We start from the raw sequence: 461373 nt of genomic DNA, 5'->3' as shown, positions 1-461373 counted from the left end.
CGGACGCGCAGCGGCACGTGGTAGCGGCGGGCGAACTCGACGCTGCGCAGGTTGAGGATCTTGGAGCCGACCGCCGCCATCTCGAGCATCTCCTCGTACGAGATGGTGTCGAGCTTGCGGGCGTTCGGGACGATCCGCGGGTCGGACGTGTAGATGCCGTCGACGTCCGAGTAGATCTCGCACACGTCCGCGCCCAGCGCCGCGGCCATCGCGACCGCCGTGGTGTCGGATCCGCCGCGGCCGAGGGTGGTGACGTCGCGGGTCTCACGCGACACGCCCTGGAAGCCCGCGACGAGGGCGATCTTGCCTTGATCGAGCGCCTCGCGGACACGGCCCGGGGTGATGTCGATGATTCGGCTGTTGCCGTGTCGGGTGGTGGTGATGATGCCGGCCTGCGACCCGGTGAACGAGTAGGCCTCCATCCCGAACGAGCTGATGGCCATCGCGAGCAGCGCGTTGGAGATGCGCTCACCCGACGTCAGCAGCATGTCCATCTCGCGCTGCGGCGGCGAGGGACAGACCTGGTCGGCCAGGTCCAGCAGCTCGTCGGTCGTGTCGCCCATGGCCGAGGCGACGACCACGACGTCGTTGCCCGCCTTCCTGGTCTCCACGATCCGTTCGGCCACCCGACGGATACGTTCTGCGGACTCCACGGAGGAGCCGCCGTACTTCTGCACTACGAGTGCCACGCGGTCACACCCTTCCGGTGTTGATCGGCTTAACGCAGACCCACTTTACGGGAGGTGTTTACTCATGAGTGATGACTGAAACCTGGGCGGCAGTACTCCTCGCCCTCGCCTCCGCCCTCAGCCAGGCCTTCGGCACCGTGATGCGGCACCGCTCACCGCGCCGCGCGAGGGGCCGACGCGAGGGCGATTTCCACATCCTCACCAGCAGGTACTGGTGGACCGGCATGGCCATCAGCCTCGCCGGCTTCGTGTTCCAGGGGCTGGCGCTGATCTACGGTTCGCTCATCCTGGTCCAGACGATCACCGTCCTCTCACTCACCTTCGCCCTCCCGTTGGGCGCATGGGTGACCGGGCGGCGGGTCACCAAGACCGAACTGCTCTGGGGCCACGTCCTGGCGGGATGCGTGGTCGTGCTGGTGATCTACGGCCGGCCCACCGGTGGGGAGGTACATCCGCCCTGGTGGCAGTGGGCACTGGCCTGTGCGGCGGGCGTCCTCGTCGTCGTCGTCCTCCTCCGCCTCTCCCGCGCGCTCCGCGCCGACGGCAACCGTGCCCTGCTACTGGGCGTGGCCGGCGGCACCGCGTTCGCCTACGTCGCGCTCCTCACCAAGGGCGTCGCCGACCGGTTCTACGAGGGCGGGCCGCTGCTCGTGGCCACCACCGGCGAGGTGTACGGGCTCGTCGTGGCCGCCGTCGTCGCCCTGACGCTGCAACAGATGTCGTTCTCCGTCGGCGCCGTCCACCAGGCCGTCCCCGCCTCGACCGTCACCACGCCGGTGGTCTCGCTCGCACTGGGCGTGGTGGTCCTCGGCGAGTGGTTCGCGGTCGACGGACCCGAGCTGGCGATCCTCGCCGCCACGCTCATCGTCATGGTCGTGGCGACGGTGCGGCTCGCGCACAAGGAGGTCGACCCGGCGCCGTCGGAGGACGAGGCGGAGGAGGCGCCGTCGGACGAGGCGCCGTCGGAGACACCCCCCGACACCCGCGCGGAGCCGCCGTCCCGGTAACGCGGGCACCGGCGGACGCGATTTTCCTGCTATGAGCACTCTCGCCGAGCGGCCCGACCTCGCCTCCCGATCGCCTAAGCTGAATCACATGCGCCTCACACGTCACACGGGTCGGCTTCTCTCGGCGATCGGCGCGGCCGTCGGGACGGTCGCCGCCACGCTCGCGGTCACGGCCCCCACCGCCGGCGCCGTGGTCGGCGGCGCACCCTCGGGCCCGGCGCCGTGGGCAGTGCAGATCACCACCTTCGGCGGCGTGCTCGGCGCGCCCTGCTCGGGAGTCGTCGTCCACCCGCGCTGGGTCGCCACCGCCGCCCACTGCGGCCCCACCGACCCCAACGCCTACACCCTCGGGTTCGGCAACTGGGCCACCGTGCCGGGCGGCTTCGCCACCACCGCCCCGCTCGCCACCCCGCAGGTCGTCGGCGCCTTCGGTTCCCTCGACACCGGCAGCTTCGGCCGTCACACCCCGGAAGCCGTCTACAAGGCCCCCGCCGGGGACTTCATGCTCATCAAGCTCCGCCACCCCGCGCCGTCGCCGTCCGTCCTGCGCGCCGGCGTCGACCCCGCCCCGGGCGCCGTCCTGCGCTTCCACGGCTTCGGCGAGACCACCCCCCGCGGCCTGCGCTCGGCCGACCTGCGCACCGGGCTCACCCGCCTCGACCGGATGGAACCCCGCGGCGGCTCCCGGATCGGCCGCTCGCACACCATCGAGGGCGGCTACGGCCTCGGCGACTCGGGCGGGCCCGTCTTCCAGGGCGACCGCCTCGTCGGCATCCACTCCGGCTCCGACCACGGTCGCCGCCAGCCGAACGGGACCAACCCCGCGTGGTACGAATCGATCCCGGCCCAGAACGGGTGGATCGACTGGATGATCACCCACCGGTGACAGCGGGCCCCTCCCCCACCCGAGACGCAGACAGATGCGCCGACCGACCCGCCGCCCCGACCCCGCGACGTGCGCCGGCGACGCGCCCGTGCCGAACCACGGCGCTATTTGCCACACTGGAGAAATGACCCCGCCGGAGCTCCTGATCCGTCGCGCCTCGCGCGCAGACCTGGACCTCGTGCTGTCCGCGGGCGACCTGTTCGACTCCCCGCCCACCGCCGAGTGGACGCAGGACTTCCTCGACCGCGGCTCGAACCTGCTCCTGATGGCCCTCCACGACGGGGTCCCGGTGGCGATGCTCGTCGCCGTGGAGACCGGCCACCTGGGAGACAGCCCCGACCTGTTCGTCTACGGCATCCGCGTCCGCGAGGACCTGCGCCGCCAGGGCATCGCGCACCGGCTCGTCGAAAAGGCCGTCTCGGTGGCCGAGGAAGCCGGCTGTCGACGCGTCTGGGGATCGATGCACGACGACGATGTCCGGGACCTGTGCCCCGGCTCCCCTCTGCGCACCCCGAACGACATCACCGCCGGCCCCACCACCTTCGTCATTCCGATTCCGTGACGTCCGGCGGGAAGGTGTATGGTGACCTGCATGCAGCGCGTGCTCCTTCTTGGATGCCGCGGCGGGGCCCGCTAGAGCGGACCGGCTCCCCGTCGCGGGATCTCGTCGCGCCGGTCCGATCCTGAAACGATCGAACTCCACGGAAGTTGAGCCCCCGCAATGAATCCCGCTGATGCCTTCGTCTCGTCGTCGTCGACCCTGACGCCCCCCTCCAAGCCCGGCCGCCCCGACCAGCCGTCGTGGAACAAACAGCGCGGCTCCTCCATGCCGTGGCACCGGTACCGGCCGTTCGCCGAGGAGGTCGAGGACGTCTCGCTGCCCGACCGCACCTGGCCCGACAAGGTCATCACCCACGCCCCCCAGTGGTGCGCCGTGGACCTGCGCGACGGCAACCAGGCCCTGATCGACCCGATGAGCCCCGCGCGCAAGCGCCGCATGTTCGACCTGCTGGTGCGCATGGGATACAAGGAGATCGAGGTCGGGTTCCCGTCCGCGTCGCAGACCGACTACGACTTCGTCCGCGAGATCATCGAGGACGACGCGATCCCGGACGACGTCACCATCCAGGTGCTGGTCCAGTGCCGCGAGGACCTCATCCGCCGCACCTTCGAGGCGTGCGAGGGTGCGTCCGACGTGATCGTGCACTTCTACAACTCCACGTCGATCCTCCAGCGCAAGGTCGTCTTCCGTAAGGACCGGGACGACATCAAGAAGATCGCCACCGACGCCGCCGAGCTGGTCACGACCATCGCGAAGGACTACCCCGACACCAACTGGCGCTGGGAGTACTCGCCCGAGTCGTTCACCGGCACCGAGCTGGGCTTCTCCAAGGAGGTCTGCGACGCGGTGACCGAGGTCGTGGGCGCGACGCCGGAGAACCCGATCATCATCAACCTGCCGGCGACGGTCGAGATGGCCACGCCCAACGTGTACGCCGACCAGATCGAGTGGATGCACCGCAACCTGGCGCACCGCGACTCGACCATCCTGTCGCTGCACCCCCACAACGACCGCGGCACCGGCGTGGCCGCCGCCGAGCTGGCGTTCCAGGCCGGCGCCGACCGCATCGAGGGCTGCCTGTTCGGCAACGGCGAGCGCACGGGCAACGTGTGCCTGGTGACCCTGGGCATGAACATGCTCACCCGCGGCGTCGACCCGCAGATCAACTTCTCCGACATGGACGAGATCCGCCGCACGGTCGAGTACGCCAACCAGCTGCCCGTCCCCGAGCGTCACCCCTACGGCGGCGACCTGGTCTTCACCGCGTTCTCCGGCTCGCACCAGGACGCCATCAACAAGGGCTTCGACGCCCTGCAGGCCGAGGCCGATGCCCGCGGCGAGGACATCACCGACATCACGTGGGAGGTCCCGTACCTGCCCGTCGACCCGAAGGACGAGGGCCGCACCTACGAGGCCGTCATCCGCGTGAACTCGCAGTCCGGCAAGGGCGGCGTCGCCTACATCATGAAGAGCGACTACGGCCTGCAGCTGCCGCGGCGCCTGCAGATGGAATTCTCACAGATCGTCCAGAACGTCACCGACTCCGAGGGCGGCGAGGTCACGCCCAAGGCCATGTGGGACATCTTCTCCCTCGAGTACCTGGACCGCATCTCACCCATGGAGCGCATATCCCAGGTGCTCTCGCCGGCCGAGACCGACGACGGTGAGGACTTCATCGAGGCCGTCATCAAGTGGAAGGGCGAGACGCGCGAGCTGACGGGGTCCGGTAACGGCCCCCTGGCGGCGTTCGTCGCCGCCCTGAACGAGATGTTCGACGACGAGGTACGCATCCTCGACTACTCGGAGCACGCGATGACCGCCGGGGATGACGCGACCGCAGCCGCGTACGTCGAGGTGCAGTTCGGCAACCGGGTCTTCTGGGGTGTCGGCCGGGCCGGTTCCATCACCACCGCGTCCCTGCGCGCCGTGGTCTCCGCCGTGAACCGTGCGTACGCCGACGAGGCCGAGGGCGCTGAGGCCGTGGGTTCGGTCGAGGGCGCGCGTACCTGGGCCCCGTGACGGGCTGAGGCCCGGCGGGCTGGCGCGGCCCCGACCATCGAGAAGACCGTTCCGCACACATCACCCGAGTGAAGGTGTGCGGAACGGTCTTTTCGTGTACCCACGGCGCCCCCCGAACCTCATTTGTCGCATGTATCACTCCGGTAACGACGGTCTCGATTCGATTACAACAAGCGCGTAATGTGGCGTCGGGTCGCGCCGATAGGCATGGCGTCTGCCGTCCGTAAACATCAGTCTGGAGCTGTTATGTCCGTGACACGCCGTGGGTTCCTCACAGCCGCATCGGTCGGCGTGGGCGCCGCCGTCGCCTCCTCCGTTCGCGGTCCCGTAGCCGGGGCCAACCCGTTCACCACCGGCTCCCTCGGCGTGGCCCAGGACCTCATGCAGTCGATCTCCACCGGCAGCGGCATGATACAGCCCAACGGCCCGCTCGGCTTCGTGGGCGTCACGTTCCCGAGCCCGGAGGAGATCGCCGGCCGCATCCGGTTCGCGTTCCCCGACGGCTCCATGGGCGACTGGCTCCCGCTCGAGGCCATGGACTCCGCCCCGGATGCCGGCAGCACGCCCGCCGCCGAGCTCGTCGCCGCGCCCGAGGGCGCTGTCGGCTACGAGGTGGACGCCCCCGCCGGCTCGGAGGCCACCGTCTTCGACGACGGCCGGGGCACCCCGCGCAACTACAGTCTCGGCAGCATCGGCCTGGCCGGCCTGCCGATCATCCCGCGTGCCGCGTGGGGCGCCGGGGACGTCTCCGGATTCCGGTGGGCGCCGACCTACTTCCCCGCGCAGTCGATCACGATCCACCACACCGCGGTCGTGCCCGGACCGGACCGCGCCGCGAGCGTGCGGGCGATCTACAACTACCACGCCAACACCCTGGGCTGGGGCGACGTCGGGTATCACCTGATCATCGACCCGGAGGGCCGGATCTACCAGGGCCGCGGTGGCACGCCGGTGGGCAACCCGGTGTTCCAGTTCCCGCCCGTCGCGGGCATCGCTCCCCCGGTGGTCACCGCCGGACACGTGGGTGGTTTCAACAACGGCAACATCGGCATCAGCCTGCTGGGCGACTTCACCGGCGCGCCGCCGACCGCCGCCGCCGTGGGCGCGACCATCGACTGCGTGCGCGCCCTGTGCAGCGCCACGGGCATCAACCCGCGGGCGGGCATCACGTACCGCAACCCGCAGGGCGGCGCGACGCGTCCGATCATGGCGGTCTCGGGCCACCGCGACTGGGGCGGCACGGCGTGCCCGGGCAACTCCTTCTACCCGCAGATGCAGTTCATCCGGGATCACGCGGCCAACGGCTGGACGCCCACCGCGATCTCCTCGGCGGCCTTCGGCTCCTGACCGCGGCCGGGCCGCGCGGGCAGGGCGGTCGCAGCGCGCGGGTCGCAGCGCGCGGCCGCGGCTCGCGGCCGCGCCGGGCCCTCAGCGCCGATCAGTCGCGGGCGCGCGTGGGCAGGAGCATCCCGAACACCCAGTTCACGAGGCCGACCACGATCGCCCCGAAGAAGGCCGCCCAGAACCCGCTGACCACGTACTCGGCGCCGAACGGCTGGAACGTCGTGGTGATCCAGCCGGTCAACATGAGCATCAGCGCGTTGACGACCAGCAGGAACAGCCCCAGCGTGATGATCGTCAGCGGCAGGGACAGCAGCTGGACGATCGGCTTGACCACTGCGTTAACCAGCGTGAACACGACGGCCACGATGAGCAGCGCGGTGATGGTCGGGACGTTCACCTCGTTCTCGATGGCGCCGGCGCCGGGCGCATAGATGCCGGTGGTGTCGTGCAGGGCGATTCCCGGCACGATCAGCGTCGCCACCCATAGGGCGACGGCGTTGACGATCAGCCGCAGTACCAGCGCCATCGGAAGAGTCAGCTCCTCACATAGTCATCGGCCACGTCGAGCGCGCGGTCGAAGATGTCCAGGCCCTCGTTGGCCTCGTCGGGGGTGATGATGCACGGCGGCACCACGTGGAAGCGGTTGTAGTTCATGAACAGCAGCAGCCCGTCCTTCTTCGCGGTCGCGAAGGTCCGCGCCATGGCCTCCGAGGATCCACCGTAGGGGGCGAGGGGCTCGCGTGTCTCGCGGTCGGCCACCATCTCCACCGCCCAGAACACGCCGAGGCCGCGGACCTCGCCGATCGACGGGTGCTTCTCGGCGAGCTCGCGCAGGCGCGGGCCGATCACGTCCTCGCCGATCATCTTCGCGTTCTCGACGATCTTCTCGTCGCGCATGAGGTTGATGGTCGCGACGACCGACGCGCAGGCCAGCGGGTGCCCGGCGTAGGTGAGGCCACCGGTGTACGGCGTGGTCTCGAACGACGCGGCGATCCGGTCGTGGAGGATGACGCCGCCGAGCGGGACGTACCCGGAGTTGGAGCCCTTGGCGAAGGTGATGAGGTCGGGCGCCCAGTCGTCGTCGCCGGACCGGAAGTTGTCGAGAGCCAGCCACTCGCCCGTGCGGCCGAACCCGGACATGACCTCGTCGCAGATCATGACGATCCCGTACTTGTCGCAGATCTCGCGCACGCCGCGCAGGTAGTCGGCCGGCGGGACCATGATGCCGACGGTGCCGGGCACCGACTCGATGATGAGCGCGGCGAAGTGGTCGGGCCCCTCGAGCGCGATGAGCGAGTCGAGATGCTCGAGCGCGCGGTCGCACTCCTGCTTCTCGTTCTCCGCGTAGAACTGCGAGCGGTACAGGAACGGGGCGTGGAAGTGCACGGCGCCGGTGTTGCCCATGTCGTTGGCCCAGCGGCGGGTGTCGCCGGTGAGGTTCATCGAGGTCGTGGTGGCCCCGTGGTAACTGCGGAACGCCGAGAGGGTCTTGTGGCGGCCGGTGTGGCGGCGGGCCATGCGGACGGCGTGCTCGACGGCCTCGGTGCCGGCGTTGGTGAAGAACACGCGGTTCATCCCGGCGGGCGCGACCTCGGCGATGAGGCGGGCGGCCTCGGCGCGGGCGGCGTTGGCGTGAGCCGGGTTGATGGTGCACAGCTCGGCGGCCTGGTCCTGGATCGCCTTGACGACCACCGGGTGCTGGTGGCCGATATTGGTGTTGACCAGCTGGGACGTGAAGTCGAGGAGACGGTTCCCGTCGCCGTCGGTCAGGTGGCAGCCCTCGGCGGCGGTGACGACCATCGGGTCGGTCGTGCCCCAAGCCGACCACGGGGTCAGGACGTGGGCGCGTTCCTTCTCGTAGACCTCTCGGGCGGCGGCGTTCTGGGGTGCGGGCACGGGGAAGTACTCCTGTGGTCGACGGCGTTGTCCACGGCCATCATGTCAGTTCCGCGCCGCCCTCCCGGACGAGCGCTCCACGATGCGGAATCAGCTGATGCGGCCGCGGGCGACCGGCGACCGGCGACCGGCGACCGGCGACCGGACCGTAGCACTCAGAAGAGCGCCTCCTGCGCACTGTCCACGGCCTGGGCGCCGGCGACGGGCCGGCCGGGGGCGACGTCGGCGAGCATCTCCTGGAACCGGGCGCACGGCACCAGCTCGAGCCCCTTCTTCCGCGCGAACGCGGTGCGTCCGCGCACTGCGCCGGGTGCGTCGCACACCGCGAGTGAGGTGCGGGACGAGATGCGGTCGGCCACGTAGAGACCGGCGTCGACGACGAGGGAGACGATCTCCTCCGGGTCGCGATCCACGTCCTGCGTGAAGACCACCTCCATGCCCTGCACCAGCCCGCCGCCGCGCTTCAGCCTTCCGGCCGGACGCCACAGCCTGGGTGCGGCGAGGGCCTCCGCCCACACCGTGGACACCAGATACCCGGTCTCGGGGTGGGCCACCATCGCGTCGAGTTCGCGGACCGAGGGGCGCACGTCCTTCGCGGCGGCCACCTCGAGCAGACCGGCGAACACCCCGGCCAGCACGAGGGCGTCGTCGTGGGCGTCGTGCGCGGCCCGCTGATGGACGCCAAAGTGGGCGGCCAGTGTGGACAGCTTGAGGTCGGCGGTCGACAGGTGGAGCCGGCCGGCGAAGTCGAGGGTGCACACGAACCTCTCGAGCGGCGGGGCGAGCCCGGCCCGCCTGGCCTCGGCGGCGAGGAACGACGCGTCGAAGGCCGCGTTGTGGGCGACGACCGTCCTCCCGTCCAGCACCCGGCCCAACTCGGCCGCCACGTCCTGGAAGCGCGGTTTGCCGGCGAGGAGGGCCGGGGTGAGGCCGTGCACGTGGACGGGCCCCGGGTCGACCCCGGGGTTGAGCAGGGTCGCGAACTCCTCGACCACCTCGCCGTCGTCACCGATCACCACGGCGGCCACCGACAACACCCGGTCGACCGCCGGCGTCATCCCCGACGTCTCGACGTCCACCACGACCCAACCCGACATGCCCCCATGGTCGCAGACCCCTCCGACATCCCGAGCGCCACCGTCGCAGGTCATGACGTTCACGCGCCCGTCATCACGGTGTCGGTGTCGCGCTGGCGTCGTACCTCGCGGTCGGGGTGGCGGCGGTCGGCGGTGCGGCGCCGTTCTGACCGGGCGGGCTGCCTAGACTCGTTGCATGACCTCCCGCGCGAACACCGCACTCACCCCCCGCGGCCGGGCGGCCGTGGCCGTCTCCCGTCTCGCGACCTGGGCGTCGCGGGTGTCGGGGCGCGGGTCGGGTGGGATGATCGGCGGCCTCGTGGCACTCAAGCTCGACCCGGGCCTCATGCGCCAGCTCGCGGCGGGCCGGCGAACGGTGCTGGTCACGGGGACCAACGGCAAATCGACGACGACGAGGATGGTCGCCTCCGCCCTGTCGACCGTGGGCCGGGTCGCCTCGAACACCGGCGGCGACAACATGGACGCCGGGATCGTCTCCGCCCTCGTGGCCGACAGTGTGGCCGGGTTGGCGGCCATCGAGGTGGATGAACTCCACACGCCGGCCGTCGCGGAGAACACCTCCCCGGAGGCGATCGTCCTGCTCAACCTCAGCCGGGATCAGCTCGACCGGGTGGGCGAGATCAACGCGATCGAGCGGCGGCTGCGGGCCGGGGTGGCCGCGCAGCCGCAGGCGACGGTGGTGGCGAACTGCGACGACGTCATGATCACCTCGGTGGCCTACGACAACCCGGAGGTCGTGTGGGTGGCGGCCGGGTCGGCGTGGGCGGGTGACTCGGTGAGCTGCCCGCGCACCGGGGAGCCGATCACGCGGACGATCGACGAGACGGGCGCGGTGCGGTGGCGGTCGACCGGCACCCTGCCCGACGGCCGGGAGTTCGCGCGGCCCGAGCCGGACTGGTGGGTCGACGACGAGGCGATCCACGGCCCCGACGGGTTCACCGCTCCCCTGTCCCTGGCGATCCCGGGGCGGGCCAACCGCGGCAACGCGGCCCAGGCCGTGGCGGCCGCGGTGGCGATGGGCGCGGACCCGGCCGCCGCGGTCCGGGCGGTCGAGCAGGTCGACGACGTGGCCGGCCGCTACTCGACCGTCGACGTGGACGGGCGGTCCGCGCACCTGCTGCTGGCCAAGAACCCGGCCGGCTGGCAGGAGGCGCTGGGCATGATCGACACGTCCGCCGACGGCCTGGTGATCGCGGTGAACGGGCAGGTCGCCGACGGTGTCGACCTGTCATGGCTGTGGGACGTGCGGTTCGAGAGCTTCGAGGGCGTGACCGTGTACGCCTCGGGCGAGCGGGCCGCCGACCTCTCGGTGCGGCTCACCTATGCCGGGGTGCGCCACGAGCTGGAGCCGGATCCGCTGGCCGCGATCCGGCGCTGTCCCGCGGGACGGGTCGAGGTGCTGGCCAATTACACGGCGTTCCGTGACCTCGGGCGGGCCATGACCGCCGCCGGGCACCGTCCCGTCGACGCGGACCAGAAGGAGCAGTGACGATGAGCGAGCATCACGCCGGCGAGAGCAATCCGGACCCGCGCGACGCGGGGGCCCGCCGGGAGGGCGCGTCCGCCTCCCCGCTGGACACCGTCGCCCCGGACTCGGCCCGGCCCACCGAGTCGACGGTGCGGATCGGTCTGGTCCTGCCCGACGTCATGGGCACCTACGGCGACGACGGCAACTCGCTGGTCCTGCGTCAGCGGCTCAGGTGGCGCGGCTACGACGCCGAGATCGTGCGGATCACCCTCGAGGACGCCGTCCCCGATTCCTGCGATCTGTACACGGTCGGCGGCGGCGAGGACGCGGCGCAGAAGCTCGCCTCCCGCCATCTGTCCGCATCGCCGGGGCTGCAGCGCGCGGTCGAGCGCGGGGCGCCGGTGCTGGCGATCTGCGCCGGCATGCAGGTGTTCGGTGAGTGGTTCGTCGTCTCGGACGGCTCGCGCGCGCCCGGGCTCGGCCTGCTGGACGTCACCACCTCGCCGCAGGCCACCCGCTCGATCGGCGAGCTGGTGGTGGCGCCGCAGGTCGACGGCCTGACGCAGCCGCTCACGGGCTTCGAGAACCACATGGGCGCCACCGTGTTGGGCTCCGACGCCGCTCCCCTGGGCCGGGTCACCTCCGGTGTGGGCAACGGCGTGCCGGACGGTCAGTCGGTCCCCGCCGGCGGGCTGGTCGAGGGCGTGGTCCAAGGCTCGGTCCTCGCCACCTACATGCACGGGCCGGTGCTGGCCCGCAATCCAGAGCTCGCCGACCTGCTGCTGTGCCGCGCGCTGGGCGTGGACTCGCTGCCGCCGGTCGAGGTGCCGGCGGTGGAGCGGCTGCGCCGGGAGCGGATCGCGGCCGCCCGGCGCTGAGCAGCTCCTCCGCCGATCGCCTGCGCCGCCCGCCGCTGATCAGCGACGCTGTGGACCTGCGCCGCCTGCCGCTTCGTGCCCTCGACATCAGGCCCGTCCCTTCGGCATCGAGCCCGTCCCGCCACCTATCGGATGGAACTCCACCTATGGGACCCCGAAGGCGTAGCGCGATCCGATAGGCGGCGTTGCGGGTTGAGGTGGCGTTGCGGGCTGAGGTGGCGTTGTCGGCCCAGGTGAGCGCACCGCGGCCCGTGGCCCGTGACCCGGGACCCGGGACCCGGGATCGGGGCTGTCCGGCGCTCGGCCCGCCTGCGCCTCGGGGGTGACGCCGGAATCCGTGCCGCGAATCCCTGGCGGGCCGGGTTCGCTGACATACCCTCGGACGCATGTGTGAACACCACGGCACCGCCACCCTCACCGGGTCCGTGACCCCTCCCGATCCCGCCGTCGAGGCGGCGCAGGTCCGCGCGCTGTGGGAGCCACTCGGGCTGCCGGGCATCATCGACGTGCACACGCACTTCATGCCCCCTCGCGTGATGGCCAAGGTGTGGGACTACTTCGATGCCGCCGGGCCCAAGATCGGCCGTCCCTGGCCCATTACCTACCGCGAGGCCGAGGACGAACGGGTCGAGCGGCTGCGGTCGTACGGGGTGCTGGCGTTCTCGTCGATGCTGTACCCGCACAAGCCCGACATGGCCGCGTGGCTCAACGCGTGGTCCGCGGAGTTCGCCTCGCGCCACCCCGACTGCCTCCACACTGCGACGTTCTTCCCCGAGCCGACGGCGGGCGACTACGTCCGCGATGCCGTCGATGCGGGGGCGCGGGTGTTCAAGTCGCACATCCAGGTGGGCGAGTACGACCCCCGGGATCCGCTGCTGGACCCGGTGTGGGGCGTGTTGTCCGAGGCGCAGGTGCCGACGGTCATCCACTGCGGTTCGGGCCCGGTGGCCGGCGAGTTCACGGGTCCTGAGCCGGTGGCCGCCGTGCTCGAGCGCTTTCCCGAGCTGCCGCTGATCGTCGCCCACATGGGCATGGGCGAGTACTCGGACTTCCTCGATCTGGCCGAGCGGTACGACAACGTCTACCTGGACACGACGATGGCCTTCACGGACTTCGTGGAGGAGACCATGCCCTTCCCGCCTGCCGAGCGTGCTCGGCTGGCCGACCTGGGCCACAAGGTGCTCCTGGGCACCGATTTCCCGAACATCCCGTACCCGTACGCCCATCAGCTCGGGGCCCTGGCCGGGCTCGGGCTGGGCGAGGACTGGCTACGGGCGGTGTGGCACGGAAATGCCGCGCGGCTCTTCGGTCTCTGACTCCGTGCCCGGGTAGCCGATCTCCGGGTCCTTCGCGGGATCGGCCGGGGCCGAGGCGCCCGTGTCCGGGGCGGGCACGGCCGGCTGCGCGGGGTCGACCTGTTCGGGCCGCAGCACGCCGCCCGATCGCGCCGGCTGCGCGGGGCCACCGGAGAGGATGCGACGCCCGGACAGCGCGCTGCCCAGGGTGAGCTCGTCGGCGAACTCCAGGTCGGCGCCCATGGGCAGGCCGGAGGCCAGGCGGCTCACGATGAGGTCGGGGAACGGTCGCAGGAGGCGGGCCAGGTAAGTGCTGGTCGCTTCGCCGGTGGTGTTGGGATCGGTGGCGATGATGATCTCGGCGATCTCCTCGCCCTCGACCTCGGCCCCGACCCGCCGCATGAGTCCGGCGATGCGTAGTTCGTTGGGTCCGATGCCGTTGATCGGGTCGAGCGCGCCGCCGAGCACGTGGTAGAGCCCGCGGAACTCCCGGGTGCGCTCGATGGCCTCGATGTCCTTGGGCTCCTCGACCACGCAGATGAGGGTGGGGTCGCGGCGGGGATCGGAACAGATGCGGCAGCGCTCGGCCGCCGCGACGGTGCCGCAGACCTCGCAATAGGTGACGCCCTCCACCACCGCCTGCAGCGCGGAACGGAGGCGTTCGACCGACTCGGGCTCGGCCTGCAGCAGGTGGAACGCCAGGCGCTGCGCGGACTTCGGCCCGATGCCCGGCAGCTTGCCGAACTCGTCGATCAGGTTCTGGACCGGTCCCTCGTACATCGCGCTTTCCTGTGTTCTTGCTGGCCCGGCGACGGTTGCGTCGTCGGGTGGCGGGGCCCGGGGCGCCCCGGCCCCGGGTGGCGGGACCCGGTGCACACCGGGTCCCGCGGGCTCACATGCCCAGGCCGCCCATCATGTCGCCGAGGCCGCCGCCGGAGGCGAGCGGGCCGAGGCGGGACTCCGCGAGTTCCTGCACCTTGGTGTGGGCGTCGCCGAACGCGCCGACGAGCAGATCCTGCAGCGTCTCGACGTCCTCAGGGTCGACGACCTTCGGGTCGATGGTCACGCCGGTGACCTCGCCGGTACCGCGCATGGAGACGGTGACGAGCCCGCCGCCCGCCTGACCGTCGACCGTGCTCGCGGCGATCTCCTGCTGCGCCTCGGCGAGCTGGGCCTGCATCTGCTGGGCCTGCTGGAGCAGGGCGTTCATGTCGGGTCCGGGCTGCATGGCTGGGGTCCTTTCGGCGGTGTGCGGGCGGTGGTGCGGTCGTGCCTGGTCCTGCCGGGGCGGCCCCGGTCGGTCGACGTCCAGCGTAACCGTCAGCTGGGACACCGTGCCCCGGCGCGCGGCGGGCCGGGTGGGTCAGCGCTCGAGCGGACGGGCCCCGAGGTGCTCCTTGAGCAGGGCCAACGCGATGTCCTCGCCGGTGCGGTGGTCGAGATTCTGGGGGCCGCTCCGCGCCTCGTCGACCATCTCGTCCTCGCTGACCGGCGGCGGGGGCGGGCTGTCCGGTTCGCCCGGCTCGGGGTCGGGTTCCTCGGGCGGAGGCGGGATGTCGTCGTAGCCACCCGGACCGCCGGCTCCGCTCTGCGTGGCGTCCGCGGCGCGGAGACGACGTTCCCAGCCCCGCGGCTCACCCTGTCGGGGAGAACCGGGGGCGTCAGTAGGGCCCGCGGAGGACCCCCGCCCGGGTGCGGGTGGAGCCGCCTCCGGGGCGGCCGGAGCGCCTCCCGCACCGGCGGGCGCGCTTCCCGAGGTGCAGCGGATGGTCCAGTCGCCGCCCACGACCTCCGTGATCGAGTCCGTGATCGCGGTCGCGTTGTGCGGTTGGGACAACCGCTTGGCCAGTGGCGGGTAGTCGTGGACCAGGTGGATCACCCGGCCGTCCACGCCCGCGACCGTCGCACCGGCGAGCATCACCTCGACCGTGCGGGTGCGGGTACGGACGGCCTCGCGGATCGCCGGCCAGGCGCGGCGGATGTCCTCGGCCTCGATACCGGGAGCCGAGGCCGCAGCCGCCGGCTGTCCGGGTTCGGGCGCGGCCTCGGGGCCCGACTCGGGATCGGTGGGCGTCGGCGACTGCGAGCCCGGGGCGGAGGACTGCTGCGCGGGCTGCGACGGGGCCCCCGGCTCGAGCTGCTGAGCGGGACGGTCCCGCCACGGGTCGTCGGTCTCCGCCGCCGATCCCGCGTCGGGCGCGGGAGCGGGAGTGGGAGCGGGTGCCGGCTCCGCCGACGGGCCGGCCGGGGCGGTCGGGCCCTCCTGGGCGCTCGGTGCTCCGGCGGACGGCGCGCTGGCCGCGGCGGGCGACGGGCTGCCCGAGTCGGGACGGGCGGGCGCCCTGTCGTGGGCGTGCGGTTCCGGGGACTGGGCCTGCGGCTCCCGGCTGGACACCGCCGGCTGCCGCGGATCCGGGGCGGACGCCGCGGCACCCGCATCGGGGGCGGGAGCGGACGCCGGCGGCTGCGGCGGCACCTGTGACGGCTCCCGGTAACCGGTGGGTGGCGACGACTGGTGGGACGCCTGCTGCTCGGCGACGGACTCGCCGGGCACGGCGGGCGCGGCGGGCGCGGCGGGATCGGCGGCCACGGCCGGCTGGCTCGGCGCGGGCTCCCCGGCGGGTGGCGCAGACGGGGCCGATGCCGACGTAGTCGGCCCCTGCGCAGCGGCGGGCGGCGCGGCAGCCGGCGCACGCTGGCCCGCCGGCGCGGCGGCGGGCGGCGCCGGCTGCGCTGCGGCCTCCGCGGCCTGCTGCTGCGACCGGCGGACGAACTTGGGGCGCCCCTCCGCCGGCGCCGCGGACTGCGGGGCCGGCCCGCCGGCAGGGCCGGTGCGGGCCTCGTCGTCGTCGCCCCCTACCCCGCCACCCTGCGCGGGCGCGCCACCTGCGCCACCCGCGGCGACCGGCGCGGCGCCAGGGCGCACGGCCCCCGACTCCAACGACTCGACGCGCTGGAGCAGGGCGGCCATGGAATCATCGGCCGACGGCAGCAGCAGCTTGGCGCAAAGGATCTCCAGCAGCAGCCGCGGCGAGGTGGCCCCACGCATCGACGCCATGCCCTCGTGCACCATGTCCGCACACCGCGCCAGAGTGGCGGGGCCGATCTGCTCGGCCTGCCGCCTCATGGTCTCGGCCTGCTCGACCGGTGCGTCGACCAGCCCGCGCTCGATCGCCTGCGGCACGGATTGCACCATGATGAGGTCGCGCAGCCGCTGCAGCAGATCGGCCGCGAACCGGCGCGGATCGTGCCCCGCCTCGACGACCTTGTCGACGGTCCGGAACAGCGTGGCCCCGTCGGAGGCGGCCAGGGCGTCGACGGAGTCGTCGATGAGCGCGACCTCGGTGGCCCCCAGCAGGCTCACCGCGCGCGGATAGGTGATGCCCTCCTCGCCGGCGCCGGCCATGAGCTGGTCGAGCACGCTGAGCGTGTCACGCGGCGAGCCCCCGCCCGCGCGGATCACCAGCGGGAACACGGTGGGCTCGACCTTCACGCCCTCCTGGTCGCAGATCCGCTCGAGCAGCCCGCGCATCGACGACGGCGTGAGCAGCCGGAACGGGTAGTGGTGCGTGCGCGAGCGGATGGTGGGCAGCACCTTCTCCGGCTCGGTGGTGGCGAAGATGAAGATGAGGTGCTCCGGCGGCTCCTCCACGATCTTGAGCAGCGCGTTGAAGCCCGCGTTGGTGACCATGTGGGCCTCGTCGATGATGAGCACCCGGTACCGCGACGACGCCGGCGCGAAGAACGCCCGCTCGCGCAGGTCACGCGTGTCGTCGACACCTCCGTGGCTGGCCGCGTCGAGCTCGGTGACGTCGAGCGTCCCGTTGCCGCCGGGCGCGAGCGCCACGCACGAGTCGCACTCGCCGCACGGGGTGGCCGTGGGTCCGTGGACGCAGTTGAGCGAGCGGGCGAGGATGCGGGCGGACGAGGTCTTGCCGCAGCCGCGCGGGCCGGAGAAGAGGTAGGCGTGGTTGATACGACCGGAGGACAGCGCCACCGACAGCGGTTCGGTGACGTGCTCCTGGCCCACGACCTCGGCGAAGGAGGCGGGGCGATACTTCCGATAGAGAGCCACGCCTAGAGGGTACCCAGGGGGTACGACGACGATGAGATCGATCGCGTCCCGACGGGCGCCCCGCGGGTGGGCGCGCTTTTCAGCAGAAATGACCGGAGGGGCCGCGACTGGCGCAGCCCCTCCCGACGTCCCTCGCGCGCGGATCGGGCCCCCTCAGACCCCCGCAGCACGGTTCCCGAACCGATACCTGACACCGGCCCCTCACAGCCCCTCAGCTGTACTCCGATGTCCGCATCCCTCTGGCCCGGACGGGATAGATACAACCAGATGACCCACTCGCGGGACAAGGCGTTGCTGTTGCTGACAAGTGCTCAACAATCGTGCCCGCAGGCGTTTGCGCATGTCACAGGGTTACCTAACCGGCGGTACGCTACGCCCAGGATGCGGGAACGTGTCCGAGATCACTCGCAGGTAGATCCGCTGGTCACTTCGCGGTTGAGCGCCGGGCCGACCACAGAACGGAGCCCACTCCGGTAAGAAGCCGGATTAACGCTGGCGAGACAACTGTTACAGCGCTCCCGCCCACCGGGACGTCAGCCGGCGAGCGCCGCGCGGCACGCCGCCAGCAGCGCGCACAGACCCACCACGTCCATCGCGGTCTCGACCTCGGCGAGCGGCGGGAGGGTGGGCGCCAGGCGGATGTGCCGGTCGTCGGGATCCTGCCCGTAGGGGTAGGCCGAGCCGGCGGGGGTCAGCGCGACCCCGACCTCCTTGGCCAGGCGCACGGTCTCGGTCGCGGTCCCGTCGACCACCTCGAGGTCGATGAAGTACCCACCCTCGGGCCGGGTCCAGCGCGCGACGTCGTACTCGCCGAGACGGCGGGTCAGCGCAGCGGCCGCGGCCTCGAACTTCGGCGCGATCACCTCGCGGTGGCGGAGCATGTGGGCGCGCACCCCCTCGGCGTCGCCGAAGAAGCGCGCGTGCGCGAGCTGGTTGACCTTGTTCGGGCCGATCGTGCGCACGGAAGTGTGGCCGAGGTACCAGTCCAGGTTGGCCGAGGACGACGACAGGAATGACACGCCCGCGCCGGCGAAGGTGATCTTGGAGGTCGAGCAGACCTGCCAGAAGCGGTTGGGGTGCCCGGCCTCGGCGGCCAGGGCGTCCACGTCCGGCACCTTGGGGAAGTCCTCGGTGAGCGTGTGGACGACATAGGCGTTGTCCCACACCACGCGGAAGTCGGGGGCGGCGGTGGCCATGCGCGCCAGACGGGAGACGGTGTGGTCGTCGTAGACCGCGCCGGTGGGGTTGGCGAAGATCGGCACGCACCAGATGCCCTTGATGGACGGGTCGGCGGCCACGAGGCGCTCGACCTCGTCCATGTCCGGACCGGTGGGCCCGAGCGGCACGGGGATCATCTCGATGCCGAGGGCCTGCGTGATGGAGAAGTGGCGGTCGTACCCGGGCACCGGGCACAGCCAGCGCAGGGCGGGCTCGTCCTTCCAGGGCCGCTGCGAGTCGGGCGTGCCGAACAGCATGGAGAACACGAGCAGGTCGTACATGATCGACAGGCTGGCGTTGTCCTGGGCGATCACCCGGCCCGTCTCGACGCCCAGCAGCTCCGCGATGATCGACCGCAGCTCGGGGAGCCCGGCGCCGCCGCCGTAGTTACGCACGTCGGTCGTGCCGGCCAGGTGGTCCCCCTCCCCCGGCAGGGACAGCAGCCCCTCGGAGAGATCGAGCTGCTCGGGCGAGGGCTTCCCGCGCGTGAGGTCCAGGGCGAGCCCCCTGTCCGCGAGCGCGTCGTACTCGGCGGCCAGTCGCGACTCGAGGCGAGCCAGGTCGTCGGCGGGGAGATCGGACAGCGCCACGGTGGCCTCCGGCGTGGGTCGACTACATCGGTGGTGTTGGTGCCCTAAGACATGTCCCAAGACATAAGGGGACCCCGCGCACCCGCCAGAGCCCGCTGACCCTTGCTGCCTTCCGGCCCTGGGGGAGTTCACAGGATGGACGCCGCGCGGGGTCCGGGTACGAGTCTAGCCGGGCGACCCCCGGGCCCGCACGCCACCCACCCCGGAGGACGACGGTTTGCCTCCGCTCGGCCTTCCTCGGTATTGTCCTCCACGGAGGATTCGCCTAGTGGCCTATGGCGCTCGCCTGGAACGCGGGTTGGGGTTTATAGCCCCTCAGGGGTTCAAATCCCCTATCCTCCGCCGCGGACGCGGCCCGGAGCTCGGCGAGCACCGGGCCGCGTCTCTCATTTCGGCGCCCGCGACGGGCTCGGCCGTCCATTCACCCGGCCCCGCCCCGCGCCGTGGGTAGAGTCGCGATCGTGACCGAGACCGCAGGCCACGACGTCGCCCTCCGGGTGCTCGTCTACAGCCATGACGCCACCACCCGCGGACGCGTCATGTCCGCCCTCGGCACCCGCCCGCACCCGGACCTGCCCCGACTCGACTACGTGGAGGTCGCGACGGCCCCGGTCGTCGTCGAGAACATGGACGCCGGCGGCATCGATCTCGCGATCCTCGACGGGGAGGCCACCCCCACCGGCGGCCTGGGCCTGGCCAAGCAGTTGCGCGACGAGCTCGACCGCTGCCCGCCTCTACTGGTGCTGATCGGCCGCGCAGACGACCGCTGGCTCGCCGACTGGTCGCGCGCCGACGCGTCGGTGCCGCACCCGATCGATCCGCTGCGCCTCCGCGACACCGTCAACGCGCTCCTCGCCCCGGCCTGAGCGCCGCCGCGCGCGCCCGCCACGCCGTCTAACCTGCGCCGACACACCGTTCGGCCGAACTCCGGACATACGTCAACACGGTGTGAGTAGAGTCACACTCACGGGCCGGGAAGAGACCGGCCCGCCGGGGAGTCGGACGGCCGGAACCCCACAGCCGGACGCTCGACCTCCCACAGCGGTTGCCTGCAGAGGCGCGCCCACCGGCGGCCTCTGACGCTCAAGCGCGAGGAGTGATGCGGTCATGAACGAGTACGTGCCCATCCTGGTCCTGGGGGCCCTGGCCGTCGCCTTCGCCGTCTTCTCCTCGGTGGTGTCCTCGGTGGCGGGGCCGAGCCGCTTCAACCGCGCGAAGCTCGAGGCCTACGAGTGCGGCATCCAGCCCACGCCGCAGCCGGTGGGTGGCGGCCGCTTCCCGGTGAAGTTCTATCTCACGGCGATGCTGTTCATCATCTTCGGCATCGAGATCCTCTTCCTCTACCCGTGGGCCGTGCACTTCGACCAGCTGGGCGTGTTCGGCCTGGCCGCGATGGCCCTGTTCGTCGTCAACGTCTCCGTCGCCTACGCCTACGAGTGGCGCCGCGGCGGGCTGAGCTGGGACTGACCCGGGAAGCGCCGAGAGGAGAGCGGACATGGGACTCGAGGAGAAGCTGCCGGCCGGTTTCCTGCTGACCACGGTCGAGCAACTTGCGGGGTACATGCGCAAGGGTTCGCTGTGGCCGGCGACGTTCGGCCTGGCCTGCTGTGCGATCGAGATGATGGCCACGAGCGGCGGCCGCTACGACCTGGCCCGGTTCGGCACCGAGGTGTTCCGCGCGTCGCCCCGGCAGGCCGACCTCATGATCGTGGCGGGCCGGGTGAGTCAGAAGATGGCGCCGGTGCTGCGGCAGGTGTACGACCAGATGGCCGAGCCCAAGTGGGTGCTCTCGATGGGCGTGTGCGCGTCGTCGGGCGGGATGTTCAACAACTACGCGATCGTCCAGGGCGTCGATCACATCGTGCCCGTCGACATCTACCTGCCCGGATGTCCACCACGGCCGGAGATGCTCATGCACGCGATCCTCACGCTGCACGACAAGATCCAGAACATGCCGCTGGGCGCAAACCGGGCCGAGGCGATCCGCGCCGCCGAGCGGGCCGCGCTCGACGAGCGTCCGCTCATCCCGGTCGAGGGGATGTTCCGATGACCGAGCGCACCCCCGACCGCCCCGGCCACACCCCGGATCGCTCCCCCGCCGCGCCCGACCGCACGGACGCGGCCGGCCGGCCGGTCACCGCCGATCCCCACGACGCCGCGGGCCCCGACACCGTGGGCGTCCGGCACGGGATGTTCGGCGTGCGGGGCTCGGGGGACACCTCCGGGTTCGGTGGCCTCGTGCGCCCGACGGTCCTGCCCGGCAGCACCCCACCGCCGTACGGGGACGACGACGACAAGGTCGTCCGCGCGCTCACCGCGGCCCTGCAGCGGCGGGGTGGGGCGAGCTTTGCCGAGGCGGTCGAGAGGGTCGTGGTCCACTGCGGCCAACTCACCCTGCACGTGGTGCGCGAGCACCTACCGGCGGTGGCGCTGGCCCTGAGGGATGATCCCGACCTGCGCTTCGAGATGTCGCTGGGCGCGAGCGGGGTGCACTATCCGGGCGCCACCGGCCGTGAGCTGCACGTGGTGTACCCGCTGCAGTCGATCACCCACAACCGCCGGGTGATGCTCGAGACCTGGGCACCGGACGCGGACCCGCACGTGCCGACCCTGACCCGTGTCTATCCCACGACGGACTGGCACGAGCGGGAGACGTACGACTTCTTCGGCGTGATCTTCGACGGGCACCCGTCGCTGACCCGGATCGAGATGCCGGACGACTGGGAGGGCCACCCGCAGCGCAAGGACTACCCGCTCGGCGGGATCGCGGTGCAGTACAAGGGCGCGACCATCCCGCCGCCGGACCAGCGGAGGGCGTACTCGTGACAGCCGACCGCACGCGCGTGCCCCGGGCCGCCGATTCCGACACGATCCTCACCGCCTCCGGGCGGGACTGGGACGCGATCAGCGAGGCCGCGCGTAACGCCGACGACGACCGCATCGTGGTGAACATGGGCCCCCAGCACCCGTCCACGCACGGCGTGCTGCGGCTCATCCTCGAGATCGAGGGCGAGACCGTCACCCGGGCCAGCTGCGGGATCGGCTACCTGCACACGGGCATCGAGAAGAACCTCGAGTACCGCTACTGGACGCAGGGCGTGACGTTCGTGACGCGGATGGACTACCTCTCGCCGTTCTTCAACGAGGTCGCCTTCTGCCTGGGCGTGGAGAAACTGCTGGGGATAAGTGCACAGGTGCCGGAGCGGGCGTCGGTCATCCGGGTGATGCTCATGGAGCTCAACCGGATCGCCTCGCACATGGTCGCGCTGGCCACCGGTGCGCTCGAGCTGGGCGCGAGCACGCCGATGCTCTTCGGGTTCCGCGAGCGCGAGCTCGTGCTGGACGTCTTCGAGGTCATCACCGGGCTGCGGATGAACCACGCCTATATCCGCCCCGGCGGGGTGGTCCAGGACCTGCCCGACGAGGCCGTGCCCAAGGTGCGGGAGCTGCTCGAGGTGATGCCGGGGCGGATCCGCGAGATGGAGCTGCTGCTGCGGGAGAACCCCATCTGGCGGATGCGCCTGCAGGACGTGGGCTACCTCGACCTCACCGGCTGCATGGCGCTCGGCGTCACCGGACCGGTCCTGCGGGCGACGGGCCTGCCGCACGACGTCCGCCGCTCCGATCCCTACTGCGGATACGAGACCTACGAGTTCGACGTCGTCACCGGCTCGGCGAGCGACTGCTACGACCGGTTCGTCGTCCGCGTCGACGAGATGAAGGAGTCGCTGAAGATCGTCGAGCAGTGCCTGGACCGACTCGCACCCGGGCCGGTGATGGTCGACGACCCCAAGATCGCCTGGCCCGCCCAGCTCAAGGTGGGCCCGGACGGCCTGGGCAACTCCGCCGAGCACATCCGCCACATCATGGACAGCTCCATGGAGGCGCTCATCCACCACTTCAAGCTGGTCACCGAGGGCTTTCCGGTCCCGCCCGGCCAGGTGTACGTGCCGGTGGAGTCCCCGCGCGGCGAGCTGGGCGTGCACATGGTCTCCGACGGCGGCACGCGCCCGTACCGCGTGCACTACCGCGACCCGTCGTTCACCAACCTGCAGGCCGTGGCCGCGATGTGCGAGGGCGGGATGGTCGCCGACGTCATCGCCGCCGTGGCCAGCATCGACCCCGTGATGGGAGGTGTGGACCGATGAGCGAGCCGGTGTTCCTGCAGTTCGGCCAGCAGCCCGACGAGCCGGGCGCGATCGTCCGGCCCGACGCCCGGAGGACCTACCCCGACGACGTCCTGGAGCGACTGCGGGCCGACGCCGACCTGATCGTCGCCCGCTACCCGCAGGCCCGCTCGGCACTGCTCCCGCTGCTCCACCTGGTCCAGGCCGAGGACGGTCATCTCACGCCCGCCGGCATCGAGTTCTGCGCTCTCGTCGTCGACCTGTCCCCCGCCGAGGTCATGGCCGTGGCCACCTTCTACTCGATGTACCGGCGCACGCCGACCGGCGACTACCTGGTCGGGGTGTGCACCAACACCCTGTGCGCGGTGATGGGCGGCGACGAGATCTACGCCGACCTGCGTGATCACCTGGGGCTCGACGGACCCGGCACCACCGACGACGGACGGATCACGCTCGAGCGCATCGAGTGCAACGCGGCCTGCGACTACGCGCCCGTCGTGATGATCAACTGGGAGTTCTTCGACGACCAGACCCCCGCCTCCGCGCGGCGGGTGGTCGACGACCTGCGCGCGGGCCGACCCGTCACCCCGACCCGCGGCGCCCCGCTGTGCACGTTCCGCGAGACCGCCCGCATCCTCGCCGGCTTCCCCGACCCCCGCCCCGGTGCCAACGACGGCGCCCCCGGCGAGGCGACGCTCGCCGGGCTGCGCGTCGCCCGCGAGCACGACATGCGCGCGCCCGAGCCGCCCGCGCCGGACGAGGAGGCCTGACATGCCGCTCGCGCCGTACCTCAGCCGCTACTGGGACGCCCCCGACAGCTGGACGCTGCGGACCTACCTCGACAACGACGGCTACGCGGGCCTGCGCAACGCCCTCGCCACCGGACCCGACGAGGTGATCTCCACCGTGCTCGACTCCGGCCTGCGCGGCCGGGGCGGCGCGGGCTTCCCCACCGGCCGCAAGTGGGGGTTCATCCCGCAGGACACCGGCGCCGACGCTCCCGACCCGTCCGCCGCGGCCAGGCCCCACTACCTCGTGGTGAACGCCGACGAGTCCGAGCCCGGCACGTGCAAGGACATGCCACTCATGCTGGCCACCCCGCACGTGCTGATCGAGGGCGTCATCATCGCCGCCTACGCGATCCGCGCCTCGCACGCGTTCATCTACCTGCGCGGAGAGGTCGTGCCCGTCCTGCGCCGCCTGCAGACCGCGGTCGCCGAGGCGTACGAGGCCGGCTACCTCGGCCGCGACATCCTCGGCAGCGGGTTCGACCTCGAGCTGGTCGTCCACTCCGGCGCCGGGGCGTACATCTGCGGCGAGGAGACCGCCCTGCTCGACTCCCTCGAGGGCCGCCGCGGCCAGCCCCGGCTGCGGCCGCCGTTCCCCGCCGTCGCCGGGCTCTACGCCTGTCCGACGGTGGTGAACAACGTCGAGTCCCTCGCGAGCGTGCCGTCGATCCTGCAGCACGGCCCCGAGTGGTTCCGCTCGATGGGGTCGGAGAAGTCGCCGGGGTTCACCCTCTACTCGCTGTCCGGGCACGTCACCCGGCCCGGCCAGTACGAGGCACCGCTCGGGATCACCCTGCGTGAGCTGCTCGACCTCGCCGGCGGGATCCGCGAGGGCCACACGCTCAAGTTCTGGACCCCCGGCGGCTCGTCGACGCCGCTGCTCACCGACGCCCAGCTCGACATGCCGCTGGACTACGAGGGGTGTGCGGCCGAGGGCACGATGCTCGGCACCAAGGCGCTGCAGATCTTCGACGACACGACCTGCGTGGTGCGGGCGGTGCTGAGGTGGACCGAGTTCTACGCCCACGAGTCCTGCGGCAAGTGCACGCCGTGCCGCGAGGGCACGTTCTGGCTCCGGCAGATCATGACCCGGCTCGAGGACGGCACCGCCACCGTCGGCGACCTGGACCGGCTGCTCGACATCTCGGACAACATCGTCGGCAAGTCGTTCTGCGCCCTCGGCGACGCCGCCGCGGCCCCGATCGTCTCGTCGATCCGGCTCTTCCGCGACGAGTACCTCGCCCACATTCCGGACGGTTGCCCGTTCGACCACAGTCGCTCCACCGTCTTCACCCGCACCGACCGCGCAGGTGCCGGCTCCCGGCGTCCGCCCGTGCGGCCGACCCGTGGACCCTCATCGCGATCCGAGGAGGTGGCCCGATGACCTCGGCCGCGTCAGGAGCCCCCCGCGACGCCCGCGGACCGGCCCAGGACCCCGTACGCGACCGTGCCGATTCCGCGCGCGCCGATTCCGAGCGCGCCGACGATCTCGTCACCCTCACCGTCGACGGCCGCGAGGTCTCGGTGCCGCCGGGCACGCTCATCATCCGCGCCGCCGAACGAATGGGTGTGCAGATCCCGCGCTTCTGCGATCACCCGCTGCTCGACCCGGCCGGCGCGTGCCGGCAGTGCATCGTCGAGGTCGAGGGCGCGCCGAAGCCCGTCACCTCGTGCACGACCCCGGTCACCCAGGACATGGTCGTGCGCACGCAGTTCACCTCCGAGATGGCCGACAAGGCGCAGCGCGGCGTGATGGAACTGCTGCTCATCAACCACCCGCTCGACTGCCCGGTCTGCGACAAGGGCGGCGAGTGCCCGCTGCAGAACCAGGCCCTGATGAGCGGGCACGGTCGCTCCCGGTTCACCGAGGTCAAGCGCACGTTCCCCAAGCCGATCGCCATCTCCTCCCAGGTCCTGCTCGACCGCGAACGCTGCGTCATGTGCGCCCGCTGCACGCGGTTTTCCGAGCAGATCGCCGGCGACCCGTTCATCGACCTGTTCGAGCGCGGCGCCCAGCAGCAGGTCGGCGTATACGGCGACGAGCCGTTCGAGTCGTACTTCTCCGGCAACACCGTGCAGATCTGTCCGGTCGGCGCGCTGACCGGGGCGCAGTACCGCTTCCGGGCTCGCCCGTTCGACCTCGTGTCCAGCCCCGCCGTGTGCGAGCACTGCGCGAGCGGCTGCGGTCAGCGCACCGACCACCGACGCGGAAAGGTACTGCGGCGCCTCGCCGGCGACGACCCGCAGGTCAACGAGGAGTGGAACTGCGACAAGGGCCGGTGGGCGTTCACCTACGCCACCCAGCGGGACCGCATCACCACGCCGATGGTCCGCGGCGAGGGCGGCGGGCTCGTCCCCGTTCCGTGGCCCACCGCGCTACGGGTCGCCGCGGAAGGGTTGGCGGCCGCGCGTGGGCGCACCGGGGTGCTCACCGGCGGGCGCCTGACCGCCGAGGACGCGTACGCCTACGCCAAGTTCGCGCGCACGGTGCTGGGCACGAACGACGTCGACTTCCGCGCCCGCCACCATTCCGAGGAGGAGGCCGCGTTCCTCGCCGAGCGGGTCGTGCGCCGCGGCCCGGGCGACGGATCGCGCGACAACGCCGGTGGGACGGACGCGGCCGCCGCCGTCACCTACTCCGACCTCCGGGCGGCGCCGGCGGTCCTGCTCGTGGGCTTCGACCCCGAGGAGGAGTCGCCCATCGTCTTCCTGCGTCTGCGCCGGGCCGCTCGCGACCACGGGCTGAAGGTGTTCTCGATCGCGCCGTTCGCCTCGCCCGCCGTCCGCAAGACCCGCGCCGCACTGCTGCCGACCGTGCCCGGCGCCGAGCCGGCGGTGCTGGCAGCGCTGGCCGGCGGGTCGCGGGACGAGGCCGCCGATCCGACTCTCCGCGCCCTGCCCGCCCTGCTGCGCGAGCCCGGGGCGGTGATCCTCGTGGGCGAACGCCTCGGCGCGATCCCGGGTGGCCTGTCGGCCGCCGCGGAACTCGCCGACGCCACCGGGGCGAGCCTGGCGTGGATCCCGCGGCGCGCGGGTGAGCGCGGTGCGCTGGAGACCGGGTGCCTTCCTGGGCTCCTGCCCGGCGGCGCGCTCGTCACCGACGACGCAGCCCGAAGCGCCCTCGCCGACCTCTGGCGCTGCGACGAGCTGCCGACCGCCCCCGGCCGCTCCACAACCGAGCAACTGGCCGCGGCCGCCTCGGGCGAGCTGGCCGCCCTGCTCGTCGGCGGGGTCGAGGCCGCGGACCTGCCCGATCCGCGGGCGGCGCTCGACGCGATCGACGCCGCCGGCTTCGTGGTGAGCCTCGAGATGCGGCGTAGCGAGATCACCGACCGCGCCGACGTGGTCCTGCCCGTCGCGCCCGTCGCCGAGAAGGCCGGGATGTTCGTGAACTGGGAGGGTCGGACCCGCCCCTTCGCCGCGGCCCTGACCGGCACCGACGCGATGCCCGACCACCGCGTCCTCAACGCGCTGGCGGAGGAGGCCGGGGCGTGGTTCGGGCTGCCGGATGTCGAGTCCGTCCGCCGTGAGATGCGGGCCGTGGGCGAGACCCTCGTCCCGCAGCCACCGCCACAGCCACAGCCGCACGCCGGGATGGCGTCTCGCACCCGTCCGCGTACGCATCCCGACGCGCAGCCGCACGCCGGGATGGCGTCTCGCACCCCCCGAAGTGAGCGCGAGACGCCATCGTCGGGAGCGGCTGCGGGGCGGGCCGTCCTGGCGACCTGGCGGATGCTGCTCGACGCCGGCCGCATGCAGGACGGCGAACCGCACCTGGCCGGCACGGCCCGCCGCCCGGTCGCCCGACTGTCGCCCACGACCGCACGCGACCTCGGCGCAGGCGAGGGCGACCCGGTGACCGTCTCCACCGACCGCGGGGCGATCACCCTGCCGCTGGCGATCACGGAGATGCCCGACCGCGTGGTGTGGGTGCCGCAGAACTCCCCCGGCTCGGCCGTCAACGCCACCCTCGGCGCGGCCGCGGGCGAGATCGTGGGCATCGCCGTTGGGAATCCCGCCGCTGGGGATCCCGCCGCCGGGGAGGTGACGGCATGAGCCCCGCCGGACAGGTGGCCGCGAAGACGGTCCTCGCCGCCCCGACCGACCTCTCGGCCTTCGGCACGGACCCGTGGTGGCTGGTGCTCGCCAAGGTCCTCGCGGTGTTCGTGTTCCTCGTGGTGACCGTGCTCGCGGCGATCTACCTCGAGCGCAAGATCCTCGCGTGGATGCAGATGCGCATCGGACCCAACCGCGTCGGCCCGGGCGGCATCCTCCAGAGCCTGGCCGACGGCGTGAAGATCGCCCTCAAGGAGGGCCTCATCCCGGCGGGGGTCGACAAGCCGATCTACCTGCTCGCCCCGGTCATCGCGGTGATCCCGGCGTTCATGGCGTTCGCGGTGATCCCCTTCGGGCCCGTCGTCTCGGTGTTCGGGACCGCGACGCCGCTGCAGCTCACGGACCTGCACGTGGGGATCCTCTACGTCCTCGCGGTCACCTCGATCGGCGTGTACGGCATCGTCCTGGCCGGCTGGTCCTCCGGGTCGACGTACCCGCTGCTCGGCGGCCTGCGGTCCACGGCCCAGGTGATCAGCTACGAGATCTCCATGGCGCTGTCCTTCGTCGGCGTGTTCCTCTTCGCCGGCACCATGTCCACCTCCGGCATCGTGGCCGCGCAGTCGCAGGTGTGGTTCGTGTTCCTCCTGGCGCCGTCGTTCGTCATCTACGTCATCTCGATGGTCGGCGAGACCAACCGCGCCCCCTTCGACCTGCCCGAGGCCGAGGGCGAACTCGTGGGCGGCTTCCACACCGAGTACTCGTCCCTGCGGTTCGCGATGTTCATGCTGGCCGAGTACGTCAACATGACCACCGTCTCCGCGCTCGCGGCCACGCTGTTCCTCGGCGGCTGGCAGGCGCCGCTGCCGTTCTCGCTCATCCCCGGCGCCGACTCCGGGTGGTGGGCGCTGCTGTGGTTCGTCGCCAAGGTATGGACGTTCATGTTCCTGTTCATCTGGCTACGGGCCACCCTCCCGCGGCTGCGCTACGACCAGTTCATGGCATTCGGCTGGAAGGTGCTCATCCCCGTCTCCCTCGCCTGGGTGATGGCCGTGGCCACGATCCGGGTGGTCGTGGGTCCCGAGTCGGACCTCCTCACGCCGGCCATGGTGATCGCGGGCCTGGTCGCGGTCGCGGTCATCGTCGTCGTCCACCGGATCCACACCCGACGCGGCGGCCGCGCCGCGCCCACCGACGCCGGAACCCGCGGCGCGCCCGGTGTTCCCCGCCCCTCCGGCGCCGCGCCCACCGACCCCGCGCCCTTCGACCCCACCGCCGGCGGGTTCCCCGTCCCGCCGCTCCCGCACCAGCGCGCCGCGCTCGGCCGCGCCGGCACCCCCGCCGCGCTCGACGCCGCCCCGAGTCAGGAGGCCCGCCATGCCTAGGGTTCCCAGGTTCCTCGAGCCGCTCGCCGGGTTCGGGGTGACGTTCGCGACGATGTTCCGCAAGAAGCACACCGAGCAGTACCCGGAGGAGAAGGTCCCCACCGCGCCGCGCTACCACGGGCGTCACCAGCTCAACCGCTACGCCGACGGCCTGGAGAAGTGCATCGGCTGTGAGCTGTGCGCGTGGGCGTGCCCGGCGGACGCGATCTACGTCGAGGGCGCCGACAACACCGCCGAGGAGCGCTACTCCCCAGGCGAGCGGTACGGGCGGATCTACCAGATCAACTACCTGCGCTGCATCGGCTGCGGCCTGTGCGTCGAGGCCTGCCCGACCCGCGCGCTGACCATGACCAACGACTACGAGATGGCCGACGACAACCGCGCCGACCTCATCTACGAGAAGCACGATCTGCTCGGGCCCATGCTCGGCGGCATGGTGCCGCCACCGCACGACATGGTCCCCGGCGCCGACCACGCCGACTACTACCGCGGCGAGATCACCGGAGCGGTGCCCGAGCAGGGCGAACCGTACGACCCGGCGAAGGCCTCATGATGGCCGCCGGGGAGTCGGTCCTGTTCTGGGTCCTGGCGACCGTCGCGGTGGCCGGGGCGCTGGGGGTGGTCGCGGCGACCCGGGCCGTCTACTCGGCGCTGTGCCTGGCGGCGACCATGGTCTCGTTGGCGGTGCTGTACATGGCGCAGGGCGCGGTGTTCCTCGGCGTCGGGCAGATCGTCGTCTACACCGGCGCGGTGATGATGCTGTTCCTCTTCGTGGTGATGCTCATCGGCGTGGAGTCCTCGGACTCGCTGGTCGAGCGGATCCGCGGGCACCGGGTGGCGGCGATCCTCGCCGGACTGGGGTTCGGCGTCCTGCTCGCCACAGGCCTCGCGCGCGCCGAACTGCCGCCGTTCGCGGGGTTCGCGGCCGGCGGATCCGAGGTGCCGGCGCTGGCCGAGCTGCTGTTCTCCCGGCACGTGTGGGCGTTCGAGCTCACCGGGGTGCTGCTCATCATCGCCACGCTCGGCGCGATGGTCCTCGCCCACCGCGAGCGCTTCACCGGGCGGCACACCCAGCGCCAGCTGTCCGAGCAGCGGTTCCTCGACTGGCAGCGCGACGACTCCGCGCGCGTGACGCCCCTGCCGAGCTCGGGCGTGTACGCGCGCCGTAACTCCGCCGACGTGCCCGCCCGCCTGCCGGACGGCTCCGAGGCGCCGGACTCCGTGAGCGAGGTGCTGCGCCGCCACGCCCGCGACGCCGCGGCGGCGGACCAGCTCAAGGCGGGCGACGCCCGCGGCGCGGACGGGGGTGGGCGCCCGTGAACCCCGAGCTCTACCTGCACCTCTCGGCCGTGCTGTTCACGATCGGCGCGGCCGGGTTCCTGCTGCGGCGCAACGCGATCGTGGTGTTCATGTGCATCGAGCTCATGCTCAACGCCACCAACCTCGCGCTCGTGGCGTTCGCGCGGATGCACGGCGACGTCACGGGCCAGGTCTTCGCGTTCTTCATCATGGTCGTGGCCGCCGCGGAGGTCGTGATCGGCCTCGCGATCATCATGGCCATCTACCGCTCCCGCCGATCGGCGTCCGTCGACGACGCCAGCCTGCTCAGGTACTAGGAGCGTGGGTCAGTAACACGCCAGTTCAGGTCCGCTGATGGGGCGGGTTCGGCGGGATAATTGTCGTCATGGGCGAGGAAGGGTTGTTCGCCGCCGAGGAGTTCCGCGTCGAGCGGGCTGACCGGCAGGGCGAGGTCGAGCCGGTGGGCGCAGGCAAGACATTTCGGGCGTTCGACCCGGGCCAGGGGTTGTTGCTGCCGCCGTCGCTGGATGACTGGCTTCCGGCCGATCATCTGGCACGGTTCGTGGCGGATCTGGTCGATGAGCACCTGGATTTATCGCGGATCTACGTCTCCTACCAGGAGGGGCGCGGGGCCCCGCCGTACGATCCGCGGTTGATGGTGCGGTTGCTGATCTTCGGCTACACCACGGGGGTGCGCTCCTCCCGCGGGATCGAGAAGGCCTGCACCGACATCGTCGCTTTCCGGTGGTTGGCGGCCGGGGCGGCCCCGGACTACCGCGCGATCGCCAGGTTTCGCAAGAGGCACCTGGCCGCGCTGGGCAACCTGTTCTTGCAGGCGTTGGCGTTGTGCCAGGCCGCCGGGATGGTCACGCTTGGACAGGTCGCGCTGGATGGGACGAAGCTGCGGGCGAACGCCTCCAAACGCAAGGCCATGTCGTACGCGCGGCTGACGGACAGGGAGAAGGTACTGGCCCAGGAGGTCTCCGATCTGCTGGCCGCCGCCGAGGCCATCGACAAGGCCGAGGACGCCAAGTTCGGCAAGAACCGGCGCGGGGACGAGCTGCCCGATGAGCTGGCCCGCCGAGAGTCTCGCCTGGTCAAGCTGCGCCAGGCCAAAGCTGCTCTGGAAGCCGACGCCGCCGCCGATGCGGCGGAGAAGGCTGAGGCTAAGGCCCGCGGTAAGGGCGAAGACGAAGACACCGTCGCGCAGAAGGCCGCTGAGGCCGCCGAGCGCGCCACGCCCAGGCCGAAGGCCCAGCGCAACTTCACCGACCCGGAGTCGAAGATCATGCTCACCGGGGACGGGTCGTTCGCTCAGTGCTACAACGGCCAGGCCGTGGTCGATGCCGCCCATCAGATCATCGTGGCGGCCGAGGTCAACGACTGTGCCGCCGACGTCGGCAACCTCATCCCCATGACCGAGCAGGCCATCAGCAACACGGGGCAGGCCCCGAAGCAGATGCTCGCCGATGCCGGGTACTGCTCAGCCGCGAACCTCGCCGCCTCCGCCGAGGTCACCGGCGAGCAGGGCACCGAGTTCTTCATCGCCACCGGACGACAGCGCAGCGGGGAACCGGCGCCGATCGCCCCCCGGGGACCGATCCCGGCCAGCGCCACGGACAAGCAGCGCATGGCCCGCAAGCTCGCCACGAAGAAAGGCCGAGCGGTCTACGCCCGGCGCAAAGCGATCGTCGAACCGGTCTTCGGACAGATGAGCACCCTGCAGAACGGCAAGCAACTCCTGATTCGCGGTCTGGACGCCGCCCGCGGTGAATGGCTACTGCTCGCTGCCTGCCACAACCTGCGAAAGCTCCACGGTCATATCGGCGCCACCGGGCTCGGCGGCCTCCAGATCGCCTGAACTGGCAGGCCCGGGCGACCTACAGGCTGACCCGCGGACTGAACGCCATCACCGCGGCTTCGCAAACCGAATACCTGGCCGCCAGTGACGCCGGCCCGAGCGCAACGCTCTCACGCACTCCGCCGTACTCTCGGCGCGCTTCGAGCCATTACTGACCCATGCTCCTAGGGGGGGACGACGACGATGACGACGACGACAACCGCGGCCGCCCTCGCCCCCACTGTCGCCGGGTCCGCGCTGTGGCTCATCCCCGCACTTCCCCTGCTCGGGGCGGTCGTCCTGCTACTGCTCGGTCGGCGGGCGGACGGGTGGGGCCACCTGCTCGGCTCCGCGACCGCGCTGGGCTCGTTCGCCGTGGCCGTGTGGCAGCTCGTCGAGATGGTGGGCCGCGGCCCCGGTGATCGGGCGGCCGCGCAGACGCTGTTCACGTGGCTCTCGGTCGGCGAGCTGCGCGTTGACTTCGGGCTGCGGCTGGACGAGCTGTCCATGGTGTTCGTCCTGCTCGTCACCGGCGTCGGCCTGCTCATCCACGTGTACTCGATCGGCTACATGGCCGCCGACCCCGCGCGCCGGAAGTTCTTCGCGTTCCTCAACCTGTTCCTCGCCGCCATGCTGCTGCTGGTGCTGGCCGACAACTTCCTCGGCCTCTACCTGGGCTGGGAGGGCGTGGGTCTCGTCTCGTACCTGCTCATCGGGTTCTGGCAGCACAAGCCGTCCGCCGCGACCGCGGCCAAGAAGGCGTTCGTCGTCAACCGCGTCGGCGACATCGGCCTGGGCGTCGCGCTGATGGTCATGGTCACCCAGCTGGGGACCCTGTCGTACGAGGGCGTGTTCGCCTCGATCGAGGCCGGTGCCAGCTCCGGGCTGGTCACCGCCCTCGGGCTGCTCTTGCTGCTCGGCGCGTGCGCCAAGTCCGCGCAGGTCCCGCTGCAGTCCTGGCTCGGCGACGCCATGGAGGGCCCGACCCCGGTGTCGGCGCTCATCCACGCCGCGACCATGGTCACCGCGGGCGTCTACCTCATCACCCGCGCGAACCCGGTCTTCGACGCCGCCCCCGCCGCCCGCGCCGCGGTTATCGCCGTCGGCGCGGTCACACTCCTCTACGGCGCGGTGATCGGCTGCGCGAAGGACGACATCAAGAAGGCCCTCGCCGCCTCCACCATGAGCCAGGTCGGCTACATGGTCCTGGCCGCCGGGCTCGGACCCGCCGGGTACGCCCTGGCGATCATGCACCTGCTCACCCACGGCTTCTTCAAGGCCGGGCTCTTCCTGGGGGCCGGTTCGGTGATGCACGGGATGGGCGACGAGGTGAACATGCGCCGCTACGGCGGGCTGCGGGCGGTCATGCCCGTCACGTTCGTCACCTTCGGGCTGGGCTACCTCGCGATCATCGGCGTCCCGCCGTTCGCCGGCTTCTACTCCAAGGAGGGCATCATCTCCGCGGCCTTCGACGCTGGCGCGGGCCCGGCCGGGGCGGGCGCCCCGCTGGGCTACCTCCTGGGCGCGGCCGCCCTGCTCGGTGCGGGTCTGACCGCCTTCTACATGAGCCGCGTGATGATCCTGACCTTCTTCGGCCCCCGCCGCTGGGCCGCGGACGCGCACCCGCACGAGTCCCCGGCGACGATGACCGGACCCATGATCGCGATCGCCGTGGGTTCGGTGGCCGCGGGCGGGCTGCTCGCGATCGGCGGCCGTCTGCGGGAGTGGCTCGCCCCGGTCGTCGGCGAGCACCACCCCGAGCACGTCCTCCCGGTGTGGCTCGTCACCACCGCCTCCCTGGTCGTGGTCGCGGCGGGCGTGGCCGTCGCGGTCCGCCTCTACGCCCGTGCGGACGTGCCCGCCACCGCCCCGGAGGGCTCGCCGCTCACCCGCGCCGCACGCCGCGACCTCTACGCCGACCACCTCAACGAGACCTTGCTCATGCGACCCGGCCAGGCGCTGGCCGCCGGCACCGCGGTCGTCGACCGCCGCGTGGTGGCCGGCGCGGCGACGGGCCTCGCCGCCACCATCGGAGAACTGTCCGCCCGGACGCGACTCCTGCAGTCCGGACTCACCCGGTCCTACGCGCTGTACATGCTCGTCGGCGCGGTCCTGGTGATCGCGGCCATGCTGGGCGGGGGCGTGCTGTGACCGGCCCCGGACTGCTCACCGCGCTGTGGCTCACGCCCCTGGTCGGCGCCCTCCTCGTCGTCGTCCTCCCCACCAGCGCACGTCGCGCGGCGAGGCCCCTGGCCCTGGCCACGTCCCTCGTCGTCCTGGTCGTGGCGGTCGTGCTGGCGGTGCGGTTCGATCCCGGCGGCACCACCCACCAGTTCGTCGAGTCGCGGCCGTGGATCCCCGCGTTCGGCGCGACGTACACGCTCGGCCTCGACGGCGTCGCGCTCGTGCTGGTCCTGCTCACCGCCGCGCTCATGCCGCTGCTGCTGCTCGCGGGCTGGCGCGACACCGAGGGGCCGGACGCGGGGGCGGGCGGGCGGCGCGGGCAGGCGTACCCGGCGCTGCTGCTCGCGACGCAGGGGCTCGCGCTGGTCGCGTTCACGAGCCTCGACGTGCTGCTGTTCTACGTCGCGTTCGAGGCGATGCTCATCCCGCTGTACTTCCTCATCGGCGCCTTCGGCGGCGCGGACTCGGGCAGCGCCGGCCGGGCCCGCGCGGCCGTGCGATTCCTCCTCTACAACCTCCTCGGCGGGCTGGTCATGCTCGCCGCGGTGATCACCCTCTACATCTATACGGACCGGGCCGGACTCGGGCCCGACGGCCGAGGCACGTTCGACTACCGCCTCATCACCGACGCCGTCGCCGACGGCCACCTGCAGATCCCGAGCGGCGCGGCGCTGCTGCTGTTCGCCGGGTTCACGCTCGCGTTCGCGATCAAGGCGCCGCTGTGGCCGTTCCACACGTGGCTGCCCGGCGCCGCCGTCGCCGCGACGCCCGCCTCCGCCGTGCTCATGATGGCGGTGGTCGACAAGGTCGGCACCTTCGCGATGCTGCGGTACAGCCTGCCGCTGTTCCCCGGCGCGGTCGATACCGCGACGCCCGTGATGGTGACGCTCGCGGTGATCAGCATCATCTACGGCGGGCTCATGGCGATCGCGCAGACCGACCTGCTGCGCCTCATCGCGTACGCGTCGATCTCGCACTTCGGGTTCATCGTGCTGGGCGTGTTCGCCGCGACCACCCGGTCGGCCGCCGGCGCCACGCTGTACATGGTCAACCACGGCCTCGCCACGGCCGCCCTGTTCCTCGTGGCCGGATTCCTCGTGCGCCGGCACCGGATCCGCGAGATCGGCTACTACGGCGGCGTCCAGCAGGTCGCGCCCGTGCTGGCCGGGGTGTTCCTCGTGGCCGGGCTCGCGACGCTCTCCCTGCCCGGGCTCGCGCCGTTCATCAGCGAGTTCCTGGTGTTCGTCGGCACCTTCGAGGTGTATCCCGTCGCGGCGGTCCTGGCGACCGCGACGTTCGTCCTGGCCGCGATCTACATCCTGTGGACCTACCAGCGCGTCATGGGCGGGCCCGTCGCGACCGGCCTCGAGACCACGCCCGACCTGACGGTGCGCGAGCGCGTCGTGCTGGCGCCGCTCGTCGTGGCGCTGGTCGTGCTGGGCTTCTACCCGCAGCCCGCGCTGGACGTGATCGACCCGGCGGTCGCGGCGACCGTCGCCCACGTGGAAGGTGCGCCCCGATGACCCCGGACATCGCCTACTCCTCACTCGTGCCGCTGCTGGTGGTGTTCGGCGCGGCGATCGTCTCCGTGCTGGTCGAGGCATTCGCGCCCGCCCGGCACCGCTACCGCGTGCAGGTGGTGCTGTACCTCGGCGGTCTCGCCGCGGCGTTGGTCGCGGTGGTCGCTCTCGCCGGCACGCGGACGGTGACGGCCGGTGGCGCCGTGGCCGTCGACGGACCCGCCCTGTTCCTGCAGGGCGCGACGGTCCTGGTGGCGATCGGCGCCGGGTTGCTCATCGGCGAGCGGGCGCGGGCCGGGGCCGAGGAGCGCGTCGCGGTGGCGGGGGCCGGTGTGGCGGGGGCGCCTGCCGGCGGAGCTGCGGTGGGCTGGGCGGCACGCCGGCGGCCGCCCGTGCTCGCCGGGTTCGCGCCGCAGGCCGCGCTGGCCCCGGGCGGCGACGCCGAGCGCCGGGCCGAGCGCGCCGGCGTCACCCAGACCGAGGTGTTCCCGCTCGCGCTGTTCGCCACCGGTGGGCTCATGCTCTTCCCGGCGGCCAACGACCTCATCACCCTGTTCATCGCGCTCGAGGTGCTGTCGCTGCCGCTGTACGTCCTGTGTGGCATGGCCCGCCGACGGCGGCTCCTCTCGCAGGAGGCCGCGGTCAAGTACTTCCTGCTGGGCGCGTTCTCCTCGGCGTTCTTCGCCTACGGCGCGGCGCTGATCTACGGCTTCGCCGGGACCGTCGACTTCGGCGGGATCGCGGCCGCGGTCGCAGCGAGCGCGGGCGGGGGCGGGGGCGGCGCGGGCGAGGGTGCAGGCGTCGGCGTCCCCTTGGCGCTGATCGGCGTGGCCATGATGTTGGTCGGCCTGCTGTTCAAGGTCGGCGCGGTGCCGTTCCACACGTGGACGCCGGACGTCTACCAGGGCGCGCCCACGTCGATCACCGCGTTCATGGCCGCGGGAACCAAACTCGCCGCGTTCGGGGCGATCCTGCGCTTCTTCCACGTCGCCGTGCCCGGCCTCGAGGCCGACTGGGCGCCCGTGCTGTGGGTGATCGCGGCGCTGACGATGATCGTCGGCACGGTCGTCGGCGTCACCCAGAACGACGTCAAGCGGCTGCTGGCGTACTCGTCGGTCGCGCACGCGGGGTTCCTACTCACCGGGGTGCTCGGGCCGCCGGCCGTCGGGACGTCCGCCACGCTGTTCTACCTGGCCGCCTACGCCATCAGCACGGTCGGCGTGTTCGCCGTGGCGGGGCTCGTCCGCGACACCGACGGCGCCGAGATCACCGACCTGCGCGCCTGGGCCGGGCTCGGTCGCCGTCAGCCGCTGGTCGCGGGGGCGTTCGCCCTGCTGCTCCTGGCTCTGGCGGGCATCCCGCTGACGAGCGGGTTCATCGCCAAGTTCGCCGTGTTCTCCGCGGCGGTGGCGGGCGGCGCGGTGAGCCTGGTGGTGATCGGCGTGCTCACCAGCGCGATCGCGGCGTCGTTCTACATCCGGGTGATCGTGGTGATGTTCTTCCGCGACTCCGGCCCGCTCGACGGAGCGGGCGGCGCGGACACCGGCACCGGCGAGGTGGCGTTCGCCGCCCGGCCGCTGACGCTCGCCGTGGTGGCGGTCGCGGCAGTCGTGACGGTTCTGCTGGGGGTCATGCCGCAGCCGCTGCTCGACCTCGCCGAGGCGGCCGCCGTGTTCGCCGGGTAGGCCGCGTCGCGTCTGGCCCCCGGCGCCGCCGACGCCGGCCCCTACTCCCCCAGGCCGAGCGGGGTCGCGTCGAACTCGCCGGACAGCGCCGAGATCGACCGCGCCAGCCGCAGGTCTCGCCGGGTGACGCCGTCGACGTCGTGACTGCGCAGGTCCAGGGTGACCTCGTCGTAGCTCCACAGCAGGTCGGGGTGGTGGTTCTGCGAGTTGGCGGCCTGGCCGATGGCGGCGACCAGGTCGATCGCGGCCTGCGGCGACTCGCACACGGCGGTGTAGGTCAGCGATCCCTCGGACAGGGCCCAGCCGGGCAGGTCGGCCAGGCCCTCGGCGATCTGCTCCTCGGTGAGGCGGGTCTGGTCGTCGGCGTCGGGGCGGGCGTTGTCGGCGTCTGCGCTCATGCCTCCAGTCTGGCACCTCGCCGCGCGCCGGGCGCTCCAGGCGCGCGACCCCGCGCGGCCCACGCACGCCGACGTGCGCCCCCGCGCCCCGCGCCTCGCGTCGACCGATCCCCCTACCCTGGTGTGGTGGAAACCCCCCCGAGCCTCCTCCCGCCCGGCGCCGGCCGCTACGCACCGAGTCCGTCCGGCGACCTGCACCTGGGCAATCTGCGCACGGCGGTGGCGGCGTGGGTGTTGGCGCGGGATTCGGGGCGGTCGTTCCGGATGCGGGTCGACGACCTCGACACCGCGCGCTCCCGGCCCGGGGTGGCGGAGCGGCAGCTGGCGGACCTGGCGGCTGTCGGCCTCGACTGGGACGGCGAGGTCATGTGGCAGTCCGCGCGCTCGCACGCCTACGCCGCGGCCGCCGACCAGCTGGCCGACCAGAGCCTGGTCTACGAGTGCTACTGCTCGCGCAGGGAGATCGCCGAGGCCCCGCGCGCGCCGCACTCCCCGCCCGGCGCCTATCCGGGGACGTGCCGGGACCTGCCGGAGGCCGAGCGTGAGCGTCGCCGCGCGGCGCTCGGTCCGGGCCGGGTGCCGGCGCTGCGACTGCGCGCGACGGTCGACGAGTTGACGATCACCGACCTCGTCCACGGCTCGTACACGGGGATCGTCGACGATGTCGTGCTGCGCCGCGGCGACGGCGTGTGGGCGTACAACCTGGCGGTGGTCGTCGACGACGCCGAGCAGGGCGTGGACCAGGTCGTCCGCGGCGAGGACCTGCTCTCCTCGACGCCCCGCCAGGCGCATCTCGCGGATCTGCTCGGCCTCCCGCATCCGCAGTACGTCCACGTGCCGCTCGCGGTGAACGCCGCCGGTGAGCGGCTGGCGAAGCGGGACGGCGCGGTGACCCTGGCCGACCTGGCGCAGGAAGGGACGACGACGAGGACAGCGATCGCCCGGATCGTGGCCTCGCTCGGTGGGCCGGAGGGCGCGGACTCGATCGATGCCCTGCGTGGGGTGGTCACGGCAGAGTCCCTGCGATCCGGTCCCTGGGTGGTGGCCTGACCCCGCGGGCCGGATTCGTCGCGGACGCGCGCCTGCCCGGATAATCGTCGCTCGTGACCACTTCATCGCAGACCCCCGAGCCCCGGGACCCGCAAGGGACCGGGCTATCCGAAGGGACTGGGCGGCCGGACGGGATCACTCCCGAGCCGGCGCGCAGCACCCAGACCCCCGACCGCACCGAGCCCCCCGGCCCCGCCCGCGCGGCGTTCGCCACCGTCGGCAGCCCCTACTTCGGCTATCTCATCGCCCTGTTCGTCGGCGTGATGCTCATCAGCAACGTCACCGGCACCAAGGGTGTCCTGCTCTTCCCCGACCTGTCGTTCGAGGTCGGTTTCCTGTCGGTCGAGGGGCTCGTCACCGACGGCGCCTTCCTGCTCTTCCCGCTGGCCTACGTGCTGGGCGACGTGATCAGTGAGGTGTACGGCTTCCGCGCGATGCGCCGGGTGGTGCTCGCGGGGTTCGCGGTCCTCGCCCTGGCCGCGTTGAGTTTCACCGCGACGGTGCATCTGCCGGCCGCGCCGTTCTACGAGAACCAGGACGCGTTCGAGGCCGTCGCCGGCGTCATCCCGCAGTTCTTCCTCGCGGGCCTGGCCGGGTACGTGGTGGGTGAGCTGCTCAACTCGTATGTGCTGGTGTGGATGAAGCGTCGCACCGGCGAGCGCAGCCTGTGGGCTCGGCTGCTCGGGTCGACCGTGGTCGGCCAGCTCGCCGACACGATGGTCTTCTGCACGATCGCCGCCCCGGCACTGGGGATGGCGCTCTGGTCGGGTGACTACTGGAACTACGTCGTCATCGGGTTCGTCTGGAAGACCCTCGTCGAGGCGGTGCTCCTGCCCGTCACGTACCTGGTCATCGCGTGGATCAAGAAGCGCGAGCCCAGCTATCAGGCCGCCCTCGCCGGGCCGGCCCTGTCACAATCGGCGGCATGACCCCGCCCCGCGACAACCTGCCCGCCGTGACGGTCCTCGGTGCGACGGTCGACGATCAGACCCGCTGCGTCCACTACGCCAGCCCGCTGGACATCGTCGCGATCCGCTTCCACTGTTGCGGCGACTTCTACCCGTGTTTCCGCTGCCACGCCGACGCCGTCGACCACCCTGTCACGGCGTGGCCGGCGGATCGGTTCGGCACCCGCGCGATCCTGTGCGGGGTGTGCCGGTCGACGCTGTCCATCAGCGACTACCTGGAGGCCGACTCCTGCCCGTCGTGCGCGTCGCCGTTCAACCCGGGCTGCTCCCTGCACCACTCGATCTACTTCGAGTGAGAAATCCCGTCGGCCTCGTCCATCGCCGTGATGACCGTGCGCAGCACGCCGAGCACCAGACGCGTGAGATCCTCCCGCCGGGCGACGTCGGCGCCGCGGCCGAGGGCGAGCGCGCGTTCGGCCGTCTCCGGGTCGGGAAGAGTCCTGACCGCATCGGCCAGGACCCCCGCCACGTCGCCGTGGATTCCGAGCATCACCGCGTCGGACACGATCGTCTCGACGATGTCCCTGTAGATCGCACCCTCCCGGGCGTCGAGCAGCGGAACCACGCGGGCGACGTCGTCGTAGAGCTGGTCGAGGTGGCCGTCGTCGTCCGGGTGTTGCTGATCCAGAGACGCGCTTTCGGCGACGTTGCAGAGGAAGTCGAACAGCATCTGGTCGGCCGTGAAGGGACCGGGCCAGAGCCGAAGGTGCTCGTCGAACGGTAGGGAGGCGGCGCGTGAGATCAGCGTCGCAGCCCGCTGCTCGTCCCCGTCGACCATTCTGGTCAACGCCTTGTCCAGCAGGTTGAACGCCGCGTCCATCGCCGCTTCGCTGACCTCCGCCAGCGCCCCGGTCTTGACGTCCGGATGGAGACCGTACGGGGTTCGTCGTGCCAGGTCCTCGTCGAGCGTCAGCCTACCCTCGTCCGTCATGCGCCCAGTCTCCCATCTGCGGCGGCTCGGCGTCCGGGTCATCGCCCCGCGTAGTACCGCCCCAGGAACTCGGTCTTGTACGCCACGTACTCGTCGGGTCCGGCCGCCATGGCCGCGCGCACCTCGTCGACGAGCCGCACCACAAAGGCGAGGTTGTGCAGGGTCAGCAGGGTCGAGCCGAGGAACTCCTTGGCCTTGAACAGGTGGTGCAGGTAGGCGCGGCTGTACTCGCGCGAGACCTCGGACGGCCCCTCCGGATCCAGCGGCGTGTGGTCGTGCCGGAACTGCGCGCGGGTGATGTTGACCCGCCCGTCGAGCGTGTAGATCCCGCCGTGGCGCGCGAGCCGGGTGGGCGCGACGCAGTCGAACGTGTCGGCGCCGTTTTCCACGGCGGTGAAGATGTCGTCGGGCTCGCTGATCCCCAGCAGGTGCCGCGGCCGGTCCTCGGGCAGTTCCTCGGTACACCAGCCCACGATCGTGCCGAGGTTCTCCTTCTCCAGCGCGCCGCCGATGCCATAGCCGCCGAACCCGCGCCGCCCCTGGTCCTCGGCACGCTCGCTCATCTCCACGAGCCCGCGCACGGCCTGCCGGCGCAGGTCCTCGAACTGCGCGCCCTGGACCACTCCCCACAGAGACTGCCCCGGCCGATGCGTCCGCTCGGTGGACAGCCGCTCGTGCTCGTCCAGGCAGCGCTGCGCCCACCGGCGGGTCCGCTCCACCGAGTTCTCCTGGTAGCGGCGGGTGTTCATCAGGGTGGTGAGTTCGTCGAACGCGAAGATGATGTCGGCGCCGAGCGAGTGCTGGATCCGCATGGACACCTCGGGCGAGAAGCGGTGCCGCGAGCCGTCGAGGTGCGAGGTGAAGGTGACGCCGTCCTCGTCGACCTTCGCGAGCCGCCCCTGGCCTTTGTTGGTCGCCGAGTCGTCGGGGGCCGCCTTGGTGCCCGCGCTCATCTCGATGACCTTCTTGAACCCCACGCCCAGGCTCATCACCTGGAACCCGCCGGAGTCGGTGTAGGTGGGCCCGTCCCAGCGCATGAACTCAGCCAAACCGCCGGCGGCGTCGACGATCTCGTGCCCGGGCTGCAGGTACAGGTGGTAGGCGTTGGCCAGCACCGCCTGCGCGCCGGTCGAGCGGACCTGCTCGGGCGTGAGCGTCTTGACGGTGGCCTTGGTGCCGACGGGGATGAACGCCGGGGTGGCGATGTCGCCGTGGGGCGTGTGGATGACGCCGGTGCGCCCGCCGGCGGTGCCGTCGAGGACCATCCGCTCCCCCACGTCGAAGGTGGTGGGGCGGGTGTCGGGCGTGGCGCTGTCGGGCATCACTCCATCGTGGCATGTCGGTCCGGGATCGCGGACGTGACCCTAAGATGGAGCTGTGCGTCGGCCGGGGGGACGTGGGCGTCGGCGCCGGGGGGCGCGACGCGCGCGTCGAGGAGTACGACGACGAGGTGTGCCATGACCGCAACCGGGGGACGAAGACTCTCCAAGCAGGAACGCCGTTCCCAGCTGGTCGTGTTGGGGATCCGACTGCTGGAGACGGTGCCCTTCCACGCCCTCTCGCTGGACGACGTGGCCGAGCGGGCCGGCGTGTCCCGCAGCCTGCTGTTCCATTACTTCCCCACCAAGTTGGACTACCTCACGGCGGTCGTCCGGGCGGCGGCCGATCACGTCCTGTCGCTGACGGAGGTCCCGGAGGGCACGAGCGCGGAGGACTGCACCCGTGCGATCGTCACGGCGTTGGTCCGCTATATCCAGCGCCGGCGCGACAACTACGTGGCGGTCCTGCGCTCGGGCCGGGCGGTCGACCCCGCGTTGGAGCAGGTCGTCGACGGTATGCACCGCACGATCAGCCTGCGGATCCTCGACAGCATCGGGGTGGAGGGGGCGGGTCCGATGGCGCTGGTGCTCACGCGTGCCTGGCTCGCGGGGGTCGAGGAGCTCGCGCTGCTGGGCGAGGAGTCCGGGCTCCCGCAGGCGGCGGTCATCGATTCGGCGCTGTCGACGCTCAACGCGGTCGTGTCGCTCCCGCACTTCGTCGACGACGTCACCTGCACCGACCCCGCCTGACCCCGCCCGCGGCCCCGGCGCGCCCGCCCCGCGCCCGCGCCCTTCCGAAACCGCCTCCCTCGCAGCCGCCCCACGGCATGGCGTCTCGCGCGTACCGCGGGGCGGGCCAGACGCCATGGCGAGGGGCGGGAGCAGTCGACGCGGACAGGCACAGGAGCGAGACGCCAGATCGGGGAGCGAGGCGCCAGGCCCGGGGGCGGCGCGCGTTCGGCCGCATCGACGACGCCTATCGAACGGAGCGCCGCCTATCCGGCTACGCGCCACCTATGGGGTCCGGTAGGCGGCGCGTAGCCGAATAGGTGGCGCTCGCTCTGGAGGGTTGGGCGGGAATGGCGAGAGCCCCGGACCTCTCTCGAGATCCGGGGCTCTCCCCGTGGCGGTGGCGGTGGGATTTGAACCCACGGTTGGGGGTTACCCAACACAGCATTTCGAGTGCTGCACCTTCGGCCGCTCGGACACGCCACCGCCGATCAGGCTACTGCACGAGGGCCCGCAGAGAGAAATCGGCGTACCCCGCGCTGCCGGGCGACCGGGGCCCGCCCCGCCGGAGGCGGCGCGGGCGGGCGGTCACTTGTCGTTGCCGGTGAGCTTGCTGGCGGCCTCGTTGGCCTTGTCCTTGAGCTTCTCGGCGCCCTGCTTCAGGCCCGCCGCGCCCTGGTCGGCCTGGCCCTCGGCCTGCAGATCGCGGTCGCCCGTCGCGGCGCCCGCCGACTCCTTGGCGCGGCCGCCCAGCTCCTCGGCCTTGTTCGAGAACTTGTCTCCCACTCCCATGTGGTGCTCCTCTCGATCGCGGCGCCGGGGCCCGACGCCTCTCGGAACCCACCGTATCCACGCCCGGCCGGGGCCTCCACCGCGCGCGGGTCACGATCGGATCACCGGGCGGGGCGGGCCGGCGTCAGCGCCGGGCGGGGCGGGGCGGCATCAGCGTCGGGCGCGGAAGAAGTCCTCGAGAACAGCCGCGCACTCGTCCTCCAGCACGCCGCCGTACACCTCGGGCCGGTGCACCAGCCGTCGGTCGCGCACGACGTCCCACAGCGAGCCGCAGGCCCCCGTCCGCGGCTCCCACGCCCCGAACACGATCCGGCCCACCCGCGCCGCGACCGCCGCCCCCGCGCACATCGTGCAGGGCTCGAGCGTCACCACGAGGGTGCAGTCCTCCAACCGCCAGCCGTCACCGAGCACCCTCGCGGCCTCGCGCAGCGCGAGCACCTCGGCGTGCGCGAACGGGTCACCGTCGGTCTCCCGGCGATTGGTGGCGGCGGCCAGCTCGGTGCCGTCCGGACCGATGACGACCGCGCCGACGGGCACGTCCTCGGGCGGCGTCCCCGCGGCGACGGCCAGCGCGCGGCGCACGAGGGCCTCGTTCGCCCGGTGCGCCCTCACGAGTCGGGCAGGTGCCGCTCGAACTCGTCGCCGAAGCCCATCCGCTCGGCCACGGACTGCAACTGCTCGTCGGCGTACAGGTCCACCTCGGAGACGATGATCTCCAGCACGCCGGCCGGCAGACCCATGTCCTCGAGGATCGCCATGTCGCCCTCGCCCCAGGGATCGGTCTCCTCGAGCTCCTCGTCGGTCATGTCGGGCACGTCCACGTTGAGCTCGTCGAGCACGTCGGCGGCGAGGTCGTAGTCCAGCGACGCGGTGGCGTCGGAGAGCATGAGCCGCATGCCGGACGGCCCGGGGCGCAGGATCACGAAGAACTCGTGGTCCACGTCCACCAGCCCGAACGACGGCCCCTCCGCCCGCAGCGCCCGGACCTGCCGCGCGGCGTCGTCGAGACTCGTCAGCGCGGCGTCGTCCAGGCGCGTGACCTGCCACGACCCGCCGTCCTGCACCACCCCGAGCGCGATGCCGGTCACCGAGTCGTCGACGGAGTCGCGGGCGTGTCGGTCAGAGCTGCTGGCCATGGGCTCAACCGTAGTCTGCTGTGAGAACCTTGTCAGGTGACGGTGACGGCGGACGTGTGCGTGCTCGGGGCGGGTCTGATCGGCGGTTCGCTGATGCGAGCCCTCGGCCCCGAACGGACCTTCGGATGGAACCGTTCCGCCGCAGGCGCCGAGGCCGCCACCGCCGCCGGTTTCGCCGTCACCACCGATCTGCGGGCCACGCTCCGCCGGGCCCGGCAGGTCGATGCCCTCGTCGTCGTCGCCGTCCCCCTCCCCGCCCTCGACGCGGTCCTGGGCGCGGTGGCCGAGCACGCACCCGGCGCCGCCCTCACCGACGTCATCAGCGTCAAGGGGCCCGTCCTCGACGCGGTGCGGCGGCACGGTCTCGGGGCGCGGTTCGTGGGCGGACACCCCATGGCCGGCACCGCCCACTCCGGCTGGGACGCAGGCGACCCGGACCTGTTCCGCGGTGCCACGTGGCTCGTCGCGGCGGACTCGGGCGCCGACCCCGACACGTGGGCGCGGGTCGCGCGGCTCGCGCTGGACAGCGGCGCGCGGATCCTCTCGGCGACGTCGGCCGAGCACGACGCGGCGGTCGCCCGGATCTCCCACCTCGGCCACGTCCTCGCCGAGGCGCTCGCGCTGGCCGGCGGGCGGGGCGGGGACCTCGCGCTCGCGCTGGCGGCCGGGTCGTTCCGCGACGGCACCCGCGTGGCGGGGACGGCCCCCGACCTGGTGCGGGCCATCTGCGAGCCCAACAGGGACGCGCTGCTGGACGTGCTGGACGACTGCCTGGCCGACCTGCGGGAAGCGCGGGCGTCGTTGGCCGAGCGGGGAACGCTGGGACCGCTCGTCGACGACGGGCACCGCGCGCGGCGCGCCTACGAGGAGGCGCAGGCCGGGGCCGACGCGGCCGGGGGGCCGGTGGAGGTCACGCCGGGCGCCGCGGGGTGGCTCGAGGAGCTGCGCGCGGCGGGGGCGGCGGGCCGGGAGGTCAGGCCCGTCGACTGAGCCCCGGCACGTCGATGATCATGCCGTCGGTGTCGACGGTCGCGCTGGTGGAGGCGGTCGCCGTGATGCCGTGGACCTGCTCGTCGTCGCTGGACATCGTGACGGTGTCCTCGGTGACGTCGAGCGTCATGGAGTCCACCGACAGCACGCGCGCCTCCTCCGACCCCCGCTGGGCGTGGAGTCCGAGGCGGCGGATCATGACGCTGGCGAAGAACACGCTGTACGTGACGTCCACGTCGACCACGCCGGAGCCACCGACGCGGGAGCGGGTGCCGCTCGGATCGTCGAGGAGCCAGGAGCCCTCGTCGTCGCAGGCCAGGTCGATGGAGCGCTCGTACTCCTCGGTGGTGACCGTCAGCCCGACCCGCCGCAGGGCGCGATCGGAGCCGATCTCCGCGTCGTACTCGACCGTGAAAGCCGCGTGCTCGGGATGCGCGGCGGAGACGATCCGCCCACGGGCACGCGCGGACTCGCCCCGGGGGACGACCCTGACCTGCTCGATCACCCTGCCGGTCTCGGAGATCCACGTGTACATGCAGGGAGCCGAGGCGCGCGGCGCTTCGGGCTGCGAAGAGGGCGTCTGGGAAGCGTTCACACCGACCACGGTAGGAAAATCTTCAGTAAAACGCACATCCGGATCCCCCGCCACCTCAGCGCGGACGCAGGTCCACGCGCGCCCGGCGCCAGGGGTACAGCGTCACGTTGCGGGACCGCGGCCACTCCCGCCCGCTGCCGACCGGCTCCAGTCGGTACCTCTCGAGGAGCTGCCGGAGGATGACCTCGCCCTCCATCATCGCGAACGACGCGCCGATGCACCGGCGCGCCCCGCCACCGAACGGCAGCCACTCCGTGGGCGTGGGCACCTCGCCCAGGAACCTCCCGGGGTCGAAGTCGAGGGGCGACGGATAGGTCCCCGGGGAGCGGTGGGCCAGGACGATCGACGGCGACACGGTCACGCCCCGCGGGTAGGTGTGCCCGCCGATCGTGGCCGGCTCCTGCAGCTCCCGCATGACCATGGGCACGACCGGGTGCAGTCGCAGGACCTCCTTGAGCACGGCGTCGAGGTACTCCGACCCGTCCCCGGCGATCTCGGCGACGCAGCGCTCCTGGACCCGCGGATGGCGGGCCAGCTCGAGCATCGACCACGCCATGGCCGTGGCCGTGGTCTCGTGCCCGGCCGCGACGAGGGTCATGAGCTGGTCGCGCAGCTCCGCGTCCGAGAGCCCCTGCGTGTCGGTGGCCGAGGCGCGCACCAGCAGCGCCATGAGATCCCGCCGCTCCTCGAGCGCCGGGTCGCGCCGGGCGGTCTCGATCTCCTCGCCGAGGAACTCGTGGATGGTCTCGAGGTCGCGCACCTCGCGGCTCCACGGCCACAGCCTGCGCAGCGGACCGATCCCCAGCCCGATCATCACGACCGGCCCGGCGTCGACCGCGCGCGCGACGATCGGCCGCATCCGGTCCAGCCGCGCGGAGTCGGTCACGCCGAACACGACCCGCAGGATCACCTCGAGCGTGAGCTGGTTGAGCAGGACGTGCGCGCGGACCCGGCCCGACCGCGGCCACCGGGACAGCTGCTCGGCGGTCACCTCCTCGACGAGCTCGCGGTAGCCGGCGATCTCGCGCCGCCCGAACGCCGGCGCCAGCAGTCGCCGCGCGCGGGCGTGCTCGTCCCCGTCCTGCAGCAGGAGCGAGTGGTCGCCCAGGAGGGGACGGAGCAGGTCGTTGCCCTTACCGGCGTGGAAGACCGACGGCGAGCCGGCGAACACGTCCTTGACCTGCGCGGGCTCGGAGACCGCGACGACCTTCCGCCCCCGGGGCATGAGATCGAGCGTGAACGGCACCCCGTACCGGCGGGCCGCCGCGGGGAACACGGCCGCAGGGACGGCGAGCGCGAGAACCGCCTGCAGGAGGCGGGGTGCCCTCGGGCCCGGCGGGAGCCTGTGTGCGACGTCACTGGTCATGCGTCCACCGTACGAGCCGCCCGGGCCGGCCGCAGCGGGTTCGCTCCACGATCCGCGTGTCCGTGCACCCCTGTGACACCCGCGGGTCGCCTGACGTTCACCGTGATCGTCACCTCGTCGTCGTCGATCGGGTTTAACCTGGGCCGCATGGCCCTGCTCCCGGTGGACACGGACTCGACGCCCGACGACATCGCCGCCCTCCTCGCCGTGGACGCCGCGGTCCGCGCGACGGTCGGATTCGAGCACGATCCGCCCACCGCCACAGCCCTGCACTGGGCCGGCGCGGAGGGCATGTGGATGGCCCTCCTGCGACCCGGTGACGGACGCGCCCTCCTCGCCGGCTGGCACCACGAGTTCTCCCTCACCGAGGGCAGCGGGCGCGCCGGCGAGGCCGGCACCGACCTCGTGGGCGACGCACCCGGCTGGTGGCGCCGCGGAGTCGAGCACGCGCGGTCCCGCGGGGCGTACCTGGGGTTCCTCTACGGCTGGGACGGGTCGCGCTGGTGGCGGCTGGACCAGCCCGTCGACGACGGCTTCGACCCCGAACTGTTCCCCGTGACGCGGTCGGCGCTGCGCGACATCATCGACGACCTCGCCGACTCCACGCTCCTCGACGACCCCGACCCGGACGCCGTCGAGGCGCTGCTGGACGCCGGCGCCGGGCTCACCGCCGCGCACCTCGCCGCGGTGCTCCACACCCCCGACGGCTGGCCCGAGGTCGACCTCGAGGCCGGGGCCCGCGCCGCCGACGAGTACCGGTCCACGGTCCCCGCCTGACCCCGCGCCCCCTACCACGCTCCCGATTTCTGTCACGATGGTCCGGTGAGAAGACTCGGCTACGTCGCGGCGAGGCGCCTCGGCCTGGAGGTGCTCGGCTGGACGCTCGTCGCACTGGGCGTCGCCGCGCTGTTCCTGCCCGGCCCCGGACTGCTCATGCTCTTCGCCGGGACCGTCGTGCTCTCGAGACAGTACGAATGGTTCGACCGGCGGCTCCTCACGATCAAGCGGCTCGCCATGGAGGGCGCCTCCCGCGGGGTCCAGTCGTGGCCCAGGATCGCGGGCTCGCTGCTCGGCGTGGCCTGGCTGATCGGGCTGGGGCTCTTCTGGGGCATCGGGTCCGCGGTGCCGGGATGGTGGCCGCTCTCGCCGGAGCTGTGGCTGGTCGGCGGGTGGGGCACCGGCGGCACCCTCATCTTCTCGGGGCTCGTGGCGCTGGCGCTGCTCGTCTACGCCTTCCGGCGGTTCCGGGGCAGCCCGTACGACCACGAGGCCGAGGTGGTCCACGACCGTCAGCGTCGCGAGGAACGTCGCCGGGCGCGGGCCGCGCGACGCCACGCCCGCGCCGAGGTCACGCCAGGCTGAACCGTTCCTCCGCACCGACCGCGACCAGCCGCTCCTCCCCCGCCACGCGGACGCGGACCGGCGTTGCGTCGATCACGCCGTCGCGGTGCCGGATCACCACCTCGTCGCGCGTCACCGTCACGGTGAGCGGGGACCGCAGGTGGATCACCGTGAACGAGACACCGTCGATCGCGCCCGGCAGGTTCGGCTCCAGGTGGAGCATCCCGCCCTCGGCGCGCATGCCGGCGTAGAAGCGCTGCACGAGGTCGACCGTGCCCGCCATGACCCCCATGTGGATGCCCTCCCGGGTGGTGCCGCCCTGGATGTCGCCCACGTCGCTGCGCAGCGCCACCGTGAACCGCTCCCACGAGGAGTCGGGGTCGAAGCGGGCGAGGACTCCGGCGTGGGTGATGTACGACAGGGTCGACCCGTGCGAGGTCCGCTGGTCGTAGTACTCGATCGTGCGGCGGGCGGCATCCTCGGGGAACTCGTAACCGAGCCGGGTGAAGATGCGGCGCAGCTCGTCGTCACCGAACAGGAAGAACAGCATCACCGCGTCGGCCTGCTTGGCCAGCTTGTAGCGGTCCGGTGTGTCGCCCTCGGCCTTGAGGATCCGGTCGAGGCGCTGGATGTCGCCGTACTTCGCGCGGTAGGCGTCCCAGTCCAGTTCCTCGAGGTCGGCGTAGCCCTCGAACTGGCTGATGATCCCGTCGTGGAACGGCACGAACATCCGGCGGCTCATGTCCTTCCATCGCTCGATCTCCTCGTCGCGGAGCTCGAGCCGGGCGCGGACGGCGTCCGCGCGCGGTGCGGGCAGCAGGTCGAGCAGGTGTGCGGCGATGTCGCAGATCCACGCCACGAAGACGTTGGTGTAGGCGTTGTTGCGGAGGCCCCCCTCGGCGGCGCCCGGGTACTTCTCGTGGTACTCGTCCGGGCCCATCACGCCGTGGATCTCGTAGCGCTCCCGGTCGGACGAGTAGTGGGCGACGGAGGCCCAGAACCGCGCGATGCCGAGCATCAGCTCCGCGCCCTGGGACTCGAGGAACATCGTGTCCTCGGTGGTGGTGATGTACTGCCAGACGTTGTAGAAGATCGCGGCGCTGACGTGCCGCTGGTTGTGGGACAGGTCGACGTCCCACTTCCCCGACATCGGGTTGAGGTGGACCTCCTGGGTCTCCTCGGTGCCGAGCGATCCGCTCTGCCACGGGAACATGAAGCCGGCGCGGCCGGCGGCCCGGGCGGCGGCGCGCGCCTCCGCCAGACGACGGTAGCGGTACATGAGCAGGCTGCGGGTGACGCCCGGCAACCGGTACGTGAGGAACGGCAGGACGAACAACTCGTCCCAGAACACGTGGCCGCGGTAGGCCTCGCCGTTGATCCCTCGGGCGGGGACGCCGGCGTCGAGATCGGCGGTGTTGGGCGAACACGTCTGCAGGATGTGGCTGATGTGGACACGCAGGAGGTGCTGAGCCTCGTCGTCGCCGAACACCTGCACGTCGCACGCCTGCCACAGCCGGTCCCACGACTCGCGGTGGTGCGCGAGGGCGGACTCGAACGACCTCGACCTGGCCACCGAGCGGTGCGCCCGCACGAGCGTGTCGCCCGTCGCGGGGTCGCGCGAGGTGAACAGCGCCACCGACTTCTCCACGGTCACCGGCACCCCGCGCTCGAGGTCCAGGTGCAGCGTCTGTTGGACGTGGTCGGGGGTGCGGAAGTCGGTGCGGGGCACCTCGACCGGCCGGCCGGCGGCGAGAACCCGGGTCCGGGCGGCGACGCTGACCGTGACCTCGGACTGGCGGGTCCGGGTCTTGAGCGCCATCACCTCCGGCTCCGGGAACTCGGCCCCGACGGGGTGGAGGTGGGTCCCCTCGAGGTCGCGGTAGCGGGGCACGCCGTCGTTGGTGACGCGCCCGTCGATCGCGCTGACGACCTCGGCGGGCCCGGACCAGTTGAGCGGGGTGAGGGTCCACTCGAGGTAGGCGTGGTGCATCGACGCCATGGAGGTGAACCGGCGGCTGACCAGTTCGGTCTCGCGCCCCTCGCGGTCGCGGAAGCGCAGGTGCCGGGTGAGCACCGCGGCGCGGAGGTCGAGCCGGTGCCGGTAGTCGAGGATCTCCACGTCCGCGAGGCGCAGGACCTCCGCGCCGCCGACGCGGAGTTTCAGCGGCAGCCAGTTGGGCAGGTTGACCAGGTCCTCGTTGTGGACCGGGACACCGCCGAGCAGGGTGGTCGCGCGGTTGTAGAGGCCGTGGACGTAGGTGCCGGGGTAATGGACGTCGTCGGCCTCCTCCCACTCGGCCGCGCCGCGGGTGGCCATGTACCCGTTGCCGGTCGAGGTGAGGGTTTCGCGCAGGCCCTCGTCCCGGGGATCGACGCCGTCGTAGGCGAGGGTGAAGGCGGCGTCGGTGTCACCGGCGGTGCCGCTGGCGGTGTCCACAAGGCCGGTGTGCGAGATGGTCACATCAGTGACACAACCACACCCGAGCCGTCGGCGGGCGCGGTCGGCGGGCCTGTTCTCGAGATCGTCATCCCGCCGAGACCCGCCGGCTACGCCGATGGGCTATGATCTAGGTCACAGTCGGGACGGTTCGGGCCGCGCCGCGAACCCCCTTGTCGACCGTCTCGTCGGACACGGGAGTGCACCATGACCGTTCAGCTCATCGAGATCACCGAGGACGTCGCCGACCGCATGCAGATCCTCACCACGCCGACGGCCTGTCAGGTGGAGGACGCACGGATGATCATCGTCGATCTGCTCGGCTCGGCGCCCTCGTGGCCACTGGCCGTTCTGGTCGACCAGGTCTGCATGGCGTACGAGTGCCCGGACGGTGAGCGCCTGATGGTCGATCTGCGCGACCGGGAGGGACTGGCGGACGACCTGCTCCGGGACGAGCCGGCGCTCAAGCGTGTGCGGTGGGTGCGCGCCACGCGGATGGCGCTGCGCGAGCTGACCGACGCGGGAGAGGTCGTGTGGAGCCAGCCGTCGGACGATCCCGACGAGGTCGATCACCCGGAGGTGCAGGTGCTGATGTCCGGCGCCGAGCCGCGGGCCTTCCACATCTACGTGGGCGAGCCGCTGCCCGACGGGTCGGTCTCCTTGCGGTAGCGCACGGCCACCGCGAGCATCACCGCGCCGACCGCGATGAACGACAGGACGCGGAACAGGCCCGGCAGCGTGGCGAGGTCCAGCAGGAGGAGCTTCGCCAGCGCGAGCGCGCCCAGGACGAACCCGAGCCGGCGGGCGTCGGCGATGCGGGGGCTCGGGGTGAGGACCAACCACGCCGCGCAGCAGATCCACAGCACGGTCACCACGAGGTGCGCGGCGAGGAACCCGGTGCGCGCCGCGCCGGTGAGGTCGCCGATCGTCACGCCGGCGGCGACGATCATCACCGAGAAGGTGGCCAGGGCGACGACCGCGCCGACCATCGTCACGCGCCCGGCCTCGCGGGGCAGCCGGCGCCGCGCCCAGCAGGTCACGGCGATCGCGAGAGCGGTGACGGCGAGCGCGGAGACGACGTCCCAGTAGCTGAACTCGCGCACCGCGAGCCGTTCGCTGAGCGCGAGGTGCGGTTCGTTGACGCCCAGGTACACGAGCAGGGCGAGTACGGACGCGGCTCCGGCCACCCAGTGCAGCCACCTGCGGCCCCACAGCCCGGCCGCCGCGACGTACGCCAGCGCGCTGAGGGTGAGGGCGAAGCCGGTCATCTCGCGCCCGCCCAGCTCGACCCAGGTGAGCAGGAGTAGCGCGCTGCCGACGATGCCGGTCACCGCGGACAGGTGCGTGGCGTGACGGTCGCGGTCCGTGCCGCCGGCGCGGTCCGTGCCGCCGGTGCGGCCGGCGAGGACGGCGACGACCAGGTAGGCCGCGGCGAGGAGCAGGCCGTAGGGCCAGCCGGGCCGGAGGAGGTATGTGGCGGGCAGGAGGGCGAGGGGCAGTGCGGTGGGGACGACGACGAGGGCCGCGTTCTCGACGGCGGGGCTCCGGCGGAGTGAGTCGTACCAGGCCACCCCTGCTCCGACGGCGGCGAAGACGAGGGCGGTCGCGATGAGCGCCATCTGTTCGCCGCGGGAGTGGAGGGCGGCCTGCGAGAGGTATCCGGCCAGCAGGATGCCGGGGAGGACGGACCACACGACGCGGACGGCCACCCCCAGGTCGGCGGCGAGGGCGGCGGTGGCGATGCCGACGATCGCGACGAAGACCGGCAGTTCGACGTCCGTGGAGATGAACGGCGCGAGCAGCATCGTGCCCGCGGACACGAGGCACGCCAGCAGCCCCGAGGCCCACCGTTGGGCCAGCGCCATGCCGCCGAGGGCGAGTCCGCCGACGAACATGAACGCGGCCGGGACGGGGATCCACAGGTAGAGGGTGGTCGCGGCGATGATGTCGAGCATCGCGGCGGCGAGTCCGGTTCCGACGAGCGCGAGCGCGCCGGGGTTGACCGGGGTCCCGGCCGTCGGCTCGTGGCGCGCCTGAAGTCGTAGGCCTAGCGCGACGAGGACCACCGCGAGCGCGGCGGCGGCGATGACCCGCGCGATCGGCGGGAAGAGGCCGGCCTGGATGGCGACCACCAGCAGGAAGGCGATGCCGGCGAGCATGACCGACCCGCCGATCGCCGCGATGACGGTGGCGGCGGTGATCCGCGGCGCCCGCCGCGGACGCGCCTCGGCTGGCGGTGCCCACGTCTGCGGCGGCTGCGGCGGCTGCGGCGGCTGCGGCGGGCCTGTCGGCCGAGGCTGCGGCGGCGGCTGCCATGCGTGCTCGCGCGCCGGCGACTGCCACGGTCGGCCCGGGCGCACCCCGTGCGCTGGCGGTTCGGGCGCTGGCGGTCCGGGCGGCTGCCAGGGCGACCCGGGCCGGGCCGCCTGCGCGGCCTGAGCGGGACCGGCGTGCCGACCGAGCGCGATCAGCCCGGCCCGGACCTCCGCGACCTCCGCGGTGATGCGCCCGAGGCGGGCGTCGAGGTCGGCGAGGGCGCGCTGCAGGTCAGGCTGCTCGGGGTTCACCTCAGAATCATCTCCCGCCCCGGCCCCGGCGTCCATATGTCAGGCCCGGGCCCGGGCGCTACCGCCGTGCGCGCTGAGCCGCCGGTGCCGGACGCGACCGTAGTACGAGGATCACGCCGACGGCACTGACGGCCATCCCCACCACCGCCGGGAGGGTGATCGGGACACCGAACATGAGCCACACCCAGACCATGGTCGTGGGCGGAGTGAGGTACAGCAGGACGCTGGCCACGGTGGCGCCGCGAGTGCGGGTGACGAAGACGAAGAGGACGTATCCGCACAGCGTGGACAGGAATACCAGCCAGGCCACTGCCGCCCAGAAGTCGAGCTCGGCCTCGGGCGCCGCCTGACCGGTCAGCACCGCCGCGACCATCAGGACCACACCCGCGACGACGGACTGCATGGTGATGGACTGCAGCAGTGTCTCGGTGGGGCGCAGGCGCTGGGTGAGGACCGTGCCCGTGGCCAGGCTGAGCATGCCCGCGGCCGGGAACAGGTACGCCCACCACGGTGCGGTCCCCGCGTCCAGGCCGCCGGAGACGACCACCACCACGCCCGCCAGTCCGAGGGCCATACCGATCCACATGCCGGCCGTTGTGCGTTCGCCGAGCACGCGACCGGCGACGGTGGCCACGAGCAGCGGCTGGAGGGCGGCGATGAGTGCCGCGGTGCCGCCGTCTACGCCGCGCGCGACCCCCTCGAAGATCATGAACAGGAACACGGCCTGGCTGAACAGCCCGAGGACGGCCTGCCGGGCCCACGCCGTACGGTTGTCCAGTCGCACCCGCAGCACGAGGCAGACGCTCACCAGCAGCACGCCGAGGATCGAGAACCGCCAGGCCAGCAGCTGCAGCGGTGTGCCGCCGGCGCGGGTGCCGAGCTCTGCGCCGACGTAGCCGGAGCTCCACATGAGCACGAGCGCCACCGACGCCAGATGGCCGCCGTTCCGGCGGAGCGCCTGACGCGCAGACTCGGGCATCGTCACACCTTATGGAGCAGCCGCCCTCGCCGTCGTCGACCCGGGCGGCACCACCCCCTCACGCGCCCACGCCGGATTCGCGCAGCAGCGGGCGCTCGGCACCGACGGTCGCCCGAAAGCGCCGCGGGGTTTCAGGCGGGGCGGGTGTGGGGGCCGTGTCTGGGGTGGCCTGGTGGGTTGATGAGGGTGCCGTCGTCGGCGATGATGCGGTCGGCGAAGGCCTCCCACTCGCGTTCGGCGATGGCGTCGCGGGCCCGGGCCAGGGGGCCTTTGGGTCTGGTGCGGTGCTCATGCCCGGTGTCGGTGCAGATGATCAACTCACCCAGCGGCCCGGTCCGGTAGGTGTTGGTGCCGAACGTCTTCTCCCGATGATGCTTGCGGCACAAGCACACCAGATTCCACTCCAGGGTCGGCCCGCCCAGTTCCGGATCACGCTTGTTGAACGCGATCACATGATCCACGTCACAGTCCTTGGCTGGCACCGAACAGCCCGGATGGCGGCAGGTGCCGTCGCGCAGCCGGATCCGCTCGGCCATCGCCGGGGTGATCATGTACCGCAGCGCGTGCTCGGGGCTGTCCAGCGCGCCGGGGGCGGGGTCGATGAGCTCGAACCGCACACTGGCCTCATCGCCCTCCAGCAACTCCGTGCACAACCACTCGAAACTGCTGTACGTGCCGTGGACGAACTCCACCCGGTTCGGCAGACCCCGCACCGCCGAGGCGATCACACTGATCCGGATCGCCTGTCCGGCATTCGCGGCGTTACCGAGCGACGGACGCGGCAGATCCGCCCCGACCCGCACCTGTCCGAGCTCGATCCCGCACTCCTCGGCCGCCGCCGCCGCAGCCGCAGCGTCGGCGGTGCCGGTCGCGGCCGCGCCGGTGGTGGCGGTATCGCCGGCGGCGGTGTCGGGCGGGTACACCGCCAGCGCGGCCAGAGCGTCCGCGCGCAACTGATCGATCGGCCGGTCCAACCCGTCCGCGGCCGCCACCGCAGCATCGGTCTCGATCCGCCGGCGCAGCAACTCCGCATCAGCGGCGGTGAGTTTGGCCCACATCGTGGCCATCCCGTCACGCCCACCGCGGAACCGGACCCGGCGGGTCTGCGCGGCCGCCTCGGCCGCCTCGGCCGCCCCGGCCGGATCGCACCGCTCCACCGCCTCGTCGATCGCCGCATCCACCGCCGACCGGCTCGGCCGGTCCCCACCCTCGAGATCGCCGGTGAACCGGGCCAGGAGCTCGTCCTCCACGTCGGACACGATCGCATCGGGCACCTCGGCCAGACGGCACGCGATATCGATCGCCATCTGCTCCGGCATCACCCCCCGCGCCACCACCGACGCAAGGCGGGACAGGCGGGTATGGATCTGCACGCCCGCGGTGACCAGCCGCTCGGCATGCCAACACGTCAACTGACACGCCGCCACCAGATGATCACGCGCCCGCGCCGCAGGCGCCAACCGCGCATACCCCGGCCGACGCGACCCCCCGCGGCGCTGCTCGTCCTCGGTCTGCGCCGCGCGGGTGAACTGCGCGACCAGCACATACGCGGCCTCCAACCGCGTCGCACCAGCTCGGTTCTGCGCCAGCGTCGCCGCGCGAGCCGCCTCACTGACCGCCGCCATGTCCAACGCGCCCAGACCCTCAGGGACCGCGAACAACGTCCTCGCCGTCGTCACCAACCCCACCCCCCCGCCGAGCGCCACACCGAACAATGACCACCAATGTCGAACTATAGTTCGATCATACCGGCATCACGCCGAGCGCACAAGAGTTCGAATGCAACTGATCCGCGCGCGCTCCGCGCAGTTGCGCACGTAGGCGAGCGATGACCTTGTCGTCGCCCCCGTCATATTCCCCTGGGGAGGCGACGCAGCCCCGCACCCAGGTGGCGCCGCACGGCGGCCACGGTGTGCACCATTTACATAGTGTGCGTCGCACACTATGGTGTGAGACATGGACGACGAGGTAGACGCAGTACAGGGCACCCACCTCCAGGAGATCCGGCGGGGATCCGTGGTGCTGGCGAGCCTCATCGCGTGCCGGACGCCCAAGTACGGATACGGACTGCTGACCACGCTGGCCGACGTCGGCATCGTCACCGAGGCCAACACCCTGTACCCGCTGCTGCGCCGCCTGGAGGGCCAGGGCCTGCTCACGTCGACCTGGCGCACCGACGACCCCCGGCCCCGCAAGTACTACGAGACCACCGCCCTCGGCGCCGAGACCGCCGAGCGGCTGCACACCGAATGGCTGGCGCTGGGCGCCGGTTACGACGATCTGCGGAAGGCGGATGCGTGATGCCCCGACTCACCGATCGCTACATCGCCGAGGTGGTCCGCCACCTCCCCGAGGGCCAGCGCGGCGACATCTCGGAGGAGATCGCCGCGACCATCGACGACATGATCGCCGCCGAACTCGACGCCGACACCGGCCCCGACGGCCGGATCGATACCGCCACCGCCGAGCACACGGTCCTGCGTCGCCTGGGCGACCCCGCGCAGCTCGCGCGCCGGTATTCGGGCGTGCGTCAGTACCTCGTCGGGCCCGACGTCTACCCCGTGTGGTCTCGCGTTCTGCGGTGGCTTGTGCCCGTCGTCGGCACGATCGCCGCGGTGGCCGGCGGCATCCTCTACGTCTCCACCACGCCTGTCCCCCAGCTCGGCGACCTCATCGCCCAGCTCATCACCTCCGCGTCCGCCGCCCTCCTCTGGACCTTCGCGGCGTGGACACTCGTGGTGGTGATCATCGAGCGAACCACCCCGGAGGGCGCACGCAACGCGCTCTCGCGGACGCCGACCTGGGATCCGGACGACCTCGACCGCCCGGGCAGCGGAACCGACACGCGTGCCGACGCGATCGTCTCGCTCGTGATGCTGGCGCTCCTGGCCGGCGTGCCGTTCATCCCGTCGACGTTCCTCTACATCGGCCACCTCAACGGGGGCGAGCCGCTGATCAACCCGGGCATCCCGACCGGCTGGGTCGTGAGCTACCTGGTCCTGATCGGCGCGCTCGCGCTCATCCAGGTGTGGCGCCTGGCGCGGCCGGGACGGTCGCGCGGCCGCCTCGCGCTCGAGATGGCCACCGACATCGTGTTCGGCGTCTTCCTCACCGCCCTCGTCCTGAGCCAGCAGACCGTGCTGCACCCGGATCTCCTCCCCGCGGACGGCGACGGCGGCCCGGCCACCGCCATCCGCTGGGGGCTGGTCGCGGCCGTCTGGGTGATCGTGGTGTGGGACCAGGTCGAGACCGTGCGGACGTTCCGGCGCCACTCTGTGAACGAGTGACGCCGGCCCGGGCCGTCCCCCACCGCCGACGAGAAGACCCCGCCTCCTGCATCTCTGCCGGTGGCGGGGTCTCCTGCACTTGTGCGCCCGAAGGGACTCGAACCCCTAACCTCTTGATCCGTAGTCAAGTGCTCTATCCATTGAGCTACGGGCGCATATTCATATTCTTCTGTCGTGCCAGAAGTCCGGTCTCCCGGGCTTCCGGCATGGCGGAGGCGAGAGGATTTGAACCTCCGGTCCCCTTTTAGGAGGACAACTCATTAGCAGTGAGTCCCATTCGGCCGCTCTGGCACGCCTCCTGGAGGCTCTGCGAGCCAACGAGGATTTACAGTACACACACGTCCCGCCGGTTCGCAAAACGGCCGGACACCGGCCCGAGAACCGCTGGTCCTACTCTGTAGGCATGTCCCCTGACGTGCGCAGTGACCTCGACGCGATCCCCGCCTACGTGCCCGGTGCGTCCGTGCCCGGCGCCGTGAAGCTCGCGTCCAACGAGACCACCGCCGGCCCGCTGCCGAGCGTGGCCGCGGCGATCGCCGACGCTGCGGCGGCGGCCAACCGGTACCCGGACATCACCTCCCGCGCACTCGTCGAGCGCCTGGCGGACTTCCTGGACGTGGGCGCCGAGAACGTCACCGCCGGCTGCGGCTCGGTGGCCCTGTGCCAGCAGCTGGTCCAGGCGGTGTGCGCCCCGGGCGACGAGGTGATCTTCGGCTGGCGCTCCTTCGAGGCGTACCCGATCATCTCCCGCATCGCCCACGCCGTGCCCGTGTCGATCCCGAACCGCGCCGACGGGTCGCTGAACCTCGACGCGATCGCGGGGGCCGTCACCGACCGGACCCGCCTGATCTTCGTCTGCACCCCCAACAACCCCACGGGGCCGGCCGTTCCGCGCGCGGAACTGCGCGCGTTCCTGGACCGTGTCCCCGAGCGGGTCACGGTGGCGCTGGACGAGGCCTATGTGGAGTACGTGAGGGGCGACGACGACGACAAGGTGGACGGTGTCGCGGAGGTGATGGCCCGTCGCAATGTGGTCTCCTTGCGCACCTTCTCCAAGGCGTACGGGCTCGCCGGCCTGCGCGTCGGCTACCTCGTCGGGCCCGTCGACCTGGTGGTGCCGGTGGCGAAGATGGTCGTGCCGTTCTCCGTGAGTTCGCTGGCCCAGTCCGCGGCGATCGCCTGCCTGGAGGCCGGGGACGAACTGCGGGCGCGCACCGACGCGGTCGTCGCCGAGCGTTCGCGGGTGCGCGACGCGCTGCTCGACATGGGCCACGCGGTCCCGGACACCCAGGCCAACTTCGTCTGGCTCCCGCTCGCGGAGGCCGCGTCCGACTTCGACGCCCACTGCCGCGACCACCGCGTCGTCACTCGGTGCTTCGCCGGCGACGGGGTGCGGGTGACGATCGGCGACCCGGACGAGAACGACCGGTTCCTCGCGGCCGCCCGCAAATTCGTGACCAGAATGTGATGCTTCCGGCGGGGTCCCGTGACCTCGCGGCGGCACGATGGGTCGGGTTTGGACGCGACGTCCCGGTCGTCGCGCCCGTCCCGCGAGAGCCGTGGGTCACGATCCCCCAGGAGTCGGTGTGCAGCTGCGAGGTCCCCGCCGTGAGGCGAGTCCCGCAGCCCCGCCCACGCCCACATCCCGACGCCCCGCCCGCCGGGCACTGATCCCCCTCGCCCTCGCGCCCCTCGTGTCCGCGCTGGTCGCCGTGCCGGGTGCCGACGCCCGGACCAGCGAGACCGGGCGTCCGTGGAGCCCGGCCGCCGAGACCACGACCGTGCGGATCCTCGGGATCGGCGAGTTCTCCGGCGCGCTCTCCCGCCCCGTCGGCTTCCAGGGCGAACTGCGGGACGGCTCCGGTAACGTCCGACCGGCCGGCGGCGGTCCCCACCTCGCCGCCACGATCGGCAAGCTCCGCGCCCAGGCCGAGAACACGCTGTTGCTCGCCACTGGCGACTCGATCGGTGGGACCGCGACCGAGGCCGGGCTCCTGGGCGACCGTCCGACCGTCGAGTTCTTCAACCGGCTCGGCGTGGACGGGGCCGGCATCGGCCGGCGCGAGCTGGAGAAGGGCGCCGACCACGTCCGCTCACTGGTCAAGCCGGGTTGCCTCACGGAGGAGGACTGTCGGGTCGACCCGCCCCTGCCGCCCTTCCGCGGTGCGGCCTTCCCGTTCCTGGCCTCCAACGTGATCCCGTCGCACGACGCGGCCCCGACGTTCCCGTTCGCCATCCACCGCGTCGGCGACGTCCGGGTGGGGGTCGTGGCGGTCACCGCGCCGTCCGAGTCCGTCCCCGAGACCACGACCCGCCTGGCGGACCCGTTCCGGGCGATCGATGAGACCGTCGAGTCGCTGCGGTTCCTCGGCGTCGAGACGATCGTCGCCCTGGTCCAGTCCGATACGGCCCACGGCAACCTCGACCCCGGCTCGTGCCCCGAGGCCCTCACCGACCTCGAACTGGTCGAGGACCTCAACCCGACCGTCGACGCCCTCATCGTCGGCGCCTCCGGGGGCCCGGCCACGTGCCGCGTCTTCGACTCGGAGAACGACGAGCGGATCGTCGTGGCGCCGGCGTCCCACGGCCGGTCGGTCACGGTCGTCGACCTCGCCGTCGACACCGCCACCGGAGACGTGGTCCGCCCGCAGACCTCGGCGTTCAACCAGACGGTCAACCTGGATATCGAGCCCGACCCCGGGACCGAGGAACTCGTCCGCCAGGCACAGGCCGCCGCGGCGCCCGAGGCCCGCGAGGTCATCGGCACCGCCGACGAGACGATCAGCCGCGCCATGAACGCCGACGGGGAGTCCCCGCTGGCCGACCTCATCGCCGATGCGCAGCTCTCCGCCACCCGCGGCCGGGGCGCGCAGCTCGCCGTGTCCAACCCCGACTCGCTGCGCACCGATCTGCCCGCGGGCCCGCTCGACTACGCCACCCTGCACACCGTGCAGCCGTACGGCGACCGCCTGTACCTGGTCACCGTCACCGGCGGGGAACTCCGCGCCGCCTTCAACCACTTCGCCGACGACATCGGCCGCAACGGCCCCGCGGTGTCGGCCAACGTGCGCTACACCGTCGACGCCGGGCGGCCCGCGGGCGACCGGGTGACGGAGATAGAGGTCGACGACGAGCCGATCGATCCCCGGCGGGAGTACACCGTCGTGGTGAGCGAGTTCCTCTCCTCCCCGGAGTGGGGCGGCTCGGTGTTGGCCGAGCGCGGGGACCGCCGAGAGGCCGGCCTGACCGATCTCGACGCGGTGATCCGCTACGCGACCGATGCGGGCCCGTTGCGGGCGCCCGAGCCCGGCCGCGTCCGCGTGATCGACTGACAGCAGATCCGCGTACCCGGGCGCGGAGGAAGCCGGGGACACCCACTACGCCGAATCGCTCCACATATTTGTAAGATGGGTTTCACTCTCCGCACCGTCGGCCACACGTCCGCGCTTCGCTGACGTGCCCCCATGGAGAAAAAGGGATTACAGCCTTATTTACTCCTGAGGAAGTGGGCGCCATGTCAGGGCGAGATCCGAGCAGATACAGACGGCCGGCCGTGCTCGGCGCGGCCCTGACGGTCGGCTCGATGTTCCTCGCGGGATGCATGGCGACGAGCGCGGCCCCTGCGGTCGAACCGACGTACGCGGGTCCCGTCCGGCTGGACGAGGTGACGGTACAGCGCTTCGAGTATCCCACCCGCTATCCCGCCCCCGACCCGGAGCACAACTGGGCCGACCTCTACCTACCGGCAGGTGACCAGAAGGTCGACTCCATCCCTCTTGCCGTGCTCATCCACGGCGGGTCCTGGCACAAGGAGAGCGGGGCGGGCTCGTTCGATCACCTGGCCCGCGATCTCGCCAGCCGCGGGATGGCGGTCTACAACGTCGAGTACCGGCACATCGGGTCGGGCGGCGGCTGGCCCGTCACCTTCCGCGACGTGGCCGACGCGCTCGACCACGTCACCGAGGTCGACAGAAGGTTCCCGCAGATCACGACCGACGACGAGGTGGTGGTGGGCCACAGCAGCGGCGCACAACTCGCCGTCTGGGCGGCGACCCGACATCGGCTCGAGGACGGGGAGGTGGGCTCCAAGCCGAGCTTCCGCCCCACCCGCGCCATCTCGATCGCCGGGCCACTGGACATGACCTACGGGGCCACCCACGGGGATGACAGGATCGTCACCCTGCTCGGGGGCACACCCGACGAGGTGTCGAGCCGATACACATCGGTGGATCCCATCCAGAACATCGACACGGGCACCCCGGTGATCGCCCTGCACGGCAGGCAGGACGCGACCGTGGCGCCGGAGAACTCCCAGCGCTACGTCGACGAGGTCGATCGCCGGGGCGGCAGGGCCAAGGTCGTCATGTTCGAGGACGAGGACCACACCTCGATCGTGTCGGGCAAGTCCCGCTCCTACACGCGGATCCTCGAGATCATCCGCTACGTCTCGGCGTCCGATCTGCGCGAGACCACCGCCTGACCCGGCAATCGAGAACCGGGCCCCTTGCGGAAGTGGAGGGATTTGAACCCCCGGTGCTGTTCAGGCACGCTCGCTTTCAAGGCGAGTGCATTCGGCCGCTCTGCCACACTTCCCCGCCGCCGGCCACGACACGCGCGGCCACACCCGTTCCACGTGGAACCGGCTGTACGACGTCGCCCATGCTAGTTCACCTCACCCGCCCTCACCCAGCCCGGCTACGGTCGAGGGTATGAAGGCCATCGCGTACGACAACGGTCCCGACTCCCTGTATCTGACCGAGGTCGCCGATCCGGTCCCGGCCGCGGGTGAGGTGATCATCGACGTGGCGGCGTCGGCCGTCAACCGTGCCGACCTCCTGCAGACCAAGGGGCTTTACCCGCCGCCGCCCGGCGCCTCGGAGATCCCGGGCCTGGAGTGCTCCGGACGCATCTCGGCGGTCGGCGAGGGCGTGGAGGGCCCGGCGGTCGGCGACGAGGTGTGCGCCCTGCTGGCCGGCGGTGGGTACGCCGAGAGGGTCGCCGTCCCGGCGGGCCAGGTCATGCCCGTTCCGGAGGGTGTCTCGCTGCACGAGGCGGCGTCGCTTCCCGAGGTGGCGTGCACGGTGTGGTCCAACCTGGCGATGACGGGCGGGCTCGGTCGGGGCGTCCTCGCGGCGGACGCGCACTGGGGCGGGACCGAGCTGGGCGCACCGCGGGTGCTGATCCACGGCGGCGCGGGTGGCATCGGCTCCCACGCGATCCAGGTGTGCCGCGTGCTCGGCGCCCGGGTCGCCACCACGGCCGGCGGGCCGGAGAAGGTGGCGATGTGCCGCGAGTTGGGCGCCGAGCTGGTGATCGACTACCGGGACGAGGACTTCGTCGAACGGGTCGGGGAATGGACCGACGACGACGAGAGGGGCAGAGGCGTCGACCTGATCCTCGACGTGATGGGCGCGAAGTACCTCGAGCCGAACATCGCGTCCCTGGCGCCGGACGGTCGCGTGGTCGTCATCGGACTCCAGGGCGGGGTCAAGGGGGAGCTCAATCTGGGCATGTTGTTGCCCAGGAGGGCCGGCGTCCTCGCCACGAACCTCCGGGCGCGGCCGGTGGACGGCCCCGGCGGGAAGACCGGCATCTGCCAGGAGGTCGTGGATCACGTGTGGCCGATGATCGCCGCCGGCGATGTCACCACGAGGGTCTCGCGCGAGATCCCCCTGGAGCGGGCGGCCGAGGCGCTGGCCCTGCTGGAGTCCGGGGAATCGCACGGGAAGATCCTGCTGACCGTCGACGGGGTCTAGTCTCGGGGTCACGACACGGGGTGCCGCCCAGAAGGGGGCGGCTGAGATGAGACCCGTCGAACCTGCTCCGGGTAATGCCGGCGAAGGGATGTCCCATGCTGCATATCAATGCGTTCCTGTTCGGATGCGGCCACCACTCGGCCGCATGGCGCCGACCCGACTCCCCGGTGGAGCGACTGGGCGACATCGCCTACTGGGAGGAGCTGGCCCGGACGGCCGAGCGGGGCTGCCTCGACGCGGTGTTCTTCGCCGACGGCCACTCCGTCGGAGATCCCGCCAGCGGCTCGTGGTGGTTCCTGGAGCCGTTGACCGCACTGTCGGCGATGGCGCGCGCGACCCGGCACGTGGGGTTGGTGAGCACCGTGTCCACTACGTTCTTCACACCGTTCCACGCCGCCCGCATGCTGGCGTCGCTCGACCACATCAGCGGTGGACGGGTCGGCTGGAACGTGGTGACCTCCATGTTCGACGCGGAGGCGCGCAACCACGGGATGGCCGCCCTGCCGGGGCACACCGAGCGGTACGAGCGGGCCGAGGAGTTCGTGCAGGCCGCCCTCGCCCTGTGGGAGTCGTGGGACGCCGACGCGCTGGTCCTCGACCGTGGCGGACTGTGGGCCGATCCGGCGAAGGTGCGGGCGGTGCACCACGCGGGCGAGCACTTCCTGGTGGACGGACCACTCACCGTGCCGCGGTCGCCGCAGGGCCGGCCGGTGCTGTTCCAGGCCGGGTCGTCGGATCCGGGCCGGGACCTGGCGGCGCGGCACGCCGAGGGGATCTACGCCGTCGCGTACGACGACGAGTCCGCGTCGGCGTACGCCGCGGACCTGAGGCGGCGGGCGCGGGCGGCGGGCAGGGACGCGGACTCGCTGGTCGTGATGCCCGGACTGGTGACGTATGTCGGGTCGACTGTGGCGGAAGCCCGTCAGAAGAAGGCCGAGCTCGACGCCCTGCTGCCGGTCGAGGAGTCGTTGGCCCAGCTGTCGATGTTCACCGGGCAGGACTGCTCCGACTGGGAGCTCGACGCGCCTGTTCCGGAGTTGCCGCCGCTGGCCGAGTTCGCGGGACCGCAGGGCCGCTACGAGACCATCCTCCGGATCATCAGCAAGGACTCGCCCACCGTGCGTGAGCTGCTGGGTACCCTCGCGGCGGGCGGCGGGCACTGCACGATGCTCGGCACGCCCGAATCGATCGCGGACGAGATCGAGCGCTGGTACCGGGCGGGCGCGGCCGACGGGTTCAACCTCATGCCTCCGAGTTACCCGGACGGTCTGGAGGATTTCGTGGATCTCGTGATCCCGGTCCTGCAGCGCCGCGGACTGTTCCGGACGAGCTACGACGGGGCGTCGACCCTCCGAGAGCTACTCGCCCGGTGAGCCGGCGGCGGCAGCCGGTCCAGCGCCTCCAACGTCTCGTCGCACCACCTCAGCCAGGCCCGCTCCTCCTCGATCCCCAGCGAGAGGACGCGGTGCTGGAGGACGCCCCGCGGATCGGACGGGTCGACGGCGGAGAAGTCCCGCTTCTCGATTTCGCGGTACCGCTCGAGATTGTCCTGCCGCCGGGCGCGGTGGTGCTCGAGGGCGCGACGGACCTCGTCGGTCCGGCCCGTGGCGGCGGCGGCCCGGACGCGGACGGCGAGGGTCGACCGCGTCACGTCCGGGGCGTCGTCCTCGCCGATCCACTCGACCAGCGATCGGCGGCCGTCGTCGGTGACCGCGAACCGCCTGGGTTGTCCGCGCCGGGGCGGGCCGTCCCGTGGCAGTTCCCGGATCAGGCCCGCCGAGGCCAGCCGGTCGAGTTCGCGGTAGATCTGCTGGTGGGTGGCGGGCCAGAAGTACCCGATCGACCTGTCGAAGCGTCGGGCGAGTTCGATCCCGCTGCCCTCCCGCTCGGTGAGCGAGGTGAGGATCGCGAACCTCAGCGACATCGGCTCAGCGCAGCGCGCCGACGCCGGCGGTGAGGGCGTCCAGCGCCTCGTCGTATTCGCCCCGCAGGCGGTCGACCAGGTCGCGGACGGTGCCGGTGGAGCGGACGGCGCCCACGCCCTGTCCGGCGCCCCAGATGTCGCGCCACGCCTTGGAGTCGTTCGACCCGCCGGAGCCGAAGTCCATGGCCGACGGGTCCGACTCCGGTAGGTTGTCCGGGTCCAGGCCGGCGGCCTCGATGCTGCCCCGCAGGTAGTTGCCGTGGATGCCCGTGAACAGGTTGCTGTAGACGATGTCGTCGGCCGTACTGTCGACGATCATCTGCTTATACTCCGGCGTGGCCCGCGATTCCTCCGTCGCCAGGAACGCGGAGCCGACGTAGGCGAGGTCCGCGCCCGCCGCCTGCGCGGCGAGGATCGACCGCCCGTGGGCGATCGCCCCGGACAGCAGCAGCGGCCCGTCGAACCACTCGCGGATCTCCTGCACCAGCGCGAACGGGGACTGCGTGCCGGCGTGGCCCCCGGCCCCGGCGGCCACCGCGACGAGCCCGTCCGCGCCCTTCTCGACGGCCTTGCGGGCGAACCGGTCGTTGATCACGTCATGCAGGACGATGCCGCCGTACGAATGGACGGCCTCGTTGACCTCCTCGCGCGCACCGAGGGAGGTGATGACGATCGGCACCTCGTGCTCGACGACGGTGGCCAGGTCCTGCTCGAGCCGATCATTGGAGCGATGGACGATCTGGTTGACCGCGAACGGGGCGACGTACCGGTCGGGATTCGCGGCGGCGAACGCCTCGTTGCTCTCCCGCACCTGCTCGATCCACTCGGCCAGCGCCGACTGCGGCCGCGCGTTGAGCGCCGGGAACGACCCGATCACCCCCGCCTGACACTGCGCGGCCACCAGCTCGGGGCCGGAGTAGATGAACATCGGCGAGGCGACCACCGGGACGGTGAGCGGGCCGGCGAGCACGGAGGGAAGGGCCATGAGCAGTCCTTTCGAGAGCGGGGCGGAGCAGACTTCTCCCCCGACCGTACGGTCGCGCCGGCTTTTGTGCAACTAGTTGCACAAAAGACGTCCGCCTCGCGTCAGCGACAGAACCCACACCTCACGGACGGGAATCGCGGTCTAGGACAGCTCCGCGAAGCGTTCGGTGTCGCGCACCTTTCCGGAGACGATGATGGTGTCCCCCGGGTGCAGGATCGTGTCGGCGGCGGCGTAGGTGAAGCCCTCCCCGGGACGCTTGATCGCCACCACGGTCACGCCGTGGTCCGTGCGGATCGAGGTCGCACCGAGACTGCGACCCGTCGCGAACGCGGGGGCGGTCGTCTTGACCATGGCGAATCCGTCATCGAACTCGATGTAGTCGATCATCCGGCCGCGGACCAGGTGGGCCACCCGCTTGCCCATGTCGTGTTCCGGCCGCACGACATGATGCACACCGATCTGCGTGAGAATCTTGGCGTGAGAGTTGCTGATCGCCTTGGCCCACACGTTCGCCACGCCCATATTGATCAGGGCCGAGGCGGTCAGCAGGCTGGCCTCGAGGTCGGAGCCGATCCCCACCACCGCGCGATCGAACTCGTGCACCGACAACTGACGTAGGGACTCCTCGTCCGTGGTGTCGGCCACCACCGCGTGCGTGAGGCGGTTGGCGATCTTCTGCACGACCGCATCGCTCGCGTCGACGCCCAACACCTCCGCGCCCTGGGACATCAACTCCAGAGCGAGCGACTTGCCGAACCGACCCAGACCGAGCACTGCCACGGCGTCCGGCGCTGATTTCCTAGCCAATGAGAGGCCTTTCTGCGGGAAGGTCGTACCGTCGTCCGCGCTGGCGAGCGGCCAGGGCACTGACCATGGTGATCGGGCCGATCCGGCCCAGGTACATCAGTCCGATCAGTATCCACTGACCCCACTCGGGAAGCTGCGCGGTGATGCCGGTGGACAGCCCCACCGTGGCGAACGCGGAGGTGACCTCGAACAGCAGTTCATTAAGCCCGAACGGCGTCCCCGCCAGGAGCACGATGGTCGAGACCGTCACCAATCCGATACCGATGAGGGCCACGGCCAACGCCTGGCGCTGGACGCGGGTGTCCACACGACGGTCGAAGATCGTGACCGTCTTCTCGCCCCGCACCTCGGCGACCATGACGAACAGCAGAAGTGCGAAGGTCGTCACCTTGATCCCGCCCGCAGTGCCTCCGCTGCCGCCTCCGATGAACATCAACACGTCGGTCACGAGCAGGGTGGCATCGTCCATCTGCGCGTAGTCGACGCTGTTGAAGCCGGCGGTTCTGGGCATCGTCCCCTGGAACGCGGCCACCAGGACCTTGTCGGCGAAACCGAACGATTGCAGCGTGCGGGTCCACTCCAGCGCCAGGACCGCCGCGAACCCCGCCAGCAGCAGGATCACCGTGACGTGCACGGTCAGCCGGGTGTGCAGGCTCCACCGCGGGTGCTCCCTGGCCGCCGACCCGGACCGACGGATGCGCCGCCCCACCTCGAACAGGACCGGGAAGCCCAACCCGCCCAGGATCACGGCCACCATCAACGGCACACAGATCCACGGATCGGTGGCGAAGCCGATCACGTTGTCGCTGTACAGCGCGAACCCGGCGTTGTTGAACGCCGAGACCGAATGGAACACGCCCAGCCACAGCGACCGCAGCACCGGCTCGTCGTACCCGACCGCGAAACGAATCGCCAGCGCCGCCGCGGTGACCGCCTCGATCAGCAGACTCATCCGGACCACGCCCACGACCACGCCCCGCACGTCGCCGAGTTCGGCCGCCCGGGCCTCGGCGGCGGTGTTCAACCGTGCCTTGAGTCCGATCCGGTGCGCCAACATCAGCCCCACCAACGAGGCCATGGTCATGATCCCCAGGCCACCGACCTGGATCAGCCCCAGAATGACCGCCTGACCGAATCCCGACCAGTGCACAGGGGTGTCCACCACGATCAACCCGGTCAAGCACATCGCCGACGTCGCCGTGAACAGCGCTGCGGTCACACTGGTGGCGCCGCCGGACGCCACCGCCGCGGGCAGCAGCAGCAACCCGGTCCCCACCGCGATCGCCGCAGCGAAACTCAGGGCGACGACCCGGACCGGACTCAACGTCGCCCAGCCCGCCCACCGCCGCATCACAGACGGTGACACCCGCCCATACGCAGTCACGAGGTCAGACAGTAGACCTCGGCGCCCCCGATGAACAGTAGGTGTTCGCGCCCGGTGATCCGCCTGCGTATCACCGCAGCGTGCGGCCCACGACCCCCGCGTAGATCTCCTGCGCCAACCGCTCCGCGCCCTCCACGAGCGCGGCGACGGCGGCCGGATCGACGCCACCCGCCGCGGGCACCCCGGAGACGACGGAGCGCGGGTCCTCGTCCGCCGCCACAGAACTCCACCGCGACCCGGCGGCGAGCAGCGACCCGTGCTTGACGTCGTAGTAGGCCGACCCCGACCGCAATGCCACCCCGGAGGCCCCGCGGGCCGCCGCGAAGAGATGCGGATGGAAACGGGTGGTCAGCCAGACTTGCCCAGGCCGGGCGGGCAGACCCGTAGCCCACAGTTCCTGGAACGGTACGAAACGCGCACGGGCCAACCGCAGGTCAGCCAGGGCGCGGCCCACCTCGTCGTCGTCGCTGTCTCCGCCCCGTCCACCGTCGGCACCGGACGCGGCCGCGGCGCGCGCACACACCCTGTCCCACACCACCCGGTCCCCACCGGGGATCGACTCGACGACGGTGATCCGCTCGCCCGGCACCGCCCACGCGGCGAGGATCCGCGCGACGGTGGCGGCGAGGACCTCCGGCTCCACCAGGTCGGACTGGGCGCAGAGCACCAGGTCGCGGCACGCGTCCGGGTCGGGCGAGTAGACGGGGTGGTCGCCGGCCTCGACGACACCCGCCGCCGACAGGGCGAGCCAGCCGTCGTCGGCCACGTGGCGGACCGGCACCCCCGTGCCCGCGAGGAGCTCGAACGAGTCGGCGTCACGGACGGTGACCAGGTCGTAGTCGCGCAACGCCCCCGCCAACCGTCCGGCGTCCCCGCACGGCACGAACCCCTGACCGGTGGCCACCACGCGCGCGCCCGCCGCCCGGCCGGCCTCCCCCGCCGCCGCGACCACGCCCAGGTGATGCGGCCACAGGTCGTTGACGAAGCCGCCGCCGATGAGGTGGACCACAGACGCGCTGCGTAGCAGGTCGATTCCCGTGGCCAGCGCCGGACGCAGCCCGGGGTCGCCCATCGCGGCGCGGCAGAACCCGATCGCCTCGTCGGCGCCGGTGTGCTCGGAGGCCAGGCGCCACAGGGTGTCGGTGAAGAGCACGTCCGGGTGCTCGGAATGGTGCAGGACCGCCACCTGGCCGGGCGTGTGGCAGTCCACCACGACGGGCGTCCCCGGCAGTGCGTGCCGCAGGTAGCGCAGCCACCCCGCCAACAGCTGCTCGTCGCCGTGGTTGGGGTGGCCGGCCGGAGCGACGAGGTACACGGGCCGGTGGCCCTCCCGCGGCCGGCCCCACCGCGCGTCCGCGGTGGCGCGCACGGCGTCGAGCCGGCGTCGGGCCCGTCGTCTCAGGCGGGCGGCGGGCGCGGCTCGGCGAGTCGGCGTCATGACGTCAACCCTGCCGCACCCCCGTGGGGCCCCGCCGCCCGGGTCAGACCGCCGCCGGCCGCCGGACCGGACTGGGGGTCAGATCGGTGGGATCAGATCCGCACGAGCATCTTGCCCACGTTCGCGCCCTTCATCAGATCGAGGAACGCGTCGACCGAGTTGTCGATGCCGTCGACGACGGTCTCGTCGAACACGATCTCGCCCGAGGCGACCCACGGGCCGACCTTCTCCGCGAACTCCTTGAACAGATGCATGTACTTGTTCACCGTGAAGCCCTGCAGGGTGAGGCCGCGGGTGATGGCCTGCCACATGTTGTCCGGCCCCGGCGCACGCTCGGTGGCGTTGTACGAACTGATCGCGCCGCACAGGGCCAGTCGGCCCCCGTCGTTCATCAGGTCGAGCGCGGCCTCGAGGTGGTCACCGCCCACGTTGTCGAAGTAGACGTCGATCCCCTCGCCGTTCTCGCTGCCGAAGTGCTCGCGCAGGAGCTTCCGGACCGGGCCTTCCTTGTAGTTGATCGCCGCGTCGAACCCGTAGCGCTCGACGCACGTGGCCACCTTCTCCGGGCTGCCGGCCGAGCCGACGACCTTCGAGGCGCCCATCAGCGTGGCGATCTGCCCCACCGCCGAACCGACCGACCCGGCCGCGCCGGAGACGAACACGCTCTCGCCGGCCTGGAACCGGCCGATGTGCAACAGCCCGACGTACGCGGTGAGGCCCGTGGTCCCCAGGACGCCGAGATACGCCGAGATCGGCACCCCGTCCATCTCCTGCACCACGCGGAACTGCCGGGCGTCGCCCTGGGCGACGTCGCGCCACCCGTCGTTGTGCAGGACCACCGCGCCGACCGGGTGGTCGTCCGAGCGGGACTCGACGATCCTGCCCACGGCCGCGCCGGTCATGGTCTCGTCGAGCTCGAACGGCGGGATGTACGAGCGTCCCTCGTTCATCCGGCCCCGCATGTAGGGATCCACCGAGATGAACTCGTTGGCCACCCGGACCTCGCCCTCGGCGAGCTCGGGGAGGTCGACGGTGACCGTGCGGAAATTGTCGTGGGTCGGCCATCCGGTGGGACGGCTCGCGAGCTGGATCTGCGTACTGGTCGTCATCTCTCCTGTCTACGCGCCCTCGCGGCGGGGCTGCCACCGGCGGAACCTCTAGTACGCTGAGCCCTCGTGCAGGACCAGTCCCTTCCCGATCCGACCTCGGCGACGCTCCCCGACGAGCGCGTGCGGGGCGAGATCGTCAACGACTCCCACACCTTCCGCCGGGCCGTGGCCGACCTGCGCCAGGGGCTGAGCCAGCGCGAACTGTGGCTGTCCCTGGGCTGGCAGGACATCAAGCAGCGCTACCGCCGCTCTACCCTCGGCCCGCTGTGGATCACCATCGCCACCGGCGTCATGGCCGTGGCGCTCGGCCTGCTGTACTCGATCCTCTTCCAGATCCCGCTCGCCGACTTTCTCCCGCACGTCACCGTGGGCCTCATCATGTGGGGCTTCATCTCCGGCTGCATCAAGGAGGGCGCCGAGGTCTTCATCGCCAACGAGGGCCTCATCAAGCAGCTCCCCAGCGCCCTGAGCGTGCACGTCTACCGGCTGGTGTGGCGGCAGTTCCTGTTCCTGTGCCACAACCTGGTCATCTGGGTGGTGCTCATGGTGGTCTTCCCGCGGCCGCTGGGCTGGGAGCTCCTGCTGTCCGTGCTGGGGCTGGCGGTGCTCATGGTCAACGGTGTGTGGGTGTCCATGCTTTTCGGCATCCTCGCCACCCGGTTCCGGGACATCGCCCCTCTGCTGGACTCGATGGTGCAGCTGCTGTTCTACATGACCCCCATCGTGTGGACCACGCAGACGCTGTACGAGCAGGGCGGGCAGATCGCCGACCGCGCCCGCATCGCCGAGATCAACCCGCTCTACCACTACCTGGAGATCGTCCGCGCGCCCATGCTCGGCCAGTCCGTCGACGCCTACCACTGGTGGATCGTCCTGGCCTGCACGGCCGTCGGGTTGCTCCTGGCGTTCGTGGCGCTGCGCCGGTTCCGCTCCCGAGTCCCGTACTGGGTGTAGGAGGTACATCCCATGAGCTCCGTCGCGCCCACCCCCGGCGGCGTGTCCATCGACTGCGTGGACGCGTGCGTGGATTTCCCGATCTTCGACGCCAAATCGCGCTCCCTCAAGAAGGCGGTCCTCGGCTCCGCGGGGGGCGCGATCGGCCGGAACGCGTCCAACGTCGTCGTCGTCGAGGCCCTCAAGGACATCACCCTCTCCCTCCGCGAGGGGGACCGCGTGGGCCTGGTCGGGCACAACGGTGCCGGCAAGTCAACGCTGCTGCGGCTGCTGTCCGGCATCTACGAACCCACCCGCGGCGCGGCGCGGATCCGCGGCCGCGTGGCGCCCGTGTTCGACCTGGGCGTGGGCATGGACCCCGAGATCTCGGGGTACGAGAACATCATCATCCGCGGACTGTTCCTCGGCCAGACGCGCAAGCAGATGAAGGCCAAGGTCGACGAGATCGCCGACTTCACCGAGCTCGGCGACTACCTGGACATGCCGCTGCGCACCTACTCCACCGGCATGCGCGTGCGGCTGGCCATGGGCGTGGTGACCTCGATCGACCCCGAGATCCTTCTGCTCGACGAGGGCATCGGCGCCGTGGACGCGGAGTTCATGAAGAAGGCGCGGGTCAAGCTCGCCGACCTCGTCTCCCGCTCGGGCATCCTGGTCTTCGCCTCCCACTCCAACGAGTTCCTCGCGCAGCTGTGCGACTCGGCCATGTGGATCGACCACGGTCGCATCCGCCAGCGCGGCAGCATCGAGGAGATCGTCACCGCCTACGAGGGCCCCGAGGCCGGCCGCTCGATCGGCGAGTACATCGGCAGGATGCGTCATGAGAGCTGAGGGCGGGGCCGCCGCGGGAGACGCGGGCCGAAAAGCGGCCGACGCCCGCCGGGTCGTGGCCGTCGTGGTCACCCACCGCCGGCTCGAGCAGCTGCGCGAGTCCCTGGCCGTCGTGTGCGGCCAGACCCGCCCGATCGACCACCTGGTGGTGGTGGACAACGCCGACGAGCACGCCGTACGCGAGCTCGTCGAGTCGCAGCCGGTCGAGGCCACGTACATCGGCTCCAAGCACAACCTCGGCGGCGCGGGCGGCTTCGCACTGGGCATGCTGCACGCGCTGGCCACCGGCGCGGACCTCGTGTGGTGCGCGGACGACGACGGCCGCCCCGAGGGCCCCGACGTCCTGGCCACGCTGCTGCACTGCATGGACCGCCACGGCCTGGCCGAGGTCTCGCCGGTGGTGTGCGACCTCGCCGACCCCGACCGACTGGCCTTCCCCCTGCGGCGCGGCGTGGTGTGGCGGCGTCGGCGCTCGGAGCTGTTCACCGGAGCGGGCGCGGCCGGCGACGGGGAGACCACCGAGGACCTGCTGCCCGGCATCGCGTCGCTGTTCAACGGCGCCCTGTTCACCGCCGAGTGCCTGGACCGCGTGGGCGTGCCCGACCTGCGCCTGTTCATCCGCGGCGACGAGGTCGAGGTGCACCGGCGCCTGGTCCGCTCGGGGCTGCCGTTCGGCACGTGCCTGACCACCGCGTACCTGCACCCGCAGGGCTCGGACGAGTTCAAGCCGATCCTCGGCGGCCGCATGCACACGCAGTTCCCCGACGACCCGGTCAAGCGGCACTTCACCTACCGCAACCGCGGTTACGTCCTCACCCAGCCCGGCAACCGGCGGCTCATCCCGCAGGAGATCGTGCGATTCGGCTGGTACTTCCTCGTCTCGCGGCGTGATCCGGCGGGGTTCCGCGAGTGGCTGCGCCTGCAGCGCATGGGCGCGGGCGAGCGGTTCGAGAAGCCCGGCGCCTGACCCGCGAGAATCCGCTACCCCGACTCCGGATCCGCTACGCCCTGAGGGGTAGCGGATCCCGAGGGAAGGTAGCGGATTCGGGGGGCCGGGCCCGGGTGCCCGAGTGCCGGCATGCGGCAGGATGGGGGCATGACCGACTGGATCGCGCTGCAGTCCCGCGCCGCCGACCTCTACGACGAGGTGCTGCCCGCCGTCACCGACTGGGACGCCGCCACCCCGTGTAGCGACTGGACCGCGCGCGAGGTGCTGGCCCACGTGGTGGACGAGCAACTGTGGGTGCCGGGCCTGCTCGCCGGCGGCACGGTCGACGAGGTGGCCGACGACCTCGAGGACCGCCTGCGTCGCCTGCGCGACGCCTCCGGTCCCGAACTGGTGGAGGACTGGGAGTCGGTCACAGCGCCGGTGGGGGCGGCGTGGCGCGGGACGTGCGCCGGCGGCGCGGACACGGAGGTGCATCTGTCGTACGGACTCGCTCCCGCGAAGCACTACCTCGCCCAGCAGGTGTTCGACCTGGCCGTCCACGCGTGGGACATCGCCTCCTCGCAGGGCATGGACCTGCACTGGGGCGACGATCTCGAGCGGGCCGTGGTGGAGTTCGTCCGGACCGACCTCGCCGAGAACCCGGCGCCGGAGCTGTTCGACCCGGCGGTCCCGGGCTTCGACGGCCCGGACGTGTCGGCGCGGGACGAGGTGCTCGCGCTCACCGGCCGCGATCCCTCGGCCTGGCCGGCCCGGTAGTCGCGGGGCCGCGGCACCGTGCCCTTCAGGCCTCGCGCAGAGCCGCCATCGGGCACTTGGCGACGGCCTTGCGGGCGCGCTTCTCGTGCTCGGAGGGGATGTCGTCGACCAGCAGGCGCACCACCTCGTCGTCGTCATCCAGCGCGAACACCGCCGGCGCCAGTCCCACGCACACCGCCTGTCCCTCGCACCGGTCCGGATCCACGATGATCCTCATGTCACGCCTCCCCGCCGGGGGCCCCGGGCCCCGTAGTCGATGGTTGTGGCCCTGAAAGTAGACAAAACACGGTGCCGTGTCCAGAGAATGAGTCAAATTGCCGGGAACCGAACTGACTCCTCGGTAAGTTACTATCGGCCGGTGACCACGACGATGCTGCACCGCTACACCTCGAGCCCCCGTGCGTTCCCCGTCCTGGCCTCGCTCTACCCGCCGCTCCTGGGGTCGGGGATCCGCATCCGGCACGTCGCCCCGGACTGGACCCGAGGGGAACTGAACATGCACGTGGCGCCGTGGACCGCCAACACCAACGGCACCGCGTTCGGCGGCGCGCTGTTCGCCGCGACAGACGTGCTCTACGGGGCGCTGCTGTCCGGACACCTGGGCGCCGGCTACCAGGTGTGGACCAAAAGCGCGACGATCGACTTCCGCTCCCCCGGCCGCGGCCGGCTCCGGTGCGTCGTCGAGGTGCCGCACGCGGAGGCGGACTCGATCCGCGAGCAACTGACCACCCGGTCCAGCACCAGCGTGGTCCACACCGCGGTCGTCACCGACAGCCGCGGCAGGACGGTCGTCGAGGCCCGGCACACGATGTTCGTCCGACGCCGCACCTAGAGACGACACCTGAGCGAACGGACCCGCGCCGACCGGCGGCGAGCATCCGTCGGGGGGCGACACCGCCGGGCGCGGGTAGGATGATCCGGTCAACCGGCCCTCCCCGGAAAGGAAACCCCGTTGGGAGCCACCCCGCTCGCATGGTCGTTGTCAGTCGGCCTGATCGTCGCACTCCTCTTGTTCGACTACTTCTTCCATGTGCGCAAGGAGCACATTCCCACGCTGAAAGAGTCGGCCATCTGGTCCTCGCTCTACGTGGGCGTGGCGGTCCTGTTCGGTTTCGCCGTGTGGATCTTCGGCGGCACGGACATGGGTATCGAGTACTTCGCCGGGTACCTCACCGAGAAGGCCCTCTCGGTGGACAACCTGTTCGTGTTCCTCCTGCTGCTGACGAGCTTCAAGGTGCCCAAGGCGGGTCAGCAGAAGGCGCTGCTGTTCGGCATCGTCTTCTCGATCATCGCCCGCACCGCGTTCATCTTCGTGGGCGCCGCGCTGCTCAACCAGTTCAGCGCGCTGTTCTACGTGTTCGGCCTGTTCCTCATCGTCACCGCCGGCCGACTGCTGGCCGAAGACGATGAGGACGACGACGAGGTCGACAACGTCATGGTCCGGTTCGCCAAGAAGGTCATCCCGGCGACCGACCACTACGACCACGACAAGCTGTTCACCGTCGAGAACGGCAAGCGCGTCATGACGCCGATGGTGATCGTCATGGTCGCGATCGGGGGCACCGACATCATGTTCGCGCTGGACTCGATCCCCGCGATCTTCGGGCTCACCCAGAACGTCTTCATCGTCTTCACCGCCACCACGTTCTCGCTGCTCGGCCTGCGCCAGCTGTACTTCCTGCTGGAGGGCCTGCTCGATCGGCTGGTCTACCTCAAGTACGGCCTGGCCGCGATCCTGGGCTTCATCGGCGTCAAGCTGGTGCTGCACGCCCTGCACGAGAACAACCTGCCGTTCATCAACGGTGGCGAGCACGTCGACGTGGTCGAGGTGCCCACGCTGCTCTCGCTGGGCGTGATCGTGGTGGTGCTCGTGGTGACCATCGTGGCCTCGCTGGTCAGTCCGGCCGGCAAGGCGCTCACCGTCCTGGGCAACCTCAAGCGCTACTCGCGGGAGTACCTCAACAAGGACTTCACCGACGACCCGGTGGAGCGCGCGCGGCTGTGGAGCAAGATCCTCGAGAACGAGGACAAGCTCGGCACGATCGACCGCAAGTACTTCGGCAGCGAGGGCGACGTGTGGGAGCTCGAGCAGCTCCTGCGTCGGGTCTGGGACGAGCAGGGCCGCTACGAGAAGGCCACCGACTACACCCGCTGATCCGCCACACCTGCGTCATCCCGGCCCGCGGCCTCAACGCCGCGGGCCGGACCACATCCCGTGCGGGTCGGCCGCGGGGTCATCGGCCGGCGGATAGCAAACCTCTGACGAGGGCCACCGCGCCCGCAGCACGGCGGCGGCGCGGCGGCCCGCACCGGAGTCAACCGCGCGGTGGTGACCCGCCAGCGAGGCCGCGTTGCCCGGGGCGGCGTCGCCCCGGGCCACGATCACCGTCCACCCGGCGTGCAGCAGCTGCTCGCGGAACCTCTCGGTGCCGCGACCCGAGCTCGACGGCGTCGCGGAATCCCCGGCGGCGAAGACCACGCAGCGGGCATCGGGATCGGCCAGCGGCAGCTCCACCGTGAAGTGCCCCAGACGCACGGCGTGCCCGTGCCGGAAGCCGTCGAGCCCTGCCGCCCGGAGCTCCAGTCGTGCCCGCGTGGAGACGGCCGACCCCGACCGCGGGTCCGCCGCGCGGGCGACGGCGGTGAAGTCGCGGGCACCGCGCCCCGAGGGGTGCTCGAGCGCGCCCGCCAGCTGGCCCGGCAACTCGGGCACCCTCGCGCACAGCCGCTCCACCGACACCACCGCATCCTCGAACCCCAGGTCTCCGGCCAGATCCCGGCACGTGCGCAGCGGGGTGGTGACCCGCAACCCGTCGATCTCGGTGACAGCCGACGGCGGCAGGGTGCCGTAGCGGTAGATCCGCCCCGGACGGGACCGACGCGTCGACGGCAACCAGATCTCGGGCGGCGCGTCCACGGGCACCGAGTCGTCACCCCACAGCAGGGCGGCGCTGCGGCCGCGTAGCACCCCGTCCGGCCAGGTCCGCGCCAGGGCGATGCTGCGGAGCCGGAGATCATCGGGCTGGTCGTCGCGTCGGTACAACCCGTGCCAGATCCGCTCGTAACGGTCGCGGTCCCGGGCGTCGGGGACGGCGGCGGCCAGCTCGGCCGCGGTCAGCGGGCCCGGCGGCAGCGCGAGGATGTCGGCCGGGGTCGTCGGCGCGGTCGGGGTCGAGGTCGGAGTGTCCATGCCACCTACTCTGCCCCGACGCCCCGCCGCGTTCCGGCTGTCCGCGGGTCCGGGGCTGGCCAGATGTGGAATTCGGGGCGGCTGTGGATCAGCCACCGCGATGCCGGTCTGAGGGGTCCGCTCGGAACCTAGGCTGGACCGGTGATCGAGTTCGCGCTCTTCTGCGCTCCCGCGGTGCTCTACGTGGTCGTGCAATCGCGTCGGGGCGACCGGTCACCCGCGGCCGCGCTCGACCGGATCGGTGCGCGATGGGGCGCGCCCTCGGCGTACGGGTAGGCGCTCCTCCTGCTCATCCCCCTGGTGGCGGCGAGCTGGTCGGCGATCGCGCTGATGCCCGCCGAGGTGGTGGACGATCCCGGCGTCACGGTCGCCCGGGTCACCTCGGCCGGGGCCGTCGTCGGCGTCGCGCTGCGGGCGGTGGGCGAGGAGGTGTTCTTCCGCGGGCTCCTCGGCGGCGTCCTCGTGCGTCGACTCGGGTTCGCCCGCGGCAACCTGCTGCAGGCGGCCGCGTTCGTCGTCCCACACCTCGCGCTGCTCCGGATCGACGCCGGCCTGTGGCCGATCGTCGTGATCCAGTTCACGGCGGGCTACGCACTGGGGTGGCTCCGGCACCGGACCGGGACGTTCGTGCCCGGTGCCGTCGTCCACGTCGTCGCGAACATCGTGGCCGGACTCGTCACCGCCTGACCACGCAGCCGGCGGGAGTCCCCGCGCAGCGAGCGGGATCGCCGCGGCGCCGGCGCCGCTACACCCCGTAGAGCCGCGCCCAGGTCTCCCGGGTCGTGAGCTCGGCCTGCGCCTTCCGCCACCGCTCCTGCGCGGCGGGCGCCTCGCGGACGAACCGGGCCAGCAGCGCCGCGAGACGCTTCTGCAGCTCGGTGGCGCGCGCGGGGTTCACCTTCCGGTGGTGCACGCCGGTCTGCGAGGCGTCTGTCACGTAGACCTCGTCGAACAGCGACACGTGCCACCAGGCGGCGTCCTCGTACGGGATCGCCACCACGCCGCGGCGCTGCCGGCCGAGTTTCTGGGTGAGCAACCGCTTGGCCAGCACCTGGTCCTCGCGGTCCTCGCGCGGGATCCCGACCTTGCGCTCGACTCTGATCCCCGCGGGGAGCGCCTCCACGGCGAGCTTGGCGGTCTCGGGATACTCGGCGCGCTCGGCGCGGATCGCGGCGAGCGCGGCCTGCCCGCCGTCGCCCACCCCGTGGGAACCGTCGGGCCCGTCGAGGAACGCCTCGATCCCCCGCATCCGTGTGGCCGCCAGGCCGTACTGCATCCCCACCATGGCCCGCAGGACGCTCCGGCCGAGGTTCTTGGCCATGCTCTTCGGGTCGATCCCCTGCCGGATCGCGGCGGTGACCAGCGAGTTGCGCTGGGAGAAGAACTGGCCGAAGTCGTCGCCGTCCTTCCAGTAGAAGTCGGCGTGCCACACGGCCGCGCCCTGCAGCGTGCACGTCGGGATCCCGGCCTGGCGGCACCGGAGGCCGTACTCGATGTCGTCCCACTGGAAGAAGTACGGCATCGGCAGGCCCACCTCCTCCACCGCCTCGCCGGGGACGAGGCAGGACCACCAGGCGTTGTACTCGGCGTCGATTCGCCGCTCCTGCCGGTTCTCGACCACCGACTCGTCGCGCAGCGCGTACTCGTCGGCGTCGAGGCCGCCGCGGAGCTCGTCGAGCTGCGTGCGCTCGGCCGAGACCAGCAGGTAGTCGGGGTTGTACAGGTACAGCATCTGCGCCCCGACCAGCATCGGCTCGCGCGTCACGGCGGCGAAGGCGAACAGGCGCAGCACCGTCTCCGGCTCCACCCGGACGTCGTCGTCCATGAGCAGCACGTCCACCGGGCCGGCGGCGCCCGGCGCGGTGGCCTCGTACAGCCCGCGGCTGAAGCCCCCGGCACCGCCGAGGTTGGGCTGGCGCAGGTAGTGCAGCCGGTCGCCGAACTCCTCGGCCGCGTGCCGGAACGCCTCGCGGGTCTCCACCAGATCGGTGCCCTGATCCGTCACGTAGAGGTCGTCGATGAGATCCGCGACGAGGGGATCCGAGGCCAGCGAGTCCACCGTGGCCGCACAGTCGTCCGCCCTGTTGAACGTGCAGATCGCCACGGCAGCGCGGCGGGCGGGCCTCGTCGTCGTCGTACTCCACACCACCTCCGACACGGTCGCCGGCGCGTCCACGGCGTGCAGCTCCAGCCACATCGCGCCACCGTCGGTGAACGCGTCCACCGGCACGTGCAGCACCGCCATCCCGTCACCGTGGTGGTGGACCACGTCCACCGTCCGCACGTGGGAGCCGATATCGGAGGCGCGGACCAGCACGTCCAGCTGCCCGGTCGTCTCCACGGACACGCGCACGGTGAGCTCGGTGACCGAGGTCCACCGCTGCCAGTAGGAGGCCTCGAACCGGCCGAAGTAGGTGTTGGTGTCGACGATCGCGCCGGCGTCCATGTGCAGCTCGGCGCGGGTACGTCGCACGACCCCGCGCACGATGCGCGAGTACAGGTCGTCGTTGACCCACCGGCGCGGGCCCGAGAACAGCGTGCGCTGGAGCAGCAGGTCGCGCTCGGGCTGCGGGGCGGCGGTGTCGGGGCCCGCGGCGGTCACGGTGGTGGCGTCCATGAGGCGATGCGCTCCTGGTGGGGTCGGTGCGGGGACACGGCCCGTCGGGGCCGCGCGGCGGCGGGCCGCTCAGGGCCCGGTCGCGCCGTCCAGGCTAGTCGCCGGCCCGGCGGCGGCCGCGTCGACGACCGGTGAGTCGGTGTTCGGGGGCTGCACGGGCGGGGTGAACGGGGGGATCCCCGGCGGCGGCAGGAGCGGCGGGTGGTCCGCGGGCACCGGCAGGACCTCGTACAGCCGGGCGCCGGGGTTGCCCTCGACGAGCCGCAGGTGGGGGTTGAGGTCGAGCCCGATGAACCCGCCCGGCCGACCCGGGCCGCCCACGACGCCGGTGCCGACGATCACCCAGCGCACGTCCTGCCGCAGTACCTCGTGCGTGACGGACGGGTCGAAGCCGTAGCGGTTGATCGAGGTGTACAGGATCATGCGGTCGGCGCCGACCTGCGCGACCGGGTCGTCGGCGAGCGGCGCGCCGAACACCACGGGCACGCCGTGCAGCGCGTACGCCCACGCGGTGCCGTCGAACGGATCATTGAGGACCACGCCGCCCTCGTGCCGCTCGGCGAGCGCGTCGAGCACCGCGCGTTCGCGGGCGTTGACCGCCGGGCCGTCGCCGTAGCCCCACACCCGCAGGTCGCGGGCCAGGACCGCGTGCCCGGAGACCGTGAGCAGCCCCAGCACGGCCACCACCACGACGCCGGTCCGCGCGGCCGGGCGGCGGGCCGAACCGAGCGGGACGAGCGCCCGCACGCCCGCGCCGGCCAGCACGGCCGACGGCAGCACCAGCAGGGAGGCGAACCGGTAGAAGTCGTCCCACCAGAAGCCGGTGAACACCCGCACCCAGTCGCCGTCCACCGCCGCGGCCAGCACGTACAGCGCCCCGTAGACCACGAGCGCGGCGGCGGGCGCGGCGAGCGGGCGACGGCGCCGCGGGTCCACGACCGCCACCGCCAGGCCCACGAGCACCGCGATCGCCATCCCGATCGAGGACAGCGCGGTGGGCCCGAGGTCGAACACGCCGGCCACCGCGCGCGGCACGCCCACCTCGCGCGGCCACGAGAACCCGGCGAGCGACTCGGTGGTCCCGGCCGAGACCATCGTCGCCGACCACAGCACGTACGGGGCCGCCGCGACCGCGGCCAGCGCGAAGCCGCCGAGGACCGCGAGTCTCGGCCGCGTGCCGGGCGCGGCGACCAGCCCGGCGACGGCCTGGGCCGCCAGCGGGATCGCCGCCGCGAGCGCCACCGACGGGTGCACCGACCAGGCCCCCGCCATCCCCGCCCCGAGCAGCGCCGCGTGCGCGAGCATGCGCGGCCGCCGGGCGGCGAGCTGCTCGCCCAGCAGGACCAGGCCCGGGATCACCGCCACGCCCAGCGCGAACGGCAGCACCGGACCGCGGCCCAACGCGAGGTACGGGAAGGTCCACGCCGCGCCCGCCACGACCGCCGCGCCGACCGCCGCGAGCCGCGACCCGCCGCACAGCCGCCCCGCCAGGACCGCGACGCCCAGCGCGAACACCACGCCGGTGACCGCCGACACCGCGTTGAGCGCCTGCGGCAGCCCGCCGCCCACACCCAGCAGCAGGGAGGCCAGGGCGTGGTAGGTGTCCGGGTAGAAGAAGTGCGGGTTGGCGGGCTGGCTCACCGGCGCGAGATCGGTGAGACCGGCCCGCCCGGTCTCGGCGATGAACCGCGTGGCGCCGCCGTGGAAGATCGCGTCCCAGCCCTGCGGGATGGCCGTGAGACCGCGGGTGGCGACGAGGACCTGGACCGCGGGGATGAGGGCCAGGGCGACGACGATGAGGTCGACCACCCCCGGGCCCGGCCCGCGACCGCGCACCTCGTCGTCGTCATCGGACCCCTCGCCCCGCCGCCACGTCCCCCGGTCGGTGACCCGGGCGGCGATCCCGAGCGCGGCGGCGGCGAGCAGCCCCACCAGCGCGGTCACCCCCGCCGACGCGAGGCCCCACCGCACGTCGGCGGCGGCCGTGACCGCGCACCCCACCGCCGCCACCGCGGTGGTCAGGGCGGGGCCCGCGGCGAGCGCGTCCCGCCACCGCGCGCCGGCGGCCAGGCAGATCAGCGCGACCGGCACGACCAGCAGCGCCAGCGCGGCGGCGAGCAGGAGCGCGACGGACATGCCGGTCAGCGGACCCGGAAGATCACAGTCCGCTGGACGATGAAGTTGGTGACGGTCGCGACGCCCTGGGCGATGACATACCCGATGGTCGTGGCCCAGAAGGTGCTCCAGTCCAGTCCGTGGAAGAACGGCACGAGGACCATGAACAGACCCCACTGCACGCCGAACATGAGGGCGTACAGGCACATCGTGGCGATGAACCGCGCCCGCGACGGCTCGGCCCGGAACGTCCACCGGCGGTTGATGCCGTACGCGGTGAGCGTGCCCGCGACGAACGACAGCGCCTTGGCCGGGCCGTAGCCCAGACCGGCCAGCATGAGCAGCTGCAGCAGGCCGTAGTCGACGACCGCCGAGAGCACCCCGGTGAGGAAGAACCGCACGATCTGCGTCTTGAGATCGGTGCCCTCCCGCGGGTCGGACTCGTGGTGCGACTCCAGCGGGTCCACCGCGCCGCGCAGGGAGTCGAGGACGGAATCGACGGGATCGACCGGGTCGGCGGAATCGGCGGAATCGGCGGAGTCGCTCCTGGCGCCGGCGTCTCTCGGGGAAGAACTCACCAGCACAGGGTAGGCCGCGGCTCCGACACGTGAACATCCACACAGGGGGCTTGTGCGGCCCCGGCGGGCGTGTCATCCTTTTCTCCATCGCGGGCACACCAGCCCGTTCCCGGTCGAACCGTCCGGCGACACCTCCGCCGAGACCGTCCGACCCCGCTGGAGCGATCCGCTCGCGGCACACCCCATCTCTTCCCGGCGCCCACGCCACGAGGTCCGCGCCTTCTCCCCGGGTGAGCCGCCGTCGCCTCCACCCCCACGCACGCGAACGACCCCCGTCGTCGTCCCGCCCCGAGCGGTGACGCGCCGGGCCCGTCGTCCTTCCACGACCAGGAGTGAGTCCCATGTCGCAGTACCGCAGTCCCGCCATGAACAACGCCCCGACCGCGTTCTCCTACACGCCCACCGGGCGGGCGATCCCGCCGTCGTCGCCGCTGCGCACGCCCAACCATCGCCCGGCGTCGCCGTCGTACACGCCCACCGGCCGCGTCGTCCTGTCGACGCCCACCACCCGCGGCTCCGCCTAGGAGACTGCTGAACAAAGTGCGTGTACGGCCCGCGGGGTTGGGGTGGCCCTGAAATGATGTGGGTCATGCAGGGTGAGTCGGATCGGCAGCGTGAGTTGTTGGATGTGGAGTCGGTGGCGGGGCATCTTCTCGAGCCCGGCAGCGTGTTCGCGTTGCTGGCCGAGCATCGTGACCGGTTGTTCCCGGACGAGTTGTTCGCGGATCTGTTTCCCTCGGGGCGGGGTCGGCCCTCGATCCCGGGTGAGGTGATCGCCTCGGTCATCGTGCTGCAAGCACTGTTCGGGCACTCCGATCGGGAGGCGGTCGACGCGCTGACGTTTGACCTGCGGTGGAAGGCCGCCTGCGGGTATCCGGTCGATGCGAAGGGTTTCAACTCGTCGACGTTGACCTATTGGCGACGCCGCCTGGCGGCCAGTGAGCGGCCGCAGCGGATCTTCGAGGTGGTGCGTCAGGTCATCGCCGAGACCGGTGCGGTCAAGGCCAAGACCCGCCGGGCGCTGGATTCAACGGTTTTGGATGACGCGGTGGCCCGCCAGGACACGATCACCCAGCTGATCGCCCAGATCCGCCGGGTGGGCCGCGAGGTGCCCGGGGCGAAGGAGTTGATCGCCACCGAGTGCACCCGGTTGGCGGCGGTGTGCGGGCAGGACTACATCGCGTCGGGTAAGCCGCGCATCGCCTGGGATGACCAGGCCGCCCGAGACGAGTTGGTCTCCGCCCTGGTCGCAGACGCGCTGGCGCTGTTGGCGGCACTAGATGTCGAGGCGATCACCGCCGCCGGTGGCAAGCCGGCCGAAGCGGTCGCCCTGTTGGCGCTGGTGGCAGGGCAGGACGTCGAACCGGCCGAGGATTCAGACGGCACCGACGGGCGGTGGCGCATCGCCCGCCGCACCGCACCGGATCGGGTGATCTCCACCGTGGACCCCGATGCCCGCCACGCGCACAAGACCCGGCAGCGCCGCCAAGACGGGTTCAAGGCCCACATCGTCGTCGAGCCCGATACCGGCCTGACCACCATGTGCGCCCTGACCAAACCCAACGGACCCAGCAATTCCGATGCCGCGGTCGGTGCGGGGCTGGTCACCGCCGATCCCACCGTCGATGACGGTGAGCAGGTCGAGGTGCTCGGCGATTCGGCCTATGCCAGCGGCGACATGCTGCACACCCTGGCCGGCAAGCAGTGGCTGCCCCTGGTCAAGCCGTGGCCGCTGCGGCCCGCGGTCGAGGGCGGGTTCACCCTGGATGACTTCACCTTCGACGCCGTGGCGGGCACCCTGACCTGCCCCGCCAACATCACCCGTGGCCTCTCTGCCAAGGGCAATGCCACCTTCGGGGCGGCGTGTCGTGGCTGCCCGCTGCGTCAGCGGTGCACTACCTCAGCCACGGGGCGCAAAGTGGTGCTCGGCGAGCACCACCTGCTGCAACGCCAGCACCGCCAGCGGGCCGGCGATGAGGACTTCAAGACCGTGTACCGCCAGCACCGACCGATGGTGGAACGCTCGATCGCCTGGCTGACCCGAGGCGCTCGGCGTGTGCCGTACCGCGGGGTCGAGAAGAACAACACCTGGCTCCACCACCGCGTTGCCGCCCTCAACCTGCGCCGACTACTCGCCATGGGACTGACCAACCAGAACGGAACCTGGGCCCTGGCCTGATCAGCGGGCCGGGGCCAGGCATTCCCGCCCCAGCAGAGGCTCGAACAACCCGCGGTGGGCGCCACGAACCTTTCGCCGAACCCAGAAATCTCAAGCCCCACACTCCGCGCGACGGCCAACCGGACCCTCACGCACACCGGGCGTGCCAGGATCGCAGCTTGTTCAGCAGTCTCCTAGGACGAGCCCACCCCCGAACACGCGGTTCGCGCGCGCCGGTCACCCCCGGCGCGCGCGACGCGTCCGCCGCCGACCGCGCCGTATACCGTGAGCGCATGAGGTCGCGGCGTCCCCTCCGTCCCGGCCGCGCGGTCGCGGCGGCACTCCTTGCGCTGACGTGCGCGCTCACCGCGGCGCCCGCCGGAGCCGCTCAGCCCACCGGTGCGGCGTCGTCCGCGGTCACGGTCCCCGACCCGTTCGCCGCGCTCCGGCCCGCGCCCGAGCACGAGCGCACGCCCGAGCGCTACCTGCCCAGTCCGTCCCCGGACCCCTGGTACTCGTCGCCGCCGACCGTCGACCCCGCGACCGCCCCGGGGACGATCCTCGCCACGCGAGAGGTGACGATCCCGCCGCACAACGTCCGCAACTTCGGCCGCGGCTGGCAGGTCCTGGTCCAGAGCACCGACTCCCACGACCGCCCGCAGCAGATCGTGTCCACGCTCATCGAGCCGGCCACCCCGTGGCCCGGGCCCGATCCGCGGCCGCTCGTGTCGTTCAACGTCACGATCGACTCGCTCGGCCTGACGTGCATGCCGTCCCACACGCTGCCGCACACGCTCAACCTCGAGCTCCCGCCGTTCCTGCAGATCCTCGCCGACCGCGGCTACGGCCTGGTCGTCACCGACTTCCAGGGGCCCAGGGCGGCCTACGCGGCGGGGCGCGCCAACGGCCGCGCGGTGCTCGACGGGATCCGCGCAGCCCGCGCCTTCGTCCCACCCGGTGAGGCCGGCCCGCTGTTCGCCGACTCGCGGGTCGTGCAGGTCGGCTACTCCGGCGGCGGCATCGCCACGGGCTGGGCCGCCCAGCTGCAGCCCGTGTACGCCCCCGAGCTGACCGGCGTGCTCGTCGGCTCATCGGTCGGCGGCGTGCCCTCCGACTACTCCGACCTGTTCGACACGATGGACGGCACCATCGCCTCCGGCCTCTACCGCGCCGCCGTCCTCGGCCTGGCTCGCGAGTACCCCGAGATGTACCCCCTTCTCAACGCCACCGGCGACGTGATCGCGCACCACCTCCGCGATGCCTGCGCCGCCGCCAACACCGCCGGGGGGCTCATCCCCGCGCCGCTGTCCGCCCTGACCGACGTCGATCCCCGCACGGACCCCACGGTCGCGGCCGTCCTGGCCCGCAACCGCCTGGGAACCCCCGACCCCGCCCATGGCGCTGACCCGCGGGAGGTACCGACCGGGCCGGTCCAGGTCTGGCACGGTGACGCCGCCGCGCCGATCGGCCCCGGACCGGGGTCCTCGCGGGGGCCGGGCGACCCGTTCGTCCCCGAGTGGACGGCCCGTCGGCTGGCGGACGAGTGGTGCGCGGCCGGTGCCGACGTCGAATACACGCCGGTGCCCGGCGAGCACATCCTCGCGGCCTACACCGCGGTCGGCCCGGCGCTGGACTGGGTCGACGACCGGGCACGCGGCGTCCCCTTCGACTCCGGCTGCCGGCCCGACTGACCGGCGCGGCCCGAGAGGGCGGGTCCTCGGCGAGCGAGCGGCCCTCGTCGTCGTCGTCATCTCTCCCTCATCTCCCCGTCGGCCGCGTCACACCCGGGCGCGGCGACGCGGCGGCCGGGCCCCGCCGGGCGGTAACCTCGACCGCGTGAGCACCGCGCAGAACACCCCACCGGCCCCGACCGCGCTGGACACCGAGCTCCGGCGCCTGACCGGCTGGGGCCGCACCGCCCCGGCGTTGAGCCACGTGCTGACCCCACGCTCGGTCGACGAGATCTCCGCGGCCGTCGCGGCGGTCAACGACTCCAACGCCTCCTCCCCAGCCCACCTGCGGCGCGGCGTGGTCGCCCGCGGCCTCGGCCGCTCGTACGGCGACAGCGCCCAGAACTCCGGCGGACTCGTCGTGGACATGAGCCGGTTCAACCGCATCCACGAGCTCAATGCCGAGAAGGCGCTGGCAGTGGTCGACGCGGGCGTCAACCTCGACCAGCTCATGCGGGCGGCCCTGCCGTTCGGGCTGTGGGTGCCGGTCCTGCCGGGCACACGGCAGGTGACCGTCGGCGGTGCGATCGGCCACGACATCCACGGCAAGAACCACCACTCCGCCGGCTCGTTCGGCAATCACGTCACGCGCATGGAACTGCTCGTCGCGGACGGCCGCGTGCTCACGCTCGAGCCGAGCGGAACCGCCGACGACCCCGACGGAACGCTGTTCTGGGCCACCGTCGGCGGCAACGGCCTCACCGGCATCGTGCTCAAGGTGTGGATCGCGATGACGCGCACGGAGACGGCGTTCTTCCTCGCCGACGACGACCAGACCTCGAGCCTCGACGAGACGATCGCCCTGCACACCGACGGGTCGGAGTCGAAGTACACCTACTCGTCCGCGTGGTTCGACGCGATCAGCGCGCCCCCCAAGCTCGGCCGGGCCGCGGTCTCGCGCGGGTCGCTGGCCACGCTGGCCCAGCTCGAGGAGTACGCGCCCAAGCTGGCGAAGAACCCGCTGGCGATGGACGCCAAGCCGCTCATCACGTTCCCCGACGTGTTCCCCAACGGGCTGGCCAACAAGTACACCTTCGGCCCCATCGGCGAGGTCTACTACCGGCTCGGCGGGACGTCGCGGAACCAGATCAAGACGTTGCCGGCGTTCTACCACATGCTCGACCTGTTCTCGGAGTGGAACCGGGCCTACGGATCCAAGGGGTTCCTGCAGTACCAGTTCATCGTCCCGCCCGGCGCGGTCGAGGGCTTCAAGGAGATCATCGGCGACATCCAGCGGTCCGGGCACTATTCGTTCCTCAACGTGTTCAAGCTGTTCGGACCCGGCAACCAGGCGCCGCTGTCCTTCCCCATGGAGGGCTGGAACGTGTGCGTGGACTTCCCCATCAACGACCGGCTCAACAGCTTCGTCAACCACCTCGACGCCAAGGTCATGTCGATGGGCGGGCGGCTCTACACGGCCAAGGACTCGCGCGTCCCGGCCGGGCGGTTCCACGCCATGTACCCGGAGATCGACTCGTGGATCGCCACCCGCCGCGGCATCGACCCCCACGGGGTGTTCGCCTCCGACATGGGCCGGCGGCTCGAACTGCTCTGAGCGGGTGAGCGCCCCCAGCGGTGTCGGGGCCCGTCGGTAGACTCCTGCCCATGATCAATGCCGTCGGCGTCCCCCAGACCCTGCTCCTGCTCGGTGGAACCTCCGAGATCGGCCTGGCCATCTGTGCCGAGTACCTGCAGCAGGGACCGATGCGCGTGATCCTGGCCTGCTTGCCCGGGGACCCGGGTGTGGACGACGCCCGGGCGGAGATGAAGGCCGCCGGCGCGAGCGCCGTGGAGGTCGTGGACTTCGACGCCGCGGCCACCGACACGCACCCGGCCGCGTTCGAGACGATCTTCGGCGGCGGGGACGTCGACGTGGCGATCGTCGCGTTCGGCCTCCTCGGGGACAACGAGGAACTCTGGTCCGACCAGCGCAAGGCGGTCCAGATCGCGCAGATCAACTACACCGGTGCCGTCTCGGTGGGCGTACTGCTCGCCGAGCGGATGAAGAGCCAGGGCTTCGGCCGGATCATCGCCATGAGCTCGGCCGCCGGACTGCGGGCCCGCCGCTCCAACTTCGTCTACGGCTCCACCAAGGCGGGTCTGGACTCCTTCTACACCGGTCTCGGATACGCGCTCGACGAGCACGGAGTGGACGTCCTGGTGATCCGCCCCGGTCAGGTGCGCACCCGGATGTCGGCGCACGTCAAGGAGGCGCCGCTGACCATCAACAAGGAGGAGGTCGCCCGGATCGCGGTGAAGAACGCCGGCGCAGGCAAGGGCGCGGTCTTCGCGCCGGCCGCGTTCGGCGGGGTCATGGCCGTGCTCACGCACGTGCCGCGCCCCATCTTCCGCAAGCTCCCCTTCTGAGAATGCCGCCGGCACTCCGCGGACCCGGTCTGGCCGGGGCGGCGACGCTGCTCGCCGCAGCCGTCACCGCCGTGGTCCTGGTCGGATTCTCGCTCGTCTCCTTCCCCGCCTACGGCAACTCCAACGTCCTGCGGGCCCTGACCGTGGTCGGTCAGACCGCCGCGATCGCGCTGGTGGCGGCGGGGATCCTCGCCGCGCGCGCCGGGGAGCGGCCGGGGGGTCGGCCCGCGCTGGTGCGGCTGGGCAAGCTCGCCGCCCCCACCGGGTCGGCCCTGCTCGTGGCGGCCACGCTGGGCATCCCGCTCGCGGCGTCGCGGCTGTACCTGCACGGCGTGAGCGTGGACCAGGAGTTCCGCACCCAGTTCCTCGGCCGCTCGGCCACCTCGCTCGGGCTGCCCGACATGGCGTACATCGACCTGCCGTCGTTCTACCCGTCGGGGTGGTTCTGGCTGGGCGGGCGGTTCGCGAACCTGGTCGGCCTCGAGGGCTGGGCGGCGTTCAAGCCGTGGGCGATCCTGTCGCTGGCGGTCGCGGCCGCGCTGGTCACCGTGCTGTGGACGCGGATCCTGCGCACCGACCTCGGCGCCGCGGTGGGCCTGGTCTCGACCTCGATCGTGCTCGCCTACGGCAGCCCCGAGCCGTACGGCGCCGTGGTGGCCCTGTTCCTGCCGCCGGTCCTCATCCTCGCGTGGCACGCGGTCAGCCCGACGGCCCGCCACGCCGGCCGCGGCGCCACCGTGGCCACGACCCTGTTCCTCGGGGCGTCGGCGTGCACCTACACGCTGTACACCGGCCTGGCGGCGGGCACGGTCGTCCTCATGGCGCTCGTCGCGACCGTCTCCGCGGTGCTCGCCGCGCGGCGCGGTCGACGCGTGATCCCGCTCTGGCTGCCCGCGGCCCGGCTCGCCGTGATCGGGTCCGGGTCGATCCTGATCGCCCTGCTCGTGTGGGCGCCCTACCTGCTGGCCGCGCTCCGCGGCGAGCCCGCAGACTCCGGCACCGCCATGCACTACCTGCCCGAGGCCGGGGCGCGGCTGCCGCTTCCGATGACCGCGGGCGGCTTGACCGGCTGGGTGTGCCTGGCCGGCCTGGTGTGGATCATCGCGCGGGCGTGGACCTCGCGCCGCGCGCAGGCGCTCGGCCTGGGCGTCGTGGCCGTCTACCTGTGGAGCCTGGCCTCGATGGCCGTCACCGTCCTGGGCACCACCATGCTGGGATTCCGGCTCGAGCCGGTGCTCATCCTCCTCCTGGTGGTGGCCGGGGTGTTCGCCGTCGTCGACGTCGCCGGGCTCGCCGTCCGCGCGGCCGGCCGTCAGGCCGGTGAGCCCCGGCCCGCCGCGGAGGCCGCCGACCGTCGTCGGCGCGCCGGCGCCGTGGTGGGTGTGCTGGCCGCCCTCGCCGTGCTCGCACACGCGCAGGGCATCCCCGACCACCTGCACGACGAGATCCGGCTGGCCTACACCGACACGGACGGCCACGGCGAGCGGGCCGACCGCTACCCGCCCGGCCCCGAGTCCCACTACGCCGAGGTCGACCGCGTCATCCTGGAGTCGTTCCCCGGCCGTGACCGGACCGACCTCGTCGTCGCCAGCACCGCCGACGCGTTCCTGGCCTACCACCCGTACTTCGCCTACCAGGCCGTCACCTCGCACTACGCCAACCCGCTGGGGCGGTACGCCGACCGCAACGCGTCCATGGTCGCGTGGCAGGACGCCACCAGCGGCGACGAGCTGTTCGCGATGATGCGCTCCACGCCGTGGCGCGGCCCCGACGCGATCGTCACGCGCCGGTCGGGCGACGGCTTCACCCTGCGCCTGGCCGAGGACACCTACCCCAACGACCCCAACGTCCGCCGCTTCGGCGTCACCATCCCCGGCGAGGCCGTCGAGGGGGACCACTTCGAGGTCCACGACGTGGGTCCGTTCGCCGTGATCACGGTGCGGTGAGGAGGCTGTGCGGTGATCAGGCGATGACAGCGGAGCGAACGGGAACCGTGGGACGGGGCGACGACGACGAGGTGCACGACACCGACGTCGAGCGTCCCCTCGGTCTGCACCCGTACCCCGGCATGGACCGCGACCGCCGGTGGGCGGTCATCACCGGCTTCCTCGGGGCGGTCCTGGCGATCCTCGCCGGGTTCCTCCCCGTGCACCAGGACACCACGCGGGTGCAGTGGACGGCCGGGCCCGACTACGCCTCGGTCACCGCCCCGCTCGTCTCCGGGCGACCGCTCGACCTCACCATCACCGCACCGTGCGCGCCGCTGGCGCAGGTCCCCGAGAACACGATCGTGTTCTCCACCCTGCCGGAGGGCGCCCCCGGGCGGATCTCCGACGGGCTGGTGGTCCAGCGCGCCGAGGACGCGGCCGGCGACCCGGTCATCGAGGTGGCGGTACGCAACATCACGCTGCTGTCGGTGCCGCTGTCCACCCTGCGTGACCCCGCGTGCGAGACGCTGAACGTGCGCGCCGAGACGGGCATCCTCGTCGCCGAGTTCACCGGCCTCGAGCGCGACCCCGACGACGCCGACGACGCGGTCCGCGCCGCCGTCCCGGGGACCATGCGCCCGCAGGTCACCGGGGTCTTCACCGACCTCACGCCCGTGACCGCGCCCGACGGCCTCGGCGAGTCCACGGTCGAGGTCACCGTCGACTCCCGGTACTCCTCCAGCCCCACCGCGCTCAAACTGGTGCTCATGGTGATCGGGGTGCTCGCCACCCTCGCCTCCGTGGTGTTCCTGCACCGCCTCGACGGCATCGACGGCCGCTCGCACCGCCGCTTCGTCCCGCGGTCCTGGTCGCGACTGTCCGGGGTCGACGGGGTCGTCATCGGCGTCCTGGGCTTCTGGCACCTCGTGGGCGCCAACACCTCCGACGACGGCTACCTGCTCACCATGGCCCGCTCGGCCGGGCCCAGCGGGTACATGGCCAACTACTTCCGCTGGCTCGGCTCCCCCGAGTCCCCGGTCGGCTGGTACTACGAGATCCTGCGCGTGTTCGCCGAGATCTCCACCGCCAGCCCGTGGATGCGGCTGCCCACCCTGCTGTGCGGCATCCTGTCGTGGCTCATCATCAGCCGCGAGGTCGTGCCCCGGCTGGGCCGCCTCGCCCGCACCTGGCGCGGACCGCGCTGGACCGGCGCCGCCCTGTTCCTGGCCTTCTGGATGGCGTTCAACAACGGGCTACGGCCCGAGCCGGTGATCGCGCTCGGCGCCCTGCTCACGTGGTCGCTGGTCGAGCGGTCCATCGCCACCCGCCGGCTCGTGCCCGGCGTCGCGGCGATCGGCGTGGCCGCGTTCTCCCTCGGCGCCGGCCCCACCGGGCTCATGTGCGTCGCGGCGCTCGCGGCGGGCGCCCGCGAGTTCCTCAGCATGGCCCGGCGGCGCGCGCGGGTGGTCGGGTGGGCCCCGATCCTCGGCCCCGTCCTGGCCGTGGGTCTCGCGCTGCTCTACACCGTGTTCGCCGACCAGACGCTGGCCGCGGTCCTCGAGGCCACCCGCATCCGCACCGAGCTCGGTCCGAGCCTGCCCTGGTACGGGGAGAAGGAGCGGTGGGAGGCGCTGTTCGGGGTCTCCGCCGACGGCGGTGTCGCCCGCCGCTTCCCCGTCCTGCTCATGCTCATGTGCCTGGTCCTGGTCACCGCCGTCATGCTGAGGCGGGGGAAGATCCCCGGCGCGGCCGCCGGGCCCTCGCGCCGACTCATCGGCGTCCTCGCGGGATCGCTGCTGTTCCTGGTGTTCACCCCCACCAAATGGACCCACCACTTCGGGGTCTTCGCCGGTCTGGCGGGTGCGCTCGCCGTCCTCGCCGTCATCGCCCTGCGCTCCTCGACGGTCTCGCTCAATCGGAGTCGCTGGCTGGTGTGGGCGGCGCTGTGCTTTGTCGTCGGCCTGTCCACCGCCACCAACAACACCTGGTGGTACGTCTCCGACTACGGCATCCCCTTCTCCGACTCCTTCCCCGCCGTGGGCGGGGTCCAGGTCCAGTACGTCGCGTTCATCGGCGCCCTGGTGTGCCTGCTCATCGCCGGACTCATCCACTCGGGCCTCGTCCCCTCCGAGCCCGGCGCCGCCCTGTGGCGCCGCGTCCGGCGCGCGGCGCCGTTCCTGCGGACGCACGCCGACACCCCCGCCGCCCGCCGCCGCGCCGACGGCCGGAGCCGCGGGATCGGCGGCACCCCGCTGACGGTGGTCGCGTTCTCCGTGGTGATCTTCGAGCTGGTCTCCGCGGTCACCGCCGTGTTCGTCCAGAGCCCCGCCTACAGCGTCGGCCGCGGCAACATCCGCGCGCTGTCCGGTGAGCCGTGCGCGCTGGCCGACTCGGTGCTCGTCGAGGAGGACTCCAACGACGGCCTGCTCAGCGCGGTCGGCGCCGGGCCCGAGATCTCCCTCGGCGCGGGCGTCGTCAACGGCTTCGCCCCCAACGGCCTGCCCGACTCCATCACCGTCGACAGCGCGGAGGCCTCCGGCGCGCTCGCGACCTCCGAGTCCGGCGAACGCGACCCCGGCGACGGTGTGGACGCCGGCACGACCGGCGGCCGCGGTGCCGTCACGGTCAACGGCTCCACCGTCGCGCTGCCGTTCGGTCTCGACCCGGACACCACCCCGGTCCTGGGCTCCTACCGGCGCGGCCCGCAGGTCGCGGCCGAGCTCACCTCGGCGTGGTACGAGCTGCCCGCCCGCAGTGCCAACCGCCCGCTCCTCGTCATGGCGGCCGCCGGTCGCATCGGCAACGGCGCCCTGCGCATCGAGTACGGGCGCCCCGGCCGTGTGGGCGCGACCGGGCCCACCGACTTCGAGGTCATGGGCTCCACCACCCCCATCGACGTCGGCCCCGCGCCCGCCTGGCGGAACCTGCGCATCCCGCTCGACTCGATCCCCGAGGACGCCCAGGTCGTGCGCGTGGTGGCCGCGGACGGCAACCTCGACCCCGACCAGTGGCTGGCCGTCACCCCGCCGCGGAACCCGCGGCTGCGCACCCTTGACGAGGTCGTCGGCCACACCGACCCCGTGCTCATCGACTGGGTCGTCGCGCTGGCCTTCCCGTGCCAGCGGCCGTTCGTCCACAACGGGGGCGTCGCCGAGATCCCCCGCTACCGGATCCTCGCCGACCGCGAGTCGTCGTCCGCCGCCAACTGGTGGCAGAGCGCCGGCGGCGGCGGCCCGCTCCTGTGGACCAGGCAGACCGTCGAGGCCATCACCGTCCCCACCTACCTCGACCACGACTGGGCCCGCGACTGGGGCTCGCTGCAGCGGTTCGAACCCCTCGACCCGGACGCCACTCCCGCCGAACTCCTCCGCGGAAGCGAGGTGCGTTGGGGCTGGACCACGCCGGGTCCGATGAACTGATCGTCGCCTAGAATCGGCTGTCGTGTCAGACTCCTCCCCGGAACCGTCCCCGGCTCATCCCCCGGCTCCCAGTCCGGCCTCCGGCGCGATCGCCGCCGACCCGCGGGTCGCGAGGCTCCGGCTCATCGCCATCGTCAGCGGCCTCCTGGGCACGCTGTGCTTCCTGGCCCTGCCGTTCCTGCCGGTCTCCCAGACCACCTCGACCGTGCAGTGGCCGCAGAACGGTTCCGTCGGCTCGGTCACCGCGCCCCTCATGGCGCACTCCCCGCAGCGGTTCACCGCCACCGCGCCGTGCGACCTGGTCGGTGGGCTGCCCGCCGACGGGGGGATCCTGCTGTCCACCGCCCCGGCGGGTGGCGAGAAGGCCGGTGACCGCGCCCTGTTCGTCCGGGCCTCCGCCGACACGGTCGACGTGGTCTCTCGCAACCGCGTCATCGTCTCCGCGCCCCGCGACCGGGTCGAGGCCGGCGACTGCACGCAGCTCAGCGTCGTCGCCGCGCCCACCTACGTCGAGGCGTCGTTCGACGGCATCGACGGTGCCGCGCGCCGTGTCGACGCCGACGACCTGCGCCCCATGGTCGTGGGCGTCTACACCGACCTGCCCGCCGACACCGCGGTGCCCGAGGGCCTCGACGTCACCGTGCAGGTCGACTCCCGCTTCACCACCGACCCCACCGCGTGGAAGTGGGCGGCGATCGTCATCGGGCTGCTGTCGACCGCCGTCGCCCTGTGGGCGCTGCACGCGCTGGACCAGACCGACGGTCGCCGCGCACGCCGCTTCCTGCCGCGCGGCTGGTTCCGGATCCGCCCGCCCGACATCGCCGTGATCGGCACGCTCGGCGTGTGGCACTTCGTCGGCGGCAACACCTCCGACGACGGCTACATCCTGTCCATGGCCCGAGCCGCCGATCCCGCCGGCTACATGGCCAACTACTACCGCTGGTACGGGGTCCCCGAGTCGCCGTTCGGCTCGCCCTACTACGACCTGCTGACGCTGTTCTCGCACGTGTCCACCGCGAGTCCGTGGATGCGGCTGCCGGCCCTCCTGGCGGCGATACTGTGCTGGCTCGTCCTCAGCCGCGAGGTCCTGCCCCGCCTCGGACGCGCCGCCCGCACCACCCCTGTCGTCGTGTGGAGCGCCGCCGCCGTCTTCCTCGCCTTCTGGATGGCCTTCAACAACGGCCTGCGGCCCGAACCCATCATCGCGCTGGGCGCCCTCCTGACCTGGGTCTCCGTGGAACGGGCCATCGCCACCCGGCGGATGCTGCCGTTCGCGATCGCCGTCATCATCGCGTCGTTCTCCCTGGCCACCGGTCCCACCGGGCTCATGGCCGTCGCGGCACTGCTCATGGGCCTGCGGGCCGTCGTGCGCACCGTCGTCATCCGCGGCCGCGTGATCGGCTCGTACCTCGCGCTCGTCGCGCCCGTCCTCGCCTCCGGCACGATGGTGCTGATCTGCGTGTTCGGCGTGCAGACCCTCGCCGCCGTGCTCGAGGCGATCCGGGTCCGCGGCGAGATCGGTCCCAGCCTGAGCTGGTTCGAGGAGTTCGTCCGCTACTACTACCTCATGATCCCGACGGTGGACGGCTCGCTCGCCCGTCGACTGCCGGTCCTGCTGGTGCTGCTGTGTCTCGCCGTCGTCGTCGGCACCCTCCTGCGCCGCGGCAAGGTCCCGGGCGCCGCCTCGGGCCCGGTCTGGCGCCTGGTCGGCGTGGTCGTGGGCACGGCCTTCTTCATGATGTTCTCGCCCACCAAGTGGACCCACCACTTCGGTGTCTACGCGGGCATCGGCGGCGCGATCGCCGCCCTCGGAGCCCTGGCGATCTCCGCGTCCGCCGTCCGCACCGCCCGCAACCGCACACTGTTCCTCGGCGTGATCCTCGTCGTGGTGGCGCTGGCGTTCGCCGGCCCCAACGGCTGGTGGTACGTCTCGAGCTACGGCATCCCCTGGTGGGACAAGGCGCCGAGCATCCGCGGCATCGACGCCGCCACCGTCCTGCTCGTCCTGGCGGTCCTGACGTTCGCCTACGCCGGGTGGCAGCACCTGCGTCGCGACTACATCGGCGACAAGGCGCCCCGGACCACCGAGGGCCGACGCCGCGTGCGGACCTTCGCCGCCGCACCGATCGCCGTGGTCGCCGGCCTGCTGGTGATCTTCTCGATCGCCTCGTTCGCCAAGGGCATCCACAAGCAGTTCCCGGCGTACACGATCGCCGAGGGCAACCTCTCCGCGCTCGCCGGGAACCCCTGCATGCTCGCCGACCGCGTCCTCGTCGAGCCCGACGCCAACGCCGGCATGCTCACCCCGCTCGACGCCACCCCCTTGCCCGACGGGACCATCGACCCGCAGGACCGCGCCGCGGCCATCGAGGCGGGTGGCAACACCGGGTTCACGCCCGACGGTGTCGCCCCCGACCTGTCCGCCGACGCGGTGGTCGCCGATCCCGGCGCCGCGAACACCACCTCCGAGCCCGGCGGCGGCCCGTCGGTCAACACCGGTGAGAGCGCGGGCACCGGAGGCGGCCGGGGCGCCGAGGGTGTCAACTCCTCGACCGTCGCACTGCCCTTCGGGCTCGATCCCGCCACCACGCCGGTGCTCGGCTCGTTCCTCGTGGGCCCGCAGCGGGAGGCCAGCCTGGAGACGGGCTGGTACCGCCTGCCGGAGAACCGGGAGTCGCATCCGCTGCTGGTCATCTCGGCGGCGGGTCGCATCGGCCGCTTCGACGCGGACGGCATCTACAGGTACGGCCAGAGCGTGGTCGTGGAGTTCGGCCGCTCGGCGGAGGCCGGCGTCGAGACGGTGGGCGAGCCGGTCGTCCCGTTCGACATCGGCCCCGCCCCCACGTGGCGGAACCTGCGGGTGGACATGCAGGACGCCCCCGCGGACGCCGACGTGATGCGTGTCCGGGTCGACGACAACGACCTCACCCCCGATCAGTGGGCAGCGATCACGCCCCCGCGCGCTCCCGAGCTCGTGACGGTCCAGGAGATGGTGGGATCTGACTCGCCGGTCCTGCTGGACTGGGCGGTGAGCCTGCAGTTCCCGTGCCAGCGTCCGTTCGCGCACTACGCGGGCGTGGCCGAGCTGCCCGAGTACCGGATCCTGCCGGACCGTCCGTTGGCCGTCAGCGCCACGAGCACCTGGATGTCGTACGAGGCCGGCGGGCCGCTGGGATGGGTGGAGACCGCGCAGCGGGCGCGGACGATCCCCTCGTACCTGCGGCACGACTGGAACCGGGACTGGGGTTCGATCGAGGCCTACACCCCGCTGGGCACGTACCAGGAGGAGCCGCCGGCGCCAGCCGAGGTGACCACCGGCACCGAGACCCGCTGGGGCTGGTGGCAGCCCGAGGGGCCGATCTTCGTGACCGACCCCGAGTGACCCGCTCAGCGCGCGGGACCGCGCCGGCCTGACGAGGGCCCGCCGGTCCGATGAGGGCCCGCCGGAGGCAGCAGCCACCGGCGGGCCCTCGGTCGTTGGCGCGGCCCCGGCCTGAGCCCTCGTCGCCAGGACAGCCGCCCGCCGACATGGCGTCTCGCGCGCACCGCGGTGACGGCGAGACGCCAGGTCGAGGAGCGGCTGCGGCCAACGCGGGCAGAAGCGGGAGCGAGACGCCAGGTCGAGGAGCGGCTGCGGGGCGGCTGCGGGGCGGAGAAATGCGGGACGGGCGGCCCCCTCGTCGGTGGGCCGCCCGTCGGTGCGCTCGTGCCGTTGGCGCGCTGTTGCTATCGGATCACAGCGGGAAGATGGCGTGCTTGCGCGGCGGCTCGACCCGCGTCTTGTCCCTCAACTGCGCCAGCGCACCGCGCAACACCAGGCGGGTCTGCGACGGCTCGATCACCGCGTCGATGTAGCCTCTCTCGGCGGCCGTGTACGGCGTCGCGATGAACTCGTTGTACATGTCGATGAACTGCTGACGGAGCTTCGGGCCCTCCTCCGGGCCGGCCTCCTCGATCTGCCGCCGCTGCAGCAGATCCACCGCGCCCTCGGCACCCATCACCGCGATGCGGGCGGTCGGCCACGCGAAGTTGAGGTCGCCGCCGAGATTCTTGGATCCCATCACCGCGTACGCACCGCCGTAGGCCTTGCGCACCACGAAGGTCACCTTGGGAACCGAGGACGCCGCCACAGCGAAGCCCATCTTGGCGCCACGATGGATGATGCCCAGCTTCTCCTGCTCCACACCGGGCAGGTAGCCGGGGGTGTCCACCACGTAGACGATCGGGATCGAGTAGGCGTCACACAGCATCATGTGGCGGGTGGCCTTCTCGGAGGCGTCGATGTCGAGGGCGCCGGACAGGTGAAGTGGCTGGTTGGCCACCACGCCGACCGGCTCGCCGTCGACGCGCGCGAAGCCCGTGATGATGTTGGAGGCGAACTGCCCCGATGTCTCGACGAACTCGCCGTCGTCGAACATCCGGATCAACACGTCGTGCATGTCGTACGCGGCGTTGTCCGAGTCCGGGATGATCATGTCGAGCTGCAGGTCCGACTCCGTGGTCTCCGGCTCGAGTCCCGGGTTGATCCGCGGGGCCTTCTCGCTCGCCGACGACGGCAGGTAGCTGAGCAGGTTGCGCACGAACATGAACGCGTCGTGCTCGCTGACGGCCACGTGGTTGACGTTGCCCCGCTTCGCCTGCTCGAGCGCGGACCCGAGCTCTTCCATCGTGACGTCCTCGCCCGTCACCTGACGGATGACGTCGGGGCCGGTGACGAACATGTACGCCTGGTCCTGAACGGCGATCACGAAGTCGGTCGTCACGGGCGCGTACACCGCACCACCCGCGCACTTGCCCAGCATGATCGAGATCTGCGGAACGTACCCCGACGCGGGGTACTGACGCCGCGAGATCTCCGAGTAGTACGCGAGCGAGGTGACGGCGTCCTGGACGCGGGCGCCGCCGGAGTCGTTGATCCCGATGATCGGGCAGCCGATCTTGATCGCGAAGTCCATGATGGCGCAGACCTTCTTGCCGAAGGCCTCGCCCACGGACCCGCCGAAGACCGTGTTGTCGTGCGCGTACACCGCCACCGGGCGACCGTCGATCGTGCCGCGGCCGGTCACCACGCCGTCGCCGAACGGATTGTCGGGGTTGCCCGGTGCCTTGGCCAGCTGGCCCATCTCCACGAAACTGCCCGCGTCGAGGAGCTCGGCGATCCGCTGCCGCGGCGGCGTGTGCCCCGCGGCGTCGCGGCGGGCCTTGGCCCGTTCGCTGCCCGGGTCCATGGCCTGCTCGGTCTTGACCCGCAGTTCAGCGAGCTTCTCCGCGGTCGTCTTGGCCGTCACGCGTTGGTTCCCTTCCGTACGCCCGCGTCGAGCTCCGTGAGTCGACGCGCCAGATGCTTACCGACCGTACCGACCACCGGCTCGTCGACCATCGCGAGGTGGTCCCCCTCGAGGTGGACCACCTCCAGATCGGTCACCACGGCGGCCCAGCCGCCGTCCGGGTCGATGCGCTCGTAGCGCGGCTCCAGCTCGATCGCCCCGTCGTGCATCCGCTCGGCCCGGTACAGCACGAACGGCACCTCGGCGCCGACGCCGGCCCACGAGCCCATGTCCGCGCTCTGCAGGATGCGATTGTCCACGAAGCTGGCCCGCTGGTGCTCGATCACGCCGCCGCCCATCGCGTTGGCCTCGGCACCCAGCGCGCCGAGCAGCATCTCCAGGACCCCGTCCTCACCGTGCTCGGCCAGGAAGTCGCGCGGCACCTCCACATCGAGCCCGTACGTCCGCTTGGCGAACTCCGAGTACCGCTTCCAGCGGGCCTCGGCCTCGTCGAGCGTGTCCGGGATCGGCTCGGACGGCTGCACGGTGTCCAGCAGGACCACCAGCGACACGTCGTCGCCCGCGGCCCGCAGCTGGCGGGCCACCTCGACCGCCAGAGCGCCGCCGAACGACCATCCCCCGACCGCGACGGGACGGCCCGCCGCGAGCTCGCGGATGCGCTCCAGGTAGCTGGCGGCACGCTCCTCCAACGGCCCCTCGACCCGCTCGACGCCGTACACCGGGGTGTCCGCCCCGAGTCGGTCGACCAGCGGCTCGTAGACGAACGACGAACCCCCGGCCGCGTGGAACAGGAACAGCGGCGTGCGCTGGTCCGAGCCCTCGGCCAGCACGCGGATGTTGCCCTCGACGGCCACCTCGGTGAACGGCCGGAGCAGATCGGCCAGCTCGGCGATCGTCGAGGCACCGGCCACCTGCTCAGCGCTGATGTCGCCCCCGGAGCGGGCGGACAGCCGCTCGGCGAGCGTGCTCCGGGTCGCCTCGTCGAGCTGCGGCAGAGTGCCGGTGACACCGGGTGCGGCCGCGCCTGTCACCACCGCCCACGCGCCGAACGCCATGCGCTCGGTGTCGTCGCGCGGGGCGACGGACACGGCGTCGCCGGCCGGGGCCGCGCCGTCGGGGTCAGCCGCACCCGAGCCGTCGGCGGCGTCGCCGTCGCGCAGCGCCGCGACATCGACCGCTCCCTCACCGCGGGCCTGCTGGGCCGCCAGCTCGCCGACCTGCTCCGGGTTCTCCACCGCGAACCGGACCATCTCCGCGACGTCGTTCAGCGACGCGTCACGCATGGCCTGCAACTCGAGCGGCGGGATGGAGAACTCGTGCTCGACGCGGTTCTTGATGCGCACGGCCATGAGCGAATCCAGGCCGAGATCGAGCAGTGCCAGCTCCCTCGGCAGGTCGTCGGGGCTGTACCCCATCGAGGAGCCGATGATCCGGGCGAGCCTGTCGCTGATCGACTCGCCGGAGGCGGGGTTCCAGCGGGTGTCGGCCTCGTCGTCGTCGTCCTCGCCGACCACCGGCGCGTCGGACTCGTCCGACTCGAAATGCGGCATCTCCGGCGCCGTCGACGGATCGATCGGCGCGCCGCCGCTGACCGCACCGGAGGCGACCATCACGAACGACGCGGACTCCTCGTCCGACCGGGCGTGGACCTGCAGGGACGCCCCACCCGGGTGCGGGGTGAGGGTCGTGGTGACCGACCCCGAGGCGGGCAGGACGCCGGGCCGGTCGACGGCGGTGAGGGTCGCGCCCTCGATCACTGCGGCGGCCGCGGCGGACATCAGTGCATCCACGCTGGGCACGACCTCGGCGCGGACCTGCCACGCGTGGCGGCCGTCGGGCAGCGCGACGTACGACCCCGGCATGCGGCCGTCGCCGGACCCGCCGCCCGCGGTGACCTTGGGCCACAGGGTGCGGCGCTTCCACGCGGTGCCCGGCACCGGCGCGTACCGGTCGGGGCCGGTCACGTAGCCGTGGATCATCTCCACGACGCTCGGCATGTCGATCGTGTGCCCGTGGACGTACAGCTGCGCGATCGCGTGCAGGAGCGTGTCGGCCTCGGACTCCTTGCGCTTGAGCGTGTGCAGGAGGTTCGGCTCCATGAGACCGGCGTCGAAACACGTGGCGGCCACCGACATCGCGGCCACCGGGTTGGGGGCCAGCTCGAGGAACGTGACGTACCCGGCGTCGACGGCCTTGCGCACGGCGTGGGTGAACCACACCGAGTGGCGCATTCCCTTGACCCAGTACTCCTCCGCGTGGACCGGCTCGTGGCCGGCGCGGTAGAAGGTCTCGCGGTCGACGGAGGAGAACAGCCCGGAGGTGAGTTCGCGCGGCTCGAGGCCGGCGATCTCCGCGGCCAACTCGCCGAGGAGCATGTCGACGTCCGAGGTGTGCCCGGCACCGCGGACCTGCAGCTGACGGGCGAACTTGCCCTGCTCCTCGACCCACGCGACGAAGTCGGCGACGGGCTTGGCGCGGCCGCCGACCGTGGTGTGGGTGGGCGCGGCGTAGACGGCGGGCTCGATGGAGGCGAACTGCGGGTTGTCGGCGATGATCTGCGCGATCTCCTCGGCCGAGTACTCGACCAGCGCCATCGCGCCGGCCTCCTCCTCCGAGACCTGCCCCTCGGCGTCGCCCATGAGGCGCGAGCGCACGGTGATCACGCGCACCGCGTCCTCGAGGCCCAGGCCACCGGTCGCGTAGGCGGCGGCGACCTCACCCATGGAGTGCCCGATGACGGCCTCGGGCTTGGCGCCGAGCGCGCGCAGGGTGTCGACGAGCGCCACCTGGATCGCGAAGATGCCGACCTGGGAGTTCTCGAGTTCGTAGGTCTGGGAGTCGTCCAGGATCAGCTCGACGATCCGGTAGCCGGCCTCGAAGTCGATGAGCTCGTCGACCGCGTCCAGGCACGAGGCGAACAGCGGGTTGGACAGGTACAGCTCCTTGGCCATCTTGCGGTGCTGGGAGCCGAAGCCGGAGAACACCCACACGTCGCCCGTGCCGGCGGGGGCGTCGGCGCTGAACACTCCGGGGCCCGGGTCGCCGGCGGCGAGTGCGCGCAGTCCGGCGACGAGCTCGGCGCGGGTGTGGCCGACGACCGCGCCGCGCGAGCGGCCGTGGTTGCGCGTCGCCAGGGTGCGGGCGACGGCGCCGAGGTCGATCGAGTCGTCCTGCGCCTCGAGCCAGTCCGCGACCTGTCCGGCGGTGGCCTTACGGCGCGACGGAAGGGACGCGGACACGACCAGGACGGTGGCGGGGGCACCGGGCGCGGAGGTACCGGTCGTGGCGAGCTCGTCGGCGTTGCGCGCCACGGCGTCGGCCACGCAGCGGGCGACGTCGTCATCCGTGGCCGACCCGGTGGTGGCCGGCGCAGGGGTGGCCGTCGCGGGGGTGGTCTCCGCGGTCGGGTCGGTGTCGGCCGGGGCGCCGGCAGAGGTGTCAGACGGGGCGTCGACGACGACGTGGGCCGGCTGCGGCCGGTACTCGGCCACCACGACGTGCGCGTTGGTGCCACCGAAGCCGAAGCCGGAGATGCCGGCGACCGCGCGGCCGCTGTAGCGCGGCCACGGGGTGGTCTCGGTGACCACGCTGAGCCGGGCGGCGTCGAAGTCGATGTACGGGTTGGGGCCCGCGTAGTTGATCGTGGGCGGCACGGCGTCGTGCTGCATGCCCAGGATGATCTTGGCCAGGCCGGCGGCGCCGGCGGCGGACTCCATGTGCCCGAAGTTGGTCTTGGCCGAGCCCAGGAGCGTGGGCCGGTCGGCGTCGCGGCCGCGGCCGAGCACCTGGCCCAGGGCGGTGGCCTCGATGGGGTCGCCGAGGATCGTGCCGGTGCCGTGGGCCTCGATGTAGTCGACCTCGCGCGGGTCCACGCCGGCGTCGGCGTAGGCCTGGCGCAGGACGGAGACCTGGGCGTCGGGGTTGGGGGCGGTCATGCCGTTGGAGCGACCGTCCGAGTTCACGGCGGAGCCCTTGATGACGGCGAGGATCTCGTCGCCGTCCCGTTCGGCCTCGGACAGGCGCTTCAGGATGAACACGCCCCCGCCTTCGGCGCGGCAGATGCCGTTGGCGTCGGAGGAGAACGCCTTGATGCGCCCGTCGGGGCTGAGCGCGGCGCCGGTCTTGGCGAAGCCCATGGTGGCGGCGGGCGCGAGCATCATGTTGACGCCACCGGCCACGACGAGGTCCGACTCGTGCAGGCGCAAGGAGTTGACGGCCTCGTGGATCGCGACCAGCGACGTCGAGCAGGCGGTGTCCAGCGTCATGGACGGGCCGCGGAAGTCGAACGTGTACGAGATCCGGTTGGAGATGATCGAGTTGGAGGCGCCGGTGACCGCGTACGGGGACGCGGCGGCGGAGTCCGACGTGAGCAGGACCTGGTAGTCGCTGGACGACGAGCCCATGAACACGCCGACCTCGCGGCCCTTGAGGTCACTAGCCGGGATGTGGGCGTTCTCCAGGGCCTCCCAGGTGAGCTCGAGCGCGAGCCGCTGCTGCGGGTCGACCATCTCGGCCTCGCGGGGGCTCATGCCGAAGAACTCGGCGTCGAAGTCCTTGACCTCGGTGTCGTCGAGCCAGCCGCCCCGGTTCGGGGCCTCTGCCAGGACCTGCTGGACGTAGGCGTCGCCCGCCCACTCCGACCAGCGGCCGTCCGGGCGCGGGGTCGTGGCGTCGCGTGCGGAGGCCAGCAGGTCCCAGGTCGCCTCGGGGCTGTCGGCGCCGCCGGGGAAGCGGGTCGCGAGGCCGATGACGGCCACGTCGAACTCCATGCCCGCGCCGCGCTCGCGGAACGTGTGCAGGTCCGTGGGCTCGTCGGCCTCCACCGGACCGTTGACCACGTACTCGGCGAGCGAGGCGATGGTGGGGTGCTGGTAGGCGACGGTCGCGTCCAGCGGCCGGCCGATGAGGTCCTCGAGGTCGGCGGACAGGGACACCGCGTCGCGGGACGACAGGCCGTACTCCTCCAGCGAGCGGTCGTCGGTCACCTTGGAGATGTCGAGCCCGGTGGCCCGGCAGACCCAGCCCCGCAGCCATTCGCGGAGCTCCACTACCGTCATCTCGCTCTGTGCCATCGTCGTGGCTCGCCTTTCCTGAAGGTGTCGTCCGGTGTTCCCGTGCGCCGGGGCCGCCGTGCGCCGTGAACCGGCCCGGCGGACGCTACTGCGCCGGCAGGTCCGGGAATGCGGTCTGCTGGTGGCCCCCGCGCAGGGTGCCGTCCACGTACGCCGCCTTGCAGGCACGGCGGGCGATCTTGCCGCTGGACGTGCGGGGGATGGACCCGGCGGGAACCAGGAGAACGTCCTGGGCGGTGACGCCGTGTCGCGCGGAGATCGCCGACCGGACCGCGTCCGCGATGGGACCGGGGTCGGCCTTGCCCGCGCCGGGCGCGCGCTCACCCACCACGACCAGCGTCTCCGAGGAGTCATCGGCGGCGATCTCCGCACCGTTACGCGCCTCGATCGGCAACTGGTTGGCCGGCACAGAGAACGCGGCGACGAAGCCGGGCCGCAGGGCGTCGGACGCGGCCTGCGCGGTGTTCTCCAGGTCCTGCGGGTAGTGGTTGCGGCCGGCGACGATCACGAGGTCCTTGACGCGGCCGGTGATGTAGAGCTGGCCGTCGACGTACGCCCCGTAGTCGCCCGTGCGCAGCCACCGCGCGTCCTCGGGGACCGTCCCGAACTCGCGGACGGTCTTGGAGCCATCCTGCAGCCGCTCGACGAGCCGGTTGCCGAACGTGGCGTCGGACTCCTCGGGGCGCCCCCAGTAGGCGCGCCCGATGTTGGTGCCGTGCAGCCAGATCTCGCCCACACGGCCCTCGGGGAGCTCGCGACCGGTGCCGTCGTGCTCGCCCGTGGACTCGTCGATGTTCGCGTCGACGATGGTCGCCCACTGGCTCGGGGCGACGTAACCACAGGCGACCTGTGGGATGGCGTCCTCGTTCCCCTCCACCTGGGCGGGGTCCAGGACCGTCATGACGCCCTGATTGAGATCCGTCCGGTCCACGTGGATGACGATCGCCTCGTCGTCGCGGCGCGGCGACGAGACGAACAGGGTCGCCTCCGCCATGCCGTAGGACGGCTTGATGACGGTCGGCGCGAGCCCGTAGGGCGCGAAGGCCTCGTTGAAGGCGCGCATGGAGGCCGGGGTGACCGGCTCCGAACCGTTGATGATGCTCGTCACGCCGGACAGGTCGAGGGTCTCGCCCTCCCTGGGGAGGCCCCGGCGGGCGGCGTGCTCGAACGCGAAGTTGGGGGCGGCGGCGAACACGCCGTCACCACCGCTCGCGGCGCCGAGCTGGGAGACCCACCGGCCGGGCCGCTGCACGAACGCCCGGGGGCTCATCACCGTGATGGCGGCCCCGCCCATCGCGGGCAGGATCACCGTCAGCAGACCCATGTCGTGGAACAGCGGCAGCCAGGTGACGCCGCGCGAGGCTCGGGTCAGACCCAGGCTGTCGAAGAGCTGCATGACGTTGGTGACCACGTTGCGGTGCGTGATCTCGACTCCGGCGGGCACCCGGGTCGAGCCCGAGGTGTACTGCAGGTAAGCGATGTCGTCGGCGCCGAGGTCCGGTCGGGACCAGCCGGAGCCGAGTTCGTCGGGGATGGCGTCGACGGCGACGGTGCGCGGACGCTCGCGGGCGGGCAGCTCTCGGAAGAGCTTCCGGACCCCCGCAGCGGATTCGGTCGAGGTGAGGATGACCGCCGGTGCGCAGTCGCCCAGGACCGCGTGGAGCCGGTCGTGGTGGCCCGGCTCATCCGGGTCGAACAGTGGCACGGCGATGAGTCCGGCCTGGATCGCGGCGAAGAACGACACGATGTAGTCCAGGCCCTGCGGGGCGAGGATGGCCACGCGGTCCCCCGGCTTCGCGACCTGCTGCAGGCGGGCCGCGATGGCGTAGAGCCGCTCGCCGAACCGCGTCCACGACAGCTCGTGCACCTCACCGTCACGGGAGGCCGAGTAGTCGATATAGCGGTAGACCAGCCCGTCATGGGCGGGGTCCTGGCGCGCGGCGGAGACGTTGGCTTCGACGAAGTCGACAAGGGTGGTGCGATCAGGGATGACGATCGCCCCACCGGCGTCGTGATACTGCTCGAACTCCACGTTGCTCCGTTCCGATCCGTCCTACGTTGGTCGACGTCGTCGACCACGGATATGCCGGGTGCACTGACGACAAGCTTTGTCGATCCTACAGCGTGCCTCAGGGCACATCCGAACTCCGAATCGTCGCTTCGCCAGGCGTGTCGCCCCGCGGGCGCCGGGAGCAGGGCGCGACGGTTACTCGTGGGCGATCTCCGGAGCGGCGTCAACGAGCTCGCTGACGTGGCCCAGCGTCCACTCGGGGACGGTGCTCCCGGGGATGACGTCCGGGTTCGTGGCGTACATGGCGTGGATCGCGTTGTTGGCGACGAACTCCTGGAACCGGGCCGCACCGTCGACGACGTTGAGCGGGGCGTTGCAGATCAGGTCGCGCGAGTCGCAGATCTGGGCCGTGCGGTCGTCCAGTTCGCCGAACCCGCCCGGGCGTGGCCCGGTCATGGTGGCACCCGCGATGAGCTGGGTCAGGCCGGTGGCCGGCTGCAGGGAGATCTCCATCCCCTGGCCGTTGCCGGGCGACAGTCCCGGCGACTGGCCCTGCCCCGGCAGGCGGCGGCCGTCCGCGATGAGGACGGAACCGAGCATCCGGTCGGCGGGAACGGGACCGTTGCCGTTACCGATCTCGCTCGTCAGGTCGCCGGCGATCACCGCGCCCTGGGAGAAACCCAGGAGGACGAACGAGGTGAGGGGGCAGTGCTCGTGTGTGGCCGCGAGCTCGGCACGGGCACGTTCGGTGCCCTCCGCGCGGCTCTGGTCGTAGGTGATCTCGTCGGGCCGCTGCGGGTTCCGGAACTGCGCCACGTACGGAACGGTGAACACCTCGAGGCGCTCGGCCGGGTACTGCTCACTCAGCGGGTCGGTGATCGTCCGCAGCAGCGCGTTGGGCAGGAAGCCCGGGTTGAACGGGTCGTCTGTGGGACTGCTCTCCCACGTCCCCGGGACGGCGATCATCTCGACGTCCGGGCAGTCGGCGGGCTGGGTCTGCTCGGTCTCGTCCGGGCCGGGCAGCGGGCCGTCGGGGCCGGTCGGCAACCCCCGGTTGCCGAGCCACCACCCGATGCCGAGCACGAGCAGGACGATCACGACGAGCGCCCCCAGCGAGCAGCCGAGACGGCGGCCTCCCCCACGACGCGTTCCGCGAGCCACGATACGAACTCCTTCCCGACCTCCCGCACGACTGTGGCGTGTGGCCGACGACCGGTTCAACGCCCCGCGGTCCGCGCGGGTTCCTCAGGTGCCGGGCGAGGTGTCCGGGCTCACCCGGAGCGGCCGCCGCCCGCCGACGACCGCCGCCGTGCTGTTCGAGCCGCGCGGGCGGCAGTGCACTGGGCGGGCCGCTACGGGCAGAGTTGCCCGGCCGAGGCGTCCACGACGACCCGGGACAGTTCGTCGACCTCACGGTCGGAGTAGCCGCCCGCCGAGATCTGACCGGCCACCGCGTCGGCGATCGTCGTGGTCTCGTCCGCGGCTCCGCCGGTGGTGCGGATGCGGCAGATGGTGTTGCCGGCGGCGACGAGCGAATCCGACAGGTCGGCGGTCTCGATGCCCTCCTTCTCCAGTGCGGAGAGGTAGCCGCGCTCGCGCGCACCGATGGCCGGCGCGGTGTACCCCGGCGCATCCGGGGGGACGGGGGCCGGCGCCTCCGTGTACCGGCCGGAGTCCTCCGTCGCCGGGACACGGGAGGCGCCGGCGGAGCCGCCGCCCGGCGGCGGGGCGAGCGTCTCGGAGTCCGGCACGCCGGAGACCGTCGAGTCCCCTCCCCCGCACGCGGTGAGCATCCCTCCGGCGACGAGCAGCGCGGCGCCGAGCGAGAGCGCACGGGACCTCACGAGATCTCCGCCCGGCCACCGGACACGGTGATCCGACCGCCCTCGAACTCCATCACCTGGCCGCCGGAGGTGTTGCGCAGCGGGCCGGTCGGGTAGCCGAGCCGACCGCGCTCGTAGTCGACCGTGCCCCAGGCGTCGAACACCGGGCCGCGGGGGACGACGTGGGCGCCGGTGCGCGGCGACCAGTAGATCGCGCCGCCCTGGAACCGGCTGAACGCGCCGCGTCGGGTGTCGAGGGCGATCTCGTCGGTCACGGGGTAGCCGAGCTCGGAGTTCTCCGCCCCGGCCTCGCGGTAGGCCTTGAGGATGTCCCCCTCGACGACCTTGGGACCCGTCTCCTCCGACCAGTAGACCGTCCCGCCCTGGAAGCCCTGGACGACGCCCGGCTTGTTGGGGTTGGTGATCTCGTCGGTGGTCGGGTACCCGAGGTCGCCGCGCTCCGCGCCGCGCTCCTGCCACATCGCCCGGATGCCGCCGCGGACCGCGTGCGCGCCGGTGGAGGGCGACCAGTAGATGACGCCGTTCTGGAAGGTGGAGAACCGGCCGCGTCCGTCCGGGGTGGTCGTCTCCCCGGACGTCGGCAGCCCGAGCACGCCGTCGGGTCCGCCCTCGGCCTGGTAGGCGGCGCCGATCGCCCCGAGGACGGAGTGCGCCCCCGTGGCCTGCGACCAGAACACGCGGCCGAAGCGGAAGTCGGTGGCCTTGCCGCCCCGGACGTCGTACTCGCTGGTGAGGCACGGCCCGAGTCCGGGCTGCCGCTCGGCCACGCGGGCGATCTCGCCCGCCGCCGCGCACGGCTTCTCGACGTTCTCGATGCCCACCGCGGTGGCGAACTGCGGCCACGCCTGGGTCATCTCGAACTGCCAGTACGGCCACGTGTGGGTACCGGACGGGCGGAAGTTCGCGGTGACCTCGACCCCCTCGGCGCGCGCCTTGTTGACGAAGGTCTGGGTGGTCATCCGCGAGAGGAGCTCGAGCCCGTACCCGGGGAAGTTGGTCGGGATGTCCGGTAGGCCGGACGGCTGGTCCCATGGGCCGGTGTTACCGCTGCCCGCGGAGACGTAGACGCTCTGCCCGCGCATCTTCTCGGTGTGGAGTTTGGGGTCCTGCTCCTGCCACCGTTCCGAGCCGAGCGGCCCCCACATGTTCTCGGCCGGGTAGCCGCCGGCGTCCTGCATGGCCACCTTGATGGCCTCGGGCATGCCGAAGCTGGTGGTGTCGAGGAAGCCCGAGTAACTGGCCGCGAACTGGAAGTGCTCGGGGTAGCGCTGCGCGAGCATCATGGCAGCCGTGCCGCCCATGGACAGCCCGGCCACGCCGTGCTTGTCGCCGACCCGCCAGTCCCGCGCCAGCAGCGGGGGCAGCTCCTGCATGAGGAACGTCTCCCACTGGTAGGCCGAACCCTTGGCGTCGGAGACCCAGTCGGTGTAGAAACTCGACTGGCCGCCCACCGGCAGGATGACGACCGCGTTCTTGGCGTCGAAGAACTGGGAGACCTTGGTCTCGAGAGTCCAGCCGCTCGCGTCATCGCGGGCACGCAGCCCGTCGAGCAGCAGCAGGGACGGGTAGGTGCGGCCGGGGTCGGCGTTCCACTGGGCGGGGAGCAGGAGCTGCACCTGCACCGCCTGCTCCATGGCCGGCGACTGCACCCACAGGGCCACACGGTTGGCCGACTTCCACTCGACCTTGTCCAGTCGCACGCCGGAGGGTGGCGCCGCGGGCACGCGCAGGCTCGGCGCGTCGGGCGCGCCCGCCGGGTCGGGCGCGGCGGTCGTCGACCGCGGCTGAGCGGTCTGCGCGGGGCTGCTCTGCGCCGGGGTCGGACGGGTCGGGGTCTCCTGCGCCGCGGCGACGGGCGGCAGGACGAGGCCCGACCCCACCACCGACACCACGAGGGGAGCCGCGAGGAGGGACGCCCACCGGGAACGGGGGCTCGCGTGTGCGCTGGGGGTCGCCATGTGTTGTTCTCTTTCTTGCCGCGTCGTCTCGCCGGATCGTCTGGTGGGCGCGCGTCGCACCCGGCCCGCGTCACCCGTATAGGGGGCCCGGGTCCGCGGCGCGCCCGCGGGTTCCCCTCCCGCGGCCGAACCCGGTGGTCAGATGCGACCGGGGCCCCGCACAGAATCTACGCGCGGGGCCCCGGTGTGACGGGTGAGGACTCGCTGATGGGAGTCCGATTCGTCGGCTAACTCGGTGTGATCACCACGCGTGGGCGTCCATCACGTTCAGGATCTGCGCCGAGCGCGCCGCGATGAGGTCGTCGTTCCAGTAGCCCCACCTGTGGGTGCCCGTGGTGCGGTACTCGAAGACGGCCTTGTTCGGGGCCGCGTTCATCGTGTTCTGGAACGCAAGGGTCGAGCCGCGGGACAGGCCCTCGAGGATGATGCCGTTGAACGTGTTGAACACGGCCTGCAGGCTCGAGGGCTGATCGTACTGGCCCGGGATCGCGGAGCCGGCGGTGACGTACATCGGGATGCCTCGCAGCTTGTCGGCGTTGAGCAGCGGGTCGTTGCGACCCCACGCCGGCGCGCCGGGCAGGCCCCACATGGCGAACGGGTCGCACTTGCACTGGTCGAACATCGCCAGCGGGATCATGGTGTACATGCCCGGGGCGGTCGGGTTCATGTAGCCGGAGAAGACCGACACCTGCTTGAACTGGTTCGGGTGGTTGGCCGCGAGCGTCGCGGCGGCGGAGCCGCCCATCGACAGACCGGCGATCGCGTTGTTGTCGCGCCGCACGCCGAAGTGGTCCGCCAGGTAGTTCGGCAGCTCGCGGGTCAGGAACGTCTCGTACTTGTACTCCAGCAGGTTGCCGCCCAGGTTGATGGGCCGCTGCCAGTCGGAGTAGAAGGACACCTGGCCGCCGACGGGCATGACCAGGGTGATGTTGTCCTGCAGGAAGATGCGCTGCGCCTGGGCGTCGTGGGTCCACGCGTTCCAGTCGTCACGCGCCCGCAGTCCGTCGAGCAGATAGAGACCGGCGTTGCCGCCGAAGCGCGCGGGCTGGACCTGCACCTTGATGTGCCGGTTCATCGCCGGGGACCACACGTGGCAGAGCTGGACCCAGGACGCGACGGGATCCCACTCGCAGCCCGGCCGCAGCCAATGGCGGAAACCGACCGGGTTCTCGTTGCCGCCGGCGGGCCGGAACGCGGGGGCGGCCGGCGGCGGGGCAGCCGAGCCGGCGGACCCGAGACTGGCAGAGGAACCCTGCTCGGTCGCCTGGGCGCCGGCCAGTGCCGGGGCGCCGACGAGGAGCCCTGCGGCCGTCGCCAGAGCGGTGAGCCCGGCGGCGAACCGGCGCCGGAGGGTGGAGTGGGACATTCGTTGGTTCCTTTGTTCGTTCCTGGTGCCCGCAGGGCATCGGTGACGTTCATCGGACCGGCCCCACCAGGGAAGGACCGGAACTGCGACATCGAGGTCATCGATACTGTCGCGCATTTTGGGACAGGTGTTACAGGTCGGGGACCGATTCGACCCCTGACTGTTACCGTTTCGAGACAACAGCGAGCGCCACCCTACCGAGTGCCCTGATACTTCTCCACCTCCTCAGGCATCGGTAAGCCGCACCTCTGCACCTCGTAAGCAGGGATTCTGTTGATCCGGTACTCGGCGAATGAGAATGCGTTCACCAGGTTGGACCATCGCCGCTCGGGGGTCAACGGGGCGGAGTACGACTCGATCAGCGCCTGCGTCGCCGGACACTGGAGCGCCACCTCGGCCTGGTTGACCCAGTTGACGTCGATCCACCGCGGGAAGTTGACCGGGTTCTCGATCACCTGCCTCTGCGCGAGCACCCAGTCGTACGGCAAGAACTTGTCGTGCCCGATCCGCCCGTCCTCCATCCGATCCGTGTGCGCGGCGAGCGGCGAGGCCAGGCCGACCGTGTCGTACACGCCCACGTCGAGGGGCAGGTTCATGCTGGTCATGCCCAGGTTGAGGAACACGACGGTCTTGACGGGGTCCTCGGGCAGTTCGAACGGCGCCAACCCGGGCATCGGGTGGTCGTAGGCGACGACGTCCCAGCGGTCCTGAAAACCCGGCACCGGCAGGAACACCGCCCCCGTCTCGTTGCGGGAGACGTCGCGCACGAGCGCGCGCATGCGCGGGAAGTCGAGGTAGTCGTCGGCGAGGAGCGGGTGTCTGTGCCCCGTGCGCTGGATGTAGAACTGCCGCTCGTCGACGATGCCGGCCGACGTGATGGACTCCGGCTCCTCGCGGAAGGGGTCCTCGACGACCTGGACGGTGACCGCCCATCCGATGACGACGAGCCACGCGGCCGCGGTCACGGGTACCGCCACCCGCCGCACGGAGGCGTCCGCGGACCCGCGGGCGGGCCCTACGGGCAGGGGCACCACCGAGACGGGCAGGAGGATCAGGAACAGGGACGGCAGCAGCACGCGGCCGTGCATGAAGTCACCGCCGACGCGGGTGACGTACAGCAGCATCACCAGGGCCACGACGAGGAACGCGACCGTGACGACCGGGGTGGAGCGGACCCGCCCCCGCAGGCGGAGCAGCCGGCCGCCCTCGTCGTCGTCACCCTCTCCTGACCCGGAATCCGATACCGCCGGACCGGATTCGCTACCCCTGTGAAGGGAGCGGATCCCGAGTCGGAGTAGCGGATGTCCGGACGACGCACCGGCCGCGCGACGTGGGGCCGTGCGGGCCCACAGGGCCACGAGGCCCGCGACGAGGACGGCGACGAGCGGCAGCAGCAGCACGTACGGCGCGAGCAGATCCCACAGGTACTCGGCGCCCTTGTCCCACTTCGCCCCGCCGGCGTCCTTGGCCACGGCCGTGAGCGGGTACGGCAGCGCGTAGTAGGACATCCGCCAGAGCTGGTAGACGACCGGCACCGTGCCCGCGATGACCACGAGCCAACCCAGGTGCCGCCACGACTGGCGGGACGCCGCCATCATCGCGAGGAACACCGCCGCCGCCAGCGCCATCTCGGGCCGCACGAGGGGCCCGAGGCCGGCGATGAACGCGATCGCCGCCGTCCCCGGCGCGGGCAGGCCGAAGCGGCCCTCGCGATGCGGGGACCGGGCCCAGAGCTGCAGGCCCAGCCACATGACGCCGATCCAGCAGATCACCAGCCCGGTCTCGAGTCCGGAACTGGCGAAGTCGCGGGCCGGCGGCAGCATGACATAGACGAGGACGCCGAACGGCAGGAGCAGCATCGGCCCGCCCGCCGGGGCGCGTCGGGTCCCGCGGTACATGACGCGGGCGCCCAGCATCGCGCACGCCACCGCCAGCATGCTCAGCGTGAGCGCCAGGCCCAGCGAGACCAGCTCGAGGCGGTAGCCGACGACCTCATGGGTGCCGTAGATGAGATAGGTCCACAACGTGGAGGTGTTGGACTCGACCCGCTCCCCCGCGTTGAACACCGGGCCGTTGCCGGCCACGAGGTTGCGGACCGTCCGCAGCACGATGAGACCGTCGTCGGCGATCCACCGCCGCTGCCATGCGCCGGCGAAGAAGATCGCCACCACCACGGCGAGCCCGGACCAGAAAACCGCGTCGCCCCGACCGCGTCCGACCACGTCGCGCGCCGAGACTCGGCGACCGCCACGGCTCTCCGCCGTCACCTCCGACATCGTGCGTCCGCCGGGATCACGCCAGCGACGGGACGATGTAGACCCCGATCACCACGGTCAGGACCCACAGCGCGGCGAGGACCTGCAGGACCCGGTCGCCCAGCGCGATGTCCTCGGGCTCGCCCGCCTGCGCGGCGTCGACGTCGACCGCGTAGCGCAGGACCGCGATGGTGAACGGCACGATCGAGATCTGAAGCCAGATCGCCGCGCCGGCCGGCTGGCTGGGGTCCGAGCCCCGGTCGTACGCCCACAGGGCGTAGCAGAGCACGAGCACGGTGGCCGAGAGCGTCCACACGAACCGCAGGTAGGTGGGGGTGTAGCTCTCCAGCGCCTTGCGGATCTTCGCGCCCGTCTTCAGGTGCAGGCTCAGCTCCGCGTACCGCTTGCCCGCCGCCATGAACAGCGAACCGAACGCCATGACGAGCAGGAACCACTGCGAGATCTCGACCTCGGCGGCCGCACCGCCGGCGACCGCGCGCAGCAGGAAGCCGGACGAGACGAACGCGATGTCGAGCACCGGCTGGTGCTTGAGCCCGAAGCAGTACATGAGCTGCAGCACGATGTACACGGCCACGACGATCGCCAGGGCCGGGTGCGCGAACAGCACGGAGATGACGAGCGCGGCGACGATGAGCACCACCGCCATCGCGTAGGCGAGGCCGACGGGCAGCACGCCGGCCGCGATGGGCCGGAAACGCTTGGTCGGGTGGGCGCGGTCGGCCTCGACGTCCATCGCGTCGTTGATGAGGTACACGCTCGAGGCGGCCATGCAGAACGCCACGAACGCGATGAAGACCGAGAACAGGACGCTGCCGTCGGTGAGCGTCTGCGACCCCGCCGCGGCGGGCGCCGCGATGACGAGGACGTTCTTGACCCACTGCCGCGGCCGGAGGGCCTTGACCATCCCGTCGAGCAGGTTCTTCGGGGGCGCGCCCCCGGACTCCTCGGCGGCCTCCTCGATGTCGTCGATCTCGTTGGCCGTGTGCGGTTCGGCGCCCAGGAGATGGTGTTCCGTCCCGCCCCGGGCGGCCGGCACTCCGGTCTGATCGGTCATCGCTTCTCCTCGGGAATCTGGGTGGCGCGCGGGCCCGCCGCGCCGTCGCGCAGTGCCCCGGGCAGGACCTGCTGGACCGCGTCCGAGGGCCAGACCGCGCGGGTGAGGGCGGCACAGCCCGCACCGACGGCGGCACCGGCGACCACATCCGAAGGGTAATGGACTCCGAGCACCAACCTGGACGCCAGCATCACCGGCACGAGCGCCGGCGCGACGGGCACCCCGGTCACCGCCCCCGCGAGCAGGGCGAACGCGGTCGTCGAGGTGGCGTGGGACGAGGGGAAGCTCAGTTTGGAGGGGGTGCCCACCCCCACGGCGACGGACGGGTGGTCCGGCCGGCGCCGACGCACGACGCGCTTGACGACGACGGACGTGGCGTGGGCGCCGAAGCTGCCGACGCCCACCATCGCCCAGCGACCCCGGCGGGCGGGATCGACGGCCATCCCGGCCGCCGCGATCGCCATCCAACCGAGGGCGTGCTCGCCGACGTGCGACAGCGTCACGGCCGCCTGACGCGACCCGGGCACCGCGAGCAGGCGCTTCTGCACCCCAGCCAGGAGCCGGACCTCGCCGGTGGGTACGGGGATCTCGACCGAACCCACGGGATCAGGCATCGAAGACACGGCTCCAGGCCTCCTTGGTCACGAGTTCGGTGTGGGCCTCGCGGTAGCGGCGCCGCATCTCGGGGAACCGCCGGTACAGCTCGCGGTGCAGCGCCGCCGACTCCTTGAACAGCGCGGCGGCCAGCTCGCGGTCGCGCTTGCGGTAGACCACCCCGCGGCCGTCGGCGGTGGTGACCGTGGCGCCGTCGACCCGGCTGAGCGAGTACCAGCGCGCCTCGATCGGCGGGAAGTTCGCCTGCGGCACCTCGTGGTGACGCTTGTCGTCCTTGCTCAGGGTGTGCGCGAGACCCCTGGCCAGCGCGACGGCCTTGCGGACCGGGCCGCGGGGCTCGGAGTGGATCCCGGCCGGGCCGCCCGACGGCGCGGGCAGGTCGACGGCCGACGGGATGACCACGGCGTCCGGGAACTCCGCGCGCATGGCCCGCACCTTGGGCAGCGCGGTGGGCAACAACTCGTACAGGGCCTCGGGGCCGCGGAGGAAGTCGCGGATCGCCTCGATCTGGATGGCCACCGTCGAGTACTCGAGGCAGACCAGGTGCTTGACCAGCGCCTTGAGGCTGGACTGCATGATCCCCTTGTGGTCGCCGTCGTGGTAGAGCGAGGCCACCACGAGGCGGTTACGCAGGTGGAAGTAGGCCTGCCAGTCGATCGCGTCGTCCTTGTCCGACCACGCCATGTGCCAGATCGCCACACCGGGCATGGTGACCGTCGGGTGGCCGGCGCGTCGCGCGCGCAGGCCGTACTCCGCGTCGTCCCACTTGATGAACAGCGGCAGCGGTTGGCCGATCTTCTCTGCCACGACGCGCGGGATGAGGCACATCCACCAGCCGTTGTAGTCCACGTCGATGCGGCGGTGCAGCGGCTTGGGGTTGTCGCGGTCCGTGAGCTGGTACGTGGAGAAGTCGTAGTCGTAGTCCGCGTGCGGGGCGGCGGTCCACATGAAGTCGTGAGCGCCCACCACCTCGCCCATCGTGTGCAGGTGGCTGCGCTCCTGCAGGTTGAGCATCTGCCCGCCGACCAGCATCGGGACGGTGGCGAAACGCCCGAACGCCAGCGCCCGCAGGATCGAGTCGGGTTCGATCTCGATGTCGTCGTCCATATACAGGATGTACGGCGAGTCCGTCAGCCTGCGCGCCTCGTACATGATGCGGCTGTAGCCGCCCGACCCGCCGAGGTTCGGCTGGTCGAAGATGTGCAGCCGGTCGCCGAGGAACTCCGCCGCATCCGCGAAGCCGGGCTCGTCGCGGACCTTCCTGTCGCCCTGGTCCGGCATGAGGACCGCGTCGATCACCGCGTCGACCTCGGGGTCGGACGTCAGCGCGCGCAGCGCGGCCACCGCGTCACCGGGCCGGTTGAACGTGGGAATCCCGACGGTCACGCGGCGGTCGTTGGGCACCTGCACGGCCGGGTCGGGTCGGCCGTCCGGGCCGGCGTCGGGGCGCGTGGCCGGGGCGTCGACGGCGGAGTACCAGCCGCCCGAGAGCAGCTCGACGTCCGTGTCGGAGGTGAGGTCGAACCAGATCCAACCGCCGTCCTCGAACGGACCGAGGTCACACACGAACTCGACCGTGGTGACCTGCCCGGCCTGACCCGGCTCGCCGACGACGTCCCCGGTGATCGCGATCCGGGAGCCGTCGATCTTCGAGCGGTACAGGTCGACACGACCGGCGCCACGGACGGTCAGCCGCAGGACGACCTCGTCCAGGACCGTCCACCGGCGCCAGTAGGCCGCGGCGAACGCGTTGAAGTAGGTGGCGAAGGAGACCTCGGAATCCGCACCGATGCGGAGCGACGTCCGGGTGGACGAGTGGGCGCGGCGGGAGTTGGTGGGGGCCTCGTCGAGGTAGAGCGCGCGCACGTCGAGCGGCTCGCCGGCCCGCGGAAGAATGATCCGCTGGAGGCATTCCCGGCCACGTGGATCGGCGAGCGCGGCGACCGATCGCTCGACCTCGTCGACCAACTCGTGGTGGCCGTGATGTTCCATGTGTGCGTGTCCCCGTCCCGACGGCCGGGGCCGCCCTCGTCCACATTGCTGTGCCCTGTCGCACCTCCGCGCCCGCTGCGCCGCCGCCGGGGAGGCGCGGCCGCGGGACGAAAGCCGGGTCGATCGTACCCGTCGGGGCCGACGCACCCCGCCCACCACGCGCGGGGCCCACCCGCGCGCGCCCGCGGAGGCCCACCCCGGCGCCTATGCGGGCGCCCACCCGGACGGGCTCACCACCTAGGAGCATGGGTCAGTAATGGCTCGAAGCGCGCCGAGAGTACGGCGGAGTGCGTGAGAGCGTTGCGCTCGGGCCGGCGTCACTGGCGGCCAGGTATTCGGTTTGCGAAGCCGCGGTGATGGCGTTCAGTCCGCGGGTCAGCCTGTAGGTCGCCCGGGCCTGCCAGTTCAGGCGATCTGGAGGCCGCCGAGCCCGGTGGCGCCGATATGACCGTGGAGCTTTCGCAGGTTGTGGCAGGCAGCGAGCAGTAGCCATTCACCGCGGGCGGCGTCCAGACCGCGAATCAGGAGTTGCTTGCCGTTCTGCAGGGTGCTCATCTGTCCGAAGACCGGTTCGACGATCGCTTTGCGCCGGGCGTAGACCGCTCGGCCTTTCTTCGTGGCGAGCTTGCGGGCCATGCGCTGCTTGTCCGTGGCGCTGGCCGGGATCGGTCCCCGGGGGGCGATCGGCGCCGGTTCCCCGCTGCGCTGTCGTCCGGTGGCGATGAAGAACTCGGTGCCCTGCTCGCCGGTGACCTCGGCGGAGGCGGCGAGGTTCGCGGCTGAGCAGTACCCGGCATCGGCGAGCATCTGCTTCGGGGCCTGCCCCGTGTTGCTGATGGCCTGCTCGGTCATGGGGATGAGGTTGCCGACGTCGGCGGCACAGTCGTTGACCTCGGCCGCCACGATGATCTGATGGGCGGCATCGACCACGGCCTGGCCGTTGTAGCACTGAGCGAACGACCCGTCCCCGGTGAGCATGATCTTCGACTCCGGGTCGGTGAAGTTGCGCTGGGCCTTCGGCCTGGGCGTGGCGCGCTCGGCGGCCTCAGCGGCCTTCTGCGCGACGGTGTCTTCGTCTTCGCCCTTACCGCGGGCCTTAGCCTCAGCCTTCTCCGCCGCATCGGCGGCGGCGTCGGCTTCCAGAGCAGCTTTGGCCTGGCGCAGCTTGACCAGGCGAGACTCTCGGCGGGCCAGCTCATCGGGCAGCTCGTCCCCGCGCCGGTTCTTGCCGAACTTGGCGTCCTCGGCCTTGTCGATGGCCTCGGCGGCGGCCAGCAGATCGGAGACCTCCTGGGCCAGTACCTTCTCCTTGTCCGTCAGCCGCGCGTACGACATGGCCTTGCGTTTGGAGGCGTTCGCTCGCAGCTTCGTCCCATCCAGCGCGACCTGTCCAAGCGTGACCATCCCGGCGGCCTGGCACAACGCCAACGCCTGCAAGAACAGGTTGCCCAGCGCGGCCAGGTGCCTCTTGCGAAACCTGGCGATCGCGCGGTAGTCCGGGGCCGCCCCGGCCGCCAACCACCGGAAAGCGACGATGTCGGTGCAGGCCTTCTCGATCCCGCGGGAGGAGCGCACCCCCGTGGTGTAGCCGAAGATCAGCAACCGCACCATCAACCGCGGATCGTACGGCGGGGCCCCGCGCCCCTCCTGGTAGGAGACGTAGATCCGCGATAAATCCAGGTGCTCATCGACCAGATCCGCCACGAACCGTGCCAGATGATCGGCCGGAAGCCAGTCATCCAGCGACGGCGGCAGCAACAACCCCTGGCCCGGGTCGAACGCCCGAAATGTCTTGCCTGCGCCCACCGGCTCGACCTCGCCCTGCCGGTCAGCCCGCTCGACGCGGAACTCCTCGGCGGCGAACAACCCTTCCTCGCCCATGACGACAATTATCCCGCCGAACCCGCCCCATCAGCGGACCTGAACTGGCGTGTTACTGACCCACGCTCCTAGTCTCGTCCCATGCACCTCACCGCTTCACCCCGCCGCCGCCCGACCGTCCGCACCGCCCTCGGGGTGCTCGCCCTCGCCACGCCCCTCGCGCTCGCCGGCTGCGCCTCCGACGACGCGGCGTCCGACGAGCAGGCGACCGGCGGCACCACCAGCGCGGCGCAGTCCGAGGGCCGCGAGTCGGGCGGCGACGTCGAGTGCCCGCCCGCCGAGGGAACGGACGAGCGCACGACCTCCTTCGACTCGGCCCCGCCGATGTGCCTGACCCCGGGGGTCGACTACTCGGCCGTCATCACCACCGACGCCGGGACCGTCACCGTGGACCTGCTCGAGGAGAAGGCACCGGAGACGGTCAACAACTTCGTGTTCCTGGCCCGCCACAACTACTACGATGGCATCACCTTCCACCGCGTGATCCCCGGCTTCATGATCCAGGGCGGCGACCCGCAGGGCACCGGCAGCGGCGGCCCGGGCTACGAGTTCGCCGACGAGCTGCCCGCGAGCGGCGAGTACGAGATCGGGTCGGTGGCCATGGCCAACGCCGGGCCGGACACCAACGGTTCCCAGTTCTTCATCGTCACCGGTGACTCCGGCGTCTCGCTGCCGCCGGACTACAGCCTCTTCGGCACCGTCACCGAGGGCATGGAGGCGGTCACCGCGATCGAGTCCGACGGCAGCCCGCAGGGTCGGCCCCAGACCACGCACACCATCGAGTCGGTGGAGATCGTCGAGGGCTGACGCGGCGGGGCGGCGGGTCAGTACCCGCTCGACCCGCCGCCGCCCGAGAACGACGCGTTGGAGTAGCTCGTGGTGGTCGAGCTCGCCGACTGCGCCGCCTGCACGTCCCGGGCGTGCCAGCTCGACACGACGGAATACGGGACGAAGCCGTTGTAGCCGTAGCCGGCGCGCCAGTCACGGTCGTACAGCCGGGGCGCGTGCCGGTCGCCCGCGTCATCGGCCGTCTTGACGTCCGACATCTCCCGCTCCCGGATCGCCTCCACGACGAGCCGGTAGTCCACCACCAGCCGCGCGTACCGGTCCATGAAGCCGGGTGCCTGCGTGTCACGGGCGAGTTCGTCCGCCCGCGCGTCCAGCGCCCGGGCCTCCGCGGCCAACCTCGCGTCCTTCGTCCCCAACGCGGCGGCGACCATGTCCTCGTGCAGCTCGCCGAGCTGGCGGCGGCGCACGTCGGGGTCGCCCTGCTCCATCCGGAACAGCTGGTCGATGTTCTTCTCCGCGATCTCCATCTGGTCGACCGTGGTGTGCGCGAGCTCGATGTCGGTGGCCTTGGCCCGGAACTCGGCGTCGGTCGAGTCGGGCCGCAGGTCCCCGATCCGGCCCATCACCGTGTCCAGCGAGAGGAACCGGTCCCGGACGTCCGCCCACTGGGACCTCAGCTCGTCGTCGGCCAGTGGGGAGGTGAGCGAGTTGGCGCGGACGTCCAACCCGGTGAGCTCCTGCGCGACCCGCCCGTATTCGCGGGAGACCCGGTCGTAACGCTCCCTCGCCGTCGTCGCCTTCTTCTTCCGGCTCGCCGCCACGCCCGCACCGATCGCGCCCGCGCCCACCACCCCGGCGCCACCGAGAGCCCACGGCAGCCAGGCCGGCATGCCCTCCGGCTCCGGCGCGAGCACCGTGGGATCCGCTGCCGCCCGCGCCCCCGCGAGCAGCCCCGCAGCGTGGTTCTCGCGTCGCATCGGGTCCTTCATCGCCTCCAGCGCGCCGTCGAGATGACGCCCCTCGAAGACGTCGAGCGCCGCGCACACGTCATCGCCGCAGTAGATTCCCACGTCGCGCGCCTCGGTGTCGTTGGCCACGATGAGAATGCCCGGCGCCCACTTCTCTTTGTCCTGCGCGACGAGGTCGGGCCGCTCGGACTGGGCGAAGCGCTCGACGGTGTCGTTGAGGTTGTCGCCGTCGTCGTCGAAGACCAGGTACTCGACGCGCTCGACCTGCGGCGGGAACGCAATGCGTCCGGTCTCGGCGCGCAGCAGGTCCTGGTCGCCGGACGACAGGACGCCGGCCCGGTCGGTGACGCCCACGGCCACCTCGGCGGCCGCCGGTGCCTCGGCCGGGTCCGCGGGCGCGGCGGGTGCCTGGGCGCGGGCCGGCGCGAACGGCAGGAGGAACAGCGCCAGCAACAGCGCGGCGGCGACGCCGCTCAGGACCGCCGCCCGGCCCGGGACGGGGTCGACGGCGGCAGCGGGCACCGTGCGGGGCAGGGGCCGGGCGATCGTGCGGGTCATGCCAGAAGCCTAGGCCCGCCCGGGAGGCCGCGCCGCCACTTCGCGGCCGGTGTCCGAGGCGACAGATACGCTCATGCGCGTGTTCCTCCTCGAAACGCTCATCGCCATCACCGTCACGTTGACCACCGCGTTCGGCGGGCTCGTCGCCGAGGACCTCGTCGCCCGCGACGCGTCGTGCACGATCTCCACCGTGTCCGACCTGTGGTCCGACACCTGTACCTCGCCGTCCCGGCTGGGCTGGTTCATCGGCACCCTGCTCGTGCTGGTGGTGGCGATGGCCCTGCGCGCGTGGCTCATGGCACACAACGGCACCCTGTACTACCTGCGCCTGCTGCCGGCCGAGAGCGCGGACCGGATGCGCGCCGCCGTGGACGTGGCCAACGCCCGCAGTCTCGGTTTCCGTTCGGCGACGGGCTGGTTCGGCACCGCCAACGCCGTGGTGGACCTGCGCCGCGAGGTCGACCACATTTCCGACGAGCTCGAGCGGGCGATGAACGACGACGACGACGCGACAGGCTTCGTCCTGGCCCCCAACCTCGCGTTCCCGGCGGCGCTGGCGGTCGGATACGACGTCCTCCTGCGCGAGCGCACCCATCTCGCCGAACTGCCGGTCGAGGCCCGCAGGCGTCGCCTGCCCGGCGGCGACACGGGCGTGCGGACGGTGTACTTCGACGACGGCGACGACATGTGGGCCGAGCGCCGGTGGCGGTCCCGCCGCAGCCAACCCCGCGGGGAACTGGCGATGGTGACTTTTCCCGCCGGGTCGGCGGTCGCGGCGCCGGCGGACCGGATCTCCGTGCGGCGGGTCTGGCTCTCACTCCAGCTGGAGGGGGGCGGACCGGTCTCCGAGGTGGACGCGGGTCATCCGCTTCGGGAGGCGGCGGACCTCGTCGTCGTCGTCGCCCCCACCCACGCCCCCACCGACGGCGCGGGCCGCGCCACCGCCGGCTCCGCACCAACCGACGACTCCGAATCGGACACCACCGCGACCCTCCGCCCCTGGACGCTCCCCGCCGGACGGTGGTATCCCGGCGCGAGCGGGCGGCAGATCGACCGGCGGACGTTCGCGCGGCTCGTGGAGGAGCTGTCCGGGGCGGTGGAACAGGTGTTGGACGACTACCCGGAGGCGCACGTGCTGCTGTCCGGGCGGATGCCGCGGAGCGTGGCGTTCGCGCTGGGGTACGTCATCTCGCAGCGCAAGGACGACCACATCGAGGGCAAGCGCGCAGCCCTGCACCCCACGCGCGCCGACGACACGCGGGCCCAACGCGCACAGGCGCGGGCCGAGAACGAGGGCCTGAGCTCGCTGAGCCGCTTCTGGACGTCGGTCACGCCCGTGCTGGAGCACCTCGGTGAGGCCAAGCCGACGATCGTGCACGCGGCGCAGCGCGACGCCGCCGTGCACGGGCTGGTCGCCGACGCGCCCGCGGACACCGCACCCGGATCCGCTACCCCGACGACGGATCCGCTACGCCGGTAGGAGTAGCGGATCCCCCCGCGGGGTAGCGGATTTCGCAGGCGGTCAGCCGTCGGCGAGCGGGGCGCCGTCGCGCAGGTGCGGCGCCAGGGTGTTGTCGAACATCGTCAGCGCCGAGGCGATGGCCATGTGCATGTCCAGGTACTGGTACGTGCCCAGGCGGCCGCCGAACAGCACCTTGTTGGCGGCGGTCTCGGCCTTGGCCCGGTCGCGGTAGGCGGCCAGCCGCTCGCGGTCGGTGGACTCGTTGATCGGGTAGTACGGCTCGTCCTCGCGCTCGGCGAAGCGGCTGTACTCGCGCATGATCACGGTCTTGTCCGTGGGGTAGTTCTTGCGCTCGGGGTGGAAGTGCCGGAACTCGTGGATGCGGGTGTAGTCGTACTCCGCGTCGTTGTAGTTCATCACCGGGGTGCCCTGGAAGTCGCCGGTCGGCAGGACCTCGGTCTCGAAGTCCAGGGTGCGCCAGCCGAGCTCGCCGTCGGCGTAGTCGAAGTAGCGGTCCAGCGGACCCGTGTAGACCACCGGCGCGTCGGGGCTCGCGGCGCGGACGTCGTCGCGGACGTCGAACCAGTCGGTGTCCAGCACCACGTCGATGTTCTCGTGCGCCGCCATGTTCTCCAGCCACGCGGTGTAGCCGTCGACGGGCAGGCCCTCGTAGGTGTCGTTGAAGTAGCGGTTGTCGAACGTGTACCGCACGGGCAGGCGCGTGATGTTGCCGGCGGGCAGGTTCTTGGGATCGGTCTGCCACTGCTTGGCCGTGTAGTCCTTGATGAACGCCTCGTACAGCGGACGGCCGATGAGGGAGATGGCCTTCTCCTCGAAGTTCGCCGCCTCCTCGGAGGAGAACTCGGAGGCCTGCTCGGCGATGAGCGCGCGGGCCTCGTCGGGCGAGTAGTAGCGGCCGAAGAACTGGCAGATCAGGCCCAGGCCCATGGGGAACTGGTACGCGGTGCCCTTGTGCATGGCGAACACGCGGTGCTGGTAGCCGGTGAACGACGTGAAGCGGTTGACGTACTCCCACACGCGCTCGTTGGAGGTGTGGAACAGGTGCGCGCCGTACTTGTGGATCTCGATGCCGGTCTCGGGCTCGGGCTCGGAGTAGGCGTTGCCGCCGATGTGGTGGCGCCGCTCGAGCACCAGCACGCGCTTGCCGAGCTCGCTCGCCGCCCGCTCGGCAACCGTCAGACCGTAGAAACCCGACCCCACCACGATGAGGTCATAGGTGCCCCACTGCCGTTCGCCTGCCATAAGTCTCGAGCCTTCCCGTAGTCCGTGGCGGTGGTCCGTCGCTGGATCGCGCGCGGCGTCCGCCCGCCTGGCCACGCGCCGGTCGGCGCGGGTCCGCGTCCAAGGGTATCCGGCGGGTCGGGGGTGGGTTCAGGGCACGCCGACGACGACGAGGAGGACGACTTCCCGGCGCGACTGCAGTGGCCCACGGTGCTGGTCGGGCGTTCTCGTCGTCGTACGTCGGTTCGAAACTACATCCCTGTAGTCCCGATATTCACAGTTTTACCACTTGGTTTCAGTCGTTTCTTGGCTAACATTGACCCCGTTCGTCACACACGTCCCTGTGGTCTCGCTCCGGCGGGGCCCCGAGGGCAGCAGTGCCACGCGGCCCGCGCAGCCGCGTGTCACAGACCCTGATCTGGAGAAGCCCTTGAGAACACGACGCCGCCCCCTGTACGTCAGCGGTCGACGCCGGACCCTCGCCCTGGCGGTGGCGGTCGCGGCGTCCGTCGTCACGCCCCTCGCCGTGTACGGGGCGGACCAGGTCGTCCAGTCCGGCGACGACATCACCGCCACCGCCGGTGGCGGCCTGCCGACCGGCGAGACCGCGGTCCCGCTGGCCGAGGCACCGCCCGCCGCGGGCGTGGACAGCGACGTCGCCTCCGGCGGCTCCCCCGTCCGCGAGGTCACGTCCGACACGCCGTTCTCGATGGTCGGCGTCACGTGGAAGGGCCACAACCCGGCCGCCGTCGCGCAGGTCCGCGCCAAGAACCCCGACGGCACGTGGGGCCCCTGGTACGAGGCCGAGTCCACCGACGGCAAGGGCGAGAGCGTGACCGGCACCGGCGGCACCGAGCCCGTCTACCTGGGGCTCGACACCACGGCGGTCCAGATCTCGCTGTCCGGCATCGATATCGAGGACACCTCCCTGGCCGACGCGCCCGAGGCGACCCCCGACGAGCCCGCGAAGGCCGACACCCGGTCCGCCGACGAGGCCGAGGCCCCAACCGATGAGGACGTGGCCGCCGCCCGCACCGCCGACCCGGCCCCCACGCCGTCGTCGGCGCCGACCCCGGCCACCCCCGCGGGCCCGACCTCCGCGCCGGCCCGGCCCGCGTCGGACGGCACCCCGCCCGCGCCGACCCGCTACGCCGACATCAAGCCCGTCGCCGAGACCACCGACCTCGACCCCGACTCGGTGCAGGCCGTCCTGCTCTCCCCCGACGACACCCCGACGCCCGACCCCGAGGCGTTCGCCGACGTCACCGCCTCCGGCGGCACGGGCGCGCACGGTGACATCGCGGCCAGGCAGCCGTCCATCATCACCCGCGCCGGCTGGGGCGCCGACGAGTCGATCCGCTGCGGCGGCACCTCCTACGACCCCACGCTCGCCGCGGCGGTCGTCCACCACACGGCCGGCAGCAACAACTACACCCGCGAGGGCTCGGCCGGCGTCATGCGCGGCATCTACACGTACCACGCCCGCACGCTCGGCTGGTGCGACGTGGGCTACAACGTGCTGGTCGACAAGTACGGGCAGGCCTTCGAGGGCCGCCGCGGCGGACTCGACCGCAACGTCCAGGGCGCCCACGCCGGCGGCTTCAACGGCAACACCTGGGGCATCTCGATGATGGGCGACTACTCGACCGTCTCCCCGCCCGACGCCACGATCCGCAAGGTCGGCGAGATCATCGGCTGGCGTCTGTCGGTCGCGGGCGTCGACCCCAAGGGCTCGGACACCCACTACTCCGAGGGCACCTCGTACACCAAGTACTCGTACGGCACCGCCGTGCGACTGCCCAACATCTTCGCCCACCGCGACGTCGGCCTCACCACCTGCCCGGGCGAGGCCGGCTACGCCAAGATGGGCCAGATCCGCGACATCGCCGCCTCCTACGCCAAGAGCGGCGGCGGGGGCTCGTCCCCGGCCCCGTCCAACCCGGGCACCGGCGGCGGCGGTGGCGGCGCCGGCGGCGGTGGCGGCGCCGGCGGTGGTGGTGGCACCGGCGGTGGTGGTGGCACCGGAAGTGCCGGCCTGCCCGCGATCACCCAGTCGGGCATCCAGGACGCCGTCGTCTCCGCGCTGCGGACCGTGCTCACCGGCGGCCGGCTCGACCCCGCGGCCCTGACCCGCGCCCTGCTCGGCGGCAAGACCCTCGCGGACCTGCCGGTCGACGCCGGCTCGGTGGGCGACGCCGTCGGCGTGGACCTCGGATCGGTGGAGAACCTGGCCGGCGGCGATTTCCGCGGACTCGGCAAACAGCTCGGCGCCCAGCTCGGCAAGGCGCTGTCCGGCGTGCAGCGATTCGGCAACGTCTCGCTGGTCAAGCACGAGAACGGCGCGCTGTACTCGTCCCCCGAGACCGGCACGCACCCGGTGTGGGGCGTGATCGGCGACGCGTGGGCGGCACAGGGCTTCGAGCACGGCCCGCTCGGGCTGCCGGTCTCCGCGGAGGCCGAGCGCGAGGACGGCACGATCGCCCAGCGGTTCGTCGGCGGCACGCTCGTCTACGACCCGGAGACCAAGCAGCTCAGCGTCGAGCCCAACCCCTGACCGACGTCCGGGTCACCCGCCGCGCACGCGGCGGGTGACCCGCGCGGTCTCCGGCACGGCGCCTCGGGGTTTCCCGGCGCGGCGGCCATCTCAGACTTGCGGACCGGCTCCCACCAGGTGTGCCCCTCCCCCACCGGGGCGAGGGGTACACCGGGGAAGTGGTGGGGACCGGTCCGCGACCTATTTCGGAGCACTGGCTCCCCGCGGGTCAGTTCCACCAGCGCCGCAGGACGTGCGCGAAACCGGCCTCGTCATTGGTCAGCGTGACCTCGTCGGCGGCGGCGTGGACCGCGGGGATGGCGTTGCCCATCGCGACGCCGTGATCGGCCCAGCGCAGCATCTCCAGGTCGTTGGGCATGTCGCCGAACGCGACCGTCACGGGCACCTCCGCGGACGGGGTGGCGGTCGCGGCCGCGGTGGACGCCGCGATCCGCGCCAGCCCGCTCGCCTTGGTCACCCCGCGGGCGGCGAACTCGATCAGCCCGTTGGTCGTGGAATACGTGACGTCGGCCAGGTGGTCGACCTCACCTCGCAGGGCGGCCAGCATGTCGGCACTGGGCATGCCGGGCACCCGCGCCAGCAGTTTCAGCACCGGCTCGGAGAGGACCTCGGCGTGCCCCACCTCGAGATGCGCGGGGTGGATCCAGGCGTGCTCGTAGTCCGGGCTGGCCACGAAGTCGGCGTCGGCGGCGTCCGCCCCGAGCCGCTCGGCCGCGATCCCGCTGCCCGGCAGCCGCTCCCGCAGGACCTCGTCGATCGCCGCGAGCGTGTCGGGGTCGAGCAGGCTGGTCTCGAGGAACTCGCCGCTGCCGGTGTCCATGATGACGGCGCCGTTCGCGCACACCGCCAGTGGCGCGACGGGCAACTGGTCGACCACCTGCGCGAGCCAGCGCGGAGGCCGACCGGTGGCCAGGACGAAGGTCGCACCGTCGGCGACGAGGTCCTCCACGACCGCCAGGTTGGCGGCGGGCACGAGGTCGTCCGAGCCGATCAGGGTCCCGTCGACGTCCGTGGCGACGAGGAGCGGCCGCGACCGGCTCACGGAGCGTCCGGGCCCGCCGGTCCCTCCGGGGTGTCGACATCAGCCACCGACGTGCCCTCGGCGGCCGCCTTCTCGGCGCGACGACGCAGTCGCTCCGCGTGCTCGGCCTCGTCCAGGGCCGTGGCCTGCTCGAGCGTGGGAGCCGACCCTCCGAGGCGGGCCGGCACCCAGGTGGCGCCGGCCGGGTACGGCCCGTAGCGCTCGGCGTACTCGTCCTGGAGTCGCTCGAGGGTCGCCTGCATCCGCGAGCGCAACTCCTCGGTGCACTCGGCCACCGGCTCGTACGCCGTCATCGGCTCGCCGACCTCCATGATGATCGGCACCCTGGGTCGCAGGAGCTTCTTGGGCAGCCCCTTGGTCCACACGCGCTGGGAGCCCCAGATGGTGACGGTGATGATCGGCACCCCGGCCGCGAGCGCCATCCGCACCGCACCGGACTTGAAGCCCTTGATCTCGAAGCTGCGGCTGATGGTCGCCTCGGGGAACACGCCCACCAGCTCACCGGCCCTGAGGCGCTCGACGGCCTCGTCGAACGACGCCTTGCCGGCCGTGCGGTCCACGGGGATGTGCTTGAGCTCGCGCATGATCGGCCCGGCCACGGAGTGCTCGAACACCTCGTGCTTGGCCATGTAGCGGATGAACCGCTTGTGCACGCGGGCGGGGAGGCCGGCGTACACGAAGTCGAAGTACCCGGTGTGGTTGATCACCACGACCGCCCCGCCGACCGCCGGGAAGTGGTGTTCCCCGCGCACGGTGATGTCCAGTCCCTGGACCTTGAACATCGTCCGGGCGACCCCGATGATCCCTGTATAGAGCAGCTCCACGGGCCCCAGGGTAGCGGCCCGCGGCGGAAGGTGTCCGCGACCGCCGGTAGGTTCGGCGGGGTGGACCACGACGCCCCCTTCGATTCGGTCGATCCCGTGACGCGCAGCCGTCACTACTCCTGGCCCCCGCTCCCGGACGCCGCGGATCGCTCGCCGCACGCCGGTCTCGACGCTCTGCGGGCGATCATCGCCGGGGAGCGCCACCTCTCCCCCGGCGCCTACTCGCTCGGGGTCCGGCTGACCGCCGCCGAGGAGGGCGCGGTGACCATGACGGCCGAGCCCGCGGAGTGGGCGCTGAACAACGGCGGCACGGTCCACGGCGGGATCGTCTCCGGCTGGGTGGACTCGGCGCTCGGCTACGCCACCGCGACCGTCGTCGAGCCTGGCACCGGGTACAGCACGCTGGACCTCACCGTCCGCTACATCCGGGCGCTGCGCCTGGATAAGACCCCGGCCACGATCCGCGCGGAGGTCGAGCACGCCGGCCGGTCGACGTGCGTGGTCCAGGTGCGGGTCACTGACACCGACGGCCGCACGTGCGCCAGCGCGAGCGGTGTGATGATGCTGTTCCGCCCGTGACGGTCCGGACAACGACGACGACGACGAGGTCGGCGATCCCTCAGCGGATCGGCTCGAGCACGTCCTTTCCGACAAACGGCCGCAGCGCCTCGGGCACGACGACCGACCCGTCGGCCTGCTGGTGGTTCTCGAGGATCGCCACGAGCCACCGCGTGGTGGCCAGCGTGCCGTTGAGGGTGGCGGCGGTCTGCGTCCGGCCCTCGTCGTCGCGGTAGCGCACCCCGAGCCGGCGGGCCTGGAACGTCGTGCAGTTGGACGTCGACGTGAGCTCCCGGTAGGTCCCCTGCGTGGGCACCCACGCCTCGCAGTCGTACTTACGCGCGGCCGAGGAGCCGAGGTCGCCGCCGGCGATGTCGATGACGCGGAACGGCAGGCCCATGGCCTCGAGCATCTCCTTCTCGAAGCCCAGCAGGCGCTTGTGCTCCTCGTGCGCCTCCTCGGGCTTGCACCAGGAGAACATCTCGACCTTGTCGAACTGGTGGACGCGGATGATGCCGCGGGTGTCCTTGCCGTGGCTGCCGGCCTCGCGGCGGAAGCACGAGGACCAGCCGCAGTAGCGCTTGGGACCGGCGGAGAGGTCGAGGATCTCGCCCTGGTGGTAGCCGGCCAACGCGACCTCGGAGGTGCCGACCAGGTAGAGGTCGTCGTCCTCGAGCCGGTAGACCTCGTCGGCGTGCTGGCCGAGGAACCCGGTGCCCTGCATGATCTCGGGCCGCACGAGCACGGGCGGGATCATCATGGTGAAGCCGTTGGCGGTGGCCTTCTGCGCGGCGAGCTGCAGCATGCCCAGCTGGAGCAGGGCGCCGTAGCCGGTGAGGAAGTAGAAGCGGGCGCCGGAGACCTTCGCGCCCCGCTCCATGTCGAGCAGCCCGAGGCTCTCGCCCAGCTCGAGGTGGTCCTTGGGCTCGAAGTCGAAGGTGGGGATCTCGCCGATCCGCTCGATCTCCACGAAGTCGTCCTCGCCGCCGGCGGGCGTGCCCTCCTCGACGACGTTCGACAGCAGACGCTGGAGCCGGTCGACCTCGGCCGCCGCGGCCTTCTCGGCCTCCTCGGCGTCCTTGACCGCCTGCTTGAGGGCGCCCGCGGCCTCGAGCAGCGCCGGGCGCTCCTCGGGCGAGGCCTTACCGACCTTCTTGCCGTGGGCCTTCTGCTCGGCGCGGGCGGAGTCCGCGGCCGCGATGGAGGAGCGGCGGGCCTCGTCGGCGGCCAGCAGCTGGTCGACCAGCGACGGATCCTCGCCACGGGTGCGCTGGGAGTCGCGGACGAGGTCGGGGTTCTCGCGGAGCAGCTTGAGATCGATCACGCATCTCAGCCTAGCGGCCCGCGCGAATCCTCCCAGCGGCCAGTCGCGGCCGGGCGCCGCGGCCCCCTCAGACGCCGAACAGTTCCAGGAAGGCGTCCTTCTCGAACATGCGCGCGGTGTCGACGGCCGTGGGCGTGCCGCCGTACGGGTCGGCCCCGGCTTCGTAGAGCACGCGGACGACCTCGCCGTACCCCTTGAAGACCGCGCCGGCCAGCGGGGTCTGACCCCGGTCGTTGGCGCGGTCGACCTCGGCACCCCGCTCGAGCAGTGCGCGGACGGTGTCCGGGTGGCCGTTGTAGGCGGCGAGCATGAGCAGGGCGTCGCCCCGCTCGTTGGTCAGGTCAGGGCTCACGCCGGCGTCGACATACGCCGCGAGCCGTTCCGTCTCGCCGTCCCGGGCCAGCTGGAACAGCATCTGGGCGAACTCGAGGACCTCCGGGTCCACACCCTCCCGTGGCGAGCGCACGTCACCGTCCGCGCCGGGTCGCTCGTCGTGGTTCTGTCCGCTCATGCTCCGAATCCTATCGGGACGGCGCGGTTGCGGCATCATGGAAGGCGATGACCACTACCACCCGATCGTCACGCCGTGGTCGGACCCTGCCCCGCACGCGGGGCGCGGTCATGGCCTCCCTCCTCGCGATCCTGTCCGGCGGGGCGGTCACCGGCGCGCTCATGGCCTCGGCGATCAACGACCCGAACTCGTCGAGCGCCGGGCGGATCGCGGCGGTCGTCCCGCAGGTCGACCCGCGGACCCTGTCGGGTCCGGCGTACGCCAACGCCGCCCCGGGCACCTGCCTGACCTGGTCCATCGACGCCGCGGACCGCGTGGCCTCCTTCGACACGGTCGACTGCGCCGAGCCCCACCGGTTCGAGGTGGCGGGGCGGATCGACCTGTCCGAGGTCCCCGGGTTCGGCGAGGGGACCCCGCTCCCGGACAGCGACGACCTGGCCCCGGTGGGCACGGACCGGTGCCTGCCGCTGATCTCCCGGTACGCGGGCGGCCGCGAGGTCGATCCGCAGGGCCGCTTCACCGGACTGGTGGTGCCGCCGTCCGAGGAGGGCTGGGCCAAGGGCGACCGCAGTGTCCTGTGCGGGATCGCGGCCGCCGAGCTCGACGGCCGGTCCGCCCTGTCCACGGGCACGTTCGCCGAGGCGGACCAGCACCGCCGCTGGGAGCCGGGGACGTGCCTGGGATTCACCGCCGAGGGCCTGCCCGGCGCACCGGTGCCGTGCTCGGACGACCACTCGATCGAGATCGTCGCCGACGTCGACGTGACGGGGACCTTCCCCGAGGGGCCGGTCCCGCCGGATCCGCGGCAGCAGTCCGAGCTCACCGCCGACGCCTGCCGAGAGGCCGGCATCGCCTATCTCGGCGACCCCGAGACGCTGCGCCGCACGACGCTCATCTCGACGCTGGTCAATCCCATCTCCGAGATCTCGTGGCGCACGGGCAGTCGCACCGTCAACTGCGGACTGATGAGGGCCGCCGAGCCCGGGCCGTTCGCGGTGCTGCGCGGCTCCGCGCGGCAGGGTGTGCTCATCGACGGGAACACCCCGGTCGCGCCCACCACCACAGAGATCCCGCCGCCCGGCCAGCAGCCCGGTGGCGACACCGGCGCCACGACCGACACCGGCCAGGGCACGGTCGCCGTCCCGGTGCCCGGCGGCGGGGCGCCGTGACCATCCGGGTCGACGAGGCGCGGTTCGAGGAGCTGGTCGACGACGCGCTGGACTCGGTACCGGACGCGCTGTTCGAGGCCATGGACAACGTGGTGGTGCTCATCGCCGACCGGAATCCGGACGAGCCCGGCCTGTTGGGTCTCTACGAGGGCGTCGCACTGACCGAGCGGGACACCACCTACTCCGGGTTCCTGCCCGACACCATCACGATCTACCGGGGCGCGCTGTGTGACTTCTGCTCGACCGAGGAGGAGTTGGTCCACGAGGTGGCGGTGACGGTGATCCACGAGATCGCCCACCATTTCGGGATCGGCGAGGAGACCCTGCACGCCCTCGGCTGGGGCTGAGCGGAGCAGCCGACGCGCGGCCGCGGGAGCCACTCCGCAGCCGTCAGTACCCGGGCCGCCCCAGGTGGTCGCCCCACCGCTCGCACGCCCAGCCGCCGCCGTCCGGGGCCAGCTCGATGACGCCGCAGTTGGGGATCCGGTTGTCGAGCGCCCACTGCGAGGGCACGGCCCCGGCGAACACGGCGATCATCCGCATGAGCGTGCCGTGGACGACGAGCACCACGTCGACGGCGTTGTCGAGGTAGGACTCGCGTAGCTCGGCGATGAGCGGCATGGCGCGCCGCCGCACGTCGAGCGCGCTCTCGCCGCCGGGGAGCCGGGAGTCCAGCTCGCCGTTCTCGAGCCAGTCGCGGACCACCCGGTTGTAGGCCAGCAGCGCGTCGGGCCCGGTCTGCATCTCGTACTCGCCGGCCTGCACCTCATGGACACCGGGCACGGCCTGGGTGGGCAGGCCCATCTCCCCGGCGATGAGGCCGGCGGTCTCGCGGGCGCGGGCGGCCTCCGAGCTCAGGATGACCGAGGGGCGGATGCCCGACCCGGCGAGCTCCTCACCCACCAGCCGCGCCTGCTCGCGGCCGAGGTCGGTCAGTGGGGCGCCGGGCAACGCGGTGTCGAGGGCGCCGGCGACGTTGGAAGGGGTCTGCCCGTGGCGGACGAGGTGGAGTCGGGCGCTCACCCCGCGCCCTCCCCTCGACGCAGTCCGTCGATCCAGCGCAGCGCCTCGGCGCGGTCGGGCGGCGGCGCGCCGGCCTCGCCGCCGTCGGCGACGGGCCACGACCCGAGGAAGCGCAGGTCGGAGGTGCGGTGGCGCAGCGCGACGAGCGCCTCGGACACCGCGGGGTCGTCGATGTGACCGACGAGGTCCACGTGGAACAGGTAGGTGAACCGCTCGACGCGGGTGGGTCGGGAACCGATGCGGGTGAGGTCGATGTCGCGGATCGACAGCTCGGTCAGCGCCTGGACGAGCGCGTTGGGCTGGTGCGGCAGGCCGAACACGACGCTGGTGCGGTCGCTGCCCGTGCGCGGCGGCGGCGGGGCCGGCCGGCCGGCCAGGACGAAGCGGGTGCGGGCGCCGCCGACGTCGGCGACGCGCTCGGCCAGAGGGACCAGCCCGTTGATCTCGCCGGCGCGGGCGGGCGCCGCGGTGGCGTCGGCGGTGCCCGCGGCGACCTCCTCGGCGCCGGCGGCGGTGGAGGACGTGGTCTCGATGTGCGCCTGCGGCAGGTGGACGCCCACCCACCGACGGACCTGGGCGGCGGCGACAGGGTGGGTCCGCAGCACGCGCACGTCGGCGGCGGCGGTACCGGGCCGCACGAGGATGGAGAACGCCACGTCGAGTTCGGTCTCGGCGAAGATCTGGAGCCGCTCCCCCACGGCGAGCGCGTCGCCGGTGGGGTTGACGGTGCCGTCGACGGAGTTCTCGAACGGGACGCACGCGTAGTCGGCGGCGCCCGAACGGACCATGGCCAGCGCCTCGTCGGGGGTGGGGGCCGGGACGGCCTCGGCGTCGGCGAGCAAGTCGGAGGTCCGCGCGTCCGCGCGGAGCCGGTGCAGGGCGGCGTCGGTGAAGGTGCCGGGCGGGCCGAGGTAGGCGACGGTGACCACGACGACGAGACTAGTCAGCGACGGTCGGGATCGGCGGACGCGAGGTCCGCGGACACGGCGTCGACCCGCCCGTCGGGCACGAGGGTGCACGTCACGACATCACGGATGGCCTCCCGGGCCGATCGCGACAGGCCCAGGATGCGGGCCGGGTCCGGCGCGGCGATCGCGGCGCGCACGTCCGCCCCGGTCATCGCGGCCACGGCGCCCGCGAGCAGCGCCCACACCTGGTCCGCGTCGGCGCACCGGGGCACGAGGCCCGAGCCGAAGCCGACCCCGGAGTGCGCGGCCACGGCGAGCAGGTCCGCGAGGTGGTCGGCGGCGGGACCGGGACCGGTCAGGCCGCGCGCGACGTCGACGATCGCGGGGGTGTCTGCGGCGAGCACCGCGGACACCTCCTCCAACGGCGGGAGGCCGAGGTCGGCGGCGGGCGCGACCACGACCGGGGCGGGGGCCGACCAGCGGGCGAGCGTGCCCGCCAGGGTGGCCTCGTCGGCCACGAGGTCCTCCAGGAGGTCGGGCCGCGAGGGACCCCGACTCAGCAGTTCGAGCGACACCGTCATGCACTCAGGTGTACACCCCGCCCGTTGCTACGCTGACGACCGATGGGTACCGACGACGCCCCCGTGCCCGAATACGCGGCCGACTACTCCCCCGCCCCGGATGACGCGCCGGACGCCTCCCACCTCACCCCGGAGGAGAAACGCGGCCCGCGGACCGTGCATGTCGCGCTCGGACTCCTGGCGTTTCTGCTGATCGTCGCGGTGGCCACCAATCCCGCCTCGGTGCTGCCGAGGGACTCGACGCTGCACGGGGAGCACCACCTCGACGTGGACTCGGGGCTGGAGCTCGCCGTGCCCGTGGGATGGCGCGTGGTGAGCGACGCGGAGCTCGGATCGCTGCAGATCGTGCCCGTCGGGACGGGGCACGCGCTGGAGACCCGCATCCTCGCGGGCGCCCTCGAACCCGGTATCGCCGCCGCCGCGATCGCCGACGACCAGGGGGCGGCGACCGCGCTCGCCGAGACCATCCAGCTCTACATCCTGGGCGTGTCCGGCATCCGCGACGAGCGGCGGGTCACACGCGTGGACAACGAGGCCGGCACGGGCGCCGCCGTCTCCTACGTGGTGGTGCCCGACGAGTTCGCCGACCTCGACTCCGGCGGGCTCGTCTACACCGCCGTGTTCGGCTCGGAGGGGCGGCGGTGGTGGGTGGCGTACGTGACGACCGCGCAACAGTCCGCCCCCGGCGTCAAGTGGATGGACGGGATCGTCGACAGCGTCCGGCTCGCCGAGTGAGCGGGTCCTCGCACTCCGCGTCCGACGCCGGACGGGTCCGTCGCGCACTCTCCCCCCGCGCCGCGGTCGCCCGGTACGCCTCCCGGTTCGACCCGGTCACCGACCCGCGCGTCCGCCGGCTGCTGGTGGCCGAGCTCGTCATCGTCCTGGCCGTCACCTTCGGCCTGTCCGGCGCCTACGCCGTCCTCGACCTGGTCTCCGCACTGCTCGCGCCGGCCGACCTCGCCGACCAGACCGCCGCACTCAACGTCTCCCGCTCGGAACATCCGTGGCTCGACCTGGCCTACCAGGCGCTCGGCGTGCTGCGGTTGCTCGCGTGGGCCCTGCTGCCGCTGGTGCTGCTCGCGCACTCCGGGATCCGCGCGCGGGCGCTCGGTCTCGTGCGCGACAGGCCCGGGCGGCAGGTGGCGTGGGCGCTCGCCCTGACCGCGGTGATCGGCGTGCCCGGCCTGGCGCTGTACCTGGGGGCCGTCGCCGCCGGGTTCAATCTGCAGGTCGCGGCGTCCGGATTGGGCGAGACGTGGTGGCGGCCGGTCGTGCTGGTGCTGTCCGCGGCGGGCAACGGCGCAGCCGAGGAGATCCTCGTCGTGGGCTACCTGCTCGTGCGGCTGCGGCAGCTCGGCGTGCCGCCGTGGCTGGCGCTGGCCGCCAGCGCCCTGCTGCGCGGGTCGTACCACCTCTACCAGGGTTTCGGCGGCGGGCTGGGCAATCTCGCGATGGGCGTGGTGTTCGCGCTGTGGTGGATGCGGACCCGCCGGCTGTGGCCGTTGGTGCTGGCGCACACGCTGCTGGACGTGATCGCGTTCCTCGGCTACGCGCTGCTGGCGCCGCACGTGTCGTGGTTGTGACACTGGTCCCGCCGGCGCGACGGGACCAGCCGACCTCGCCGGCGGGCAAGTAGAGTCCGATCCCATGACCGACGACCCCAGGCGCCGGCACCTCACCCCCGAGGAGGCCGCCGAGCTCCGGCGACGCGCCCGCGAGCGACGCGGCTACGCCGACCCCGGTGCGCCGCGCGATCCGGCGGCCCGCCCGGGTTCGGCCGGTCGCGATCCCGGCGCCCGGCGCGATCCGGCGGCCCGTCGTGACCAGTCCGCCCGGCGTGATCCGGCGGCGTCCCGCGATGCCGCGGCGCGGCGGGACCCGGGCGCGAGGGCCGCCGACGCCGGCCGTGAGCATCCGCTCGGTCGCACCGGCTACCAGCCGCGGCAGGAGCCCCAACCGCTGACGCCCGAGGAACGGGCCCGCTACCTGCGGGAGGACCCGCGCGATCCCCGCGACCCGCGCGATCCCCGCGACCCACGCGACCCACGCGATCCCCGCGATCCGCGCGATCCGCGACGGTCTTCTCGGGCGCGCGCCGGCGGGCGCGACCCCTATCGACAGGCGACCGACCGTCGCGGCGGGCGGCCTGATCGTCGTTCCGCGCGGGCGGCCTCGGCCGCCCGACCCCGCCGGCGCCCGGGCCGGGCTCCCCTGTGGCGGCGGATCGGGCCGCTGCGCATTGTCGGCCTCGTGCTGGTCCTCGTGCTCACGTTGGGTGTGGTCACGGCCCTGTGGGCGGACTCGAAGCTGCAACGGATTGACGCGCTCACCGACTACCCGGGGCGGGGCGGCAACACGCCCGGCACCGTGACCCTGCTCGTGGGCACCGACTCCCGCGAGGGGCTCACCCCCGAGCAGCAGGCGCAGCTGTCGACCGGGTCCGAGTCCGACGCCGGCGGCAAGCGGACCGACACGATGATGCTCGTCTACACCCCGCGCGGCGGCGACCGCACGATGCTCATCTCGCTGCCCCGCGACCTGCTCGTGACCATCCCCGGTTACGGCGAGAACAAGCTCAACGCGGCCTACACGTTCGGTGGACCGCCGCTGCTCACCCAGACGCTCGAGCAGCAGACGGGCGTGCGGATCGACCACTACGCGGAGATCGGATTCGGCGGCTTCGCCGGGATCGTCGACGCCGTGGGCGGAGTGGACATCTGCATCGAGGAGCCCATCGTCGACCCGCTCGCCGGCCTCGATCTGGCCGCCGGATGCCAGACGCTCGCCGGACCGCAGGCCCTGGGATTCGTCCGCACCCGCTACGGGTTCGCCGAGCAGGACCTCCAGCGGGTGCGTAACCAGCGGCAGTTCCTCGGCGCGCTCATGCGCAAGACCCTGTCCCCCGGGAACCTGCTCAACCCGTTCACCGCGGTGCCGCTGCTGAACTCCGGCGCCGAGGCCGTCACCGTCGACACCGGCGACCACATCTGGACCCTCGCGCGGGTCATGTGGCGTCTCAGCGACGACCCGCTGACCGTGACCGCCCCCCACGACGGGATGGCGTCGGGATCGGTGGGCTCGTATCTGACGTGGGGCCCCACCACCACGGGGTTCTTCGAGGCGGTCGCCGCCGGGCGGACCCCCGGCCCGGAGTACATCGACGCCGGGCCCTGATCGGCCGCGCGCTCAGCCGGCCGGGGTGATGGAGACGATCCCCCACGTGCCGTCGGGGTTCTCGGCGAGTCGCACGCGCTGACGGATCAGGACCGGATCGGCCTCCGGCGGGTACTCGGTGAGGTCGACCTCGAGCAGCGTGGGCGACAGCTCCCGCGCCTCCACGCAGTGGGTGGTGCCCTCGGGGACCCGCTCGACGCCCTCGACGCGCAGCTGCTCCTCGGTCATCCGACTGGACGGCGAGACCGCCTCGAACGCCTTCGCCGCCGACCGCTCCACGTAGTAGGCGTGGTCGAACGCCAGGACCGCGCCGGCGGGCGTGTCGAGCGATCCGGGCCCAGCGCCGACCACGCGGCCGGGCTCCGAGACCTCGGTGCACCCTGTGACCGCCTCCTCGGAGGGACTGACGGCCCCGCGGGTCACGACGAATCCGAGCACCGCGGACCCGCCCAGCACCGCCACACCGGCGGCGACCAGCAGGGCGATCCGCACCGGACGGCGGTCGAGCACCACGGGCGACCGCGGCGGCTCGTCGACCGGCCGGGGCACCTCCGTCGCGATGGAGCCCAGCGGGAGGCTCGACAGGTCGTCGACGTCGACGCCCGCCGTCCGGGCGGGCCCTGATCCCGCAGAGGCGGGTGCGCCTGCACCCGCACCCGCACCCGCACCCGCGCCCGCACCCGCACCGAGCGTGATCCGGGTCGGTGGGGCCTCACGCGCGGGCTCGTCAGCGCGGCCGCCGGCCCGCGACGCACCCGCACCGTCGGCCACACCCGCAGACCGGTCGACCGCGGGCACGCCCGGGAGCGAGGAGTCCGGGCCGGGCCCGGTCCGCAGCCACGGCGGGACCGTCACCTCGGGGAGACGGGGCGACTCGTCGTCGTCCCCCCTGGTCGGTCGGTCGGCCACGCGCCCCACTCCCTCGGATCGTCCCGGGTCGACACATCGCGTCGTGGGCGACCCTCGACGTCGCCCGAAGGGATCCTAGAACGCACGGCGCCCCGTCGGGGGTCCGTGCCGCGCGGACCTTCTAGCGGAGGGTCACCTGCCGGGCGCGCAGCCCGTCGCGGGACGACCGCTCCTCGGAGGTGAGCGGGGCGTCGTTCGCGAGCGCCTCGCGCAGCCGCGCGTCGAGCTCCTGCAGACCCGGCGCCCATTCCTGGTGGTGCATCTCGCGGTCCAGGTCGAACACCGGCACCAGCAGCCCGTGCGTGCGGAAGGACCCGGCGAAACGGGATCCCTCGCCCAGGTGCAACCCACCGGCCGCGTGGACCCGGGCCAGCGCCTCGAACAGCGCGTCCTCGTCCTCGGGCCGGACCCAGCGGATGTGTGCCTTCTCGCCGGCGTCGACCCACCACGCGGCCTCGATGCCGTCCGCCTCCACGCGGGCCGAGGGCATCATGACCTCATTGGCGTTGCGGACCGCCTGCTCGATCTCGGGGGCGACCTGCACGCCCTCGGCCACCCACCAGGAGAAGTCGTCGTGCACGACGATCTCCAGCGGGGCGTCCTTCACCACGACGTCCGCCAGCGACGGCGTCGACCCGGTCGGGTGCGACGAGGTGAGCGTCTCCCCGCCGCCGGCGCGGCCCGCCCAGTCGATCGCGAACGCCAGATCGGCCGCCGGATCGGGGCCGTGGACCTGCACCTGCAGGCCGACCATCGCCTCGCCGCCGAGTTCATCGTCGCGGACGAGCGCCGCTATCGCGCCGGGCAGGACCGTCGCCAACGTCACCTCGCGGTCGCCCCCGACCGTGGTCAGCTTCGCCGTGGCCGACGGCACGAACTCGCGCATCGCCACCATGTCGCACTCACCGGCGAACCCGGCGAACGGCCGCGGCTCGACGCTCAGTTCCTCCCGCTCGGCCGCGCGTGCGGCGATCTTGGCCTGGCGGTTTCCGCCGGCCTTGGGCTCGTTGTGCCTATTCCGTCTACCCACGAGCACCACGATACGGTGCGACTTCGTCAGGTGCCCGCCGGACCGGCGAGTCGGCCGGTCGGTGCCGGCCCCTATGCCCCCGGATCACCCGGCAGGCCCCGCGTCGCCTCACTCGGCACGCCGGCGCCGGCCCCGTCCGCGGGCCCCTCGGTCGGCGGCGTCGCGCCGTCGAGGACGGTCAGCGCCCGCGCCGGCACGTTGGTGCCCACCCAGTCCACGCCGAGGTCGCGACACAGGAGGAGATCGGCGGGGTCGTCGACGGTCCAGCAGTACGTCCCCATGCCCCGTGACCGCCAGTACTCGACCAGCCACGGCCGGGCGCGCAGCGCGCTGATGCTCGGCCCCATCAGTTGGGCGCCGAACCCCTCGGCGGGCCAGGACTTGAAGACGTTGCGCCGTTCGCGCAGCTGCACGGTCGGCACGTCCGGCGCCAGCTGCCGGAACCGGCGGACGGCGGAGACGGAGAAGCTCATCATCACTGCGCGTGACTCGGCGAAGGACGCGGCCCGGTCCAGCCCGAAGTACTGGAGTTCGTCGCGCAGCGCGGTCTCGACGCGCCCGCCGGTGGGCACGGGGTGCTTGGTCTCGAGGAACAGGCGGACGCGGGGATACGCCTCGGCCATCACGAGGAAACTGCGCAGGGTCATGACCGGCTCCGGCCTGCGGTGGACCGGGTGCCAGGAGCCCACGTCGAGGGCCGCGACCTGGTCGAGGGTGGCGGAGTGGACCCACAGGTCCCTGTCACCGACGCGGGTGGTGCGCGGGTCGTGGAGCAGCACCGGGACGCCGTCGGCGGTGAGGCGGATGTCCACCTCGAGCGCCTCGGCGCCCTGGTCGAGGGCCTGCTGGTAGGCGACGCGGGTGAGTTCGGGATATTCGGCCGAGGCGCCGCGGTGGGCGACGACGCCGCTTCGGGTGGAGACGGGTGAGGGCAGGTGGGTGGTCGCGGGGACCGTCACGTCTCACTCCTTCCGGGTCGCGGACGCCTCCACGATCCCCGCCGGGAGGAACCTGCGGGTGAACCGCGGGGAAGGGTCGGTGAAACTCCGCATGACGGACCGGGTCTCGCGGGCGGTCCACACGGCGGCGAGGGCGGCCAGGGCGGTGAGCAGGACGGTGTCGGCGGCGGCCTGGGAGCCCTCGCCGCTGCCGCGCCACAGCGCCAGGGCGACGGCCAGGGCGTTGACGCCCCACGCCGCCCACCAGCGCCTCAGGTCGGATCGGGAGGGGGCTCGGTCCGACGCCCGGCGCAGTTCCTCCAGGTAGACGGGTAGGCGGAAGAAGTTGACGACGACGAGGAGAGCCCCAGCCCACAGGCCCGCCCGTGACCGCGGATCCGGGACCGGCGCGTAGGCCCGTCGTCGGGTCTCCACGAGCCAGGCGGTCGCGGTGATGGCAGCGGCGACGCCCACGGCGATGGCGACGATCCCGGTCACCCAGACGAGCGCGGTGGTGACGGCCTCGATCCACCACGGCGCGAGCCGGTCGGCGTACCAGGCGAGTGCGGCGTAGCGCAGGCCGTGGGCGACGGCGGTCGCGGCGAACCAGGCGCCGGCGGCGCGCATGATGCCGGGGGCGGCCGAGGCGAGGCGGGCCGGCCGGGGCGCGGCGGGCGGCTCGAGTCGGTGCGGGATCGCGACCGGGGGCAGGCCCCACCTCGGGGTGGCCGGATAGGCGGGTGTCCGCGGGCCCCACGCGGGTCCGGTGCGGTAGCGCGGCAGGGGCGGTCGCGGGGTCGGTACTGGCGACCGCCACGGCGGGTGCGCGACCCAGCGCCACTGCCCCTGCCGCCGCGGTGTGGTCATGGCGACCATGCTGGCACAGCCCGGGTGGCGCGGGCGCGCGGTGCAGGTGGCCCGGTCTCGCGTCCGCGGATGGCGCGGGCGCGCGGTGTGGCACATGCTGGGGTCATGTCCGTGAGCTGTGTGCGCGTCCACGATCTCGTCTCAGGCCGCGCCGATCCCGGGGACGCGTACGTGGTGCTCGTGGACCGGCTGTGGCCGCGGGGCGTGCGCAAGGACGCGTTCCGCCACGACGAGTGGTGTACCGACGTGGCGCCGTCGACCGAGCTGCGGCGCGAGTTCCACGGCGGCGATCTGGACTTCGCCGACTTCGCCGAGCGGTACCGCGCCGAGTTGGCCCGCCCTTCCGCGGCCGGGGCTGTGGAGCGCCTCGTCGCGCGGGCGACCGACGGGGACCTGGTGCTGGCGTACGCGTCGCGGGACACCGAGCACACTCACGCAGCGGTCCTGGCGGACGTCGTCCTCGCCTCCGCGGACTGAGCGCCTCGAGCGGTCCGGCGGGGACGCCACCCGCAGTTCATGTATCCGTCATCACAGAGGGGGTGACGGACCGTGCCGTCGTGTGTATGGTCTTTCTCAGTAGTTGAAATCGTTCGTTGTATTTCTGTAGATCCACCGCCCTTGCGAGAGGGCAGTGCGGCACCGCAGGGAAACACACAGCACGCTCTCTGCTGCAGCACCCGGTACTCCGACAAGCGGAGCACCGACTCTCGAAAGGCATCAATATGGCTACCGGCACCGTGAAGTGGTTCAACGCTGACAAGGGCTTCGGCTTCATCGCCCCCGACGACGGCTCGGCCGACGTCTTCGCCCACTTCTCCGCCATCAACGGCTCGGGCTACCGCTCGCTCGAGGAGAACCAGCAGGTCTCCTTCGACGTCGCGCAGGGCGCCAAGGGCCTGCAGGCGGAGAACATCACCCCGCTGTGATCTGACGTCAGACTGATCTGACGTTCTCTCAGACTGCACGAGAGGGCCCCGTAGGAGAAATCCTGCGGGGCCCTCTCGCATGTCCGGGCCCGCGCACAGCCGCTCCCGGCGATGGCGTCTCGCTCCCCTGCCTGGCGTCTCGCTCCCGCAGCCCACGCACAGCCGCTCCCGGCGATGGCGCCTCGCTCTTCTGCCTGGCGTCTCGCTCCCGCGGCCCCCGCACAGCCGCTCCCGGCGATGGCGTCTCGCGCGCACCGAAGAGCGGGCGAGACGCCTTCGCGAGGGGCGGCTGCGTTCGGGGCTACGGCTGCGAAGGCCGCGACGCCTGCGGAGGTCGTGGGTCGCGGCGTCCGCGGAGGCCGGAGCCGCGACGGCCGCGATCAGATGGGGCAGGCGACCCCGCTGCGCACGTGGCAGTCGTAGCCACCGGGATTCTTGACCAGGTACTGCTGGTGGTAGTCCTCGGCGTAGGCGTACTTTCCGGAGCGGACCTCGTCGAGCATTCCGATCTCCGTGGTCAGCGGCCCGTAGCCCGCGGCGTCGAGCTCCTTCTGGTAGCCCTCGGCGATGCGGCGCGCCGCCTCCAGCTGCTCCGGCGTGGTCGTGTAGATCGCCGAGCGGTACTGGGTGCCCATGTCGTTGCCCTGACGCATCCCCTGAGTGGGGTCATGCCATTCGAAGAACTCCGCGAGCAGCTTCTCCACGGGCAGCACCGCGGGATCGAAGACCACGAGAACCGCCTCGGTGTGGCCGGTCAATCCCGTACACGTCTCCTCGTAGGTCGGGTTGGGCGTCCACCCACCGGCGTAGACGGCCGCCGTGGTCCAGACGCCGTCGAGCTGCCAGAGCACCTTCTCCGCACCCCAGAAACAGCCCATACCCAGCACGATCGACTCGTGCCCCTCCGGGAACGGCGGCACCATCGGATTGCCCGTGACGATGTTCTTCGGCGCCACGGCCACCGGTTCCGCCCGGCCCGGCAGCGCCGAGTCGGCGTCGACGACCTCGGTCGCCCGTCGCATCGCGGATTGTCTGATCGCGTCCTGTAGCCAGCCCATGTAGCCAGGGTAACCGCGTCGCGGGATCGAGATCCGGACGTGATGTGACCGATCCCATAGTCCGCGTTACAGTGGTCGCCAGTACGACCGAGGGGGATCTGGACGTGACCGCCACACAGCCTGCAGTCCAACGACTTCGCGCCATCTTCGACGCCGATCAGCCGCAGCCGTTCGAGGGGACCGGCTGTAGCGATCACGTCCGCCGCCGCAATATCGCGGTGCCCGTCGCGCTCGCCGTCATCCTTCTGGTCGTGCTCATCGCCCTGCTCGTCCTCTGACCGGCCAGCGCGCGGTCGGGGCCCCGGCACGCGGCGAGGTCAGCTCGCCGACGGGTCTCCGAGGCGCTCGCGCGCGACCCGCACCAGCAGCGGCGCCCACGGCGCGCAGTCGTCCTCGGGCAGGGCCGCGATCTCCCTCAGTTCGCCCACCGTCACCCACCGTGCCTCGGCGATCTCGGCCCGCGGCTCGGGATCGCCGTCCATCCGGGCGGAGAACACCTCAGAGACCAGCAGGAACCCGGGCTCGTTGGCGGTGGCCGTGTCGAACCGGCCGAGCGACTCCAACGCGTCAGGCGTGAGGGGCACACCCAGCTCCTCGTCGATCTCCCGCACCGCGCACTCGAGCGGCGACTCCCCCGTCTCCCACTTGCCTCCCGGCAGCATGAAGCGGTCCGTGCCGACCTTGCGCACCGTCACCACGGCGCCGTCGGGCCGACTCAGGATGACGGCCGAGACCGAGATGGTGCGCACGGCCGCCGTATCGGAGTGATCCACGGTTCTGATCATGGCAGGACACCGCAGCCGCCCGCGAGCCCACCGCGGCGCCGGACGACGCGCTCGCCCGCAGATCACTATGGTGGAGACGGACGCCGTGACAGGCGCCACGGGTCGACCCCGCGCGCTGCCCGTCACCCAACTGAAAGGACACTCCACTATGGCCGAGTACGTTCTTCCCGATCTCGACTACGACTACGGCGCTCTCGAGCCGCACATCTCCGGCGAGATCATGGAGCTGCACCACTCCAAGCACCACGCCACTTACGTGAAGGGCGCCAACGACGCCCTCGAGCAGCTCGCCGCGGCCCGCGAGGACGGCAGCATCTCCGGCAAGGCCCCGCTGCTGAGCAAGAACCTGGCCTTCCACCTCGGTGGCCACACGAACCACTCCATCTTCTGGAAGAACCTCTCGCCGGAGGGTGGCGACCGCCCCGAGGGTGAGCTCGCCGCCGCGATCGACGCCGAGTTCGGCTCGTTCGACAAGTTCCAGGCGCACTTCAACGCCGTCGCGACCACCCTGCAGGGCTCCGGCTGGTCCGTCCTCGGCTGGGACCACATCGGCCAGCGCATGGTCATCCAGCAGCTCACCGACCAGCAGGGCAACATCTCGGTGAACATCACCCCGCTGCTCATGCTGGACATGTGGGAGCACGCCTTCTACCTCCAGTACAAGAACGTCAAGGCCGACTACGTCAAGGCCTTCTGGAACGTCGTCAACTGGAAGGACGTGGCCGAGCGCTACGCCGCCGCCAAGGGCTGACGGAATCGGACCCTTCACGGCTCTCCTGAGCTGACAGCGGCCCGGGTGGGGATCACCCCGCCCGGGCCGCGTGCTGTCCACCGCCGGGGTCCGCAGCCGCGGAACCGTCCGGGCCCCGGGACGTGGAACGGGTCTGGCCCCGGGACCGCACCCGGACGGTCGTCCGAGACGCTACTGTGACTCACGCAACCGCCCCGGCGTCCGCCGCGGCGGCGCACCCGCGCGAGAAGTGAGGTCCCTTCGGTGTCCAACGGCGAGCGACAGGTCGACCACTCCCAGACCGGCGGTTCGACCGGCATGAGTCGCCGCACCGTCCTGGGCGGAGCCGCCGCCCTCGGCGGGATCGCGGCCCTGCAGTCGGCCCTGCCCGCCGTCGCCTCAGCGCAGTCCACGGCCCTGTACGTCGGCCGCGGCATCGGGGACATGACCGGAGAGCCGCTGGGCGCGGGCATGAACGGGTACGCGGACACCGAGCAGCTCTCCGTCGGGCTGCACCTGCGGCAGAGGGCGCGCGCCTTCGTCTTCGCCGACTCGCCGTCGTCGCCCCGGTTCCTCCACGTCACCGCCGAGATCGGCCTGATCTTCCAGTCGATCCAACAGGAGGTCCTCCGGCGCCTGGCGGCGGAGTTCGGCGGCACCTACCACGAGGGCAACGTGGTCATCACCGCCACGCACACCCACGTCGCCCCGGGCGGTACCTCCGGCCACCCGATGGTCGACCTGTCGATGCTCGGCTTCCGCCCGGTCACGTTCGAGGCCAACGTCGCCGGCATCGTCGACGCCGTCCGGATGGCGCATCACGACCTCGCCCCCTCGGAGGTCGGCGTCACCACCGGCACCCTCCACGACGCCGGCGTCCAGCGTTCCCGCGGCTCGTTCGAGCGCGACACCCCGGAGGAGCGCGCCCACTTCCCCCAGGGGATCGACCCGCGGTCGCAGTCGCTGCAGATCACCCGCGGCGGCCAACTGGTGGGCGTGCTCAACTGGTTCGCCACCCACGCCACGTCCATGACGTCGCACAACCGCATCGCCTCCTCGGACAACAAGGGGTACGCCGCCTGGCGCTGGGAGCGGGAGGTCGCGGGCCAGGACTACGTCGCCGGCGGGACCCCCGCTCTCGTCACCGCATTCGCACAGACCAACCCCGGAGACGTCAGCCCCAACCTGGACCGCGAACCCGGCCGCGGGCCGACGCCCGACGAGTGGCTCAACACCCGCATCAACGGCGAACGACAGTTCGCGGCCGCCCGCGACCAGGTGGGCAGGGACGTGCGCCCGCTCGGCGGCGGAATCGACGTGCGCCATGTGTGGGTCGACATGTCCGCCGTCGAGGTGGGCCCTCAGTTCACCGGCGACGGGCGCACCCACCGCACCGCCGTCGCCGCACTCGGCGCGTCGTTCGCCTCGGGCAGCCAGGAGGACGGCGGTGGCGGGGACGAACTGCCCTTCGCCGAGGGCGACCGTGGCGGCAACCCGGCGGTCAAGGCCCTCACCGACGTCGTGATCCCGGCGTGGCTGCGCGAGGCCCACGCGCCCAAGGACGTCCTGCTCCCCGTGGGGCTCGTGCCGCACGCCGTCCAGCGCGTGTACCCGTTCCACCTCGTGCGCCTGGGCGGCCACCACCTGTTCACGCTGGGCTTCGAGCCCACCGTGGTGGCGGGTCTGCGGCTGCGGCGCACGCTCGCGGTCGAACTGGGCGTGGCGGAGGACCACGTGACCGTCCAGGGGTACTCCAACGCGTACGGCCACTACGTGACCACGCCCGAGGAGTACTCGGCCCAGAACTACGAGGGCGGCGCGACGATCTTCGGCCCGTGGACCCTGCCCGCGATCCAGCAGATCGCCGCCGACCTGGCCCGCTCGATGCGGGCGGGCACGCCGCTGGATCCCGGCACCTCCGAGCGCGACCTCACCGGCCAGATCCCCGCCTCGCCGCTCGGCAACCCGCTCGTGGACACCCCGGCGCCACTACGGAACTTCGGCGACGTCCTGGACCAGCCGCTGCCGGAGTACCGGGTCGGACAGCGCGTCCTGGTGCGGTTCTGCGGCACCCACCCCAACTCCGACCTGCGCCGCGGCGACACCTACCTGGCGATCGAACGCCGCGACGGCGGGCGGTGGGTGCGGGTCCACGACGACGGCGACTGGTCCACGATGATCGTTTTTGAGGGTCTGCTCACCGTCACCAACGCGCTCATCACATGGGACATCCCGCCGGGCACCCCGGCCGGCGAATACCGGGTCGTGTACACCGCGTCGGGCCGCGGGCTCGACGGTCGCCTGTTCCCGGTCCGGGGGGAGAGCCGGGCCTTCGCCGTCCGCTGAGGCGTTGTCTGGGACACTGGGAACCGACATTCGTTGCAGTTCCTAGTGAAAGGACAACGCCCGTGGACATCAAGGGTGCTTCCGTCATCGTCACCGGTGCCGCCTCCGGCCTGGGTAACGCCACCGCGCGTTCCTTCGCCGAGAAGGACGCCGTCGTCTTCGGCCTCGACCTCCAGCAGTCGATCGACAAGGCCGTCGAGCAGGGCATCGATGAGGGCATCACCCTCATCGCCGCCGATGTGACCAACGAGGACGACGTCAAGGCCGCCGTCGCCCGCGCCACCGAGGCCGCCCCGCTGCGCGTCGTCGTCAACTGCGCCGGCATCGCGCCGGCCGCCCGCATCGTCTCCAAGAAGGGCGTCCACGCGCTCGACCTGTTCGAGACCTGCATCTCCGTGAACCTCGTGGGCACCTTCAACGTGCTGCGGCTGGCCGCCGAGGCTATGTCCACGCAGGACACCGTCGACGAGGACGGTCAGCGCGGTGTCATCATCAACACGGCGTCCGTCGCCGCGTACGAGGGCCAGGTCGGCCAGATCGCGTACGCCGCCTCGAAGGGTGGCGTCTACTCGATGGGCATCTGTGCCGCCCGCGACCTCGCGCAGTTCGGCATCCGGGTCAACACCATCGCCCCGGGCACCATCGAGACCCCGATGCTCAAGGGCCTGACCGAGGAGTTCCAGAAGTCGCTCGAGGCCGCGATCCCGTTCCCGTCGCGCCTCGGCCGCCCGTCGGACTACGCGCAGCTGGCCAACGCGATCGTCGAGCACGACTACCTCAACGGCGAGTCGATCCGCATGGACGGCGCCCTGCGCATGGCGCCACGCTAGTCAGCGCGCCGCGCACGGCAGCGCGGCGCTCCCCCTCGAGCGCCGCGCTGGATTGCGCCGCGCTGCAGCGTCGCAGACGACCGAGGCCCGCCCCCCTGATCGGGGGCGGGCCTCGGTGCTGTTCGAGCCGGTGTCAGCCGCGACCGTTGTCGATGGCGGGGCCCGGAGCCGGGGCCGGAGCCGGGGCCGGAGCGGCACCCTGGGCCGGGGCCCACGGCAGCGGCGGCAGCGGCGGGAGGGCGATGCCGGCGGCGGTGAGCGCGGCGTGGATCTCCGGCGCGAAGTAGATGCCCGCACCGATGGCGGCGACGGAACCCAGCCCCAGGGTGGCGGGAACGAGCGAGCCGGTGCCGCCGGGGAGCGAGCCGGCACCGAGGGATCCCTCCATCGAACCGAGAACGGTGGTGGCTCCCTCGCCGATGCCGAGCGAGCCCGCGATAGGAGCGTAGATCGGGGCCAGCGAACCGGTGGTGGGCTCCCCCAGAAGCGAATCAGTGGTGGTGATGGAGCCCGTGCCGGGTGCCGGGCTGAGCGAGTTGACGCCGGAGGAGGCGATCGCCTCGGACAAGGAGCCCGAGAGCGAGCCGGTGGTCGGCTCGCCGATCAGGGAACCCTCGGTATCGAGGGAGCCGTTGCCGGTGGCATCGCCGTCCAGGATAAGCGAGCCCAGGTCCTCCGGGACCGAACCGTTGCCGGCCGAGTCGCCGGAGCCCTCACTGCCGGAGCTCAGCTCGCCTGAGCCGCCGGTCAGGCTGCCGGCGTCCAGGCTGCCCTCGCTCTGCGCGTTGGCGACGCCGGTGGCGCCCGAGATGGCCAGAGCGGTGGCGGCAGCGACGGCGGCCACCTTGCGAGTCGTGAACGTCATTTCTTCGTCTCCTCGTGTGGAATAGGTTCCCAGGCGCGGAGGCTCGTGGCCGAACCACCCCGGGCGGGGTTTGACGGCGTCAAAACAGTGTTATGGAGAAACCGCTCCGACCGCCCTACCCGCACTCTATCGGTGCACTCAGGACGTCAACGGAGAAAACTTAGTTAATTATTAGTTATAATCTGGCCCGAGAACTATTCTCGGCCTGCGATTCTGGCCTCGTCCGGGCGGGTCCGGTCACGCTTCTTCCCGTGATTACACCACCGCCGATGCCTCGAGGCCCACCCCCGGCGTCGGGAGCGGGCCTCGAGAGCGGAAACAGTACGGGGCGGAGGAGGCCCCGGAGGATCAGAACTGGGGCAGCGGCGGCAGCACGATTCCCGCGTCCGTCAGAGCCTGCTCGATCTGCGGCGCGAAGTAGATTCCCGCCCCGATGACAGCGGCGGAGCCGCCGATCAGCAGCACCGGCCCGAGCGAACCGGATCCTCCGAGCGAATCCGTACCGCCATCGGAGCCGATGACGATTGCCGGACCCCCATCGGAGCCCAGTGCGTCACCGACCGACGCCACGGCCGGCACCAGGGAGCCTGAGGTGGGCTCGCCGAGGAGGGAACCGGTGGTGTCCACGGAGCCGGTACCCGGCGCGGGACTCACGGCGTCGGAACCCGCTGCCGCGTTGACCGAGCCCACGCCCTGCGACACGACCGGGGCGAGGCTGCCGAAGGTCGGCTCGCCGAGCAATGCGGAGCCCGAGGTGTCGATCGATCCGGGGCCGACCTCCCCCGTCCCCTCCTCGGCCGAGCCGAGGGCGGAGGACTGAGCGTGTGCCAGACCCACTCCGCCGGTCAGGGCGAGAGCAGAGACGGCGAGGGCTGCAGCGGCGCGGATGTGACTCGTCATGGGTCAGTATTCCTTTCGGGAGGGATGCGCCGGCACTCCGGCGATATTTAACAATTCTAATCATTCCGCCGAGAACACACTGCGCGGCCACCGCGAAATGCCCGCGCATGAGGGGTCCAAATCCAAAGTGGACGAACGTTCAGAGCTAGTAGCCATCCCGGCTCGAGCGGGAGATCCACTCGCGCACAGCGCGAGTGGCCCGGACATCGTCCTCGTTGTAGGCGAGGATCCGCTCGCGCCCGGCGTCGCGTTCGACACCCCGGGCCGCCTGCGCGTCCCGGTACCACCCGAGCGAGGCCTCACCGCCCGCCTCGGGATCGCGCCAGGTGAACCCGGCGACCGGCGCGACCACCTTGAGGCCCAGGCCCGACGTGGAGACGAACTGGGTCGCGACGGCCTCGTGAACGTCCACCCACAGTGGAGAGGAGATGAAGCGCCGCACCTCGGCGACGCCGGGGACCCCCTTGACGACGGCGAGAGTGCCCTCCGGACCGAACCTGCTCGCCGAGGAGAGGAGCCAGCCGTTCTCGGCGGCCCGTGAATAGCAGTACGCGCGGAACGAGCGCCCCTGCCCTGCCGCCCGGTCCCGTATCCCGGTGAGCCAGCGCCAGAATTCCGCGAACGCCCGCCCCTCGTCGGCGTCCGGCAGTCGAGACCACGTGACGAACGGCCGGTACCCCTCGTCCTCGAGCGGCCGCCCGTCCCTCAGGGTGAGCAGCGTGCCCCACAGGTAGGCGCCGTCGTCGAGGTGGCTCTCGAGGTCGACGTCCACCTCCACGTCCGCCCGGGGGATCGTCGGCCGCGCCACCTTGGGCACCACGACCTCGCCGTCGCGGTGCGCCCGCGCGCGCAGGACCGCGTCGGAGTACGGCTCGCCGTTCCAGTCGGTCGGCCGGTCCGGCCCGGCCTCCGCGAGATCCGCCACGGTCCGGATCCCCCGCGCCCTCAGGGCCCCCACCTGTCCGCCGCCGACGACGAGGCTGACGTCATCGGACAGGACCAGCCGGTCGCGACACCCCTCGACGGGCCCGTCCCGGTCGTCCCACCCCTCCCACCACGGGCAGGTGCGACATTCGCCGATCCGGCTGGGGGCGGTGTCCAGCTCACCGCGCACCACCGCCAGTCGCGTGGCGTGGGTGCGGTCGGCCGGGTCGAGCACCGGCTCGAGGTCGTGCACGACCGCACGCGCCGAGCCCAGCCCGAGCACCGCACCCACCGGGGTCGACGCCGCGTGCCCCGCGGCCTCGAGCAGGCGCCAGGCGTGGACGAGCCGGTCGAGGTCCGCCGGATGGCGCCGTACCCGCAGGGTCGGATCGGGCGCCGGCGCCCAGTCGAGCAGCCGCGTCACCGTCGCCGTCGACGACCCCCTCCCCCGCCGCGGGTCGACCACCTTGTGGTTGACCACCAACACCGGCGCGTACCCACCGCCGGGCACTGCCGCCACCGTGCACCTCAGGCCCGCCCGGCCACTGCCCTCATCGGCGGGAAGGGCGGCGCCCCACACCAGAGTCGCCCCGTCGGCCAACGCCCGGAGGGTCACCTCCTCGTCGTCGTCACCCGGTACGTCCCCCGGCAGATCCGTCCAGTGATCCCCCACCACGTCCACCACGGCGGCGTCGGGGCGCGCGCCCGCCAGCGCGCGCTCCCTCAGCCCCGCGCGCCGATCCGCCGCCGCCATGGCCCGAAGCCGGACGCCCTCGTCGAGCGGCGCGGTCCGCCACCAGCCCGGCCGGGCGTCGCGCTCCCGGGCCACGCGGTGCAGACATCTGGCCCCCGACGCCGGTCCCACCACCGCCGCGTCGGGGACCCGGCCCGTGGTGCGCTCGGCGTCCTCCATCGCCGTCCATCATGACCCAGCCGTGCAGCGCACGACGGTCCGGTCCTCAGTGCCCGGCAATTCGCCTAGGCTGGTGACCTGAATGTTCGCGACGAGAGAAGGATCGACGCCCATGGGCAAGCTGACGACCTACCGCGACAAGCGTGCCGGACTCCGGGCCCATGCCGCGGCGCTCAAGTCCACCGCCATGACCGAGGCCAAGCTCGCGGCCAAGGAGACACGCAAGCAGGCCAGGGAGGCCCACCGCGTGGAGCTGGCGGAGGCCAAGAAGCGCGCCAAGCTCGAGGGCAAGAACGCCGACCGCAAGGCCAAGCGGGAGGAGAAGCGCGCCGAGAAGCAGAACAAGCTCGACCGCAAGGCCGCCAAGCGGGACCGGAAGGCCGAGAAGGTCCACGCCAAGGAGGAGCGCAAGACCATCAAGCGCGAGGCCAAGATCCTGGCCAAGGACCGGAAGCTCGCCGAGAAGATCGACGCCGCCGGCCGCAAGCACGAGTACCAGCTGGCCGAGATGGAGCTCGACAAGCTCAAGGGCACCAAGCTCAACAAGGACGACGTCCAGCGCTGGCTGAACATAGCCCAGGTCGCCACCCCGGTCCTGCTGCCGCTGGTCTACAAGGTCGTGTCCAACGCGCAGAGCTCCGATAAGACCGCCGAGGCCGGCGGGGTCGACCTCAAGGCCGCCGGCATCAACGCCACCGGCCCCGGTGCCGCCCTGGGTGCGCGGATCGTCCGCCTCGAGCGCACCCTCGACCAGCTCGAGGCGAGCCGCGGTGGCGAGCGGGAGGTCAAGGACTTCGTCGCCTCCACCCGCACTCGCCTGACCGACCTGCGCACGGCCGTCGAGACCGCCGAGACCACGCCCACCGCGCAGCGGCGCGAGATCCACTCCTCGATCTCCGGCGAGCTCGACCGCGTGAACAAGGACGTCCTGGCCCGCCTGGGGGTCAAGGCGTGACCCAGCTCCGCTGTCGTCCGGTGCAGCGTGGTGGTCGGGCGCTTGGTGGGCGTCCGGCGCTTGGTGGGCGTCCGGCGCTTGGTGGGCGTCTGGCGCTTGGTGGGCGTCTGGCCTCCGTCGCGGTGGCGGCCGCGCTGCTCGGCGGCGTCACCGCCCCCGCCGTGCTGCTCGCGCCCGTCGCGGCCGCGCACTCCGTGCTGATCTCCGTAGACCCGGAGGACGGCTCGCAGCTCGACGCGGCGCCCGAGCAGATCGTGTTGACCTTCAACGAGGAGGTCAACCGGAACTTCGCCTCCGTCGCCGTCACCGCCGGTGATGACCGGGCGAACCGCGTGGCCGGCGAGCCGATGGTCGACGGTGAGACCGTCACCGCGCGCGTCGACGACCTCGCGCCCGGCGCCTACACCGTCGGCTATCGCGTCACCTCGGCCGACGGGCACGTCGTGAGCGGGTCCTCGGTGTTCACCGTCGCCGGTGCCGAGGGCGGTGCAGCCGGCGGCGAGGGCGGTGCCGGGGCTGAGGGTTCCGCTGCCGGCGGGGCCACGGCTGCCGACGCCGGTGGCGAGTCCGCGGACGCCGATGCGACCGAGGCCGACGTCGCCGACGAGACCTCCGGCGAGAGCTCCGAGGTCAATCCCGTCATCTGGGTGGTCGGCGGCCTGGCCGTCCTGCTCATCGGCGGCGCGTTCGTGCTGCTGCGCCGGGGTGGCGGCAGCGGCAGCGGCAGCTGACTGACCGGCTGACCCGGGGCAACGGGCCGGCGACCCCTTGGCCTCCGCCCGCCCCCGGGCAGCCGCACGCCTCCCTGGCGTCTCGCTCCCGGGCTTGGCGTCTCGCTTCCGGGCCCGGCGTCTCGCTCCCGAGCCCGGCGTCTCGCTCCCGCGGAATCCTGGGCAGCCGCACGCCTCCCTGGCGTCTCGCTCCTCCAGATGTACGCGACTCACACAGCCGCTCCTCGCGATGGCGTCTCGCCTGCCCCGAAGTGTGGGCGAGACGCCATCGCGAGGAGCGGCTGCGTATCGGGCGGGCGGAAGCGCGGGGCCGCCGGCGGGCGGAAGCACGCCCGGCCTGCTTAGCCCCGGCCCGTCGTCGGGCTACCGTCCGGGAAGGAACCGCATCGCGTTGGTCGCGGGCGCGAGCACCTGCTGCCACCGCTTACGCGGCAGGAACGACGGCCCGCCCATGTGCATCACTCGCTGCGTGGCGATCGTCTGGGCCTCGGTGTACTTGAGCAGGCCCTCGTCACCGTGCCGGCGGCCGACCCCGGAGGCGCCCATGCCGCCCATCGGTCCGGCGACCGAACCCCAGCCCGCGACGTACCCCTCGCCGACGTTGACGGTGCCCGTCCGCAGGCGCGCCGCGATCGCCTCGCCCTCCGCGTCCGTGGCGGCGAACACCGAGGAGTTGAGCCCGTATTCGGTCTTGTTGGCCTCGGCGATCGCCTCCTCGACGGAGTCGACCGGGTAGATCGACACGACCGGGCCGAAGGTCTCGTCGCCGTAGCAGGTCGCGTCCTCGGGCACGTCCGCCAGCAGGGTGGGCTCGTAGAACAGCGGACCCAGGTCGGGCCGGGCCCGCCCGCCGGCCAGGACGCGGGCGCCCTTGGCCACGGCGTCGTCGACGTGCGCGCTCACGGTGTCCAGCTGGTCCTGCGAGATGAGGCTGCCCATCTCGGCCTCGAAGTCGTACCCCGGGCCGACGCTCATGGCCTTGACACGCGCGGTGAGCTTCTCCGTCAGCTGCGCCGCCACGGACTTCTCCACGTAGAGGCGCTCGACCGAGATGCACAGCTGGCCGGAGTTGGAGAAGAAGGCGCGCGTGGCGACCTCGGCGACGCGGTCGAGGTCGGCGCCCGCGGTGACGATCATGGCGTTCTTGCCACCGAGTTCGGCCGAGAACCCGATCAGTCGTTCGCCGCACTGGCGGCCGAGGGTGCGGCCGGTGGCGGTGGAACCGGTGAACATGAGGTAGTCCACGTTGTCGACGATCGCGCCGCCGACGGTCCCGCCCGAACCGGGGACCACCTGGAACAGCTCGCGCGGCAGGCCGGCGCGGTAGAACATGTCGGCCGCCGCGAGCGCGCAGAACGGGGTGATCGACGCCGGCTTGATGACGACGGCGTTGCCGGCGATCAGCGCGGCGAGCGCGTCGGTGGCGGCGAGGTTGAGCGGGTAGTTCCACGGCGCGATCACGCCCACGACGCCCTTGGGCTGGCGGCGGACCACGGCCTTGGTCAACCCGGGCAGCATGCCCTGGACCCGCTTGGGCGCGAGCAGGCCGGGGGCGGTGCGGGCGTAGTGGCGGGCGGTGATGAGGCAGTCGAGAACCTCCTCCTGCGCCGACGAGCGGCTCTTGCCGGTCTCGGCCTGGACGATGTCCATGAGCTCGGCCCGGTTGCGCATGACCTCCTTGGCGAACCGGGTGATCACGGCGACGCGGTCGGCGACGTCGCGGTCGGCCCACGCCACCTGGGCGGCGCGGGCCCGCTCCACCGCGGCGACCACGTCGTCGGCGGTGCCGGCGGGGATCTCCGCGAGCGGCTCGCCGGTGAAGACCTCATTGATGGTCGACGACGGGCGGCTCGACGGGTCGGCGCGGAACTCGGGGATCGCGACGAGGTCGCGGAGGCGGTCGTACACGCGGGGCGCAGGTCGGCTCATGCCCGCCAAGGTTACCGGCGAGTACGCGCCGCTGTACACCCCGGCATGATTTGTCAATCCACGCACCCGATGCTTGACCCTGACGCGGCGTCAGGCCCCACGCTCGTCGGTGTGAGAGATGCTGGATCGATGACGACGCACGAAGGTGACGGCACGCCCACGCCGGATGGCACGCCCGCGCCGGACGAGCAGCCCGCGCTGGAAGGGACGCGCGGGTCCGCCGGGCTCACCGTGGGCGCGGCCGCCGCGTTGGTCGGCGTGAGCGTGCGGACCCTGCACCACTGGGACCGGATCGGGCTGGCGCGGGCGAGCGGGCGGACGTGGTCGGGCTACCGCGTGTATGACGACGACGACATCGCGCGACTCCACCGCGTGCTGGTCTATCGGGAGCTGGGTTTCCCGCTCGCGGAGATCGGCGCACTGCTCGACGACCCCGCGGTCGACGAGCGCGCCCACCTGAGCCGCCAGCGTCGGCTGCTCGTCGAGCGCATCTCGCACCTGCAGGAGATGGTCTCCGCAGTGGACCGCCTGAAGGAGGCGATCGACGTGAACGCACCCCTGACCCCGGAGGACCGGGCCGAGATCTTCGGCACCGACTGGGACCCGAACTGGCAGGACGAAGCCGCGGAGCGCTGGGGCGACACCCCGCAGTGGGAGCAGTCGCAGCAGCGCACGGCGAAGATGGGCAAGGAGGAGTGGAAGCGGGTCAAGGCCGAGACGGAGTCGCTGAACGCCGACCTGGCCGCCGCGAAGCGCGCCGGGGTGGATCCCGGCTCGGCGGAGGCGGCCGCGCTGGTCGAGCGTCACCGGGCGTCGATCTCGCGGTTCTACGACTGCTCCCGGTCGATGCAGGTGCTGCTGGCCCGCATGTACCGGCAGGACGAGCGTTTCGCGCAGACCTACGAGGCGCTCGAGCCGGGGCTGACCGACTGGATCGTCGCGGCGGTCGAGGCCGATGCCCGCGCCCACGGCGTCGACCCCGACACCGCGACGTGGGACTGAGCCGCCGGCGCGCGCGGTGAGCCGCGGGGTGAGCCGGGCGGGGAGGCGCCTCCGCTAGTGGCGGGTAAGCCGCCCCCGTGACGCGCCCGCCGGCCATACGCTGGCCCGCATGAGCCGATGGACCACCGCTGACATCCCCGACCAGACCGGCCGGACCTTCGTCATCACCGGGGCCAACTCCGGCCTCGGCCTGCAGTCGACCCGGGCGCTGACCGAGGCGGGCGCCCGGGTCCTCATGGCCTGCCGCGACACCACCCGCGCCGAGGCCGCCCGCGCGGAGCTCGCGCATCCGGAGCGCGCCGAGGTCGTCGAGCTGGACCTGGCCGACCTCGGCTCCGTGCGGGCCGCGGGCGAGGTCCTGGGTGGCCGGGCGCCGGACGTGCTCATCAACAACGCCGGCCTGATGAACATCCCGCGGTCGCGCACCGCGCAGGGCCACGAGATGCAGTTCGGCGTCAACGTGCTGGGCCACTTCGCGCTCACCGAGCTGCTCGCGCCGGCGCTCACCGACCGGGTCGTGTGGCTGGGCTCGATCATGCACCGCTTCGGTTCGGTCGACCCGGACGACCTGGACTGGACCCGCCGTCGCTACGCGCCGATGACGGCGTACGCCGCCTCCAAGCTGGCCTGCGTCATGCTGGCGTACGAGCAGCAACGCCGGCTCGAGGTGGCGGGGTCGTCGCTCAAGTCGGTGGCCGCGCACCCGGGGTACTCGGCGACCAACCTGCAGTACCGCAGCGGCAGCCGCGTGCAGGACCTGCTCATGAAGGGCGTGGAGAAGATCCCGTACCTGGTGCAGCCCGCCGAGCGGGGTGCGCTGCCGCAGCTGTACGCGGCGACGGTGGAGTCCGTGCCGGGCGGCGCGTACATCGGCCCCGACGGCCCCGGTGAGCTCACCGGGTACCCGACGACCGTGCAGTCCACGCGCGCCTCGCACGACCCGGACGTCGCGGCCGCCCTGTGGGAGCGGTGCGCGCAGATGATCGCCGCCTGACGAACGCCGGCGCGCGGGGCTCGTCCGGAGCGCCGGGCGCCACCGCGCGGGGACCGTCCGGGGTACCGTGCTCCGCCGCGCGGGACCCGACCGGGGCGACGACGACGAGGGGCGTCCTACGCCCGCCGGCGGGACACGACCAGCAGGAGCGTGCCCAGCAGGACGGCCCCGGCGGACAGAGCGGCCACGGTGACCGTCTGCACGCCGGTCACCGCCAACGCGGCGGGCGCCGACTGCCCGGCCGGGCCGGTGACGGCGTTCCCCGCCGCGGCGTGATCGGTGGCCGGAGCGGCCGCGGCGTCGAGGGTCCGCGCCCCGTCGCCGGTCGCGACCCGCGCGTCACCGGCGGGCCCGCGCGCGCCGGCCGGGGTGGCGTCGACCTCGTCGTCGTCGCCCTCGGTCGTGGCACCCGGCTGACCCTCCGCGGCACCGCCCGCGCCCTCGCCGTCCTGCGTCGCGGCCTCGGCGTTCCCGGTCGCGTCGGCGTCCTCGCCGGCGGCCTCGGCTTCCGCGGCGGCCTGGGCCTCGGCGCGGCGACGCTCGTTGTCCTCGTACGGATCCTGCAGCGCCGCGATCTGCACGGCCTCGATGCTCCCCGCGAGCCCGCCGGGCAGTTCCGTGCCCGCCGCGGCCGCCGCGTCGGTGAGCAGCGCGCCGCCCTCGGCCGAGCCCTCGACGAGCCCGTGCCAGAAGTCCAGCTCGTGCGGGTAGAGCTCGCCCGCGGCCTGCCGCTCCTCGAGCGCGGCGAAGTAACCCCCGGCGAACTGCAGGCTCAGGACGGGGAGGACGTACTCGGGGACCGCGACCGAGCCCAGCCCGATGGTGCCCGACCCGAGCGACCCGGTGGGGTTGGCGTACACCGACCCCGGCAGGCTGCCCGACGACGCCACCGACGCCGCGGCGGACCCGCCCGCCACGCCCATGGCCTCGAGCGGCGCCACCGACCCCAGGACCTGCCCGACCGACTGCACACCCTCGACCACCGGGGCGCTGCCCGAGTCCCGCAGCGCCTCCGAGCCCAGTCCGCCGCCACCGAGGACGATCTCGTCCGGCAGCTGACCGATCAGCTGGTCGACGCTCGACACGCCCGTCTCGGGCACCGTCGACCCCGTCCCGGTCCCCGGTGACGGTTCGTCCTGGGCCTGCGCCACGGCGGGCACGGCGACGGCCGCCAGCACGGTGGCGGTGACAGCGGCGCCGAGGCGCCTGGTCCGGGCTCCGGGACCACTGGTCTGGGGCATCACGACAGGCCTCTCGTCACATGCCGGGCCGGGCGACCCGCGCACCGGTGAGCGTACTACTGCGGCCCGGGGTTACTGCGGAGCCGACTCACTGCTGGGTCGACTCACTGCAGAGCCGACGTGAGCCGCGCGACGTTGTCCACATACCTGCCCGCCCACGGCCGGCTCATCCACACGTCCAGCTCCAGGGTCGTGCACTCCTCGAGGTACGCGTCCACCACGTCGTTGAGTGCCGACACCGCCTCGCCACCGAGCACCAGCATGCTCACCTCGAAGTTGAGGTTGAACGACCGCTGGTCCAGGTTGCTCGAGCCCACCACGCCCGCGTAGTCGTCGATGAGCACCGTCTTGCTGTGCAGCACGGCCGGCGAGCGGAAGCGGTGGATCACCACCCCGGCCTCCAGCAGCGCCCGGAAGTACGACCGCTGCGCGTGGTGGACGAGGAACTGGTCGGCGTGCTCGGGCACGAACACCTCCACCGACACCCCGCGGTACGACGCCGAGGTGAGCACGTGCAGCAGCGCCTCGTCGGGCACGAAGTACGGGCTGACGATCCGGACGCGCTCCTGCGCGTGCGTGATGAGCTGGGTGAACATCCGCAGGCCCGGCTGTGTGCGGTAGCCGGGCCCCGACGGCACCAGCTGGAACGCACTGACCGGGTCGCCCGCCGTCGGGTCACCGCCCTTGCGGCCCGGCGCCAGCGGCGCGCCGAGCGCCAGCTGCTCCAGCGTCCCGATGACCTCACCGGACTCGGTGAACCAGTCCACCGCGAACACACCGTCCATCGCCTGCACGATCTCCCCGCGGACCTCCATCATCAGGTCGACCCACTCCCGGCCGAGCCGCGCGTTGCGGGTGCTGCCGTAGTGGCGCTCGATGAGGTTCTGCGAGCCGATGAAGCCGTGGTGGCCGTCCACGATGAGCATCTTGCGGTGATTGCGCAGGTCAGGACGTCGGAAGCGGCCGCGGAACGGGTTGACCGGCAGCATGAGGTGGACCGCCACGGGGGTCTTGCGGAGCTTCCGGCGCAGCCTCGTGAACCCCCGGTAGCGCAGGGAGCCCAGGTGGTCCACCAGGACCCGGACCGCGACGCCCCGCTCCGCCGCCTCGACAGCGGCCGTGAAGAACTCGTCGGTCTCGCCGTCCCACGACTGGGCGTAGAACTCGATGTGCACGTGGTCGCGGGCCGCGCGCACCGCCTCCGTCATCGCCGCCAGCGACCGGCTGTAGTCCGAGTGCAGGGCCACGAAATCCCCGGACATCGCGGGGATCGCGGTGAGGGTCCGGTTCATCTCCAGGATGGTGCGCACGCCCGGCGCGACGCCCACGCCGTCGGGGACGGTGGGCCGCTGCCTCAGCGCGTCGGCGTACAGCCGGTTGGCCTCGGCCTGGATGACGTGACGCCGGCCGGTGATGTACGGGTTGCCCAGGAGCAGGAACAGCGGCACGCCGACGACCGGGATGAACAGGATCGCCAGCAGCCAGGCCTGCGACGAGGACGGCTGCCGGTTCTCCGGCACCATCCCCAGCGCGAGGATCTTGATGACGTACTCGGTGATGAGCAGCGCGGAGGTGACACCCGCGGGGAAGGGGAGGAACGCGAGGCGATCGACGGCGGGGTTCACGCCGTCGGACGGGTCAGGACCGTGCCGAACGCCAGGGCTCGGGGGTCGATGACCGCGCCCCCGCGCATCGTCCACCGCACCACGCCCGCCAACGCACGCTGCGCGTACACCGAGTCCGCGGAACCCAGCTCGCGGGCCCCGGGCAGCACGACGAACGCCTCGTCGTCGGCGACCGCGGCGAAGTCCGCCCGCAATCCCTCCCGGATCTCCCCGCGGTCGCGCAGCCCCACCACCTCCGCCGGGCTACCGGCCATCCAGCGCGCGACGTCCGCCAGATCGAACCCGCGGCGCCGCGCCTCGGTCCACACCACCGACAACCCCAGGCGGGCCGAGGCCACCGCGGCGATGGTGCCGTCCCGCAGCGCGCCCCACAGCAGCTCGCGGTTGGCGGCGTCGCGGATAGGCGGATCGAGCCGCGCGACCTCCGATCCGCCGTGGGTGACCTCCGAGACCAGTGCCAACAAGTGGGGGCTCGTCGAGGCCGTGACGGCCAGGCCCTCCGCCCGGGCGTCGCGCAGCAGGGGCAGCTCCTCGTGGTCGGCGACCGCGCGCATGTGCAAGCGACCGCCGGTCCGGCGGCAGACCTCCAGCAGCCCGGACAGATCGTCCACGCCGGCGTCCACCGCGAAGAGCCCGCCGTGTGCGGCGACCTCCTCCGCGGCCGCGACCAGTTGCGCGTGGTCCAGCGTCGGCGCGCCCTCCACGCCCTTCCCGGCGGCCACGGCGGACACCCCGAACACCCCGCGGTCCAGCAGGTCGCCGAGCCGGCCCAGGTTGTCCGGCACCGCCGCGCCCCACAGCCCGACGTCGACGGTCGACTCTCCGGTGACCTCGTCGCGCCAGCGATCCACGTCCTCCGGGCGGATGGCGACCGGGTCGCCGTCGGTGCCGTAGTCCACGACCGTGGTGATCCCGCCCTGCGCCGCCGAGCGCGTGCCGACCGCGACGTCCTCGGTGCTCACGTGCGGGTCGACGAGACCCGGCATGAGGACGACGTCGTCTCCCAGGTCGATCGTGTGGTCACCGGCCAGGCCGATGTCCCGCGCCTCTGAGCCCGTCCGCACCGACGAGATGACGCCCCCGTCCACCGTCACCGCCGCCTGCTGGATGCGGCCGTCGACCACCGCGCGTCGGGCGTGGATCAGGAGTTCGTACTGGGCCACGGAAGGCTCCTTCCGGTTTCTCGGACGATGACGGGCACCCTTGATGTGACCATTGTCCCCCACCGGCACGCTCCCACGCGGCGGCGCGGCCGGATAGCGTTACCCCGACAGACCACCGCCCAGGAGGACCGCATGACCGACACCCCCGCCGGATTCATCCCCACCGCGGACCTCGTCGACGAGATCGGCGAGGACGTCCGCAGCTGCGACACCCAGTTCCGTGACCTCGGCGGACGCACGGAGTTCTCCGGCCCGATCTCGACCGTGCGCTGCTTCCAGGACAACGCACTGCTCAAGAGCGTCCTGGGCGAGCCCGGCGAGGGCCGGGTCCTCGTGATCGACGGCGGCGCGAGTGTGCACACCGCGCTGGTGGGCGACATCATCGCCGAGCTCGGCCGCTCGAACGGGTGGTCCGGCGTCGTGGTGAACGGCGCCATCCGCGACTCGGCGGTCATCGCCGGGATGGAGTTCGGCTGCAAGGCCCTGGGCACGAACCCGCGCAAGTCCACCAAGACCGGCGAGGGCGAGCGGGACGTGACCGTCAGCTTCGGCGGGGTCGACTTCGTCCCCGGCGAGATGCTCTACGCCGACTCCGACGGGATCGTGGTGCGCTGACCGCGGATCAGGAGGCGCCCGCGAGGCTCCCGATGGGGATCAGGAGGATCTCGCCCAGCGACGCCTCCGGTCCGTAGCTCCCGAGCGACCCCGGTGCGTACGAGCCCGTCGCGTTGGGCACGTCCACCGACAGGGCGACCGACCCCGTGTTGACGAGCCCGGAGAGGAGGTCCATGAGGGACCCCGTGCCCAGCGAGCCGTAACCGATGCTCCCGATCGCTTCACTCACGGCGGGCGACAGAAGCGCGCTGCGGATCGTTCCAGAGCCCTCTGAATCCTCGGGCTCCTGCGCCGTGGCGGCGCCCGCTCCCGTCAGCAGGGCTGCCGCGGCGAGCGCCGAAACGGTGGCGGCGAGGGTGGTGGCGCGCATGGGGTTCCTCCGAGGTCATCGCCCCGCCCTCGGCTGGTGCGTTCGCGGGTCATGATATCGGCGGTGACACCGACCGTGTGCGCGCCGGGCGCGTGCCGCGGTGATCGCCGGTCAGGCCTCGCGGCGGATCCAGCGCAGCAACGGCCCGAGCGAGACCCGATCGGTGAGGTCCAGACCGCCCAGTTCGAGCATGGCCTCCTCCTCCGGGGTGCGGTCGGTCTTGCGCCGCAGGGCGGCCAGCGCGGTCTTGATCCCGAGCCGCTGCCGGAAGCCGAGCTGGTCCGGCGTGACCACGCCGCGGAGCTGGAAGAGCTTGAGGTCGCGCAGCTGATCGGACGAGAACTCGCTCGACATCAGCTCGATCCGGGCGTCGTCGGTGACCGGGGTGGGCCCGACCATGACGACGGCGACGCGGCGTCCGGCCTCGACGAGGGCCTCCCAGTTGTCGCGGATGAACGCCGAACCGCCCAGCCCACCACCGGGGCGCATCCCCGTGACGAGGACGACCGTCCCGGCGACCACCAGCTCGGCCGGATCGGCCGCGTCGTGATGGGTCGCCCGGGTGTCGAACTCCTCGGCCAGCCACGTGGCGTACCGGGTGGCACCGGGGTCGTCGTCGTGCAGCACAACCGGGGCCTGCACGGGCCCCCGTGAATCCTCAGCCATCAGGTCGCGTCCCGTCCCTCGCGGGCGACGACGCGCGCCGCCCGGCCACCGATCTCCACCACGTCACCGTGAACCAGGCCGCGGCCGCGCCGGGTGTCGACCTCCCCGTTGACGCTCACCGCGCCGGAGGCGACCGCGTCCTTGGCCTCGGCCCCGGAGTCCAGCAGCGAGGCCAGTTTGAGGAACTGGCCGAGCGTCAATTTGCTGCTCAGGTCACAATCGATGTCGTCGACGGGCGGACCGGCCGGAGGAGGGGCCGCCCGGCCGACCCGTCCCCGTCCTGCGATGTGGCGACTCATACCGCCGAGCCTATCGGGCGCGTCGTCACGCCACCGGATCCGTCCTCGGTGGCTGGTCCTCGAGCGGCTCGCCACGGCCGCGGCGCGTGACCAGTGCCAGACCCGTCCCGCCCGCCACGAGCACCGACGCCGCCAACACGAGTGCGACCGTCTGCACCCTGGACCTACCGAAGACCCCGGTGTCCTCAGGCTCGTCCACGATCGGCTGCCCGCCCTTGGTCGGCAGCGGAGGCAACTCGCTGAGGACCGGCAGTTCCGTGACGACCACCCGCCCTGCGGGGCCCGGGGGCTGCGCCGACGCCGCCGGCACGCCGACCAGCGCGATCGTCGCGCTGAGCGCGACGACGACACTGGCGGGGCGACGGCTGACCATTGGTGCCTTCCGTGACGGAGGCCGAACGGCCTGGAGACATGATAGACCTGATCTTAGGTTCCACTAAGGTCAGGCGCCACGGTCAGCCGTCAGCGCTGGGCCACATCCGTCGGCCGGACCGGCGCCGGCAGGGCCGTCTCTCCCATGAGGAACCGGTCCACCGAGGCGGCGGCGGCACGCCCCTCCGCGATGGCCCACACGATGAGCGACTGGCCGCGCCCCATGTCACCGGCGACGAACACACCCTCGACGTTGGTGGCGAAGGCGTCGTCACGACCGACGTTGCCTCGGTCGGTGAACTCCACCCCGAGGTCCGAGCACAGGCCGGACTTCTGCGCGCCGGTGAAGCCCATCGCGAGCAGGACCAGGTCGGCCGGGTACTCGAAGTCCGTACCGGGCACGGGCTCGAAACGGCCGTCGACCATCCTGACCTCGGAGCCCTTCAGCGCGGTGACGTGTCCGCCCTCGCCGACGAACTCCGCGGTGGACACGCCGTAGACGCGCTCGCCGTTCTCCTCGTGGGCCGAGGCCGTGCGGAACATCAGCGGGTACATCGGCCACGGGGTCGACGCCGCGCGGGTGGCCGGCGGCCGGGGCATGATCTCGAACGACTTGACCGACTTCGCGCCCTGACGGGTCGCGGTGCCGAGGCAGTCCGCACCGGTGTCACCGCCGCCGATGATGATGACGTGCTTGTCGCGCGCGTGGATGGCGGGCAGTCCGTCGGCGTCCACAACCGGGTCCCCGACCGCGGCCTTGTTGGCCAGCGGCAGGTACTCCATGGCCTGATGGATGCCGTCGAGCTCACGACCGGGCACCGGCAGGTCCCGCCGCATGGTGGCGCCACCGCACAGGACCACGGCGTCGAACTGGGCACGCAGCTGCGACGCGGTGATGTCCTTGCCGACGTTGACGCCGGGACGGAAGACCGTCCCCTCCGCCTCCATCTGCGCAAGGCGTCGATCGATGACCGCCTTCTCCATCTTGAACTCCGGGATCCCGTAGCGCATGAGCCCGCCGATGCGGTCGTCGCGCTCGAAGACGGTGACGGAGTGCCCCGCGCGGGTCAGCTGCTGGGCCGCCGCGAGGCCCGCGGGGCCCGATCCGACGACCGCGACGGTCTGCCCGGTGCGGAACGACGGAATGACCGGCTCCATGCCACCGTCGGCCCACGCGGCCTCGGCGATCTCCACCTCGACCTGCTTGATCGTCACCGGCGGCTGGTTGATGCCGAGCACACACGCCCCCTCGCAGGGGGCCGGGCAGAGTCGACCGGTGAACTCCGGGAAGTTGTTGGTCGCGTGGAGCCGGTCCACCGCGTCGTCCCACTTGCCCCGATGCACCAGGTCGTTCCACTCGGGGATGATGTTGCCCAGCGGGCAGCCCTGGTGGCAGAACGGGATACCGCAGCCCATGCACCGGGACGCCTGGGTGCGGATCGAGTCCTCGGGCAGGACCGTGGACTCGTAGACCTCTTTCCAGTCCATGATCCGCAGGTCGACGGGGCGGCGCCGGGGCAGCTCCCGCTCGGTGTGCTTGAGAAAGCCCTTCGGGTCAGCCATTTGCGGCCTCCATGATCGCCTCGTCCACGTTGCGTCCGTCCTTCTCCGCCTGTTCGATGGCCAGCAGCACGCGCTTGTAGTCGCGCGGCATGACCTTGGCGAAGTGATTCACGTTCTGGGCCCAGCCACCGAGGATCTCCCGGCCCCGGGCCGAATCGGTCTCCTCCACATGGCGCTCGACTATCCCGTGAAGGAACTCCACGTCCTCACTGGTGAGTTCCTCGGTGTCGACGAGCTCGGCGTTGAGGTTCTCCGCGAGGACACCGCGGGGATCGTAGAAGTAGGCGACGCCACCGGACATCCCGGCCGCGACGTTGCGGCCGGTCGGGCCCAGCACGACCACCCGTCCACCGGTCATGTACTCACAGGCGTGGTCGCCCACGCCCTCCACCACCGCGGTGACGCCGGAGTTGCGCACGCAGAAGCGCTCCCCCACCATCCCGCGCAGGAACACCTCACCTGCGGTCGCGCCGTAGCAGATCACGTTGCCGGCGATGATGTTGTCCTCGGCCACGAAGTCGGGGGCCGCGTCCTCGGCCGGACGCACCACGATGCGTCCACCGGACAGTCCCTTACCCACGTAGTCATTGGCGTCGCCGAACACGCGCACCGTCACGCCCCGGGCGAGGAACGCCCCGAGCGAGTTACCGGCGGACCCGGTGAAGCTCAGGTCGATCGACCCGTCCGGCAGGCCGGCCGCACCGTGGGCCTTGGAGATCTCGTGACTGAGCATCGTGCCGACCGAGCGGTTGACGTTGCAGATCGGGTAGCTGCCCGTGAACGGTCCCGTCGCCGCATCGGCGATCACGGCGCGGGCGTCCTCGATCAGCGTGCGGTCCACGACGCCCTCGAGCTTGTGGTCCTGCGACTTGGTGCGACGCAGGTCCTGGTGCATGAAGGGCGACTCGGCCTGCGCGAAGATCGGCTCCAGGTCGAGCTTGGCCGCCCGCTTGTTGTGGGCGAAGGCCCGCGACTTGTCCAGACACTCGGTGTGCCCGATGGCCTCGTCGAGCGAGCGGAAACCCAGCTCGGCGAGGTACTCGCGCACCTCCTCGGCGATGAACTCCATGAAGTTCACGACGTACTCGGCCTTACCGTTGAACCGCTCGCGCAGCACGGGGTTCTGGGTGGCGACGCCGACGGGGCAGGTGTCGAGGTGACACACGCGCATCATGACGCAGCCGGCCACGACGAGCGGCGCGGTGGCGAAGCCGAACTCCTCGCCGCCGAGCAGCGCGGCGACGATGACGTCACGTCCCGTCTTGAGCTGACCGTCGACCTGGACGACGATGCGGTCGCGCAGACCGTTGACGAGCAGCGTCTGCTGGGTCTCGGCCAGGCCGAGCTCCCACGGGCCACCCGCGTGCTTGAGCGAGGTCAGCGGCGACGCGCCGGTGCCGCCGTCGTGGCCCGAGATGAGGACGACGTCGGCGTGCGTCTTGGACACGCCCGTCGCGACCGTACCGACGCCCTGCTCGGCCACGAGCTTGACGTGGATCCGCGCGTCCGGGTTGGCGTTCTTCAGGTCGTAGATGAGCTGCGCCAGGTCCTCGATCGAGTAGATGTCGTGGTGCGGCGGGGGCGAGATGAGTCCGACGCCCGGCGTCGAGCCGCGGACCTCGGCCACCCACGGGTAGACCTTGCCCGGCGGGAGCTGCCCGCCCTCACCCGGCTTGGCGCCCTGCGCCATCTTGATCTGGATGTCGGTGCAGTTGGTGAGGTAATGGCTGGTCACGCCGAACCGGCCGGAGGCCACCTGCTTGATGGCGGAGCGACGCCAGTCCCCGTTCGGGTCGGGGTCGAAGCGGTCGACGGCCTCCCCGCCCTCGCCGGAGTTCGAGCGCGCCTGCAGGCGGTTCATCGCGATCGCCAGCGTCTCGTGCGCCTCGGCCGAGATGGAGCCGTAGCTCATCGCGCCCGTGGAGAACCGCTTGACGATCTCCGAGACCGGCTCGACCTCCTCGATCGGCACGGGCGGACGGGTGCCCTTCAGCTCGAAGAGCCCGCGCAGCGTCGCGAGCCGCTCGGACTGGTCGTCGACGAGGCGGGTGTACTCCTTGAAGATCTCGTAGCGGCCCGTGCGCGTGGAGTGCTGGAGCTTGAACACCGTGTCCGGGTTGAACAGGTGGTACTCGCCCTCCCGGCGCCACTGGTACTCGCCGCCGATCTCGAGCTCGCGGTGCGCGGCCTCCTCGGGCCGCGGCAGGAACGCGAAGCGGTGCCGGAGGGCCACGTCCTCGGCGATCTCGTCCAGGCCGATGCCGTCGATAGGGCTGACGGAGCCGGTGAAGTACTCGTCGCACAGCTCCTGCGACAGGCCGGTGACGTCGAACAACTGGGCACCGGTGTAGGAGGCGAGGGTGGAGATGCCCATCTTGGACATCACCTTGAGCACGCCCTTGGCGGCGGCCTTCCGGTAGTTGTCGCAGGCCTCGGCGGTGTCTACCCCGATGAGGTCGCCGTTCTTGACCAGCTCGTCGATCGACTCGAACGCCATGTACGGGTTGATGGCGTTGGCGCCGTACCCGAACAGGACGGCCATGTGGTGGACCTCGCGGGCGTCACCGGACTCGACCACCAGGCTGACGCGGGTGCGGGTCTTCTCGCGCACCAGGTGGTGGTGCACCGCTGAGGTGAGCAGTAGCGAGGGGATGGGCGCGTTGCGCTCGTCGGACTCGCGGTCGGAGAGCACGATGAGGGTCGCGCCGGCCTGGATGGCCTCGGACACCTCCCGGCGGATGCGCTCCAGGGCGATCCGCAGGCCGCGGCCGCCGTGGGCGACGTTGTAGAGCCCGCGGACGACCACCGACCGCAGGTTCGGACGGGCCTCCCCGGCCTCCAGCAGCGTGGCGAGGTCGGAGTTGCCGAGGATCGGGTTGGCGACCTTGACCTGCCGGCACGACTCGGGGCCCGGGTTGATGAGGTCGCCCTCGGGACCGAGCGTCACGCCGTAGCTGGTGACGAGCTCCTCGCGGATGGCGTCGAGCGGCGGATTGGTCACCTGCGCGAAGCGCTGCGCGAAGTAGTCGAACAGCATGCGCGCACGCTGGGACAGCACCGGTAGCGGGGTGTCCGTGCCCATCGACCCGATCGCCTCGGCGCCACTCCCTGCCATCGGGGAGATGAGGATGCGCAGTTCCTCCTCGGTGTATCCGAAGACGCGCTGACGCAGCACCACGCGCTCGTGGGCCATGTAGGGCTTCTCGACCCGGGGCAGGTCCTCGAGCCGGACCAGGCCCTCGTCGAGCCACTGCTGGTACGGGTGCTCGGCGGCCAGCTGCGACTTGATCTCCTCGTCGTCGATGATCCGCCCCTCGGCGGTGTCGACGAGGAACATGCGACCGGGCTGCAGTCGGGTCTTGGTGACCACCTTGTCCTGCGGGATGTCGAGCACGCCCACCTCGGACGCCATCACGACGAGGCCGTCGTCGGTCACCCAGATGCGGGAGGGGCGCAGGCCGTTGCGGTCCAGCACAGCGCCGATCACGGTGCCGTCGGTGAACGTGATGGACGCCGGGCCGTCCCATGCCTCCATGAGTGAGGCGTGGTACTCGTAGAACGCCCGCTTGGCCGGGTCCATGGTCTCGTGGCGTTCCCACGCCTCGGGGACCATCATGAGCACGGCGTGCGGCAGGGTCCGACCGGCCAGCGTCAGCAGCTCGAGCGCCTCGTCGAAGCGCGCGGTGTCCGATCCGCCCGGGGTGCAGATCGGCAGCGCCGCGGACAGGTCCTCGATACGGTCGCTGGTCATGAGCGCCTCGCGGGCCCGCATCCAGTTCTCGTTGCCACGCGCGGTGTTGATCTCACCGTTGTGGGCGACGTAGCGGAACGGGTGGGCCAGCGGCCATGCGGGGAACGTGTTTGTGGAGAAGCGCGAGTGGACGATGCCCATCGCGGACTCGACGCGCTCGTCCTGCAGGTCCAGATAGAAGTCGGGGAGCTGCTTCTCGGTGAGCATGCCCTTGTAGACGAAGGTGCGCGGGCTCAGCGACGGGAAGTACACCGTCTCGGAGCCCAGGTCGCCCTTCCCGGCGCCCTTCGAACCGAGCTCGTGCTCGCACCGCTTGCGCACCACGAAGCACTTGCGCTCGAGCGCCAGGCCGGTCAGGAGCTCCCCGCCCGGGCCCGCGGCCTTGACGAAGATCTGGTTGATGGTGGGCTGCGCGTCACGCGAGATCGCGCCGACCGTCGAGTCGTCGACCGGAACCTCGCGCCAGCCGATCACGGTCACGCCCTGCTCGGCGGCGATCCGCTCGACCATCCGCATGGCGTCCATCGCCAGCATCCGGGACTGGGGGAGAAAACAAAGGCCGGTTGCATATGCACCGGCCTCTGGCAGTTCCACGTTCTGCTCCTCACGCATCACCTCGCGGAGGAACAAATCCGGTACCTGGATCAACAAGCCCGTGCCGTCGCCGGTGTTGGCCTCGGCGCCCACGGCGCCGCGGTGCTCGAGGTTCACCAGCGCGGCGATCGCCTTCTCGACGATGTCCCGGGACTGGCGTCCGTACATGTCCACCACGAACGCGACACCACACGAGTCGTGTTCGTATTCAGGGCGGTACAGGCTTCTGGGGCCGGGAGTCGTCATCATGTGTTCGCCTTCGCTTGTCGACGGGCGGACTCCGTGGTGGCTGGAGCACCCGTACTCAGAGGACCGAGGTCCTCCGGCCCGGAAATCATATGGGCAAGGGGGGCAGGTCACACAACTCGGAGAAGTCAAACCGCAGAGCCTGACGTGGGAAGGCGATTCCACCTTGTGAGATTTCTCTCAGCGTCGTCCCCAGCCGACCCGCCGAGACGACGCAGTTCCCGCCCCCGCACGGCAGCGGGGGCGGGAACTCTCTCAGGGTTCTCACCGAATGAACGGCAGGGGTGGTAGTGCCACCCCGTCCGGAAGGACCACGTGGTAATCCCCCAGCGAGCCGGTGGTGACCACGACCGCGTTCACCCCGACCGCGGCCCCACCGCCGTCGGCCATCACGCCCGGCTCACCTCCGCGCCCGTTGGGCACCGACGGCCCGGGCGCGGGCGGAGCCTCTCCCACGACCGCGCCGACGGCGACCGGCGCCGGGGACCCGGGTAGCGGCGGGAGTGCGATCCCCAGATCGGCCGCGACCTGGACCATCATCGGCCCGGCGGCGACCGACCCGCCGATCGCCGCGGCCGGCACCAGGAGCGGAAGGGACCCGGCCGCCGAACCCAGCGGCAGGGACCCGAGGGGCAGCGATCCAACCGCCGAACCGAGAGGTGCCAGCGACGCGGTCAGTGACCCCGACGGCGCGAGTGACCCCTCCGCGGAACCCGGCTCGAGGGAGCCCGAGGGGAGTGACCCCTCCGCGGAACCCGGCTCGAGCGACCCGCCGTTCTCGCTGCCCACGGGTAGTGAACCTCCGGGGAGAGACCCCTCGCCCGAACCAGCCTCGGACCCGATCGACAGCATCAGTAGGAGGCTCACCAACGACCCCGTCTCCAGCGACCCGGGGGGTAGGGATCCGCCCGTCGACCCGGATCCCAGCGACCCGGGTTCGAGTGAACCAGTCAGCGACCCGGGCTCGAGCGAGCCCTCGAGCGACCCCGCCCCTGCCCCCAACGACCCCGTGAGCGAACCGGACTCCAGCGACCCCGTCAGCGAACCGGGCTCCAGCGACCCCTCGCCCGACCCGGCCTGCGAACCCATGGACACCATCACCAGCAGGCTCACCAACGACCCGGCCTCCATCGACCCCGGGCCCGTCGAGCCCGGCTCGAGCGAGCCCGGATCCAACGACCCCGGATCCAGTGAGCCCGGTTCGAGCGAGCCCTCCGCCGAGCCTTCCGTCGAGCCCGGATCCAGCGAACCGGGACCGGAGGACCCGGGCAACGAGCCCGGATCGAGAGAATCCGGGCTCAGCGAGCCCGGGTTAAGCGAGCCCGGCCCGAGCGAGCCCGGGTCAAGCGAGCCCGGCTCGAGGGATCCCCCGACCGAGCCGATCGGCGGCAGGGACCCGGCGTCGACCGAGTCCGGACCCAGCGAGCCCGGGTCGAGCGAGCCCGGGTCGAGCGAGCCCGGTGCCAGAGAGCCCGCGCCGTCCGAGCCGAGGGCGAGTTCGAGGTTGAGGGCGAGCTCTGCGGCGAGCTCGGCGGAGCCGGTCTGGGCGTCCGAGACGCCGGCCGCCCCGGCGATCGTGAGGGTGACGGCGCCGCCGACGGCCGCGACGCGCAGGGACAGTGGGTGCTGTGTGCTCATGAGCTCGCTCGATTCCCCCGTGGCCCCGCCCGGAGCGGGTACCGATGATGAACTAACACTCACCCTCAGGGTACTGTTATCTAGATCACAGTTCCACCCCTAATTCCGGACACCCCTAGGCTCACGCGGGTGACCACCACCTCCCGACCCGGCGGCCCGACCGCGCTGCTGCGGCGCATGGCCGACGGCACCGTCAAGCAGGTCAATCCCTTCACCGGCACCCAGGTGTGGACGGTCCCCGGCCGGGCGCAGCGACCGATCGAGCACGCGCCCGGCAGCGTCGTCGCGGTGGACCCGGCCGAGCCGGAGGCGCACTGCGCGTTCTGCACGACGCGCCTGCGCGAGACCACCCCGGAGAAGGCGCGCCTCGTCCGCGAGGGGGACGCCTGGGCCGTCCTCGACGAGGTCCCGGCCGACCGGCTCGACGCCACCACGCCCGAGTTCCGCCTGATCGGCAACCTCTTCGAGATCGTCTCCCTCGACTACTGGAGGTCGGTGCACGGCTACCGGATCCCCGATCGCGCCGCCGCCCACCAGGCCGCCTATCTCGCGTCCCCGGCCGGCGCCGAGCACGTCCGGGCCCTGGTGCGCACCCGCATCGCCGCCGCACAGGGCGACCCGGCGGTCGCCGACGCCATGGACACCGCCGCCCTCGCAGAGCACTCGGAGAGCTTCTTCGGCGGCTGCCACGACGTGGTGGTCGCGCGCCGCCACCTCGTCGACGGCGCCACCTCCAGCGACCGCCACGCGTCGTCGGGGGAGCTGACGCCGGAGGAGCACGAGCAGTACGTCGCCTTCACGGTCCGTGCCATGCGGGGGCTGTACCGCGACAATCCGCATGCCGCGTACGTGTCGGCGTTCCAGAACTGGCTCGCGCCGGCCGGCGCGTCGTTCGCGCACCTGCACAAGCAGCTCGTGGCGATCGACGAGGTCCCCGCCAAGACCTCCCGGGAAATGGCGGCGCTCGCCCGCGAACCGGATCTCTACAACACGGCCGGGATCGATCACGCGGTGGCCGAGGGCCTGGTGCTGGCGGCCAACGAGCACGCCGTCGCGGTGGTCGGCGTCGGTCACCGCCACCCGGCACTGGTGGTCTACTCGAGGTCGCGGGCCGGCCGGCCGTGGGAGCACTCGGCGGCCGAACTGCGCGGGGTCTCCGATCTGCTGCACGCCTGCCACGCCGCGACGGGGCCGCTGGTGCCGTCCAACGAGGAGTGGCACACCCTGCCGCCGGGCTCGGCGGGGGACGACGCGGCGATGCCGTGGCGGATCGTGCTCAAGTGGCGCATCTCGACGCCGGCCGGGTTCGAGGGCGCGACCGGGATCCACGTCAACACGATCGACCCGTGGGGCCTGCGGGACCGGGTGACGCCGCGCCTGGCGCGGCTGCGGGCGGCCGGCCGTATCGCCGACATGGCGTTGGGGGCCGAGTGCGGGGACGTGCGGGGAGCACTGCGCTACGCGCGGTGACGACGACGAGGTGCGCCCGGCCCGGCCGGCGGGCGTGGCCGGTCAGAGGCCGCGGGAGCCGGTCCTGCGGGGCGACCCGATCGCGGGGGTGGTCGCGGGCGCGGGAACCGCGCAGATCTTCGTGATCGGGGTGATCGTCTGCGTGGAGGTGATCGGCGCGGCGGTCGCCTCACGGATCCCCGGCACGGAGGCGGGGATCACCACGGGCGTCGTCAGTGTCGGATCGAGCACCACGGCGGTGGGCGTCTCCTCGGAGCCGCCGTTGATCGTGCAACACAGCTCGTAGGCGTCCTCGTCGCGCCAGATGTTGACCCAGTGGACCTCGAGGCCCTCGCGGCTGGCCCGGCGGCGCAGCGCCGCCGAGTAGGGGCAGCCCGGCCGCCACAGCACCACGACCGCGTGCCCGGCGGAGGTCAGGGCGCGCACGGCCTTCAGGGGCTCGTGACCCGTGGCGCGCAGCGGCGAGTTCCACAGCGCCACGAACAGCGTCCCGACGAGGACCACGGCCGCCAGCAGCGCACCGTGGCCGAAGCCGACGAGCGTCCACGCGATCGCACAGCCCAGCGCCATGACGGCGGCGGGGCCGAACCAGCGGCCGGGGACGAGCTCCCGCCCGGCCCGTGCGAAGGGGTGGGTCACGCGCACGACCATACGCCCCTCGTTTCGGTGCGTGGGGCCCGCTTCCCCAGAATTGTGATCTGGCAACGACTCTGCTCTCAGGCCCAGGGCAGCGGTCCCAGTTCGCGTTCCGCCCACCGGCGGACGGCCTCGCCGTCGCGGACGTCGAGCCCGACGGTGTCGACCTCGATCGCCTCCGGCCACGCCGCCGGGCGCGCCAGCTGGTCGTCGAGGACCTCGATGGTCGCCTCGGACGGGTCCGACCCCGCGCGCGCCCGATCGGTGATGCGCCGCACCAGCTCGTCGCGGGGCGCGGTGCACGAGATCTCCACCAGTTCGGCGTGCGCGTCGGCGGCCACGGTCTCGGCCTCGGCCCGCCGCCGCGGCTCGAGCCACGTGGCGTCGAGCACGACGCTGCGGCCCAGGGCGAGCGACGCGGCGGCGCGGGCGAGCATCTCGGCGTAGACCGCCCCGACCGCCTCCTCCGAATACCTGTCGCTCCCCCGGGCCGCCTGCGCGCGCACCACGTTCGAGCGCACCACATCCGAGCGCACCACGTCCGAGCGCAGCAACTCCGCGCCCAGCGCCTCGGCCAGCGGCGCCGCGAGGGTGGACTTGCCCGACCCGGAGACACCGCCCACCAGGACCAGTCGCACCCTCGCGCGCAGCAGCGAGTCAACCGCCAGATCCGCCAGCCCGAGGGCGCGGCGCGCGTCGCCGAGGCCCCCGTCGCCGTCGGCCGCCTGCTCCGCGCGGATCGCGGTGACCTTCGACCGGACGAGTGCCCGGTACCCGATGTAGTGGTGGACGAGCGACGGCGGCGCGTCGTCGCCGGAGGCCTCCCTGTAGGCCCCGAGGAGGACGACGGCGAGGTCCCGCGCCCCCGACGCGTCGAGGTCCATCGCCAGGAACCCGATGTCCAGCACGGCGTCCCCGTAGCGGAGCAGGTCGTCGAACTCGAGGCAGTCGATCACCCTCGGCCCGTCGTCGAGCAGGTAGACGTCGGCGGCCAGCAGGTCCCCGTGCCCGTCGACGATCCGACCGTCCGCCACGCGGGACTCCAGCAGGGGCGCGCGCCCGCGCAGGTAGTCGGTGGCGAGCGCCTCGATGTCGTCGACGATCTCCGGCGCGTCCCGGCCCACCTCGAGGCGGCGCAGGTGATCGAGGGACCGCTCCCACAACCCGGCCACCGCCGCCGGGGTGCCCGCCGCGTCGATCTCCTCCGAGCGTGGGCCGGCGGCGTGCAGGCGCGCGATCTGCCGGGCCACCTCGGTCAGGCCCACCACGATGTCCGTATCACCGCCCCCGGGTCCGCCTTCGGCCCGGAGGCGGACCAATGAGGCGAGGCTCCTGCGCGCCGGCAGCCGGCGCATCCGCACGACGTGATCGACCACCTCGCCGTCGGGACCCCTCACCTCCAACACGCCCCTGTACACGTCCGGGGCGAGCCGACTGTTGAGCTCGACCTCGCGCCGGCTCTGCTCCCCGCGGGCCGCGGCGGTGGTGTTGTCGAGGAAACCGAGGTCGACCGGCTTGCGGACTTTGTGAGCCTCGTCACCCCAGAGGAAGATGAGCGCGCTGTGCGTCTCCACCACGACGGGCGGGCCGGGCGGCGGCGGATCGACGGCTGCGGAAGCGTCCATGCACCCAGCCTAGGCAGGCATGACGCGCGACACACCGGTCGCGCAGGCGCCGCGTGAGAAACCTGAAATGCCCCGGTGACCGGGTTGTTACGTCAAGGGACGCTGAGGTTCCCGACCCCTTGCGGAACTCTCGTGCGCTTGTAGGGTCGCCGACGCACCCCGCTCCGACCGGGGTGTCCGCGATGAGATTCATCGGGGTCGATGCAGATCGGAGAGTTCCTCTATGACGAACACCCACCGCAAGACCACCAACCGCACCACCGCGAAGATCGCCGCCGTCGGCGCGTTCGGCATCGGTGCCGCCATCGCGTTCCCGGGCCTCGCCGCTGCGGAGGACGCCGACACCCCCACGGATCCCACCGCCAGCCTGGCCGAGGCCACCGGCGAGGACGGCAGCCTCGAGGGCGCCCTCGGCACGGACCTCGGCATCGACCTGGGCAGCCTGAGCTTCAACCTCAACCTCGACGCCGAGACGCCCACCCCGGGCTCGATCGAGTTCGGCAGCCTCGGGGTCTCCCCGAACACCGGCAGCGAGGCCATCGACGGAGGCGGCCCTGCCGCGGACTCCGGCTCCCTCGGCTCCGGTGAGGGCGACACCCAGACAGGCGCCGTGACCGGCGAGGCCGACTCCGGCTCCCTCGGCTCGCTCGGCAGCAGCGAGGAGCCCGCCGATGACACCGCCACCGATGAGACCACCCCCGGTTCGCTCGGCTCGGGCGATGAGTCCACGGACGACACCGCGGCCACCGACGACGAGGCCGAGACCGGCTCGCTGAGCGGCTCGCTCGCCGGCCTGAGCTCCGGCGCCGAGGATGACGCCGCCGACGAGACCGTCGAGGCCGGTGTCAACGCGGACGTCGGCCTCGCCGCCGGCTCGCTGGGCTGATAACCCCCGGCTGACACGCGGCGCAGCGGATGCGCCTTCCTGGCCCGGGACCGCGACCCTCCCCCGTCGCGATCCCGGGCCGTCGTGTGTCGCCGGACACTCATAGGGGATGATGCAGGCGTGACGATCGTCGTGGCCTGCGGGGCCTTCAAGGGCTCACTCACCGCTATCGAGGCGTGCCGTCACGCGGCGGAGGGCGCTCGGCGGGCGCACCCCGAGATCGACGTGGTCGAGCGCCCGGTCGCCGACGGCGGGGGCGGCAGCCTGGAGGTGATGGTCGCCGGCGGCGCGCGCCCCGTGCCCGTCACCGTCTCCGGACCCACGGGCGAGACGGTGGAGACGTCCTTCGCCGCCATCGATCCGGACACCGCGTTCGTCGAGATGGCCGACGCCTGCGGCCTGCTCCGCCTACCCGGCGGGGAGCCGCGTCCCCTGGAGGCGTCGAGCCGCGGGGTCGGCGAGGTCATGCTGGCCGCGCTCCGATCCGGCCGCGGCAACATCCACCTGGGCATCGGCGGCAGCGCCTCCACCGACGGCGGCACCGGGATGCTCTCCGCCCTGGGCGCGCGGTTCCTCGACGCCTCCGGCGCCGAGCTGCCCGACGGCGGCGGCGCGTTGATCCACCTGGACCGCGTGGACCTCGATGGTCTCGACCCGGCCGTCCGGGCCGCCAGGATCCTCGTGGCCTGCGACGTCGACAACCCGCTGCTCGGGCCCCTCGGCGCGGCCCGCGTCTACGGCCCGCAGAAGGGCGCCACCGACGAACAGCTGGACGAGCTCGAGGCCGGCCTCGCCCGGCTCGTCGAGGTCCTGCGCGCCCAGGGGCTCGACGTGGACCCCGACGCCCCGGGCTCCGGCGCTGCCGGCGGTGTGGGCTTCGCCGCCCGCGAGCTGCTCGGCGGCTCCCTGGATCCCGGCTTCGAGGTGCTGGGCACGCTCACCGGCCTGGAGGACATGCTCTCCGCCGCCGACCTCGTGGTGACCGGCGAGGGGCGACTGGACGACCAGACCATGCACGGCAAGACCCCGATGGGCGTGGCCGCCCTCTGCCGGTCACACGCGGTGCCGGTGGTCGCGGTCTGCGGCCGCCTGGATCTCGAGGCCGACCGGGTCGCCGAGGCCGGGTTCGCCGCCGCCGCCGCGTTGACCGAGCGTGAGCCGGACCTCGAGCGCTCGATCGCCAACGCGGGCCCGCTGCTCGAGGACGTCGCCGCCGACGTCATCTCGCGCATCCTGCCCTGATGCCAGCGGCGCCCGGTCGGCATGATGGGGGCAGCCCCCGGCCCACCACCCCGCCCCCTTGGAGGTCGACATGCGCAAATGGCTCCTCGGAGCGCCACTGGCCGCGCTCGCGGCCGTCGCGGCCACAGATATGCGACAGACCCGCTACCCGATCCTGCGGACCTTCCCCGTCCTCGGCCACGCCCGGATGGCACTGACCGCCATCGGCCCCGAGCTGCGGCAGTACATCGTCGCGGGCAACGACGAGGAACGCCCGTTCACGCGCGACCAACGCGACTGGGTGTACGAGTCCGCCGAGACCCGGGCGACCACGTTCGGTTTCGGCACGGACAACGACATCGAGTTCCTCGAGGGCTACCCGATCGTCAAGCAGCGCACCTTCAGCGACGTCACGCTCTCCGCCCGCCCGCACGCCGGGCAGCAGCTCCCCCTCCCGCCCGCCAAGGTGCTCGGCGCGGCCCGGGGCCGCGCCCGCGCGTACCGACCGGAGTCGCTGGTCAGCATCTCGGCGATGAGCTACGGTGCGCTCTCCGCCCCGGCTGTGGAGGCGCTCAACCGCGGCGCCGCCCTCTCGGGAGCCCTGCACAACACCGGTGAGGGCGGCCTGAGCCCGTATCACCAGAACGGCGCGGACCTGGTCTTCCAGATCGGCACCGCGTATTTCGGTGTCCGGGAAGACGACGGCCGCTTCGACATCGACAAGCTGGTGGCCCTCACCGAGAAGCATCCGATCCGGGCCATCGAGATCAAGCTCAGCCAGGGCGCCAAGCCGGGGCTCGGCGGGCTCCTGCCGGCGGCCAAGATCACCGAGGAGGTCGCCGCGATCCGCGGCATCCCGATGGGTGAGGACTGCGCGAGCCCCTCCCGCCACACCGCGTTCCACGACGTCGACTCGATGCTGGACCTGGTCGAGGAGATCGCGGACCGCACCGGACTGCCCGTCGGCATCAAGTCGGCGGTCGGCGACATGAGCTTCTGGGAGGATCTCGCCACCGCGATGGTCCCGCGCGACCGGGGCGTCGACTTCATCACGATCGACGGCGGAGAGGGCGGCACCGGAGCGGGCCCGCTCGTGTTCACCGACGCCGTGTCCCTGCCCTTCCGCCTGGGCTTCCCGCGCGTCTACTCGGTCTTCGCCGAAGCCGGGCTGACCGACGACGTCATGTTCATCGGGTCCGGCAAGCTCGGCATCCCGGAGAACGCGGTGGTCGCACTGGCGCTGGGCGTCGACATGATCAACGTGGCCCGCGAGCCGATGCTGTCGGTGGGCTGCATCCAGGCGCAGAAGTGTCACACCGGCGGATGCCCCACGGGGGTCGCCACCCAGAACCCCTGGCTCGTCCGCGGTGTCGATCCAACGGCGATGGCGGTGCGGTGCTCGAACTACATCCGGTCACTGCGCCGCGAGCTCGTCAAGGTCGCCGGCGCGGTCGGGGTCCCGCATCCCGGCCTCATCGGACCGACCGACGTCGAGCTCGCCCGCGGGACCCGGGACGCGCACACGCTGGCCGACATCTACGGGTACCGGGACGGCTGGGGGCTGCCGGGCGAGGACGATGCCCGCGCCATCACCGAGTTCATGGTCGCCTCCGGCGTCGCGGAGTACACGGCGGCCGTCACGCCGCCGGGAATCCGCCCGCGCGCAGGAGCCCCAGCTCGCGATTGAGGTTGGCGTGGGCCTGCTTCTCCCACATGTCGCGTCCCGCGCGCGTGAGGAACACCGAGCGCCGCTCGAGCAGCCCCTCCAGCGCGCCGATCCGCCCGGCCACGAACCGCTCGCCCGGCACGTGGGCGTACTCGTGGCGGACGTCGCGGGCGTAGGTGTCGTACGTGTCGGGGTCGGCGCCCAGCACGGCGAGGTCGGCGTCCGAGAGGACCGCGCCGTTGAGGTCGCCGGGCTCGACGCGGTGCCCGCCCATGAGCCGGACCAGCCGCGCGACCTCGGCGGCCGGCGCGGCGGAGTCGAGCACGCGCTCGGCCAACGCCGCGGACTTCTCGGTGTTCTCCGAGCCGGTGGGATCGAACACCGCGGCGTGTAGCCACGCGGCCAGGCGGACCTCGGTGTCGTCGAACGACTCCCCGTCGGCCTCGAGCGCGTCGATCGCCCGCAGGACGGCCCGCAGGTGCGTCTCGTTGTGGTACCGCCGCTGCGGCTCGTTCCAGCGTTCGAGCAGGTCAGCACGCAGCTCGGGGGTGAGGAACTCGACGGTGGCGTCGAGGGGGTCAGCGGAGGCCGTGCGGTCCGTGTCCATGGTCGGACTCTACCGCCGTGCCCGCTCCGGGCAGACCGGATCGGCCGGTCCCGGCCCCGGACGCCGCCCCACCCCTACACGTCCAGGTCCGCGCCCGTCGGCGGCGGGAACTCCTCGAGGGCGGCGAGCTCGCGCTCGTCGAACGTGCGGGCCCGCGACAGGAACCGCTTCCCGGTTGGGTTCTCGAGACTGAACCCCGAGCCCCTGCCCGGGACGGCGTCCACCACCAGTTGCGTGTGCTTCCAGGTCTCGAACTGTGAGCCCGAGATCCACACGCGTACCCGGAGACCGACCGACGCCCCGGGGGCGCGCGCCTCGTCGTCGTCACCCAGGTCCAGTTCCCCCACCAACACGTCGCGCTGACCGACCCGGAACTCCCCGTCCGGGTAGCACATGGGCGCGGACCCGTCGCAGCACCCGCCGGACTGGTGGAACATCACCGGCCCGTGCCGGCCGACGAGCTCGCGGAGGAGCTCGACGGCCGGCTCGGTCGCCACCACGCGCGGCGGCAGGTCGTCGGGCGCACCCTCGGGCGCCGCGGCGCGCGCGGCGATCCGCACGCTCCCACCCGAGGGCAGCCCACACACGTCGTCCATGCTGCTCACGCCCGGCTCAGAAGAAGCCCTGCGGCTTGCCCGAGTAGCTCACGAGCAGGCACTTGGTCTGCTGGTAGTGGTCGAGCATCATGAGGTGGTTCTCGCGGCCGATGCCGGACTGCTTGTAGCCGCCGAACGCCGCGTGCGCCGGGTACTGGTGGTAGGTGTTGGTCCACACGCGGCCGGCCTGGATGGTGCGGCCGGCGCGGTAGGCGGTGGTGCCGTTGCGCGACCACACGCCCGCGCCGAGGCCGTAGAGGGTGTCGTTGGCGATCATCATGGCGTCGTCGAAGTCGGTGAACGAGCTCAGGGAGAGCACGGGCCCGAAGATCTCCTCCTGGAACAGCCGCATCTTGTTGTGGCCGCGGAACACGGTGGGCTGCACGTAGAAGCCGCCGGCCAGGTCGCCGTCGAGTTCGGCGCGCCCGCCGCCGGTGAGCACGTCCGCGCCCTCCTGCTTGCCGATGTCGATGTAGGACAGGATCTTCTCCAGCTGGTCGGTGGAGGCCTGCGCGCCGATCATCGTGTCGGTGTCCAGCGGGTTGCCGGTCTTGATGCGGTTGGTGCGCTCGATCGCCAGCTCGGTGAACTCGTCGAAGATCGACTTCTGGACGAGCGCGCGCGAGGGGCACGTGCACACCTCGCCCTGGTTGAGGCCGAACATCGTGAAGCCCTCGAGGGCGGCCTGCCGGAAGTCGTCGTCCGCGTCCATGACGTCTTCGAAGAAGATGTTGGGGCTCTTGCCGCCCAGCTCGAGGGTCACGGGGATGAGGTTCTCCGAGGCGTACTGCATGATCAGCCGGCCCGTGGTGGTCTCGCCGGTGAACGCGACCTTGCGGATGCGCGGGTTGGAGGCGAGCGGCTTGCCGGCCTCGGTGCCGAAGCCGTTGACGACGTTGACCACGCCCGCCGGCAGCAGGTCCCCGATGAGCGACATGAGGTAGAGGATCGAGGCGGGGGTCTGCTCGGCGGGCTTGAGGACCACGCAGTTGCCGGCGGCCAGCGCGGGCGCGAGCTTCCACACCGCCATGAGGATCGGGAAGTTCCACGGGATGATCTGCCCGACCACGCCGAGCGGCTCGTGGAAGTGGTAGGCCACGGTGTCGGAGTCGATCTGCGAGATCCCGCCCTCCTGGGCGCGGATGGCACCGGCGAAGTAGCGGAAGTGGTCGATCGCCAGCGGGATGTCCGCGTTGAGGGTCTCGCGGATCGCCTTGCCGTTGTCCCAGCTCTCGGCCAGCGCCAGCTTCTCGAGGTTCTCCTCCATCCGGTCCGCGATCCGCAGCAGCACGAGCGAGCGCTCGGCGGCGGAGGTGGCGTTCCACGCGGGCGCGGCGGCCCACGCGGCGTCGAGCGCGGCCTCGATGTCCTCGGCGGTCCCGCGGCCCACCTCGCAGAACACCTGGCCGGTGATGGGGGTGACGTTCTCGAAGTACTCGCCCTTGGCCGGAGCCTTCCACTCGCCGCCGATGTAGTGCTCGTAGCGGCTCTCGTAGGACATCACCGCGTCGGCGGAACCTGGCTGGGAGTAGACGGTCATGTCGGGCACCTCTCGTCTGCGCGCGCCGGCCCCGACGGCCGGCGACTGTGATGCAGGACACTAATCGTGGGAGGGTTGCACGGACGTTGCACGCCGCGCGGAGCGGCGAGGGCGGCCAGGGGCGGCCACGGGCGGCGTGGGAGGAACCGGGGCGACGACGACGAGGCGCTCAGGCCCCCAGGCGGTCGTCCAACACCCGGTGCACGGAGCGGGCCGAGGACCTCGCCGCCGGGGAGAGGTCGGGCAGCGACCCCAGGGCCCGCCAGGCGTCGGGGTCCTCGCGACCGGGGCCGGCGGTCCAGGCGCGCAGGGCCCGCACCGATCCCGCGCCCAGCGCGGCGGCGCGGACCCGGGCGTGCAGCTCTTCCCGCAGGTCGGCGACGCCCGGCGCGTCGGAGGTCGGCAGGAGCGGGCCGGGGTAGGCCGCCACGGCGGCGTCCACGTCGGTGTCGAGCAGGGCGACCACCCGGTCGGCATCGGTCTCCACGGCCCCGGGCGCCAGCCGGTACGGCCGGGAGCCGATGACCTCGGGCCCCAGGACGCGGCGCAGCCTCGACATCTCGGCGCGGACGCTGACGTCGCCGAGCCGGCCCTCGGCGAGGAGCTCGGCGAGCGCCCCTCCGGACAGGCCGCCGGGGTGGGCGGCGAGCAGGACGAGGATCTCGGCGTGCCGGCCGGTGAGCGGGCCGTGGCCGGAGAGCCCCGGGCGGGCGGTTCCGAGGACCTCGAGGAGGCGCGGCCCGGTCGCCGTCGCCTCCGCCGCCCCCGCCGTCCCGGGCACGAGCACGCCGGCCGGGGTCGACCGCAGCTCGGCCTCGGCGAGCAACGCAGTGGCCCTGACCAGGGCGAGCATCTCGTCGGAGGCCGCGGAGTCGTGGCCGGTCACGTCGATACCGCCGACCACCCGCCCTGTCACGGGGTCATGGACCGGCGCAGCCGAGCAGCTCCACGAGTGGGCGGGCGCGAGGAAGTGCTCCGCGCCGCGCACCCGCACCGGGACGTCGTGCCGCAGCGCGAGGCCCGGCGCGTTCGCCCCCACCGCGTCGTCGCTCCACAGCGCCCCCGGCACGAACGCCATCCGCTCCGCCCGGGACCTCACCCCGCGGTCCCCGTACAGCCACAGGAGCCGGCCGTCGGCGTCGGCCACCGCCACGAGGTGCCCGCTGGTCACGACCCCGGACACCAGGACCTTCTCGACCATGGGCAGCACCGCCGCCATCCGGTGCGCGGCCAGGTGCTCGGACAGGGCGGGGCCCTGCAGGTCGACCGGCGGATCCGCCCGATCCGGGTCGATCCCCCGTCGCCTGCTGCGCTCCCACGACTGCGCGACGATCGCGCTGGCCACGGCTGGCCTCCCCGCCGACATGTCATCAGTGTAACGGGAATCACAAAACATGACGGCAGCCTCATAAGCGAATCCGAATAAGCGGCGCTAGCCACGGGATGCGGCCGACCCCTCTACAATCGTCAGTGATGCAAGCCACACATGACCTAAGGACCGAGATGACGACCGAGTTCGCCACCCCGCCAGCCGCCAAACCCTTCCCCGTCGAGAACCTGTCGAGACTCGTGTTCAAGAACGCACAGGAGGCGCCGAACGACGTCGCCGTGCTGCGCCTCGTCGGCGGCGACTGGAAGGAGGTCACCTGCGCCCAGTACCTGGAGGAGGTCAAGGGCGTGGCCAAGGGCCTCATCGCCCGGGGCGTGAAGCCCGGCGACCGACTGGCGATCATGAGCCACACCCGCTACGAGTGGTCGCTCATCGCCTGGGCGGCCTGGGCCGCCGGCGCGGTCACCGTGCCGATCTACGAGACGTCCTCGTCCGCGCAGTGCGACTGGATCCTCACCGACTCCGGGGCGACCGTCGCGGTCGTCGAGAACCTCGAGCTGCGCGAGGTGCTGACCGGCGGCACCGACTGGTCCGGCGACATCCTGGTGATCGAGGGCGACCTCGTCGCCCAGCTCACCGAGGCGGGCGCCGGCGTCTCGGACGAGGATCTCGAGAAGGCCTCGCTCGCCGCGGGCCACGACGACCCCTGTGCGATCGTCTACACCTCCGGCACCACCGGCAACCCCAAGGGCTGCGAGATCGCGCACGGCGGGTTCGGCGGCGTCGTCGTGTCGGTCGAGGAGCAACTCCAGGACGCGTTCGTCCCCAACAGCCGCACCCTCATCTTCCTGCCCCTGGCCCACGTCCTCGCCCGCATCCTGGAGGTGTCCTGCTTCTACAAGCGCGTGGCCGTGGCCCACGAGCCCGACACCACCAAGGTCATCGAGCGCCTCGGCGAGATCCACCCCACCTTCCTGGTGTCGGTGCCGCGCGTGCTGGAGAAGGTCTACAACTCCGCCGCGGCAAAGGCCGAGAACGCCGGCGGCGCCAAGGCCAAGATCTTCAAGGCCGCCGTCCAGACGGCCATCGACTACTCCAAGGCCCTCGAGAACGGCGGTCGGCCGTCGGCCGCGCTGAAGGTCAAGCAGAAGCTCTACTCGAAGCTCGTCTACTCGAAGCTGCACGACGCACTGGGCGGCGAATGCGACCGCATCATCTCGGGCGGTGGGCCGCTGGGCGCCCGCCTGGGCCACTTCTTCCGCGGCGCCGGGTTCGACCTGCTCGAGGGCTACGGCCTGACCGAATCCTCGGGCGTGCTCACCGTCAACCCGACCAACCGGGCCAAGATCGGCACCGTCGGCACGCCGATCCCGGGCGTCACAATCCGCATCGCCGAGGACGGCGAGGTCCTGGCCAAGGCCAAGACACTGTTCAAGGGCTACTGGCGAAACCCGGAGGCGAGCGAGGCCGCGTGGACCGGCGAGTGGTACCACACCGGTGACATCGGCGAACTCGACTCCGACGGCTACCTGTCCATCACGGGTCGCAAGAAGGACCTCATCGTCACCGCCGGCGGGAAGAACGTCTCGCCGTCACAGCTCGAGGACCTGCTCACCTCCGACCCGCTGATCAGCCAGGCCGTCGTGGTGGGCGACAACCGCAGCTACATCGCGGCGCTCGTCACGATCGACCCGGAGACGTTCCCCGCGTGGCGGGACAGGCACGGCAAGACCGGCGAGGTCTCGGACCTGCTGCAGGACGGCGACCTGGTCGGCGCGGTCCAGGACGCGGTGGACCGGGCCAACAAGTCGGTCTCCCGCGCGGAATCCATCCGCAAGTTCAAGATCCTCGCGGCCGAGTTCTCCGTCGAGTCCGGCGAACTCACTCCCACCCTCAAGCTCAAGCGCAACGTCGTGCACGACCGGTTCGGCAGCGAGATCGAGTCGCTGTACACCGACGCCTGATCCGCCGATCGTGGGAGCGCCCGGGCCCGGACGGGTTCCGGGCGCTCCCACATCCGCCCGATCAGGCGTACATGCCCTCGATCTGCTCGGCGTAGTGCTGCTCGACCACGTGCCGCTTGACCTTGAGGGTCGCCGTCAACTCGCCCGAGTCCTCGGTGAAGTCGCGGGGCAGTACGACGAACTTCTTGACGCCCTCGGCGTGCGAGACCTGCCGATTGGCATCGTCCACGGCGGCCTGGATCTCGGCGCGCAGCGCGGGGTCGGTGACCAGGTCCTCGGCCGGCCGGCCGCCGTGATCGTTCTCTTCCGCCCAGTTCTTGAGCTCGTCCTCATCCACCGTGATCAGCGCGGAGACGAACTTGCGGGCCTCACCGATGAGGACCGCGTGGCCGACGAGCCGATGCGCCCGGATCGCGTCCTCGATCTGCCCCGGCGAGACGTTCTTACCGCCGGCGGTGACGATGATCTCCTTGGCGCGACCGGTGATCGTCAGGTAACCGTCCGGGTCGAGCGAGCCGAGGTCACCGGTGGCGAACCAGCCGTCGCGGACGGCCTCGGCGGTGGCCTCCTCGTTGTTCCAGTAGCGGTCGAAGATCAGCTCGCCGGCCAGTTCCACCTCACCACTGTCGGCGATCCGGACGCTCGTCCCGGCCACGGGTCGCCCGACGGTGCCGATGCGCTGGCAACCGGGGCCGTTCACGGTCGCGGCGGCGGTGCTCTCGGTGAGCCCGTAGCCCTCGTAGACGGGCACGCCGGCTCCGCGGAAGAAGTGCGAGATGCGGTCAGGCAGGGCGCCTCCGCCGGAGATGGCGTACTCACAGCGACCGCCGAGCGCCGCGCGGATGGCCCTGTACACGAGCAGGTCGAGAGCCTTGTACCGGGCGGCGTGCAGGAGCGAGGGCCGGCGCGCGTCGTCCAGTCCGTCGTTGCCGCGCAGACGGCTGTCCTCGATGGCGACCGCTTCGGCGCGCTCGAAGATCCGCCTCTGAACCGCGCCCTTGGCGGCGGCCTTCGTGGCGATCCCGTCGCGCACCTTCTCGAAGACGCGGGGGACCCCGAGAATCATGTGCGGCCGGAAATCGGCGAAGCGCGGGAGGATGGTGGAGGTGTCGTCCCAGAAGCCGACGGTCGCGTCACCGAGGTAGACCGTGTAGGTCACGGCGCGGGCGAGCACGTGGGCCAGTGGCAGGAACATCAGGACCTTCTTGCCCTGCTGCGCCATCGACCCGATGGGGTGGTCGAGCAGCGCGTGACACTCCGACAGGAGGTTGCGGTGGGTGATCACGCAACCTTTGGGCCGTCCGGTGGTGCCGGAGGTGTAGATGATCGAGGCGGGTGTGTCGAGTTTAAGAGTGGCCACCGCGGCGTCCAGGGTCTCGGCCTCGACGGACTCGCCGTCGGCCTCGAGGGCCTCGAGCCCGCCGTCGTCGAGGTAGAGGATCCGGGTGCAGGTGTCGGGGACGGTCGTGTCTCCGACGACGACGACGTGTTCATCGTTCTCGGCCACGAGAACCTTCGCCGCGGAGTCGGCGAGAATCCATTCGAGTTGCCCCGCCGAGGATGACGGGTAGATCGGCACGGTGATGGCTCCGGCGGTCCAGACGGCGAGATCGACCAGCACCCATTCGAGGCGGGTTCCGGCCATGAGCGCCACCCTGTCCCCGGGCTCGACGCCGGCCGCGATGAGTCCGGCCGCGATCCTGTCCACGCGCTCGACGAGTTCGGCGTTGGAGACGGATCGCCACCGGCCGTCGACGTGATGGTCGAACGGGACCGCCCGCGGCGCCGTGGCGGCGCGCCCTCGCGCCACCACCGGGATCAGGTCGGAACGTATGAAGTTTCGCTGGGCGGGGACGGTGATCTCGCGCATGCCGGAGGCGGCCTTTCGGGCGACGATGAAAATGGAGCGCAGTCGATTATCGGCCCGACGGGCGCTCGTGGCAATCAGGGGACCATTCCCTGGCCACACCCTCGTGCCATCTCGACCCATCGCGTACACTCGCGAATAGACAGACCTGTTCATTCTTCAGAACGGAACACACCATGGCGCAGATCTACTCCGACATCTCTGAGACCATCGGCAAGACCCCGCTGGTCCGTCTCAACTCCCTGACCGAGGGACTGCAGGCCACCGTCCTGGCCAAGCTCGAGTCCGCCAACCCGGCCGCGAGCGTGAAGGACCGCATCGGCGCGGCGATCATCGACGACGCGGTGGCGTCGGGCGGCCTCAAGCCCGGTGGCACGATCGTCGAGGGCACGTCCGGCAACACCGGTATCGCGCTGTCCATGGTCGCGGCGGCCCGCGGTTTCAAGGCCGTCATCGTCATGCCCGACACCATGTCGGTCGAGCGCCGCGCCGTGATGCGCGCCTACGGTGCCGAGCTCATCCTCACGCCGGGCTCCGAGGGCATGAAGGGTGCGGTGGCCAAGGCCGAGGAGATCGCCGCGACGCGTGAGAACGCCGTCCTGGCGCGCCAGTTCGCCAATCCCGCCAACGTGGACGTCCACCGCCGCACCACCGGCCCCGAGATCTGGGAGGACACGGACGGCGACATCGACGTGTTCGTGGCCGGCATCGGCACCGGCGGCACCATCTCCGGCGCGGGCAACTACCTGCGCTCGCAGAAGTCGGACCTGCACATCGTCGCCGTCGAGCCCAAGGACTCGCCGCTGCTGACCGAGGGCAAGGCCGGACCGCACAAGATCCAGGGCCTGGGCGCCAACTTCGTGCCCGAGATCCTCGACCGCGAGATCTACGACGAGGTCATCGACGTGACCCTCGAGGACTCGCTGGAGATCGCCAAGCGGCTCGGCAAGGAGGAGGGCATCCTCGCGGGCATCTCCTCCGGCGCCAACGTGTGGGCCGCCCTCGAGATCGCCAAGCGCCCCGAGAATGCCGGCAAGACCATCGTCGTCATCGTGTGCGACTACGGTGAGCGCTACGTCTCCACGATGCTGTTCGAGGACTACCGCGACTGATGACGCCGACGTCCGATCGCCCGGTGGGGTTCTGGCGCACGCTGCGCGAGGACCTCGCCGCGGCGCGCGCCCATGACCCCGCCGCCCGGGGCGACGTCGAGAACGCCGTCGTCTACTCCGGCCTCCACGCCATCTGGTTCCACCGGCTCTCGCACCGGCTATGGAACGCCGGCGGCGCCGGCCGGACCGCCGGGCGCGTCCTGTCCCAGTTCGCCCGGTTCCTCACGGGGATCGAGATCCACCCCGGCGCCACCATCGGTCGGCGGTTCTTCATCGACCACGGGATGGGCGTCGTCATCGGCGAGACCGCCGAGATCGGCGACGACTGCATGATCTACCACGGCGTCACTCTCGGCGGCGTCTCGCTCAAGCAGGTCAAGCGGCATCCGACGCTCGGGGATCGCGTGACCGTGGGTGCCGGGGCCAAGATCCTCGGACCCGTGGAGATCGGGGACGACTCGTCGGTGGGCGCCAACGCCGTCGTCGTCAAGAGCGCCCCCGCGAACTCGATCGTCGTAGGCGTCCCCGGCGAGGCCCGCCCGTCCAAGTCGACCAAGGAGGAGCTGCGCGACGCGCAGTTCTACATCGACCCGGCCATCTACATCTAGCCGGGCCGCCCGGCGGCGCCCACGCCCTGCCGACCTCGCCGCGCCGGCCTCGCCGTGCCGTCGAGAAGACAGTTCCGCACACATCGCCCGAGTGGATGCGTGCGGAACTGCCTTCTCGTCGAGTTCGGGACGACCGACGCGTCGGCCGCGCCCATCTCGGGGCGGTGGCGGAGTGACGGACTCCCCCCCGCGCCGACGAGGGCTAGGCTCTGCCACTGTGCGAGTGCTTCCCACCACCTACTGGCTGCGCGGACCGCTGGCCCTGCTGGCGCTGGCGTCGGTGATCATGGTCCTGCGCGCACCCGACGAGCGGACCCCGTGGTGGGGGATCACCCAGAGCTTCCTGGACGTCCACGTCTACCGCTGGGGCGCCGAGGCCGTCCGGTCCGGCACTCCTCTCTACGAGGGCCTGCTCTGGGGGCCCAACGCCCGCTTCTTCGCGGAGATGCCGTTCACCTACCCGCCGTTCTCCGCGCTGCTCTTCCAGCCACTGCCACTGCTCTCCGAAGCGCTGATAATGGCCGGCTGGACGGTACTCACGCTGGGCCTGTTGTACCTGGTCATCCGGATGTCATTCCGTGCGCTCGACTACGCCCCCGACACCGTCACCAGGCAGGTGTCGCTGTGCCTGGCCCTGATCAGTCTGTCGCTCGAGCCGGTCCGCACCACCGTCTGGCTGGGCCAGATCAACATCATCCTGCTGACCCTCGTCCTCGCCGACCATCTCCTGTCCCGCATAGGCCCGGACCACCGCTTCTCCCGGTGGCGTCACGCCGCCGGCATCGGCAGCGGACTCGCGGCGGGGATCAAACTGACGCCCGCGTTCTTCTGGGCGCACTGGGTCGTCACCGGGCGGTGGCGCCTCGCCCTGGTCTCCGTGGCCACCTTCCTCGCGACGGTGGCGGTCGGCTTCCTCGCGATCCCCTCGGACGCCGCCCGCTACTGGTCGGGCACGGTCTTCGAGTCGGGCCGCATCGCCCAGGACTCGGTGGTGTCCAACCAGTCGCTACGCGGGGTCCTCGCCCGGGTCCTCGGCGTGGACGCCGCCCCCACCGCCGCCTGGCTGGCATTGGCGGCGGTGGCCGCGGTGGTCGGGCTAGCGATGGCGGCCCTGCTGCACCGGGCCGGCCACCAACTCCTTGCGTTGACGCTGTCCGGGATGACGATGTCGGTGGTGTCGCCGTTCTCGTGGGGCCACCACTGGGTCTGGTTCGTGCCGCTGCTGGTCACCGCGGTGCACCACGCGATCGTCGGCCGTCGCTGGTATCTCTGGCTCCTGCCGCCGCTGCTCTGGGCCGCCACGGCCGCCTGGGTGCAGAGCTTCCCCAACCCCGACTTCCCCGACGACCGGTGGGTGGCGATCGGGTTGTTCATGCTCGGGGGTGACATCCCCCCGGTGGTCTTTGGGGTGATCGCGAACATCTACCCGCTGCTCTGGCTGGTCACGGTGGTGCTGGCGGCGGTGCTGGTCCGACGCTCACGCTCGGACGGCGCTAGGCTGCGCGGATATGGGACGACGGACGACTCGTCACCGGGCGCAGCGGGTTCTGGCCGGGGGTGACGCACGGCGGGAGGTGACGACCCTCGCCGTCGAGGAGCCGCTCGAGATCCGGGTCGGCGGCCAGCCGTTCGTCGTCACGATGCGCACCCCGGGCGACGACATGGATCTCGCCGCCGGACACCTGGTCTCCGAGGGGGCTGTCTGGCACCGCGATCACCTGCCCGAGATCTGCTACTGCACCACCGTCAGCGGTCGGGCCGAACAGGACTACAACACCCTCACGGTGACCCTCTCGCCGGACATCCCGGCACCCCGGTCCGCCCGGGCCACCACGATGAGCAGCGCCTGCGGGGTGTGCGGCGTGGACTCGATCGACGAGGTGCGGCGCTCGACCCACTTCCCGGCCGAGCCGGTCGAACCGCTCGTCGACGCCGAGGTGCTGCTGACGCTGCCCGAGCGACTCCTCGACCACCAGCGACTGTTCGGCAAGACGGGTGGGGTCCACGCGGCGGGGCTGTTCTCCGCCACCGGCGGACTGCTGTGCCTGCGCGAGGACGTGGGCAGGCACAACGCCGTGGACAAGGTCGTGGGCTGGGCGCTGCGCGAGGGCCGGTTGCCGCTGCGGAGGACCGTCCTGCAGGTGTCGGGCCGGGCGTCGTTCGAGCTCGTGCAGAAGGCGTCGATGGCCGGGATCCCCGTGATGTCGGCGGTGAGCGCACCGTCGTCGCTCGCCGTGGACCTGGCGGAGGAGGCCGGGGTGACCCTCGTCGGGTTCAGCCGGGGCGACCGGGCGACGGTGTACGCCCATCCCGAGCGCATCCGGGACTGAGCGCGCCGCCCGCAGGCCTCCGGTGCCAACTACACCTGACCCACCGGGCGTCGCGGCTCGGCGGCGGCCTCGGCACGCTCGCCGTACGGCACGTACCCGCCGCCGGGTGCGACGACCAGCAGGACCAGCGCGGCGCCCGCGGCGACGAGCCCCAGCACGAGCAGGACGGCGCCGATGTCGGCGGCGTACCGGCCGGCGAGGATGCTGCCGGAGATCGCGATGCCGATCGCGGCGCCGACCTCGCGCATGGCGTCGTTGACCGCGGCGGCCACGCCCTGCTCGTCGACGGGGATGTCCGAGACGATCGCGGACGTCGCGGGCGCGGTGGACAGGCCCAGGCCGACACTGGCGATGACCATCGGCCACAGGATGTCCCAGTAGCTCGAGTCGACGCCCAGTCTCGGGAGGAAGACCATCCCGACGGCGATCGCGCCCACGCCCACCACGGACACCGCCCGCAGTCCGACCCCCGCGGTGATCTTGGGCGAGAGCAGTGAGAACACCATGACGGGCACGACCATCGGTGCCAGCGACAGGGACGCCCCGATCGCGTCGTAGCCCTTGACCAGCTGCAGGTACTGCACGATGAGCAGGAAGAACCCGAAGATCGTGAGGAACTGCATCCCCACGGACACCGAGCCGGCCGAGAAGCCGCGGCGCCGGAAGTAGCGCACGTCGAGGATCGGGTCGTCGGCTCGGAGTTCGACCAGCACGAAGGCGGCCAGGCTCACGGCGGAGGTGATGAGGGCGACGACGACGGGGACCTCCGAGAAGCTGGTGTGCGCCCCCTCGATGAGCCCGAACACCACCCCTCCGACGGCCAGTGCGGAGAACACGGCGCCGCCGACGTCCGGCCGACCACGACGGGACGCGACGGATTCGCCGATCGTGGAGGCCGCCACCAACACGACCAGGCCGATCACCGAGTAGACGAGGAAGATCGACTTCCAGGACCACACCTGCAGCATGAGCCCGGAGCCGATCAGTCCGACGATCCCACCGATGCCGGCGAAGCCCGCCCAGGTGCCGACGGCAGTCCCGCGGCGCTCGGGCGGGAAGCTCGCGGTGAGCAGCGAGAGCGTCGACGGCATGACGAACGCGGCGCCCCCGCCGGCGACCACGCGCAGGATGATGAGCCAGAGCGGCGAGTCGAGCCACAGCGGCAGGGCGGAGGACAGGGTGAACAGGATCAGCCCCACGATGAGGGTGGCGCGGCGGCCGAAGCGGTCGCCCAGCGCGCCGGCGGTGAGCACGAGCGCGGCCAGCGCGAGCGTGTAGGCGTCGACGATCCACGTGAGCTCGGCCTGGGTGGCGCCGATGGCCACGGCGATGTCGGGCAGCGACGTGTACAGCGCGGACATGGTGGCCACGACCAGCGAGACCGCGACGACGTTGACGAACAGCAGCCAGCGGCGTCGTCCGGTGGACAGTTCCAGCACCGAGCCTCCCGGGGAGCGGTACGGGAAACAATACCGGCGGTATCGTTCGTCCCCGCCACCGTAACGTACGACCCTCCCGGCACGGGGGGCCACAATGGGGTCATGCCCACGCCGACCGACCCCCGCCGTGCCCGATCCCGGGGCAAGCTCCTCGACGCCGCGGCGGACCTCCTCGTCTCGGGCGGCGCGGCTGCGGTGACGGTGGAGGCGGTCACCCGGCTGTCGGGGGTCGCGCGGACCACGCTGTACCGCAACTTCCCGTCGACGGACTCGCTCATCGCGGCCGCGTTCCGCCGACTGCTGCCCGCCCCGGAGCCGCCGCCGGCGGAGGCCCCGCTGCGCGAGCAGCTGCTGCACCTGTGCGCGTCGATGACCCGCCTCATCCAGGACGCGCCCCTGCAGCAGTCGATGCTGGGGTGGTTGGCGATGGGCCGCGGCGCCTCGGAGGACGACGAGGTCGGCCAGCTCCGCCGCGGGGTCGTGGACTCCTACACGGCGCCGCTGCACGCGGTGCTCTCCTCCGCGGAGGCCGACGGCACCCTCGTCCCCGGCGACCGCGACCTCGCGGTGGCGCAGCTCGCCGGGCCGGTGGTGGTCGCGCGCATGATCGGCCTGCGCCCGTTCACGCCGACCGACGTCGAGCGGCTGGTCGACGACTTCCTCCGCGGTCGACTGGCGGACGAGACGTGACCACCGTCGGAGCGATCGTGCTCGCCGGTGGCCGCGCGAGCCGCCTCGGGGGCGTCGACAAGGCCCGGGTCACGGTGGCGGGGCGACCGATGATCGAGAGCGTCGTCGGCGCCGCCCGGGACGTGGCCGGGCCCGTCATCACCGTGGGCCCCGGTGGTGACACCCGCGAGGATCCGCCCCACTCCGGGCCGGTCGCCGCGATCGCCGCGGGACTGGCGGGACTGCCGGGGGCGGTGGAGCTCGTCGTCGTCGTCGCCTGTGACCTCCCCGACCTCGACGCCGCCACCCTCCGCGCCCTCCTCGCCGCGCTGCGCCGCCCCACCGCGTCGACCACCGGCGCGGGCGAGGTCAGCGCCTCGCGCGCAGCGCTCGCCGTCGACGCCGCGGGCCGCGACCAGTACCTCCTGGCCGCGTGGGACCGCCGCGCCCTCGCCGCGCGCCTGGCCGCCCTGGAGGCCTCCGGCGGCGTCGGTGGGCGCGCCGTCCGGGCCCTGTACGACGACGACGAGGAGGTGGTCCGCGTCCCCGTCGGCGACCCCGCGCGGGACGTCGACACGTGGGCCGACCTGGCCGGACGCGGACCCGTGGCCCTCGCTCACGTGGGGCCCGTCCTGCGGGCGGGGCTGGCACCACTGCCGGCGGTCGGGCGCGCGCCCCTCGACGCGGTGGGGGCGGTCCTCGCGGCGCCGCTGATCGCGGCGGACCCGATGCCGAGGGGGCCCGTCTCGGCGATGGACGGCTACGCGCTGGCCGGCCCCGGGCCGTGGCGGCTGACCGGGGCCGCCCGCCGCGCCGGCGACGACTCCCCCGCCTCACTGACCAAAGGGACGGCGGCGCGCATCGCGACGGGTGCGCTCGCCCCGCGCGGCACCGACCGCGTGCTGCGGCACGAGCTGGTCGAGGTGCGCGGCCCGGGCTCCGGCGACGCGGCGGTCCCCGGCGACACCGTCGTCACCGCGTCGGCCGGCGCCGACGGGGTCGACGACCTGCGTCCGGTCGGCGAGGACTGGCCCGCCGGGCGCGCGCTGGCCGCGGACGGCACGGTGCTCGACGCGGCGCTGGCCTCGGCGGCCCTGTCGGCGGGGGTCGAGCGGGTGCCCGTGCGCGGTCCGGTGCGGGCGACGCTGGTGACCACGGGCGACGAGGTCCTGCCCGCGGACACGCCCTCCCCCCTTCCGCCGGGGCGGATCCGCGACACCGTGGGGCCCCTGCTGAGCGGGCCCGCCGGGGTCCTGGCGCGGGCGGGGTTCGGGGCGGTGGACCCGCCGCGCCACTGTCCGGACACCGCCGAGGCGGTCGACGATCTGCTCGGCGGTCCCGATTCCGGTTCGGACGTGCTGGTGCTCGTGGGCGCGACCGGGCGGGGCGTCGCCGATCACCTGCGGCCGGCGCTCGAGCGGCTGGGTGCGCGCGTCGTGATCGACGGGGTCCGTGTCCGCCCGGGCGGCTCGCAGCTCGTCGCGGCACTGCCCGACGGGCGCGTCCTGCTGGCGCTGCCCGGAAATCCGCTGGCAGCGGTGTGCGCGGCCGCCACCACGGGTCGGGCCCTGGTCGACGCGCTCACCGGCCGGCAGCGCACGCCCGTGACCGCCGATCTGCCGGGGCTGGCGGACGTGGCGAATCCGGGCCGCGCGCGAATCCTGCCCGCCCGGCCCGACGGCACCGGGGGCTGGCGGCTCGCCGACCGCGTCCGCACCGCACACCTCGCCGACCTCGCGGGCGCCCCCGCCCTGGCCGTGGTGCCCGAAGGCGGGGACGCGGGAGCGGGCGCGGAGGCGGGCGCGAGTGCAGGCGAAGGCACGGGCACCGGCTCGGGCTCGGGCCCGGGCGGCCGCGTGGAGCTCGTCGACTGGATCTGACGCCGAGAGCGGGCCGGGCGGGAACGTGGGGCCGGGCGCGGGCTGGCCGATCTCGCCGGGTCAGCGCTGTCGTCAGCGCCGCCGGTTGCGCATCTTCCCGACGAACTCGCGGGCCTTGCGCTGGTTCTCCGGCTTCGAGGCCTCGCGTTTGACCACCTGGACGGCCTTGAGCGCGACTCCGCTCCGCAGTGCGTTCCGTAGCAATCCCATAGTGCACCCTCAATCGATCGGCGGTGGAGCAAGTCTACCGCCGCGCGGTGGTCCCGGCCTCCGGTCGCGGGCTCCGCGGAAGCCCCATGCCTCCGCCCCGCCGGGCGGCCGGGCCGGCGGGCGGGCCGGCCGGGCGGGCCGGCGGGCGGGCCGGCGGGCCGTCGTCACGAGGGGCGTCCCACGCAGCCGCTCGTCCGCATGGCGTCTCGCGCGCACCGCGGGGTGGGCGAGACGCCATGCCGAGGGGCGGCTGCAGATCTGGCGGGCAAGCATAGGAGCGAGACGCCAGGGAGAGGAGCGGCTGCGCGGGTTGCGCGATGCAGGCCCGGGGGCGGGAAACCGAGCCCGGGAGCGAGACGCCAGGGAGGGGAGCAGCTGCCGCGTGAGTGCGCTCCCCGGGGGCGTTGCCGCAGGTGGGACGGGCAGCAAATGCCCAGCTCAATACGTATTTGAGATCACCTGCGACAAATGCACTGCGACTAGTCGCAATATGGCACGCTCGGCGTTGTGCAGTTGTCCCGGTCTTCCGATCTCGCGCTCCGCGCCCTCATGCGTCTCGCCGTCGCCGACGAACGCGAGGAGCGGATGACCGCTGCGGTGATCGCCGAATCGGTCGAGGCCTCTGTGAGCCACGTGGCCAAGATCGTCTCCCGCCTGGTCGAGTTGGGCCTGGCGGAGTCGCGGCGCGGCCGCGGCGGCGGGCTGGTCATCACCGAACTCGGCCGGCACGAGTCGGTCGGGCGGCTGCTGCGCCGACTGGAGGGCCCGGGCGAGGTCGTCCAGTGTGAGGGCCCGACGCCCTGCCCGCTCGCGGGCAACTGCGGACTCCGACGCGCGCTGGTCGACGCCCGCGAGGCGTTCTTCGCCACCCTCGACCCGCTGACGGTCGACGGGATCGTCCGCACGCCCACCCGCCAGGTGTCGCTCAGCCTCGGCGCCCGCCCCCGGACCGGCCCGGGACCCTGACCGCCCGGTCGGTGACACCCGCCGCCCCTCGTCCTCCACCCACACGCAGTCCGACCCACCTGGTGCTCGGACGGCCCCGTCGCGCCCCGACACGTCCGTCGCTGTCCCGGCGCTCTCGCAGAAGGAGTACCCGTGACCACCTCGATCACCACCCTGGAGTCGATCCTCGCGCATCCCCACGAGCTGTCCGACGAGCACGCCGCCGTGGTCCGCGAGACCCTGCCCGTGATCGGCGCCCACATCGACGAGATCACGCCGGTCTTCTACCGGACGATGTTCGCCGACAATCCGGAGCTGCTGCGCGACACGTTCAACCGCGGCAACCAGAAGCTCGGTGCGCAGCAGCGCGCGCTCGCCGCGTCCATCGCCACGTTCGCCACCCTGCTGGTGGACGGCCGGAGCCCGGTGGACATGCTCTCGCGGATCGGCCACAAGCACGCGAGCCTGGGCATCACGCCCGACCAGTACCAGGTGGTCCACGACCACCTCTTCGGCGCGATCGTCGAGGTCCTGGGCGAGGCGATCACGCCGGAGGTCGCAGCGGCGTGGGACGAGGTCTACTGGATCATGGCCGCCGTCCTGGTGGACTTCGAGAAGGCCCTCTATGACGAGGCGCAGGTCGAGCCGGGTGACGTGTTCCGCACCGCCACCGTGGTGGCTCGCGAGGACGTCACGGACTCGGTGGCCGTCTTCACCCTCGGCGGCCCGGACGGCGAGCCGCTGCCCGACTTCCGACCCGGCCAGTACACCTCGGTCGGCGTGGTCCTGCCCGACGGCGCCCGCCAGCTGCGCCAGTACTCGCTGTCCACCGCCCCGGGCGACGGCACGTGGCGGATCGGCGTCCGCCGCGTCGACGCGGACGGCGAGGCCTCCCCTGCCGGCGAGGTCTCCGGGTGGCTGCACGCCAACGCGACCGTCGGCACCACCATCCAGGTCACCCTCCCGTTCGGCGATCTGGTCCTAGACGCCGCCGGGATCGGGGAGGGCCACGAGGCCGCCCCGATCGTGCTCTGCTCGGCGGGGATCGGCATCACGCCCATGCTCGGCATGATCGCCCACCTGGCGGCGACCGAGGACCCCCGCCGGGTGCTCGTCCTGCACGCCGACCGGAGCCGGGCCGATCACGTGCTCGCCGACGAGGTGGCCGGTGAGGCCGCGATGCTCGCGGACGCCGAGGTCCACACGTGGTACGAGCAGGCCCCCGACACCGACACCGACGCCGTCTCCGGCCCGGGCACGGTCCACCGCGGCCTCATGGACCGGTCGTCGGTCCCCCTCCCCGAGGGTGCGCACGTCTTCCTCTGCGGCTCCACCGGCTTCCTCCAGTCCCTCCGCCGGCAGTTCCTCGACGCCGGAGTGCCCGAGGACCGCCTCCACGCCGAGCTGTTCGCGCCCAACGACTGGCTGGTCTGATCCCGCCGCCGTGGGTCCGGTGCGTCGCCGCCCGGGCCCACGGCCGATTTACTGTCGCGAATTAGCGGAGATATCAACCAATTGGGGTGGTCAATTCCCTTTTCGCCCCTTATCCCGAGACATTATCCGCGGTCATTCAGGGCGTTTTCTCCGCGCCAATTCCCTTAAAAACCCTAAATACTCAGTGCGGAGTGTATTTAGCCGATAACAAAGTGCCCCAAGGCGAGAGAAGCGCCGATAGCGCGATCTACGGTTACACACACTCAGGTTCGGGCCCGCCCACGACCGAGCGGACCCGCCGCAGCCAGAATCAACGCGAAAGGACCTCCGGTGCCCTCAGGCCCGAACTCCCCACAGACAGGGCCCGCGTCTCCGCAGCCGGCGGACCCACAGCCCGAGGCCGCCCGGCCCCAGTCCTCGGCCACGCCCGACCCGAAGCAGGCGAACATCGCTCTGGCCCTGTGTTTCTCGGGTTTCCTCCTCACGTTCTGGGCGTGGGCGCTGATGGGCCCGCTCGGGGCGACCTACAAGGACCAGCTCGGGCTCAGCTCGTTCCAGCAGTCGCTCGTGGTGGCGCTGCCCGTGGTGGTCGGGTCGCTCGGCCGCATCCCCGTCGGGGCGCTCACCGACCGCCTGGGCGGTCGTACGATGTTTCCGCTGATCGCGGCGTTGACGATCATCCCCACCCTCTTCGTCGGGTTCGTCGACGGCAGCTACATCGCGCTCCTCATCGGCGGGTTCTTCCTGGGGATCGGCGGCACCTCCTTCGCCGTCGGCGTTCCCACCGTCAACTCGTGGTTCCCGCCGCACCGGCGTGGCACGGCCATCGGCATCTTCGGCGCCGGCATGGGCGGTACGGCGATCGCGGCCTTCACCACCCTGCGGCTCCGCGACGCCTTCGGCGACCAGGCGCCGTTCATCCTGGTCGCGGTCCTGCTCGCCGTGTACGCGGTCGTCGCCCGGGCACTGCTGAAGAACTCGCCGGCGTGGGCCCCGGCCCAGGGCAACTGGGTGGTCAAGGCCGCCAGGACGCTCGCCCGCCCGGTCACCCTCAAACTCGCCTGGCTGTACGCGATGGGCTTCGGCGGGTTCGTGGCGTTCTCCGTCTACCTGCCCACCTACCTGCACAACTTCTACGAACTGGACATGGAGGACGCGGCCCTGCGCACCGCGGTGTTCGTCGTGATCGCGGTGGCCTGCCGGCCCCTCGGCGGCGCGCTGGCCGACAGGTTCCCCGGCGCGTGGGTGCTCATCGTCAGCTACATCGTCACCGGGCTGATGGCCGCCGCCGCGACCGAGCGCATGCCCCTCATCAACACGGAGGGCGGCACCCTCTACCCGCTCGGCACGGTCGTGTTCCTGTTCATGGGCGCGTCCCTCGGCGTCGCCTCGGGTGCCGTCTTCGCCCTGGTGGCCGAGCTCGTCGAGCCGTCGGCCGTCGGGTCGGTGACCGGCATCGTCGGCGCGGTCGGCGGTCTGGGCGGCTTCGTCCCACCCCTGCTCCTCGGCTACTTCTGGACCGCCCACGGCAACTACCGCATCGGTCTGCTCCTGCTGTTCGTGCTCTCCGCGGCCACCGCGGTGCTCACGTGGCTGTGGTTCCTCCGCTCCGGCCGTAGCGCCTCCCCCGCGACTGAAAGGACGTCGGCATGACCAGCGTCGACTCGCCCAGCTCGTCGTCGTCACCCTCGGACGGCGGGAACGCTCCCTCCGGTTCCGGGCGGCTCGACGGCCCCGTCACCGACGCCATCCTCCGCACCGGGCGGTTCTTCCGGCGCGGCGAGGCCTCGGAGGACCTCCGCACGGTCACCCACACCGGCGGCCGCGACGCCGACGTGTTCTACCGCGACCGCTGGAGCCACGACAAGGTGGTCCGCTCCACCCACGGTGTCAACTGCACGGGTTCCTGCTCGTGGAAGGTGTACGTCAAGGAGGGGATCATCACGTGGGAGGCCCAGCAGACGGACTACCCGGACATCGGTGACGATCTGCCGGCCTACGAGCCCCGCGGCTGCCCGCGCGGCGCGGCGTTCTCCTGGTACACCTACTCCCCCACCCGCGTGCGCTACCCGTACGTGCGCGGCGTGCTCATGCAGATGTGGCGCACCGCCCGGGCCGTGCACTCCGACCCGGTGGACGCGTGGGCGTCGATCGTCGAGGACCCCGTCCTGAGCGCCCACTACAAGGCCGCGCGCGGCAAGGGCGGGCTCGTCCGTTGCCGCTGGGAGGACGCCCTGGAGATGGCGGCCGCCGCGCACGTGTACACCGCCAAGACCGTGGGCCCCGACCGCGTCGCCGGGTTCTCCCCGATCCCCGCCATGTCCATGGCCTCGTTCGGCGCCGGCGCCCGCTTCATGCAGCTCTTCGGCGGCTCCATGCTGTCCTTCTACGACTGGTACGCCGACCTGCCCGTGGCCTCTCCGCAGGTGTTCGGCGACCAGACCGACGTCCCGGAGTCCGCGGACTGGTTCAACTCCACCTACCTGGTGATGTGGGGCTCCAACGTCCCCGTCACCCGCACGCCGGACGCCCATTTCATGGCCGAGGCCCGCTACAAGGGGCAGAAGGTCGTGGTGGTCTCCCCCGACTACGCGGACAACACCAAGTTCGCCGACGAGTGGATCCACCCGCACCCCGGGACGGACGGCGCGCTGGCGATGTCGATGGTCCACGTGGTGCTCACCGAGTTCTACGCCCGTCGAGACACCCCCGAGTTCACCTCGTACGCCAAGACGTACACCGACCTGCCGTTCCTCGTCACCCTGCGCACCCGCGCCGACGGCACCGTGGTGCCGGACAAGTTCCTCACCGCCGACGCCGTGCGCCTCGACGTGGATCCGGGCGAGAACGCCGCCAGCAAGACCGTGATGCTCGACGCGGTGACCGACCGCGTGGTGGTGCCGAACGGCACGCTCGGCGACCGGTTCGGCGAGCAGGGCAAGGGCCGCTGGAATCTCGACCTGGGCGAGATCGACCCGGTGCTGAGCCTGCACGGGAGCGGCGGGGACACCGCCGAGATCGTCCTGCCGCGCTTCGACACGCCGCGCGGGGAGGCCGACACCGTCGCGCGCGGCGTGCCGGTCCGCACCGTTGTGCTGGACGACGACGACGAGGTCATCGTCACGACCGTGTTCGACCTCATGATGGCGCAGTTCGGCGTGGCCCGGGACGGCCTGCCCGGTGACTGGCCGACCGGATACGACGACCCCGCCCCGTACACCCCGGCGTGGCAGGAGGAGCACACCGGCGTACCCGCCGCCCAGGCCGAGCGCTTCGGCCGCGAGTTCGCGCAGAATGCGCTGGACTCGGGCGGCCGCTCGATGATCCTCATGGGCGCCGGCACCAACCACTGGTTCCACTCCGACCTCATCTACCGGGCCTTTCTGTCCCTGACCATCCTGACCGGCTGCCAGGGCGTCAACGGCGGCGGCTGGGCGCACTACGTGGGCCAGGAGAAGGTCCGCCCGCTCACCGGGTTCCAGCAGGTCGCGAACGCGCTGGACTGGTCGCGCCCGCCGCGCCAGATGATCTCCACGGCCTTCTTCTACCTGCACACCGGGCAGTGGAAGTACGACGCGTACGCGGCCGACGTGCTCACCTCCCCGACCGGCGACGGCCGCTTCGACGGCATGAGCACCCCGGACCTGGTGGCCATGTCCGCGCGGTTGGGCTGGATGCCCTCGTACCCGACCTTCTCCCGCAACCCGCTCGACCTGGGCGACGAGGCCGCCGCGGCGGGCGTCCCCGCCGGCGAGTACGTGGTGGACCGCATCAAGGCCGGCGACATACGGTTCGCGGCCGAGGACCCCGACGGTCCCGGCAACGCGCCCAAGATCCTCACCGTGTGGCGGTCCAACCTCATCGGGTCCTCCGCCAAGGGCGACGAGTACTTCCTCAAGCACCTCCTGGGCACCGACAGCTCCCTGCGCGCCGACCAGGCGCCCGAGGGGCACCGCGGCCGCGACATGGTGTGGCGCGAGGAGGGCGACGCCACCCCGGACGGCAAGCTCGACCTGCTCATGACGCTGGACTTCCGGATGACGTCCACCACGCTGTTCTCCGACCTCGTGCTGCCGGCGGCGACGTGGTACGAGAAGCACGACCTGTCGTCCACCGACATGCACCCGTTCGTGCACTCGTTCAACGCCGCGATCAACCCGCCCTGGGAGACCCGCAGCGACTTCGACACGTTCAAGATGCTCGCCGAGAAGGTCTCCGAGCTCAGCCACGGCCACCTCGACGCGCGGACCGACGTGGTGGCGGTGCCGCTCGGCCACGACACCCCGGACGCGATCGCCAACCCGGGCGGCAGGGTAACCGACTGGAAGGACGGCTCGTGTGAGCCGGTGCCGGGGAAGAACTTCCCCAAGATCGCCACGGTAGAGCGCGACTACCGGCTGATCGGCGAGAAGTTCGGCTCCCTCGGCCCGCTCGCCGAGTCCGCCGGCATGCCGGTCAAGGGCCTCAACCTCACGCCCACCGAGGAGATCGCGGCACTGCTGCGGCACAACGGCGAGACGCGCACGGGCGTCGGCAAGGGCCGCCCGCGGCTCGACACCGACATCCGGATGTGCGAGGCCATCCTGTCCCTGTCCGGCACCACCAACGGCCGCCTGGCCACCCAGGGCTTCGAGCAGCTCGAGGAGCGCACGGGCCGCGAGCTCGCCGACCTGTCCCGCGGCGAGGAGGGCAAGCGCATCACGTTCTCCGACACCCAGTCGCGGCCGCAGCCGGTCATCACCTCGCCCGAGTGGTCGGGGTCCGAGCACGGCGGACGCCGCTACAGCGCGTTCGTCATCAACACCGAGCGGCTCAAGCCGTGGCACACGCTCACCGGCCGGATGCAGTTCTTCATGGACCACGACTGGATGGCCGAGATGGGCGAGCAGCTGCCCGTGTATCGGCCGCCGCTCAACATGCACGAGCTGTACGGCGAGCCCAAGCTCGGCCACGACGGCGGCGCCGAACTCACCGTCCGGTACCTGACCCCGCACAACAAGTGGTCGATCCACTCGGAGTACCAGGACAACCTGCTCATGCTCAGCCTCGGCCGCGGCGGACCGATGGTGTGGATGAGCGACGCCGACGCCGCGCTCATCGGGGTCAAGGACAACGACTGGATCGAGGCGGTCAACCGCAACGGCGTGATCGTGGCGCGCGCCGTGGTCTCGCACCGCATGCCGGCGGGCACCGTGTACATGCACCACGCCCAGGACCGCACGATCGACGTCCCGCTGTCCGAGACCGATGGCAAGCGCGGCGGTATCCACAACTCGGCGACCCGGATCATGGTCAAACCCAGTCACCTGATCGGCGGGTACGCCCACTTCAGCTACGCGTGGAACTACATCGGTCCCACGGGTAACCAGCGCGACGAGGTGACGGTCATCCGCCGTCGCTCCCAGGAGGTGCAGTACTGATGCGGGTCATGGCACAGATGGCGATGGTGATGAACCTCGACAAGTGCATCGGGTGCCACACCTGCTCGGTGACGTGCAAGCAGGCGTGGACCAACCGCGCCGGCACCGAGTACGTGTGGTGGAACAACGTCGAGACCCGGCCCGGCCTCGGGTACCCGCGCACCTACGAGGATCAGGAGCGCTGGAAGGGCGGCTGGGAGCTGGACCGGAGGGGGCGCCTGCGGCTCAAGGCCGGCGGGCGGGCCAAAAAGCTCATGCAGATCTTCTCCAGCCCCACCATGCCGTCGATCGACGACTACTACGAGCCGTGGACCTACGACTACGACACGCTGGTCTCCGCGCCGCTGCAGCAGCACACCCCGGTCGCGCGCCCGTACTCGCTCATCAGCGGCGAGCCCATGAAGATCTCCTGGTCGGCCAACTGGGACGACAACCTGGGCGGCTCCCCCGAGCACCTCGCCGACGACCCGATCGTCAAGAAGGTCGGCACCGAGGTCAAGGCCGAGTTCGAGCAGACGTTCATGTTCTACCTGCCGCGGATCTGCGAGCACTGCCTCAACCCGTCGTGCGCGGCCTCGTGCCCCTCCGGCGCGATCTACAAGCGCGTCGAGGACGGCGTGGTGCTGGTGGACCAGGACAAGTGCCGCGGCTGGCGCCAGTGCATCACCGGCTGCCCGTACAAGAAGGTGTACTTCAACCACCGCACGGGCAAGGCCGAGAAATGTACGTTCTGCTTCCCCCGCATCGAGGTGGGCATCCCGACCGTCTGCTCGGAGACGTGCGTCGGCCGGCTGCGCTACATCGGCCTGGTGCTCTACGACGCCGACAAGGTGGCCGAGGCCGCGTCCACCCCGGACGAGAAGGACCTGCTCGCCGCCCAACGCGCGTGTTTCCTCGATCCCGACGACCCCGAGGTGATCGCCGCCGCGCGCGCCGAGGGCATCCCCGAGGACTGGCTGGACGCCGCCCGCCGCTCCCCGATCCGCCGGCTCATCCACGACTACGAGGTGGCTCTTCCGCTGCATCCGGAGTACCGGACCATGCCCATGGTCTGGTACATCCCGCCGCTGTCCCCGGTGATCGACCGGATCTCCGCCGACGGTGGCGACGGCGAGGACCCCGACATCCTGTTCTCCGCGATCGACCGGCTCCGCATCCCGCTGGAGTACCTCGCCGAGCTGTTCAGCGCGGGCGACGTGGACGTGGTGCAGGGTGTGCTCAACCGGCTGGCCGCCATGCGCACCTACATGCGCGACATCAACCTCGGGCGCGAGCCGCGCGGCGAGCTCTGCGAGGCCGTCGGCATGACGGAGGAGGAGATGTACGAGATGTACCGCCTCCTCGCCCTGGCGCACTACGAGGAGCGGTACGTCATCCCCACCGCGCACCAGGAACAGGCCCACGACCTCGAGGAGCTCGTCACCGAGTGCAGCCTCGACTTCGACGGCGGCCCCGGCATGGGCGGCTCCGGCCCGTTCGGCGAGGGCTCGGGCGACCACAACGTGCCGATCGCCGTGGAGAACTTCCACGCTCTGCGCGACCGGCAGACCGCCGACACCGCCGCCTCCCCGGAGGGCAAGGACCGGCGGATCAACCTGCTCAACTGGGACGGCAACGGGCGCGCGGGCGGCCTGTTCCCGGGAAAGAGGTAGACCGGTGGCCGCAGACTTCTTCACCGGCGACCTGTTCGCCCGCGTCCGCCAGGCCGTTCGACCGGGACGTACGCCCGTCGTGGGCCGCGGTGCGCCCACCGACCGCGCCCTCTACCAGGCGGCCTCGCTGCTGCTGGACTACCCGACCACCGAACTCGTGGAGCAGGTGCCCACCGTGCGGGCCCTGGTCGCCGAGCTCGGCGGCCCGGCCCGGTCCCTGCTCCCGCTGCTCGACAGGCTCGAGAGCGAACCGCTGACCGACCTCCAGACCGAGTACGTCGAGACCTTCGACATGCGCCGGCGCTGCTGCCTGTACCTGACGTACTACCAGCACGGCGACACCCGCAAGCGCGGTTCCGCCCTGCTCGCCTTCGTCACCGCTTACAAGCTCGCCGGCGCCGTGATGTCGGCCCACGAACTGCCCGACCATCTGGGCGTCGTCCTGGAGTTCGGCGCCCAGCACGACCTCGACCGCTGCCGCGGCCTGCTCGTGAACCACCGGCCGGGCCTCGAGCTGCTGCGCATCTCGCTCACCGATCGCCGGTCGGAATGGGCCGGGGTCGTCTCGGCCGTCACCGCCACCCTCCCGCCGATCGACGGCGAGGGCCACGAGGCGGTTCGCAAGCTCATCGCCCAGGGCCCGCCCGACGAGGACGTCGGCCTCGAGGCGTTCACCTCATCGTCCTACCTGGAGAGCGGGGCCCACCCATGACCGATGTGACCTGGATCGACGTGTTCCTGTGGGTCGTCCTGCCGTATGTGTGCCTGGCGATCTTCGTCGTGGGCCACTGGTGGCGGTACCGGTATGACAAGTTCGGCTGGACCACCCGGTCCTCGCAGCTGTACGAGTCCCGCCTGCTTCGCTGGGGAAGCCCGCTGTTCCACTTCGGCTTGCTGTTCGTGATCGGCGGGCACATCATCGGCCTGGTGATCCCCAAGTCGTGGACCGAGGCGGTGGGCATCTCGCAGGAGGCCTACCACTGGCTGGCGGTGGTGATCGGCGCGATCGCCGGCTTCTGCACGGTCGTCGGGCTGATCATCCTCATCTACCGCCGCCGCACCGTCGGGCCGGTGTTCTCGGCGACGACGCTCAACGACAAGGTGATGTACGTCTTCCTCGCGCTGACGATCTTCCTCGGCATGAGCAACACGATCATCGGCAACATCATCAGCCATTACGACTACCGTGAGGACCTGGCCGTGTGGTTCCGCGGCATCTTCTGGTTCCAGCCGGACCCCGCCCTCATGACCGACGCGCCGTTCAGCTTCAAGGCGCACGCGATCGTGGCGTTCCTGCTGTTCGCGATCTGGCCGTTCACCCGGCTCGTCCACGTGTTCTCCGCGCCCGTCGGGTACCTGTGGCGGCCGTACGTGGTCTACCGCTCGCGGCCGACCGACCAGTTCGGCAACCGCCACTACCGGCGCGGCTGGTCCCGCGAGGACGTGGCGGACGTCAGCCGGACCGTCGGCACGAAGCGGTAGCCGACGACGCAGCCCGCCGGGCACGCACCGCGGCACACGCGGCACGGATCGGCTCCGCACAGCCGCCCGCCGGCATGGCGTCTCGCGCGCACCGCGGGGCGGGCCAGACGCCATGCCGAGGGGCAGCTGCGGATTCGGCGGGCGGGCCCGGGAGCGAGACGCCATCGCCGGGAGCGGCTGCGAGGGTTCCACGACGCACGCGCACGAGCGAGACGCCAAGCCCGGGAGCGAGACGCCAGGCGCAGGGGCGGCTGCGGGTTCGGCGGGCATGCGCAGGGGCGGATGCCGAATCCACCGCGCGGGCGAACGCAGCGCCTACCGTGTCAGCTTTCCGCGACCGCGCCAGCCGCCCCGACCTGGATGAGCGTGCCCCACGGGTCGTCGACCCGCAGAACGGCGCCGTCGTGGCGGGCCCGGAACCCGTGGTCGGTCAGGCGCTGCTGGAGTGCGTCGACGTCGTCGGCGGTCGGCAGGTCGATGTTCACCTGCCCCAGCCCGAGGGCGGCCGCGCGCGGGCCCGCCCCGGCGGTGCCCCACGTGTTGACGGCGATGTGGTGGTGGTACCCACCGGCGGCGATGAACAGGGCCGAGCCGACATCGCTCATCACCTCGAATCCGAGGGCGTCCACGTAGAAGTCGCGGGCCACACCGATGTCGCCGACCTGCAGGTGGACGTGGCCGAGCGTCGCGCCCGGCGGGCTCGCGGACGTCTCGGGCAGGTGGCTGCGCAGGAACGCGTTGGGATCCAGCGGATTGGTGGCCACCTTGAGCAGACCGTGCGGCTCGGTGGCCCAGGTCTCCCGGGGCCGGTCCGCGTACAGCTCGACGCCGTTGCCCTCCGGGTCGTCGAAGTAGAACGCCTGGCTGTACAGGTGGTCCGAGCTACCGGTGAACGACCGGGGCGCGTTCCGGGCGACCGAGGCGACGGCGGCGGCCAGCGACGCCTCGTCGTCGAACAGCACGGCGGTGTGGAATAGACCCGCTTCGCCGGACTTCCGCGGCGGCAGGTCGGGCATCCGGCGCATCCGCACGAGCGGGAGGCCCGCGCGGCCGAGCACCGCGGTCTCGCCCGAATGCTCGAGCACCTCCAGGGTCACGCCCTCGGAGTAGAAGCCGATCATCGCGTCCAGGTCACGGACCAGCAGCTCCACGGCTCCCATGCGGGTGTCCGGCGCGAGGAGGTCGTCGGCGGGCCGCTCGACGAGGCTGCGGGGGTCGGGGTTCTGGACGTAGACGGGCATGGCGCTCTCCTGGATCGTCGGGCCGATCAGTCGGTCGATGCTATTTGATGTGTCATCTATACCAAGCGGAGCGGGCCGTCGTCTATTCCGTGACGCATCAAGTGCCCCCGGTCAGGACCGGTCAGGGACTGGTCAGGGACCGATCAGTCACTCACGTCGAGAAAGCCCGTCGCGCCCTTCTCCGCGTCAGCGAACGAGTGGTCCACGAAGACGTAGCGGCCGGGCTCGGCGGGGGTCATCTCGACGAACCCTCCCTGCGACGGCGCCAGGTCCAGCGCCTGCGCCCCGCCGCCGCTCCCGCCGAACGCGTCGCGACCGTCGCGCAGCCGATACGCCCCCTCCTTGTACACGGTGTCGAACTGCCCACCCACGACGTGGAAACTCGTGCCATCGCTCGGACCCGCCGCGACCACCCAGATCCGGACGGTTTCGCCCACCCGCGCGGTGAGCGGGTCCCGCCGGTACTGCGTGGCGTGGCCGTTGAACATCACCAGGTCGGGCCGGCGGGCGGCGATCTTGTCCATGTCGAACGGCTCGTCGTCGCCGCCCAGATACGCCTCCGACTGCACCAGGACGTACTCGCGGTCGACCTCCGGCAACTCCGGCGGGTCCACGATGAGCGCCCCGAACATCCCCGCCGCGACGTGCCCGCTCATCGGCGCCGTGGCGCAGTGGTACAGCCACGCCCCCGCCCGCTTCACGGTGAACCGGTACTCCAGCTCCTCGCCGGGCGGGATCGTGCGCATGACCTCGTCCGGACTGACGTCACCGGCGTGGAAGTCGATCGAGTGGCCGATCGTCCCCTCGTTGCGGAAGGTCACCACGAACGTGTCCCCGACCCGGCCGCGCAGCGTCGGCGCGGGCAGCCCACCGTTGTAGGTCCACACCGGCCGCACCACCCCGGGCGCCAGCTCGTCGGTGGTCTCCCTGACCGTGAGGCTGACCCGGTGCTCGCGGCCCGGCGGCGCGGGCGGGAGGACGGGGTCACGGGTCTCGACATCGTCCGAGGGCGGCGAGAGGACGTCGATCGCGTCGGTCGGGGATGCCGCGTCATCGCCCGCGCCGGAGTGGCCGTCGTGCCCGGCCGCGCGCGGGTCCTGGGCCGCACCGCCGACACCACCGCCGGCCCCGCCGCCAGCGGGATCGTCCCCCTCGACCTGCACATCGAAGGTCATGCCCATCGCCTTGTGCCCGGCGATTGTGCACCAGCCCTCGACCGGGCGGCCCACCACGCCGACGTCCACCCGCGCCGTCTCACCCGGCTCCACTCTGCCGGTCCCGACCCCGTTGGCCAGGTACAGGTCGTGAACCGTCGTCTCGTCGTCGTTCCTCAACTCGATCACCAACCGGTCACCGACGGGGACGGTCACGGTGCTCGGCTCGAACCTCATCCCCACCGCGACCACCTCGACGGTCGTGGTGTTCCCGGTCGGGGTGACCGCGGCCGACCCGTCGGTGCGGCGCAGCGGGGAGGACGGGTCGACGGCGAGGACGGTCCCCGTCGCGAGGGCCGCCACCAGCAGCGCCGCCAGCGCACCGACGAGGTTCCGGCGCCGGCCGGGGGCGATCTCCGCGCGGGCCGTGTCCGCCGTGACCCGGGCGGGCTTCTCCCCGGCCTCCCGCGCCGCTGCGGCCGCGCGGATCACCCGCAACTGCGCGCGGACGGCCCGGATCATCACGGGCAGGAACAGGACGAACCCCACGAACGCCAGCAGTGAGCCGACGACCCGCGTCCAGCTGGTCCCGCCAGGCGCGAGGAAGACGGTCAGCCCGGCGTTGACCAGGACCAGGCGGAACGCCGCGAGGCGGTTCATCTCGACCATCCCCGCGCGCACGGCCGCAGGCCCCCCGCGCATCACGGTGGGCATGAGGAAGCTCATGGCGCCGAACAGGATCTGGGCGGCGGCGCCGGCGAGCAGCGGGGCGGTCACGTCGCCCAGGTCGGCCATTCGGCCGGTGGCGACGAGCCACGTGGCCCATCCCAGCGCGATCGGCAGCCACACCAGCCCGCAGGCGATGCTCATCGAGGCGAACTCCCGCGGCGGCGCGCTGCGTGCGGCGCGGACCAGGTACACCAGGTGCCACAGCACGGCCAGCAGATACGCGCCCAACGCCACGGCGATCACCGGCTCCGCCCTGCGAGCGAGGCTCCCGCCGCCGCGACGACCGCCGCCGCCATGACGGCCAGGGAACGGATCGCCGCGGTGTCCTGGCCCCGCGCCATCGGGGTGCGCAGGACCGTGGCCCAGAAGGTGACCAGCGTGGTGAGGACCGTGATGCCGACGAATCCCAGGACGTTGACGGCGAGGTGGAACGCCCGCAGGCGCACGCCCCACTCCTCGTCGACGCCGACCCCCATGACCGCGCCAGCGACGGCCCCGGCCGGCAGGAACGCCGCCGCGACCGCGTAATACCGCACGATCGGCCGGAACCGGGTCGGGGCGGCCGCGCGGATCTGCCGGACGAGATCCACCACGTACCAGGCGACCGCTCCGCCGACGACCGTCGCGCCGGCGACGATCGCGATCGGCCACGCCCCGATCATCCCCGCGACCAACGCCACGATCCCCGCGTTGAGGACCATGATCCTGCGCACCTGGACCGCCCTCGACTCCTCCGCGGGCCGCTGGTGCAGCAGCGTCTCGGTGAAGTGCTGGCCCCAGACGAGGATCGAGTTGGTGAGCAGGCCCAGCGTGAAGACGTGGATGATCGTCCACGTGGACGCGGGCACCCACCGGTGCACCACGCCCAGCACCACCAGCGCGATCATCCACACCTGCACCGGCCGGGTCGCCCGCCGGTGCCACGATCCCGTCCGCCGGGACGGGGAGCGGGGCGCCGAAGTGCTCATATCGCCGAGTCTAGGCCCGGCCAAATACCTTCCCGACGTGCGGATTTTCCGCGGCCGACGGGGGGATTCCCCGCGATCACTGCGGCAGCGGGGCCAGCCCGGTGTTCTCGAGGGCGCGTCGGCCCCGGTCGGAGACGACCAGTTCCAAAAAATCGTCCGTCGCCGCGCGCTCCCCCTCCGAGTCGGCCCCCTCCTCGCCGCGCACGACCCTGGCCACGGAGTACCGCGTGGTCCCCGCCGTCTGGGCGAGTTCGCGGTCCCGCTGGTCGACCTCGACCTGCGCGACCCAGCCGTGCGAGGCGGCGACGTCGGTCCGGTAGACGATGCCCACGTCGTTGTCGGCCAGGCGCGCGGCGAGGGCGCGCGAGCCCGAGTCGCGTTCGACGCCCGGCGGCTCGACGCCCGCGGCGGACAGCAGCGTCTCCGCGGCCTTCCCGCACGGCACGTCCATCGCGCACAGCCCGACCCGCAGGTCCGGGCGTTCGAGGTCGCGCAGCCCCGTGATCCGGCGCGGGTTCCCGGACGGCACGGCCACCACGACGTGGTTGCGGGCGAAGACGCGGGGGTCGACCGCCACGCCGGCGTCCACCACCTGCTGCATGGCCTCCTCGCTCGCGGAGGCGAAGATGTTGATGTCGTCACGCCCCGGCAGCCCGGCGGCGATCGTGTCCGACCGGCCCAGCTCGAGGCTGACGGTGACCCCGGGATGCTCGTCCTCGAAGATGTCGATCATCTCCGTGAACGCCGCGGTCAACGACGGGGCGGCCGCGACCCCGATGGTCGTGGTCTCGTCCTCGGGTTCCTGCGTCGCGCAGGCACCGACCACCGTGCACGCCAGGGCGATCGTCAGCACGCCGACCCCCCGGCTCCGGTTCATCGCTCAGCCGCCGGCGAACGGGGGCAGTACATCGACGGCGGAGACGCCGTCGATCGGGGTCTTCGGATCCCGGGTGGTCTCGTCGCCCACTAGGAAGGAGGACACCGTGACGATGCTGGCGAGCGGCTCACCGTGCCGCTCGCACACCTCCCGCGCCAGCTCCCCGACGGTGGTGGCGTGGGTGTGCAGTCGTTCGCGGGCGGTACCGGCGGCGTCCTCCGCCGCGGCGTAGTAGCCCACGGTGATCACCCGCGGCGCCCGTCCCACATCCGGTGTGCTGCTCACATCATCAACTCTATCGCTCGACACTGACACGTCAACCACCAATAGCTCCCATCGACCGCCGCGGCCTGTGGAAGGCAGTACCGCCGATCCCGTGCCCGGCCTGCTTGCCCCACATCGCGCCCCGCCAGATCTCCGCGACCTCGGAGTCCGGGGCGCCCGAGCGCAGCACGCCGAGCACGTCGGTCTCGTCGTCACTGAACAGGCACGACCGCACCGTTCCCTCGGCGGTGAGCCGGGTACGGTCGCAGGCCGCGCAGAAGTTGCGGGTCACGGTCGCGATCACCCCGACCGTAGCGGGCGCGCCCCCGACCGTGTGGCCGGCGACCCGCCACAGCTCGGCCGGCGCGGACGGGTCCTCGCGCCCCGCGGGGACCAGCTCGAACCGGGTCCGCAGGGAGTCCAGCACGTCGGCGGCGGTGACCATCTCCGCGCGTGACCAGGTGGCCTCGGCGTCGAGGGGCATCTCCTCGATGAACCGCAGCTGCACGCCCTCGGCGAGCGCCCACTCCAGCAGGTCGGGCGCGCCGTGCAGGGTCGCGCGCAGCGGCACCGCGTTGACCTTGACCGGATCCAGCCCTGCCTCGACGGCGGCCCGCACGCCGCGCAGGACCGAGGGCAGCCGGTCGCGGCGGGTCAGCTCGGCGAACTCGGCGCGGTCGACCGTGTCCAGCGAGATGTTGATGCGGTCCAGCCCGGCCTCGACGAGCCGACCGACGCGGTGCTCGAGGCCGACCCCGTTGGAGGTCATGGCGATGGGCAGGTCCGGGCAGGCCTCACGGGTGCCGGCGATGATGCGCTCGAGGTCGGACCGCATGAGCGGCTCGCCCCCGGTGAAGCGGACCTCGTGCACCCCCAGCTCGCGGTGCGCCAGCGCCACCAACCGGATCACCTCGTCGGCCGTCATCCGCGCGGCGTCGGGGATCGGCGGCAGCCCCTCCTCGGGCATGCAGTACGTGCAGCGCAGCGAGCACTTCTCGGTCAACGAGACCCGCAGGTCCCGGGCGACGCGGCCGAAGGAGTCGACGAGCAGCGGCGTCGCGGGGCGTGTGTGCGGGCCCGCGCCCGGTGCGCGGCGGGTGTCCGGGACGGTCACGGCGGCCACCTCCCCTCTAAGGTGTAGGTGGCCCCGAGTGTAGGGGCCCGCGCCGTGCCCCGCTCACTCGTCCTCCGGCCGCCGTTCCAGCGCGGTGACGTCCGGGGTGGGCCCCAGCAGCGTGAGTTCGTGGATCTCGTCGCGCTCGGCCTGGCCGCGCAGCTGCGGCGCGATCGCCCGTCCCAGGTGGTAACCCAGGACCACCACCAGGGTACCCAGGGCGATGCCGCCGAGCTGGAAGTCGTCGGTGATCTGCAGGGTCGTGTCGCCGATCGCGATCACCACACCCGCCGCGACCGGCACGAGGTTCAACGGATTGCCGAAGTCGACCCGGTTCTCCTTCCAGATCTTGGCGCCGAGCAGGCCGATCATCCCGTAGAGCACCACCGTGATGCCGCCCAGCACACCGCCCGGGGTCGCGGAGATCACCGCACCCAGCTTGGGGGAACACCCCAGCACGATCGCGGTCAGCGCGGCCACCACGTACGCGGCCGTCGAGTACACCTTGGTCGCGGCCATCACACCGATGTTCTCGGCGTACGTCGTCGTCGCCGACCCGCCGAACGACGTGGCCAGCACGGTCCCCGCACCGTCCGCGGCGAGGGCGCGGCCCATCAGGCCGTCGGTCTCGGTCCGCGTGATCTCCCCGATCGCCTTGACGTGCCCGGCGTTCTCGGCGATGAGCGCGATTACGCCCGGCACCACCAGCAGCACGAACGCCAGCGAGAAGCTCGGCGCGTGGATGCCGACCACGCCGGCGGCCTCGTCGGTCATCGGCGGCAGCCCGATCCACGGCGCGTCCCACACGCCCGACCAGTCGACGCGCAGGTGCTCGGCCACCTCACCGGAGCCGGCGTCGAGGGAGGTGATCGGGCCGGTGGCCAGGTCCAGCACCCAGGACAGGCCGTAGCCGAAGATGAGGGCGAGGAAGATCGCGATCCGCCCCGCGAAGCCCTTGAGCCCGACGGTCATGAGGATCAGCACGACCATCACCGCCAGCGCGACCCACTGGTCCTGGGGCCAGTACGTCTCGGCGACGACCGGAGCGAGGTTGAAGCCGAGCAGCATGACGACCGCGCCGGTGACCACGGGCGGCAGCACCGCCGTGACCACGCGGCCGCCGACGAGATGGACGACGACGCCCACGACCAGCAGCGTCGCGCCCGCCACGAGCATCGCGCCGGTGACCTCGGCGCTCGTGCCGCCCTGCGCGCGGATCGCCGCGACCGCGCCGACGAATGCCACGGACGTGCCGAGGTAGCTGGGCACCTGTCCCTTGACCACGGCGAGGAACAGCAGGGTGCACACGCCGGAGAAGAGGATCGCCAGCTGCGGGTTGAGGCCCATGATGATGGGGAACACGAACGTCGCGCCGAACATCGACACCACGTGCTGCGCGCCGATCCCGATGGTGCGCGGCCAGCTCAGCCGCTCCATGGGGGCGACCACCTCACCGGGTCGGATGTTCCTGCCGTCGCCGTGTACCGACCAGAGACCCACGTCTTCCCCACTCTCGCTGCGTCCGGCCGCACCCGCGCGCGCCGTAGGCACAGTACAACGCGGTTACCGTGGGGACATGAGTTCCCTGCCCGACCGGCCCGACCGTCCGTCCCCCGCCGAGTACCGCGAGCTGCTGCGCGCGCACCTGGCGCCGGTGTTGGAGCGGGCGGCGCGGAGCACGCACCTTCCGCTGGCGGCGTGCGCGGACTCGGTCCTGGCGGTGCCGTTGCGGGCGTCGGTGGACCTGCCGCTGTTCGTGAACTCGCAGATGGACGGCTACGCGGTGCGGTCGGTGGACATCGCCGGGGCGGGGCCGGATTCGCCGGCGCGGCTGCGGGTGGTCGGGGCGGTGCACGCCGGTGACGGTCGGGGTCACGGGGTCGACGACGACGAGGCCTGCAAGGTGATGACCGGCGCGCCCGTGCCCGAGGGCGCGGATTGTGTGGTGCCGGTCGAGGACACGAGGGTGAGCGACACCGACCCCACTGCGGTGCTGGTGGTGGCGCCGCGGTCGCCGGGCGAGTTCATCCGCCGCCCGGGGGACGACGTCCGCGCCGGCGACGTGGTGATCGACGCCGGGGTGCGGCTGGCGGCGCGCCACCTCGCGGCGGCCGCCTCGCTCGGGGAGTCGGGTCTCGATGTGCGGCCTCGCCCGCGGGTCGGCGTGGTGGCCACGGGCTCGGAGCTGGTCGCGCCGGGGCGGCCGCTGGGGCCGGGGCAGATCTGGGAGTCCAACTCCATCACCCTGGCCGCCGCCCTCAAGGCCTGCGGGTGCGAGGTCACCACCACGACGATCTCGGGCGACGACCGCGGCGAGTTCACCGCGGCCCTGGACGCGGCCACCGGCGACGCCGACCTCGTGGTGACCGCGGGTGCCGTCTCGATGGGCGACGCCGAGGTGGTGCGCCAGGTGCTCGCCGACCGCGAGGGCGCCCGCTTCGCGCCGATCGCCATGCAGCCCGGCGGCCCGCAGGGCCTGTCGACGTGGCGCGGTACCCCGGTCGTGTGTCTGCCGGGCAACCCGGTCAGCGCGCTGGTGTCGTTCGTGGTGCTGCTGCGACCGGTCATCCTCGAGGCGGTGGGGCGGTCGCCTGTCCAACCGGTGCGGGCCCGGCTCTCGCGCGACGTCACCTCCCCCGCAGGGAAGGTCCAGTTCCTGCGGGCGGCGCTCGGCCCTGACTCCGGTGCTGGCATCCCCGTCGTCGAGCCGGTCTCCGGTTCCGGCTCACACCTGGTCGCCTCGATGGCGCGCGCTGACGTGCTGGTGGAGATCCCCGCCGACGTGACCTCGCTGGCCGCCGGGACCGAGGTCGACGCGGTGGCGCTGTAGCCGCCGATGCCCGCGGGCAGGCGACAGATCTGAGACCAGAAGGCACGTGACCGAGCACGCCTTTTTGCATCTACCCGATCGTCGGCATGGCGCTGACCACGGCCACGGTCGCGGTGATGACCCAGATGACAGGCTCGACCCCGATCTGGCAGATCATGGGCATGCTGCTGTTCTTCGGCGCCGGCCTGGGCCTGGTCATGCAGGTGATCGTGCTGGCGGTTCAGAACGCGGTCGACCCGCGCGAGGTGGGCGTGGCCACGAGCTCGAACAACTACTTCCGCGAGATCGGTGCGGCGATCGACACCGCCTGGTTCGGTTCGCTGTTCACGGGTCGGCTGATCGACAACCTCACCGACACGGTGGCCGCCAACCCGGAGCAGGCGATCGCCTCGGGGTTGAACCCGGGCGCCGTCACGCCGGCCTTCGTGGCGAACCTCCCCGAGCCGCTGAACCAGGGGATCGTGGACTCCTATGCGGATGCGTTGGCTCCCGCGCTCTGGTTCGTGGTGCCGGTCCTCGCCGTCGCCCTTCTCTTCGCGTTCTTCCTCCCCCAGGTCACCCTCAGCACCGAGGCCGGCATGATCGCGCGCGGCGAGGCCGTGTGGGATGACGGCAGGGGCGAGGTCGTCGAGATTGACGGAGAAGACGTTCCCCGGGTCGACGACGACAACGCCACCACCGCGACCGCGCCCACCCCGGGAGACCCGCCCGCCCCGGCGCACGGCTGACCCCACCCGGACACCCCCACCTCACCCGTCACCGCCAGCGACATTCCGGCTCCTGACCCGAAGCGCGATCGGTACCCGGTCGCACTGAAGGGTCGTAGGGTCGGGGATGGCCGAAGGGCCGGCCCGGCCCTTCGGCGACGAGTTCACCACCAGTCGGAGGCATACATGCCCACACGTACCACGGTCGCTCGACACATCATCGACACGCTCCACGCCTCGGGGGTCCAGCGGGTCTACGGACTTCCCGGCGACTCGCTGAACGGCGTCACGGACGCGATCCGGCAGACCGACGGCGTGGACTGGGTGATCACCCGGCACGAGGAGGCGGCCGCGTTCGCCGCCTCCGCAGAGGCCGCGCTGACGGGGAACCTCACGGTGTGCGCCGGTTCCTGTGGGCCCGGCAACCTGCACCTGATCAACGGCCTGTTCGACGCCCAGCGTTCCGGGGTCCCGGTCCTCGCGCTGGCCGCGCACATCCCGTCAGAGGAGATCGGGACGGGATATTTTCAGGAGACCCATCCACAGGAGCTGTTCCGCGAGTGCAGCGTCTATGCGGAGCACGTCTCGTCAGCCGAGCAGGCGCCGCGGCTGCTGAGGATCGCTATGCGTGCGGCCATCGAGAAGCGCGGGGTGGCCGTACTCGTCCTGCCCGGCGACGTGGCGCTCGAGGAGATCACCGCCGAGGCGGCCGCCATCCGCCCCACAGTCAGTGCGGTGGTCCCGGCAGAGGAGGATCTCGCTCGCGCCGTCCGTGCCCTCGACGGCTGCGAGGACGTGACGATCCTCGCAGGCGCCGGCTGCGCGGGCGCCCATGACGAACTGCTGCAGATCGCGGAGATGCTCAAGGCGCCGATCGTCCACGCGATGCGTGGCAAGGAATGGGTGGAGCACGACAATCCCTACGACGTGGGAATGACCGGTCTGCTCGGGTTCTCCTCGGGCTACCGCGCCATGATGGCCGCCGAGACCCTGCTGGTTCTGGGCTCCGACCTGCCGTATCAGCAGTTCTACCCGGACGCCACGGTGATCCAGGTCGACATCCGGGGCGATCGGATCGGTCGACGCACGCCTGTCGAGGTACCGCTGGTCGGCGGTGTCGGGGAGACGATACGGGCGCTGCTCCCCAGGCTGCGCACGCACACGGGCCGCAAACATCTCGACGGTGCCACGAAGCACTACGCCAAGACGCGGCGCACGCTGGACGATCTCGCCACGCCGTCCAAGCGGACCATCCACCCGCAGTATCTGACGCGGTTGATCGACGAGGCGGCAGACGACGACGCGGTGTTCCTGCCGGACGTCGGCAGCCCTGTGATCTGGGCGGCCCGCTATCTGACGATGAACGGGCGCCGACGGATCGTCGGGTCGTTCACCCACGGGTCCATGGCCAACGCCCTGCCGCAGGCGATCGGCGCCCAGGCCGCCTCACCCGGCCGACAGGTGATCGCGCTCGCGGGCGACGGTGGGCTCTCCATGCTGATGGGCGAGCTGCTCACGCTCGTCGAGCACGACCTGCCGGTCAAGGTGGTGGTGTTCAACAACGCCTCGTACAACTTCGTGGAGGTGGAGATGAAGGCCGACGGCTTCGTGAACTTCGGCACCGACCTGTCCAACCCCGACTTCTCGAAGGTCGCGGAGGCCTGCGGGCTCGCGGGCTTCCGGGCGGACAAGTCCAAGGATCTGGCCGGGACCGTCAAGCGGTTCCTCGCCCACGACGGGCCCGCCCTGCTCGAGGTGGAGGTGGAACGCCAGGAGCTCACGATCCCCCCGTCCATCAGCGCCGCCCAGGCCAAGGGATTCACGCTCTACTCGCTGCGCACCGTACTGTCCGGCCGCGGTGACGAGCTGGTGGACCTGGCCAAGGCGAACCTGCGGCAGTTGTTCTGAGCCCCTGCCCAGGACCCCTCGCCGCCGCGTGGTCTCGCCGATTCACACATCCCCGGGGCGGGTCCACATACCACCGTGGTCTGCGACCACGCGGCGGCGATGCCTACTCGGCGCTGTCGAGAGCCTGCTGCCAGAAGTCGATCTCCAGGCGGGTGGCCGTGCGGAACACGTCGGTGAGCTCGTCCAGCCGACGGTCCGACAGCCCGCCCGCAGCCAGGGCATCGAGCTGGGCGATCGCGGCGCGGGAGGCGGCGGTGAATTCCTCGCCGGAGTACTCACTGATCCACTCGCGGTACGGGTGCTCGCCAACCTGCCCGCCGTGCTCGGCCAGACGCGGCTGCAGCCTGGCGCCGATCTCGGCGTAGCCGATCGTGCACGGGGCCAGCGCAACGCTCAGGTCGAGCAGGTCCCCGGCCATTCCCGAGTCCAGGACATAGCGGGTGTAGGCGACAGTGGCCTGCTTCTCGGGAGCGGCCTCGAGCTCGGCGCGCGGGATGCCCCAGCGCTCGGTGAGCGTCAGGTGCAGCTCGGTCTCGGCGAGAATCGCCCCGGTCGCGGCGTGCGCGGCCCTGAGGTCAGCAAGCGTGCGGCTCTTATACGTGGCCAGGGCGTTGGCGCGGGTGAACTGGACGAGGAAGTGGAAGTCCTGGACCAGGTAGTCCTGGAAGACCGGCAGCGGCAGGGTGCCGGCGCCGAGCCGCTCCACGAAGTCGTGCCGGGTGTAGGCGTCCCATTCGTCGCGGCAGCGGGTCTTCAGGGTCTCGAACAGGATCAACTCGGGTCTCCTTCAGCGCTCGGTCGACAGGCGGGCGACGATCGCGCCGTGTGGCCGGTGCCCGGGCCCTGTCCTGGTGTAGGTCTCGATCACCTCGAAGTGTGCCATCCGCGTCACAGGCCCCGCTCCCGTAGCCGGCTCGGAGACACGCCCTCCCAGCGGGTGAACGATCGGGTGAACGTCGCGGTCTCCGAGTATCCGAGCTCGCGCGCCACCTCGGACACCGCCGCGCCCTGGGCGAGCAGTTCCAGCGCCCTGCCATGCCGCACCTCGTCGACCAGCCGCCGGAACGACGTGCCCTCCGCGGTCAACCTCCGCCGGAGCGTGCGCTCGTCGACGTGCAGGTCAGCGGCTACATCCGCCATGGACGGCCAGTCACCCCGCTCGTGCCGCAGCCGGCTACGCACCTGCCCGGCCACACCGACGCGGGCCAGCCGGGCATCCAGCACCTCCCGGCACTGCTGCTCGAACAGCCGCGCGGTGTTCTCATCCGCCTGCGGCAGCCGCTCGTCCAGGCGCTCGCGCGGGATCACCAGCCGGTTAGTCGCGCACCGGGGAACCACGGCCGCCTGCTCGAGCCGCCACGCCTCCGCCAGCAGCGCGGCGCTCGCGGGCCCGAGCGTGGTCTCGATCCCGACCAGCTGCAGGTCGATCTGCGCGCCACGAAACGCCGCCGCCAGCCCGGCCAGGTCCCGTTCCACCACGAAGGCGCGCACATCGGGCGGGATCTCGTCGTCGGCGGCGACGGCGTAGACGAGGCCGTCCGCGCCGTCTCCCGAGCCACTTTCCTCCAGCGCGAACCGCAGGTGCGTCGGCGACAGCGCGAGGTACGGGATCGCCCGCTCGAGCGCCGCGCGCACGGTGGGCCCGGCCAGCATCATGAATCCGATCACGCCGGTCCGACCGATGGTCGAATACGCCCCGATGCCGGCTCCCAGCCCGGGCAGGTCCCCGAGCTCGGCCAACAGATTGCGGATCACCGCGAACTCTTGATGTGCCCAGATCTGCGCGTTCTCATCCGCGAGATCGGGCGGCTGAATTCCGGTGCCGGCGAGGCACCTCGTCGTCGTCATCCCCTGCGCCACGGCGCCTTCCACCATGATCCGCACGCCCTCCGTGCCGCGCGGCACGGCCCACACGGGCGATCCCGGCGACGACCGCGACGACGACAACGACGGCCTCACAGTCATCGCCTGAAACTACCAACCCACCCACCCGATTGTCCGAAAGTGCCAACTTCCCGACCGAAAGTGCCATTCCGCCGGCGCGGATGCGTGGCTACGGTCACAGTCATGACCCTCGCCGGCTCCCCTGATACCGCCACCGACACCGGGCTCGCGGCCGAGCTCGGCGCCCTCTACATCCGCGCCAAGGCCGCGGTCGGCGCCGAGGACCTGGCGCACATCCGCAACGTCACCGCCTACGGCGAGGCGATCGACGCCCGCCGTCGCGAACTGCTGCGCGAGGGCGGCCCCCGCGCGGTCCGCCGCGCCACCGCACTGGAGATGGCGTACCGCCTCATGCAGTTCTCCGAACTCGGCCACAGCATCATCCACGGCAGCTACGACCACCTGCCGGACTGCGGCGAGTACCACTCCGACCGCTACCACTGGGACTTCAACGTCGACACCGACCAGTGGAAGACCATGCACCACGTGGGCCACCACCCCAACACCAACATCGTCGGCAAGGACCACGACCTGGGGTACAGCCTGTTCCGCGGCAGCGCCGGCCAGGACTGGTACGGCCACCACCTCGGCCAGGTCGCGATGATCTCGGCGCTGGCCGCGATGGCCCCGATCGCGGCGCCGTTCTTCCTGGCGAACATCGCGCGCAAGGTCGAGGGACACGGGCTCTTCAGCTCATACATGCTGTGGTCCCCCGCCCGGATCGCCGGCCGCGACGCCCGGCGTCGGTTTGTCGACGAGCCGTTCCGTTCGGGATGGAAGCCGCTGCAGACGCTCGCCGCGAACTACCTCGGCGGGGTGACCGGCTACATGTCGGTGCTGTTCCTGGTGTTCATCGAGCACCACGCGGGCGAGCTCGAGCTGTTCACCGACCCCGGCCCCGACGAGACCGCCGACCAGTATTACGAGCGTCAGATCCGCGCGACCCGCAACTTCCTGCCCAGCGCGCAGATGGACGACGCCCTCGCGCGGCTGCTCGAGGAGGAGGTGCCGTTCGAGTACCGGCCCGATCTGCGCATCTTCTACGGCGGGCTGGAGACGCACGTCGAGCACCACCTGTTCCCCGATCTGCCGCCGTCGATGCAGCGAAAGATCGCGCCGGAGGTCCGCGAGATCGCCGCCCGGCACGGGCTGCCCTACCACGAGACGCCGCTTCTGGGGACCGTGCCGCTCATCGCCAAGACGCTCACCGGACTGTCGGTGCCGTTCGGCGAGCGCGAGTTCTCTCGGCCCCGCGACCTGCTGCGCGACCCGGCTTCGCTCGTTCGCCGCGTCGCGGCCGGGCTGCGCTACCGGCGGCTGCCCGAGTCGCCCTACCTCGACAAGCCGCAGTTCCACAACGTGCCGGCGCGGGTCGTGGCGGCCACGCCTGTCGCGGACGGGCAAGCCCTATCAGTGCGCCTGGCCCGCCCGCGCGGGTGGGAAGATGTGCGGTGGGACGCCGGCGCGTACGTGTCGGTGCGCCAGATGGTCGACGACGACGAGCTGGTCCGCCAGTACAGCCTGGTCCACGACTCGGTCGGGCAGGCCGGGCCGTCCGACCTGGAGTTCTGCGTCAAGCGCGTGGCTGACGGCCGCGTCTCCAACCGGCTGAACGACACCCTGAAGCCGGGGGCCTACGTGACCCTGGTGGGTGTGCCGCAGTCGACCGGTGACTTCGCGCTGCCGGCAGAGCCTGACACCACTCACCCGGCCCCCACCCTGCACATCGCGGGCGGCGTGGGCATCACCCCGATCATCGCGCTGCTGCGCCGCCTCGCCCGCGACGCCAGCCCCCACGTCGACGCGACGGTCCTGTACTTCAACCGCGACGAACGCTCGATCATCTTCGAGCCGGAGCTTCGTGAGCTGGCCCGCGACGCCGGGATCACGCTGCACCTGTTCACCGACGCCCCGGCCACCCGCGACGACCTTCGCACCGGACGCCTCGGCCCGGAACTGCTGACCGAGCTGGTGCCGGACCTGGCCGAGCGCGAGACCTACGTCTGCGCCCCGGCGGCGGTGATCGACCTGGCCCGCGGGTGGCTGCGGGGGCTGGGACAGCCCGCCGAGCGCTTCCACGCCGAGTCGTTCACCGCGCCCGAACTGGATCGGCCCGCCGACGACGGCAGCCGTTACACCGTCAGTTTCGCCCGCACCGGGACGTCTGTGGAGATCGACGGCGGCACCACACTGCTGGAGGCGGCCGGGCGCGCCGGGATCCCGGTGCCCACCGGCTGCGAGCGGGGCCTGTGCAAGGCGTGCGTCACGACCAAGCTCGCCGGCACCACCAGCGCCGAACAGCCCGGTGTGCAGCAGGAGCGGATCACGGTCTGCAACTCGCTGGCCTCCTCGGACATCGAGCTGGATCTGTAGCTCAGTCCCACTTCCCCCGCGTGTACTGCGGCGGGTACGGGGCGTCGCGCCAGTCCAGGCCCAGCTCGGCGGCCGCGCGCTGCGGCCAGGCGGGCTCGCGGAGCCCGGCGCGGCCGAGGAACACGACGTCGGCGCGCTCCTCGACGAGCAGCCGCTCGGCGAACTCCGGGTCGCTGATCAGGCCGACCGCGCCCGCGAGCACCGCACCCGACGCGCGGACCTCCTCGGTCAGCGGCACCTGGTAGCCCTGCTCGAGCGCCACCGGCGGGCGGTCGGGCGTGTTCGCGGCGGACGAGACGTCCACCAGGTCCACGCCGTGCTCGGCGAGCCGGCCCGCCAGCCAACGCGAGTCCTCGGGCGTCCAGCCGCCGGGCACCCAGTCCGTGGCCGAGATGCGCACGAACAGCGGCTTGCCCTCGGGCCAGACCTCGCGGACGGCGTCGCAGACCTCCAGCAGCAACCGCGCGCGGTTGTCGCGCGAGCCGCCGTAGGAGTCGGTGCGCTCGTTCGACAGCGGCGAGAGGAACTCGTGCAGCAGGTACCCGTGCGCGGCGTGGATCTCCACCACGTCGAACCCGGCCTCGTCGGCGCGCCGGGCGGCCTCGGCGAACGCGGTGACCACCTCACGGATCCCGGCGACGTCCAGCGCCTCGGGGGTGGCCATGTCGCCGAACGGGATCGCCGACGGCGCCACGGTGGGCCAGCCACCCTCGGACACAGGCATCGACCCGGAGGGTTGCCCGGGGAACGCCTTGTAGGTCGACGCCTTGCGCCCGGCGTGCGCCAGTTGGATTCCCATCGCCGCGCCCTGGGAGTGGACGAACTCCACGCTGGGCGCCCACGCGTCCCGCTGCCGGTCGTTCCACAGTCCGGCGTCCTCGCGGCTGATGCGCCCCTCCGGCACGACCGCCGAGGCCTCGGCGAGGATCAGCCCGAACCCGCCCTGCGCCCGCGCGCCGAGGTGGACCAGGTGCCACGGCGTCGGCACGCCGTCGCGGTCCTCGCACGAGTACTGGCACATCGGGGACAGCCACGCCCGGTTACGGATCTCGAGGTCGCGGATGCGGATCGGTTCGAAGAGCAACGCCATTCCCGCGATTAAACCCCCACCCGTACCGCCACGTCGCCGGGCCCCGGTCGGCGATGACCGGGCCGAGCACTCATCGCAGCGGGTCGAACGGCGTGAGCACCGGGTCGACCTGCCCGGTGACGATCTGCTTCGCGAGCAGTCTCCCGGTAGCGGGACCGAGCACGATCCCCCACATCCCGTGGCCGCCGGCGACGTACACCCCGCGTCCCGCGGTGGCGCCCACCAGCGGCAGTCCGTCAGGCGTCACGGGCCGGGAGCCGACCCACTCGTCCCGCCTGTCGTCGAGGTCCACGCCTCGGAACAGCCCGTCGACCTGAGTGAGCATCGCCCGGATCCGCCTGTCCCGGGGCGGCTCGTCGGGTCCGAGGAACTCCATCGTTCCGGCGATCCGGAGCCGCCCCTGATACGGGGTGCACGCGATGCGCTGCGCCGGCAGGTAGACGGGGTGCGGGATCGGCTCCTCGACGCCCACCGAGAACGAGTAACCCCGGCCCGCCTGGACTCGCGTCCTCACCCCGAGCGGGCGGGCGAGCTGTGGCATCCAGGCGCCGGTGGCGATGACGACCGAGTCAGCGCTGAGCTGCTCCCCCGTCGCGAGGACGACCCCGGGGGCGCGTCCGGGCCTCACCTCGGTGACGGCGTCCCCGGTGAGCAGCCGGGCGCCGCGCGCGCGGACCGCGTCGCCGAGCGCGTTCACGAAGGGTCCCGGTTCGATGAAGCGCTGGCCGTTCATCCGGTAGGCCGCCGTGACCTCCTCCGAGAGGATCGGCGCGAGCGCTCGGGCGGCGTCGAGCCGCTCCACCTCCACCTCCATCCCGTGGCCGCGAACCCACTCGAGTTCGTCGAGGAATGACGTGGCCGACGCGTGGTCGGTGAACCCGACCACGAAGGGGCCCTCTCGCGTCCGGGCCGCGACCCCACCGTCCGTCAGCTGGTCGAACGCCTCCAGAGCGAGGGCGTTGATCGGGGCCAGGCCGGCCATGGTCCGATGCCAGGCCCGCATCGTCCCGTGTGCGAGGAAACGCGCCAGGAACCCCCACAGTCCGGGGTCGACCCGGAGTGGCACGTGCAGCGCGGCATCCGGGTCGAGCAACGCCTTCAGCCCGTACGTCCACACACTCGGATCCGCCAGCGGCAGGGTCAGGGCCGGGGAGAGGTAGCCGGCGTTCCCCCACGAGGAACCCGCGGCCACCCCCTCTCGATCGACCACCGTGACCTCGACACCGTGTTCCTGCAGATGCCAGGCCGTCGACAGCCCCACCATCCCCGCTCCGATGACGATCGCCGTCTCCATCTCCCCGCCTCCTCCACCGGACACACTGCGATACCTCCAGCATGCCCGCCGGAGGTGCTCCCCCGATCCGATCGGCCGCACCCGGCGCCGCGGACTAGCGTGGAGGTCATGGCAGACTCGCATCGCTCCCTCTCCGGCCTCACTCACCTCGACTCGGAGGGCCGCGTGCGGATGGTCGACGTCGGCGACAAGGCCGTGACGACGCGCACCGCCACCGCCGAGGGGGTCTTCCGCACGCGCCCGGACGTGGTGACGATGGTCGCGGGCGACGCGCTCGGCAAGGCGGATGTCCTGGCCACCGCGCGCCTGGCCGGCATCGGGGCCGCCAAGAAGACGTCGGAGCTCATCCCGCTGTGCCACCAGATCCCGCTGGACTCGGTGAAGGTGCACTTCGACCTCGACGACGAGTCCGGCGAGATCCTCGTCCGCGCCACCGCCAAGACGACCGGTCGGACGGGCGTGGAGATGGAGGCGCTCACCGCCGTGTCGGTGGCGGGGCTCACGCTGCACGACATGGTCAAGGCGGTCGACCCGCTCGCCACCATGGACGGTGTCCGCCTCGCCGCCAAGTCGGGCGGCAAACGCGGTGACTGGAGGCGGGAAGACCACGGCACCGAACCGAGTGGTGGGATCGACGACGACGACGAGGGCGCTCGCCCGAACTCCGGGCCCGCTGCTCTCGAGGTCGGCCGGACCGGCGTCGTCGTCGTCTCCTCCACCGCCGCCGCCCGCGGCGACCGCACCGATACCACCGGGCCCGCCATCGAGGCCTGGCTGCGTGAGCGCGGCTTCTCGCCGGTGGAGGTGCACGTCGTGGCCGATGCGGATGTGGCCACCGCGGTCACCGAGCACGTGCGCCGCTCGCCGGCGGTCCTGCTCACCACGGGTGGGACCGGCGTCGCGCCCGACGACCGCACGCCCGAGGCGACGGCGCCGCACCTGACACTCGAGCTGCCGGGGGTCGCGGAGGCGATGCGGGCCCGCGGGCTGGCGGCGACGCCCACCGCCGCGATGAGTCGTGGTCTCGCCGGGTTCGCCGGGCGCACGTTGGTGGCGAACCTGCCCGGGTCGTCGGGCGGGGTCAGCGACGGGCTGGCGGTGCTGGACGAGTTGCTCGAGCACCTGCTGGACGTTCACGCCCACGGTGGTGGTCACTGATGTCGGCCCCGACCCCGGCCTCGGGCCAGCCCTCCGGGCCGAACTCCGAGCCGCACCCCGCGCCGCTGGCCCGGATCACCGACGAGCGGATCGAGCCCCGCGAGGTCGAGCAGGCCGTGTGGAGCTCGGCGGATGGCGCGATGGTGACGTTTTCCGGGATCGTGCGGGATCACGACGCCGGTCGCGCCGATGTCGAGCACATCGAGTACTCCGCTCACCCTGTCGCGCAGGATGTGCTGGCCCGGCTCTGCGCGGAGGTGGCCCGCGAGCACAGCGGCCCCGCCGACGCCGACGGTCGGCCCGTCGATCCGCAGCGCGTGACGCGCGTGGGCGCGGTGCACCGGGTGGGCGTGTTGACGGTGGGTGAGGTCGCGGTGGTCGCGGTGGCGGTGGCGCCTCATCGGGCGGAGGCGTTCGCGGCGTGTTCGGACCTCATCGAGCGCCTCAAGCACGAGGTGCCGATCTGGAAACGCCAGCGCTTCTCCGACGGCTTGTCGGAGTGGGTGGGCGTCGGCGACTGCTGATAAGCGCCGGCGGCGCGGCGTTCCCGGCGCCGCGGCGTGTCAGGCGGGGCGGGTGTGGGGGCCGTGTCTGGGGTGGCCTGGTGGGTTGATGAGGGTGCCGTCGTCGGCGATGATGCGGTCGGCGAAGGCGGCCCATTCGCGTTCTCGGATGGCGTCGCGGGCCCGCGCCAGGGGGCCCCGCGGTCTGGTGCGGTGCTCATGCCCGGTGTCGGTGCGGATGATCAACTCGCCCAGCGGCCCGGTTCGGTAGGTGTTGGTGCCGAACGTCTTCTCCCGGTGATGCTTGCGGCACAAGCACACCAGGTTCCACTCCAGGGTCGGCCCACCCAGTTCCGGATCACCCTTGTTGAACGCGATCACATGATCGACGTCGCAGTCCTTGGCTGGCACCGAACAGCCCGGATGCCGGCACGTGCCGTCGCGCAGCCGGATCCGCTCGGCCATCGCCGGGGTGATCAGGTATCGCAGGGCGTGCTCGGGGTGGTCCAGCACCCCGGGGGCGGGGTCGATGAGCTCGAACCGCACACTGGCCTCATCACCCTCCAGCAACTCCGTGCACAACCACTCGAAACTGCTGTACGTGCCGTGGACGAACTCCACCCGGTTCGGCAGACCCCGCACCGCCGAGGCGATCACACTGATCCGGATCGGCACCCCCGCCCGCGCCGCGTTCCCCAACGACGGCCGCGGCAGATCCGCCCCCACCCGGACCTGCCCGAGCTCGATCCCACACTCCGCCGCCACCACAGCAGCTTCATCGTCGGCGGCATCGCTCGCGGCCGCGCCGGTGGCGGTATCGGCGGCGGTGGTGTCGGGCGGGTACACCGCCAGCGCGGCCAGGGCGTCCGCGCGCAACTGGTCGATCGGCCGGTCCAGCCCGTCCGCGGCCGCCACCGCAGCATCGGTATCGATCCGCCGGCGCAACAACTCCGCATCAGCGGCGGTGAGCTTGGCCCACATCGTGGCCATCCCGTCACGCGCGCCGCGGAACCGGACCCTGCGGGTCTCGGCCGCCGCCTCGGCCGCCTCCTGCGCCCCGGCCGGATCGAACCGCTCCACCGCCTCGTCGATCGCCGAGTTCACCGCCGGCCGGCTCGGCCGATCCCCACCCTCGAGATCACCGGTGAACCGGGCCAGGACCTCGTCCTCCACGTCGACCACGATCGCATCGGGCACCTCGGCCAGGCGGCACGCGATATCGATCGCCAACTCCTCGGGCATCACCCCTCGGGCCACCACCGACGCCAGGCGGGACAGGCGGGTATGGATCTGCACCCCCGCGGTGACCAGTCGCTCGGCATGCCAACACGTCAGCTGACACGCCGCCGCCAGATGATCACGCGCCCGCGCCGCCGGCGCCAACCGCGCATACCCCGGCCGACGCGACCCCTCAGGCCGCTGCTCGTCCTCGGTCTGCGCCGCGCGGGCGAACTGCGCGACCAGCACATACGCGGCCTCCAACCGCGTCGCACCAGCCCGGTTCTGCGCCACAGTCGCCGCGCGAGCCGCCTCACTGACCGCCGCCATGTCCAACGCGCCCAGACCCTCAGGGACCGCGAACAACGTCCTCGCCGTCGTCACCAACCCCCACCCCCTCGCCGAGCGCACACCGAACAATGACCACCAATGTCGAACTATAGTTCGATCATACCGGCGCCCCGCCGGGCGCACAAGGGTTCGAACGGAACCGGTCGGCGCGTCGCGCGGCGGGCCGTGACCGCCGCGTCAGGCCAGGCGGGTACCGACCCACTCCGCCAGCACGCGGGCGCAGGCGTCGACGCCCTCGACCCACGTGGTCCCGGCGGATTCGTCGGCGGAGTCCGAGACGTGCTTGACCAACCGGGTGGGCACGCCGAGCATCGCCCCGGTCGCGGCGACCGCGTAACCCTCCATGTCCACCAGGTCGGCGATACCCGCCAGTCGGTCGCGCACCGGCCCGCCGGCGACGAAGCGGTCGCCGGTGGCGAGCACCGGCGCAACCGTGCCACCCGGCGCCGAGGGCTCGGGCGCCTGCGCCGGAATCACGGCACGGATCGCCGACAAGGCGAGCGGCGGACCGTCGTGACGACCGGTGACCGCGTGCAGCGCGGGGTCGTCGAAGTCGTGCTGGAACACCGTCGCGACCTCGTGTGTGCCCTCCATCCCCGGGTGCAGACCGCCGGCCGTGCCGACGTTGACCAACTCGCGCGGCCGAGCGCCGCCACCGAGGGCGTGCGCGACGGCCACGGCCGCGCGGACCTTCCCCACCCCGGTGACGAGGACGGGGAAGTCGGTGACGAAGTGCCGGGCCTCCTGCTCCAGGGCCACGACGATGAGCGGATGGGCAGGGTCCACGGTCCCGATGAGTTCCACGGCCATACCGTATCCGCGTCTGCGGTGGCGGGTGGCCCGGCGGCGCCTACGGTGGGACACGTCACCACCGCGGCCGGGGCCGCACAGGGCGCCCCGGCACACCAGCGAAGAGGTCGTCCACGATGTCCGTCCACGCCGCCCGCACCCCGCGCCCCGCCCGCCGCGCCCTGCTCGCACTCCCTGCCGCCGCGCTGCTCGCCGCGGCCGGATGCACCTCCGGGTCCGACGACCAGGCCACCGAGCAGACCCCCGCCGAGCAGACCGTCACCGTCACCGAGCAGTCCTCCGCGCCGACCGTCCCCGAGCAGGATCGAGCCGCCGGTGACGCCACCGCCGCACCAGGGCTCGTCGACTGCTCCGGCGAACGCACCGGTGAGGACATCACCGGCGACGTCCGGGTCCTCGACGGGCAGACGTGCATCCTGCGCGACCTGGCGGTCAACGGGGACATCGACGTGCTCGGCGGCGGCCGCCTCGAGGCTTTCAACATCCGCGTCACCGAGGACATCGACGCCGAGGGCCACACCTCCGTACTCGTCTCCGGCGGCGACGTGACCGGCTCCGTCGAGCTCGAATACGGGGGCGAGGCGACCCTCGAGAACGTCCGGATCGGCGGCGACGTCGAATCGGAGGAGAACTCCGGCGCGCAGCGCTTCGAGGGCAACACGATCGGCGGGGACCTCGAGTGCGAGGCGAACGACCCGGCCCCGACGGGCGGCGGCAACCAGGTCGCCGGCGAGCGCCAGGGGCAGTGCGCGACCCTGTGACCGGCCGTCCGGCGGGACCGGCGGCCCGGGCGCCGACCGTCAGGCGCCGGGCGGGTCCCACCACCGGCGCTCCCGTGAGCCCAGCGGCAGCCGTGCCACCACCTCGTGACGGGCTCGACCCCGGGGGCCCTCGCCGAGGAACGAGTCGACGAGGGCGATCTCGGAGACCTCCCACTCGCTGCTGGTGAAGGTGTCGAGCACGCGGAGCCACGCGGTGGCGTCATCGCGGCCCCCGAGCCTCGCCAGCGTGAGGTGCGGCCGGAACCGCGCCCCGTCCGGGACGCACCCGGCGGCGTTGGCCGCCGACCGGGCGCCCGCGGCGAGCGCGTTGAGCGGCCGCCCCTCCGGCTGGTCCACGCCCGCCCACAGGACCTTGGCCCGCTCGACCGACGGGAAGGCCCCGGCCCCCGCCAGGCGCACGCGGAACGGCTCGTGCTTGCGGGCGACAGCCTCCAGCCGCTCGGTCAGCTCGTCGAGGCGCCAGTCGTCGACATCGGGACAGAACGTCAGCGTGAGGTGCCACTGCGAGTGGCTCGTCCACGCCAATCCGGGCCGCGGCTCGAGGAACCTCTCGAGCTGGCCACGAACCTCCTCCGGCGGCATGACCGCCACGAACATCCGGTGACCCATCACCCCACAGTGGACCAGCCGCCCGCGAGCCACAACCCCAGCGCCGCGGCGGCGACCACGGAGAGCATCGTGCCGACCCCGTAGACCACCGCGGTGCCGAACCGCCGCTCGCGGACCAGGCGGACGGTGTCGTAACTGGCGGTGGAGAACGTCGTGTATCCGCCGAGCACCCCGGTGCCGAGGAGGACCAACGGGAGGGAGCCGTCGACGAGCAGGCCCGTGAGCAGCCCTAGCGCGAGCGACCCGGACACGTTGACCAGGAACGTCCCCAGCGGGAACCGACCCCGCCAGCGGGCGGCCACCACGCGGTCGAGCGCGTACCTCGCCGCGGCGCCCACCCCGCCGCCGAGCGCGACCCACAACATCGTCACGACGGCGTCCCCCGGCGCGCCACCGCGGCCAGCACCATCCCGAGCGTGGTGGCGACAGCGCCCAGCACGAGCGTCACCACGCAGTAGGCCAGCGCCGCCGGCCCGTCGCCGGCGCGGGTCAGCGTCGCGGCCTGCAGCGCGATGAGGGAGTACGTGGTGAACCCGCCGCAGACGCCGGTGCCGAGGAGCAGTCGCGCGCGTTGTCGTCGTCGTCCCTCATCGTGGTTCCGGCCGCCCCCGTCCTCACCGCCCTCCAGGGCGGTGAGCAGCGCGCCCAACAGGAACGCACCGAGGACGTTGATGGTGAGGGTCGCGGCGAGCGTCGGCGCGATCGCCTCCGTCACGGCGACGCGCGCGGACGTCCCGATCGCGCCGCCGAGCGCGACCCACGCCACCGCGGCAGGGACCCTCACGCCGACGGCCCGCTCACGCGGACAGCCCGGCCTCCAGGGCGGCGTCGAGGCCGTCGCGGTCGCCGGTGACCTCCAGGCCCGCGGCGCCCGCGCGCACGCGCCCCCACAGCAGCAGGGCGAGAGTCTCCGGCGGGCCGGCCACCTCGACCTCCCCGCCGTCCGGGGGCCCCGGCAGTTCCCACTCGAGAGCACCCAACGAGCCCGCACCGACCGGCTCGGCGCCCGCCGCGAGGCCGCCCGCCGCCACACCGTCCGAGGCGGCGTGGGGCACGGCACGCAGGCGGATCGTCAGCGGCAGCGCGGGCACGCGGCCGGAGAAGTGCGGGCGCATCACCGTGCAGAACTCGTCGATGCCGTCGACGGCCACGTCCTCCGACACGGGCGTCGTCGCGGCCGCGCCGTGCAGCGCGGCCTCGACGCCCCAGCGGTGGATCGTGGTCTCGTGCAGCTGGCGTCGCAGCCAGAAGTCGGCGCGGCCAGCGCCGGAGAAGGTCCAGGCGGGCGCGTCGGGGGCGGCGTCGGTGAGGGTCCGGAGCATCTCATCGGCGATCCGCGCGTACCAGTCGGCGAGCGCATCCGCGCCGTCCGCGGCCGGCGGCGCCGAGCGCTGCACCGCGCTCATACCGCGGCTCCGGGCGTCGGGCGTCGCGTCGCGGACGGTCTGACCCGCCCACCAGTTGACGGTGCCCAGGTGCGCGACGAGATCGCGGACGGTCCAGTCGGGGCACGAGGGCACGGCGGCGGTGACGTCCGCAGCACCCGAACCCGAGCCACCCGACCCCGAGCCACCCGACCCGTCCCCCGCCAGCGCGAACCGCACCAGCCCGACCTGCGCCTCGAGCGCGTCGAGCATCCTGGCGTGGCTCAGGCCGCCGGTCATACCCGCCTCGCCCTCTCCGAGCCGCCGAGCGAACCGCGGTCCTGTGAGTCACCGCCCGGCCCGCGCCGCGTGAAGTCGATCTGCCGCCCCGCGTTGGACACGGCCACGACGGTGCCGGTCGCGAACACGCCGTCGCGGTCGAACAGCGAGGCCGTGCCCACCGCGACGCCCTCGGCGCTGATGTGCTCGTCGGCCTCGATCCCCAGGTCACGCGACCGCGGCAGCCGTGCCAGCGCGACGGTGAGGTCGGCGTTGATGAAGCCGATCCCCTCGTCGCCCCAGTGGGTCATGAGGCTCGTCGACTCGGCCAGCGTCACCGCGCGCTGGAACGGCGTGGAGTCCTCGCCGGTGATGGTGTCGAGCGGCTGCTGCCAGAAGCGTTTGCGCTGGTCGTTCTGGTGCGAGCCCATATCGCGGTCCCACGTGACGGGGTCCTCACCGCTGCCGAAGAAGACGTTCGAGCCCGGCTTGTCGGGCTCGTCCGCGGCCCCCGTCGGGGGCTCGACGACCCGCCCCGACCGCCAGATCCGGCCCGGCGGCTGCTCCCCGCGGCGCAGCTGGACGAGCGTGGCGCGGGCGACGGCCTTGTCACCCTGCGTCAGTTCGACGTCGGCCACGCGGATCCGGTTGCCGGCCCGGATCTCCGAGGTGCGCGCGACGAGCGGTTCGTTGCGAACCGGGGCGAACAGGTCCACGGTCAGGCGCGCCGGCTGGAATCCGTCGGCGCCGTGCTCGAGCTCCAGAGCGCGCGCGGTCGCCGCCACCACGGCCGGGCCGTTGACCATGTTGTCCGACCATGCACTGCGCGCGAAGATCGTGGGGATGTAGGCGCCCGAGTCGTCCAGGGTGAAGAACGCGCGGTCGCTCATCGGGCCGCGCCGTCCGTGCCGGTGGCGCCGAGCGTGCGCGTCGTCCCCGCCGAGCCGCCCGCCCACGACCGCAGGATCGCCGCGAGCTGCGTCTCGAAGTACTGCTCGGCGCTGGGCGAGGACCGCCACACGCTGAGCTCCAGCGACACCACGCCGTGCAGCGACGCCCAGATGGCGGTCGCGGCCTCGTGCACGTCGGCGGCCCGGAAGACGCCCTCGTCGACCGCCGCGTCCACCACCTCGAGCAGCGGCTCGCGCCACAGCGGCTCGTCGGGGTCACCGGCACCGCGCTCGGTCCCGGCCCGCGGCGACCGCGCGGGCTCGCCCACGACGAGGCCGTAGAGCCCCTGGTTCTCGAGCGCCCACAGGCGGTAGGCGCGGCACAGGGACCGGACGTCGCCTTCGACGCTGTCGTGCCGCAGGGCGTCGCGCAGGGCGGCGGCGAGCTGGCTGTCGGCCTCGTGCGCGACCGCGGCGAGCAGTCCGGCCTTGCCGCCGAACATCGTGTAGATCGCCGTGGTGGAGGTGCCCTGGGAGGCGGCCAGGGGCCGCAGTCCGAGCGTCTCCGGGGGCGCGTCGCGGAGCCGCCTGGTGGCCTCGTCGAGGATCCCCCGGCGCAGCGAGTCGTCGTACTGGGCGTGGGTGGAGGCACGCGTCGAGGAAGGGGTCACCCCGGCAGGGTACGACGACGACGACGAGTTCACCGTCATACCGGCGTGGCGTGTCGGCGGGACACCGTGATACGGGCGTCGCGACAGTGCCGTCACGCCGGCTCCGCACCTGCTGAGACAGTGTTACCCGCCCGTCTGCCGGGGCGGCCTAGGCTGGGTCCATGACCACCCTGAGCCGTCATGGCAGCGTCTACGTCCTGCGCTTCTCGGAGCTGATGGACACTGAGCCGACCACCACCGAGCCGACAGCCGAGCCCGGCAATCCCGAGAACGTCTTCTCGCCGGACCTCCTCGACTCGCTCGACGCCGCGCTCGACGAGGTCGAGGCCTCCGAGGGCCCGGCCGCGCTGGTCACCACGGGCGCCGGTCGGTTCTACTCCAACGGGCTCGATCTGGGGGTCGTCGCCTCGGACCCCGCGGGGCTGCCCGCGTACGTGACGCGGGTGCAGCGGCTGTTCGCCCGGGTGCTGCGGCTGGAGCTGCCGACCGTCGCGGCGGTCAACGGTCACGCGTTCGGCGCCGGGGCGATGCTCGCGGTGAGCCACGATCACCGGGTGATGCGGTCTGACCGCGGCTACTGGAACCTTCCCGAGGCGAGGCTGGGGATGCCGTTCCCGGCGGGCATGAACGCGCTCGTGACGACCCGCCTCGGTCACCCGGTGGCGTCCACCGCGATGCTCACCGCCCGCCGCTACCCCGCCGCCGAGGCCGTCTCGGCCGGGATCGCGCACGAGGCCGTCGACGCCGAGTCGGTCCTCGACCGGGCCGTCGCCGTGGCCGCGGAACTGGCCTCGCTGCGCGGGCCGAATTACTCGGGCATCCGCGCCGGTCTCGTCGCGGGGATACTGCCCCATCTGGACGCGCCGGTCGAGCGACTCTGAGCCGCCGGGATGGAATACGCCGCGAACTGACCGGCCGCGGCGTGAATCACGCAAGAGGAAAAGGACCTCAGCCCCCATCAACGGAGCCCATCGCCCGCCCGTCCGGGCGGCCGCGCTCTGCCCACGGCGATCAGTTGGCCGCAGCGTACGCGTCCATGATGTCGGCGGGAATTCGGCCGCGGTCGGAGACCTCATATCCGTTGTTCCGCGCCCATTCACGAATGGCCTTGGTCTCCCCCGACGAGGACGTCTTGCTCGCCGTCCGGCGTGCCGGCTTGGCCTTGGTCGATGTCACGCGGTGGCCGTTCTCGACGTACGGCGCCATGACCTCACGGAACTTCTCGGCGTTCTCATCACTGAGGTCGATCGTGTATTCCTTGCCGTCGAACGCGAACGAAATGGAATTGGCCTCTGTGCCGAGATTCGTTCCGTCGAGGTCGTCGATGTACTGAACCTGGAACTGTTGTGCCATGCGCTTCTTCTCCCTGCTCCGGCTATCCGTCTTTCGAGGACATTATGCACAAACAATTCACAGTCCGCACACACTACTTTTGAAAACGTTCGATGGAAATGTTTGCAACGCTGACGTTTTAAGTCGATTCACAGGTGTTGGGCGTGTAAGTCGTCGTGACTTTAGCGACCGATTGCCGCGGAATTCTCGCGATATCTCCGCACGATCAGATCGATGATCTCCGGGTGCGCACCCAATGGCGCGGAGGTGATATCCCCGCCCGCGGCGGCCAGTCGATCGGCGAAGAATCCCGGAGCGAGCAGGTGCGTCGCCACGGCGATCCGACGGTGTCCGTCAGCGCGCAGTCGCGTGACCTCCTCGGTGACCGTCGGACTCGCCGCGGACGCGAAACCGGCGGTCACGGGCGTGCGGAGCAGCTCGGCGAGGCGCGCGGCCAGCGCGCGTGTCTCCGCGACCGACGACGCGTCGCTGCTGCCGGCCGCGCCGAGGACGACCGCGTCGGCGCCGAACGCCCCCGTCGCGCCGGCCTCGGCGAGCCGCTGCACGAGCGCCCGGACGAGCTCGGGCTCGGCGCCCAGGTGCGGTGTCTGCACGACGGGGCCGGGCGCCTCGCGGCACGCCTGCCCGACGTCGTGGACGACGTGGAACCCGCGCGCGAGGAAGGCGGGGACCACGACCGTCGGCACGCCGTCCGCGAGGATCTTCCCGGGCCCCGGCTCCTGGACGTCCACCCAGGCGAGTCGGCAGTCCACCCCGACGAGCTGCTTGCGCGCCTCGAGCAGGATCCGGCCCAGCACCCGGCGGCCGGCGGCGGACCGGGTCCCGTGCGCGACCAACAGCAGGCGGGGGCCGGCCGGACCGGACAGGGCTGTCATGTCATCGAGCATGCCGCAATCGGGGTGCGCCGCCGCATCGGCTCGGCGAAACTGGGGGGATGAACAGGCTGGCTCCATGAACAGGCGGCGTACATGAACAAGCGGCGGCGGCCCGAGGTGTCCGTGGCCAACTGGGAGGCCGTGTACGACTTCTACGGGCCCGGTCGGCGGCGGGACTGGTTCACCTACCCGCTGCTGGCGCTCGTCGACGCGATCTACCGGCCGCGGCTGCGGATCCCCGACGAGACGATCGAGCGGCTGCACCGCCTGCACTCCGAGGGCGTGGGCATCGTCGTGGCCGTCAACCACCCGTCCGCGCACGACCCGACCGTGCTCGCGGCGGCCCTGTTCGACCGGCGGGTCCGCTTCCTCGCGAGCGGGACCGGGTTGACCAAGGACCCGTTGTTCCGCGGGCCCCTGCGACCGGTCTTCGAGTACACCGGCACGGTGCCCGTGTTCCGGGCCAAGAACTACGAGGGGACGGCGTCCGACATCCACGAGGCCGCCGCCACGCGCCTCATCGGGCTCTGCGTGGACCGGCTCACGGGCGGGGGCGTCGTGCTCACCTTCGTCGAGGGCACCAACTCCTCCGCCGACGACCTGCGCACGCTGCGGCTCGAGTCGGTGAAGAAGGGCGTCGGCATGATGGTCGCGGGCGCCCGCGAGGCCGGCGCCCCGGTGGCCGTGCTGCCGCTGGGACTCGCCTACCACGGCCGCGAGCACGCGAAACTTCCCCCGCGACGCGCCGTCGCCGCGGCGGCGCCGATCGTGGTGTGGGACTCCGGGCCGCCGCCGACTGTCGACGAGGTGCGCGCTGCCGTGCGGGACGGCATCGACGAGGCGCTCACGACCGCCTGGGGTTAGACCACGCCCGGGACGACCTCGAAGTCCACCCCGCCGGCCTCGAGCTCGCGGGCCCGATCGGCCAGGGTGGCCGATGCGGCGATCCGCACGACCCCGTGCCCCGCGGCGTACCGTGTCGCCACAAGATCCGCCACGCGGGCGGCGGGCAGGTCGGTGGCGGCTTCGAGCACTTCGACGTCGTCGTCTAGCTCCGCCACCAGTGCGGCGTCGGCCGTGCCGTCCACGACGAGCACGTCGGCGGTGTGGATGAGGCGCCGCGCACGGACGGTGAGCAGGTCGCCGTCGCCGCTGCCGCCGACCAGCGCGACCCACCCGGTGGCCGGGCGGCGGCGTGCACGCAGACCGGCGGGTGCGGTGGCCAGGGAGCGCGCGACGTGGCGTCCCACCCGCACCGAGCGGCGGGGGTCGCCCGAGTCGACGGCGATGCGCACGGTTCCGGTGGGCGTCGCGACGGCCGTGCGCGCGGGCACCCGTACCGAGCCCAGCGCGGAGTCCCCGGCGGTGACGCACCAGATCCGCCGTTGCTCGCACAGTGCGGCGACCTCGGCGTCGATCCGGGGGTCGCCGGTGGCGACGTGCACCATCCAGGGACTGTCCAGGTCGGCGGGGGTGAAGGGCCTGGTGACGACGACGAGGTCGTCGCCCGCCCGCTCCGCGAGGTCGGCCATCGCCGGGTCGACGCGCGGGGCCACCACCCGGACGAGGGCGCCTGCCTCGAGGAACGTCGTCGCCCGGCGGGCCGAGACGGGTCCCGCCCCGACGAGCAGCACCTCCCGACCCGCGAGGCCGACGGTGAGCGGTAGCCCGTCCAGCACGGGAGCCCGCGAGACCGCGGTGGTCACAGGTGGATGCCGCACTCGGTCTTGGACGACCCCGCCCAGCGGCCCGAGCGCGGGTCGGCACCGGGCTCGACGCGGCGGGTGCAGGGCTCGCAGCCGATCGACGGGTAGCCGTCGTCGAGCAGCGGGTTGAGCAGGCAGCCGTGCTCGGCGGCGTAGTCGTGGACGCGCTCCATGGTCCACGCGACCAGCGGGTTGATCTTGACCATCGAGTGCTTCTCGTCCCACTCGACCATGGCCGCGCCGGCCCGGTGGTCGGTGTCGACGCGGCGCAGACCTGTGATCCAGGCCTCGTAACCGGACAGTGCGGCATCCAGCGGCTCGACCTTGCGCAGGCGGCAGCACAGCTCGGGATCGGTCTCGTAGGGGCGCGGGCCGAGAGCGGCCTCGTGCTCCTCGCGGGTCGCGGGGCTGCGTACGTCCACCACGTTGAGACCGGGGGTCGCGGCGAGCGCGTCGCGGACGCCGACGGTCTCGGAGAAGTGGTAGCTGGTGTCGAGGAACAGCACGTCCACGCCGGGGGCGTGCTGCGCTGTCATCTCGGGCACGACCGTGTTGGCCATGGAACACGCCACCGCCAGCGCGTCACCGAAGGTCTCCCCCGCCCAGGCCAGGACCTCGGCCGGGTCGATCTCGGAGTGGTTGCCGTAGAGGCCGCGGTCGTCGAAGCGTCGGCCGGCCTCCTCGGCGATGGCCTTGAGCTCCTCGGGCGTGCGCTTGCGACCGGGGCCGGGGGTGAGGACGGTGCTGCGGGGCAGCAGTTCCAGGCTCACTGCGGTCATACGAGGACCTCCTCGTCCACTCTGTGCGCCCATTCGGCGAAGGTCTCGCCGGACTCACCGGTCTCGACATACTTACGGATGACGCGCTCGACGTAGTCGGCGAGGTCCTCGGTCTTCACGCGCAGGCCGCGGACTGTGCGGCCGAGGCCGCCCTCCTCGCGGTGGCTCGCCGCCAGGCCGCCACCGAGGTGGACCTGGAAGCCGGGGGTGTCGCCGTCGAGGAGCTGGCCCTTGAGGCCGATGTCGGCGGTCTGGATGCGGGCGCAGCTGTTGGGGCAGCCGTTGAGGTGGATCGACAGCGGCGTGCGCAGGGGCGCGTCGTCGGCGAAGCGACGCTCGAGCTCGTCGACCAGCGCGGTGGCCGTGTCCTTGGTGTCGACAAAGGCGAGCTTGCAGAACTCGATGCCCGTGCACGCCATGGTGGCGCGGCGGAACGAGCTCGGGCGGGCGTGCAGCCCGATCTCGGCGAGGCCCGCGACCAGCTGGTCGACCTTGTCCGGCTCGACGTCCAGCACGAGCAGCTTCTGGTGCGGGGTGAAGCGCACGCGGTGCGAGCCGGCGGCCTCGGCGAGGTCGGCGACCTGCGCGAGCTTCTCGCCGCCGACGCGGCCGACGGTCGGGGCGGCGCCCACGTAGAAGCGGCCGTCCTTCTGCTCGTAGATGCCCACGTGGTCACCGGAGCCGACGCCACGCTCGGGCGCCGGGCCGTCGGGGAGCTCGCGGCCGAGGTACTCGTCCTGCAGGACCTGGCGGAACTTCTCAGCGCCCCAGTCCTTGATGAGGAACTTGAGGCGGGCGCGGGTGCGCATGCGGCGGTAGCCGTAGTCGCGGAAGATGCCCACCACGCCGGCCCACACCTCGGCGGCCTCCTCCTGGCGGACGAACACGCCGATGCGGGTCGCCAGCTGAGGGTTGGTCGACAGGCCGCCGCCGACCCACAGGTCGTAGCCGGGGCCGAGCTCGGGGTGCTCGACGCCGACCAGCGAGATGTCGTTGATCTCGTGGACCACGTCGAGGCTCGGGTGGCCGGTGATGGCGGACTTGAACTTGCGGGGAAGGTTCGAGAACTCGGGGGTGCCGATGTACTTGGCCTTGATCTCCTCGATCACCGGGGTGGGGTCGAGGATCTCGTTCTCCGCGACGCCCGCGACGGGGCTGCCGAGGATCACGCGGGGGCAGTCGCCGCACGCCTCGACGGTGTCGATACCCACGTTTTCGAGCCGCTGCCAGATGGTGGGGACGTCCTCGATGGCGATCCAGTGGTACTGGATGTTCTGCCGGTCGGAGATGTCGGCCGTGCCGCGGGCGAAGTCGGTCGAGATGCCGGCCAGCACGCGCAGCTGGTCGGTCGTGACCGCGCCACCGTCCGTGCGGACACGCATCATGAAGTACTTGTCCTGCAGCTCGTCGGCCTCGAGCTTCGAGGTCCGGGAGCCATCGAGGCCCTGCTTGCGCTGCGTGTACAGGCCCCACCAGCGCATACGGCCCGACAAGTCGTCCGACGGGATCGAGTCGAAGCCCTCCCTGGAGTATGTGTCCAGGATGCGCTGGCGCACGTTGAGGGCGTCGTCCTCGAGCTTGAACTGCTCGTTGTGGTTAAGCGTGAGCTTGCCGTCGATCTTCCACTGCCCCTGTGGCTTGGCCGCGCGCGCGGGACGAGCGGTACGGGGGGCGGCTGCAGTATCGGTCATGGCGGCGAGAATAGTCAGAACAGACTGGTCTGTCTAACAAGGGTCACCTAACCGATTCCAACCGGATCGAACGCCCTCACCACCCGAAGTCTCCCCGTCCTCGCTGCGCCCGGGCCTGCGCCGCCCGAGAAGATCGCTCTCAGAACGGTGGTGGTGGTTGGAGGAGTTCGTCGAGGTGTTCGTGCAGGGCGTGGAGGATGGCTGTTTCCAGGGTACTGTCGGTGGGTTGGTTGCGTTCCCACCAGCGGCTGGCCTCGGCGGGGGTCATGCGCTCACGCGCGGCCGGGGCCGGGGCCGGGGCCGGGGCGGGCGTGCTGTCGGCGGTCTCGGCGGGCGTGTCCGTGGTGTCGGGTGGCGGCGAGGTAGCGGCGTCGGTGGCGTTGCGGGCGGCGGTGCGGGCGCGTTCGCGGGCCAGGCGTTGGGCGCGGCGGGCGAAGTAGGTCGCCTCGTCCAGGACCCCGGCCCCGTAGACGGGGCTGGGGTTGCGGCGTTGCTGACGCGCCCAGGCATCGGCCTCGTCGCGTTGTTGTTCGCGTCGGTACTGGGCCAGCGGCCCGTCGGGGCGGGTGAGCATGACGGTGCCGTCGGGGGCGGTCACGATCAGCGTGCCGTCGGGCTGGAGCTTGTAGGTCCAGTCGCAGAACGTTTTGAACCGGTGATGGCGCCGGCACTGACTGACCAGATTCGCCTCCACCGTCAGGCCGCCGGCGACGGGGTCGGCGTGATTGAACGGCACCACATGATCCAGGTCGCAGTCATCGGCCGGGATCGCGCACCCGGGGTGGCGGCAGGTGCCGTCGCGGAGCCGGACCCGCCGCGCCAACTCGGCACTCGGCCGGTATCTCAGGGCCGCGTTCGCCTCGTCGGCGGCGCCGATGCGGGGGTCGACCTGCTCGAAGGAGGCGCCATCGGAGGTGGCGAGCATCTCCATCAGGGTCTGCAGGGCCGCTTCGCCGGTGCGGGTGAACTCCACCCGCGCGCCGTGTTCGTCGCGGCCGTTATCGCCGGTGGCGATAACGGTGACCTTCGGCCGCAACACCGGCGCCTGACCCTGCTCCCGGCCACCGTTGCCGCTGGCGCCGGTGGAGGCGCTCGAGCCGCCGTCCGCGCCGCTGGCGTCGTCGGTGGTGGTGTCGGTGTGGGTGGGGGTGTCGCCGCAGATCAGGGACATCAGTGCGTCGGCGCGACGTTCGGCCGCGGAGTACTGCGGCTCCGGCTCGCCCGGGGCATCCGGGTCGGCCGCGGCGGCTGCGCCAGTGTCGGCGGCCTGGTGTTCGGCGACCCGCTGGTCGAGGGCCTCGGCCAGGACGGCGGCTTCCTCGGTGGCCAGCAGGGCGGAGACGGTGGACATGCCGTCGACGCCTTTGTTGAATCGCACGCCGCGGGTGCGGCTGGCGTCATCTTTGCGTAGGCGGATGGCGTCGGGGTCGTGGCGGCCGATGACGGCGTCGATGTCATCGCGCAGGGCCTTGTCGCCCAGGCGGATACCGGCGGCGACACCGTTGAGGTAGTCCTCGACAACCTGGCGTTGGACCCGCTCGAGGACATCCCCGCGGACGGTGGCCATCTGCCGGGCCAGCAGTTCGGCGACGCGCTGCTCCATCAGGCCGGCGGCCATGGCTTCCAGGATCGCCGGGTAGCGGGTGTGTAGTTCCCAGGAGAAGGACAGCATCTTCTCCGCGCGCCTGGCCGAGATGGACATCGCCGCCACCACATACCCGGCCGCGGCGACGAGCCCGTCCACAACAGCGTGGCCGGGACGGGCCTCGTGACTGCCGTCGATACCGTGCCCGTACTCACGCCAACACTCCTGCAGCAGCGCGTAACAAGCGACCAGACGCTGCGCGGCCGCGCGGTTCTCGGCGGCCCAGCCTTCGCGCGCCGCCGTCGTCAGGCCTGCCAACGCGGCAGCGGGGTTACCGGTCGTGCGACCGGGATCGCCGTCCATGCCCCACCCCCGTGGTCCGCCGTGCGGCCGCGCCGCGACCTGTCTCGAATACGTGTTCTAGTCTACGCATGCGTGTTCGACACCACAAGGGCTTCGTCCGAATTGCCGGGAACTGCGTCGCGTAGCGCGATCGATCCGAGAAGTCCCCTGTCGCTCATTCGCGGAGTACCCGGTCGCCGGAATTGAGCGAAAGTTACTTAGCGAGGCCATTTCTTCACGAACCGATCATTTAGCAGGTCGACAGTTCGCAAATTCCTTAGCTGGCGACCAAGCCGGGGAATATGTGACTTTCGCGGTGGCACGGCACTCAGGGCGGTCGTAACTTCTGGTGGTGTAGCCCACAGACAGTGGGCACGTCACGTCGAAAGGGCACGACATGGGCGAGATTTCTGACTTCTGGTTCGACCTCTCCGAAGGGTCCGCTGACCTCCTCCCCGCGGGTGGCGTCGGCTCGGCCGCAATCGACGGCCTGCTCCGCCTTCCCTCGTACATCCTCTTCACGCTCGGTGGCGGCGCGGAGATCTTCGGCTCCTGAGTCACACCCCTTCCCGCTTCGCCGCGATCGTGCCCTGAACACGACCGCGGCGTCGCGCATTTCCGGGCCTCTCCGGAGCGGCGGGACAGGTCTTCTCAGAGTCCGCAGAACTCCAGCCAGCTGTCGACCTCACGGCGGGCCTGCTCGCGTCCCGAGACGTACGCCTCCGCGAGCCGGTCGACCCGGCGCTCGTAGCTCCTGATCGTCACCCGCTCCGGTCGGAAGACCAGCGCGTCGCCCGACTTCTCCAGCTCCTCGATCTCGTCGAGCGTCTCGTTGTACAGCGCCCAGCGATGCAGCAGCGCCTCCCCCACCGCCGGGAAGCGGCGGAAATACGAGCGATAGAACGGCGTCAGTCGACGGGGCGGGATCTTCCGGTACCCCTCCGGCTGAGTGAGCACGATGAGGAACTTCTCGAACCCCGCCTCGCGCGCCGCCGACAACGGGATCCCACCGTCATGGCCCAGAGCCCCGTCGACGTAGTACTCGCCGTCGATGAGCACCGGCGGCATCCACACCGGCATGGTCGACGACGACCGCACCATCCGCATCAGGTCGGCCATCGACTCGACGTCGTCCTCGGTCCAGAAGACCGTCTCGCCATCCGAGCACCGGAATGTCCCGATCCGCGCAGCGGTACCACTCGCCTCGAACGTCTCGAAGTCATACGGCAGCACCTGATCCGGCAGGCCGGCCTGCTCGTAGATGTACTCCGCGTTGAACAACCCCTTGCCACGCGCGAAGCTGCGCCAGTCCCCGAAGTTCGGGTCCGCGGCCATCTCCACGAAACTCTTCCGGGCGCGCACCGCGTCACGGGAGACGTAGTTGGCCAGATGAGACGACCCCGCCGAGATCCCGGCGGCAAGACCGGTGTGGATCCCTGCCTCGATCAGGGTCTCGACCACGCCCGCCGTGTGGACCGCTCGCATACCCCCGCCCTCGAAGAGCAGGGCGACATCCGGGGCGGTCGGCTCCAGCGTCTCCGGTCGCGCCCCGGTCGGTTTCCCACCCCGCCCGCCGGCGCGCGTCTGTCTCGGTCCCGCATCAGTCACTCCCCCAGAGTAGGAGGTCCGGGTACGGGGGTCCGGCGGTGGAGGTTCAGTGGCGCAGCCGCCTCCCCGTTACTAGTGGGCATCTCCGTTAGTTCGTCGGGGGTCATGCTGCGCGGAGGGTGCCGTCGTTGTTGAGGCGGTCGAGGTGGCGGTTGAGGTCGTCGCGGGTGTACTTCCAGCCGAACGGTTCGGCGCTTCGGTTGTAGCGATCCTGGAACGCGAGGATGCGTGCGGCGAGATCGTCGAGGTCTGCGAAGTCGCCGGTGGCGATGGCTTTGCGCTGCAGGATCGAGAAGTAGATTTCGACCTGGTTGAGCCACGAGGCGTGCACCGGAAGGTGCACCAGGACCGCGTTGGGAAACGCATGACGCATCCGGTCTTTCGAGGCCTGACCTGCGTGGGATGAGCCGTTGTCGACGACCCAGAACACTCGCTTCGCGGATGCGTATGGCTCTTGGGTCATCACCTGCTCGACCAGTTCGGTGAACGGGGCGATCCCTGTCTTGGGTGCGGTCATCCCCATCACGCGGGCCTGGTGGACGTCGTAGGCGGCGAAGTAGGCCAACGTCCCACCGCGGCGGTACTCGAACTCCACGCGCCGCGGCTGACCGGGCCCGGAGGGAGTCTCGGCGTGACGGCGTTTGAGGGCTTGGAGCTGTGATTTTTCGTCCGCACTGATGACGTACTCATCGTCGCCGAGAGCAACGCCGTTCCATCGGCGGTGGTACAGGTCCAGCACCCGGGCGGCCTTGGCGGCGAAGTCCGGGTCGCGGGGGAAGATCCACGATCGGTGCTGCCACGGCTTGATCGCATCTGCGGCCAGCCAGCGCCCGATCGTCGACGGCGCCACGGGGCGCACCAGCCCTGTGGCCACGGCGTGGGCTCTCAACTCGGCGGCCGACCATCGGGTCAGCGGCAGACCGTGGTCAGCCGGACGCGTACACGCCAGCGCTTTGACCTGGGCGACCTCGACGGGGGTGAACACTCGCGGTCGTCCCGAGCGGGGCCGATCTTTGAGCCCCTCAAGGCGCTCGAGACAGAAGCGATGCCGCCACTGGCGCACCGTGTCCTGACATACCCCGACCTCACGAGCGATCGCAGCGTTGGCGTCACCGTCGGCGGCGGCGAGGACGATCCGGGCTCGCAGTACGTCACGGTGAGCACAGCGGGCAGCGTGCGCGCGGCGGGTCAACGCGTCGCGTTCCTTGGCGGTGAGGACGACGATATCGGCGCTGGTGGGAGGCATATCCATTTCTGACCCATCCAGCGGCGCCCGCCGAGCCGCCACGCCGGAACACCCCGAAAGCCGAGGGCGAAAACTGGTGGAGGCGATGATGGAGATCATGGCCAAGATCCCCGAGTCGACCCAGACCTCATTGCGACAGAAGTTGCTGGCCCGCGCTGCCGAACGGTGGCCCCAGATCCAGGCCCTGCACACCCGTTACCGGGCCGGATTCGCCTACATCGATGCCACCTTGACCGACGGGGACGAAGTCAAGCTCTGCCGGCTGCGCTACGCCGGGTCAGCCAGCCAGTGGGGTTTTGCGATCTACCGCGCCAGCCACGACGACTACCAGCAAGCCGCCCTGCCAAACGGATGGCCCTCAGGCACTCCCGCAGAAGCCCTCGACACCGCCTGCGGCCTCTATCTCGGCGACCCCACCGCCTGGCTCACCGACCCCCGACGAACTAACGGAGATGCCCACTAGCCTCGGTCTTTCACGGGGGCCGTGAGGTCTGGTCTTGGAAATGACGTGGGAAGTGCTCCGGAGCTGGGATGATGTGACTTATCTAAGGTCCACATCGGTTCAGTTCGAGGAGCACTTCCCAGATGAAGTCTAGCGGGTCGTTTCGGCGGTTGAAGGTCAGTGCGGACGGGTCGGGTGTTGTCTCGCACGCAGGGTTGGGGATGCTGCGGGAGCTCGCCGAGCGCACGGGCCTGGTCACCGCGCTCGAGGACGCTCTGGCGGACACCTACCGCGGGGCGTGGGTCCACTCCCCGGGCCAGGTGCTGACCGATCTGGCCGTCGCGGTCGCCGATGGCGCGGATGCGATCACCGGGATCGGGGTCCTCGGTGATCGCGAGGACGTATTTGGGTCGGTGGCCTCGATGCCCACCGCCTGGCGGGCGCTGGACCGCATCGACACTGACCACCTTCCGGCGGTGCGCGCCGCACGGGCCGCAGCCCGGCAAGCGGCGTGGGCCGCAGGTGCCGGCCCTGACCTGAGTCAGGAATTGTGCATCGATCTGGATGCCACGATCACGGTGGCTCATTCGGAGAAAGAGAACGCGGCCGCGACCTGGAAACGCACCTTCGGGTTCCACCCGTTGCTGGCGTTTTTGGATCGGCCCGACATCGCCGGTGGTGAAGCCCTCGGCGGGCTGCTCCGACCTGGCAATGCTGGTTCGAACACCGCTGCCGACCACATTCAGGTCCTGGACATGGCGCTGGCTTCGCTACCGGCGCATGCGCGTCCCACCCCGGGCGATCCCGGCGGCCCACGGGTACTGGCTCGTTCGGATTCAGCCGGCGCGACCCGAGCGTTTGCTGCCGCTTGCCGCGAGCGTGGGGTCGGGTTCTCCTTCGGGTTCCCGGTGGACTTTCGTATCAAGAACTTCGTCGATGGCATCCCCGACGGGTGTTGGTACCCGGCCATCGACACCGATGGCAACATCCGCGACGGTGCCTGGGTCACCGAGGCCACCGCCAACATCGACCTGTCAGCCTGGCCGGACGGGGCACGGCTGATCCTGCGCAAAGAGCGGCCGCACCCCGGGGCGCAGCTGACGTTCACCGATTCAGACGGCATGCGGATCACCGCGTTCCTCACCGACACCCCACCCGGAGTGATCGGCGGCAATATCGCCGGCTTGGAGCTACGTCACCGCCAGCACGCCCGGGTGGAGGACCGTATCCGGCAGGCCAAGGCCACCGGGCTTCGCAACCTGCCCTGCCGAGGGTTCACCGAGAACGCCGCCTGGCTCGAGGTCGTCATGATGGCCACCGACCTGATCGCCTGGACCAAACTCATCGCCTTCCAGGGCGACCCGGCGCTGGCTCGCTGCGAGATCGGGGCGTTCCGCTACCGCGTGCTCCACGTGGCCGCCCGCATCACCCGCAGTGCCCGACAGACCTGCCTGCGCATCGATAAGACCTGGCGTTGGGCGAGCGCCATCGCCGCAGGCTGGCACCGAATACGCACCGCATTCGGTTGACCACCGAACCTCTGCCCCGACGAGCCGAAGGACCCCCGGAACCCGCTGCCCCGGCGCGACAGCCGGGCCCCAACCATGCCCCGACATCGAAATCAGCCCGAAACGGCTCCGGCCACGCTTCAGCGGCGTGATGCAGCCGGCCCGTGAAAGACCGAGGCTAGTGTCACCACCCGTGACCCAACTCACCGAGCTCGTCGCGGGCATCAACGACGTCTACTGGTACGGCGTCATCGCACTCCTGGTGATCGCCGGGCTGTACTTCTCAGTGACCACGTTGATCGTCCAGATCCGGCTCTTCCCGGAGATGCTCCGGACCATCACCGAGAAACCCTCCGACATCGAACCGGACAAGAAGGGCATCTCCGCCTTCCGCGCCTTCACCATCTCGGCGGCATCCCGGGTCGGCACCGGCAACGTCGCGGGCGTGGCCATCGCCATCACCGTCGGCGGGCCCGGGGCGGTTTTCTGGATGTGGCTCCTCGCCATCATCGGTGGCGCGACGGCCTTCATCGAGTCGACGCTCGCGCAGCTGTACAAGGTCAAGGGCAGGGACTCGTACGTCGGCGGACCGGCGTACTACATCCGCGACGGGCTGGGCTGGAAGCCGGTGGCCGTGGCGTTCGCGGTGATCATCACCGTCACCTACGGCTTCGTGTTCAACGCCGTCCAGGCCAACTCGATCTCCGAATCCGTCCGCAACCAGTTCGACCTCCAGGGCACCGGAGCCGGAATCGCCATCGGCCTGGGGCTGGCGCTCGTGACGGGCCTCGTCATCTTCGGTGGCGTACGCCGCCTGTCCGCTGTCACCGAGATCCTGGTCCCGGTCATGGCCGCGGCCTACGTCGTCGTCGCCCTCATCGTCGTCGCCATCAACATAACCGAGGTCCCCGACATGATCGGCCTCATCGTCGGCCACGCCCTCGGGTTCCGCGAGATCGCCGGCGCCACCATCGGCGCGGCGATCATGCAGGGCATGCGCCGCGGCCTCTTCTCCAACGAGGCCGGCATGGGTTCCGTCCCCAACGCCGCGGCGACCGCCTCGGTCTCCCACCCCGTCAAGCAGGGCCTCGTCCAGTCGCTCGGCGTGTACTTCGACACCCTCGTCGTCTGCTCGGCCACGGCGTTCATCATTCTGCTAGCGGACCCCGAGTTCGGCGGAGACAGAGAGGGCATCACGCTCACGCAGGACTCGCTCGCGTCGCAGGTCGGCGAGTGGGGCGTGCCGTTCCTCATGGTGGTCATCTTCTTCCTCGCCTTCTCCTCGATCCTCGGCAACTCGTACTACGGCGAGGCCAACATCAACTTCCTGCGCGACAGCCCGCGGTCGATCAACGTCTTCCGCGCGCTGGTCCTGCTCGCGGTGTTCGGCGGCGCGCTCGGCTCGGTGGACCTGGTGTGGGGCCTTGCCGACCTGTTCATGGGCTTCATGGCCACCATCAACCTCATCGCGATCCTGCCGCTCGGCGGACTCGCCGTGGCGCTGCTGCGGCACTACCTGCAGCAGAAGACGAAGGGACACAACCCGGTGTTCCACCGCGACGACCTGCCACGGGCCCGAAACGTCACCGCCTGGGACGGCTCCGACCCGATGACGCACCAGCACATCGCCGACGATGCCCGCGAGGTCAAGGCCGACGAATGACCGAAACCGCACGCCGCGCCGACACCGCCCACCGCGCCGATGCCAATCGCCGGAGCCTGACCGCGCTGCCGAAGGCGCACCTGCACGTCCACCTCGAGGCGGCCATGCGGGAGGCGACGCTGCGGCAGTGGTGCGCGGAGGACGGCCTCGAGGTGCCGCCGCTCGTCGACTACCCGGACTTCACGCGGTTCCTCGACGCGTACGGCCTGCTCATCGACCTCCTGCACACGCCGGAGCGAGTCGAGCAGCTCCTGGACGAGGTGATCGCCGACGCCGCCGCGCAGGGGGTGGTGGCGCTCGAGTTCGCGTCGATCCCCGAGAAGGCGGTGGCGTTCGGCTCCGCCGAGGAGGCGCTCGAGTTCCAGCTGCCGGTCATGGCCGAGGCGTCACGCAGGCACGGGGTGTGGGCCGGCGCGATCGTGAGCATCGACCGCGGCGCGGGGCCCGAGCACGCGCTCGAGGCGGCACGGCTGGCCGCGCGGTTCGCCGACCGCGGCGTCGTGGCGGTGGGTCTGGTCGCCGACGAGCGTGACAGTCCCGTGGCCGCCGCGGCGGAAGCGTTCGCGATCGCCCGCGACGCCGGACTCGGGGTGGTGCCCCACGCGGGCGAACTGGGCGGGCCGGAGGAGGTCCGCTCCGCCGTCGAACTGGGGGCGGACCGCATCCAGCACGGGGTGCGCGCCGTGGAGGATCCGGGCGTGCTCGAGCTGCTCGCCGAGCGGGGGACGTGCCTCGACGTGTGCCCCACCTCCAACGTCGTGCTGGGCGTGAGTCCCTCGCTCGAGAGCCATCCCCTGCCCGCGCTCCTGGCCGCCGGCGTGCGGTGCTCGATCGGCGCCGACGACCCCCTGCTGTTCGGCGCGGACGTGGTCGACGAGTACGTGTCCGCACACGAGCGGATGGGCGTGCCCGAGGCGCAGCTCGTGGAGGTGGCGCGTACGTCGATCGAGTCGTCGTTCGCGCCGGCGGACGTCAAGCGGGACGCCCTCGCGCGCCTCGGTGCGTGGGAGGACCGGGCCGCCTGGCAGGACGGCGGCGCGTAAGGCGCGTCAGGCGCCCCAGGTCAGGCGCCTCGGCGGATGCGGTCGGCGGCGACGATCATCGGCACCTGCAGCGGCAGTCGGCCCCACGCGATCACCTGGTACGGCCAGACCGGCTTGCGGCGCCACGCGCGGACCATCTGCAGGTTGCCGGGGAACACGCCGAGGAACAGCGCGGTGGCGGCAGCACCACCCAGCCTCCGTGTGCGGGGCGCGGCCAACAGCCCGGCGACCGCGAGCTCCGCGACGCCCGACCCATAGGTCCACGCGCGGCGGCTGCCGGGCAGCTCGGGCGGGATGAGACCGTCGAACGGCCGGGGATTGACGAAGTGCAGGACCCCCATCGCCCCGAGGGCGGCGGGCATTGCCCAGTAGCGGGCGGTGCGGGGACGGGCGTTGCGGGGGCGGGCGGTCTCGGAGCTCATCAGCCGAGACTACGGGCGCGGCGGCCCCCTCACCGGATCCCCGGCAGGACGCGCTCGCCGATGAGCCGTACGGGGGCGACGACGACGAGGCCAGGCCGGTGCCCGGGCGCGAGGCATTCTGCCCGGCAGAGCGCGATAAGCCCGGGATCATCGAGCTGCGGCTGGAAGTGCGTGCCCAGTCTCGCGGTCCGCCGGGCGGCTGCGCCCCGCATCGAGGAAGACCAGCGGGTGGGGTTGCGAGAACGGCCTCGGGGTGGGCGGGGGTCCGCGGGAATCGCGAGCTCCGTGGAGCCGTAGGCGTCCCACACCCGGCCTGAGCTCACCTCCCGTCTTCCTCCTTTGACTCCTCTGCGTACCTGGGGGCCAGTGCCTCCATCTGCTGCATCACCAGCTGGATGGCCTCTGGCTGCTTGTCCGGTGGGTACTTGTACTTGCGTAGTGTGCGCTTGACCGAGGCGCGAAGCTTGGCCTTGACGTCCTCGCGGACCGTCCAGTCGGTGCGGATGTCGCGGCGCATGGTGGCGACGATCGAGCGGGCGATCTCGGCCAGCACGTCGTCGCCGAGGACGTCGACCGCGGACCCATTCAACGCGACCACGTCGTAGAACGCGAGTTCATAGCTTTCCAGCGGCGGCTCGAAGCGCTGCCCGCGGTCGGCTTCCGCGCTGACCTCCTTGGCGAGCTCCACCAGCTCGGCGATCACCTCGGCAGCCGTGAGCTGCTGGTTGGTATAGCGCACCATGAGCTCGTTGACGCGTTCGGAGAACAGCTTTCGCCGCAGCTCGTTGCCGTGCGTGACCGTCGCGGCCTCCTCCAGCAACGTCGCCTTGAGCGCCTCGATCGCCAGGTGGGCCTTGGACGGCTTCTGCGCCTCTTCGACCCACTGCGGGGTGAGCGTGTCGAGCCGCGGGAGGGGCAGTCCGGCCTCGCGGTAGATGTCGACGACCCCTGTGCTCGCTGCGGAGTCGACGATCAGTTCGCCGAGAATGCGCTTGATCTCGTCCGGGACCAGTTCTCCGGCGCCGATCTTCTGCTGTGCGTCGAGCTTGAGCATCCAGACGCGGACCTCTTCGACGAACCGCACCTCTGGTCGGACCGTTTCGAGGGAGTCGTTGCCCGCCGCCAGCGCCCACGCCCGTGCGAGCTTGGATGACAGGTCGCGGAAGCGGTCGGCGAGAGGGCGCGCGTCCGGGTCGTCGTCGTCGCGGTTTCCCGGTGTGCCCGGCGACCGCAGGCGGGTCACCACGGTGAGCAGCGCATCACGCCAGCCGGTTTTGGCGTTGGCGTGCCACTGTGCCTTCCACTCGTCGCCGATGAGCTCACGCACGCCTGCGAGCAGGTCGAGCACGATATGCGCGGCCTCCTCGGAGGTGCGGCCGACGAGTCGGTCGCCGCCCTCCGGGGCCTCGCGGGTGAACTCCTCCAATGCCTTGGACAGGTTGTCAGTGAGCGGCGCGTAGCCCACGAGCAGCCCGTCCTGCTTCCCGCGGAAGGTGCGGTTGACGCGGGCGAGCGTCTGCATGAGCAGCGCGCCCTTGAGCGGCCGGTCCACGTAGAGCGTGTGCAGCGCCGGGGCGTCGAAGCCGGTGAGCATCATGTCTTTGACGATGATCAGCTCGAGCTCGTCGTCGGGGTTCTTCACCCGCTGCTTCACCGCGGCGATCGCACTCGGACGCCGGAGATGCCTGGTGACGTGCTCCTCGTCGCCCGGGTCGGCGGTGTAGACCACCTTGACCTTGCCGGTGTCGTCGGCGTCGGAGTGCCAGTCGGGGCGGAGGGCGACGATCTCCTGGTACAGGTTCGCGGCGATGGATCGGGTGGCGCAGACGATCATCGCCTTGCCCGGAACGCCGAGGAAGGGCCTCATGGCGTCGCGGCGGGTTTCCCAGTGGGTCACCAGGTCGGCGGCCAGGGTGCGGATCCGCTCGGGGGCGCCGTAGACGGTGTCGAGCTTGGCGACTGCGCGCTGGAGGCGTTCGGCGTCCGCGGCGTCGAGGCCGCTCAGTGCCTCCTCCGCAGCATCGTCGAGCGACTCGTCGTCCACGCCGGGAAGGCGGGCCAGGCTGATCAGTCGCGGTTCGTAGACCACGGGGACCGTGGCGCCGTCCTCCACCGCCCGGTGCAGGTCGTAGACGTCGATGTCGGCGCCGAAGACGCGGCGGGTGGCGCGTTCGCCCTCGGTGATGGGGGTCCCGGTGAAGGCGATGAGGGTCGCGTGCGGCAACGCACTCTTGAGGTGCGCGGCGTAGCCGTCCAGGTTGTCGTAGTGACTGCGGTGGGCCTCGTCCGCGATGACGACGATGTTGCGCCGGTCCGAGAGCAGCGGGTGTGTTGCTCCGGAGTCTCGCTCGGATTTGCTCAGGCCGAACTTCTGCAGGGTGGTGAAGTAGATGCCGCCGGAGCGGCGGTCGGCCAGTTGTGTCCGCAGATCGTCGCGGGTGCGGACCTGCACCGGCTGCTCGGGGAGCAGGTCGGAGATCTGGAAGCCGTCGAACAGTTGGGAGTCCAGCTCGGTGCGGTCGGTGATGACGATGACCGTGGGGTTGGCCAGTCGCGGGTGCCGCATGATCTTGGCGGTGTAGAGCTCCATCTCCATGGATTTGCCGGAGCCCTGGGTGTGCCACACGACGCCGGCCCGGCCGTCGGAGTCCACGGCGCGGACGGTGGCGCCGACGGCTTTGGTGACGGCGAAGTACTGGTGCGGTTTGGCGATGCGTTTGATCAGACCGGACTCGGTGGCGTCGAAGGCGGTGAAGTCGCGGTGGAGCTGGCCGAATCGTTCGACGTTGAACACGCCGTCGATGAGGAGGTCGAGTTCGGTGATGGGTTCCGCGGAGTCTTCGTGGGTGGTGAGGGGGGCGATGCGGCGGCCGTCGTCGTCGACGTTCCAGGGCGCGAAGTGGTTCCACGGGGTGAACGGCGTGCCGTAGCGGGCGGAGAGGTCGTCGGTGGCGACGACGACGACGGCGAAGCGGAACGCCATGGGGAATTCGTGAAGATAGGTGCGCAGCTGGTTGTACGCGAGTTCGGCGGTGGCGTTTTTGGCGCTTGGCTTCTTGAGTTCCACGATCGCGAGCGGCAGTCCGTTGACGTAGGCCACCACGTCGAATCGTCGTTCGTGTTCGCGGCTGCGGACGGTCACCTGGTCCACCGCGTGATACTTGTTGCGCGAGGCGTCGGCGGACAGGAAGCGGATGACCGGGGCGACCTCGCGGCCGTCGTCGTCGATGTAGGTCAGACCTTTGTAGCCGTCGAGCAGGATGTGGTGGAGCCGGTGGTTCTCGGTGACGGCGTCCTGCGACTTGGGAGTGGTCACCTCGGCCATGGCCTGCTGGAGATACTCCTCGGGCACGTCCGGGTTGAGGTTGATCAGCGACTGCAGGAGGGTGCCCCGCAGGACGATGTCATGCCACGAGTCGCGCTCCCCCGAGCCGGGCGCGAGGGATGGCCCGGAGCGGTGCTCCCATTCGCGCTCGGCGAGGGCGTCGAGGATGCCCTGCTCGGCTTGGGCCTCGGACCAGCCGTAAGTCATCGCGTCCTCTCCAGGTCAGAGGGGCGCGAAGCGTGATCGGACATGAAAAAACCTGCCCCCAGAGGGGGCAGGTGGCATGCCCCGAGGATAGCGTCGGCGCTGCAATCGAGCAATGTACGTCGGGTAGAGGTGCCCGTTGATGGGCCTTCGACGAGCCCATCACTGTAGGCGTCACTGCACAGTGACCTACAGTGACCTACAGTGACGAACAGTGACGGGGCGCGCCTCGCGACAGCTACTACGCCGCTACCGCCCGGCCTGTGTCCCTTCGATACGGACTGGCTTTCTCGGCTAGGCTCGTCGACCCGAGGACGACCTAAAGAAGGCGGCAAACCGCGCCGACCTGTTATTTCGACGCCCTGAGACGTACCTTTCTTACTTAGGTTCTTGGCTAGCTTCATTGGATCGGTCCTCACTTATGAAAGCTCCCAGCGCGGCCGGGTGCGGCTCCCTGCGTTGTGGATCTCGCCGGATTTCCTCAACTTTGTGAGCAGGTTGCCGATCTTGTTTCGCTTCTGCTCGTCAGTGAGCGCGTCACTGAGCTGGCTCATGAGCAACTCGTCGATGTCGGAGCGATTGGCCGAGCTGAATTTCTCCAGGTAGTCGCTGATCTGTTTGCAGTAGAACGCATCGTCCTGGCCTCGGGTTCCGATGTACGCAGCCTTCGTTCCCGTTACTCGCGCAATGGTCGGTGCGACACGAAGGTGAGGTTGTCGTCCCTCGATCAGTCCGGCCTTCCGGAGGCGGCGGGCTACTGATGCCGAGAGCGGCAGACCCTTCTGGACCCGGTCGAGAGCGAGCACATCCTCGAGCGGCAAATCCTCGCGAGCCATGAGCAGCTTGGTGTACGCCTCGTCGATGACCGCGCCATAGACAGTGAGCTTGACCTCGCCGGGGTCGGTGAGATCGTAGTCGGGAAGCGGGAGGAACCGCTTGCGTTGCTGACTGACCATACGGTGAATCCCGTTTCCCATGTGGTCAACGAGGTTGAGTTCAGTCATCGCGGTCACCAGGAGCGGGTTGCGGTACCGACGAGGCACTGTGTCGCTCAACATGTAGTCATCAGGGGTGCGGTCGACAAAGTCACCGACGCTGAGGAACTCGACCCGGTCCGGACGTTCGACGAGGACGATTCGTGAGTGCTGGCGGTAGTCCTGGTGCGCGATGCAGTTGTACAGAGCCTCGTGAAGACTTCCCTCGTCGTACTTCGAGATCTCGCGGTAGACGGCTCTGTTCGGGTCATTGAACCGGATCTGGACATTGCGGACACGACTGATCAGATCGTCAGCGGAAAGTAGAAATGGCGTGCTGAAGTGCTCGAACGCCTGTTGTTCACCGGTCAATTTCCAAGTGATCTCGGCCATGTGCGGGCTGATCAGGTGCGCCGAGGTGAACTTGCCGAGCAGTAAGATCGCAGCGCGAGTGACTTTGCCCCCAAGCGTCAACCGAACCTTCTCCAAGAAGGTGGCGTCGTTCCAGCGCGCCACTTCGTCGGCCAGTCGCGGATATCTTTCAGTGAACCCCTTTCGCGCCTGAGCAACGGCTTCGGGATCCAGGTCCTCGAGTGTTGCGTGAGGGATGATCGTGGCCGTCCAGTCGCTACCGATGGTCTGGTTGCGTATCTGGTCCAGTTTGTCCATGCCGAGGGGAACGAGGCTTTCCCCGGCCCGCGCCCAACATTGCCCTTTCCATGCGATCGGCAGGCCTCGGGGCGCTGGTGGGATCTCGAAGAGCACCACGCGGCCGGCCTCGTGGTCGAGAACGTGAATGTTGCGAAACGACACTCGGGGGTCGGTGTTCTGGTTGATCTCCAGCTTGAGCGCGTTCAGGCGGTTTGCCGAGTGGCCATAGGAACTGCCCACGATTACCCGGAGTTTGTCGTCAACTCCGAATATCAACCAGCCCGCTTCGTCACCGCGCAGGTTCGCCTCGTTGGCCAGTGCCGAAAAATATTTCCCAATTTCGCTCATGCTGAAACCTTCACGGCCACGTTTGAACTCGACCACCTCGCTCTCCCAATCGGCAATTAGCCGATCGAGGAGCGAGGAGAGCTCGTCGGTGTTCATAGGCGGATCATCTCATCTCCGCCAGGCGCAGGTCGGCCGCCACTCAGAGCACATCCTCGGCTGCTCGCTCGGCGTCCTTAACGCCAACCTTGCCGCTCATGAGGAGTGGGAGCAGTTCGTCGCGGGTGCGGGCTAGGGATACGTTCTCCTTGAGCCCGGTTACGACACGCTCCTCAAGCACCTCAAGTTCGCTCACAGCACGTCTTGTCGACCCATCGTAGAAGTTGGGCACCTCAACATCCGCAAGCGTCGAAGTCGTGATGGTGCTGAATACCGAACCGTGCGCTCTCGAAATCAGGCCGGCGACAGCACCCTCTAAAGCCAGCCTCAGAGCTGCACTCTTTCCCGCCTGGGGAATGAAAGCGTACGCAGACTGATTGCATGCGCAGTCAACACCTGCCACCGCAACTTCGCCCACAGTCCCACGGGCTGTCAAAAACACCGACCCCGCTGGAACCGGTCTGAGTCGCTCCGGCTGAGCAGCCTTGATCGTGATTGTCTCAGCCGTCGACAAAATGACCCCCAAATCGGCACCTGTCATATCGCGCACCGAGGCCCACGGAGTTCCGCCACCCCAAAGTTCCGGACTGGATCGAGCCGGGGTTCCACCCAACCTTGGTGGAGCTAACTCAATGAGCGGTATATGCGGCAGCGATCTCGAAGCTCTCGACCATATCGATCCCTGCAGACCACGCAGGGACACGCAGACCTTTCGGTTCGCGGCGATCTTGTCGTCCAGCGCGCCGAGGACCTCGCCGATCGCGCGCTGCGCCTCCAACTCCGGCAGGGAGTGGCAGAATTCATAGATTCGCCCCGGACTGGTATGCCTGACTGTGCTTCCAGTCGCGGTAGAGAGAATCTGCCTGTGAAACTCGCCGGTAAGAAAGAGTGCCTTTAGGTAGTTCTTATCTAGTGCCGACTCGTCAAGAATCTCGACCTTCCCAATTCGCTGATTGTGGAGAAAGATGCCATCGCTCGGCACAATAGCAGGTTTGCCTAGGGTGGCCCCCTCCTTACTGAGGTCGGTCATCGAGACAACCAGGTCACCCGGTTCTAAGATGAAGGCAGACGGAAACTCACCAGAGAATGACTTCACCCTGCGAACAAAACTGCCGCCTGGCTCGAAGTTCCCCGGGGTAATGAGCTGTGGCAGCTCGGCATCCGTGCCGAACCCAGAACCAGGAAAAGCCCACCCATGGTGAATCTTGATGACGTCGCCTAAGCGCACCGCTTTCACACCAGCCTCCCCAACTGCTCGCGAACAACGGCATCGAGCCGGGCCGACTCATCCAAGGCAGCGGTGAGCTCACCGGTGAGCCGCGCGATCTTCTCGTCGACCGGCTCGTCGTCCTCCTCCGCCTCGGGCACGCCCACGTAGCGGCCCGGGGTCAGCGCGTAGCCGGCGGCCTTGATCTCCTCGAGCGTGGCCGACTTACAGAAGCCGGGCACGTCCTCGTACTCGCCCTGAGCGGACGGGCGACCGCGCCAGGAGCGGAACGTCTCGGCGATGCGCTGCAAGTCCTCCTCGCTCAGCGTGCGCTCCACGCGGTCGATCATGTGGCCCAGCTCGCGGGCGTCGATGAACAGCACCTGCCCCCGGCGATCCACCGAACCACCCTTGCCGGCGGCCTTGTTCTTGGCGAAGAACCACACGCACACCGGGATGCCTGTCGCCCGGAACAGCTGCCCCGGCAGGGCCACGATGCACTGCACCACGTCACCCTCGACCATCGCTTTGCGGATGTCGCCCTCGCCGCTGGTCGAGGTGGTCATGGTCCCGTTGGCCATCACCACGCCGGCCTCGCCGTTCGGCGCCAGCTTGGACAGGATGTGCTGCATCCACGCGTAGTTGGCGTTGCGCTTGGGCGGCACCCCGTAGATCCACCGCGGATCGTCCTCGCGCCGCGCCCAGTCCTTGATGTTGAACGGCGGGTTGGCCATCACATAGTCGGCCTGCATATCCGGGTGGATGTCCCGGGCAAAGGTGTCGCCCCACCGTGAACCGAGCCCCTGCGAATCGATCCCGTGGATCGCCAGGTTCATCTTGGCCATCCGCCACGTGCGCTCGTTGAGCTCCTGCCCGTACACGGCGACGTTGGTCGGATCCTCCTTGTGCCCCTCGAGGAACTTCTCCGTCTGCACGAACATGCCGCCCGACCCACAACACGGGTCGTACACACGCCCCGAATGCGGTTCGAGGATCTCCACTAGCGTCCGCACCACCACGGGCGGGGTGTAGAACTCGCCGCCGCGCTTGCCCTCCGCCTTGGCGAACTTGTCCAGAAAGTACTCGTAGACCTCCCCGAGCAGATCCCGCGCCTTGGAGGCGCCACCGCCGGTGAAACGCGCCGCGTTGAACAGGTCCACTAGCTCACCCAGTCGGCGCTGCTCCACATTGTCCCGCCCGAACAACACCGGCAGCGTGCCCACCAACGACTCGTTGGCCTGCATCAACGCGCGCATCGCGGCGTCGATCAGCTCACCGATCGACTGCGCGTCGTTGGTCGACGACGCCGGGATGCCCTTGGCATGCCGCGAGAGGTACTCCCAGCGCGCCTCGGCGGGCACCCAGAACACGCCCGAGCCCAGGTACTCGTCGGCGTCCTCGAGCGTCTCCGCGAGGTAGGCCTCGTCCTCCCCGGCCAGCTCCTGGCGGATCGCGTCGCGGCGCTCTTCGAAGGCGTCCGAGACGTACTTGAGGAACACCAACCCCAGCACAACGTCCTTGTACTGCGACGCATCCATGGACCCGCGGAGCTTGTCCGCCGCCTTCCACAGCGTGTCCTTGAGTTCCTTAGGTGTCGATGCCTCCATGGGCATCGGAACCAGCACTTTCGCCATCAGGCGTTCTCCTCGTAGTTCTGATCTGAATAGTCGTGGTCTATGCGCAGCGTGCCCGCCGCGAGTCCGTCGGAAAGTTCTGTGGTGAGCGCGTCGAGCGCACTCAGTTCGGCCAGGAGCCGTGCCCGATGCTCGGCGGCCCGTGCCGCCACCGTGCGCCAAGGGCTACAAGCGTCGACGACGACGGTGCGCAGCCGCCACGAACGGCAATCCGATCCCCGCGCAGCCGAAATATCCCGAACCGCGAGCTCGGGAAGAATACGTCGCGATCCCTCGACCGGCTCCAGACAACGCAGCACCCGGGCCGGCGCCTGAACGGCATTGCCGCCGGCTGTGTCAATGATCGCGGCCGGCCCCCTCGTCGTCGTAAACACCACGTCGCCCGGCTCCGTGAGCCGGAAACGAGGCGCGCGTCGGACCAACTCCACCAGATCGACCGACCGTGACCCGATCGCGCACCGGCCGCGCACCTCGTCCGGGCCGATCACCCCAATGCCGCCCGAACCCGCCGCGAAGACCTCCGCGGGGATGCGCACGCCCGTGATCACCCGGGCCGGCCGGTGCTCGCCCGTGGTCGCCGCTCTCCACGGCAGGGAGTGATCTGCCGCGGACCCGGCCGCCACCACCTCGACCCCGTCGAGCACCCCGGACGCCGACGCGTCGCGCTTCTCCCACAGGCGGGCCAGCGCATCACCGCCGTCCTCCGCGACGTCGGTGGTGACCGGCAGAGCGAGCGCGGACCTGACCACCACCGCATCGGTGAGCCGGTGCTCGGCCCGCAGGAACGCGTGACTCCGCCGTGCGGCGCCTCCGCGGAGAGCCGCGACAGCGTCAGAGGCGAGTGCACGGTTCTCCCGCGCATCCAGCGCGTGGGCCGAGTGCTCCCCGAACGTCGTGAAACTCCGCGCACCGGCGGTGTCGCCGGACTCTCCCAGCACCCACATCGCCATCCGACGACGACCGCCGAACCGGCACAATCCCCGCGGCAGGCGAGCGACATAGCGCAGGGGCGCAACATAGTCGCCGCCTGTCCCCCTCAGGATCCGCCGCCGATGGTCCGTCCCCGGCAACTCGTCGACCAGCAGCGGGGCGGGAGCGAACACCACCGCGGCGCTGCCCGGCCCCAGGTCCAGCACCACGTTGTCGACCGAGTCGAAGAAGCCCTCAGTCCCGTCCCGGGGAATCGCCGCCCACTGCCCGACGAGAAGCGTGGCTGAACCGGCCGTCGCTGGTTCCAGGCGGGCGCCGAGTGCGGCGAGGTACCGCCAGAGCAGTCGGTCCACCGGCCCAGTCGGGCCATCCGGCGAAACGACTCGCGACCGATCCGACTCCGACGCCTTTTCCACCACGCTCGCAAGCAGACGCAGTCCGCCCGGACCCCACGGCACGAGTGCCCTGTCGGAATCGCCGGCCAGCGCCGCGACCACCTCGCACGCCAGTGCATCGCCCGTGCTGGTGAGCGATTCCGAGGCGAGCGGCGCGTCCTTGGCCTCCTGACGTTGCGCCAACCGTTTGAGCACCCGTGTCGCCGTGACGCCGGCTTCGGCGAGGTGATCGACGCACGCGACCAGGTCGGCATCACGCAGAGCCTTATCCGCCTGCGCCACGGACAAAACCGACTCGACTGCGTGCCCCACCGGAAGCATCGCGAGGTCGTCACTGCTCTGTTCAGCCAACGGCATACCAGACAGCGCATGGAGCAGGAGAAGCGCCGATGCGTCGTCGAGTTGCGAGGCCGCCCGGTCCATCAACGACGAGAACAGCGCCGCGTCCTCGTGCGCATCCGGATTGTTCCCCCTGCCGGTCACGCGCAGCCAGCTGCCGACCTCGTCTGCGGAGAACACCAGTCGTGCGGGGTCCACCGGCGCAGGGAAGGGGTGCTCCGATCCGGCTGACCGGGAGCGCCACACCGAGACGACCGGGCGCTTCACGCCGGCGAGCGCGGCGACCTGCTGCATGGTCAGAGTCTCCACGGGGCCACCTCCACTCGGTCCGTCTGATCTGCGATGCGGCCGACGCTACCTCCGAGTTGCACCGACTCATACCCGCCCGGCGATAAGGCCCCTTATCGCCATAGGTCTCAGCACTCCGCCGCCATGCAGGGGAAAAGTCTCCCCGGAAGTCAACCGCACTCGATCCCCCGGAGGTCACTCGTGAACAACGCCCTCACGGTCGACCACCTCGCCGCTTGGAGTCCCCTCGAATGGTGGCTTCACTACCTCGCCGCGATCGCCGTACCCGTCCTGGCCACCGCCCTCGTACTGGCCGCATGTGAAGCGTGCAGGGCGCTCGTCCGCCTGGGTCTGCCGAACCCGGTCGAAGCAGCAGTCGGTGTGGTCCTGATCTCCGGCGCCTTCGCGGTCGTGTTCCTTGGCCTGAACTGGCACATCGACTTGCTGTATGGATCGCTACGGCATATCTCGAGCGCGACCGGGGCTGTCGTCGCCGGCCTCGGCACCGCGCTCGTGTTGGCCGCAGCCTCCGTGATCCTGGCACTCAAGCTGGGAACAACCAGACGGCGCCAGCTCGCCGTGATCGCCCTCGCCGCCGCAGTACCCGCAGTCTTCACCCTCGTCCATGACGGCCTCTACCGGGATGCGACCGCATCCGTGCGCGACACGGCGAGTGTCGGTATGCCGTCACCCACACGAAGCGCCGCAGGAACCCAGCCGAACCGACCCACCGACGCCCCAACGAATGTCCTACCGCGCTCCCCTCCGGTGGACCAGCACGCACTCGCACCCGAAGGCCTCAGGGCCGCATGACCTTTCCCATCCTCACTTCACCAAGGAGACTTCCCATGTCCTCGACCTCCCTCCGTACGTACGGCACCGCCGCCGTGACCGCCGCACTCCTGGGCGCCGGCTCATTCCTCGCGCCGGCCATCGCCCAGGCGCAGTTGGTCGACCCCGTCGACCCCACCGATATCATCAAGATCGACTCGCCCGACCTGACCGTGAGCGTCAACGGCACCACGGCGAACTTCACCGTCACCGCGCCCGAGAACATGGCCTGCGTCGGACCTCTGGTGGTCGAGGGTGCGATCAGCGAGAAGGACATCGACCCCGAGACCTGGGACGAGACCTTCTTCGAGGACCTGTACAGCAATCCGGTCTGGCCCACGAAGGAATCCGACCTGCGCGTGGTGGTCAACGAGTCCAGTGACCTACTGGACGAAGAGGGCGCCTACGCCAGTCCCCACGAGGTCAGCGTGCCGGGCCTGAACGACGGGGACTACGTCGCCACGTCGATCTGCGTCACCGAAGACAGCATCGCGCCCCTCACTGCGACCGGTGAGATCTCGACTCTCGCGGACGTCCAGTACCCGGTCGAGATCCACTTCCGGAACTTCTCGGTCACCACTACCGGGAGCGTCAATCTGGGCAGCGTCGACGTGTTCGGCAGCCTCGGGAGCTGACCACCTGGACCGGGGGCGTCCGGCTCGTCGCTCAGCTGACGTAGCCGGTCACCCCGGCCCGCTGTGAATCGACTCATTGCCCTTCTGACATGGCGGTACGAACCCTTCGGGAGTCGTACGCGGCCTGGCCGGGAGGGCATTGTCGTGTACCCGCTCCGCTGCGGCCGCAGATGCCGTGGCGGCGGCGCACGCCGAACATTCTCTCACGCCGAACATTCTCTACTGTGGCGTGCACACCTGACCCGACCCGAGGGAGACCACACATGGACGTCGCCGCCGTCGCCGCCACCGCACCGGACGCACCCCTGGAGAAGACCACGATCCGACGTCGGGACACCGGCCCGGACGACGTGCTCATCGAGATCGAGTTCGCCGGCATCTGCCACTCCGACATCCACCACGTGCGCGGCGAGTGGGGGCAGACCACCTATCCCGTGGCACCCGGGCACGAGATCATCGGCATCGTCCGCGAGGTCGGTTCCGAGGTCACCCGGCACGCGGTGGGCGACCGCGTGGGCGTCGGCTGCCTGGTGGGGGCCTGCCACGAGTGCGCCGCGTGCGAGGCCGGCCAGGAGCAGGAGTGCGAGGTCGGAGCCACCGCGACCTACGGCTCCCCGCTGCCCGAGGGCGACCCGGAGGGCCCGGTCACCAACGGCGGCTACTCCACGCACATCGTGGTGGAGGAGCGCATGGTCGTCTCCGTCCCCGAGGGCCTCGACCCGGCCGCCGCCGCGCCGCTGCTGTGCGCCGGGATCACCATGTACTCGCCGCTCCGTCAGTGGAACGTCGGCCCCGGCACGAAGGTCGCGGTGATCGGCATGGGCGGGCTCGGGCACGTGGGCGTGCAGCTCGCCGTGGCCATGGGCGCCGAGGTCACCGTGTTGTCCCAGAGCACCTCCAAGCGCGACGACTCGCTGAAGTTCGGCGCCGTGGAGCACTACGCGACCGCCGGAGACGAGGGCAGGGAGAACCTGCGGGCGCTCCGAGGCAGCTTCGACGTCATCCTCAACACCGTCTCCGCCAACCTGCCCCTGGACCGGTACCTCGCCCTGCTCAAGCCTCGCGGCGCCATGGTGGAGATCGGCATCCCGAGTGAGCCGATGTCCCTGCGGGCGGGGTCGGTGACCGGCGGCCGCAAGATCCTCACCGGCTCGATGATCGGCGGTATCCCCGAGACGCAGGAGATGCTGGACTTCTGCGCCGAGCGCGGGATCACCGCCCAGATTGAACTCATCTCGGCCGATCAGATCAACGAGGCGTGGGACCGCGTCGTCAGCTCGGACGTCCGGTACCGGTTCGTGATCGACGCCAAGACGTTCTAGGCGAGACCGTCAGGTTTCACCGGTGAACCACATCCAGATAAATGTCGCCACGAATCCCACCGTCGAGAGGATGAGGACGGTCCGGCTGTAGTGATCCTCCCAGGCCATCTGGATGAACCGCCGCTTGAACTCTTCCCACCTGCCGTCCCAGAAACCGGGTTCCGGTTCCAGGGCGGGGTGTTCGTAGGGGTGCGGGTCGCGTTCCGACGGGTCGTCCCGTCTCTGCCCATACCTCATGGTCGTGTCACCTCTCTGCCGTGTGGATCCGGTACCGGTGGTGAGCCATATCGCCCGCCTGCTGTCCCAGGTACGTCCCGACGGCCGCACCGATGCCGGCGCCGATGAACGTTCCGAGGGGACCGAACATCGTTCCTGCGACGGCGCCGGCTGCGGCGCCTCCGAGCGCGCCGCCACCCAGAGCCCCAAGGGTCTCCGCGACGGCCTCGCCGGTCGACGTCCTCCCCTCGGCGTGGGCCTTCACGCCGTCGTACACCGTAAGCCCGCCACCGACCGGACCGGCGACCCTACCGAGTCCTCGCAACCCCGTCGCCGCGGCGCTGCCGAAGTCATCCGGAGCCGGGTTGAGCATGTGTCTCCCCCGGGTCCGTGGATCGAGTTCATCGGCGACGTCCGGGTAGCCCCGTGACGCGGCCCCCGTCATCGCGTCCACACCGCGACCCGGCCACGGGTCGTCCGGGCCCGGGATCGGCGACCGGTCGACCTCGAGTGGGATCGCGGAGTGCAGCCGAGCGGCGATCTGGTCGATCTCGCGCCCGTAGTGCTCATCGAGGGAGCGCACGGTGTCGACCGCGGAGCTGATCGCCTCCGCATGCTCATCGACCGCCGAGTGACCGATGTCGTCGCGACCAGACAAAGGACGCACCGACGATTCGCCCACCTGCAGTCCGGCTGCCTCGGCATCGGCGATCCGATCTCGAACCGTCTGAACTGCCGGCCCCAGCGCAGCGTGCGAGCTCCGGAGAGCATCAGCCAGATCCTCGAGTCCGTCAGCCAGCGTGCTGACGTGCGACTTCTCGCGTTCCACGGTGTCGAGGACGGCGTCAGCGGCCTCCCCGTCCCAGCCATCATCCAGCTCCGCCGCACCGTCAACCAGGTCCCCCCGGATGCTTTGCGCCACCGAGCCCTGCCGCCCGACCTCGCCACCGGCGCCCGTCAACGCGGACACGTCCCAACGACGAATGTCGCCGACTGTCCAGCTCACCGCCGGGCCACCGCTGCGAGGAGATCCGCGAAGTCCTCATCCTCGGCCTCGAGGAACCGGTGCGCCTCGGCCGCGAAGTCGGCCAGGCCCCCGAGCCGACCCGCGATTCTCGAGGCGCACACGGTGGCGGCACCACACGCCCGGTCCAGCGCCTGCTCGATCGCCGACCCGCCCGGAAGACCGCCGCCCAGACGTGCCGTGACCTCGGGAAACGTCACCTCCGCGGCCGCCTCCCCGCAGTCGCGGAACACCGAGACCGCGCTCGCGATCTTCCCGGCATCCGCCCTGATCGTCCCGTCGGGCACGAGCCCTCCTCGTCGTCGTTCCGGTCTACTACCGGGACGCCCCCGTGGCGTCCTCACCATGTACGACGCGCGCCCCACGCCGATCGGTTCCCCCGTGTCGTACCCGTGGTGTGTACTCGGGAGTGTGGAAGGGACACCGGTCACGGCCGGTTCCACCCACGACCCGGCGGCGTCGCCCGGCGTCGGGACCTCTCCCTCGAGGAGTGCACCATGTCGCTCACCTGGACCCCCACCCTCGACCGCGCACTCGCGGTCGCCGCCCGTTGCCACGCCGGCCAGACCCGCAAGGACGAACCGACGCCCTACATCGCCCATCCGGTCGCGGTGGCGCTGATCGTCTCGGACTTCACCGGCGACGAGGACGTGGCGGTCGCGGCGCTGCTCCACGACGTGCTGGAGGACGTGCCGCCATCGGTCTACTCGGCCGACGACATGACCGCCGAGTTCGGCGAGCGGGTCACGGAACTCGTTCGCGGCGTCTCGGAGGAGAAGACCGCCGGCGAGGAGACCCCGCCGTGGCGGGTGCGCAAGGAGGGCTACCTCGCGCGACTGGCCGAGGACTCCCACGAGTGCCTGCTCATCTCGGCCGCCGACAAGATCCACAATCTGCGCTCGATGGTCACCGCGCACAAGCGGCTGGGCGATGACATGTGGGGCCTGTTCAACGCCGGGCCGGAGGAAAAACTGTGGTTCTACCGGGCGATCGCCGACGCCGTCGCCGAACGGCTCGGTGACTGCACCGCCTCGCGAGAACTCCGCCGGGCCGTCGACGACGTGGCCGCCCTCGCGCCGGTGGGGTGACGTCATGCAGGACCACCGCCTCGGACCGGGTAGCGCCTCCCTGCGCCCGGCGGACGACCCGTGGCACGACTTCGAGCACACCCTCACCGGACATCTCCGCAGGCCCGGGGCGGTGGGCGCGATGGAATTCCGCGCACCGTCACAACCGTCCGGCGGACAGGGACGGTGCACCGTCCAACTGGCGGCGGGCGGGGCGGTCGCCTGGGTGACCGCCCGCCCCGCCGGGCACGACCTCGTCGAGGAGATGATCGCGCACACCGCCCCCACCTCCCCGGCGCCGATCGCCCGGGCGGTGGTCGACGTCTGCCGTGACCGGCTGGGAGTCCCGCACCCGCAACTGCTCACCCTCCGATGCGAGGGGACGGTCGGTCGCTACACCGGCGCGCTCAGGCTCATCCGGTCCGATTCCGTGCCCGTCGGACGCGACCCCGCCGACTATCCCAACCCGATCGACGTGGCCGTCGAGGTCGAGGACCACGTGGACGCCCGCGAGCGGTACGAGGCGATCATCGAACAGGTGACCGGCCGGCCGTGCGTGGTGGACGAGGTGGGCCACCTGGTCTTCGACCACGTCGGCCACCGGATGCACGTCTCGTTCACGGAGGACGAGCCGTTCGCCCGCATCTGGGCGTGGGTCGTCCGAGGTGTGCGTTCCCGCGCCGAGGCCGCTCTGGAGATCGCGCGCCTCAACCTGGACGACGACCTCACCTCGTGGGTCCTCGACGGTCGCCACGTCATGCAGCGCACCACCGTGCCCGTCGCTCCGTTCCTGCCCCGCCACGCGCAGCACGCACTCGAGCACTTCCTGCTCACGTACGCCGCCACGCGCGATCAGGTCGCAGCGCGGTTGGGCCCGCGTACGCGGAGTTAACGCAAGTTTCTTCGGCCGCCTCTCGCGGCCCATCGACCCGACATGGCCAGCAACCCCTAATTCTGGACGCTTACCCATGACAGTGGCACGGTCCCGTGAGCGGTTGTACCCCGCGTAGGCCGCCCTAGGAGCATGGGTCAGTAATGGCTCGAAGCGCGCCGAGAGTACGGCGGAGTGCGTGAGAGCGTTGCGCTCGGGCCGGCGTCACTGGCGGCCAGGTATTCGGTTTGCGAAGCCGCGGTGATGGCGTTCAGTCCGCGGGTCAGCCTGTAGGTCGCCCGGGCCTGCCAGTTCAGGCGATCTGGAGGCCGCCGAGCCCGGTGGCGCCGATATGACCGTGGAGCTTTCGCAGGTTGTGGCAGGCAGCGAGCAGTAGCCATTCACCGCGGGCGGCGTCCAGACCGCGAATCAGGAGTTGCTTGCCGTTCTGCAGGGTGCTCATCTGTCCGAAGACCGGTTCGACGATCGCTTTGCGCCGGGCGTAGACCGCTCGGCCTTTCTTCGTGGCGAGCTTGCGGGCCATGCGCTGCTTGTCCGTGGCGCTGGCCGGGATCGGTCCCCGGGGGGCGATCGGCGCCGGTTCCCCGCTGCGCTGTCGTCCGGTGGCGATGAAGAACTCGGTGCCCTGCTCGCCGGTGACCTCGGCGGAGGCGGCGAGGTTCGCGGCTGAGCAGTACCCGGCATCGGCGAGCATCTGCTTCGGGGCCTGCCCCGTGTTGCTGATGGCCTGCTCGGTCATGGGGATGAGGTTGCCGACGTCGGCGGCACAGTCGTTGACCTCGGCCGCCACGATGATCTGATGGGCGGCATCGACCACGGCCTGGCCGTTGTAGCACTGAGCGAACGACCCGTCCCCGGTGAGCATGATCTTCGACTCCGGGTCGGTGAAGTTGCGCTGGGCCTTCGGCCTGGGCGTGGCGCGCTCGGCGGCCTCAGCGGCCTTCTGCGCGACGGTGTCTTCGTCTTCGCCCTTACCGCGGGCCTTAGCCTCAGCCTTCTCCGCCGCATCGGCGGCGGCGTCGGCTTCCAGAGCAGCTTTGGCCTGGCGCAGCTTGACCAGGCGAGACTCTCGGCGGGCCAGCTCATCGGGCAGCTCGTCCCCGCGCCGGTTCTTGCCGAACTTGGCGTCCTCGGCCTTGTCGATGGCCTCGGCGGCGGCCAGCAGATCGGAGACCTCCTGGGCCAGTACCTTCTCCTTGTCCGTCAGCCGCGCGTACGACATGGCCTTGCGTTTGGAGGCGTTCGCCCGCAGCTTCGTCCCATCCAGCGCGACCTGTCCAAGCGTGACCATCCCGGCGGCCTGGCACAACGCCAACGCCTGCAAGAACAGGTTGCCCAGCGCGGCCAGGTGCCTCTTGCGAAACCTGGCGATCGCGCGGTAGTCCGGGGCCGCCCCGGCCGCCAACCACCGGAAAGCGACGATGTCGGTGCAGGCCTTCTCGATCCCGCGGGAGGAGCGCACCCCCGTGGTGTAGCCGAAGATCAGCAACCGCACCATCAACCGCGGATCGTACGGCGGGGCCCCGCGCCCCTCCTGGTAGGAGACGTAGATCCGCGATAAATCCAGGTGCTCATCGACCAGATCCGCCACGAACCGTGCCAGATGATCGGCCGGAAGCCAGTCATCCAGCGACGGCGGCAGCAACAACCCCTGGCCCGGGTCGAACGCCCGAAATGTCTTGCCTGCGCCCACCGGCTCGACCTCGCCCTGCCGGTCAGCCCGCTCGACGCGGAACTCCTCGGCGGCGAACAACCCTTCCTCGCCCATGACGACAATTATCCCGCCGAACCCGCCCCATCAGCGGACCTGAACTGGCGTGTTACTGACCCACGCTCCTAGCCTCGGCATACGCCCGAGTGGCAATCCGCCGAGGCCGCCCGGACACCGCGCACGACCGAAGGAGACGCATGTTCATCCACAAGCAGAAGCTCCAGTTCCAGTCGAAGCCCGAGAAGCCCGACGCCGTGTACGCCCGCAAACTGCAGGAGGTGATCGGCGGCCAGTACGGCGAGATCACCGTCGCCATGCAGTACAGCTTTCAGGCGTGGAACGCCCACATCCCGGGCAAGTACCGTGACCTGCTGTTCAGCACCGCGGCCGAGGAGTTCGGCCACGTCGAGATGCTCGCGACGATGGTCGCCCAGCTACTCGAGGACGCCCCGCTCGGCATCACCGAGGCCGCCGTCCAGAACGACCCGGCCGTCGCCGCGGTCATCGGCGGCACCGACGTCCAGCACGGCATCGTCGCCGGTGCCGGCGCGCGTCCCGTCGACTCCATGGGCAACCCGTGGTCCGGCGCCTTCGTCACCGCCAGCGGGAATCTCCTCGCCGACATGTGGTCCAACGTCAACGCCGAGTCCCAGGGCCGCGTCCAGGTCGCACGGATCTACCACATGACGGACGACCCGGGCATCCGTGAGCTGCTGTCGTTCCTGCTCGCCCGCGACACCATGCACCAGAACCAGTGGCTCGCCGCGGCCAACGAGCTCCAGGCCGAGGGCCTGGAGGAACTGCCCGTGCCGTCGAATTTCCCCAAGTCGAAGGAGGCCGCGGAGCACGCGTACACGATGTACAACTTCTCCGACGGCGCCGCCGCGGCCGAGGGCTCGTGGGCCTCGGGCCCGACGCCGGACGGTCACGGCGAATTCTCGTACTCGCCCGAGCCGCTCGAGGGCCCGCCGATGCCGCCGCCTACCCACCCGGACGCCCGGTTCTACGGCACCACCGAGCTGCCGAACACGGTCGAGAAGGCCGCCGGCACCGTTCAGGACAAACTGAACAAGGAGTAGTCGGCGCGCCGTCCAGACGAGAGCGGGCGCATCCGGTGTATACCGGATGCGCCCGCTTTCTCCTGCGACCCTGACGGGACTCGAACCCGCGACCTCCGCCGTGACAGGGCGGCGCGCTAACCAACTGCGCCACAGGGCCGTGCTTTTCGCACGAGAGGGAACATTAGCGGAAAGCTCGGCCCGAGCGTAAAACGGGGCCCCGCGCAGGTGGCGCGGCGCTCAGGGGACGGGCGCCTCACCCGGTCCAGAGGACGAGCATCGGTTGGCTCGAGATGAGCTCTCCGCCCTGGTAGATGCTCATCCCGGACGCGTCGATCGAGTAGAGTACGTCGTTGTTCGTGACCACCGCCCCGGTCCTGGTGACGGTGGGGTCGTCGATCTCCACACCCGCTCCGCCCGACGAGCCGCGGTAGTAGTACCGGCCGTTGTCGGGGTTGACGCAGATGGAGAACGACGCCTGCGTCGTGCGTCCGATCATGGCGGCCGGGTCGCCGGCGTTGCAGCGGGCCTGGCTGTCGGAGAGCCATCCGGACGAGTCGGCCCCGGCGGGCTGACCACCGCCGCGTGGGAGCCGGGGTGCCGGCGCCTCGCGGGTGACGGTGACGGTCTCGCGTGGCGGCGGGGTGGTGTAGGCGGTCTCGGTCACCGGAGGCGGTGGCGTCGAGGTCGACGGCGAGGACGACGACGACGAGGACTGCGCTGCCGCGACGCCCGGCCCGTCACCGGCGATTCCGCCCGGGCGGAGGGCGAGGTAGGCGATCACTCCGAGGAGGCCGACCGCGAGGACCGTCAGTACGGCGACGAGGGCGATCACCGCGCCGGGGGTCCCCCGCCGCGGCGTGGGCTCGTAGTCGGAGGTGTGCCACTTCCCGTCGGGCCCCCACCGCCCGTCACCGGAGTTGTACGTCATCACCGACTCCCCTCATAGACAGACCGTAGCGGTGCGTGCCGGCTGTCGGACGATCTCCGCGGTACCCGCGGTCACCCGATCGGCCACTCCCCGATCGCGGTGAGGTCCTCCGCGGCCGCGGTCACCGCGGTGGGCTCGCAGGCGAAGCCGACGGCCTCCGAGCCGTCCGCGAGGGTCACCCGGCCGAGCTGCATGGGTCTGGGCAGCTCGTCGAGGAACGCGCCGAGCGCCGCCGGGGACATCGTCCACCTCTCGCCGAGCAGTTCCGCGCCCTCGGCGTGCCGCAGGACGCCGGGCTTGGGCGGGTCCGTGTCAAGCCGGTACATCCGGTAGTCGGCGCTGGACCGCACGACGCCACGCCAGACCGCGCCGCGTCCGGTGAGTTGGTGGTCGAGCGGGCCGCCCCGGCGGTGGGCACCGAACACCACCAGGTCCACGGTCGGCGCGCCCGCGCCCAGGGGCCACGGTTCGAGCGGCTCGGTGGCGGCCTCGCGCTCCCCGGCGAACTCTGCCGCGAGGGCCGCCGCGATGTCGGCCACCACGCCGTCGTGGAACGGCCTGCCCACCACGGTGACGCCGAACGTCGCCGTACCGCGGTCCGCCTCGTCCACCTCTCCCGCCGGGACGGCCACCGCGCAGAGGTCGAAGAGGTTGCAGAAGTTCGTGTAGGTCCCCATCCGGCTGTTGAGGGCGACCGGGTCGGCCTGCACCTGCGCGATCGTCGGATGGAACGGCGCCGTCGGCACCAGCAGCGCCGCCGCGCCCAGGCGGTCGAGCTCGGCCAGGGCCCGGCGGCGCAGCGCCTCGACGGTCCGCCGGTCCCGCAGCAGGTCCACCGCCCGCACATCGCGGGCGGGCGCGATGATGCCGCGCACGGTCGGATCGATACCGGCATCGGCGGCCCCGTCGGCCCCGTCGAGGAAGGCGCCGACCGCCTCGTACCGCTCGGCGACGAGCGCGCCGTCGTAGAGCAGCCGGGCGGCGGCGAGGAACGGCGCGAGATCGATCTCCACCACGCGGAACCCGCGGTCGCGGGCCGCGTCGACGGCCGCGGCGAACGCCTCGGCCCAGCCGGGCGCCATGGCGGTCAGCTCGCGCGGGACCGCGATCGTCGCCCCCGGCGCCGCGGCGAGCGGGGCGTCCGCGGGCCAGCTCCGCGTGCCGTCGCCGCCCGCCATCACGCCGGTCGCACGGGAGGCCGTGCGCACGTCGCGGGCGAAGATCGTCACGCAGTCGTAGCTCGCGCAGGCCGGGACGACGCCGTCGGTGGAGACCACGCCGAGGCTGGGCTTGATCCCCACGATGCCGTTGAGTGCGGCGGGGATCCGCCCCGACCCGGCGGTGTCGGTGCCGATCGCCAGATCGCAGATGCCCAGTGCGACCGCCACCGCGGATCCCGAGCTCGACCCGCCCGAGACGTGGTCCGGCCGGTGCGCGGCCCGCACGGCGCCGTAGGGACTGCGGGTGCCGACCAATCCGGTCGCGAACTGGTCGAGGTTGGTCACCCCCACCACCACCGCACCGGCCGCGCGCAGACGGGCGACGGCGACCGCGTCCTGCTCCGGGACGGAGGCGAACCCCGGGCACGCGGCGGTCGTGGGTATCCCGGCGACGTCGACGTTGTTCTTGACCGCCAGCGTCATCCCGGCGAGGGGCCCGCCGGCGGCGAGGGAGGCCGCCATGTCGGCGATGATCGCCTCCCGGTCGCGCACCTGCAGGAACACCTCCGGCCGGTCGGCCTCCGCGAGTCGGGTCAGCACGGCGTCGACCAGTGACGCGGCCCGGTCCCGGAGTGTGGCAGCCGTCGTCGCGGCGCTCATGCGCTGAGCTCCCCGCTGGCGGCCCAGCGCGCGAACTCCTCGGCACGGGCGTGCTCCATGCGGCGCCTCGCGGAGGCGATGGAGTCGGCCTCGCGCTCGCAGAAGGCGTTGTGCTCGGCCAGGGAGAACGTGCCGTCGGTGATGTCGACGCGCCCGCGCCCGGCGGCGGTGTCGGCCCGCAGGTCGGCCAGCTCCTCGGAGGTCACCGGGTACCAGGAGATGCGGTCGAAGTGCCGCAGCAGCCACGGGTGCTCGGCGTCGAAGCCCGGTGCCGGTTCCGGGTGTCGGTGGTTCCACACCTGGGTGGTGCGGCCCACGAACTGGTAGCCGCCGGGCCCCTCCATGCCGTAGATGCACAGGTACGCGCCACCGATACCCACAGAGTTCTCGGCGGTCCACGTCCGGGCGGGGTTGTACTTGGTCGTCACCAGGCGGTGACGCGGGTCCAGCGGCGTGGCGACGGGCGCGCCCAGGTAGACGTCCCCCAAGCCCAGGACCATGTATTCGGCCTCGAAGACGGTGCGGTACACGTCGTCGGCGGTCTCCAGCCCGTTCATCCGGCGGATGAACTCGATGTTCCACGGGCACCACGGGGCGTCGTCGCGCACGCCGTACATGTAGCGCTCGATCGCCTCCCGGGTGGCGGGGTCGTCCCAGCTCAGGGGGAGTCGGACGTGACGGCTCGGCACGACCAGCGACTCGGCGGCGGGCAGGGCGGCCTCGGCCTCGCGGAGGGCGTCCAGGGTCGACGACACGGTGCTGCGCCCGGGGGTGATCTTGACCTGCAGCGACCGGATGCCCGGGGTGAGGTCCTGCTGTCCGGGCACGGGGTTGGACAGCAGGTGCAGGTAGAGGGCGTGCGCGCGGGCGCGGAGCTCCAGGTCGAGCTCCATCCGCCCGTATTCGACCAGGACGTTGTCGTCCCCGCCTCGGCGGTAGGTGATCTCGGTGAGCCCGTCCGCGGTGTGCCCGCGGCCCAGCACGCCGTCGTCGCGGTCCCCGCCGTCGCCGAGGACGTACGGACGGCCCGCGCCCCGCGAGCCCGCGGCGCCGACCCGGTCGGGCACGGCGTCCACGCGGACCCGCACGAACCGCACGGTGTCGCCCGGCGCCAGTTGCCCGAGCTTCCACCGGTCGCTGCTCACCACCGTGACCGGGCAGACGAAGCCGCCCAGGCTCGGGCCGTCCGGGCCGAGCAGGATCGGGGTGTCGCCGGTGAAGTCCAGCGCGCCCACCGAGTAAGCGTTGTCGTGGAGGTTTGACGGGTGCAGCCCGGCCTCGCCGCCGTCGGGCCGGGCCCACTTCGGGCGCGGGCCCTCGAGCCTTACGCCGGTGCGGTCGGAGTTGAAGTGCACGGTGTAGGTGGCCGCGTACAGCTCGTCCATCCCGGCCCGGGTGAGGAACTCGGGCGCGCCGTGGGGCCCCTCGGCGACCGCGACGTGCCAGTGGTGGCCGATGGCGGGGATCTCCTCGGCGCAGATCCGGCGGGGTGTCGCGGGCCCGGGCTCACCGACGGCGAGCGTGTCCCCCGCGGTGAGGGCGCGGCCCTCGTGGCCACCGAACCGCCCCAGGGTGAAGGTCGACGACGACCCGAGGTACTGCTGCACGTCGATCCCGCCGCGCACGGCCACGTAGACGCGCATCCCCGGTCCGCTGATCACCGGGATGTCGAGCTCCTCCCCGGCCGCCAGGGGGACCGGTTTCCACTGGGCCACCGGCCGCCCGGCCACGGTGGGCCGCACGTGCGCGCCGCCCACGCACACCGTGACCGGGACGTCCGCCCGGAGCCGGAGGCCGCCGCGGGTGCACTCCAGGCCGGCGGCGCCCTCCGGATTTCCCACGGCGAGGTTCGCCAGCCGCAGCGACTGGTCGTCCATCGCGCCGGAGGGCGGGACGCCCACCCCCCAGTACCCGACGCGGCCGGGCCAGTCCTGGACGGTGGTGATGAGGCCGGGGGCGAGGATCTCGAGGCGGGTCATGGCGGGTGCTCCTGTGGTGACGGGTGGCGGGTCGGGCCGGCGCGATCAGGCCGCGGGGATCAGGCGGTGACGATCATCCGGACGGGCGTCGGGTCGAAGCCGTTGCACGGGTTGTTGATCTGCGGGCAGTTGGAGACCAGCACGATCACGTCGCGGTCGGCGCGCAGCGCCAGGCTCTTGCCGGGCGCGGACCGGCCGTCGACGATCCCGAGCGTCCCGTCGGCGTCGACGGGCACGTTCATGAAGAAGTTGACGTTGGGGACCAGGTCCCGTTTGCCGAGCCCGTGCCGGGCGCCCTCGCGCAGGAAGTTCTCCACGCAGGCGTGTTGGTGGCGGGTGTGGTGGCCGTAGCGCAGGGTGTTGGACTCCTGCGAGCAGGCGCCGCCGAGGGTGTCGTGGTTGCCCACCTCGTCGGCAGTGATGGTCACCATCGGCTCGCCGGCGTCGTCGCGCAGGACGCTGCCGGTGGTGAGGAAGATCGAGCCCTGGGCCGCGACGGTCGCCGGTGCGCTGTAGCGGCGGGTGGCGTCGTGCGCGTCGTAGAAGAGGGTGTCGACGGCCTGGTTACCCTCGAGGTCGACGATGGTCAGCGTCTGGCCCGCGCGCAGGACGCGGGACCAGGCCGCCCGGGCGGGCACGGTCTCGTCCGAGATCACGGTCGTGTTGGCGGGCACGATCCGGTCGGTGGTCGCTGTCTGTGTCATGGCGGTTCTCCTCAGGAGGTCGGGGCGAGAGCGGCGGCGCGGTGGGCGGCTTCGGAGTTGGCCAGGGCGCGCCAGTACTCCTGGTCCTGCTCGACGCCGGGGAAGGTGTCGGCGACCAGGGCGTCGAGGTCCCCCGGCGCGCTCCAGGCCAGGAGCTCCACCGTCCCGGCGTGGTAGTCCGGGGACGGATCGAGCGGGTGGTCGGCCACCGCCACGGCCAGCACGACCGGCAGATGGACGACGAGGTCGACCGCCGCGCCCGGGCCGGCGTTCCCGGTGGAGACGAGCGTGCCGTCGCCGTCGACCCGGACGCCGTGGAAGAACGACACCGGATGGGGCAGGTCGCGCTCGCCCAGCCCGTGCTTGAGCGCCGCCAACAGCAGCAGTTCCCGTCCGGCCGGAGACTCCGATTCCGGCGCCCCGGCCCCGTACCGGGCCGTGTTCCCCGCTAGGGTCGAGGCGCCGCACAGCGCATCGTGGTGACCGGAGGTGTCCGCGACGATCGTCGCGAGCACGCGCCCCTGGTCCGACAGCAGCGGATGGCCGGTCCCGAGGTAGGCCTGCCACGGGACCTTCACCGTGTCGGCGGTGTTGAGTCGCTCCCAGGGCGCGTCCGCGCGCCACATCATGAGCGAGGCGCAGGCCGTGCCATCCCTGTCGGTGAGTCGGATCCGGGTGCCCCGGGCCAGGGTCACCGCGGTGTACCGGCCACCGGGGATGGACTCTGCCCACGTCAGGCGGTCAGCCGGGACGTCCGTCGGTGGGTGGGGCCAGTCGGTGGCGGGGACGACCGGCATGGCGTCGGTGATCATGCCGGCCTGGGCGCGGGCGTGCTGGCGGGCACCCGAGGTGGTGGATGTGCCTGCGGGACTGGATGCGGTGGTGCTGGTCATGACTGGTCACTCTCCGATCTGAACGGGATTGGGGTGGGTCTTGCCGCGGGGGAAGCACAGGACGCCGAGCCCGACGACAGCCACGACGGTCGCCACGCCCGCCCACCGCAGCCACGGTGTCTCACCGGACGGGTCGAAGATCTCGGCCCGTGGCCAGGCGAGGTTGATGGTCATGAGCAGTCCGTACGCCACGGCGAGGACGTTGACGGGGATCCCCCAGCGGCCGAGCGAGAACAGGGGCCTGCCCTCGGCGTCGGTGAGCCGGGGGCCGTTCGGCCACCCCTTGAGTCGACGCATGAGCAGCGGTCCGGTCACGCAGAGGTAGGCCAGGTAGATGAGGATGATGCACACCGAGGCGAGCGTGGCGAAGATCGCGGAGTTGCCGACGTTGACCAGCAGGATGCCCATGCAGGCCAGTCCGATCAGAACGGACGGCGCGATCGGGGTCCCGGTCCGCGGGTGGACGCGCGAGAGAGTCGTCGAGAACGGGAGCCTGCCGTCGCGTGCCATGGAGAACATGAGCCGGGTGGCGGCGGTCTGGATGGCGAGGGTGCAGATGAAGATCGCGACGACGACGTCGGCGAGGAGCACCTTCCCCCAGAAGTTCCCGAGGACCGAGTTAAGTACGTAGGGAAGGCCCTCGGTCGCCAGACGCCCGTCGGTGAGGCTGGGCGCGGCCATGAGCGCTCCCAGGATCATCAGTCCACCGCCGATGGCGGAGACGGTCAGTGCCATCCGGATCGTCCGGGGCGCGATGCGGCGGGGATTGACCGTCTCCTCCGCGAGCTCGCCGGCCGAGCCGAACCCCACCATGACATAGGCCGCCATCAGTCCCGAGACCACCCAGGCCCAGATGTACCCGGGTTGATCCCCCATGCCCGCGGTGTCGAAGACGACCTGGGGGCCGCGGACCGCGTGGGTGAACAACGCGAGGACCACGGCGATCACACCGACGATCTCGCACGTCACGCCGATGTTGTTGACGTAGGCCATCCACCGGACGCCGATGGAGTTGATCACCGTGGTGATGACGAGCAGGACCGATCCCAGCAGGACGGCGTTCGTCGATCCGGATGGTGAGGTCAGCGCCGGGTCGTCGCCGATGATCTGGAAGCCGGACCAGATGCTCGGAAGGACGACCTGCAGGGCGATGGCCGCCGCCGAGGCGGTGACGATCTGGGCGAGGATCATGAACCACCCGCCGAACCACCCCACGATCTCCCCGCCCATCCGGCGGGACCACTGGTAGATCGCGCCCGAGATCGGGTACCTGGCCGCCAGTTCGGCGAAGCACAACGCCACGAGGAACTGGCCGGCGAAGACGATCGGCCAGGTCCAGAAGAAGGCGGGGCCTCCGAACCCGTACCCGAGGCCGAAGAGCTGGAAGATCGTCGTGAGGATGGAGACGAACGAGAACCCGGCCGCGAATGACGCGAACGTGCCGAGACTCCGATGGAGTTGCTGTTCGTAGCCGAAGTCCGCGAGGTCGTCGTGGTCGCCCCGGCACTGCGGAGCCGGGGCGGTGAGTCCGGTCGGATCGCTCATGTGGCGGATCTCCTCTCGGGGCGGGGGCGGTGCGACGGGCGGGTCGGTGCGACCCGGGATGCGGCGGCGCCGTTTCCTGTCAGGCGATAGTTTTCTCGCCGCGCATGACACCCGGGTTGCGCGATGTTTCGTTCCCATTAACAGGCCCTCACGCCGCCCCCGACCCCGCCCGCAGGGGCGCTGACGTGGTCGAATGTGCTCATGACAGCCGCCCGCCCAACAAAGGCCGACCGCCCACGCGCGTGGTCCGACGGGTTGCGGCGCGAGCTGGCCGCCCGGCTCGATCCGGCCGTGGCGACCGCGGTGTGGGTGACCGGATCGGTGGGTCGCTCAGAGGCCGTCCCCGGGAGCGATCTGGAATCCCTCGCCGTCGTCGTCGACCCCGACACCCGCGCGGTACGCCGCGCGGTGGCCGCCACAGACCTGTCGGGCGCGCCGTGGTTCGCCGAGACCTCCGCGGCGTCGGTCGCCGACCCCCGCCTGGTCCGCACGGCCGCCGGGTGGTCCGCCGCCGCCGACGGCTGGGCCGCCGACCCCGCCCGCGACCTGGGGGTGGTCCACCTGGGCCTGCTCGCCGACGCCCGCCCCCTGACCGACGGCCACGACGACCCGGAGTTCCTCCCCCGGCTGGCCGTGCGGGCCGTGCGCGCGCACCCCACGGTGCTCGCCGACGTCCTCGCGGACGCCCTGGCGACCCGGGCGTCGGTACCGTCCCGGCTCCGGGTGCCGACCCGCGCCGATCCCGTGGTGGACCTCAAGGCGACCGTCCTCACCCCGGTCGTCAAGCTCGCGCGGTGGGCCGCCCTGCGTGCGGGGGTCACCGCCACCGCCACCGACGCGCGTCTCGACCTCGCCGCCGATCCCGACGTCCTCCCCGCCGACCGGTGGGAGTCCCTGCGCGAGGCCGCCCGCGTCGCCGCCGGGCTCCGGTGGGAGGTCCGGCTCCGCGCCGACGCCGACGGCCCCGGGACCGACCGGGTGCCGCTGTCCCGCCTCACCGCCGCCGAGCGCGCCGGGCTCCGGGCCGCCGCGCGCGAGATCGCCGGCGCGCAGCGCACCCTCGACTACCTGCGGTCGACCGGCCAGTTCCGGCAGCCCGGATGACGCGCCACCCGGCCACCGCCGCGATGCTCGCGGTATCCGCGCTCGAGGGATGGCGCCCGGATGACGACGACGAGGTGCTCGGACTCGTCGACCGGGGCGTCTCCGGTCGGCTGATCCGCCTCCGCGTCCTGGAGGCGATACCCGCGGAGGCCCGCCGGCGACCCGGGCCGCGGGTCCTGGCCCGTCGCGCCCCGTACCTCTACCGGGGGACGCGGGTGCTGCAGAACTCCCTCGGGATCACCTCGGCCGGGGCTCTCGCGCGGGCGGAGGCCCTGCTCGTCGTCGCCGCCGGGGCCCGCCTCCTCCGCGCCCCGGGGCCCGCGCCGGGGACGGTGTCCGACGTCCACGCCGCGCTGTTCGGGGACGTGTACGCCTGGGCCGGGCGGCCGCGCATCGTCGACCTCGGCAGGCAGGGATCGGTGTTCGCGCCCGCGTCCCGCGTCCCGGACCTCGTCGCGCCCCTGGAGCGGCCCGCGCGGATCGTCGCCGACGCGCTGGCCTCCGCGCCGGCGGCCGCGTCCCGCCGGACGGTCGCCGCCCTGGCGCTGGCGGACTGGTACGCGCGGTTCAACCACGTGCACCCGTTCCGCGAGGGCAACGGCCGCGCGGCCGCCGTGGCCGCGACGCTCGCCGCGCGCTGCCACGGCCTCGACCTGGACTTCGGCCGGACCTCGCGCGAGATGTGGGTGCAGGCCGCCGTGTCCTCCATGCCCACCCCACCCCGCCGCTCGGTCGATCCCACGGCGCACCGGTTCGAGTTCCTCCGTGTGACGATCGACGGCAGTGTCACGATGGACCGGACCCCGACCCGGAGGACGCCCTGATGTACTCGCCCGGCCGACCCCGCCTCGTGGACCGGCGGCGCCCCGGGGCCACGCCGGCCGACGAGATCCTCGACGCCGCGGCGGAGCTGTTCACCACCCGCGGGTACACGGCCACCTCCACCCGGGCCATCGCGGACGCCGTCGGACTCCGTCAGGCGTCCCTCTACACGCACTTCCCCACCAAGGCCGCGATCCTCCGCGCGCTGCTCGACGCGACGGTGGCCCCGGCGCTCGAGCACGCCCGCCGGCTCCGCGCCGGGGGCGGGGACCCGCGCGAGACCCTGCTGACGCTGGCGACGCTCGACGTCGAGGGCCTCCTCGCCTCGCGGTGGAACGTCGGGATGCTCTACGTGCTGCCCGAGGTCGCAGGGGACGAGTTCGCGGAGTTCCGGGACGCGCGCTCGGAGCTCCGGGAGATCTACCGCGAGCTCGTCGCCCTGTGCCGCCCCGACCTCGACGCCGACGATCCGGCGCTCGACCTGCCGTTCCGCGTGGTCGAGGCGGTGATCGCGCACCGCCAGGACCACCCGTCGGTCCCCGTCGACGCGGCGCGGTGGGGCCGGGCCGCGGCCCGGGCGGTCGGACTCGGGTGATCGGCCGTGTCGGACCCGTGGTGCACCATGGCGGTGTGACCGGATCCCAGGCTCATCCCCCCGCCCTCGTCGCCGAGGTCCGCCGCCTCCGGGCGGCCGATCCGCTCGGCCGGATCACCGTGATCGTGCCGTCGTTCGGGGCCGCCCGGGACCTGGTCCGCGCGCTGGCCCTGTCCGGCGGCGCCGTCAACGTGGCGGTCCGGACCGCCGCCCAGATCGTCGACGAGCTGTCCGCACCGGTGCTCGCCCCGCGGGCCGCGGTGCCGTTCCCGCTCCTGGCCGCCGCCGTGGACAAGGCGCTCGACGCGGATCCGGGCCGCCTGGCCGCCGTGGCCGCCGAGCCCGTCACCGGGCAGGCGGTGGCCCGTGCGTGCCTGCGCCTGGGGACCGTCGAGCCCGGGTCGGTCACCGCCGAGACACCGCTGCACTCCGAGGTGCTCCGCCTCGCCGCCGAGGCGCACGAGATGACGGGCGGCGCCTACTACACGCAGTTCGAGGCGGTGACCACCGCGCTGGAACGGCTGGACGACCTGGGCCGGGTCGTGCTCGCCGCGCCGCTGCGGGGCACGCACGCCGAGCGGCGGCTGCGGGTCGCGCTCGCCGAACGCGGCGTGACGCCCGTCGCCGGCACCGGGTCGGACCATCTGGCCTCCGCCGCGGAGCCCGCGTCCGGGGACGCGGTCACCGGGACCCACGTCCTGCACGCGTCGGACTCGGACGACGAGGTGCGGGCGGTGGTCCGCTTCGTCCGCTCCCGCCTGGCCGAGGGGGTCCCCGGCCACCGGATCGGGGTCTACTACCCGTCCCCGGACCCCTACCTGCGCCTGCTCCACCGGGCGTTCGCCGAGGCGGGGATCGCCGTGTACGGGCCCTCCGACTCGACGTTGGGACGCTCCCCCGCCGGCCGGTCCCTGGTGCGCCTGCTGCGCCTGGACACGTCGGTGATGCCGCGGGCGGAGCTGCTGTCGATCATCGCCGAGGGCTCGGTCGCCCCCCTCGACGACTCGGGGGCCGCCGTGTCGTCCCGGCGCGTCGAGACCCTCACCCGCACCCGGTTCCCGGTGATCGGCGGCAGCGACTGGGACCGGTTGGACGAGCACCTGCGCACCGAGCCGGAGGCATCGGGCGAGTCGGAGGTGCTGGGTGAGTCGGACCGCGCGGCCGCGTCGGCCCTGCTGCGGTTGATCCGCCTCATCCGGTCCGGTTTGGCCGCGGTCGACGCCGCCCGGACCTGGACGGAGGCCGCCGACGCGGTGCGCGGCCTGGTCACGGCGGCCTTCCGGCAGGGTCCGGACCGCGCGGCGGTCCTCGCGGTGGTCGGCGCCCTGGGCGACCTCGACGCCATCGCACCCGCCATCACCCGGGACCGCGTGGCGGGCGCCGTCACCGCCCGTCTCGACCCGGTGGGCGACCGGGTCGGCGAGGAGGGCGCGGGCGTGGCCCTCGGGCCGATCGACGACGCCGTGGGCCGCGACCTCGACACGGTCTGCGTGGTGGGGATGGCAGAGGGTCTGCTGCCCGTCCTCCACGCGCCCGACCCGCTGCTGCCCGAGGGGTCCGTCGAGCCCCCGTCGGCCGAGGTGCTCGACGAGCGTTACCGCGTCCTCCAGCTCGCGCTGGCCGCCGGCTCCGAGCGCCGGCTGTGCTCGTTCCCCCGTGGTTCGATGCGCGGCGGTGGGGACCGGATCCCGTCCCGCTGGCTGCTCCCCACGCTCTCCCGGCTCGTCGGCTCGCCCGTCCACGCCACCCGGTGGCAGGAGGACGTGGCCCGGTGTGCTGCCGTGATCGGCGTGTCCTCGTTCGTCGACGGGGTCCTGGCCCCGCCCGCGGCCCTGGGGACCGATCCGGCCACCCGGACGGAACTGCGGCTCCGGGACCTCGCCGCCGGCGGGTGGCGCACGCGTCCCGACGCCCCCGCGCTGCTCGTGTCCGCCCACGAGATGCGCCGCGACCGCCGACAGGGCCGGTTCACCCGGTTCACGGGCGACGTGTCGTCGGCCGCCGACCTGCTCACCGTCCTCGAGCAGCCCCTCTCCCCGACCCGGCTCGAGGACTGGGCCCAGAGCCCCTACCTGTTCTTCCTCTCCACCGTCCTGCGGGTGCGCACGCTCGACGATCCGGCGGCGGACATCGAGATGGACCTGCGCGACTACGGTGACCTGGTCCACGCGATCCTCCAGCGGTACGTCTCCGCCCGGATCGAGAGGGGCTCCGGGCCGGACCGAGACCTGCTCATGGCGGCGCTGCGGCACGAGTGCGAGGCCGCGATCGCCGCTTCCCCCGGACTGGTCGCATCGCTGTGGCGCCGACGCGAGATGATGCTCGCCGCCGAGCTCGACCGGTGGTTCGCCGAGGACAGCGCCGACTTCGACGCCGGCTGGCGGCCGGCCGCGACGGAACTCGGGTTCGGGCGGTCGGACGACGGCTCGGTCGTCGAGATCCCGTTCGAGGTATCCACGTCCACCGGCACGGCGACCGTGCTACTGGCCGGGTCGATCGACCGACTCGACGTGCGCGCGGGCGCGCAGCGCGTCACCGACTACAAGACGGGTAAGCCTCCCGAGGCGGAGGCCCGCCCGACCGCGGACGATCCCACCCTCCGCGGCACCCGCTTCCAGCTTCCGCTCTACGCCGCGGCCGCGCAGTCCGCCGGGCGGGCACCGGTGAGTGGGGCCCGGTACTGGTACTGCACCGAGCGCGGGGAGTTCGAGCAGATCTCGCTCGACATCACCGAGGACGTCATGGACCGCGTCCGCGAGGACGTCGGTCACCTGATCGACGCCCTCCAGCGAGGGTGGTTCCCGCTCAAGGGCGGCCGGGGCTCTTCACGCGACCTGGCGAACCTACTCGGCGGCGACGAGCTGGACCGCGCATGGGAGAAGCTGTCGGGCCAGGAGCCGATCTCGTCCCATCGCGCGTTCGCAGGCCTGGTCGCCCCGGTGACCACCGAATCCGAATCGGAGACCTCCTCATGAGCCAGCTCCCCGACCAGGCCGCCCGCGACCGCGTCGAGACCGACACCGCCGCCACCCTGTTCGTCGAGGCGGGAGCCGGGACCGGCAAGACGTACGCCCTCGTCCGCCGTCTCAGCACCCTCCTGCTGGACGACGCGGTGCCGATCGACCGGATCGCCGCCATCACGTTCACCGAGAAGGCGGCCGCCGAGCTACGCGACCGGCTCCGCGTGCACCTGGTCGAGAGGCGCGCGGAGGGTGATACCCGCGCCGACGAGGCCCTGGCCGGGCTCGACACGGCCGCGATCGGGACTCTGCACTCCTTCGCGCTCCGCCTGCTCTCCGAGAACCCGCTCGAGGCCGGTATCCCGCCGAAGGTGACCGCCCAACAGGACACCGCTGAGGCCGCGGCCGTCGAGGCGCTGTGGCAGGAGTGCGCCACGGTCCTGTTCGGCAGCGGACCGACGGCGGAGCGGAGCGGCAACCTGGCCCGGGCCGTCGACGACATGCTCGACGCGGGCGTCAGCCCTCTCGCCTTCCGCGAGGTCGTCGTGGCCCTGCACCGCGACTGGGACCGCTTGCCCGGCGAGCCCCTGTACTCCGGGCCGGCCGAGCTGCCCGGGTCGCCGGACCTGTCGGAGGTCGTCGCCGCGATCGGCTCGATCGTGGGGTGGCGCGACTCGTGCCGGGACGAGACGGACTTGTTCTACGAGACCCTCGGCAAGCACCAGGCGTGGCTGGAGAGTCTCGAGGCCGCGACCACCGATCCGGCCGCGTCCCCCACCTGGGTCGAGCTCCTCGCCAAGCCGGTGGGGGTCGGGCGCGGCGGTAAGGGCGCCAGCTGGGGCGGGAAGGACGTGCTCGACTCCATCAAGGAGGAGATCAGGCAGCTGCCCGAACTGTGCGGTGAGGTCCTCGCCGCGCACTGGCGCCCACGAATCGCCCTCGTGCTGGACGCGCTGATCCCCGTCGTCCGCCGGCATGCCGACGAGCGGCGCCGCCACGGGACTCTCCAGTTCCACGATCAGCTGGTGCTGGCCCGCGACCTGCTCCGAGACGAGGCCGTCCGCGAACGGGTGCGGGACCGCTACCAGCGGATCCTCATCGACGAGTTCCAGGACACCGACCCCATTCAGCTGGACCTCGCCGAGCTGCTCACGTCCGCGCCGGGAGGATCGGGGACCGAGCCCGGGCGCCTGTTCACCGTCGGCGATCCCAAGCAGTCCATCTACCGTTTCCGGCGTGCGGACATCGCGACGTACCTGCGCGCCCGGGAAGGGGACGGCGGTGCCACGAGCGGGGTCGAGGTGGAGCGGCTGAGCACCAACTTCCGCTGCTCGCGCGCCGTGCTCGACTGGGTCAACGACGTGTTCTCCGAGGTCCTCACCGCGACCGACGGCGTCCAACCCGAGTACCGCGCTCTGGAGCCCGCGCCCGGCCGCCCCGAGTACGACCCGGCCCACGGGCCGCGTCCGTTCGTCTTCCGCACCGAGGACGTCCCCCCGCACTGCCCGCCGGAGGCGAGTGACGACCACACCCGTCACTGGATCGAGGCCGCAGACGTGGCCCGCGTGATCGTCACCGCCATCCGCGAAGGCTGGACCCACGAGTCGAAGAACGGTGAGCAGAGACCCCTTCGCCTCGGTGACATCGCGATCCTCCTGCCGTCGCGCGGATCGCTGCCCATGCTCGAGACGTGCCTCGATCACGCCGGGATCGACTTCCGGACCGAGGCGTCCTCGATCGTCTACGGGACGCCGGAGATCCGCGATCTCCTGCTGGCCGTCCGCGCCGTGGCGAACTCCGCCGACGAGGCGTCCCTCGTGGGCGCGCTGCGCTCACCCCTGTTCGGCTGCGGTGACGACGACCTGGTGCGCTGGCGGGCCGGTGGCGGCGGCTGGGCACTCACCGCCCCCGCCCCCGACGACCTCGCGTCCTCGCCGGTCGCCGAGGGCATGCGGTACCTCTCGGCCCTCGGCCGGTCCACCAGGCGGCCGGGCGAACTCCTCGAGAGGCTCGTCCACGACCGGATGGTCTTCGAGTCCGTCGCCGAGTCCCCCAGGCGGCGCGACCTGTGGCGGCGGATCCGGTTCGTGATCGAGCACGCGTGGCAGTGGGAGGAGTCCGCGGCCGATCCGGCCCGCGCCGACCTGCGGGAGTACGCCGACTGGGCGATGGCCCTGACCGCCGAGGACGCCCGCGTGCCCGAGGCCGCGATCCCCGAGATCGGCGTCGACGCGGTGCGCATCACCACCATTCACGCATCCAAGGGGCTCGAGTACCCGATGGTCGTGCTCGCCGGCATGAGCCGTAAGTGGCCCGACGACCGGTCCCGCCTGCTCTGGACGCAGGACGAGCCGCCGCGGCCCGCGGCGTCGTTCTCGGCGGTCGTCCGCGACCCGGCCTTCCGCCGCGCCGCCGCGCGCGAGGCCGAGCACTCGCTGGCCGAGCGGATCCGCCTGCTCTACGTGGCCACCACCCGCGCCGAGAGCCGGCTGGCGGTCTCGGGGCACGGGTACGTGCTGACCCAGAAGAAGACCCCCAAGAAGCTGTGGGGGTCATTGCTCGGGTCGATCGTCGAGGTGCCCGACGCGCCCCCGTTGGTGGAGTACGGCGAGAACCTGCTCGAGGCGGCGGCCGCGCCGGAGGTCGACGTGCCCGACGAGGCCGAGTGGGTCGAGCGCACCCACGAGATCGCGGCCCGATCCGCCGAGCGCGCGGGCTGGTCGGCGACGCGGATCGTGCACCCCGACGCGGTGGATGCCGCGCCAGAAATCGAAGACGCCGAGCGCCAACCGTCCTTGCCCCAGCAGCTGGCCGCCGCGCTGCGGGAGCGGTTCGCACCGGCCCCGGCCCGTCCGGAGGAGCTGCCGCCCAGGCCGCGGTACACACCGGTCGCCTCCGGGCCCGACGTCGGCACCGCCGTGCACCACCTGGCCGAGCACACCGATCTCAGTCGGCTGCTCGGACCGGCTGCCGACCCGGACTCCGCGATGGCGGACTGGGGCCGGTGGGCGGCCGACCAGCTGGTCGCCCTCGGACTGGGCGGTGGCCTGCAGGGCAGCCGAAATCCCGAGGCCGTCGCCGAGATGGTCTCGGTCGCACGCACCGCACTGACCTCCGAGCCCGTCAGGCGCGCGGCGAGCAGGACGCACTGGGCCGAGTTGCCCGCCGCCGGAACCCTGACGACGTCGGACGGGACGCGGGTGGCGGTGGACGGTGTCGTCGACCTCGTGGTGCAGGAGGACGACGGATCGCTGTCGATCATCGACTACAAGACCGACGTCGCCGCCACCACCGACACCGTCGACGAATACCTGCTGCAGTTGTGCGCGTACGCCGAGCTCCTCGGTGGCTCCACCGGCAGGGCCGTCTCGCGGATCGAGCTGGTCTTCTGCCGGGGTGCCCGGCCGACGGTCGTGGCGCGCGACCTCGGCTGAGGCGTGGGTGGGGCCTCAGCCGAGGTTGGTCCACACCACCCGTCCGGCCGCGACCGCCGCCAGCGCGGAGTCGCACGGGGCCCCCGCCGTGACCGCCTGGTACAACTCCACCAGCAGGTCCACGACGGAATCCCACAGTCGGTGCAGGGGTTGCCCACCGCCGTATGCCCACACCGAGCCGGCGTCGGGGCCTCCCCGGTACGACACCGCGTAGCCGAAACCGCTCCGCTCGGCGATCGGCCACAACCGCCCGGCCCAGGTCGCGTCGCCTCCCGGCTCGAACCCGAGGACACCCGCGCCCATCGCATCCTCGTACCGCGCCGCCTGCACGTCGAAGCCGCGCTCGGTGGTTAGCGGCTCCGCGAACGGCAACAGGCCCTCCACCGAGTCCAGTCCCGTGCGCCGCAGATGCCACAGCAGGGTGCGGATACCGGTCTCGTCATCCACGCCGGACCCGTCCAGCAGGACCCCGCTCGGGCTGTCCGAGCTGCGCGGGTCGTCCACCGCCACCACCGCCGGCGCGGGAGCGGGCACCCGGAGGAGCTCCGCGAGCGCGTCGCACAGCTCGCCGATCTGCTCGTCCAGGACCGCCCACGCGTCCTGCTCGACGGCCGCCGACCGCCGCCCCGGGCGGGCGGGCCCCACCGGGGCGGCAGCGGTGGGCGCCGGATCGCGGGGCGCGGCGAGATCGTCTGCGGGAGCCGGATCGGGCGCGGCGTCACCCCACGACGCGGCCATCGCGCCACTGATCCGGGCGAACGCGCCGTCGAACTCGGCGCTCCACCCGTCATCGGGGCCCGCGAGGACCGGGGCAGCGGGGTCGACTTCGGCGGGAGGCGGTGATTGATGGGCGGGTTCGGCGTGGGCGGATTCGGTGTGGGCCGGTTCTGCGGCGGCGGCGGGCGCTTGCTCCGAGACATCGCCGTCCGCGGGGACCGCGGGCAGGACCCCGGTGACGTCGGCCAGGAGCTCCAGCCGTGCGCGGCGTCCGCCGGCAAGCCGCTCACGTTCCGAGCGGGTGAACGACAGCACCGGCAGCGTGAGCAAGAGCGCGGCCTGGCGTCCCGTGAAACCGAAGTCGCGCTTGAGTGCGCGGCGGGCCTCGACGGGCGAGTCGGCGTCGTGGATCGCGGCCATCACCGCGTCCAGGTCATCGCAGGCGCGGAGGATCGCCTCGGCCTCGTCCCACGCCCGTCCGACCTCGTCGGATGGTTCGAACCACCCACCGATGGCACCCGCAGCGCCCACGTCAACCCCCCAGGCAGTCACACGATCCGGACCCGAGCCCCAGCGGATCCCCGGGCATCCTACGCCCACCTCCGCGCCGGTGGTGGGTCCGAGACAGGGGGCGCCCAGCGAGGCCGGAGGGCCGGGAGTGAACCGACGTGTGACTGACCTCTCCGCAGGAGGAAACCGCCTCAGGCCTGCGCAAATGCCATCCATCCGACCACTCGCACGGAGGGATCGGCCGGAACCGATCGCCGATGCGTACGGTCGAGGACATGAGCGAACGTCTGATGATCCGGGACCGCGAGGCACTCCCGGATGAGCGCCGGGCGGAGCCCGCGCGCCCGGACGACGGCCTCGTCGGTGACGAGAGCGGCCACGCCACGGTGTTCCCCGCTCCGCTGACGACCATCGCCGCCGCCCTCGTCGGTGGGTTCCTGGGCCTCGCGGCCGTCTACGGGGTGGCCGAGCGGCTGGCGGACACGCTGGCCGGGGTCGCGGCCGTGGTCATGATCTTCGCCGTCACCCTGGCCGGGCCGCGCGTCCACGCCGGCGCCCGGACCGAGGTCGGACGCACCGTCGCCGTGGTGCTGCAGTCCGTCGGCTTCGGCGGCGTCCTCGGCGCACTGCTCATCCTGACCTGAGTCTCAGCGGGACCGGAGCCGGGCCGTCAGCTCGTCGACGACCTCGGCGTCGACGCCCGCGCCCTCCACCAGATAGCGCCTGGCGTCACCGAACTCACGGGCCAGGGCGTCCAGCGAGCGGCGAAGATTGGCCTCCTCCACACCGATGAGGACCTCCACCGCCTCGAGCTGCTCCGGCATCTGGGACTGCACGTGCGCGCGGATCGCCGCCACGAAGTCCGCGGACATCTCGCGGGTGAGCAGGTAGTCGGCGACGACGTCCTCCTCCCGCACCCCCACCAGCAGCTGCAGTAGGGCCGACACCCAGCCGGTGCGGTCCTTGCCCGCGGTGCAGTGCACGATCGCCGGGCCGGACGACTCGGCCAGGACGCTCATCGCGCGACCGAACGCCCCGCGCTCGTGGTCGCCCAGGACGAACCGCTCATAGGTCTCAGCCATCTCGCGGCGGGCCTCCTCGACCCCCACCAGGCCGGTCGTGGTGAGGGTCGCCGCGGACGTGTGCCCGCCCAGCACGTCGATCGGCACGTACTCCGCGCCGGCGGGGACGACGTCGGGCTGCCTCTCGATCTCCGCGCCGGTCCGCAGATCCACCACCGCGGTCACGCCGAGCCGCTCGAGGACCCCTAGATCCTCCTCGCCCACGGACAGCGCGGTGGACCGGAAGACGACACCGCGGGTCATCGAGCCGGACGGCCGGAGGGCGTACCCGGGGCCGGCCACGTCCCGGAAGTTGTGCACGCTGCTCAGCCGGATCTCTTCGACCGCGAACCCGTCGCGGTGGAGGCCGACCTCGTCGTCGTCGCCATCAACACCAACACCGATGCCGCCACCAACCTCGACACCCGATGCCACGCTGCGGTTTCCGCCCGGTTCCGCCACCATCCCACGCCCCTCACGATCCCGGCCCGCCCGCGCGGCGCGCCACGCCTCGTTCCTACCCGATCAGGCTCCGCGACAGCGTCCCGACGGCGACAGAACAGCCGCCCGGACACGAGCAGCTGACACGTGTCAATGTTGCCGCCCGTTTCCGGCGTAGAACGGGTTGCAATGGCTTATTGTGCGATCTCATGACCAGAACAGATTTCAATCCCGGCCACGCCATGCAGCACGAGACGTTCGGCGACATCCTGCTGGAGCGGTCGACCGACGATCACCCGGGACTGCTGTTCGAGGACTCCTCGTGGACCTGGCGGGAGTTCGCGGCCGAGGCTGCCGTCCGCGCGGAGATCCTGCGCGGCTGGTCCGACGAGTACTCGTCCTCCTACGCCGAGCGCCCCGACCCCTACAAGCGTCTGCACGTGGGCATCCTGCTGGAGAACGTGCCGGAGTACCTGTTCACGCTGTCCGGCGCGGCGCTCGCGGGCGTCACGATCATCGGCATCAACCCGACCCGTCGCGGCGCCGAGCTCGCCTCCGACATCCGCGGCGTGGACTGCGACGTCATCCTCACCGACGCCGACGGCAGCGCGCTGCTCGACGGCCTCGACACGGGCGCCGTCGCCTCGTTCGACATCGACTCCGAGCAGTGGCGCGGCCTGCTCGCCGACCACGCCGGCGCCGAGCCCCGCCTGCACCCGGAGGACGCGCGCGACCCCCACACCCTGCTCGCGCTGCTGTTCACCTCGGGCTCCACGGGCGCGCCCAAGGCCGTCATGTGCTCGACCGGCCGCATGGCGATGCTCGGCACGATCAACTACCGCGGCCTCGTGCGCGACGACGTGGCCTACAGCGCGATGCCCCTGTTCCACGGCAACGCCCTGTTCGCCGCCTTCGCGCCCGCCGCGTACGTGGGCTGCACCTTCGCGATGCGCCGCAAGTTCTCGGCCTCCGGCTTCCTGCCCGACGTGCTGAAGTTCGACGCGACGTACTTCAACTACGTCGGCCGGTCCCTGTCCTACATCCTCGCCCGGCCCGAGGTCCCCGAGGAGAAGCAGACGCGCCTGCGGGTCGTCTTCGGCACCGAGGCCTCCGTCCACGACCGCGTGGAGTTCGAGCGCCGCTTCGGCGTGACCCCGCTCGAGTCATACGGCTCGAGCGAGGGCGGCGTGGTCATCAGCCACACCGAGGACACCCCGCCCGGCGCGCTCGGCGTGGCCGGCGCCTACATGGACGTCGCGATCCTCGACGAGGAGGGCAACGAGTGCCCGATCGCCGAGTTCGACGACGAGGGCGGCCTGACCAACGCCGGCGAGGCGATCGGCGAGATCTGCAACCTCACCGGCGCCAAGCTGTTCGAGGGCTACTACCGCAACCCGGAGGCCACCGCCGAGCGCAACATCGGCGAGGTTTACCACTCCGGCGACCTGGGCTACAAGGACGCTGACGGCTACTTCTACTTCGCCGGCCGCTCCGGCGACAAGATCCGCGTGGACAGCGAGAACTTCTCCGCCGGCCCCGTCGAGCGGATCCTCGACCGCTTCCCCGGCGTGCTCGTCGTGGCGGTCTACCCGGTGCCCGACCCGCGCACCGGCGACCAGGTGATGGCCGCCATCCAGCTGGAGCCCGGCGTGGAGTTCGACACCGACGCGTTCACCGAGTTCTGCCGCACCCAGCCCGACATGGGGACCAAGTGGGCGCCGCGGTTCGTTCGTATCATGAAGGAGATGCCCGTCACCGCCACCCGCAAGATCTCCAAGCCCAGCCTGCGACGCGAGTCGTGGCCCGAGCCGGGCGAGGTCTACCTGCGCGGCGGCGCCGACAAGTCGGACGACGTGTACCGGCCCCTCACCGACGCCGACCGCGAGGCGCTGCTCGCCGAGTACCAGCTGCACGGGCGCCGGCCGGCCGGGGTCTGACAATGCGGGCCCGGCGGATCCTGCGCGCGGCGTCCGTGCGCGCGGTGTCCGTCGGGCTCGCCGTGGCCCTGGCGCCGGTTGCCCTTATGCGGCCCGCAAACCGCGGGAGACCCCGAGGTGAGCCGCGATGCCCTCGCGCGTGGCGCCAGGCGGCGATTCGTACAAGTCCACCGCCCGCCGACGAACCTCGTCCGTGTAGTTCTTCCGTGCTATGTCATGGATTCCCGCTTCCCCCGGTACCGTGCTGGAATCAGCGTGTCCACGATCCAGGGTCACGGCCCCCTGTCCGCCGACCCGTCAGGGAAGGCAGCCAGGGGGGTTCCCTCGGTCCACCGCGCCGCGCCCCGGTGCAGGGGCCCTTAGTTCGTGGGGACTGTGGGGGCGTCCAGGTAGACAGTGGATCCGGCGGCCCGGAACTGGGCGGACTTCTGCTGCATCCCGGCGATTGCTTCTTGCTCTTCGGCGCCACCGAACTGGTTGCGGATGTCTTGTGAGATGCGCATGGAGCAGAACTTCGGCCCGCACATTGAGCAGAAGTGCGCGGTCTTGGCCGGCTCGGCCGGCAGCGTCTCGTCGTGGAACGCCTCGGCGGTGTCGGGGTCCAAAGACAATGCGAACTGGTCTCGCCACCGGAACTCGAACCGCGCCTTCGACAGCGCATGATCTCGCTCGGCCGCTCCGGGGTGGTTCTTGGCCAGGTCCGCGGCGTGAGCGGCGATCTTGTAGGTGATGACCCCGGTCTTCACGTCCTCTTTGTTCGGCAGCCCGAGATGCTCCTTGGGGGTGACGTAGCACAGCATGGCCGTGCCATAGCGAGCGATCTCCGTGGCCCCGATCGCGGAGGTGATGTGGTCATAGCCCGGCGCGATGTCGGTGACCAGCGGGCCCAGGGTGTAGAACGGGGCTCCGTGGCACAGTTCCTGCTGTCGCTCGACGTTCTCCCGCACCAGATGCAGCGGGATGTGCCCGGGGCCCTCGACCATGACCTGCACGTCGTACTCCCAGGCCCGGGCGGTGAGCTCGGCCAGGGTGTCGAGTTCGGCGAACTGGGCGGCGTCGTTGGCGTCGGCGATCGACCCCGGGCGTAGCCCGTCGCCCAGGGAGAAGGCGACGTCGTAGCGGGCGAAGATTTCGCAGAGCTCGTCGAAGTGGGTGTAGAGGAAGTTCTCCTGGTGGTGGGCTAGACACCAACCGGCCATGATCGACCCGCCCCGGGAGACGATTCCGGTGACCCTATCGGCTGTGAGCGGCACGTAGCGCAGCAATACTCCGGCGTGAATCGTCATGTAGTCCACACCCTGTTCGCACTGCTCGATCACGGTGTCCCGGAAAATCTCCCAGGTCAGCTCGTTGGCCTGCCCGTTGACCTTTTCCAGAGCCTGGTAGATCGGCACGGTGCCGATCGGCACCGGCGAGTTGCGGATGATCCACTCGCGGGTGGTGTGAATGTCATCGCCAGTGGATAGATCCATCACCGTGTCAGCTCCCCACTTGGTGGCCCATCGCATCTTGTCCACCTCCTCGGCGATCGAGCTGGTGACGGCTGAGTTGCCGATGTTGGCGTTGATCTTCACCAGGAAGGCCCTGCCGATGATCATCGGCTCGGCTTCGGGGTGGTTCACGTTGGCCGGGATGATCGCCCGCCCTGCCGCCAGTTCGGACCTCACCAGCTCGACGTCGCAGTTCTCGCGCAAGGCCACGAAGCGCATCTCCTCGGTGATGATCCCCGCGCGGGCGTAGTGCATCTGCGTGACCGTCCGGCCCTCTCTGCCCCGGAGAAGCACCGGAGTCGCGCCTTTCCACTCCTGGGAGGCCTCACCCCGCCGGATCGCCGAGCGGCCGTCGTCGAGCAGATTCCGCTCCCGACCCTCGTACTCCTCCACGTCCTCGCGGCCCCGGATCCACGCGGCCCGCAGCGGCGGGAGCCCGACCACCGGGTCACTGCCCGGGCCGGCTGTGCGGTAGACCCGCACCGGGGCGTTCGGCGCCCCGCCCGGGGAATCCCCCAGGGCGATCTCGGTGACCGGCACTCGGAGATCATGTTCGGTGTCGTGGACATACGTCAGTGCGCGCGATTTCGATGCACTCATGTGAGGTGCTCCTACTTCCTTCGCCGGCATTACCCGGGCAGGTTCGACGGTCGCAGGCTGCTTCAGCCCGATCTCAGCCCCTGCATTAGGGCTCCCGTGTGGACAGACCCGACGTTAACAGCCCACGACAACCGCCACCACCCCGGCCGAGCGGAGAGAAGGCGCTGACCGGGGGCATCTGCACCGCCGGTTCCTGCGGAGTAGAAACGGAGGTCCGCCCGGCTGTGATGTTCATAACCGAGTACGGCGTCATCTTGTTCATGTTCAGCGGTCACAAGGCCCATGCCAGCATGGCCTTCACCCCATCCACCAAAGCTGCTTTCGAAGCCGAGCTCACCCGGTACCGCACTGGCAAAAGCACCGTCGCCCTGCCATACGGCACCCCACCGCCTCACCCACTCCTCACCAGAATGATCGAGTACCGAGTGCGCGAACACGAACACGACGGCGTCAACTGGATGTGACCGCACACGTAATCGTCACCGGCCAGACGGGCCGGCTGACGCGGGTCACCGCGGCCCGCGAGATCGACGACGAGTGGTCGCGCCGCGCGCAGGTCGGCGTGTCCAACGGGATCGCGACCGAGGGTGGCACCACGTATGTCACCCAGTCGACCACGCGCACCGTGGTGTTGGGGGTGCCGTCGGACCGTCCGGGGGCGACGACGAGGGAGCTCACCACCCACTCGAGATCATGCAGGCAACCGGGCCACTAGTTGTACAAGATGTACTATTGCTGGCATGGTCACCACGACGCTGAGCTACTTCCGCGCTCATCAGAGCGAGTTACTCGATGCCGCGCAGCGGGCGCCGGTAGAGATCCTCAGCCGGGGCAGCCGTCGTCGCGCCGTTGTCGTCTCGCCGGAGTTCTTCGACCGCGCCCTACAGGCCCTGGAAGATCAGGCCGACATGAAAGCCGCGGCTGCCGCTCGCCGCGAGGACGACAGCATCTCCCACGAAGACCTCATGGCGGAACTGGGCCTGTAGACCAGCGCCCCCGCTTGTCTGATGCCCTATTCGATCTCCTACAAGCCCTCGGCTGCCAAAGCCCTGCGCAAACTTCATCCCACCGAGCAGAAGCGAATCGTCCGGGCGATCGAGGCGCTGGCCGGGACACCGCGACCGCCCGGAGCGATCCAACTCGCCGTAGGTGACGGCGAACTCCGCATCCGCGTCGGTGACCATCGCATCATCTATGACATCGAAGACGATGCCCTCGCTGTACTCGTACTACGCATCGGCCACCGCGGTGACGTCTACAAGTGACCCCATCCCCACGCTGGTTCACGATCATAGTGAGGGTCCAACCACGCGAATGCTCCACCGCCCAAGCACTCAAACTCATTCTCGACATCCTCCGGCAGCGCCCCGGCCAGCGTCGATGCGGCGCTGAAAGCAGACCAGCGGCTCTAGCGCAACACCTTGAACTGGAACGGGTAGTTGATCGTCCGGCCCTTGAGCGCACGGAGGGTGCCGATGACGTGGCCGATGATCTGCGCGAGGAACGACACCGCCAGAAGGATGAGGCCGAGCGGGATACCGATCACCGTGATGATGCAGATCCAGCCCACGATGCTCATGAGCCACAGACCGAGGTTGAAGTTGAACGAGCCGGCCGCAGCCTGGCGGACGAACGGGCTGCGGTCCCTGTAGATCAGCCACATCACCAGCGGACCGACGAACGACAGCCACCCTGCCGACAGCGCCATCGCGATGAGACTCGACGCGTGGGCCAGGGCCGCGGGCGTGCGGTCGTCGGGCGCGGCCGCGGGCGGCTGGCCATACCGCGGATCGCCGTACCGGGGGTCGCCGTACTGGGAGAAACCGGGCTGCTGGGTCATGGCCCCAGTCTCCTCGTGAATCGACGCCCGCGCATCGGGGATCTCCCCGGTTTCCGCGGCGGGCCAGGTTTCACGCACTTGTCATATCCCGCGCCTACTGTGGCGGGCATGGCCGACATCACCCAGCCCGACCAGCGTCCGACCGAGCCGCCGAGCGCAGACCAGCCCGGCGTCGATCAGCCGGCACCCGACGGCGTCGATCCGCTCGAGGACGCCGTCCGCCCCCTGCGCGACGACGTCCGGTTCCTCGGCGCCCTGCTCGGGGACACCGTGCGCGAGCAGGCCGGCCAGCGGATATTCGACCTGGTGGAGACCGCGCGGCGCACCGCGTTCGCCGTCCGCCGCTCGGAGGCCGACCGCGACGAGGTCGCCGCCCTGTTCACCGACGTGCCCGCCGCCGACGTCATTCCTGTGATCAGGGCGTTCTCCCTATTCGCGCTTCTGGCCAACGTGGCCGAGGACCTCCACCAGGAGCGGCGTCGCCGTCTCCACACGGCCGCCGGTTCGCCGCCGCCCGACGGTGATCTCGAGGCCACCTGGGCCCGCCTCGCGAAGACCGAGCCGGACGCCGACAAACTCGAGACTGTCCGGACCACCGCCCGGGTGGTTCCCGTCCTCACCGCACACCCCACCGAGACGCGCCGCCGGTCGGTCTTCGAGATCACCCGCCGCGTGCTCGACCTCATGCGCCGCCGCGACGCGCTGCGGACGGGGCCACAGGACCGCGTCACCGAGGACGAGCTGGCCGAGGTCGAGACCGACATCCGCCGCCAGGTGCTCACCCTGTGGCAGACCGCGATCATCCGTAGCCAGCGCCCCCGCATCGAAGACGAGATCCTGGGCGGACTGCAGTATCACGAGGCCACGCTCATGGACGTGATCCCGCCGCTCAACGCCGAGATCGCCGAGCGCCTGGGCGGCGGAGACCGGCCCGTCGTCCGCCCCGGCTCCTGGATCGGCGGCGACCGTGACGGCAATCCGTACGTCACCGGCGACGTCGTCCGATTCGCCACCGAGCAGGCCGCCGCGCTGCTGCACCAGCACTACGCCCACCAACTGCGGATGCTCGAGCGCGAACTGCCCCTGTCGCGGCGTGTCGTGGACGTGCCCACCGCGCTACGCGACCTCGCGGACTCCCTCGGGGAGGAGGAGGGCGAGCTCACCGCCGCGCGGGAGGACGTGCCCTTCCGCCGCGCCGTGAGTGTGGTCCGGCGTCGCCTCGCCGCGCGGGGGACCACCTCGTCGTCGTCGCCCCTGGCAGGCGGACACCGCGACGGTGACGACGACGAGGTCTTCACCGCCGAGCCGTACGCCTCCCCCGGTGAGATGCTCGCGGACCTGGACGTCATCGACGCGGCTCTCGGGGAGTGTGGGTCCGAGATGCTGCGCTCGCCGAGGCTGCGGGACCTCCGGTGGGCGGTGCGCACGTTCGGATTCCACCTGCAGGCCCTGGACATGCGGCAGAACTCGGAATCGCACGAGGAGGTGCTCACCGAACTGTTCGCGAAGGCCGGCGTGAGCGAGGACTACTCGGCGCTCGACGAGGACGCGCGTGTGGGGCTGCTGCTGCGCGAGCTCTCGCACGACCGGCCACTGCTCGGCCCGCGCGCGGAGCTCTCCGAGCTGGCGGAGAAGGAACTCGGGGTGCTGCGGGCGGCCGCCGCGGCCGTGGACCTGCTGGGCGCGGACGTGGTGCCGCACTACATCGTGTCGATGTGCGGGTCCGTGTCCGACCTGCTCGAACCGGCCGTGCTCCTGCGCGAGGTGGGACTGTTCTCCGGCGACCCGGCCGAGCCGCGGTCGAGCGTGCGGCTCATCCCGCTGCTGGAGACGATCGACGACCTCGCCGCCGGGCCGGGCATCCTCGACGCGGCCCTGGCGATCCCGCAGTTCCGCGCGCTCATCCGCGCACAGGGGGACGTGCTCGAAGTGATGCTCGGCTACTCGGACTCCAACAAGGACGGCGGCTACCTGGCCGCGAACTGGGCGCTATACCAGGCCGAACGCGACCTCGTGGAGGCCGCCGACCGCGCCGGCGTGCACCTGCGGTACTTCCACGGTCGCGGTGGCGCGGTCGGCCGCGGGGGCGGCAACTCCTACGAGGCGATCCTCGCCCAGCCGCCGGGCGCCGTGCAGGGCGCGCTGCGGATCACCGAGCAGGGCGAGGTCATCTCCGCCAAGTACTCCGAGCCGCGGCGGGCGCGGCGCAACCTCGAGGCGCTGGTCGCGGCGACGCTCGAGGCGTCCCTGCTCGACGTCGAGGGCCTCGGCGACCGCGCTGAGGAGGCCTACGGCGTGATGGCCGAGCTCGCCACGCTCGGCCGGGAGGCGTACGGGTCGCTCGTGCACTCCGACCCGGGGTTCATCGAGTACTTCACCACCTCCACGCCGGTCGCGGAGATCGGCGAGCTCAACATCGGCTCGCGGCCGTCCTCGCGGAAGCAGACGTCGTCGGTCGAGGACCTGCGGGCGATCCCGTGGGTGCTGTCGTGGTCGCAGTCGCGGGTCATGCTGCCCGGCTGGTTCGGCGTGGGTACGGCGCTGCGGCGCTGGATCGACGGTGCCGGCGGCGGTTCGGCCGGGACCACGGCCGACGAGCGGCTGGCCACGCTGCGGCGGCTGTACGACGACTGGCCGTTCCTGCGTACGACTCTGTCCAACATGGCGCAGGTGATGGCCAAGGCGGACATGGGCCTGGCCGGCCGCTACGCCGAACTCGTGCCCGACGCCGAGGTGGGTCGGCGGATCCACGGGGTGATCGCCGACGAGTTCGAGCTCACCCGCGAGATGCTGCTGGCGATCACCGGACAGGAGACGCTGCTCGACGACAACCCGGCGCTCGCCCGCTCGGTGCGCAACCGCTTCCCGTACCTCGAGCCGCTCAACGTGCTGCAGGTCGAGCTGCTGCGCCGCTACCGGGCGGGCGACGAGGACCCGGCCGTGCGCACCGGCATCCAGCTGACGATGAACGGCCTGGCCACGGCCCTGCGCAACTCGGGCTAGCGGAGGCGGCGGCTAGCGGAGGCGGCGGGCCGTGACCGGGATGAGCAGGGCGCACACCACCGCGAGCCCCGCGATCCACGGGACCGGCCCGCCGAACCGGGATAGCTCGGCGAGGAAGTACGGCGTGCCCATGCCGAGGTACGCCAGGACGTAGAACACGGCGACGAGCCCGGCGTGATCGCGGGGACCCGACTGGAACTCCACCTCGACCAGGCCCGCCACGAGCAGCGTGCCGTAGCCGATGCCCAGCAGGACCGCGACGGGCACGAGCCACAGCGCCCGGCCGGGCAGGTCCGGGGAGGCCACCAGGATCGCGCCGGCCGCCATGCCCGCGCACGCCGCCGCGAGGCCGGCGATCGGCGGCCGGGACGGCACGGAGTTCGCGGCGAGCCGCCGGATCGCCGGCTGGATGAGCACCCCCGAGCCGAGCGTCACGCCCACCATGACGCCCGCGTACAGGGTGGGCCGGCCGCCGGCGTCGCCGCCGAGCAGGTCGGCGAGCACCGCGAACGACATGCTCGCGCAGCCGAACACGAGCGGCGCCCAGGGCGCGACCCCCAGCAGGAACCTGCGCGAGACGGCGGTGGCGGGGATGAGCGGCGTGGATTCGGTGCCGCCGCGGGGACGTGGCACATACGGGTCAACGGCGTTCCAGGCCGCGACCAGCGCGACAGTGCCCAGCACGAGATGCGGCAGGTACGCCGAGAGCAGCGGCGCGGGGGCGAACTCTCCGACGACGCCGGCCGCGAGGCCACTGAGCCCGAACCCGCCGGTCAGGGCGATCGCCGCGCGGCGGGCGCCGGTCCCGGGCGGGGCGCCGGCGGACAGTTCGCGCACCCACGCGCTGCCGGCGCCGAACGCCGCGCCCGAGGCGAGGCCGGCGAGGAACCGGCCGAGGTACAGCCACAGCTCATGCTGCGGGCCGAGGAGCATGGCCACGGTCGCGAGCAGCGAGAGCACGAGGACGGGCCGCATGAGGACGCGGCGGCCGTTGCGGTCGGACCACCGGCCGGCGAACAGCAGCGTGGGCAGCAGGCCGACGATGTAGACGCTGAAGATCGCGGTGACGCCGGACTGCGAGAGCCCCTGCTCGGCGCGGTAGAGGTGCAGCAGCGGCGCGAACTGGTTGGCGCCCCAGCCCACCGCGAACACCGCGAGGGCGGCGGGCACCCAGCTGCGGCGGTCGACCGGAGAATCCATGAGCAGCAACCTAACCCGCGGGTCTCAGACGAGCGCGGCGATGACGAACGCCACCCCCGCCGCCACGAACAGCGCGCTGGCCACGAGGTCGACCCACGGCAGCAGCCGCCCGACCCGCTCGTTGACCGCCCGGTGCGAGGCGACCACTGCGAGCCCGGCGAACCACGCGAGCGCCACCGCGAGCATCCCCGCCACGAGCGCCACCGACCACGCCACCGAGACCTCGTCGTGTAGGAACGGGGTGAGCACGGCGCCGAAGAACACCAGGGCCTTGGGGTTGGCGAGGTTCGTGGCCAGGCCGCGCGCGACGTCCCGCCGCACCAGATCCGCTACTCCGAGTCGGGATCCGCTACTCCTATCGCGGTAGCGGATCCGGACTCCGGGTAGCGGATTCTGCGGCGCGGGGTCGGTGCGGGCGGGCGACGCCGGGGCGGTGGCCGGGTTGGGGGTTGCGGTGCGGGAGCGCCACCACCCGCGCAGGCCGAGGGCGCCCAGCGTGGCGAGCAGGAGCCCACCCGCGACCTGGAGGACCGTCATGACCTGCGGGTACACGCGCACGAGGGTGGCGACCCCGGCGAACGCGGCCCCGAGCCACACCGTGAGGCCGGCGACGATCCCCAGCGCGGTGGCCACGCCGTGCCGCCGTCCAGCGAGGGCGCGTTGGAGGACGACGACGACGTCGGGTCCCGGCGAGACGACCGCGATCGCCCACACGCCGAACAGGCCGAGGAGCTGCGCCGCGGTCACGCCGCCGATTCCATCGCGAGGAGCCGCTGCTTGGCCGCGATCCCGCCGCGGTACCCGCCGAGCCCGCCGTCCGAGCGCAGGATTCGGTGACACGGCCACACCAGCGGGAGCGGGTTCGTGGCGCAGGCCGTGCCCACCGCGCGGACCGCGCCGGGCCGGTCGAGGGCGGCGGCGATCTCCCGGTAGGTCGCGGTGCGGCCGTAGCCCACCCTCGCCAGGTGCTGCTGGACCTCGCCGCGGAAGCCCGTCGCGAGGCGGGTGTCGAGGGGCAGGTCGAAGGCGCGGCGGTCGCCGGCGAGGTACTGCCCGATCTGCTCCGCGGCGGCGTCGAGGACCGGCGAGGCGGCCTGTGCCCGCAAGACGCGCGGACCGACGCGGGTCGCCAGTGTCGCCCGGACCGCGTCGGCGTCCTCGACCTCGAACGCCACGTACACCAGGCCGAGCGGGGTCGCGGCCAGGAGCAGGCCCCCGATGGGCGAGTCGACGGTCCGGTAGATGACGTCGACCAGGCCCTCCCGGTTGGCGTCGGCGGCGAGGCGGTCGCGGAGCCGGCCGGTGTCGGCGGGTGCGGCCCGCAGCGTGGCGATCGCGGGGTCGGTCGTAGCGTGTTCGGTCATGGCGCGACCTCCTGTGACTGTAGCTGTGACCGGGTGAGTGTCCTGCGCAGGGCGGCGATCCCGTCGGCGGCAGCGCGCCGGGCCGCGGCCTCGGTGCCGCCCGTGAGTTCGGCGATCTCGGCATAGCGGAGACCGCCCAGGTACCAGTACGCCACACAGAGGCGCTGCCGGGTCGGCAGAGCGGCGACCGCGTCCCAGATGTGGGGGTCGACCTCCTCGTCGTCGACCCCGAGGTCTCCACCCGACCCACCCGAGCCACCCGCGCGCACCCCGCCCGGCCCCGGTGCACGGGCGTCGAGGACGGCGATGTCGTCGGCGGCGCCGGTCGGGACCGCGGTCCGGGACGCGCGACGGACCACGTCGACGGCGCGGCGGTGCGCGACGCGGACGAGCCACGCCTCGACATCGGTGTCCTCGGGCAGCTCCGGCCACGCCCGCAGCGCCGAGAGGAACGTCTCCGACCACGCGTCGTCGGCGTCCGGGCCGGGACCCAGGACCGCGCGGCAGACCCGCAGCACGGTGGTCCCGTGCCGGTCGACCGCGGCGTCGAACGCTGCCCTCATGTGTGTAGATCCTGCCCTCGTCGGTGATCGCCGTCCCGCGCGGCCCGCCCCGCCCGGCCGGGCGGCGGGTGGCGGGCTTCGGTGAGTAGTCGCCCGGCGCCACGGATTCGTGAGGTCATAGTGTTCCCAATCCGGCGCAGGGCTCGCATACTGGTGCTCACCGCCCGCTCCCGGGGAGATCCCATGCTCGGTTCCCGCACACCCGCACGCCCCTCCGGCCGCCGCCCCGCACGCGGGTCCACACGCCGATCAGCGCGCTCGCGCCTGGCCGGGGCGCTGGCCGCCCTCGCGCTGGCGGTTCCGCTCGCCGCCGCGGTCGGGTCGGTTCAGGTGGGTGACCTCGCGCCTCGGGCGCACGCCCAGTCCACGCTCGACCAGCTCGGCCCATTGGCAGGTCAGCTGGGCCCCCTGGCCGGCCAACTCGGACCGCTCGCCGACGCGCTCCGCGACGCCGATCCCGCCGGGGAGCTCGGGCCGTACGTCACCGAGGCTCTGAACGGCATCAACGGGCCGATCGGCGCGCCCGGACCGCCCGCCGCGGTCGACGCGCCCGTGACCTGCCGGCCCGCACCCGCGCGGCCGCGGCCCGTGATCCTCGTTCACGGCACCTTCGACAACGGCGCCAACACGATGCCGCGGCTCGGCGAGCCGCTGCGTCGGCAGGGCTTCTGCGTGGTCGCCCCGACCCTCGGTGCCTACGCCGGCAACCCGGCCCGCGGCGGCCTCGACTCGATCGTCGCCGCGTCGGGCCCGCAGCTCGCCGGGGTGATCGACCACGTCCGGGCCGTGACGGGGGCGCCGCAGGTCGACCTCGTGGGCTACTCGCAGGGCGCCGCGATCGCCGGCTACACCACCAAGGTGCTGCGGCCCGGCGCGGTGGCGAACGTCGTCTCGGTGGGCGGCTACTGGGGCGCCGACAACAGCGGGCTCATCCCGCATCAGCTGCCGCGCGAGATCGCCGGCCTCGGCCTGTGGGCCGCCAACCTGCGGGGACTGGCCGAACTGTCCCCGGGCAGCCCCATGATCACCGCCTGGTACGGCCTCGACCGCACCCCGTTCCTGCCCGGCGTGGGCTACACGCTCATCGCCACGCGCGGCGACCACCTGCTGCCGCCCGAGCGCAGCTTCGTGCCCGGCCCCGGCGTGCGCTGGGTGGTCACCGAGGACGCGTGCGGCGGCGGGCCGAACTCGCACGGCGGGATGGTCGTCGACGGGCGGACGCACGCGCTCGTCGCCGAGGCGCTCGGCGGGGCCGCGGGCTGCTGACGGGGGCGGGTCAGGCGGAGAAGAGCGCCGTCTGATCAGCGGCGCTCACGCTCGTAGTGCTGGTACAGGTCGTACGCGTGCCGCAGCCCGAGGCCCGGGTGGGAGACGCGCAGGCGCCGCACGGCGTCGATCTCCCCCGACGATCCGCGGATCGCAGCGGCGACCTGCTCGGGTCGGATGGCCGCGGCGATCCGCAACGACCGCTCCTCGTTGCGTCCGCCCAACCACCAGCGGTGCGCGGCCCCGCCCAGCAGGAACACGGCGATGGCCGCCCACAGCAGCACGTCCATCACGCTGGGCGAACCGGAGGCCAGCTGGGCCGCCGCGATCACCAGCGCACCGGCACCGCCGGCCGCCGTGGCGACCACGTACGCGATCGTCACCCCACCCCGCGGGCGCCTCAGGTGTTCGGCCATCGCGTCAGCGGCCTGCGACGACGACTCCAACGGACCGGGCCACGTCACGAGTGCAGCTCCTCGTCGTCGGAACCCTCCCCGGTCACACCTTCTCCGGCGCCGCCACCGGGCGCACCACCCCCGCCGCCCGCGAGGTGACGCTCCACCCGATCCACCTTTCCACGCAGCTCGCCGGAGCGGCCCGGCCGCAGATCCGCCTTGAGCACCAAAGACACCCGCGGCGACACGGCCAGCACGGCGTCGGTCGCGGCGCGGATGACGGGCATGACCTCGTCCCACTCGCCCTCGATGGTCGTGAACATCGAGGTCGTCTCGTGCGGCAGACCGGACTCGCGGACCACACGGACCGCCTCGGCGACCGCCCTGCTCATGGACGCCGACTCGTCCGTGGTGGACGTGGGGGCGACGGAGAAAGCGAACAACATGGCATCACCGTAGACCCGCCGCGCCGGATCGTGCAGATTCCGGGCACCCGACGAAACCTACGTCACAGACGCGAGACCGTCTGCGGCACACCCGGCGTGTACCCCGCCTCGGTGAGCAGCTCCCGCACGCGCGGGATGACCTTGCGGCCGTACAGGTCGATGCAGGTCATGAGGTCCTCGTGCGGTGTGGGGCCGCTGGCGTACTTGAGGTCGAAGCGGTCCAGGCCCAGTGTGCGGACCGTGGTGGCGATCTTCTGCGCGACCGTCTCCGGCGAGCCGACGTACATGGCGCCCGAGCGGACCTCGCGGTGGAAGTCGGCCTCGGTCGCGTCGCCCCAGCCGCGCTCGCGGCCGATCTGGTTGCGGTTGACCAGCCAGTGACGCACCGACAGTTCGGCGGCCTTCGCGTCGGTCTCGGCGACGAAGCCGGGCGAGTGCACGGCGATCGGCAAACGCGGCGCATCGGTGCCCGCGAGCTGGGCGTTGGCCTCGCGGTACAGGTCGGCGAACGGGGCGAACCGACCGGCGGGCCCGCCGATGATCGCCAGCATGAGCGGCATCCGGTAGCGGGCCGCGCGGACCACGGACTCCGGGCTGCCACCCACCGCGATCCAGGCGCTCAGCCCGCTGGCGGTCTTGGGGTAGACGTGCTGGTCGACCAGCGGCGGCCGCAGCTCGCCCGACCACGTCACCGGCCCCTCGGGCAGCAGCGCGGCGAACAGGTCCAACTTCTCGCTGAACAGCTGCTCGTACTGGGACAGGTCGAAGCCGAACAGCGGGAACGACTCGGTGAACGAGCCGCGGCCCAGCACGACCTCCGCGCGGCCGTTGGACAGCGCGTCGATGGTGGCGAAGCGCTGGAAGACGCGGATCGGGTCGTCGCTGGACAGGACGGTGACGGCCGAGCCGAGGGTGATGCGCTCGGTGCGCGTGGCGATGCCGGCCAGCACCACGTCGGGGGCGGAGACCGCGAAGTCGGGGCGGTGGTGCTCGCCGATCCCGATCGCGTCGACGCCCACCTGATCGGCGAGGACGGCCTGCTCCACGACGTCGCGCAGGACCTGCGCGTGGTGGACGGGCCGGCCGTCGCGGTCGACCGTGGTGTCGCCGAAGGTGTCGAGGCCGAAGGCGACGCGGGGCTGTGGTCCGGGGGCTACGGTGCTCATGCGTTCACTATAGTTGATCCATCATATAGCCTTGACCGGACAGTGCGCCGCGAGGGCGCGGGGCAGGCCACTTCCCCACGGCCGGTGGCCACGTCCCCGCCCGCAGCGCGGACCCGTGCGGCACGCCATAACTCGTTTTCCTGGTGGGTGCGCCTCGCCGCGGACCGCGCGAAGGGGTTCGTATGACCGCGACCTACGGATCGCCGTGATCGGCGCGCTCCATGCTCGACACGCCCCGGGATCAGCAACAGGTCGCCTACTTCATGTATGAACACGACATGCGTACCCGTGAATTACCCCGAGGACTCGCCCGCGCCCACGGACCCGCCCTCCGGCCCGAGGTGACGACATGACACCCGCGGCGCCGGCCGGCACCACCTCCCCGCGGGGCGACCGGCGGCGCGAGGCGCTGCTCGCCGCGCTCGACGACCGCCTCAAGACCACCGCGCTGGACGACATCTCGGTGGCCGACCTCACCGAGTCCGCCGGCATCACCCGGTCGGCGTTCTACTTCTACTTCGACTCCAAGGCCGCCGCGGTGGGCGTGCTGCTGGCTATGGTGCAGGACGAGTCGAACGCCGCCGTCGAGACCGCGGTGCGCGGCGAGGGGGAGTTCCGCACCCGGGTCACCGCCGCGCTCGAGCGGCTGACCGACCGGGTCCTGGACAAGGCTCACATCTACCGGGCTCTACTCACCGCGCGCAGTAAGCACGCCCAGACCCGCACCCTGTGGGACGACGGTCGCCGGGCCCTCGCCGTGCAGGTCGCCGAGTTCCTCCGCGCCGAGCGCGCGGCCGGTCGGGCCCCGGAGGGTGTCGACGCCGACGCGCTCGCCGAGGGGCTCATCCACATCAACGAGACCGTCCTCGAGCAACTGGCGTACGACCCGGGCCGCACGCGGGAACCGCTGCTCACCGTCGCCGCGGACATGTGGGTGCGCACTGTGTACGGCCGCCCGGACCCCGCAGTGGACCCCGGGGCCGATCCGGGGAGAACCGCATGACAACGACCGTCGACGTCGCCGTCCCTCGCCCCCGCCTGAGGTATGATCTGATTCACACCTATCAATAGTTGACACGTCACAGGGCCCGCCCTATCGTTGGTGACACAACAACAAGACAGCGTCCGGCGTCAACCGGACCGATCCCACAAGGAGTCACCATGACCGCGAGCCTCAACGACCTGACCGGCACCTGGTCCCTCGATCCCACGCACACGCGTCTCGGGTTCGTCACGCGTCACGCGATGATCACCAAGGTGCGCGGTGCCTTCAACGACTTCACGGGCGCCGTCACCGTGCCCGCGGAGGGCATCGAGGGCGCGAAGGCCGAGGTCACCATCAACGCCTCGTCGATCGACACCCGCAACGCCGACCGCGACGGCCACCTGAAGTCCAACGACTTCTTCGACATGGAGAACTACCCCGAGATCACCTTCACCTCGACGAAGATCGCCCCCAACGGCTCGGGCGGCGTCGACGTGACCGGCGACCTCACCATCAAGGGCACCACCAAGTCCGTGACCATCCCGTTCGAGTACGAGGGCACCGCCACCGACCCGTTCGGCAACCAGCGCGCGGGCTTCGAGGGCACCGCCACCCTCAATCGCACCGACTTCGGCCTGACCTGGAACGCCGCGCTCGAGACCGGCGGCGTGCTGGTCTCGGAGAAGATCACCCTCGAGCTGGAGATCTCGGCCATCAAGAGCGCCTGATCCGGCCCGGCGTCGGAGCCGGACGCCGCTACGACATCAACGCCCGCCCCGGCATCGACCGGGGCGGGCGTTGGTGTGGCGTGAGAGGGGTGCGCCGGACCCGACGGCCTAGGAGCGTGGGTCAGTAACACGCCAGTTCAGGTCCGCTGATGGGGCGGGTTCGGCGGGATAATTGTCGTCATGGGCGAGGAAGGGTTGTTCGCCGCCGAGGAGTTCCGCGTCGAGCGGGCTGACCGGCAGGGCGAGGTCGAGCCGGTGGGCGCAGGCAAGACATTTCGGGCGTTCGACCCGGGCCAGGGGTTGTTGCTGCCGCCGTCGCTGGATGACTGGCTTCCGGCCGATCATCTGGCACGGTTCGTGGCGGATCTGGTCGATGAGCACCTGGATTTATCGGCCCTTCCGGAATCAGAGTGCATTGATCCGATTCTGGAGCTGTCCGGAGTGGATCAGTGAACCGCAAGATGTAGTGGTTGAGGTTGCGGAAGCCCAGGGCGATCCCGCGGAGGTGCTCGAGGCGTCCGTTGATGGCCTCGACGGGGCCGTTGGAAGCGCCCACGTCGAAGTAAGCCAGGATCTCGCGGCGGCGCTTCCACAGCGACCGGCCCAGCTGGGCGAGCTCGGGCAGCTCCTTGGGCACCCCGGCCCGGATCGAGCGCAGGAGCTTGTACATCGCGATCTTGCCCTCCCGCTTGCCCGAGGCCTCGTAAGCGGTGATGAGACGCTGGTAGACGCCGTAAGTGACCTCCACCGCCGCGTGCGCGTCATGGGCGGTGAACGCTTTGAACAGCCGGACTTGCTGCTTGTCGGTGAGCAGCTCAGCGCGGGTGCGCAGGATGCGGCGGATCCCGTACAGCGGATCGCCACTGCGGCCCCGGTGCCCGGTGGTGGCCTGCTGGATGCGTTGGCGGCACACGGTGAGCTTGTCCGCGGCCAGCTGCACGACGTGGAACGGATCCATCACCGTCCGGGCTTCAGGGACAGCGTTGGCGGCGGCGGTGTGGTATCCGGCGAACCCGTCCATCGTGACCACCTTGACGCGGTCTCGAAACATTTGGTCACGGGCGTCGAGCCACTCGGTGAGCACCTTCGCCGAGCGCCCGGGGACCATGTCCAGCAGCCGAGACGGGCCGGTGCCGTCCACGACCGGTGTGAGGTCGACCAGCACGGTGACGAACGAAGAGGAACCGTCGCCGCGCACGTGCTTGGAATTTGTGCTCGTCGACCCCGAGAACGCGGACGCCGTCGAAGTGTCCGGGCTGGTCGTAGACCATCGCGCGGATCTCCGAGACCGCGAGATCGTTGACCAGATCCCACCCCAGCCCGAGGGCCTTGGCCACGGCGGACACGCTGGTGCGATCGATCGCCAGACGCTGCAGAATCCAGCGGGTGCAACGGCGGGTGGTCTTGGCCCGCGGCTCGGCCAGATTCGGCATGCGTTGCTGGAAGATCCTCGTGGCGCACTCGGTGTTGTCGCAGATGAAGCGCGGTACCCGCACGTGCAGCCTCGTGGGGTGCCCGACGATCGGAAGATCGGTCACCCGCCGCTCGACGTGGTCCCGCAGCCGGCCCGCCATCCCGCACCCGGGGCAGATCGGGTCGACTATGACCGGGGCGCAGAACAAGTGCGTGAACTCGTCAGCAACGGCGGCGTCGGTGATGCTCACCCCGAGTTCGACGGTGCGGCAGATGGTGTCGGCAAGCAGGCTGGCGGTAGCGTTCAAGACGGGTCCTGGGGTGTTCGATGCGCGGTGTGAGAACCTGCATTTTCACACGCCCCAGGACCCCTACATCTTGTGCCTCACCGCATCACCGGCGAACCCCAGCTACGCACTCCGGATCCGGAAGAGATTCCCTAACGATTGTCAACCCCCCTCAGGATGGTCCTGTCGGGATGCATGTCGAGGCGCCGTAGAGCGCCGGGCTCTACGGCTGATCTGGGGCCTCGTGGTGGCGAGGCGAGGGAGGGGTCAGGCTGCCAGTCGGGCTCTCCTTTGGGCGGTGGTGTGGTTGCGGTGGCGGGCGCGGACTTCCGCGGGCACCTGGTAGCGCTCGCGGACGATGGCCCGAGCCTGGGTGATGTCGAGGATCGCGCCGTCGTCGTCGCGGTACTCGTAGGGCGCGTTGCGGTGCACGACTATCCACATCCGCTCGGCGAGCTTGCGGGCGACCGCGCACACGGCCTTGTTGTGGTGCTGACCCTTGTCGACCATGAGCCGGTGGTACACCCGAGCGAGCTGCGGGTCGGATGTGCGTGCCGCATTCGCGGCGAGGAACACCGCCATCCGCAAAGCCGACGGGCCTTCCTTGCTGATCGCGCGATGTTTGTGCTCCATGGTTCCCGACGACCAGTTCGATGGGGTCAGTCCGCAGTAGGAGGCGAAGTCCTCGGGGCGGGCGAAACGGGACCCGTCGCCGAGCCAGCCACGAATCGTCGCCGCGGTGATCGGGCCGGTCCCCGGCACCGAGAGCAGCAGATCATCGGGGCCGTAGAAGGCGTGCCAGAGCCCGTCGAGTTGCTCGGTGTAGCGGTCGAATCGGTCCGCGGCCTGATCGATGTCGGCGAGCATTCCAGCGACCTTCAAAGCCCAGAAATCTAGGTCGTAGTAGTCCCTGAGGATGCCCACCCAGGCCGCCGCGGCACTGCGGAGTTGGTCAGCGATCTGCTCCTGGCGGCCACCGCAGTAGGAGTGTTCGCGCAGCACTGCGGTGATGGTGGACCGGTGTGCTCGGGCCAGGGCTCGCAGGTCAGGCCACCGCCCCAGCACCGCCAACGTGCGGGTACGAGATCCGGCGAGAATCTTGTCGATGTCCGGAACGGTGGCGGCGACGTAAGAACGCAGTCGGCGCCAGCACTGGTCGTAGTGCACGCGGGCATCGCCCCGCGACAGGGCCGAGCGTTTGATGGCCTCGGAACCGACGTCGGCAACGACGAGCGGTTCAAGGTCGAACAAGTCGAGCGCCTTGGCCAGCAGATGCGCATCGATGACGTCGGACTTGTTCTTGCCGGCCACCGCTGCGCGCAGTCGAGAGGAGTGCCTGGTGCCGATCAGGTAGAACCGGCCGCCGGCGGCGCCGACCGCAGCCTGGATACCAACCCAGGTCAGGGAAGTCGGTTCAGCGACCACGTCGACGGCGACGTCGACTGCTGCGAGAAACCTGGTCAGCTCGTTCATCCCGGCCGCGGTGCTCGGGATGGTCTTGCGGGTTGTTCGTGTCGTGCCGTCGTCGCGATATTCGATCAGCTCGCACTGGTGATTCGCCACGATCGCGCAGTCGATCCCGGCGCGGGCCTGAATCGTTGTGGGACTATGGACTGTGCCCGTTGAAGTCATGGGTTCGGGCTTCCTTCCTGCCACGCTCGCCATAGCGGGACAGTCGAGACGATGTCGCCGGGCGTCCTCGAGCGGCATCGCACGTGCCGGCAGGCTCCACCAAGCCTGCCTGCGACGTCGCAGGAGGGAAGCCCCACAATCATCGCCGCGCCATCGGGTAGTGCGGCCGTGGCTTCCTGTGTACTTATCGGTCTCGGGAGCATCCCGTCGCCGCGGCCCCGCATACTCGAGCCGCTGCCACAGCAGGCCATCGGCGCCCCGCGGCCAGCAATCGGCCGAGAGGTGTCGCCGCCAGGGTGTGCCCGTGCTTACGTGTCATCCGGCGCGACCAGTCGACAGAACACCTCTGCCAGGCCAGTCCGTCAATTCCCTTCAAACGGGCCATGTGGCGGGGCAGATCCGGTGTCGCATTCTCTGTTCACGAGGCACAACCCTCAGCCGACAACCGCGCTCACCGAACCTCTCCCACCGTCAACCCTAGCGGGCTGCTGAGCTGGGAAAACCCAGCACCGAAAACGATATAAGCCGATTTATCGCGGATCTACGTCTCCTACCAGGAGGGGCGCGGGGCCCCGCCGTACGATCCGCGGTTGATGGTGCGGTTGCTGATCTTCGGCTACACCACGGGGGTGCGCTCCTCCCGCGGGATCGAGAAGGCCTGCACCGACATCGTCGCTTTCCGGTGGTTGGCGGCCGGGGCGGCCCCGGACTACCGCGCGATCGCCAGGTTTCGCAAGAGGCACCTGGCCGCGCTGGGCAACCTGTTCTTGCAGGCGTTGGCGTTGTGCCAGGCCGCCGGGATGGTCACGCTTGGACAGGTCGCGCTGGATGGGACGAAGCTGCGGGCGAACGCCTCCAAACGCAAGGCCATGTCGTACGCGCGGCTGACGGACAAGGAGAAGGTACTGGCCCAGGAGGTCTCCGATCTGCTGGCCGCCGCCGAGGCCATCGACAAGGCCGAGGACGCCAAGTTCGGCAAGAACCGGCGCGGGGACGAGCTGCCCGATGAGCTGGCCCGCCGAGAGTCTCGCCTGGTCAAGCTGCGCCAGGCCAAAGCTGCTCTGGAAGCCGACGCCGCCGCCGATGCGGCGGAGAAGGCTGAGGCTAAGGCCCGCGGTAAGGGCGAAGACGAAGACACCGTCGCGCAGAAGGCCGCTGAGGCCGCCGAGCGCGCCACGCCCAGGCCGAAGGCCCAGCGCAACTTCACCGACCCGGAGTCGAAGATCATGCTCACCGGGGACGGGTCGTTCGCTCAGTGCTACAACGGCCAGGCCGTGGTCGATGCCGCCCATCAGATCATCGTGGCGGCCGAGGTCAACGACTGTGCCGCCGACGTCGGCAACCTCATCCCCATGACCGAGCAGGCCATCAGCAACACGGGGCAGGCCCCGAAGCAGATGCTCGCCGATGCCGGGTACTGCTCAGCCGCGAACCTCGCCGCCTCCGCCGAGGTCACCGGCGAGCAGGGCACCGAGTTCTTCATCGCCACCGGACGACAGCGCAGCGGGGAACCGGCGCCGATCGCCCCCCGGGGACCGATCCCGGCCAGCGCCACGGACAAGCAGCGCATGGCCCGCAAGCTCGCCACGAAGAAAGGCCGAGCGGTCTACGCCCGGCGCAAAGCGATCGTCGAACCGGTCTTCGGACAGATGAGCACCCTGCAGAACGGCAAGCAACTCCTGATTCGCGGTCTGGACGCCGCCCGCGGTGAATGGCTACTGCTCGCTGCCTGCCACAACCTGCGAAAGCTCCACGGTCATATCGGCGCCACCGGGCTCGGCGGCCTCCAGATCGCCTGAACTGGCAGGCCCGGGCGACCTACAGGCTGACCCGCGGACTGAACGCCATCACCGCGGCTTCGCAAACCGAATACCTGTCCGCCAGTGACGCCGGCCCGAGCGCAACGCTCTCACGCACTCCGCCGTACTCTCGGCGCGCTTCGAGCCATTACTGACCCATGCTCCTAGGTGACGACGACGAGGACCGCCGTGTGTGTGCCGTCTCCGTCCTCCCAGGTCCCGCTGAGCGTGCCCGGGGAGCCGATCAGCGGACGGTCGGCCTCGGCGTCGTTCTCCTCGTTGACGACGCGGAGGACCCGCGGGCTCGCCTCGGGGGACTGCCCGAGCCCGTCGCCGCCGCCGCGGATGTTGACCGGGGACGGCGTGACCGTGCCCTCCTCGACCAGCAAGTGGTCGGCGGCGGTGTCGCGGTGGCTGATCACGCGGCAGACCTCGGTCACGTAGACGGGGTCGGCGGGGGCGTCGTAGACCCAGCGCCGACCGAGGACCGAATGCTCCGTCGTCCCGACGAGCGCGTCGGCGGCGTCGGACAGCTCGGCGCCCCGGTAGGTCACGGGGACGTGATAGGTCTGTGAGCCGTCGGAGAGCAGGAACGACTCCATCCCCACCTCGCCGTCCGGGTCGACGAACCGGTAGGCCGTCACCTGCTCGAGGCTCTCGGGATCACCGTCGAACCAATCCTGGCGACGGACCCACCCACGCAGCAAGTCCAGCTTGCCCGGGTCGAGGACGGCGTCATAGATCTCGGCGGCTCCACTCATGCGCTAAGACTCCCCGAAAGCACCCGGTCCGGCAAACGATCGGAGCTCCGGGTGTGGGAATGAAGAAGAATTCGTACTCGCGGCATTTTCCCTGGGCAGCGGCCCTGCACGTCCGGCCGGTAGCCACGCCTGCGTGACCATCGTCACAGCCAGGGCGCCTGTCGACCGTTACGGTGAGCCCCATATCGCCGGGGAGATCCTCCGGAATCCCGATAGGAAGGTGTGACGCATATGAAGAAGACCATCGCTGTCATCGGTTCCGCCGCCGCCCTGTCCTTCGCCGGTGCCGGGCTCGCCTCGGCTCAGAGCGCCGTCCCCGGTGTAGACGCCGGTTCGCTCGGCGCGGGTGAGACCGTCGAGACCCCCGCCGAGGTCTCCGCCATCGCCGAGCAGCTCTGTGGCACCATCGACGCCTACGACTTCCTCGGCTCGGCCGAGGGTGTGGTGCCGGGCCTGAGCGGCGAGGACTGCGCCGCCAACGCCCAGCTCGCCGTGGACGCCGCCTTCTCCGGCGACATCCAGGGCGCGATCGACATCCTCCAGGGCATCGAGGCCGAGGTCCCGGACGAGGATGACGCCGAGGACGATGTCGACACCGAGGAGCCCGTCGAGGGCGAGAACGTCGCGCCCGAGGGCGACGATGAGCCCGTCACCACGGCCGTCGCCTGAGATTGACCCTGAAGGTTGACCTGTGACGGCCTGACCATCAGGCCCCCGCGACGCGGCCCCTGTCCCTCATGGGAAGCCGGGGCCGCGTTCGTCACGGACGGGTGAGGAAACCCGGCACGACGGACTTGAACGCCGCCTTCTGCTCGATCATCACCCAGTGTCCGCAGTTCGGGAACAAGTGGATCTCGCCGCGCGGCAGCATCCGCAGGGGCAGCAGGGCCATGTCCACCGGACTGACCCGGTCGTCCCGACCCCAGGTGATGAGGGTCGGCGCCTGCACCTGGCCTAGCCTTGCCCACGCCGGTATGGCCGCCGCGTCACGGGGGGCGGCAGCCATCGCCGCCAGCGCCTCGCGCCCGTACATCCGACGCGAGGAGGCCAGCGTCTCGGGATCGGTGGCCTGCGCCCAGCGTTGCTCGATCATCTCCTCGGTCACCAGGGACTTGTCGTAGACCATCGAGTGCAGCCACTCGATCAGCCGCTCGCGCGTGGGGTCCTCGACAAACGCGGATAACCGGATGATGCCCTCGCCCGGTCCCGGGGAGAAGATGAGACGCCCGCGCCGCCCACGGTGACCAGCTTCTCCACCTGCTCGGGATGCTCCAACGCGAACGCGGTGGCGATGAACCCGCCCATCGAGTTGCCGATCAGGCTCAGCCTCTCCAGGCCCAGGCCGTCGACGAAGTCCTGGACCGCCGTCTGAGCGGAGGCCACGGGGTGGAGATCGCCCGCCGGGTCGCTCACCCCGAAGCCGGGCAGCTCCAGCACGATGGTCCGGAAGTGCTCGGCGAACACCGGCACGTTGCCGGAGAAGTTGCGCCATCCGGTCACGCCCGGACCTGAGCCGTGCAGCAGGAGAAGCGGCGGGCCGTCACCGGCCTCGCGGTAACGCAACATCCCCCGGTCCGTGGCCAGCTCGAGCAGCGGGGGCTCGGCGGAGTAGATGGCGGAGGGCGCGGCAGCGGACGTGCCGGGGCCGGGACGGTGGAGGTGGTGACGGCGCGATCAGTCATGGCCACAGCTTTCCCTCCGCACCGATTCTCACGCGCCCGGATCCCGCTCACCGGGAGTCGGCGGTCCCGACCCGGTGACAGGCGGTACCAGTATCTGCATGGACATCGCCGTGGACTCAGAGATCGACCACCACGACCCCGTGGCGCTGCGGGAGCTGCTCGGCCGGTTCTGCTCAGGCATCACCGTTGTGGCGACCGAGGGGCCCGCAGGGGTGGCCGGCTTCGCCTGCCAGTCGTTCTCCGCCCTGTCGCTGGATCCGCCGATGGTGCTGATCTCGGTCATGCGGCGGTCCCGGACGCTGCCCGTCCTGCTGGAGCGCGGCGACTTCGCGGTGAGCGTGTTGGGTTCCGACGCCGCGGAGGTCTCCGCGACGGTGGGTGGTCGCGATCCCGACAAATTCTCGCGCGTGCCTCTCGCATGGACGGGCCGCGGCATGCCGGTCATCGCCGGGTCGCTCGCGTGGTTCGACTGCTCGGTCACGCGGGTCGTCGACGGCGGTGACCACGTGGTGATCCTCGCTGACGTGAACGGCGCCGGCCCGCAGGACAGTTCCGGTGATCCGCTGTTGTTCTTCCGGGGCCGCTACGAGCAGATGGCCCGCCCGATGCCGACTGTCCCGACCGCCGTCACGCACGCGGCCACGCCGGGGATCGCGTCCGCGGCCGCTGCCGCCGCCGTCGACGGTGCATACCGCGAACCGGTCGGGGCGCTCGCGGGCTACGTCCCCGGCGACTGGTTCTAACTCCGCGATGGACGTGCCGGCGAGGGCGGCCGGGAACCGCATGGTCAGCAGGGGCCCGAACTCGTGGGCGACACCGCTGGGCGTAACGATGCGCGCCGACACCCGCTCGCGCGGCGCGCGCACCACGCTCGCCGTCCCCCCGCGCGGCGAGGTACCGCACGATCGTGTTGGCCATCGCGGTAACCGGCACCGCGAACAGTGCGCCGACGATGCCGAACAGGTACGTGCCGGCCATGACCCCGACGACGACGAGGGCCGCCGCCGCTCGCGGGACCCGCTGCGGGATCCGGTCGACGAGCGGCCGGAGCATGACGGCGAGCAGGACCGCGATCGCGACGGGCGCGATGATCACGGACAGCCGACCGATCGCCCGCCCGAGCAGCCAGCCACCACCGGCGATGAGGAGCAGACACGCGGACCACGCCGCCGCCAGCAGGACCGGGTACGGGAGGTGCTCGCGGGCGACCGGCGGAGATGCCATGTCATGAGAATAGGCGCGGGTGAAGGTTTCCTCCCCGACATCGAGCGGTTGCGGACCGGTCAGGTCTGGGCAGAATCTCGGCCAGGGACAGGTCCCACCCCGCGAAGGAGCACCGATGCCCGATAAGAGGTCAGATTCCAAGTCCGCCGCCCGGTCCGCCGCCGAGAAGATCGTGGACAAGGCCGAGGAACTCGCCGACGACCTGGTCGGCGGTGCCGACGTCGTCCCCGGCACCCCCGGTTCCCGCCCGCCGACCGTGGACGAGCCCACCGAGCCCACGAGCCCGCTGCCGCCCAAGGCGGACCAGAAGGGCGCCACCCCGTACGGCCCGACCGGCGCCGAGCCGCCCGGCTCCGTCACGGCTCGCGAAGAGGTCATGCGCCAGCAGGGCGCCTTCCTCACCACCGCGCAGGGCGCCCGCCTGTCGGACACCGACCACTCGCTCAAGGCCGGCCGCCGCGGCCCCGTGCTGCTGCAGGACCACCACCTGCGCGAGAAGATCATGCACTTCGACCACGAGCGCATCCCCGAGCGCGTGGTCCACGCCCGCGGCGCCGGCGCGCACGGCGTCTTCCGCGCCAACGGCGCCGCCGCCAGCGTCTGCAAGGCCGGCGTGTTCGCCGAGGGCAAGGAGACCGAGGTCTTCGTCCGCTTCTCCACCGTGCTCGGCAACCGCGGCTCCGCCGACACCGTCCGCGACACCCGCGGGTTCGCGACCAAGTTCTACACCGACGAGGGAACCTGGGACCTGGTCGGCAACAACATCCCCGTGTTCTTCATCCAGGACGCCATCAAGTTCCCCGACGTCGTCCACGCCGCCAAGCCGCACCCGGACCGCGAGATCCCGCAGGCCCAGAGCGCGCACGACACCTTCTGGGATTTCGTCTCCCTGCACACCGAGGCTCAGCACCACACCCTGTGGAACATGTCCGACCGCGGCATCCCGCGCTCGTACCGGATGATGGAGGGCTTCGGCGTCCACACCTTCCGGCTCGTCAACGACGCCGGCGAGACGAGCCTGGTGAAGTTCCACTGGAAGCCCCACCTCGGCGTCCACTCGCAGGTGTGGGAAGAAGCCCAGATCACCGGCGGCATGGACCCGGACTTCCATCGCCGCGACCTGGCCGACGCCATCGAGGCCGGCGCCTTCCCCAAGTGGGACCTCGGCATCCAGGTCTTCCCCGACACGGTCGACGAGAACGGTGTCAGCGAGATGTTCCACGGCATCGACCTGCTGGACCCGACCAAGATCGTGCCTGAGGAGCTCGCACCTGTGCAGGTCATCGGCACGATGGAGCTCAACGCCAACGTCAAGAACTTCTTCGCCGAGACCGAGCAGGTCGCGTTCCACCCGGGCCACCTCGTGCCGGGCATCGACGTCACCAACGACCCGCTCCTGCAGGGCCGCTTGTTCTCCTACCTGGACACGCAGCTCCTGCGCCTGGGCGGGCCGAACTTCGGGCAGATCCCGATCAACCGCCCGCACGCGCCCGTCAACGACATGTTCCGCGACGGGTTCCACCAGTCCGCCGACCACGTGGGCGTGGCTCCGTACCAGCCCAACAGTCTTGACGGCGGCTGCCCGTTCATGGCGGGCACCACCGACGGCGCGCTGGTCGAGGTGGCGCAGACGATCGCCGAATCGCAGATCGAGCGGGCCACCCCGGCCAGCTTCGACGATCACTTCTCGCAGGCCACGCTGTTCTACAACAGCCTCACCGACGTCGAGAAGGAGCACGTCGCCGAGGCGTACACGTTCGAGCTGGGCAAGTGCTACGAGCAGGCCATCAAGGTCCGGCAGGTCGAGCAGCTCGCGCACATCGACCACGACCTGGCCGTCACCGTGGCCACCGGCCTGGGCCTGCCCGCGCCGGCGAAGGTGCCCGTCGCCGAGGTCGTCACCAGCCCGGCGCTCTCGCAGATCGGTAAGGAGTGGCCGTCCGACGGGCGCCAGATCGGCATCCTCGTCACCGAGGGCTCCGACGTCGACGCGGTCTCGGACCTCGTCCAGGCGGTGTTCGACGACGACATGGTGCCGCTGGTGATCGCCCCGACCGGCGGGATGCTCGGTGATCCGGAGGCCGGCGAGGCCGTGTCGGTGTCACGGACCTATCAGACGCAGCGGTCCATCGAGTTCGACGCGCTCGTGGTGGTCGATCTCCCCGCCAACCCGCGCACGGACATCCTCATCAGCGAGATGTACCGGCACAAGAAGGCCATAGCGACACTGGCACCAGTCGACCGGTACGCCGACTTCGGGATCACCACCGACACCCCGGGCGTCGTGCAGGTGGACTCCGCGGCCGGCGTGGTGCCCGCGCTCAAGCCGCTGCTGGCCAACCACCGCGTGTGGGAGCGGCCCGACCCGGCGCGGGTCTGATTCGGGCCCGCTCCGGTGGCGCGGGGATGGGCGGCGAGTAGGGGCCCGCGAACGCCGCCCCGGGGCCTGCGGGCTCGCACGCCGCCCATCCGAGCGCACGCCGCCTATCGAGTCGCACGCCGCCTATCGGACTGCGCGCCGCCTATGGGGCCCCTTAGGTGGCGCGTCTCCGATAGGCGGCGCTGCTGCGGAAGCGGCTCGGCCGCAGTCGACACGGGGTTCTGGAACCTCTGCGGCGGGCGAGGCGGGGCCCTGCGGAAGACGATGCCGGGCCCCGCCGCACGATCTGCCCCTCCGATCTCGCCTCGCGCCTCGGAAGTCGATCCGCTCGCGGAACTCCGCGGGCGTATCGCAATCCGAGGAGCGGATTCCTCGTGAGGCTCCTCGGCCGGTGTGCAACCGTCCCCGGGGGCCGGCGGGCACGGGTAGCGTCGCCGCCATGAGCGACTACGCCTCCTCACGGGACGCCGCCGCAAGCGAGGCCGCCAGCAGCGAGGGTGCCGCCGCGAGCGGGGCCGCCAGCGACCGTGCCGATGCGGATGCCGGCGCCGGTCCGGCCGCCGGGTACCGCCTCGAGGCGCGGCGAGTGATCGCGGCGAACGCGGGCCGGGTGTTCGCCGTGCTCTGTGATCCGGACGGCCACGTGGCCATCGACTCCTCCGGCATGCTCCAGTCGGCGGAGGGGCCGGCGGTCACCTCCGAGGGCGACAGGTTCGTCGTCCACATGGACCGCGAGTCGCTGGGTGACTATGACATGGGTGAGTACGACGTCACGGTGATCATCACCCGGTTCGAGCCGGACGCCGAGATCGCCTGGACCATCGACGGGGCCATCAGACCCCCGATCGGGCACACCTACGGCTACCGCCTGATCCCGCTGGGCGATGGCGACGACACCGAGGGGGCGCGTACCGAGGTCGTCAGCTACTACGACTGGTCCGACGCGCACCCGAAGTGGCGCGACTCGGGAGTACTGCCGGTGCTGGACGCATCGGCGCTCAAGGCGACGCTCGGAATTCTCGACCGGGCGGTCAGGAGGGGATATATCCGCGGCTGATCCGAATGCCCACCGGCCGGACCTGTGGTTCTCCCGCGACGGTATGGAGCTGCGCGCGGTGGACTCCGGGCCCGCCGACGGCGAGGCGATCGTCCTGCTCCACGGGTTCCCGCAACGCACCTCCAGCTGGGACCTCGTGTCTCCGCTCCTGCACGCGGCCGGGTACCGCACCCTGGCGCTGGACCAGCGCGGGTACTGCGAGTCCGCCCGCCCCCGTGGTCGGCGCGCGTACCGGCTGTCGGAACTGGTGGGGGACGTCCTCGCGCTGCTCGACGCCGCCGGCCTGCCCGACGCCCACGTGGTGGGTCACGACTGGGGCGCCGCCGTCGCGTGGGGTGTCGCCGGGGCGCACCCCGACCGCTTCCGCAGTCTCACCGCCGTGTCGGTCCCCCACCCCGCCGCCTTCCTCAAGGCCATGGTCGCCTCCGACCAGCTGCTGCGATCCTGGTACATCGGGCTCTTCCAGCTGCCGTTCCTGCCGGAGCGACTGCTCACCTCGGCCGGCCCGCGGCCCGAGAAGGCCCTGGCCGGGATGGGTATGACGCCCGAGATGATCGAGCGCTACCGGCGTGAGATGGTCGCCGCCGGCGCGATCCCCGGGGGACTCGGCTGGTACCGGGCCCTGCCCTTCGCCCCACCGTCCCGCTCGACCGCGGCGGTCCGTGTGCCCACCACCTTCGTGTGGAGTGACCGCGACCCGGCCCTGGGCCGCGGGGGCGCCGAGCGGACCCGCCACCACGTGGACGCCGACTACCGGTTCGTCGAGATGAGCGGGGTCAGTCACTGGATCCCCGACGAGCGGCCGGCAGAGCTGGCCGATGCAATCGTGGCCCGCGCCCGGTCGACCGCGGACGGCTCGGGTCCCGGGTCCTGAACTCCACCGCACCGGGTGCGCGCGGCCCGGTGCGGTGTCACGCTGGGCCGATGTTCTTCATCTTCGGTTTCAAGAACTCGTCCCGGAACCTCGGGCTGGCCCGGGCCACGTGCCCGAACTGCGGCAACGTCGCCACACAGCGGGTCGACCGTCGGAAGCGAGCGTTCTCCCTGTTCTTCATCCCCATCATCCCGCTGGGGTCGTCGTACACGGCCACGTGCACGGCGTGCGGCATCACCACCAAGATCGACCGGTCGCGGGCCGACGGGATCCTGTCCGGCGCGTACTGATCCGGCCGCTCAGCTCTCCCGCGCCGGCACCGCTGGGGCCGTGGCCTTGTCCTCCCACGGTGGCGGGATCGTGGCGGCGACCGCCGCGGCAAGGAGGGTCGCGCCGCAGCCGAACATCAGACCGACCCGGAATCCGGTCTCGGTGGGGACAAACAGCCCCTCGAAGTCCATGGACATCTGGGTGAGCAGCACGCCGAGCACCGCGGCAGAGGTCGTGGTGCCGATGGAGCGCATGAGCGTGTTGACGCTGTTGGCCGAGCCCATCTCGGAGGTGGGGACCGAGGCCATGATCAGCGCGGGCATCGCACCGTAGGCCAGCCCCACACCGCCGCTCACCACGATGCCGACGGTCACCACACCCCAGGTCGATCCCATGAGGAACAACCCGGACGCATAGCCGACCGCGACCACCAGCGCTCCCAGGATGAGCGTGGTCTTGGGGCCGCGGGTGCCGATGAGTCTCCCGCTGAGTGGGGAGACCGCCATCATCGCCAGCCCGCCGGGCGCGCTCCAAAACCCCATGGCCACCATCGACTGGCCCAACCCGTGTCCGGTCTCGACCGGGAGCTGAAGAATCTGGGGCATGATCAGCAGCTGCGCATAGAGGCCCATGCCGATGGTCACCGAGGCGATGTTGGTCATCAGGACGGGGCGACGGGCGGCAACCCGCAGGTCCACGATCGGTGACGGGTGCCGGAGGACCCACAGCGCCCATCCGGGCAGCGAGACCGCGGTGAGCGCCAGCAGGCCGAGGGTCAACGGGGCGCCCCAGCCCCAGTCGGCGCCCTTGGACACCGCGAGCAGCAGCGAGATGAGAGCGATCGCGAGCCCCACCGCGCCGACGACGTCGAGCGTGCCGTCCGGTTTGGCGGCCGGCAGCGTCCGGAGACGCACCGTCATCATCACGATGATCGCCACGCCCAGGGCCCCGGACCCCCAGAACATCCACTGCCACGAACCGTATTGCGCCAGGGCGGCCGCCGCCGGGAGCCCGAGCGCCCCTCCCACTCCGAGCGACGAACTCATCAGACTGATCGCCGGTGCGAGTCGACGCGCCGGGAGGATCTCGCGCATCGTGGCGATGCCGATGGGGATCACACCGATTCCCACGCCCTGCAGGGCGCGCCCGATGAGCATCGGCCACAGCGAGGTGGCCAGTGCGCACAGCACCGAGCCGACGACCATGACCGCCGTGCAACCGATGAGCACGTACTTCTTCGGATAGAGGTCTCCCAGTCGTCCCATGAGCGGACCGGCCACCGCTCCGGCGAGCAGCGTGATGGTGACGACCCAGGAGGCGTTGACCGCGGAGGTGTTGAGAATCGCCGGCAGCATTCCCAGCAGCGGGATGACCAGCGTCTGACTGAGAGACATGACGATGCCGCCGAAGGCGAGGACCGCGATGAGACCGTTCTCGTCCGACCGGACGGTGTCGGCGTCCCCACCGCGCGTTCGTGCCATCATCCCGTGTCCTTCCGACCGAGGCTCGCTTCCGGAGCCTCTCGTCGGACATTACAGACAGGTGTCGAACGGGTTCTCGTTCCGGGCACGGCCACCGTGTTCGACATGGCGGTCCGACGTGGCGGAATCCTCGCCCACTATTGTCTGCCGCTGTCCGCAGTGCGACGATGAGCGGGTGGACACCACCGGCTCGACCCGGCGGATCACCCGCCGGCCCACCGTCTTCGTGGGGGCGTTCCTCGCCGCCACGGCCGTCGCACTGACCGCCGCCGTCACGGCCCCGGCCACCGCGAACGCCCAGGACTCCTCCGAGGCCATCCCGCGACTGTTCCCCGCTCCCGACCGCGTGATCGCCGTGGGCGGCTCACCCACGGGGCTGTGCGCGGGCGCGATCTCCACCACGCTCGACGGCGACGGGTACCCGGACACGGCGTCCGTCGCCTGGGCCTTCGCCATCGCCGGGGTGGGTCCGTGCAACCTCACCGCCACCCTCTCGTGGCGCAACCTCGACACCGGGGCCACCGGGGAGAAGATCGCGCAGGTCCCGTTCCCGCGGATCTCGACGGGCATCCCCGATCCGATCTCCCACCCCTACGAGGCGCAGATCTCCACCGGCCCGGGCCGGGTCGAATACCGACTCACCACCACCGGCGGGGCCGTCGCCGGGCCGATCGTCGTGGAGACGGTCGCTTACGACGGCTGACGACGCCGGGGGCGCGCAGCACCCGGACCGGGCAGCCGCTCCGGGCCAGCATCGTGTCGGTTGCCAAACCGGTTCCAGTAGCGGACGTGAGCATCTCCGGATGTGCACTCACCAGCGGAATTAGAAGTGCCGCTAAGTTACCTTATGTAAAGTCGCACTTGTCGAAACCGTTAACGACTACTTGACGGCACCCTCGGCGCAGGCGGACACTCGGCACATGGAAACCCCTCGCCTGGTCGAACTCATTGATGCCCATAAGCGGGCCTACGGCGTCAGCGAGTCCGAGTTGGCCCGCCGGATCGGGGTCACCCGGCAGAATCTGCACCTTTGGCGCACTCACGGCTTGCGCGGCCTACCAGCCCGAACGACGCTCGACGGCATGGCTGCCGAACTGCGCCTCCCCTATGCCCAGGTTCTCGAGGCCGCCCTATGCGATTCCGGCTACCTCGACGCCACCGACCATGTCACCACCATCGAGAAAGTCGCACAGTAGTGCCCCATAGAGTGGTGTAACTCGGTGGCCGAGATCGTCTGCGATTCCGTGTTGTGTACGGATGTAGAGCGGCCACCGTGTGATCCTTCGAGTCAACCTTCTACCGAATCCTCGAACGGAGTCATCACGATGACCGCACCCCATATTGTCGACCCTGCAGGCCTGCTTAGCCAAGCCCTGACCGACGCGTCACCGGATCTGATGCGCGAGCTGCTGGGAGACCATGATCAACGCCCTGCTGTCCGCGGACGCCGACGCCGTGTGCGGCGCCGAGTGGAACGCCCGCTCGTCAGAGCGCACCAACTACCGCAACGGTTACCGCCACCGCCCCCTGGACACCCGTGTCGGCACCGTCGACGTCGCCATCCCCAAGCTCCGCTCGGGCTCCTACTTTCCCGAGTGGCTGCTCGAGCGCCGCAAGCGGGCCGAATCCGCGCTGATCACCGTCGTGGCGGACTGCTACCTGGCCGGGGTCTCCACCCGCCGGATGGACAAGCTGGTCAAAACTCTCGGCATCGACTCGCTGTCCGCCGACCTGGTGGCCCGTGGCCTGGGCGGAGTCCGGCTGGTGACCTCCGATGCCCACGCCGGGCTGATCGAGGCGATCGCGGCGAACCTGCCCGGGGCCGCCTGGCAGCGCTGTCGCACCCACTACGCCGCAAACCTCATGGCCGTGAAGGCGATGCTGCATAGCGTCTACGACCAGCCCACCGCCGAGGCTGTCAATGCCCAGTTCGACCGGCTCTTGGACTACACCGAAGGCAGACTGCCCGAGGTTGCTGACCACCTCGGCGATGCCCGCGAGGACCTGCTGGCGTTTATCGCGTTCCCCGACGATGTGTGGCGGCAGATCTGGTCCAACAACCCCACCGAGCGGCTCAACCGGGAGATCCGACGCCGCACCGACGTGGTCGGGATCTTCCCGAACCGGGATGCCATCGTTCGCCTCATCGGCGCCGTCCTGGCCGAGCAGACCGACGAATGGGCCGAAGGCCGCCGCTACCTCGGTCTCGAAGTCCTCAGCCGCTGCCGACTCACCCTGACCACCGACCCCGCCACCAGCTCGCCGACGGACGTGAGCACCGATGACCTGATGCAACTACCCGCCTGACCACCCACGAAGGATCACCATTCAGTTACACCACTTCCAGGGGCTTGACCAGGATGTGTCAGCGGGGCGCCGCTTGTCGGCGTAGCTGCCAGTATTGCGGGATCGTCCATCGCAGCGGGGTCCTATCGATCACCCACAGCGCCATCCGCGACCGATAGTGCACGCCGTGGCGCACCGCGAACGACCAATGACCGACGAACCACGCAAGGAGCCCGAGCGCCGCTACCGTGGGCGCCCACTTACGACCCTGCACAACACCGAGCATGCCAATCACCGCGCAAAACCCGCCGACCCCACGCGCGAGCGGCGGCAAGGCTACCGCGCCGCCAGCGACGACAGCGGTAGCGAGCAGCGCGGTCTCCAGATCCCACATTCCACACTCCTGTCGCTAGCGACTTCCGCCGCGGCGCCCACGCGGGCCTCACGGCCGGTTCGGCTGTCAGTATGGCGTTCCCCTTCCGACAGTCTGTGCGCGTCGCGCTCTGACGGGCTGGCTATGACTGGCCCGGCTGATCCGACTGGCCTGGCTTACGAGCGGTCTCACGCAGCGAGTCCAGGACCTCACGCAGGGTGTCCGAGGTGGCCTCCGCCCGGACCCGTGCCCGGTCGGACTCCTCGGCCTTGGCGCGCGCGACCGCCGCGTCCTGGCGTGCGGTCTCGAGCTGACCGCGCAGCTGCTCGAGCTCGCCGCGCACTACCTCGAGCTCGCCGAGGGCGCGGTCGCGGACCGCGACAGCATCGTCGCGTTCCGACTCCGCTTGTTCGGCCGCCTCCAGTGCGGCGGCCTCGCCGCCGCGGGCTGCATCCAGCGCCACAGCGGCCTGCTCGTCCGCCTGCTCGGCGGCCCGCTTCCACGCCGCGGCCCACACCGAGGCCACCATCGCCGACATTGCCTCCGACAAGTCCGGCGCGGGCGGCACATCCCCGCCAACGCCGGTGGCGTGCTCGCGCATCCATGCGGCCACCTCACCGATGCGCACCCCCGCTTCGCGCTGCACGGCCCGCACGGTGACCTTGTCCCCCCGTGCAACGAGCACCCCATAGGCTCGAGCGATCTTCTCCGACGTCGACATGACAACCCCTCCAAGGCAGGTAATGGGTAATCGGTAACACGTTTCGTTACCCACGTTACCAGCGAGGGCGGACAAGGCCTAGGAGGCTGCTGAACAATCCGGGTGTCCGCACCTCGGGTTGGCGGGGCGCCTGAAATACTGCGTGTATGCAGGGTGAGTCGGATCGGCAGCGTGAGTTGTTGGATGTGGAGTCGGTGGCGGGGCATCTGCTCGAGCCCGGCAGCGTGTTCGCATTGCTGGCCGAGCATCGGGACCGGTTGTTCCCGGCGGAGTTGTTCGCCGACCTGTTCCGGTCGGGTCGGGGCCGGCCGTCGATCCCGGGTGAGGTGATCGCCTCCGTCATCGTCTTGCAAGCCCTGTACGGCCATTCGGACCGTGAGGCCGTGGATGCGTTGACGTTCGATCTGCGGTGGAAGGCTGCCTGCGGGTACGCGGTCGATGCGAAGGGCTTTGACTCGTCGACGTTGACCTATTGGCGGCGCCGGTTGGCGGCCAGCGAGCGTCCGCAGCGGATCTTCGAGGTGGTACGTCAGGTCATCGCCGAGACCGGGGCGGTCAAGTCCAAGACCCGCCGGGCACTGGACTCGACGGTGCTGGACGATGCGGTTGCCCGTCAGGACACGATCACCCAGTTGATCGCCCAGATCCGTCGGGTGGGCCGCGAGGTCCCCGACGCCAAAGACCTCATCGCCAGCGTGTGCACCCGCCTGGCCCAGGTGACCGGCCACGGATACGAGACGGCGGGCAAACCACGTATCGCGTGGGACGACCAGGCCGCCCGCGACGAGCTGGTCTCCGCCCTGGTAGCCGATGCGTTGGCACTGCTGGAGGCTTTGAACGTCGAGGCGATCACCGCCGCTGGTGGCAGGCCGGCCGAGGCGGTCGCTCTCTTGGCGTTGGTGGCCGGTCAGGACGTCGAACCGGCCGAGGATTGAAGATGGCACCGACGGGCGGTGGCGCATCGCGCGCCGTACCGCCCCGGATCGGGTGATCTCCACTGTCGATCCTGATGCCCGGCACGCGCACAAGACCCAGCAGCGTCGCCAGGACGGGTTCAAAGCCCACATCGTGGTCGAACCCGACACCGGCTTGACCACTGCGGCCCGGCTGACTCGGGCCAGCGGTCCGGACAATTCCGATGCCACTGTCGGTGCGGACCTGGTGACCACAGATCCCACCACTACAGACGTCGAGAACATTGAGGTGCTGGGCGATTCGGCGTATGCCACCGGAGACATGCTGGCCACCCTCGCCGGAAAGCAGTGGCTGCCGCTGGTCAAACCCTGGCCGACCAGGCCCGCTGTGGAGGGCGGGTTTGGTCTGGATGACTTCACCTTCGATGCCGCGGCAAACACGTTGACCTGCCCGGCTGATGTCACGCGGACAGTGTCGCCGCAGGGCCGGGCGAAGTTCGGTGCGGCCTGCCGGCAGTGTCCGCTGCGCCAGCGGTGCACCACCTCACAATCCGGCCGCTCGGTGCTGCTGGGCGAGCACCATGTGCTGCAACGCCAGCACCGCCAGCGCGCACAGGGCGAGGACTTCCGGGCCACCTACCGGCAGCATCGCCCGATGGTGGAACGCTCCATCGCCTGGCTCACCCGAGGCGCCCGACGAGTGCCCTATCGCGGCGTGGACAAGAACAATAACTGGCTCCACCACCGCGCCGCCGCCCTCAACCTACGACGCCTGCTCGCCATGGGGCTGACCATGGAGAACGGGACCTGGGCCCTGGCCTGACCCAGTGACCAGGGCCTCATGAACCTCCCTGCTGCAGGCCGGTCAGCCACACGAGGACCACAGGCGGGCGCATCGCTCCCAGTCGCCGTACCCAGAGCGCTGACCTGAATCGCCGCTTGACGGCCCACCGAGACCGATCCGCAAGCCGCTCACACCACCGCAACCCCCAATGGCGCCTTGTTCAGCAGCCTCCTAGCCATCCGCGCCTTCAGGACCGGGGGCGGGCGCGAGCTGTCCGTCAACGAGGGCCACCGGCGAGGCGAGGGGGTGTCCGGGATTCTGGCCACGCCGCTGTGGCCCCAGCCGCGGGCGAGACGGCGGGTAGAGACCTGATCGCGATGCGGCCACTGGGCGCCCGCGGGCCGGCGCGGCCACCGGCAGGCCCGCGCCGTGCGGCGGCGCCGATCCGGCCATCGAGACCACGCCCAGAAGTATGAGGACTCCCGCGCAGGAGCTCTCGACACTCCAACGCTGCGCCATCCGGCCGGGCTTTTGCATACAGGCGCGGGAGGCGGGAAGTCACAGTGGAGCCCAGCTCCGCGTCCTGTACACTTTTGCGTACAGGAGGGGTTGAGATGAAGACCATGAGCTACACCGAGTCCCGGGCCCGCTACGCCGAGGTCCTCGACGGGGTCACCAACGACCGCGAAGAGGTCATCATCACCCGCGCTGGCCACGAACCGGTGGTGATGGTCTCCCTCGACGACTACGAGTCCCTGCGCGAGACCGCCCACCTCATGCGATCACCGGCCAACGCCCGACGTCTGCTCGATGCGATGGAGCGGCTCGAGTCCGGCCGCGGTCAGGCGCGCGACCTGCTCGACGCCGACTGACGTGCTGCTGATCTGGGACGACAACGCCTGGCAGGACTACCTCTGGTGGCAACAACAGGACCGCAAGATCCTTAAACGCATCAACCTGCTCCTGCAGGACATCACCCGCAACGGCAACGAGGGAATCGGCAAACCCGAACCCCTCAAATACGACTTCGCCGGATACTGGTCCAGACGCATCACCGATGAGCATCGCCTGGTCTACAAAGTCACCGATACCGAAGTCCGAATCGCCACCTGCCGCTACCACTACGGGTAAGCGACACAGGCTCAGCCGGACCTACACGTCTCTATCGACCTGGCAAGTGCAGGCAGACAGTCCGATGTGCCGGGATCGTGGGTCCTCCTTCCCCACGGTGGCAGCCCACTAGAACCCCGGTGCCGCCGATTCGGCCCTGAGTGCGCTGGGGCGTGCCGATGCTGTTCCGGTAACCCTGGCGGACTGGCGCGCGTGGGGAGCTCGCTCAGGGGCCTCGTCGGTCGGGCTTGAGTCCGTGCTCGATTCCCCACGCCACGGCCTGGGCCCGGGTGCTCACGCCCATTTTTCGATACGCGGACCGGATGAAGGTCTTAACCGAATTGGTCGACAGGTAGCACTGCGCGGCGATGTCCTTGTTCGATAGTCCTTGAACAATAAGACCGATCACTTCCGCCTCTCTCGGAGACAGGCCCGCCTCTTTGGCCGGCCACCGATCCGATCGCATCACCGACAGGCCGGGGCCAACCATGGTCACCCGCTGACCTGCGGCGATTTTTTCAATTCCCTCGACGAGCTCGAGCGCTGTTAGCGACTTCGCCAAGAATCCATGAGCTCCTTGGGCCAGGCTGTCATCGATCGCCCGTTCATCCACGGCGAAGGAGTAGACGGCAACCGACCCGATCAACGGGTCCTGCAGTAGCGATTCCAGGCGCGCATGCTTGCCCACCGGTGCGGCGAAAGTGTCATAGAGCGCGACGTCCACGGGGGCCGATCCACTGGTGACGGTGTGCCGTTCCACAACTTCAACCCGATCCGAATACGGCGCCAGCAATGCGTTGACTCCCGCCACTACGACGAGATAGTCGTTGACCACAGTCACCCTGATCGCTTTGCCGCTCACCGTGGTAATCGTAGGCGCAGGTGAACACCCCTCCACTTCACCCCTTGGGGTGAAGCTATGGCTGCCGTGGCCCGCGATAGTGGGATGTTCACTTGGCGCGATGCTTGACGAAGGGCAGGAAATATCTGTTGACCCACATCATCGCCACGGCTCTCGATGACCGGTGGGCATGGGCCGATCGCGGTAACTGCCAAGGACAGGCAGAGCTGTTCTACAACGACGAGCAGGACCTCAAAGGGGTCCGGCGCCGTAAAGAGGAGGCAGCAAAAGCCCTCTGCGAGCACTGCCCGGTGATAGTGGAATGCCGCCAGTACGCGATGAACGCGCGGGAACTCTACGGCGTCTGGGGAGGCCTGACCGAAATGGAACGCCACAAACTGGCAGGCCGCCTGCGCTCCGGCTGACCTTCCCCCGCGCCGCATTCCTTGCACCCGCGTCGCGACAGTCCTGCCCTGCCAGAGTGGTTACATCCCCTTTCGTCCCACGGGGGTGTACGGACCAAGGTCCACTCCGACGTGGTGATCGCGTCTAGTGATCGTGTGGGGTGCCTAAGGTAGGTATGTCCCGCCTCGCGCATATGCCGACCGTGCTACCCAACGACGACAACCCCGCTCCGAGCGCTCACGCTCGGAGCGGGGTTCCAGTCATCGCGGGTCAGGCGAATGAACGCCAACTGCACGCCGCCGGGGGCCGAGAACTCGAAATCACCGAGCGAACCGGACATGACGGTGATCGTGTCGGCCACGATGGTGTCGCCGCCGAATCTCGTACCGGAGTCACCCACGGCCGTTCGGGGTGTCCGGCCCTGGGGCCGGCGGCGCCTCGACGACCGGCGGGGCCACCGATCCGGGCAGCGGCGGTAGTTCGATCCCCAAGTCGACCTGCAGATCTGCTACCAACTGGCCGATCTGCGGCGCGGCGATCGCGCTTCCCGCAACGGCGCCACCGACGAGGGCCAACGGCAGGAGCGAGCCGAGCGACCCCCCAGCCGAACCAGGCTCCAACGACCCCGACTCCAACGACCCCTCAGCCGAACCGGGCTCCAACGACCCCGACTCCAGTGACCCCTCAGCCGAACCGGGCTCCAACGACCCCGACTCGAGTGACCCCTCGGCCGACCCGGTCGCATCATCGAGCGACTCCGCAGTCGAACCCTCACCGGACGAACCCAGCGACACCGCGATCGCCGCCAGCGACCCCGCCGCGAGCGACCCCGGCTCGAGTGACCCCTCGGCCGACCCGGGCTCCAACGACCCCGACTCCAGTGACCCCTCAGCCGACCCGGGCTCCAACGACCCCGACTCCAGTGACCCCTCAGCCGAACCAGGCTCCAACGACCCCGACTCCAGTGACCCCTCAGCCGAACCAGGCTCCAACGACCCCGACTCCAACGACCCCTCAGCCGAACCGAGCCCAAGCGAACCTGGTTCCAAGGAACCGTCGGCCAGGGAGTCGGTCGGAAGCTGTGAGGAATCGACCTCGGCACCAAGGCCGAGTGTCAACGCGCCGAGGGAGCCGACAACCGCCAGCCCGAGACCGAGCTCGGCGCTCTGCGCGCTGGAGGTCGCCGGCGCGCCAGCGACGGCGAGGAGCGCGGCCGTACTGACCGCGGCGATCCGGAAGTACGGGGGGCGATGCGACCGCATGCTGGACTCTTTTCTCTCGTGCGTTCGGCCGGACCACTGTGCGCGCGGCCGGACGTTCGATAACTCAACTGTCCCTCAGAGAATCGCTCGTCCACAGTCAATTGTTACTACGCCAAAGGACCAGACTTCAGATGGGTGGCCCGTGGTCACCCGGGGCAGGTTTCGAGGGCAAGCGTGCAGCGGGGATCGACGAGAGTTTCCGGCTCGAGTAAAAATCGGTGGCTAGCACCTCTCGGAAACGGCCTGCGAACACGCAGCTCGTTCGTCTGACGGTTGTAGGAATTCCCGGTGTTGACCGATCAGTAGTACTTCCCAGAGATTCTCTCGGTGGGACACTGCCTGGAGCAAGGAACCGGGTCACCTCCACCCTGTACCGGGCCCGGTCCCGTCCTTTCTGCAGGCCAATGGCAATCCCCTGGTTGACCGGACTTCGCCCACCCCGCCTCCCCATCTATCGGCTGCGCTTGCACCACGACGCCGAGAATGCTCTCAGATCGGCGGCGACAACGAGACCGTCGGCGATCAGGGCCACCGTGTCTGACGGCGGAAAACCTCGACATCGAAGTAACCCAACCGCCCCACTACAGCATCACCCTAAAGGGTGAAGAACTGCCCGCGGGGGACCGAGACAATAGGGGGTGAAGGCAACGATCGGATAGTTAGGTTCCGGTTCGTGGTCGAGGTCGCTTTGTTCCCTACTGCAAGGAGTTCGAAACATGACCGACAATTCGTTTGATCGTCTGGCTAATGCCACTGTTTACGACAATTCCGGAGACAAGATCGGCAAGCTCGGGACGTTGTATGTCGACAACGACAGCGGCCAGCCCTCGTTCGCCACCGTTTCCACGGGCCTGTTCGGGATGTCGGAGAGCTTCGTACCGCTTCAGGGCGCGCAACTGGGCGACGACGACGTACGGGTGGCGTACACCAAAGACCAGGTCAAGGACGCTCCCCGTATCGATGCCGGTGGAGATCTTTCTCCCGCTGAAGAGGACCGGCTCTACAGCCACTACGGACTCACCGGCGGAGGGGCGGCCACCGGCCGTACCGACCGCGCCACGGTGTCTGATGATGACGTCGATGCCCGCGTGAAGGCTGGCACCACCGGGCAGTCGCGTGAGGGTGGCCATGAGGCCACCGACACCGTGACCGCGCACGAGGAGCGCCTCAACGTCGGCACGCGCACCGAAGAGACCGGCCGGGTGCGGCTGCGCAAGTACACGACCACGGAGACCGAGAACGTCGAGGTTCCCGTCTCCAAGGAAAAGCTCGTCGTCGAGCGCGAGGACGCCGGCGGCACGGTCCGCAAGGGTGGCCTCGACGAGGTCAGTGACGGTGAGCACGTCGAGGAGATCACTCTTCGTGAAGAGCGTCCGGTGGTGGAGAAGGAGACGGTCGAGCGCGAGCGCCTTCGTGTGGGCAAGGAGAAGGTCACCGACACCGAGACAGTGTCGGAGGAAGTCCGCACCGAGCACATCGACATCGACGGCGACACCGACCAGACCACGCGGCGCTAGCCCGACTCAGGCCCTGCGACAGGCGCCGCCCGGCACCCAGCCGGCGGCGCCTGTCAGGCCAATAACGACGTGCACGTCACCACCAAGCTCGCCGGGCAGGCGAGCCGACTCGCAAGAAGGGCACCGACGATGACATCGAACTCACAGGGCGCCGACTCAACCCCAGACGCCGCTCGCGAGCAGGCCTCCCAGATCACCGATCAGGCCAAGGGCGCCGCCGGGCAAATGGCGGGCACCGCCCGCCAGGAAGCGTCCCAGGTCACCAACGAGGCGCTTGATCATGCCAAGTCCCTGGCCTCCTCGGCACGCGATGAGGCCCTGTCCCAGGCGGCCACCCAGCAGCAGCGCTTGGCCGAGCAGGCCCGTGTGGCCACCGATGATCTCCAGCGCCTGGCCCGCGGCGAACAGCCGGAATCGGACCTGGTGGGTCAGGTCATCTCCACCGTGGCCGATCGCGCCCACCAGCTCACCTCCGCGTTGGAGACCAAGTCGCCCGAGGATCTGTTGACGGGCGTGCGCCGTTTCGCCGCCCGGCGCCCCGGCACCTTTCTGGCCGTGGCTGCTGGTGTCGGCCTGGTTGCCGGGCGCCTGACCCGGGGGCTGGCCGACAGTGACGATGCTCCCGCGGCCGCCACCTCACCGGATGTCCCGACCCCTGCGCATCCAATGCCGGCCCCGGCCGATCCCACGTTCGACTTTCCCGAGCGCGTGGACCCCGTCCCTGCCATCGATCCGCTCAGCACTCCGCTGTTCGGGCAGGGCCCCAGCGGCGCCGACACCATTGATCCGGGTGGCCGTTGATGACCGGGTCCTCGCCAGTTCCCGAACCCGAAGCCGAGCAGCGGGCCCGCAGCGAGTCGCTGGGGGAGATGTTCTCCAGCTTCGCCGACAACCTCTCCACCCTGGTCCGCAAAGAAATCGAGCTCGCCAAAGCCGAAGCCACCCAATCCGCTAAACAGGCCGGCGCCGGGGTGGGGATGCTCGCCGGGGCAGCACTTGGCGGGTTCTTCGTCCTGATGTTTCTCTCCCTCGCTCTGGCGTGGGCGCTGGGCAACGTCATGGACCTGGGGTGGGCCGCCCTGATCGTGGCCCTGTGTTGGGCCGTTATCGCTGCCGTGCTCGCGGTGCTGGGCAGGGCGCGAATGACCAAGGTCAAGGGGTTGCCCCAGACCCAACGGACCATGCAAGAGATTCCGCCCACCCTCAACCCCAGCAAGGAGACGCCATGAGTACCCCCGAGGAGATTCGGGCCGACATCGAGCGCACCCGCGCCGATCTGGGCCACGATGTGGACGCACTGGCCGAGAAAGTGGACCCCGCCAAGGCCGCCAGCCGTCAGACCGACAAGGTCAAAGACCGGTTCAGCAGCATCCGGGAGTCTGTGATGGGCGCCGTGGACCACACCGCGTCCTCGGGCCAGGACACCGCGGCCCAGGCGCGGGACCAGGCTTCGGCACTGGCCTCGGAGGCTGGGCACGCTGCCAAGCAAGCGCCCACCCAGATCAAGAACCGCACTCGCGGCAATCCGCTCGCCGCGGGCCTGATCGCCCTGGGCGCCGGCTGGCTTCTCGGGTCCCTGCTACCGGCCAGCGACGCTGAGAAGAACGCGGCCACCACCGTGAAAGACGGGGCCGAACCGCTGGTCGATGAGGTCAAGGGCGTGGCTCAGGACATGACCGAGAGCCTTAAACCGCAGGCCCAGGACGCAGCCGAATCACTCAAGGACACCGCTAGCGCAGCGGCGGAGACGGTCACCAGCGAAGGCAAGCACCACGCCTCCGAGCTCAAGCAGAACTCCCAGCAGGCCGCGCAGAACGTCAAGGACCACGCGCAGGACTCCTAAAGCTCGAACCAACCGACACACCGGAAAAAAGAGGCGCGGGAATCGAGGCTCGCCAGCAGCCAACTCGATCCCCGCGCCCGCCTATCCAGCCGACAAGGTTCAACCCTCAAAGGAGCTCTACCCATGACCTCTGCAGACGACCGAGAGGACGCCAGAGCCGGCCGCGACCGGACCCCGGACACCACCGGATCCCACCGGCGATCAGAAACAGCGGGCTTCGCCCTCGGACACGGCCCCACGCACGGCTCATCTGCGCCACTGGCCCCCGAGCAGCACGACGACACCGCGCGAGATTCTCTCATCGGCACTGATCGAGGCCACCGCACCGCCAACACGTCGTGGGGTGCGATCTTCGCCGGCACCGTGACGTTTCTGGCCATCCTGGTGGTCTTCGCCCTGGCCAGTGCCGCACTGGGCCTATCAGAGGCAAGCGGCATTGCCGTGAGCCTCTGGGGCGTAATGGCCCTGGTGTTGGCGCTCGCCGCCGCCGGGTACATCGCCGGCGCCCTGGCCGTGCGCAGCGGCCTGCTCCACGGGCTGGTGACCTGGGCCACCTCACTGGTAGCGATGTTGGTACTGGTCGGATGGCTGGGCACGAGCATCCTGGGCACCATCGGAGGAGCCCTCGGCAACCTCGCTCAGACCGCGGGCAGCGCAACCAGCATCTCCGCCGACCAGTTGGGCCAGGCGGCGCAGAACGCCGACATCGACCAGCAGGATGTCGACCAAGTACAGCAGCAAGCCGACCAGGCCGCCCAGGACGCACAAAACCAGTTCGAGCAGAACCGCGACGAGATAGCGACCGGGGCGTGGTGGGCCGTAGGCGGCCTACTGCTCGGCGCCCTCGTCACCGCACTGGGCGGCGCCGCCGGTGCCCGAAGCACCCACACCACCCGCGCAGACGACTACCGCAGCACCAGAGGCCGATAACACGCCACCCGTTAGTGACGAGCCAGGTGACCACCACAATCCAGTGGTGGTCACCTGGCTGCCGATATAACCTGAGTCTGGCCCCGCCCTGACAATGTCTAAAGGTTCGTCGGTTTCGCCCCGTGCCCGTTCAACATCCCGAACGTCAGGGGCTGACCCCGTAGGGCAAGCCAGATTAGATGTCACCTGCTCGTTCATCAGCCCAGTCAGTACAGGCAAACCCGTCTGAAGTTTGCCAACGCAAACCCGGTGCGAAGCGATCTCGCGAAGTGACTGCCGCCCCGCGTTTTCGAGGAGGCACCACACATGACGCCCACAACGCGAGTGAGTCGACTCCAACTGTGCTTTGCACGTCCCTGGCGGACCGCCGTGGCGGCGTTGCGAGGAGACGATACGGCCGATGCGACCGCTATCGAATGGGAGCTGCCAGATGGCGCGGAAGCTGGCGACACCTACATTCAGTTCGTCGACTCTCCCGCTCCAGCAGCTGTCGAACAGGGCGTCATCATCGACGCACTCGATGGCCCAACAATAGATTTCGCCAGTCACGACAGCTTTCCCACTGGCATCTCACTGTGGGCCATTGAACGCCGACTCGGACGGGCCCTTCCCTCACTTCCTACCACCATCGACGATCCCGCCCTCGCGCACCAGATCGCCGATGCCGTCAAGCAGGAAAAGATCCGCCCTACATCTTGGCGCCAGATTGGCAACCACTCCTGCCCGCCATCCTCATACCCGGCCGCCTGGCCACCCGAGCCGCACGGATGCACGTGCTGCCATCAACCGGGCCTGCCCCTGGAACCCCACGAGCACGAAGACGATCCAGACAACCTGGGGCTCCTTTTCGTCTGCCGGCAGTGCCACGATCGGCTTCACACTCCGCTCCCCCCAGACCCAGCAGATCTGATTTACGCAGACCGACCACTGTGCCCCTCGTGCTCGGCCAGACGCACCGACGAGGTCATTACCGGAATGCCACCCCGGCCCTCGCCTATCGGCTACCACATCGCCGGATGCACGATCCTTGGACTTCCAGACGACTTCACGTGCCAGGCGTGCGGCATGTTCTGGGCCGAAGACGACCGGTACTTTCCGCGAGCATCAGCGCCGGGACCCAATGTCCGAGTGCGAGCTCGGGTAGAGAACCAGCCAGGATCGCCCGATCGCGTCGACTCGGCACCGTACGAGCCCGGCAGGCTCGTCTTCGGACGTCTCGCCGAGAATGTCCCGCCTCCCGGCCTTGTGCCCGCCTGGGGTCCGCCACAGCACGTCGTGCTGATCGGCGACGACCACCGCATCTACAACGTAGACCCGGCCACTGTCCGCCACCTCGATCCCGACCCCGAGAAAGTGCCATTCATGAACCCACCCCGCGTCGTTACCCGGGCCGCAGACGAGCTGTTCTCCCGCCTGGAAAACCCAGCCGGTGACGTCACGTTGTGCGCTCCATTTCTGACCAGTGAGATCGCTGACCGGTTGGCTGACTTAGCGCGAAACTCCGAGGTGGACTGGTATCTGCTGACCCACCTGGATGCCCAGGCCGTCGCCAACGGCTACCAGTCAGTTGATGGGCTGCGCACGCTGCTCGAAGCCGGGGTGCACATGGTTAACTACCCAAAACTGCACGCCAAGGCCTACGTCATCGGTCACCACTTCGCACTGGTTGGCTCGGCGAATCTCACCGCCGCTGGCCTCGGAGTGAACATTGCCGCAAACGCTGAACTGTCGGTCATCGTGCCGGAGTCCGACGTCGACTCAGTCCAGCAAGTACTGGACCTGTGGTGGAGCCACGGAGAAGACATTGACGCCCCACGCCTAGACCGTCTTGACGAACTCGCACGACGCCTACCCCGGTTCAGTCCTACTGCCCCACCCACAACGACCACAGACACCGAGTCCGCTCTGTTGGAAGATGCTGAACGCGACGACGTCACGCTGTGGCTCAAAGCGCACTACGGCCCTGCCCGCCCCGATACATGGAGCCGGGAATCCTGGTTTTCAACCAGCGGCAGCACGGGCACCCCATCGTTCAAACCTGGCGACCTTGTAGCGATCTACTCGCAAGACGACCACAGTTGCTACTGCATCGTGGAAGTCACCGACGAGCCGCGCTACAGCCCAGACTTCGTCGCAAAATTCGAAGGCGCCGATAACGGAGACCGGTGGCCGTGGGTGAACACCACCGCACCCCGTCTCATCCCGACCAACCAGACCGGCATCTCGCTACACGATCTCGGCATCAAAGCCCAAGGGCTCCAAGGTGGCCGACGCCGACTAACAATTGACGAGTTCACGAACATCATCAGCGCGCTCAACGTGTCCCTCGGCGCCCGCACGGAGCCAGACGGGGACGACAGATCCGACCGGGTCACCGTTGATTCGAGTCGACGCGACCACGCAGACGAATTCGAAAAGACGGCGCACCATGAACCACTGCCGTTCAAACCGGAACCGGACCACATCGCACTGCACTCGGACAACCCCCGCAGCAGCGACTACCTCCACCGGCAGACAGAAGCAACCCGAAACGAACCATAAGATGCCGGAACGGACGACATTGCATGGACTCCGGACATCAGAACCCGGCCGCATTCCCGAGCCACTGTGTGCCCCGCCAGAATAGTCGCGGTAGGGCTATCAGGGCCATCCGACACCCTGGTGATCTGCGCCCGGGCGGACGGGAACCCGACGGCGGACCCACCGCAGTGACCCCCTCGTCACCAGGCCTGACTTCCACAAGTTTTAGTGTCACCCTGCGTTGATCGCGTCGATGACGGCTCGCGCGGCGTCCGGGATTGTGGGTTCGACGAGCATTTCGTGGTCGCCAATGGCGACGGTGACCGTGCGCAGGGGCCGCAGGGTGGTGACGATCTTCTTGATCGACATGCCGGTGAGGTCCTGCAGGTGCCGCGCCACGGCCAGGGCGGCAAACACGACGGTGAGGTGAGCTTCGATCGCGTCGCGGGTGCGGTGGAAGATCGGCCGGGCCCTCAGGTCGGCCTTGGCCATGCGGAAGGACTGTTCGACTTTCCAGAGGTCGTGATAGGCCGCCACGACGGCATGGCCGTCCATCGCGGCCGGGGCGATGTTGGTGACATACCCCTTGTAACCTGCAGATTCGCGGGCCCGCTGGATCGAGGTCTCGTCCAGGATTACCTTCTGGTCGGTGATTTTGACGAACCGCTGCTTCTTGAGTGGTTCTGCCCGGTCGGCGACGCGTTGGGCGCGGTCGATCTGCGCGTTTAGCGTCCGCCGGTCTCGTTTGGCCCGCTCCCATTTGTAGTGCCACACCACCCGCCGGTCTCGCCGGTCCCGGCCCTGTCCCATTGGGCGGATCAGCTCCACGACGCCGTCGTCGGCGATTGCGTTGCCGCGGCGGCCGAAGTGGTCCTCGAGCTCTTTGGGCGCCTTGGAGGTGCGGGAGCCGACTATGAACGACAGGCCCGCATCTTCCAGCGCATTGAGGTTGGCCGCCGACAGCATGCCGGCATCGGCTACCACGACCATGTCGCTGATCTGGTGGCGCTTTTGGAAGGCCGTGATGACCGGGATTAGCGTCTTGGTCTCTGCCTTGTTGCCCTCGAAGACGTGCACGTCCAGCGGGAACCCGTCCCGGGCCACCAGCAGGCCGACGGTGATCTGCGGGTCGCCCTTGCGCTCTTTACTCATCCCGACTTTGCGCAGGTCATCTTCTTTTTCTGCCTCGAAGTACAAGGTGGTCAAGTCGTAGAGCACCAACGCGACACCGGGGCCTCCGGCGCGGTTGACGTGGGCCCAGCAGGCGGTGGCGATCAGCGCGCGGTAGTCCCGGCCGACCACTCGCTGTAGACAGTTGTAGAGCGTGTTGACATGCGGTGGTTTCGTCCCCAACTCGGCCAGGACCCGAACCGAGTCCAACTTGCTGGTCGGCTCCACCGCACGGCACAGCACCAGGTCGCGGAACACCGTATCGCCCACCACGTCAAAGCCCAGCCTGGAGTACGTACCGGTCAATCCTTGCCACAGGATCCGCGCCGTGGACTGCTGGATCCGCGCGGCTGTCGCTGCCGGCACGTCGATCACCGCGCCGTCGCGCTCGCCCAATTCCAGGTCTAACGCCTGCTGATCGCCCTGGATGCGCTGCTTGGCGACCTCGATCAACGCCGCCAACTCGCCGGGGGTGTGAGCCGAACCGAGGTGCTCGCGCACCACCAGCCGGCCGCTTACCCACTCGACCAACTGCACGCCGTGGCCCCCGACCCCGTCGGCACCTTCCGAAATTTCAGCCCCACACGTCCAAGCTACCGGGCCGTTTAGTGTCACAAACGCCAGCCCCGAACTCGCCCTACCAGCGAAAACCGCAATCCCGATCCCTAGAACAGCGTCAACTTGTGGAAGTCAGGCCAGGGCCGGGATCTGCCCCGTATCGCACGCGTCGGGCCGATCGGTTACCCCTCGAGGTCAGGATGAGCCGGCGCGCTGGCCGGCCTTGAACCAGACAGAGAAGTCCTCTGCGGCTTGCCGGACCACGTCGTAGTCGACCCCACTGGTGAGATCCGTGAAGCTATCTCTGAGCCCCTCGATCCCGGTTGGCCGCGTGTCCTTGGGGATGGCGAACCCCATCTTCCAGTCTGCGAAACTGCGCTCAGCCACCCGTTCGACCACAAGCACCCGCACGCGGCTATGCCTGTCATCGCACGAGATGCGGTCCATGAGTGAATCCACTTCCAAAGCGGGGCCCTCGAGGAACTGAATAAAAACATTGCCCCTATACAGGAGCAGTCCGGTTATCCGGGCGTCCAGATTCCGTCTCCTGGAGGTGAACAGAATCGATTCGAGATCTTCGGGAAGCATCTTTCGCGTAGCCACACTGGTGTACACCAGATACTTCAGCTCGCCCGACTGAGACGTGCTGGCGGCGTCATTGTTCACAGTCATTGTCGACCCCGATCTCCCGCAGTGGCGAAGAACAGTGCATCGAGGCACGCCATCGATTCCTCCAAAGTGCTGGCCTCGCCCCGCAGTGTCGACATACTGTCGAACGATCTGAACGCACCATCGGGGCCCCTGTCGATGTAACCAACGAAATTCCCCCGATAGTTGCCAACGTAGAACTCCTCTTCCACCTGCGACCAGCGGACCGCCCGAGGGCCCTCGTCGACCACCTGACTCCTCGCCACCTTCTCGTTCGTTGCGTGCACGCGGCGACCACGGGCCCGCACACCGGCATTGCGCAAGTAACCCCGCCCTGGATGCTCGCCACAGTTGATCGCGCGGCCACAGCGCCTGAACCGCGCACTGGCGACGATCACGGCGCAGCAGTCAAGCGCGACCTGACTGTGCCAAAAGAAATCCGCCAGTGCCACCGCAAACGAACCCAAAAGGACAGAAAACTAGGACGAATTACGGCTGGCCCAAGACGAGCTGGACCAGCATGCATTCGCCCGGAGGCGATACGCAAGCACGGACGAGCCCCCGACAACTTCCGCCACCGCCTTCCTGAGGCCCCGCCGATAACCGAGGCACCAGGGCGAAGTGATGCCACTCATGATGACGGGCATGACTTCTCCACCGTAGGCATACTTGATAGAGCAGCAAACAAAAGGGGGTAACCATGGCTCAGCATTTCCAGGTGCACTACATCGACGACCTCGACGGGACCGACCTCGGCGAGACGTCGAACACCATCTCCTTTGCCTTTGATGGCAAGGAATACTCCATCGACCTGAGCGACGATAATGCCGAGGCGTTTCGCCAGGCCGTAGCGCCGTACATTAGGGCCAGCCATCGGGTAACCGGAAACAGGACCAGAACCGCCCGCAAAACCACGGCCACGTCCGGGAACACCAGAGCGATTCGAGACTGGGCCCGCGCCAATGGTTACGACGTTTCAGACCGCGGACGCATCCCCGCCAACGTGATGCAGGCCTACGCAGCGGCAAACTAGCTCGACAGCAGGGTGAGTATTCGCTGTTCTGAGGGCCAGTCGTATTGGCTTTGGGAGCCGGCGGCGGCTTGATGCGGACGACTCCGTCGGAGCCACCGTTATTCGCGTTCGGAGCCACCTTCTTAGGCTCCTTCCGCTGGGTGTAACGGGCACCTGGCGGAAGGAGCAGTTCCCAATGGTAAGGAAGATCAAGGCGAAACTCGTCTTGCAGCTACGGGCCGAAGGCCTGTCGGGGCGGGCGATCGCGGCCTCGCAGCAGATCTCGCGCAACAGCGTCGCGGCGGTGCTGGAAGCCGCAGATGCCGCCGAGCTCAGCTGGGACGACGTCGCTGACCTACCGGACGGCGAGGTGTACTCGCTGTTGTTCCCAGGGCGGGGCGAGCACGAGAGCGTTTTCGCCGAACCCGACTGGGCCGAGGTGCATCGGGAGATGGCCCGGGTCGGGGTGACGATGAAGCTTCTCCACGGCGAGTACACCGACCGCTGCGCCAGCTCGGGCTCCCCGGCGATGGGCTACGACCGGTTCTGCAAGCAGTACCAACAGCACGTGCAGGTCGCCGGGCTGGCCTCCCGGGTCGGGCACAAGGCTGGGCAGACCGTCGAAGTGGACTGGTCCGGCCCCACGATGCAGCTGACCGACCCCGTCACCGGGGAAGCGAGACGGGTGTACCTGTTCGTTGGGTGCCTGCCGTTCTCCCGCTACGCCTTCGTCGAACCCACCCTGGACATGAAGCAGGACACCTGGCTACGGGCCCACGTGGCGATGTTCGAGTTCCTCGGCGGCTCAGTCCCGCGGATCGTCCCGGATAATCTGAAGACCGGCGTGATCACCCATCCCCGCGAGGGCGAGATCGTCCTCAATGACGCCTACCGGGAGATGGCCGCCCATTATTCGGCCGCGGTCCTGCCGGGCCGGGTGCGCAAGCCCAAGGACAAGCCGAGCGTGGAGAACACCGTCGCGCACGTGGCCACCTGGATCATCGCCGCCCTGCGGACGCGGACGTTCGCCACGCTGGCGGAGTTGAAGTCCGCGATCTCCGGTCAGCTGGAGGCGTACAACGCCGAGCCGTTCCAGAAGCGGGCCGGCTCGCGGGCCAGCGTGTTCGCCTCGGAGGAAAAGGACCTGCTGCGACCACTTCCGGCCACCGGGTACGAGATCAGTCGCTGGGTCTACGGCCGAAAGGTCGGGCGCAACGGCCACGTGTCGTTCGCCCGCAACTACTACTCGGTGCCGTACCCGCACGTGGGCGCCAAGGTCGACCTGCGCATCACCGATTCGATGCTGGAGGTGCACCGCGGCCACCAGCGCCTTTCGAGCCACGTGCTGCTGCCCGAGACGGTAGTCAACGCCTACCGCACCCACGATGCGGACTTGCCGGCCGGGCCGAAGTACCGGCAGTGGGACCAGAGCAGGGTCCGCGAATGGGCCGAGCGAGTCGGACCCTCGGCGCTGGTGGTCGTGGATCGGATCTTCGAGTCGGTGCCCGTCGCCGAGCAGGGCATCAACCCGGCGCTGGCTGTCCTGCGGTTGACCCGCCGCTACTCCGCGGAGCGGGTCGAGGCCGCGTGCCAGATCGCGTTGGCCGGGCCGATCCGCTCTCCGCGGTACGCCCACCTGCGCCCGATCCTGGAAACCGGGCAGGACAAACCCAGCCCACCGGCCGGGGATCCGCCCGCGGAGGCCGGCGGCTACGTGCGCGGCGCCGACTACTACGCCACCGGAGGTGCCCGATGACCCGGCTCGACCCTGAGACTCGGCGCAAGCTGCGCGAGATGGGCGCCACCGCCCTGCTGGAGTCGTTCGAGGCCCGCGATGAGACCCTCATGCTCGGCCTGGGGTTCGCCGACCAGGTCAAGATCGTCGTGGACGAGGCCCACTCGGCGTTCACCCACGCCAAGGTCGAGGGCCTGATCCGGCGAGCCGGCCTGCGCTACCCGAACGCCGACCTGCGGCGGTTGGACATGCTCCACGAGCGGGGCCTGGACCAGGGCGTGATCGCCCAACTGGGCACATGCTCGTTCATCGACCGGCATCAGAACGTCGTCTTCCAGGGCTTCACCGGCTCCGGCAAGTCCTACCTCGGATGCGCCCTGGCCAAACAGGCCTGCACCCATCGGATCCGGGCTCACTACATCCGGATGCCCGACCTGGCTGAGGCGTGGGCCCTGGCCCGGGACAAGCCGAACGGCACCTCAACGTTCCTGAAGAAGTACGCCGCTTTTACGCTGCTCGTACTCGACGAATGGCTACTCGACCCGCCCGATGAAGGGATGCGCAGCATGCTGCTCGAGCTCCTCGAGCGCCGCTACGGACACGCCTCTACCGTGTTCTGCACCCAGTACGCCCAGAAGGACTGGCACCAACGGCTCGGCTCCGGAGTCCACGCCGACGCCATCATGGACCGCATCGTCCACAACACCCTCTGGGTCGAGACCGGCACCTTCAACATGCGAGAACACACCGCCGTGAACTAACCGGAACAAGCGGCCCGAGAGAGCCGGTGGCTCCCACCCCATCGGCCACCGGCTCTCAAAGCCAATAACGGTGGCTCCGAACCTCAATATCCAGTGGCTCCCAAACCCTCAAATACTCAAGGGCTCCAACCACGCGAGAACCAGCCCCGCCGCCACAGGCGCATGTCCGGCCATGGGTGGTTGACCCGTGCGGAAAACGCTCTGACCAGCCGTGAAGTGAACGCCGATAACTTATCTTATGTAAAGTGAAAGCTGCTGAGTTGTAGATCCTGCGAACTCGACACCTCCACCGAATCGCCCCTCGCCCACATTGCCCAACAGCCCACGTGACCTGCACACCCTCAGGTGCCAGGCTGTCGCTTGAGCCCTTGGTGCGCCTTGGCCGCTGGGCCATAGCGAAGCGTCGGGCAACCCTGCCACCAGCGACCTCTTGCCGAGTTTCGCATTAAGTGCGATAATTTCGCACATATCGCGAACCATTATTGGACGGTGCGAGATGTCGAAGCAGGATCTGCCTCCGGGATCGGCGCGGCTGCAGCTGGCCGACGGTATCGCTGTCCTGCGGCCGGAAACCGCAGTGTTCGAGGCGATGGTCACCGGATGGTCCCACCAACAAATGGCACGGAACCTCTCTGCCGGCACGATCTCGGCGCAGGTAGCAACGATCCGGCGGTTCCAGGACTTCTGTGAGGTCGAGGGACCGTGGGCCTGGACGCCCGCGATGGCCGATGACTGGATCACCGAACTGCGCGGGATCCACGGCCTCGCACACAGCACGATCCTGAGTTACCAGGGTGCGCTGCGGCACTTCATGGACTACCTGCTCGACCCGGCCTACGAGTGGGCCCAGCAATGCCAGGACCGGTTCGCCACCCATCCCGTACAGATCATCACCGAGGCCAACTCGGCCCGCCACGCACACGAGAGCCCCGGCGACCCGCGCAAACGCGCGTACAGCACCGACGAGCTGCAGGACCTGTGCGATACCGCAGACGCGCAGGTCACCCACCGCTTTCAGGTCGGCGCGAAAGGGGCGATGGTGGCGCTGCGCACCGCGACGATCACCAAGGTCGCCTACGCCTGGGGCCTACGGCGCAACGAAGTGCGCATGCTGGACCTGACCGACTTCGGACCAAACCCGCGTGCACGGCAGTTCGGCCGCTTCGGGGTCTGCTACGTCCGCTACGGCAAGCCCAGCAAAGGATCCCCCACCAAACGGCGCGGCGTCCTGACCGTCCCGGAGACCGCATGGGTGATCGACTGCCTCGAGCAGTGGATCGACCAGGGACGCCCAGGCTTTGACCAGGCCACCGGGACAGCATTGTTTCCGACCGAGCGATCCGATCGGATCTCGAACGGGGCACTGTCCCACAGCTTCTCAGAACTCTGTGACACAGCCGGCCTGACCGACCCCGGACTGGACTTTCACTCCCTGCGCCGCAGCTACGTCACGCTGCTGGTCGAGTGCGGCTACGACACCCGCTTCATCCAAGAGCAGGTCGGACACGAGTACGCCTCGACCACCTCGCTCTACACCTTCGTCTCCCCCGACTACCGCAGCCGCGTCGTGGCCGCCGCGCTCCGCGCCGCAGCCGGCCACCTGCCCGAAAGGACCAACAGGACATGAAGCACCGGATCGCCTACCAGTGGCGACTACGCCAAATCATGACCGACCGAGACATGCACAACCTGTCCGACCTGATCACCCCGCTGCACGAGGTCGGCATCGAACTCTCCGCCTCCCAGCTCTACCGACTCCTCGGACGCACCCCGGACCGGCTGCCCCTGACCCTGCTCGGCGCCCTGTGCCACGTCCTGGACTGCACCGTCGAGGACCTCTGCGGCTTCCGCGTCGACACCGCCCCCTCACGACGCACCGCCACGGCCACGGACGTCTCCCCCGCAGCTGATGGTCCGCTGCGGCCGAAGCGGGCTCATATTCACCGACCCGGCCCACCGGACTAGACAATCCGCGGCGGCGAGCACATGGCTGACACATCGAAGTACCACTGCACACGGTGCCACGACGAGCGGCAGCATCGCGGCGTGCGCTGGCCCGAGGGCTTCGTCTGCCGCCGCTGCTACCAACAGGCCACCCGCCGACGCGGGACCTGCCCCAGCTGCCAGCGCCCAGACCGGCTCCTACCCGGCCTGGACGACACCCAGGCCATCTGCACCGACTGCGCCGGAATCGACGACCCCCGGCTGACCTGCACCCGCTGCGGCGACCAAGACGAACCCCACCGCCGAGGACTCTGCGCCCGATGCTGCCTCACCGACGACCTGACCGCCCTGCTCACCACCGCCGACACCGGCCACATTTCCACCGAGCTGCAGCCCCTACTCGATGCGCTGACCAGCCAAGACCACCCGCGAAGTGCACTCATCTGGCTACGCAACCCCGACGTTCGCCAGCTCCTGGACGGGTTCGCGCAACACCGCTTGACCATCAGTCACGACACCTTCGCCCACTACCCCGCCGAACGCACCGCACGCCATCTCCGGGACCTGTTCATCAGCTGCGGAATCCTCGCACCCTACGACCGCAACCTCGACCGCTTCACCAGCTGGCTCAAAAAGAAGCTCGCCTCCACACCAATTCACCAATCGCAGCAGGTCATCACCGGATTCGCCACCTGGCATCACCTGCGCAAACTCCGCGCCCGCTCCCAGCGCCAACCCCTGGAGAACGGGCCGATCGCCAACGCCAAGCAGGAGATCACCGCCGCGATCGACTTCACCAACTGGCTCTACACCCGTAACACGCCACTGGCGCAAGCGACACAATCCGACATCGACGCCTGGCTCGCCACCGGGCCGACCACCCGCAGCATCGCCAGAATGTTCGTCAGATGGTGCATCACGCATCAACACATAACCGCCCACCTGGAGTTCCCCTACCGACGTGCTCGAACCCACCCCATGACCAGCGACGATGAGCGCTACGCCCGATTGACGACGATCCTGGGACACCGTGACACCCCGGTGTGGGTTAAAGCCGCCACCGTCCTGCTGCTGATCTGCGCGCAACCAGTTTCGCGCATCGCCGCCATCAAACTGGACGCACTGCGGACCGACGACAGCGGCAGCCTGTGGATCCGATTCGCCGACGCCGAGGTAGAACTCCCACCTCCTCTCGCCGACCCCGTGACTGAGCTCATCGCACAGCGGCCCAACATGAACACCGCCGCCAACCAGACATCCCAATGGCTATTTCCCGGAGTCACTGCAGGCCATCACATCAACCCGCAGACCCTGATGGGAAAGCTCCGCGCCAACGGAATCGACCTCCAAGGCGCACGCAACAGCGCGATGCGCGAACTGGTCCGCGCCATTCCTCCAGCGATCGCGGCAACCCAATTCGGATACAGAGCTCAGACAACCGAGCGACACGCATTCATCAGCGGTACCAACTGGAGCGCCTACCCCGAACTCCGCCAGGAACCCGACACCACAGAACCCGGCACCTGACCAGTAACGCTTGTCGTAACCGTTAACTGTCCCTTGACGACACTCGTGACACAGGCTGACACTCAGGGCCATGAAGACTCCTCGACTGGTCGAACTCATCGACGCCCACAAGCACACCTACGGCGTCAGTGAGGCCGAGCTGGCCCGCCGAATCGGGATCACCCGCCAGAATCTGCACCTGTGGCGCACCTTCGGACTGCGCGGCCTGCCGGCCCGAACGACTCTCGACGGCATGGCTACCGAACTGCATCTTCCGTATGTCCGGGTTCTCGAGGCGGCCTTGCGCGATGTCGGCTACCTCGACGCCACCGACGGATTATCAGACGTACTGGCATGACCGCCCCTGACCCCCTCGGCCCGGCGGCCACGATTGCGGCCCTGAGTTCCACCACCCACCCACTCGGAGACCTGACCACGTTACCCGCGGTATCCGGGCTATATGCGTAGTGGGCAGCCCCAGAGATACTGCCGCACCTGCCCGGCCCCGCCCATCCGCACCACGACGAACTGCGGTTGCTCTACATCGGGATCGCCTCGAACCTGCGACGCCGGATCATCAGCAACCACCTGCGGCGTAGCGGAAGCTCGGCCCTGCGTCGCACCCTCGCCGGCCTGCTACTCGCCGAGCACGGCTACCGCACTGAGCGCACCGACCGCGTCGTGCTGATCGCCCACGACGAGGCCAGGCTCACGGACTGGATGCACATCCACCTTCACCTGACCTGGTGCGAGCACCCCGACCCCGCTGCGGTCGAAGCAGCCGTCATTGCGCAATGGGCACCGCCGCTGAACCTCGAACATGCCACCGGCGCGATCCGCGACGTCGTAGCCGCCGCCCGCAATGCATTCAACAGCAGCGCCTGAAGCAGACCACCCTCCGCCATCCAGGCGTTCTGTAAAGCCGACGATGCCGAGTTGTAGATTGCGCGCCGCTTGAGCTTCCTACAGGCCCCTACACCGGGGTCGTCTTAGCCAGGCTTCGGAATTGTGACGGTGAAGCTTGCCCCTTGGCCGGGCCCGTCGCTGTGTGCTCGAATGTGCCCGGCGTGGGCTTCGACGAGTGCGCGAGTGATGGTCAGGCCGATACCGCTGCCGCCGCTGTGGCGGCCGCGTGAGGTGTCGGCTCGGTAGAAAGCGGCCGAAGAGGTGGCCGAGGTGGTGTGGGGCGATTCCTTCGCCGGAGTCCGACACGCTGATCTTGAACCTCCCTGGATCTGTCGGAGGGTTCCGATCGCCACCGGAGACCAGGACCTCACCTGCCTGACCACCATGAGACTCACCTGACAACCCCCCGCCGGGTCGCGGCCACCGGCCGGCAGGGAAGGAGGTGCGTCCCGCGTGGACCACAGCACCGCCAGTCAGAGGTAACGGCAGATTGTCTCGGCTTGGCAGGTCGCAGGGTCCACTGTGCGGCTGGCGGACTGGAGCTGGGCCACTGCCTGACGCAGCTGCAAAAGGTCGGCTATCTGCTGGTCGATCTCATCCAGTCGAGTCACCAGGAGTGTATCGACGTGAGCGCAAGGTGCCTGTCCGTCATCGCGAATCCGGAGGATCTCACCGATGCGGGCAAGCGATAGCCCCGCGCTCTGGCCCCGCCGGATGAAATCGAGCCGGGAGATCACGTGCTCAGGGTAGTCACGGTAACCGTTGAGGGTTCGTTGTGGAGGCGGGAGAAGGCCCACGGATTCGTAGAAGCGAAGGGTTTTCGGAGTGGTGCCCGCCGCGGCAGCCAGTTCGCCGATCCTCATTGAAATTACCGCTCCTTCAAGACCGCCTGGTTTGACCTTCCAGTGCACTGGAAGGTCCATCCTAATGAGCGAAGAAAGAGAGGGGCCATCTGATGGAACCGGGTTTCGAATTCGATTTGGCGGTGGTGGGCTCCGGCGGGGCAGCCATGGCGGCCGCTATCACCGCTCGACAGGCCGGCAGGACGGTGCTGGTGATCGAGCGCGGCACCATCGGCGGCACCTGCGTGAACATCGGGTGCGTCCCGTCCAAGACGCTGCTGGCCGCTGCCGGCACCCGCCAGGCCGCACTGACCAATCCCTTCCCCGGGGTCCCCACCCTCGCCCGGGACGTTGATCTGGGAGCGCTGGTCAAGCAGAAGGACCAGCTGATCACCCGACTGCGAGAGACCAAGTACACCGACGTCGCGAACGCCCATGGCTTCGAAATCCGCCGTGGGGAGGCTTCCTTCCTCGATCCCGACACTCTGGTGATGGATGGGGATCCGGTGGCGGCCGGTTCGGTGGTACTGGCCACCGGAGCAGAACCGGCACTACCGAAGGAGGTGACCGGGCTGGACGAGGTGGAGTATCTAACCTCGACCACCGCCATGGAATTAACTGAACTGCCCGACTCCATGATCGTCATCGGCGGTGGCTACGTCGGTATCGAACAGGCCCAACTCTTCGCCCATCTGGGCACCCGGGTGACCATCATCGGCAGGATCACCCCTGCTGCCGAGCCGGAGATGGTCGTCATCCTTCGCCAGGCCCTGGCCCAGGGCGGGATCACGGTGGTCGAAGAGCACGCCACCTCTGTCGACCGGCAGAACGCACACGTCACAGTCCGTACCGCTTCGGGCCGCAGCCACTGCGCAGAACGGCTACTGGTGGCCACCGGGCGTCGCCCGTCCACAGACCGCCTCAACCTGCCAGCCGCAGGAATCACCACCGACCCGGACGGATTCATCCTCGTCGACGAGCATCAGCGCACCACCAACCGACGCGTATTCGCCGCCGGTGACGCCACCTCGGCACCCCAGTTCGTCTACGTCGCTGCTGCCACCGGAAAAGCCGCCGCCGCCAATGCCCTTCGCACCGATCCGCAGGGCCCAGGCGAGGTCGTCGACTACACCGGACTGCCAGCGGTGATCTTCTCCCGCCCCCACCTGGCCACCGCCGGTCTCACCGAGGCCGCAGCCCGGGCCGCCGGGCACCGCTGCCAAACCCGGGTGATGAGCTTCGAAGACCTGCCTCGCGCCTTAGTCGACCAGGACACTCGCGGGGCGATCAAGATGGTCGCCGAAACAGAAACCGGAAGAATCCTCGGACTCAGCGCCATCGGAGACCACGCCGGAGAAATCATGCTCGCGGCGACCTACGCCATCACAGCCGGGATGACCACCCGCCAGATTTCCGACACCTGGGCCCCCTATTTGACGACCTCCGAAGCCTTGCGCCTGGTTGCACACGCCTTCCACACCGAACTGCCCACCTCCTGCTGCGCCTGAACACCGCCTCTAGGAGAGGTTTGGTTGTTCGCGATCGAGATTTCCTGCCGCCTCGGTTTCGAGTCGAGGGAAGATGACGTCATGCCGAAGGACGTCAATCCCGTTACTGAACCACCCCACCAAAGCAAACAAGGCGCCCTGGCGCGAACTGCTCTGGTCGTCTCTGTCGTGCTGCTGGCCGCGGCGGACCTCGGAGCTAAGACTTGGGCAGGCGGAGCACTGGCCGACGGCCATACGGTGGACCTGGGACTAATGCAGCTGCGCCTGGGCTTCAACTCCGGGGTGGCGTTCAGCCTCGGCGCTGGCCTCCCCGCCAGCGTCGTTCTCGCCATCACTGGAATCATCATCTGTGCGCTAGCGATCCTCGCCTGGCGGGCCACCCGCTCCGCAACGCGCACAGTACGACTGGCGCTGGCCCTGATCCTCGGCGGAGCTGTGGCCAACTTCATCGATCGCGCCACCGACGGGGTGGTGACTGACTACCTGCACACCGGTTGGTTCCCTACCTTCAACCTCGCCGATGTCTTCATCACCAGTGGCGCCGTGGTGCTGATCGTGGCCACCCTCACCGGCCGCGACAGGACCAACGTCATGGGAACGCCCGAAGCTGCGACCCGGCAAGCCAGGGGACCTCATGACAACTGAGGTGGCCGCAGCAGCGCAGCCAGTCGACTAAGTCGCGCTCGCCTCTAGTTCGGTCGTACCTGGTCCACCGGGTGCACCTCGGGCAGCACCGAGACTGAGACGACCGCAGCCTCGACCGCCGGCGCGGCGCCCCTTGTGGTGGAGGATGCGTGGGTCAAGTCCACCGACGTCAATGGGGGTACCGACCACGGCGAGGCCACTGGTGACCCCGGTCCTGCTGACCCGAATGCGCACGGTGACGGTGGCGCGATGGCACCGGTGTTTGAGATCGTGCGAAATCAATCCGATGAGGATGTCCGCTTGGTCGAGGTGGCCTCCGTGGTTTCCGGTGAGGCCGAGTTGCACGAGACCGTCTCGGGGACGGGTGGCTCGATGATGCGGGAGCGAGAGGGCGGCTTTGTCATCCCGGCAGGTGGAGAGCTTGTGTTCGAACCTGGCGGGAATCACATCATGCTGATGGGCGTGCACGAATCGATCCGCACAGGTCAGGAAGTCGCCGTGACCCTCACATTGGAGAACGGCGACAGCAGCGAGATCGTCGCCTCGGCACGGTCGTTCGAGGGGGGCAATGAGCAGTACCAGGGCGGGGAGTGACAGGCAATGGGTGACAGTAACCACCACTCGGCGTTGAATCGCAGATCCTTCCTGGTCGGCGGCGCGGCTCTCACCGGTGGGGCGGCCGTCGCCGGAGGAGCTGCGGGGTGGGGAGTTGGTGGGCGCACCGCCACCGCGCGGACCCCTGATCGCGACGCGGTGGCCAACTCCCGGGCCGTCGGCGCAGCCACCGAGCCTTTCCATGGTGACCGTCAGTCCGGCATCACCACGGCGCCGCAGGCGCATGCCGCGTATGTGGCATTCGATTTGCGAGACGGCGTTCGCCGCACCGATCTCATCGGCGTACTGCGAGCCTGGACGCAGGACGCGGCCCGGCTCACGCAGGGGCGCGGCGGTCTGGCCGACCTGCAACACGAGTTGGCTGAAGGACCGTCCCGGTTGACGGTGACTATCGGCTTCGGCCCGGAGCTGCTCGGCAAGGTCGGTCTTGGAGACCGGACCCCGGAGTGGTTGCAGCCGCTACCGGACTTCCCGCAGATCGACCGGCTCGAGGACCGGTGGTCCGGCGGCGATCTGCTGCTGCAGGTCTGTGCCGACGACCCGCTCACCGTCGCCCACTCGGCCCGGATTCTGTCCTCGGGTGTTCGCGATGCGGTCCTTCAGCGGTGGGCGCAGCGAGGGTTCCGTCGTGCCGTGGGCACCGACCCGTCCGGGCAGACACAACGCAACCTTTTCGGGCAGATTGACGGCACCGCCAATCCCGCGCCGGCCGATGCCGACTACGACCAGTTGCTCTACTCCGATGGCGCCGACCGGCGATGGATGCGGGGCGGTACCTCCCTGGTGTTGCGTCGTATCCGGATGACGATGGACACCTGGGAGGAGATCGAACGGAGCTCCCGTGAGCTCACGATCGGACGGAAACTCGACTCGGGCGCGCCATTGACCGGTGCCACTGAACACGATCCCGCGGACTTCGAGGCGATCGACCAGACCGGGTTGACCGTCATTCCCACCGAATCACACATCGCCCGGGCCCGGCCGAGGGTCCGGTCCGAGACGATTCTGCGACGACCGTACAACTATGACGATGTCCCGGATTCCGGCCAGATCAGCAACTCTGGTCTGTTGTTCGCTTCCTACCAGGCCGACCCGGTACGCCAGTTCGTGCCGATCCAGCAGCGACTGGCAGCGCAGGACATGCTCAACACCTGGACAGTTCCGATCGGCTCCGCCGTTTTCGCGATCCCACCGGGGTGCCACGAGGGCGGCTACGTCGGCGAGAGCGCACTGGAGGGATAGCCGCACGCAACGGCCGTGGATTACGGTCACCGCTCCGCTCGATTCGGGTCTGTCCGGCCGTCGTCTCGTGGGCAGGTCGCGCTCCGGTTGCCCCGCCTCACCGCTATCGCTACGGCTGGCCCGATTATCATCCAGTGATCACGTCAGGGCACGCACGAGTCGGAAAGCGGACAATCTGTTGAGTAAGAATCTGAAACTCTCGCTAGCGCTGATCACGGCTGCGCTGGTCGTCCTGGTTGTGGCCTTACTGGCTGCCGGGAACGATTCCGGCTCCGAGCAGGCAGGACCCGATGACAGTGCGGGCACCGGAGTGTTGGTGCGTGAGGACAGCCCCCGACTGTCTGAGGGCGGTGACGCCGTCTTCGTTGAGTTCCTCGATTTCGAATGCGAGGCCTGCATCGCGCTCTATCCGACGATTGAGGACCTCCGCGAGCAGTACGGGGACCGGGTGACGTTCGTGGTGCGCCACATGCCCCTGCACGACAACTCCATGGCGGCGGCCCTGGCCGCCGAGGCCGCCGCTGAGCAAGGCCAGTTCGAGGCCATGTACCGCAAACTGTTTGACACACCCGAGCAGTGGGGCCACCAACAAACCCCGCAAATGGACACGTTCTTCGGCTATGCCGAGGAACTGGGGTTAGATATGGATCGCTTCGAGCGCGCATACAACGACCCCGCCACCCTCAGTCGCATCGAACAGAGCAAGCAAGACGGCCAGCGCCTTGGGGTCACTGGCACGCCGACGTTCTTCCTGGACGGGGAACGCCTCGACCCGACCAGCGTCACCGATCTAGAGAACAGCATCAATGCTGCCCTCGAATAGCCCTGCCACCCCGGTCGCACTCTCCACCGACGTCGATCCGGATCAGGGCCCCCGCCGCAGACTCGCTGTTCTACTGATCGTTGGTGGGCTTATCGGCCTGGTCGCGGCGGTTGTGCTGCTGGTGGAGAAGATCGCGCTGCTCGAGAATCCGGACTACGTTCCGTCCTGCAGCATTAACCCGGTCCTGTCCTGCGGGTCGGTGATGACCACGGCGCAGGCCGAGGCTTTTGGCATCCCCAATCCGATCATCGGCATCGCCGGATTCGCGACCACGACAGCGCTCGGCGCCGCGCTCTTGGCCGGAGGGGTCTTCCAACGATGGTTCTGGGCCGGCATCCAGGTAGGCGTCACGTTCGCGGTGGTGTTCATCCACTGGCTCATCTATCAGAGCTTGTACAACATTGGTGCCCTCTGTCCGTACTGCATGATCGTCTGGGCAGTGACCATACCGATCTTCTGGTATTGCACCATTTACAATCTGCAGCCCCTGCGCCACAGCAAACCGGCGAGACTTGCGCGAATCCTCACCGCAGCCACCGAATACCGTGGCGCAGTCCTCACCGCCTGGTATCTGCTTGTGCTGCTACTCGTCACTCACCGCTTCTGGGATTACTGGATCACCCTCATCTAGACACGCTCACCGATGACCAAAGGGCTTTTTGAGGTGATTACCCGGCGCCAAGCGCACCGCAGCCCTGTAGTCCCTGCGTCGGCCGCCTTAAGCGATCAGGCGTCGAAACGGTCGCCTCGACGCCATTGGCGTCGATGCTCGGTAGCGAACCGGTCACCGTAGCGATCACGCATGGCCGCCGCCACGAGCCGATCCGAATCGACAACCTCGCTCGCCTGCCCCTCACCGGCGACCGTGTCCCCGGGCTGTGCGGCGCTGGCGTGCTCGGCAGTGCCGCGATGCTCCCCCTCGGGAGGGCTCTGAGAGGAATCGGCGACGTCGTCGTCGGTGTCCTCGTGGTCCAGACGACGTCGCTGGCGCAGCTCGCTCCACACGAAGTAGCCCAGGCCGACGGGAGCTAGGACACCGAAGGCCATCCACTGCAGCCCGTAGGACAAGTAGGGGCCCGACTCGACCGAAGGCACGGGCATTGGTTCCAGCGAACCTGGCTGCCCGCCGGGGAGTTGGAGGTAGTGGGCCGCGAGGTCTACGTCGACGATCTCGCCGATGGCCTGGGGATTGATGTTGCGCACCATGTTCCAATCGTGCAGAACGATGGCTTCGGCGGGCCCCTCCATCGGCATTCTGAGTCGGGCGGTGATGGTGATCTGCCCCGACGACACGGGAGGAAACTCCGGGACAGTATTGTCTTCGCCGACGCGGACCCATCCGCGATTGACGAGCAGGTTGTCGCCCGCATCGGTGCGGAAGACGCTAAGTGCCTGGTAAACCAGTTCTCCGTCGACGGACTGCATCCGCAACAGGACATCCTCTATGGGGAGATAACGTCCGCTCGTAGTTACCAGAAGCCATTCGGAGTCGCCGAGGTCCCCGTCGCGCCCGACCACGTCCTGCAGTGCACTGGGCGCTGCCACGGTGCTTTCGAAGAGTTGGGCATTGCGTTGCTGGAGCGCCTCGTACTTGTTCAGCTGCCACGGCGCAAGCGTCGTCAGGCACAAGTAGACGAATAGGCCGACGAACACAAGGCTGATCAACCATCCTGGCTTGATCATGCGGGAGATTCGCTTCACCTATCGAACAGTAATGGTGCCGACGGTGCGATCACCGCTGGGTCCCCCACGGCGTCGAGGAGTCGGCTACACGGTCCTGTCGGAGCACTCGAACCAACCGGGAAATCCGCACCTGACTTGCCACGATTCCTGCCGCCTCGCGGCACCAACCTCAGATCCGCAGTACCCCTAGGTACGCGGGTGTACCGGACGCATGAGACCGAGCTAGACCAGCACCCCGTGAGCCGCGAGCCACGGCACCGGATCGACCCACTGGCCTACAGCGTTCTGCACGCGGAAGTGCAGGTGGGGGCCGGTGGAGTCCCCACGGTTGCCGACGGTCCCGATCACTTCCCCGGCGTTGACCCGTTGGCCGACGCTGACGTAGTTCTGGTCGTTGTGGCCGTACTCCAGCAGCTCGCCGTCGTCGGTGCGGATGCGGATCCAGATGCCGTACCCGGCGGCGGGGCCTGCGGCTTCGACAACACCACTCTTGGCGGCGTAGAGCGGCGTGCCAATCGGCGCACCGAAATCAGTGCCGTTATGGAAGCTGCCCCAACGCGGGCCGAACCCCGAGGTGATCACGGCCTCCGTAGGGGCATGTGCGCCGCCGATCTGCGGACTCCCGGCGCTTTCTCCGAGGGAGCCGAGTCCGAGTCCGGCAGCGTACTGCCGGACCTCACTTGGGGCGAGGCCGAACTGCTCCCCGATCCTCTGGATCTCGGCGGGGCCGATGCCGAACTGCTCGGCAGCAGCCTGGATCGCCTCGACGACCGGGAGGTGTTCGATCGCGGCGGGCTGAGCGGCGGCAGCCGGGGCAAAAGCAAGACCAAGGCCGCCGGAGAGGGCGGCGCCAACCACGGCGCTACCAACGAACCGCGAGACGGTCGAATTGCCGGTGGCCACACGATGGCGACCACCGGCCAGAGTCGCATTGCGTACGCCCAAACGTTCGGTGAGCTCTGCGACGGTCACGGACCGGGTGGAGTCGGTCATAAGGGTGTCTCCCTCGTTCGTGGTTACTTCGATCCCGCGCCGTCCATCCGAAGCGGGTGACCGACCTTGCCGGCAACACGACCGAATATAACAACTCAATATCAATTCTGTCACCCTTGACGAAACCATTGTGACCTCCGCCAGCCCCGCCGCAGTGACCGGACTAGGAAATCTCCGGCGCCGCCTTGCCGCCCTCGCCGGCGAGAAGTGTTCTCCGCCTGGGACGCTGGACAATGACTGTCACGCCCGGCGCCGACCCGTCGTTCCCGCACTCCTGTGACGATCGCCATCTGAGCGCATCCACCTTGCTCCCCCAGGTGGTCACCAACTATCTTTGACCGTGGCCAGGTCACGAAACGATCACGGCTAGACGACGAGATAGGGAGACCGTGGCGAAGCGAGCAGGACCAAAGCACTCCTCTCGGACAAGCAGCCCCCGTCGGCGGCGCCGCGGAGCCCATCGTCGAGCGTCACCCGACAACCGCCGGAGCATCGCCGCGGTCGTGGCCTTGGCCGCGGGTGCCTCACTTGCCGCGGCGGCCCCCGCCGACGATCATCGAATCGCCCTTCTGTCCACGGACCAACCCCCGACCGGCAGCACTCCAGCCCCCCACACCGAGGACACCCCTGCCCAAACCCCCTCGGTTCCCCTCGTCCTTCCCTCCGACAACGCGGGTGGATCAGACCAGCCGGGGGCAGACTCCACAGCCGCGGGCTTCATTGACTCTTTGCAGAGCGGCACCGAGCTCAGTTACCAACGTGAGATTACCGAGGAGCTGGCCCGGCGCCCCAGTGTGGCCCTCCCGGCAACGGGCACCTCTACATCCTCTTTCGGCCCCCGGTGGGGCACGACCCACTCAGGTCTCGATGTTGCCAACACCATCGGCACGCCGCTGTTCGCCGCGACCGACGGAATCGTCATCGACTCCGGCCCGGCCTCCGGTTTCGGCATCTGGATCCGGATCATGTCGCCGGACGGCTTCATGACCGTCTACGGCCACAACGAGAGCAATACAGTGCAAGTCGGTGACACTGTCGTTGCTGGTCAGCAAATCGGTGTGATGGGCAACCGCGGCTTCTCCACCGGCCCGCATGTGCACTTCGAGGTATGGGCCGACGGCGGCTCACGGGCGATCGATCCCTCGGCATGGCTGGCAGAACGGGGCGTCATAGTCAACTCAGGGCCGAGCAGCAGCCCCCTCTGACGCCCGTACCCTGACAGCCCGGACGGCACACGCGGCTCCGGCCCCGTTTCACCCCGGTGCTACCGGGTTCAGCCGTGGCGAACAACCGAGAGGACAATGCCCACCGGCACGCTCACTGCCAGGATCACGATGGCCATCCGGTAGAGCACGAGGTACCACGTAAGCGCATGAACATGGCGCGCTGGAGCCAGGAACAACGCGAGTGATGCCAGCATCAGCACTCCGCCGCCGACAACCACGACCACGGACTCGGCCAGAGTTCCAACGAGGACTGCACTGTTGGCCAAGTTGTAGGCCAGGAGCTGGACCATACGCAGCCGACCGGACAGGACGTCGGCAGCGAGCAGTGCCTGCCCCGCGCCCAGCCCTACCTGGGCCACCCCCACAACCAGCACCAGGTAAGCCGCCACCCAGGAACCATCAGCAAATTCGGTAGGACCGGTGACCGCGGCCACCAGACCGCCCGCGATGATGGCGGTGAGGCCGACGAGCACAAATTCTCGCATCGCAACCCAGTGCGATCGAGTGAACTCGTGGGGTGCCAAACAACCGTCCTCGCCTTGAAGCATCTGCGGCCTTACTCCTGCCTGCCAGCATCGGGAAGCTCGCGGAGCAACTCGGTAGAGGTTTCAGCCTCGTCGTCGCGCTCGACTTGCTGTTCCCCACGTGGTGCATCACGCGTGTCGCTCTGGAACCACTGCCAGGCCAAGGCCAGCGTGACAATGACCAGCGGGATCTGCCCTAGCCCCCATGCGACTCCGCCTCCCACCTGCTGACTCGCTAGCAGATCCGGGATCCATGGCAATCCGATCTCCGAGTAACGGCTCTCGCCGAGCACGGTCTGGGAGCTCATCAGCGTGATGCCGAAGAGAGCGTGGAACGGCAGCGAGGCCAGCAGCACCACGAGTTTGTAGAGCGGCGAGAAGCGCCGCGGCGTGGCGTCGACACCGATGAAGACCCAGTAGAAGAGGTAGCCGCAGATCAGGAAGTACACGTTCATGAACATCCGGCCCATGTGCTCGGAAGCTAAATCTTGGTAGAAACCGCCGAAGTAGATGAGGTAGAAGCTAGCCACGAACTGCACCGCCGCCACGATCGGATGCGTGAGAAACCTCTGGAGTGGATTGTTGACAAACTCCACGATCCACTCGCGCGGCCCCGGCGCATCATCGCGGCCCGCCGCCGGGAGAGCACGCCATGCCAGGGTCAATGGCCCGCCAAGCACGAGTAAAACCGGTACGAGCATCGAGATTAGCGTGTGCCCGACCATATGGCTGGAAAAATCGGCCATCATGTACATCCCCATACCGGAGCTGGTGGCGAGGAACAGCAGCACACACCCGAGAACCCACGCTGCAGTCCGGGCCAGCGGCCAAGCATCGCCGCGACGGTGCAGCGTGATTAGCCCCCACACGTAAAGCCCGAGCAGGATCATCGAGGCCAGACCCAATATGAGGTCCAGGCGCCACAGCCCGAACACCGTGCCAAGGGAGAACGGGCCCGGCAGCTCGAAGCCCAGCAGCGACTCAAGCCGAGTGGGGATGTAGAGCGGCGCCGGCGGCGGGGTGCGGCCGAGGGAGACCGACAGACCCAACGTGCCAGCCATGACTATCGTCTCGACCAGGCCAATTCGCAGCAGCGTGCCCCGGTCGACCGGCGCGTTGTCGGATCTGGACTCAATGCGCGTAATGATGCGACGCCGTATGGCCAGCCCGAACACCGCCAGCAGAGCCAGGCACAACGCCTTGGCGACCATGAGCAGACCGTAGGTCGAGGTGAGCAGGTCCGCGGGGTGAAGACGAACTAGCGCGTTGATGATTCCGGACACCCCAAGCGCGATGATCGCAACCGTGGCCACCACCGAATAGCGTCTCAGCGCCAGTGCCACGCGGGTGCCGCCCCGCATCGCGTGGGCGAGCACCGCGACGAGCCCGCCGATATAAAACGCGGCGGCAAACAGGTGGATGATCAGCGAGTTGGTCGCAATGTCGTGGGCGGTGCCGCCCGAGGCGTGCCCCGTAGCCGCCACCGGTAACAGCGAAAGCACCGTGACACCCAGCCAGATCACCGACCAACGCCAGCTCAGGGTCAGCCGCTGCCCAACCCCGGCCACCAGCGCGATGACCGCGGCCCAGCGCCAGGAGGATGCCACGTCGATCTGGGTAATCGCCACCAACCACTGGTCCGGCGGCAGAGACTGCCAGAGCGTGCGCCCGGAGACGTCCGACAGGGTCAGCGGGATGAGCAGCGCCGCAGCCACCGCCCACGCGATGTTGACCCACGAGCAGATCCTCTGCGCGCGGTAGCCGTCCACGTCGAGGGTCTTGTCCTGCTGCGGCGGGGTGAAGAATGCCGCGAACAGCGCCATCCCCACCGCCACCGATGCCAGCAGCTCGGCGATCGCGCGGACCGCTGGCAGTCCGGCCGTGGTGAGCAGGCCCGGGTCCGGAACTCCGATCAGCTCCAGCGCCAGTTCGGTAGACATCCGCGACAGCGGGATCACTACCGCTGCCGCCACCACCGCGAGCAGCACCACGACCGGCACCACACTGCGGATACGCATCTGAGTGACGGTTGCGGGAGCCTTGGACGAGGATGTCTTCGACGACGGCGACATGGCCCCTATCGTAGGAAGCAGGTGCCCCTCGGAACGATTCGCGCCTGCTAAAGCACAGCCCCGGGAGCGACCAGAAGTTTCCCGACGACGCACATCCACGGTCGCCCGCCAAACACGCACCGCACCACGCGTCCGTCCGAGATGTGGTCTGTCCATTTCAGGCTTATCGCCTGTCTGTCAGGCATGTTGGACTGCGGGGGATTCCCGGGCTCGCACGGCGGCGGTCTCCAGTTGGATGGTGGCATGGTCGAAGGAGACGGGGAAATGCTCCTTGACGCAGGTGAGGATCTTTTCCAAGATTTGCGGAGCGTGACCGGATTCGAAGCACTGATCTTCGACCACCACGTGCGCGGAGATGACAGGCAGGCCAGTGCCGATCATGGATGCGTGCAAGTCATGCACGTCCCGAACATGATCCAACTCCAGAATGTGATCTCGAACCTCATCGAGATCGAGTCCGGTGGGCGCGTATTCCATCAGCACTCGAACCGTCTGCCGGAGAAGCGAGAACGCGCGGGGGATGATCAACGCGGCAATAAACAGTGCGGCGATGGTGTCGGCGCGCTGGAAGCCGGTGGTGTTGATGACGATCGCGGCGACGATCACCCCGACCGACCCCAGAGCGTCGTTGAGTACCTCCAGAAATGCCGCACGCATATTGAAGTTGGCTCCTCGCCTGGAGGCCAGCACCATCATGGCGGCGATATTGGCGACCAGGCCGATCATGCCGAACACCAGCAACTCCGTGCCAGGCACATCCGCCGGCTCAAATAGTCTGCGGACACCTTCGATCGCGGCATAGCTACCGACAACGATCAGCAGCACAGCCTGTCCCAGTGCTGCGATGACCTCGATCCTGGCGAACCCCCAGGTCCGCTTACTGTTGGGTGGACGCATCATCATCGTTGCGGCAATGACTGCAACCAATAGACCCGACGCATCTGCCAACGCATGGGCAGTATCGGTCAGCAACGCGAGACTGCCAGTGACCACGCTGCCCACCGCTTGCGCTAAAACGATGATCGCGGTGATGCTGAACGCGATCAGCAGCCGACGGCGCGTCCCGCGATCAGCTTGCTGCGACACATTTCCATGGTCGTGGCCATGATTCTTCCCCATCTCAATTCACTCCTGCCCGAGGTTCAGTTCGTGATGGTCCTGGTGATCACGCAGAGACGGCGACACCCCGGAGGCGCTCATCAGCGCGCCTGCGACCTCCACGAGCTCTGCTAATGGGCATCTCCGTTAGTTCGTCGGGGGTCATGCTGCGCGGAGGGTGCCGTCGTTGTTGAGGCGGTCGAGGTGGCGGTTGAGGTCGTCGCGGGTGTACTTCCAGCCGAACGGTTCGGCGCTTCGGTTGTAGCGATCCTGGAACGCGAGGATGCGTGCGGCGAGATCGTCGAGGTCTGCGAAGTCGCCGGTGGCGATGGCTTTGCGCTGCAGGATCGAGAAGTAGATTTCGACCTGGTTGAGCCACGAGGCGTGCACCGGAAGGTGCACCAGGACCGCGTTGGGAAACGCATGACGCATCCGGTCTTTCGAGGCCTGACCTGCGTGGGATGAGCCGTTGTCGACGACCCAGAACACTCGCTTCGCGGATGCGTATGGCTCTTGGGTCATCACCTGCTCGACCAGTTCGGTGAACGGGGCGATCCCTGTCTTGGGTGCGGTCATCCCCATCACGCGGGCCTGGTGGACGTCGTAGGCGGCGAAGTAGGCCAACGTCCCACCGCGGCGGTACTCGAACTCCACGCGCCGCGGCTGACCGGGCCCGGAGGGAGTCTCGGCGTGACGGCGTTTGAGGGCTTGGAGCTGTGATTTTTCGTCCGCACTGATGACGTACTCATCGTCGCCGAGAGCAACGCCGTTCCATCGGCGGTGGTACAGGTCCAGCACCCGGGCGGCCTTGGCGGCGAAGTCCGGGTCGCGGGGGAAGATCCACGATCGGTGCTGCCACGGCTTGATCGCATCTGCGGCCAGCCAGCGCCCGATCGTCGACGGCGCCACGGGGCGCACCAGCCCTGTGGCCACGGCGTGGGCTCTCAACTCGGCGGCCGACCATCGGGTCAGCGGCAGACCGTGGTCAGCCGGACGCGTACACGCCAGCGCTTTGACCTGGGCGACCTCGACGGGGGTGAACACTCGCGGTCGTCCCGAGCGGGGCCGATCTTTGAGCCCCTCAAGGCGCTCGAGACAGAAGCGATGCCGCCACTGGCGCACCGTGTCCTGACATACCCCGACCTCACGAGCGATCGCAGCGTTGGCGTCACCGTCGGCGGCGGCGAGGACGATCCGGGCTCGCAGTACGTCACGGTGAGCACAGCGGGCAGCGTGCGCGCGGCGGGTCAACGCGTCGCGTTCCTTGGCGGTGAGGACGACGATATCGGCGCTGGTGGGAGGCATATCCATTTCTGACCCATCCAGCGGCGCCCGCCGAGCCGCCACGCCGGAACACCCCGAAAGCCGAGGGCGAAAACTGGTGGAGGCGATGATGGAGATCATGGCCAAGATCCCCGAGTCGACCCAGACCTCATTGCGACAGAAGTTGCTGGCCCGCGCTGCCGAACGGTGGCCCCAGATCCAGGCCCTGCACACCCGTTACCGGGCCGGATTCGCCTACATCGATGCCACCTTGACCGACGGGGACGAAGTCAAGCTCTGCCGGCTGCGCTACGCCGGGTCAGCCAGCCAGTGGGGTTTTGCGATCTACCGCGCCAGCCACGACGACTACCAGCAAGCCGCCCTGCCAAACGGATGGCCCTCAGGCACTCCCGCAGAAGCCCTCGACACCGCCTGCGGCCTCTATCTCGGCGACCCCACCGCCTGGCTCACCGACCCCCGACGAACTAACGGAGATGCCCACTAATCGGGCCGGCTGAGCCAATGAGAACCAGGAGGAGCGTCCTTCGATGCGCGTCGTGACCAGCCCGCAGTCTCGCAGGCACGACAGGTGCTTGCTCACCGTCGACTGCGCCAGATGCATGTGATCGACCAGATCCCGAACCCGATGCTCACCACTGCCCAAATGCTCCAACAACGCCAGTCGAGTCGGCTCCGCTAAAGCATGGAACAACGCGGCATAGGCGCCTCGTCCCTCGAAGACCACCGAACTAGACCCACTCGCAACAATCGGCATATAGCGATATTAGCACCATATGACGATACGTTGGGTGGTCTGTTGCTGCCCCAGTCGGACCGCTCAGTTGATGTCTCGCGGCGCGGCGCAGGGCTACCCCGCCGGACCCCGAGGTTGTGGCCGATGTGTGCCGCCGCTTCCCGGAGATGCGGTGCGAGGCCCTTGACGTAACGTCAGCGCGGTAGTGGCGTCGGCGGGTACACCTGCTGACGTTCTTTTTGTTCGACAGCTCTTCTACTCGGGGGACGCCCGTGCTGCCTGGCCCGTGCGGCACGCAGACCGTTGAGTATGACGACGACTTCAGCGACTTCGTGGACCAGAACGACTGCCGCGAGCCCGAGAATTCCGGTGATCGCGAGCGGGAGCAGGACGATGATGATCGCCAAGGACAGAATGATGTTCTGAGAGATGACGCGACGGCCATGGCGGGCGTGGTCTATGGCCCGCGGAATCAGTCGCAGGTCGTCGCCGGTGAACGCGACATCGGCTGACTCGATCGCCGCGTCGGAGCCTGTGGCCCCCATAGCGATTCCGATGTCCGCAGAGGCCAGCGCGGGAGCGTCGTTGACACCATCGCCGATCATCGCCACCGGCCCGCGGCCACGGTCACGCAACTCGGCGACGGCGTGCGCTTTGTCCTGCGGACGCAGTTGGGAACGCACGTCGGTGATCCCTGCCTCGGTGGCCAGGGCCTCCGCGGTACGGGTGTTGTCACCGGTGAGCATCGTGACGCCCATGCCCTGCAAGGCCAGCGATGCCATGACCTCGCCGGCCTCCGGACGCAGCTCGTCGCGCACCCCAATGGCTCCGACCGGGTCGTTATCACGGTGGACGATCACCACCGTGATGCCGCGACTCTCCATCGCGTAAATGCGCTCTGAGAAAGGGCCCGGGTTGAGCCAGCGTGGGCTGCCGACGGCGGTGCGGACGCCATCAATGAGGCCGGCGATTCCAGCGCCAGCGGACTCGGTGACCTCCAATGCGGCGTATACCTCGGATGCTGTGGCGGTGATCGCCGCGGCCAGCGGATGGGTGCTGTGGATCTCGAGAGCGGCTGCCCAGCCGAGGACCTCACCCCGTGCACCATGTAGAGCAGGAAACCCGACAGTATCGGCGTCCTCTACGGTCGTCGCGAGCTGCTCCACGCCCACGAGGAGCCAGACCGCCCTCTCGCTGCCGCCGCGTCCAGTTCGTCTCTGCCGCGAAATACTTCGTGGCCTTGCGCAGGATGTCGCGCTTCTCGGCGAGCTTGTCGTTCTCCGCGACCAGAACCTGATCGCGGGCCCGGACCTGCTCGTTCTCGGCCTGCACCCTGGCGAGCTGCTCCTGCGGCGTCTGGGAGGGCTCCGTGCTCTCCTTGGCCCCGGACTGCGCCAGTGCGGCCCTCTTCCGCGCCAGGTGCACCCAGGTCTTCAACGACCCCCGAGCGACTCCCAGATCCGCGGCCAGCGGGCGGGCACGCAGATGGCGATCTTCGACCCCGTCACCGGCACCAAGACCAAGGTGTCAGTGTTCGTGGCCTCACTGCCGTACTCGGGGATGGTCTTCGCCTGCGGCTGCCTGGACGAGAAAATTCGGAACTGGCTCGATGCCCACCTACAGGTCTTCGAGTACTTCGGCGCCGCCCAGGTGGTCATCCCCGACAATGCCTCCACGGCGTCGAATCAGATCACCCGCGGTGACCGGGCCCGCGAGGTCAACAGTGAGTACCGAGACTTCCTCGAGTACCACCGACTGCCGCGGTGCCCACTCGGCCGGTGCGCCCGACGGACAAGGGAAACGTCGGGGCCGGGGTGGAAGTAGTGACGAACTGGGTGATCGGCCGTCTGGCCGACCGGCGCTTCGCCAGCCTGGACGACCTGAACGAAGCGATCGCCGTCGAGGTCGAGGCGATCAACTACCGGATCCCGTTCCGCGGCCAGAAGACCAGCCGCCGGGAGCTGTTCGCCGAGCACGAGAAACCGGAACTGATCGCCTTGCCCGAGGCCCGCTGGCAGCCGGTGATCTGGAAGAAGTCCAAGGCCAAACGGGACTACCACGTGGAGATCGCCACGGTGAAGTACTCGGTGCCCCACATCTTCGCCAGCCAGCACGTCGGTGTGAAGATCACCGGCCACACGCTGACGGTCATGTGCGACGGCGAGGTCATCGCCTCGCACACCGTCTCCGGGCGCCGGCACGGCTACATCACCGATCCCGAGCATGTACCCGCCCAGCACCTGCAGTCCGCGGACCTGTGGTCGCCGGCCTACTTCGTGCGCCAAGCCCACAAGATCGGCCCGAACACCGTCGCCGCGATCAGCGACCTCCTCGATCGTCAGCGCATCGAAGCCCAGGGCTACCGCTCGTGCCAGAACATCCTCGCCCTGGCACGGGGCGACAACAAGCAACTCCTCGAGCGCGCCTGCGGACAGCTGGTCTCCGAGATCTCACGCCGGGCGTCGCTGATCACTGGGACGCCGCGGTTAGCGGGCTTCGACGGTGCCCATCATGCCCTGGTCCTCGTGGTCGAGGATGTGGCAGTGGTAGACGGTCTTCCCGGGGAAGTCCTCGAAAGCGATGAGTACCTTCACCTCCCTGAAAGGCGGGACGTTCACGACGTCCTGCCATCTCGGTTCGGAGAGGTCGCGGTCCCCGTCCTTGATGACCTGCATCGGCCACACGTGCAAGTGGACGGGGTGGTCCATGGGACTAGAGTTGACCAGGGTCCATTCCTCCACCGTCCCGGCCGTCACCGGGGTGTCGACCCGGTCGGGGTTGAACTCCTGCCCGTTGATGGCGAAGGACATCATGGTGGCATCCTCCTCACCGCCCATCATGGCACCGTCACCTCCCATGCCACCGGCCATGCCCATGGCGAATTCCAGGGTACGTCGAGCGCTGATCGGCTCCCCCCGCAAATCTCGCAGAGCCGACCCTTCTCGCACAGGTGCCAGCCGTTGGGCGAGGTCCCCGGATACGGTCAGGTCGAGCAGCTCGATCGGCTCGTCGTTGCTGGGCTCGTTGTCGCCCCCCATCATGCCCTCGCCCATCATGGCGTCCATGCCGCCGCGGCTCACCGGTGCAGTCACCAGTGCTGAGGAGCCCTCGGTGGTCTCCACAAGAAGTTCGACGCGGTTGCCGGGGGCGAGCACCACTTCGGTGATCTCCTTGGGCACTGGTAGGCGGCCGAGGTCGCGGCTGAACATCCGGACCTGTTGGCCATCTAGCTGCAGCCGGAGGTACCGGGAGGAGCAGGCATTGACGATCCGCCACCGCTCTCGCTCCCCTGGCGCGGCGGTGATCTGCGGGCGGACCTGCCCGTTGACGAGGACCACCTCGCCTTCCCGGCCCATCATCTGCTGCATCTGGTTGACCTCAGCGAGGTTGCCGGAGGCGTCCAGGGTCAGGTCCGAGACCACCATGACCCGCTCCCGGGTGACCGAGACCGGTTCGCGGTCTTCCACAATGATGGCTCCGTAGAGTCCGGCGGCGACCTGGTCGGCCACATAGCCGTGGCGGTGCGGGTGGTACCAGTAGGTGCCCGGGGGGTGGTCGGCAGACAGGGAGATCTCGTAGTCGAACGACTCACCGGGGGCGATGCTCAGGAACGGGTTGTCGCCGTTGCCTTCCGGGGAGACGTGCAGTCCGTGCACGTGCAGGTTCGTCGGGACCTGAAGCTCGTTGGTCAATGCCACCCGGATCGTGTCGCCCGGGGCCACCCGCAGGGTCGGTCCAGGCAGAGATCCGTTGAAGGTTTGCACGGAGGCTTCTCGGCCGCCGACCCGGACCCGTGTCGGGGCGGCGGTCAACTCCAGTTCCAGCACGCGGTCACGGCTGGCCAGCACCTGCGGTTCGATCAGATCCTCGCCTTCGATGTATCCGGGGCCGCCGGTGGTGGTCCACCACAGCCCCGTCCCGCCCACGATGGTGGCACCGGCTGCGGCCGCGCCCAGTACCAGCAGTTGGCGGCGGGTCAGTTGGCTCACCGGCCGTCCCTTTCCAGAGCCCACAGCCGTTCGCGGTACTCCTCGGTGCTCATTTCACCGCGGGCGTAGCGCTCATCCAGGATCTCCCGCCCCCGGCTAGCTCCCGCGCCAATCCCAGGATTGGTGCCGGACCCGCCCGTGTTCGGGGACCTGCCGGAGAAGATCTTCACCAACACGACCACACCTACGATCACCCCCACGAGCACCAGCAACCCGAAGACGCACATCAGTCCCATACCGCCCATACCGTCACCGTTCATCATGAGCGTGCTCCTTGTCTCGCAGGCATCACCGAGCAGCCCTACCATAACGGTTGCACCGCTATGGACTTCACCGGATCACGTCACCTGTGATTTCGTGCCACGCCTGCAGGCACGTGCGTTCTACCGCAGGTGCGCCAGCGGGTCGCCGGGGGTGATACCGAGATGGATGTGATCGTGGTGAACGTCGTCGGAGAAAAAGCCGTTGCGCGGTCCGTTGAGGTCGACGGGTCCGCCGACCTCGGTCGCCCCCAACTCGGAGGCGCGCCGCATCAATCGGAGCACACGATCGTCGCCAGGCCGGGTGTCCACCACCGGCCGGCCGTCGATCTCACGGATGTCTACTGTGCTAGCGGCCATGCCAATCTCCCTGTAGGCGGACACGTACTTCCCTGCTGACGGTTGCATGGTGAGTGCTCATGTTGGAAGCCTTTCGTAGCAGCTGTGGCAGTTCTGCCACCCCGCAATGTACCCCCCAGGGTATATAAGTACAGCGGATGGAGGGTCTCCCTTTAGGATCCACTGCTCGGCCTTGGCGTCGATGCCATCGATGACCCGATGTTCGCCGACCTGGTCCCAGCGCGTACTTCTACGGAATGTAGAATTACACGGCGGAGTCGATGATCAATTGCGGTGAACCCCCTGTGAGGACGTGTGTGGATGGTGATGCGCAGGTCGACCACGCGGCCCGCCCAGGGGATCGATCCCTGGATGCTCGAGGCCGAGCGGACTGTGCAGCGGATTTCCACGCGCCCGGACCTCGGGCCCGCACCGAGATCCTCCCTCGTGGCGCTGGGGCTGTTGGCAGCCCTGCGGGCACTGGGCCTGGTGCTGGTGGCGGAGGCTGTCGCGCGAGGGATCGCGGGACTGGCGGTCGGCACCCTCTCGACCGGGTCGGTGCGGGCGATCCTGGTACTCGGTATGAGTGGTGTGCTGCTGCGGGCCGCTGCCGAATGGGCGACCGAGACGAGTGCACGCAGGGTCGCCATCGCCGTCAAGCAGAACCTGCGGGGTCGGCTGTGGCGCCACATGGTGCAAGCGCACGATCCCCGGGGCGGGACCGCGGTGCTCGCCACGGATGGCTTAGACGATCTGGACGAGTACTACCTGCAATCCGTGCCGGCCATAGTCGCGGCGATCGTGGTGCCCCCGCTACTGCTGGTACGCATCCTCGCCGCCGACTGGGTCAGTGCACTGGCGATTGTAGTGACGATCCCGCTGGTGCCACTGTTCATGGTCCTGATCGGCCGCCACACCGGTCAACGCACAGATGCGGCGTTGCGTGCTCTGGCCAGGCTGTCTGACCATCTGGCCGAACTGGCCCGCGGACTGCCAGTGCTGGTCGGGCTCGGCCGCGTCGAGGAGCAGACGGACTCGCTGGACACCATCCAGCGGATTTACGGGCGCCGCACGCAGGAGACGCTGAGGTGGGCGTTCCTGTCCGCCCTGGCACTTGAGCTCATCGCGACGATCTCTGTGGCGGTAGTAGCGGTCTTCTTGGGTCTCCGCTTGCTTGGCGGGTCGATGGACCTACAGCCCGCACTGCTCGCGCTGCTGCTCGCGCCAGAGTGCTTTACCGTGTTTCGCCGGGTCGGGGTGGCATTCCATGCGTCACAGGATGGCCTCGCGGCTCTGCACCGAGTGCGCGAACATCTCGAGGTAGCACCCGGGACTGACCTGCGAGAAGCCCACGGGGCCACGGTCCGCGTCGCAGGGCTCGAGGTTCGCTATTCCGGTCGCGGGGCCGCGGCATTGACTGGTCTCGACGCAGAGCTGAGCGGCATTGTCGCCGTGACCGGGGCCAGTGGAGCCGGTAAGTCCACGTTCCTCTCGGCGCTGGTCGGGGCGCTGCCGGTCGATGCGATAGTGCATGGTCGAGTCACTGGAATCGAGGCTGACCTCGTGGGGTGGTCACCCCAGTCGCCGCGAGTATTCGGTGCCACCCCACGGGCGGAACTCGCGTTGTATGGCGCGGATCCCGCGGCCGCTCTGGCCGAGGTCGGACTATCCCGGGTCGCCGAGTCGGCTGCCGCCGAACTCAGCCCGGGGGAACTCCGACGCCTGTCTGTGGCGCGCGCACTGGCCCGCGTGGACGCCGGCGCCCGCCTGCTGGTGCTCGACGAGCCGACTGCCCACCTTGACCACCATGCCGCTGAGCTGGTCAGGAACGCGATCGTGCGCCGGGCCGAGCGTGCCACGATCGTGCTGGCGAGCCACGAACCGATGACACTTGATCTCGCCACGAGCACTATTCGGATCTCTGGGCAGGCCGGCCGCGCAGACGATGACGCATCCGCGCTCACCGAGGCCGCTCGGGACGGTGATCTCGGCGCCTCCCCGGTCCCCGCTGTGGACGGGAATGCCGATCAGGGTCGTTACGGGCGGGGACCAGAACAGGGAGTCTGCGCGGGGGCGGACGAGCAGGTGTCGGACGAGACAGGCGGCGCCCAGCGTCTGTCACTCGGTGCGCTGATTGGTGCCCACGGCGGGCTCTGGGCGGGGGCGGTAGGACTCTCGGTGCTCGCCACCTCGCTGGGCTTGGCTCTCACGGCGCTTTCGGGATGGTTGATCGTCCGATCGAGCGTCGAGGAGTACATCATGTATCTCCTGGTGGCGATCGTCGGAGTTCGAGCGTTTGGGATCGGACGCTCGGTGGCCACATACGCTGAGCAGTTGCTCACCCACCACGCCGCCTTCCGGACCATCGACGATCTCCGACTGCGGCTCTGGCGGGCGATCGCAGCACGAGGTACCGGGTCCCGGCGGCTGCTCGAGGGTGGGGCGCCGCTGGACTACCTCGTGACCCAGGCCGATGAACTGCGGGATCAACTCCCCCGGGTCGTTACGCCCCTGATCTCCGGAGTGGCCGTACTGCTGGGGGCCACGCTCACCACCTGGTTGGTCACTCCTGAGTTCACCGTGCTGGTGGGGGCGGGCTTGGTCACGACCATGGCACTCGGAGCGGGCCTGGTGGCAACGGTCGAACGTGGGGGTGACGTAGCCAGGGTCGCGGGTCGGTCTCGTCTGGTGCGGGGATCGGCGTCATTGAGTGCAGCGGCTGCGGACCTGCGCGGTAACGGGGTGGCAGCGGCGGCGGTCGACCAACTCGACGAGATAAACCGGAAGCAGGCCGCCGCCGAACGGCGCGCGACCCGCGGCGCCGGGCTCGGAACGGCGGCGGTGACAGCAGGCACGGGCCTCCTAGCGGTGCTCGTGGCAGTGTCCGATCCGGCGGTGGACGCGGAACGAGCCAGTGTGATTGCTCTACTGTGCCTGGCGCTGGGTGAGTCTCTCGCCGCGTGGGTCTCGGCAGTGCACCGTGTGCCGTCCGTGCGATCACTGCTGCAGAGCCTCGGCTCCGTACTGGGCCCCTTCCCGCAGGCCACGTGGGGCGTTGGTGCGCCGAACGGGCCCGTGAATTCGGTGACGCTGGAGAAGGTTACTGCTCGGTATCCGCACACTGCGCGACCGGCCGTGGCGGGTGTGGATGCTGTTGCGCGCACGGGGTGCTGGTTGTTCCTCGACGGGCCGTCCGGATCGGGTAAGTCCACACTCCTGTCCGCCGTGATGGGGGCACTGCCCCTCAGTGGCGGCACGATCTGGGCCGAGACCTCTCCGATCACGACGTTCGCCGAAAAGGAATGGCGATCCCGTGTGGCCTGGTGCCCGCAGGACGCCTATGTCTTCGACTCCACCCTGCGCGGCAATCTCCTCCTATCCAGGCCGGCCGCGCAGGCCCCCGATGACGCCGCACTGCGGCGGGTTCTCGAGCGGGTCGGTTTGACCGTTCTGCTCGACGCGCTCCCGGACGGTCTGGACACCCGGGTCGGGGCCGGCGGTCGGGCCCTATCGGGAGGGGAGCGTCAACGATTGGCGGTGGCACGGGCACTGCTCACGCGCGCCGACGTTCTCCTGCTCGACGAGCCGACTGCGCACCTAGACGCGCCGACAGCCGACGCCATGATGGAAGATCTCCGTACCGCCGCCCACGACAAGGTGGTGATCCTGGTTTCACACCGCCACAACGACCGGCGGCCCGAGGACCAGGTGGTCCGACTCAGCTGAACGAGCCGGAGCGAGCCGTCAGATCCGCATCGTTCACTCATGGCCGGGGGCCGGGGCACCGAGACGGCGGAGTCGATCGCTCATGCGGCCGCCGCGGCAGGAGGCCTGGTGGCCGCAGCCGCGCTCGTTCCTGCTGCTCCCGCTGCGGTCGTCGTCGCCGACGCTGTCGGTCTCACCGCTACCGTCGGCGGCACCGACCCGCAGGATCGCGCGGGCCACCACTTCGTCGCGTACTTCGCGGCGAGCTTGGTCGTCGGCCAACATCTCCACCATCGCGGCGACCTCCGTCTCCGCGAGGACCGCGGTGGGAAGTCCCGGTAGTGCGGACCGCCAGGCCCGGAATGCCAGCTGCAGGATGTCGTGCCGCTGCTCCACGTGCGCGCGTTCGTGGGCGATCACGGCCTCGAGCTCGTCGGGATCCAGGTTGTCGAGAAGTCCCTGGGAGAGCACCGTGACGGAACCGGCGCCACGGGGGATGCAATATGCCACTGGTGCGGCCTCGTCGATCACGCGCGTTCGCGCGCGGGTCGGGTGGGGCGCTGTGAGTAGTTGGAGCAGCGTCAGATGTCGGCGCCGTTGCCGCGTGACCTGGACGACGGTCGCACCGAGGTGAGCGAGAAGGTAGCAGCCCAGCAGGATTGCGGGGACGACTGCGGCCAGGGGATGCTCCGGCGCGACCGCGCGGCCGATCAGCGCGAGTGCCCCGATCATCGAGACCCCGCCGGCCAGGCCGATGGCCTGCCAGAGAAGGAGCGCGCGGGCCGGGGCGTGCATCGGCCAGCGCGCGCGAGCCAACAGAACCGGCACCGGCCAGGCCAGGGCCAGGGCGACCCCGGCCAACAGGAGCCCCACGGCGCCGGTGGACATCGCCGACTGGGGGATCAGCCGTTTCCCTTCAGTAGCGTGCGTAACGCCGCCGCCTCATCGTTGGAGACCCCGCCGACGAACCGTGCAAGTACCGCGTGCCGGTCCCGGGAGTCTCCAAGGACTTCGTGCATGAGTTCCGCGGTGTACTCCTCCCGCGAGGCCACAGCGCGGTAGCGGTGGGGGCGCGCGGTGCGATCCGAGACGACCAGACCTTTGCGTGCAAGGCGGCTCAAGACCGTGAGCAGGGTGGTCACGGCGGGTGGGCGCTCCCGGGAGCTGTCGAGCACGCCCTTGACGTCGTACGCCGTCACCGGCCCACTGTGGTCCCAGATTACGTCCATAACGGCACGCTCCAACTCGCCCAGGGTCGCCACGGTGATCCTCTCCTCCTGCTGTGTAGCCGGATTCTATCAGTGGCGAAAGAAATTCGACTCTCGGTAGAAATATTTCTACGCTATGTAGAATGCCGATGGCGGGTGAACACGACACCCGATCCGGTGAAAGGGGTTGGCGTCCTATGGACGTTGTCGAGATCGCACGCTGGCAGTTCGGCATCACGACCGTCTACCACTTCCTCATGGTCCCGCTCACTATCGGACTCGGGGCGATGGTTGCCGTGATGCACACCGCCTGGGTGCGCAGCGGCCAGGAGAAATTTCTCCGGATGACCAAATTCTGGGGAAAGCTCTACCTCATCAACTTCATCCTCGGCGTGGCCACGGGCCTGGTCCAGGAGTTCCAGTTCGGAATGGCCTGGAGCGAGTACTCCCGGTTCGTCGGGGACGTGTTCGGTGCCCCGCTCGCGCTCGAGGGTCTGCTCGCCTTCTTCCTCGAATCGACCTTCCTCGGTATCTGGATCTTCGGCTGGGGCAGGCTGCGCAAGGGCGTGCACCTCGCGGCCCTGTGGTGCGCGGTGATCGGATCCTGGGTCTCGGCGTACTTCATCATCGTCGCCAACTCGTGGATGCAGCACCCCGTGGGCGTTGAGCTCGGCGAGGACGGCCGGCCGGTCATGACTGACGTGTGGGCCGTGCTCACCAACAACACCGCACTGGCAGCGTTCACCCACGCCGTCTTTGGTGCGCTCGTGGTGGGAGGGATGTTCCTGCTCGGGATCGCCTGGTACCACCTGTGGCGCCGCCGGCATGACGGGATCGACACCGTCGACGAGCGCGGGCACGTGATCGTGGGGCAGGCCCAGGACATACCAGGACGCGACCGCACCGACCACGGCGTCTGGATCTGGTCCCTGCGATTCGGCGCGATAGTCGCCATGGTGGGGTTCCTCGGCACAGTCGTCACCGGCGACATCCAGGGCAAACTCATGTACGAGCAGCAGCCCATGAAGATGGCTGCCGCCGAGGCCGCCTGCCACTCCGGCTCCTCCTTCTCGGTGCTCTCGCTGGGCAACCCGGGATCCACGGACTGCCGCGACGTCACCACTCTCATCGAGGTCCCCGGCGTTCTCGGCTTCCTCGCCACCGGGGAGTGGGGCGTCGACATGCCGGGTATTCGCGACCTCGAACCCGAGTACGTGGACCGTTACGGCGAGACGATTCCGGACGACGCCCTGTACGGCGACCGGGCGGGCGCGCAGATCGAGTACGTCCCCGTCATGTGGGTGACCTACTGGGGCTTTCGCCTCATGATCGGCCTCGGCGGGATAGTCGCCGCCGCCGGAGCGGTTGCCCTGTGGCTCACCCGGCGCGGCACCGTCCCCGCCTCCCGCGGGCTCATGCGACTCGCGCTCGCCGGAATCCTCGCCCCGTTCGCCGCAAACATCGCCGGATGGATCTTCACCGAGATGGGCCGACAGCCGTTCGTCGTGGCCCCGAACCCCGCCGTGACCGGCGCCGACTCCGTGTACATGTACACCCAGGCAGCCGTATCTCCCGGTGTGACCGCCGGGGAGCTGCTGTTCTCCCTCATCTCCCTGGGCTCCGTCTACGGGGTTCTGCTGGTCGTCGAGGTGTACCTGCTGGTGCGGTATACGCGCGGTGGAGTCGCCAGTGCAATGCCCGAACTCGTTGGTCAGGACGACGACGACGTCGACGACCCGGACGGCGAGCACGACGACGTGCTGTCGTTTGCCTACTGACCACGAGACGAGGAACAACCATGGAACCCCTTGCAATCATCTGGTTTGTCGCCATCGCCCTCCTGTGGACCGGGTACCTCCTGCTCGAGGGATTCGATCTGGGCGTGGGCATGCACATGATCTTCTCGACCCGCAGCGAACGCGACCGCCGCGTCATGCTCAACACCATCGGCCCCGTCTGGGACGGCAACGAGGTGTGGCTCATCACCGCCGTCGCTGCCCTCTTCGCCGCGTTCTCGCCCTGGTACGCCGCGCTACTGTCCGCCCTCTACGTGCCGCTGACCCTCGCGTTGCTCGGACTCATCGTGCGGGCCGTCGGTATCGAGTACCGGGGCAAGGTCGGCACAAGGGTCTGGGCGACGTTCTGGACGTACATGATCGGCCTCGGTTCCGCGGCCGTCGCGTTCTTCATCGGCGCGCTGCTCGCGCTCACCTCGATCGGACTGCCTATCGACGGCAACGGCGACCGCGTCGGCGGTCCCTTTGCCTGGCTCTCGTGGCCCGCCCTCGTCGGTGGCCTCGCCGTGGTGGGATTTGCCCTGGCCCACTCCGCCACGTTCCTGGCGCTCAAGGCCGACGGCCCAGTGCGGCGGCGCGCATCCGGTTTCGCCGTCCGGTGGGCTCCCCTCTGCCTGCTGCCGCTGCTCGTCTGGATTGCGATGGTGCAATTCGAGCACGGTGCCGGACCGGCGGGGTGGACGGTCGCCCTTCTCGCCGTGGTCTCCGGTGGCGTCGGATGGGCTCAGGCACGCGCGGGCCGGGAAGGGCTCGCGTTTACCGGCTATGCCGGCACCGGCCTGTTCGGGCTGGCCGCGATCTTCCTGGCCATGTTCCCGGTTCTGCTGCCGTCCACAATCGACAGTGCCTTCGACATCACGGTGCAGTCCGCGGCGCACAGTACGTATACCCTCGGCGTGTTGACCGCCATCACGGTCGTGGCGCTGCCCGTGATCCTCTGTTACCAGGCATGGAGCTACTGGGTATTCCGGCACCGCGTCACACCCGGGATGATCCCCGAGCCACACGTGGTTCTGCCGGCGATTCTGCGGGCCGAAGACGCCGGGCGCCAGGTGTAACCACCCATCAGCCGACTGCGACCAACCTGATGGCCGGGTCCGTCGTAGACGGCAGGACCGCCTCGGCAGACTGGCCCCCATTGAATTCGAGACCATCATGACCGACGAGGCCCTTCAGACCGCGTGACTAACCCTGTCACCTAACCGTGCATCAGCTCCCGGCGCTCGGTGGCGGGTTTCTGCCAGTACTGGCTGGCGGTCCGGTGTCGTGCTGCAGTGCCTACCGCGAGCAAGATTCGCGGGAGGCGCTATTGCTACGACTGCGGGAGGTCGCGGGTCAGCGGGACTACTTCCCACTGGGTGTCGCTTCGCACCTCCTCGACCAGATCCGGCCTAGTCGAGTAGACCTCGATCCATCCTGTCTCGGGTTGAATCTCGAGGAACAGTGTCTCGTCGTCGGACCACAAGAAGGATGGTTCGGGGTGGAGGAACGGGTCCATGAGAGCCGCCGTGGAAGCTGATACCAGCTGGTAGTCGTAGGAGCTGCCATAGTCGCCGTCATCGACGATTGTGATAGTGCGTGCGGCGTCGGATGTTCCGATTGGATCGCCGTTCACTGTCCAGATCGCGGCTTTCCACTGCAGGACAGACGCGGTGCTGCAGTAGCGCTGCGCGATCTCGATGGCAGGGCCAGCGCTACACCCGACCAGGCGATCCACACCTATCGCCACCTCCGGGGTGTTGGCGCTGTCGATCATCGATGTCAATCCACGGCGGGGCGGATACTGCGCACCTACACGCTCAGCGACCTCATGCCATGAGCTCCACCCGGCCACGTCGCGGCCCGTATGGAGCGTGATCGGACACAGGATCCGCACCCCGTAGGGAAAGAGATCTCGGACAGCACCCACGGTCCCGGTCTCGAGCAACGCTGCGATGCGGCCCTTGCCGCACACTGGCGACCACCCATCCATGTCGCTTCCCCTTCCTCGTCTACGTCGTATGTCGTTGGAGGGCGCGGTACAACGTTGACCGTCCGACTTCCAGATCGCGGGCGATCGCTGATGGCCCCTCCCCTGCCTCGATGCGGGCGCGGGCCTTGTCGATCTGCTCGTCAGTCAGGACGCGTTTGCGTCCCTTGTACTTGCCCTTCGCCTTGGCGATGGCGATGCCCTCGGCCTGGCGTTCACGGATGATGGCCCGCTCGAACTCGGCGAACGCACCGAGCAGCGAGAGCATCAGGTCTGCTCGAGGATCCTGGGCGCCGGCGGCGTAGGTGGCCCGCTCGTGGACGAACTCCACACTGGCGCCCTTGGCGGTGATCTCGCCGACGATCTGCTTGAGATCAACCAGAGAACGGGCGAGCCGGTCCATCGACGCAACAACCAGCTCGTCACCGTCCCGGAGATACCTGATGCACTCTTCTAGCTTCACGCGATCGGCACGCGAGCGAGCGGACTGTTTCTCGACGTAGACCCGGTCGCACTCCCCCACCGCTTCGAGCTGACGCGCCTCGTTCTGATCGGCCGCCGACACCCGCACGTACGCCACTCGCTGCCCACGAGGACGCGAGGCCCGGCGAGCCGGCTTCGGATCCGGCTTTGGCTTTCGTTTCGGGTTCTGCTCGATGATGTTCTCCGAGTCCGTCGACTCCACCCGAAAGCTCCAGCCCAACTCGTCCCGGCGCCGGAACCGAGTCCGCTCTTTCCCGCGGCTGACGATGAGCACCTCCTCGCCACCGTCACCCGAACGGTTCAAGAGCGTCCCGATCCGATCGGCCATCGAAGAGACCCTTTCGCCCGGAATCTGTATCAGTAGATATTAGACCCGATGGGAAGGTGTTTCATAAATGTCGAACTGGACCCTGTGACACAGCAGCAATGGTCGGCGGCATATCGTCCTGCACGGGTGTACTCGAACAAATCCCGCTGCTGCTGAGTAGCACTAGGGAGATCTACGAGCGTCGCCAGCGGTGAGTTCCTGCCAGCTCGCAGGTTCGTGATCGGGTAACAGCCGCAACGTCTGGCAACCGACGCGTCTCCAGTCGGCAAAACCTGTCGGGCCAGGCGTCAGCCGAGCAGCCCCTCGGCCGCGATCCGCCAGTCCTCGACCGGCGGCGTCAGCACGTTCTCGCCGAGCACCTGCACCAGCACGGTCGAGGCCCCTGCGTCCAGGTGCTCCTGCACCCGCGCCCGCGTCGCCTCGACCCCGCGGGTGACCATCGCGTGCTTGAGCCGATCGCTGCCCCCGCGCACGTAGTCCGACTCGTCGAACCCCTGCCGGGTCCACGAGTTCCGATAGTTCGGCAGGCCCGTATAGACGTTGAGGTGATCGTGGGCCCGCGACCGCCACACCTCGTTGTCGTCGTCGACCCCCTCGGCCACCACCGCGGCGTGCTCCACGACCAGGGCCGGCCCGTCGTCGGCGGTCCCGCCGAGGATCTCGCGCGCCCGCGCGGTGTGCTCGGGCAGCGTCAGGTACGGGTGGGCGCCGGCGGTGCGATCGCGCGACAACTCGAGCATCCTGGGGCCGAGCGCGGCGAGCACGACCGGCGGCATCGTGTCCTCGCCCGCCGCCATGGGTTGAGTCCGGTCGAGCGCGTCGAGGTACTCACGCATCGCCGACAGCGGCCGCCCGTAGTGGTGACCACGGTGGCGCTCGACCAGCGGCGCGTGCGAGACGCCGAGGCCCAGGACGAACCGGCCCGGGTGCATGGCCTTGATCGTCCGGGCGGCCGCCCCCGCCGCCGAGGCGTCGCGGCCGTAGATGTTGGCGATGCCGGTGCCGATCGCCATCCGGCGCGTGGCGCCCAGGTACAGCTGCGCGGCGGTGAACGCTTCCCGGCCGACGGCCTCGCCGAACCACAGCGAGCCCCAGCCCTGGTCCTCGACCTCACCGAGCACGTCCGGGATCTGTGCCACCGGGACGCCCTCGAGCGAACCGGTCCACAGGCCGACCCGCCCGAGCCGCTCGCGGCCCGCGGGGTGGGATGCGCTGTCCCGGAGAGAAGTCATGGCACGAGTGTGCCCGACGCGCGTGGCCGTTCGCCGCAAACCCGCATCCCCGAGACCGTTCCACGACACACTGAGCTGCAACGTGTTGCAGCGCACGCGCGGCGCGCCCGAGACCGAGGAGATGAGACGCCGATGTTCGAGTGGTCCGAGACCGACCTGATGATCCGCGACGCCGTGCGCGGCTTCATCGCCAAGGAGATCCGTCCCAACCTGGACGCCCTGGAGAGCGGTGAGATCACGCCGTACCCGATCATCCGGAAGCTCTTCGCCGAGTTCGGGATCGACACCATGTCGCGCGACAGCGTGGAGAAGATGCTCGCGAAGGCGCGGGCGTCCGGTGACGCGCCGCGTGGAGACAGTGGGAAGGACGACGACGACGAGGAGGGCGGCTCCGGCGACGCCCTCAGTGGCCGCGATTCCATGATGGCGGTGGTGATCAGCGAACTGGCCGGGGCCTGCATGGGGCTCGTCTCGGCGCTCGGCGTGAGCCTCGGGTTGGGCGCCACCACGATCGCGTCCCGCGGCACGCTCGTGCAGAAGGAGCGCTGGCTGCCGGGGATCATGACCATGGAGAAGGTGGCGTCCTGGGCCATCACCGAGCCGGACTCGGGCTCGGACGCCTTCGGCGGGATGCGCACCTACGTGCGGCGCGACGGCGACGACTACATCCTCAACGGCCGCAAGACGTTCATCACCAACGGCCCGTACGCCGACGTGATGATCGTCTACGCCAAGCTCGACGAGGGCGATCCGGCGGTGGGCCCGCGCGACCGCAAGGTCCTCACGTTCGTCCTCGACAAGGGCATGGACGGGCTCACCCAGGGCCCGCCGTTCAAGAAAATGGGCCTGCACAGCTCTCCCACCGGCGAGCTGTTCTTCGACGACGTGCGCCTCGGCCGGGACCGCCTGCTCGGCGGGTCCGAGACCGGTCGCGGCGGCGACGGGAAGGAGTCCGCGCGGTCGAGCTTCACCGCCGAGCGGATCGGGGTGGCGACCATGGCGCTCGGGATCATCGAGGAGTGCCGCCGGCTGTGCATCGAGTACTCGCGGGAGCGGACGCTGTGGGGCCAGGAGATCGGCCGGTTCCAGCTCATCCAGCTCAAGCTGGCGAAGATGGAGGTCGCGCGGATGAACGTGCAGAACATGGTCTTCACCTCCATCGAACGCGCCCGCGCCGGCAAGCCGCTGTCGCTCGCCGAGGCGTCGGCGATGAAGCTGTACTCCTCCGAGGCCGCCACCGAGGTCGCCATGGAGGCCGTGCAGTTGTTCGGCGGCAACGGCTACATGGCCGAGTACCGGGTCGAGCAACTCGCGCGTGATGCCAAGTCGCTCATGATCTACGCCGGCAGCAACGAGATCCAGGTGACGCATATAGCCAAGGGGCTGCTCGCGCGCTGAGAGCCGTGTCGTTCCGGTTGCCGTGCGCGTCCGGACTCGTACCGTCATATCATGGCCACCGAGATGTTGCACACCTACATGCAGGACCACCACGCCGGTGCCGCCGCCGGGATCGACCTGTTCCGGCGCGTCGCCGAGGACCACAACGACCCCCACGTCCGAGAGGTCGTGAGCCGGATCGGCGACGAGACCGTCGAGGATCTCAAGGCCCTCGAGGAGCTCATGACGCTGGCGGGAACGTCGCCGTCGCTCCTCAAGGACCTGCCCGCCAAGACATCCGAGAAGCTCGGCCAACTCAAGCCCAACCGCCGCATCGCCGACCGGTCGCCGCTCAGCGACCTGGTCGAACTCGAGGCGCTCACCCTGGCGGTGACCGGCAAAAAGATGGGCTTCCGGGCACTGCTGGAGATCGAGGACCCACGCCTGCCGACGCCGACGCTGCAGAACCTCTTCGACCGGGCCGAGCGGCACGCCCGCGAGTTGGAGGAACTGCGCGTGAAGTGCACCGGCGTACTCAAGCAGAACTAGACGCGCCGCGGGAGCCGGCCGCCCGCACCGACCGCCCTGGCGGTTCGACCGGTGTGCAGGCCGCGCGGACTTCGTTACGTTCGGGGCATGGGTACCACGAGCGACATCGCAGACAATGCGCAGCAGATGGTCAACGACTCCGGCGGGTTCCCCGCCCAGGAGCAGGAGCCGCCCGGGCTGACGTCCCGGATGGACCCACGGCCCGACCACGGCGAGCACAGCTATCGCGGGTCCGGCCGACTCGAGGGTCTCAAGACGCTCATCACCGGCGGGGACTCGGGGATCGGGCGGGCCGCCGCGATCGCCTTCGCCCGCGAGGGTGCCGACGTGGCGATCTCCTACCTGCCCGTCGAGCAGCCGGACGCCGAGGAGACCGCCGAGTGGATCGAGAAGGCCGGACGCCGCGCGGTCCTGCTGCCGGCGGACCTGCAGGACGAGGCGCAGTGCCGGAAGGTCGTGCGTGACGCCGCCGAACAGCTGGGTGGACTCGACGTCCTCGTCAACAACGCCGCCTACCAGCACGCCCGCGGCGACGGGCTGGAGACCATCGACTCGGAGAATCTCGACCGGGTGATGAAGACCAACCTCTACGCGACCATCTGGGCCAGCCAGGAGGCGCTGCAGTTCCTCGGCCGCGGGTCGTCGATCATCAACACGACGTCCATCCAGGCCTACCAGCCGGCGCCGCCGCTGGTGGACTACGCGGCGACCAAGGCCGCGCTCAACAACCTCACCGTCAACCTGGCCAATGAGCTGGGCGAACGCGGGATCCGCGTCAACGCCGTCGCTCCCGGGCCCATCTGGACGCCCCTACAGCCGGCGACCCAGGACCCGGAGAAACTCGAGGAGTTCGGCGGCGACACACCGCTGGGCCGCGCCGGTCAGCCCGGCGAGTGCGCAGGCGCGTACGTCTTCCTCGCGTCACCCTCCGACGCCAGCTTCGTCTCCGGGACGGTACTGGGGGTGACGGGCGGCAAGCCCATCTTCTGACATGTCGACCCCCCTCGAGGAGTACGCCCTTCTGTCCGACCTCCGGACCGGCGCGCTCGTCTCGTGCGACGGCAGCATCGACTGGCTCTGCCTGCCCCGGTTCGACTCCCCGGCCATGTTCACCGCGCTGCTCGGCGGGCCCGACGACGGCCGGTGGCGGCTATCGGCCGTCGACGGCGAGGTGATCGAGCGGCGCTACCTGCCGCTGACCTTCGTCGTGGAGACGACGTGGCGCGGTCCGCGCGGCATCGCCCGGGTGACCGACTTCCTGCCGCGCAGCACCGATCAGGGTGACCTCGTCCGCCGCGTCGAGTGCCTCGAGGGTGAGATCGAGGTGGAGCACGACCTGCGGCTGCGATTCGACTACGCCCGCGCGACGCCGTGGACCCGGGAGGTCACGCTCGACGGCGGCGAGCGGGCGCTGCTCGCCCTGGCCGGCCCGGACGCCATCCTCGTGAGCGGCCCGATGCTGACGTGCCCGGACGCCGAGGTCGGCACCGCCACCGGCGGACAACGGGCCACTCGACTGGAGGGCAGATTCGCCCTGACCGCCGGCGAGATCGCCGCATGGGACCTGACGTGGTTCCCCTCGCACCAGGACCCGCCCGCCCCGCCGGACACCGAGCAGGCCCTCGACGCGACGGTCGGCATGTGGCGCGAGTGGGCCGACCAGCTGTCAGTGGACGGCCCCTACCGGGAGGAGGTCGTCCAGTCCCTGCTGGTGTTGCGCGCACTGACGAACCTCGACACCGGCGGCATCGTGGCCGCCCCCACCACGTCGCTTCCGGAGGAGTTCGGCGGCGGCCGCAACTGGGACTACCGCTACACCTGGCTGCGCGACGCCGCGTTCACCATCGAGGTCGTGGTGGCGCACGGGCTCACCCGGGGCGCGACCCTGTGGCGCGACTGGCTCCTGCGCGCGGTCGCCGGTGACGCCCAGGACGTCCGGATCATGTACGGGCTCTCGGGCGAACGGCAACTGCGCGAAGAGGAGCTCGGCCACCTGTCCGGGTACGAGGACTCGCGCCCGGTGCGCATCGGCAACGGGGCCGCCGATCAGTACCAGGCGGACGTCGTGGGCGAGGTGATGATCGCCCTGCACGAGCTGCGCGCGGCGGGTGTGGACGAGAACGAGTACACCTGGGGGCTGCAGAAGAGCCTGCTGGACTACGCCGAGGCGAACTTCGACCGCGAGGACCACGGCATCTGGGAGATGCGCGGCGACACCCACCACTTCACGCACGGCCGCGTCATGATGTGGGCCGCCTTCGACCGCGGGATCAAGGCGGTCGAGGAGTTCGGCCTCGACGGTGACGTCGGACGCTGGCGGGAACTGCGCGCCCGGCTGGCCGAGGAGATCGAGGCCCACGGGTTCGATCCGGAGCTGGGCAGCTACACCCAGACCTATGACAACGACGAGGTCGACGCGTCCCTGCTCCAGCTTCCCCACACGGGTTATCTGGCCTTCGACGACCCCCGCATGCTGGGCACGGTCGCCAAGATCGAGAAGGACCTGGTCAGCGGGTTCGGTCTGGTCAACCGCTACCGGACCGCCAGCGGCATGGACGGGGTCGGCGGCACCGAGTACCCGTTCGTGATGTGCACGTTCTGGCTGGTCGAGCAGTACGCCTGCAGCGGGCGGCTCGCCGACGCCGAGAAGCTCATGGGCGAGGTGCTGGCCCGCGCGAGCGACCTCGGCCTGTTCGCCGAGGAGTACGACCCGGACACCGGACGTCAGGCGGGTAACTTCCCCCAGGCGTTCAGCCACATGGGACTGATCCGCGCCGCGGACGCGATCGACGCCGCACGCGGCGCCCGCTCCGCACCCGGAGCCGAGCAGAAGGAGGACTGAGCGATGGCCGACTACGGATTCCACGCCTCGCACGAACAGATCTCGCCCGGTCGACTCCTCGCCGACGTGCAGCGGGCCGAGCGAGCGGGGTTCCGCATGGCGATGTGCTCCGACCACTTCGCGCCGTGGTCGGTCCGACAGGGCCATTCGGGCTTCGCCTGGTCCTGGCTGGGCGCCGCGCTGGCCACCACCGACCTCGAGTTGGGCACCGTGTGCGCGCCCGGGCAGCGCTACCACCCCGCGGTGGTCGCGCAGGCGTCCGCGACCCTGGCGCAGATGTTCCCCGGGCGCTTCTGGCTGGCCCTGGGCAGCGGCCAGAACATGAACGAGCACATCACGGGCGATGCGTGGCCCGCCAAGGACATCCGTCAGGCGCGGCTCGAGGAGTGCGTGGACGTGGTCCGCCGTCTGCACGCCGGCGAGGAGGTCACCCACCGTGGACTCGTAGAGGTCGACCGGGCGCGCGTCCACTCCCTGCCCGACACCCCGCCACCCCTCCTCGGGCCTGCGCTCACCCCGGCCACCGCCGAGCGGGCCGCCGCCTGGGCGGACGGTCTTATCACCGTCAACGCCGACCTCGAGACCGTGGCCGGGATCGTAGGCGCCTACCGCGCCGCCGGCGGGCGCGGGCCGCTCGCCCTGCAGGTCCACATCTCGATCGCCGACACTATCGAGCGGGCCCGCGACCTCGCCCGCGACCAGTGGCGCAACAACGCGGTCGACTCGCCCCTCGACGCGGACCTGGCCACCCCGGAGGAACTCGACCTCGCCGGACGCCGCCTGTCAGACGAGAAGATCGCCGAGGCCGTGATCGTCACCGACTCCGTCGACGACCTCATCGGTCGACTGCGCGAGTTCGAGGAGCTCGGATTCGAGCGGATCTACCTCCATCACGTCGCGCGGGACCAGGCGCCGTTCCTCGAGCTCGCCGAGCGGCAACTCCTGCCCGCCCTCCACGGTTCCACGTGAAACCCGCGGGTCCGTCGCCCCTCAGCGCATCTCGCCGGCGCCCACGTACGGGTTGAGGCTGGTCGTGGGGCGTCCTTCCGCGAACCGGGAGTAGCGGCAGTCGGACGGGTCGACGCCGCTCATCGTCGTCGTCCCCTCAGTCAGTAACTCCGCGACCAGCCGACCGACCGCGGGTGCCATCTTGAAGCCGTGGCCCGAGAACCCCACCGCGAGGAACAACCCCTCGATCGGCGACGGGCCGATGATCGGGTTGTAGTCCGGCGTCGTGTCGTAGGCCCCGACGTAGCTGCCCGTGATCGAGGGGTCGGGCATGTCCGGGAGCCGGTGCATGAGCCGCTCGACGACCTTCTCCACCGTGGAGGTGTCCGCACGGTTGGCGTAGGCGTCCGGGTCGATGTACTCCGGCGCGTGGTGGTCGGAATTGCCGGCGAGGATCTCCCCGTTGGGCTCGCGGCACAGGTACTGCAGGCCGACCAGATCGGACAGGGTGGGCACCGCCCCGAGCGGCTCGCCCTGGTCCACCATCACCAGCTGGGCGCGCTGAGCCCGGACCGGGATGTCCAGGCCCACGGTCGCACCGAGCTGTGGCGCCCACACGCCGGTCGCGAGGATCACCTGCTCGGCGTGGATCCGGGTGCCGTCGGCCAGCTCGGCGCCCACGACCCGGTCACCGCGTCCACGGATCAACGAGGCCACGCGGGTGCTCTGCCGGATCCGCACACCACGTCGGCGGGCGGCGGCCGCGAACGCCATCCCCGTCATGTACGCCTCCCCCCGGCCGCCCCGCGGCTCCCACGCGGCCGCCGCCACGTCGTCGACGTTCAGTCCCGGCCACAACTCGGCCATCCGGTCCGGGCCGATGAGCTCGGTCTCGACCCCCAGGCTCTGCTGCATCGCCACGTTCGCCCGCAGCGGCACCACGTTCTCCTCGCCGACGATCACCGCGTAGCCACACTGGCGGAAGCCCAGGTCGTCACCGAGCAGCTCGGTCGCGTTCTCGAACACCGGGATGCTGTACCAGCTCAGCGCCGCCATCGTCGGCGAGCCGTAGTGGCAGCGCACGATCCCGCTGGACTTTCCGGTCATGCCGGAGCAGAGCGTGTCCTTGTCCACCACGAGGATGTCGGTCTCGCCCCGCTCGGTGAGGTTCCACGCGATCGACAGGCCCTCCAGGCCGCCGCCGACGATGAGGAACCTCACCGTGGTGCTCGTTGCCGTGTCTGTCATCGGTCACTCCTTCGCTTCGGTTGTGAGGGTGTCGGTGCCGAGGGTGTCGGTGGTGAGCAGGTCCGCCAGGACGTCGGCCAGAGCCTCGGCGCCGCACTCGGCGTCGGCGTCCTCGACGTACTCGTCCGGCGAGTGGGAGACGCCGGAGGGGTTGCGGACGAAGAGCATCGCGGTGGGGACGTGCGCGGCGAGGACGCCCGCATCATGTCCGGCGCCCGTCGGCAGTACCGGGACGCCCGGCAGGCCGGCGCGGAGCCGGTCGCGCAGCACGGGATCGAAGTCCACCGACGCGCTGAGCGACTCCTCCACCATCGACACACCGCACCCCTCCCGTAGCGCGGCGGACGCCGCCGCTTCGGAGATCTCGTACACGATCCGCTCGGTGACCACGTCATCCGGATGGCGCACGTCCAGCCACAGGTCCACGCGCGAGGCGATGACGTTGGTGCCCCCCGGCGTGGGCACCAGTCGGCCGACCGTGGCCCGCGCCCCCCGGTGCACGTGCGCGATGCGCCGGACGTCGAGGACCGTCCGCGCCGCCGGGATCATGGGATCGCGCCGGTCCGCGAGCAGCGTGGTGCCGGCATGGTTGCCCTGGCCGGTGAACGTCAGCCGCCACCGCCCGTGGCCGATGATCGACGAGGCCACCGCCACGGGGCTGTCGAGGTCGACGAGCCCGCGGCCCTGCTCCACGTGGAGTTCCACGAAGCGACCGATGCGGCCCAGCGCCTCGTCGTCGCGGCCGAGGTGCGCTGGTTCGAGACCGTTGCTCCTGCACAGCTCGGCGAAGGTGACCCCGTCGTCGTCGCTCAGTCCCGCCGCCACGGCCGGATCCATCGCGCCCGTCAGCAACAACGACCCCAGGCACGCCCGCCCGAACCGCGACCCCTCCTCCTCGGGGAAGACGGTCAGCGCCAGGGCCCGGCGCGGCCGCACCCCCCGCGCCACGAGTCGGTCCACCGCGACCAGCGCCGACGCGACGCCGAGGGGACCGTCGAAGGCCCCTCCCCCGGGTACCGAGTCCAGGTGACTCCCGGTGACCACGGCGTCCTCCAGCGGATGGTCGGCCGGGTTCCACCAGGCCCAGATGATGCCGTTGCGGTCCGTCTCGGCGCACAGACCGCGGGCGGCGGCCTCGGACAGGAACCACTCGCGCAGGCTCGACTCGGCGGTGGAGTAGACGGGGCGGCTGTATCCGCCCCTGATGGGATCGGTGCCGACGTCCGCGATCGCGGACATCAGCGAGGTGACGGTGGCGGCCACGGGTGCCGACATGGGGGCTCCTCGGGAAAGGTGGGGGCGCACGACCGGGTGAAGGGTCGCGTGCGGGAAATGGATGGGATGTGGTCGGGCGGGCGCCGGGGCGGGTGGTGAGCGGCCAGCGCGGGGAACGCCGCGGCTGTCAGCCCTCGACGCCGTCCGGATAGGCGGTCACGGAGAGGAATCGGATGGGCAGCTCGAGCATCGCCACCGGGCCGTGGACGCCCTCGCCGTCGAGGAGCAGGGAGTCCCCGGGCCGGAGGCGGTACTCCGCCTCGGCGTGGTGGTAGATCATGTCGCCGGCCAGCATGTAGAGCAGCTCGGTCCCCGGGTGCTGGAAGCGCGGGTGCGTCTCCGACTCGGCGGTGAGCGTCACCAGGACCGGTTCGATGCGCTTGTTGGGCCCGCGCAGCGCGCCCAGCAACTCGTAGACGTGCCCGACCGACGTGCCCCGTCCGACGATCGTGGCGCCCTGCCCGTCGGCGGTGAACACCGCGTCCCGCCTGGTGTCCGCGCCACGCAGCAGCGAGGTCACCGGGACGTCGAGACCGGCGGCGAGCTTGGCCAGCATGCTCAGCGAACAGGACGTCTGCGCGTTCTCGATCTTGGACAGCATCGCCTTGGAGATACCGATCCTCTGCGCCATCTCCGCCACGCCCAGCCCCTCGGCCGAACGCAGCCTCCGGACGTGGAAACCGATGATCCGCTCGAGGTCGTTGCCGGTGGGCACGTCCACCGGGAGCTCGCGCGGAGCCTCCTGATGGACGATTCTGCGCGCGGTCTCCGGGTCGGTCCCCATGGCCTCGACGGTAGCGGTCACCTACAGGCCCCGTCCCACGTGTCCGGGGATCCAGTCGGTACCGGCCAGCGGCACCCGCGCCATCGCGGCGGCCTCGAGGGTCAGCGCCACCAGGTCGTCGGGCTCCAGGTGGGTCAGGTGCGCCTTGCCGCACGCCCGGGCGATGGTCTGCGCCTCCATGGTGAGCACGTGCAGGTAGTTGGCCAGGCGCCAGCCGGCGGCCTCCGGGTCCAGCCTGCTCGCCAGCTCGGGATCCTGCGTCGAGATGCCGGCCGGGTCGCGACCGTCCTGGAAGTCGTCGTAGAAGCCGGCCGCCGACCCCAGGGCGCGGTACTCCTGCTCGTAGCGCGGGTCGTTGTCGCCCAGCGCGATGAGCGCCGCCGTCCCGATGGCCACCGCGTCCGCGCCCAGTGCCATGGCCTTGGCGACATCGGCGCCCGAGCGGATGCCTCCGGAGACGATGAGCTGCACCTTCCGGTGCATGTCCATCTCCTGCAGCGCCTGCACCGCCTGCGGGATCGCCGCGAGGGTGGGGATGCCCACGTGCTCGATGAACACGTCCTGCGTGGCCGCCGTCCCACCCTGCATCCCGTCCACCACCACCACGTCGGCGCCGGCCTTCACCGCGAGCTTGACGTCGTAGTACGTGCGGGTGGCCCCGACCTTGACGTAGACCGGCTTCTCCCAGCCGGTGATCTCCCGGAGTTCGAGGATCTTGATGGCCAGGTCGTCGGGACCCGTCCAGTCCGGATGCCGGCACGCCGAGCGCTGGTCGATGCCCATGGGCAGCGTGCGCATCTGCGCCACCCGATCCGAGATCTTCTGCCCCAGGAGCATGCCGCCGCCGCCGGGCTTGGCCCCCTGGCCCAGCACCACCTCGATCGCGTCGGCCTTGCGCAGGTCGACCGGGTTCATCCCGTACCGCGACGGCAGGTACTGGTAGACGAGCTGCGAGCTCTGGCCCCGCTCCTCCGCGGTCATCCCACCGTCGCCGGTCGTCGTGGACGTCCCGGCCGCGCTGGCCCCCCGCCCCAGCGCCTCCTTGGCCTGCGCGGACAGGGCGCCGAAGCTCATCCCCGCGATGGTGACGGGGATGTCCAGGTGCAGCGGCTTCGACGCGTACCGGGTGCCCAGGGTGATGTCCGTGCCGCAGCGCTCGCGGTACCCCTCGAGCGGATACCGGGACATCGAGGCGCCCAGGAAGAGCAGGTCGTCGAAGTGCGGGAGCGGGCGTTTGGCGCCCCAGCCGCGGATGTCGTAGATCCCGGTGGCGGCCGCGCGCTGGATCTCGCGGATGACCGGGCGGGGGAACGTCGCGGACTCCCGCAACGTCGGGTCGGGGGCGGCCGGGACGGAGGTGACCGGCTCGGTGCGGGTGTGGCCGTCGAAGGGCATGTCGGCTCCTGTCGGTAGGTGCGGAGTGATGTCAGTACGCCGAGGCGTTGTCGACGTCGAAGTTGTAGAGGGTGCGCGCGGACCCGTAGCGCCGGAACTCGTCGGTGGCCACGTCGGTGACCCCGGCCCGGTCGAGGAGCTCACCGAGCTCGGCGTGGTGCTCGGGCCGCATCTCCTTCTCCACGCAGTCGGCGCCCAGCGAGGCGACGCGGCCGCGCACGTAGATGTGGACCTCGTAGAGGGAGTCACCGAGGGCGTCCCCGGCGTCGCCCAGGACCACCAGGCGCCCGGCCTGGCCCATGAAGCAGCTCATGTGGCCGATCGAGCCGCCCACCACGATGTCGACGCCCTTCATCGAGATGCCGCACCGTGCTCCGGCATCCCCGCTGATCACCAGCAGTCCGCCGTGCGCGGTCGCGCCGGCCGACTGGGAGGCCGAGCCGTTGACCCGGACCGTCCCGGACATCATGTTCTCGGCGACGCCGACCCCCACGTTCCCGTTGACGGTGACGTGGGCGCCGTCGTTCATCCCGGCGGTGTAGTAGCCGGTGGGTCCGTCGATCACCACCTCGTCCGGCTGCGCCAGGCCAACGGCGAGCGCGTGCGCCCCCCGGGGATCGGTGAGCAGGAACCGGCCGGAGCCGTCGGAGCCCTGAAGGGTCCGGTTGGTCTCCCGCAGCCCGGCCTCGCGGACGTCGATCACGCGCGGCTCGGTGGACGCGGCGCGCTGGTCGGGTGCCCTGTACTCCGGGGCGAGTTCCTGCTGCGGTGTGACGGTCATCGTGTGTCCTTTCTGAGGCGCGGGGGCGGGGCGGGGTTCAGCGGTGCCAGTGGTAGACGCGACCCGGTTCGGGCTCGTAGATGTGCGCGTCGGCGATCCCCGGTAGGTGCGCCATCGCGCGGTACTCCGAGGCCATGGCCACGTACCGGTCGGTCTCGGCGATCACCGCGGGCTTGCAGGCGATCGGGTCGCGCACCACGGCGAACTCCTCGGCCGTGGACACCAGCAGGGTGTAGAAGCCGTCGAGGACGCCGGCCATCTCCTCCAGCGCCTCGTCGATGCCCGCGCCGGCCGCTATCTGCTCGGCCACGAAGCGGGCGGCGACCTCCGTGTCGTTGAGGGTGTCGCAGTGGACGCCGCGCCGGGCCATCTCGCGGCGCACCGAGGCGTGGTTGGAGAAGGAACCATTGTGGACGATGCACTGGTCCGGGCCCACGGAGAAGGGGTGGGAGCTGGCCGGGGTGACCGCGGACTCGGTGGCCATCCGCGTGTGCCCGACGCCCTGCCACCCGGAGGCGCTCGGCAGGCCGAAGCCCGCGGCGAGGTCCATCGGCAGTCCGACGCCCTTGAGAACGGCGAGCTCGGTACCCATGCCCACCAGGACGACCTCCGGCGCGGCCGTGCGGACCGCGGTGGCCAGGGCGTCGGCGTCGGTGCGGGCGGTCAGCAGTGTGGTGGCGCCGAGTTCCCGGCCGTGGACCTCGGCGCCGAGGAGGCCGGAGACGCGGGAGGCCAGGGTCGTGGCGTCCTCGCCGTCGGTCAGCACGGTGACGGTCGCCGACCCGGGCGGGGTCCAGTCGGTGTTGCCGTAGACGGCGACGCCGGCCGAGTCCGAGCCCCGGTCGGTCATCTCGCCGAGCATGGTCGTGAGCAGGGCTCCCAACCGCGGCTCGAGGTCCGGGTCGCGCAGGTGGAGTCCGACGATTCCGCACATGGGTGTTCTCCTTCAGGGGTCGTGGGTGGGGCGCTCAGAGCGCGGTGAGGTACTCGTCGATCTCCCACTGCGTGACGGTGTTGTGCCACGCGGTGAACTCCTCGCGTTTGAGATCGGCGTAGTACTCGGCCACGCCGTCGCCGCCGATGTCGAGGGCGGCGCGGATCACGCGATCGCGGTTGAGTTCCTCGACAGCGTGGAGGAGGGTCGGCGGGAGAGTGCGGGCGGCGTCGGCGAGGGTGGCCGGCGGCCCGGGGTCGAGCTCGCGCCGAACGCCGTCCAGCCCGGCGGCCAACTGCACCGCGATCGCCAGGTACGGGTTCGCCGAGCCGTCACCACCGCGCAGCTCCACACGGTTCCCGTCCGGGACCCGTAGGTAGTGGGTTCGGTCGTTGCCGCCGTAGGTCACATCGCGCGGTGACCACGTGGCGCCAGAGGCGGTCGTCTGCGCGCCTATACGTTTGTAGGAGTTGATCGTCGGGCACAGGACCGCGTGCATCCCGGTGGAGTGCCCGAGGATGCCGGCGATGAACGAGTACGCGGTGGGCGACAGCCCCAGGCCGTATCGATCCCGGTCGCCCGCGGGGAAGACCGGGTCGCCGTCGCGCCACAGCGACATGTGCAGGTGCATCCCGGAGCCTGTGCGGTCGGAGAACGGCTTGGGCATGAAGGTGGCGATCATGTCCCGCTGCTCGGCGACCATCGAGATGATGTAGCGCAGGGTCATGACCCGGTCGGCGGTGATCATCGCCTCGTCGTAGGCGAAGTTCTGCTCGAACTGCCCGTTGCCGTCCTCGTGGTCGTTGGCGTAGTTGGCCCACCCGAGGGTGTTCATGGCGTCGGAGACCCCGGCGAGGTGCTCGTACATGCGGGTCACCCCGCGGGCGTCGTAGCAGGGGTGGGACTCGTCGTCCCTGGGGTCGGCCGTGCACAGGGAGCCGTCGGCGTTCCTCCGGACCAAGAAGTACTCGACCTCCGCGCCCACCTTGAGTTCGAGGCCGTCGGTGGCGGCGTCGGCGAGCGTCCGGCCGAGGATGACGCGCGGCGCGAAGCGCCACGGCTCGCCGTTCACCCAGGGGTCGCAGTGCACCAGGGCCAGGCCGGGTTTGATGAAGTCCAGGGAGGTGAAGGACCGGGGGTCGGGGACGACGACGAGGTCGGGGTCTCCGGGCTGTTGGCCCATCGCATCGGCGGCGAAGCCGGCGAACCCCAGCTCTCCGGCCTCGAGCTGATCGACGGCGGCGGCGGGGACGAGCTTGGCGCAGGGTTTGCCGCGGAGGTTGGTGAACACGGCGAGGACGAATCGTGTCCCCGTCTCGGCCACCAGTCGTGCGAGTGGGCCGCGATCCGGGCTCGCGGCGGGGCCCGGCACCGGAACCGCCGGGTGAGGGGCGGAGTCGCTCGGACTGGCGGCGGCCCCGACGGCGGGGTCTGCGGTCACGGTCATTGGTCCTCCCAGGGCGTTTCTTTTTGGTGTCCATAACCTACTGACATGAAACGCCGAGTTGGTTTCGACGGTGTTACATCTCGTCGCCATCCCGGAGCCGCCCGACTTCCCGATCTCCCCGCTGGTCAGACGACCCATTCGGTAACCGGATGGAAACGAGCGTGACACCCGACGGTGAGGGACGCGGGATCACACTGTGAAACGTTCGTTTATCCCGACGGCCGTCCCCGGGGTGGCCCGCAGAGAAAAGAGAGACAGATGGACGTAGCCATCGCGGCGGCGGACACCGCCTGGGTGCTCGCGGCCATGGTCGCCGTGGCGCTGATGGTGCCCGGTCTGGCCCTGTTCTACGGCGGCATGGTCAGCATCCGCAGCACGCTCAACATGATGATGATGACGATCGGCGCGGTCGCCGTGATGGCGGTCCTGTGGGTCGTGGTGGGCTACTCCCTCACGTTCGGCGATTCGGTCGGCGGACTGGGACTCCTCGGCGACCCGCTCGAATATCTCGGCCTGGAGGGCATCATGGCCGAGCCGGAGACCCCCGGTCTCCCGCCCGCACTGTTCGCCGGGTTCCTGCTGCTGTTCGCCGGCATCACCGTCGCCCTCGTCGCGGGTGGTGTCGCCGACCGGATGAAGTTCTCCAGCTGGCTGGTCTTCGCGGTGGTGTGGCCGCTGCTGGTGTTCTTCCCCGTCGCGCACTGGGTGTTCGCGTTCGACTCCGATGACGGATCCGTGGTGGGCGGGTGGATCGCCAACGGCCTCGGTGCCATCGACCTGGCCGGCGGTACCGCGATCCACATCAACGCCGGCGTGGCGACTCTCGCGCTGGTGCTCGTTCTCGGGCGCCGCGCCGGGTTCCCCACCGTGAGCCGTCCCCACAGCGTGCCGCTGACCTTCCTGGGCGCGGGGCTGCTGTTCGCCGGCTGGATCGGCTTCAACGCCGGCTCGGCGGTCGCGGCCGGCAACACCGCGGGTGTGGCCGCCCTCAACACGGTGGTTGCCGCCCTGTGCGGCGCGCTGGCCTGGATGATCACCGAACAGATCCGGGCGAAGCACCCCACGACGCTGGGCGTCGCCTCGGGCCTGGTCGCCGGCATGGTCGGCATCACCCCGGCCGCGTCGTCGGTGAGCCCGCTCGGTGCCATCGCGATCGGGCTCATCTGTGGCGTGGTGTGCCACTACGCGGTGGGACTGAAGTTCCGCCTCGGCTTCGACGACTCACTCGACGTGGCCGGTCTGCATCTCGTCGCGGGCGTGATCGGCACACTGCTCATCGGCGTGCTCGCTGATCCGGCCTCGCCCGTCGGCGAGGCCGGGCTGCTGTACGGCGGCGGGTTCGGCCAACTCGGGGCCCAGGCCCTGGCCACACTCGCCGTGGTCACCTACTCGTTCGTCGTGACCCTGCTCATCGCGCTGGTCCTGCACAAGACGATGGGGCTACGCGTCACCGAGGAGGACGAGCTCGAAGGTCTCGACACGGCGTACCACCGCGAGATGGCCTACTTCCAGGACGGACTCGGCACCCGGGTCGAGCCGACCGGGTCGTCGGGGCCAGTGAACGGGTCACCGGCGCCCACGGTCCCGGCCGCGCCGGCTGGCACGTAGGGGGCACCTCGCGCGATCCGTCGCCCCGGGGGCCGCGCTGACGCTGTGATCCACGCCGGCAGCGCGGCCCCGATCGCCCGGCTAGACGTTGCGGATCGCGACCGTCCGAGTGTTGAGGTAGCACTCCATGGCCTCGGGTCCGCCCTCGGAGCCGTAACCCGATTCCTTGATCCCGCCGAAGGGCAGCTCGGCGGAGGGCATGGACGGCATGTTGACCCACAGCATCCCCACCTCGACCCGCCGGGTCAGCAGGTCCGCGTTCGCCAGCGAGCCGGTGAACGCGTAGCCGGCCAGGCCGTACGGCAGGCGGTTGGCCTCGGCGATCGCCTCGTCGAGCTGATCGAAGCCGCGGATCGCCGCCACCGGGCCGAACGGCTCGTCGTTGAAGAGCCGGGCGTCGGTCGGCACCTCGTCGAACACCGTGGGCGCCCAGTAGTTGCCCGCCTCGCCGATCCGGTGGCCGCCGGTGAGCACCTGCGCGCCGCGGTCCAGGGCGTCGGTGTGGAACTCGCCCATCGCCGCGAGCCGACGGTCGTTGGCCAGCGGACCCATGGTCGTGCCGTCCTCCAGCCCGCTGCCCACACGGATGCTCTCGGCGTGGCCGACCAGCGCGCGGGCGAACTCGTCGCGGACACCGTTCTGCACGAGGAACCGGGTCGGGGAGATACACACCTGGCCGGCGTTGCGGAACGTCATCGGCCCCATCGTCCTGAGCACGAGTTCGAGGTCGGCATCGTCGCACATGATCACCGGGGCGTGGCCACCGAGCTCCATGGAACTGCGCTTCATGTGTTGCCCGGCCAGCGCCGCCAACTGCTTGCCGACGGCGGTGGATCCGGTGAAGGTGACTTTCCGGATCACGGGGTGCGGGATGAGGTAGCCGGAGATCTCGGCGGGGTCGCCGTAGACCAGCCCCAGCACGCCGGCCGGCAGGCCGGCGTCGGCGAACGCCCGGATGAGCTCGGCAGGACTGGCCGGCGTCTCCTCCGGTGCCTTGACGATCAGTGAGCACCCCGCCGCCAGGCCGGCCGCGATCTTGCGGACCACCTGGTTGACGGGGAAGTTCCATGGCGTGAACGCCGCCACCGGGCCCACCGGGTCCTTGAGGACCATCTGGCGGATCGTGATGTCGGTGCGGTGGGGCACGAGCCGCCCGTACACGCGCAGGCCCTCGTCGGCGAACCAGTCGATGATGTCGGCGGCCGCGAGGATCTCCCCCTCGGACTCGCGGAGCGGCTTGCCCTGTTCCAGGGTCAGATGGTGCGCGATCGTCTCGACCCGGTCGCGCAGCAGCTGCGCGGCGGCGCGCATGATCGTGCTCCGCTTCGCCGGGGTGGTGTCGCGCCAGATCCGGAAGCCGCGGTCGGCGGCGGCGAGTGCACTATCGAGGTCGGCGACGGAGGCGTGGGCGACCGTGCCGATGACCTGTCCGTCGGCCGGGTTGAGCACGTCGATGGTGCGACCGTCGGCGGAGTCGATCCACTGGTCGTCGATGAACAGGCGGGTGTCGGGGTACACCGTCTCGGTGCGGTCGTCGTGGGGCGCAGAGCTCATGCCCCACTTCTACGACACTCGCCCGCCCTGCGAGGCGATTCGGCCAGGGGCCGACCCGGCCGCCCACCGGGCCACGGTCCTCTCGACCCCCCTCAACACCGAAAATCCGCTACTCCCCCTCGGAATTCGCTACTCCGACAGGGGTAGCGAATCCGGAGGGACAGTAGCGGATTCGGGGGGCGGGCCGGCCACCGTGGGTGGCCGGGCCGGCACCCGTCAGACGCCCGCGCCCTGCTGGTCCTTGACCGCGGACAGGATGTCGCCGACGCGGTCCTTGGCGTCGCCGAACAGCATCTGGGTGTTCTCGCGGAAGAACAGCGGGTTCTGCACGCCGGCGTATCCGGCGGCCATGGACCGCTTGAACACGATGACGTTCTCGGCCTCCCACACGTGGAGCACGGGCATCCCGGCGATCGGGCTGCCCGGATCCTCCGCGGCGTCCGGGTTGACGGTGTCGTTGGCACCGATCACCAGGACGACGTCGGTGTCGGCGAAGTCATCGTTGATCTCGTCGAGCTCGAGCACGATGTCGTACGGCACCTTGGCCTCGGCCAGCAGCACGTTCATGTGCCCGGGCAGGCGGCCGGCGACGGGGTGAACGGCGAACCGCACGTCCACACCACGCTCGCGAAGCGTGCGGGTCAGGTCGGCGACCGGGTACTGCGCCTGGGCCACGGCCATGCCGTAACCGGGCGCGATGATCACCGAAGAGGCGCCGGCGAGCATCTCCGCGGCACCGGCCACGTCGATCTCGGTGTGCTCCCCGTGGTCCTTGCCCTCGCCGGAGGCGGCCTCGATGCCGAAGCCGCCCATGATGACGGAGAAGAACGACCGGTTCATGGCCTTGCACATGATGTACGACAGGTAGGCGCCCGAGGACCCGACGAGCGCACCGGTGACGATGAGCAGGTCGTTGCCCAGCAGGAAGCCGGTCGCCGCGGCCGCCCAGCCTGAGTACGAGTTGAGCATCGACACCACCACGGGCATGTCGCCGCCGCCGATGGAGGCGACCAGGTGCCAGCCCAGCGCCAGGGCCAGGACGGTGACGACGATCAGCATCCACAGGGCGGGGCTGATGACGAACCACACGGTGAGGATGACGAACGCCACGAGGATGCCGAGGTTGATGAGGTTCTTGCCCGGCAGGACCAGCGGCGCGGACTTCATCTTGGCCGACAGCTTGAGGTAGGCCACGATCGAGCCGGTGAAGGTCACGGCGCCGATGAACACGCCGATGAACACCTCGGCGTGATGGATGCCCAGCAGCGAGCCGGTGAGCTCACCGTGCAGGTCGGGCTCGAGGTAGCCGTTCCAGCCCACCAGGACGGCGGCCAGACCGACGAACGAGTGCAGCAGCGCGATGAGCTCGGGCATCTCGGTCATCTGCACACTGCGCGACCGCCAGATCCCGACGGCGGCACCGATGGCCACGGCGCCGACCATGAGGACGATCCCCAGGGTCGGGGGCTGATGGTCGAGGACCAGCGCGATGGTGGCGATGAGCGCCAGCGCCATGCCGGAGATACCGAAGGTCAGTCCCCGGCGGGCGGTCTCGTGTTTGGACAGTCCGGCCAGCGACAGGATGAACAGCAGCGCCGCGATCAGGTAGGCCGCATTGGCGGCGGAGTCGATCGACATCTTCTCAGGCTCCCTTCGAGAACATCGCGAGCATGCGACGGGTCACGGCGAAGCCGCCGAAGACGTTGATGGACGCGAGCAGGATCGCCACCACGGCCAGGACCAGACCCAGCGTGTTGTCGATACCAATCTGCAGCAGCGCGCCGACGACGATCACACCCGAGATCGCGTTGGTGACCGACATCAACGGTGTGTGCAGTGCGTGATGGACGTTGCCGATGACGTAGTAACCGATGACGATCGCCAACACGAACACCGTGATGTGCCGGGCGATGTCACCCGGCGCGGCTGCCGTGAGGAGCAGCAGCAGCGCCATACCCACGGCGATCATGCCCAACTTCGCGGCCGGCGAGAGCTTCTTCTTCTCCTCGGCCGGCTCCGCCGTCGCCGCGGCCGCCGGTGCCGCCGGGGCCGCACTGACCTGCACCGGCGGCGGGGGCCACATGATCTCGCCACCCTTGGTGACGGTCACACCGCGCTGGACGACGTCGTCCATGTCCAGCGACCACAGGCCGTCCTTGCCCGGCGTGACCAGCTTGGTGAAGTTGACCAGATTGGTGCCGTACAGCTGCGACGCCTGGGCGGGCAGACGGCCGGCCAGATCTGTGTAACCGATGATGGTCACACCGTTGTCGGTCACCACGACCTGGTCGGCGACGCTGCCCTCGACGTTTCCGCCCTGGGCCGCGGCCATGTCGACGATGACCGAGCCACGCTTCATGGCCTCGATGTCGGCGGCGGTGATGAGCCGCGGCGCCTTCCGGCCCGGGATCAGCGCGGTGGTGATGATGATGTCGACCTCGGCGGCCTGATCGGTGTAGAGCTTGGCGGCCGCGCGGTCGTAGGCCTCACTCGTGGCCTTGGCGTAACCGTCGGTGGAGACGACCTTCTCCTCGTCGGGAACCTCGACCGGCAGGTACTCGCCACCGATGGACTTGACCTGGTCGGCGACCTCGGGCCGGGGGTCGGTCGCGCGCACGATCGCGCCGAGGCTCGAGGCCGCACCGATCGCGGCCAGACCCGCCACGCCGGCACCGGCGACGAGGACCTTGGCCGGCGGCACCTTGCCCGCCGCGGTGACCTGGCCGGTGAAGAACCGCCCGAAGTGATGGGCGGCCTCGATCACGGCTCGGTAGCCGGCGATGTTGGCCATGGACGACAGAACGTCCATCGACTGCGCGCGGGAGATGCGCGGAACGGCATCCATCGCCAGGGCGGTCACGCCGCGCTCGGCCAACACCGTCAACAGGTGCTCGTTCTGCGCCGGCGCGAGCAGGCTGACCAGCGTGGCCCCGGACCGGACCCGGCCCACCTCGGACTCGGTCGGCACGGCGACCTTCATCACCACATCGGACGACCAGGCGGCATCGCCGTCGACCAATTCCGCGCCGGCCTCCGCGTACGCAGCGTCGGCGAACTCCGCGCGCGTGCCGGCGCCCCGCTCGATCACGACCCGGTAGCCCAGGCCGATCAACTTCGCGACCGTCTCAGGCGTCGCGGCCACACGGTTCTCCGCCGGATTGGATTCGGCGACCACGCCGATCACCGAAGGGGCGTCTGCGGTTTCCCGGACATCAGTCTCCGGGGTCATATCAGGGATCTCTTCAAGGCTCGAGGCCATCGGGCATCCTTTTTGGGCGTTGTGAGCGAGCCGACGCGTACGCGTCGGCTCCGTCGTTTTCTCGTGTCGGTGTTCTACTCATTGTCCACAGGCCCCGGAACGTGTTCTACCGGGGTGCGCTCCAGTCACCGATCCGCGATCAGAGCTCACGAAGCAACTCGGGATGGGATGGTCTCCCCGGCTTCGTCCGCCGATGAGGCGTCGTCCTCCGGGGTGGGCAAGGGTGGCGCCACGTCTCCCGAGAACTTTCGGGAGAGCCTACGGGACACTCTGCGCGCTGAACCATCGGGATTTCGCGTTTTGGTCGGCCTTGTGACGGATGACATAGGCTGCGGTCCGCGCGCCGGCTCCGGCGGAAAAACGCCCGCACATACGACAACACCCCGGGCCGTCTGATCGACGGCCCGGGGTGTTGTCTGCTGTGAGGAGTTGAAACGTCGAGTACTGGGGTGGTTTTCACGCGGCGAAACCGCAAGGTTTGCCCGAAAGTTCCGCAAGGATCACTCCACGTGGTTACGAGACCTGATCTGCAGCTTTGTGCCCTGAGTCGCGATCTTCCGCCACATCCGACAGTCAACGCCGATTCTGTCGGCGCTGTTGCACACCGGCCGAGATCGCGCCGTAGGCGTGAGCTGCCGAGGATGCCCGGAAAGTACCGCTTGGATCGACTGTGACGGACGCGGCTGGGCCCCGGCCGTCGTTTGACGGTCGGGGTCCAGCCGGCTGAGGGGGTAGGTCAGGTCAGGATCGATATGGTTTGCGCGTGGCCTTCCGTCCGAGGGCGCGGTCTGTCAGCTTGAAGTTCCGTTCGATCACGTCCGTGTGGTCGGGTTTGAAGTTCCGCTGAAGCTTGAGGTTGCTGACTGCGATGGCGATGCCGATCTGCAGCATGAGCAGGGGTTCTCTGCGTGGTCCGACGTTGGTGCGTTTCAGCCCGGTCACGCAAGGGGGAGGATGAAGGTGGTGCGGCGACCTGCGTGCTTGTCTGACTTCGGGTAGCGATGGATGCGATCGATCCGGCGGGTCAAGAGGAAGTGCGCCAATTCGGGCTTAGCGCGATAGCCCATGTCGACTCCCAGAAGTCGATTTCTCTGGCGCGATCTGGGCTTCGGCGTTTGCGGCCAGCCATCGATTCGCTCAAGGCATCGCATTAATGCGGCTGCGTCTCCTGATGTGGGCCCGCCGACTTCCACCGCCAGGATGGTGCGGGGTACGGCCCCCGGTGCGCGGATGGGCCCAATCGCCATCACCGCGGTCACCCCGATGCCGAAGGCCATTTTTCGGGTTCGCGTAGCCGAGGCACCGTCGCCGCGAACTTCGTTATTGTCCTGGCGGATGTAGAAGCGTGCGCGGGAAACGGCCGACTTGATCTTGTCGGGCTTCGATCCCATTCCTTCTCCTACAGCGGCAAGGTCAAGGATCGTCTCGTCGGCAACCATGTCACCGCGCCACCTCGCCAATCCAGGCCAGTCGATCGATGCTGCAATCAGGCTGTTGACGAGCTCACCCGCACGGAGGTTGCGTCTGCTCGCCAATGCGCGCTCATCTGGGGTCCGGGCTGCGAGCGCGGTAGCAAAGTCGCCGTTGCTCATAGTCCGTGCAGGCAGGTCCCAGAACGAGTCGATACAGGTCACTTGCGCGTGTAGCCAGGCCCGAAACCTGGCTTCTTCCCGATTCTTCGGATCGTCATCGAACGCCGCGCGGGCTTCACTGTTGATCGCCATCCCGACCATGCTCAACTGGAGGTCGGTCAGTGAATAGATGGTTCGGAGGATCTCCCGCACGGTCGTGGTCACCCCGATCTCTGGAATCAGGACCATTGCGACCAGGACGGCTTGGAGGGTGAATTGCGGGTGGCGAATAGCCGGTCTTTGCGCGATCCCGTCTTCTCGCTGCCAGGCGGTGATCATCCCCACTGCGTTAGACCGAGATACGAGATCAACTGCTGCGCTGACACTGCTGTTGCGATAGCGACCGGTGTCGGCTTCTTTCCCGTTCGTCATTTCGGATCTCCCTGCTTGGCGTGATCAATCAGGCGGAGGGTGTCTGCAATGCTGTAAGCACGAAGCGAGCATTCGATATCGATGAACACTTCGGTGTTCCATGTGTCGGCCATCCGTAGCGACACCGCCAGGGGAAGAGCGAGCTCTGCTAAGCGCAGCAGCCAGAGGTAGCGAAGGGCGCGAACCGAGAATTGGATATTGACGCCTCGCTTGCGCATGTGCTCCTGGGCTCGGTTTAGCGCGTTCTTGTCAGGGGAGCCGATCAGCAGACCACTCCCGACTGCCTGGGCACGGGCGGACAAGTACTCACCGGCATCAGGGTCCAAGGCCGGGACGATCCGCTCCCGGCCCTCGCGATTGACTAGCCTGACGACGATGCGTTCCTCGCCGTCGACCGTCTCGCCATAGACGTCGCACCCTCGCAGTGCGCGCAGTTCGCTCTCTCGCCCTCCCACCGCCAGGCCGAACGCGATGCACAGCTGAGCCTTGGTCCTAATCCCGTCTGGGGCCACGGACAGAACGTGCCGTGCTGCCGCGAGGTCAGCTTCTGTCAGAGGGGAGAATCGTGATTGTCGCGGTACCGGGCCCGGACCCCGCGGGGGCCCGAACTCACGAGGGTGCAGCTGCCGGGCAGCCTCAACGAGACGACCGCGCCGACTGCGGATGCTCCCAGCTGGGCTGCCGGCCGCGATCTCTCGTGCCGCCCAGCGATTGACCTCCGCGGCGCGCAATGCAGCCTCGGGGTCGATATATCCGCGCCCGTCGGCCCATGAGGCCAAGTACCGGGCCAACTCGCCCAACGCCGTCACGTCATTGCGGTCCATCAGCGGTGGGGGTGCTGCCAGTCGAAGCCGCAGTGCGTGCTTGCGAGCCTCCACCGCCCACGGTCCCTCGACTTGCACTGCGGCCCGACCAAGCCGCGTCCGCCTGTCCTGGGTCGCGTGAGGTGAATCGGCGGCGACGTCGAGCTGACTGACGAAAGCGGACCCTGTCGCGGAAACTACCCCGGTCGTCGATTGACGAGGCCACCTACCCATGGGACCGGACCCCCTGCGTAGCGGCGACACGCCGGGAGCGAACATTGACTGCGAATTCTGCGTACGCCAACATAGACGTAGCTCCTCTCAAGGGAGTCATGAACTGAAAGCGGTGCACTCGCATCGCGTCCGGAGGCCGGGAGTTGCAGCTCCCGGCTTCTGCGATTTGCATGCGTCCGTGTTGCCCTACGGGCCGCTCGGGGTACCACGCGCCCCGGCGCTCTCTGCGTGCAATCTCCTGGTGCCGCTCCCTCCCGGCGCTCACGCACCGTGTCGTAGGTCACTGATAGACCGACCGTAGGACTGACACTTTCCAACGTCAGATCGACACGCAGGAGAGACACGAATTAATGCTCAACACGGACCGTGGCCCGCGAACATCTGCCGCATCTAGCAGGTATTCTGGTCTTATCGGAATCTCGCAACCCCAAGACTGAGGCGATTCTCAGTCACGCAAGGACTTCAAATGCCTGCTATTCAGCCGGCGCGAGGCGATTCTGTCGCTGACCTTCGGGCCAGTCGCGCCAAGTACCCGACCGCCAGCCCCTGTCGCAATCCCACGTGTGCTTCTCTCGTCAGCTACGACGAGACATCTCGAGGCGCACCGGCGAGGTTTTGTTCCGACCGGTGCAGGACCGAGTTCAACCGCACTAGGCGCGCACTCAAGCTCGACCTCACCCACGTGCAATCCCAGCTCAGCGGGCAGCCTCCCCAGGGGAAAATCGCACGAGAACTTAAAGGGCAGTCGACGCACCTCAGATGGCTACTCGACTGGTACGGCGGCGGCGATGACTGACTGACAACAGCCCGGCCGGAGTGAATATTCGTCTCATTGGCGACTACCGGCATTGCCTCCGGGAGCCAGGTGCCGGTAGCGCGGATATTGCGCTCGGGGGCCAGTAGTGGTGCGCTTGGGAGCCACCTTCACCACTGCCTCGCTGGGGCGAGTGTCGCCATCGCCACGCGGCGGTGACGGAAGCCGCCGATGCGACCGAAGAGTTGGGTGATGTGCAGAGGTGTTCTTCCAGCATGTTCCACGCCGGGGTGTGCACCAGCGCGCGGCCCACCGCGCGTGCAACAGCTGCGACGATAGCTTGCCAGGGTTGGGGCCGCGCGCAATCCTCGGTATGCCGAGCACGCCACCCAGTGCGCCGCCGTGTCCTTGTGGGGGAATGTCCACGAGTCGTTCCCACAACACCCGCCGGCGCTGCGTGACGGTCACCGGAGCCGCCCACCGAATGGGAAGCAAGGCGAGCTACCGGAAGTCAAGGTCATCGGGTGGCCCCGACAGGCGCGATCACCGGCCCCTAACCCCGCTGATTCATGGGGCGTGATGGAGTCGGGTTTCTACGGATGTTGTGTCCGGCGGGTCGTGTAGACGTGTTTGGGCGCCGGCTGGCGCTGCCGGTGGGCGGGTCTCCGGGTGGTGCTGTCGTGGGTGGGCAGGTGGGGTCAGGCCGGTTTGGGGATCGCGGCGATCGTGTGGAACACCGCTTCGATGGCGGTGGCCCAGGGCCAGGTCTCGGGGATTTTGACCCGTCTACGTCGGCTGCTGCGGGTCAGTAGGGCGGCGACGTGGAGGAAGCGGTAGCGCATCGCTTTGGGCTCGCACGCTGCGAGGATGGTGGCGGCGCCGGTGCAGGCCAGCATCCGGGTCCAGGCGACGAGGTCGGCGGCGATCATCACCGCCACCAGCCATGCCTGGTTGAGAGCGAACTCTCGCGAGGGCAGACGGCCCAGGCCGGTGTCTTTGGCGTGGCGGATCCGGTCCTCCACCCGGGCGTGCGCCCGATGCCTGGCCTCGAGGAACTGCAGTTGACCGGTGGCGGTGTTGGTGACGAACGCCTGGTAGCGCCACCCGTCGAGTTCCTCGAACATCGACAACTGGGCGCCGGGGTGGGGCCGCTCACGGCGGACGATGACCCGCATCCCGTCGGGCCACTTGGCGAGCATCCTGGGCGGCAGCAGTCCAGTCAGCTCGGCGATCTCCGCGCCCGGCCTCAGGTCGCCGTCTTGATTCACCGCTGGCCCCCACGCGGTGTCGGGGGCGATCGCGATGGCCCGGCGGATTCCGGCGGTGATCGAGAAGCCGACCGAGTACTCCACCCGCCGACCACGGATCCGATTCTGCTCGGAGATCCACTCCAACAGGTCATGGGAGGCGCCGGCGCCGTCGGATCGGATCAGCACATCACGCCGATGGGCGGCGGGAATCTGGGCGATGGCTTGCCCCAGGACGTCGATGTGGTCGGCCGCGGTGTTCGACCCCGCGTTGCCCGGCCGCAAGCTCGCAGCGAGGAACTCTTCTGTGTTGTCGCACCACACGCCGATCGGGTGGTAGCCGAAGGTGCGCTTGTAGGTCGGCGCGCTCTGTTCTTTCTCGCTGTGGGTGACCACGATGGTGGCGTCCACATCGAGCACGACCGTGTCCCCCAGATCCCGGCCCGCGCACTTGGAGGCCGGCACCCCGCCGGGCAGCTGGGACCACACATGCCGCCGCGTACGGGCCCGCGCGACCTGGATCTTTTTGCGTTTACCAGCGGTGACCTCGTCCAGGGCGCGCCACACCGTCGGAGAGGAGGCGACCGGACCCAGGACAGTGGATTGGTGGCGCAGGACGCGGATGTCGGCGATGGACGTGCCGCCACCTGTGAGCATCACCGCGACATCGGTCAACACCCTGCCACGGTCATGGATCGGGATGGATCGGCGCTGCGCCATGGCCCCCGACAGCTCGGCGGTCAGGCCGACGCGATCAGCCAGAAGACGCGGCGCGATGACCCCGGCATGAGCAATCACCCCGACATCCTCGACGGAGAACGACAGACCAGACGACCACGAAGTACGCTTCACCTACCGAGTGCTTTCTGCTTGAGGATCAGGAACCTTAGACAAGTCCCAGTTTCCCCTGTTCAGGAAGCACTTCGGTCTATTTTCACCCAGCGATCCGCAGATCCCCGTGAACTACCGGGGCTAACGGCAATACTGCTGGCCCCCGGACGCAATATCCGGTGGCCCAAAACCTCCAACTACTCACCTGACCAACGACCATCACCCGGCAGGGCTGGGGGCGAGCGCGCGTACTGCCGCGGTGAATTGCTCTAGGTCGAGCCTCTTGTGACCTTGAAGGCCGTGGGGGCTGATGCCGAGCGCCGCAACCGCCACCGCGATGGCGGGGTCCGGAATTAGGCGCGGAGCTACCCGGTTGACCCAGGGCCACTTTTCACCCTCACCATGGTGGCGTGAGACGAAGTCTGGGTCATACCGGGGCTCGCTGAGGATCTCCACCACGCCATGGAATCCGTTCCCCACCGAGTAGAGGACCACCAGGTCACCGGGCGCGAACGAGGGGCGCCCTTTCGAGCTGGAGGAGATCCATCCCTCCTGCGACCACCTCACCGGATCGGTGTCGCCGTAGTGCGGCTTCATCCACAGTGAGACCCCACCGCCGGCATCCTCGAGCAGCTGGGCTAGTGCGTCCGGTTCCGTGCCCGTGCCGCCGGTAGGGGGCACCCGAGATGCCTGTGGAAGTCGTGCGGCTCGCGCTTTGAGTTCGTCGAGGTCGGTGTCGTCGACGTCCCAGCCCTTCTCCCACCAGTCGTCGAGCACTTCCTGCAGTCGAGTGACTTCAGTCGGCGGAAGAATGACCGACAACTCGTCGTTGGGCGGGTTCGACTCGTGAAGTCCAGCCCCCGTGAGGTTGGCGGAGCCCACCATGCCGAACGAGGAACCCACCACGTAGGCCTTGGCGTGCAGGCTGGCGCAGTGCCGGATATACACGCCCGCCCGGAGGAGCTCGCGTAGGCCAGGCACCGTGAGGACCTTGTTGGCGACTGAAGAAGGTTCGAGTTGGGTCAGCAGGTACCAGTCATCATCCGACTCGGCTGCAAGCTCGGCGAGTCGCTGCGCGATGGGGAACGTTAGGAACGGGCTGGTCAGTGTCACTGTGCCGGACACGGTGGCCAGAGCAGCGAACAGTTCCGCTCCGGCGTCGTGAACAACGCGCGTGTAGGTCATGTCGTCAAACGTAGTGGTCGACGGCTCAATCGTTCGGATAGTTCTCGGATCCACGTCGTACAAGCGTCCGTCGTTTCCATTGAGGAAATCCCGCCCACCTCGCCCCCAGGCGGGTCCGGTACACGCCGGTGTTTTGACCGGCATGTAACTTCCGAATACGAGCCGTCCGGGATATCGCAGTTCCCGTTCTTCGGCTTCCGGGTGAGGTTCCGGCGGGGCGATGCGTGCACGAACCTGACCGGAATGGCTCGAATCAGTCACCGGCGGGTATCGGGTGTCGTCTTCCGTCCAGGTCAGATCGCATTCAGGACACTCGTATTCTGGCGTCAACCCCGGTGTTTCATGGGGATCTGCGAATTTCCGGGCATAAATAGACCGAAGTGCTTCCTGAACAGGGGAAACTGGGACTTGTCTAGAGCTCCAGGTTCTCAAGCAGAAAGCACTCGGTAGGTGAAGCGTACTTCGTGGTCGTCTGGTCTGTCGTTCTCCGTCGATGATGTCGGGGTGATTTCTCACGCCGGGACGATCGCGCCACGCCTTCTGGCTGACCGCGTCGGGCTGACCGCCGAGCTGTCCAAGGCCATGGCGCAGCGCCGATCCATCCCGATCCATGACCGTGGACGGGTGTTGACCGATGTCGCGGTGATGCTCACCGGTGGCGGCACGAACATTGCCGATATCCGCGTCCTGCGCCACCAATCCACAGTTCTCGGGCCGGTCGCCTCGTCCCCGACGGTGTGGCGCACCCTGGATGAGGTCACCGCCGGTAAACGCAAGAAAATCCAGGTCGCGCGGCCTCGTGCCCGTCGGCATGTGTGGTCCCACCTGCCCGGCGGGGTGCCCGCCTCTAAGTGCGCGGGCCGGGATCTGGGGGACACAGTCGTGCTTGATGTGGATGCCACCATCGTGGTCACCCACAGCGAGAAAGAACAGACCGCGCCAACCTATAAGCGCACGTTCGGCTACCACCCGATCGGCGTGTGGTGCGACAACACAGAAGAGTTCCTCGCCGCGAGCCTGCGGCCGGGCAACGCCGGGTCGAACACCGCCTCAGACCACATCGACGTCCTGGGCCAGGCGATCGCCCAGATCCCCGCCGCTCACCGGCGTGATGTGCTGATCCGCTCCGACGGTGCCGGCGCCTCCCACGACCTGTTGGACTGGATCACCGACCAGAACCGCGTCCGAGGCCGGCGGATGGAGTACTCGGTCGGATTCGCCATCACCAGCCCGATGCGCCGAGCCATCGCGACCTGCCCCGAAGCCGCGTGGGGACCAGCGCTCAACCCCAACGGGGACATCCGCGACGGGGCCGAGGTCGCCGAACTGACCGGGTTCCTCTCCCCGCGGATGCTCGCCAAGTGGCCCGACGAGATGCGGGTGATCGTCCGCCGTGAGCGGCCCCACCCGGGCGCCCAGTTGTCGATGTTCGAGGAACTCGACGGGTGGCGCTACCAGGCCTTTGTCACCAACACCCGTACCGGGCAACTGCAGTTCCTCGAAGCACGGCACCGGGCGCACGCCCGGGTTGAGGACCGGATCCGCCACGCCAAAGACACCGGACTCGGCCGACTGCCCTCACGCGAGTTCGCCCTCAATCAGGCCTGGCTGGTGACGGTCATGATCGCCGCCGACCTCATCGCGTGGACCCGGATGCTGGCCTGCACCGGCGACGCCGCCATCCTCGCTGCGTGTGAGCCCAAAGCAATGCGCTACCGCTTCCTGCACGTCGCGGCCCTGCTGACCCGCAGCAGCCGACGACGACGCGTAAAAATCCCTGAGACCTGGCCGTGGGCCGTCGCCATCGACGCCGTGTTCCACACGATCGCAGCGATCCCCAAACCCGCCTGACCCCACCCGCCCGCCCACGACAGCACCACCCGGAGACCCGCCCACCGGCAGCGCCAGCCGGTGCTCCCGCACGCCTACACGCCGATCAGAGCACAACATCCGTAGAGAACCGAATCTCCCACACCCCATGAATCAGGGGGGTCAACTCCTCGACAAGACACCCGGGGTAGGAGTACCCGGGCACCAGCGGCAATGCCGGAAACCCCCAGGCCACCCGAAGGGTGCGACGAGCCGAACATTCCGGGCATGGTGGCCGGGTTTGCCCCACCAGATCGGCGAAGTCCACCGGTATCGGCGCGTGCATACGGTCGTGGCAGACACGACACACGAACACGGGTCCGTTACCGAAACGGTCTCGATCATTCTCCGCGTCGAGGACATGGCGTTCGAGAGCTACCGGACTCCTTTCGCAGCTTGGGCACTGGGGATCTACCGGCGGTTGAACATGGGCGAACCGCTCCCGTTCTGCCTCGCAGTCAAAAAGCTCCCGCCAGGGGGTAGGCGAGTCGTCCTCAGCTTGCACCGCATTGATCACCTGTGACATCACGGACGCATCGATCGTCGCCGGCGCTGGCGGCAACGAGAAGCCGAGCCGGCGCTGCACCGCGGCCACAGACAGACCACGGGAAAAGAATCGAATGCTCTCGAAGTCGATATCCCCAGCCCCCGCGACGGATTCTTCAATCCAATCCCACTGGATAATCGCCAACCGCGGCGTCTCGACCAGATGCAGAACCGTATCCCCAGGTCTCGCGTCATTGGGGAGGTCCCATGTGCTGCTCAGACCTGGCCCCGCATCTCGGCCAGCCATCTCGGCCAGCACCACACGCCAAGGACTGGCAGTGCCCAGGTGCAGCCGTTCCTCGTCATCACTCCCAGTAACCATGGTCCCCCTCGAGAGTTGCCGAAGGGCAGGACAGTACAACACCGGACTGCACGAGACTGAACGAATACCGCTAGTCGCGTCTCCGCTACCCTTCAGAACTGTGACCACCGAACTGCACATGTCTCCCTACGACCTACGGGCGTGGGAGAGCCTCACCAACCGCGTGAACAGCACACGAGAACCGACTGCTGTCGCTAAGCGCTTGTCGCAGGTTCGGGCACGCGTCACGGAAACGTCCGCTACTGCGATTGAAGCTGGGAAGAAGCTTCCCGGGGCGGTTGAGACCGCAGACGCTATGAAATTCGCCCTCGACAAGGCGATGTCAGGCCTTCACCTAATGACGGTCGACTTCGGATTGAATTCTGTGAATGCGGCAACGGTCATCAAGCGATTCACCAAGGCTGGCTATAGCGTCGAGTCCCTCGACGACATCCGCACGCTCGATCTTAAAATCTGCGACACAGTGGGATCAACGAAGAAGCAGAAATATGTCGCCGCTGGCGCGATCGAAGGCAGCGCTTCATCTCTCGCGGTCACTGGTTTAACTGTCAGTTCGACAGTGTCCGGAGGCGTGGGAGTGGGTGTGGCGGCCGGAGCGATCGCGGTCGACTCCCTCACTGTCCTCACTGGAATGGGACGCATCATCGCGTCGGTCGCGGCGAACTACGGTTATGACGTTCGGCTTCCAGAGGAAGCGGTATTCGCCTCGGGTGTTCTCGCGTATTCCACTGCCGGAAACGCGTCCGAGAAAGCAGTTACGATGGCCGCGCTTTCCCGATTGACCCAGCAAATGATGCGAAGGGCCACTTGGACGCAACTGTCTTCGAACCATCTCGTCAGAGTGGTAGACATCGTATTCAAAGCTCTAGGACAGAAACTGACACACAAGAAACTCGCGCAGGTCATTCCCGTAGTTGGTGTCGCTATCAACGGTGGCCTTAACGCAAAAATGGCCAGCGATACCGTCACGCGGGCTCATACAGTCTACCGATTGCGTTTCCTGACTGAGAAGTACGGGCTGGATCCAGAGTCCTGGCGTCCTGACGTTACCCCCGAGGATGTCGACAAGCGGACGAGGGACCTTCCGATGATCGACGAGATCGTCGAAGCGGAACTCTTATGAGCACCCATACGGGCTGAAGTAGGGCCCACCGATCTGGTCCAGGTGTAACTACAGCGGTCAGCCCGGTCTACGGTCTAAGATCCTCCAGCCGGCCTGGGGACCAAACAATATTCGCCAGTTGAAGCAACAAAGCACTACGCTCGCGCTGGGCCTGTTTATCGAACCGGTCGTAACTCTGAAACTCGAGGCCTTCGTCCCGACGCAGGCGCTGGAACTGCGGTTGATGCTGATAAGTACCCGAGTGGAGACTCGCCGCATAGAAGTTCTGTCGACCGTAGTGTGCGACTTTCTCCTCATATGTCTTGTCCTGCAGGCTGCGGTTCACGTCAGCTGGCAGGAGGAGCAGTGCGCCGATGTCATCGCGCCAAGCCTCAAAGTCTTGGCGACTGTCGAACTGATCGAGGTGGCGCTCGTACCTGTCCGCCCAAATGTGTTCGATGTCGTACGGATTCTTCGCAGTGCGGTCGATCAGCGTGGCGAAATCAAGACCTCGCCCAGACTTCTGTTCGACATATGCGCTGACGCGAGCGAGTAAGTGGAATATGTAACGTCGCGAGAACTGGTTTAGTCTCAGCTCTGCGATGCCGCCGCGTCCACGGCTGCGGTTGCCTTCGAAGCTGGCCTCGTCTGTCTCAAGTCTGGCCGACAACACGGTAATCAGCCCATTGAGCGGTTTGCGCCGCACGTCCTTGGCCAGCAGCCACATTGTGTAGGACACCGCGTTGTATCCCGATCGTTGGTAATTCACTGCTCGGCGCATCAACCAGATGTCGAGGTAGGTGGCGACGGCCTGGATCTTGCGGCGCGCCGTGTCCTCGCTGTCGGTGACCTCAAGGGGTGCCAATAGCACCGTGTATTGCCAGGTGAAGTTATTGTGCGCGTTGTAGTACACCGCCTCCAGCCCTGGCATAAGCCGAGTGCTGGCGTCGAGAATTTGAAGGTAGTAGCGGGCGAAGAACCGGAATTCTTCAGTCATCAATCGCAGGTTCTGCTCACGAGTTCCTACGCCGACCCGGCCGGAGTGGTCGCGCAACCACCGGTGAAAGGTGCTGCCGATCAGTTCCCAATCACGGTCAGTGGCACCCTTGCGCCGATCGCGAATGGTCTCAGCGTATTGGGCGCGTAGCCAGGCTTTGATGAACTCGGCGTCCCGCTCTGTATCGGTTTCCTCGCCCCACGAGATAAGGTCGAGCACCGTGCGTTTCCATGCGTCATTGGCCTTGGCCCGGTCCTCGGATCCCGTGATCGGAGCGAGCAGGTACGCCTTGACCATGTCAACTGGGCTGAGCGGCTTACCGCGATCGTTCATCGTCTCGAAGATCGCGTAGGCATGCTGGTCGGAATCGGTAGCGATTTCGATGAGCCCGACCTTGTTCAGAAGCCAGTAGATGAACGATTGGAAGCCGTCGCCGAGTTCGCCGGAGATGTCAAGGTCTTCAATATCGTGGTAGCGGTGCACCATAGTCTGCACTGACTCTTCACGACCGTCGGTGGAGAAGGTCTCGCCGTTGAACAACGCGCGGATGACCGGAGTCCGCTCCGCGATGTCGAGGTTGAACACCTCCTCACCCAGAGAATCGGAGTAGATCAACGGCTCGATAGTCCGGGCAGCCTTGAGATTCGCATCTCTGGCCTGCCGGTACAGGTGTATCAGTAACAGGGTCAGTGAGGTGACGCGCTGCTGTCCGTCCACCAGATAGTTTTTGTTGCGTCGCTGAGTGACGATAATCGAACCGAGAAAATACTCGTCGTACCCCGACACATCTTTCGTCGAGTCACCTTCTGTGTAGGAACGCTGAAAGGTACTTGTCAGGTCTTGGACGAGTTCCGCAATATTTTCACGGTCCCACTTGTACTCGCGCTGGTACTCATCAATAGAGAACGTGCGACTCTGCAGAAGTTGAGTGACCGTACGGTAGTGCGGAGTGATGCTAGCCATTGATTTCTGATGCCTTCCTTTTTGCGTCTGCTACCAGCATGCGCGGGCGTCTGGGGCCGCCATGCTGCGATCGAGATGCGCTGTTTGCTACGACTCGGTGGCCCCGAGTTCGCTCGCTACATGCGCGGCGAAATTGGGGTCGTTGTGGATACGCGACACCACGTCGTCGGTCAGCTTGTTCAGGTCCAGTGGCCATGCAATATCCGTCTTCGTACGGCGCGTCTGCTCACGGTAGGCGTCGTAAGCGCTCTCCCCGTCGTTGCCATAGGCCGTTAGGACGTGATCGAAGACCATCTGAACTTTGGAAGAGAAGATATCAACTGTGTACGGCTCCTCGGGCAGTCCCTGATCGAGAATTCTCCGAATTGTGCTGTCAACGTCACTCTTGACGTCCACTTTGTGACGCCAGTCCTGCACCAGCAGGTCATGCAGGTGCTTGAGGAGGTTCTTAGCACTTGCCTTGACCTTCTCGCGCTCCTCGTCGGTCAGCTCGGGTTCGGGCTGGGTCAGCAGATCGAAGATCGCCAGCTCCGCTTCGCTCATGCCCTCTCGCACCGAACGCTCTTCTTCTTCAGTCAACGTCTCCGACAGGCGGATCAGGCGTTTGAGGTACTCGTCGATGTTCACGCTTCCGGCGTTGTAATCAGAGATGAGCTGTTCAATACGCTCCACAAGCTCGTACCGGGTCGGGTTGCGGGTAGCCGCCCCGATGGCCTTCTGGCGCAGGAGCTGCGCCAGCCGGTCTGTCTCCGCTCGCTTACGACCTGCGAGTCTGGCGGCCAAACCCTCGAAATCAATCTGCGACAAGTCGATCAGCGGATCAGGTTTCGTTCCCTCGGCGGCTGCTCGGATGACGTATTCCTCGGCACCGACGGATCGGTCGAGCAGCGCGTCGACCGCATTAGCGACTGCCCCAATATCTGCTTCGGCTGGCCGGGTGACGTCCGCGATGCGTTCGGCGACGACTCGGATGGCGGCGACATTGCGTTGGTGGGCGGCGGCGTCCGGGTTCGGCAGCAATGCCTTGAAGAGCTTGCGGACCCGCCGGGCCTTCTGCTGAAAGTCGATCCGGACATCCTCGTCCACGAGCAGCGCTTCCACCACGGCATCCCTTTTGGCGATGTGGGCGAAGCCTTCCGCATCCCGCATAGCCGCAAGATCGGCACCAACAGAACCGCAGAAGGTGAAGACCCCGGTGACGGCAGCATCCAACTCGGCGGAGAGCGCATCGATGATCTCGATGGGAGAGTCGCCGGCCTCCGCGGCACCGTAGATCGCGAGAGCGTTTTCCAAGTTCCGGAAGACGCCGACATAGTCGACAATCAGACCGTTGTCCTTGTCAGGGAATACGCGGTTAGCGCGGGCGATGGTCTGCATCAGCGTGTGGTTCTTCATCGGCCGATCCAGGTAGATCGTGGACACGCTCGGAGCATCGAAACCGGTCATCCACATCGCACAAACGAACACCAGCCGCAGCGGATCGGCAGGGTCCTTGAACTTCTCGGCGAGATCTTCACGATTCATCCGCTCACGGTGCGGCCGAATATCGAGGCCCTGGTCGTCGAGCATTTTGAGTTCGTTCTGGCTCTGCGAGACCACTACCGCCATATCGGTGGTGCGCATCAACTCGATCCGCGACGCCAGCCAGGGCCGCTCCAACTCCGGCAGCGCGTCATGCTCGGCCTGCAACTCGTGCAAATGCTCCGCCCAGGCGTTTTGGACTAGGTCATACATGCGCACGGCGGCGGCCTTGTCGAGTCCGACGTACATCGCCTTGCCACTAAATCCCCGTCCCACGAAATGCGTGACGAGATCCTTGGCGAGGGTCTTTAACCGCTCCGGGCGCGTGAGGAGCGTGTACTGGGTGCCGAAGGCGCGTGCCAGTTGCCCCTCGGCGTCCTCGTCGAGCTCGGCCTCTTCCAGGAGCGCGTCGAGTTCTTCGGAGAAGCTCTCGTTAATTAGCTGCAGCTCAGGAATCCGGTTCTCGTAGTACAGCGGAACCGTTGCGCCGTCCTCGATGGCGTCGCGGAAGTTGTAGACGCTGACGTAATCGCCGAACTGCTCACGAGTGGCCTGTTCCTGACCGGCGATCAACGGGGTACCGGTGAAACCCATCATCGAGGCGTTCGGCAGCGCAGTGCGCATGTTGAGGGCGAGCGTGTCGTACTGGCTGCGGTGCGCCTCATCGGTGATGACGATGACGTCGGAACGGTCCGAGAGCATTGGCATCTGCCGCTCACCTCGGCTCTTGGACGGCTGGAATTTCTGAATCAGGGTGAACACGTACCGGTGATCAGCGGCTAGCAGCTCACGCAAGTGCGCGACGGAATCCGCATGCACTCGAGCCTCCGGCGAAATCGCGCCCGCCGCGGCGAACTCTCCATGCAGCTGCGTGTCGAGTTCCTTACGGTCGGTGACCATCACAAACGTCCACTTGCCCGGCACCTGGCGCAGCACCTTCTGCGTGAACCACAGCATCGACAGCGACTTACCCGAGCCCTGGGTGTGCCAGAACACCCCGAGCCGCTTGTCGTGTTCTGTCCGCGCACGGTGGAGATTTTCGATCGCGGCGTTCACCCCCAGGTACTGATGCGAGCGCGCCAAAACCTTGATTAGTCCGCCGGGACGCTCCATGTATGCGACAAAGTTTTCGAACAGGTCGAGCAGGACCGCCGGATTACAGGTGCCGCGCAAAGCGGTCTCCAAGGCGATAGCGCCGCGTGTGCCATGGGAGTCGACGACCTTCCAGTCATTGAAGAACTCCCACGGCGAGTACGTTGATCCGATCTTGGCCTCTCCGCCGTTGGAGAGAAGCACAAAACAGTTCGGGATGAACAGTTGCGGGATGGTGTCGCGGTTGTCGGTCAGGTTGTGCTCGTATGCCGACTTGATCGGCTCGTTGGGTTCCTTGAATTCCATCAACACCAATGGCACGCCGTTGATGAACAGCGCAACATCAAGGCGGCGACTGTGGAGGTTGCCTTTGACCCACATCTGTTGGACAGCCAGCAGATCGTTGTTTGAGGGATCGGTCAGGTCAAAGTATTGGAGTCGTTCGATCTGCTTGTCGCCGGCCTCGTTGACCCATTCGGCCTGGTAGCCGTCACGTAGCAGGTCGTGGACCTCACGGTTGGCGCGCACGCGATTCATGACCGAACGGTCTTTGGTTAGTAGCTCGATGGCTTCGTTGATCGAGGTGTCGGGCACGTGCTCGGGGTTGAATGTGCGCATCGCAGACCGGAGCCGATAGGTGAGGACGACGTCGCGTTGAGAGTCGCGCCCTAGGGTGCCTTGCGCGCCAAGGGTTTCGGAGAAGGCGTCGACTGGAGTCCAGCCGAGATCAGCAAGCAGTTCCATGCTTGGCTTCTCGACGTAAACGTACTCCGGCCCCTTTGCCATCATCACGCCACCGCCTCCTCAAGCAGCACATCGAGATCGAGCGTAGACACATCAATCTGACCGGTGACGAGCTTTGGTAGCAGCAAGTCGCGGAGGGCCCTGAGGTTCTCACTCTGCCACGAGAGTGAGGCCGCCTGAGTACCAAATGAGTCAGCGAGCGTTTGGTATGACGCGAGCAGATCCGATGGCGGGACCAGGAACGGCCGTGCGTACGCGGCCTCACGACTTAGCCCTGGGACTGCTGCATGGGAGTTAGTGAACTCGGACCGACGCAACTGCTCGGCGACGAATCGCAGCGGCAAGTCTGTGCTCACGTAGTAGGCCGTGTCGATCGGCCAGCAAGGACCATCGACCCAGTGGACGCTTCCGACGTTGCCCTTGCGGCCTACAACGATCGCAGGGCCGTCGACCAGCATCTCATCGTGCCAACCTACGACCCCGGCAGAACTCACTACCGCAACGCCGCCGCCGCGCCTGGCATCTGCCTTCAGAGCCTTTCCGTATTTTAGTTCGAGGACGTCGCCGATGGTGCCCGCCATCCATCTCTCAGGGATTGGGCCGAGGGCGGAGTCGGTCATGGGTACGTCGCTGTGGCCAGGGTAGCGGAACTTCACGAACCACTCGCGGTAGATGGCCCGCGCCATCTCCTCCAACACCTCCACCCGCCGGCGATTATTCTCAATCAAATCGTCGAACGACCCTAGAACTTGGCCGATCCCGATTTGTGTCGCCAGGTCAGGCACTCGCACAACAACCGATGAGAACACCGACTTATTGATAATCGGTGTTGCGGCCCCACTGGCGCCCTGCGCAATCCCCTGGGCCGCGTATCGAAGTAGGTAGTAGAGAAATCTGCTGTCGGTATCGGAGTTCGGGACGATTGTGTTGATCTGCTGGTTCGTTACCGACTCAGTCGGAAGCAAACAAACCTTGCCGATGGTGGCCCCAATACAAACGAACGCGACAGCATTCGCTGGAACGATTCGAGTCTTCAGCCCCACTCGTCCTAGGCGAGAAAGACACCTCCCCGGACTCGGGCGTCGGTCACCCTCGTTCATGTCGCTCGGGGTCACGAACGGCACTTCGTTCCCAAACCAGTCCGGATGCCGAGACGGCGGTGTACTGCCAGTTACCACTGTGCCGAGATCCCCAATTGCCTTGTCACTCCATTCGCTCATACCTCAAGGATCCCTTGGACAGCGGCATCGACCTTCGTACGCAGAGTGTCGGCCTCATCACTCAGCATCGAGAATTCCTCATATAAGGCTCCGAGGTCGCCGATGAAGTCGACGTCGCTCTCGTCGACCGCAGCTGTGCCGGTGTAACGGCCAGGGTTCAGACTCCAGCCCTGTGCCTCGATCTCGGCCCGAGTTGCAACTTTGCAGAGTCCAGGGACGTCGACGTACTCACCGTCAGGGAAGTTCTGCTTGAGCAGAGCTTCGCTGCTCTCAGTGGTATCGACGTCCTCCCCGCGGTAGAGCCGCACAATGTTGGCGAGGAACTCGATCTGGTCAGGCGTGAAATCGCGATGTGCACGGTCGATCTGGTTGTAGATGTGCCGAGCATCAAGGAACAGCACGGTGTCCTCGCGCGGAGTGCCAACCTTGGCCTTGTCGAGAAACCACAGTGTCACCGGCAGGGTGACGGTGTAGAAGAAATTGGAGCTGATGGAGACCATCACATCGACGGTCCCGGACTCGATCAACTGCTTGCGAATCTCCTTCTCGGAGTGGCCCGCGTCTGCGGCGGAGTTCGCCATGACGAAGCCCGCTCGCCCTTGTGGGGATAGCGCCGCGTAAAACTGTTGGATCCACAGGAAGTTGCCGTTATCGGCTTTCGGCAGGCCAAAGGGAAACCGCTTGTCGCCGGCCAGCTGATCCTTCTTGATCTTGTCGACGTTGAACGGCGGATTGGCCATCACATAGTCGAAGGCACCGACCGCCCTGTGCGGGTCCTCGTAGTAGCTGTTGGCCTGGCGAATATCGCCTGAGAGCCCGTGAAGCGCCAGGTTCATCTTCGCCAACGGGATAGTGTCCTCGGTCTTCTCCGCACCGAAAACCGAGAGCTTGCGGCTGGCCGACTCATGGTGGCGTTCTACGAACTTTGCACACTGCACAAACATGCCGCCCGACCCGCACGCCGGGTCAAAGACGCGGCCCTGGTATGGCTCCAGTATCTCGACAATGAGACGGACTATGGAGTACGGCGTGAAGTATTCGCCCCCGCCCTTGCCTTCCTGCGCTGCGAAGTTGGAGAGGAAGTCTTCGTAGACGAAGCCGAAGGCGTCCCCTTCAAGCTGCGTAGGCAGCGGTGCGAAGAGACGAAGCAACTCAATTAGGGTCGAGGGTTCCAGTTTCTGGTAGCCACGCGGAAGGATGTCTTTGAGCTCGGGGTTGGCTTGCTCAATTGCCTTGATCGCCTCATCGGTGGCCTTGCCAATGTCGTGGCCCTCCGGCAGCTCGACGAGGTAAGACAAGCGCGACTCATCGGGCACATAGAGCACGGCCTTCGCCTTGTAGTCCGCGGCCGTTGCAGGGTTGCGCTTGGTGGCCTTAGCCTCGACCTCGGCACGCACCGCCTCGAAGCGGTTCTCTGCGTATGCAAGGAACACTAGTCCTAGCACTGGATCGCGGTATTGGCCCGGTGTCAGCTTTGAGTTGGCTCGCAGTTCGTCGGCAGCGGACCACAACATAGCCCGCACCTTGGCGAGGTCCGAAGTCTTCATGAGTCGAGACTAATGCCGCCCAGCGAAACCCACCGACTCGAACCTCGATTGCCAAGAAGTCGATACCTACGGCTCTGTTAGGGGACATCGACCCCGAGATCCCGCGACCTCCCCGCCAAGCCTTCGGCACACGAAAAAGCGGCCTCAGCCAGGAATTACCCCGGCTTCGGCCGCTGCAGTTCTAGACTCGAACTGCTCGCTGTGGGCGAAGGGGGACTTGAACCCCCACGTCCCGAAGGACACTGGCACCTGAAGCCAGCGCGTCTGCCATTCCGCCACTCGCCCGAGTAACGCTCGAATACGTTAACACGCGCGGAACCGCTCATCCCAATCCGCTGGTAGCGGGCCTGCTGACTGTTCGTCGCGTGCTTCCGTTGGCCGTCGCCTCTATGATCGACCGGATGCCGCCGCGGGCGGCGTGACCGAACCCGCCCGGGTACCGGGTGCGATCCGACCGGATGGAGAGGAGAGTGAGCGTGGGAATCGTCGGCAAGTTCGAACGGACCCTCCAGGGTGCCGTGGGCGACGCGTTCGCCCGACTCTTCGGCGGCCGGGTGGTGGCGGCCGAGGTGGAGGCGCAGCTGCGTAAGCAGGCGGAGGCCTCCCTCAAGGTGGTCGACGGCCACCTGCTGGTCTCCAACAGCTACACCATCACCCTCGCGCGCTCCGACTACGCGTCGTTCACCGAGGACGAGGCGCTGGCCGTGAAGACCTTCTCCCGCCACCTGTCGGATCACATCAGCGAGCAGGGCTGGGAGACCTACGGTCCGGTCACGGTGACCTTCGTGGAGCGCGACGACCTCCACACCGGACAGATGCGTATCGACGGGGTCGTGGACCCCGATGCCGTCCCGTTCCACATCTCGGCCGCCGCGCCGGCACCGCGACCGGGTCATCCCGCGCCGTCGTCGCCGTCGCGCCGCGAGCCGAGTGCGAGCAAGGAGAACATCGACATGCAGGCACCCGCCTCCAACTATCCCGTCGCGGCCGAGACCGGCCCCCGCAGCTCCGGCTGGGGCGGTCCGTCCGACGCGCCCACCCAGATCACGCAGGGGCGCTCGTCCCTGGCGGTCACGCTGCACCTCGAGGACGGCTCGGGCCGCACCTTCCGCCTCCAGCGGGGCTCCAACCTGCTCGGACGGGGTCAGGACGCCGCGTTCCGACTGCCCGACACGGGCGTCTCGCGGCAGCACGCGGACATCCACTTCGACGGGCGGGAAGCGGTTCTCACCGACCTCGGCTCGACCAACGGCACCACGGTCAACGGCGGCCCGGTCCAGGACTGGCAGCTGGCCGACGGCGACGTGATCCGGGTCGGACACTCGGAGATCACCGTCCGGTTCGACTAGCCTCGACACGGATGACCCCCGGAACCACCGGGGGCGGTGACACGTTGGTAGAGGTGACCCGACCGGCGAGGGGAGGACGGCACCAGTGCAGGGACTCGTTCTGCAGCTTTCGCGCGGCCTGTTGCTGGTGCTGCTGTGGCTGTTCATCTACCTCACGCTGCGGGCGCTGAAGACCGACGTCTTCGGCAACGTGGGCATGCGATCCGGCGGCCGCGCCGAGCGCCGCGGTGGCGTGTTCGGCCGCGGCGCCAAGGCCATCCGCCACCTCGTCGTCACGCAGGGCGCGCTGGCCGGCACCCGCATCACGCTGTCGGAGCAACCGGTTTTGCTGGGCCGGGCGGACTCGTGCACGTTGGTGATAGACGACGACTACGCGTCCAACCAGCACGCGCGGCTGTCGCCACACGGCCCCGACTGGTTCCTCGAGGATCTGGGTTCGACCAACGGCACCTATCTGGACAGGACGCGGGTGACGACCCCGGTCAAGGTGGCCGCCGGCACGCCGATCCGGATCGGCAAGACCGTGATCGAGCTGCGCGCGTGACCCCGGCGCTCGTCTACACCGCCCGGTCCCACCTGGGGATGGTGCGGGATAACAACGAGGACTCGGCCTACGCCGGCCCGCGCCTGCTCGCGCTCGCCGACGGGATGGGCGGCCACGCGGCGGGGGAGATCGCCAGCCAGTTCGTCGTGGCCGCGCTGGCCCGGCTCGACGAGGACGAGCCCGGGCAGAACCTCACCGCCGCCCTCACCCGCGCGCTCACCGTCGGCAACGAGGCGATCGCCGCCCACGTGGAGGCGCACCCGGAGACCGAGGGCATGGGCTGCACCGCCACGGCGTTGCTGTTCGACGGCCGCCGCATGGGCCTGATCCACGTGGGTGACTCGCGCGCGTACCTGCTGCGCGACGGCACGCTGAGCCAGATCACCAAGGACGACACGTTCGTGCAGTCCCTCGTCGACCGCGGGGAGCTCTCCGCCGACGAGGCGCACTCCCACCCGCGCCGCTCGCTCATCCTCAAGGCCCTGACCGGCGAGCCGGTGGAACCGACCGCCGTCATCCGCGAGGCCCGGGTCGGCGACCGCTACCTGCTGTGCTCGGACGGCCTGTCCGACCCGGTGAGCACGGAGACCATCGCCGAGACGCTCGCCACGGGCACGGTCGAGGAGGCGGCGGACCGGCTGGTGCAGCTGGCGTTGCGATCGGGCGGGCCGGACAACATCACCGTCGTGCTGGCGGACGTCCTGGACTCGCCCCGCGAGGCGTCCGTGGTCCCCGTGGTGGTCGGCGCGGCGTCCGGCGACGAGCCGGGCCAGATCGACCCGGCCGCCGACCCGTACTCGGACACCGCGGCCGGGAAGGCCGCCGCGTTCTCCCGCGCCCAGGTCGCCTCGCGCGGCGGGGAGGTCGACGGGACCGCCGTGGGGCGCGGAGCCGCCGGGGCGGGGCCGGAGGGCGACGACGACGAGGGCGATCCCGCTCCGCCGCGTGGCAGCAGATGGCGTTTCGCGTTGAGCGTCGTCGGGGTCCTCGCGGTGCTGGCCGGGATCGTCGGCGTGTCGGCGCTGCTCGTCCGCAGCAACTACTTCGTCACCGAGGAGGACAACCAGGTCGTGGTGAAGAGGGGCATCTCCGGGGAGGTCTTCGGCATCTCGTTGGCCTCGGTCAGCCAGGTCGCGTGCCTGGCCGACGACGGTGACCTGACGATGCACTCCCCCGACGCCATCCCCACCGGCTGCGACGTGTTCACCCTGGGTGACCTGCGCGAACCCGCCCGGGAGACCGTCCGCGCCGGCATGCCGTCGGGCAGCCTCTCCGAGGCCACGGCCCAGGTCTCCCGCCTCGCGCAGGACAATCTCCTGCCGGTGTGCGAGCCCGCGCCACGGAACCCGGACCGCGACGGGCGCACCTCGCCGTCGTCGCCCTCCTCCCCCACCGAGGCGCCCGCGTCGCCCGGGGCGCCCACGGGTGAGCCCGCACGGCCCCCCGAGGAGCCCACGGAAGCCTCCCCGGCCGAGCGGTCACCCGAGCGCTCCCCCGCCGAGTCGCCCACGTCCCCCGCGGCGCCCGCGCCGGTGCCCGGTGAGACCTGTCGGGCGGTGAGCTGACCGTGCCCTCCGCAGCGTCGGCCCCGCCCCCGTCCGACCCCCGGGCCCAGGCGGTCCCCGACCGCCCCCGCCGGGGCAAGGAACTCGTCCTGCTCGTCGCCGCGACGGTGATCGTCGGGTTCGCGCTCCTGCTCGTCCAGCTGGCCCAGGAACAGGAACTGTCGCCGGCCCTGCTGTGGATCACGCTGGCGTTCCTCGGCCTGTCCGGCGGCGCCCACCTGCTCATCCGCTGGCTCGCCCCCTACGCCGACCCCGTGCTGCTGCCGGGCGTCGCGCTGCTCAACGGCCTCGGGCTCGTCCTCATCTACCGGCTCGACCTCGCGTACGCGGCCAACGCCGTGGCCAGCGGCAACGACCCGCCCGGGATGGACGTCACCCGGCAGCTGCTGTGGACGTTCATCGGGCTCGGCGTCATGGGCGCGGTCCTGTTCTTCCTGCGCGACCACCGGGTCATGGCCCGCTACGGCTACACGCTGGGGTTCGCCGGGCTCGCCCTGCTGGCGATCCCGGCCGTGCTGCCCGCGCGGTTCTCCGAGATCAACGGCGCCAAGAACTGGATCATCTTGCCCGGGTTCACCATCCAGCCCGGCGAGTTCGCCAAGATCCTGCTCATCATCTTCTTCGCCTCGATCCTCGTGGAGAAACGCGAACTGTTCACCACCGCCGGTAAGCGCGTGCTGGGGGTGGACCTGCCGCGCGCCCGCGACCTCGGGCCCATCATCGTGGCGTGGTTCCTGTCGCTCGGCGTGCTGGTGTTCAACACCGACCTGGGTATGGCGCTGCTGATCTTCGCCACCGTGTTGACCATGCTGTACGTGGCCACCGAGCGGGTGAGCTGGCTGCTCATCGGCGTGGTGCTGGTCGCGGTCGGCGGTGTGCTCGCCTACGCGCTGTTCGGGCACGTCCGCGTTCGGTTCCAGATCTGGCAGGACCCGTTCGCGTTCTTCGACACCGGCGGCTACCAGAGCTCGCAGGCACTGTTCGGACTGGCCTCCGGCGGGATGGGCGGCACCGGGCTCGGCAACGGTCGGCCCGACCAGGTGCCGTTCGCCAACACCGACTTCATCACCTCCACCATCGGCGAGGAGCTGGGCCTCATCGGCCTGGCCGCCGTGCTGATGGTCTACGCGATCCTCGTGCTGCGCGGCATCCGCGTGGGGCTGACGATCCGCGACAGCTTCGGCAAGCTCGTCGCCGTGGGCCTGGCGTTCACCGTGGCCATCCAGCTGTTCGTCGTGGTGGGCGGCGTGTCCACGCTCATCCCGCTCACCGGCCTCACCCTGCCGTTCATGGCGTACGGCGGGTCCAGCCTGCTCGCCAACTACGCCCTCCTGGCCATCCTGCTGCGCCTGTCCAACGACGCGCGCCGGCCCATGCCCACCCCGCGCCAGGCGCCGGCGCTCGCCGAGGCCGCCACCGGCCTGATGCGCACGCCGCGGCTGCTGCCGGGGCGGAGGAACGGGTGAGCGCCGCGTGAACGCCGCCATCCGCAGGGTCGCAGTGGCCGCCATGGTCATGGTGGTGGCCCTCCTCCTCCAGCTCACCTGGGTGCAGGTCTTCCGCGCCGACGAACTGCGCGCCGACCCGCGCAACACCCGCATGCTCCTCGACGAGTACTCCCGCCAGCGCGGACAGATCACCGCCGGCGGGCGCGTGTTGGCCATGTCCCTGCCGTCGGACGGGCGTTTCGAGTTCGAGCGCACCTACCCCACCGACCCCGAGGTGTTCGGCCCGACCGTCGGCTACTACTCGCTGCAGTTCGCCACCGCCGGGATCGAGCAGTCCCAGGACGCCTTCCTCAACGGCTCCGACCCGCGCCTGCTGTCCCAGCGCATCACCGGCCTCATCTCCGGCCGCACGCCCCAGGGCGGCTCCGTCGAGCTGACCCTCGACCCGGTCGGCCAGCGCGTCGCCTATGACGCCCTCCGCCGCGGCGCCGGCCAGGGCCCGTTCGTCGGCTCCGTCGCCGCCGTGCGCCCGTCGACCGGCGAGGTCCTCGCGCTGGCCTCCAGCCCCTCCTTCGACCCGGGCGCCCTGTCGAGCACCGACCCGGACGTGCGCTCCGCGGAGATGGCCCGCATCGAGCAGAGCCCCGACCGACCCCTGCTCAACCACGCCACCCAGCAGGCCCTGCCGCCCGGCTCCACGATGAAGGTCATCACCACCGCCGCGGCCCTCGAGCAGGGCATGGGTCCGGACACCCCCGTCTCCGGCGCCGACCGTACCCTCCTGCCCGGCACCGCCACCTACCTGCAGAACTACGCGGGCCAGACCTGCGGCGGCGGCACGGTCACCCTCCGCACGGCACTCGAACTGTCCTGCAACGTCCCGTTCGTGGAGATGAGCCAGGAGATCGGCCCGGAGGCGTTCACCGAGATGGCCGAGAAGTTCGGGGTGGACGGGACCGCCCCGGAGGACTTCGGTGTGCCCGTCGCGCCGTCGGGGCTCGGGGAGATGGAGGACGCCGCCCAGCTCGCCATGAGCGCGATCGGCCAGAGCGACGTCCGCATGACCACGCTGCAGAGCGCCATGGTCGCCGCGACCGTCTCCAACGGCGGCGTCCGCATGGAACCGCAGTTGATCAAGTCCCTGACCGCGCCCGACCTCTCCGTCGTCGAGGGTTTCACCCCCCGCGACGCGGCCCGCGCCCTCACCGACGACCAGGCCGCCACCCTGACCGACATGATGATCGGCGCCGAGGCCAACGCCGGCGGCGGCCTGCCCGGGGTGACCATCGCCTCCAAAACCGGCACCGCCGAGCACGGCGTCGACGCCTCCACGTCGATCCCCTACACCTGGTACATCGCCTTCGCCCCCGGCCGTGACGTGGCGGTGGCCGTGGCGATCGAGTCCGGCCCCGGCATCACCCGCGACACCGTCGGCGCCACCTACGCCGCCCCCATCGGGCGCGAGGTCCTGGGCGCCCTCCTCGGAGGCGCGCCGTGAGCCTGAACTCCGGGGCTCTGCTGTCCCAGCGCTACCGTCTGCTGCGGCTCATCGCCACGGGCGGGATGGGCCAGGTCTGGGAGGCCGACGACTCCGTCCTCGACCGGCACGTCGCGGTCAAGGTCCTCAAGGCCGAGTACTCCTCCGACCCCGAGTTCGTCGAGCGGTTCCGCTCCGAGGCCAAGGTCACCGCGCGGATCTCCCATCCCGGGATCGCCACCGTCTACGACTACGGCCAGATCACCGACCCCGCCTCCGGTAGCCCGCTGTCCTACCTCGTCATGGAACTCGTGGTGGGCGAGCCGCTGTCGGACGTCCTCGCGCGCGAGGGCACGCTGCCCCTGCGCCACACGCTCGACATGCTCGAGCAGACCGGCCGCGCCCTCAACGCCGCCCACGCGATCGGGCTCGTGCACCGCGACGTCAAGCCGGGCAACATCCTCATCACGCCGACGGGGCAGGTCAAGCTCACCGACTTCGGGATCGCCAAGTCCATGGGCGCGTCCGCCGTCACCCAGACGGGGATGGTCGTGGGCACCGCCCAGTACATCGCGCCCGAGCAGGCGATGGGCCACGACACCACCCCGGCCGGCGACGTCTACTCCCTCGGCGTGGTGGGTTACGAGTGTCTGGCCGGGCGGCGACCGTTCGTCGCCGACTCACCCGTGAGCGTCGCGATGATGCACGTGCGCGACACCCCGGCGCCGCTGCCCGAGTCCGTCCCCGGCCCGGTCCGGCGCGTCATCGCCGAGGCGATGTCCAAGGATCCCGAGCGGCGCTACCCCGACGGCGAGGCCTTCGCCGAGGCCGTCGCCGACATCCGGGCCGGCCGCGATCCGCGCCCGCCGAGCGCGTTCCTCGCCGCCGCGGGCGGGGCCGCCGCCGGCGCGGCCGCGGGTGCGGCGGCCGCCACCGCGGCGACCACCGTCCTCCCCGACGACGGCTCGGGCGTGTACCGCGCCTCGTCGGCCGGCGCGGATCCGACGCGCGCCTACACGAGCATGCACCCGGGCACCGCCGGCCGACCCCGCACCCAGGGCGCACCGCGCACGCAGGGCCAGCCCCGGACGCAGGGTCAGCCGACCGCGCAGGCCGCGGGTCGGTCCCACCGGTCGCCGGCCACCGGCCGACAGCCCACCCCGCCGGTCACCACGCGGCCTCCCCGGCGGCGCCGCGGGGGCGGCTGCGCCGGGTGGTTCCTCGTGGTGTTCGTCCTGGTCGCCGCCCTGGCGGTCGCCGCGGCGGTCGCGCTGTCCAACCTCGGTGTCTTCGGCCCGGGCGGGTTGTTCGGCGGCGGCACCACCACTCCGCGGACGCCGGCCACCACGCCCGTCACCACCGTGACCACCCAGGCCCCCGCCCCGGCACCCACGCCGCGGCCGAGCCCCACCCCGTCCCCCACGCCGACCCCGGAGCCCTCACCGTCGCCGACCGGGGCGCCGACCACCTCCGACCTGCAGGACATGCTCGACTCGCTCACCTCCGAGTTCAGCTCGCTCCTGCCGCAGCAGGGCGAGGGCCAACAGGGCGCACAGGGCCAGGGTCAGCAGGGCGGCGAGGGCCGGGGCGGCGAGGGTCGCGGCGACGGTCCCCAGGCCAGCGGGCGGACCGACGGTGACGCGGTGCCCGTGCCGGCGCGCGGCGGGGGTGAGGGCGCATGACCACACCGTCCGTCCTCGCGGGCCGGTACGAGATCGGCGAGACCCTCGGCTTCGGCGGCATGTCGGAGGTCCACCGCGGCCGCGACACGGTTCTCGGCCGCGACGTCGCCGTGAAGATCATGCGGCCCGAGCTGGCCCGCGACGAGACCTTCTACCAGCGCTTCCGTCGTGAAGCGCAGAACTCGGCGTCGCTCAACCACCCCTCGATCGTCGCGATCTACGACCAGGGCGAGGAGCACACCGACGAGGGCTCCCTGCCGTACATCGTCATGGAGCTCGTCGAGGGCGACACGCTGCGCGACCTCATCCGCATGGACGGGCCGATGCCGCTCGAGCGGGCGCTCGGCGTGATGGCCGACGTGTGCGGGGCGCTCGACTTCTCGCACAAGAAGGGCATCATCCACCGCGACGTCAAGCCAGCCAACGTCATGATCTCCCGCGACGGCGCCGTCAAGGTCATGGACTTCGGCATCGCGCGCGCGGTCAGCGACTCCTCGTCGACGCTCACCACCACGTCGTCGGTCCTCGGCACCGCGCAGTACCTGAGCCCCGAGCAGGCGCGCGGCGAGAAGGTCGACGCCCGGTCGGACCTGTACTCCGCCGGCTGCGTGCTCTACGAGATGGTCGCCGGGGTGCCGCCGTTCACGGGCGAGTCGCCGGTGGCGGTGGCGTATCAGCACGTCCGCGAGTCCCCGCGGCCGCCGTCGGCGGTCAACCCGGAGGTGACGCGGTACGTCGACGCGGTGGTCATGCAGGCCATGGCCAAGAACCCGGAGAACCGTTACACGTCGGCCGGGGAGATGCGCACCGACCTCATCACGGTGCTCACCGGCGGCCGTCCGGCGGCGCCGTTGGTGTTGTCCGACGACGACCTCGACGACGACGAGCGGCCCGACGCGCCACACGGGTTCACCGGCGCGGGGTACGGGACCGGCCGGCCCCAGCAGTCTCCCTCGGACGCGCTCACCGAGGCGCACGATCTGGCGGGCGTGACCGGTGGCGCGGCCGGCGGAGCCGCGGGTGCCGCGGCGGGGTCCCGTCCCGCATCCCACTCCGCGGGCGGTCGCCGGCCGACGACCCGGGACGACGAACGCCGCAGGCCACGGGGGGTGGCGATCGCGTTGGCGGTGCTCCTCGTGCTGGGCGGCGTCACCGCCGTGTCCCTGTGGGCAACCTCGAACGGCGGGGACGGCGGTATCTCGCGGACGCAGGAGGTGACGATCCCGGAGGTGGCGCAGCGTCCGGTGGCCGAGGTGGTCGAGGAACTCACCGCGCTCGGCCTCGAGCCGGTGCAGGCACCGGCGCCGCACCCTGAGATCCCGGAGGGACACGTCATCTCGTCGGACCCGATCGCCGGCAAGCGCCTCGCGGTGGGCTCGGAGATCAACCTGATCGTGTCCACGGGCAAGCCGATCCTGTCGGTGCCCAACGTCATGGGGATGTCGCCCGCCGACGCCCGTCTGGCGCTGGAGGAGGCCGGGTTCCAGGTCGTCCCGGAGAACGAGGCACGGCCGTCTACGCCGGAGGACCAGGACAAGGTCGTCGACACCGATCCCGCGCCGGGCGCGCAGGTCCCCTCCGACCGGCCGGTCCGCCTCACGGTGGGGTCCGGACCCGAGCAGGTGGCGGTGCCCGGGGTCGTCGGCCAGGGCGCCGAGTCCGCGCGCGCGACGCTTGAGGCCGCGGGCTTCCGGGTGGACACCCTGCGCGTCGACGGCACGGCGCCGGAGGGTCAGGTGGTCGGCCAGTCGACGCCCGCCGGGCAGTCCCAGCTCAAGGGCGCGACGATCACGCTGCAGGTCTCGGCGGGGAACCGCTTCGAGATGCCCAACATCGTCGGCGACACCGTCGAGGAGGCGTTGGCCAAGCTCGAGCAGGCAGGCTGGCGTGGCGGCCGCGGCCAGCTCGTCGAGCTCCCGCAGAACGATCCGGACCTATCCAGGGTCGGCCGGATCTACTCGCAGCAGCCGCCGGTGGGCGAGGCGGGCGTCAACGACCAGGTCGTGGTCCGGGTGATCCGATTCGGCCTGGTCCCCGGCCCCGGCTGACCGACCGGCCGCGCCACCGCGCGCGGCGTGCAGCGGTCAGGCGTCGCTTCTGCACGGTTCGCCGAACCACGTCCTGGGGATACGCTGACCGAAGTGACGGCTCGCGCGATCCGGCCGCGGTCAGGCGAGGGCGGCGCCGCGGGTCCGGTCGAGCTCCGACTCCAGCCGCGTCACCAGGGTCTCGGACGGCCGCTCCCCGCACATCCCCAGCCAGTTGGCGAGCATGCGGTGTCCGCCGTCGCTCATCACCGACTCGGGGTGGAACTGCACGCCGTGGACGGGCATGTCGCGGTGCCGCATCGCCATGACCAGCCCCGACTCCGTCCACGCCGTCGGCACGAGCGTGTCCGGGATCGTCTCGGGCAGCACGGTCAGCGAGTGATAGCGCGTGGCCGTGAACGGGCTGGGGATGCCGGCGAGGACGCCGGAGTCGTCGTGCGTGACCCGGCTCGTCTTGCCGTGCATGAGCTCGGCGGCGCGGTCGACGGTCGCACCGAACGCCTCACCGATCGCCTGATGGCCCAGGCACACGCCCAGCACGGGCACGCCCGCGCGCCCACAGACCCCGATCAGCGGGATCGTGGCACCCGCCCGATCAGGCGTTCCGGGCCCCGGGCTCAGCAGGACGCCGTCGTACTCTCCGATGACGCGTTCCAGACCGGCCGGGTCGTAGCGGCCGTCCGGGCCGGCGAGCCTGTCGTCGTCGTTCCTCCACACGTCGCACGTCGCGCCCAACTGGCCCAGGTACTGGACCAGGTTGTAGACGAAGCTGTCGTAGTTGTCGACGACGAGAATGCGCATAGACGCAGCGTACTGCGCTCGGACCGGGGAGCGTCCGCGGTGGGCTTGGTAGACTCGCCCCGACATCCCCCACCACGAGGACTGAAATGCCCAAGTCAAAGGTCCGGTCCAAGACCGAGTACACCGACGCGGCCGTCAGCCGCACCCCCGTCAAGGTCAAGGGGACCCCGACGGCGCGCTGGTACATCGTGCTCATGCTGGGTCTGATGATCGTCGGGCTACTGTGGCTGGTCACGTACTACATCGCCGGGGAGAAGATCCCGTTCATGCGCGATCTGGAGACGTGGCAGAACTTCGCGATCGGCTTCGGTGTGGCCGTCGTCGGGCTGCTCATGACGATGAACTGGCGCTGACGGTTCTCCACAGACCCCCGCCGCGAGGCGCGCCGGCACTTTCCACAGGCTTTTCCACAGGTCACCCCCCGCACGACGCGGGGGGTGACCTGCATTTTCTCCGAAATGTGTCTATTTGTGCAGGTCAACAGCCCGATCGCAAGGCCGCCGACGACAGTGACCCCGCTCCTCCACACTCCTCACACACTGTGGACAACTCCCTCCACACTGGGGATAAAGCCTGTGGGACGACGACGAGGTCGACACCGCAGGTCGGGCCCGCTCCGACTCGAACGACTTTCGAACTCCACGCGTGTTATTCCTCCACAGTGTGGATAACGCCTGTGGATAAGGGAGGATGGGCGTGTGAGTGGTGAGGCGGTCTCCGGAGCGGGGCCCGCGGCCGTGTCGTGGTCGCCGGGCGTGGTGTGGCCGGGCGTGCAGATCGCCGCGGGCGTCGTGCTGGTGGTGCTCGGAGTGCAGCGTGCGGAGCCGCTCGCGCTGCTGCTCACGGGGCTGGCGGCGCTGTTCCTCATCCCGTCCGGGGTGTCGCAGTTGCTGCGGCGGCCGCGGATCGAGGTCGTGGACGGGCAACTGGCGATCAAGAAACTCGGACGGGCGCTGTTCGTGCCCCGGTCCGCGGTGGTGGAGGTGCGCGCGCTCGGGTCGGCCCGGTGGGGCGTGCGGCAGCACATGATGAGGCTGGAGTACACCGACGAGCGCGGCCGCGAGCAGCTCGACGTGTTCACCCGGCTCGATCTGGGCACCGATCCGCGCGACGTCGTGGAGACGCTGACGCGGCTGGGGTTCGGCGACCGGCGCGGCGACACGTAGCCACGGGCGGCGCGCGCGGCGCGGCCGGTGGGGCTCAGCGGAGGAAGACGAACCCCGCGGTCATGGACTCCGCCGCGTACCAGGCGGCGAGCCCGACGAGGACGACGACGACGAGGTACGCGGTCCACGACACGACCTCCCGCCCCCCGCGCCGCACACGGGCGGGCAGGCGCCGCGGCAGCACCACCAGCGCGACGGCGGCGACCGCCCCCACCGCGAGCCCGCCGAGATGCGCGCCCAGCGAGACCCCGGGGACGATGAAGCTGACGCCGATGTTGAGCACGAGCAGCAAGCCGATGCCCTTGACGTCGAGGCGCAGGGACATCGCGACGATGGCGTACGCCCCCATCAGCCCGAAGATGGCCCCGGAGGCTCCGGCGGTGAGCGCGTTCTGGCTGGTGAACATCACCGCCACGGACCCGCCGAGGGCGGAGACGAGATAGAGACCCAGGAACCGGGCGTGCCCGATGCTGCGCTCGATCCCCAGACCGAGGATCCACAGCATGTACATGTTGAGCAGCAGGTGCATCGGGCCGAAATGCTGGAACGCCGAGGTGAGCAGCCGCCACCACTCGTCGCGGACCGCCACCATCGGCGGGAAGAGGGCCGTGACCTCGAACAGGGCCGACGCGCTGTTCACCATGATGCTGCGCGCCTGCGCCGCGGTGGCGACGTAGACGGCGAGGTTGGCGGTGATCAGCCACGCCGTGACCGGCTGGAGGCGGAAGAAGCGCGAGACCGCGCCACCGCGGTGGGTCTGGATGCTCATGGCTCCCGGTTCGTCGTGCTGTGGATAGACGTGCGGCGCGGGCCCGGGAGTCCCGGGACCCGCGCCGCCGACCGGCCGGGGAGGTCGGTCAGGAGATCTCGATCGACTCGATCACGACGTCCTCGGTCGGGCGGTCCATCGCACCGGTACGGGTGGTGGCGATAGCGTCGACGACCTTGCGGGAGTCCTCGTCGGCGACCTTGCCGAAGATGGTGTGGCGGTTGTTCAGGTGCGGCGTGGGGCCGACCGTGATGAAGAACTGCGATCCGTTGGTGCCCGGTCCGGCGTTGGCCATGGCCAGCAGGTAGGGCTCGGAGAACTGCAGCTCCGGGTGGAACTCGTCCTTGAACTGGTACCCCGGGCCGCCGCGGCCGGTGCCCGTGGGGTCGCCGCCCTGGATCATGAAGCCGGAGATGACGCGGTGGAAGATGGAGCCGTCGTAGAACGGGCCGGTCTTCTCCCCCTTGGCGTTGGCCTGGGAGTACTCCTTGGAGCCGTCGGCCAGCCCGACGAAGTTCTGCACGGTCTCCGGGGCGTGGTTGCCGTACAGCTCGACGACGATGTCGCCCCGGTTGGTGTGGATGGTTGCCTTCTGCGTTGCGATGCTCACACGTCCCATCCTGCCACGATGGTGAAACCGATGTCGGCGAGGTGGTGGTCGGTGTCCGAGCGCTGTGCCACCATCGTCACATGAGCACACGAAGCGATCGCGCCGCCCACCGCAAGGCCGTCAAGCAGGCGGACAAGGACCTGAACAAGGCCGGGACCGCCGCGCGCAAGGCGTTCGATCTCAAGGACCCGCGGTTCCTCGGCGAGGCCGCCGTCGCCGCCACCCGGGGCCCCGTCGGGCTCGCCCTCTTCGGAGCAAGCCGCGGCATCCAGGTGCTCCGTGAGCGCCGCGCGGAGCAGGCGGAGATCCTCGGTGACCTCGCCGCCGACGCCCGCCAGCACGCCGACTCCCTGCGCGAGAAGACCTCCGCCCTCGCCACGCCGCAGGAGAAGCGCAGCCCGCTGCGTCGCTTCGCGCCGCTGTGGATCGTGGGACTCGTCGGCGGTGCCGCCGTCGTCGGCGCCACCGCGTACTTCCTGCGTGACCCGGGCTCGCCCGCTCCTTCCTCCCCGCCGGCGCCCAAGCCCACCCCGGCTCCGCCGCGGACGCCGACCCCGGCCGAGGTGGCCGCCGACTCTCCGGGTGCCGCGGCCGGATCCGCGAGCCCCGACGCCGGTGCGTCCGAGGCCTCGGAGACGGGCGAGGACCTGACCATCGAGTCCCCGGATCCCGAGGGCCCCGCCGACCAGTCCGCCGAGTCCTCCCCGGCCGCGGGCAGCGCCGCGCCCGGCCCCGCCGCCGGTTCCGCGCCGCAGCCCTCCGATGACGTCGCGGCGGACGACGCCGCGACGGGTGGTCAGACCACGGACGGCAACACCACCGGCGCATGAGCCGATCCGACGCGCCGGCCCACGACCCGGCGCTCGAGATATCCGCGTCGGCCCTCGAGGAGCTGGCCCCACTGGACGTCCACGCGCTGTACCGACTGCGCGTGGACGTCTTCGTGGCCGAGCAGGACTGCCCGTACGCCGAGATCGACGACGTCGACGCCGACCCGGGCACCACTCATCTCCTCGCGCGGGCGCCGAGCGGTGAACTGGTGGCGACACTGCGCGTCTTCGGGGACGACTCCGCAGACGGCCTCATGCACATCGGGCGCGTGTGTACTGCACCGTCCTGGCGGGGGCGGGGAATCGCGGCCGGGCTGATCCGCCGGGCGTTGGAGCTGTGCGGTGACCGACCGGTCGAGATCGGGGCCCAGGCCCACCTCGAGCAGTGGTACGAGCAGTTCGGATTCGTCCGGTGCGGGCCGGACTACCTCGACGGACGGATCCCCCATCTGCCCATGCGACGCGACCTCCTAGGATGAGACCAGGCTCACCCTTCGATCCCTTCCGAGGACACACATGACGTCTGACGCCCCCTCCGTCCCGCTGGTCAAGGCTCTCCTGCCCGAGAACGAGATGCCGACGCACTGGTACAACATCCAGGCCGACCTGCCCGAGGCGATGGCGCCCCACCTGCACCCCGGAACCAGGGAGCCGCTCGGTCCCGGGGACCTGGCGCCCCTGTTCCCGATGGCGCTCATCGAGCAGGAGGTGACCCCGGAACGGTACATCGAGATCCCGGAAGCGGTCCGGGAGATCTACCGGCTGTGGCGGCCGTCGCCGCTCATCCGTGCACGGCGTCTCGAGAAGGCGCTGGGCACCTCCGCCCGCGTCTACTACAAGTACGAGGGCACCAGCCCCGTCGGTTCACACAAGCCGAACACCGCGGTCGCGCAGGCGTACTACAACGCCGCCGAGGGCATCACCAAGCTGACCACCGAGACCGGCGCCGGCCAGTGGGGTGCGTCGCTGGCGTTCGCCGGGCAGGCCTTCGGGATCGAGGTCGAGGTGTGGCAGGTCAAGGCCTCCTTCCACTCCAAGCCGTACCGGCGCATGCTCATGGAGACCTTCGGGGCGTCCGTGCACCCGAGCCCATCCGACCTCACCGAGGCCGGTCGCGCGCTCCTCGCCAAGGACCCCGACACCCCGGGATCTCTCGGCATGGCCGTGTCCGAGGCCGTGGAGGTGGCCGCTGCGGATCCCGAGGCCCGTTACTCCCTGGGCTCGGTGCTCAACCACGTGTGCCTGCACCAGACAGTGATCGGCGAAGAGGCCATCAAGCAGCTGGCGATGTTCGGCGAGGGCGCTCCGGACTACGTCTACGGCTGCGCCGGCGGTGGCTCCAACCTCGCCGGGCTGGCGTTCCCGTTCATCCGGGAGAACCTCGCCGGCGCCGCGACCCGGATCGTCGCGGTCGAGCCCACGGCCTGCCCGTCGCTGACGGAGGGCGAGTTCCGCTACGACCACGGTGACGTCGCGGGCCTGACCCCGCTGATGAAGATGTACACCCTCGGCCAGGACTTCGTCCCGGATCCCATCCACTCCGGCGGCCTGCGCTACCACGGCATGGCACCGCTGGTCAGCCACGTCAAGCACCTCGGCCTGCTCGACTCGATGGCGGTGGAGCAGAACGTCGCGTTCGCGGCCGGCGTCGAGTTCGCCAAGGCGGAGGGCATCGTGCCCGCCCCCGAGTCGACCCACGCGCTGGCCGGCGCCATGGCGAAGGCCCGCGAGCACACCGGCGAGGCCGGCACCGGGCCGTCGATCGTGATCGGCCTGTCCGGTCACGGCTTCCTCGACCTGCCCGCGTACGAGTCGTTCGTCCGCGGCGAGCTGGGCTGACGCGCCGGACGGGGCCCGCGCCCCACACCAGACCACCAATCACGTTCCCTACCCTCGATAAAGGAGCCCCCAATTGACCAAGACCATCGAGTTCACCGATCGGGTCGCGATCGTCACCGGTGCGGCCGGCGGCCTGGGCCGCGCGTACGCCCTCGCGCTGGCCGAGCGTGGTGCCAAGGTCGTCGTCAACGACCTCGGCGGCGATGTCCGCGGTGAGGGCGGGTCGCCGTCGCTGGCGCAGCAGGTCGTCGAGGAGATCACCGCGGCCGGCGGCGAGGCGATCGTGGACGGCAGCGACATCACCGACGAGGCGGCGGTCGAGGCCATGGTGTCGACGGTCATGGAGAAGTGGGGCCGGATCGACATCCTCATCAACAACGCCGGCATCCTGCGCGACAAGTCCTTCGCCAAGATGGAGCCGGCGGACTTCCGCAAGGTCGTCGAGGTCCACCTCATGGGCTCGGTGAACTGCACCAAGGCGGTCTGGCCGCACATGGCCGAGGCCGGCTACGGCCGTATCCTCATGACCACGTCCTCCTCCGGCATCTACGGCAACTTCGGCCAGGCCAACTACGCCGCGGCCAAGTCGGGGCTGGTCGGCCTGATGAACGTCCTGGCCATCGAGGGCGAGAAGAAGAACATCAAGGTCAACTCCATCGCGCCCACCGCGGCGACCCGCATGACCGAGGACCTGCTGCCCCAGCGGGTGCTGGACATCATGGGCCCCGAGACCATCGCGCCGGGCGCCCTGTTCATGGTCAGCGAGGACGCCCCCACCAAGACGATCCTCGGTGCCGGCGCCGGCGTGTTCGCGATGTCGCAGATGGTCGAGAGCCGGGGCGTCTACCTGCCCGAGGGTGCGCGGACCCCCGAGGTGGTGGCCGAGCGCTGGGCCGAGATCGCCGACGTCACCGACGCCAACCCCCTCGAGGGCGCCTTCGAGCAGACCTCCAAGTACGCCGCGCTGGCCGCCCGCGAGCTCGGCCTGCACCTGGAGAGCTGACCGGCCGGGGCGGCCGGGCGGCGCGGTTGACGCCGGCGGCCGGCCGCGGGTCACTCCTGGTCGGCGAACTGCGTCTCGTACAGCTCCGCGTACCGCCCGCCGCCCGCGAGCAGCTCGGCGTGGGTACCCGACTCCACCACGCGCCCCGCCTCGAGGACGAGGATGCGGTCCGCGGCCCGGACGGTCGACAGTCGGTGCGCGATCACCAGCGACGTCCGGTCGGACATCGCCTCCGTCAGCGCCTCCTGGACCGCGGACTCGTTGGTCGAGTCCAGCGCGCTCGTCGCCTCGTCCAACACCACGACCGACGGCTCCGCGATGAGCAGCCGCGCGATGGTCAGGCGCTGACGCTCTCCGCCCGACAGCCGGTACCCGCGGTCCCCGATGACCGTGTCGAGGCCGTCGGGCAGCGACGCGACCAGGCCTTCGAGCCGGGACCGGCGCAGCGCGTCCCACACGAGATCGTCGGTGACCTCCGGGCGCGCGAAGGTGAGGTTCGCGCGGATCGTGTCGTGGAAGAGGTGGCCGTCCTGGGTGACCATGCCGACCGTCCGACGGAGCGACGACGACGTGACGTCACGCACGTCCAGGCCCGCGACCCGCACCGCGCCCGAGTCGACGTCGTACAGGCGGGGCAGGAGCGACGCGATGGTCGACTTCCCGGCGCCCGACGACCCGACGAGCGCCACCATCTCGCCCGGCGCGGCGCGGAACGAGATCCCGTGCAGCACCTCCTGCCCGCCGCGGGTGTCGAGGACCGCGACCTCCTCCAGCGAGGCCAGCGAGATCTTGTCCGCCGAGGGGTAGGAGAAGTGGACGTCGTCGAACTCGATGGGCGCCGGGCCCTCGGGGATGTCGACGGCGTCGGGGGCGTCGGAGATCAGGGGCTCCAGGTCGAGGACCTCGAAGACCCGCTCGAAGCTGACGATGGCCGTGACGATGTCCATCGGCGCGTTGGCCAGCGCCGTCAACGGGCCGTAGAGACGGGTGAGCAGTAGCGCCAGCGCGACCACCGACCCGGCGTCCAACCCGCCGTTGAGGGCGAACCACCCGCCCATCCCGTAGACCAGCGCCAGGGCGAGAGTGGACACGAGCGTGAGCGAGTTCATGAACACGCTCATCAGCAGCGCGGTGCGCACCCCGATGCCGCGGACCCGCCCGGCACGGGCCGCGAATTCCGCCGACTCCGCGGAGGGCCGGCCGAAGAGCTTCACCAGGGTCGCGCCACCGGCGTTGAAGCGCTCCGTCATCTGGTCGTTCATCGACGCGTTGAGGTCCGAGGCCTCGCGACGGAGCCGGGCCAGACGCTTACCGACGTACCGGGCGGGGAACAGGAAGATCGGCAGCAGGAGGACCGACAGCACGGTGAGTTGCCAGTTGATGCCGGCCATCACCGCCAGGGTGAGGACCAGCTGCACCAGGTTGGACACGACCCCGGAGAGGGTGTCGGAGAAGGCCCGTTGGGCACCCATGACGTCGTTGTTGAGGCGACTGACCAGGGCGCCGGTGCGGGTCCGCATGAAGAACGCGACCGGCATCGTCTGCACGTGGTCGAACACGGCGCGACGCAGATCGAGGATCAGGCCCTCGCCGATCCGGGCCGACCACAGCCGGGTGAACACGGCCGCCACCGCCTCGACGACGCCGATCACGGCGATCAGGACCGCGAGGCCGACGACCACCTGCACCGGCGAGGCCTCGACGATCGCTGTCACCACCCGGCCCGCGAGCACAGGGGTCAGGACCGCCAGCGACGCCCCGAAGACGGAGAGGATGAGGAAGACGACGATCCGCCGGGTGTGTGGGCGCGCGAACTGCCCGATCCGGCGGAAGTTCTCGCGGGTGAAGACACTCCGGTCGAGCGAGATGCCGTTGTTCTCGGCCCGGTACAGCGTCCGCATGGCGGCCATGTGCATGGACAAGCCGGGCCACTCCTCTCACGCCGGTCGAGGGGTGTACCGACGACACCTCCGTACAACCCGGCGGGTGCCCGACCTATTCCGGCCCGGGTCGGTGGACGCGGGTCCTCGTCGTCGTCACCCTCAAGGCCTTCTGGACAAAGCACGACGGTATGTCTAGACACGGCGCGGGTTTTTGTCTAATGTCGGATGCAACACAGTGGCATATGCCACAAAACGTTGATTCGGAGGTCGTCGCGATGTCCAGCACCGAGTACATCCGCCCCACGGACGGGGCCGATGAGCACGAGGCGCCTCACGCGCACCATGACCATCACGGACACGCTCACGCGGACGTCGAGCCGTACGCGTGGACCGACGCCAAGCGCTACCTGTGGCTCCTCGGCGTGATCCCCGCGATGGGCCTGTTCCTGTCCATGCCGTTCGTCGCCGGCTTCAACGCCCTCGGCTGGGAGATCCCCGCCACCGTGGCGTGGTACCTCCTGCCGTTCCTCGTCTACGTCGCCATCCCGCTCGGCGACCTGGCGATCGGCGCCGACGGGGAGAACCCGCCGGACGAGGTCATGGACAAGCTCGAGGCCGATCCGTTCTACCGGTGGTGCACCTACCTGTACATCCCGTTCCAGTACGCCTCGCTCATCGCCGCCTGCTACCTCTGGACCGCCGACGACCTGTCCTGGCTCGGCTACGACGGCGGCCTGGGCGTCGCCGCCTCCATCGGCGTCGCCTGGACCGTGGCCATCACCGGCGGCATCGGCATCAACACCGCCCACGAGCTCGGCCACAAGATCGCCGGCAGCGAGAAGTGGCTGTCCAAGGTCGCGCTCGCCACCACCGGTTACGGCCACTTCTTCATCGAGCACAACCGCGGCCACCATGCGCGCGTCGCCACCCCGGAGGACCCTGCCAGCTCCCGCTTCGGAGAGTCCTTCTGGGCGTTCCTGCCGCGCAGCGTCGTGGGCTCGCTCCGCTCGGCGTGGTCGCTCGAAAAGGAGCGTCTCGGACGCCTGGGCAAGAGCCCGTGGACCCTCCGCAACGACAACCTCAACGCCTGGCTCATGACCGTCGTGCTGTTCGGCGCGCTCATCGCGATCTTCGGCTGGGAGGTGGCCCCCTGGCTGATCGTGCAGGCGATCTTCGGGTTCTCCCTCCTCGAGGTCGTCAACTACCTCGAGCACTACGGACTGCTCCGCCAGAAGACCTCGGCCGGTCGGTACCAGCGCTGCCGCCCCGAGCACTCCTGGAACTCCGACCACCTGGTGACCAACATCTTCCTGTACCACCTGCAGCGGCACTCGGATCACCACGCCAACCCGATGCGCCGCTACCAGATGCTCCGCAGCTTCGAGCAGGCCCCGCAGCTGCCGTCCGGGTACGCGACCATGATGGTCATCGCCTACGTCCCGCCGCTGTGGCGCAAGGTCATGGACAAGCGCGTCCTCGACCACTACGACGGTGACATCACCCGCGCGAACATCCAGCCGTCCAAGCGGGAGAGGATCCTCGCCCGCTACGGCGCCGGCTCGACCGCGGTGGCGGAGAAGGTCATCGCCGATACCGACATCGCGACCGACCAGACCTCGCCCACCGGTGAGTACGTGTGCCCCAACTGCGGGAACCACTACTCCGAGGCCGCCGGCCTCCCGCGCGAGGGCTTCCCGCCCGGCACCCCGTGGTCGGCCATCCCCGACTCCTGGCAGTGTTCGGACTGCGGTGTGCGCGACAAGGTCGACTTCCTGCCGGTGAAGTGACCCCCGCCTACGGGGTGCGAACCCGACCCTCCCCCGCCCGGAACCGGGTATCCGCAACAATGGACACCATGCCCCGTCACCGCCAGACCAGTGACCGACTCTCCCCCGGGGACGCCCGCGGGGAGCGTCGGCCGCTCCGCAGCACCGTGTTCGAGGCCATGCACGAGCTCCTGGGCTCGCGCGACTGGTCCGCGGTCACCATGTCCGACGTCGCCAAAGCCGCCGGGCTGAGTCGGCAGACCCTCTACAGCACCTTCGGCAACCGGCAGGGTCTGGCGCAGGCGTACGCGCTGCAACTGTCCGAGACGTTCGCCGGTGAGATCCGCGACTCCATCATCCGGTACCCCGGGCAGATAGAGACCGCGCTGCGCGAGGGCATCAACGGCTTCCTGCTCTCCAGCCAGCGCGACCCGCTCATCCGGGCCCTGCTCACCGGGGATATCAAGCCCGAACTGCTGCGGCTCATCACCACCGAGGCCGGCCCGCTGATCGAGCGCGCCACCGAGGTGCTCACCCCCGCCCTCGCCGAGAGCTGGATGCGGATCGAGGAGTCACAGGCCAGGTTGGCGGCCTCCATCATCGCCCGCATCGGCATCAGCTTCATCTCGCTGCCGCCCGAGGACCCCGACCAGCTGGCCTCCGGCCTGACCGAGGTCATCGCGCCCTACCTGCAGAAGGTCGTCCAGGTCGACCTGCCGGGCTGAGCCCCTATCCGCCGTCCCCGAGCATCGACTCGGTGCCCGGCTGACCCGGGACCGGCACGCTCGCCTCCAGGAACAGCCCACGCGCCTCCACGCACAGACGCTCGCCGGCGTGGATGGTCGCGTGCGTCCACGTCTTGCGGCCCTCGCGCTCCTGGACCCACGCGCGGAACGACAGCGGCTCGAGCAGCGGGGTGGGCGACCGGTAGTCGATCTCGTAGTGCGCGGTCATCCCGAAGCGGCCGCCCCAGTGGTTGGCGAACCCCATCATGTGGTCGATGATCAGGGCGCTGATACCCCCGTGGACACACCCGGGAGGGCCCTGGTAGACGGGCCCCAGAGTGACCTCCGCCCGCACCGAGCCGTCATCGCAGCCGTAGAACTGCACCGGCGGGGCGAGCGGGTTCTCCGGCCCGGCGACCGGGTTGGACCGGCGGGTGCCCGCACCCGTCCACATGATCTCGAGCCGCTTCGCCGGCGACGGGACGCGCGGTTCGAGCAGGTCAGCCACCTCGGCCAGGCGGTCGGCGATGTCCCCGAGCTCGACCTCCGAATGCGCCAACGCCGCTGTCGCCTCGCGGAGCCGACGCAGCTCGGCGACCGCGCGGTCGAGGTCGGGGTCCGCCGGCGGCAACTCCGGGGTGGGGATCGGTTCGAACGTCTCGCCCAGTCGCTTCCGCGCCGCCTCGAGGGAGAAATCCTCGTTCGGACCCAGCTTCGGCAGGGGCACGCCGCCGAATCCGGGACTATCGCTCTGTTTAGTCATACTCTTAGGGTATGTCGACACCTGTCAATCCGAAGCCCTTCGATCCTGCTACCTATGGACCCTGGGCCCTCGTCGTGGGCGGAAGTGAGGGCGTGGGCGCCGAGATCGCCTTCCGCCTCGCCGATCAGGGGGTGTCCACGGTCCTCGTCGCCCGTAAGACCGGGCCCCTCGAGGAGACCGCCGAGGCCGTGCGCGCCAAGGGCGTCGGGTGCCGGACCCTGTCCGTCGACCTCACCGAGCCCGGTGCCACCGAGGGCATCGCCGCGGCCTGCGAGGGCCTCGACCTCGGCCTGATCGTGCTCAACGCCGGCGCCAACACCTACGGCTCCGAGTTCGTCGAGTCGGATATGGACAAGGTCCAGAAGGTCATCGACCTCAACATCACCTCGCCGATGCAGATCATCCGTCAGTTCGGCCCCGGCCTCAAGGCCCGCGGTCGCGGCGGCATCGTGGTGATGGGCTCGATGGCCGGCTACCTCGGTCACGCCGACATGAGCGTCTACTCCGCGGCGAAGGCGTTCAGCCGCGTCTTCGTCGAGGGCCTGTGGCTGGAGATGCGCGAGTACGGCGTCGACGTCGTCGAGGTCATCCTCGGCGTCGTCCGCACCCCCGCGATGGTGCGCGCCGGCCTGGACATGGATCTGCCCGGCTTCACCGTCAGCGAGCCCGAGGAGGTCGCCGAGGAGGTCCTGGCGTCCATCGGCAACGGGCCGATCCACGTCTGCGGCGGCGAGAACAACCGCAAGGGCGTCGAGTTCTCGTCCGGCGTCGACCGCGGCCGCATCGTGGCCGGCTCCCACAAGCGGATGAAGGCCCTCCGCGGGAACTGACCCCGGCTCCCGGGCGCGCCCCGGGGTCACCGGCGCGGGGACATCCCGCACCGGTGGGCCCGGGGCGCGCTGCTGCGTCGGGAAGGGCGCGCCGGCCGGGGCCTGTCAGCCCTCGATGGGTTTGCTCTGATCCCCGTCGAGCATCCAGCGCGGCGTGACGAACATGCCCGTGACCGAGGCGCACAGCGTGTCCCCGGCGTGCAGCGTGCCCGTGCACCAGAGCTTCCGTCCGTCCACCCGGTCCTGGCGGGCCTCGAACCGCAGGGGCGTATCCAGCGGGGTGGGGGCGACGTACGTGACCTGCAGGTCCACCGTCATCCCGATGTGCTTCGCCGCGGCGTTGGCCAGGCCGAGCATCTCGTCGAACAGCATCGCCACCACGCCGCCGTGCACGCATCCGGGCGGACCCTGGAACTCCACACCCAGCGTGAGGTCCGCGCGGACGGTGCCGTCCGGGAAGACGACGGCCTCGAGGGGCGGGGCCGCCGGGTTGCGCGAGCCGATCACCGGGTTGGAGGCGATGTGCTCGGGCACGCCCCACGAGTCGTACTCGGCCGGTGGGTGGGGGGTGGCGGCGTTCTCGATGCGGTCGGCCAGCTCGCGGGCGAGCTCGATCTCCGCGGACAGGTCCTCGAAGTCCGCGCCGGAGACGAGGCCGCGGATGCGCCTCAGCTGGCGGGCGAGCTCGGTGGCGCCGGAGGCGTGGTCGGGCTGGTCGAGGAAGGTCTGGGCGGAGACGGCTTCCCCGGGATCTGGCTGTTCGGTCACGCCGTGTGACGTTACTCCGCGCCCGGCGCGGGACCGCTTCAGCCCCGGGCCAGCCGGCGCCGGTTCTCCTCCAGCAGTCCCTGCGGGGTCACGAACATCCCCTCGGCGGTCGCGCACAGTCGGTCACCGGCGTGGATCGCCCCCTGCGCCCAGATCTTGCGGCCCTCCACGCGGACCTCGCGTCCCGTGATCACGATCGGCTCGAGGATGGGGGTGGGGCTCCGGTAGTCCAGGTCGAGGTACATCGTCATCCCCGTGGTCCCGGCGTGGTGGTTGGCCCGGCCCAGCACCGCGTCGAACATCAGGGCCACGATCCCGCCGTGCACACACCCCGGCGGGCCCTGGTACTCCAGCCCCAGGGTGACCTCGGACCGAACGGTACCGTCGTCGAGCAGCTCGAACTCCGCCGGCGGCGCCAGGACGTTGGACCGCCCGATCACCGGGCAGTTGGGGACGTAGCGGCGCTCCCGCCAACTGACCTCCTGCCGGTGCTCCGGGCTCGCCGACGCGGCCTCGAGCTCGTCGGCCACCTCGCGGAGCCGGGCGGTCAGCGGGCCCAGGTCGGTGTCGAAGATCCCGCCGGTCGTCAGCGCGCGGATCCGGCGGACCTGCTCGACCAGGTCGTAGAGGCCCGCCTCGTCGTCGTCTATCCGGTCGACAGGGCGACCACCGCCGCGCGCGGGGTCCAACGGACCCAGGTCGATCTCCGGCCGTTCCCGTCGCACGACGGTGTCCTGCTCGCTCACGCCTGCACCGACCCGACGGCGTCCGCGGCGGCCGACGCGTCGGTCGTACCGGCCGCACCGGTCGCCCCCGCCGCGCCCCGACCCGCGCGACGGCCGAAGAACGACCCGTCGCCCAGCGAGGTTCCGGAGATGTAGCCGTCACCGTGGAGACCGTGCGTGCAGCGGCCCGCGGCGAACAGACCGGGGATGGGCTCGCCGGCGCGGCTCAGCACGCGGGAGTCGAGGTCGGTGTGCAGGCCACCGAGGGTGAATCCCTGCGCCTTGAGCGGGAGGCCGTTAAAGGTGTCCGGTCCGCCGGCCCCCGTGGGGTACGCGCCGAACGGCGGCTCGAGCGGGCGCACCCACTGCGCGCTCTTCCCGAACTGCGGGTCCTCGCCACGGGCGGCGCCCTCGTTGTAGCGGCGCAGCTGGTCGGCCAGCGCGTCGGCGGACAGCCCGCAGTCGGCCGCCAGCTCCTCGATGGTCTCGGCCGCGTGCATGGGCTGCATGCCCCACAGCTCGTTCTCCGGGACGTCCTCGATGCCCTTCTCGTCGATGATCACCCACACCGGCGGGCGGCGGTGGTGCACGGCGGCGTGGCAGTACAGGCCCGGGTACACCTCCTCGTTGATGAAGCGGTGGCCGTCACCGTCGACGAGCATCGAGCCCACGACCAGGCGCGGGATGATGAGCATCGCGGTCTCGGTCTGGTGCATGCGACGCACCGCGGCGCCGGCCTCCATGCCCATCTCGATCCCCGAGCCGTCGTCGCGGCCGTCGGAGACCTTGTCCTTGCCCAGCTGCTGGGGCGCCCACTGCTCGAGCATGCGGTCGTTGTCCACGAACCCGCCGGTCGCCAGCACGACACCGCCGGTCGCGCGGTACTCGCGCTCCTCACCGAACTGCGTTGCGCGCACGCCCACCACACGGCCGTCCTCGACGATCAGCGACCGCGCCTTGACGTCACAGTGCAGGTCGACGCCGGCCTTCTCGGCGGTGGCGACGAGCGCGTCCATGAGGACGTTGCCCGCGAAGTTCGGGGCGGGCGGGCGGTGGCCGCGCGCGGCCGGTTTCGCCAGCGAGGCGTAGGGCTCGGCGCGCTCCCCCATCCACATGAGCCCCGAGTCGTCGCCCGGCATCCACGTGGGGGTGTCCCACAACTTGTGGTTGAACACCGCGCCGTGGTCGACCAACCAGTCGTGGTGCTCGACGGCGCCGGCGCAGTACTCGTCGATCTTGGCCTGATCGGCGTTGGGTCCGAGGGCGGCGGTGAGGAACGCGCGCATGTCCTCGACCGTGTCGGAGATGCCGAGCGCCCGCTGGGTGGCCGTACCGCCGCCCAGGTAGACCTCCCCGCCGGACTGCGCGGACGAGCCACCGGGCCCGGAGGCGCCCTCGAGCGCGATGACCGTGGCGCCGGCCTCGGCGGCCTCGATCGACGCGCACGCTCCGGCGATGCCCATCCCCACGACCAGGACGTCGGCCTTGAAGACCGATGGACCGGTGTCCGATGTAGTGTCCGCCATACCGGAACTATAACGTGTTCACCCACTCAGGCGGCGCATTAATGTGGGAGCCATGACTTCCTCCTCCGAGGCCGTGAGCCTCGATTCCCTCGACGCCCGACTGGCCGCCCTAGAGGCGCTCCTCACCGACACGCACGACCGCCTCGCCGCCGCCGAGGACGAGCTGGCGATCCTCCGTATCCTCGCGGCCTACTCCCCGCGCGTGGACTCCGGCGACGCCGAGGGCGTGGCCGAGCTGTGGACCTCCGACGGCGTCTACGACGTCGACACCGGCCGCCTCGAGGGCCACGACGGGCTGGTGGAGATGGTGACCGGCGACGCGCACCAGGGCCTCATCGCGCACGGGTGCGGTCACGTCCCGAGCCTGCCGGTGGTCGTACTCGACGGGGATCGCGCCGTGGCGACCGGCTACACCCAGCTCGTCGTCCGCTCCTCCAAGCCGGGTCGGTACACCGTCGTGCGGGTGACGGCCAGCCGGTGGGAGCTCGAACGGCGCGGGTCGGTGGACGCTCCCGACCGGGGGTGGCGCGTCGTGCTCCGCACCGCCCGCGCGATGACCGACGACGGCGAGGGCCGCGCCCTGCTGGGACGCTCCCGCGAGAGGTAGCGTGGCGGGCATGAACCGCCGACGCCGTGCGTCCGCCGATCCGACGCTCCGAGCGGGCCGCCTCGCGCTGCTCACGACGTCCGCGGTCCACCTGGGTTTCCAGTCGGTGGTCACCTCGGTGATGTACCCCGAGCTGTTCGACGGGCCCACCCACGGGATCGCCGAACGCCAGGCCGACCACGCCCGCCGCATCGCCCCCGTCGCGCTGACGCTGTACGCGGCGGGCCTGGGGGCGACCGCGTGGACGGCCTACGGGTCCATCCGTTCGCGCGAGCGGGCCGGGCTGACCGCCACGCTCGTCGCCTGCGCGGCGGGCGTCGCGGCCCCCGCGGTGACGGCCGGGGTGGTGCCGCTGCACGTGGGAATCGCGCGTGAACAGGTCACGCGGCCCCGCATCGCCGCACTCCTCGCCTCGGACCGCCTGCGCACCGGACTCGCCGCGCTGAGTGTCGTGGCCGCCGCGCAGGCGTTGAGCAGAGGTTAGGTCCGCCGCGCGCGGGTCACGGCAACCAGCGCTCCCAGGGCGACCACGCCCACGACCAGAGCCAGTACGTGGTAGGCCGGGATGAGCCCGATGCCCTCGGCGATGACCGCCGCCACCACCGCCGGGACACCGAGCGAGGTGTAGGCCACCACGAACAGCGCGGAGAAGACCTGCCCGCGTACCGCCGGGGGCGCGCTCTGCGCCACCAGCGTGTTGCCCATGAGGAACAGCAGACCCATGCCCAGCCCGGTGAGCGCGGCTGCGGCGATGAAGCCCGCCACCTCGCCGGCCTCCAGCGACAGCGACGCGACGACGAGCCCGGCGACCAGGGCCCCCACCCCGACGGCCACCCCGAGTCGCCACCGCTCCGGACCGGATCGCAGGTTCCACACGAGCTGGGCCGTCCCCGCCGCCGCCTGGAGGCTGGCCACCACGAGTCCGGTGACCATGTAATCGGACCGGCCCATCAGGTCGCGCGCGATCGCCCCGCCCAGCCCCAGGAAGACGCCGCCGACGGACCACGAGACGGTCACGCACACCGCCGCGAGGGCGAACGTGGACCGGATCTCCGCCGGGACCGTGGGAGGCCGCACCCGCAGGGCGTCGCGCGCCGTCGAGGAGCCGCCCGCCGTCTCCGGGACGAGGGTGGCCACGGCGACGAGGAGCGCGACGGTGGCCGCGCCGATCACGAGGTAGGGGTGCACGAGGGGTGACGACGACGAGGTGGCCACGGCGCCCGCGAGGAGCACTCCCACCGCGATACCGAAGTTGGTGGTGGAGCTGCTGGTGAGTGCGCCGACCCGTGAATCGCGGGTCGGATGGAGCTCGATCAGCGCGGCGGAGGCCGAGCCGGTGATCAGCCCCACCGCCAGTCCCTGGATGATGCGGCCCGCGATCAGCCACGCGACCGACGGGGCGGCCGCGAGCATGCCCATGCTCGCCGCCAGCAGCGCCAGCCCGGCCAGGATCACCGGTCGGCGACCGATGGCGTCGGAGAGCCGCCCGAGGAACAGCAGGGGCACGAGGACCGCGAGGGCGTACACGGCGTAGACGACCGTGATGGTGGTGCCGCCGACCGCCCACGACTGCTGGTAATCGACGTACAGGGGCGAGGGGGTGGCGCTGGACGCCAGTGCCACGGTCACCACCAGGGCCATGAGGACGAACGGGACCCATGACGAGCGGGGGGTGGTCTGCACGGTCTCCCTATCCGCCGGATCCGGCGTCGGTCGGGGTGGCGTCCTGTGCCGCGGCGGGCTGCGGCGCGGTCCGCCGCGGCGGGCGCCGATGAGTGGAGCCTAGGGGATTCGAACCCCTGACATCTGCCTTGCAAAGGCAGCGCTCTACCAACTGAGCTAAGGCCCCGTCACCGCCAAGCATAAACGCCGGACCGCAGCGTGCGGATCCGGCGTCTGCCTTGCGGAGTGGGCCTAGGAGGACTTGAACCTCCGACCTCCAAATTATCAGTTTGGCGCTCTAACCACCTGAGCTATAGGCCCTCGTACCGATGGATGAATCTACCCGACGCACTCCCCCGGACCCAAATCGGCAACTCGGAGGCGGTCACGGACAGCGCGCCGGGCGGCCTCCGGGCCGTCCCCCGGTGCCGCGTCAGTTGCGGCGGTCACTGAGCGTCACCTGCACTCCGCCGCCGGTCAGGTCTGCCGCGAGGTTGTAGATGAACACCGCGAGCGTGGCCAGGATCGACAGCAACAGGACGTTGAGCAGACCGACGCCGCCGCTGTAGAGGAAGATCGTCGACGGACCGATCACGGACGCGGACTCGTCGCCGGCCACCCCGGACAGCAACCCGCCGAGCCGGTCCCACACGCCCATGCCGGACAGCAGCAGGTAGGTCACGCCGATCGCGACCATCCACACGAGGTAGAGGGCGAACATGAGCCCCAGGACGGTGGTGAACGCCGACCACGGGTCGATCCTGCGCAGTACGAGGACGGACTCGAGCGGCCCGCGGCGCTCGGTGGGCGATACCACCGGTGCGGCCCGACCGGCGGCCCCACCCGAGTGGGCCTTGGACAGTCCGCCGCTCACGCCCTCGGCCCGGTGCTGGGTCGCCGCCGGGAACGCGGTGGTGGCCGCCTCACTCGCGCCGGATCCGGACCCGCCGTACCCGGGCGCCGGGGCGGTCGCCCCGGCGCCGGGACCTTCGGTACCGGAACCCGCGGTCCCGGAACCCGCGGTCTCGGGACGCGCGGCGGCCGGATCGGTCGGGTCGGTCATCGCCTACTCCTCCGTGATGGACTCGGCCTCGGCCTTGTCCTCGTCGTCGGGCTCGTCCGCGTTGCGGGCGATGGCCAGGAGCGAGTCGCCCTCGGCGAGGTTCATCAGACGCACGCCCTTGGTCTGCCGGCCGGCCTTGCGGACCTGCTTGGCGAACGTGCGGATGACGCCGCCACTGGACGTGATCGCGTACAGCTCGTCCTGCAGCTCCACGATCGTCGCGCCGACGAGCTTGCCGCGCTTGGGATCGAACATGAGCGTGAGTACGCCCTTGCCGCCGCGCCCCTGGGCCGTGTACTCGCTCAGCGCGGTGCGCTTGGAGTACCCGCGCTCGGTGGCCACCAGCAGGAAGTACTTCTCCTGGTCCGACGTGTCCGCACGGACCACGGACATGCTCAGCAGCGCGTCGCCGTCGTTGAACCGCATACCCATCACGCCGGACGTCGCGCGCCCCATCGGGCGGAGCGTGTCGTCGTTGGCGTGGAAGCGGATCGACTGGCCCTTCTCCGACACCAGCAGCAGGTCGTCGTCCGGACCGGCCAGCGCGGCGCCGACCAGCTCGTCCCCGTCGCGCAGGTTGACGGCGATGAGGCCGCCGGAACGCGGGGAGTCGTAGTCCTCGAGCCGAGACTTCTTGACCAGGCCGTTGCGGGTGGCCAGGACGAGGTACGGCGCGTCCTGGTAGCTCTTGATCCGGATGACGCCGGCGATCCGCTCCTCCGGCTGGAACGCCAGGAGGTTGGCCACGTGCTGGCCGCGGGCCGTGCGGTTGGCCTCCGGGAGCTCGTAGGCCTTGATCCTGTAGACCCGGCCCTTCGTGGTGAAGAACAGCAGCCAGTCGTGCGTCGAGGAGACGAAGAAGTGGCGGACGATGTCGTCCTGCTTGAGCTCCGCTCCGCGGACGCCCTTGCCGCCGCGCTTCTGGGCGCGGTACAGGTCCGTCCGGGTGCGCTTGGCGTACCCGGTCTCCGTGATCGTGACGACGACGTCCTCGCGGGCGATGAGGTCCTCGTCGGTGACGTCTCCGTCCGCGGGGATGATGCGGGTCCGACGGTCGTCGCCGTACTTCTCGACGATCTCGCGCAGCTCGTCACCGACGATCGCGCGCTGACGCTCCGGCTTGGCCAGGATGTCCTTGTAGTCGGCGATCTCGAGCTCGATCGCGGCGAGCTGATCGATGATCTTCTGGCGCTCCAGGGCCGCCAGGCGGCGCAGCTGCATGTCGAGGATCGCCTGCGCCTGGTCGTCGTCGATCTCGAGGAGGTCCTTGAGGCCCTCTCGGGCGATCTCGACGGTCTCCGACCGACGGATCAGGGCGATGACCTCGTCGAGCGCATCGAGTGCCTTGACCAGACCACGAAGAATGTGGGCGCGCTTCTCGGCCTCGTCGAGCAGGTACTGGGTGCGCCGGACGATGACCTCGACCTGGTGCGCGACGTACAGACGCACGAGATGGTTCAGCGCCAGCGTCCGCGGGACGCCGTCCACGATGGACAGCATGTTGGCGCCGAACGACGTCTGCAGCTGCGAGTGTTTGTAGAGGTTGTTCAGCACCACCTTGGCCACGGCGTCACGCTTGAGCGTGACGACGATGCGCAGACCGACGCGGTCCGAGGACTCGTCGTCGATCTTCGAGATGCCGGCGATCTTGCCGTCGCGCAGCTGCTCGGCGATCGACAGGATCATGTTGTCCGGGTTGACCTCGTAGGGCAGCTCCGTGATGACGATGACCGTCCGGTTGCCCTCCTCCTCGATGGAGGTCTTGCCCCGCATGCGGATCGAGCCTCGACCCGTGGAGTAGGCGTCCTTGATCCCCTGGTCGCCCACGATGTAACCGTGCGTCGGGAAGTCCGGGCCCTTGATCCGTTCCATGCACGCCGCGAGGGTCTCCTCCTCGCTGGCATCCGGGTTGTCCAGGCACCAGTAGATCGCCTCGGCGACCTCGCGCAGGTTGTGCGGCGGCATCTTGGTGGCCATACCGACGGCGATACCGCTCGAGCCGTTGACCAGCAGGTTCGGGATACGCGAGGGCAGGACGACCGGCTCGGACGTCTTACCGTCGTAGTTCGGCTGGAAATCGACGGTGTTCTTGTCGATGTCCCGGACCATCTCCATGGCCAGCGGGGTCATCTTGCACTCGGTGTAGCGCATGGCCGCGGCGCCGTCGTTGCCCCGCGAGCCGAAGTTCCCCTGCCCGTCGACCATCGGGTACCGCATGGCCCACGGCTGGGCGAGACGCACGAGGGTGTCGTAGATCGCCGAGTCACCGTGCGGGTGGTAGTTACCCATCGTGTCGGCGACCGGCTTGGCCGACTTCACGTAACTACGCTCGGGCCGGTAGCCGTTGTCCCACATCGCGTACAGGATGCGACGGTGCACGGGCTTGAGCCCGTCTCGGACATCGGGGAGCGCGCGGCCGACGATGACGCTCATCGAATAGTCGATGTAGCTCTTCTGCATCTCCGCCTGGATGTCGACCAGCTCGATGCGGTCGCCTCCCTCGGCTTCGGGCGGCAGCGTGGTGTCCGTCATGAGCTCCTCTTCTGTCGGCGCGGACCAGTGCGGCGCACGGATGCAGTGGGCAGCGGTCCGACCCAGACAGTCTATAGGTCCTGCGGAAACGGGACCGCCGGGCACGCGGGGGCCGTGTTACTCCAGGGTGTCGGGGGCTGAGGTCCCGGGCGACGACGACGAGAGCTGCTCCTCCAGGGAGGACGCGACCGACTCGAATTCCGCCAACGCCGCGCTCAGGGCCTCCACGATCTCGCGGGCGAGGATCTCCGGCGAGGGCAGCGAGTCGAGGTCGTCGAGCGAGGAGTCCCGCAGCCACGTGATGTCCAGGTTCGCCTTGTCGCGGGCGACCAACTCGTCGTAGGTGAACGGCTTCCACCGCTCTGACTCGGTCCGCTCGTGGTGGCGACCGGGAAAGTAGGCCTCGACGAACTCGTCAAGATCGGATCGGCGCAGCGGATTCTGCTTGAGCGTGAAGTGCTTGTTGGTCCGCAGGTCGTACACCCAGAGCTTCTCGGTCCACGGGATGCCCGGGTGGGCGACCTTTTTGTCAAAGAAGAGGACGTTGGCCTTGACGCCCTGTGCGTAGAAGATGCCGGTGGGCAGCCGGAGCATGGTGTGCAGGTCGAAGTCGTCCAGCAGCTTGCGGCGGATGGTCTCGCCGGCGCCGCCCTCGAAGAGCACGTTGTCCGGCAACACCACGGCGGCCCGACCGTTCGTGTCGAGGATCGTCATGATGTGTTGGACAAAGTTGAGCTGCTTGTTGCTGGTGGTGGCCACGAAGTCCTGGCGCTCGATCTCGCGGTCCTCCCTGGTCTGGCTGCCGTCGGCGGCGACCATCGTCACCGAGGACTTCCGGCCGAACGGCGGGTTGGTGAGGACGACGGACCACCGGTGACCCGGGTCGGCGACGAGCGCGTCCAGCGGCGTGCTCATGTGCCACGAGGAGGAAGCCACCGGTGCCACACGCCGGGTCGACGACCGTGTCCTCGATGGTCGGCTAGATCACGTCGACGATCGCTTGGATCAGCGGGCGTGGGGTGAAGTACTGGCCAGCGCCCGACCCCTTGTCCTGCGCACCCTTGGCCAGCAACGACTCGTAGGCGTCGCGCTGGATGTCCGCGCCGGACTGCGACCAGTTCTCCTTGTCGATGAGGTCCACGACGATGCCGCGGAGCTTTGCCGGGTCCTGAATGCGGTTCTGCGCCTTGCGGAAGATGGTGCCGACGACTCCGCGCTCCTTGGCCAGGCCGGTGAGCATCCGCGTGTACTCGAACTCGAGCTCATCGCCTTGCGCGTCGACCAGCCTTTGCCACGAGTACTCCTCGGGGACGATCTGCTGTGGCTTGAGGGGCCGGGTCGCCCGCTCATGGGCCATCTTGAGGAACAGCAGGTAGGTGAGCTGCTCGGTGTATTCGATTACGCCCACGCCGTCGTCGCGTAGCACGTTGCAGTACGACCACAGCTTGTCGACGAGCCTGCGGGCGTCGGCCACGAAGCGTCCTCCAAGAGAGTCAGTCCGGGGTATCCCCGAAGATCGAGTCACCGGTAAGCAACGGAAAGCCATGAGCGATGCCAGTGGCCGCGATCCAGGCGTCGCCCATGTGGTCCTTTGCTTGAAGGGCGTCCGGCGAACCTGCATTCTGTCCTGAGTCGCGCGAAGGCCTCGATGACGTCGGCCGTCACCGGGATCGTCGGTGTCGTGGCGATCGCCTGCCGAAGGCCCAGCAGGCGAGTGGCACCCCATGAGGCCTTGTAGGCGCCGTATAGGAGCTCGGCCTCGGTCTGCGCGGCGATCACCACCTCTCTACCCAAGAGGAGTCCTCGCCACTTGAGGAGCTCAGGCGTCTGATTGTGCTTCCCGGCCGGGAGGATGACAGTACTCCACACATTGGTGTCGACCAGGACTGCTGGTTCACTCACGGACCGCTGCCATGAAGCTGTCGATCTCGTCGTCGGTGAGGTCCAGTGGTTGCGGTTCGGGTGCCGATCGGGCTTGTTCGCGGAGCGTCTCCATAGATGGCAGCTCGGCCAGTCCGAGTCGTTCCAGCACTCCGACGGCCAGCGTGATCTCCGGAGCCCGCATCCTGTTCTCGGTGGCGCCAACCGCCGGCGTGAGGAGTCCGGTCACGGTCACGTTCATTCCCAGGAAGGGAATGACGGTCTCCGGTTCCGGAACGTCGACGAGGTCCACAGTGTTGCCGACCGCGTCTCTGATCCTGAACGCCGACGAGTGCAGATCGCCCATTTCGAGGCGTCCCGTCAGCGACCGCATCACCTCCGGTGCCGGAATACGGCCGACCCAGCGATCGAGGTGGACCTCACTTCGGCGGACGGGGATCGTCGACGACTCGTCTCCGGTGGAGAACTCCGCTACCGGTGCTGCGGCAGTCACCGCTCTCGCGAGTTCCGCTGCGGCACCCAGGATTGACTCCGATGCGTTCTGTGGTCCGTCCTCCGACTCGAAGTCGGACACGAGTTCCCGGAAACGGGCGTCCACGGCCTCGGCGATGGGGTCGATTTCGAGCGCCGCCGGGTCACCAACGGTAAAGGCTAGTGTCGTCGAACCCGTACCCATTGCCACCCGCGACCGACTCAGGCTCTCCACCATTCCCGAAGGACGGCCCTGTCCCGGCTGCTCCAAGACTTCTCTGGTCAGGCGGCGGGTCAGTCTTTTCATCGCGGCGACGATCGCGACGGGGTCGTCGGTATCGATCTCGCCGTCGGGGGCGTCCATGTCGATCAGTCGAATGCCGTAGTGACGCATCAGAATCGACCCCCTTCGCGACTGTGGCCGATGGTGTCAGTGTTACGGGAAGTATAGATGACGACAGCGACAATCTTGAAGGAAAATCACTCTCACCTGCACGTATGCGTCATCGAATCGCTTACAAGCTCTCGAAGAAATCCTCGTCGAGCCGGTAGAGCGTGATGGTTTGCTCAGCCTGCACTCCGACTCCGTAGGCCACCAGCAGTTCGGCCAGACGTGGACCGTCGATGAGTTCGATCCGGGCGTTGATCCGCTCCGCCTCCGCGATCGCACCGGCGGAGAACGTCGAAGTGGTGATGAAGACGGCGGCCCTGCGTCCCTCGCGGGCCTCGCGCAGGGTGGTGGCCACGCCGCCGCGGTGGGCCGCGGCGAGTTCGACCTGCTCGCCGTGGGCCGGATGCACCTCAAGGACCCCGGGTACGTCTCGTCGCTGCGCAACCGACCCGGACGGTGATTTCCCGGTCGACGCATGTGTGACCTGGATAACATCCCGACATGGTGTCCACGCGAACCCCTCGTCGTCGTCCCCTCCTCGCCCTCGCCGCGGCCCTGGCCCTGGGGCTGGGCCTCCCGGCCCCCGCCGGCGCCCAGCCGGCCCCGCCCTCCGCGGCCGCGGCGGACACCGAGGTGTTCGACCTGCCCGGGAGCTTCTACGACACCCGCGACCTGCCCGACGGGGCGCCCGGCGAGGTCCTGCGCGCGGAGCCGGCGGGCCTGCCCCTCGCCGTCACCGTGCCCGGGCTGCCCGAGGTGCCGTCACCGCTCCCCGCCCGCGCCCAGCGCGTCGTCTACCAGTCCGCCGACGTGCACGGCGCGCCCGTCGCCACCTCCGGCGCGCTGTACGACTCCACCGCCCCGTGGCACGGCCCCGGCCCACGGCCGACGATCGTGCTCGGGCCCGGCACCCAGGGCCAGGGCGATCCGTGCGCCCCCTCGCGCAACCTGGAGTCCGGCGTGGGGATCAACCCGCACACCGGCGGGCCCGCGCCCTCGTACGAGCAGGCCTTCGCGCTGGCGCTCGCCGGCCAGGGGCACCGCGTCATGGTGGTGGACTACATCGGCCTCGGCACCCCGGGCATGCACACCTACGCCGACCGCGTCGAGCAGGCCCACGCCATGCTCGACGGCGCCCGCGCCGCCAACGCGCTCACCGGCGGCGTCGCCCCCATGGTCTTCTGGGGCCACTCGCAGGGCGGCGGCGCCTCCGCGGCCGCGGCCGAGCTCGCCCCGGAGTACGCGCCCGAGCTGGACCTGCGCGGCGCCTACGCCTCCGCCCCGCCGGCCAACCTGCTCGCCGTGCTCCGCCACATCGACGGCAGCACCCTCACCGGCGCCATCGGCTACTCCATCAACGGCATGCTCCTGCGCTACCCCTCGCTGGCCGGGGTCATCGAGCGCAACATCAACGACGCCGGGCGGGCGGCCCTGGCCGACACCGCGAAGCTGTGCACCCTCGACCTGCGCAGCCGGTACGGCGGTCACACCACCGCCGAGTGGACCCGCAGCGGCGAGCGTCTGGGGGACGTCATCGTCTCCGAGCCGGACGCCCTCGCGGTCCTCGACCACCAGCGCATCGGTGCCCGACGGCCCCACGTCCCCGTGCTGCTCGCGGGCGGGATCCACGACGACATCATCCCGCTCGGCCAGGTCGAGCAGCTCGGCCGCGACTGGTGCGGCCAGGGCGTCGACGTGCAGTTCCACCACGAGACCACCCCGCCGGTGCGCGGCGTCACCCACGCCGCGGCCGCCGTGACCAACTTCCCGCTGGCCGTGCAGTTCGTCCACGACCGCCTCGCCGGCGTGCCCCCGCGCAACGACTGCGGGCGCCTCTAGCCCTGCCCCGAAATCGGCGACTCCGCCGCCGGATCGGCAGCCCCTGTGGGGGTCGCGGACACAGCGGCGGAGTCGCCGATTTCGGGGGTCAGACGTCCAGGAAGCGGACGTCGCGGGCGTTGCGGGTGATGAAGTTGCGGCGCGCGTCCACGTCCTCACCCATGAGGATCGAGAACAACTCGTCGGCCGCCGCGGCGTCCTCGAGGGTGACCTGCCGAAGCGTGCGGACCGACGGGTCCATCGTGGTCTCCCACAGCTCCTTCGGGTTCATCTCGCCGAGGCCCTTGTAGCGCTGGATGCCGTCGTCGACGTTGATCTTGCGCTTGTTCTCCAGGCCGATCTTGAGCAGTTCGTCGCGCTCGCGGTCCGAGTACGCGAAGTCCGGCTCGCCCTTGCTCCACTTGAGCTTGTACAGCGGGGGCTGCGCGAGGTAGACGTACCCGTTCTCCACGAGCGGCTTCATGAAGCGGAAGATGAGCGTCAGCAGCAGCGTCGCGATGTGCTGGCCGTCGACGTCGGCGTCGGCCATCAGCACGATCTTGTGGTACCGCAGCTTGTCGATGTCGAATTCCTCGTGGATGCCGGTGCCCAGCGCCGTGATGATGGCTTGGACCTCGGCGTTCTTGAGGACCTTGTCGATCCGCGACTTCTCGACGTTGATGATCTTTCCGCGCAGCGGCAGGATCGCCTGGAACATCGAGTCGCGACCGGACTTGGCCGAACCACCGGCCGAGTCACCCTCCACGATGTAGAGCTCGGACTTCGACGGGTCCTTGGACCGGCAGTCCGCGAGCTTGCCGGGCAGTCCACCGATGTCGGTCGCCGACTTCCGGCGCACCATCTCGCGGGCCTTGCGGGCGGCGACGCGTGCCTGACTGGAGGCGATGGCCTTGTTGACGATCACCTTGGCCTCGGCGGGGTTGGCCTCGAACCAGTGACCGACGTGCTCGGCCACCTGCCGCTGGACGAAGCCCTTGACCTCGGTGTTGCCGAGCTTGGTCTTGGTCTGCCCCTCGAACTGCGGGTCCGCGATCTTGGCGGAGATGACGGCCGCGAGACCCTCGCGGATGTCGTCACCCGTGAGGTTGGGGTCCTTCTCCTTGATGAGCTTCTTGTCCCGGGCATACTTGTTGACCAGCGAGGTCAACGCTGCACGGAAGCCCTCCTCGTGGGTGCCGCCCTCGTGGGTGTTGATCGTGTTGGCGAAGGTGTGGACGGACTCCGAGTACCCGGAGTTCCACTGCATGGCGACCTCGACCTCGTGGCCGGTGCCCTTGCCCTCGAAGTACAGGATCGTCGGGTGGATCGCGGTCTTGGACTTGTTGATCGCCTTGACGTAGTCCTTGAGGCCGTCCGGGTAGTGGAAGGTCCGCTTGCGCTCGCGGATCTTCTCGGGCTCGGCCGCCGCCTCGCCGCCCTCGCCGCCGCCCTCGCCGGCGCCCTCGACGAAGACCTGCTCGGCGTCCACGGCGCTGGCCAGATCCGAGCCCTCGTCCGAGCCCGGTGCGGAGTCCGGGCCGACGCCCTCGCTGTCCGCGATCGCGTCGAGCTCCGCCGCCTTCTCGGCGCGCGGCCGACGGTCGGTCAGCGTGATGGTCAGTCCCTTGTTGAGGAACGCCATCTCCTGCAGGCGACGGGCGACGATGTCGAAGTCGTACTCGGTGGTCTCGAAGATCGATGGATCGGCCCAGAACCGGACCTTGGTGCCGGTGCCCTCGGCGGGCCCGGCGTCGACCAGCTCCGCCGGCTCCGCCATGTCGAAGTCCTGCTTCCACAGGCGACCGTCGCGCTTGATCTGGACCTCGACGCGGGTCGACAGCGCGTTGACCACCGAGATGCCCACGCCGTGGAGACCACCGGAGACCGCGTAGGAGTCCGAGTCGAACTTGCCGCCCGCGTGGAGCTGGGTCATGACGACCTGGACGGTGGGCATGCCCGACTCGTGCATCTCCACCGGGATGCCGCGGCCGTCGTCGATGACCTCGACGCCACCGTCCTCGAGGAGGGTGACCTTGACTCCGGTCGCGTGACCCGCCATGGCCTCGTCGACGGAGTTGTCGACGACCTCCCAGATCAGGTGGTGCAGACCCCGCGGTCCGGTGGAGCCGATGTACATACCCGGCCGCATCCGGACGGCCTCGAGCCCCTCGAGGACCGTGATCGATGAAGCGCCGTATTCCTTGGCTCCGCCGTTGTCGGCCGTGCTCCTGGCGTCCGCCACGTGCGATCTCCTCGCGTCTCGGGGGTCTGGGACCGGCCCAGTCTACCTGCGGGAACCGCCGCGCGGGCCGCGGGCACGCCCGGCCCTCACCCGTAGGTGTCCCGCGGGCCCCGACCCGACACGTGGAGGGGGCCCTTCCGCCAACTCGGTTTCTCCGGCCCCTCCACCTTGAGCCGACGGACGTGACCCGGTCCCATGGCGGCGGCGATCTTGCGGAGGATGTCCGCGGACATCAACCGTAGCTGCGTGGCCCACGCGGTACTCGAGGCCCGCACGTGGAGGATCCCCTCCTCCAGTCGCTCCGGCGTCGCGTGGCTCCCGACGTCCTCGCCGACGATCCGTCCCCACTCGGCGAACAACCGGCCGGTCGTGACCTTGTCGTCCCATCCGCGCTTCTTGGCGACCTGGCCCACGAGTCGCCCGAGCGGCTGGGGGTCCCACGGATCGGCGCCGGCGCCCGTCCAGCCGCGCTTGCGCAACCGACGTCCCGCGCCGACCGGGCCGGTCCGTCCGCGACCGACCTGTTTGCCTTCCGCACGGGCCTTCGCCCTGGCCTCCTCGAGCGCCTTCTTGGCGATGTCATAACCACGTTGTGGCTGTTCAGACGGTGTTATGCCGTCCGCGCCGGTCCCGCCCGTCATGTCGGGTCCCCTCTTTCCGTATCGGTGTTCTCGTCGTCGTCACCCTCGTCGTCCCGGGGTCGTGACAGTGTCATCGCGGAGTGACGGTCCCGCCCCTCGCCCGTCATCACGACGTCATGACGCACGCCCCGCAGTCCGGCTGGGACGTCCTCCCCGACCGCCGCGGTGATGAGGACCTGCTCGACCCCGGCCGCGACATCGGCGAGCGCGGCGCGGCGGTGGCGGTCGAGTTCGGCGAACACGTCGTCGAGGAGGAGCACCGGCTCGGCACCGTCGGCGCGGAACAGTTCGAGGGAGCCGAGGCGCAACGCGAGCGCGAACGACCACGTCTCCCCGTGGCTGGCGAAGCCCTTCGCCGGCTCGTCGCCGAGGGACAGGAGGAGGTCGTCCCGGTGCGGCCCGACGAGTGACATGCCGCGCTCGATCTCGTCGCGTCGCCGTCGACCGAGCTCCGCGAGGAGCACCGCCTCGACGAGTTCGGGATCGGTCAGCTCGGACTCGTCGGGGGTGTCGGCGACGCGGAAACGGTAGGCGAGATCGGCCGGGCGGGACTCGGGTGCCAGCCCGCGATAGGCGTCGACGACGAGGGGGCGCAGCTGCCGGACGAGGTCGATCCGCCCGGCCACCAAGCGGGCCCCGAGTTCGGCCAGCCGGCCGTCCCACACGTCGAGGGTGTCCAGCACGGCGGCGGATTCCTCCGACCGGCCGCGCCGCATCGCACCGGACGCGGACTTGAGCAGCGCGGTGCGCTGACGCAGCACGGACGAGTACTCGGCCAGGTCGCGACCGAGCGAGGGTCGGCGTTGGACCATGAGCTCGTCGAGCACTCGACGCCGCTCGGCTGGTTCGCCGCGCACGAGGGCGAGGTCCTCGGGTGCGAAGAGGACGGACTGGACGACCCCGAGGATGTCGGAGAGTCGGCGGCACGGTGAGGTGTTGAGTCTCGCGCGGTTGGCCTTGCCGGAGTTGAGCGCGAGTTCGACGGTGAGTTCCCGCCCGGCGTTGTGGGCGAGTGCGCCGACGAGCGCGGTCCCGGCACCGGTCCGGATCATCGGCGCGTCGCCCGCGACGCGGTGGGATCGGAGGCTGGCCAGCACGCCGATCGCCTCGAGGACGTTGGTCTTCCCGTGGCCGTTGCGGCCGATCAGCGTGGTGACCCCCGGCTCGAGATCCAGTTCGAGCAGCGGCCAGGAGCGGAAGTCCAGGAGCCTGAGGTGACGCAGGTGCATACCGGAACGGTCCCGGGTCGCGGGCTCAGCCCGGCAGGCGCACGGGCATGAGCAGGTAGGTGTGGTCCGACTCGACGGGCGCGATGGCGCCGTCGGCGCCCGGCTCGGGGAGGGCCTCGGGTGCGGGTCGCAGGACGGCGGGGCGGCTGGGCTGCGTGAACCCGAACGCGACGCGGGCCGAGTGGATGCTGCCCAGGCCGTCGAGCAGGTAGCCGGGGTTGAAGGCGATGGTCAGCGGCTCGCCGACGAAGTCCACCGGGAGCGACTCGTTGGCCTGCGCGGCGTCGTCCCCGCCGGCCGAGAGCGCGAGCTCGCCCTCGCTGAACGCCATGCGGACCTGGACGCCGCGGTCGGCGACGAGCGCGACACGCTTGATCGCCTGCACGAGGGCGTCGACCTCGACGACCGCGACGGACGTGTGCTGGGGCGGCAGCAGCTGCCGGACCTTGGGGAACTCGGCGTCGAGCAGGCGGGTGGTGGTGCGCTGACCGGAGACCAGCACACCGAGGATGCCCTCGGCCCCGACGTTGGAACCCGCCCCGAGGCTGAGATCGACTCGACCACCGTGTCCGGCCGACCGGGTGACCTCGGACAGCGCCTTGGCCGGGATGAGCACCTCGACGGTGACGTCCTCGCGAGCCGGCTCCCAGTCGAACTCCCGGATGGCCAGGCGGAACCGGTCGGTCGCGATGAGCGTGACCCGGGTGCCCTCGATCTCCATCCGGATGCCGGTGAGCATCGGGAGGGTGTCGTCCTTACCGGCCGCGACGACGACCTGGCCCACGGCCTCCGAGAACGCGTCGACCTCGGCGGAGCCGGTGACCTCCGGCATGGCCGGAAGCTGCGGGTAGTCCTCGACCGGCATGGTCGGGAGGGTGAACTTCGCGGAACCGCAGGTGATGTACATCTTCTGCGCGGTGACCACCACCTCGACCGGGCGGTCGGGTAGGGCGCGGGCGATGTCGGCCAACAGCCGTCCGGACACCAGCGTGCTGCCCGGCTCGGACACCTCCGCGGGTACCGAGACCTGCGCTGACGTCTCGTAGTCGAACCCCGAGATCGTCAGACCCGAGTCCGCCTCGAGCAGCACGCCGCCGAGGATCGGCACCGACGGCCGCGAGGGCAGCGTGCGGGCGACCCAGGCCACGGATTCCGCGAAGTCCTCGCGGGTGACGCGGAACGTCGGATCCGTGATCTCCATCGATGACCTCTTTCAGGCGGGGCGGATACCGGCTGCCGGTATCTGGACGAGTGGTCTGTTTCGGGGGGTCGTGCCGTACGTGCCCGCCGCGGTCGGCGGAACGTCTCCATGAGGGTAACCGCTCGCACCGACAGTGGGCACACGGAGTCGGCGTAACCGGTCAAGCAGGCTCGCCGTTCCACATCCCTACTTCTTACAAGAACTCTCAAGAGAGATAAGAGGTAGTAGTAGGTCCTGTGAAATTGTGAGCCGAGACCTGTAATCACAGGTCTTCGCGGATTTCGTTGTGTGAGCGCCGCTGTCGATTCTTGTGATTTGGTCGAGCGCCCCGGTGGAATCACAAGACTCCGTCCACCCTCTGTCCACCGTCGGTCCACAAGATCCCACAGCTTTGTCCACAGCTGTGAACGATGTGACGAAGGGGGTCGCGGGGGGTCTCAGTTGTGTCGCGACGCGGTCGCGGGCGCCGTGACATGACGGGCGCAGGCAACGGGATCCGACGTTCCCGGGGCGGATGACAGGGGTCGCGGCGACGCGGCGACCCGCGCGCACGACGAATCAGCCCGTATGGCGGGAAGGGGAACGGTACGAGGGGCCCTCAGAGCGAGCGGGAGCGCTCCTTGATCCGGGCGGTGAGCTCCTGGATCTGGTCGTAGGTACGCCGGTCGTCCTTGATCTCCTTGAGGATCTTGCGCTGGGCGTACATGACCGTGGTGTGGTCCTTGCCGCCGAAGGTGACGCCGATCTTGGGGAGGGAGAGGTCGGTGAGTTCGCGGCAGAGGTACATGGCGATCTGCCGTGCCCGGGAGAGCGACCGCGTCTTGGACGTTCCGCACAGTTCGTCGATGCTCGTGGAGAAGAACTCCGCGGTCACCGCCATGATGGTCGCCGCGGAGATCTGTAGCGAATCGTCGTCGGAGACCACGTCGCGCAGAACGATCTCGGCGAGCGGCACGTCGATCTCGTGCCCGTTGAGGGACGCGAACGCCACCACACGGATGAGCGCGCCCTCGAGTTCGCGGATGTTGCGCTGGACGCGGGTGGCGATGAGCTCGAGGACGTCCCGGGGGACGACGTAGTTCTCGGACTTCGCCTTCTTGTCCAGGATCGCGATGCGTGTCTCGAGCTCGGGCGGCTGGATGTCGGTGATCAGCCCCCACTCGAACCGCGTACGTAGTCGGTCCTCGAGGGGCTGCAGCTGCTTGGGCGGCCGGTCGGAGGAGATCACGATCTGCTTCTGCGCGTTGTGGATCGTGTTGAAGGTGTGGAAGAACTCCTCCTGGACCTGCTCCTTGCCGATCAGGAACTGGATGTCGTCCACCAGCAGGATGTCCGCCTCGCGGTACCGCTTCTTGAACATGTTCTGGCGGCCGTCGCGGACGGAGTTGATGAAGTCGTTGGTGAACTCCTCGGTCGAGACGTACTTGACCTTCTGTTCGGAGTACATGCGCAACGAATAGTGCCCGATGGCGTGGAGCAGGTGGGTCTTGCCGAGACCGGATTCTCCCCAGATGAACAGGGGGTTGTACGCACGGGCGGGCGCCTCGGCCACGGCGAGTGCGGCGGCCCTGGCGAACCTGTTGGAGTTGCCCTGGACGAACGCGCTGAAGGTGTAGCGCTCGTTGAGACCGGGGGCCGTCGCGGCGGACAGCGCCTCGTCGCGGTCGCTGCCGTGGAGGAGTCGCTCGGCGGCGATCTGTTCCTCGGTCATCCGCCGGGGCCGTGTGGTGGCCGGCGGGTGCTCCTCCTCGGCGGCCGGGCGATGGATCTCGTCGGCGTCGATGACCTGGTCGTCCTGGTCGTCGGTGGGCGGTTGCCCGCCGGCCAGGGAGGTGTCGACCTTGACGGCGAGGTCGACGGGCTCGCCGAGCTGCGCGCTCAGGGCGCGGGTGATGGGTCCGCGCAGGACGGATTCGATGTTGTCGCGGGCGAAGGCCGACGGCGCGGCGAGCATCGCGAAGCCGTTGACCACGGCGATCGGCTGTACGAGCCGGAGCCACGCCTGCTGCTGACGGGACAGCGCCGGGTTGTCGTCACTGGCCAACTCGGGATCGGTGAGCCTGTCGAGGACGGCACTCCACACGTGTTCGAGCTCAGGAGACAC

The 461373-nt window shown here is 70.4% G+C and carries 395 protein-coding genes, 9 tRNA genes, 1 other RNA gene, 9 pseudogenes and 2 riboswitches (1 of these 416 only partly in view); of the genes and pseudogenes, 198 read left to right on the top strand and 216 right to left on the bottom strand.

Features of this window, described 5'->3' with window-relative positions:
- Nucleotides 1-689 carry the 5' portion of an aspartate kinase gene (locus VYL96_RS02065; RefSeq protein ID WP_131886410.1) on the bottom strand. The gene continues 574 nt to the left of window position 1, outside the view, so only the first 689 of its 1263 coding nucleotides appear in the window; its start codon is at nucleotides 687-689; the stop codon falls past the left edge of the window.
- A 71-nt stretch (nucleotides 690-760) separates the two neighbouring features.
- Between VYL96_RS02065 and VYL96_RS02060 the strand changes: the two genes are divergently transcribed.
- From VYL96_RS02060 to VYL96_RS02040, 5 genes are all read left to right on the top strand, one after another.
- Nucleotides 761-1696: a DMT family transporter gene (locus VYL96_RS02060; protein ID WP_131886411.1), complete on the top strand. Its 936-nt coding sequence runs from the start codon at nucleotides 761-763 to the stop codon at nucleotides 1694-1696.
- A gap of 88 nt (nucleotides 1697-1784) precedes the next feature.
- Nucleotides 1785-2582, top strand: coding sequence for a trypsin-like serine protease (locus VYL96_RS02055; protein ID WP_082767814.1), 798 nt, complete (start codon nucleotides 1785-1787; stop codon nucleotides 2580-2582).
- Between the two features lie 124 nt (nucleotides 2583-2706).
- A complete protein-coding gene (locus tag VYL96_RS02050) occupies nucleotides 2707-3144 on the top strand; it encodes a GNAT family N-acetyltransferase (protein WP_131886412.1) in 438 nt (145 codons plus the stop codon).
- Between the two features lie 159 nt (nucleotides 3145-3303).
- Entirely contained in the window at nucleotides 3304-5163 is a 1860-nt protein-coding gene (gene leuA, locus VYL96_RS02045; protein ID WP_131886413.1) for a 2-isopropylmalate synthase, read from the top strand.
- Nucleotides 5164-5409: 246 nt separating this feature from the next.
- The gene (locus VYL96_RS02040) at nucleotides 5410-6510 is read left to right on the top strand and encodes a peptidoglycan recognition protein family protein (RefSeq protein WP_131886414.1); all 1101 of its coding nucleotides are present in this window, start codon (nucleotides 5410-5412) and stop codon (nucleotides 6508-6510) included.
- 91 nt (nucleotides 6511-6601) lie between these two features.
- Here the strand turns inward: VYL96_RS02040 and VYL96_RS02035 are convergent, their stop codons facing one another.
- The 3 genes from VYL96_RS02035 to VYL96_RS02025 form a co-directional block, all read right to left on the bottom strand.
- On the bottom strand, nucleotides 6602-7033 hold the full coding sequence (locus tag VYL96_RS02035; RefSeq protein WP_061229682.1) for a phage holin family protein: 432 nt from the start codon (nucleotides 7031-7033) through the stop codon (nucleotides 6602-6604).
- 8 nt (nucleotides 7034-7041) lie between these two features.
- Nucleotides 7042-8403: an aspartate aminotransferase family protein gene (locus tag VYL96_RS02030; protein WP_131886415.1), complete on the bottom strand. Its 1362-nt coding sequence runs from the start codon at nucleotides 8401-8403 to the stop codon at nucleotides 7042-7044.
- 155 nt (nucleotides 8404-8558) lie between these two features.
- Nucleotides 8559-9500, bottom strand: a complete 942-nt coding sequence (locus tag VYL96_RS02025; RefSeq protein ID WP_131886416.1) for an exonuclease domain-containing protein — start codon at nucleotides 9498-9500, stop codon at nucleotides 8559-8561.
- 175 nt (nucleotides 9501-9675) lie between these two features.
- Between VYL96_RS02025 and VYL96_RS02020 the strand changes: the two genes are divergently transcribed.
- The 3 genes from VYL96_RS02020 (at nucleotide 9676) to VYL96_RS02010 (ending at nucleotide 13162) form a co-directional block, all read left to right on the top strand.
- Nucleotides 9676-10989 carry a MurT ligase domain-containing protein gene (locus VYL96_RS02020; RefSeq protein ID WP_131886417.1) on the top strand — a complete coding sequence of 438 codons (1314 nt, stop codon included), beginning with the start codon at nucleotides 9676-9678 and terminating at the stop codon, nucleotides 10987-10989.
- On the top strand, nucleotides 10986-11846 hold the full coding sequence (locus VYL96_RS02015; protein WP_131886418.1) for a type 1 glutamine amidotransferase: 861 nt from the start codon (nucleotides 10986-10988) through the stop codon (nucleotides 11844-11846). The genes VYL96_RS02020 and VYL96_RS02015 overlap by 4 nt, the downstream gene beginning before the upstream one ends.
- A 386-nt stretch (nucleotides 11847-12232) precedes the next feature.
- Entirely contained in the window at nucleotides 12233-13162 is a 930-nt protein-coding gene (locus tag VYL96_RS02010) for an amidohydrolase family protein (protein WP_207913598.1), read from the top strand.
- A 153-nt stretch (nucleotides 13163-13315) separates the two neighbouring features.
- On the opposite strand, the pseudogene recR reads toward VYL96_RS02010, so the two are convergent.
- The 5 genes and pseudogenes from recR to ffs form a co-directional block, all read right to left on the bottom strand.
- Nucleotides 13316-13921: pseudogene (gene recR, locus VYL96_RS02005) on the bottom strand (recombination mediator RecR); the annotation flags it as partial.
- Between the two features lie 112 nt (nucleotides 13922-14033).
- Nucleotides 14034-14369 carry a YbaB/EbfC family nucleoid-associated protein gene (locus VYL96_RS02000; protein WP_007632582.1) on the bottom strand — a complete coding sequence of 112 codons (336 nt, stop codon included), beginning with the start codon at nucleotides 14367-14369 and terminating at the stop codon, nucleotides 14034-14036.
- Nucleotides 14370-14504: 135 nt separating this feature from the next.
- Nucleotides 14505-17216 (bottom strand): DNA polymerase III subunit gamma and tau, encoded by a 2712-nt coding sequence (locus VYL96_RS01995; RefSeq protein ID WP_131886419.1) that lies wholly within the window; start codon nucleotides 17214-17216, stop codon nucleotides 14505-14507.
- Between the two features lie 533 nt (nucleotides 17217-17749).
- Nucleotides 17750-19024: an aspartate aminotransferase type Ic gene (locus VYL96_RS01990; protein ID WP_131886420.1), complete on the bottom strand. Its 1275-nt coding sequence runs from the start codon at nucleotides 19022-19024 to the stop codon at nucleotides 17750-17752.
- Between the two features lie 63 nt (nucleotides 19025-19087).
- Nucleotides 19088-19182, bottom strand: an RNA gene (gene ffs, locus VYL96_RS01985) — signal recognition particle sRNA small type.
- Nucleotides 19183-19278: 96 nt separating this feature from the next.
- On the opposite strand from ffs, the gene VYL96_RS01980 reads away from it, so the two are divergent.
- From VYL96_RS01980 to nuoN, 17 genes are all read left to right on the top strand, one after another.
- Nucleotides 19279-19366 (top strand) — tRNA-Ser (locus VYL96_RS01980).
- Between the two features lie 119 nt (nucleotides 19367-19485).
- On the top strand, nucleotides 19486-19890 hold the full coding sequence (locus VYL96_RS01975) for an Rv3143 family two-component system response regulator (RefSeq protein ID WP_131886421.1): 405 nt from the start codon (nucleotides 19486-19488) through the stop codon (nucleotides 19888-19890).
- A gap of 241 nt (nucleotides 19891-20131) precedes the next feature.
- Nucleotides 20132-20491, top strand: a complete 360-nt coding sequence (locus VYL96_RS01970; RefSeq protein WP_007631723.1) for an NADH-quinone oxidoreductase subunit A — start codon at nucleotides 20132-20134, stop codon at nucleotides 20489-20491.
- A 28-nt stretch (nucleotides 20492-20519) separates the two neighbouring features.
- Nucleotides 20520-21074, top strand: a complete 555-nt coding sequence (locus tag VYL96_RS01965) for a NuoB/complex I 20 kDa subunit family protein (protein WP_131886422.1) — start codon at nucleotides 20520-20522, stop codon at nucleotides 21072-21074.
- A gap of 140 nt (nucleotides 21075-21214) precedes the next feature.
- Nucleotides 21215-21850 (top strand): NADH-quinone oxidoreductase subunit C, encoded by a 636-nt coding sequence (locus VYL96_RS01960; protein ID WP_407935079.1) that lies wholly within the window; start codon nucleotides 21215-21217, stop codon nucleotides 21848-21850.
- Nucleotides 21847-23172, top strand: a complete 1326-nt coding sequence (gene nuoD / locus VYL96_RS01955; protein WP_007631732.1) for an NADH dehydrogenase (quinone) subunit D — start codon at nucleotides 21847-21849, stop codon at nucleotides 23170-23172. Before VYL96_RS01960 ends, nuoD begins: the two co-directional genes overlap by 4 nt.
- A complete protein-coding gene (gene nuoE / locus VYL96_RS01950) occupies nucleotides 23169-23921 on the top strand; it encodes an NADH-quinone oxidoreductase subunit NuoE (protein WP_131886423.1) in 753 nt (250 codons plus the stop codon). The genes nuoD and nuoE overlap by 4 nt, the downstream gene beginning before the upstream one ends.
- A gap of 1 nt (nucleotide 23922) precedes the next feature.
- A complete protein-coding gene (nuoF, locus tag VYL96_RS01945; protein ID WP_131886424.1) occupies nucleotides 23923-25323 on the top strand; it encodes an NADH-quinone oxidoreductase subunit NuoF in 1401 nt (466 codons plus the stop codon).
- Nucleotides 25320-27995, top strand: a complete 2676-nt coding sequence (locus VYL96_RS01940) for an NADH-quinone oxidoreductase subunit G (RefSeq protein WP_131886425.1) — start codon at nucleotides 25320-25322, stop codon at nucleotides 27993-27995. Before nuoF ends, VYL96_RS01940 begins: the two co-directional genes overlap by 4 nt.
- Nucleotides 27992-29377: an NADH-quinone oxidoreductase subunit NuoH gene (gene nuoH / locus VYL96_RS01935; protein ID WP_131886426.1), complete on the top strand. Its 1386-nt coding sequence runs from the start codon at nucleotides 27992-27994 to the stop codon at nucleotides 29375-29377. The genes VYL96_RS01940 and nuoH overlap by 4 nt, the downstream gene beginning before the upstream one ends.
- On the top strand, nucleotides 29370-29930 hold the full coding sequence (gene nuoI, locus VYL96_RS01930) for an NADH-quinone oxidoreductase subunit NuoI (protein ID WP_131886427.1): 561 nt from the start codon (nucleotides 29370-29372) through the stop codon (nucleotides 29928-29930). The genes nuoH and nuoI overlap by 8 nt, the downstream gene beginning before the upstream one ends.
- Complete coding sequence (locus VYL96_RS01925) at nucleotides 29927-30697, top strand: NADH-quinone oxidoreductase subunit J (protein ID WP_131886428.1); 771 nt, start codon at nucleotides 29927-29929, stop codon at nucleotides 30695-30697. Before nuoI ends, VYL96_RS01925 begins: the two co-directional genes overlap by 4 nt.
- Nucleotides 30694-30993, top strand: coding sequence for an NADH-quinone oxidoreductase subunit NuoK (nuoK, locus tag VYL96_RS01920; RefSeq protein WP_131886429.1), 300 nt, complete (start codon nucleotides 30694-30696; stop codon nucleotides 30991-30993). Before VYL96_RS01925 ends, nuoK begins: the two co-directional genes overlap by 4 nt.
- A 68-nt stretch (nucleotides 30994-31061) precedes the next feature.
- The gene (locus VYL96_RS01915; RefSeq protein ID WP_329438638.1) at nucleotides 31062-32537 is read left to right on the top strand and encodes an IS1182 family transposase; all 1476 of its coding nucleotides are present in this window, start codon (nucleotides 31062-31064) and stop codon (nucleotides 32535-32537) included.
- A gap of 183 nt (nucleotides 32538-32720) precedes the next feature.
- A complete protein-coding gene (gene nuoL / locus VYL96_RS01910; RefSeq protein ID WP_131886217.1) occupies nucleotides 32721-34667 on the top strand; it encodes an NADH-quinone oxidoreductase subunit L in 1947 nt (648 codons plus the stop codon).
- Complete coding sequence (locus tag VYL96_RS01905; protein WP_131886216.1) at nucleotides 34664-36223, top strand: NADH-quinone oxidoreductase subunit M; 1560 nt, start codon at nucleotides 34664-34666, stop codon at nucleotides 36221-36223. Before nuoL ends, VYL96_RS01905 begins: the two co-directional genes overlap by 4 nt.
- Nucleotides 36220-37905, top strand: a complete 1686-nt coding sequence (nuoN, locus tag VYL96_RS01900; RefSeq protein WP_131886215.1) for an NADH-quinone oxidoreductase subunit NuoN — start codon at nucleotides 36220-36222, stop codon at nucleotides 37903-37905. The genes VYL96_RS01905 and nuoN overlap by 4 nt, the downstream gene beginning before the upstream one ends.
- A gap of 41 nt (nucleotides 37906-37946) precedes the next feature.
- Here nuoN and VYL96_RS01895 read toward each other — a convergent pair whose 3' ends face one another.
- On the bottom strand, nucleotides 37947-38303 hold the full coding sequence (locus VYL96_RS01895) for a 4a-hydroxytetrahydrobiopterin dehydratase (protein WP_007627805.1): 357 nt from the start codon (nucleotides 38301-38303) through the stop codon (nucleotides 37947-37949).
- Between the two features lie 126 nt (nucleotides 38304-38429).
- Here VYL96_RS01895 and gluQRS point away from each other — a divergent pair, with 126 nt between their 5' ends.
- The 3 genes from gluQRS to VYL96_RS01880 all read left to right on the top strand — a co-directional run bounded on the left by gluQRS (nucleotide 38430) and on the right by VYL96_RS01880 (nucleotide 40617).
- Nucleotides 38430-39353 carry a tRNA glutamyl-Q(34) synthetase GluQRS gene (gluQRS, locus tag VYL96_RS01890; protein WP_131886214.1) on the top strand — a complete coding sequence of 308 codons (924 nt, stop codon included), beginning with the start codon at nucleotides 38430-38432 and terminating at the stop codon, nucleotides 39351-39353.
- Nucleotides 39354-39487: 134 nt separating this feature from the next.
- Nucleotides 39488-40282: a queuosine precursor transporter gene (locus VYL96_RS01885; protein ID WP_165928519.1), complete on the top strand. Its 795-nt coding sequence runs from the start codon at nucleotides 39488-39490 to the stop codon at nucleotides 40280-40282.
- Nucleotides 40279-40617, top strand: a complete 339-nt coding sequence (locus VYL96_RS01880) for a CHY zinc finger protein (protein WP_131886212.1) — start codon at nucleotides 40279-40281, stop codon at nucleotides 40615-40617. Before VYL96_RS01885 ends, VYL96_RS01880 begins: the two co-directional genes overlap by 4 nt.
- Here the strand turns inward: VYL96_RS01880 and VYL96_RS01875 are convergent.
- From VYL96_RS01875 to VYL96_RS01865, 3 genes are read right to left on the bottom strand one after another with little or no spacing between them, the layout of a single operon-like run.
- The gene (locus VYL96_RS01875; RefSeq protein WP_131886211.1) at nucleotides 40605-41252 is read right to left on the bottom strand and encodes a hypothetical protein; all 648 of its coding nucleotides are present in this window, start codon (nucleotides 41250-41252) and stop codon (nucleotides 40605-40607) included. The two genes, VYL96_RS01880 and VYL96_RS01875, sit on opposite strands and share 13 nt — an antisense overlap.
- 38 nt (nucleotides 41253-41290) lie before the next feature.
- Nucleotides 41291-42574, bottom strand: a complete 1284-nt coding sequence (tgt, locus tag VYL96_RS01870) for a tRNA guanosine(34) transglycosylase Tgt (RefSeq protein WP_207913586.1) — start codon at nucleotides 42572-42574, stop codon at nucleotides 41291-41293.
- Nucleotides 42574-42711: a hypothetical protein gene (locus VYL96_RS01865; RefSeq protein WP_165928517.1), complete on the bottom strand. Its 138-nt coding sequence runs from the start codon at nucleotides 42709-42711 to the stop codon at nucleotides 42574-42576. The genes tgt and VYL96_RS01865 overlap by 1 nt, the downstream gene beginning before the upstream one ends.
- Here VYL96_RS01865 and VYL96_RS01860 point away from each other — a divergent pair.
- Nucleotides 42710-43321 (top strand): TetR/AcrR family transcriptional regulator, encoded by a 612-nt coding sequence (locus VYL96_RS01860; protein WP_131886210.1) that lies wholly within the window; start codon nucleotides 42710-42712, stop codon nucleotides 43319-43321. The genes VYL96_RS01865 and VYL96_RS01860 overlap by 2 nt on opposite strands.
- 374 nt (nucleotides 43322-43695) lie before the next feature.
- Here VYL96_RS01860 and VYL96_RS01855 read toward each other — a convergent pair.
- The 4 genes from VYL96_RS01855 to VYL96_RS01840 form a co-directional block, all read right to left on the bottom strand.
- A tRNA-Ser gene (locus VYL96_RS01855) sits at nucleotides 43696-43786 on the bottom strand.
- Nucleotides 43787-43888: 102 nt separating this feature from the next.
- On the bottom strand, nucleotides 43889-44092 hold the full coding sequence (locus VYL96_RS01850; RefSeq protein ID WP_007627815.1) for a CsbD family protein: 204 nt from the start codon (nucleotides 44090-44092) through the stop codon (nucleotides 43889-43891).
- 150 nt (nucleotides 44093-44242) lie between these two features.
- Nucleotides 44243-44674, bottom strand: coding sequence for a nucleoside deaminase (locus VYL96_RS01845; RefSeq protein ID WP_197471215.1), 432 nt, complete (start codon nucleotides 44672-44674; stop codon nucleotides 44243-44245).
- A gap of 26 nt (nucleotides 44675-44700) precedes the next feature.
- Complete coding sequence (locus VYL96_RS01840; protein ID WP_131886208.1) at nucleotides 44701-45228, bottom strand: tRNA adenosine deaminase-associated protein; 528 nt, start codon at nucleotides 45226-45228, stop codon at nucleotides 44701-44703.
- A gap of 93 nt (nucleotides 45229-45321) precedes the next feature.
- On the opposite strand from VYL96_RS01840, the gene VYL96_RS01835 reads away from it, so the two are divergent.
- Nucleotides 45322-46218, top strand: a complete 897-nt coding sequence (locus VYL96_RS01835) for a prephenate dehydrogenase (protein ID WP_243699762.1) — start codon at nucleotides 45322-45324, stop codon at nucleotides 46216-46218.
- Here the strand turns inward: VYL96_RS01835 and VYL96_RS01830 are convergent.
- Together VYL96_RS01830 and VYL96_RS01825 are read right to left on the bottom strand one after the other, a co-directional pair.
- Nucleotides 46202-46753 (bottom strand): putative glycolipid-binding domain-containing protein, encoded by a 552-nt coding sequence (locus VYL96_RS01830; RefSeq protein ID WP_131886219.1) that lies wholly within the window; start codon nucleotides 46751-46753, stop codon nucleotides 46202-46204. The genes VYL96_RS01835 and VYL96_RS01830 overlap by 17 nt on opposite strands.
- A gap of 115 nt (nucleotides 46754-46868) precedes the next feature.
- Complete coding sequence (locus VYL96_RS01825; protein WP_207913585.1) at nucleotides 46869-48179, bottom strand: cytochrome P450; 1311 nt, start codon at nucleotides 48177-48179, stop codon at nucleotides 46869-46871.
- 147 nt (nucleotides 48180-48326) lie between these two features.
- Here VYL96_RS01825 and VYL96_RS01820 point away from each other — a divergent pair, with 147 nt between their 5' ends.
- On the top strand, nucleotides 48327-48956 hold the full coding sequence (locus tag VYL96_RS01820; protein ID WP_131886205.1) for a hypothetical protein: 630 nt from the start codon (nucleotides 48327-48329) through the stop codon (nucleotides 48954-48956).
- A 45-nt stretch (nucleotides 48957-49001) separates the two neighbouring features.
- The gene (locus tag VYL96_RS01815) at nucleotides 49002-49541 is read left to right on the top strand and encodes a PGPGW domain-containing protein (RefSeq protein WP_131886204.1); all 540 of its coding nucleotides are present in this window, start codon (nucleotides 49002-49004) and stop codon (nucleotides 49539-49541) included.
- On the opposite strand, the gene VYL96_RS01810 is transcribed toward VYL96_RS01815, so the two are convergent.
- Entirely contained in the window at nucleotides 49528-51981 is a 2454-nt protein-coding gene (locus VYL96_RS01810) for a glycoside hydrolase family 65 protein (protein ID WP_131886203.1), read from the bottom strand. The two genes, VYL96_RS01815 and VYL96_RS01810, sit on opposite strands and share 14 nt — an antisense overlap.
- Nucleotides 51982-52164: 183 nt before the next feature.
- Here VYL96_RS01810 and VYL96_RS01805 point away from each other — a divergent pair, with 183 nt between their 5' ends.
- On the top strand, nucleotides 52165-52626 hold the full coding sequence (locus VYL96_RS01805) for a hypothetical protein (RefSeq protein WP_061229920.1): 462 nt from the start codon (nucleotides 52165-52167) through the stop codon (nucleotides 52624-52626).
- Here the strand turns inward: VYL96_RS01805 and VYL96_RS01800 are convergent.
- The 3 genes from VYL96_RS01800 to VYL96_RS01790 all read right to left on the bottom strand — a co-directional run bounded on the left by VYL96_RS01800 (nucleotide 52581) and on the right by VYL96_RS01790 (nucleotide 57128).
- A complete protein-coding gene (locus VYL96_RS01800) occupies nucleotides 52581-54524 on the bottom strand; it encodes a DUF2339 domain-containing protein (protein ID WP_131886202.1) in 1944 nt (647 codons plus the stop codon). The two genes, VYL96_RS01805 and VYL96_RS01800, sit on opposite strands and share 46 nt — an antisense overlap.
- Nucleotides 54525-54582: 58 nt before the next feature.
- Complete coding sequence (locus VYL96_RS01795; protein WP_131886201.1) at nucleotides 54583-55503, bottom strand: DMT family transporter; 921 nt, start codon at nucleotides 55501-55503, stop codon at nucleotides 54583-54585.
- Between the two features lie 131 nt (nucleotides 55504-55634).
- The gene (locus VYL96_RS01790) at nucleotides 55635-57128 is read right to left on the bottom strand and encodes an HNH endonuclease signature motif containing protein (RefSeq protein WP_407935078.1); all 1494 of its coding nucleotides are present in this window, start codon (nucleotides 57126-57128) and stop codon (nucleotides 55635-55637) included.
- A gap of 331 nt (nucleotides 57129-57459) precedes the next feature.
- On the opposite strand from VYL96_RS01790, the gene VYL96_RS01785 reads away from it, so the two are divergent.
- Nucleotides 57460-57804 carry a PadR family transcriptional regulator gene (locus VYL96_RS01785; RefSeq protein ID WP_007633348.1) on the top strand — a complete coding sequence of 115 codons (345 nt, stop codon included), beginning with the start codon at nucleotides 57460-57462 and terminating at the stop codon, nucleotides 57802-57804.
- Nucleotides 57804-58790: an HAAS signaling domain-containing protein gene (locus VYL96_RS01780; protein ID WP_061229477.1), complete on the top strand. Its 987-nt coding sequence runs from the start codon at nucleotides 57804-57806 to the stop codon at nucleotides 58788-58790. The genes VYL96_RS01785 and VYL96_RS01780 overlap by 1 nt, the downstream gene beginning before the upstream one ends.
- An 82-nt stretch (nucleotides 58791-58872) precedes the next feature.
- Here the strand turns inward: VYL96_RS01780 and VYL96_RS01775 are convergent.
- Together VYL96_RS01775 and VYL96_RS01770 are read right to left on the bottom strand one after the other, a co-directional pair.
- Nucleotides 58873-58945: transfer RNA gene (locus VYL96_RS01775), tRNA-Arg, on the bottom strand.
- Between the two features lie 52 nt (nucleotides 58946-58997).
- Nucleotides 58998-59089 (bottom strand) — tRNA-Ser (locus VYL96_RS01770).
- 104 nt (nucleotides 59090-59193) lie between these two features.
- On the opposite strand from VYL96_RS01770, the gene VYL96_RS01765 reads away from it, so the two are divergent.
- From VYL96_RS01765 to VYL96_RS01755, 3 genes are all read left to right on the top strand, one after another.
- Nucleotides 59194-60258: a histidinol-phosphate transaminase gene (locus tag VYL96_RS01765; RefSeq protein ID WP_007633350.1), complete on the top strand. Its 1065-nt coding sequence runs from the start codon at nucleotides 59194-59196 to the stop codon at nucleotides 60256-60258.
- A 118-nt stretch (nucleotides 60259-60376) separates the two neighbouring features.
- Entirely contained in the window at nucleotides 60377-62122 is a 1746-nt protein-coding gene (locus VYL96_RS01760) for a bifunctional metallophosphatase/5'-nucleotidase (RefSeq protein ID WP_232303201.1), read from the top strand.
- Nucleotides 62123-62343: 221 nt separating this feature from the next.
- A complete protein-coding gene (locus VYL96_RS01755; RefSeq protein ID WP_083961735.1) occupies nucleotides 62344-63270 on the top strand; it encodes an alpha/beta hydrolase family protein in 927 nt (308 codons plus the stop codon).
- A gap of 27 nt (nucleotides 63271-63297) precedes the next feature.
- On the opposite strand, the gene VYL96_RS01750 is transcribed toward VYL96_RS01755, so the two are convergent.
- Nucleotides 63298-63383: transfer RNA gene (locus VYL96_RS01750), tRNA-Ser, on the bottom strand.
- Nucleotides 63384-63499: 116 nt separating this feature from the next.
- Between VYL96_RS01750 and VYL96_RS01745 the strand changes: the two genes are divergently transcribed.
- Both VYL96_RS01745 and VYL96_RS01740 read left to right on the top strand, forming a co-directional pair.
- Nucleotides 63500-64546 (top strand): NAD(P)H-quinone oxidoreductase, encoded by a 1047-nt coding sequence (locus VYL96_RS01745; protein WP_061917616.1) that lies wholly within the window; start codon nucleotides 63500-63502, stop codon nucleotides 64544-64546.
- A 6-nt stretch (nucleotides 64547-64552) separates the two neighbouring features.
- Nucleotides 64553-64652: riboswitch (TPP riboswitch) on the top strand.
- Entirely contained in the window at nucleotides 64642-65919 is a 1278-nt protein-coding gene (locus tag VYL96_RS01740) for an LLM class flavin-dependent oxidoreductase (RefSeq protein ID WP_061917619.1), read from the top strand. It overlaps the preceding riboswitch by 11 nt.
- Here the strand turns inward: VYL96_RS01740 and VYL96_RS01735 are convergent.
- From VYL96_RS01735 to VYL96_RS01710, 6 genes are all read right to left on the bottom strand, one after another.
- Nucleotides 65877-66470 (bottom strand): PadR family transcriptional regulator, encoded by a 594-nt coding sequence (locus tag VYL96_RS01735; protein WP_061229483.1) that lies wholly within the window; start codon nucleotides 66468-66470, stop codon nucleotides 65877-65879. The two genes, VYL96_RS01740 and VYL96_RS01735, sit on opposite strands and share 43 nt — an antisense overlap.
- A gap of 4 nt (nucleotides 66471-66474) precedes the next feature.
- Nucleotides 66475-67455, bottom strand: a complete 981-nt coding sequence (locus VYL96_RS01730) for an NAD(P)H-dependent flavin oxidoreductase (protein ID WP_061229484.1) — start codon at nucleotides 67453-67455, stop codon at nucleotides 66475-66477.
- A 141-nt stretch (nucleotides 67456-67596) separates the two neighbouring features.
- Entirely contained in the window at nucleotides 67597-68235 is a 639-nt protein-coding gene (locus tag VYL96_RS01725) for a potassium channel family protein (protein ID WP_061229485.1), read from the bottom strand.
- A 19-nt stretch (nucleotides 68236-68254) separates the two neighbouring features.
- The gene (locus tag VYL96_RS01720; protein WP_061229486.1) at nucleotides 68255-69613 is read right to left on the bottom strand and encodes a TrkH family potassium uptake protein; all 1359 of its coding nucleotides are present in this window, start codon (nucleotides 69611-69613) and stop codon (nucleotides 68255-68257) included.
- Nucleotides 69614-69716: 103 nt separating this feature from the next.
- Nucleotides 69717-71084, bottom strand: a complete 1368-nt coding sequence (locus VYL96_RS01715; protein WP_109148463.1) for a polysaccharide pyruvyl transferase family protein — start codon at nucleotides 71082-71084, stop codon at nucleotides 69717-69719.
- 92 nt (nucleotides 71085-71176) lie between these two features.
- A complete protein-coding gene (locus VYL96_RS01710) occupies nucleotides 71177-72193 on the bottom strand; it encodes an NADP-dependent oxidoreductase (RefSeq protein ID WP_061916225.1) in 1017 nt (338 codons plus the stop codon).
- Nucleotides 72194-72259: 66 nt separating this feature from the next.
- Here VYL96_RS01710 and wzm point away from each other — a divergent pair, with 66 nt between their 5' ends.
- From wzm to VYL96_RS01690, 4 genes are all read left to right on the top strand, one after another.
- Nucleotides 72260-73147, top strand: coding sequence for a galactan export ABC transporter permease subunit Wzm/RfbD (gene wzm / locus VYL96_RS01705; RefSeq protein ID WP_061916228.1), 888 nt, complete (start codon nucleotides 72260-72262; stop codon nucleotides 73145-73147).
- Nucleotides 73148-73159: 12 nt separating this feature from the next.
- A complete protein-coding gene (gene wzt / locus VYL96_RS01700; RefSeq protein WP_061229490.1) occupies nucleotides 73160-73978 on the top strand; it encodes a galactan export ABC transporter ATP-binding subunit Wzt/RfbE in 819 nt (272 codons plus the stop codon).
- Nucleotides 73968-74945 carry a galactofuranosyltransferase GlfT1 gene (gene glfT1, locus VYL96_RS01695; protein ID WP_061229491.1) on the top strand — a complete coding sequence of 326 codons (978 nt, stop codon included), beginning with the start codon at nucleotides 73968-73970 and terminating at the stop codon, nucleotides 74943-74945. Before wzt ends, glfT1 begins: the two co-directional genes overlap by 11 nt.
- 129 nt (nucleotides 74946-75074) lie before the next feature.
- Nucleotides 75075-75683, top strand: a complete 609-nt coding sequence (locus VYL96_RS01690) for a TIGR03086 family metal-binding protein (protein ID WP_061916231.1) — start codon at nucleotides 75075-75077, stop codon at nucleotides 75681-75683.
- Nucleotides 75684-75708: 25 nt separating this feature from the next.
- Here VYL96_RS01690 and VYL96_RS01685 read toward each other — a convergent pair whose 3' ends face one another.
- Nucleotides 75709-75900, bottom strand: coding sequence for a ferredoxin (locus VYL96_RS01685; protein WP_061229493.1), 192 nt, complete (start codon nucleotides 75898-75900; stop codon nucleotides 75709-75711).
- A gap of 141 nt (nucleotides 75901-76041) precedes the next feature.
- Here VYL96_RS01685 and VYL96_RS01680 point away from each other — a divergent pair, with 141 nt between their 5' ends.
- Both VYL96_RS01680 and VYL96_RS01675 read left to right on the top strand, forming a co-directional pair.
- Nucleotides 76042-76515, top strand: a complete 474-nt coding sequence (locus VYL96_RS01680) for a DUF4442 domain-containing protein (RefSeq protein ID WP_131886200.1) — start codon at nucleotides 76042-76044, stop codon at nucleotides 76513-76515.
- A gap of 120 nt (nucleotides 76516-76635) precedes the next feature.
- Nucleotides 76636-77838 (top strand): TerC/Alx family metal homeostasis membrane protein, encoded by a 1203-nt coding sequence (locus tag VYL96_RS01675; RefSeq protein ID WP_131886199.1) that lies wholly within the window; start codon nucleotides 76636-76638, stop codon nucleotides 77836-77838.
- A gap of 33 nt (nucleotides 77839-77871) precedes the next feature.
- Here the strand turns inward: VYL96_RS01675 and VYL96_RS01670 are convergent, their stop codons facing one another.
- Nucleotides 77872-78873, bottom strand: a complete 1002-nt coding sequence (locus VYL96_RS01670; protein ID WP_063935419.1) for a hypothetical protein — start codon at nucleotides 78871-78873, stop codon at nucleotides 77872-77874.
- Nucleotides 78874-79014: 141 nt separating this feature from the next.
- Here VYL96_RS01670 and VYL96_RS01665 point away from each other — a divergent pair, with 141 nt between their 5' ends.
- Nucleotides 79015-79149, top strand: a complete 135-nt coding sequence (locus tag VYL96_RS01665; RefSeq protein ID WP_259827765.1) for a hypothetical protein — start codon at nucleotides 79015-79017, stop codon at nucleotides 79147-79149.
- Nucleotides 79150-79173: 24 nt separating this feature from the next.
- Nucleotides 79174-79560, top strand: coding sequence for a CPBP family intramembrane glutamic endopeptidase (locus VYL96_RS01660; protein ID WP_207913584.1), 387 nt, complete (start codon nucleotides 79174-79176; stop codon nucleotides 79558-79560).
- A gap of 58 nt (nucleotides 79561-79618) precedes the next feature.
- On the opposite strand, the gene VYL96_RS01655 is transcribed toward VYL96_RS01660, so the two are convergent.
- From VYL96_RS01655 to VYL96_RS01645, 3 genes are all read right to left on the bottom strand, one after another.
- Nucleotides 79619-81490 carry a glycosyltransferase gene (locus VYL96_RS01655; protein ID WP_131886198.1) on the bottom strand — a complete coding sequence of 624 codons (1872 nt, stop codon included), beginning with the start codon at nucleotides 81488-81490 and terminating at the stop codon, nucleotides 79619-79621.
- A gap of 69 nt (nucleotides 81491-81559) precedes the next feature.
- Complete coding sequence (locus VYL96_RS01650) at nucleotides 81560-83626, bottom strand: DUF6541 family protein (protein WP_109148466.1); 2067 nt, start codon at nucleotides 83624-83626, stop codon at nucleotides 81560-81562.
- Between the two features lie 5 nt (nucleotides 83627-83631).
- Nucleotides 83632-84189 (bottom strand): GtrA family protein, encoded by a 558-nt coding sequence (locus tag VYL96_RS01645; protein ID WP_311200830.1) that lies wholly within the window; start codon nucleotides 84187-84189, stop codon nucleotides 83632-83634.
- Between the two features lie 335 nt (nucleotides 84190-84524).
- On the opposite strand from VYL96_RS01645, the gene VYL96_RS01640 reads away from it, so the two are divergent.
- From VYL96_RS01640 to VYL96_RS01605, 8 genes are all read left to right on the top strand, one after another.
- Nucleotides 84525-84707, top strand: a complete 183-nt coding sequence (locus tag VYL96_RS01640; RefSeq protein ID WP_131886197.1) for a hypothetical protein — start codon at nucleotides 84525-84527, stop codon at nucleotides 84705-84707.
- Between the two features lie 65 nt (nucleotides 84708-84772).
- Nucleotides 84773-86362 (top strand): IS1182 family transposase, encoded by a 1590-nt coding sequence (locus VYL96_RS01635; protein WP_061917886.1) that lies wholly within the window; start codon nucleotides 84773-84775, stop codon nucleotides 86360-86362.
- A gap of 272 nt (nucleotides 86363-86634) precedes the next feature.
- Nucleotides 86635-88032 (top strand): lipase family protein, encoded by a 1398-nt coding sequence (locus tag VYL96_RS01630; protein WP_165928539.1) that lies wholly within the window; start codon nucleotides 86635-86637, stop codon nucleotides 88030-88032.
- 145 nt (nucleotides 88033-88177) lie between these two features.
- On the top strand, nucleotides 88178-89626 hold the full coding sequence (locus tag VYL96_RS01625; RefSeq protein ID WP_061916252.1) for a decaprenylphosphoryl-beta-D-ribose oxidase: 1449 nt from the start codon (nucleotides 88178-88180) through the stop codon (nucleotides 89624-89626).
- A 50-nt stretch (nucleotides 89627-89676) separates the two neighbouring features.
- Nucleotides 89677-90438, top strand: a complete 762-nt coding sequence (locus tag VYL96_RS01620) for a decaprenylphospho-beta-D-erythro-pentofuranosid-2-ulose 2-reductase (RefSeq protein ID WP_061916255.1) — start codon at nucleotides 89677-89679, stop codon at nucleotides 90436-90438.
- A 2-nt stretch (nucleotides 90439-90440) separates the two neighbouring features.
- Entirely contained in the window at nucleotides 90441-92384 is a 1944-nt protein-coding gene (locus tag VYL96_RS01615; protein WP_109148468.1) for an arabinofuranosyltransferase, read from the top strand.
- 23 nt (nucleotides 92385-92407) lie between these two features.
- A complete protein-coding gene (locus VYL96_RS01610; protein WP_061227888.1) occupies nucleotides 92408-95785 on the top strand; it encodes an arabinosyltransferase domain-containing protein in 3378 nt (1125 codons plus the stop codon).
- Between the two features lie 22 nt (nucleotides 95786-95807).
- Nucleotides 95808-99167 carry an arabinosyltransferase domain-containing protein gene (locus VYL96_RS01605; RefSeq protein ID WP_131886548.1) on the top strand — a complete coding sequence of 1120 codons (3360 nt, stop codon included), beginning with the start codon at nucleotides 95808-95810 and terminating at the stop codon, nucleotides 99165-99167.
- Between the two features lie 352 nt (nucleotides 99168-99519).
- On the opposite strand, the gene VYL96_RS01600 is transcribed toward VYL96_RS01605, so the two are convergent.
- From VYL96_RS01600 to VYL96_RS01545, 13 genes and pseudogenes are all read right to left on the bottom strand, one after another.
- Nucleotides 99520-101013 (bottom strand): acyl-CoA carboxylase subunit beta, encoded by a 1494-nt coding sequence (locus VYL96_RS01600; RefSeq protein WP_131886556.1) that lies wholly within the window; start codon nucleotides 101011-101013, stop codon nucleotides 99520-99522.
- A 56-nt stretch (nucleotides 101014-101069) separates the two neighbouring features.
- Nucleotides 101070-106145, bottom strand: a complete 5076-nt coding sequence (pks13, locus tag VYL96_RS01595; protein WP_131886549.1) for a polyketide synthase Pks13 — start codon at nucleotides 106143-106145, stop codon at nucleotides 101070-101072.
- Nucleotides 106146-106230: 85 nt separating this feature from the next.
- Complete coding sequence (gene fadD32, locus VYL96_RS01590; RefSeq protein ID WP_131886550.1) at nucleotides 106231-108177, bottom strand: long-chain-fatty-acid--AMP ligase FadD32; 1947 nt, start codon at nucleotides 108175-108177, stop codon at nucleotides 106231-106233.
- 174 nt (nucleotides 108178-108351) lie between these two features.
- Entirely contained in the window at nucleotides 108352-109317 is a 966-nt protein-coding gene (locus tag VYL96_RS01585; protein WP_131886551.1) for a cutinase family protein, read from the bottom strand.
- Between the two features lie 191 nt (nucleotides 109318-109508).
- Entirely contained in the window at nucleotides 109509-110000 is a 492-nt protein-coding gene (locus tag VYL96_RS01580) for a DUF732 domain-containing protein (RefSeq protein WP_061227883.1), read from the bottom strand.
- Nucleotides 109997-110767 carry an LGFP repeat-containing protein gene (locus tag VYL96_RS17250; RefSeq protein WP_375545166.1) on the bottom strand — a complete coding sequence of 257 codons (771 nt, stop codon included), beginning with the start codon at nucleotides 110765-110767 and terminating at the stop codon, nucleotides 109997-109999. Before VYL96_RS17250 ends, VYL96_RS01580 begins: the two co-directional genes overlap by 4 nt.
- Nucleotides 110768-110896: 129 nt before the next feature.
- Nucleotides 110897-111634 (bottom strand): annotated as a pseudogene (locus VYL96_RS17245) (alpha/beta hydrolase); the annotation flags it as partial.
- Between the two features lie 565 nt (nucleotides 111635-112199).
- The gene (locus VYL96_RS01570; protein WP_131886553.1) at nucleotides 112200-113324 is read right to left on the bottom strand and encodes an alpha/beta hydrolase; all 1125 of its coding nucleotides are present in this window, start codon (nucleotides 113322-113324) and stop codon (nucleotides 112200-112202) included.
- Between the two features lie 194 nt (nucleotides 113325-113518).
- Entirely contained in the window at nucleotides 113519-115600 is a 2082-nt protein-coding gene (locus tag VYL96_RS01565) for an arabinofuranosyltransferase AftB family protein (RefSeq protein WP_131886554.1), read from the bottom strand.
- 16 nt (nucleotides 115601-115616) lie between these two features.
- On the bottom strand, nucleotides 115617-116654 hold the full coding sequence (locus VYL96_RS01560; protein WP_061916269.1) for a decaprenyl-phosphate phosphoribosyltransferase: 1038 nt from the start codon (nucleotides 116652-116654) through the stop codon (nucleotides 115617-115619).
- On the bottom strand, nucleotides 116651-117268 hold the full coding sequence (locus VYL96_RS01555; RefSeq protein ID WP_061916272.1) for a phosphatase PAP2 family protein: 618 nt from the start codon (nucleotides 117266-117268) through the stop codon (nucleotides 116651-116653). Before VYL96_RS01555 ends, VYL96_RS01560 begins: the two co-directional genes overlap by 4 nt.
- Complete coding sequence (locus tag VYL96_RS01550; protein WP_131886555.1) at nucleotides 117261-119261, bottom strand: glycosyltransferase; 2001 nt, start codon at nucleotides 119259-119261, stop codon at nucleotides 117261-117263. Before VYL96_RS01550 ends, VYL96_RS01555 begins: the two co-directional genes overlap by 8 nt.
- Nucleotides 119262-119666: 405 nt before the next feature.
- Nucleotides 119667-121142 carry an IS1182 family transposase gene (locus tag VYL96_RS01545; RefSeq protein WP_061917889.1) on the bottom strand — a complete coding sequence of 492 codons (1476 nt, stop codon included), beginning with the start codon at nucleotides 121140-121142 and terminating at the stop codon, nucleotides 119667-119669.
- Nucleotides 121143-121223: 81 nt separating this feature from the next.
- On the opposite strand from VYL96_RS01545, the gene VYL96_RS01540 reads away from it, so the two are divergent.
- Nucleotides 121224-121949 carry a peptidylprolyl isomerase gene (locus VYL96_RS01540; RefSeq protein ID WP_061914197.1) on the top strand — a complete coding sequence of 242 codons (726 nt, stop codon included), beginning with the start codon at nucleotides 121224-121226 and terminating at the stop codon, nucleotides 121947-121949.
- Between the two features lie 17 nt (nucleotides 121950-121966).
- Here VYL96_RS01540 and VYL96_RS01535 read toward each other — a convergent pair whose 3' ends face one another.
- On the bottom strand, nucleotides 121967-123457 hold the full coding sequence (locus VYL96_RS01535) for a DUF5129 domain-containing protein (protein ID WP_061914199.1): 1491 nt from the start codon (nucleotides 123455-123457) through the stop codon (nucleotides 121967-121969).
- Between the two features lie 73 nt (nucleotides 123458-123530).
- Here VYL96_RS01535 and VYL96_RS01530 point away from each other — a divergent pair, with 73 nt between their 5' ends.
- Nucleotides 123531-124937, top strand: coding sequence for a hypothetical protein (locus tag VYL96_RS01530; RefSeq protein ID WP_061914201.1), 1407 nt, complete (start codon nucleotides 123531-123533; stop codon nucleotides 124935-124937).
- Nucleotides 124938-124979: 42 nt separating this feature from the next.
- On the opposite strand, the gene glf is transcribed toward VYL96_RS01530, so the two are convergent.
- A complete protein-coding gene (glf, locus tag VYL96_RS01525) occupies nucleotides 124980-126182 on the bottom strand; it encodes a UDP-galactopyranose mutase (protein ID WP_131885719.1) in 1203 nt (400 codons plus the stop codon).
- A gap of 409 nt (nucleotides 126183-126591) precedes the next feature.
- Between glf and VYL96_RS01520 the strand changes: the two genes are divergently transcribed.
- Nucleotides 126592-128715, top strand: coding sequence for an N-acetylmuramoyl-L-alanine amidase (locus VYL96_RS01520; protein ID WP_232302998.1), 2124 nt, complete (start codon nucleotides 126592-126594; stop codon nucleotides 128713-128715).
- A 208-nt stretch (nucleotides 128716-128923) separates the two neighbouring features.
- Here VYL96_RS01520 and VYL96_RS01515 read toward each other — a convergent pair whose 3' ends face one another.
- Nucleotides 128924-129757: an HAD family hydrolase gene (locus VYL96_RS01515; RefSeq protein ID WP_131885720.1), complete on the bottom strand. Its 834-nt coding sequence runs from the start codon at nucleotides 129755-129757 to the stop codon at nucleotides 128924-128926.
- Nucleotides 129754-130581 (bottom strand): lysophospholipid acyltransferase family protein, encoded by an 828-nt coding sequence (locus VYL96_RS01510; protein WP_181365972.1) that lies wholly within the window; start codon nucleotides 130579-130581, stop codon nucleotides 129754-129756. Before VYL96_RS01510 ends, VYL96_RS01515 begins: the two co-directional genes overlap by 4 nt.
- A gap of 96 nt (nucleotides 130582-130677) precedes the next feature.
- Here VYL96_RS01510 and VYL96_RS01505 point away from each other — a divergent pair, with 96 nt between their 5' ends.
- Nucleotides 130678-131160 (top strand): PaaI family thioesterase, encoded by a 483-nt coding sequence (locus tag VYL96_RS01505; protein WP_243699676.1) that lies wholly within the window; start codon nucleotides 130678-130680, stop codon nucleotides 131158-131160.
- A gap of 40 nt (nucleotides 131161-131200) precedes the next feature.
- On the opposite strand, the gene serS is transcribed toward VYL96_RS01505, so the two are convergent.
- Together serS and VYL96_RS01495 are read right to left on the bottom strand one after the other, a co-directional pair.
- Nucleotides 131201-132463, bottom strand: a complete 1263-nt coding sequence (serS, locus tag VYL96_RS01500) for a serine--tRNA ligase (RefSeq protein WP_007631882.1) — start codon at nucleotides 132461-132463, stop codon at nucleotides 131201-131203.
- 67 nt (nucleotides 132464-132530) lie between these two features.
- Nucleotides 132531-132974 (bottom strand): ankyrin repeat domain-containing protein, encoded by a 444-nt coding sequence (locus VYL96_RS01495; protein ID WP_061227868.1) that lies wholly within the window; start codon nucleotides 132972-132974, stop codon nucleotides 132531-132533.
- A 47-nt stretch (nucleotides 132975-133021) separates the two neighbouring features.
- On the opposite strand from VYL96_RS01495, the gene VYL96_RS01490 reads away from it, so the two are divergent.
- Both VYL96_RS01490 and VYL96_RS01485 read left to right on the top strand, forming a co-directional pair.
- Entirely contained in the window at nucleotides 133022-134143 is a 1122-nt protein-coding gene (locus VYL96_RS01490) for a septum formation family protein (RefSeq protein ID WP_243699677.1), read from the top strand.
- Nucleotides 134140-134490 carry a metallopeptidase family protein gene (locus VYL96_RS01485; protein WP_061227867.1) on the top strand — a complete coding sequence of 117 codons (351 nt, stop codon included), beginning with the start codon at nucleotides 134140-134142 and terminating at the stop codon, nucleotides 134488-134490. The genes VYL96_RS01490 and VYL96_RS01485 overlap by 4 nt, the downstream gene beginning before the upstream one ends.
- 43 nt (nucleotides 134491-134533) lie before the next feature.
- Here the strand turns inward: VYL96_RS01485 and VYL96_RS01480 are convergent, their stop codons facing one another.
- From VYL96_RS01480 to VYL96_RS01470, 3 genes are read right to left on the bottom strand one after another with little or no spacing between them, the layout of a single operon-like run.
- Nucleotides 134534-135166 (bottom strand): histidine phosphatase family protein, encoded by a 633-nt coding sequence (locus VYL96_RS01480; RefSeq protein WP_061227866.1) that lies wholly within the window; start codon nucleotides 135164-135166, stop codon nucleotides 134534-134536.
- Nucleotides 135163-136095 (bottom strand): prephenate dehydratase, encoded by a 933-nt coding sequence (pheA, locus tag VYL96_RS01475; protein ID WP_061227865.1) that lies wholly within the window; start codon nucleotides 136093-136095, stop codon nucleotides 135163-135165. Before pheA ends, VYL96_RS01480 begins: the two co-directional genes overlap by 4 nt.
- A gap of 14 nt (nucleotides 136096-136109) precedes the next feature.
- Nucleotides 136110-136655, bottom strand: coding sequence for a hypothetical protein (locus VYL96_RS01470; RefSeq protein ID WP_061227864.1), 546 nt, complete (start codon nucleotides 136653-136655; stop codon nucleotides 136110-136112).
- 42 nt (nucleotides 136656-136697) lie between these two features.
- Here VYL96_RS01470 and VYL96_RS01465 point away from each other — a divergent pair, with 42 nt between their 5' ends.
- The 3 genes from VYL96_RS01465 to VYL96_RS01455 all read left to right on the top strand — a co-directional run bounded on the left by VYL96_RS01465 (nucleotide 136698) and on the right by VYL96_RS01455 (nucleotide 139829).
- Nucleotides 136698-137390, top strand: a complete 693-nt coding sequence (locus tag VYL96_RS01465) for an APA family fibronectin-binding glycoprotein (RefSeq protein ID WP_061227863.1) — start codon at nucleotides 136698-136700, stop codon at nucleotides 137388-137390.
- The gene (locus VYL96_RS01460) at nucleotides 137387-138238 is read left to right on the top strand and encodes a CPBP family intramembrane glutamic endopeptidase (RefSeq protein ID WP_061914207.1); all 852 of its coding nucleotides are present in this window, start codon (nucleotides 137387-137389) and stop codon (nucleotides 138236-138238) included. The genes VYL96_RS01465 and VYL96_RS01460 overlap by 4 nt, the downstream gene beginning before the upstream one ends.
- A 64-nt stretch (nucleotides 138239-138302) precedes the next feature.
- Nucleotides 138303-139829 carry an LCP family protein gene (locus VYL96_RS01455; protein WP_232303000.1) on the top strand — a complete coding sequence of 509 codons (1527 nt, stop codon included), beginning with the start codon at nucleotides 138303-138305 and terminating at the stop codon, nucleotides 139827-139829.
- Between the two features lie 12 nt (nucleotides 139830-139841).
- Here VYL96_RS01455 and VYL96_RS01450 read toward each other — a convergent pair whose 3' ends face one another.
- The 4 genes from VYL96_RS01450 to VYL96_RS01435 all read right to left on the bottom strand — a co-directional run bounded on the left by VYL96_RS01450 (nucleotide 139842) and on the right by VYL96_RS01435 (nucleotide 143573).
- Nucleotides 139842-140738 (bottom strand): DUF8176 domain-containing protein, encoded by an 897-nt coding sequence (locus VYL96_RS01450; RefSeq protein WP_061914267.1) that lies wholly within the window; start codon nucleotides 140736-140738, stop codon nucleotides 139842-139844.
- A gap of 121 nt (nucleotides 140739-140859) precedes the next feature.
- On the bottom strand, nucleotides 140860-141768 hold the full coding sequence (locus tag VYL96_RS01445; RefSeq protein WP_070719670.1) for a DUF5926 family protein: 909 nt from the start codon (nucleotides 141766-141768) through the stop codon (nucleotides 140860-140862).
- 71 nt (nucleotides 141769-141839) lie between these two features.
- Nucleotides 141840-142727, bottom strand: coding sequence for a glycerophosphodiester phosphodiesterase family protein (locus VYL96_RS01440; RefSeq protein ID WP_061227860.1), 888 nt, complete (start codon nucleotides 142725-142727; stop codon nucleotides 141840-141842).
- Between the two features lie 3 nt (nucleotides 142728-142730).
- Nucleotides 142731-143573, bottom strand: a complete 843-nt coding sequence (locus VYL96_RS01435) for a DUF4328 domain-containing protein (protein WP_232303001.1) — start codon at nucleotides 143571-143573, stop codon at nucleotides 142731-142733.
- Nucleotides 143574-143678: 105 nt separating this feature from the next.
- On the opposite strand from VYL96_RS01435, the gene VYL96_RS01430 reads away from it, so the two are divergent.
- Nucleotides 143679-144050: a DUF488 domain-containing protein gene (locus VYL96_RS01430; protein WP_243699678.1), complete on the top strand. Its 372-nt coding sequence runs from the start codon at nucleotides 143679-143681 to the stop codon at nucleotides 144048-144050.
- Nucleotides 144051-144295: 245 nt separating this feature from the next.
- On the top strand, nucleotides 144296-144499 hold the full coding sequence (locus VYL96_RS01425) for a cold-shock protein (RefSeq protein WP_063972317.1): 204 nt from the start codon (nucleotides 144296-144298) through the stop codon (nucleotides 144497-144499).
- Nucleotides 144500-144879: 380 nt separating this feature from the next.
- Here the strand turns inward: VYL96_RS01425 and msrA are convergent, their stop codons facing one another.
- Nucleotides 144880-145557, bottom strand: a complete 678-nt coding sequence (msrA, locus tag VYL96_RS01420; protein ID WP_043567392.1) for a peptide-methionine (S)-S-oxide reductase MsrA — start codon at nucleotides 145555-145557, stop codon at nucleotides 144880-144882.
- A gap of 104 nt (nucleotides 145558-145661) precedes the next feature.
- On the opposite strand from msrA, the gene VYL96_RS01415 reads away from it, so the two are divergent.
- On the top strand, nucleotides 145662-145835 hold the full coding sequence (locus VYL96_RS01415; RefSeq protein WP_165001081.1) for a hypothetical protein: 174 nt from the start codon (nucleotides 145662-145664) through the stop codon (nucleotides 145833-145835).
- Nucleotides 145836-145874: 39 nt separating this feature from the next.
- Here the strand turns inward: VYL96_RS01415 and VYL96_RS01410 are convergent, their stop codons facing one another.
- Entirely contained in the window at nucleotides 145875-146330 is a 456-nt protein-coding gene (locus tag VYL96_RS01410) for an NUDIX hydrolase (RefSeq protein WP_007629667.1), read from the bottom strand.
- Between the two features lie 160 nt (nucleotides 146331-146490).
- Here VYL96_RS01410 and VYL96_RS01405 point away from each other — a divergent pair, with 160 nt between their 5' ends.
- The 3 genes from VYL96_RS01405 to VYL96_RS01395 all read left to right on the top strand — a co-directional run bounded on the left by VYL96_RS01405 (nucleotide 146491) and on the right by VYL96_RS01395 (nucleotide 150248).
- Nucleotides 146491-147093 (top strand): superoxide dismutase, encoded by a 603-nt coding sequence (locus VYL96_RS01405; protein WP_007629669.1) that lies wholly within the window; start codon nucleotides 146491-146493, stop codon nucleotides 147091-147093.
- A 243-nt stretch (nucleotides 147094-147336) separates the two neighbouring features.
- Entirely contained in the window at nucleotides 147337-149418 is a 2082-nt protein-coding gene (locus VYL96_RS01400) for a neutral/alkaline ceramidase (RefSeq protein WP_131885722.1), read from the top strand.
- A 62-nt stretch (nucleotides 149419-149480) separates the two neighbouring features.
- A complete protein-coding gene (locus VYL96_RS01395; protein ID WP_131885723.1) occupies nucleotides 149481-150248 on the top strand; it encodes an SDR family NAD(P)-dependent oxidoreductase in 768 nt (255 codons plus the stop codon).
- 133 nt (nucleotides 150249-150381) lie between these two features.
- On the opposite strand, the gene VYL96_RS01390 is transcribed toward VYL96_RS01395, so the two are convergent.
- The 3 genes from VYL96_RS01390 to VYL96_RS01380 all read right to left on the bottom strand — a co-directional run bounded on the left by VYL96_RS01390 (nucleotide 150382) and on the right by VYL96_RS01380 (nucleotide 153850).
- Nucleotides 150382-151113: a hypothetical protein gene (locus tag VYL96_RS01390; protein WP_131885724.1), complete on the bottom strand. Its 732-nt coding sequence runs from the start codon at nucleotides 151111-151113 to the stop codon at nucleotides 150382-150384.
- 348 nt (nucleotides 151114-151461) lie between these two features.
- A complete protein-coding gene (locus VYL96_RS01385) occupies nucleotides 151462-152013 on the bottom strand; it encodes a hypothetical protein (RefSeq protein WP_131885725.1) in 552 nt (183 codons plus the stop codon).
- A 145-nt stretch (nucleotides 152014-152158) separates the two neighbouring features.
- Complete coding sequence (locus VYL96_RS01380; RefSeq protein WP_131885726.1) at nucleotides 152159-153850, bottom strand: TM0106 family RecB-like putative nuclease; 1692 nt, start codon at nucleotides 153848-153850, stop codon at nucleotides 152159-152161.
- A gap of 112 nt (nucleotides 153851-153962) precedes the next feature.
- Between VYL96_RS01380 and VYL96_RS01375 the strand changes: the two genes are divergently transcribed.
- Nucleotides 153963-154805 carry a DUF6474 family protein gene (locus tag VYL96_RS01375; protein ID WP_131885727.1) on the top strand — a complete coding sequence of 281 codons (843 nt, stop codon included), beginning with the start codon at nucleotides 153963-153965 and terminating at the stop codon, nucleotides 154803-154805.
- Nucleotides 154806-154927: 122 nt separating this feature from the next.
- Complete coding sequence (locus tag VYL96_RS01370; RefSeq protein ID WP_243699679.1) at nucleotides 154928-155536, top strand: copper resistance CopC family protein; 609 nt, start codon at nucleotides 154928-154930, stop codon at nucleotides 155534-155536.
- A 363-nt stretch (nucleotides 155537-155899) separates the two neighbouring features.
- On the opposite strand, the gene VYL96_RS01365 is transcribed toward VYL96_RS01370, so the two are convergent.
- On the bottom strand, nucleotides 155900-157465 hold the full coding sequence (locus tag VYL96_RS01365) for a succinic semialdehyde dehydrogenase (RefSeq protein ID WP_165928475.1): 1566 nt from the start codon (nucleotides 157463-157465) through the stop codon (nucleotides 155900-155902).
- Nucleotides 157466-157594: 129 nt separating this feature from the next.
- Between VYL96_RS01365 and VYL96_RS01360 the strand changes: the two genes are divergently transcribed.
- Both VYL96_RS01360 and VYL96_RS01355 read left to right on the top strand, forming a co-directional pair.
- Entirely contained in the window at nucleotides 157595-158467 is an 873-nt protein-coding gene (locus VYL96_RS01360) for a MerR family transcriptional regulator (protein ID WP_131885728.1), read from the top strand.
- Nucleotides 158468-158576: 109 nt separating this feature from the next.
- Nucleotides 158577-159461: an oxidoreductase gene (locus tag VYL96_RS01355; RefSeq protein ID WP_131885729.1), complete on the top strand. Its 885-nt coding sequence runs from the start codon at nucleotides 158577-158579 to the stop codon at nucleotides 159459-159461.
- Between the two features lie 116 nt (nucleotides 159462-159577).
- Here the strand turns inward: VYL96_RS01355 and VYL96_RS01350 are convergent, their stop codons facing one another.
- The 3 genes from VYL96_RS01350 to VYL96_RS01340 form a co-directional block, all read right to left on the bottom strand.
- Entirely contained in the window at nucleotides 159578-160702 is a 1125-nt protein-coding gene (locus VYL96_RS01350) for a hypothetical protein (RefSeq protein WP_165928476.1), read from the bottom strand.
- A 104-nt stretch (nucleotides 160703-160806) separates the two neighbouring features.
- Complete coding sequence (locus tag VYL96_RS01345) at nucleotides 160807-162327, bottom strand: phospholipase D-like domain-containing protein (protein WP_131885730.1); 1521 nt, start codon at nucleotides 162325-162327, stop codon at nucleotides 160807-160809.
- On the bottom strand, nucleotides 162324-163490 hold the full coding sequence (locus VYL96_RS01340; protein WP_131885731.1) for an amidohydrolase family protein: 1167 nt from the start codon (nucleotides 163488-163490) through the stop codon (nucleotides 162324-162326). The genes VYL96_RS01345 and VYL96_RS01340 overlap by 4 nt, the downstream gene beginning before the upstream one ends.
- 132 nt (nucleotides 163491-163622) lie before the next feature.
- Between VYL96_RS01340 and rraA the strand changes: the two genes are divergently transcribed.
- On the top strand, nucleotides 163623-164105 hold the full coding sequence (gene rraA / locus VYL96_RS01335) for a ribonuclease E activity regulator RraA (protein WP_007627338.1): 483 nt from the start codon (nucleotides 163623-163625) through the stop codon (nucleotides 164103-164105).
- Nucleotides 164106-164112: 7 nt separating this feature from the next.
- Here the strand turns inward: rraA and VYL96_RS01330 are convergent, their stop codons facing one another.
- The 7 genes from VYL96_RS01330 to VYL96_RS01300 all read right to left on the bottom strand — a co-directional run bounded on the left by VYL96_RS01330 (nucleotide 164113) and on the right by VYL96_RS01300 (nucleotide 173604).
- On the bottom strand, nucleotides 164113-164475 hold the full coding sequence (locus VYL96_RS01330; protein WP_131885732.1) for a hypothetical protein: 363 nt from the start codon (nucleotides 164473-164475) through the stop codon (nucleotides 164113-164115).
- 111 nt (nucleotides 164476-164586) lie between these two features.
- Complete coding sequence (locus VYL96_RS01325; RefSeq protein ID WP_043566325.1) at nucleotides 164587-165141, bottom strand: hypothetical protein; 555 nt, start codon at nucleotides 165139-165141, stop codon at nucleotides 164587-164589.
- Nucleotides 165141-165440 (bottom strand): RNA-binding S4 domain-containing protein, encoded by a 300-nt coding sequence (locus tag VYL96_RS01320; protein WP_243699680.1) that lies wholly within the window; start codon nucleotides 165438-165440, stop codon nucleotides 165141-165143. Before VYL96_RS01320 ends, VYL96_RS01325 begins: the two co-directional genes overlap by 1 nt.
- 25 nt (nucleotides 165441-165465) lie before the next feature.
- On the bottom strand, nucleotides 165466-165813 hold the full coding sequence (locus tag VYL96_RS01315; RefSeq protein ID WP_131885733.1) for a hypothetical protein: 348 nt from the start codon (nucleotides 165811-165813) through the stop codon (nucleotides 165466-165468).
- 89 nt (nucleotides 165814-165902) lie between these two features.
- Nucleotides 165903-167375: a glutamate synthase subunit beta gene (locus tag VYL96_RS01310; protein WP_131885734.1), complete on the bottom strand. Its 1473-nt coding sequence runs from the start codon at nucleotides 167373-167375 to the stop codon at nucleotides 165903-165905.
- Entirely contained in the window at nucleotides 167368-171969 is a 4602-nt protein-coding gene (gltB, locus tag VYL96_RS01305) for a glutamate synthase large subunit (RefSeq protein ID WP_131885735.1), read from the bottom strand. Before gltB ends, VYL96_RS01310 begins: the two co-directional genes overlap by 8 nt.
- 261 nt (nucleotides 171970-172230) lie before the next feature.
- Nucleotides 172231-173604 (bottom strand): hypothetical protein, encoded by a 1374-nt coding sequence (locus tag VYL96_RS01300; protein WP_131885736.1) that lies wholly within the window; start codon nucleotides 173602-173604, stop codon nucleotides 172231-172233.
- A gap of 129 nt (nucleotides 173605-173733) precedes the next feature.
- Here VYL96_RS01300 and VYL96_RS01295 point away from each other — a divergent pair, with 129 nt between their 5' ends.
- On the top strand, nucleotides 173734-175074 hold the full coding sequence (locus tag VYL96_RS01295) for a DUF4921 family protein (RefSeq protein WP_131885737.1): 1341 nt from the start codon (nucleotides 173734-173736) through the stop codon (nucleotides 175072-175074).
- Nucleotides 175075-175116: 42 nt separating this feature from the next.
- Here the strand turns inward: VYL96_RS01295 and VYL96_RS01290 are convergent, their stop codons facing one another.
- Together VYL96_RS01290 and VYL96_RS01285 are read right to left on the bottom strand one after the other, a co-directional pair.
- Nucleotides 175117-175713: a thioredoxin domain-containing protein gene (locus VYL96_RS01290; protein WP_223210138.1), complete on the bottom strand. Its 597-nt coding sequence runs from the start codon at nucleotides 175711-175713 to the stop codon at nucleotides 175117-175119.
- Nucleotides 175714-175790: 77 nt separating this feature from the next.
- Nucleotides 175791-177335 (bottom strand): bifunctional aminoglycoside phosphotransferase/ATP-binding protein, encoded by a 1545-nt coding sequence (locus VYL96_RS01285; protein ID WP_131885738.1) that lies wholly within the window; start codon nucleotides 177333-177335, stop codon nucleotides 175791-175793.
- Nucleotides 177336-177558: 223 nt separating this feature from the next.
- Here VYL96_RS01285 and VYL96_RS01280 point away from each other — a divergent pair, with 223 nt between their 5' ends.
- The 3 genes from VYL96_RS01280 (at nucleotide 177559) to VYL96_RS01270 (ending at nucleotide 181129) form a co-directional block, all read left to right on the top strand.
- Nucleotides 177559-178221 (top strand): hypothetical protein, encoded by a 663-nt coding sequence (locus VYL96_RS01280; RefSeq protein WP_131885739.1) that lies wholly within the window; start codon nucleotides 177559-177561, stop codon nucleotides 178219-178221.
- A gap of 120 nt (nucleotides 178222-178341) precedes the next feature.
- Nucleotides 178342-179463, top strand: a complete 1122-nt coding sequence (locus VYL96_RS01275) for a glycerate kinase (protein WP_131885740.1) — start codon at nucleotides 178342-178344, stop codon at nucleotides 179461-179463.
- Nucleotides 179464-179533: 70 nt separating this feature from the next.
- The gene (locus VYL96_RS01270; RefSeq protein ID WP_131885741.1) at nucleotides 179534-181129 is read left to right on the top strand and encodes an FMN-binding glutamate synthase family protein; all 1596 of its coding nucleotides are present in this window, start codon (nucleotides 179534-179536) and stop codon (nucleotides 181127-181129) included.
- On the opposite strand, the gene VYL96_RS01265 is transcribed toward VYL96_RS01270, so the two are convergent.
- From VYL96_RS01265 to VYL96_RS01250, 4 genes are all read right to left on the bottom strand, one after another.
- Nucleotides 181080-181715, bottom strand: a complete 636-nt coding sequence (locus VYL96_RS01265; RefSeq protein ID WP_007627362.1) for an HD domain-containing protein — start codon at nucleotides 181713-181715, stop codon at nucleotides 181080-181082. The genes VYL96_RS01270 and VYL96_RS01265 overlap by 50 nt on opposite strands.
- A gap of 74 nt (nucleotides 181716-181789) precedes the next feature.
- A complete protein-coding gene (locus VYL96_RS01260; RefSeq protein ID WP_007627363.1) occupies nucleotides 181790-182311 on the bottom strand; it encodes a DUF779 domain-containing protein in 522 nt (173 codons plus the stop codon).
- A 16-nt stretch (nucleotides 182312-182327) separates the two neighbouring features.
- Entirely contained in the window at nucleotides 182328-183851 is a 1524-nt protein-coding gene (gene exaC, locus VYL96_RS01255; protein WP_131885742.1) for an acetaldehyde dehydrogenase ExaC, read from the bottom strand.
- Nucleotides 183852-184020: 169 nt separating this feature from the next.
- Nucleotides 184021-185217, bottom strand: coding sequence for a helix-turn-helix domain-containing protein (locus VYL96_RS01250; protein ID WP_165928477.1), 1197 nt, complete (start codon nucleotides 185215-185217; stop codon nucleotides 184021-184023).
- A 137-nt stretch (nucleotides 185218-185354) separates the two neighbouring features.
- Here VYL96_RS01250 and VYL96_RS01245 point away from each other — a divergent pair, with 137 nt between their 5' ends.
- Nucleotides 185355-187145: an AMP-dependent synthetase/ligase gene (locus VYL96_RS01245; protein ID WP_131885744.1), complete on the top strand. Its 1791-nt coding sequence runs from the start codon at nucleotides 185355-185357 to the stop codon at nucleotides 187143-187145.
- 61 nt (nucleotides 187146-187206) lie between these two features.
- On the opposite strand, the gene VYL96_RS01240 is transcribed toward VYL96_RS01245, so the two are convergent.
- Nucleotides 187207-189015: an AMP-dependent synthetase/ligase gene (locus VYL96_RS01240; protein WP_131885745.1), complete on the bottom strand. Its 1809-nt coding sequence runs from the start codon at nucleotides 189013-189015 to the stop codon at nucleotides 187207-187209.
- Nucleotides 189016-189188: 173 nt separating this feature from the next.
- On the opposite strand from VYL96_RS01240, the gene cysK reads away from it, so the two are divergent.
- The 4 genes from cysK to fdhD all read left to right on the top strand — a co-directional run bounded on the left by cysK (nucleotide 189189) and on the right by fdhD (nucleotide 193062).
- On the top strand, nucleotides 189189-190124 hold the full coding sequence (gene cysK, locus VYL96_RS01235) for a cysteine synthase A (RefSeq protein WP_007629536.1): 936 nt from the start codon (nucleotides 189189-189191) through the stop codon (nucleotides 190122-190124).
- Nucleotides 190124-190732, top strand: coding sequence for a serine O-acetyltransferase EpsC (epsC, locus tag VYL96_RS01230; RefSeq protein ID WP_207913566.1), 609 nt, complete (start codon nucleotides 190124-190126; stop codon nucleotides 190730-190732). Before cysK ends, epsC begins: the two co-directional genes overlap by 1 nt.
- Before the next feature lie 217 nt (nucleotides 190733-190949).
- The gene (locus VYL96_RS01225; protein WP_131885746.1) at nucleotides 190950-192293 is read left to right on the top strand and encodes a glycosyltransferase 87 family protein; all 1344 of its coding nucleotides are present in this window, start codon (nucleotides 190950-190952) and stop codon (nucleotides 192291-192293) included.
- On the top strand, nucleotides 192241-193062 hold the full coding sequence (fdhD, locus tag VYL96_RS01220) for a formate dehydrogenase accessory sulfurtransferase FdhD (RefSeq protein ID WP_131885747.1): 822 nt from the start codon (nucleotides 192241-192243) through the stop codon (nucleotides 193060-193062). The genes VYL96_RS01225 and fdhD overlap by 53 nt, the downstream gene beginning before the upstream one ends.
- Nucleotides 193063-193091: 29 nt before the next feature.
- On the opposite strand, the gene VYL96_RS01215 is transcribed toward fdhD, so the two are convergent.
- Nucleotides 193092-194501 (bottom strand): MFS transporter, encoded by a 1410-nt coding sequence (locus tag VYL96_RS01215; RefSeq protein WP_131885748.1) that lies wholly within the window; start codon nucleotides 194499-194501, stop codon nucleotides 193092-193094.
- 102 nt (nucleotides 194502-194603) lie between these two features.
- On the opposite strand from VYL96_RS01215, the gene VYL96_RS01210 reads away from it, so the two are divergent.
- Nucleotides 194604-195191, top strand: coding sequence for a TetR/AcrR family transcriptional regulator (locus VYL96_RS01210; RefSeq protein WP_131885749.1), 588 nt, complete (start codon nucleotides 194604-194606; stop codon nucleotides 195189-195191).
- The gene (locus tag VYL96_RS01205; RefSeq protein WP_243699681.1) at nucleotides 195188-197050 is read left to right on the top strand and encodes an NTP transferase domain-containing protein; all 1863 of its coding nucleotides are present in this window, start codon (nucleotides 195188-195190) and stop codon (nucleotides 197048-197050) included. Before VYL96_RS01210 ends, VYL96_RS01205 begins: the two co-directional genes overlap by 4 nt.
- A gap of 72 nt (nucleotides 197051-197122) precedes the next feature.
- On the opposite strand, the gene VYL96_RS01200 is transcribed toward VYL96_RS01205, so the two are convergent.
- Nucleotides 197123-197260, bottom strand: a complete 138-nt coding sequence (locus VYL96_RS01200; RefSeq protein ID WP_165928478.1) for a hypothetical protein — start codon at nucleotides 197258-197260, stop codon at nucleotides 197123-197125.
- A gap of 507 nt (nucleotides 197261-197767) precedes the next feature.
- Here VYL96_RS01200 and VYL96_RS01195 point away from each other — a divergent pair.
- From VYL96_RS01195 to narI, 7 genes are all read left to right on the top strand, one after another.
- Entirely contained in the window at nucleotides 197768-198226 is a 459-nt protein-coding gene (locus tag VYL96_RS01195; protein WP_007627491.1) for an RrF2 family transcriptional regulator, read from the top strand.
- A 132-nt stretch (nucleotides 198227-198358) separates the two neighbouring features.
- Nucleotides 198359-199639, top strand: coding sequence for a globin domain-containing protein (locus VYL96_RS01190; RefSeq protein ID WP_131885750.1), 1281 nt, complete (start codon nucleotides 198359-198361; stop codon nucleotides 199637-199639).
- Between the two features lie 330 nt (nucleotides 199640-199969).
- Nucleotides 199970-201292, top strand: a complete 1323-nt coding sequence (locus VYL96_RS01185; RefSeq protein WP_070720285.1) for an MFS transporter — start codon at nucleotides 199970-199972, stop codon at nucleotides 201290-201292.
- Nucleotides 201289-205059 (top strand): nitrate reductase subunit alpha, encoded by a 3771-nt coding sequence (locus VYL96_RS01180; protein WP_131885751.1) that lies wholly within the window; start codon nucleotides 201289-201291, stop codon nucleotides 205057-205059. The genes VYL96_RS01185 and VYL96_RS01180 overlap by 4 nt, the downstream gene beginning before the upstream one ends.
- Nucleotides 205059-206711, top strand: coding sequence for a nitrate reductase subunit beta (narH, locus tag VYL96_RS01175; RefSeq protein WP_070720281.1), 1653 nt, complete (start codon nucleotides 205059-205061; stop codon nucleotides 206709-206711). Before VYL96_RS01180 ends, narH begins: the two co-directional genes overlap by 1 nt.
- Nucleotides 206712-206715: 4 nt before the next feature.
- Entirely contained in the window at nucleotides 206716-207423 is a 708-nt protein-coding gene (narJ, locus tag VYL96_RS01170) for a nitrate reductase molybdenum cofactor assembly chaperone (RefSeq protein ID WP_007627481.1), read from the top strand.
- The gene (gene narI, locus VYL96_RS01165; protein ID WP_061227824.1) at nucleotides 207420-208193 is read left to right on the top strand and encodes a respiratory nitrate reductase subunit gamma; all 774 of its coding nucleotides are present in this window, start codon (nucleotides 207420-207422) and stop codon (nucleotides 208191-208193) included. Before narJ ends, narI begins: the two co-directional genes overlap by 4 nt.
- A gap of 323 nt (nucleotides 208194-208516) precedes the next feature.
- On the opposite strand, the gene VYL96_RS01160 is transcribed toward narI, so the two are convergent.
- The 7 genes from VYL96_RS01160 to VYL96_RS01130 form a co-directional block, all read right to left on the bottom strand.
- The gene (locus VYL96_RS01160) at nucleotides 208517-209434 is read right to left on the bottom strand and encodes a VOC family protein (RefSeq protein ID WP_061914244.1); all 918 of its coding nucleotides are present in this window, start codon (nucleotides 209432-209434) and stop codon (nucleotides 208517-208519) included.
- Nucleotides 209435-209577: 143 nt separating this feature from the next.
- Complete coding sequence (locus VYL96_RS01155; protein ID WP_243699682.1) at nucleotides 209578-211560, bottom strand: multicopper oxidase domain-containing protein; 1983 nt, start codon at nucleotides 211558-211560, stop codon at nucleotides 209578-209580.
- On the bottom strand, nucleotides 211557-212285 hold the full coding sequence (locus tag VYL96_RS01150) for a hypothetical protein (RefSeq protein WP_243699683.1): 729 nt from the start codon (nucleotides 212283-212285) through the stop codon (nucleotides 211557-211559). Before VYL96_RS01150 ends, VYL96_RS01155 begins: the two co-directional genes overlap by 4 nt.
- A gap of 76 nt (nucleotides 212286-212361) precedes the next feature.
- On the bottom strand, nucleotides 212362-213162 hold the full coding sequence (locus tag VYL96_RS01145) for a molybdate ABC transporter substrate-binding protein (protein ID WP_061914248.1): 801 nt from the start codon (nucleotides 213160-213162) through the stop codon (nucleotides 212362-212364).
- 3 nt (nucleotides 213163-213165) lie between these two features.
- On the bottom strand, nucleotides 213166-213447 hold the full coding sequence (locus VYL96_RS01140; RefSeq protein ID WP_232303011.1) for a MoaD/ThiS family protein: 282 nt from the start codon (nucleotides 213445-213447) through the stop codon (nucleotides 213166-213168).
- A 31-nt stretch (nucleotides 213448-213478) separates the two neighbouring features.
- The gene (gene moaA / locus VYL96_RS01135) at nucleotides 213479-214549 is read right to left on the bottom strand and encodes a GTP 3',8-cyclase MoaA (RefSeq protein WP_061914252.1); all 1071 of its coding nucleotides are present in this window, start codon (nucleotides 214547-214549) and stop codon (nucleotides 213479-213481) included.
- Between the two features lie 54 nt (nucleotides 214550-214603).
- Nucleotides 214604-215977: a uracil-xanthine permease family protein gene (locus VYL96_RS01130; RefSeq protein ID WP_061914278.1), complete on the bottom strand. Its 1374-nt coding sequence runs from the start codon at nucleotides 215975-215977 to the stop codon at nucleotides 214604-214606.
- Nucleotides 215978-216116: 139 nt separating this feature from the next.
- On the opposite strand from VYL96_RS01130, the gene VYL96_RS01125 reads away from it, so the two are divergent.
- From VYL96_RS01125 to poxB, 3 genes are all read left to right on the top strand, one after another.
- Nucleotides 216117-217370, top strand: coding sequence for a molybdopterin molybdotransferase MoeA (locus VYL96_RS01125; RefSeq protein ID WP_165928479.1), 1254 nt, complete (start codon nucleotides 216117-216119; stop codon nucleotides 217368-217370).
- Between the two features lie 86 nt (nucleotides 217371-217456).
- The gene (locus tag VYL96_RS01120) at nucleotides 217457-218098 is read left to right on the top strand and encodes an MFS transporter (protein WP_070722982.1); all 642 of its coding nucleotides are present in this window, start codon (nucleotides 217457-217459) and stop codon (nucleotides 218096-218098) included.
- Between the two features lie 165 nt (nucleotides 218099-218263).
- Complete coding sequence (gene poxB / locus VYL96_RS01115; RefSeq protein ID WP_061227817.1) at nucleotides 218264-219985, top strand: ubiquinone-dependent pyruvate dehydrogenase; 1722 nt, start codon at nucleotides 218264-218266, stop codon at nucleotides 219983-219985.
- A gap of 103 nt (nucleotides 219986-220088) precedes the next feature.
- Here poxB and VYL96_RS01110 read toward each other — a convergent pair whose 3' ends face one another.
- Together VYL96_RS01110 and VYL96_RS01100 are read right to left on the bottom strand one after the other, a co-directional pair.
- Nucleotides 220089-220760: a TenA family protein gene (locus tag VYL96_RS01110; protein WP_070722979.1), complete on the bottom strand. Its 672-nt coding sequence runs from the start codon at nucleotides 220758-220760 to the stop codon at nucleotides 220089-220091.
- 113 nt (nucleotides 220761-220873) lie between these two features.
- Entirely contained in the window at nucleotides 220874-221833 is a 960-nt protein-coding gene (locus VYL96_RS01100; protein WP_243699684.1) for an AraC family transcriptional regulator, read from the bottom strand.
- A gap of 219 nt (nucleotides 221834-222052) precedes the next feature.
- On the opposite strand from VYL96_RS01100, the gene VYL96_RS01095 reads away from it, so the two are divergent.
- Nucleotides 222053-224302 carry a fatty acid desaturase gene (locus tag VYL96_RS01095; RefSeq protein ID WP_070722976.1) on the top strand — a complete coding sequence of 750 codons (2250 nt, stop codon included), beginning with the start codon at nucleotides 222053-222055 and terminating at the stop codon, nucleotides 224300-224302.
- 1 nt (nucleotide 224303) lies between these two features.
- Here VYL96_RS01095 and VYL96_RS01090 read toward each other — a convergent pair whose 3' ends face one another.
- Together VYL96_RS01090 and VYL96_RS01085 are read right to left on the bottom strand one after the other, a co-directional pair.
- Nucleotides 224304-225392 carry an NADH:flavin oxidoreductase/NADH oxidase gene (locus VYL96_RS01090; protein WP_061914260.1) on the bottom strand — a complete coding sequence of 363 codons (1089 nt, stop codon included), beginning with the start codon at nucleotides 225390-225392 and terminating at the stop codon, nucleotides 224304-224306.
- 70 nt (nucleotides 225393-225462) lie between these two features.
- Complete coding sequence (locus tag VYL96_RS01085; protein ID WP_061914262.1) at nucleotides 225463-226686, bottom strand: NAD(P)/FAD-dependent oxidoreductase; 1224 nt, start codon at nucleotides 226684-226686, stop codon at nucleotides 225463-225465.
- Between the two features lie 108 nt (nucleotides 226687-226794).
- On the opposite strand from VYL96_RS01085, the gene moaCB reads away from it, so the two are divergent.
- Together moaCB and VYL96_RS01075 are read left to right on the top strand one after the other, a co-directional pair.
- On the top strand, nucleotides 226795-227844 hold the full coding sequence (gene moaCB, locus VYL96_RS01080) for a bifunctional molybdenum cofactor biosynthesis protein MoaC/MoaB (protein WP_070719994.1): 1050 nt from the start codon (nucleotides 226795-226797) through the stop codon (nucleotides 227842-227844).
- On the top strand, nucleotides 227844-228368 hold the full coding sequence (locus VYL96_RS01075) for a molybdenum cofactor biosynthesis protein MoaE (RefSeq protein ID WP_007627446.1): 525 nt from the start codon (nucleotides 227844-227846) through the stop codon (nucleotides 228366-228368). Before moaCB ends, VYL96_RS01075 begins: the two co-directional genes overlap by 1 nt.
- Before the next feature lie 39 nt (nucleotides 228369-228407).
- Here VYL96_RS01075 and VYL96_RS01070 read toward each other — a convergent pair whose 3' ends face one another.
- Together VYL96_RS01070 and VYL96_RS01065 are read right to left on the bottom strand one after the other, a co-directional pair.
- On the bottom strand, nucleotides 228408-229895 hold the full coding sequence (locus VYL96_RS01070) for an HNH endonuclease signature motif containing protein (RefSeq protein WP_243699691.1): 1488 nt from the start codon (nucleotides 229893-229895) through the stop codon (nucleotides 228408-228410).
- A gap of 198 nt (nucleotides 229896-230093) precedes the next feature.
- The gene (locus tag VYL96_RS01065) at nucleotides 230094-230726 is read right to left on the bottom strand and encodes a nucleosidase (protein WP_131885752.1); all 633 of its coding nucleotides are present in this window, start codon (nucleotides 230724-230726) and stop codon (nucleotides 230094-230096) included.
- A gap of 116 nt (nucleotides 230727-230842) precedes the next feature.
- Between VYL96_RS01065 and VYL96_RS01060 the strand changes: the two genes are divergently transcribed.
- Nucleotides 230843-231487, top strand: coding sequence for a hypothetical protein (locus tag VYL96_RS01060; RefSeq protein WP_070720109.1), 645 nt, complete (start codon nucleotides 230843-230845; stop codon nucleotides 231485-231487).
- A 39-nt stretch (nucleotides 231488-231526) separates the two neighbouring features.
- Here the strand turns inward: VYL96_RS01060 and thpR are convergent, their stop codons facing one another.
- Genes thpR through VYL96_RS01030 form a run of 6 tightly spaced genes read right to left on the bottom strand, consistent with a single transcriptional unit; the run spans nucleotide 231527 to nucleotide 235321 of the window.
- Complete coding sequence (gene thpR / locus VYL96_RS01055; RefSeq protein WP_131885753.1) at nucleotides 231527-232117, bottom strand: RNA 2',3'-cyclic phosphodiesterase; 591 nt, start codon at nucleotides 232115-232117, stop codon at nucleotides 231527-231529.
- A complete protein-coding gene (gene crcB / locus VYL96_RS01050) occupies nucleotides 232117-232482 on the bottom strand; it encodes a fluoride efflux transporter CrcB (protein WP_070721556.1) in 366 nt (121 codons plus the stop codon). The genes thpR and crcB overlap by 1 nt, the downstream gene beginning before the upstream one ends.
- A 2-nt stretch (nucleotides 232483-232484) precedes the next feature.
- Complete coding sequence (locus tag VYL96_RS01045; RefSeq protein ID WP_061917529.1) at nucleotides 232485-232901, bottom strand: fluoride efflux transporter FluC; 417 nt, start codon at nucleotides 232899-232901, stop codon at nucleotides 232485-232487.
- Between the two features lie 13 nt (nucleotides 232902-232914).
- The gene (locus VYL96_RS01040; RefSeq protein WP_061917526.1) at nucleotides 232915-233781 is read right to left on the bottom strand and encodes a maleylpyruvate isomerase N-terminal domain-containing protein; all 867 of its coding nucleotides are present in this window, start codon (nucleotides 233779-233781) and stop codon (nucleotides 232915-232917) included.
- Nucleotides 233778-234650: an acyl-CoA thioesterase domain-containing protein gene (locus VYL96_RS01035; protein WP_070723149.1), complete on the bottom strand. Its 873-nt coding sequence runs from the start codon at nucleotides 234648-234650 to the stop codon at nucleotides 233778-233780. The genes VYL96_RS01040 and VYL96_RS01035 overlap by 4 nt, the downstream gene beginning before the upstream one ends.
- Complete coding sequence (locus VYL96_RS01030) at nucleotides 234647-235321, bottom strand: TetR/AcrR family transcriptional regulator (protein WP_243699685.1); 675 nt, start codon at nucleotides 235319-235321, stop codon at nucleotides 234647-234649. The genes VYL96_RS01035 and VYL96_RS01030 overlap by 4 nt, the downstream gene beginning before the upstream one ends.
- 161 nt (nucleotides 235322-235482) lie before the next feature.
- On the opposite strand from VYL96_RS01030, the gene VYL96_RS01025 reads away from it, so the two are divergent.
- On the top strand, nucleotides 235483-236202 hold the full coding sequence (locus VYL96_RS01025) for an enoyl-CoA hydratase/isomerase family protein (protein WP_083324508.1): 720 nt from the start codon (nucleotides 235483-235485) through the stop codon (nucleotides 236200-236202).
- 130 nt (nucleotides 236203-236332) lie between these two features.
- Here the strand turns inward: VYL96_RS01025 and VYL96_RS01020 are convergent, their stop codons facing one another.
- Together VYL96_RS01020 and VYL96_RS01015 are read right to left on the bottom strand one after the other, a co-directional pair.
- The gene (locus tag VYL96_RS01020) at nucleotides 236333-236674 is read right to left on the bottom strand and encodes a histone-like nucleoid-structuring protein Lsr2 (protein ID WP_131885754.1); all 342 of its coding nucleotides are present in this window, start codon (nucleotides 236672-236674) and stop codon (nucleotides 236333-236335) included.
- A 161-nt stretch (nucleotides 236675-236835) separates the two neighbouring features.
- Complete coding sequence (locus tag VYL96_RS01015; RefSeq protein ID WP_232303188.1) at nucleotides 236836-237549, bottom strand: sirohydrochlorin chelatase; 714 nt, start codon at nucleotides 237547-237549, stop codon at nucleotides 236836-236838.
- A 93-nt stretch (nucleotides 237550-237642) separates the two neighbouring features.
- Here VYL96_RS01015 and VYL96_RS01010 point away from each other — a divergent pair, with 93 nt between their 5' ends.
- Entirely contained in the window at nucleotides 237643-238413 is a 771-nt protein-coding gene (locus tag VYL96_RS01010) for a lysophospholipid acyltransferase family protein (RefSeq protein ID WP_243699686.1), read from the top strand.
- On the opposite strand, the gene VYL96_RS01005 is transcribed toward VYL96_RS01010, so the two are convergent.
- The 4 genes from VYL96_RS01005 to VYL96_RS00990 all read right to left on the bottom strand — a co-directional run bounded on the left by VYL96_RS01005 (nucleotide 238410) and on the right by VYL96_RS00990 (nucleotide 243673).
- Nucleotides 238410-239255, bottom strand: a complete 846-nt coding sequence (locus VYL96_RS01005) for an NAD(P)-dependent oxidoreductase (RefSeq protein ID WP_243699687.1) — start codon at nucleotides 239253-239255, stop codon at nucleotides 238410-238412. The two genes, VYL96_RS01010 and VYL96_RS01005, sit on opposite strands and share 4 nt — an antisense overlap.
- Nucleotides 239252-240034, bottom strand: coding sequence for a phosphoadenylyl-sulfate reductase (locus VYL96_RS01000; protein WP_131885756.1), 783 nt, complete (start codon nucleotides 240032-240034; stop codon nucleotides 239252-239254). Before VYL96_RS01000 ends, VYL96_RS01005 begins: the two co-directional genes overlap by 4 nt.
- On the bottom strand, nucleotides 240031-241725 hold the full coding sequence (locus VYL96_RS00995; RefSeq protein ID WP_131885757.1) for a nitrite/sulfite reductase: 1695 nt from the start codon (nucleotides 241723-241725) through the stop codon (nucleotides 240031-240033). Before VYL96_RS00995 ends, VYL96_RS01000 begins: the two co-directional genes overlap by 4 nt.
- A gap of 139 nt (nucleotides 241726-241864) precedes the next feature.
- Nucleotides 241865-243673, bottom strand: coding sequence for an HNH endonuclease signature motif containing protein (locus VYL96_RS00990; protein WP_243699688.1), 1809 nt, complete (start codon nucleotides 243671-243673; stop codon nucleotides 241865-241867).
- A 376-nt stretch (nucleotides 243674-244049) separates the two neighbouring features.
- On the opposite strand from VYL96_RS00990, the gene VYL96_RS00985 reads away from it, so the two are divergent.
- The gene (locus tag VYL96_RS00985; RefSeq protein ID WP_165001078.1) at nucleotides 244050-244208 is read left to right on the top strand and encodes a hypothetical protein; all 159 of its coding nucleotides are present in this window, start codon (nucleotides 244050-244052) and stop codon (nucleotides 244206-244208) included.
- A 95-nt stretch (nucleotides 244209-244303) separates the two neighbouring features.
- Here VYL96_RS00985 and VYL96_RS00980 read toward each other — a convergent pair whose 3' ends face one another.
- Together VYL96_RS00980 and VYL96_RS00975 are read right to left on the bottom strand one after the other, a co-directional pair.
- The gene (locus tag VYL96_RS00980; RefSeq protein WP_243699689.1) at nucleotides 244304-245260 is read right to left on the bottom strand and encodes a patatin-like phospholipase family protein; all 957 of its coding nucleotides are present in this window, start codon (nucleotides 245258-245260) and stop codon (nucleotides 244304-244306) included.
- 103 nt (nucleotides 245261-245363) lie between these two features.
- Nucleotides 245364-246506, bottom strand: coding sequence for an IS630 family transposase (locus VYL96_RS00975; RefSeq protein WP_329438422.1), 1143 nt, complete (start codon nucleotides 246504-246506; stop codon nucleotides 245364-245366).
- 85 nt (nucleotides 246507-246591) lie between these two features.
- Between VYL96_RS00975 and VYL96_RS00970 the strand changes: the two genes are divergently transcribed.
- The 4 genes from VYL96_RS00970 (at nucleotide 246592) to add (ending at nucleotide 251162) form a co-directional block, all read left to right on the top strand.
- Nucleotides 246592-246969, top strand: coding sequence for a hypothetical protein (locus tag VYL96_RS00970; RefSeq protein WP_329437518.1), 378 nt, complete (start codon nucleotides 246592-246594; stop codon nucleotides 246967-246969).
- Nucleotides 246970-247091: 122 nt separating this feature from the next.
- Nucleotides 247092-248477 carry an IS1380 family transposase gene (locus tag VYL96_RS00965; protein WP_131886714.1) on the top strand — a complete coding sequence of 462 codons (1386 nt, stop codon included), beginning with the start codon at nucleotides 247092-247094 and terminating at the stop codon, nucleotides 248475-248477.
- A gap of 172 nt (nucleotides 248478-248649) precedes the next feature.
- The gene (locus VYL96_RS00960) at nucleotides 248650-250119 is read left to right on the top strand and encodes an alanine/glycine:cation symporter family protein (protein ID WP_061230145.1); all 1470 of its coding nucleotides are present in this window, start codon (nucleotides 248650-248652) and stop codon (nucleotides 250117-250119) included.
- Nucleotides 250116-251162 carry an adenosine deaminase gene (gene add / locus VYL96_RS00955; RefSeq protein ID WP_082767890.1) on the top strand — a complete coding sequence of 349 codons (1047 nt, stop codon included), beginning with the start codon at nucleotides 250116-250118 and terminating at the stop codon, nucleotides 251160-251162. Before VYL96_RS00960 ends, add begins: the two co-directional genes overlap by 4 nt.
- 20 nt (nucleotides 251163-251182) lie before the next feature.
- Here add and VYL96_RS00950 read toward each other — a convergent pair whose 3' ends face one another.
- From VYL96_RS00950 to VYL96_RS00925, 6 genes are all read right to left on the bottom strand, one after another.
- Nucleotides 251183-251584 carry a DoxX family protein gene (locus tag VYL96_RS00950; protein WP_174521566.1) on the bottom strand — a complete coding sequence of 134 codons (402 nt, stop codon included), beginning with the start codon at nucleotides 251582-251584 and terminating at the stop codon, nucleotides 251183-251185.
- Between the two features lie 319 nt (nucleotides 251585-251903).
- On the bottom strand, nucleotides 251904-255116 hold the full coding sequence (locus VYL96_RS00945; protein ID WP_061228583.1) for a type I restriction endonuclease subunit R: 3213 nt from the start codon (nucleotides 255114-255116) through the stop codon (nucleotides 251904-251906).
- A gap of 416 nt (nucleotides 255117-255532) precedes the next feature.
- Nucleotides 255533-257182, bottom strand: a complete 1650-nt coding sequence (locus VYL96_RS00940) for an RNA-binding domain-containing protein (RefSeq protein WP_131886602.1) — start codon at nucleotides 257180-257182, stop codon at nucleotides 255533-255535.
- Nucleotides 257183-257225: 43 nt separating this feature from the next.
- A complete protein-coding gene (locus tag VYL96_RS00935) occupies nucleotides 257226-258410 on the bottom strand; it encodes a restriction endonuclease subunit S (protein ID WP_243699821.1) in 1185 nt (394 codons plus the stop codon).
- 5 nt (nucleotides 258411-258415) lie between these two features.
- On the bottom strand, nucleotides 258416-260023 hold the full coding sequence (locus VYL96_RS00930) for a class I SAM-dependent DNA methyltransferase (protein ID WP_061228585.1): 1608 nt from the start codon (nucleotides 260021-260023) through the stop codon (nucleotides 258416-258418).
- Nucleotides 260023-261981, bottom strand: coding sequence for a DNA-binding protein (locus VYL96_RS00925; RefSeq protein WP_259876580.1), 1959 nt, complete (start codon nucleotides 261979-261981; stop codon nucleotides 260023-260025). The genes VYL96_RS00930 and VYL96_RS00925 overlap by 1 nt, the downstream gene beginning before the upstream one ends.
- A gap of 195 nt (nucleotides 261982-262176) precedes the next feature.
- Here VYL96_RS00925 and VYL96_RS00920 point away from each other — a divergent pair, with 195 nt between their 5' ends.
- The 3 genes from VYL96_RS00920 to VYL96_RS00910 all read left to right on the top strand — a co-directional run bounded on the left by VYL96_RS00920 (nucleotide 262177) and on the right by VYL96_RS00910 (nucleotide 264763).
- Nucleotides 262177-262788 carry a hypothetical protein gene (locus VYL96_RS00920; RefSeq protein ID WP_061228587.1) on the top strand — a complete coding sequence of 204 codons (612 nt, stop codon included), beginning with the start codon at nucleotides 262177-262179 and terminating at the stop codon, nucleotides 262786-262788.
- Nucleotides 262789-262823: 35 nt separating this feature from the next.
- Nucleotides 262824-263441, top strand: coding sequence for a hypothetical protein (locus tag VYL96_RS00915; protein ID WP_061228588.1), 618 nt, complete (start codon nucleotides 262824-262826; stop codon nucleotides 263439-263441).
- 263 nt (nucleotides 263442-263704) lie between these two features.
- Complete coding sequence (locus VYL96_RS00910) at nucleotides 263705-264763, top strand: NAD(P)-dependent alcohol dehydrogenase (protein ID WP_061917120.1); 1059 nt, start codon at nucleotides 263705-263707, stop codon at nucleotides 264761-264763.
- 9 nt (nucleotides 264764-264772) lie between these two features.
- Here VYL96_RS00910 and VYL96_RS00905 read toward each other — a convergent pair whose 3' ends face one another.
- Genes VYL96_RS00905 through VYL96_RS00895 form a run of 3 tightly spaced genes read right to left on the bottom strand, consistent with a single transcriptional unit; the run spans nucleotide 264773 to nucleotide 266290 of the window.
- Nucleotides 264773-265000, bottom strand: a complete 228-nt coding sequence (locus tag VYL96_RS00905; RefSeq protein WP_061917117.1) for a hypothetical protein — start codon at nucleotides 264998-265000, stop codon at nucleotides 264773-264775.
- 7 nt (nucleotides 265001-265007) lie between these two features.
- Entirely contained in the window at nucleotides 265008-265985 is a 978-nt protein-coding gene (locus VYL96_RS00900; RefSeq protein ID WP_061917114.1) for a WXG100 family type VII secretion target, read from the bottom strand.
- Nucleotides 265982-266290 carry a hypothetical protein gene (locus VYL96_RS00895; RefSeq protein WP_061917111.1) on the bottom strand — a complete coding sequence of 103 codons (309 nt, stop codon included), beginning with the start codon at nucleotides 266288-266290 and terminating at the stop codon, nucleotides 265982-265984. Before VYL96_RS00895 ends, VYL96_RS00900 begins: the two co-directional genes overlap by 4 nt.
- Nucleotides 266291-266500: 210 nt before the next feature.
- Here VYL96_RS00895 and VYL96_RS00890 point away from each other — a divergent pair, with 210 nt between their 5' ends.
- Together VYL96_RS00890 and VYL96_RS00885 are read left to right on the top strand one after the other, a co-directional pair.
- The gene (locus VYL96_RS00890; RefSeq protein ID WP_061917107.1) at nucleotides 266501-267091 is read left to right on the top strand and encodes an HD domain-containing protein; all 591 of its coding nucleotides are present in this window, start codon (nucleotides 266501-266503) and stop codon (nucleotides 267089-267091) included.
- A gap of 4 nt (nucleotides 267092-267095) precedes the next feature.
- Nucleotides 267096-267962 carry a T3SS (YopN, CesT) and YbjN peptide-binding chaperone 1 gene (locus VYL96_RS00885; protein WP_061917104.1) on the top strand — a complete coding sequence of 289 codons (867 nt, stop codon included), beginning with the start codon at nucleotides 267096-267098 and terminating at the stop codon, nucleotides 267960-267962.
- Nucleotides 267963-268254: 292 nt separating this feature from the next.
- Here the strand turns inward: VYL96_RS00885 and VYL96_RS00880 are convergent, their stop codons facing one another.
- On the bottom strand, nucleotides 268255-269730 hold the full coding sequence (locus tag VYL96_RS00880; RefSeq protein WP_061917889.1) for an IS1182 family transposase: 1476 nt from the start codon (nucleotides 269728-269730) through the stop codon (nucleotides 268255-268257).
- 140 nt (nucleotides 269731-269870) lie between these two features.
- Between VYL96_RS00880 and VYL96_RS00875 the strand changes: the two genes are divergently transcribed.
- Nucleotides 269871-270752, top strand: a complete 882-nt coding sequence (locus tag VYL96_RS00875) for a manganese catalase (protein ID WP_131886490.1) — start codon at nucleotides 269871-269873, stop codon at nucleotides 270750-270752.
- 65 nt (nucleotides 270753-270817) lie between these two features.
- On the opposite strand, the gene VYL96_RS00870 is transcribed toward VYL96_RS00875, so the two are convergent.
- The 7 genes from VYL96_RS00870 to VYL96_RS00840 form a co-directional block, all read right to left on the bottom strand.
- Nucleotides 270818-270891, bottom strand: a tRNA-Asp gene (locus VYL96_RS00870).
- Nucleotides 270892-270987: 96 nt separating this feature from the next.
- A complete protein-coding gene (locus VYL96_RS00865; protein WP_070720741.1) occupies nucleotides 270988-271662 on the bottom strand; it encodes a hypothetical protein in 675 nt (224 codons plus the stop codon).
- Nucleotides 271663-271733: 71 nt separating this feature from the next.
- Nucleotides 271734-273482, bottom strand: a complete 1749-nt coding sequence (gene atzF / locus VYL96_RS00860; protein WP_131886489.1) for an allophanate hydrolase — start codon at nucleotides 273480-273482, stop codon at nucleotides 271734-271736.
- The gene (locus VYL96_RS00855) at nucleotides 273479-275461 is read right to left on the bottom strand and encodes a 5-oxoprolinase/urea amidolyase family protein (RefSeq protein WP_131886488.1); all 1983 of its coding nucleotides are present in this window, start codon (nucleotides 275459-275461) and stop codon (nucleotides 273479-273481) included. Before VYL96_RS00855 ends, atzF begins: the two co-directional genes overlap by 4 nt.
- Before the next feature lie 59 nt (nucleotides 275462-275520).
- Nucleotides 275521-276165 carry an urea amidolyase associated protein UAAP2 gene (locus VYL96_RS00850; RefSeq protein WP_131886487.1) on the bottom strand — a complete coding sequence of 215 codons (645 nt, stop codon included), beginning with the start codon at nucleotides 276163-276165 and terminating at the stop codon, nucleotides 275521-275523.
- Nucleotides 276166-276176: 11 nt separating this feature from the next.
- Nucleotides 276177-277058 (bottom strand): urea amidolyase associated protein UAAP1, encoded by an 882-nt coding sequence (locus VYL96_RS00845; protein ID WP_131886486.1) that lies wholly within the window; start codon nucleotides 277056-277058, stop codon nucleotides 276177-276179.
- Nucleotides 277059-277064: 6 nt separating this feature from the next.
- Nucleotides 277065-278603, bottom strand: a complete 1539-nt coding sequence (locus VYL96_RS00840; protein WP_070723148.1) for an amino acid permease — start codon at nucleotides 278601-278603, stop codon at nucleotides 277065-277067.
- A 201-nt stretch (nucleotides 278604-278804) separates the two neighbouring features.
- Between VYL96_RS00840 and VYL96_RS00835 the strand changes: the two genes are divergently transcribed.
- From VYL96_RS00835 to VYL96_RS00815, 5 genes are read left to right on the top strand one after another with little or no spacing between them, the layout of a single operon-like run.
- Nucleotides 278805-279707: a putative nucleotidyltransferase substrate binding domain-containing protein gene (locus VYL96_RS00835; protein ID WP_131886485.1), complete on the top strand. Its 903-nt coding sequence runs from the start codon at nucleotides 278805-278807 to the stop codon at nucleotides 279705-279707.
- Complete coding sequence (locus VYL96_RS00830) at nucleotides 279704-280531, top strand: Fic/DOC family protein (protein WP_131886484.1); 828 nt, start codon at nucleotides 279704-279706, stop codon at nucleotides 280529-280531. The genes VYL96_RS00835 and VYL96_RS00830 overlap by 4 nt, the downstream gene beginning before the upstream one ends.
- Entirely contained in the window at nucleotides 280531-281124 is a 594-nt protein-coding gene (locus VYL96_RS00825; RefSeq protein WP_131886483.1) for a TetR/AcrR family transcriptional regulator, read from the top strand. The genes VYL96_RS00830 and VYL96_RS00825 overlap by 1 nt, the downstream gene beginning before the upstream one ends.
- 35 nt (nucleotides 281125-281159) lie before the next feature.
- Nucleotides 281160-284099: a PD-(D/E)XK nuclease family protein gene (locus VYL96_RS00820; protein WP_243699799.1), complete on the top strand. Its 2940-nt coding sequence runs from the start codon at nucleotides 281160-281162 to the stop codon at nucleotides 284097-284099.
- A complete protein-coding gene (locus VYL96_RS00815; protein ID WP_131886481.1) occupies nucleotides 284096-287518 on the top strand; it encodes a UvrD-helicase domain-containing protein in 3423 nt (1140 codons plus the stop codon). Before VYL96_RS00820 ends, VYL96_RS00815 begins: the two co-directional genes overlap by 4 nt.
- A 15-nt stretch (nucleotides 287519-287533) precedes the next feature.
- Here VYL96_RS00815 and VYL96_RS00810 read toward each other — a convergent pair whose 3' ends face one another.
- Nucleotides 287534-288766, bottom strand: a complete 1233-nt coding sequence (locus VYL96_RS00810; protein WP_131886480.1) for a DNA gyrase subunit A — start codon at nucleotides 288764-288766, stop codon at nucleotides 287534-287536.
- 254 nt (nucleotides 288767-289020) lie between these two features.
- Here VYL96_RS00810 and VYL96_RS00805 point away from each other — a divergent pair, with 254 nt between their 5' ends.
- Complete coding sequence (locus tag VYL96_RS00805) at nucleotides 289021-289389, top strand: hypothetical protein (protein ID WP_063972907.1); 369 nt, start codon at nucleotides 289021-289023, stop codon at nucleotides 289387-289389.
- A gap of 3 nt (nucleotides 289390-289392) precedes the next feature.
- On the opposite strand, the gene VYL96_RS00800 is transcribed toward VYL96_RS00805, so the two are convergent.
- Nucleotides 289393-290241 (bottom strand): tyrosine-protein phosphatase, encoded by an 849-nt coding sequence (locus VYL96_RS00800; RefSeq protein ID WP_243699798.1) that lies wholly within the window; start codon nucleotides 290239-290241, stop codon nucleotides 289393-289395.
- A gap of 215 nt (nucleotides 290242-290456) precedes the next feature.
- Between VYL96_RS00800 and VYL96_RS00795 the strand changes: the two genes are divergently transcribed.
- On the top strand, nucleotides 290457-292184 hold the full coding sequence (locus VYL96_RS00795; RefSeq protein WP_243699797.1) for an AMP-binding protein: 1728 nt from the start codon (nucleotides 290457-290459) through the stop codon (nucleotides 292182-292184).
- Between the two features lie 359 nt (nucleotides 292185-292543).
- Here VYL96_RS00795 and thiC read toward each other — a convergent pair whose 3' ends face one another.
- The gene (gene thiC / locus VYL96_RS00790; protein ID WP_109148862.1) at nucleotides 292544-294274 is read right to left on the bottom strand and encodes a phosphomethylpyrimidine synthase ThiC; all 1731 of its coding nucleotides are present in this window, start codon (nucleotides 294272-294274) and stop codon (nucleotides 292544-292546) included.
- A riboswitch (TPP riboswitch) is annotated at nucleotides 294273-294382 on the bottom strand. Its footprint overlaps the gene before it by 2 nt.
- A 119-nt stretch (nucleotides 294383-294501) precedes the next feature.
- Here thiC and VYL96_RS00785 point away from each other — a divergent pair.
- Genes VYL96_RS00785 through VYL96_RS00770 form a run of 4 tightly spaced genes read left to right on the top strand, consistent with a single transcriptional unit; the run spans nucleotide 294502 to nucleotide 295539 of the window.
- Nucleotides 294502-294738: a hypothetical protein gene (locus tag VYL96_RS00785; RefSeq protein WP_207913604.1), complete on the top strand. Its 237-nt coding sequence runs from the start codon at nucleotides 294502-294504 to the stop codon at nucleotides 294736-294738.
- The gene (locus tag VYL96_RS00780; protein WP_207913603.1) at nucleotides 294735-294989 is read left to right on the top strand and encodes a hypothetical protein; all 255 of its coding nucleotides are present in this window, start codon (nucleotides 294735-294737) and stop codon (nucleotides 294987-294989) included. The genes VYL96_RS00785 and VYL96_RS00780 overlap by 4 nt, the downstream gene beginning before the upstream one ends.
- 25 nt (nucleotides 294990-295014) lie before the next feature.
- Nucleotides 295015-295260 carry a type II toxin-antitoxin system Phd/YefM family antitoxin gene (locus tag VYL96_RS00775; RefSeq protein WP_131886478.1) on the top strand — a complete coding sequence of 82 codons (246 nt, stop codon included), beginning with the start codon at nucleotides 295015-295017 and terminating at the stop codon, nucleotides 295258-295260.
- 21 nt (nucleotides 295261-295281) lie between these two features.
- Nucleotides 295282-295539: a type II toxin-antitoxin system RelE family toxin gene (locus tag VYL96_RS00770; protein WP_106385375.1), complete on the top strand. Its 258-nt coding sequence runs from the start codon at nucleotides 295282-295284 to the stop codon at nucleotides 295537-295539.
- Nucleotides 295540-295682: 143 nt separating this feature from the next.
- On the opposite strand, the gene VYL96_RS00765 is transcribed toward VYL96_RS00770, so the two are convergent.
- A complete protein-coding gene (locus VYL96_RS00765) occupies nucleotides 295683-296114 on the bottom strand; it encodes a DUF4870 domain-containing protein (protein WP_063973461.1) in 432 nt (143 codons plus the stop codon).
- 108 nt (nucleotides 296115-296222) lie between these two features.
- Here VYL96_RS00765 and ppc point away from each other — a divergent pair, with 108 nt between their 5' ends.
- On the top strand, nucleotides 296223-299117 hold the full coding sequence (ppc, locus tag VYL96_RS00760) for a phosphoenolpyruvate carboxylase (RefSeq protein WP_243699796.1): 2895 nt from the start codon (nucleotides 296223-296225) through the stop codon (nucleotides 299115-299117).
- 12 nt (nucleotides 299118-299129) lie between these two features.
- Here ppc and VYL96_RS00755 read toward each other — a convergent pair whose 3' ends face one another.
- From VYL96_RS00755 to VYL96_RS00740, 4 genes are read right to left on the bottom strand one after another with little or no spacing between them, the layout of a single operon-like run.
- Nucleotides 299130-300317, bottom strand: coding sequence for an MFS transporter (locus tag VYL96_RS00755; RefSeq protein WP_007633823.1), 1188 nt, complete (start codon nucleotides 300315-300317; stop codon nucleotides 299130-299132).
- A gap of 24 nt (nucleotides 300318-300341) precedes the next feature.
- On the bottom strand, nucleotides 300342-301064 hold the full coding sequence (locus VYL96_RS00750; RefSeq protein WP_131886477.1) for a LysE family translocator: 723 nt from the start codon (nucleotides 301062-301064) through the stop codon (nucleotides 300342-300344).
- Nucleotides 301061-301681, bottom strand: coding sequence for a methylated-DNA--[protein]-cysteine S-methyltransferase (locus tag VYL96_RS00745; RefSeq protein WP_131886476.1), 621 nt, complete (start codon nucleotides 301679-301681; stop codon nucleotides 301061-301063). Before VYL96_RS00745 ends, VYL96_RS00750 begins: the two co-directional genes overlap by 4 nt.
- On the bottom strand, nucleotides 301678-302244 hold the full coding sequence (locus VYL96_RS00740) for an RNA polymerase sigma factor (protein ID WP_131886475.1): 567 nt from the start codon (nucleotides 302242-302244) through the stop codon (nucleotides 301678-301680). The genes VYL96_RS00745 and VYL96_RS00740 overlap by 4 nt, the downstream gene beginning before the upstream one ends.
- A 183-nt stretch (nucleotides 302245-302427) precedes the next feature.
- Here VYL96_RS00740 and VYL96_RS00735 point away from each other — a divergent pair, with 183 nt between their 5' ends.
- Nucleotides 302428-303510: an esterase/lipase family protein gene (locus VYL96_RS00735; RefSeq protein WP_131886474.1), complete on the top strand. Its 1083-nt coding sequence runs from the start codon at nucleotides 302428-302430 to the stop codon at nucleotides 303508-303510.
- 35 nt (nucleotides 303511-303545) lie between these two features.
- Here the strand turns inward: VYL96_RS00735 and VYL96_RS00730 are convergent, their stop codons facing one another.
- The 3 genes from VYL96_RS00730 to VYL96_RS00720 all read right to left on the bottom strand — a co-directional run bounded on the left by VYL96_RS00730 (nucleotide 303546) and on the right by VYL96_RS00720 (nucleotide 305517).
- Nucleotides 303546-303974: a hypothetical protein gene (locus tag VYL96_RS00730; protein ID WP_131886473.1), complete on the bottom strand. Its 429-nt coding sequence runs from the start codon at nucleotides 303972-303974 to the stop codon at nucleotides 303546-303548.
- A complete protein-coding gene (locus VYL96_RS00725; protein ID WP_061917710.1) occupies nucleotides 303971-304351 on the bottom strand; it encodes an MTH1187 family thiamine-binding protein in 381 nt (126 codons plus the stop codon). Before VYL96_RS00725 ends, VYL96_RS00730 begins: the two co-directional genes overlap by 4 nt.
- Before the next feature lie 62 nt (nucleotides 304352-304413).
- Nucleotides 304414-305517, bottom strand: a complete 1104-nt coding sequence (locus tag VYL96_RS00720) for an LLM class flavin-dependent oxidoreductase (RefSeq protein WP_131886472.1) — start codon at nucleotides 305515-305517, stop codon at nucleotides 304414-304416.
- Between the two features lie 349 nt (nucleotides 305518-305866).
- On the opposite strand from VYL96_RS00720, the gene VYL96_RS00715 reads away from it, so the two are divergent.
- A complete protein-coding gene (locus VYL96_RS00715) occupies nucleotides 305867-306520 on the top strand; it encodes a TetR/AcrR family transcriptional regulator (protein ID WP_131886471.1) in 654 nt (217 codons plus the stop codon).
- A 158-nt stretch (nucleotides 306521-306678) separates the two neighbouring features.
- A complete protein-coding gene (locus VYL96_RS00710; RefSeq protein ID WP_131886470.1) occupies nucleotides 306679-307230 on the top strand; it encodes a YceI family protein in 552 nt (183 codons plus the stop codon).
- Between the two features lie 405 nt (nucleotides 307231-307635).
- On the opposite strand, the pseudogene VYL96_RS00705 reads toward VYL96_RS00710, so the two are convergent.
- A pseudogene (locus VYL96_RS00705) lies at nucleotides 307636-308951 on the bottom strand (ISL3 family transposase).
- A 246-nt stretch (nucleotides 308952-309197) separates the two neighbouring features.
- Nucleotides 309198-310562, bottom strand: coding sequence for an IS110 family RNA-guided transposase (locus tag VYL96_RS00700; protein ID WP_329438463.1), 1365 nt, complete (start codon nucleotides 310560-310562; stop codon nucleotides 309198-309200).
- 539 nt (nucleotides 310563-311101) lie between these two features.
- Between VYL96_RS00700 and VYL96_RS00695 the strand changes: the two genes are divergently transcribed.
- Nucleotides 311102-312361 carry a transposase gene (locus VYL96_RS00695; protein ID WP_329440331.1) on the top strand — a complete coding sequence of 420 codons (1260 nt, stop codon included), beginning with the start codon at nucleotides 311102-311104 and terminating at the stop codon, nucleotides 312359-312361.
- 164 nt (nucleotides 312362-312525) lie between these two features.
- Here VYL96_RS00695 and VYL96_RS00690 read toward each other — a convergent pair whose 3' ends face one another.
- Nucleotides 312526-313122, bottom strand: a complete 597-nt coding sequence (locus VYL96_RS00690) for a maltokinase N-terminal cap-like domain-containing protein (RefSeq protein WP_061917699.1) — start codon at nucleotides 313120-313122, stop codon at nucleotides 312526-312528.
- Between the two features lie 231 nt (nucleotides 313123-313353).
- Here VYL96_RS00690 and VYL96_RS00685 point away from each other — a divergent pair, with 231 nt between their 5' ends.
- Nucleotides 313354-313791, top strand: coding sequence for a hypothetical protein (locus tag VYL96_RS00685; protein ID WP_207913611.1), 438 nt, complete (start codon nucleotides 313354-313356; stop codon nucleotides 313789-313791).
- Between the two features lie 91 nt (nucleotides 313792-313882).
- On the opposite strand, the pseudogene VYL96_RS00680 reads toward VYL96_RS00685, so the two are convergent.
- Nucleotides 313883-314688, bottom strand: a pseudogene (locus VYL96_RS00680) (alpha/beta fold hydrolase).
- Between the two features lie 214 nt (nucleotides 314689-314902).
- Here VYL96_RS00680 and VYL96_RS00675 point away from each other — a divergent pair.
- The 6 genes from VYL96_RS00675 (at nucleotide 314903) to VYL96_RS00650 (ending at nucleotide 320629) form a co-directional block, all read left to right on the top strand.
- Nucleotides 314903-315547, top strand: coding sequence for a flavin reductase family protein (locus VYL96_RS00675; protein ID WP_061228626.1), 645 nt, complete (start codon nucleotides 314903-314905; stop codon nucleotides 315545-315547).
- A gap of 88 nt (nucleotides 315548-315635) precedes the next feature.
- Nucleotides 315636-316154 (top strand): hypothetical protein, encoded by a 519-nt coding sequence (locus tag VYL96_RS00670; RefSeq protein WP_165928547.1) that lies wholly within the window; start codon nucleotides 315636-315638, stop codon nucleotides 316152-316154.
- Entirely contained in the window at nucleotides 316144-318408 is a 2265-nt protein-coding gene (locus tag VYL96_RS00665; protein WP_131886629.1) for a catalase, read from the top strand. The genes VYL96_RS00670 and VYL96_RS00665 overlap by 11 nt, the downstream gene beginning before the upstream one ends.
- Before the next feature lie 439 nt (nucleotides 318409-318847).
- Complete coding sequence (locus tag VYL96_RS00660; protein WP_243699828.1) at nucleotides 318848-319465, top strand: SRPBCC family protein; 618 nt, start codon at nucleotides 318848-318850, stop codon at nucleotides 319463-319465.
- Nucleotides 319466-319508: 43 nt separating this feature from the next.
- Nucleotides 319509-320339 carry an alpha/beta fold hydrolase gene (locus VYL96_RS00655; RefSeq protein ID WP_243699829.1) on the top strand — a complete coding sequence of 277 codons (831 nt, stop codon included), beginning with the start codon at nucleotides 319509-319511 and terminating at the stop codon, nucleotides 320337-320339.
- Between the two features lie 50 nt (nucleotides 320340-320389).
- A complete protein-coding gene (locus VYL96_RS00650) occupies nucleotides 320390-320629 on the top strand; it encodes a zinc-ribbon domain-containing protein (protein WP_131886630.1) in 240 nt (79 codons plus the stop codon).
- A gap of 9 nt (nucleotides 320630-320638) precedes the next feature.
- Here the strand turns inward: VYL96_RS00650 and VYL96_RS00645 are convergent, their stop codons facing one another.
- The gene (locus VYL96_RS00645; RefSeq protein ID WP_061228630.1) at nucleotides 320639-322093 is read right to left on the bottom strand and encodes an MFS transporter; all 1455 of its coding nucleotides are present in this window, start codon (nucleotides 322091-322093) and stop codon (nucleotides 320639-320641) included.
- A gap of 172 nt (nucleotides 322094-322265) precedes the next feature.
- Between VYL96_RS00645 and VYL96_RS00640 the strand changes: the two genes are divergently transcribed.
- The 3 genes and pseudogenes from VYL96_RS00640 (at nucleotide 322266) to VYL96_RS00630 (ending at nucleotide 324397) form a co-directional block, all read left to right on the top strand.
- Nucleotides 322266-322793, top strand: a complete 528-nt coding sequence (locus VYL96_RS00640; RefSeq protein WP_061228631.1) for a hypothetical protein — start codon at nucleotides 322266-322268, stop codon at nucleotides 322791-322793.
- Between the two features lie 217 nt (nucleotides 322794-323010).
- Nucleotides 323011-323286 (top strand): helix-turn-helix domain-containing protein, encoded by a 276-nt coding sequence (locus VYL96_RS00635; protein ID WP_131886631.1) that lies wholly within the window; start codon nucleotides 323011-323013, stop codon nucleotides 323284-323286.
- A gap of 129 nt (nucleotides 323287-323415) precedes the next feature.
- Nucleotides 323416-324397, top strand: a pseudogene (locus VYL96_RS00630) (transposase).
- Between the two features lie 58 nt (nucleotides 324398-324455).
- Here VYL96_RS00630 and VYL96_RS00625 read toward each other — a convergent pair.
- Both VYL96_RS00625 and VYL96_RS00620 read right to left on the bottom strand, forming a co-directional pair.
- A complete protein-coding gene (locus VYL96_RS00625) occupies nucleotides 324456-324770 on the bottom strand; it encodes a hypothetical protein (RefSeq protein WP_131886633.1) in 315 nt (104 codons plus the stop codon).
- Between the two features lie 121 nt (nucleotides 324771-324891).
- The gene (locus tag VYL96_RS00620) at nucleotides 324892-325470 is read right to left on the bottom strand and encodes a DNA-binding protein (RefSeq protein WP_131886634.1); all 579 of its coding nucleotides are present in this window, start codon (nucleotides 325468-325470) and stop codon (nucleotides 324892-324894) included.
- A gap of 146 nt (nucleotides 325471-325616) precedes the next feature.
- Here VYL96_RS00620 and VYL96_RS00615 point away from each other — a divergent pair.
- The 3 genes and pseudogenes from VYL96_RS00615 (at nucleotide 325617) to VYL96_RS00605 (ending at nucleotide 328299) form a co-directional block, all read left to right on the top strand.
- Nucleotides 325617-327207 (top strand): annotated as a pseudogene (locus tag VYL96_RS00615) (IS1182 family transposase).
- A gap of 575 nt (nucleotides 327208-327782) precedes the next feature.
- Nucleotides 327783-328040, top strand: coding sequence for a type II toxin-antitoxin system Phd/YefM family antitoxin (locus tag VYL96_RS00610; protein ID WP_017836490.1), 258 nt, complete (start codon nucleotides 327783-327785; stop codon nucleotides 328038-328040).
- Between the two features lies 1 nt (nucleotide 328041).
- Nucleotides 328042-328299 (top strand): Txe/YoeB family addiction module toxin, encoded by a 258-nt coding sequence (locus VYL96_RS00605; protein WP_131886542.1) that lies wholly within the window; start codon nucleotides 328042-328044, stop codon nucleotides 328297-328299.
- A gap of 205 nt (nucleotides 328300-328504) precedes the next feature.
- Here VYL96_RS00605 and VYL96_RS00600 read toward each other — a convergent pair whose 3' ends face one another.
- Nucleotides 328505-329140, bottom strand: a complete 636-nt coding sequence (locus VYL96_RS00600) for a response regulator transcription factor (protein ID WP_243699811.1) — start codon at nucleotides 329138-329140, stop codon at nucleotides 328505-328507.
- Nucleotides 329141-329268: 128 nt separating this feature from the next.
- Here VYL96_RS00600 and VYL96_RS00595 point away from each other — a divergent pair, with 128 nt between their 5' ends.
- Nucleotides 329269-329544: a WhiB family transcriptional regulator gene (locus tag VYL96_RS00595; protein ID WP_131886541.1), complete on the top strand. Its 276-nt coding sequence runs from the start codon at nucleotides 329269-329271 to the stop codon at nucleotides 329542-329544.
- Between the two features lie 185 nt (nucleotides 329545-329729).
- On the opposite strand, the gene VYL96_RS00590 is transcribed toward VYL96_RS00595, so the two are convergent.
- Both VYL96_RS00590 and VYL96_RS00585 read right to left on the bottom strand, forming a co-directional pair.
- Nucleotides 329730-329885: a hypothetical protein gene (locus VYL96_RS00590; RefSeq protein ID WP_329438448.1), complete on the bottom strand. Its 156-nt coding sequence runs from the start codon at nucleotides 329883-329885 to the stop codon at nucleotides 329730-329732.
- A 31-nt stretch (nucleotides 329886-329916) separates the two neighbouring features.
- Nucleotides 329917-330786 carry a hypothetical protein gene (locus VYL96_RS00585; protein WP_131886540.1) on the bottom strand — a complete coding sequence of 290 codons (870 nt, stop codon included), beginning with the start codon at nucleotides 330784-330786 and terminating at the stop codon, nucleotides 329917-329919.
- Nucleotides 330787-331502: 716 nt separating this feature from the next.
- Here VYL96_RS00585 and VYL96_RS00580 point away from each other — a divergent pair.
- The 6 genes from VYL96_RS00580 (at nucleotide 331503) to VYL96_RS00555 (ending at nucleotide 337617) form a co-directional block, all read left to right on the top strand.
- Entirely contained in the window at nucleotides 331503-332303 is an 801-nt protein-coding gene (locus tag VYL96_RS00580) for a PRC and DUF2382 domain-containing protein (RefSeq protein WP_109149172.1), read from the top strand.
- A 69-nt stretch (nucleotides 332304-332372) separates the two neighbouring features.
- Nucleotides 332373-333104 (top strand): ATP synthase subunit B family protein, encoded by a 732-nt coding sequence (locus VYL96_RS00575; RefSeq protein WP_131886539.1) that lies wholly within the window; start codon nucleotides 332373-332375, stop codon nucleotides 333102-333104.
- Nucleotides 333104-333532 (top strand): phage holin family protein, encoded by a 429-nt coding sequence (locus VYL96_RS00570; protein WP_063935704.1) that lies wholly within the window; start codon nucleotides 333104-333106, stop codon nucleotides 333530-333532. The genes VYL96_RS00575 and VYL96_RS00570 overlap by 1 nt, the downstream gene beginning before the upstream one ends.
- A complete protein-coding gene (locus VYL96_RS00565) occupies nucleotides 333529-334146 on the top strand; it encodes a DUF3618 domain-containing protein (RefSeq protein WP_131886538.1) in 618 nt (205 codons plus the stop codon). Before VYL96_RS00570 ends, VYL96_RS00565 begins: the two co-directional genes overlap by 4 nt.
- Before the next feature lie 123 nt (nucleotides 334147-334269).
- Nucleotides 334270-335076 carry a hypothetical protein gene (locus tag VYL96_RS00560; protein ID WP_131886537.1) on the top strand — a complete coding sequence of 269 codons (807 nt, stop codon included), beginning with the start codon at nucleotides 334270-334272 and terminating at the stop codon, nucleotides 335074-335076.
- Between the two features lie 1275 nt (nucleotides 335077-336351).
- The gene (locus tag VYL96_RS00555) at nucleotides 336352-337617 is read left to right on the top strand and encodes a phospholipase D-like domain-containing protein (RefSeq protein WP_165928538.1); all 1266 of its coding nucleotides are present in this window, start codon (nucleotides 336352-336354) and stop codon (nucleotides 337615-337617) included.
- Nucleotides 337618-337827: 210 nt separating this feature from the next.
- Here the strand turns inward: VYL96_RS00555 and VYL96_RS00550 are convergent, their stop codons facing one another.
- Both VYL96_RS00550 and VYL96_RS00545 read right to left on the bottom strand, forming a co-directional pair.
- Nucleotides 337828-339339 carry an IS1634 family transposase gene (locus VYL96_RS00550; protein ID WP_424955104.1) on the bottom strand — a complete coding sequence of 504 codons (1512 nt, stop codon included), beginning with the start codon at nucleotides 339337-339339 and terminating at the stop codon, nucleotides 337828-337830.
- A 180-nt stretch (nucleotides 339340-339519) separates the two neighbouring features.
- Nucleotides 339520-339996, bottom strand: coding sequence for a BLUF domain-containing protein (locus VYL96_RS00545; protein ID WP_131886534.1), 477 nt, complete (start codon nucleotides 339994-339996; stop codon nucleotides 339520-339522).
- A 676-nt stretch (nucleotides 339997-340672) separates the two neighbouring features.
- Here VYL96_RS00545 and VYL96_RS00540 point away from each other — a divergent pair.
- The 8 genes from VYL96_RS00540 (at nucleotide 340673) to VYL96_RS00505 (ending at nucleotide 347815) form a co-directional block, all read left to right on the top strand.
- Nucleotides 340673-341005 (top strand): histone-like nucleoid-structuring protein Lsr2, encoded by a 333-nt coding sequence (locus VYL96_RS00540; RefSeq protein WP_131886533.1) that lies wholly within the window; start codon nucleotides 340673-340675, stop codon nucleotides 341003-341005.
- A 175-nt stretch (nucleotides 341006-341180) separates the two neighbouring features.
- Nucleotides 341181-342740, top strand: coding sequence for an IS21 family transposase (istA, locus tag VYL96_RS00535; RefSeq protein WP_131886532.1), 1560 nt, complete (start codon nucleotides 341181-341183; stop codon nucleotides 342738-342740).
- Nucleotides 342737-343480 carry an ATP-binding protein gene (locus tag VYL96_RS00530; RefSeq protein WP_131886531.1) on the top strand — a complete coding sequence of 248 codons (744 nt, stop codon included), beginning with the start codon at nucleotides 342737-342739 and terminating at the stop codon, nucleotides 343478-343480. Before istA ends, VYL96_RS00530 begins: the two co-directional genes overlap by 4 nt.
- Before the next feature lie 496 nt (nucleotides 343481-343976).
- Nucleotides 343977-345107, top strand: coding sequence for a tyrosine-type recombinase/integrase (locus tag VYL96_RS00525; protein ID WP_227022476.1), 1131 nt, complete (start codon nucleotides 343977-343979; stop codon nucleotides 345105-345107).
- The gene (locus VYL96_RS00520) at nucleotides 345104-345445 is read left to right on the top strand and encodes a helix-turn-helix domain-containing protein (RefSeq protein WP_131886530.1); all 342 of its coding nucleotides are present in this window, start codon (nucleotides 345104-345106) and stop codon (nucleotides 345443-345445) included. The genes VYL96_RS00525 and VYL96_RS00520 overlap by 4 nt, the downstream gene beginning before the upstream one ends.
- Before the next feature lie 21 nt (nucleotides 345446-345466).
- Nucleotides 345467-346951: a site-specific integrase gene (locus tag VYL96_RS00515; RefSeq protein WP_182638211.1), complete on the top strand. Its 1485-nt coding sequence runs from the start codon at nucleotides 345467-345469 to the stop codon at nucleotides 346949-346951.
- 70 nt (nucleotides 346952-347021) lie between these two features.
- Nucleotides 347022-347288, top strand: a complete 267-nt coding sequence (locus VYL96_RS00510; protein WP_131886528.1) for an XRE family transcriptional regulator — start codon at nucleotides 347022-347024, stop codon at nucleotides 347286-347288.
- A gap of 125 nt (nucleotides 347289-347413) precedes the next feature.
- On the top strand, nucleotides 347414-347815 hold the full coding sequence (locus VYL96_RS00505; protein ID WP_329440329.1) for a GIY-YIG nuclease family protein: 402 nt from the start codon (nucleotides 347414-347416) through the stop codon (nucleotides 347813-347815).
- Nucleotides 347816-347919: 104 nt separating this feature from the next.
- Here the strand turns inward: VYL96_RS00505 and VYL96_RS00500 are convergent.
- Together VYL96_RS00500 and VYL96_RS00495 are read right to left on the bottom strand one after the other, a co-directional pair.
- Nucleotides 347920-348163 (bottom strand): annotated as a pseudogene (locus VYL96_RS00500) (sensor histidine kinase); the annotation flags it as partial.
- Nucleotides 348164-348309: 146 nt separating this feature from the next.
- Nucleotides 348310-348699, bottom strand: coding sequence for a heavy metal-responsive transcriptional regulator (locus tag VYL96_RS00495; protein ID WP_131886527.1), 390 nt, complete (start codon nucleotides 348697-348699; stop codon nucleotides 348310-348312).
- A 92-nt stretch (nucleotides 348700-348791) separates the two neighbouring features.
- Between VYL96_RS00495 and merA the strand changes: the two genes are divergently transcribed.
- From merA to VYL96_RS00465, 6 genes are all read left to right on the top strand, one after another.
- Nucleotides 348792-350186 (top strand): mercury(II) reductase, encoded by a 1395-nt coding sequence (gene merA, locus VYL96_RS00490; RefSeq protein WP_131886526.1) that lies wholly within the window; start codon nucleotides 348792-348794, stop codon nucleotides 350184-350186.
- Nucleotides 350187-350210: 24 nt separating this feature from the next.
- On the top strand, nucleotides 350211-350831 hold the full coding sequence (lspA, locus tag VYL96_RS00485; protein ID WP_243699808.1) for a signal peptidase II: 621 nt from the start codon (nucleotides 350211-350213) through the stop codon (nucleotides 350829-350831).
- A 249-nt stretch (nucleotides 350832-351080) separates the two neighbouring features.
- The gene (locus VYL96_RS00480) at nucleotides 351081-351425 is read left to right on the top strand and encodes a copper chaperone PCu(A)C (protein ID WP_329440327.1); all 345 of its coding nucleotides are present in this window, start codon (nucleotides 351081-351083) and stop codon (nucleotides 351423-351425) included.
- Nucleotides 351426-351431: 6 nt separating this feature from the next.
- Entirely contained in the window at nucleotides 351432-352688 is a 1257-nt protein-coding gene (locus tag VYL96_RS00475) for a Dyp-type peroxidase (protein WP_131886524.1), read from the top strand.
- A 178-nt stretch (nucleotides 352689-352866) separates the two neighbouring features.
- The gene (locus VYL96_RS00470; protein ID WP_131886523.1) at nucleotides 352867-353511 is read left to right on the top strand and encodes a DsbA family protein; all 645 of its coding nucleotides are present in this window, start codon (nucleotides 352867-352869) and stop codon (nucleotides 353509-353511) included.
- Nucleotides 353495-354142 carry a vitamin K epoxide reductase family protein gene (locus tag VYL96_RS00465; RefSeq protein ID WP_131886522.1) on the top strand — a complete coding sequence of 216 codons (648 nt, stop codon included), beginning with the start codon at nucleotides 353495-353497 and terminating at the stop codon, nucleotides 354140-354142. The genes VYL96_RS00470 and VYL96_RS00465 overlap by 17 nt, the downstream gene beginning before the upstream one ends.
- Nucleotides 354143-354237: 95 nt before the next feature.
- Here the strand turns inward: VYL96_RS00465 and VYL96_RS00460 are convergent, their stop codons facing one another.
- Together VYL96_RS00460 and VYL96_RS00455 are read right to left on the bottom strand one after the other, a co-directional pair.
- Nucleotides 354238-355212: an SURF1 family cytochrome oxidase biogenesis protein gene (locus VYL96_RS00460; RefSeq protein WP_131886521.1), complete on the bottom strand. Its 975-nt coding sequence runs from the start codon at nucleotides 355210-355212 to the stop codon at nucleotides 354238-354240.
- Nucleotides 355213-355416: 204 nt separating this feature from the next.
- Nucleotides 355417-356187 (bottom strand): M23 family metallopeptidase, encoded by a 771-nt coding sequence (locus VYL96_RS00455; RefSeq protein ID WP_131886520.1) that lies wholly within the window; start codon nucleotides 356185-356187, stop codon nucleotides 355417-355419.
- Nucleotides 356188-356915: 728 nt separating this feature from the next.
- Between VYL96_RS00455 and VYL96_RS00450 the strand changes: the two genes are divergently transcribed.
- Nucleotides 356916-357392: a M23 family metallopeptidase gene (locus tag VYL96_RS00450; protein WP_243699807.1), complete on the top strand. Its 477-nt coding sequence runs from the start codon at nucleotides 356916-356918 to the stop codon at nucleotides 357390-357392.
- A 68-nt stretch (nucleotides 357393-357460) separates the two neighbouring features.
- On the opposite strand, the gene VYL96_RS00445 is transcribed toward VYL96_RS00450, so the two are convergent.
- The 4 genes from VYL96_RS00445 to VYL96_RS00430 form a co-directional block, all read right to left on the bottom strand.
- Nucleotides 357461-357898, bottom strand: a complete 438-nt coding sequence (locus tag VYL96_RS00445; RefSeq protein ID WP_131886543.1) for a hypothetical protein — start codon at nucleotides 357896-357898, stop codon at nucleotides 357461-357463.
- Nucleotides 357899-357969: 71 nt separating this feature from the next.
- The gene (locus VYL96_RS00440) at nucleotides 357970-359955 is read right to left on the bottom strand and encodes a bifunctional copper resistance protein CopD/cytochrome c oxidase assembly protein (protein WP_243699806.1); all 1986 of its coding nucleotides are present in this window, start codon (nucleotides 359953-359955) and stop codon (nucleotides 357970-357972) included.
- A gap of 231 nt (nucleotides 359956-360186) precedes the next feature.
- Entirely contained in the window at nucleotides 360187-361128 is a 942-nt protein-coding gene (locus VYL96_RS00435; protein ID WP_131886517.1) for a cation diffusion facilitator family transporter, read from the bottom strand.
- Between the two features lie 141 nt (nucleotides 361129-361269).
- Nucleotides 361270-362412 (bottom strand): IS630 family transposase, encoded by a 1143-nt coding sequence (locus tag VYL96_RS00430; RefSeq protein ID WP_329438422.1) that lies wholly within the window; start codon nucleotides 362410-362412, stop codon nucleotides 361270-361272.
- A gap of 85 nt (nucleotides 362413-362497) precedes the next feature.
- On the opposite strand from VYL96_RS00430, the gene VYL96_RS00425 reads away from it, so the two are divergent.
- Nucleotides 362498-362875, top strand: coding sequence for a hypothetical protein (locus VYL96_RS00425; RefSeq protein WP_329437518.1), 378 nt, complete (start codon nucleotides 362498-362500; stop codon nucleotides 362873-362875).
- Here the strand turns inward: VYL96_RS00425 and VYL96_RS00420 are convergent.
- Entirely contained in the window at nucleotides 362771-363145 is a 375-nt protein-coding gene (locus VYL96_RS00420; protein ID WP_329438420.1) for an ArsR/SmtB family transcription factor, read from the bottom strand. The genes VYL96_RS00425 and VYL96_RS00420 overlap by 105 nt on opposite strands.
- A 173-nt stretch (nucleotides 363146-363318) precedes the next feature.
- A pseudogene (locus VYL96_RS00415) lies at nucleotides 363319-364272 on the bottom strand (heavy metal translocating P-type ATPase); the annotation flags it as partial.
- Between the two features lie 337 nt (nucleotides 364273-364609).
- On the opposite strand from VYL96_RS00415, the gene VYL96_RS00410 reads away from it, so the two are divergent.
- The gene (locus VYL96_RS00410; protein WP_243699788.1) at nucleotides 364610-364948 is read left to right on the top strand and encodes a hypothetical protein; all 339 of its coding nucleotides are present in this window, start codon (nucleotides 364610-364612) and stop codon (nucleotides 364946-364948) included.
- Nucleotides 364888-365280 (top strand): annotated as a pseudogene (locus VYL96_RS17240) (Mu transposase domain-containing protein); the annotation flags it as partial. The gene VYL96_RS00410 and the pseudogene VYL96_RS17240, both read left to right, overlap by 61 nt.
- Before the next feature lie 330 nt (nucleotides 365281-365610).
- Here VYL96_RS17240 and VYL96_RS00405 read toward each other — a convergent pair.
- The 3 genes from VYL96_RS00405 to VYL96_RS00395 all read right to left on the bottom strand — a co-directional run bounded on the left by VYL96_RS00405 (nucleotide 365611) and on the right by VYL96_RS00395 (nucleotide 367733).
- Nucleotides 365611-367113 carry a multicopper oxidase family protein gene (locus VYL96_RS00405; protein WP_131886400.1) on the bottom strand — a complete coding sequence of 501 codons (1503 nt, stop codon included), beginning with the start codon at nucleotides 367111-367113 and terminating at the stop codon, nucleotides 365611-365613.
- Nucleotides 367110-367376, bottom strand: a complete 267-nt coding sequence (locus VYL96_RS00400) for an SHOCT domain-containing protein (RefSeq protein ID WP_131886399.1) — start codon at nucleotides 367374-367376, stop codon at nucleotides 367110-367112. Before VYL96_RS00400 ends, VYL96_RS00405 begins: the two co-directional genes overlap by 4 nt.
- 120 nt (nucleotides 367377-367496) lie before the next feature.
- Entirely contained in the window at nucleotides 367497-367733 is a 237-nt protein-coding gene (locus tag VYL96_RS00395; RefSeq protein ID WP_243699787.1) for a hypothetical protein, read from the bottom strand.
- A gap of 351 nt (nucleotides 367734-368084) precedes the next feature.
- Between VYL96_RS00395 and cydC the strand changes: the two genes are divergently transcribed.
- Nucleotides 368085-371438: a thiol reductant ABC exporter subunit CydC gene (cydC, locus tag VYL96_RS00390; RefSeq protein ID WP_329438416.1), complete on the top strand. Its 3354-nt coding sequence runs from the start codon at nucleotides 368085-368087 to the stop codon at nucleotides 371436-371438.
- A 33-nt stretch (nucleotides 371439-371471) separates the two neighbouring features.
- Here the strand turns inward: cydC and VYL96_RS00385 are convergent, their stop codons facing one another.
- Together VYL96_RS00385 and VYL96_RS00380 are read right to left on the bottom strand one after the other, a co-directional pair.
- The gene (locus VYL96_RS00385) at nucleotides 371472-372305 is read right to left on the bottom strand and encodes a M56 family metallopeptidase (RefSeq protein ID WP_131886397.1); all 834 of its coding nucleotides are present in this window, start codon (nucleotides 372303-372305) and stop codon (nucleotides 371472-371474) included.
- Between the two features lie 14 nt (nucleotides 372306-372319).
- Nucleotides 372320-372679, bottom strand: a complete 360-nt coding sequence (locus VYL96_RS00380; protein WP_070719688.1) for a BlaI/MecI/CopY family transcriptional regulator — start codon at nucleotides 372677-372679, stop codon at nucleotides 372320-372322.
- Between the two features lie 143 nt (nucleotides 372680-372822).
- On the opposite strand from VYL96_RS00380, the gene VYL96_RS00375 reads away from it, so the two are divergent.
- Together VYL96_RS00375 and cydB are read left to right on the top strand one after the other, a co-directional pair.
- Nucleotides 372823-374403 (top strand): cytochrome ubiquinol oxidase subunit I, encoded by a 1581-nt coding sequence (locus VYL96_RS00375; RefSeq protein ID WP_131886396.1) that lies wholly within the window; start codon nucleotides 372823-372825, stop codon nucleotides 374401-374403.
- A gap of 20 nt (nucleotides 374404-374423) precedes the next feature.
- Nucleotides 374424-375479 (top strand): cytochrome d ubiquinol oxidase subunit II, encoded by a 1056-nt coding sequence (gene cydB / locus VYL96_RS00370; protein ID WP_119192335.1) that lies wholly within the window; start codon nucleotides 374424-374426, stop codon nucleotides 375477-375479.
- A gap of 254 nt (nucleotides 375480-375733) precedes the next feature.
- Here cydB and VYL96_RS00365 read toward each other — a convergent pair whose 3' ends face one another.
- The 3 genes from VYL96_RS00365 to VYL96_RS00355 form a co-directional block, all read right to left on the bottom strand.
- On the bottom strand, nucleotides 375734-376177 hold the full coding sequence (locus VYL96_RS00365; RefSeq protein WP_131886395.1) for a hypothetical protein: 444 nt from the start codon (nucleotides 376175-376177) through the stop codon (nucleotides 375734-375736).
- Between the two features lie 235 nt (nucleotides 376178-376412).
- Entirely contained in the window at nucleotides 376413-377201 is a 789-nt protein-coding gene (locus VYL96_RS00360) for a recombinase family protein (protein WP_082924043.1), read from the bottom strand.
- Nucleotides 377202-377488: 287 nt separating this feature from the next.
- Nucleotides 377489-378433, bottom strand: coding sequence for a TIGR03620 family F420-dependent LLM class oxidoreductase (locus VYL96_RS00355; RefSeq protein WP_007633165.1), 945 nt, complete (start codon nucleotides 378431-378433; stop codon nucleotides 377489-377491).
- Nucleotides 378434-378565: 132 nt separating this feature from the next.
- Here VYL96_RS00355 and VYL96_RS00350 point away from each other — a divergent pair, with 132 nt between their 5' ends.
- The 5 genes from VYL96_RS00350 to VYL96_RS00330 all read left to right on the top strand — a co-directional run bounded on the left by VYL96_RS00350 (nucleotide 378566) and on the right by VYL96_RS00330 (nucleotide 384170).
- The gene (locus VYL96_RS00350; protein ID WP_007633166.1) at nucleotides 378566-379831 is read left to right on the top strand and encodes an acyl-CoA dehydrogenase family protein; all 1266 of its coding nucleotides are present in this window, start codon (nucleotides 378566-378568) and stop codon (nucleotides 379829-379831) included.
- A 51-nt stretch (nucleotides 379832-379882) separates the two neighbouring features.
- On the top strand, nucleotides 379883-380359 hold the full coding sequence (locus tag VYL96_RS00345; protein ID WP_007633167.1) for a hypothetical protein: 477 nt from the start codon (nucleotides 379883-379885) through the stop codon (nucleotides 380357-380359).
- 126 nt (nucleotides 380360-380485) lie between these two features.
- Nucleotides 380486-381349 (top strand): SDR family oxidoreductase, encoded by an 864-nt coding sequence (locus VYL96_RS00340; protein ID WP_165928534.1) that lies wholly within the window; start codon nucleotides 380486-380488, stop codon nucleotides 381347-381349.
- 1 nt (nucleotide 381350) lies between these two features.
- Entirely contained in the window at nucleotides 381351-383201 is a 1851-nt protein-coding gene (locus tag VYL96_RS00335; protein WP_131886394.1) for a glycoside hydrolase family 15 protein, read from the top strand.
- A 3-nt stretch (nucleotides 383202-383204) separates the two neighbouring features.
- Nucleotides 383205-384170, top strand: a complete 966-nt coding sequence (locus tag VYL96_RS00330) for a TIGR03885 family FMN-dependent LLM class oxidoreductase (RefSeq protein WP_131886393.1) — start codon at nucleotides 383205-383207, stop codon at nucleotides 384168-384170.
- Between the two features lie 21 nt (nucleotides 384171-384191).
- Here VYL96_RS00330 and VYL96_RS00325 read toward each other — a convergent pair whose 3' ends face one another.
- The 7 genes from VYL96_RS00325 to glnT all read right to left on the bottom strand — a co-directional run bounded on the left by VYL96_RS00325 (nucleotide 384192) and on the right by glnT (nucleotide 392013).
- Nucleotides 384192-385397 carry an NAD(P)/FAD-dependent oxidoreductase gene (locus VYL96_RS00325; protein ID WP_131886392.1) on the bottom strand — a complete coding sequence of 402 codons (1206 nt, stop codon included), beginning with the start codon at nucleotides 385395-385397 and terminating at the stop codon, nucleotides 384192-384194.
- Between the two features lie 3 nt (nucleotides 385398-385400).
- Nucleotides 385401-386672, bottom strand: coding sequence for an allantoate amidohydrolase (locus tag VYL96_RS00320; RefSeq protein WP_131886391.1), 1272 nt, complete (start codon nucleotides 386670-386672; stop codon nucleotides 385401-385403).
- A gap of 127 nt (nucleotides 386673-386799) precedes the next feature.
- Nucleotides 386800-387456, bottom strand: coding sequence for a helix-turn-helix domain-containing protein (locus VYL96_RS00315; RefSeq protein ID WP_131886401.1), 657 nt, complete (start codon nucleotides 387454-387456; stop codon nucleotides 386800-386802).
- 21 nt (nucleotides 387457-387477) lie between these two features.
- A complete protein-coding gene (locus VYL96_RS00310; RefSeq protein ID WP_131886390.1) occupies nucleotides 387478-388851 on the bottom strand; it encodes an FMN-binding glutamate synthase family protein in 1374 nt (457 codons plus the stop codon).
- 31 nt (nucleotides 388852-388882) lie between these two features.
- Nucleotides 388883-389632, bottom strand: a complete 750-nt coding sequence (locus tag VYL96_RS00305; RefSeq protein ID WP_131886389.1) for a protein glxC — start codon at nucleotides 389630-389632, stop codon at nucleotides 388883-388885.
- Between the two features lie 37 nt (nucleotides 389633-389669).
- Nucleotides 389670-390566, bottom strand: a complete 897-nt coding sequence (locus tag VYL96_RS00300) for a class II glutamine amidotransferase domain-containing protein (RefSeq protein ID WP_131886388.1) — start codon at nucleotides 390564-390566, stop codon at nucleotides 389670-389672.
- 34 nt (nucleotides 390567-390600) lie between these two features.
- Nucleotides 390601-392013, bottom strand: a complete 1413-nt coding sequence (gene glnT / locus VYL96_RS00295) for a type III glutamate--ammonia ligase (protein WP_131886387.1) — start codon at nucleotides 392011-392013, stop codon at nucleotides 390601-390603.
- A 258-nt stretch (nucleotides 392014-392271) separates the two neighbouring features.
- Between glnT and VYL96_RS00290 the strand changes: the two genes are divergently transcribed.
- A complete protein-coding gene (locus VYL96_RS00290) occupies nucleotides 392272-393621 on the top strand; it encodes an ammonium transporter (protein WP_236885327.1) in 1350 nt (449 codons plus the stop codon).
- Nucleotides 393622-393702: 81 nt separating this feature from the next.
- Here the strand turns inward: VYL96_RS00290 and VYL96_RS00285 are convergent, their stop codons facing one another.
- The 8 genes from VYL96_RS00285 to VYL96_RS00250 all read right to left on the bottom strand — a co-directional run bounded on the left by VYL96_RS00285 (nucleotide 393703) and on the right by VYL96_RS00250 (nucleotide 405545).
- Nucleotides 393703-395175, bottom strand: coding sequence for an NAD-dependent succinate-semialdehyde dehydrogenase (locus VYL96_RS00285; RefSeq protein ID WP_131886386.1), 1473 nt, complete (start codon nucleotides 395173-395175; stop codon nucleotides 393703-393705).
- Nucleotides 395176-395391: 216 nt separating this feature from the next.
- The gene (gene pntB, locus VYL96_RS00280; RefSeq protein WP_131886385.1) at nucleotides 395392-396813 is read right to left on the bottom strand and encodes a Re/Si-specific NAD(P)(+) transhydrogenase subunit beta; all 1422 of its coding nucleotides are present in this window, start codon (nucleotides 396811-396813) and stop codon (nucleotides 395392-395394) included.
- A gap of 4 nt (nucleotides 396814-396817) precedes the next feature.
- Complete coding sequence (locus VYL96_RS00275; RefSeq protein ID WP_131886384.1) at nucleotides 396818-398404, bottom strand: Re/Si-specific NAD(P)(+) transhydrogenase subunit alpha; 1587 nt, start codon at nucleotides 398402-398404, stop codon at nucleotides 396818-396820.
- A 771-nt stretch (nucleotides 398405-399175) separates the two neighbouring features.
- Nucleotides 399176-399376 (bottom strand): hypothetical protein, encoded by a 201-nt coding sequence (locus VYL96_RS00270; RefSeq protein WP_131886383.1) that lies wholly within the window; start codon nucleotides 399374-399376, stop codon nucleotides 399176-399178.
- Complete coding sequence (locus tag VYL96_RS00265; RefSeq protein ID WP_131886382.1) at nucleotides 399373-400437, bottom strand: hypothetical protein; 1065 nt, start codon at nucleotides 400435-400437, stop codon at nucleotides 399373-399375. The genes VYL96_RS00270 and VYL96_RS00265 overlap by 4 nt, the downstream gene beginning before the upstream one ends.
- Nucleotides 400434-400949 (bottom strand): site-specific integrase, encoded by a 516-nt coding sequence (locus tag VYL96_RS00260; RefSeq protein ID WP_131886381.1) that lies wholly within the window; start codon nucleotides 400947-400949, stop codon nucleotides 400434-400436. The genes VYL96_RS00265 and VYL96_RS00260 overlap by 4 nt, the downstream gene beginning before the upstream one ends.
- A gap of 1977 nt (nucleotides 400950-402926) precedes the next feature.
- On the bottom strand, nucleotides 402927-404327 hold the full coding sequence (locus tag VYL96_RS00255) for an IS1380 family transposase (RefSeq protein WP_039867814.1): 1401 nt from the start codon (nucleotides 404325-404327) through the stop codon (nucleotides 402927-402929).
- 198 nt (nucleotides 404328-404525) lie between these two features.
- The gene (locus tag VYL96_RS00250) at nucleotides 404526-405545 is read right to left on the bottom strand and encodes a phospholipase D-like domain-containing protein (protein WP_329440319.1); all 1020 of its coding nucleotides are present in this window, start codon (nucleotides 405543-405545) and stop codon (nucleotides 404526-404528) included.
- 396 nt (nucleotides 405546-405941) lie between these two features.
- Between VYL96_RS00250 and VYL96_RS00245 the strand changes: the two genes are divergently transcribed.
- On the top strand, nucleotides 405942-407342 hold the full coding sequence (locus VYL96_RS00245) for an IS1380 family transposase (protein WP_329438400.1): 1401 nt from the start codon (nucleotides 405942-405944) through the stop codon (nucleotides 407340-407342).
- An 85-nt stretch (nucleotides 407343-407427) separates the two neighbouring features.
- Here VYL96_RS00245 and VYL96_RS00240 read toward each other — a convergent pair whose 3' ends face one another.
- Nucleotides 407428-408168, bottom strand: coding sequence for a hypothetical protein (locus VYL96_RS00240; RefSeq protein ID WP_165928461.1), 741 nt, complete (start codon nucleotides 408166-408168; stop codon nucleotides 407428-407430).
- A 160-nt stretch (nucleotides 408169-408328) separates the two neighbouring features.
- Here VYL96_RS00240 and VYL96_RS00235 point away from each other — a divergent pair, with 160 nt between their 5' ends.
- Nucleotides 408329-409351: an EcsC family protein gene (locus tag VYL96_RS00235; protein WP_165928462.1), complete on the top strand. Its 1023-nt coding sequence runs from the start codon at nucleotides 408329-408331 to the stop codon at nucleotides 409349-409351.
- A gap of 67 nt (nucleotides 409352-409418) precedes the next feature.
- On the opposite strand, the gene VYL96_RS00230 is transcribed toward VYL96_RS00235, so the two are convergent.
- The 5 genes from VYL96_RS00230 to VYL96_RS00210 form a co-directional block, all read right to left on the bottom strand.
- Nucleotides 409419-411290 (bottom strand): DUF262 domain-containing protein, encoded by a 1872-nt coding sequence (locus VYL96_RS00230; protein WP_131885593.1) that lies wholly within the window; start codon nucleotides 411288-411290, stop codon nucleotides 409419-409421.
- A gap of 87 nt (nucleotides 411291-411377) precedes the next feature.
- Nucleotides 411378-414692, bottom strand: coding sequence for a type I restriction endonuclease subunit R (locus tag VYL96_RS00225; protein ID WP_131885676.1), 3315 nt, complete (start codon nucleotides 414690-414692; stop codon nucleotides 411378-411380).
- Nucleotides 414692-415867 (bottom strand): restriction endonuclease subunit S, encoded by a 1176-nt coding sequence (locus tag VYL96_RS00220; protein ID WP_131885594.1) that lies wholly within the window; start codon nucleotides 415865-415867, stop codon nucleotides 414692-414694. Before VYL96_RS00220 ends, VYL96_RS00225 begins: the two co-directional genes overlap by 1 nt.
- Entirely contained in the window at nucleotides 415864-417414 is a 1551-nt protein-coding gene (locus VYL96_RS00215; RefSeq protein ID WP_131885595.1) for a type I restriction-modification system subunit M, read from the bottom strand. The genes VYL96_RS00220 and VYL96_RS00215 overlap by 4 nt, the downstream gene beginning before the upstream one ends.
- Before the next feature lie 202 nt (nucleotides 417415-417616).
- Nucleotides 417617-417699, bottom strand: a tRNA-Leu gene (locus tag VYL96_RS00210).
- Nucleotides 417700-417884: 185 nt separating this feature from the next.
- On the opposite strand from VYL96_RS00210, the gene VYL96_RS00205 reads away from it, so the two are divergent.
- From VYL96_RS00205 to pknB, 7 genes are all read left to right on the top strand, one after another.
- The gene (locus VYL96_RS00205; protein ID WP_279432744.1) at nucleotides 417885-418763 is read left to right on the top strand and encodes an FHA domain-containing protein; all 879 of its coding nucleotides are present in this window, start codon (nucleotides 417885-417887) and stop codon (nucleotides 418761-418763) included.
- A gap of 85 nt (nucleotides 418764-418848) precedes the next feature.
- Nucleotides 418849-419307, top strand: a complete 459-nt coding sequence (locus tag VYL96_RS00200; protein ID WP_061916654.1) for an FHA domain-containing protein FhaB/FipA — start codon at nucleotides 418849-418851, stop codon at nucleotides 419305-419307.
- Nucleotides 419304-420872: a PP2C family protein-serine/threonine phosphatase gene (locus VYL96_RS00195; protein WP_131885596.1), complete on the top strand. Its 1569-nt coding sequence runs from the start codon at nucleotides 419304-419306 to the stop codon at nucleotides 420870-420872. Before VYL96_RS00200 ends, VYL96_RS00195 begins: the two co-directional genes overlap by 4 nt.
- Nucleotides 420869-422338, top strand: a complete 1470-nt coding sequence (locus VYL96_RS00190) for an FtsW/RodA/SpoVE family cell cycle protein (RefSeq protein WP_407935085.1) — start codon at nucleotides 420869-420871, stop codon at nucleotides 422336-422338. The genes VYL96_RS00195 and VYL96_RS00190 overlap by 4 nt, the downstream gene beginning before the upstream one ends.
- 7 nt (nucleotides 422339-422345) lie before the next feature.
- Nucleotides 422346-423818, top strand: coding sequence for a penicillin-binding transpeptidase domain-containing protein (locus tag VYL96_RS00185; RefSeq protein ID WP_007633184.1), 1473 nt, complete (start codon nucleotides 422346-422348; stop codon nucleotides 423816-423818).
- On the top strand, nucleotides 423815-425479 hold the full coding sequence (locus VYL96_RS00180) for a serine/threonine-protein kinase (RefSeq protein ID WP_063972696.1): 1665 nt from the start codon (nucleotides 423815-423817) through the stop codon (nucleotides 425477-425479). The genes VYL96_RS00185 and VYL96_RS00180 overlap by 4 nt, the downstream gene beginning before the upstream one ends.
- Entirely contained in the window at nucleotides 425476-427527 is a 2052-nt protein-coding gene (pknB, locus tag VYL96_RS00175) for a Stk1 family PASTA domain-containing Ser/Thr kinase (RefSeq protein ID WP_007626920.1), read from the top strand. Before VYL96_RS00180 ends, pknB begins: the two co-directional genes overlap by 4 nt.
- A 120-nt stretch (nucleotides 427528-427647) precedes the next feature.
- On the opposite strand, the gene VYL96_RS00170 is transcribed toward pknB, so the two are convergent.
- Nucleotides 427648-428328, bottom strand: a complete 681-nt coding sequence (locus VYL96_RS00170; protein ID WP_131885597.1) for an aminodeoxychorismate/anthranilate synthase component II — start codon at nucleotides 428326-428328, stop codon at nucleotides 427648-427650.
- A gap of 86 nt (nucleotides 428329-428414) precedes the next feature.
- Here VYL96_RS00170 and crgA point away from each other — a divergent pair, with 86 nt between their 5' ends.
- Together crgA and VYL96_RS00160 are read left to right on the top strand one after the other, a co-directional pair.
- Nucleotides 428415-428681 carry a cell division protein CrgA gene (gene crgA / locus VYL96_RS00165; RefSeq protein ID WP_131885598.1) on the top strand — a complete coding sequence of 89 codons (267 nt, stop codon included), beginning with the start codon at nucleotides 428415-428417 and terminating at the stop codon, nucleotides 428679-428681.
- Nucleotides 428682-429026: 345 nt separating this feature from the next.
- The gene (locus VYL96_RS00160) at nucleotides 429027-429494 is read left to right on the top strand and encodes a PH domain-containing protein (RefSeq protein WP_131885599.1); all 468 of its coding nucleotides are present in this window, start codon (nucleotides 429027-429029) and stop codon (nucleotides 429492-429494) included.
- A gap of 34 nt (nucleotides 429495-429528) precedes the next feature.
- Here the strand turns inward: VYL96_RS00160 and VYL96_RS00155 are convergent, their stop codons facing one another.
- Both VYL96_RS00155 and VYL96_RS00150 read right to left on the bottom strand, forming a co-directional pair.
- Nucleotides 429529-430263 carry a rhomboid family intramembrane serine protease gene (locus VYL96_RS00155; protein ID WP_131885600.1) on the bottom strand — a complete coding sequence of 245 codons (735 nt, stop codon included), beginning with the start codon at nucleotides 430261-430263 and terminating at the stop codon, nucleotides 429529-429531.
- Between the two features lie 88 nt (nucleotides 430264-430351).
- Nucleotides 430352-430882, bottom strand: a complete 531-nt coding sequence (locus VYL96_RS00150; RefSeq protein ID WP_165928464.1) for a peptidylprolyl isomerase — start codon at nucleotides 430880-430882, stop codon at nucleotides 430352-430354.
- A gap of 71 nt (nucleotides 430883-430953) precedes the next feature.
- On the opposite strand from VYL96_RS00150, the gene VYL96_RS00145 reads away from it, so the two are divergent.
- The 4 genes from VYL96_RS00145 to VYL96_RS00130 all read left to right on the top strand — a co-directional run bounded on the left by VYL96_RS00145 (nucleotide 430954) and on the right by VYL96_RS00130 (nucleotide 434545).
- Complete coding sequence (locus tag VYL96_RS00145; protein WP_243699650.1) at nucleotides 430954-431703, top strand: hypothetical protein; 750 nt, start codon at nucleotides 430954-430956, stop codon at nucleotides 431701-431703.
- Nucleotides 431700-432182, top strand: a complete 483-nt coding sequence (locus tag VYL96_RS00140; protein ID WP_131885601.1) for a GNAT family N-acetyltransferase — start codon at nucleotides 431700-431702, stop codon at nucleotides 432180-432182. Before VYL96_RS00145 ends, VYL96_RS00140 begins: the two co-directional genes overlap by 4 nt.
- 37 nt (nucleotides 432183-432219) lie before the next feature.
- Nucleotides 432220-433542, top strand: a complete 1323-nt coding sequence (locus VYL96_RS00135) for a TrpB-like pyridoxal phosphate-dependent enzyme (protein WP_131885602.1) — start codon at nucleotides 432220-432222, stop codon at nucleotides 433540-433542.
- A gap of 73 nt (nucleotides 433543-433615) precedes the next feature.
- Entirely contained in the window at nucleotides 433616-434545 is a 930-nt protein-coding gene (locus VYL96_RS00130; protein ID WP_131885603.1) for an SDR family NAD(P)-dependent oxidoreductase, read from the top strand.
- A 50-nt stretch (nucleotides 434546-434595) separates the two neighbouring features.
- Here the strand turns inward: VYL96_RS00130 and VYL96_RS00125 are convergent, their stop codons facing one another.
- Nucleotides 434596-436467 (bottom strand): ABC transporter ATP-binding protein, encoded by a 1872-nt coding sequence (locus tag VYL96_RS00125; RefSeq protein WP_407935069.1) that lies wholly within the window; start codon nucleotides 436465-436467, stop codon nucleotides 434596-434598.
- Nucleotides 436468-436703: 236 nt separating this feature from the next.
- On the opposite strand from VYL96_RS00125, the gene VYL96_RS00120 reads away from it, so the two are divergent.
- Nucleotides 436704-438215 (top strand): fatty acid desaturase, encoded by a 1512-nt coding sequence (locus VYL96_RS00120; protein WP_131885604.1) that lies wholly within the window; start codon nucleotides 436704-436706, stop codon nucleotides 438213-438215.
- Between the two features lie 68 nt (nucleotides 438216-438283).
- On the top strand, nucleotides 438284-438919 hold the full coding sequence (locus VYL96_RS00115; protein ID WP_243699651.1) for a TetR/AcrR family transcriptional regulator: 636 nt from the start codon (nucleotides 438284-438286) through the stop codon (nucleotides 438917-438919).
- A gap of 4 nt (nucleotides 438920-438923) precedes the next feature.
- Here the strand turns inward: VYL96_RS00115 and VYL96_RS00110 are convergent, their stop codons facing one another.
- Nucleotides 438924-439682, bottom strand: coding sequence for a PaaI family thioesterase (locus VYL96_RS00110; RefSeq protein WP_131885606.1), 759 nt, complete (start codon nucleotides 439680-439682; stop codon nucleotides 438924-438926).
- An 11-nt stretch (nucleotides 439683-439693) separates the two neighbouring features.
- On the opposite strand from VYL96_RS00110, the gene VYL96_RS00105 reads away from it, so the two are divergent.
- On the top strand, nucleotides 439694-440512 hold the full coding sequence (locus VYL96_RS00105) for an SDR family NAD(P)-dependent oxidoreductase (protein ID WP_165928465.1): 819 nt from the start codon (nucleotides 439694-439696) through the stop codon (nucleotides 440510-440512).
- Between the two features lie 105 nt (nucleotides 440513-440617).
- Here VYL96_RS00105 and VYL96_RS00100 read toward each other — a convergent pair whose 3' ends face one another.
- From VYL96_RS00100 to VYL96_RS00090, 3 genes are read right to left on the bottom strand one after another with little or no spacing between them, the layout of a single operon-like run.
- Nucleotides 440618-441280, bottom strand: a complete 663-nt coding sequence (locus VYL96_RS00100; protein ID WP_131885607.1) for a PaaI family thioesterase — start codon at nucleotides 441278-441280, stop codon at nucleotides 440618-440620.
- 38 nt (nucleotides 441281-441318) lie between these two features.
- A complete protein-coding gene (locus VYL96_RS00095; RefSeq protein WP_131885608.1) occupies nucleotides 441319-442026 on the bottom strand; it encodes a PaaI family thioesterase in 708 nt (235 codons plus the stop codon).
- Nucleotides 442023-443531 carry an FAD-dependent oxidoreductase gene (locus tag VYL96_RS00090; RefSeq protein ID WP_131885609.1) on the bottom strand — a complete coding sequence of 503 codons (1509 nt, stop codon included), beginning with the start codon at nucleotides 443529-443531 and terminating at the stop codon, nucleotides 442023-442025. The genes VYL96_RS00095 and VYL96_RS00090 overlap by 4 nt, the downstream gene beginning before the upstream one ends.
- Nucleotides 443532-443583: 52 nt before the next feature.
- Here VYL96_RS00090 and VYL96_RS00085 point away from each other — a divergent pair, with 52 nt between their 5' ends.
- Nucleotides 443584-444138, top strand: coding sequence for a nuclear transport factor 2 family protein (locus VYL96_RS00085; RefSeq protein WP_131885610.1), 555 nt, complete (start codon nucleotides 443584-443586; stop codon nucleotides 444136-444138).
- A gap of 10 nt (nucleotides 444139-444148) precedes the next feature.
- A complete protein-coding gene (locus VYL96_RS00080; RefSeq protein ID WP_131885611.1) occupies nucleotides 444149-444622 on the top strand; it encodes a hypothetical protein in 474 nt (157 codons plus the stop codon).
- Here the strand turns inward: VYL96_RS00080 and VYL96_RS00075 are convergent.
- From VYL96_RS00075 to VYL96_RS00035, 9 genes are all read right to left on the bottom strand, one after another.
- On the bottom strand, nucleotides 444619-445821 hold the full coding sequence (locus tag VYL96_RS00075; RefSeq protein WP_131885612.1) for an MFS transporter: 1203 nt from the start codon (nucleotides 445819-445821) through the stop codon (nucleotides 444619-444621). The genes VYL96_RS00080 and VYL96_RS00075 overlap by 4 nt on opposite strands.
- Nucleotides 445822-445914: 93 nt before the next feature.
- Nucleotides 445915-445987: transfer RNA gene (locus VYL96_RS00070), tRNA-Ala, on the bottom strand.
- Between the two features lie 60 nt (nucleotides 445988-446047).
- Nucleotides 446048-446121 (bottom strand) — tRNA-Ile (locus VYL96_RS00065).
- Nucleotides 446122-446233: 112 nt separating this feature from the next.
- On the bottom strand, nucleotides 446234-446863 hold the full coding sequence (locus VYL96_RS00060) for a DUF3566 domain-containing protein (protein WP_131885613.1): 630 nt from the start codon (nucleotides 446861-446863) through the stop codon (nucleotides 446234-446236).
- A gap of 3 nt (nucleotides 446864-446866) precedes the next feature.
- Nucleotides 446867-449395, bottom strand: a complete 2529-nt coding sequence (gene gyrA / locus VYL96_RS00055) for a DNA gyrase subunit A (protein ID WP_131885614.1) — start codon at nucleotides 449393-449395, stop codon at nucleotides 446867-446869.
- Between the two features lie 117 nt (nucleotides 449396-449512).
- A complete protein-coding gene (locus VYL96_RS00050) occupies nucleotides 449513-450310 on the bottom strand; it encodes an HsdM family class I SAM-dependent methyltransferase (protein ID WP_243699652.1) in 798 nt (265 codons plus the stop codon).
- Between the two features lie 64 nt (nucleotides 450311-450374).
- Nucleotides 450375-450869: a type I restriction-modification system subunit M N-terminal domain-containing protein gene (locus VYL96_RS00045; RefSeq protein WP_243699653.1), complete on the bottom strand. Its 495-nt coding sequence runs from the start codon at nucleotides 450867-450869 to the stop codon at nucleotides 450375-450377.
- 420 nt (nucleotides 450870-451289) lie between these two features.
- Nucleotides 451290-452111, bottom strand: coding sequence for a hypothetical protein (locus VYL96_RS00040; protein ID WP_131885615.1), 822 nt, complete (start codon nucleotides 452109-452111; stop codon nucleotides 451290-451292).
- A 151-nt stretch (nucleotides 452112-452262) separates the two neighbouring features.
- Entirely contained in the window at nucleotides 452263-452547 is a 285-nt protein-coding gene (locus VYL96_RS00035) for a restriction endonuclease (protein WP_407935068.1), read from the bottom strand.
- 92 nt (nucleotides 452548-452639) lie between these two features.
- Between VYL96_RS00035 and VYL96_RS00030 the strand changes: the two genes are divergently transcribed.
- A complete protein-coding gene (locus VYL96_RS00030; protein ID WP_131885617.1) occupies nucleotides 452640-453977 on the top strand; it encodes a lipase family protein in 1338 nt (445 codons plus the stop codon).
- An 88-nt stretch (nucleotides 453978-454065) separates the two neighbouring features.
- On the opposite strand, the gene gyrB is transcribed toward VYL96_RS00030, so the two are convergent.
- From gyrB to dnaA, 5 genes are all read right to left on the bottom strand, one after another.
- The gene (gyrB, locus tag VYL96_RS00025; RefSeq protein ID WP_131885618.1) at nucleotides 454066-456198 is read right to left on the bottom strand and encodes a DNA topoisomerase (ATP-hydrolyzing) subunit B; all 2133 of its coding nucleotides are present in this window, start codon (nucleotides 456196-456198) and stop codon (nucleotides 454066-454068) included.
- An 86-nt stretch (nucleotides 456199-456284) separates the two neighbouring features.
- The gene (locus VYL96_RS00020) at nucleotides 456285-456839 is read right to left on the bottom strand and encodes a DciA family protein (protein WP_131885619.1); all 555 of its coding nucleotides are present in this window, start codon (nucleotides 456837-456839) and stop codon (nucleotides 456285-456287) included.
- Entirely contained in the window at nucleotides 456836-458068 is a 1233-nt protein-coding gene (recF, locus tag VYL96_RS00015) for a DNA replication/repair protein RecF (RefSeq protein ID WP_131885620.1), read from the bottom strand. The genes VYL96_RS00020 and recF overlap by 4 nt, the downstream gene beginning before the upstream one ends.
- A gap of 25 nt (nucleotides 458069-458093) precedes the next feature.
- The gene (gene dnaN / locus VYL96_RS00010; protein WP_131885621.1) at nucleotides 458094-459269 is read right to left on the bottom strand and encodes a DNA polymerase III subunit beta; all 1176 of its coding nucleotides are present in this window, start codon (nucleotides 459267-459269) and stop codon (nucleotides 458094-458096) included.
- 598 nt (nucleotides 459270-459867) lie between these two features.
- The gene (gene dnaA, locus VYL96_RS00005) at nucleotides 459868-461373 is read right to left on the bottom strand and encodes a chromosomal replication initiator protein DnaA (RefSeq protein WP_007629602.1); all 1506 of its coding nucleotides are present in this window, start codon (nucleotides 461371-461373) and stop codon (nucleotides 459868-459870) included.

It is taken from the genome of Dietzia maris, from assembly GCF_036287335.1.
GTDB lineage: Bacteria > Actinomycetota > Actinomycetes > Mycobacteriales > Mycobacteriaceae > Dietzia > Dietzia cinnamea.
The sequence above is the reverse complement of the archived record's forward strand: the minus strand, read 5'-3'. Positions and strand labels throughout refer to the sequence as shown.

Coding starts and splice junctions, on each gene's coding strand:
- exaC (WP_131885742.1), bottom strand. CDS start 183,851: ATGACCGTCTACTCCCAGCCAGGTTCCGCCGACGCGGTGATGTCCTAC.
- VYL96_RS01315 (WP_131885733.1), bottom strand. CDS start 165,813: ATGGTCAGCCGTCGCCCCGCCAGTGTCGTCGTCGCGCTCAGCGCGACG.
- wzt (WP_061229490.1), top strand. CDS start 73,160: ATGAGCTCCGTCGCGCCCACCCCCGGCGGCGTGTCCATCGACTGCGTG.
- VYL96_RS00525 (WP_227022476.1), top strand. CDS start 343,977: ATGTCGAAGCAGGATCTGCCTCCGGGATCGGCGCGGCTGCAGCTGGCC.
- VYL96_RS01150 (WP_243699683.1), bottom strand. CDS start 212,285: ATGAGCACTTCGGCGCCCCGCTCCCCGTCCCGGCGGACGGGATCGTGG.
- VYL96_RS00325 (WP_131886392.1), bottom strand. CDS start 385,397: ATGACAGACACGGCAACGAGCACCACGGTGAGGTTCCTCATCGTCGGC.
- VYL96_RS00145 (WP_243699650.1), top strand. CDS start 430,954: ATGAGCACACGAAGCGATCGCGCCGCCCACCGCAAGGCCGTCAAGCAG.
- VYL96_RS01200 (WP_165928478.1), bottom strand. CDS start 197,260: ATGGGATTGCTACGGAACGCACTGCGGAGCGGAGTCGCGCTCAAGGCC.
- VYL96_RS00560 (WP_131886537.1), top strand. CDS start 334,270: ATGACCTCTGCAGACGACCGAGAGGACGCCAGAGCCGGCCGCGACCGG.
- VYL96_RS01535 (WP_061914199.1), bottom strand. CDS start 123,457: ATGACCCGCACGATCGCCCGGCCCCTGCCCCGCACGGTGCCCGCTGCC.
- VYL96_RS01720 (WP_061229486.1), bottom strand. CDS start 69,613: ATGCGGCGGTGGGCGGGCTGGGCGACGTTGAGTCCGGTCCGGGTCGTC.
- VYL96_RS00890 (WP_061917107.1), top strand. CDS start 266,501: ATGTCGCTCACCTGGACCCCCACCCTCGACCGCGCACTCGCGGTCGCC.
- VYL96_RS00975 (WP_329438422.1), bottom strand. CDS start 246,506: ATGCCTCCCACCAGCGCCGATATCGTCGTCCTCACCGCCAAGGAACGC.
- nuoI (WP_131886427.1), top strand. CDS start 29,370: ATGCCTAGGGTTCCCAGGTTCCTCGAGCCGCTCGCCGGGTTCGGGGTG.
- gltB (WP_131885735.1), bottom strand. CDS start 171,969: ATGATGACGACTCCCGGCCCCAGAAGCCTGTACCGCCCTGAATACGAA.
- VYL96_RS01570 (WP_131886553.1), bottom strand. CDS start 113,324: ATGTCCCACTCCACCCTCCGGCGCCGGTTCGCCGCCGGGCTCACCGCT.
- glf (WP_131885719.1), bottom strand. CDS start 126,182: ATGGCAGGCGAACGGCAGTGGGGCACCTATGACCTCATCGTGGTGGGG.
- VYL96_RS01630 (WP_165928539.1), top strand. CDS start 86,635: ATGAGGTCGCGGCGTCCCCTCCGTCCCGGCCGCGCGGTCGCGGCGGCA.
- VYL96_RS01240 (WP_131885745.1), bottom strand. CDS start 189,015: ATGCGCGAGATCACCGTCCCCGCCCAGCGAAACTTCATACGTTCCGAC.
- VYL96_RS00645 (WP_061228630.1), bottom strand. CDS start 322,093: ATGATGGCACGAACGCGCGGTGGGGACGCCGACACCGTCCGGTCGGAC.
- VYL96_RS01620 (WP_061916255.1), top strand. CDS start 89,677: ATGATCAATGCCGTCGGCGTCCCCCAGACCCTGCTCCTGCTCGGTGGA.
- atzF (WP_131886489.1), bottom strand. CDS start 273,482: ATGAGCGCCGCGACGACGGCTGCCACACTCCGGGACCGGGCCGCGTCA.
- VYL96_RS01610 (WP_061227888.1), top strand. CDS start 92,408: ATGACAGCGGAGCGAACGGGAACCGTGGGACGGGGCGACGACGACGAG.
- VYL96_RS02060 (WP_131886411.1), top strand. CDS start 761: ATGACTGAAACCTGGGCGGCAGTACTCCTCGCCCTCGCCTCCGCCCTC.
- VYL96_RS01495 (WP_061227868.1), bottom strand. CDS start 132,974: ATGAGCGGACAGAACCACGACGAGCGACCCGGCGCGGACGGTGACGTG.
- VYL96_RS01970 (WP_007631723.1), top strand. CDS start 20,132: ATGAACGAGTACGTGCCCATCCTGGTCCTGGGGGCCCTGGCCGTCGCC.
- VYL96_RS00425 (WP_329437518.1), top strand. CDS start 362,498: ATGATGGAGATCATGGCCAAGATCCCCGAGTCGACCCAGACCTCATTG.
- VYL96_RS00690 (WP_061917699.1), bottom strand. CDS start 313,122: ATGAGTGGAGCCGCCGAGATCTATGACGCCGTCCTCGACCCGGGCAAG.
- VYL96_RS00765 (WP_063973461.1), bottom strand. CDS start 296,114: ATGACCCAGCAGCCCGGTTTCTCCCAGTACGGCGACCCCCGGTACGGC.
- VYL96_RS00430 (WP_329438422.1), bottom strand. CDS start 362,412: ATGCCTCCCACCAGCGCCGATATCGTCGTCCTCACCGCCAAGGAACGC.
- VYL96_RS00385 (WP_131886397.1), bottom strand. CDS start 372,305: ATGTCCACCGGCGCCGTGGGGCTCCTGTTGGCCGGGGTCGCCCTGGCC.
- VYL96_RS01880 (WP_131886212.1), top strand. CDS start 40,279: ATGACCCCGCCCCGCGACAACCTGCCCGCCGTGACGGTCCTCGGTGCG.
- VYL96_RS02035 (WP_061229682.1), bottom strand. CDS start 7,033: ATGGCGCTGGTACTGCGGCTGATCGTCAACGCCGTCGCCCTATGGGTG.
- VYL96_RS00715 (WP_131886471.1), top strand. CDS start 305,867: ATGACACCCGCGGCGCCGGCCGGCACCACCTCCCCGCGGGGCGACCGG.
- VYL96_RS01160 (WP_061914244.1), bottom strand. CDS start 209,434: ATGCCCGTCTACGTCCAGAACCCCGACCCCCGCAGCCTCGTCGAGCGG.
- VYL96_RS01095 (WP_070722976.1), top strand. CDS start 222,053: ATGACCCTCGCCGGCTCCCCTGATACCGCCACCGACACCGGGCTCGCG.
- VYL96_RS00905 (WP_061917117.1), bottom strand. CDS start 265,000: ATGAGGTATGGGCAGAGACGGGACGACCCGTCGGAACGCGACCCGCAC.
- VYL96_RS01180 (WP_131885751.1), top strand. CDS start 201,289: ATGACCAGCGTCGACTCGCCCAGCTCGTCGTCGTCACCCTCGGACGGC.
- VYL96_RS02010 (WP_207913598.1), top strand. CDS start 12,233: ATGTGTGAACACCACGGCACCGCCACCCTCACCGGGTCCGTGACCCCT.
- thpR (WP_131885753.1), bottom strand. CDS start 232,117: ATGGGTCACCGGATGTTCGTGGCGGTCATGCCGCCGGAGGAGGTTCGT.
- VYL96_RS01210 (WP_131885749.1), top strand. CDS start 194,604: ATGCCCACGCCGACCGACCCCCGCCGTGCCCGATCCCGGGGCAAGCTC.
- VYL96_RS00030 (WP_131885617.1), top strand. CDS start 452,640: ATGGTGTCCACGCGAACCCCTCGTCGTCGTCCCCTCCTCGCCCTCGCC.
- VYL96_RS00480 (WP_329440327.1), top strand. CDS start 351,081: ATGGCACCGGTGTTTGAGATCGTGCGAAATCAATCCGATGAGGATGTC.
- VYL96_RS01380 (WP_131885726.1), bottom strand. CDS start 153,850: ATGGAGGACGCCGAGCGCACCACGGGCCGGGTCCCCGACGCGGCGGTG.
- VYL96_RS00310 (WP_131886390.1), bottom strand. CDS start 388,851: ATGCCCTTCGACGGCCACACCCGCACCGAGCCGGTCACCTCCGTCCCG.
- VYL96_RS00110 (WP_131885606.1), bottom strand. CDS start 439,682: ATGACTAAACAGAGCGATAGTCCCGGATTCGGCGGCGTGCCCCTGCCG.
- VYL96_RS00435 (WP_131886517.1), bottom strand. CDS start 361,128: ATGGGGAAGAATCATGGCCACGACCATGGAAATGTGTCGCAGCAAGCT.
- VYL96_RS01465 (WP_061227863.1), top strand. CDS start 136,698: ATGGGTACCGACGACGCCCCCGTGCCCGAATACGCGGCCGACTACTCC.
- VYL96_RS00670 (WP_165928547.1), top strand. CDS start 315,636: ATGCGCGCCGACACCCGCTCGCGCGGCGCGCGCACCACGCTCGCCGTC.
- VYL96_RS00305 (WP_131886389.1), bottom strand. CDS start 389,632: ATGACCGTCACACCGCAGCAGGAACTCGCCCCGGAGTACAGGGCACCC.
- VYL96_RS01365 (WP_165928475.1), bottom strand. CDS start 157,465: ATGAGCCGACCTGCGCCCCGCGTGTACGACCGCCTCCGCGACCTCGTC.
- nuoL (WP_131886217.1), top strand. CDS start 32,721: ATGACGACGACGACAACCGCGGCCGCCCTCGCCCCCACTGTCGCCGGG.
- VYL96_RS00635 (WP_131886631.1), top strand. CDS start 323,011: ATGGAAACCCCTCGCCTGGTCGAACTCATTGATGCCCATAAGCGGGCC.
- VYL96_RS00950 (WP_174521566.1), bottom strand. CDS start 251,584: ATGAGCTCCGAGACCGCCCGCCCCCGCAACGCCCGTCCCCGCACCGCC.
- VYL96_RS00745 (WP_131886476.1), bottom strand. CDS start 301,681: ATGACCGAACACGCTACGACCGACCCCGCGATCGCCACGCTGCGGGCC.
- VYL96_RS01280 (WP_131885739.1), top strand. CDS start 177,559: ATGACGAACACCCACCGCAAGACCACCAACCGCACCACCGCGAAGATC.
- VYL96_RS00885 (WP_061917104.1), top strand. CDS start 267,096: ATGCAGGACCACCGCCTCGGACCGGGTAGCGCCTCCCTGCGCCCGGCG.
- VYL96_RS01915 (WP_329438638.1), top strand. CDS start 31,062: ATGGGCGAGGAAGGGTTGTTCGCCGCCGAGGAGTTCCGCGTCGAGCGG.
- VYL96_RS01320 (WP_243699680.1), bottom strand. CDS start 165,440: ATGAGTCGCCACATCGCAGGACGGGGACGGGTCGGCCGGGCGGCCCCT.
- VYL96_RS00350 (WP_007633166.1), top strand. CDS start 378,566: ATGTTCGAGTGGTCCGAGACCGACCTGATGATCCGCGACGCCGTGCGC.
- VYL96_RS01635 (WP_061917886.1), top strand. CDS start 84,773: ATGCAGGGTGAGTCGGATCGGCAGCGTGAGTTGTTGGATGTGGAGTCG.
- VYL96_RS00365 (WP_131886395.1), bottom strand. CDS start 376,177: ATGATCGACAGCGCCAACACCCCGGAGGTGGCGATAGGTGTGGATCGC.
- VYL96_RS01075 (WP_007627446.1), top strand. CDS start 227,844: ATGTCGGCCCCGACCCCGGCCTCGGGCCAGCCCTCCGGGCCGAACTCC.
- VYL96_RS01330 (WP_131885732.1), bottom strand. CDS start 164,475: ATGCGCGCCACCACCCTCGCCGCCACCGTTTCGGCGCTCGCCGCGGCA.
- VYL96_RS01790 (WP_407935078.1), bottom strand. CDS start 57,128: ATGGCGGCGGTCAGTGAGGCGGCTCGCGCGGCGACGCTGGCGCAGAAC.
- VYL96_RS01670 (WP_063935419.1), bottom strand. CDS start 78,873: ATGGACACTCCGACCTCGACCCCGACCGCGCCGACGACCCCGGCCGAC.
- VYL96_RS01390 (WP_131885724.1), bottom strand. CDS start 151,113: ATGACGTTCACGACTCGCAAGGTGGCCGCCGTCGCTGCCGCCACCGCT.
- VYL96_RS01600 (WP_131886556.1), bottom strand. CDS start 101,013: ATGGACCCGGGCAGCGAACGGGCCAAGGCCCGCCGCGACGCCGCGGGG.
- VYL96_RS00675 (WP_061228626.1), top strand. CDS start 314,903: ATGGACATCGCCGTGGACTCAGAGATCGACCACCACGACCCCGTGGCG.
- VYL96_RS01015 (WP_232303188.1), bottom strand. CDS start 237,549: ATGACAGCCCTGTCCGGTCCGGCCGGCCCCCGCCTGCTGTTGGTCGCG.
- nuoN (WP_131886215.1), top strand. CDS start 36,220: ATGACCCCGGACATCGCCTACTCCTCACTCGTGCCGCTGCTGGTGGTG.
- VYL96_RS00510 (WP_131886528.1), top strand. CDS start 347,022: ATGAAGACTCCTCGACTGGTCGAACTCATCGACGCCCACAAGCACACC.
- nuoE (WP_131886423.1), top strand. CDS start 23,169: ATGAGCGAGCCGGTGTTCCTGCAGTTCGGCCAGCAGCCCGACGAGCCG.
- nuoF (WP_131886424.1), top strand. CDS start 23,923: ATGCCGCTCGCGCCGTACCTCAGCCGCTACTGGGACGCCCCCGACAGC.
- VYL96_RS01405 (WP_007629669.1), top strand. CDS start 146,491: ATGGCCGAGTACGTTCTTCCCGATCTCGACTACGACTACGGCGCTCTC.
- dnaN (WP_131885621.1), bottom strand. CDS start 459,269: ATGGAGATCACGGATCCGACGTTCCGCGTCACCCGCGAGGACTTCGCG.
- VYL96_RS01820 (WP_131886205.1), top strand. CDS start 48,327: ATGGCCCTGCTCCCGGTGGACACGGACTCGACGCCCGACGACATCGCC.
- VYL96_RS00650 (WP_131886630.1), top strand. CDS start 320,390: ATGTTCTTCATCTTCGGTTTCAAGAACTCGTCCCGGAACCTCGGGCTG.
- VYL96_RS00990 (WP_243699688.1), bottom strand. CDS start 243,673: ATGGACGGCGATCCCGGTCGCACGACCGGTAACCCCGCTGCCGCGTTG.
- VYL96_RS01010 (WP_243699686.1), top strand. CDS start 237,643: ATGAACAAGCGGCGGCGGCCCGAGGTGTCCGTGGCCAACTGGGAGGCC.
- VYL96_RS01730 (WP_061229484.1), bottom strand. CDS start 67,455: ATGGCCCTTCCCTCCGTGCTCGCCGGCCCGCTCACCGTCCCGGTGGTC.
- VYL96_RS00570 (WP_063935704.1), top strand. CDS start 333,104: ATGACCGGGTCCTCGCCAGTTCCCGAACCCGAAGCCGAGCAGCGGGCC.
- thiC (WP_109148862.1), bottom strand. CDS start 294,274: ATGAGTGCATCGAAATCGCGCGCACTGACGTATGTCCACGACACCGAA.
- VYL96_RS00170 (WP_131885597.1), bottom strand. CDS start 428,328: ATGCGCATTCTCGTCGTCGACAACTACGACAGCTTCGTCTACAACCTG.
- VYL96_RS01860 (WP_131886210.1), top strand. CDS start 42,710: ATGACCGCAACCGGGGGACGAAGACTCTCCAAGCAGGAACGCCGTTCC.
- VYL96_RS00040 (WP_131885615.1), bottom strand. CDS start 452,111: ATGGACGCCCCCGACGGCGAGATCGATACCGACGACCCCGTCGCGATC.
- VYL96_RS01385 (WP_131885725.1), bottom strand. CDS start 152,013: ATGACGAGTCACATCCGCGCCGCTGCAGCCCTCGCCGTCTCTGCTCTC.
- VYL96_RS01785 (WP_007633348.1), top strand. CDS start 57,460: ATGGACGACGAGGTAGACGCAGTACAGGGCACCCACCTCCAGGAGATC.
- VYL96_RS01130 (WP_061914278.1), bottom strand. CDS start 215,977: ATGGAGCGGCTGAGCTGGCCGCGCACCATCGGGATCGGCGCGCAGCAC.
- VYL96_RS00965 (WP_131886714.1), top strand. CDS start 247,092: ATGAAGTCTAGCGGGTCGTTTCGGCGGTTGAAGGTCAGTGCGGACGGG.
- VYL96_RS00105 (WP_165928465.1), top strand. CDS start 439,694: ATGTCGACACCTGTCAATCCGAAGCCCTTCGATCCTGCTACCTATGGA.
- VYL96_RS00700 (WP_329438463.1), bottom strand. CDS start 310,562: ATGACTTCAACGGGCACAGTCCATAGTCCCACAACGATTCAGGCCCGC.
- VYL96_RS00610 (WP_017836490.1), top strand. CDS start 327,783: ATGAAGACCATGAGCTACACCGAGTCCCGGGCCCGCTACGCCGAGGTC.
- VYL96_RS01740 (WP_061917619.1), top strand. CDS start 64,642: ATGCTGCATATCAATGCGTTCCTGTTCGGATGCGGCCACCACTCGGCC.
- VYL96_RS00865 (WP_070720741.1), bottom strand. CDS start 271,662: ATGACGTACAACTCCGGTGACGGGCGGTGGGGGCCCGACGGGAAGTGG.
- narH (WP_070720281.1), top strand. CDS start 205,059: ATGCGGGTCATGGCACAGATGGCGATGGTGATGAACCTCGACAAGTGC.
- VYL96_RS00265 (WP_131886382.1), bottom strand. CDS start 400,437: ATGACGAACGGGAAAGAAGCCGACACCGGTCGCTATCGCAACAGCAGT.
- cysK (WP_007629536.1), top strand. CDS start 189,189: ATGGCGCAGATCTACTCCGACATCTCTGAGACCATCGGCAAGACCCCG.
- VYL96_RS01285 (WP_131885738.1), bottom strand. CDS start 177,335: ATGGACGCTTCCGCAGCCGTCGATCCGCCGCCGCCCGGCCCGCCCGTC.
- nuoH (WP_131886426.1), top strand. CDS start 27,992: ATGAGCCCCGCCGGACAGGTGGCCGCGAAGACGGTCCTCGCCGCCCCG.
- VYL96_RS00720 (WP_131886472.1), bottom strand. CDS start 305,517: ATGAGCACCGTAGCCCCCGGACCACAGCCCCGCGTCGCCTTCGGCCTC.
- VYL96_RS01960 (WP_407935079.1), top strand. CDS start 21,215: ATGTTCGGCGTGCGGGGCTCGGGGGACACCTCCGGGTTCGGTGGCCTC.
- VYL96_RS00825 (WP_131886483.1), top strand. CDS start 280,531: ATGTACTCGCCCGGCCGACCCCGCCTCGTGGACCGGCGGCGCCCCGGG.
- VYL96_RS01655 (WP_131886198.1), bottom strand. CDS start 81,490: ATGGACGCCACCACCGTGACCGCCGCGGGCCCCGACACCGCCGCCCCG.
- VYL96_RS01965 (WP_131886422.1), top strand. CDS start 20,520: ATGGGACTCGAGGAGAAGCTGCCGGCCGGTTTCCTGCTGACCACGGTC.
- VYL96_RS00475 (WP_131886524.1), top strand. CDS start 351,432: ATGGGTGACAGTAACCACCACTCGGCGTTGAATCGCAGATCCTTCCTG.
- VYL96_RS02050 (WP_131886412.1), top strand. CDS start 2,707: ATGACCCCGCCGGAGCTCCTGATCCGTCGCGCCTCGCGCGCAGACCTG.
- VYL96_RS00115 (WP_243699651.1), top strand. CDS start 438,284: ATGCCCCGTCACCGCCAGACCAGTGACCGACTCTCCCCCGGGGACGCC.
- VYL96_RS00775 (WP_131886478.1), top strand. CDS start 295,015: ATGGTCACCACGACGCTGAGCTACTTCCGCGCTCATCAGAGCGAGTTA.
- VYL96_RS00155 (WP_131885600.1), bottom strand. CDS start 430,263: ATGAGCATCCAGACCCACCGCGGTGGCGCGGTCTCGCGCTTCTTCCGC.
- VYL96_RS00225 (WP_131885676.1), bottom strand. CDS start 414,692: ATGATGGCAAAGGGGCCGGAGTACGTTTACGTCGAGAAGCCAAGCATG.
- VYL96_RS01895 (WP_007627805.1), bottom strand. CDS start 38,303: ATGAGCGCAGACGCCGACAACGCCCGCCCCGACGCCGACGACCAGACC.
- VYL96_RS01430 (WP_243699678.1), top strand. CDS start 143,679: ATGTCCGTGAGCTGTGTGCGCGTCCACGATCTCGTCTCAGGCCGCGCC.
- VYL96_RS00625 (WP_131886633.1), bottom strand. CDS start 324,770: ATGTGGGATCTGGAGACCGCGCTGCTCGCTACCGCTGTCGTCGCTGGC.
- VYL96_RS00850 (WP_131886487.1), bottom strand. CDS start 276,165: ATGACACAGACAGCGACCACCGACCGGATCGTGCCCGCCAACACGACC.
- VYL96_RS01060 (WP_070720109.1), top strand. CDS start 230,843: ATGTCCGTCCACGCCGCCCGCACCCCGCGCCCCGCCCGCCGCGCCCTG.
- VYL96_RS01555 (WP_061916272.1), bottom strand. CDS start 117,268: ATGCCTGATCCCGTGGGTTCGGTCGAGATCCCCGTACCCACCGGCGAG.
- VYL96_RS01100 (WP_243699684.1), bottom strand. CDS start 221,833: ATGACGACGACGAGGTGCCTCGCCGGCACCGGAATTCAGCCGCCCGAT.
- VYL96_RS01455 (WP_232303000.1), top strand. CDS start 138,303: ATGACCGACGACCCCAGGCGCCGGCACCTCACCCCCGAGGAGGCCGCC.
- VYL96_RS00785 (WP_207913604.1), top strand. CDS start 294,502: ATGTTCATAACCGAGTACGGCGTCATCTTGTTCATGTTCAGCGGTCAC.
- VYL96_RS00440 (WP_243699806.1), bottom strand. CDS start 359,955: ATGCGTATCCGCAGTGTGGTGCCGGTCGTGGTGCTGCTCGCGGTGGTG.
- VYL96_RS00830 (WP_131886484.1), top strand. CDS start 279,704: ATGACGCGCCACCCGGCCACCGCCGCGATGCTCGCGGTATCCGCGCTC.
- VYL96_RS00940 (WP_131886602.1), bottom strand. CDS start 257,182: ATGAACACCGACGAGCTCTCCTCGCTCCTCGATCGGCTAATTGCCGAT.
- VYL96_RS02040 (WP_131886414.1), top strand. CDS start 5,410: ATGTCCGTGACACGCCGTGGGTTCCTCACAGCCGCATCGGTCGGCGTG.
- VYL96_RS00465 (WP_131886522.1), top strand. CDS start 353,495: ATGCTGCCCTCGAATAGCCCTGCCACCCCGGTCGCACTCTCCACCGAC.
- VYL96_RS00290 (WP_236885327.1), top strand. CDS start 392,272: ATGGACGTAGCCATCGCGGCGGCGGACACCGCCTGGGTGCTCGCGGCC.
- VYL96_RS01025 (WP_083324508.1), top strand. CDS start 235,483: ATGACCACCCTGAGCCGTCATGGCAGCGTCTACGTCCTGCGCTTCTCG.
- VYL96_RS01425 (WP_063972317.1), top strand. CDS start 144,296: ATGGCTACCGGCACCGTGAAGTGGTTCAACGCTGACAAGGGCTTCGGC.
- VYL96_RS01825 (WP_207913585.1), bottom strand. CDS start 48,179: ATGACCAGTGACGTCGCACACAGGCTCCCGCCGGGCCCGAGGGCACCC.
- VYL96_RS01540 (WP_061914197.1), top strand. CDS start 121,224: ATGCACCTCACCGCTTCACCCCGCCGCCGCCCGACCGTCCGCACCGCC.
- VYL96_RS01470 (WP_061227864.1), bottom strand. CDS start 136,655: ATGACGGTGTCGCTCGAACTGCTGAGTCGGGGTCCCTCGCGGCCCGAC.
- VYL96_RS01090 (WP_061914260.1), bottom strand. CDS start 225,392: ATGGCGTTGCTCTTCGAACCGATCCGCATCCGCGACCTCGAGATCCGT.
- rraA (WP_007627338.1), top strand. CDS start 163,623: ATGACCGACACCCCCGCCGGATTCATCCCCACCGCGGACCTCGTCGAC.
- VYL96_RS00805 (WP_063972907.1), top strand. CDS start 289,021: ATGAGCGAACGTCTGATGATCCGGGACCGCGAGGCACTCCCGGATGAG.
- cydB (WP_119192335.1), top strand. CDS start 374,424: ATGGAACCCCTTGCAATCATCTGGTTTGTCGCCATCGCCCTCCTGTGG.
- VYL96_RS00120 (WP_131885604.1), top strand. CDS start 436,704: ATGTCCAGCACCGAGTACATCCGCCCCACGGACGGGGCCGATGAGCAC.
- VYL96_RS01925 (WP_131886428.1), top strand. CDS start 29,927: ATGATGGCCGCCGGGGAGTCGGTCCTGTTCTGGGTCCTGGCGACCGTC.
- VYL96_RS01795 (WP_131886201.1), bottom strand. CDS start 55,503: ATGCCCGAGTCTGCGCGTCAGGCGCTCCGCCGGAACGGCGGCCATCTG.
- VYL96_RS00795 (WP_243699797.1), top strand. CDS start 290,457: ATGACCAGAACAGATTTCAATCCCGGCCACGCCATGCAGCACGAGACG.
- VYL96_RS00520 (WP_131886530.1), top strand. CDS start 345,104: ATGAAGCACCGGATCGCCTACCAGTGGCGACTACGCCAAATCATGACC.
- VYL96_RS01835 (WP_243699762.1), top strand. CDS start 45,322: ATGCGAGCCCTCGGCCCCGAACGGACCTTCGGATGGAACCGTTCCGCC.
- VYL96_RS01085 (WP_061914262.1), bottom strand. CDS start 226,686: ATGGAGACGGCGATCGTCATCGGAGCGGGGATGGTGGGGCTGTCGACG.
- VYL96_RS00580 (WP_109149172.1), top strand. CDS start 331,503: ATGACCGACAATTCGTTTGATCGTCTGGCTAATGCCACTGTTTACGAC.
- VYL96_RS00815 (WP_131886481.1), top strand. CDS start 284,096: ATGAGCCAGCTCCCCGACCAGGCCGCCCGCGACCGCGTCGAGACCGAC.
- VYL96_RS01300 (WP_131885736.1), bottom strand. CDS start 173,604: ATGAGCACACAGCACCCACTGTCCCTGCGCGTCGCGGCCGTCGGCGGC.
- VYL96_RS01350 (WP_165928476.1), bottom strand. CDS start 160,702: ATGCCCCAGACCAGTGGTCCCGGAGCCCGGACCAGGCGCCTCGGCGCC.
- VYL96_RS00855 (WP_131886488.1), bottom strand. CDS start 275,461: ATGACCCGCCTCGAGATCCTCGCCCCCGGCCTCATCACCACCGTCCAG.
- VYL96_RS00685 (WP_207913611.1), top strand. CDS start 313,354: ATGAAGAAGACCATCGCTGTCATCGGTTCCGCCGCCGCCCTGTCCTTC.
- VYL96_RS01640 (WP_131886197.1), top strand. CDS start 84,525: ATGTCGCAGTACCGCAGTCCCGCCATGAACAACGCCCCGACCGCGTTC.
- VYL96_RS00050 (WP_243699652.1), bottom strand. CDS start 450,310: ATGAGCACGCCGCTGGACGCGCTCGTCGCCGACCCGGGTCACCGGTGG.
- VYL96_RS00875 (WP_131886490.1), top strand. CDS start 269,871: ATGTTCATCCACAAGCAGAAGCTCCAGTTCCAGTCGAAGCCCGAGAAG.
- pks13 (WP_131886549.1), bottom strand. CDS start 106,145: ATGGCACAGAGCGAGATGACGGTAGTGGAGCTCCGCGAATGGCTGCGG.
- VYL96_RS01530 (WP_061914201.1), top strand. CDS start 123,531: ATGCGCGTGTTCCTCCTCGAAACGCTCATCGCCATCACCGTCACGTTG.
- istA (WP_131886532.1), top strand. CDS start 341,181: ATGGTAAGGAAGATCAAGGCGAAACTCGTCTTGCAGCTACGGGCCGAA.
- VYL96_RS00420 (WP_329438420.1), bottom strand. CDS start 363,145: ATGCCGATTGTTGCGAGTGGGTCTAGTTCGGTGGTCTTCGAGGGACGA.
- VYL96_RS01120 (WP_070722982.1), top strand. CDS start 217,457: ATGGCGCTGACCACGGCCACGGTCGCGGTGATGACCCAGATGACAGGC.
- pknB (WP_007626920.1), top strand. CDS start 425,476: ATGACCACACCGTCCGTCCTCGCGGGCCGGTACGAGATCGGCGAGACC.
- add (WP_082767890.1), top strand. CDS start 250,116: ATGACCGAAACCGCACGCCGCGCCGACACCGCCCACCGCGCCGATGCC.
- VYL96_RS00445 (WP_131886543.1), bottom strand. CDS start 357,898: ATGCGAGAATTTGTGCTCGTCGGCCTCACCGCCATCATCGCGGGCGGT.
- leuA (WP_131886413.1), top strand. CDS start 3,304: ATGAATCCCGCTGATGCCTTCGTCTCGTCGTCGTCGACCCTGACGCCC.
- VYL96_RS00330 (WP_131886393.1), top strand. CDS start 383,205: ATGGCCGACTACGGATTCCACGCCTCGCACGAACAGATCTCGCCCGGT.
- VYL96_RS01765 (WP_007633350.1), top strand. CDS start 59,194: ATGTCCCCTGACGTGCGCAGTGACCTCGACGCGATCCCCGCCTACGTG.
- VYL96_RS00395 (WP_243699787.1), bottom strand. CDS start 367,733: ATGGCCGCTAGCACAGTAGACATCCGTGAGATCGACGGCCGGCCGGTG.
- VYL96_RS01685 (WP_061229493.1), bottom strand. CDS start 75,900: ATGAGGATCATCGTGGATCCGGACCGGTGCGAGGGACAGGCGGTGTGC.
- VYL96_RS00925 (WP_259876580.1), bottom strand. CDS start 261,981: ATGCAGCAGGTCGCCGCGCTCGCCGGCGTGAAGCGCCCGGTCGTCTCG.
- VYL96_RS00060 (WP_131885613.1), bottom strand. CDS start 446,863: ATGACCGACCCGACCGATCCGGCCGCCGCGCGTCCCGAGACCGCGGGT.
- crcB (WP_070721556.1), bottom strand. CDS start 232,482: ATGTTGTGGGTCGCGCTCGGCGGCGGGGTGGGCGCCGCGGCGAGGTAC.
- VYL96_RS01840 (WP_131886208.1), bottom strand. CDS start 45,228: ATGGCCAGCAGCTCTGACCGACACGCCCGCGACTCCGTCGACGACTCG.
- VYL96_RS01070 (WP_243699691.1), bottom strand. CDS start 229,895: ATGGCGGCGGTCAGTGAGGCGGCTCGCGCGGCGACTGTGGCGCAGAAC.
- VYL96_RS00355 (WP_007633165.1), bottom strand. CDS start 378,433: ATGACTTCTCTCCGGGACAGCGCATCCCACCCCGCGGGCCGCGAGCGG.
- VYL96_RS00515 (WP_182638211.1), top strand. CDS start 345,467: ATGGCTGACACATCGAAGTACCACTGCACACGGTGCCACGACGAGCGG.
- merA (WP_131886526.1), top strand. CDS start 348,792: ATGGAACCGGGTTTCGAATTCGATTTGGCGGTGGTGGGCTCCGGCGGG.
- gyrA (WP_131885614.1), bottom strand. CDS start 449,395: ATGACGGACACCACGCTGCCGCCCGAAGCCGAGGGAGGCGACCGCATC.
- VYL96_RS00770 (WP_106385375.1), top strand. CDS start 295,282: ATGCCCTATTCGATCTCCTACAAGCCCTCGGCTGCCAAAGCCCTGCGC.
- VYL96_RS02020 (WP_131886417.1), top strand. CDS start 9,676: ATGACCTCCCGCGCGAACACCGCACTCACCCCCCGCGGCCGGGCGGCC.
- VYL96_RS01325 (WP_043566325.1), bottom strand. CDS start 165,141: ATGGCTGAGGATTCACGGGGGCCCGTGCAGGCCCCGGTTGTGCTGCAC.
- VYL96_RS01735 (WP_061229483.1), bottom strand. CDS start 66,470: ATGTCGCTGAGGTTCGCGATCCTCACCTCGCTCACCGAGCGGGAGGGC.
- glnT (WP_131886387.1), bottom strand. CDS start 392,013: ATGACCGTGACCGCAGACCCCGCCGTCGGGGCCGCCGCCAGTCCGAGC.
- VYL96_RS00725 (WP_061917710.1), bottom strand. CDS start 304,351: ATGTTGTTCGCTTTCTCCGTCGCCCCCACGTCCACCACGGACGAGTCG.
- VYL96_RS01715 (WP_109148463.1), bottom strand. CDS start 71,084: ATGACGCCGACTCGCCGAGCCGCGCCCGCCGCCCGCCTGAGACGACGG.
- VYL96_RS01065 (WP_131885752.1), bottom strand. CDS start 230,726: ATGGCCGTGGAACTCATCGGGACCGTGGACCCTGCCCATCCGCTCATC.
- VYL96_RS00840 (WP_070723148.1), bottom strand. CDS start 278,603: ATGAGCGATCCGACCGGACTCACCGCCCCGGCTCCGCAGTGCCGGGGC.
- VYL96_RS00215 (WP_131885595.1), bottom strand. CDS start 417,414: ATGAAGACTTCGGACCTCGCCAAGGTGCGGGCTATGTTGTGGTCCGCT.
- VYL96_RS00495 (WP_131886527.1), bottom strand. CDS start 348,699: ATGAGGATCGGCGAACTGGCTGCCGCGGCGGGCACCACTCCGAAAACC.
- poxB (WP_061227817.1), top strand. CDS start 218,264: ATGCCCACACGTACCACGGTCGCTCGACACATCATCGACACGCTCCAC.
- VYL96_RS01265 (WP_007627362.1), bottom strand. CDS start 181,715: ATGGACACGGACCGCACGGCCTCCGCTGACCCCCTCGACGCCACCGTC.
- cydC (WP_329438416.1), top strand. CDS start 368,085: ATGCTCGAGGCCGAGCGGACTGTGCAGCGGATTTCCACGCGCCCGGAC.
- VYL96_RS00945 (WP_061228583.1), bottom strand. CDS start 255,116: ATGACTTACGGCTGGTCCGAGGCCCAAGCCGAGCAGGGCATCCTCGAC.
- moaCB (WP_070719994.1), top strand. CDS start 226,795: ATGGCAGACTCGCATCGCTCCCTCTCCGGCCTCACTCACCTCGACTCG.
- VYL96_RS01710 (WP_061916225.1), bottom strand. CDS start 72,193: ATGACGACCAGTACGCAGATCCAGCTCGCGAGCCGTCCCACCGGATGG.
- VYL96_RS00545 (WP_131886534.1), bottom strand. CDS start 339,996: ATGACTGTGAACAATGACGCCGCCAGCACGTCTCAGTCGGGCGAGCTG.
- VYL96_RS01865 (WP_165928517.1), bottom strand. CDS start 42,711: ATGGCACACCTCGTCGTCGTACTCCTCGACGCGCGCGTCGCGCCCCCC.
- VYL96_RS00340 (WP_165928534.1), top strand. CDS start 380,486: ATGGTCAACGACTCCGGCGGGTTCCCCGCCCAGGAGCAGGAGCCGCCC.
- VYL96_RS00910 (WP_061917120.1), top strand. CDS start 263,705: ATGGACGTCGCCGCCGTCGCCGCCACCGCACCGGACGCACCCCTGGAG.
- VYL96_RS00995 (WP_131885757.1), bottom strand. CDS start 241,725: ATGACCGATACTGCAGCCGCCCCCCGTACCGCTCGTCCCGCGCGCGCG.
- VYL96_RS00335 (WP_131886394.1), top strand. CDS start 381,351: ATGTCGACCCCCCTCGAGGAGTACGCCCTTCTGTCCGACCTCCGGACC.
- VYL96_RS00315 (WP_131886401.1), bottom strand. CDS start 387,456: ATGGGGACCGACCCGGAGACCGCGCGCAGAATCGTCCATCAGGAGGCT.
- VYL96_RS00080 (WP_131885611.1), top strand. CDS start 444,149: ATGAACCGCCGACGCCGTGCGTCCGCCGATCCGACGCTCCGAGCGGGC.
- VYL96_RS01745 (WP_061917616.1), top strand. CDS start 63,500: ATGAAGGCCATCGCGTACGACAACGGTCCCGACTCCCTGTATCTGACC.
- VYL96_RS00530 (WP_131886531.1), top strand. CDS start 342,737: ATGACCCGGCTCGACCCTGAGACTCGGCGCAAGCTGCGCGAGATGGGC.
- VYL96_RS00150 (WP_165928464.1), bottom strand. CDS start 430,882: ATGGGACGTGTGAGCATCGCAACGCAGAAGGCAACCATCCACACCAAC.
- VYL96_RS00930 (WP_061228585.1), bottom strand. CDS start 260,023: ATGGCGAAAGTGCTGGTTCCGATGCCCATGGAGGCATCGACACCTAAG.
- VYL96_RS00220 (WP_131885594.1), bottom strand. CDS start 415,867: ATGAGCGAATGGAGTGACAAGGCAATTGGGGATCTCGGCACAGTGGTA.
- VYL96_RS01780 (WP_061229477.1), top strand. CDS start 57,804: ATGCCCCGACTCACCGATCGCTACATCGCCGAGGTGGTCCGCCACCTC.
- VYL96_RS01615 (WP_109148468.1), top strand. CDS start 90,441: ATGCCGCCGGCACTCCGCGGACCCGGTCTGGCCGGGGCGGCGACGCTG.
- fdhD (WP_131885747.1), top strand. CDS start 192,241: ATGGGACGACGGACGACTCGTCACCGGGCGCAGCGGGTTCTGGCCGGG.
- VYL96_RS00740 (WP_131886475.1), bottom strand. CDS start 302,244: ATGAGGGCAGCGTTCGACGCCGCGGTCGACCGGCACGGGACCACCGTG.
- VYL96_RS00660 (WP_243699828.1), top strand. CDS start 318,848: ATGAGCGACTACGCCTCCTCACGGGACGCCGCCGCAAGCGAGGCCGCC.
- VYL96_RS00970 (WP_329437518.1), top strand. CDS start 246,592: ATGATGGAGATCATGGCCAAGATCCCCGAGTCGACCCAGACCTCATTG.
- VYL96_RS01805 (WP_061229920.1), top strand. CDS start 52,165: ATGACCGTTCAGCTCATCGAGATCACCGAGGACGTCGCCGACCGCATG.
- VYL96_RS00540 (WP_131886533.1), top strand. CDS start 340,673: ATGGCTCAGCATTTCCAGGTGCACTACATCGACGACCTCGACGGGACC.
- VYL96_RS00085 (WP_131885610.1), top strand. CDS start 443,584: ATGACTTCCTCCTCCGAGGCCGTGAGCCTCGATTCCCTCGACGCCCGA.
- VYL96_RS00285 (WP_131886386.1), bottom strand. CDS start 395,175: ATGAGCTCTGCGCCCCACGACGACCGCACCGAGACGGTGTACCCCGAC.
- VYL96_RS01245 (WP_131885744.1), top strand. CDS start 185,355: ATGACGACCGAGTTCGCCACCCCGCCAGCCGCCAAACCCTTCCCCGTC.
- glfT1 (WP_061229491.1), top strand. CDS start 73,968: ATGAGAGCTGAGGGCGGGGCCGCCGCGGGAGACGCGGGCCGAAAAGCG.
- VYL96_RS00620 (WP_131886634.1), bottom strand. CDS start 325,470: ATGTCGACGTCGGAGAAGATCGCTCGAGCCTATGGGGTGCTCGTTGCA.
- VYL96_RS01375 (WP_131885727.1), top strand. CDS start 153,963: ATGGGCAAGCTGACGACCTACCGCGACAAGCGTGCCGGACTCCGGGCC.
- tgt (WP_207913586.1), bottom strand. CDS start 42,574: ATGCCCGACAGCGCCACGCCCGACACCCGCCCCACCACCTTCGACGTG.
- VYL96_RS01690 (WP_061916231.1), top strand. CDS start 75,075: ATGACCGACTGGATCGCGCTGCAGTCCCGCGCCGCCGACCTCTACGAC.
- VYL96_RS01355 (WP_131885729.1), top strand. CDS start 158,577: ATGAGCCGATGGACCACCGCTGACATCCCCGACCAGACCGGCCGGACC.
- pntB (WP_131886385.1), bottom strand. CDS start 396,813: ATGTCGATCGACTCCGCCGCCAATGCGGCCTACCTGATCGCGGCGCTG.
- VYL96_RS01565 (WP_131886554.1), bottom strand. CDS start 115,600: ATGTCGGAGGTGACGGCGGAGAGCCGTGGCGGTCGCCGAGTCTCGGCG.
- epsC (WP_207913566.1), top strand. CDS start 190,124: ATGACGCCGACGTCCGATCGCCCGGTGGGGTTCTGGCGCACGCTGCGC.
- VYL96_RS00020 (WP_131885619.1), bottom strand. CDS start 456,839: ATGACGGGCGGGACCGGCGCGGACGGCATAACACCGTCTGAACAGCCA.
- ppc (WP_243699796.1), top strand. CDS start 296,223: ATGGCCGACATCACCCAGCCCGACCAGCGTCCGACCGAGCCGCCGAGC.
- VYL96_RS00665 (WP_131886629.1), top strand. CDS start 316,144: ATGCCCGATAAGAGGTCAGATTCCAAGTCCGCCGCCCGGTCCGCCGCC.
- VYL96_RS01310 (WP_131885734.1), bottom strand. CDS start 167,375: ATGGCTGACCCGAAGGGCTTTCTCAAGCACACCGAGCGGGAGCTGCCC.
- VYL96_RS00915 (WP_061228588.1), top strand. CDS start 262,824: ATGTCCTCGACCTCCCTCCGTACGTACGGCACCGCCGCCGTGACCGCC.
- recF (WP_131885620.1), bottom strand. CDS start 458,068: ATGCACCTGCGTCACCTCAGGCTCCTGGACTTCCGCTCCTGGCCGCTG.
- VYL96_RS00400 (WP_131886399.1), bottom strand. CDS start 367,376: ATGATGAACGGTGACGGTATGGGCGGTATGGGACTGATGTGCGTCTTC.
- VYL96_RS00360 (WP_082924043.1), bottom strand. CDS start 377,201: ATGGCCGATCGGATCGGGACGCTCTTGAACCGTTCGGGTGACGGTGGC.
- VYL96_RS00230 (WP_131885593.1), bottom strand. CDS start 411,290: ATGGCTAGCATCACTCCGCACTACCGTACGGTCACTCAACTTCTGCAG.
- narI (WP_061227824.1), top strand. CDS start 207,420: ATGACCGATGTGACCTGGATCGACGTGTTCCTGTGGGTCGTCCTGCCG.
- VYL96_RS00880 (WP_061917889.1), bottom strand. CDS start 269,730: ATGGGCGAGGAAGGGTTGTTCGCCGCCGAGGAGTTCCGCGTCGAGCGG.
- VYL96_RS01270 (WP_131885741.1), top strand. CDS start 179,534: ATGCGCAAATGGCTCCTCGGAGCGCCACTGGCCGCGCTCGCGGCCGTC.
- VYL96_RS01550 (WP_131886555.1), bottom strand. CDS start 119,261: ATGGAACATCACGGCCACCACGAGTTGGTCGACGAGGTCGAGCGATCG.
- VYL96_RS00985 (WP_165001078.1), top strand. CDS start 244,050: ATGGGCGAGATTTCTGACTTCTGGTTCGACCTCTCCGAAGGGTCCGCT.
- VYL96_RS00565 (WP_131886538.1), top strand. CDS start 333,529: ATGAGTACCCCCGAGGAGATTCGGGCCGACATCGAGCGCACCCGCGCC.
- VYL96_RS00845 (WP_131886486.1), bottom strand. CDS start 277,058: ATGACCAGCACCACCGCATCCAGTCCCGCAGGCACATCCACCACCTCG.
- VYL96_RS00140 (WP_131885601.1), top strand. CDS start 431,700: ATGAGCCGATCCGACGCGCCGGCCCACGACCCGGCGCTCGAGATATCC.
- VYL96_RS01560 (WP_061916269.1), bottom strand. CDS start 116,654: ATGACCGATCAGACCGGAGTGCCGGCCGCCCGGGGCGGGACGGAACAC.
- msrA (WP_043567392.1), bottom strand. CDS start 145,557: ATGGGCTGGCTACAGGACGCGATCAGACAATCCGCGATGCGACGGGCG.
- VYL96_RS01035 (WP_070723149.1), bottom strand. CDS start 234,650: ATGAGCGACCGCGCGTTCTTCACCCTGGACGACTCGGGCGCCTACATC.
- VYL96_RS01490 (WP_243699677.1), top strand. CDS start 133,022: ATGACCACTACCACCCGATCGTCACGCCGTGGTCGGACCCTGCCCCGC.
- VYL96_RS00710 (WP_131886470.1), top strand. CDS start 306,679: ATGACCGCGAGCCTCAACGACCTGACCGGCACCTGGTCCCTCGATCCC.
- VYL96_RS00375 (WP_131886396.1), top strand. CDS start 372,823: ATGGACGTTGTCGAGATCGCACGCTGGCAGTTCGGCATCACGACCGTC.
- VYL96_RS01020 (WP_131885754.1), bottom strand. CDS start 236,674: ATGGCACAACAGTTCCAGGTTCAGTACATCGACGACCTCGACGGAACG.
- VYL96_RS00835 (WP_131886485.1), top strand. CDS start 278,805: ATGACAGCCGCCCGCCCAACAAAGGCCGACCGCCCACGCGCGTGGTCC.
- VYL96_RS00090 (WP_131885609.1), bottom strand. CDS start 443,531: ATGGCGGACACTACATCGGACACCGGTCCATCGGTCTTCAAGGCCGAC.
- VYL96_RS01875 (WP_131886211.1), bottom strand. CDS start 41,252: ATGACGGACGAGGGTAGGCTGACGCTCGACGAGGACCTGGCACGACGA.
- VYL96_RS00275 (WP_131886384.1), bottom strand. CDS start 398,404: ATGACCCCGGAGACTGATGTCCGGGAAACCGCAGACGCCCCTTCGGTG.
- VYL96_RS00135 (WP_131885602.1), top strand. CDS start 432,220: ATGACGTCTGACGCCCCCTCCGTCCCGCTGGTCAAGGCTCTCCTGCCC.
- crgA (WP_131885598.1), top strand. CDS start 428,415: ATGCCCAAGTCAAAGGTCCGGTCCAAGACCGAGTACACCGACGCGGCC.
- VYL96_RS00455 (WP_131886520.1), bottom strand. CDS start 356,187: ATGACCGACTCCACCCGGTCCGTGACCGTCGCAGAGCTCACCGAACGT.
- VYL96_RS02025 (WP_131886416.1), bottom strand. CDS start 9,500: ATGTCGGGTTGGGTCGTGGTGGACGTCGAGACGTCGGGGATGACGCCG.
- VYL96_RS01850 (WP_007627815.1), bottom strand. CDS start 44,092: ATGGGAGTGGGAGACAAGTTCTCGAACAAGGCCGAGGAGCTGGGCGGC.
- VYL96_RS00755 (WP_007633823.1), bottom strand. CDS start 300,317: ATGGATTCTCCGGTCGACCGCCGCAGCTGGGTGCCCGCCGCCCTCGCG.
- VYL96_RS00735 (WP_131886474.1), top strand. CDS start 302,428: ATGCTCGGTTCCCGCACACCCGCACGCCCCTCCGGCCGCCGCCCCGCA.
- VYL96_RS00410 (WP_243699788.1), top strand. CDS start 364,610: ATGGCGATCTTCGACCCCGTCACCGGCACCAAGACCAAGGTGTCAGTG.
- VYL96_RS01040 (WP_061917526.1), bottom strand. CDS start 233,781: ATGACCGGCGGCCTGAGCCACGCCAGGATGCTCGACGCGCTCGAGGCG.
- VYL96_RS01250 (WP_165928477.1), bottom strand. CDS start 185,217: ATGTCGGCGGGGAGGCCAGCCGTGGCCAGCGCGATCGTCGCGCAGTCG.
- VYL96_RS01125 (WP_165928479.1), top strand. CDS start 216,117: ATGAGTTCCCTGCCCGACCGGCCCGACCGTCCGTCCCCCGCCGAGTAC.
- VYL96_RS01830 (WP_131886219.1), bottom strand. CDS start 46,753: ATGTACACGTGGATCTCCGAGACCGGCAGGGTGATCGAGCAGGTCAGG.
- VYL96_RS00300 (WP_131886388.1), bottom strand. CDS start 390,566: ATGTGCGGAATCGTCGGACTCCACCTGCGCGACCCGGACCTCGAGCCG.
- VYL96_RS01435 (WP_232303001.1), bottom strand. CDS start 143,573: ATGACCACACCGCGGCGGCAGGGGCAGTGGCGCTGGGTCGCGCACCCG.
- VYL96_RS01650 (WP_109148466.1), bottom strand. CDS start 83,626: ATGTCCGTCGCGCTCCTGCTCGCCGCCGCGCTGGCGCTGCTGGTCGTG.
- VYL96_RS00345 (WP_007633167.1), top strand. CDS start 379,883: ATGGCCACCGAGATGTTGCACACCTACATGCAGGACCACCACGCCGGT.
- VYL96_RS01545 (WP_061917889.1), bottom strand. CDS start 121,142: ATGGGCGAGGAAGGGTTGTTCGCCGCCGAGGAGTTCCGCGTCGAGCGG.
- VYL96_RS02000 (WP_007632582.1), bottom strand. CDS start 14,369: ATGCAGCCCGGACCCGACATGAACGCCCTGCTCCAGCAGGCCCAGCAG.
- VYL96_RS01360 (WP_131885728.1), top strand. CDS start 157,595: ATGACGACGCACGAAGGTGACGGCACGCCCACGCCGGATGGCACGCCC.
- VYL96_RS01145 (WP_061914248.1), bottom strand. CDS start 213,162: ATGAACCGGAGCCGGGGGGTCGGCGTGCTGACGATCGCCCTGGCGTGC.
- VYL96_RS00320 (WP_131886391.1), bottom strand. CDS start 386,672: ATGTCGGCACCCGTGGCCGCCACCGTCACCTCGCTGATGTCCGCGATC.
- VYL96_RS01940 (WP_131886425.1), top strand. CDS start 25,320: ATGACCTCGGCCGCGTCAGGAGCCCCCCGCGACGCCCGCGGACCGGCC.
- VYL96_RS02055 (WP_082767814.1), top strand. CDS start 1,785: ATGCGCCTCACACGTCACACGGGTCGGCTTCTCTCGGCGATCGGCGCG.
- VYL96_RS00655 (WP_243699829.1), top strand. CDS start 319,509: ATGGAGCTGCGCGCGGTGGACTCCGGGCCCGCCGACGGCGAGGCGATC.
- VYL96_RS01000 (WP_131885756.1), bottom strand. CDS start 240,034: ATGACCGCAGTGAGCCTGGAACTGCTGCCCCGCAGCACCGTCCTCACC.
- VYL96_RS00585 (WP_131886540.1), bottom strand. CDS start 330,786: ATGCGGTCGCATCGCCCCCCGTACTTCCGGATCGCCGCGGTCAGTACG.
- VYL96_RS01260 (WP_007627363.1), bottom strand. CDS start 182,311: ATGGACGACGTGTGTGGGCTGCCCTCGGGTGGGAGCGTGCGGATCGCC.